The 448,601-nt window shown below is 68.2% G+C and carries 404 protein-coding genes, 3 tRNA genes, 2 other RNA genes, 3 pseudogenes and 1 riboswitch (1 of these 413 cut by a window edge); of the genes and pseudogenes, 212 read left to right on the plus strand and 200 right to left on the minus strand.

The window, feature by feature from the left end; all coding sequences use genetic code 11:
* Positions 1-231, plus strand: partial view of a hypothetical protein gene (locus UAJ10_RS13185; RefSeq protein ID WP_322915761.1) — the 3' portion only. It extends 117 nt beyond the left edge of the window; 231 of the gene's 348 nt are visible here — the last part of the coding sequence; its start codon lies off the left edge, out of view; its stop codon occupies positions 229-231.
* Positions 232-309: 78 nt separating this feature from the next.
* Here UAJ10_RS13185 and UAJ10_RS13190 read toward each other — a convergent pair whose 3' ends face one another.
* Entirely contained in the window at positions 310-3,114 is a 2,805-nt protein-coding gene (locus tag UAJ10_RS13190; RefSeq protein ID WP_322915762.1) for a PAS domain S-box protein, read from the minus strand.
* A gap of 314 nt (positions 3,115-3,428) precedes the next feature.
* Between UAJ10_RS13190 and UAJ10_RS13195 the strand changes: the two genes are divergently transcribed.
* Together UAJ10_RS13195 and dinB are read left to right on the plus strand one after the other, a co-directional pair.
* The gene (locus UAJ10_RS13195; RefSeq protein ID WP_322915763.1) at positions 3,429-5,402 is read left to right on the plus strand and encodes a hypothetical protein; all 1,974 of its coding nucleotides are present in this window, start codon (positions 3,429-3,431) and stop codon (positions 5,400-5,402) included.
* Between the two features lie 91 nt (positions 5,403-5,493).
* Positions 5,494-6,567: a DNA polymerase IV gene (gene dinB / locus UAJ10_RS13200; protein ID WP_322915764.1), complete on the plus strand. Its 1,074-nt coding sequence runs from the start codon at positions 5,494-5,496 to the stop codon at positions 6,565-6,567.
* A gap of 30 nt (positions 6,568-6,597) precedes the next feature.
* Here the strand turns inward: dinB and UAJ10_RS13205 are convergent, their stop codons facing one another.
* Entirely contained in the window at positions 6,598-7,305 is a 708-nt protein-coding gene (locus UAJ10_RS13205; protein ID WP_322915765.1) for an alpha/beta hydrolase, read from the minus strand.
* A 256-nt stretch (positions 7,306-7,561) separates the two neighbouring features.
* On the opposite strand from UAJ10_RS13205, the gene UAJ10_RS13210 reads away from it, so the two are divergent.
* The 4 genes from UAJ10_RS13210 (at position 7,562) to UAJ10_RS13225 (ending at position 11,534) form a co-directional block, all read left to right on the plus strand.
* A complete protein-coding gene (locus tag UAJ10_RS13210; RefSeq protein WP_322915766.1) occupies positions 7,562-8,194 on the plus strand; it encodes a glutathione S-transferase family protein in 633 nt (210 codons plus the stop codon).
* A gap of 74 nt (positions 8,195-8,268) precedes the next feature.
* A complete protein-coding gene (locus UAJ10_RS13215) occupies positions 8,269-10,338 on the plus strand; it encodes a 2Fe-2S iron-sulfur cluster-binding protein (protein WP_322915767.1) in 2,070 nt (689 codons plus the stop codon).
* 34 nt (positions 10,339-10,372) lie between these two features.
* Entirely contained in the window at positions 10,373-10,615 is a 243-nt protein-coding gene (locus tag UAJ10_RS13220) for a hypothetical protein (RefSeq protein ID WP_322915768.1), read from the plus strand.
* Positions 10,616-10,643: 28 nt separating this feature from the next.
* A complete protein-coding gene (locus UAJ10_RS13225) occupies positions 10,644-11,534 on the plus strand; it encodes a LysR family transcriptional regulator (RefSeq protein ID WP_322915769.1) in 891 nt (296 codons plus the stop codon).
* Between the two features lie 5 nt (positions 11,535-11,539).
* Here UAJ10_RS13225 and UAJ10_RS13230 read toward each other — a convergent pair whose 3' ends face one another.
* Complete coding sequence (locus tag UAJ10_RS13230; RefSeq protein WP_322915770.1) at positions 11,540-12,301, minus strand: FadR/GntR family transcriptional regulator; 762 nt, start codon at positions 12,299-12,301, stop codon at positions 11,540-11,542.
* Positions 12,302-12,492: 191 nt separating this feature from the next.
* Here UAJ10_RS13230 and manD point away from each other — a divergent pair, with 191 nt between their 5' ends.
* The 4 genes from manD (at position 12,493) to UAJ10_RS13250 (ending at position 19,280) form a co-directional block, all read left to right on the plus strand.
* Positions 12,493-13,704, plus strand: coding sequence for a D-mannonate dehydratase ManD (gene manD / locus UAJ10_RS13235; RefSeq protein ID WP_322915771.1), 1,212 nt, complete (start codon positions 12,493-12,495; stop codon positions 13,702-13,704).
* Positions 13,705-14,151: 447 nt separating this feature from the next.
* Positions 14,152-16,833, plus strand: a complete 2,682-nt coding sequence (locus UAJ10_RS13240) for a glycoside hydrolase family 2 TIM barrel-domain containing protein (RefSeq protein WP_322915772.1) — start codon at positions 14,152-14,154, stop codon at positions 16,831-16,833.
* Positions 16,830-18,140, plus strand: coding sequence for an MFS transporter (locus tag UAJ10_RS13245; RefSeq protein WP_322915773.1), 1,311 nt, complete (start codon positions 16,830-16,832; stop codon positions 18,138-18,140). The genes UAJ10_RS13240 and UAJ10_RS13245 overlap by 4 nt, the downstream gene beginning before the upstream one ends.
* Positions 18,141-18,152: 12 nt before the next feature.
* Positions 18,153-19,280, plus strand: coding sequence for a LacI family DNA-binding transcriptional regulator (locus UAJ10_RS13250; RefSeq protein ID WP_322915774.1), 1,128 nt, complete (start codon positions 18,153-18,155; stop codon positions 19,278-19,280).
* Between the two features lie 67 nt (positions 19,281-19,347).
* Here UAJ10_RS13250 and UAJ10_RS13255 read toward each other — a convergent pair whose 3' ends face one another.
* Positions 19,348-20,772 (minus strand): class I SAM-dependent methyltransferase, encoded by a 1,425-nt coding sequence (locus UAJ10_RS13255; protein ID WP_322915775.1) that lies wholly within the window; start codon positions 20,770-20,772, stop codon positions 19,348-19,350.
* Positions 20,773-20,991: 219 nt separating this feature from the next.
* Here UAJ10_RS13255 and UAJ10_RS13260 point away from each other — a divergent pair, with 219 nt between their 5' ends.
* Positions 20,992-22,665 carry a methyl-accepting chemotaxis protein gene (locus tag UAJ10_RS13260; RefSeq protein ID WP_322915776.1) on the plus strand — a complete coding sequence of 558 codons (1,674 nt, stop codon included), beginning with the start codon at positions 20,992-20,994 and terminating at the stop codon, positions 22,663-22,665.
* A gap of 144 nt (positions 22,666-22,809) precedes the next feature.
* Positions 22,810-23,889 carry an alpha/beta fold hydrolase gene (locus tag UAJ10_RS13265; protein WP_322915777.1) on the plus strand — a complete coding sequence of 360 codons (1,080 nt, stop codon included), beginning with the start codon at positions 22,810-22,812 and terminating at the stop codon, positions 23,887-23,889.
* A gap of 90 nt (positions 23,890-23,979) precedes the next feature.
* On the opposite strand, the gene UAJ10_RS13270 is transcribed toward UAJ10_RS13265, so the two are convergent.
* From UAJ10_RS13270 to UAJ10_RS13280, 3 genes are all read right to left on the minus strand, one after another.
* Positions 23,980-29,070, minus strand: coding sequence for a beta strand repeat-containing protein (locus tag UAJ10_RS13270; RefSeq protein WP_322915778.1), 5,091 nt, complete (start codon positions 29,068-29,070; stop codon positions 23,980-23,982).
* Between the two features lie 864 nt (positions 29,071-29,934).
* Positions 29,935-30,903: a prolyl aminopeptidase gene (gene pip, locus UAJ10_RS13275; RefSeq protein WP_322915779.1), complete on the minus strand. Its 969-nt coding sequence runs from the start codon at positions 30,901-30,903 to the stop codon at positions 29,935-29,937.
* 12 nt (positions 30,904-30,915) lie between these two features.
* Complete coding sequence (locus UAJ10_RS13280) at positions 30,916-31,860, minus strand: outer membrane lipoprotein (RefSeq protein ID WP_322915780.1); 945 nt, start codon at positions 31,858-31,860, stop codon at positions 30,916-30,918.
* Positions 31,861-32,040: 180 nt separating this feature from the next.
* Between UAJ10_RS13280 and UAJ10_RS13285 the strand changes: the two genes are divergently transcribed.
* Positions 32,041-32,301, plus strand: coding sequence for a hypothetical protein (locus UAJ10_RS13285; protein ID WP_322915781.1), 261 nt, complete (start codon positions 32,041-32,043; stop codon positions 32,299-32,301).
* Entirely contained in the window at positions 32,250-33,413 is a 1,164-nt protein-coding gene (locus tag UAJ10_RS13290) for an NtaA/DmoA family FMN-dependent monooxygenase (protein WP_322915782.1), read from the plus strand. Before UAJ10_RS13285 ends, UAJ10_RS13290 begins: the two co-directional genes overlap by 52 nt.
* On the opposite strand, the gene UAJ10_RS13295 is transcribed toward UAJ10_RS13290, so the two are convergent.
* Positions 33,410-34,084, minus strand: coding sequence for a TetR/AcrR family transcriptional regulator (locus UAJ10_RS13295; protein WP_322915783.1), 675 nt, complete (start codon positions 34,082-34,084; stop codon positions 33,410-33,412). The genes UAJ10_RS13290 and UAJ10_RS13295 overlap by 4 nt on opposite strands.
* A gap of 81 nt (positions 34,085-34,165) precedes the next feature.
* Between UAJ10_RS13295 and UAJ10_RS13300 the strand changes: the two genes are divergently transcribed.
* The gene (locus UAJ10_RS13300; RefSeq protein ID WP_322915784.1) at positions 34,166-34,735 is read left to right on the plus strand and encodes a hydrolase; all 570 of its coding nucleotides are present in this window, start codon (positions 34,166-34,168) and stop codon (positions 34,733-34,735) included.
* 13 nt (positions 34,736-34,748) lie between these two features.
* On the opposite strand, the gene UAJ10_RS13305 is transcribed toward UAJ10_RS13300, so the two are convergent.
* Positions 34,749-34,907 carry a hypothetical protein gene (locus tag UAJ10_RS13305; RefSeq protein ID WP_322915785.1) on the minus strand — a complete coding sequence of 53 codons (159 nt, stop codon included), beginning with the start codon at positions 34,905-34,907 and terminating at the stop codon, positions 34,749-34,751.
* A 409-nt stretch (positions 34,908-35,316) separates the two neighbouring features.
* Positions 35,317-35,979 (minus strand): GntR family transcriptional regulator, encoded by a 663-nt coding sequence (locus tag UAJ10_RS13310; RefSeq protein ID WP_322915786.1) that lies wholly within the window; start codon positions 35,977-35,979, stop codon positions 35,317-35,319.
* Positions 35,980-36,317: 338 nt separating this feature from the next.
* On the opposite strand from UAJ10_RS13310, the gene UAJ10_RS13315 reads away from it, so the two are divergent.
* Positions 36,318-38,051 (plus strand): peptide MFS transporter, encoded by a 1,734-nt coding sequence (locus UAJ10_RS13315; protein ID WP_322915787.1) that lies wholly within the window; start codon positions 36,318-36,320, stop codon positions 38,049-38,051.
* A gap of 31 nt (positions 38,052-38,082) precedes the next feature.
* On the plus strand, positions 38,083-39,300 hold the full coding sequence (locus tag UAJ10_RS13320) for a M24 family metallopeptidase (protein ID WP_322915788.1): 1,218 nt from the start codon (positions 38,083-38,085) through the stop codon (positions 39,298-39,300).
* 239 nt (positions 39,301-39,539) lie between these two features.
* On the opposite strand, the gene UAJ10_RS13325 is transcribed toward UAJ10_RS13320, so the two are convergent.
* Both UAJ10_RS13325 and UAJ10_RS13330 read right to left on the minus strand, forming a co-directional pair.
* Positions 39,540-40,586 carry a 4-hydroxyproline epimerase gene (locus UAJ10_RS13325; RefSeq protein ID WP_322915789.1) on the minus strand — a complete coding sequence of 349 codons (1,047 nt, stop codon included), beginning with the start codon at positions 40,584-40,586 and terminating at the stop codon, positions 39,540-39,542.
* 200 nt (positions 40,587-40,786) lie between these two features.
* On the minus strand, positions 40,787-41,689 hold the full coding sequence (locus UAJ10_RS13330) for a dihydrodipicolinate synthase family protein (RefSeq protein ID WP_322915790.1): 903 nt from the start codon (positions 41,687-41,689) through the stop codon (positions 40,787-40,789).
* 98 nt (positions 41,690-41,787) lie between these two features.
* Between UAJ10_RS13330 and UAJ10_RS13335 the strand changes: the two genes are divergently transcribed.
* The 5 genes from UAJ10_RS13335 to UAJ10_RS13355 all read left to right on the plus strand — a co-directional run bounded on the left by UAJ10_RS13335 (position 41,788) and on the right by UAJ10_RS13355 (position 49,768).
* Complete coding sequence (locus UAJ10_RS13335; protein WP_322915791.1) at positions 41,788-43,080, plus strand: NAD(P)/FAD-dependent oxidoreductase; 1,293 nt, start codon at positions 41,788-41,790, stop codon at positions 43,078-43,080.
* Positions 43,081-43,301: 221 nt separating this feature from the next.
* Complete coding sequence (locus UAJ10_RS13340) at positions 43,302-45,749, plus strand: glycoside hydrolase family 127 protein (RefSeq protein ID WP_322915792.1); 2,448 nt, start codon at positions 43,302-43,304, stop codon at positions 45,747-45,749.
* Positions 45,749-47,575 carry a DUF885 domain-containing protein gene (locus UAJ10_RS13345; RefSeq protein WP_322915793.1) on the plus strand — a complete coding sequence of 609 codons (1,827 nt, stop codon included), beginning with the start codon at positions 45,749-45,751 and terminating at the stop codon, positions 47,573-47,575. Before UAJ10_RS13340 ends, UAJ10_RS13345 begins: the two co-directional genes overlap by 1 nt.
* Before the next feature lie 142 nt (positions 47,576-47,717).
* Entirely contained in the window at positions 47,718-49,118 is a 1,401-nt protein-coding gene (locus UAJ10_RS13350; RefSeq protein ID WP_322915794.1) for a DNA recombination protein RmuC, read from the plus strand.
* Positions 49,119-49,573: 455 nt separating this feature from the next.
* Positions 49,574-49,768, plus strand: coding sequence for a hypothetical protein (locus UAJ10_RS13355; RefSeq protein WP_322915795.1), 195 nt, complete (start codon positions 49,574-49,576; stop codon positions 49,766-49,768).
* Between the two features lie 54 nt (positions 49,769-49,822).
* Here the strand turns inward: UAJ10_RS13355 and UAJ10_RS13360 are convergent, their stop codons facing one another.
* The gene (locus UAJ10_RS13360) at positions 49,823-50,578 is read right to left on the minus strand and encodes a sulfite exporter TauE/SafE family protein (protein ID WP_322915796.1); all 756 of its coding nucleotides are present in this window, start codon (positions 50,576-50,578) and stop codon (positions 49,823-49,825) included.
* Between the two features lie 65 nt (positions 50,579-50,643).
* Positions 50,644-52,230 carry a DUF2339 domain-containing protein gene (locus tag UAJ10_RS13365; protein ID WP_322915797.1) on the minus strand — a complete coding sequence of 529 codons (1,587 nt, stop codon included), beginning with the start codon at positions 52,228-52,230 and terminating at the stop codon, positions 50,644-50,646.
* 505 nt (positions 52,231-52,735) lie between these two features.
* Between UAJ10_RS13365 and UAJ10_RS13370 the strand changes: the two genes are divergently transcribed.
* Positions 52,736-54,046, plus strand: a complete 1,311-nt coding sequence (locus UAJ10_RS13370; RefSeq protein WP_322915798.1) for a peptide MFS transporter — start codon at positions 52,736-52,738, stop codon at positions 54,044-54,046.
* 211 nt (positions 54,047-54,257) lie between these two features.
* On the opposite strand, the gene UAJ10_RS13375 is transcribed toward UAJ10_RS13370, so the two are convergent.
* The 3 genes from UAJ10_RS13375 to UAJ10_RS13385 form a co-directional block, all read right to left on the minus strand.
* A complete protein-coding gene (locus tag UAJ10_RS13375; RefSeq protein WP_322915799.1) occupies positions 54,258-54,956 on the minus strand; it encodes a response regulator transcription factor in 699 nt (232 codons plus the stop codon).
* 168 nt (positions 54,957-55,124) lie between these two features.
* On the minus strand, positions 55,125-56,039 hold the full coding sequence (locus tag UAJ10_RS13380) for a DUF1003 domain-containing protein (protein ID WP_322915800.1): 915 nt from the start codon (positions 56,037-56,039) through the stop codon (positions 55,125-55,127).
* A 259-nt stretch (positions 56,040-56,298) separates the two neighbouring features.
* A complete protein-coding gene (locus UAJ10_RS13385; protein WP_322915801.1) occupies positions 56,299-57,912 on the minus strand; it encodes an OprO/OprP family phosphate-selective porin in 1,614 nt (537 codons plus the stop codon).
* A gap of 713 nt (positions 57,913-58,625) precedes the next feature.
* Between UAJ10_RS13385 and pstS the strand changes: the two genes are divergently transcribed.
* The 6 genes from pstS to UAJ10_RS13415 all read left to right on the plus strand — a co-directional run bounded on the left by pstS (position 58,626) and on the right by UAJ10_RS13415 (position 65,457).
* Positions 58,626-59,678 carry a phosphate ABC transporter substrate-binding protein PstS gene (pstS, locus tag UAJ10_RS13390; RefSeq protein ID WP_322915802.1) on the plus strand — a complete coding sequence of 351 codons (1,053 nt, stop codon included), beginning with the start codon at positions 58,626-58,628 and terminating at the stop codon, positions 59,676-59,678.
* Between the two features lie 180 nt (positions 59,679-59,858).
* Complete coding sequence (gene pstC / locus UAJ10_RS13395; protein ID WP_322917321.1) at positions 59,859-60,830, plus strand: phosphate ABC transporter permease subunit PstC; 972 nt, start codon at positions 59,859-59,861, stop codon at positions 60,828-60,830.
* A 44-nt stretch (positions 60,831-60,874) separates the two neighbouring features.
* Positions 60,875-61,720 carry a phosphate ABC transporter permease PstA gene (pstA, locus tag UAJ10_RS13400; RefSeq protein ID WP_322915803.1) on the plus strand — a complete coding sequence of 282 codons (846 nt, stop codon included), beginning with the start codon at positions 60,875-60,877 and terminating at the stop codon, positions 61,718-61,720.
* A 5-nt stretch (positions 61,721-61,725) separates the two neighbouring features.
* Entirely contained in the window at positions 61,726-62,541 is an 816-nt protein-coding gene (gene pstB / locus UAJ10_RS13405; RefSeq protein ID WP_040843855.1) for a phosphate ABC transporter ATP-binding protein PstB, read from the plus strand.
* A 152-nt stretch (positions 62,542-62,693) separates the two neighbouring features.
* On the plus strand, positions 62,694-64,622 hold the full coding sequence (locus tag UAJ10_RS13410; protein WP_322915804.1) for a chloride channel protein: 1,929 nt from the start codon (positions 62,694-62,696) through the stop codon (positions 64,620-64,622).
* A gap of 169 nt (positions 64,623-64,791) precedes the next feature.
* On the plus strand, positions 64,792-65,457 hold the full coding sequence (locus UAJ10_RS13415) for a LysE/ArgO family amino acid transporter (protein WP_322915805.1): 666 nt from the start codon (positions 64,792-64,794) through the stop codon (positions 65,455-65,457).
* Between the two features lie 40 nt (positions 65,458-65,497).
* Here the strand turns inward: UAJ10_RS13415 and UAJ10_RS13420 are convergent, their stop codons facing one another.
* From UAJ10_RS13420 to UAJ10_RS13430, 3 genes are read right to left on the minus strand one after another with little or no spacing between them, the layout of a single operon-like run.
* Entirely contained in the window at positions 65,498-65,800 is a 303-nt protein-coding gene (locus tag UAJ10_RS13420) for an Imm27 family immunity protein (protein WP_322915806.1), read from the minus strand.
* Positions 65,800-70,437, minus strand: coding sequence for a translocation/assembly module TamB domain-containing protein (locus UAJ10_RS13425; RefSeq protein WP_322915807.1), 4,638 nt, complete (start codon positions 70,435-70,437; stop codon positions 65,800-65,802). The genes UAJ10_RS13420 and UAJ10_RS13425 overlap by 1 nt, the downstream gene beginning before the upstream one ends.
* Before the next feature lie 11 nt (positions 70,438-70,448).
* Positions 70,449-72,539 carry an autotransporter assembly complex protein TamA gene (locus UAJ10_RS13430; protein WP_322915808.1) on the minus strand — a complete coding sequence of 697 codons (2,091 nt, stop codon included), beginning with the start codon at positions 72,537-72,539 and terminating at the stop codon, positions 70,449-70,451.
* A 482-nt stretch (positions 72,540-73,021) separates the two neighbouring features.
* Here UAJ10_RS13430 and typA point away from each other — a divergent pair, with 482 nt between their 5' ends.
* Together typA and UAJ10_RS13440 are read left to right on the plus strand one after the other, a co-directional pair.
* Complete coding sequence (gene typA / locus UAJ10_RS13435) at positions 73,022-74,842, plus strand: translational GTPase TypA (RefSeq protein WP_322915809.1); 1,821 nt, start codon at positions 73,022-73,024, stop codon at positions 74,840-74,842.
* Positions 74,843-74,995: 153 nt separating this feature from the next.
* Entirely contained in the window at positions 74,996-75,364 is a 369-nt protein-coding gene (locus UAJ10_RS13440) for a cupin domain-containing protein (RefSeq protein ID WP_322915810.1), read from the plus strand.
* 12 nt (positions 75,365-75,376) lie between these two features.
* Here UAJ10_RS13440 and UAJ10_RS13445 read toward each other — a convergent pair whose 3' ends face one another.
* The 3 genes from UAJ10_RS13445 to UAJ10_RS13455 all read right to left on the minus strand — a co-directional run bounded on the left by UAJ10_RS13445 (position 75,377) and on the right by UAJ10_RS13455 (position 77,699).
* A complete protein-coding gene (locus UAJ10_RS13445; RefSeq protein ID WP_322915811.1) occupies positions 75,377-76,111 on the minus strand; it encodes a Rossmann-fold NAD(P)-binding domain-containing protein in 735 nt (244 codons plus the stop codon).
* 10 nt (positions 76,112-76,121) lie between these two features.
* Positions 76,122-77,036: an SDR family NAD(P)-dependent oxidoreductase gene (locus UAJ10_RS13450; RefSeq protein WP_322915812.1), complete on the minus strand. Its 915-nt coding sequence runs from the start codon at positions 77,034-77,036 to the stop codon at positions 76,122-76,124.
* 93 nt (positions 77,037-77,129) lie between these two features.
* Positions 77,130-77,699, minus strand: coding sequence for a TetR/AcrR family transcriptional regulator (locus UAJ10_RS13455; protein ID WP_322915813.1), 570 nt, complete (start codon positions 77,697-77,699; stop codon positions 77,130-77,132).
* 383 nt (positions 77,700-78,082) lie between these two features.
* On the opposite strand from UAJ10_RS13455, the gene UAJ10_RS13460 reads away from it, so the two are divergent.
* From UAJ10_RS13460 to UAJ10_RS13480, 5 genes are all read left to right on the plus strand, one after another.
* Positions 78,083-79,258 (plus strand): acetyl-CoA C-acetyltransferase, encoded by a 1,176-nt coding sequence (locus tag UAJ10_RS13460; RefSeq protein ID WP_322915814.1) that lies wholly within the window; start codon positions 78,083-78,085, stop codon positions 79,256-79,258.
* A gap of 199 nt (positions 79,259-79,457) precedes the next feature.
* A complete protein-coding gene (gene phbB / locus UAJ10_RS13465; protein WP_145611209.1) occupies positions 79,458-80,183 on the plus strand; it encodes an acetoacetyl-CoA reductase in 726 nt (241 codons plus the stop codon).
* A gap of 202 nt (positions 80,184-80,385) precedes the next feature.
* Positions 80,386-80,880 (plus strand): NUDIX hydrolase, encoded by a 495-nt coding sequence (locus UAJ10_RS13470; protein WP_322915815.1) that lies wholly within the window; start codon positions 80,386-80,388, stop codon positions 80,878-80,880.
* 2 nt (positions 80,881-80,882) lie between these two features.
* Complete coding sequence (gene yddG / locus UAJ10_RS13475; RefSeq protein WP_322915816.1) at positions 80,883-81,791, plus strand: aromatic amino acid exporter YddG; 909 nt, start codon at positions 80,883-80,885, stop codon at positions 81,789-81,791.
* Between the two features lie 121 nt (positions 81,792-81,912).
* Positions 81,913-82,002, plus strand: a tRNA-Ser gene (locus tag UAJ10_RS13480).
* 93 nt (positions 82,003-82,095) lie between these two features.
* Here the strand turns inward: UAJ10_RS13480 and UAJ10_RS13485 are convergent.
* Both UAJ10_RS13485 and UAJ10_RS13490 read right to left on the minus strand, forming a co-directional pair.
* Positions 82,096-82,728, minus strand: coding sequence for a class I SAM-dependent methyltransferase (locus UAJ10_RS13485; RefSeq protein ID WP_322915817.1), 633 nt, complete (start codon positions 82,726-82,728; stop codon positions 82,096-82,098).
* A 290-nt stretch (positions 82,729-83,018) separates the two neighbouring features.
* Complete coding sequence (locus UAJ10_RS13490; protein ID WP_322915818.1) at positions 83,019-84,038, minus strand: quinone oxidoreductase family protein; 1,020 nt, start codon at positions 84,036-84,038, stop codon at positions 83,019-83,021.
* 117 nt (positions 84,039-84,155) lie between these two features.
* Between UAJ10_RS13490 and UAJ10_RS13495 the strand changes: the two genes are divergently transcribed.
* Both UAJ10_RS13495 and UAJ10_RS13500 read left to right on the plus strand, forming a co-directional pair.
* The gene (locus UAJ10_RS13495; protein WP_322915819.1) at positions 84,156-85,028 is read left to right on the plus strand and encodes a LysR family transcriptional regulator; all 873 of its coding nucleotides are present in this window, start codon (positions 84,156-84,158) and stop codon (positions 85,026-85,028) included.
* Positions 85,029-85,282: 254 nt separating this feature from the next.
* Positions 85,283-85,789, plus strand: coding sequence for a DUF3280 domain-containing protein (locus UAJ10_RS13500; protein ID WP_322915820.1), 507 nt, complete (start codon positions 85,283-85,285; stop codon positions 85,787-85,789).
* A 3-nt stretch (positions 85,790-85,792) separates the two neighbouring features.
* On the opposite strand, the gene UAJ10_RS13505 is transcribed toward UAJ10_RS13500, so the two are convergent.
* The 3 genes from UAJ10_RS13505 to UAJ10_RS13515 form a co-directional block, all read right to left on the minus strand.
* Positions 85,793-86,590 (minus strand): M24 family metallopeptidase, encoded by a 798-nt coding sequence (locus tag UAJ10_RS13505; protein WP_322915821.1) that lies wholly within the window; start codon positions 86,588-86,590, stop codon positions 85,793-85,795.
* Positions 86,542-87,078 carry an aminopeptidase P family N-terminal domain-containing protein gene (locus tag UAJ10_RS13510; RefSeq protein WP_322915822.1) on the minus strand — a complete coding sequence of 179 codons (537 nt, stop codon included), beginning with the start codon at positions 87,076-87,078 and terminating at the stop codon, positions 86,542-86,544. The genes UAJ10_RS13505 and UAJ10_RS13510 overlap by 49 nt, the downstream gene beginning before the upstream one ends.
* A 161-nt stretch (positions 87,079-87,239) precedes the next feature.
* Entirely contained in the window at positions 87,240-87,911 is a 672-nt protein-coding gene (locus UAJ10_RS13515; protein ID WP_322915823.1) for a glutathione S-transferase family protein, read from the minus strand.
* Between the two features lie 53 nt (positions 87,912-87,964).
* Here UAJ10_RS13515 and UAJ10_RS13520 point away from each other — a divergent pair, with 53 nt between their 5' ends.
* From UAJ10_RS13520 to UAJ10_RS13540, 5 genes are all read left to right on the plus strand, one after another.
* Complete coding sequence (locus UAJ10_RS13520; protein ID WP_322915824.1) at positions 87,965-88,168, plus strand: hypothetical protein; 204 nt, start codon at positions 87,965-87,967, stop codon at positions 88,166-88,168.
* Positions 88,132-88,860 (plus strand): AraC family transcriptional regulator, encoded by a 729-nt coding sequence (locus UAJ10_RS13525; protein ID WP_322915825.1) that lies wholly within the window; start codon positions 88,132-88,134, stop codon positions 88,858-88,860. Before UAJ10_RS13520 ends, UAJ10_RS13525 begins: the two co-directional genes overlap by 37 nt.
* Positions 88,857-89,366 (plus strand): signal peptidase II, encoded by a 510-nt coding sequence (gene lspA, locus UAJ10_RS13530; RefSeq protein WP_322915826.1) that lies wholly within the window; start codon positions 88,857-88,859, stop codon positions 89,364-89,366. The genes UAJ10_RS13525 and lspA overlap by 4 nt, the downstream gene beginning before the upstream one ends.
* A gap of 96 nt (positions 89,367-89,462) precedes the next feature.
* Positions 89,463-90,719 carry a 3-(3-hydroxy-phenyl)propionate transporter MhpT gene (mhpT, locus tag UAJ10_RS13535; RefSeq protein ID WP_322915827.1) on the plus strand — a complete coding sequence of 419 codons (1,257 nt, stop codon included), beginning with the start codon at positions 89,463-89,465 and terminating at the stop codon, positions 90,717-90,719.
* A 108-nt stretch (positions 90,720-90,827) separates the two neighbouring features.
* Positions 90,828-91,460: a trimeric intracellular cation channel family protein gene (locus UAJ10_RS13540; RefSeq protein WP_322915828.1), complete on the plus strand. Its 633-nt coding sequence runs from the start codon at positions 90,828-90,830 to the stop codon at positions 91,458-91,460.
* Between the two features lie 3 nt (positions 91,461-91,463).
* On the opposite strand, the gene UAJ10_RS13545 is transcribed toward UAJ10_RS13540, so the two are convergent.
* On the minus strand, positions 91,464-91,952 hold the full coding sequence (locus UAJ10_RS13545) for a DUF6491 family protein (RefSeq protein ID WP_322915829.1): 489 nt from the start codon (positions 91,950-91,952) through the stop codon (positions 91,464-91,466).
* Between the two features lie 170 nt (positions 91,953-92,122).
* On the opposite strand from UAJ10_RS13545, the gene UAJ10_RS13550 reads away from it, so the two are divergent.
* From UAJ10_RS13550 to UAJ10_RS13580, 7 genes are all read left to right on the plus strand, one after another.
* A complete protein-coding gene (locus UAJ10_RS13550) occupies positions 92,123-92,938 on the plus strand; it encodes a class I SAM-dependent methyltransferase (RefSeq protein ID WP_322915830.1) in 816 nt (271 codons plus the stop codon).
* A gap of 188 nt (positions 92,939-93,126) precedes the next feature.
* On the plus strand, positions 93,127-93,444 hold the full coding sequence (gene rplU, locus UAJ10_RS13555; protein WP_322915831.1) for a 50S ribosomal protein L21: 318 nt from the start codon (positions 93,127-93,129) through the stop codon (positions 93,442-93,444).
* A gap of 37 nt (positions 93,445-93,481) precedes the next feature.
* Entirely contained in the window at positions 93,482-93,763 is a 282-nt protein-coding gene (gene rpmA, locus UAJ10_RS13560; protein ID WP_004272538.1) for a 50S ribosomal protein L27, read from the plus strand.
* Between the two features lie 263 nt (positions 93,764-94,026).
* Positions 94,027-95,109, plus strand: a complete 1,083-nt coding sequence (obgE, locus tag UAJ10_RS13565; protein WP_322915832.1) for a GTPase ObgE — start codon at positions 94,027-94,029, stop codon at positions 95,107-95,109.
* A 3-nt stretch (positions 95,110-95,112) separates the two neighbouring features.
* The gene (proB, locus tag UAJ10_RS13570; RefSeq protein WP_322915833.1) at positions 95,113-96,300 is read left to right on the plus strand and encodes a glutamate 5-kinase; all 1,188 of its coding nucleotides are present in this window, start codon (positions 95,113-95,115) and stop codon (positions 96,298-96,300) included.
* A gap of 46 nt (positions 96,301-96,346) precedes the next feature.
* The gene (locus UAJ10_RS13575; protein ID WP_322915834.1) at positions 96,347-96,535 is read left to right on the plus strand and encodes a CopG family transcriptional regulator; all 189 of its coding nucleotides are present in this window, start codon (positions 96,347-96,349) and stop codon (positions 96,533-96,535) included.
* Positions 96,472-96,807 carry a type II toxin-antitoxin system RelE/ParE family toxin gene (locus UAJ10_RS13580; RefSeq protein ID WP_322915835.1) on the plus strand — a complete coding sequence of 112 codons (336 nt, stop codon included), beginning with the start codon at positions 96,472-96,474 and terminating at the stop codon, positions 96,805-96,807. The genes UAJ10_RS13575 and UAJ10_RS13580 overlap by 64 nt, the downstream gene beginning before the upstream one ends.
* A gap of 29 nt (positions 96,808-96,836) precedes the next feature.
* On the opposite strand, the gene UAJ10_RS13585 is transcribed toward UAJ10_RS13580, so the two are convergent.
* Both UAJ10_RS13585 and UAJ10_RS13590 read right to left on the minus strand, forming a co-directional pair.
* A complete protein-coding gene (locus tag UAJ10_RS13585; RefSeq protein ID WP_322915836.1) occupies positions 96,837-97,556 on the minus strand; it encodes an HAD family hydrolase in 720 nt (239 codons plus the stop codon).
* 21 nt (positions 97,557-97,577) lie between these two features.
* On the minus strand, positions 97,578-98,777 hold the full coding sequence (locus UAJ10_RS13590) for an MFS transporter (RefSeq protein WP_322915837.1): 1,200 nt from the start codon (positions 98,775-98,777) through the stop codon (positions 97,578-97,580).
* A 115-nt stretch (positions 98,778-98,892) separates the two neighbouring features.
* On the opposite strand from UAJ10_RS13590, the gene UAJ10_RS13595 reads away from it, so the two are divergent.
* Positions 98,893-99,471 (plus strand): helix-turn-helix transcriptional regulator, encoded by a 579-nt coding sequence (locus UAJ10_RS13595; protein ID WP_322915838.1) that lies wholly within the window; start codon positions 98,893-98,895, stop codon positions 99,469-99,471.
* 86 nt (positions 99,472-99,557) lie between these two features.
* Here the strand turns inward: UAJ10_RS13595 and metW are convergent, their stop codons facing one another.
* Entirely contained in the window at positions 99,558-100,193 is a 636-nt protein-coding gene (gene metW / locus UAJ10_RS13600; protein ID WP_322915839.1) for a methionine biosynthesis protein MetW, read from the minus strand.
* Positions 100,194-100,197: 4 nt separating this feature from the next.
* Positions 100,198-101,403 (minus strand): homoserine O-acetyltransferase MetX, encoded by a 1,206-nt coding sequence (metX, locus tag UAJ10_RS13605; RefSeq protein WP_416235363.1) that lies wholly within the window; start codon positions 101,401-101,403, stop codon positions 100,198-100,200.
* A 132-nt stretch (positions 101,404-101,535) separates the two neighbouring features.
* Here metX and UAJ10_RS13610 point away from each other — a divergent pair, with 132 nt between their 5' ends.
* The 3 genes and pseudogenes from UAJ10_RS13610 to UAJ10_RS13620 all read left to right on the plus strand — a co-directional run bounded on the left by UAJ10_RS13610 (position 101,536) and on the right by UAJ10_RS13620 (position 104,677).
* A complete protein-coding gene (locus UAJ10_RS13610) occupies positions 101,536-102,399 on the plus strand; it encodes a chorismate mutase (protein ID WP_322915840.1) in 864 nt (287 codons plus the stop codon).
* A gap of 291 nt (positions 102,400-102,690) precedes the next feature.
* Positions 102,691-103,791 carry a histidinol-phosphate transaminase gene (gene hisC / locus UAJ10_RS13615; protein WP_322915841.1) on the plus strand — a complete coding sequence of 367 codons (1,101 nt, stop codon included), beginning with the start codon at positions 102,691-102,693 and terminating at the stop codon, positions 103,789-103,791.
* A pseudogene (locus UAJ10_RS13620) lies at positions 103,788-104,677 on the plus strand (prephenate/arogenate dehydrogenase family protein). The gene hisC and the pseudogene UAJ10_RS13620 overlap by 4 nt, the downstream one beginning before the upstream one ends.
* Before the next feature lie 156 nt (positions 104,678-104,833).
* On the opposite strand, the gene UAJ10_RS13625 reads toward UAJ10_RS13620, so the two are convergent.
* Complete coding sequence (locus UAJ10_RS13625; protein WP_322915842.1) at positions 104,834-105,943, minus strand: DUF2125 domain-containing protein; 1,110 nt, start codon at positions 105,941-105,943, stop codon at positions 104,834-104,836.
* A 213-nt stretch (positions 105,944-106,156) separates the two neighbouring features.
* Here UAJ10_RS13625 and UAJ10_RS13630 point away from each other — a divergent pair, with 213 nt between their 5' ends.
* A complete protein-coding gene (locus UAJ10_RS13630; RefSeq protein WP_416235364.1) occupies positions 106,157-106,747 on the plus strand; it encodes a gamma-glutamylcyclotransferase in 591 nt (196 codons plus the stop codon).
* Between the two features lie 21 nt (positions 106,748-106,768).
* Here the strand turns inward: UAJ10_RS13630 and rsmD are convergent, their stop codons facing one another.
* Positions 106,769-107,347 (minus strand): 16S rRNA (guanine(966)-N(2))-methyltransferase RsmD, encoded by a 579-nt coding sequence (gene rsmD / locus UAJ10_RS13635; protein WP_322915844.1) that lies wholly within the window; start codon positions 107,345-107,347, stop codon positions 106,769-106,771.
* A complete protein-coding gene (locus UAJ10_RS13640) occupies positions 107,347-108,735 on the minus strand; it encodes a pseudouridine synthase (RefSeq protein WP_322915845.1) in 1,389 nt (462 codons plus the stop codon). The genes rsmD and UAJ10_RS13640 overlap by 1 nt, the downstream gene beginning before the upstream one ends.
* A gap of 220 nt (positions 108,736-108,955) precedes the next feature.
* On the opposite strand from UAJ10_RS13640, the gene UAJ10_RS13645 reads away from it, so the two are divergent.
* Together UAJ10_RS13645 and UAJ10_RS13650 are read left to right on the plus strand one after the other, a co-directional pair.
* A complete protein-coding gene (locus tag UAJ10_RS13645) occupies positions 108,956-109,390 on the plus strand; it encodes a nucleoside deaminase (protein ID WP_322917323.1) in 435 nt (144 codons plus the stop codon).
* A gap of 42 nt (positions 109,391-109,432) precedes the next feature.
* Complete coding sequence (locus UAJ10_RS13650) at positions 109,433-110,110, plus strand: hypothetical protein (protein WP_322915846.1); 678 nt, start codon at positions 109,433-109,435, stop codon at positions 110,108-110,110.
* On the opposite strand, the gene UAJ10_RS13655 is transcribed toward UAJ10_RS13650, so the two are convergent.
* Positions 110,107-111,063, minus strand: coding sequence for a tetratricopeptide repeat protein (locus UAJ10_RS13655; RefSeq protein ID WP_322915847.1), 957 nt, complete (start codon positions 111,061-111,063; stop codon positions 110,107-110,109). The two genes, UAJ10_RS13650 and UAJ10_RS13655, sit on opposite strands and share 4 nt — an antisense overlap.
* Positions 111,064-111,113: 50 nt before the next feature.
* Positions 111,114-112,442: a phosphoribosylamine--glycine ligase gene (purD, locus tag UAJ10_RS13660; protein ID WP_322915848.1), complete on the minus strand. Its 1,329-nt coding sequence runs from the start codon at positions 112,440-112,442 to the stop codon at positions 111,114-111,116.
* 60 nt (positions 112,443-112,502) lie between these two features.
* On the opposite strand from purD, the gene xseA reads away from it, so the two are divergent.
* Both xseA and UAJ10_RS13670 read left to right on the plus strand, forming a co-directional pair.
* Positions 112,503-113,957 (plus strand): exodeoxyribonuclease VII large subunit, encoded by a 1,455-nt coding sequence (gene xseA, locus UAJ10_RS13665; protein ID WP_322915849.1) that lies wholly within the window; start codon positions 112,503-112,505, stop codon positions 113,955-113,957.
* Positions 113,840-114,151, plus strand: a complete 312-nt coding sequence (locus tag UAJ10_RS13670; protein ID WP_322915850.1) for an exodeoxyribonuclease VII large subunit — start codon at positions 113,840-113,842, stop codon at positions 114,149-114,151. The genes xseA and UAJ10_RS13670 overlap by 118 nt, the downstream gene beginning before the upstream one ends.
* A 12-nt stretch (positions 114,152-114,163) precedes the next feature.
* Here the strand turns inward: UAJ10_RS13670 and UAJ10_RS29890 are convergent, their stop codons facing one another.
* The 6 genes from UAJ10_RS29890 to UAJ10_RS13695 all read right to left on the minus strand — a co-directional run bounded on the left by UAJ10_RS29890 (position 114,164) and on the right by UAJ10_RS13695 (position 119,595).
* Positions 114,164-114,301: an LpxL/LpxP family acyltransferase gene (locus tag UAJ10_RS29890; protein ID WP_416235365.1), complete on the minus strand. Its 138-nt coding sequence runs from the start codon at positions 114,299-114,301 to the stop codon at positions 114,164-114,166.
* Positions 114,238-115,059: a lysophospholipid acyltransferase family protein gene (locus tag UAJ10_RS13675; protein WP_322915851.1), complete on the minus strand. Its 822-nt coding sequence runs from the start codon at positions 115,057-115,059 to the stop codon at positions 114,238-114,240. Before UAJ10_RS13675 ends, UAJ10_RS29890 begins: the two co-directional genes overlap by 64 nt.
* Before the next feature lie 241 nt (positions 115,060-115,300).
* On the minus strand, positions 115,301-116,281 hold the full coding sequence (gene lpxK, locus UAJ10_RS13680; RefSeq protein WP_322915852.1) for a tetraacyldisaccharide 4'-kinase: 981 nt from the start codon (positions 116,279-116,281) through the stop codon (positions 115,301-115,303).
* Complete coding sequence (locus UAJ10_RS13685) at positions 116,278-117,570, minus strand: 3-deoxy-D-manno-octulosonic acid transferase (protein ID WP_322915853.1); 1,293 nt, start codon at positions 117,568-117,570, stop codon at positions 116,278-116,280. Before UAJ10_RS13685 ends, lpxK begins: the two co-directional genes overlap by 4 nt.
* 130 nt (positions 117,571-117,700) lie before the next feature.
* On the minus strand, positions 117,701-118,777 hold the full coding sequence (locus UAJ10_RS13690) for a glycosyltransferase family 4 protein (protein WP_322915854.1): 1,077 nt from the start codon (positions 118,775-118,777) through the stop codon (positions 117,701-117,703).
* On the minus strand, positions 118,774-119,595 hold the full coding sequence (locus UAJ10_RS13695; RefSeq protein ID WP_145619967.1) for a UDP-2,3-diacylglucosamine diphosphatase: 822 nt from the start codon (positions 119,593-119,595) through the stop codon (positions 118,774-118,776). Before UAJ10_RS13695 ends, UAJ10_RS13690 begins: the two co-directional genes overlap by 4 nt.
* A 185-nt stretch (positions 119,596-119,780) precedes the next feature.
* Here UAJ10_RS13695 and UAJ10_RS13700 point away from each other — a divergent pair, with 185 nt between their 5' ends.
* The gene (locus tag UAJ10_RS13700) at positions 119,781-120,731 is read left to right on the plus strand and encodes a diacylglycerol/lipid kinase family protein (RefSeq protein ID WP_322915855.1); all 951 of its coding nucleotides are present in this window, start codon (positions 119,781-119,783) and stop codon (positions 120,729-120,731) included.
* A 251-nt stretch (positions 120,732-120,982) separates the two neighbouring features.
* On the opposite strand, the gene UAJ10_RS13705 is transcribed toward UAJ10_RS13700, so the two are convergent.
* Complete coding sequence (locus tag UAJ10_RS13705) at positions 120,983-121,318, minus strand: hypothetical protein (protein ID WP_322915856.1); 336 nt, start codon at positions 121,316-121,318, stop codon at positions 120,983-120,985.
* Between the two features lie 303 nt (positions 121,319-121,621).
* On the opposite strand from UAJ10_RS13705, the gene UAJ10_RS13710 reads away from it, so the two are divergent.
* The 6 genes from UAJ10_RS13710 to UAJ10_RS13735 all read left to right on the plus strand — a co-directional run bounded on the left by UAJ10_RS13710 (position 121,622) and on the right by UAJ10_RS13735 (position 127,993).
* Positions 121,622-122,182 (plus strand): F0F1 ATP synthase subunit delta, encoded by a 561-nt coding sequence (locus UAJ10_RS13710; RefSeq protein WP_322915857.1) that lies wholly within the window; start codon positions 121,622-121,624, stop codon positions 122,180-122,182.
* A complete protein-coding gene (gene atpA / locus UAJ10_RS13715) occupies positions 122,182-123,711 on the plus strand; it encodes a F0F1 ATP synthase subunit alpha (protein ID WP_322915858.1) in 1,530 nt (509 codons plus the stop codon). Before UAJ10_RS13710 ends, atpA begins: the two co-directional genes overlap by 1 nt.
* A 90-nt stretch (positions 123,712-123,801) precedes the next feature.
* A complete protein-coding gene (locus tag UAJ10_RS13720) occupies positions 123,802-124,692 on the plus strand; it encodes a F0F1 ATP synthase subunit gamma (RefSeq protein ID WP_322915859.1) in 891 nt (296 codons plus the stop codon).
* Between the two features lie 44 nt (positions 124,693-124,736).
* Complete coding sequence (atpD, locus tag UAJ10_RS13725) at positions 124,737-126,176, plus strand: F0F1 ATP synthase subunit beta (protein ID WP_322915860.1); 1,440 nt, start codon at positions 124,737-124,739, stop codon at positions 126,174-126,176.
* A gap of 120 nt (positions 126,177-126,296) precedes the next feature.
* Entirely contained in the window at positions 126,297-126,722 is a 426-nt protein-coding gene (locus tag UAJ10_RS13730; RefSeq protein ID WP_322915861.1) for a F0F1 ATP synthase subunit epsilon, read from the plus strand.
* A 410-nt stretch (positions 126,723-127,132) separates the two neighbouring features.
* On the plus strand, positions 127,133-127,993 hold the full coding sequence (locus UAJ10_RS13735; RefSeq protein ID WP_322915862.1) for a ferritin-like domain-containing protein: 861 nt from the start codon (positions 127,133-127,135) through the stop codon (positions 127,991-127,993).
* A 71-nt stretch (positions 127,994-128,064) separates the two neighbouring features.
* Here UAJ10_RS13735 and UAJ10_RS13740 read toward each other — a convergent pair whose 3' ends face one another.
* Positions 128,065-128,541 (minus strand): RNA pyrophosphohydrolase, encoded by a 477-nt coding sequence (locus UAJ10_RS13740; RefSeq protein WP_322915863.1) that lies wholly within the window; start codon positions 128,539-128,541, stop codon positions 128,065-128,067.
* 417 nt (positions 128,542-128,958) lie between these two features.
* Here UAJ10_RS13740 and UAJ10_RS13745 point away from each other — a divergent pair, with 417 nt between their 5' ends.
* Both UAJ10_RS13745 and UAJ10_RS13750 read left to right on the plus strand, forming a co-directional pair.
* Entirely contained in the window at positions 128,959-132,444 is a 3,486-nt protein-coding gene (locus UAJ10_RS13745) for an indolepyruvate ferredoxin oxidoreductase family protein (RefSeq protein ID WP_322915864.1), read from the plus strand.
* Positions 132,445-132,544: 100 nt separating this feature from the next.
* Positions 132,545-133,777, plus strand: coding sequence for a threonine ammonia-lyase (locus UAJ10_RS13750; RefSeq protein WP_322915865.1), 1,233 nt, complete (start codon positions 132,545-132,547; stop codon positions 133,775-133,777).
* Positions 133,778-133,810: 33 nt separating this feature from the next.
* Here the strand turns inward: UAJ10_RS13750 and folB are convergent, their stop codons facing one another.
* The 3 genes from folB to UAJ10_RS13765 form a co-directional block, all read right to left on the minus strand.
* Positions 133,811-134,251 carry a dihydroneopterin aldolase gene (gene folB, locus UAJ10_RS13755; protein ID WP_322915866.1) on the minus strand — a complete coding sequence of 147 codons (441 nt, stop codon included), beginning with the start codon at positions 134,249-134,251 and terminating at the stop codon, positions 133,811-133,813.
* 44 nt (positions 134,252-134,295) lie between these two features.
* Positions 134,296-135,333 (minus strand): site-specific DNA-methyltransferase, encoded by a 1,038-nt coding sequence (locus tag UAJ10_RS13760; RefSeq protein WP_246130165.1) that lies wholly within the window; start codon positions 135,331-135,333, stop codon positions 134,296-134,298.
* A 197-nt stretch (positions 135,334-135,530) separates the two neighbouring features.
* Positions 135,531-136,196: a ribonuclease HII gene (locus tag UAJ10_RS13765; RefSeq protein ID WP_416235393.1), complete on the minus strand. Its 666-nt coding sequence runs from the start codon at positions 136,194-136,196 to the stop codon at positions 135,531-135,533.
* A gap of 229 nt (positions 136,197-136,425) precedes the next feature.
* Between UAJ10_RS13765 and hemN the strand changes: the two genes are divergently transcribed.
* From hemN to UAJ10_RS13795, 6 genes are all read left to right on the plus strand, one after another.
* Positions 136,426-137,832, plus strand: coding sequence for an oxygen-independent coproporphyrinogen III oxidase (gene hemN, locus UAJ10_RS13770; RefSeq protein ID WP_322915867.1), 1,407 nt, complete (start codon positions 136,426-136,428; stop codon positions 137,830-137,832).
* Between the two features lie 624 nt (positions 137,833-138,456).
* Complete coding sequence (locus tag UAJ10_RS13775; RefSeq protein WP_322915868.1) at positions 138,457-139,119, plus strand: energy transducer TonB; 663 nt, start codon at positions 138,457-138,459, stop codon at positions 139,117-139,119.
* An 81-nt stretch (positions 139,120-139,200) separates the two neighbouring features.
* A complete protein-coding gene (locus tag UAJ10_RS13780) occupies positions 139,201-140,124 on the plus strand; it encodes a MotA/TolQ/ExbB proton channel family protein (protein WP_322915869.1) in 924 nt (307 codons plus the stop codon).
* Positions 140,125-140,126: 2 nt separating this feature from the next.
* Positions 140,127-140,576, plus strand: coding sequence for an ExbD/TolR family protein (locus UAJ10_RS13785; RefSeq protein ID WP_322915870.1), 450 nt, complete (start codon positions 140,127-140,129; stop codon positions 140,574-140,576).
* A gap of 24 nt (positions 140,577-140,600) precedes the next feature.
* Positions 140,601-141,023, plus strand: coding sequence for an ExbD/TolR family protein (locus UAJ10_RS13790; protein WP_322915871.1), 423 nt, complete (start codon positions 140,601-140,603; stop codon positions 141,021-141,023).
* Between the two features lie 206 nt (positions 141,024-141,229).
* The gene (locus UAJ10_RS13795; RefSeq protein WP_322915872.1) at positions 141,230-142,477 is read left to right on the plus strand and encodes a hypothetical protein; all 1,248 of its coding nucleotides are present in this window, start codon (positions 141,230-141,232) and stop codon (positions 142,475-142,477) included.
* 83 nt (positions 142,478-142,560) lie between these two features.
* On the opposite strand, the gene UAJ10_RS13800 is transcribed toward UAJ10_RS13795, so the two are convergent.
* The 8 genes from UAJ10_RS13800 to fdxA all read right to left on the minus strand — a co-directional run bounded on the left by UAJ10_RS13800 (position 142,561) and on the right by fdxA (position 149,991).
* Positions 142,561-143,664 carry a PA0069 family radical SAM protein gene (locus UAJ10_RS13800; protein WP_322915873.1) on the minus strand — a complete coding sequence of 368 codons (1,104 nt, stop codon included), beginning with the start codon at positions 143,662-143,664 and terminating at the stop codon, positions 142,561-142,563.
* Between the two features lie 142 nt (positions 143,665-143,806).
* Positions 143,807-145,075: an acyl-CoA desaturase gene (locus UAJ10_RS13805; RefSeq protein ID WP_322915874.1), complete on the minus strand. Its 1,269-nt coding sequence runs from the start codon at positions 145,073-145,075 to the stop codon at positions 143,807-143,809.
* Between the two features lie 187 nt (positions 145,076-145,262).
* Entirely contained in the window at positions 145,263-146,000 is a 738-nt protein-coding gene (gene ftsE, locus UAJ10_RS13810) for a cell division ATP-binding protein FtsE (protein WP_322915875.1), read from the minus strand.
* Positions 146,001-146,085: 85 nt separating this feature from the next.
* Positions 146,086-146,916, minus strand: a complete 831-nt coding sequence (locus UAJ10_RS13815) for a hypothetical protein (RefSeq protein WP_322915876.1) — start codon at positions 146,914-146,916, stop codon at positions 146,086-146,088.
* Positions 146,917-147,160: 244 nt separating this feature from the next.
* On the minus strand, positions 147,161-147,697 hold the full coding sequence (gene moaB, locus UAJ10_RS13820) for a molybdenum cofactor biosynthesis protein B (protein WP_322915877.1): 537 nt from the start codon (positions 147,695-147,697) through the stop codon (positions 147,161-147,163).
* Positions 147,698-147,769: 72 nt separating this feature from the next.
* On the minus strand, positions 147,770-148,585 hold the full coding sequence (locus UAJ10_RS13825) for a metallophosphoesterase family protein (RefSeq protein WP_322915878.1): 816 nt from the start codon (positions 148,583-148,585) through the stop codon (positions 147,770-147,772).
* A 177-nt stretch (positions 148,586-148,762) separates the two neighbouring features.
* The gene (locus tag UAJ10_RS13830; RefSeq protein ID WP_040845774.1) at positions 148,763-149,263 is read right to left on the minus strand and encodes a CarD family transcriptional regulator; all 501 of its coding nucleotides are present in this window, start codon (positions 149,261-149,263) and stop codon (positions 148,763-148,765) included.
* 389 nt (positions 149,264-149,652) lie between these two features.
* Positions 149,653-149,991, minus strand: coding sequence for a ferredoxin FdxA (gene fdxA / locus UAJ10_RS13835; protein WP_322915879.1), 339 nt, complete (start codon positions 149,989-149,991; stop codon positions 149,653-149,655).
* 374 nt (positions 149,992-150,365) lie between these two features.
* Here fdxA and UAJ10_RS13840 point away from each other — a divergent pair, with 374 nt between their 5' ends.
* Together UAJ10_RS13840 and UAJ10_RS13845 are read left to right on the plus strand one after the other, a co-directional pair.
* On the plus strand, positions 150,366-152,219 hold the full coding sequence (locus UAJ10_RS13840; RefSeq protein ID WP_322915880.1) for a PAS-domain containing protein: 1,854 nt from the start codon (positions 150,366-150,368) through the stop codon (positions 152,217-152,219).
* Positions 152,220-152,385: 166 nt separating this feature from the next.
* On the plus strand, positions 152,386-154,035 hold the full coding sequence (locus UAJ10_RS13845) for a peptide ABC transporter substrate-binding protein (protein WP_322915881.1): 1,650 nt from the start codon (positions 152,386-152,388) through the stop codon (positions 154,033-154,035).
* 5 nt (positions 154,036-154,040) lie between these two features.
* On the opposite strand, the gene UAJ10_RS13850 is transcribed toward UAJ10_RS13845, so the two are convergent.
* From UAJ10_RS13850 to ffh, 6 genes are all read right to left on the minus strand, one after another.
* Positions 154,041-154,475, minus strand: coding sequence for a hypothetical protein (locus tag UAJ10_RS13850; RefSeq protein ID WP_322915882.1), 435 nt, complete (start codon positions 154,473-154,475; stop codon positions 154,041-154,043).
* A gap of 219 nt (positions 154,476-154,694) precedes the next feature.
* Positions 154,695-155,081 (minus strand): 50S ribosomal protein L19, encoded by a 387-nt coding sequence (gene rplS, locus UAJ10_RS13855; RefSeq protein ID WP_040848023.1) that lies wholly within the window; start codon positions 155,079-155,081, stop codon positions 154,695-154,697.
* A 43-nt stretch (positions 155,082-155,124) separates the two neighbouring features.
* Positions 155,125-155,961 (minus strand): tRNA (guanosine(37)-N1)-methyltransferase TrmD, encoded by an 837-nt coding sequence (gene trmD, locus UAJ10_RS13860; protein ID WP_322915883.1) that lies wholly within the window; start codon positions 155,959-155,961, stop codon positions 155,125-155,127.
* A gap of 4 nt (positions 155,962-155,965) precedes the next feature.
* On the minus strand, positions 155,966-156,625 hold the full coding sequence (rimM, locus tag UAJ10_RS13865) for a ribosome maturation factor RimM (RefSeq protein ID WP_322915884.1): 660 nt from the start codon (positions 156,623-156,625) through the stop codon (positions 155,966-155,968).
* A gap of 135 nt (positions 156,626-156,760) precedes the next feature.
* A complete protein-coding gene (gene rpsP, locus UAJ10_RS13870) occupies positions 156,761-157,114 on the minus strand; it encodes a 30S ribosomal protein S16 (protein ID WP_322915885.1) in 354 nt (117 codons plus the stop codon).
* A gap of 71 nt (positions 157,115-157,185) precedes the next feature.
* Positions 157,186-158,541: a signal recognition particle protein gene (gene ffh, locus UAJ10_RS13875; protein ID WP_322915886.1), complete on the minus strand. Its 1,356-nt coding sequence runs from the start codon at positions 158,539-158,541 to the stop codon at positions 157,186-157,188.
* A 553-nt stretch (positions 158,542-159,094) separates the two neighbouring features.
* Between ffh and UAJ10_RS13880 the strand changes: the two genes are divergently transcribed.
* From UAJ10_RS13880 to UAJ10_RS13935, 12 genes are all read left to right on the plus strand, one after another.
* A complete protein-coding gene (locus UAJ10_RS13880; protein WP_322915887.1) occupies positions 159,095-160,402 on the plus strand; it encodes a pentapeptide repeat-containing protein in 1,308 nt (435 codons plus the stop codon).
* Positions 160,403-160,528: 126 nt separating this feature from the next.
* On the plus strand, positions 160,529-162,214 hold the full coding sequence (locus UAJ10_RS13885) for a hypothetical protein (protein WP_322915888.1): 1,686 nt from the start codon (positions 160,529-160,531) through the stop codon (positions 162,212-162,214).
* A gap of 25 nt (positions 162,215-162,239) precedes the next feature.
* Positions 162,240-163,211 (plus strand): glycosyltransferase family 2 protein, encoded by a 972-nt coding sequence (locus tag UAJ10_RS13890; RefSeq protein ID WP_322915889.1) that lies wholly within the window; start codon positions 162,240-162,242, stop codon positions 163,209-163,211.
* 6 nt (positions 163,212-163,217) lie between these two features.
* Complete coding sequence (locus tag UAJ10_RS13895) at positions 163,218-163,697, plus strand: GtrA family protein (protein WP_322915890.1); 480 nt, start codon at positions 163,218-163,220, stop codon at positions 163,695-163,697.
* A gap of 232 nt (positions 163,698-163,929) precedes the next feature.
* Entirely contained in the window at positions 163,930-164,775 is an 846-nt protein-coding gene (gene dapF / locus UAJ10_RS13900; RefSeq protein WP_322915891.1) for a diaminopimelate epimerase, read from the plus strand.
* Positions 164,772-166,085: a tRNA (N(6)-L-threonylcarbamoyladenosine(37)-C(2))-methylthiotransferase MtaB gene (gene mtaB / locus UAJ10_RS13905; protein ID WP_322915892.1), complete on the plus strand. Its 1,314-nt coding sequence runs from the start codon at positions 164,772-164,774 to the stop codon at positions 166,083-166,085. The genes dapF and mtaB overlap by 4 nt, the downstream gene beginning before the upstream one ends.
* Positions 166,082-167,227, plus strand: a complete 1,146-nt coding sequence (gene ftsY, locus UAJ10_RS13910; protein ID WP_416235394.1) for a signal recognition particle-docking protein FtsY — start codon at positions 166,082-166,084, stop codon at positions 167,225-167,227. The genes mtaB and ftsY overlap by 4 nt, the downstream gene beginning before the upstream one ends.
* 53 nt (positions 167,228-167,280) lie before the next feature.
* On the plus strand, positions 167,281-168,249 hold the full coding sequence (locus UAJ10_RS13915; RefSeq protein ID WP_322915894.1) for a catalase family peroxidase: 969 nt from the start codon (positions 167,281-167,283) through the stop codon (positions 168,247-168,249).
* 200 nt (positions 168,250-168,449) lie between these two features.
* Complete coding sequence (locus tag UAJ10_RS13920) at positions 168,450-169,958, plus strand: AMP nucleosidase (RefSeq protein WP_322915895.1); 1,509 nt, start codon at positions 168,450-168,452, stop codon at positions 169,956-169,958.
* The gene (locus UAJ10_RS13925) at positions 169,958-170,530 is read left to right on the plus strand and encodes a septation protein A (RefSeq protein WP_322915896.1); all 573 of its coding nucleotides are present in this window, start codon (positions 169,958-169,960) and stop codon (positions 170,528-170,530) included. Before UAJ10_RS13920 ends, UAJ10_RS13925 begins: the two co-directional genes overlap by 1 nt.
* 29 nt (positions 170,531-170,559) lie before the next feature.
* The gene (locus UAJ10_RS13930) at positions 170,560-171,573 is read left to right on the plus strand and encodes a hypothetical protein (RefSeq protein WP_322915897.1); all 1,014 of its coding nucleotides are present in this window, start codon (positions 170,560-170,562) and stop codon (positions 171,571-171,573) included.
* A gap of 162 nt (positions 171,574-171,735) precedes the next feature.
* Positions 171,736-172,062 (plus strand): hypothetical protein, encoded by a 327-nt coding sequence (locus UAJ10_RS13935; RefSeq protein WP_322915898.1) that lies wholly within the window; start codon positions 171,736-171,738, stop codon positions 172,060-172,062.
* Here the strand turns inward: UAJ10_RS13935 and UAJ10_RS13940 are convergent.
* From UAJ10_RS13940 to sdhC, 6 genes are all read right to left on the minus strand, one after another.
* Positions 172,046-174,700, minus strand: coding sequence for a hypothetical protein (locus UAJ10_RS13940; protein ID WP_322915899.1), 2,655 nt, complete (start codon positions 174,698-174,700; stop codon positions 172,046-172,048). The genes UAJ10_RS13935 and UAJ10_RS13940 overlap by 17 nt on opposite strands.
* 8 nt (positions 174,701-174,708) lie before the next feature.
* Positions 174,709-177,390, minus strand: a complete 2,682-nt coding sequence (locus UAJ10_RS13945; protein ID WP_322915900.1) for a hypothetical protein — start codon at positions 177,388-177,390, stop codon at positions 174,709-174,711.
* Between the two features lie 123 nt (positions 177,391-177,513).
* The gene (locus UAJ10_RS13950; RefSeq protein WP_322915901.1) at positions 177,514-178,296 is read right to left on the minus strand and encodes a succinate dehydrogenase iron-sulfur subunit; all 783 of its coding nucleotides are present in this window, start codon (positions 178,294-178,296) and stop codon (positions 177,514-177,516) included.
* 26 nt (positions 178,297-178,322) lie between these two features.
* Positions 178,323-180,110 carry a succinate dehydrogenase flavoprotein subunit gene (gene sdhA, locus UAJ10_RS13955; protein ID WP_322915902.1) on the minus strand — a complete coding sequence of 596 codons (1,788 nt, stop codon included), beginning with the start codon at positions 180,108-180,110 and terminating at the stop codon, positions 178,323-178,325.
* Positions 180,111-180,122: 12 nt separating this feature from the next.
* Positions 180,123-180,521, minus strand: coding sequence for a succinate dehydrogenase, hydrophobic membrane anchor protein (gene sdhD / locus UAJ10_RS13960; RefSeq protein WP_322915903.1), 399 nt, complete (start codon positions 180,519-180,521; stop codon positions 180,123-180,125).
* A gap of 16 nt (positions 180,522-180,537) precedes the next feature.
* On the minus strand, positions 180,538-180,936 hold the full coding sequence (gene sdhC / locus UAJ10_RS13965) for a succinate dehydrogenase, cytochrome b556 subunit (protein ID WP_198924759.1): 399 nt from the start codon (positions 180,934-180,936) through the stop codon (positions 180,538-180,540).
* Between the two features lie 366 nt (positions 180,937-181,302).
* On the opposite strand from sdhC, the gene UAJ10_RS13970 reads away from it, so the two are divergent.
* Positions 181,303-182,058, plus strand: coding sequence for a GNAT family N-acetyltransferase (locus UAJ10_RS13970; RefSeq protein WP_322915904.1), 756 nt, complete (start codon positions 181,303-181,305; stop codon positions 182,056-182,058).
* Between the two features lie 147 nt (positions 182,059-182,205).
* On the plus strand, positions 182,206-183,135 hold the full coding sequence (locus tag UAJ10_RS13975) for a hypothetical protein (RefSeq protein WP_322915905.1): 930 nt from the start codon (positions 182,206-182,208) through the stop codon (positions 183,133-183,135).
* Between the two features lie 10 nt (positions 183,136-183,145).
* Here UAJ10_RS13975 and UAJ10_RS13980 read toward each other — a convergent pair whose 3' ends face one another.
* Positions 183,146-184,045, minus strand: coding sequence for an HpcH/HpaI aldolase/citrate lyase family protein (locus UAJ10_RS13980; protein ID WP_322915906.1), 900 nt, complete (start codon positions 184,043-184,045; stop codon positions 183,146-183,148).
* Between the two features lie 313 nt (positions 184,046-184,358).
* Here UAJ10_RS13980 and UAJ10_RS13985 point away from each other — a divergent pair, with 313 nt between their 5' ends.
* The gene (locus UAJ10_RS13985; RefSeq protein ID WP_322915907.1) at positions 184,359-184,856 is read left to right on the plus strand and encodes a hypothetical protein; all 498 of its coding nucleotides are present in this window, start codon (positions 184,359-184,361) and stop codon (positions 184,854-184,856) included.
* A gap of 14 nt (positions 184,857-184,870) precedes the next feature.
* Positions 184,871-185,368 carry a thioredoxin family protein gene (locus UAJ10_RS13990; RefSeq protein WP_322915908.1) on the plus strand — a complete coding sequence of 166 codons (498 nt, stop codon included), beginning with the start codon at positions 184,871-184,873 and terminating at the stop codon, positions 185,366-185,368.
* A gap of 79 nt (positions 185,369-185,447) precedes the next feature.
* Here the strand turns inward: UAJ10_RS13990 and UAJ10_RS13995 are convergent, their stop codons facing one another.
* Positions 185,448-186,464, minus strand: coding sequence for an aspartate-semialdehyde dehydrogenase (locus tag UAJ10_RS13995; protein ID WP_322915909.1), 1,017 nt, complete (start codon positions 186,462-186,464; stop codon positions 185,448-185,450).
* Positions 186,465-186,654: 190 nt separating this feature from the next.
* On the opposite strand from UAJ10_RS13995, the gene UAJ10_RS14000 reads away from it, so the two are divergent.
* The 3 genes from UAJ10_RS14000 to UAJ10_RS14010 all read left to right on the plus strand — a co-directional run bounded on the left by UAJ10_RS14000 (position 186,655) and on the right by UAJ10_RS14010 (position 188,718).
* On the plus strand, positions 186,655-186,996 hold the full coding sequence (locus UAJ10_RS14000) for an Mpo1-like protein (protein WP_322915910.1): 342 nt from the start codon (positions 186,655-186,657) through the stop codon (positions 186,994-186,996).
* 44 nt (positions 186,997-187,040) lie between these two features.
* Entirely contained in the window at positions 187,041-187,301 is a 261-nt protein-coding gene (locus UAJ10_RS14005; protein ID WP_322915911.1) for a hypothetical protein, read from the plus strand.
* Between the two features lie 124 nt (positions 187,302-187,425).
* Positions 187,426-188,718, plus strand: a complete 1,293-nt coding sequence (locus tag UAJ10_RS14010) for a pentapeptide repeat-containing protein (RefSeq protein ID WP_322915912.1) — start codon at positions 187,426-187,428, stop codon at positions 188,716-188,718.
* A 103-nt stretch (positions 188,719-188,821) separates the two neighbouring features.
* Here UAJ10_RS14010 and leuB read toward each other — a convergent pair whose 3' ends face one another.
* Both leuB and leuD read right to left on the minus strand, forming a co-directional pair.
* Positions 188,822-189,931: a 3-isopropylmalate dehydrogenase gene (gene leuB, locus UAJ10_RS14015; RefSeq protein ID WP_322915913.1), complete on the minus strand. Its 1,110-nt coding sequence runs from the start codon at positions 189,929-189,931 to the stop codon at positions 188,822-188,824.
* A gap of 211 nt (positions 189,932-190,142) precedes the next feature.
* Complete coding sequence (leuD, locus tag UAJ10_RS14020; protein ID WP_040849669.1) at positions 190,143-190,757, minus strand: 3-isopropylmalate dehydratase small subunit; 615 nt, start codon at positions 190,755-190,757, stop codon at positions 190,143-190,145.
* Between the two features lie 297 nt (positions 190,758-191,054).
* Between leuD and zapE the strand changes: the two genes are divergently transcribed.
* The 8 genes from zapE (at position 191,055) to lpdA (ending at position 203,649) form a co-directional block, all read left to right on the plus strand.
* Positions 191,055-192,179, plus strand: coding sequence for a cell division protein ZapE (gene zapE / locus UAJ10_RS14025; protein ID WP_322915914.1), 1,125 nt, complete (start codon positions 191,055-191,057; stop codon positions 192,177-192,179).
* Between the two features lie 97 nt (positions 192,180-192,276).
* Positions 192,277-193,530, plus strand: a complete 1,254-nt coding sequence (locus UAJ10_RS14030; protein WP_322915915.1) for a DUF2336 domain-containing protein — start codon at positions 192,277-192,279, stop codon at positions 193,528-193,530.
* Positions 193,531-194,043: 513 nt separating this feature from the next.
* Positions 194,044-195,003, plus strand: coding sequence for a malate dehydrogenase (gene mdh, locus UAJ10_RS14035; protein ID WP_322915916.1), 960 nt, complete (start codon positions 194,044-194,046; stop codon positions 195,001-195,003).
* Positions 195,004-195,229: 226 nt separating this feature from the next.
* Complete coding sequence (gene sucC, locus UAJ10_RS14040; RefSeq protein WP_322915917.1) at positions 195,230-196,426, plus strand: ADP-forming succinate--CoA ligase subunit beta; 1,197 nt, start codon at positions 195,230-195,232, stop codon at positions 196,424-196,426.
* Between the two features lie 2 nt (positions 196,427-196,428).
* Entirely contained in the window at positions 196,429-197,304 is an 876-nt protein-coding gene (gene sucD / locus UAJ10_RS14045; RefSeq protein WP_322915918.1) for a succinate--CoA ligase subunit alpha, read from the plus strand.
* A 466-nt stretch (positions 197,305-197,770) separates the two neighbouring features.
* Positions 197,771-200,710, plus strand: a complete 2,940-nt coding sequence (locus tag UAJ10_RS14050) for a 2-oxoglutarate dehydrogenase E1 component (RefSeq protein WP_322915919.1) — start codon at positions 197,771-197,773, stop codon at positions 200,708-200,710.
* Positions 200,711-200,796: 86 nt separating this feature from the next.
* Positions 200,797-202,023 carry a 2-oxoglutarate dehydrogenase complex dihydrolipoyllysine-residue succinyltransferase gene (gene odhB / locus UAJ10_RS14055; RefSeq protein ID WP_322915920.1) on the plus strand — a complete coding sequence of 409 codons (1,227 nt, stop codon included), beginning with the start codon at positions 200,797-200,799 and terminating at the stop codon, positions 202,021-202,023.
* A gap of 216 nt (positions 202,024-202,239) precedes the next feature.
* Entirely contained in the window at positions 202,240-203,649 is a 1,410-nt protein-coding gene (lpdA, locus tag UAJ10_RS14060) for a dihydrolipoyl dehydrogenase (RefSeq protein ID WP_322915921.1), read from the plus strand.
* 72 nt (positions 203,650-203,721) lie between these two features.
* Here lpdA and UAJ10_RS14065 read toward each other — a convergent pair whose 3' ends face one another.
* The 4 genes from UAJ10_RS14065 to fsa all read right to left on the minus strand — a co-directional run bounded on the left by UAJ10_RS14065 (position 203,722) and on the right by fsa (position 207,118).
* Positions 203,722-204,612 carry a DUF2167 domain-containing protein gene (locus tag UAJ10_RS14065; RefSeq protein ID WP_322915922.1) on the minus strand — a complete coding sequence of 297 codons (891 nt, stop codon included), beginning with the start codon at positions 204,610-204,612 and terminating at the stop codon, positions 203,722-203,724.
* Positions 204,613-204,639: 27 nt separating this feature from the next.
* Positions 204,640-205,599 (minus strand): tyrosine recombinase XerC, encoded by a 960-nt coding sequence (locus UAJ10_RS14070; protein WP_322915923.1) that lies wholly within the window; start codon positions 205,597-205,599, stop codon positions 204,640-204,642.
* Positions 205,600-205,603: 4 nt separating this feature from the next.
* Positions 205,604-206,311 carry a DUF484 family protein gene (locus tag UAJ10_RS14075; RefSeq protein ID WP_322915924.1) on the minus strand — a complete coding sequence of 236 codons (708 nt, stop codon included), beginning with the start codon at positions 206,309-206,311 and terminating at the stop codon, positions 205,604-205,606.
* Positions 206,312-206,437: 126 nt separating this feature from the next.
* Positions 206,438-207,118 carry a fructose-6-phosphate aldolase gene (fsa, locus tag UAJ10_RS14080; protein WP_322915925.1) on the minus strand — a complete coding sequence of 227 codons (681 nt, stop codon included), beginning with the start codon at positions 207,116-207,118 and terminating at the stop codon, positions 206,438-206,440.
* Between the two features lie 229 nt (positions 207,119-207,347).
* Here fsa and UAJ10_RS14085 point away from each other — a divergent pair, with 229 nt between their 5' ends.
* The gene (locus UAJ10_RS14085) at positions 207,348-209,564 is read left to right on the plus strand and encodes a primosomal protein N' (RefSeq protein ID WP_322915926.1); all 2,217 of its coding nucleotides are present in this window, start codon (positions 207,348-207,350) and stop codon (positions 209,562-209,564) included.
* On the opposite strand, the gene UAJ10_RS14090 is transcribed toward UAJ10_RS14085, so the two are convergent.
* A complete protein-coding gene (locus UAJ10_RS14090) occupies positions 209,557-211,539 on the minus strand; it encodes a S41 family peptidase (protein ID WP_322915927.1) in 1,983 nt (660 codons plus the stop codon). The genes UAJ10_RS14085 and UAJ10_RS14090 overlap by 8 nt on opposite strands.
* A 46-nt stretch (positions 211,540-211,585) precedes the next feature.
* On the minus strand, positions 211,586-212,740 hold the full coding sequence (locus UAJ10_RS14095) for a helix-turn-helix domain-containing protein (protein ID WP_322915928.1): 1,155 nt from the start codon (positions 212,738-212,740) through the stop codon (positions 211,586-211,588).
* 194 nt (positions 212,741-212,934) lie between these two features.
* Between UAJ10_RS14095 and UAJ10_RS14100 the strand changes: the two genes are divergently transcribed.
* Positions 212,935-213,675: an RT0821/Lpp0805 family surface protein gene (locus UAJ10_RS14100; RefSeq protein ID WP_322915929.1), complete on the plus strand. Its 741-nt coding sequence runs from the start codon at positions 212,935-212,937 to the stop codon at positions 213,673-213,675.
* A 94-nt stretch (positions 213,676-213,769) separates the two neighbouring features.
* Here UAJ10_RS14100 and UAJ10_RS14105 read toward each other — a convergent pair whose 3' ends face one another.
* A complete protein-coding gene (locus tag UAJ10_RS14105; protein WP_322915930.1) occupies positions 213,770-214,777 on the minus strand; it encodes an alpha/beta hydrolase in 1,008 nt (335 codons plus the stop codon).
* 79 nt (positions 214,778-214,856) lie between these two features.
* Complete coding sequence (locus UAJ10_RS14110) at positions 214,857-216,209, minus strand: TldD/PmbA family protein (RefSeq protein ID WP_322915931.1); 1,353 nt, start codon at positions 216,207-216,209, stop codon at positions 214,857-214,859.
* Between the two features lie 529 nt (positions 216,210-216,738).
* On the opposite strand from UAJ10_RS14110, the gene UAJ10_RS14115 reads away from it, so the two are divergent.
* From UAJ10_RS14115 to UAJ10_RS14135, 5 genes are read left to right on the plus strand one after another with little or no spacing between them, the layout of a single operon-like run.
* The gene (locus UAJ10_RS14115) at positions 216,739-217,446 is read left to right on the plus strand and encodes an amino acid ABC transporter permease (protein WP_322915932.1); all 708 of its coding nucleotides are present in this window, start codon (positions 216,739-216,741) and stop codon (positions 217,444-217,446) included.
* Complete coding sequence (locus UAJ10_RS14120; RefSeq protein ID WP_322915933.1) at positions 217,446-218,117, plus strand: amino acid ABC transporter permease; 672 nt, start codon at positions 217,446-217,448, stop codon at positions 218,115-218,117. Before UAJ10_RS14115 ends, UAJ10_RS14120 begins: the two co-directional genes overlap by 1 nt.
* 18 nt (positions 218,118-218,135) lie before the next feature.
* On the plus strand, positions 218,136-218,909 hold the full coding sequence (locus UAJ10_RS14125; protein ID WP_322915934.1) for an amino acid ABC transporter ATP-binding protein: 774 nt from the start codon (positions 218,136-218,138) through the stop codon (positions 218,907-218,909).
* Positions 218,906-219,823 carry an isoaspartyl peptidase/L-asparaginase gene (locus UAJ10_RS14130; protein WP_322915935.1) on the plus strand — a complete coding sequence of 306 codons (918 nt, stop codon included), beginning with the start codon at positions 218,906-218,908 and terminating at the stop codon, positions 219,821-219,823. The genes UAJ10_RS14125 and UAJ10_RS14130 overlap by 4 nt, the downstream gene beginning before the upstream one ends.
* A gap of 13 nt (positions 219,824-219,836) precedes the next feature.
* The gene (locus tag UAJ10_RS14135; RefSeq protein WP_322915936.1) at positions 219,837-220,616 is read left to right on the plus strand and encodes a transporter substrate-binding domain-containing protein; all 780 of its coding nucleotides are present in this window, start codon (positions 219,837-219,839) and stop codon (positions 220,614-220,616) included.
* On the opposite strand, the gene UAJ10_RS14140 is transcribed toward UAJ10_RS14135, so the two are convergent.
* Positions 220,613-221,623 (minus strand): LacI family DNA-binding transcriptional regulator, encoded by a 1,011-nt coding sequence (locus tag UAJ10_RS14140; RefSeq protein WP_322915937.1) that lies wholly within the window; start codon positions 221,621-221,623, stop codon positions 220,613-220,615. The two genes, UAJ10_RS14135 and UAJ10_RS14140, sit on opposite strands and share 4 nt — an antisense overlap.
* An 86-nt stretch (positions 221,624-221,709) precedes the next feature.
* Between UAJ10_RS14140 and UAJ10_RS14145 the strand changes: the two genes are divergently transcribed.
* Positions 221,710-222,624 carry an ROK family protein gene (locus tag UAJ10_RS14145; RefSeq protein WP_322915938.1) on the plus strand — a complete coding sequence of 305 codons (915 nt, stop codon included), beginning with the start codon at positions 221,710-221,712 and terminating at the stop codon, positions 222,622-222,624.
* Between the two features lie 71 nt (positions 222,625-222,695).
* Positions 222,696-223,418 carry a copper homeostasis protein CutC gene (locus UAJ10_RS14150; protein ID WP_322915939.1) on the plus strand — a complete coding sequence of 241 codons (723 nt, stop codon included), beginning with the start codon at positions 222,696-222,698 and terminating at the stop codon, positions 223,416-223,418.
* Here the strand turns inward: UAJ10_RS14150 and UAJ10_RS14155 are convergent.
* The 5 genes from UAJ10_RS14155 to ubiA form a co-directional block, all read right to left on the minus strand.
* Positions 223,406-223,696 carry a type II toxin-antitoxin system RelE/ParE family toxin gene (locus UAJ10_RS14155; RefSeq protein WP_322915940.1) on the minus strand — a complete coding sequence of 97 codons (291 nt, stop codon included), beginning with the start codon at positions 223,694-223,696 and terminating at the stop codon, positions 223,406-223,408. The genes UAJ10_RS14150 and UAJ10_RS14155 overlap by 13 nt on opposite strands.
* Positions 223,697-223,725: 29 nt before the next feature.
* Positions 223,726-223,965, minus strand: a complete 240-nt coding sequence (locus UAJ10_RS14160) for a hypothetical protein (protein ID WP_322915941.1) — start codon at positions 223,963-223,965, stop codon at positions 223,726-223,728.
* A 44-nt stretch (positions 223,966-224,009) separates the two neighbouring features.
* Positions 224,010-225,539 (minus strand): UbiD family decarboxylase, encoded by a 1,530-nt coding sequence (locus tag UAJ10_RS14165; RefSeq protein WP_322915942.1) that lies wholly within the window; start codon positions 225,537-225,539, stop codon positions 224,010-224,012.
* 58 nt (positions 225,540-225,597) lie between these two features.
* A complete protein-coding gene (locus tag UAJ10_RS14170) occupies positions 225,598-226,050 on the minus strand; it encodes a class I SAM-dependent methyltransferase (RefSeq protein WP_416235366.1) in 453 nt (150 codons plus the stop codon).
* A 198-nt stretch (positions 226,051-226,248) separates the two neighbouring features.
* Positions 226,249-227,190 (minus strand): 4-hydroxybenzoate octaprenyltransferase, encoded by a 942-nt coding sequence (gene ubiA, locus UAJ10_RS14175; protein WP_322915943.1) that lies wholly within the window; start codon positions 227,188-227,190, stop codon positions 226,249-226,251.
* Between the two features lie 196 nt (positions 227,191-227,386).
* On the opposite strand from ubiA, the gene UAJ10_RS14180 reads away from it, so the two are divergent.
* Entirely contained in the window at positions 227,387-228,178 is a 792-nt protein-coding gene (locus tag UAJ10_RS14180) for a 16S rRNA (uracil(1498)-N(3))-methyltransferase (RefSeq protein WP_322915944.1), read from the plus strand.
* A 66-nt stretch (positions 228,179-228,244) separates the two neighbouring features.
* Positions 228,245-229,612 carry a glutamate--cysteine ligase gene (locus UAJ10_RS14185; RefSeq protein WP_322915945.1) on the plus strand — a complete coding sequence of 456 codons (1,368 nt, stop codon included), beginning with the start codon at positions 228,245-228,247 and terminating at the stop codon, positions 229,610-229,612.
* Positions 229,613-229,752: 140 nt separating this feature from the next.
* Here the strand turns inward: UAJ10_RS14185 and UAJ10_RS14190 are convergent, their stop codons facing one another.
* The 3 genes from UAJ10_RS14190 to tldD all read right to left on the minus strand — a co-directional run bounded on the left by UAJ10_RS14190 (position 229,753) and on the right by tldD (position 232,324).
* Positions 229,753-230,097, minus strand: a complete 345-nt coding sequence (locus UAJ10_RS14190; RefSeq protein ID WP_322915946.1) for a hypothetical protein — start codon at positions 230,095-230,097, stop codon at positions 229,753-229,755.
* A gap of 171 nt (positions 230,098-230,268) precedes the next feature.
* Positions 230,269-230,853 carry a DUF5655 domain-containing protein gene (locus UAJ10_RS14195; protein ID WP_322915947.1) on the minus strand — a complete coding sequence of 195 codons (585 nt, stop codon included), beginning with the start codon at positions 230,851-230,853 and terminating at the stop codon, positions 230,269-230,271.
* Positions 230,854-230,890: 37 nt separating this feature from the next.
* Entirely contained in the window at positions 230,891-232,324 is a 1,434-nt protein-coding gene (gene tldD, locus UAJ10_RS14200; protein ID WP_322915948.1) for a metalloprotease TldD, read from the minus strand.
* A 584-nt stretch (positions 232,325-232,908) separates the two neighbouring features.
* On the opposite strand from tldD, the gene coxB reads away from it, so the two are divergent.
* The 8 genes from coxB to UAJ10_RS14240 all read left to right on the plus strand — a co-directional run bounded on the left by coxB (position 232,909) and on the right by UAJ10_RS14240 (position 239,778).
* The gene (gene coxB / locus UAJ10_RS14205) at positions 232,909-233,799 is read left to right on the plus strand and encodes a cytochrome c oxidase subunit II (RefSeq protein WP_322915949.1); all 891 of its coding nucleotides are present in this window, start codon (positions 232,909-232,911) and stop codon (positions 233,797-233,799) included.
* Between the two features lie 56 nt (positions 233,800-233,855).
* Entirely contained in the window at positions 233,856-235,469 is a 1,614-nt protein-coding gene (gene ctaD, locus UAJ10_RS14210; protein WP_145611338.1) for a cytochrome c oxidase subunit I, read from the plus strand.
* A gap of 134 nt (positions 235,470-235,603) precedes the next feature.
* Positions 235,604-236,515, plus strand: a complete 912-nt coding sequence (gene cyoE, locus UAJ10_RS14215; protein WP_322915950.1) for a heme o synthase — start codon at positions 235,604-235,606, stop codon at positions 236,513-236,515.
* Positions 236,516-236,559: 44 nt separating this feature from the next.
* A complete protein-coding gene (locus UAJ10_RS14220) occupies positions 236,560-236,754 on the plus strand; it encodes a hypothetical protein (protein WP_322915951.1) in 195 nt (64 codons plus the stop codon).
* Positions 236,755-236,892: 138 nt separating this feature from the next.
* Positions 236,893-237,498, plus strand: coding sequence for a cytochrome c oxidase assembly protein (locus tag UAJ10_RS14225; RefSeq protein ID WP_322915952.1), 606 nt, complete (start codon positions 236,893-236,895; stop codon positions 237,496-237,498).
* A gap of 185 nt (positions 237,499-237,683) precedes the next feature.
* A complete protein-coding gene (locus tag UAJ10_RS14230) occupies positions 237,684-238,553 on the plus strand; it encodes a cytochrome c oxidase subunit 3 (RefSeq protein WP_040845183.1) in 870 nt (289 codons plus the stop codon).
* Positions 238,554-238,591: 38 nt separating this feature from the next.
* A complete protein-coding gene (locus UAJ10_RS14235; RefSeq protein WP_322915953.1) occupies positions 238,592-239,026 on the plus strand; it encodes a DUF983 domain-containing protein in 435 nt (144 codons plus the stop codon).
* On the plus strand, positions 239,023-239,778 hold the full coding sequence (locus UAJ10_RS14240) for an SURF1 family protein (RefSeq protein ID WP_322915954.1): 756 nt from the start codon (positions 239,023-239,025) through the stop codon (positions 239,776-239,778). The genes UAJ10_RS14235 and UAJ10_RS14240 overlap by 4 nt, the downstream gene beginning before the upstream one ends.
* A gap of 92 nt (positions 239,779-239,870) precedes the next feature.
* Here the strand turns inward: UAJ10_RS14240 and UAJ10_RS14245 are convergent, their stop codons facing one another.
* Both UAJ10_RS14245 and UAJ10_RS14250 read right to left on the minus strand, forming a co-directional pair.
* A complete protein-coding gene (locus tag UAJ10_RS14245) occupies positions 239,871-240,449 on the minus strand; it encodes a hypothetical protein (protein WP_322915955.1) in 579 nt (192 codons plus the stop codon).
* Positions 240,446-241,018, minus strand: coding sequence for a hypothetical protein (locus UAJ10_RS14250; RefSeq protein WP_322915956.1), 573 nt, complete (start codon positions 241,016-241,018; stop codon positions 240,446-240,448). The genes UAJ10_RS14245 and UAJ10_RS14250 overlap by 4 nt, the downstream gene beginning before the upstream one ends.
* Before the next feature lie 323 nt (positions 241,019-241,341).
* Between UAJ10_RS14250 and thrC the strand changes: the two genes are divergently transcribed.
* From thrC to UAJ10_RS14265, 3 genes are read left to right on the plus strand one after another with little or no spacing between them, the layout of a single operon-like run.
* Positions 241,342-242,763, plus strand: a complete 1,422-nt coding sequence (gene thrC, locus UAJ10_RS14255) for a threonine synthase (RefSeq protein ID WP_322915957.1) — start codon at positions 241,342-241,344, stop codon at positions 242,761-242,763.
* Positions 242,760-244,046, plus strand: coding sequence for a M16 family metallopeptidase (locus UAJ10_RS14260; RefSeq protein WP_322915958.1), 1,287 nt, complete (start codon positions 242,760-242,762; stop codon positions 244,044-244,046). The genes thrC and UAJ10_RS14260 overlap by 4 nt, the downstream gene beginning before the upstream one ends.
* Positions 244,047-244,098: 52 nt before the next feature.
* Entirely contained in the window at positions 244,099-244,689 is a 591-nt protein-coding gene (locus UAJ10_RS14265) for a GNAT family N-acetyltransferase (RefSeq protein ID WP_322915959.1), read from the plus strand.
* On the opposite strand, the gene UAJ10_RS14270 is transcribed toward UAJ10_RS14265, so the two are convergent.
* The 5 genes from UAJ10_RS14270 to UAJ10_RS14290 all read right to left on the minus strand — a co-directional run bounded on the left by UAJ10_RS14270 (position 244,686) and on the right by UAJ10_RS14290 (position 254,136).
* The gene (locus UAJ10_RS14270) at positions 244,686-245,186 is read right to left on the minus strand and encodes a DUF2199 domain-containing protein (RefSeq protein WP_322915960.1); all 501 of its coding nucleotides are present in this window, start codon (positions 245,184-245,186) and stop codon (positions 244,686-244,688) included. The two genes, UAJ10_RS14265 and UAJ10_RS14270, sit on opposite strands and share 4 nt — an antisense overlap.
* A 92-nt stretch (positions 245,187-245,278) precedes the next feature.
* Positions 245,279-251,431: an autotransporter domain-containing protein gene (locus UAJ10_RS14275; protein ID WP_322915961.1), complete on the minus strand. Its 6,153-nt coding sequence runs from the start codon at positions 251,429-251,431 to the stop codon at positions 245,279-245,281.
* 425 nt (positions 251,432-251,856) lie between these two features.
* Positions 251,857-252,294 carry an NUDIX hydrolase gene (locus UAJ10_RS14280; RefSeq protein WP_322915962.1) on the minus strand — a complete coding sequence of 146 codons (438 nt, stop codon included), beginning with the start codon at positions 252,292-252,294 and terminating at the stop codon, positions 251,857-251,859.
* Between the two features lie 328 nt (positions 252,295-252,622).
* A complete protein-coding gene (locus UAJ10_RS14285) occupies positions 252,623-253,495 on the minus strand; it encodes a DUF3108 domain-containing protein (RefSeq protein ID WP_322915963.1) in 873 nt (290 codons plus the stop codon).
* 68 nt (positions 253,496-253,563) lie between these two features.
* Positions 253,564-254,136 (minus strand): YqgE/AlgH family protein, encoded by a 573-nt coding sequence (locus UAJ10_RS14290; protein ID WP_322915964.1) that lies wholly within the window; start codon positions 254,134-254,136, stop codon positions 253,564-253,566.
* A gap of 325 nt (positions 254,137-254,461) precedes the next feature.
* On the opposite strand from UAJ10_RS14290, the gene UAJ10_RS14295 reads away from it, so the two are divergent.
* Positions 254,462-254,944, plus strand: coding sequence for a peroxiredoxin (locus tag UAJ10_RS14295; protein WP_322915965.1), 483 nt, complete (start codon positions 254,462-254,464; stop codon positions 254,942-254,944).
* 181 nt (positions 254,945-255,125) lie between these two features.
* Here UAJ10_RS14295 and rnhA read toward each other — a convergent pair whose 3' ends face one another.
* Both rnhA and UAJ10_RS14305 read right to left on the minus strand, forming a co-directional pair.
* Entirely contained in the window at positions 255,126-255,602 is a 477-nt protein-coding gene (rnhA, locus tag UAJ10_RS14300) for a ribonuclease HI (RefSeq protein WP_322915966.1), read from the minus strand.
* Positions 255,599-256,591: a homoserine kinase gene (locus UAJ10_RS14305; protein ID WP_322915967.1), complete on the minus strand. Its 993-nt coding sequence runs from the start codon at positions 256,589-256,591 to the stop codon at positions 255,599-255,601. The genes rnhA and UAJ10_RS14305 overlap by 4 nt, the downstream gene beginning before the upstream one ends.
* 308 nt (positions 256,592-256,899) lie before the next feature.
* On the opposite strand from UAJ10_RS14305, the gene UAJ10_RS14310 reads away from it, so the two are divergent.
* The 3 genes from UAJ10_RS14310 (at position 256,900) to UAJ10_RS14320 (ending at position 258,185) form a co-directional block, all read left to right on the plus strand.
* On the plus strand, positions 256,900-257,043 hold the full coding sequence (locus UAJ10_RS14310) for a hypothetical protein (RefSeq protein WP_322915968.1): 144 nt from the start codon (positions 256,900-256,902) through the stop codon (positions 257,041-257,043).
* A gap of 96 nt (positions 257,044-257,139) precedes the next feature.
* Complete coding sequence (locus tag UAJ10_RS14315; protein WP_145611356.1) at positions 257,140-257,817, plus strand: PspA/IM30 family protein; 678 nt, start codon at positions 257,140-257,142, stop codon at positions 257,815-257,817.
* 95 nt (positions 257,818-257,912) lie between these two features.
* Positions 257,913-258,185 (plus strand): PspC domain-containing protein, encoded by a 273-nt coding sequence (locus UAJ10_RS14320; RefSeq protein WP_322915969.1) that lies wholly within the window; start codon positions 257,913-257,915, stop codon positions 258,183-258,185.
* A gap of 242 nt (positions 258,186-258,427) precedes the next feature.
* On the opposite strand, the gene UAJ10_RS14325 is transcribed toward UAJ10_RS14320, so the two are convergent.
* Together UAJ10_RS14325 and ispH are read right to left on the minus strand one after the other, a co-directional pair.
* Complete coding sequence (locus tag UAJ10_RS14325; RefSeq protein ID WP_322915970.1) at positions 258,428-259,015, minus strand: methylated-DNA--[protein]-cysteine S-methyltransferase; 588 nt, start codon at positions 259,013-259,015, stop codon at positions 258,428-258,430.
* Between the two features lie 43 nt (positions 259,016-259,058).
* Positions 259,059-260,006, minus strand: a complete 948-nt coding sequence (gene ispH, locus UAJ10_RS14330) for a 4-hydroxy-3-methylbut-2-enyl diphosphate reductase (RefSeq protein ID WP_322915971.1) — start codon at positions 260,004-260,006, stop codon at positions 259,059-259,061.
* A gap of 312 nt (positions 260,007-260,318) precedes the next feature.
* On the opposite strand from ispH, the gene UAJ10_RS14335 reads away from it, so the two are divergent.
* The 7 genes from UAJ10_RS14335 (at position 260,319) to UAJ10_RS14365 (ending at position 267,686) form a co-directional block, all read left to right on the plus strand.
* Positions 260,319-260,816, plus strand: coding sequence for a hypothetical protein (locus tag UAJ10_RS14335; protein WP_322915972.1), 498 nt, complete (start codon positions 260,319-260,321; stop codon positions 260,814-260,816).
* Positions 260,817-260,960: 144 nt separating this feature from the next.
* A riboswitch (glycine riboswitch) is annotated at positions 260,961-261,067 on the plus strand.
* Between the two features lie 228 nt (positions 261,068-261,295).
* Complete coding sequence (gene gcvT / locus UAJ10_RS14340) at positions 261,296-262,411, plus strand: glycine cleavage system aminomethyltransferase GcvT (RefSeq protein WP_322915973.1); 1,116 nt, start codon at positions 261,296-261,298, stop codon at positions 262,409-262,411.
* Positions 262,412-262,484: 73 nt separating this feature from the next.
* Positions 262,485-262,859 (plus strand): glycine cleavage system protein GcvH, encoded by a 375-nt coding sequence (gene gcvH, locus UAJ10_RS14345; protein WP_322915974.1) that lies wholly within the window; start codon positions 262,485-262,487, stop codon positions 262,857-262,859.
* Entirely contained in the window at positions 262,859-264,202 is a 1,344-nt protein-coding gene (gcvPA, locus tag UAJ10_RS14350) for an aminomethyl-transferring glycine dehydrogenase subunit GcvPA (RefSeq protein WP_322915975.1), read from the plus strand. The genes gcvH and gcvPA overlap by 1 nt, the downstream gene beginning before the upstream one ends.
* Positions 264,202-265,755: an aminomethyl-transferring glycine dehydrogenase subunit GcvPB gene (gene gcvPB, locus UAJ10_RS14355; protein ID WP_322915976.1), complete on the plus strand. Its 1,554-nt coding sequence runs from the start codon at positions 264,202-264,204 to the stop codon at positions 265,753-265,755. Before gcvPA ends, gcvPB begins: the two co-directional genes overlap by 1 nt.
* 235 nt (positions 265,756-265,990) lie before the next feature.
* Positions 265,991-266,377 carry a hypothetical protein gene (locus tag UAJ10_RS14360; RefSeq protein WP_322915977.1) on the plus strand — a complete coding sequence of 129 codons (387 nt, stop codon included), beginning with the start codon at positions 265,991-265,993 and terminating at the stop codon, positions 266,375-266,377.
* 139 nt (positions 266,378-266,516) lie between these two features.
* Positions 266,517-267,686: an aminotransferase gene (locus UAJ10_RS14365; RefSeq protein ID WP_322915978.1), complete on the plus strand. Its 1,170-nt coding sequence runs from the start codon at positions 266,517-266,519 to the stop codon at positions 267,684-267,686.
* Between the two features lie 41 nt (positions 267,687-267,727).
* On the opposite strand, the gene UAJ10_RS14370 is transcribed toward UAJ10_RS14365, so the two are convergent.
* The 3 genes from UAJ10_RS14370 to trxB form a co-directional block, all read right to left on the minus strand.
* Entirely contained in the window at positions 267,728-268,246 is a 519-nt protein-coding gene (locus UAJ10_RS14370; protein ID WP_322915979.1) for a PAS domain-containing protein, read from the minus strand.
* A gap of 414 nt (positions 268,247-268,660) precedes the next feature.
* On the minus strand, positions 268,661-269,575 hold the full coding sequence (locus UAJ10_RS14375; protein ID WP_088871934.1) for a LysR family transcriptional regulator: 915 nt from the start codon (positions 269,573-269,575) through the stop codon (positions 268,661-268,663).
* A 300-nt stretch (positions 269,576-269,875) separates the two neighbouring features.
* The gene (gene trxB, locus UAJ10_RS14380; protein ID WP_322915980.1) at positions 269,876-270,844 is read right to left on the minus strand and encodes a thioredoxin-disulfide reductase; all 969 of its coding nucleotides are present in this window, start codon (positions 270,842-270,844) and stop codon (positions 269,876-269,878) included.
* Between the two features lie 259 nt (positions 270,845-271,103).
* On the opposite strand from trxB, the gene UAJ10_RS14385 reads away from it, so the two are divergent.
* Complete coding sequence (locus UAJ10_RS14385) at positions 271,104-273,266, plus strand: thioredoxin family protein (RefSeq protein ID WP_322915981.1); 2,163 nt, start codon at positions 271,104-271,106, stop codon at positions 273,264-273,266.
* Between the two features lie 74 nt (positions 273,267-273,340).
* On the opposite strand, the gene UAJ10_RS14390 is transcribed toward UAJ10_RS14385, so the two are convergent.
* The 5 genes from UAJ10_RS14390 to UAJ10_RS14410 all read right to left on the minus strand — a co-directional run bounded on the left by UAJ10_RS14390 (position 273,341) and on the right by UAJ10_RS14410 (position 278,116).
* Positions 273,341-273,880, minus strand: a complete 540-nt coding sequence (locus tag UAJ10_RS14390; protein ID WP_322915982.1) for a GNAT family N-acetyltransferase — start codon at positions 273,878-273,880, stop codon at positions 273,341-273,343.
* Complete coding sequence (locus UAJ10_RS14395) at positions 273,877-274,152, minus strand: type II toxin-antitoxin system TacA family antitoxin (protein WP_145749942.1); 276 nt, start codon at positions 274,150-274,152, stop codon at positions 273,877-273,879. The genes UAJ10_RS14390 and UAJ10_RS14395 overlap by 4 nt, the downstream gene beginning before the upstream one ends.
* A 119-nt stretch (positions 274,153-274,271) precedes the next feature.
* On the minus strand, positions 274,272-276,215 hold the full coding sequence (locus UAJ10_RS14400; protein WP_322915983.1) for a hypothetical protein: 1,944 nt from the start codon (positions 276,213-276,215) through the stop codon (positions 274,272-274,274).
* A 94-nt stretch (positions 276,216-276,309) separates the two neighbouring features.
* Positions 276,310-276,993: a 2OG-Fe(II) oxygenase family protein gene (locus UAJ10_RS14405; protein WP_322915984.1), complete on the minus strand. Its 684-nt coding sequence runs from the start codon at positions 276,991-276,993 to the stop codon at positions 276,310-276,312.
* 211 nt (positions 276,994-277,204) lie between these two features.
* The gene (locus UAJ10_RS14410; protein WP_322915985.1) at positions 277,205-278,116 is read right to left on the minus strand and encodes a mitochondrial fission ELM1 family protein; all 912 of its coding nucleotides are present in this window, start codon (positions 278,114-278,116) and stop codon (positions 277,205-277,207) included.
* Positions 278,117-278,347: 231 nt separating this feature from the next.
* Here UAJ10_RS14410 and UAJ10_RS14415 point away from each other — a divergent pair, with 231 nt between their 5' ends.
* Positions 278,348-278,863 (plus strand): Lrp/AsnC family transcriptional regulator, encoded by a 516-nt coding sequence (locus UAJ10_RS14415; RefSeq protein ID WP_145749938.1) that lies wholly within the window; start codon positions 278,348-278,350, stop codon positions 278,861-278,863.
* A 134-nt stretch (positions 278,864-278,997) separates the two neighbouring features.
* On the opposite strand, the gene greA is transcribed toward UAJ10_RS14415, so the two are convergent.
* The 5 genes from greA to carA all read right to left on the minus strand — a co-directional run bounded on the left by greA (position 278,998) and on the right by carA (position 285,562).
* Positions 278,998-279,471 carry a transcription elongation factor GreA gene (gene greA, locus UAJ10_RS14420; RefSeq protein ID WP_322915986.1) on the minus strand — a complete coding sequence of 158 codons (474 nt, stop codon included), beginning with the start codon at positions 279,469-279,471 and terminating at the stop codon, positions 278,998-279,000.
* Between the two features lie 158 nt (positions 279,472-279,629).
* Positions 279,630-282,923 carry a carbamoyl-phosphate synthase large subunit gene (gene carB / locus UAJ10_RS14425; protein WP_322915987.1) on the minus strand — a complete coding sequence of 1,098 codons (3,294 nt, stop codon included), beginning with the start codon at positions 282,921-282,923 and terminating at the stop codon, positions 279,630-279,632.
* Between the two features lie 246 nt (positions 282,924-283,169).
* Positions 283,170-283,793, minus strand: coding sequence for a hypothetical protein (locus UAJ10_RS14430; RefSeq protein WP_322915988.1), 624 nt, complete (start codon positions 283,791-283,793; stop codon positions 283,170-283,172).
* Positions 283,794-283,911: 118 nt separating this feature from the next.
* A complete protein-coding gene (locus UAJ10_RS14435; protein WP_040849171.1) occupies positions 283,912-284,244 on the minus strand; it encodes a hypothetical protein in 333 nt (110 codons plus the stop codon).
* A gap of 151 nt (positions 284,245-284,395) precedes the next feature.
* Positions 284,396-285,562: a glutamine-hydrolyzing carbamoyl-phosphate synthase small subunit gene (carA, locus tag UAJ10_RS14440; RefSeq protein ID WP_322915989.1), complete on the minus strand. Its 1,167-nt coding sequence runs from the start codon at positions 285,560-285,562 to the stop codon at positions 284,396-284,398.
* A gap of 396 nt (positions 285,563-285,958) precedes the next feature.
* On the opposite strand from carA, the gene UAJ10_RS14445 reads away from it, so the two are divergent.
* From UAJ10_RS14445 to rpoD, 3 genes are all read left to right on the plus strand, one after another.
* Positions 285,959-286,417 (plus strand): GatB/YqeY domain-containing protein, encoded by a 459-nt coding sequence (locus UAJ10_RS14445; RefSeq protein ID WP_322915990.1) that lies wholly within the window; start codon positions 285,959-285,961, stop codon positions 286,415-286,417.
* Between the two features lie 75 nt (positions 286,418-286,492).
* Positions 286,493-288,346, plus strand: coding sequence for a DNA primase (dnaG, locus tag UAJ10_RS14450; protein ID WP_322915991.1), 1,854 nt, complete (start codon positions 286,493-286,495; stop codon positions 288,344-288,346).
* Between the two features lie 443 nt (positions 288,347-288,789).
* The gene (gene rpoD, locus UAJ10_RS14455) at positions 288,790-290,781 is read left to right on the plus strand and encodes an RNA polymerase sigma factor RpoD (protein WP_322915992.1); all 1,992 of its coding nucleotides are present in this window, start codon (positions 288,790-288,792) and stop codon (positions 290,779-290,781) included.
* 68 nt (positions 290,782-290,849) lie between these two features.
* Here rpoD and UAJ10_RS14460 read toward each other — a convergent pair whose 3' ends face one another.
* The 4 genes from UAJ10_RS14460 to ssrA form a co-directional block, all read right to left on the minus strand.
* The gene (locus tag UAJ10_RS14460) at positions 290,850-291,149 is read right to left on the minus strand and encodes a type II toxin-antitoxin system RelE/ParE family toxin (RefSeq protein WP_322915993.1); all 300 of its coding nucleotides are present in this window, start codon (positions 291,147-291,149) and stop codon (positions 290,850-290,852) included.
* Positions 291,150-291,392: 243 nt separating this feature from the next.
* Positions 291,393-291,788: a TfoX/Sxy family protein gene (locus UAJ10_RS14465; RefSeq protein ID WP_322915994.1), complete on the minus strand. Its 396-nt coding sequence runs from the start codon at positions 291,786-291,788 to the stop codon at positions 291,393-291,395.
* A gap of 44 nt (positions 291,789-291,832) precedes the next feature.
* A complete protein-coding gene (locus UAJ10_RS14470) occupies positions 291,833-292,318 on the minus strand; it encodes an SspB family protein (RefSeq protein ID WP_322915995.1) in 486 nt (161 codons plus the stop codon).
* Between the two features lie 149 nt (positions 292,319-292,467).
* Positions 292,468-292,791, minus strand: a transfer-messenger RNA (tmRNA) gene (ssrA, locus tag UAJ10_RS14475).
* Between the two features lie 70 nt (positions 292,792-292,861).
* On the opposite strand from ssrA, the gene UAJ10_RS14480 reads away from it, so the two are divergent.
* The 13 genes from UAJ10_RS14480 (at position 292,862) to UAJ10_RS29895 (ending at position 302,417) form a co-directional block, all read left to right on the plus strand.
* The gene (locus UAJ10_RS14480) at positions 292,862-293,659 is read left to right on the plus strand and encodes a carotenoid biosynthesis protein (RefSeq protein WP_322915996.1); all 798 of its coding nucleotides are present in this window, start codon (positions 292,862-292,864) and stop codon (positions 293,657-293,659) included.
* An 89-nt stretch (positions 293,660-293,748) separates the two neighbouring features.
* Positions 293,749-294,639: a thymidylate synthase gene (gene thyA / locus UAJ10_RS14485; protein WP_322915997.1), complete on the plus strand. Its 891-nt coding sequence runs from the start codon at positions 293,749-293,751 to the stop codon at positions 294,637-294,639.
* 172 nt (positions 294,640-294,811) lie between these two features.
* Positions 294,812-295,156 carry a hypothetical protein gene (locus UAJ10_RS14490; protein WP_322915998.1) on the plus strand — a complete coding sequence of 115 codons (345 nt, stop codon included), beginning with the start codon at positions 294,812-294,814 and terminating at the stop codon, positions 295,154-295,156.
* A gap of 97 nt (positions 295,157-295,253) precedes the next feature.
* Positions 295,254-296,756 (plus strand): serine hydrolase, encoded by a 1,503-nt coding sequence (locus UAJ10_RS14495; protein ID WP_322915999.1) that lies wholly within the window; start codon positions 295,254-295,256, stop codon positions 296,754-296,756.
* A gap of 81 nt (positions 296,757-296,837) precedes the next feature.
* Positions 296,838-297,134: a nucleotidyltransferase family protein gene (locus tag UAJ10_RS14500; RefSeq protein WP_322916000.1), complete on the plus strand. Its 297-nt coding sequence runs from the start codon at positions 296,838-296,840 to the stop codon at positions 297,132-297,134.
* Complete coding sequence (locus UAJ10_RS14505; protein WP_322916001.1) at positions 297,134-297,511, plus strand: HepT-like ribonuclease domain-containing protein; 378 nt, start codon at positions 297,134-297,136, stop codon at positions 297,509-297,511. Before UAJ10_RS14500 ends, UAJ10_RS14505 begins: the two co-directional genes overlap by 1 nt.
* Positions 297,512-297,589: 78 nt before the next feature.
* Entirely contained in the window at positions 297,590-298,123 is a 534-nt protein-coding gene (locus tag UAJ10_RS14510; protein WP_322916002.1) for a dihydrofolate reductase, read from the plus strand.
* On the plus strand, positions 298,120-298,767 hold the full coding sequence (locus UAJ10_RS14515; RefSeq protein ID WP_322916003.1) for an elongation factor P hydroxylase: 648 nt from the start codon (positions 298,120-298,122) through the stop codon (positions 298,765-298,767). Before UAJ10_RS14510 ends, UAJ10_RS14515 begins: the two co-directional genes overlap by 4 nt.
* Before the next feature lie 146 nt (positions 298,768-298,913).
* Complete coding sequence (locus tag UAJ10_RS14520; protein ID WP_322916004.1) at positions 298,914-300,347, plus strand: pyridoxal-phosphate dependent enzyme; 1,434 nt, start codon at positions 298,914-298,916, stop codon at positions 300,345-300,347.
* Positions 300,348-300,395: 48 nt separating this feature from the next.
* Positions 300,396-301,589 carry a cystathionine gamma-synthase gene (locus tag UAJ10_RS14525; RefSeq protein WP_322916005.1) on the plus strand — a complete coding sequence of 398 codons (1,194 nt, stop codon included), beginning with the start codon at positions 300,396-300,398 and terminating at the stop codon, positions 301,587-301,589.
* 125 nt (positions 301,590-301,714) lie between these two features.
* Positions 301,715-301,918, plus strand: coding sequence for a hypothetical protein (locus UAJ10_RS14530; protein WP_322916006.1), 204 nt, complete (start codon positions 301,715-301,717; stop codon positions 301,916-301,918).
* Positions 301,919-301,992: 74 nt separating this feature from the next.
* Complete coding sequence (locus UAJ10_RS14535; protein ID WP_322916007.1) at positions 301,993-302,220, plus strand: hypothetical protein; 228 nt, start codon at positions 301,993-301,995, stop codon at positions 302,218-302,220.
* A complete protein-coding gene (locus UAJ10_RS29895) occupies positions 302,217-302,417 on the plus strand; it encodes a type II toxin-antitoxin system RelE/ParE family toxin (RefSeq protein WP_416235367.1) in 201 nt (66 codons plus the stop codon). Before UAJ10_RS14535 ends, UAJ10_RS29895 begins: the two co-directional genes overlap by 4 nt.
* An 83-nt stretch (positions 302,418-302,500) precedes the next feature.
* Here UAJ10_RS29895 and UAJ10_RS14540 read toward each other — a convergent pair whose 3' ends face one another.
* On the minus strand, positions 302,501-303,181 hold the full coding sequence (locus UAJ10_RS14540) for an MT-A70 family methyltransferase (protein ID WP_322916008.1): 681 nt from the start codon (positions 303,179-303,181) through the stop codon (positions 302,501-302,503).
* 435 nt (positions 303,182-303,616) lie between these two features.
* The gene (locus UAJ10_RS14545) at positions 303,617-304,561 is read right to left on the minus strand and encodes a uracil-DNA glycosylase (protein ID WP_322916009.1); all 945 of its coding nucleotides are present in this window, start codon (positions 304,559-304,561) and stop codon (positions 303,617-303,619) included.
* 155 nt (positions 304,562-304,716) lie between these two features.
* On the opposite strand from UAJ10_RS14545, the gene UAJ10_RS14550 reads away from it, so the two are divergent.
* The 3 genes from UAJ10_RS14550 to UAJ10_RS14560 all read left to right on the plus strand — a co-directional run bounded on the left by UAJ10_RS14550 (position 304,717) and on the right by UAJ10_RS14560 (position 309,169).
* Positions 304,717-306,378, plus strand: coding sequence for an electron transfer flavoprotein-ubiquinone oxidoreductase (locus UAJ10_RS14550; protein ID WP_322916010.1), 1,662 nt, complete (start codon positions 304,717-304,719; stop codon positions 306,376-306,378).
* A 157-nt stretch (positions 306,379-306,535) separates the two neighbouring features.
* A complete protein-coding gene (locus UAJ10_RS14555) occupies positions 306,536-308,233 on the plus strand; it encodes a tetratricopeptide repeat protein (protein WP_322916011.1) in 1,698 nt (565 codons plus the stop codon).
* A gap of 36 nt (positions 308,234-308,269) precedes the next feature.
* Complete coding sequence (locus tag UAJ10_RS14560) at positions 308,270-309,169, plus strand: 4-(cytidine 5'-diphospho)-2-C-methyl-D-erythritol kinase (protein WP_322916012.1); 900 nt, start codon at positions 308,270-308,272, stop codon at positions 309,167-309,169.
* A gap of 3 nt (positions 309,170-309,172) precedes the next feature.
* On the opposite strand, the gene UAJ10_RS14565 is transcribed toward UAJ10_RS14560, so the two are convergent.
* A complete protein-coding gene (locus UAJ10_RS14565; RefSeq protein WP_322916013.1) occupies positions 309,173-310,108 on the minus strand; it encodes an SEL1-like repeat protein in 936 nt (311 codons plus the stop codon).
* Positions 310,109-310,258: 150 nt separating this feature from the next.
* Here UAJ10_RS14565 and UAJ10_RS14570 point away from each other — a divergent pair.
* The 3 genes from UAJ10_RS14570 (at position 310,259) to UAJ10_RS14580 (ending at position 313,317) form a co-directional block, all read left to right on the plus strand.
* Positions 310,259-310,333, plus strand: a tRNA-Gln gene (locus UAJ10_RS14570).
* A gap of 527 nt (positions 310,334-310,860) precedes the next feature.
* Complete coding sequence (locus tag UAJ10_RS14575) at positions 310,861-312,081, plus strand: hypothetical protein (protein ID WP_322916014.1); 1,221 nt, start codon at positions 310,861-310,863, stop codon at positions 312,079-312,081.
* A 207-nt stretch (positions 312,082-312,288) separates the two neighbouring features.
* The gene (locus UAJ10_RS14580) at positions 312,289-313,317 is read left to right on the plus strand and encodes a hypothetical protein (RefSeq protein WP_322916015.1); all 1,029 of its coding nucleotides are present in this window, start codon (positions 312,289-312,291) and stop codon (positions 313,315-313,317) included.
* A gap of 36 nt (positions 313,318-313,353) precedes the next feature.
* Here UAJ10_RS14580 and UAJ10_RS14585 read toward each other — a convergent pair whose 3' ends face one another.
* The 5 genes from UAJ10_RS14585 to UAJ10_RS14605 are packed head-to-tail and all read right to left on the minus strand — an operon-like array spanning position 313,354 to position 320,206.
* Positions 313,354-315,474 carry a hypothetical protein gene (locus UAJ10_RS14585; protein ID WP_322916016.1) on the minus strand — a complete coding sequence of 707 codons (2,121 nt, stop codon included), beginning with the start codon at positions 315,472-315,474 and terminating at the stop codon, positions 313,354-313,356.
* A complete protein-coding gene (locus UAJ10_RS14590) occupies positions 315,471-318,227 on the minus strand; it encodes a DUF4159 domain-containing protein (RefSeq protein ID WP_322916017.1) in 2,757 nt (918 codons plus the stop codon). The genes UAJ10_RS14585 and UAJ10_RS14590 overlap by 4 nt, the downstream gene beginning before the upstream one ends.
* Positions 318,227-318,784: a DUF58 domain-containing protein gene (locus tag UAJ10_RS14595; protein ID WP_322916018.1), complete on the minus strand. Its 558-nt coding sequence runs from the start codon at positions 318,782-318,784 to the stop codon at positions 318,227-318,229. The genes UAJ10_RS14590 and UAJ10_RS14595 overlap by 1 nt, the downstream gene beginning before the upstream one ends.
* Positions 318,784-319,209, minus strand: a complete 426-nt coding sequence (locus UAJ10_RS14600; RefSeq protein ID WP_322916019.1) for a DUF58 domain-containing protein — start codon at positions 319,207-319,209, stop codon at positions 318,784-318,786. The genes UAJ10_RS14595 and UAJ10_RS14600 overlap by 1 nt, the downstream gene beginning before the upstream one ends.
* Positions 319,210-319,243: 34 nt before the next feature.
* Positions 319,244-320,206, minus strand: a complete 963-nt coding sequence (locus UAJ10_RS14605; RefSeq protein ID WP_416235395.1) for an AAA family ATPase — start codon at positions 320,204-320,206, stop codon at positions 319,244-319,246.
* 231 nt (positions 320,207-320,437) lie between these two features.
* On the opposite strand from UAJ10_RS14605, the gene UAJ10_RS14610 reads away from it, so the two are divergent.
* The 3 genes from UAJ10_RS14610 to UAJ10_RS14620 all read left to right on the plus strand — a co-directional run bounded on the left by UAJ10_RS14610 (position 320,438) and on the right by UAJ10_RS14620 (position 322,978).
* Positions 320,438-321,088 carry a DUF1285 domain-containing protein gene (locus UAJ10_RS14610; protein WP_322916020.1) on the plus strand — a complete coding sequence of 217 codons (651 nt, stop codon included), beginning with the start codon at positions 320,438-320,440 and terminating at the stop codon, positions 321,086-321,088.
* Positions 321,085-321,741, plus strand: coding sequence for a CoA pyrophosphatase (locus tag UAJ10_RS14615; RefSeq protein ID WP_322916021.1), 657 nt, complete (start codon positions 321,085-321,087; stop codon positions 321,739-321,741). The genes UAJ10_RS14610 and UAJ10_RS14615 overlap by 4 nt, the downstream gene beginning before the upstream one ends.
* Before the next feature lie 91 nt (positions 321,742-321,832).
* On the plus strand, positions 321,833-322,978 hold the full coding sequence (locus UAJ10_RS14620; protein WP_322916022.1) for a CCA tRNA nucleotidyltransferase: 1,146 nt from the start codon (positions 321,833-321,835) through the stop codon (positions 322,976-322,978).
* A gap of 167 nt (positions 322,979-323,145) precedes the next feature.
* On the opposite strand, the gene UAJ10_RS14625 is transcribed toward UAJ10_RS14620, so the two are convergent.
* The 3 genes from UAJ10_RS14625 to UAJ10_RS14635 all read right to left on the minus strand — a co-directional run bounded on the left by UAJ10_RS14625 (position 323,146) and on the right by UAJ10_RS14635 (position 326,406).
* Complete coding sequence (locus UAJ10_RS14625; RefSeq protein WP_322916023.1) at positions 323,146-323,589, minus strand: c-type cytochrome; 444 nt, start codon at positions 323,587-323,589, stop codon at positions 323,146-323,148.
* Positions 323,590-323,612: 23 nt separating this feature from the next.
* Entirely contained in the window at positions 323,613-325,199 is a 1,587-nt protein-coding gene (locus tag UAJ10_RS14630; RefSeq protein WP_322916024.1) for an NAD(P)/FAD-dependent oxidoreductase, read from the minus strand.
* 220 nt (positions 325,200-325,419) lie between these two features.
* A complete protein-coding gene (locus UAJ10_RS14635; RefSeq protein WP_322916025.1) occupies positions 325,420-326,406 on the minus strand; it encodes a hypothetical protein in 987 nt (328 codons plus the stop codon).
* A 258-nt stretch (positions 326,407-326,664) separates the two neighbouring features.
* Here UAJ10_RS14635 and UAJ10_RS14640 point away from each other — a divergent pair, with 258 nt between their 5' ends.
* Positions 326,665-327,198, plus strand: coding sequence for an EF-hand domain-containing protein (locus UAJ10_RS14640; protein ID WP_322916026.1), 534 nt, complete (start codon positions 326,665-326,667; stop codon positions 327,196-327,198).
* Positions 327,199-327,844: 646 nt separating this feature from the next.
* Here UAJ10_RS14640 and hemF read toward each other — a convergent pair.
* Both hemF and UAJ10_RS14650 read right to left on the minus strand, forming a co-directional pair.
* On the minus strand, positions 327,845-328,801 hold the full coding sequence (gene hemF, locus UAJ10_RS14645; protein WP_322916027.1) for an oxygen-dependent coproporphyrinogen oxidase: 957 nt from the start codon (positions 328,799-328,801) through the stop codon (positions 327,845-327,847).
* 21 nt (positions 328,802-328,822) lie between these two features.
* Positions 328,823-329,332 carry a tRNA (cytidine(34)-2'-O)-methyltransferase gene (locus tag UAJ10_RS14650; protein WP_322916028.1) on the minus strand — a complete coding sequence of 170 codons (510 nt, stop codon included), beginning with the start codon at positions 329,330-329,332 and terminating at the stop codon, positions 328,823-328,825.
* A 290-nt stretch (positions 329,333-329,622) separates the two neighbouring features.
* On the opposite strand from UAJ10_RS14650, the gene petA reads away from it, so the two are divergent.
* The 3 genes from petA to UAJ10_RS14665 are packed head-to-tail and all read left to right on the plus strand — an operon-like array spanning position 329,623 to position 332,332.
* Entirely contained in the window at positions 329,623-330,195 is a 573-nt protein-coding gene (gene petA, locus UAJ10_RS14655; protein ID WP_040843154.1) for a ubiquinol-cytochrome c reductase iron-sulfur subunit, read from the plus strand.
* A gap of 23 nt (positions 330,196-330,218) precedes the next feature.
* The gene (locus UAJ10_RS14660) at positions 330,219-331,550 is read left to right on the plus strand and encodes a cytochrome b (protein ID WP_145611435.1); all 1,332 of its coding nucleotides are present in this window, start codon (positions 330,219-330,221) and stop codon (positions 331,548-331,550) included.
* A complete protein-coding gene (locus UAJ10_RS14665) occupies positions 331,550-332,332 on the plus strand; it encodes a cytochrome c1 (RefSeq protein ID WP_211102631.1) in 783 nt (260 codons plus the stop codon). Before UAJ10_RS14660 ends, UAJ10_RS14665 begins: the two co-directional genes overlap by 1 nt.
* A gap of 77 nt (positions 332,333-332,409) precedes the next feature.
* Here UAJ10_RS14665 and UAJ10_RS14670 read toward each other — a convergent pair whose 3' ends face one another.
* Together UAJ10_RS14670 and UAJ10_RS14675 are read right to left on the minus strand one after the other, a co-directional pair.
* Positions 332,410-333,477, minus strand: a complete 1,068-nt coding sequence (locus UAJ10_RS14670) for a M48 family metallopeptidase (protein WP_322916029.1) — start codon at positions 333,475-333,477, stop codon at positions 332,410-332,412.
* The gene (locus tag UAJ10_RS14675) at positions 333,474-334,559 is read right to left on the minus strand and encodes a YjgN family protein (RefSeq protein WP_322916030.1); all 1,086 of its coding nucleotides are present in this window, start codon (positions 334,557-334,559) and stop codon (positions 333,474-333,476) included. The genes UAJ10_RS14670 and UAJ10_RS14675 overlap by 4 nt, the downstream gene beginning before the upstream one ends.
* A gap of 130 nt (positions 334,560-334,689) precedes the next feature.
* Between UAJ10_RS14675 and UAJ10_RS14680 the strand changes: the two genes are divergently transcribed.
* The 3 genes from UAJ10_RS14680 to UAJ10_RS14690 all read left to right on the plus strand — a co-directional run bounded on the left by UAJ10_RS14680 (position 334,690) and on the right by UAJ10_RS14690 (position 337,088).
* Positions 334,690-335,241 (plus strand): DUF924 family protein, encoded by a 552-nt coding sequence (locus UAJ10_RS14680; RefSeq protein ID WP_322916031.1) that lies wholly within the window; start codon positions 334,690-334,692, stop codon positions 335,239-335,241.
* A 157-nt stretch (positions 335,242-335,398) separates the two neighbouring features.
* A complete protein-coding gene (locus tag UAJ10_RS14685) occupies positions 335,399-336,106 on the plus strand; it encodes a tetratricopeptide repeat protein (protein WP_322916032.1) in 708 nt (235 codons plus the stop codon).
* A 136-nt stretch (positions 336,107-336,242) separates the two neighbouring features.
* A complete protein-coding gene (locus UAJ10_RS14690) occupies positions 336,243-337,088 on the plus strand; it encodes a tetratricopeptide repeat protein (RefSeq protein WP_322916033.1) in 846 nt (281 codons plus the stop codon).
* Between the two features lie 21 nt (positions 337,089-337,109).
* Here UAJ10_RS14690 and UAJ10_RS14695 read toward each other — a convergent pair whose 3' ends face one another.
* Positions 337,110-337,505 carry a VOC family protein gene (locus UAJ10_RS14695; RefSeq protein WP_322916034.1) on the minus strand — a complete coding sequence of 132 codons (396 nt, stop codon included), beginning with the start codon at positions 337,503-337,505 and terminating at the stop codon, positions 337,110-337,112.
* A gap of 94 nt (positions 337,506-337,599) precedes the next feature.
* Between UAJ10_RS14695 and UAJ10_RS14700 the strand changes: the two genes are divergently transcribed.
* The gene (locus tag UAJ10_RS14700) at positions 337,600-338,361 is read left to right on the plus strand and encodes an AraC family transcriptional regulator (protein ID WP_322916035.1); all 762 of its coding nucleotides are present in this window, start codon (positions 337,600-337,602) and stop codon (positions 338,359-338,361) included.
* Between the two features lie 7 nt (positions 338,362-338,368).
* Here the strand turns inward: UAJ10_RS14700 and UAJ10_RS14705 are convergent, their stop codons facing one another.
* The gene (locus tag UAJ10_RS14705) at positions 338,369-339,244 is read right to left on the minus strand and encodes a LysR family transcriptional regulator (protein WP_322916036.1); all 876 of its coding nucleotides are present in this window, start codon (positions 339,242-339,244) and stop codon (positions 338,369-338,371) included.
* Positions 339,245-339,380: 136 nt separating this feature from the next.
* On the opposite strand from UAJ10_RS14705, the gene UAJ10_RS14710 reads away from it, so the two are divergent.
* Positions 339,381-340,406: an aldo/keto reductase gene (locus UAJ10_RS14710; protein WP_322916037.1), complete on the plus strand. Its 1,026-nt coding sequence runs from the start codon at positions 339,381-339,383 to the stop codon at positions 340,404-340,406.
* An 85-nt stretch (positions 340,407-340,491) separates the two neighbouring features.
* On the opposite strand, the gene ychF is transcribed toward UAJ10_RS14710, so the two are convergent.
* The 5 genes from ychF to gloB all read right to left on the minus strand — a co-directional run bounded on the left by ychF (position 340,492) and on the right by gloB (position 343,598).
* A complete protein-coding gene (gene ychF / locus UAJ10_RS14715; RefSeq protein WP_088871893.1) occupies positions 340,492-341,589 on the minus strand; it encodes a redox-regulated ATPase YchF in 1,098 nt (365 codons plus the stop codon).
* Between the two features lie 73 nt (positions 341,590-341,662).
* A complete protein-coding gene (locus UAJ10_RS14720; RefSeq protein WP_322916038.1) occupies positions 341,663-342,145 on the minus strand; it encodes a cupin domain-containing protein in 483 nt (160 codons plus the stop codon).
* A gap of 3 nt (positions 342,146-342,148) precedes the next feature.
* Positions 342,149-342,358, minus strand: coding sequence for a glutathione S-transferase family protein (locus UAJ10_RS14725; RefSeq protein ID WP_322916039.1), 210 nt, complete (start codon positions 342,356-342,358; stop codon positions 342,149-342,151).
* On the minus strand, positions 342,355-342,753 hold the full coding sequence (locus UAJ10_RS14730) for a glutathione S-transferase N-terminal domain-containing protein (protein ID WP_322916040.1): 399 nt from the start codon (positions 342,751-342,753) through the stop codon (positions 342,355-342,357). Before UAJ10_RS14730 ends, UAJ10_RS14725 begins: the two co-directional genes overlap by 4 nt.
* A gap of 44 nt (positions 342,754-342,797) precedes the next feature.
* Entirely contained in the window at positions 342,798-343,598 is an 801-nt protein-coding gene (gloB, locus tag UAJ10_RS14735) for a hydroxyacylglutathione hydrolase (protein WP_322916041.1), read from the minus strand.
* A 131-nt stretch (positions 343,599-343,729) separates the two neighbouring features.
* Between gloB and UAJ10_RS14740 the strand changes: the two genes are divergently transcribed.
* The 6 genes from UAJ10_RS14740 to UAJ10_RS14765 all read left to right on the plus strand — a co-directional run bounded on the left by UAJ10_RS14740 (position 343,730) and on the right by UAJ10_RS14765 (position 348,954).
* On the plus strand, positions 343,730-344,365 hold the full coding sequence (locus UAJ10_RS14740) for a hypothetical protein (RefSeq protein ID WP_322916042.1): 636 nt from the start codon (positions 343,730-343,732) through the stop codon (positions 344,363-344,365).
* A 3-nt stretch (positions 344,366-344,368) separates the two neighbouring features.
* The gene (locus UAJ10_RS14745) at positions 344,369-344,905 is read left to right on the plus strand and encodes a hypothetical protein (protein WP_322916043.1); all 537 of its coding nucleotides are present in this window, start codon (positions 344,369-344,371) and stop codon (positions 344,903-344,905) included.
* A gap of 233 nt (positions 344,906-345,138) precedes the next feature.
* The gene (locus UAJ10_RS14750) at positions 345,139-345,645 is read left to right on the plus strand and encodes a hypothetical protein (RefSeq protein ID WP_322916044.1); all 507 of its coding nucleotides are present in this window, start codon (positions 345,139-345,141) and stop codon (positions 345,643-345,645) included.
* 205 nt (positions 345,646-345,850) lie between these two features.
* Positions 345,851-346,225, plus strand: a complete 375-nt coding sequence (locus UAJ10_RS14755) for a c-type cytochrome (protein ID WP_322916046.1) — start codon at positions 345,851-345,853, stop codon at positions 346,223-346,225.
* A 207-nt stretch (positions 346,226-346,432) separates the two neighbouring features.
* Positions 346,433-348,292, plus strand: a complete 1,860-nt coding sequence (locus UAJ10_RS14760) for an autotransporter domain-containing protein (RefSeq protein WP_322916047.1) — start codon at positions 346,433-346,435, stop codon at positions 348,290-348,292.
* A 140-nt stretch (positions 348,293-348,432) separates the two neighbouring features.
* A complete protein-coding gene (locus UAJ10_RS14765) occupies positions 348,433-348,954 on the plus strand; it encodes a hypothetical protein (protein WP_322916048.1) in 522 nt (173 codons plus the stop codon).
* Between the two features lie 151 nt (positions 348,955-349,105).
* Here the strand turns inward: UAJ10_RS14765 and UAJ10_RS14770 are convergent, their stop codons facing one another.
* The 10 genes from UAJ10_RS14770 to UAJ10_RS14815 form a co-directional block, all read right to left on the minus strand.
* The gene (locus UAJ10_RS14770) at positions 349,106-351,484 is read right to left on the minus strand and encodes an efflux RND transporter permease subunit (protein ID WP_322916049.1); all 2,379 of its coding nucleotides are present in this window, start codon (positions 351,482-351,484) and stop codon (positions 349,106-349,108) included.
* A 57-nt stretch (positions 351,485-351,541) separates the two neighbouring features.
* Positions 351,542-352,594, minus strand: a complete 1,053-nt coding sequence (locus tag UAJ10_RS14775) for a WD40/YVTN/BNR-like repeat-containing protein (protein ID WP_322916050.1) — start codon at positions 352,592-352,594, stop codon at positions 351,542-351,544.
* A 113-nt stretch (positions 352,595-352,707) separates the two neighbouring features.
* Positions 352,708-354,903: a DUF1302 domain-containing protein gene (locus UAJ10_RS14780; protein WP_322916051.1), complete on the minus strand. Its 2,196-nt coding sequence runs from the start codon at positions 354,901-354,903 to the stop codon at positions 352,708-352,710.
* Between the two features lie 292 nt (positions 354,904-355,195).
* On the minus strand, positions 355,196-358,189 hold the full coding sequence (locus UAJ10_RS14785) for an EAL domain-containing protein (protein ID WP_322916052.1): 2,994 nt from the start codon (positions 358,187-358,189) through the stop codon (positions 355,196-355,198).
* A gap of 120 nt (positions 358,190-358,309) precedes the next feature.
* Positions 358,310-358,711, minus strand: coding sequence for a hypothetical protein (locus UAJ10_RS14790; RefSeq protein ID WP_145611471.1), 402 nt, complete (start codon positions 358,709-358,711; stop codon positions 358,310-358,312).
* A 69-nt stretch (positions 358,712-358,780) separates the two neighbouring features.
* Positions 358,781-359,200, minus strand: coding sequence for a VOC family protein (locus tag UAJ10_RS14795; protein WP_322916053.1), 420 nt, complete (start codon positions 359,198-359,200; stop codon positions 358,781-358,783).
* 149 nt (positions 359,201-359,349) lie between these two features.
* Complete coding sequence (locus tag UAJ10_RS14800) at positions 359,350-360,162, minus strand: GIN domain-containing protein (RefSeq protein ID WP_322916054.1); 813 nt, start codon at positions 360,160-360,162, stop codon at positions 359,350-359,352.
* Positions 360,163-360,366: 204 nt separating this feature from the next.
* Positions 360,367-362,622: an NAD-dependent DNA ligase LigA gene (gene ligA / locus UAJ10_RS14805; protein WP_322916055.1), complete on the minus strand. Its 2,256-nt coding sequence runs from the start codon at positions 362,620-362,622 to the stop codon at positions 360,367-360,369.
* A gap of 44 nt (positions 362,623-362,666) precedes the next feature.
* On the minus strand, positions 362,667-364,352 hold the full coding sequence (recN, locus tag UAJ10_RS14810; protein WP_322916056.1) for a DNA repair protein RecN: 1,686 nt from the start codon (positions 364,350-364,352) through the stop codon (positions 362,667-362,669).
* 128 nt (positions 364,353-364,480) lie between these two features.
* Positions 364,481-365,530, minus strand: coding sequence for an outer membrane protein assembly factor BamD (locus tag UAJ10_RS14815; protein WP_322916057.1), 1,050 nt, complete (start codon positions 365,528-365,530; stop codon positions 364,481-364,483).
* Between the two features lie 289 nt (positions 365,531-365,819).
* On the opposite strand from UAJ10_RS14815, the gene UAJ10_RS14820 reads away from it, so the two are divergent.
* The 7 genes from UAJ10_RS14820 to UAJ10_RS14850 all read left to right on the plus strand — a co-directional run bounded on the left by UAJ10_RS14820 (position 365,820) and on the right by UAJ10_RS14850 (position 368,973).
* Positions 365,820-366,743, plus strand: coding sequence for a hypothetical protein (locus tag UAJ10_RS14820; protein ID WP_322916058.1), 924 nt, complete (start codon positions 365,820-365,822; stop codon positions 366,741-366,743).
* Positions 366,744-366,997: 254 nt separating this feature from the next.
* Positions 366,998-367,135, plus strand: a complete 138-nt coding sequence (locus UAJ10_RS14825; protein ID WP_322916059.1) for a hypothetical protein — start codon at positions 366,998-367,000, stop codon at positions 367,133-367,135.
* Positions 367,136-367,168: 33 nt separating this feature from the next.
* Positions 367,169-367,327: a hypothetical protein gene (locus UAJ10_RS14830; RefSeq protein ID WP_322916060.1), complete on the plus strand. Its 159-nt coding sequence runs from the start codon at positions 367,169-367,171 to the stop codon at positions 367,325-367,327.
* 370 nt (positions 367,328-367,697) lie between these two features.
* Positions 367,698-367,835 (plus strand): hypothetical protein, encoded by a 138-nt coding sequence (locus UAJ10_RS14835; protein WP_186455583.1) that lies wholly within the window; start codon positions 367,698-367,700, stop codon positions 367,833-367,835.
* 70 nt (positions 367,836-367,905) lie between these two features.
* Complete coding sequence (locus tag UAJ10_RS14840; RefSeq protein WP_322916061.1) at positions 367,906-368,037, plus strand: hypothetical protein; 132 nt, start codon at positions 367,906-367,908, stop codon at positions 368,035-368,037.
* Positions 368,038-368,633: 596 nt separating this feature from the next.
* Positions 368,634-368,771 carry a hypothetical protein gene (locus UAJ10_RS14845; protein ID WP_186455583.1) on the plus strand — a complete coding sequence of 46 codons (138 nt, stop codon included), beginning with the start codon at positions 368,634-368,636 and terminating at the stop codon, positions 368,769-368,771.
* Between the two features lie 70 nt (positions 368,772-368,841).
* Positions 368,842-368,973: a hypothetical protein gene (locus tag UAJ10_RS14850; protein WP_322916061.1), complete on the plus strand. Its 132-nt coding sequence runs from the start codon at positions 368,842-368,844 to the stop codon at positions 368,971-368,973.
* Between the two features lie 173 nt (positions 368,974-369,146).
* Here the strand turns inward: UAJ10_RS14850 and lpxC are convergent, their stop codons facing one another.
* From lpxC to UAJ10_RS14935, 17 genes are all read right to left on the minus strand, one after another.
* A complete protein-coding gene (gene lpxC, locus UAJ10_RS14855; protein WP_322916062.1) occupies positions 369,147-370,103 on the minus strand; it encodes a UDP-3-O-acyl-N-acetylglucosamine deacetylase in 957 nt (318 codons plus the stop codon).
* Positions 370,104-370,600: 497 nt separating this feature from the next.
* Positions 370,601-372,367 carry a cell division protein FtsZ gene (gene ftsZ / locus UAJ10_RS14860; RefSeq protein ID WP_322916063.1) on the minus strand — a complete coding sequence of 589 codons (1,767 nt, stop codon included), beginning with the start codon at positions 372,365-372,367 and terminating at the stop codon, positions 370,601-370,603.
* Positions 372,368-372,497: 130 nt separating this feature from the next.
* Positions 372,498-373,775: a cell division protein FtsA gene (gene ftsA, locus UAJ10_RS14865; protein WP_145749875.1), complete on the minus strand. Its 1,278-nt coding sequence runs from the start codon at positions 373,773-373,775 to the stop codon at positions 372,498-372,500.
* Between the two features lie 14 nt (positions 373,776-373,789).
* A complete protein-coding gene (locus tag UAJ10_RS14870) occupies positions 373,790-374,740 on the minus strand; it encodes a cell division protein FtsQ/DivIB (protein WP_322916064.1) in 951 nt (316 codons plus the stop codon).
* On the minus strand, positions 374,728-375,660 hold the full coding sequence (locus UAJ10_RS14875) for a D-alanine--D-alanine ligase (RefSeq protein ID WP_322916065.1): 933 nt from the start codon (positions 375,658-375,660) through the stop codon (positions 374,728-374,730). Before UAJ10_RS14875 ends, UAJ10_RS14870 begins: the two co-directional genes overlap by 13 nt.
* Before the next feature lie 248 nt (positions 375,661-375,908).
* Positions 375,909-376,883 (minus strand): UDP-N-acetylmuramate dehydrogenase, encoded by a 975-nt coding sequence (murB, locus tag UAJ10_RS14880; RefSeq protein ID WP_416235368.1) that lies wholly within the window; start codon positions 376,881-376,883, stop codon positions 375,909-375,911.
* 1 nt (position 376,884) lies between these two features.
* Positions 376,885-378,330, minus strand: coding sequence for a UDP-N-acetylmuramate--L-alanine ligase (gene murC, locus UAJ10_RS14885; protein ID WP_322916066.1), 1,446 nt, complete (start codon positions 378,328-378,330; stop codon positions 376,885-376,887).
* A gap of 105 nt (positions 378,331-378,435) precedes the next feature.
* Positions 378,436-379,527, minus strand: a complete 1,092-nt coding sequence (gene murG, locus UAJ10_RS14890; protein WP_322917327.1) for an undecaprenyldiphospho-muramoylpentapeptide beta-N-acetylglucosaminyltransferase — start codon at positions 379,525-379,527, stop codon at positions 378,436-378,438.
* 11 nt (positions 379,528-379,538) lie between these two features.
* On the minus strand, positions 379,539-380,663 hold the full coding sequence (locus UAJ10_RS14895) for an FtsW/RodA/SpoVE family cell cycle protein (RefSeq protein ID WP_145611499.1): 1,125 nt from the start codon (positions 380,661-380,663) through the stop codon (positions 379,539-379,541).
* A complete protein-coding gene (murD, locus tag UAJ10_RS14900; RefSeq protein ID WP_322916067.1) occupies positions 380,660-382,072 on the minus strand; it encodes a UDP-N-acetylmuramoyl-L-alanine--D-glutamate ligase in 1,413 nt (470 codons plus the stop codon). The genes UAJ10_RS14895 and murD overlap by 4 nt, the downstream gene beginning before the upstream one ends.
* A 9-nt stretch (positions 382,073-382,081) precedes the next feature.
* Positions 382,082-383,164 (minus strand): phospho-N-acetylmuramoyl-pentapeptide-transferase, encoded by a 1,083-nt coding sequence (gene mraY, locus UAJ10_RS14905; protein WP_411861186.1) that lies wholly within the window; start codon positions 383,162-383,164, stop codon positions 382,082-382,084.
* A 13-nt stretch (positions 383,165-383,177) separates the two neighbouring features.
* Positions 383,178-384,647 carry a UDP-N-acetylmuramoylalanyl-D-glutamyl-2,6-diaminopimelate--D-alanyl-D-alanine ligase gene (locus tag UAJ10_RS14910; RefSeq protein WP_322916068.1) on the minus strand — a complete coding sequence of 490 codons (1,470 nt, stop codon included), beginning with the start codon at positions 384,645-384,647 and terminating at the stop codon, positions 383,178-383,180.
* Positions 384,644-386,149, minus strand: coding sequence for a UDP-N-acetylmuramoyl-L-alanyl-D-glutamate--2,6-diaminopimelate ligase (locus UAJ10_RS14915; protein ID WP_416235396.1), 1,506 nt, complete (start codon positions 386,147-386,149; stop codon positions 384,644-384,646). Before UAJ10_RS14915 ends, UAJ10_RS14910 begins: the two co-directional genes overlap by 4 nt.
* A 123-nt stretch (positions 386,150-386,272) precedes the next feature.
* Positions 386,273-388,024, minus strand: coding sequence for a peptidoglycan D,D-transpeptidase FtsI family protein (locus UAJ10_RS14920; RefSeq protein ID WP_322916070.1), 1,752 nt, complete (start codon positions 388,022-388,024; stop codon positions 386,273-386,275).
* Positions 388,021-388,719 (minus strand): cell division protein FtsL, encoded by a 699-nt coding sequence (gene ftsL / locus UAJ10_RS14925; protein WP_322916071.1) that lies wholly within the window; start codon positions 388,717-388,719, stop codon positions 388,021-388,023. Before ftsL ends, UAJ10_RS14920 begins: the two co-directional genes overlap by 4 nt.
* Positions 388,716-389,699 (minus strand): 16S rRNA (cytosine(1402)-N(4))-methyltransferase RsmH, encoded by a 984-nt coding sequence (gene rsmH, locus UAJ10_RS14930; protein ID WP_322916072.1) that lies wholly within the window; start codon positions 389,697-389,699, stop codon positions 388,716-388,718. Before rsmH ends, ftsL begins: the two co-directional genes overlap by 4 nt.
* A complete protein-coding gene (locus UAJ10_RS14935) occupies positions 389,696-390,190 on the minus strand; it encodes a division/cell wall cluster transcriptional repressor MraZ (RefSeq protein ID WP_322916073.1) in 495 nt (164 codons plus the stop codon). The genes rsmH and UAJ10_RS14935 overlap by 4 nt, the downstream gene beginning before the upstream one ends.
* Before the next feature lie 957 nt (positions 390,191-391,147).
* Here UAJ10_RS14935 and UAJ10_RS14940 point away from each other — a divergent pair.
* Genes UAJ10_RS14940 through UAJ10_RS14950 form a run of 3 tightly spaced genes read left to right on the plus strand, consistent with a single transcriptional unit; the run spans position 391,148 to position 394,303 of the window.
* On the plus strand, positions 391,148-391,897 hold the full coding sequence (locus UAJ10_RS14940; protein WP_322916074.1) for a PAS domain-containing protein: 750 nt from the start codon (positions 391,148-391,150) through the stop codon (positions 391,895-391,897).
* Positions 391,840-393,354, plus strand: coding sequence for an ATP-binding protein (locus UAJ10_RS14945; RefSeq protein WP_322916075.1), 1,515 nt, complete (start codon positions 391,840-391,842; stop codon positions 393,352-393,354). Before UAJ10_RS14940 ends, UAJ10_RS14945 begins: the two co-directional genes overlap by 58 nt.
* The gene (locus UAJ10_RS14950; protein WP_322916076.1) at positions 393,347-394,303 is read left to right on the plus strand and encodes a response regulator; all 957 of its coding nucleotides are present in this window, start codon (positions 393,347-393,349) and stop codon (positions 394,301-394,303) included. Before UAJ10_RS14945 ends, UAJ10_RS14950 begins: the two co-directional genes overlap by 8 nt.
* Here the strand turns inward: UAJ10_RS14950 and UAJ10_RS14955 are convergent.
* The 13 genes from UAJ10_RS14955 to UAJ10_RS15015 all read right to left on the minus strand — a co-directional run bounded on the left by UAJ10_RS14955 (position 394,293) and on the right by UAJ10_RS15015 (position 406,301).
* The gene (locus tag UAJ10_RS14955) at positions 394,293-394,607 is read right to left on the minus strand and encodes a glycosyltransferase family protein (protein ID WP_322916077.1); all 315 of its coding nucleotides are present in this window, start codon (positions 394,605-394,607) and stop codon (positions 394,293-394,295) included. The two genes, UAJ10_RS14950 and UAJ10_RS14955, sit on opposite strands and share 11 nt — an antisense overlap.
* Positions 394,604-395,092 carry a glycosyltransferase gene (locus UAJ10_RS14960; RefSeq protein ID WP_322916078.1) on the minus strand — a complete coding sequence of 163 codons (489 nt, stop codon included), beginning with the start codon at positions 395,090-395,092 and terminating at the stop codon, positions 394,604-394,606. The genes UAJ10_RS14955 and UAJ10_RS14960 overlap by 4 nt, the downstream gene beginning before the upstream one ends.
* A gap of 4 nt (positions 395,093-395,096) precedes the next feature.
* Positions 395,097-395,513 carry a GtrA family protein gene (locus UAJ10_RS14965; RefSeq protein ID WP_322916079.1) on the minus strand — a complete coding sequence of 139 codons (417 nt, stop codon included), beginning with the start codon at positions 395,511-395,513 and terminating at the stop codon, positions 395,097-395,099.
* Between the two features lie 92 nt (positions 395,514-395,605).
* Positions 395,606-396,445 (minus strand): sugar phosphate isomerase/epimerase family protein, encoded by an 840-nt coding sequence (locus UAJ10_RS14970; protein ID WP_322916080.1) that lies wholly within the window; start codon positions 396,443-396,445, stop codon positions 395,606-395,608.
* Positions 396,442-397,389: an NAD-dependent epimerase/dehydratase family protein gene (locus tag UAJ10_RS14975; protein ID WP_322916081.1), complete on the minus strand. Its 948-nt coding sequence runs from the start codon at positions 397,387-397,389 to the stop codon at positions 396,442-396,444. Before UAJ10_RS14975 ends, UAJ10_RS14970 begins: the two co-directional genes overlap by 4 nt.
* Before the next feature lie 170 nt (positions 397,390-397,559).
* A complete protein-coding gene (locus tag UAJ10_RS14980) occupies positions 397,560-398,537 on the minus strand; it encodes a glycosyltransferase family protein (protein WP_322916082.1) in 978 nt (325 codons plus the stop codon).
* A gap of 11 nt (positions 398,538-398,548) precedes the next feature.
* Positions 398,549-399,664, minus strand: coding sequence for an NAD(P)/FAD-dependent oxidoreductase (locus UAJ10_RS14985; RefSeq protein ID WP_322916083.1), 1,116 nt, complete (start codon positions 399,662-399,664; stop codon positions 398,549-398,551).
* Between the two features lie 53 nt (positions 399,665-399,717).
* Complete coding sequence (locus UAJ10_RS14990; RefSeq protein ID WP_322916084.1) at positions 399,718-401,226, minus strand: hypothetical protein; 1,509 nt, start codon at positions 401,224-401,226, stop codon at positions 399,718-399,720.
* Between the two features lie 244 nt (positions 401,227-401,470).
* Positions 401,471-401,900: RNase P RNA component class A (gene rnpB, locus UAJ10_RS14995), an RNA gene on the minus strand.
* Positions 401,901-401,954: 54 nt separating this feature from the next.
* Positions 401,955-402,650, minus strand: a complete 696-nt coding sequence (locus UAJ10_RS15000) for an N-acetylmuramoyl-L-alanine amidase (protein ID WP_322916085.1) — start codon at positions 402,648-402,650, stop codon at positions 401,955-401,957.
* Positions 402,651-402,656: 6 nt separating this feature from the next.
* Positions 402,657-403,529 carry a DMT family transporter gene (locus UAJ10_RS15005; protein ID WP_322916086.1) on the minus strand — a complete coding sequence of 291 codons (873 nt, stop codon included), beginning with the start codon at positions 403,527-403,529 and terminating at the stop codon, positions 402,657-402,659.
* Positions 403,526-405,343 carry an ATP-binding cassette domain-containing protein gene (locus tag UAJ10_RS15010; RefSeq protein ID WP_322916087.1) on the minus strand — a complete coding sequence of 606 codons (1,818 nt, stop codon included), beginning with the start codon at positions 405,341-405,343 and terminating at the stop codon, positions 403,526-403,528. Before UAJ10_RS15010 ends, UAJ10_RS15005 begins: the two co-directional genes overlap by 4 nt.
* Positions 405,344-405,386: 43 nt before the next feature.
* Positions 405,387-406,301, minus strand: a complete 915-nt coding sequence (locus UAJ10_RS15015; RefSeq protein WP_322916088.1) for a TerB family tellurite resistance protein — start codon at positions 406,299-406,301, stop codon at positions 405,387-405,389.
* Between the two features lie 247 nt (positions 406,302-406,548).
* Between UAJ10_RS15015 and UAJ10_RS15025 the strand changes: the two genes are divergently transcribed.
* The 5 genes and pseudogenes from UAJ10_RS15025 to UAJ10_RS15045 all read left to right on the plus strand — a co-directional run bounded on the left by UAJ10_RS15025 (position 406,549) and on the right by UAJ10_RS15045 (position 409,930).
* Complete coding sequence (locus tag UAJ10_RS15025) at positions 406,549-407,589, plus strand: AIM24 family protein (protein WP_416235369.1); 1,041 nt, start codon at positions 406,549-406,551, stop codon at positions 407,587-407,589.
* 62 nt (positions 407,590-407,651) lie between these two features.
* Positions 407,652-409,057, plus strand: a pseudogene (gene fumC, locus UAJ10_RS15030) (class II fumarate hydratase).
* A 65-nt stretch (positions 409,058-409,122) separates the two neighbouring features.
* Complete coding sequence (locus UAJ10_RS15035; protein ID WP_322916089.1) at positions 409,123-409,410, plus strand: plasmid mobilization protein; 288 nt, start codon at positions 409,123-409,125, stop codon at positions 409,408-409,410.
* Complete coding sequence (locus tag UAJ10_RS15040) at positions 409,407-409,616, plus strand: hypothetical protein (protein WP_322916090.1); 210 nt, start codon at positions 409,407-409,409, stop codon at positions 409,614-409,616. Before UAJ10_RS15035 ends, UAJ10_RS15040 begins: the two co-directional genes overlap by 4 nt.
* 83 nt (positions 409,617-409,699) lie before the next feature.
* Positions 409,700-409,930: a hypothetical protein gene (locus UAJ10_RS15045; RefSeq protein ID WP_322916091.1), complete on the plus strand. Its 231-nt coding sequence runs from the start codon at positions 409,700-409,702 to the stop codon at positions 409,928-409,930.
* Positions 409,931-410,158: 228 nt separating this feature from the next.
* On the opposite strand, the gene bioD is transcribed toward UAJ10_RS15045, so the two are convergent.
* Positions 410,159-410,857: a dethiobiotin synthase gene (bioD, locus tag UAJ10_RS15050; protein WP_322916092.1), complete on the minus strand. Its 699-nt coding sequence runs from the start codon at positions 410,855-410,857 to the stop codon at positions 410,159-410,161.
* Positions 410,854-412,035: an aminotransferase class I/II-fold pyridoxal phosphate-dependent enzyme gene (locus tag UAJ10_RS15055; RefSeq protein WP_322916093.1), complete on the minus strand. Its 1,182-nt coding sequence runs from the start codon at positions 412,033-412,035 to the stop codon at positions 410,854-410,856. The genes bioD and UAJ10_RS15055 overlap by 4 nt, the downstream gene beginning before the upstream one ends.
* Before the next feature lie 552 nt (positions 412,036-412,587).
* Here UAJ10_RS15055 and bioB point away from each other — a divergent pair.
* Genes bioB through UAJ10_RS15070 form a run of 3 tightly spaced genes read left to right on the plus strand, consistent with a single transcriptional unit; the run spans position 412,588 to position 415,138 of the window.
* Complete coding sequence (gene bioB / locus UAJ10_RS15060) at positions 412,588-413,625, plus strand: biotin synthase BioB (protein ID WP_416235370.1); 1,038 nt, start codon at positions 412,588-412,590, stop codon at positions 413,623-413,625.
* A 2-nt stretch (positions 413,626-413,627) separates the two neighbouring features.
* Positions 413,628-414,926, plus strand: a complete 1,299-nt coding sequence (locus tag UAJ10_RS15065; RefSeq protein ID WP_322916094.1) for an adenosylmethionine--8-amino-7-oxononanoate transaminase — start codon at positions 413,628-413,630, stop codon at positions 414,924-414,926.
* A complete protein-coding gene (locus UAJ10_RS15070) occupies positions 414,923-415,138 on the plus strand; it encodes a ribbon-helix-helix domain-containing protein (protein WP_322916095.1) in 216 nt (71 codons plus the stop codon). The genes UAJ10_RS15065 and UAJ10_RS15070 overlap by 4 nt, the downstream gene beginning before the upstream one ends.
* Here UAJ10_RS15070 and UAJ10_RS15075 read toward each other — a convergent pair whose 3' ends face one another.
* Positions 415,139-415,954, minus strand: a complete 816-nt coding sequence (locus tag UAJ10_RS15075) for a helix-turn-helix transcriptional regulator (RefSeq protein WP_322916096.1) — start codon at positions 415,952-415,954, stop codon at positions 415,139-415,141.
* A gap of 139 nt (positions 415,955-416,093) precedes the next feature.
* Between UAJ10_RS15075 and UAJ10_RS15080 the strand changes: the two genes are divergently transcribed.
* Complete coding sequence (locus UAJ10_RS15080; RefSeq protein WP_322916097.1) at positions 416,094-416,888, plus strand: class I SAM-dependent methyltransferase; 795 nt, start codon at positions 416,094-416,096, stop codon at positions 416,886-416,888.
* Positions 416,889-416,895: 7 nt separating this feature from the next.
* Here the strand turns inward: UAJ10_RS15080 and UAJ10_RS15085 are convergent, their stop codons facing one another.
* The gene (locus UAJ10_RS15085; RefSeq protein WP_322916098.1) at positions 416,896-417,081 is read right to left on the minus strand and encodes a DUF1192 domain-containing protein; all 186 of its coding nucleotides are present in this window, start codon (positions 417,079-417,081) and stop codon (positions 416,896-416,898) included.
* A gap of 141 nt (positions 417,082-417,222) precedes the next feature.
* Between UAJ10_RS15085 and UAJ10_RS15090 the strand changes: the two are divergent.
* Together UAJ10_RS15090 and UAJ10_RS15095 are read left to right on the plus strand one after the other, a co-directional pair.
* Positions 417,223-418,199, plus strand: a pseudogene (locus UAJ10_RS15090) (NAD(P)H-quinone oxidoreductase).
* A 216-nt stretch (positions 418,200-418,415) separates the two neighbouring features.
* Complete coding sequence (locus UAJ10_RS15095) at positions 418,416-419,051, plus strand: DUF1013 domain-containing protein (protein ID WP_322916099.1); 636 nt, start codon at positions 418,416-418,418, stop codon at positions 419,049-419,051.
* A 217-nt stretch (positions 419,052-419,268) separates the two neighbouring features.
* On the opposite strand, the gene UAJ10_RS15100 is transcribed toward UAJ10_RS15095, so the two are convergent.
* On the minus strand, positions 419,269-420,357 hold the full coding sequence (locus UAJ10_RS15100) for an alkene reductase (RefSeq protein WP_322916100.1): 1,089 nt from the start codon (positions 420,355-420,357) through the stop codon (positions 419,269-419,271).
* 244 nt (positions 420,358-420,601) lie between these two features.
* Between UAJ10_RS15100 and UAJ10_RS15105 the strand changes: the two genes are divergently transcribed.
* Positions 420,602-421,201: a UbiX family flavin prenyltransferase gene (locus tag UAJ10_RS15105; protein ID WP_322916101.1), complete on the plus strand. Its 600-nt coding sequence runs from the start codon at positions 420,602-420,604 to the stop codon at positions 421,199-421,201.
* Positions 421,202-421,261: 60 nt separating this feature from the next.
* Here the strand turns inward: UAJ10_RS15105 and UAJ10_RS15110 are convergent, their stop codons facing one another.
* From UAJ10_RS15110 to UAJ10_RS15120, 3 genes are all read right to left on the minus strand, one after another.
* Entirely contained in the window at positions 421,262-422,347 is a 1,086-nt protein-coding gene (locus UAJ10_RS15110) for a glucokinase (RefSeq protein WP_322917331.1), read from the minus strand.
* 250 nt (positions 422,348-422,597) lie between these two features.
* A complete protein-coding gene (locus UAJ10_RS15115; protein WP_322916102.1) occupies positions 422,598-423,650 on the minus strand; it encodes a hypothetical protein in 1,053 nt (350 codons plus the stop codon).
* Positions 423,602-423,907: a DUF6471 domain-containing protein gene (locus tag UAJ10_RS15120; protein ID WP_322916103.1), complete on the minus strand. Its 306-nt coding sequence runs from the start codon at positions 423,905-423,907 to the stop codon at positions 423,602-423,604. Before UAJ10_RS15120 ends, UAJ10_RS15115 begins: the two co-directional genes overlap by 49 nt.
* 35 nt (positions 423,908-423,942) lie before the next feature.
* Between UAJ10_RS15120 and UAJ10_RS15125 the strand changes: the two genes are divergently transcribed.
* Positions 423,943-424,920: an IS1595 family transposase gene (locus tag UAJ10_RS15125; RefSeq protein WP_322916104.1), complete on the plus strand. Its 978-nt coding sequence runs from the start codon at positions 423,943-423,945 to the stop codon at positions 424,918-424,920.
* Between the two features lie 6 nt (positions 424,921-424,926).
* Here the strand turns inward: UAJ10_RS15125 and UAJ10_RS15130 are convergent, their stop codons facing one another.
* A complete protein-coding gene (locus UAJ10_RS15130; protein ID WP_322916105.1) occupies positions 424,927-425,088 on the minus strand; it encodes a hypothetical protein in 162 nt (53 codons plus the stop codon).
* A 391-nt stretch (positions 425,089-425,479) separates the two neighbouring features.
* Complete coding sequence (locus UAJ10_RS15135) at positions 425,480-425,908, minus strand: hypothetical protein (RefSeq protein ID WP_322916106.1); 429 nt, start codon at positions 425,906-425,908, stop codon at positions 425,480-425,482.
* A 770-nt stretch (positions 425,909-426,678) separates the two neighbouring features.
* On the opposite strand from UAJ10_RS15135, the gene UAJ10_RS15140 reads away from it, so the two are divergent.
* A tRNA-Val gene (locus UAJ10_RS15140) sits at positions 426,679-426,753 on the plus strand.
* Between the two features lie 172 nt (positions 426,754-426,925).
* Here UAJ10_RS15140 and UAJ10_RS15145 read toward each other — a convergent pair.
* A complete protein-coding gene (locus UAJ10_RS15145; protein ID WP_322916107.1) occupies positions 426,926-427,675 on the minus strand; it encodes an enoyl-CoA hydratase-related protein in 750 nt (249 codons plus the stop codon).
* 366 nt (positions 427,676-428,041) lie between these two features.
* On the opposite strand from UAJ10_RS15145, the gene UAJ10_RS15150 reads away from it, so the two are divergent.
* Positions 428,042-429,007: an RNA polymerase factor sigma-32 gene (locus UAJ10_RS15150; protein WP_322916108.1), complete on the plus strand. Its 966-nt coding sequence runs from the start codon at positions 428,042-428,044 to the stop codon at positions 429,005-429,007.
* 10 nt (positions 429,008-429,017) lie between these two features.
* On the opposite strand, the gene ggt is transcribed toward UAJ10_RS15150, so the two are convergent.
* The 3 genes from ggt to UAJ10_RS15165 form a co-directional block, all read right to left on the minus strand.
* Positions 429,018-430,850: a gamma-glutamyltransferase gene (gene ggt, locus UAJ10_RS15155; RefSeq protein ID WP_322916109.1), complete on the minus strand. Its 1,833-nt coding sequence runs from the start codon at positions 430,848-430,850 to the stop codon at positions 429,018-429,020.
* Positions 430,851-431,157: 307 nt separating this feature from the next.
* Positions 431,158-431,739, minus strand: coding sequence for a cold-shock protein (locus tag UAJ10_RS15160; protein WP_145617292.1), 582 nt, complete (start codon positions 431,737-431,739; stop codon positions 431,158-431,160).
* A 293-nt stretch (positions 431,740-432,032) separates the two neighbouring features.
* Positions 432,033-433,472 carry a sigma-54-dependent transcriptional regulator gene (locus tag UAJ10_RS15165; protein ID WP_322916110.1) on the minus strand — a complete coding sequence of 480 codons (1,440 nt, stop codon included), beginning with the start codon at positions 433,470-433,472 and terminating at the stop codon, positions 432,033-432,035.
* Positions 433,473-433,713: 241 nt separating this feature from the next.
* On the opposite strand from UAJ10_RS15165, the gene UAJ10_RS15170 reads away from it, so the two are divergent.
* Together UAJ10_RS15170 and ykgO are read left to right on the plus strand one after the other, a co-directional pair.
* Complete coding sequence (locus UAJ10_RS15170; protein WP_322916111.1) at positions 433,714-434,715, plus strand: SAM-dependent methyltransferase; 1,002 nt, start codon at positions 433,714-433,716, stop codon at positions 434,713-434,715.
* A gap of 97 nt (positions 434,716-434,812) precedes the next feature.
* Positions 434,813-434,938: a type B 50S ribosomal protein L36 gene (ykgO, locus tag UAJ10_RS15175; RefSeq protein WP_012973122.1), complete on the plus strand. Its 126-nt coding sequence runs from the start codon at positions 434,813-434,815 to the stop codon at positions 434,936-434,938.
* A 238-nt stretch (positions 434,939-435,176) separates the two neighbouring features.
* On the opposite strand, the gene UAJ10_RS15180 is transcribed toward ykgO, so the two are convergent.
* From UAJ10_RS15180 to UAJ10_RS15195, 4 genes are all read right to left on the minus strand, one after another.
* A complete protein-coding gene (locus UAJ10_RS15180; RefSeq protein ID WP_322916112.1) occupies positions 435,177-437,255 on the minus strand; it encodes a M13 family metallopeptidase in 2,079 nt (692 codons plus the stop codon).
* Between the two features lie 100 nt (positions 437,256-437,355).
* Positions 437,356-439,437: a M13 family metallopeptidase gene (locus UAJ10_RS15185; protein ID WP_322916113.1), complete on the minus strand. Its 2,082-nt coding sequence runs from the start codon at positions 439,435-439,437 to the stop codon at positions 437,356-437,358.
* 174 nt (positions 439,438-439,611) lie between these two features.
* Positions 439,612-440,082, minus strand: coding sequence for a TIGR02444 family protein (locus tag UAJ10_RS15190; RefSeq protein WP_322916114.1), 471 nt, complete (start codon positions 440,080-440,082; stop codon positions 439,612-439,614).
* A complete protein-coding gene (locus tag UAJ10_RS15195) occupies positions 440,075-441,169 on the minus strand; it encodes an ATP-dependent 6-phosphofructokinase (RefSeq protein ID WP_322916115.1) in 1,095 nt (364 codons plus the stop codon). Before UAJ10_RS15195 ends, UAJ10_RS15190 begins: the two co-directional genes overlap by 8 nt.
* Before the next feature lie 166 nt (positions 441,170-441,335).
* Here UAJ10_RS15195 and UAJ10_RS15200 point away from each other — a divergent pair, with 166 nt between their 5' ends.
* From UAJ10_RS15200 to UAJ10_RS15210, 3 genes are all read left to right on the plus strand, one after another.
* A complete protein-coding gene (locus UAJ10_RS15200) occupies positions 441,336-441,536 on the plus strand; it encodes a YdcH family protein (RefSeq protein ID WP_040848320.1) in 201 nt (66 codons plus the stop codon).
* A gap of 175 nt (positions 441,537-441,711) precedes the next feature.
* Positions 441,712-442,176, plus strand: coding sequence for a 5-(carboxyamino)imidazole ribonucleotide mutase (purE, locus tag UAJ10_RS15205; protein ID WP_040848330.1), 465 nt, complete (start codon positions 441,712-441,714; stop codon positions 442,174-442,176).
* Positions 442,142-443,251: a 5-(carboxyamino)imidazole ribonucleotide synthase gene (locus UAJ10_RS15210; RefSeq protein ID WP_322917333.1), complete on the plus strand. Its 1,110-nt coding sequence runs from the start codon at positions 442,142-442,144 to the stop codon at positions 443,249-443,251. Before purE ends, UAJ10_RS15210 begins: the two co-directional genes overlap by 35 nt.
* A 33-nt stretch (positions 443,252-443,284) precedes the next feature.
* On the opposite strand, the gene UAJ10_RS15215 is transcribed toward UAJ10_RS15210, so the two are convergent.
* Complete coding sequence (locus UAJ10_RS15215) at positions 443,285-443,830, minus strand: TetR/AcrR family transcriptional regulator (RefSeq protein ID WP_322916116.1); 546 nt, start codon at positions 443,828-443,830, stop codon at positions 443,285-443,287.
* 134 nt (positions 443,831-443,964) lie between these two features.
* On the opposite strand from UAJ10_RS15215, the gene UAJ10_RS15220 reads away from it, so the two are divergent.
* Positions 443,965-444,342 carry a VOC family protein gene (locus tag UAJ10_RS15220; protein ID WP_322916117.1) on the plus strand — a complete coding sequence of 126 codons (378 nt, stop codon included), beginning with the start codon at positions 443,965-443,967 and terminating at the stop codon, positions 444,340-444,342.
* A 74-nt stretch (positions 444,343-444,416) separates the two neighbouring features.
* Here the strand turns inward: UAJ10_RS15220 and UAJ10_RS15225 are convergent, their stop codons facing one another.
* Entirely contained in the window at positions 444,417-444,608 is a 192-nt protein-coding gene (locus tag UAJ10_RS15225; protein WP_322916118.1) for a DUF4169 family protein, read from the minus strand.
* 308 nt (positions 444,609-444,916) lie between these two features.
* On the opposite strand from UAJ10_RS15225, the gene UAJ10_RS15230 reads away from it, so the two are divergent.
* Positions 444,917-446,050 (plus strand): patatin-like phospholipase family protein, encoded by a 1,134-nt coding sequence (locus UAJ10_RS15230; protein ID WP_322916119.1) that lies wholly within the window; start codon positions 444,917-444,919, stop codon positions 446,048-446,050.
* A gap of 349 nt (positions 446,051-446,399) precedes the next feature.
* Entirely contained in the window at positions 446,400-448,310 is a 1,911-nt protein-coding gene (locus tag UAJ10_RS15235; RefSeq protein ID WP_322916120.1) for a propionyl-CoA synthetase, read from the plus strand.
* Positions 448,311-448,601 lie beyond the last annotated feature (291 nt).

The raw sequence follows: 448,601 nt of genomic DNA on the forward strand, positions 1-448,601 counted from the left end.
AAGTTCGACGCCGTCGACGTCAACCTCTACTACCATCCCACCAAGGCCGGATATCAGGTAGTGGTGACCGCCGGCACCCAGGACCCGGCCAGCACCGTGCGCTTCGTGTCCACCCTGGCCCCGGATCAGGAGACGGTGGTGTCCGTGCCGCGCGGTGCCGGTCAGCAAGCCCTGGAGCTGCGTCTGCGCCGGGTCGGCGACCAGCTGGAGTTGGTGCGTCCGGTCTCGTGATCCCGGCCCATATCGGTTCATTCGCGCCCGTCAAAAGCCCGTGGCTCCGGCCACGGGTTTTTTGTCGTGGGCAAGGGCCTATGCCCCCAGCATCTCACGGATCTTCGCGCCCAAGGCCTCTAGCGTGAAGGGCTTGGCCAGGATGTCCATGCCGGGCTGCAGGAAACCGGCGCGGACCGTGGCGTTCTCGGCATAGCCGGTGATGAACAGGACCTTGAGCCGGGGGCGAAACTGGCGGGCGATTTCCGCCAGCTGGCGGCCGTTCATGTTGGGCAGGCCCACGTCGGTCACCAGCAGGTCGATGGCGCGCCGGGATTCCAGGTGGGGAATGGCGCTGCGCGCGTCCACCGCCTCGATATGGCGGTATCCCAAGTCCTCCAGCACATCGATGACCAGCATGCGCACCGTGCTGTCGTCCTCCACCACCAGCACCGTCTCCCCCAGCCCGGGCGGGGCGGCGGGTTCGGGCGGCGGCGCCTTCGCCTCTTCCGGCAGCGCCCGGCGCAGGGTCAGGATGACGGTGGTGCCCTGGCCGACCTCGCTGTCGATATGGACATAGCCGCCGGATTGGCGGGCGTAACCGTAGATCATCGACAGGCCCAGGCCCGTGCCCTGGCCGATGGGCTTGGTGGTGAAGAAGGGGTCGAAGGCCTTTTCCCGCACCGAGGGCGCCATGCCTGTGCCCGTGTCCGATACCTGGACCACGACGTAATCGCCGGCGGCGCGCTTCTCCGCCCCGTCGCCGCTCTCGCCCAGGGTTTGGTTGGCGGTGGTGATGGTCAGTTGACCGCCGCCCGGCATGGCGTCACGGGCGTTCAACGCCAGATTCAGCAGCGCGCTTTCGAACTGGTTGATGTCGGTCAGGGCCGGCCACAGGCCGGGGGCGAGCTTCGTCACCAACGTGATGTCCGCCCCCAAGGTGCGGCGCAACACGTCGGCGAAATTGGCGACCAGGGCGTTCACGTCCTGGGGCCGGGTATCCAGCGACTGCCGCCGGGCGAAGGCCAGCAGGCGATGGGTCAGGGCCGCGGCCCGCTGCACCGCCGTCGACGCCGCATCCAGATAGCGGTCCAGCCCCTCAGGGCGCCCCGCGTCCACCCGGCGGCGGATCAGCTCCACGGCGCCCGAGATGCCCATGAGCATGTTGTTGAAGTCGTGGGCGATGCCGCCGGTCAGCTGGCCCAGCGCCTCCATCTTTTGCGCCTGGCGCAGCTGTTCCTCGGCCGCGTGCCGGGCGGTCACGTCCATGGCCTCCGGCACGATGGCGATGATCTTTCCCGCCCCGTCGAGCACCGGCCGCAAGGAGAAGTCGAAGATGTGCCGGCCGGCGGGCAGGTTGATGATGACCTCGCGCCGCACGGTGCGCCCCGCCCGCACCAGGGGCAGGGCGGCGCGCACCAGGTCGGGCATGCCCGGCGTGGCGGTGAACCACGGCGTTTCCCAGAAGGGCATGCCCACCACATCCTCCCGCCGCGCGTGGATGCCGGCCAGCGAGGTGGGGTTGGCGTCCAGCACGATGCCCTCGGGCGACAGCAGGCCCTGGTGCTGGTAGCTGGTGTTGAAGACGGAGCGCAGCCGCGCCTCCGACCGTTCCAGGGCCTGGGCCTGTTCCCGTTCCCGCGTCACGTCGCGGCCGGCGGCATAGATCAGCCCACCCTCCGGTGCCGCCACCCAGCCGATCCAGCGATAGCTGCCGTCGCGATGGCGGCAGCGGGCCTCGACACTGTTCAGCGCCTCCTTCGAGGCTTGGGCCAGGGCCCGGGCCTTCAGTTCCCGGTCGTCCGGGTGGGTCAGGTCCAGATAGTGCTTGCCGACCAGCTCCCCAGGCTCCCAGCCCAGGATGGTGCGCCAGGCGGGGTTGGCGGCGCGAAAGAGGCCCCCGGGGCTGATGACCAGCAGCAGGTCCTGGGCATTGTTCCAGGCGCTGTCCCGCTCCCGCGTGCGCTCCGCCACCTGGCGTTCCAGGGTTTCGTTCATGTGGGCCAGGGCCTCGGCGGCGGCCTTCTGGTCCTCGATATCGGTGGTGGTGCCCAGCCAGCGCAGGATCGTCCCACCCTCGTCCCGGATGGGGACGGCGCGGGCCAGATGCCAGCGATAGACGCCGTCGGCCCGGCGCAGGCGGAACTCCGCCGTGTAGGTCCCGCCCGCCTTCACCGCGGCGGCCCAGCCCCCGGCCGTCCGGGCCAGATCGTCCGGGTGGGTCACCCAGGTCCATGCCTGCCCGTCCAGGGCGCCGGTCGGGGCGCCGGTATAGGCGTAGGCGTGCGGGTTGAACCAGTCGAGGTTCCCCTCCGGCGTGGCGGTCCATACCAGCGCGGGCATGGCTTCCGCCAGGGTGCGGAACTGGGCCTCGCTGTCGCGCAAGCGCTGCAGGGCCATCACCCGCTCCGTCGTCTCATCGACGATGCAGACCACGCCTTCCACCTCCCCCGCCTCGTTGCGCGCCGGGGAGTAGGAGATGTCGAAATAGACGGTCTCGATGTAGCCCTTGCGCTCGATGCGGAAGGGGCGGTCCTTGGCCACCACCGTTTCGCCGCCCCGGGCCCGCTGCAGCAGCGGCTCCAGATCGTCCCACAGCTCCGTCCAGTACTCGCGGGCGGGACGTCCCAGGGCGTGGGGATGCTTGTTGCCGATGGTGGGGGCATAGGCGGCGTTGTAGAGGGCCACGAACTCCGGTCCCCAGAACATCACGATCTGGGCCTGGGCCGGCAGGATCAGGCTGACCGCCCCCTTCAGGGTGGGGGACCAGCCCGCCACCGGGCCCAGCGGCGAGGTGGACCAGTCCATGGCCCGCATCTGCGCGCTGATGGCGCAGTCGCCGTCCGGGAACGGTATGCCGCTCCGGCCATCCACCTCATCCCGCACCGCCGCTCCCTTCCTCACCGCTCAACCCCGCTTGAGAATCCGGCCGGAAACCTTGCCCCTTAAAACCGTGCCCAGGCAGGGAAATAGGCTGAACAGCGTTGCCTCACAGGGCGGCTCCGTCAATCGCGCCGCTGGTGGCGCCCGTGCCGGTCTTTCGTGCTAGGGCGCGGGCGGCGGGCCTAGCCCTTTGGCCTGGGAGGCCCCTGCCGGCTTGAGTGAAGGGGGAATAAATGTGACAAATGAGCGTTACCGCTAACATAGCCATTCCGGATGCGGGAAATCGTTTTCATCCGGAAGATTGATCATAAAAATGGACGATAGGGAGTGAATCCATGAAACGCGCGTTCCGGGCCGCCGCCTGCGCCGCCCTGCTCAGCCTGCCGTTGACCGCCCTGCTGGCGCCGCCCCTGGCAGCGGCGAAGGCAGCCCCGTCACCGTACGAGAACTTCCGGTTGGCGATCTATATCGCCGTCACCAGCACCCGCCAGCTGGCCGACAAGGCCACCTTCGACCGCGAGTTCGAGCGGGCGATGCGCCAGACCCATTTCAACAAGGTCTACCTCGAGGTCTACCGCAACCACGTCTTCGCCACCGACGAGGAGGTGACCCGCGTCAAGAAGTGGTTCGAGGAAAAGGGCGTGCAGGTGTCCGGCGGCATCACCCTGGCCGCGGGCGGCGAGGGCGGGCAGTTCGGCACCTTCGACTATGAAAAGCCGGCCGACCGCGAGGAATGCGCCAAGGCGGCGGCGCTGGCCGCCAAGCATTTCGACGACGTGATCCTGGACGACTTCTTCTTCTATGCCAGCAAGAGCGATGCCGACATCGCCGCCAAGGGCAGCCGCAGCTGGACCCAGTACCGGCTGGACACGATGCGCCAGGTGGCGCGCGACCTGGTGCTGAAGCCGGCGAAGGCGGCCAACCCCAAGGTCCGCATGATCGTCAAGTACCCCAACTGGTACGAGCACTTCCAGGGCGCGGGCTATGACCTGGAGCAGGAAGCCCAAGACTTCGACGCCATCTACACCGGCACCGAGACGCGTGACCCGGTGATCACCGACCAGTTGCTGCAGCAGTACGAGAGCTATGAGATCTACCGCTACTACAGCAACATCCGCCCGACGGACGCGACAGGCGGCGTCGGCAACGGCGGCGGCTGGGTCGACACCTATTCCACCCTGTACGTCGACCGTTATGCCGAGCAGCTGTGGGACACGCTGTTCGCCAAGGCGCCGGAAATCACCCTGTTCAATTGGCGTCCCATGTCGGAAGCCGAGGCGGTGACGCCGGGAGACCGCCAAGCTTGGGCCGACCTGCCCACCAGCTTCCGCTGGCAGGAAATGGTGTCGGGCTACAAGCCCGGTTCCCAGGCTAAAGACACCGGCCCCGGCTGGGGTCGCGTCGCCGGCTACGCGCTGGAGACGGTGGACAAGGACCTGGGCAAGCTGGGCAAGCCCATCGGCATCGCCAGCTACAAGCCCTACCAGTCCTCCGGCGAGGATTTCCTGCACAATTACCTGGGCACCATCGGCATCCCCATCGAACTCAGCCCCAAGTTCCCGACCAACGCCGACGTGGCCCTGCTGACCCAGGCCGCGGCGCAGGACCCCAAGATCGTGGATGAGATCAAGGGCAACCTGGCGGCGGGCAAGACGGTGGTCATCACCTCCGGCCTGCTGACCGCCCTGAAGGGCAAGGGCATCGAGGACATCGCGGAGGTGTGGGACACGGGCCGCAAGGTGGCCATCCATGACTTCATCAACGGCTACGGCGCTGGCAACGGCGACAGCCTGAACGACCCGGCGCATGACAACCCCGCCGTGCTGTTCCCCGAGGTGCACTACTACACCAACGACAGCTGGCCCATCATCCGCGGCGTGGCCAACGCCAAGGGCTTCCCCATCCTGCTGATGAACCGGTATTCCAAGGGCATCCTCTATGTCCTGACGATGCCGGAGAACCCGGGCGACCTCTACAACCTGCCCCAGGGCCTGGTGACGGAGATCAAGAAGTACCTGCAGCAGGACTTCCCCGTGCGCCTGGACAGCCCGGATCATGTCAGCCTGTTCGCCTATGACAACGGCACGTTCGTGGTGGAGTCCTTCCGCGATCAGCCGGTGTCGGTGACCCTGTCGCTGCTGGGCCAGGGCGTGCATCTGCGCAACCTGTCCGCCAACGCCGATATCACCGCCACGCCGGCGGCGGCACCCAAGGATGGCAAGTTTCGCCGCGACAACGTGGCCGCCCGGACCGACTTCGGCGTGACGGTGCAGCCGCATTCCTACCAGGTGTTCAAGATCGAGAAGTGAGGACGGCCTGCTGATGGCAACTGGGGAACAGATTAGCAGCTGTGATCTGTTCCCTTTCCGTTCATAGGTGATCTGCTAGGATGCCGGGGCCATGACCAGTCCCGGCATCCGCAAGATCATCCACGTCGACATGGACGCGTTCTATGCGTCGGTGGAACAGCGCGACAACCCGCATCTGCGCGGGCGGCCGGTAGCCGTGGGCTATGGTGCCAAGCGCGGCGTGGTGGCGGCGGCCAGCTATGAGGCGCGGGAGTATGGCGTGCGCAGCGCCATGCCCTCCACCACCGCCTTGCGCAAATGCCCGCCGCTGATCTTCGTGCCGCCCCGGTTCGAGGTCTACCGCGCCATCTCCCGCCAGATTCGGGAGATCTTCGCCGACTACACCGACCTGATCGAACCCCTGTCGCTGGACGAGGCTTATCTGGACGTGACGGAAAACCGCCGGGGCCTGCCCACGGCGACTGCCACCGCCACGGAAATCCGCGCCCGCATCAAGGCGGAGACGGGGCTGAACGCCTCGGCCGGCATTTCCTACAACAAGTTCCTGGCCAAGCTGGCGTCCGATCATCGCAAGCCCAACGGCCAGTTCGTCGTGCCGCCCGGCCATGGCGAGGCCTTCGTGGAGAACCTGCCGGTGGCCAAGTTCCACGGCGTGGGCCCGGTGACGGCGGAGAAGATGAACAGCCTGGGCATCCACACCGGCGCCGACCTGCGCCGCCAGACCGTCAGCTTCCTGCAGACCCATTTCGGCAAGTCCGGTCCCTGGTACCACGCCATCGCCCATGGCGAGGACCACCGGCCCGTCGTCTCCGACCGGCCGCGCAAATCCTCCGGCTCCGAAACCACCTTCCTGGAGGATTTGACGGAGCCGGCGGCGGTGGAACAGGGCGTGCTGTCCATGGCGGATGAGGTCTGGGCCTGGTGTGAGAAGGCGCAGGCCTTCGGCCGCACGGTGACGGTCAAGATCAAGTACGGCGACTTCCGCCAGGCCACCCGCAGCCGCACCCTGGCGGCGCCCGTGGTGTCGCAGGACGCCTTGCGCGGCGTCAGCGTGGAACTGGTGCGCACCGTCTATCCCCTGCCCACGGGCGTGCGGTTGCTGGGGGTGACCGTCTCCAGTTTCGAGGCGTCGGGCCCGCCGGCGCAGTTGGAGTTCGGGTTTTGACCCCTGGTCCCGCCGCGCCGGCCGCCGGGGTCATCCGACCACGCTTCCGGCCGCCGCCACGATGACCTGGGCCACGGCCTCCGGCATCGACAGCAGCGACAGGTGGCTGGCCTTCAGCTCCGTGGTCCGGGCCTTCATCAGGACGGCCAGTTTGCGCTGCAATTCGACGCTGACGATCCGGTCCTCGCCGGAGACGATGTACCAGTTGGGGCGGCTGGACCAGGCGGCCTCGGTGATCGTGTCGGTGAAGGTGCGGGCCGCCAGGGGCGGCTGCAGCACCGCCAGCAGCCTGGCCTCTTCCTCCGGCAGATCCTGGCCCACATCCCGCACCCAGCCCTCGGCGCTCAGGGTCAGGAAGCCGGCGCCGTCGTCGATGATCTTGGACAGCGCCGGCGGCGGGGCGTGCGCCCCGACCAGGTCGCCGGTGCTCTGGCCCGCGCCCGGCGCGAAGGCCGCCACATAGACCAGCGCCTTCACCTTCAGATCGTTCCCGGCCTCGGTGATGACCGTGCCGCCCCAGCTGTGCCCCACCAGCACGACCGGCCCGGGGATGGCGTTCAGCGCCCGCCGGGTCGCCGCCACGTCGTCGGCGAGGGAGGTGGTGGGGTTCTGGACGGCTACGACCGGCAGGCCCTGCTTCAACAACAGGGGAATGACGCGGCGCCAGCTGGAGCCATCGGCCCAGGCGCCATGGACAAGCACGACGGTCGGGCGGGAGGAGGGCGGGGAGGTTTCCATGGGCTACGGCTCCTGATCTAGATGACCCGTTTGGATGCGGTCGTCCCATCTTCGGGGCGAGGGCTGGTGCCGTATTGGAGAATGCGCGAGGCTTTGAAGGTTTGGCGGCCTATTTCGCCCCGGCAAGCCGGACCCATCATTACGCCACGGGTAATAATGAAGTGCCGAGACCGATCATTCTCAGCATGGGCCGATTGGGCGACCCTGCGTTCGCGGATCGGGAATGACCCCGGTCCTGAACATCGGGAACCGGATCATGAAGCTCTATTACCATCCGCTGTCGGGCCACTCCCACCGGGCGCGCCTGTTCCTCTCGCTGCTGGCCGTGCCGCACGACCTGGTGGAGGTCGATCTGAAGGCGGGGGCCCATAAGGCGCCGGAGTTCCTGGCCCTGAACCCCTTCGGCCAGGTGCCGGTGCTGGACGACGGCGGCGTTGTCGTGTCGGACTCCAACGCCATCCTGGTCTATCTGGCCCGCAAGTTCGACCGCGCCGACTGGCTGCCGCAGGACGCGCAGGGCACCGCCGCCGTGCAGCGCTGGCTGTCGGTGGCGGCGGGTGAGGTGGCGTACGGTCCGGCGGCGGCCCGCCTGGTGACCGTCTTCGGGTCCAAGCACAACCCGCAAGAGGTCATCGCCCGGGCGCACGGCCTGCTGAAAAACCTCGAGGCCCATCTGGTGGGCCGCGACTGGCTGGTGGGCGGGGCGCCGACCATCGCCGACGTGGCGCTCTACAGCTACGTGGCCCGCGCCCCGGAAGGGAACGTCGACCTGTCGGGCTATCCCGGCGTCATCGCCTTTCTGCGCCGCATCGAGGCGCTGCCGGGCTTCGTGCCCTTCGTCGAGACGCCGGTGGGCTTGTCCGCCGCCCAGGGCGCGACCGTCGCGTGATCCTATGGCACGGGCGCGCGCCCTCGGCGTGGGCCGGGGGTGCGCCCGCCCGGCCCAGACCGAAGGAGATGGAAATGAGCGACGCCACATTGACCAAGCTGGCGGTCTGGCATGCCGGCGAGAAAGCCATCCAGGAGAAGGTCGGCGTGGCCGAACGGATGGCGAGCGTGGGGCAGCGGGTGATCCGCGACCACATGCCCGACCAGCACCGCGACTTCTACGCCCAGATCCCCTTCATCGTGGCGGGCAGCGTCGACCCCGCGGGCGACGCCTGGGCCACACTGCTGGCGGGGCGGCCGGGCTTTATCACTTCGCCCACGCCCCAATCGCTGGCGATCGACGCGCGGCCCGACCCCACGGACCCGGCGGCCGGCGGGATCAGGGAGGGTGAGGCCATCGGCCTGCTGGGCATCGAGCTGCACACCCGCCGGCGCAACCGGGTCAACGGCACCCTGCGGTCCGGCGCCGGTCCCTTCCTTTTCCAGGTCGACCAGAGCTTCGGCAACTGCCCGCAGTATATCCAGCTGCGCGACTACCGCTTGGCGCGGGACCCCGCCGAGGTGTTCACCGGCCCGGTGCTGGAAAGCGCCGAGCTGGATGCCGAGGCACGGCGCATGATCGCGGCGGCGGACACCTTCTTCGTGGCGTCGTACGCCGACCGGGACGACCGCCGCCAGGTGGACGTGTCGCATCGCGGCGGCAAGGCGGGCTTCGTCCGCGTGGCCGGGGACGGCACGCTGACCATCCCCGACTTCGCCGGCAACCTGTTCTTCGCCACGCTGGGCAACATCCTGGTGAATGGCAAGGCGGGGCTGGTGTTCATCGATTTCGAGACCGGCGACATGCTGCAGATGACGGGCGACGCCCAGGTCGTCCTGGACAGCCCCGAGGTCGCCGCCTTCCAGGGGGCGGAGCGGCTGTGGACCTTCCGCGCCCGGCGGGTGGTGCGGCGCCCGGGCGCCTTCGCCGTGCGCTGGGATTTCCAGGAGGACGGCTGGTCCCCCAACTCCCTGATGACGGGCGACTGGGCGCAAGCCGCCGATCGGCTGCGCGCGGCGGACCTGGCCACGCGCTGGCGGCCGTTCAAGGTGACACGCATCGTGGATGAAAGCGCCGCCATCCGTTCCTTCCACCTGATGCCGGACGATGGCGCCGGCCTGATCCCGCATGAGGCGGGTCAGCACCTGCCCATCCGCGTGGCCCTGTCCGGCACGGACAAGCCGGTCATCCGCACCTACACCCTGTCGGTGGCGCCGTCCGACGCCGTCTACCGCATCAGCGTGAAGCGCGACGGCCTGGTCTCCAGCCATCTGCATGACCATGTCCGCGTGGGCGACATCATCGAGGCGCGGGCGCCGGCCGGGGGCTTCACCATAGATGCCCGGCAGAAGCGGCCAGCCGTGCTGTTGGGCGCCGGGGTGGGCATCACGCCCCTGCTGGCCATGCTGCGCCATGTGGTTTACGAAGGCCTGCGGACCCGTGGCGTCCGGCCCACCACCCTGTTCCATGCCGCCCGGACCAAGGCGGACCGGCCCTTCGAGGCCGAAGTGGCGGAGCTGGTGGCGGCGGCCAAGGGCGCGGTGCGGGTCGTGCGGGTGCTGAGCGATGCCGCCGGCGCGGTGGAGGGGGCCGATTACGAGGCCGCCGGGCGCATCGACATGGCGCAGCTGGGCCGTTTCCTGGCATTCAACGATTACGACTTCTACCTGTGCGGCCCTGGGCCTTTCATGCAGGCCATCTACGACGGCTTGCGCGGCCTGAACGTCGCCGATGAGCGCATCCATGCTGAGGCCTTCGGCCCCTCGTCCCTGGTGCGGACGGCCGACAAGGCCACCGCCGCGGTGCCGCCGCGTCAGCCGCCCGCCGCCGGCCCCGTGCCGGTGGTCTTCACCACCGCGCTGAAGGAGGCCCGCTGGACGCCCGGGTCCGGCACCCTGCTGGAACTGGCGGAGGCCCGGGGCCTGAGCCCCGAGTTCAGCTGCCGCTCGGGCACCTGCGGCAGTTGCCGGACCAAGGTACTGGCTGGCGCCGTCACCTATCTGAAGGAACCGACCGCCCCGGTGGCCGAGGGCGAGGCGCTGATCTGCTGCGCCGTCCCGGCCGAACAGCCCGAGGGCGCTGGGCCGCTGCAACTGGCCCTCTGATCCCCAACCGGAAAACCGAACCGGAGACGACGAAATGTTTTGCCTGCTGCTGCCGGAGGCCATGGACATGGCCGCCGAAGCCACCCGGCTGATCCCCTGGCTGTTACGCCGGCGGCTGGCCCGCCTCCGCTTCCTGCTGCGCGGCCCCGCCGTGGCCAGCGGCGACCTACGGGGCACCCTGGCCAAGGGCGAACTGCCTGGCACCGCTGACTATTTCCGCGACATGATCATCCAAGATCCATGTACTTATGCGGAGTTTCTGGCCCGCCTGACGTGACGGCCGGGCACGCGGGGGAGAGGGTTCCATGGATCGCTGGCAGGCCATGCGCATCTTCGTGAAGGTGGCCGAGACGGAAAGCTTCGCCGAAGCGGCGCGCCACCTGCACCTGAGCGCGCCGGCGGTCACCCGCGCCGTCGCGGCGCTGGAGGAAACCATCGGTGCCCGCCTGTTCGTGCGCACCACACGCTCGGTCAAGCTGACCGAGGCCGGCGGGCGCTACTTCGACGATTGCCGGCGCATCCTGGCCGACATCACGGAGGCGGAGGCCGCCGCCGCCGGGTCCTACGCCACGCCCTCGGGAACGCTGACCGTCACGGCGTCGCTCCTGTTCGGGCAGATGTACGTGCTGCCCATCGTGACGGACTATCTGGACGCCTATCCCACCATGACGGCGCGCACCCTCTTCGTCGACCGCCCGGTGAACATCGTGGAGGAGGGGGTGGACGTGGCCGTCCGCATCGGCCGCCTGCCGGATTCGGGGTTCACCGCCATCAAGGTGGGTACGGTCCGCCGGGTGGTCTGCGGCGCCCCGGCTTACTTCGAGAAGCACGGCGTGCCCACCAGCCCGGCGGCGTTGAAAGACCACCGCATCGCCGTTTCCACCAGCGCCTGGGCCTCCCCCGAATGGCGCTTCGCCGGCGACCAGCGGGTGGTCATCCATCCCACCCTGCACTGCAACACCAACGAGGCGGCGATCGCCGCCGCCCAGGCCGGTTGGGGGCTGACGCGGGTGCTGCACTACCAGGCCGGCCCGGCCCTGCTGGAGGGGCGCCTGCGGGTGGTGCTCGGCGAGTATGAGGAGCCGCCGCTGCCCATCCACCTGCTGTACGCCGAGGGGCGGCAGGCGCCGGCCAAGATCAGGGCCTTCGTCGACAGGGCGGTGGCCAGTTTGCGGGGCAATCGTCTTTTGAACTGATCCGCTCAAACGCCCGCGCGCCGGCGCAACTCGTTGCGCTTGGCCGCCACCTCGGCGCGGGCGCGCTGCACGGCTTCCATCTCGGTCGCCTCCAGCAGGCCCTCGATGACGCGGCCCAGATGGTCGCGCATGGCGGCGCGGGCGGCCTGGGGGTCGCGGGCGGCCAGGCTCTGCACGATGCGCTGGTGTTCCTCCACCCGGGGATGGTCGCCCACGGTGCGGGCGCGCTCCAGCATGGCCATGCACAGCGGCGACTTGTAGCGCATGTCCCACAGCTGCTCGACCACGCCGACCAGGGCGGTGTTGCGGCTGGCGCGCGCGATGGTCAGGTGGAAGCGGCGGTCGGCCTGTTCCCCCACGGCGTTGCGCGCGTTCTCCTCCCCGATCTCGCGCAGCAGGGCGTCCAGCTCCGCCAGCTCCTCATCGGTGATCGTGGTGGCGGCCAGGGCGGCCACCTCGCCCTCCACCAGCCGGCGCGCCTCGGTCAGCTCAAAGGCGCCGATGTCCAGTTCCGCCGCCGCCTCGCTGGGGGGCAGCTGCTCCGTCACATAGATGCCGGAGCCATGGCGCGCCTCCACCAGCCCCAGGATTTCCAGGGTGATCATGGCCTCGCGCACCGTGGGGCGGCTGACGTCGAACGTTTCCGCCAGATCCCGTTCGGAGGGCAGGCGCTGTCCGGCGGCGTGGACGCCCCGGCGGATGTCGGCGGCGATGGCGTCGGCCACCTGGCGGTACAGGCGCTGGCCGTTGGCGGGTAGGGGCGGCATGCGAGTGCTCTGACCAGATGGACGGCGGATGGGGTCAGCATAAAGCAGCGGCGCCCCCGTCCGCCAGTCCAATTCGCCTTATTGACAGGCCACATGGGGCTGTGGAAGACATAAATGGTAAGGCCAATTTACGGACATCCCCCGGGGCCATGTCGCTGGGGTCGTCCGCTCCAGGGGTGAAGGTTCGACCGATGTTGAAGATCAAGGGCGCCCGGGCGGTGGTCACCTGCCCCGGCCGCAATTTCGTGACGTTGCGCATCGAGACGGCGGACGGCCTGTACGGCCTGGGCGATGCCACCTTGAATGGCCGCGAGCTGGCGGTGGTCAGCTATCTGGCCGACCACGTCATCCCCTGCCTGATCGGCCGGGACGCCCACCAGATCGAGGATATCTGGCAATATCTGTACAGGGGCGCCTACTGGCGCCGCGGCCCCGTCACCATGTCGGCCATCGCCGCCGTGGACATGGCCTTGTGGGACATCAAGGCCAAGGCGGCCAACATGCCCCTGTACCAGCTGCTGGGCGGCGCCTGCCGCACCGGCGTCATGGTCTACGGCCATGCCAACGGCCAGACCATCGAGGAGACGATAGACGAGGCGCGCAAGTACCAGGCCCTGGGCTACAAGGCCATCCGCCTGCAATCCGGCGTGCCGGGCCTGCCTTCCACCTACGGCGTTTCCGGCGACAAGATGTTCTATGAGCCGGCGGACGGCGCCCTGCCGACGGAGAACGTCTGGTCCACGGCCAAGTACATGCGCACGGTGCCCAAGCTGTTCGAGGCGGCCCGCCTGGCCCTGGGCGACGACGTGCACCTTCTGCACGACGTGCACCACCGCCTGACCCCCATCGAGGCCGGGCACCTGGGCAAGAGCCTGGAGCCCTACCGCCCCTTCTGGCTGGAGGACGCGACGCCGGCGGAGAATCAGGAGGCCTTCCGCCTGATCCGCCAGCACACCACCACGCCCCTGGCGGTGGGGGAGGTGTTCAACACCATCTGGGACTGCAAAGACCTGATCCAGAACCAGCTGATCGACTACATCCGCGCCACGGTGGTGCACGCCGGCGGCATCACCCACCTGCGCCGCATTGCCAACCTGGCGGACCTTTACCAGGTCCGCACCGGCTGCCATGGCGCCACCGACCTGTCGCCCGTGACCATGGCGGCTGCCCTGCACTTCGACCTGTCCATCCCCAACTTCGGTGTCCAGGAATACATGCGCCACACGGCGGAGACGGACGCCGTCTTCCCCCACGCCTACAGCTTCAAGGACGGCTACCTGCACCCCGGCGACGCGCCCGGCCTGGGTGTGGACCTGGATGAGGGGCTGGCCGCCAAGTACCCCTACAGCCGCGCCTTCCTGCCGGTGAACCGCCTTGAGGACGGCACCATGTACAACTGGTAAGGACGGTTGATCCTATGTCGCTCAAAAGGCACGGCCACGTCGGTGGTGTCCCTTTCCGAAGGCGTTGATGGGTTGAATTTGGTATGACCAATATCGCCTCGCCAGTTAGGAATGTTGGGCGAAACCGGCTGACCCAGGAAGGGAACCTCATGAGGCGTGGGATGGCCTTGTGAAAGGTCGGCCTGACCCCAGGACCTGGGCCGGGTGCGGCACGCCTGCCGCGTCGCCACCTGTCCGTCTCGTTCGGAGCGGGACGAGAGGTGCAACGGCCTCACGCTCTTCGCCGGCAACCTGCTTGACCGGTGCCCTTACATTTGTCACGTGGCGCACCCCATGATTTGGCGGCGGAAATAGCCGGATGTCGGTAGCTTGGGGGCCGTTCGGGCCGGGTGCGGGTGGCAGCCCCGCCGGCCCTTTCCAAGAAAGATGCTAAAAGGAAGGACCCCCATGCCGTTTCGCGCCCTTCGCCTGAAGCGCAAGCCCCTTGGATCCACGCTGGCGGTGGCCGCCGTCGCCCTGGCGGTGGGCGGGGCGCACGCCGCCGAGCGGCGCGACCTGCCGCTCAGCGCCGGCTGGCAATTCCACCAGGGCGACGTGACGCCCGGAAAGGGTGGGGGGCCCGACGCCATGGGCTTCAACGACAAGGGCTGGACCACCGTTTCCCTGCCCCACACCTGGAACCACATGGGCGGCACGGCGGAGCGGGGGCCGGACTACGACGCCACGCGCGGCGCCGGCTGGTACCGCCTGCGCTTCACCCCGCCGGCCGACTACGCCGGGCGGAAGGTGTGGCTGCAGTTCGACGGCGCCAGCATCAATACCGAGGTCTGGCTGAACGGCGTGAAGCTGGGTGTGCACAAGGGGGCCTTCGGCCGCTTCCGCTTCGATGCCACCGCCGCCCTGAAGCAGGGCAAGGCCAACGTGCTGGCGGTGCGCACCGACAATTCCAGCCCGGCGGTGGCCGGATCGCCCACGGCGGAGGTCATCCCCATGTCGGGCGACTTCTTCCTGTTCGGCGGCCTCTACCGCCAGGTCTCGCTGATCGCCACCGACCCCGTGCACATCGACATGCTGGATTGGGGCGGCCCCGGCGTCTACGCCCACACCGCCGCCCTGGACGGCGCCGCGTCCATCGAGGTCAACAGCCGGATCAAGAACGACGGCGCCAAGGCCCAGCCGGTGGTGGTGAAGACCACCATCATCGACGCCACCGGCGCCACCGTGGCCAGCGACAGCCATCCCCTGACCGTCGCGCCCGGCGCGTTGGAGGAGCCGGCGCAGACCTTGAGCGTGCCGAACCCGCACCTGTGGGACGGCAAGGCCGACCCCTACCTCTACCGCGTGGTGACGCGCGTCGAGACGGCGGACGGCCAGCTGCTGGACCAGGTGACCCAGCCGCTGGGCATCCGCACCTTCCGCTTCGATCCCGACCAGGGCTTCTTTCTGAACGGCAAGCATGTCGCCCTGCACGGCGTGTCCCGCCATCAGGACCGGCCGGGCAAGGGCTGGGCCATCAGCCCCGCCGACCAGGCCCAGGACATGGACATCATGCTGGACCTGGGCATCAACACCCTGCGCCTGGCCCATTACCAGCACGACCAGGCCATCTACGACCTGGCGGACCGGGACGGCGTGGTCGTCTGGGCGGAAATCCCCCTGGTGAACCGCACCGCGCCGGAAACACCCGACGGCGACAAGGGCATCACCACCCCCGCCTTCGCCGCCAGCGCCGACAGCCAGCTGCATGAGCTGATCAAGCAGAACTACAACCACCCGAGCGTCGTCACCTGGTCCATCGGCAACGAGGTGAACCTGATGGCCGCCAGCGGCCACGGCGTCAGCAACGCCCGGCCGCTGCTGACCCAGCTGAACAAGGCGGCGTATGAGCTGGACCACACCCGCCCCACCACCATGGCCGACTGCTGCGAGCCCTGGCCCGACGCACCCAAGCCTGGCGTGGACGTGGTGGCGGAGATCACCGACCTGCTGGGCTACAACCGCTACCAGGGCTGGTACTACGACAAGCCGGAGGACTTGGGGCCGGTGCTGGACCGGCTGCACACGCTGCACCCGCGCCTGCCGCTGTCGGTCAGCGAATACGGCGGCGGTGGCGGCCTGACCCAGCATACCGATGAGGTGCAGACCGGCGTCGTCTACCCCAAGGGCCATTTCCATCCGGAGGAGCTGGAAAGTCGCCTGCATGAGATCTGGTGGGCGCAGCTGAAGAAGCGGCCTTACCTGTGGGGCACCTTCGTCTGGAACATGTTCGACTTCGCCAGCGACAGCCGGCGGGAGGGCGACATGGTCGACACCAACGACAAGGGCCTGGTGTCCTATGACCGCACGGTGAAGAAGGACGTCTTCTTCTTCTACAAGGCGGATTGGAGCGACCAGCCGGTGCTGCACCTGAACGGCCGCCGCTATGTCGATCGCGCCTATCCCGTGACCGATGTCCAGGCCTACAGCAACGCCGCCAGCGTGCGGCTGAGCCTGAACGGCCGCGACCTGGGCACGGTGTCCTGCCCCGACCACATCTGCCGCTGGCCGGCGGTGCGCCTGGATGCCGGCGACAACGTCCTGACCGCCACGGCCGAGATCAAGGGCCAACCGGTGAGCGACAGCGTCACCTGGCGCTTCGGCGGCAAGGCGGACGAGATCCGCATCCGCGCCGGCGCCTCGGCCGGCCTGACCAGCGCCGCCGGCGCCCGCTACGGCTCCGACGCCTTCGTCACCGGGGGTGAGCCGCATGACCGCAACCCCGGCCCCGAGACGGGCAAGCCGGACAAGGTCATCGCCGCGACTACCGGCACGCCCGACCCCAAGCTGTACGAGACCTACCGCGAGGGCGCCTTCAGCTACCGCGTGCCGGTGCCGGCCGGCCGCTACCAGGTCACCCTGCGCTTCGCCGAGCCGGCGCTGGCGGCCGGCGCCCGCGTCTTCGACGTGGCCGCCAACGGCCAGGTGGTGGTCAAGCACCTGGACGTGGCGGCGGAGGCGGGCGGCGCCCTGAAGGCGCTGGAGCGCGCGGTGACCGTCGAGGTGACGGGCAAGGACGGCCTGCTGCTGGACTTCCGCCCCGTCACCGGCCAGGCGGTGGTGTCGGCCATCGACGTGGTGGCGGCGCGGTGAGCGTGGCCGTGACGGACGCGGCGGCGGCCCCGGGGGTGATTCCGGCGGTGGTCCCCCGGCCCCGGGGCCGCTATCGCTGGCTGGTCTGCTTCCTGCTGTTCTCCGCCGTGGCGCTCAGCTATGTCGACCGGCAGGTGCTGGGCGTGCTGAAGCCCCTGTTGCAGGACCGCTATGGCTGGACGGAGGTCGGCTACGGCACCATCGTCTTCTGGTTCCAGGCGGCTTATGCCAGCGGCTACCTGGTGTTCGGCCGGCTGGTGGACCGCATCGGCGCCCGCGCCGGCTACGCCCTGGCGGTGGGCATCTGGACCATCGCCCATATGGCGCATGCCGCCGCCGGCTCCGTCGCCAGCTTCGCCATCGCCCGCATCCCTCTGGCGCTGGGCGAGTCCGGCGCCTTTCCGGCCAGCCTGGCGGCGGTGGCGGAATGGTTCCCGCAGCGGGAACGGGCGCTGGCCATCGGCTTCACCAACGCCGGGGCCAATGTCGGCGCCATCCTGACGCCGCTCATCGTGCCGGCGGTGACCTTGGCCTGGGGCTGGCGCGCCGCCTTCCTGGTCACGGGCCTGTTCACCGTGGTGTGGCTGGCGGCCTGGCTGGCCCTCTACCGCCGCCCGCGCGAGGTGGCGCGCCTGAGTCCCGCTGAACTGGCCTATATCGAGGCTGATCCCGTGCCGCCGCCGGTGCGCCTGTCGTGGCGGCGGGTGCTGGGCGCGCGCGAGACCTGGGCCTATATCCTGGGTCGTTTCGTGATCGATCCCATTTGGTGGACCTTCCTGTTCTGGCTACCCGACTTCTTCGCCAAGCGCTATGGCCTGGACCTCAAGGGCTTCGGACCGCCCCTGGTGCTGGTCTATGTCCTGGCCGACGTGGGCAGCGTGCTGGGCGGCTGGGGCTCATCCCGCCTGCTGGCGCGGGGCGCCGGACTGAACCGGGCGCGCAAGACCGCCTTCCTCGTCTGCGCGCTGGTGGTGGCGCCGGTGGCGCTGGCCATGGACACCGGCAGCCTGTGGGGCGCGGCCCTGCTGATCGGCTTGGCCTGCGCCGGGCACCAGGGCTTTTCCGTCAATCTTTACGCCCTGCCGTCCGACCTCTTCCCCCGCTGGGCCGCCGGCTCGGTCATCGGCCTGGGCGGGGCGGCGGGCGGCATCGGCAGCATGGCCATGGCCCAGGCCGCCGGCTGGATCCTGCAGACCACCGGCAGCTACCGCCCCATCTTCCTGATGGCGGCCAGCGCCTATTTCGTGGCCCTGGGCCTGATCCATTGGATGACGCCGCGCTACGCGCCGGCGCACATAACGCGGTGAGGATGGTGCGCTGTGGCTGAGACCGGAATCGAGAAACCAAAGGTGCGGCGGCGCAAGGCGCTGGCCGGCGACGGTCGGCTGGCGGCCCCGCCGGACGCTCTGGCCATCCCCGCCTGGACCCTGGCCCGCGCCCCCACCATCAACGACGTGGCGCGCCTGGCCAAGGTGTCGAAGAAGACGGTGTCGCGGGTCATCAACCAGTCCCCGTACGTCCACGACGCCACCCGCGCGGTGGTGGACGCGGTGGTGGCCCGCATCGGCTATGTGCCCAGCCCCCAGGCGCGGGGCCTGGCCATCAACCGGTCGTTCCTGCTGGGCCTGATCTACGACAACCCCAACGCCCAATACATCGTGAACGTCCAGGGCGGCATCCTGGAGGCCTGCCATCGCGAGGGCTTCGAGCTGGTGGTCCATCCCTGCCGCCAGGTGGCGCCCGGTTTCCTGGCGGAGGTGAAGACCTTCGTGCAGCGCCAGAACCTGGACGGCGTCATCCTGGTCCCGCCCCTGTCGGAGGATGCGGCCCTGGTCGCCCTGCTGCGGGCCATCGGTTGCCCTTACATGCGCCTGATGTCGGTGCCGTTGGACGAGCCCACGTCCATGGTGCTGCACACCGATCGCACCGGCGCGGCCGAGGTGGGCGCCCACTTGGCGCAGCTGGGCCACACCAGGGTGGCGCTGATCACCGGGCCGCAGCGCTACCGCTCCACCCACGAGCGGCGCGAGGGCTTCCTCGGCGCCCTGGCCGAGCATGGCGTGACCGTGCCGGACCACTGGATCGTGGAGGGTCTCTACACCTTCGAGACGGGGGAGAAGCGCGGCATGGAGCTGCTGTCCCAGGCCGACCGCCCCACCGCCATCTTCGCCAGCAATGACGAGATGGCGGCCGGTGTCTACAAGGCCGCCTACCGGCTGGGCATCGGCATCCCGCGCGACCTGACCGTGGTGGGCTTCGACGACACGCCGCTGGCCTCGCGCATGTGCCCGGCGCTATCCACCGTGCGCCTGCCCATCCACGATATGGGCCGCCTGGCGGCCGACCGGCTGATCGGCCGCATCAACGATGGCGACGCGGGCAAGGCCCAGCCCATCACGGTGACGCCCCGCCTGGTGGTCCGGGAGTCGTCGGGCGTGCTTGTTTGAGGCGCCCTCAAATGGCGGGCGCCGCCATCCGGCGGCTTACCTTGTCCCCGCTTTCCAGTCCGCTGTCCTAGAATTCCGCGCCCGGCAGGTCCACCGGCAGGTTGGTGGTGTCGGTCAAGGTGACGCGCAAGGCGCCGGACCGGGACGGGGCGGCCAGGGCCACCTCGGGCTGGCCCTCGGCGCGGGCGGCGGCCAGGGCCACCTGGTTGAAGCGGCGCACGCTGTCGCTGTCGGCGTCCACACCGGCACCATCCACAATCGGGCGGATGTATTCCGCGCCCACCAGCACCTGCAGCGCCTGGATCTGGTCGGCCGCCGCCCAGTCGTTCAGCGGCGGCACGCCCACCAGATCGTCGAAGGTGGTGGCGCCGGCCGCCAGCCGGTCCAGCAGCGGGTTGAAGATGCCCTCGTGCAGGGCGACGTCGCCGAAGGACCGCGGCACCACCATGGGGCAGTCGGCCCGCCGGCGGGCCAGGCTGTAGCGGGTGGCGCGGTGGGCGGCGATCAGGTCGTTGATGTTCAGGGGCGCCAGGTCGCAGGCATAGATGTCGCGGCGGAACTGACGGTTCAGGGCCATGTCGCGCACGCCCTCGCGCAGCAGCGCATTGGGCATGGCGGCCATCAGGGCGCGCGGCTTCTCCGGCACGGCCAGCAGGGGGACGTTGTCGGCGGCGGTGCCCGACCCGATGAAGCCGGCGCCGTGGTTGGCCATGAAGGTCGCGATCTCCTTGTGATAGAAGACGCGCCAGTACTCGTTCAGGTACTCGTGCACGATATAGCTGGCGTCCAGCGTCTCGATGGCCTGCAGCTGCTGTTCGATGGCCGGGTTCGATTCGAAGTACAGGGCGCCCGTGTCCGCCATCTGCCGCAGGAAGGCGCGGACCTTGCCCACCCGTTCCTCCACCGTGCCGGTGGTGACGGCGTAGGCGTCGACCATCAGGGCGCGGATGGGCATCTTGCCGGCCCAGCCCGGCTGGCAGTTATAGCTGGCGTAGACGATGCCGCCGGGCTTCAGCCGGCGGCGGATGACGGCCCCGATCTCCCGCCGCACCGTCTCGCTGACCCAGCTCATGATGCCGTGCATGACGATGAAGTCGCAGTCGGCGATAGGCCCGTCTTCTTCCGTCGCCAAGTCTTGGAAGCTGGCGGCGCTGAAGCTGGCATTGGTGATGCCGGCGGCGCGGCGCAGGGCTTCGGCGCTGGTGATGTGCACGGGGTTGAAGTCCACGCCCATGAACTGGCCCTGGGGGAACAGGCTGGCGAACAGCGTCGGGCTGTAGCCATGGCCGCAGCCCAGGTCCAGGTAGCGGAAGGGCCGGTCCAGGCGCGGCGCCTGGTAGCCGCACTGCAGGGCGGCGTAGGCGATCGAGGCCGGGTTCAGTTCCTGGTAATAGCGGCGCAGGTAGGCGATGCCCGTCACATAGCGGTGAACGTCGTCCTGCACGATGCCTTCTGGCGTGCCGCCGCCGGGGATGGCCTTGTTGCCGCTCATCGACCCTGGTCCTTCGCACTTATGTTTGTCCTTGGCGCAGACCTTGGCCCCAGGCGGCCCCGCTGTCGAGAGTAAAAGGGATGGGGTGATTCAGAATGCGGTTGAAACATGGCCGATGGGCGGATTCGACGCATCACATCAAAGGGTAACAGAGCGCTTATAAGCTGCGACCTTCAAGGTTGAATTACTGCGCGCTCGATAGCATTTACGGTGAATTTTATGAATCTCGCCCTCCGCCCCAAGTTATTGGCCGCGTTCGGTGGCCTGTTACTGCTGACCATCGCCATCAGCCTGCTGTCCCTATGGCGGATCGGCACGATCAACAGCGCCGCCACGGAAATCCGCGATGTCTGGCTGCCCTCGGTGGACGCGGTGGGCGACATGAAGGCCTTCACCGCCCGCCAACGCATCTCGGCGGGCCGCGTCGTGGCGGCGGGGGACGACAAGGCGCGGGACGAGGCCATCAAGCTATATGGCAAGCAGACGGCCGACCTGAACGCGGCCGTGGCGCGGTTCGAGGGCGTGGGCCATACGGGTGAGATGGCGGCGCTGTACGCCAGGTACCAGGCCCTGCGCGGCCCGTATGAGGCCAGCATGGCCGCCGCGTTCGAAACCGCCAAGCAGAACCACGAGCAGGCGGAAAAGGCCATGAACGGCGACATCGTGGCCACCTTCCGCAAGGTGCAGGAATCGCTGGAGGCGCTCAGCGCGTATGACCGCGCCGGCGCCGCCAAGGCCAACGACGTGGTGCAGTCCGCCTACACCCATGCATTGTGGAGCATCTCCATCTTCGCCCTTGTGGCGATGCTGGTGTCGGTGGGCGCCGTGCTGTGGCTGGACCGGGATGTGGTGCAGCACCTGGCCCGTCTGGCCGCCGTGATGCGCCGCCTGGCGCAGAAGGACTATGGCTTCACCCTGGACGCCACCGGCCGGCGGGACGAGGTGGGCGACATGGCGCGCGCCGTCGACGTGTTCCGCACCAGCATGCGCCAGGTGGATGAACTGGCCGCCACCCAGGCGGCGGAGGCTGCGGCCAAGACCGAGCGCGCCAACCGGGTGGACGCCCTGGTCCAGACCTTCGACATCGACGTCGCCCACACCTTGCAGTCGGTCACCCAGGCCTCCAGCGGCCTGCATGAAACGGCGGAGAGCCTGACCCGCATCGCCGACACCGGCGCCCGCGACGCGGTGGCGGTGGCCGGCGCCTCGGAACAGGCGGCCGCCAACGTGCAGACCGTGGCCGTGGCGGCCGAGGAGTTGGGTGCCAGCATCGGGGAGATCGGCCGCCAAGTTTCCGTGTCCGCCACCATCGCCGCCAAGGCGGTGGCGGAGGCGACGCGCACCAACGTCGCCGTGACCAGCCTGACGGAAGCCGCCCAGCAGATTGGCGCCGTCGTGGCGCTGATCAGCGACATCGCCGGGCAGACCAACCTGCTGGCGCTGAACGCCACCATCGAGGCGGCGCGCGCGGGTGAGGCGGGCAAGGGTTTCGCCGTCGTGGCCAGCGAGGTGAAAGCCCTGGCCAACCAGACGGAACGGGCCACCAACGACATTCGCCAGCAGATCGAATCCATGCAGTCCGCGACGGGGGAGGCGGCCAGCGCCATCGCCGCCATCGGCCAGACCATCGGCGAGATCGACCACATCACCACCACCATCGCCGCGGCGGTGGAGGAACAGGGGGCGGCCACGCAGGAGATCGCCCGCAACGTGGCCGAGGCCGCGCGCGGCACCAGTGAGGTCAGCGCCGGCATGAACGGCGTGCGCCAGGTGGCGGGCGAGACCGGCGCCGTGGCGGGGGAGGTGCTGATGGCCGCCGACGACCTGTCGTCCCAGGCTGACGGCCTGCGCACCCGCGTCTCGACCTTCCTGGCGGCCCTGCGCGCGGCCTAAGGGCACGGCCTGAAGGGGCCGTGACCCGTCGGGAAAACATCCTTGCGACGGGGCCGGTTCGGGTGGACCGTCCCTGGTGCGGACAAATAAACGGTCCCGCCGCCGCCATCGGGTGGCGCGGGGCCGAAGGCGGAAGGAATATCGATGAAAGCCTGGCTTTCCACCCTGGCCCTGACCACGGCGCTGGCCCTAGCCGGCGAGACCCGCGCCGCCGACAGCGCGCCGGCCAGCTATCCCAACCAGATGGAAGGCGATGTCGTGGTCCATGACTTCCCCCTGACCAATGGGGCGCATCTGGCCGACGCGAAGTTCCATTACACCACCCTGGGCACGCCCCAGCGTGACGCCTCGGGCGCCATCACCAACGGGGTGCTGCTGCTGCACGGCACCACCGGCAGCGGCCGCAATTTCCTGAACCCCAGCCTGGGCGGGGAGTTGTTCGGGCCGGGCCAGCCGCTGGACGCCGCCAAGTATTTCATCATCCTGGCCGACGGCATCGGCCACGGCGGCTCCTCCAAGCCGTCGGACGGGTTGAAGGGCCGCTTCCCCCACTACGGCTATGTCGACGCGGTGGAGGGGCAATACCGCATCGTGACCGAAGGCCTGGGCATCAAGCACCTGAAGCTGGTCGCCGGCACGTCCATGGGCGGCATGCAGACCTGGATCTGGGGGGAACGGCATCCGGACATGATGGACGCGCTGATGCCCATCGCCTCGCAGCCCGTGGCCATTTCCGGCCGCAACATGCTGTGGCGCCAGTTGATCATCGAGGCCATCCGCAACGATCCGGAGTGGAAGGGCGGCGACTACACGGCCCAGCCCACCGCCTACACCCGCGCCCTGCCCATCTTCCAGATCATGGTCAACAACGCTTCGGTTTTGCAGCAGCAGGCTCCCAGCCGCGCGGCGGCCACCACCCTCTATGACCGGTGGGTGGCGGATTACGCCAAGACCGTGGACGCCAACGATTACCTCTACTGGTTCGAATCGTCGTACGACTACGACCCCGGGCCGGACCTGGAGAAGATCAAGGCCAAGCTGGTGGCCGTGAACTTCGCCGACGACCTGCTGAACCCGGCCGAGCTGGGCGTGATGGAGGCGGCCATGAAGCGCATCCCCAGCGGCCGCTACGTCCTGATCCCCGCCTCCGACCAGACGCGCGGCCACCAGACCCTGACCCAGGCCAAGGTGTGGAAGGGCGCGCTGGAGGAAGTGCTGAAGTAAGCGCCGCCGCCCGGGTGCGCGGCATGAAAAAAAGCCGGCCGCGGGAAGCCCCCGGCCGGCTTTGCTTTTACGCGCCGGGATCGATCCGCCTCAGGTGATGCGGGTGGGGGTATAGCCCAGGTCGCTGCTGGTGAAGCTGGTGGCGGTGGTATTCTGCAGGGTCATCAAGGTTGACCAATTATCGCCGCCGCCGTTGGTATCGATTTGCAACAGGGTGTCGCTGCCCGACTGCTTCAGTTGCAGATAGCCGCCGTCGAACGGGTTGGTGGTGTTCACCCACCCAGACAGCACCTGTCCCAACATGGCTGAAAGGGCTAGGTGGTCGGTTCCGACCTGAAAGTCGGTGACGTTGATCGTGGTGCTCGGATTATAGACGTTGAGAGCCGTTGCTGCAGAAATCGTGTCCGCCCCATCGCCCAGTGTGACCGTGTAGGTGCCGCTCGCCATGTCGACGGTCACGGAATCGTCGCCAGCGCCGCCATCCAGGGTGGCAACCCCGCCGCTGGCGGAAAGAACGTCGGCTCCATCTCCGCCATCGAGCGTGGCCTGGGCCGCGCCTTTTACCGTGAGGGCGTCATTACCGGCGCCGCCGGTCATTGTGACCGTGTCCAATCCTGAGGAACGGCCGCTGCCATCGAAGGTCAGTGAGTCATTGCCAAGGCCGCCATCCATCAAGACGGTACTGGTCAGCATGGATCCGTATCGGGTGACGGATAACGTGTCATCGCCGTCCTGGCCGAACATCTGATCGTTGCCGCCAGCGCTGTCTGCCAGATAGTCATTACCCGCACCGCCATAGAGGGAATCCGCGAAAATCGACCCTTGGATGGTGTCGTCTCCCGCGGTGCCAGTGGTGGAGCCGTCGGGCGCATATCCCAGGTCCCGGGTGGTAAAAGCGCTCGCGGTCGTGTTCTGGAATGTGACGAGCGTCGCCCAGGTGCTTCCGCTACCGTTGGCATTGATTTGCAGCAGGGTGTCGCTGCCGGATTGTGTTAGACGAAGGAAGCCTGCGAAGGGGTTCAAACGCTGGTCCCAGCCGCTCAACGCGTTATTCAAATAGGAACTCAGCGCCAGCGTGTCCGTGCCCACCTGGAAATCGGTGACGGTGACGGTCGCATTGGTGGCCGTGAAGGGATACTGCGTAAGTGTCAGGGTGTCCGCCCCATCGCCCAAGGTGACGGTGTACATACCCGAACCCATGTCGACGGTTATAACATCGTCTCCCGCCCCACCGTCGAGGGTCGTCACGCCGCCGACCGCGGATAGGGTGTCGGCCCCGTCGCCGCCGCTGAGTACGGCTTGGCTCACGCGGTCGACGGAAAGATTGTCGTCGCCCGCGCCCCCCGTCAGCGTGACCTGCCCACCGGTGGCGGAGAGGACGTCGGCCCCATCGCCACCATCGAGCGTGGCCTGGGCCGCGCCGACAGCCGTGACCGTATCGTTCCCGGTTCCCCCCACCAGGGTCACGGTATCGAGGTTACGGTTCGCATCCCAATAAGCGCCATAGAAAAGGCTGTCATTTCCGTCACCACCATCCAGCAGATCGGTCGCCGCCGGCGATCCTTCTGGGGGGCGCACCAAAAGGCTATCGTTCCCATCCTGGCCGAAAAGCTGGTTGCTGCCGCCGTTATTGTCCTCCAGATCGTCGTCACCCGCGCCGCCATAAAGAAAGTCGTTGCTGGCGCCGCCCCGTAGGGTGTCATTCCCTGCGGTACCCGTCGTGGAGCCATCGGGGGCGTAGCCCAGGTCTCGCGCGGTAAAGGCGCTGGCGGTGGTGTTCTGGAAGGTGATGAGGGTGGACCAGCCGGCATTGCCACCATTCGGGTTGACCTCCAGCAGGGTATCGCTACCCGATTGCGTCAATCGCAGGAAGCCGCCGAAAGGGTTTGTGTCCTGGTTCCAGCCAGCCAGAGCCGTCAAATATTGGAAGTTGTTCAGCGTGACCTGATCCGTACCCGGCTGGAAGTCGGTGACGGTGAGAGGTTTTCCGCCAAGCTGCCCCGTTGACTGCGTGAGGTTCAGGGTGTCGGCACCGGCGCCCAATGTGACGGTGGCGGTGCCGTCCAGTTCGACGGTCACGACATCGTCACCGTCGCCGGCGTCGATGGTCGCGTTGGCAGCTCCCAGAATGGAAATGACGTCATTGCCTGTTCCGCCTTTGGCGGTGGCGGTGTCATTGAGGCGGCGGCCTCCGTCAAACGACAGGGTGTCGTCGCCGGCACCACCGTCCAGGAGTATGGTATCGGCGGTCGGGTCCGAGAACCTATTCACCGTCAGCGTGTCATTACCATCCAGGCCGAACAGCCTGCTGCCGCCCACCGTCGTGTCGGTCAGCGTATCGTTGCCGGCGGTGCCGATGGTGGAACCGTCCGGGGTGTATCCCAGGTCATGCGCGGTGAAGGTGCCAGCGGTGGTGTTCTGGAAGGTGATGAAGGTGGACCAGCTGTCGCCGCCGCCGTTGGCGTCCAGTTGCAACAGCGTATCACTGCCCGATTGCATCAGGCGCAGGAAACCGTTCCCGAAGGGATTCAGGTTCTGGTTCCAATTGGTTAAAACATGGCCGAGGAAGGTGCCCAACTGCACCTGATCCGTACCTACCTGGAAATCGGTGACGGTTATGGTGCCGGCGATTGGCGTTATCGGGGTTGTCCAGTTGGGGACCAGGGTATCGGTGCCCGCGCCCAGCGTCACCGTGCTTGTCTGCTGGCCGGCCGCGTCAACGGTTACGACATCGTTGCCGTCGCCCGCATTGATTGTGGCGGTCGAGGCGCCGGTCGCCGTGATGGTGTCATTGCCGGCGCCGCCGACAAGTGTGACGGTATCCTTGTAGAGGCCAGTGAAAATCAGGCTGTCGTCCCCGGCCCCCCCGTCCAGGAGCACTGTGCTGGCCGCCATAAGGCCGATTCGATTGACGGTGAGGATATCGTTGCCATCTTGGCCGAACAGTCGGTCGTTGCCCCCTCGGCTGTCAGCCAGAAAATCGGCGCCGGTGTCTCCACCGCTGTTATCGGCGTTGTTGCCGTACAGCACATCATCACCGGTGCCGCCAATCAACGTGTCGTCGCCGTTTCCACCCTCCAGCACATTGTTTCCATCACCGCCGGTAATACTGTCGTTGCCGTCTAGCCCACGGATTTTATAGATGCTGGGCGTACCCGAAATCGTGTCGGCGGCAGTGGTGCCGTAGATCCAGCCGTTTGGATCGTAACCCAGATCCCGTGCCGTGAAAGCGCTGGCGGTGGTGTTCTGGAAGGTGATGAGGGTGGACCAATTGGTCCCGCCGCCGGTGGGGTCAATTTGCAGTTGGGTGTCCGCACCCGACTGTACCAATCGCAGAATGCCGTTGGCGAAGGGATTGGTTAATGTGTTCCAGTTGCTTGCAATCGTAAGATACGGCGTAAGATTCAGTTGGTCGATGCCAGGCTGGAAGTCGGTCACCGTAATGGACTCGCCTGCGGATCTGACGGCCGGTTCGGCAAGGGTCACTGTGTCGGCACCGGCGCCCAATGTGACAGTGGCGGTGCCGCCCAGGTTGATGGTTACGACATCGTCGCCATCGCCGGCGTCGATGGTCGCGTTGGCAGCCCCCAGAATGGAAATGACGTCATTGCCGGTTCCGCCTTCGGCGGTGACGGTGTCAGTGAGGCGGTCGCCTCCGTCAAATGATAGGGTGTCGTCGCCGGCACCACCGTCCAGGAGTACCGTGTTGGACGCTGCAGTTCCTAAGCGGGAAATGGTCAGCGTGTCGTTGCCATCCTGACCAAACAACTGGTCGTTACCGCCGGCCCTATCGGTTAGGGCGTCGTTGCCGGCCAATCCAACCAACACATCATCGCCGCTTGTGCCCGTTAGCGTGTCGTTCCCTGGTGTCCCCATCGCCATGGTTTTGGCTGATAGGGTGTAGCTGCCAGTGGCGCCGCCAGTGGCGTTGGTTGTTATATAGTAGCTGCCCGTTTGACTGGCGGTGAAGGCGGCGACAGCCGTGCCTGACGTCGCCGAATCTGAGGTGATTTGCCGGCCAGTGGCATCATATACCGTAACGACACCGGCACCGGTGCCGGCGGCGAACTTAAGTAGAACTGCAATCTGCTGGCCGGCGGTGAGAGTCAACTGGTACCAGTCATGGTCGCCCGCGGTGTCGATGGCGCCTGCGGTCTGCTGCCCCAGGGCGAGCCCGTGATTTGTTTGCTCATGGCCGAACGTCGCGCCGCCATTGTCGCTGCCATGGGCATAGCCATACTGGATCCACTGCGTGGTGGCCCCTTGGATGCCCAGACCCGCCAGATCGGGATGGGTCAGCAGATAGGCGACGGCATCGAAGGTTACGGTCCGGCCCTCGGCATGTCCGGCGACGATGTAGTGCCGGGCGCCGGCGTCGGCATTGGCGCCGAAGGCGGCGATGAGGTCGCCGTAGGAGGCGATGTAGGCGAGGCCATCGAAGGTTACGGTTCGGCCCTCGGCATGCCCGGCGACGATGTAGTGCCGGGCGCCGGCGTCGGCATTGGCGCCGAAGGCGGCGATGAGGTCGCCGTAGGAGGCGATGTAGGCGAGGCCGTCGAAGGTTACGGTTCGGCCCTCGGCATGTCCGGCGACGATGTAGTGCCGGGCGCCGGCATCGGCATTGGCGCCGAAGGCGGCGATGAGGTCGCCGTATGAGGCGATGTAGGCGAGGCCGTCGAAGGTTACGGTTCGGCCCTCGGCATGTCCGGCGACGATGTAGTGTCGGGCGCCGGCGTCGGCGTCGGCGCCGAAGGCGGCGATGAGGTCGCCGTAGGAGGCGATATAGGCGAGGCCGTCGAAGGTTACGGCGCGGCCCTCGGCATGTCCGGCGACGATGTAGTGCCGGGCGCCGGCGTCGGCGTCGGCGCCGAAGGCGGCGATGAGGTCGCCGTAGGAGGCGATATAGGCGAGGCCGTCGAAGGTTACGGCGCGGCCTTCGGCATGCCCGGCAAGGATGTAGTGTCGGGCGCCGGCCTCAGCGTCGGTGCCGAAGGCGGCGATGAGATCACCATAAGATGCGATATACGCCAGAGCGTCAAAGTTGACGGTCCGACCTTCAAGCCAGCCGCTGCCATTATAATGAGCACGCCCCGCATTGGGGTCGGCCCCGAGCGCCGCAATGAGGTCCGAATATGAAGCAATGTAATTCAAAGCTTCAAGGTCGCTCCACGCCGAGGCCATAAATCACCTTCGTTAATACGTTAACCTATGGATTATTTTGCTAGTTTAAGACGTGTTTGCGGAAAAGCATAACTCTTTTGTCTATTTTAAGCATCAAAAGGTTAGTGACACTGCTCGCCCGGCGTTCTGGAACTGGGATTGTAAGTATAAACTGCAACACTATGTCGCTTAATTGGGGATTGTTTTAGAAAAAAGCCGAGCACATGATGCGGTATTGATAAAATTTCGAAAATATAACTGCATATAGCTGCGTAGAATAAATATATAAAAATAGCCAATTATTAATGATAATATACTAATTTAATTATTTATCGCCACGGCATTTATCAATAATTCAAATATCGTCACTTTGTGTGGCCGATATGCGATATGAGCTCTGCAATTACAGGGATTTTTGTTGGAGTTCCTCGTTGATTTTGGATGGAATTTAAATTATTTCCGACGGAATGGCCCGGTATATTTGCCGCACTCCGCCTCTAGATCTTCCTGGGTATATCGTATGGTCCCTGGCTTGCGGCCAATTAACTTCAGCAGTGACGAAGCGCGTTAATATATCAGTTGCATCCGCGCATGTTGGCGAAGGAATCGGTCCGGTCGGGGCGTGGCGCGGAAACTATTTGGTGACGTATCGATATATTCCTCAATCGCCTTCAGCCGCTGGATGTGTCGCATGCATTAGACGTGCGGAGTATATTGCCGAAGCAAAAACTCCGCCACGCACGTAAATATTCAACAATACTTTTTAACGTATAGGCGCGGAAGCACTCCCCGATCCTGAGCGGCGACCAATTCACGGGGAAGTAAAAGTAGGATCTTCCCGCGTGCGCCTGTACGGAATCAGCAGGAGGCGACCGGGGCCGGCGCCTATTCCTTTCCGGCGTAGCGGTCGGTGGCGCGGATCAGTTGGTCCAGGATACCGGGCTCGGCGTGGGCGTGGCCGGCGCCCTCGATCAGGTGGAAGTCCGCCTCCGGCCAGGCCTTGTGCAGGGCATAGGCGTAGCGGGCGGGGCAGGGCATGTCGTAGCGGCCGTGGACGATGGTCGCCGGGATGTGGCGGATGCGGCCCACGTCGCGCACCAGCTGCCCTTCGTCCAGCCAGGCGCCGTGCACGAAATAGTGGTTCTCGATACGGGCGAAGGCCAGGGCGAAGTGCCCGTCCTTGAAGGGGGCGGAATATTCGGGATTGGGCAGCAGGGTGACCGTCTCCCCCTCCCAGATGGTCCACGCCTTGGCCGCCTCCAGCTTGGCCGCCTCGTCATCGCCCGTGAGGCGGCGGTGATAGGCCGCCATCATGTCATGGCGCTCCGCTTCCGGGATGGGGGCCTGGAAGCGTTCCCACTTGTCGGGGAACAGCTCAGACGCGCCGAACTGGTAGTACCAGAGCAGCTCCCCCTTGGTCAGGGTGTAGATGCCGCGCAGCACCAGCTCGCTCACCCGGTCGGGATGCGCCTCGGCATAGGCCAGCGCCAGGGTGGAGCCCCAGGAGCCGCCGAACACCTGCCACTTGTCCACGCCCACCATGACGCGCAGGCGCTCGATGTCCGCCACCAGGTGCCAGGTGGTGTTGGCCTCCAGGCTGGCGTGCGGGGTGGATTTGCCGCAGCCGCGCTGGTCGAACAGCAGGATGTCGTAAAGGGCCGGGTCGAACAGGCGGCGCTGGCCGGGGCTGGTGCCGCCGCCGGGGCCGCCGTGCAGGAAGACCACGGGCTTGGCCCCCCGCGTGCCGCACCGCTCGTAATAAATCACGTGCCCGTCGCCGACATCCAACGTGCCGGTCTCATAGGGCTCGATGGCGGGGTAGAGCGTGCGCAGCGCGGTCACCGGGGTGGGCATGGGGCCGTGTCCTTATTTGGGCGCGTCGCCGTCGGTGGCGGTGGCCGCCGGGGCCGATTCGGCCTCCGCCGGGACCCAGCCGGTTTTGGGGGCGGTGTCCGGCTGTGAGGCGGCGGGCTGGGGAGCCGCCTGGGGGGCCGGTGCCGGGGCGGGGTCGGCCTTGGGCGTCTCCGCCGGGATGTCCGCCTTGGGTTGGGCAACCGGGGGCTGGGCCGGCGCCGCCTCCTGCGGCGCGGCGGGCGCCACGCCGGACTGGCCTTGCGGTTGGGGCTGCGCCGCCGGGGCCACCGGTTCGGGCTGCGGCGCCGTGGCGGCGGGGGCGGGCTCGGCCGGGATCACTGGGGCCGGGGACGCCGGTGCCGCTTCCGGCGTGGTGGCCACGGGCGCGGGCGTCACGGGAGTTGGCGTCACGGGGGTGGGGGCCGCGTGCTTGGCCGGCTTCTCCGGCTTCGCCTCGGCCTTGGGCTCCGGCTTCGGTTCGGGATCGATGTTGACGGTGTAGTCGGGAACGATGCGCGCTTGGTTGCCGGTGATGACCAGCACCTTCTGCCCCAGCGGGATGGGCGTGGGCTCGCGCTGGGTCACCGACAGCAAGTCGCCGTTGGGCTTGCGCACGATGTATTCCCAGCCGGTGGTGTCGCCGGTCATGTGTTCCGCGCTGGTGCCGACGATGGTGCCGACCACGGTGCCGCCCACGGCGCCCAGGGCGCCGTTGGGGCCGATCTGCGAGCCCAGGATGCCGCCGGCCGCCCCGCCGGCCACGGCGCCCACCGCGCCGCTGGCGCTGATCGACACCTGGCGGAAGCCGATGATGACGCCCGGCTCGGCCTTGTTGGCCTGCTGCACGGCGGTGGCGTTGTAGGTGTTGGGCGAATAGTCGGCGGCGCACCCCGCCAGCAGGGCGGGGGCGACAAAGGCGACAGCGGCCGTCAGGCCGAACCGGATGGATCGCGACACGGGGGAGCCGTTCCCTGAAACGACCGGGGCGCGTAATACCCCGGATAGGCTGTATGAACAGCCCCGTGTCATAGGAGATCCGCCACTGGGTGTCACTTGGCAATTTCATGGCGGCAATGTGGTCAACTTGCCATCATGGCGCCCGCTCCCGCCCCCGGGCCCAAGCCGGACGTCCCCGCCATGAAGCAGATCCGCCTCAACGCCTTCGACATGAACTGCGTCGGCCATATCCACCAGGGCCTGTGGCGCCACCCGCGCGACCGTTCGACGCAATACACCGACCTGGTCTATTGGATGGATCTGGCGCGCACGCTGGAGCGGGGCCTGTTCGACGGGCTGTTCCTGGCCGACGTGTTGGGCGTCTACGACGTCTACCAGGGGGGGCCGACATGGCGGTGCGCGAGGCGGTGCAGGTGCCGGTGGGCGATCCCCTGCTGCTGATCCCGGCCATGGCGGCGGCCACCACCCACCTGGGCTTCGGTGTCACCGCCAACCTGAGTTACGAGCCGCCCTACACCTTCGCCCGGCGCATGAGCACGCTGGACCATCTGACCGGCGGGCGGGTCGGCTGGAACATCGTCACGGGATACCTCGACAGCGCCGCCCGCGCCCTGGGCCTGGACGGGCAGGCGGCGCATGACGACCGCTATGCCGTGGCCGAGGAATACATGGACCTGGTCTACCGCCTGTGGGAAGGCAGCTGGGCCGACGACGCCGTGCGCCGGGATCGCGAGGGCGGTGTCTATGCCGACCCGGCCCGTGTCCGCGCCGTGCGCCACCACGGCCCCCATTTCCGGATGGAAGGGACGCACCTGTGCGAGCCGTCACCCCAGCGCACGCCCGTGCTGTACCAGGCGGGGTCGTCCGAGCGGGGGCGTAAATTCGCCGCCGCGCACGCCGAATGCGTCTTCGTCAACGGCGGACCCAAGCCCCACGTCGCCCGCCTGGTGGCTGACCTGCGCGACCTGGCCCGCAGCCTGGGCCGTGACCCCGCCGACCTGAAGGTGTTCGTCGGCGCCACCGTCGTGGTGGATGAGACCGACGCCCTGGCCCAAGCCAAGCGCGCGGACTATGAGCGCCATGCCAGTGTCGAGGGCGCCTTGGCCCATGCCTCCGCCTCCCTGGGCATCGACTTCGCCGCCAAGGGGTGGGATGAGCCCATCCACGCCGGGCAGAGCCAGGCCGTCACCTCCAACATCGAGAACCAGGCCGCCCGCCGGCCGGACAAGGTGCTGACCCGGCGCGGCCTGGTGGAGGGGCTGAGCCTGGGCGGCCGGCAGGTTCCCATCGTCGGCGGACCGGCCACGGTGGCGGATGAGCTGATGGCCTGGGTGCGCGAGGCGGACGTCGACGGCTTCATCCTGGCGCGCACGGTGACGCCGGAATGCTTCGGCGACTTCGTCGATCTGGTGGTGCCGGAGTTGCAGCGGCGCGGCGCCTACAAGACGGCGTACACGCCCGGCACCCTGCGCGAAAAGCTGTCCGGCCCCGGGTCACGGGGCCCCCGCCTGCCCGACGCCCACCCTGCCGCCAGCCGGCGCTGGCCGGCTTAGCCCAGCGCGTCCTCCAGGAACAGGCTGGCGGCGTGCTCCAGCCCGGCCAGGGCCTCCCGGCCCTGGGCCAGGTCGGGCTCATCGCCCAGGGCGGCGGCGCCCTTCATCATCTGCAGCAGGGTGACGGCCATGGCGGCCGCCCGCTCCGCCGGCAGGGCGGGGGACTTGGCGCGCAGGATGGCGGCGATGCCCCGGCGCAGGCCGGCGCGCAGGGCGCCCTGCTGCGCCACCATGTCGGGCCGGGCGTCGATCAGGGCGAAGGCGGCGGCGCGTTCCACCTTCAGGCTGGGCAGCACGGCCAGCAGATCGGCCGCCAGTTCGGCCGGGGACAGGGTGGCGGCGCGCGCCTCCACCGTCGCCAGCAAGGCCACCAGCGCGTCGGCGTATCCTGCCAGCAGGGCGTCGGCCAGCACGGCCTTGGTGGGGAAGAATTGGTAGAGCGAGCCGATGGGCGCCCCCGCCTTGGCCGCGATCTCCGTCATCGTGGCGGCGTCATAGCCCTTTTCCGCGAACACGGTGCTGGCGGCGGCCAGCAGGGCGGCCACGCGGGCGCGGCCCCGTTCGCGGGTGGGCATCTTGGGGCCGGTGGGGGGCGCGCCTTCCGGGGATGCGGCATTGGGCGCGGCAATATTGGGCACGGCGGTGTCGGCTGTTGACTTTTGTGAGGACATTCTCATAAATCTTTTCATGAGGGTGCCCTCATATTCCCATTCCCGGCGCCTGCCGTCCATCCCCCGAATCCCGAGGTTGTCATGAGCATCAATCTGGACCCGAAGACCACCGCCCTCGTGCTGATCGACCTGCAGCACGGCATTCTGAACCTGCCGCTGGCCCCTTATACTGGGGCTGAGGTGCTGGCCCGGTCCAAGGCGCTGGCCGACCGTTTCCGCGCGGCCGAGGCGCCGGTGGTGCTGGTGCGCGTGGCGTTCGCACCTGATTTCAGCGATGCGCCGCGCCAGGCCACGGACCAGGCCATGATCGTGCCGCCGGGCGGCTTCCCGGCCAACTGGGCGACGCTGGATGAGGATTTGGTGAAGCCGGTCGACATCATCATCACCAAGCGCCAGTGGGGCGCCTTCTACGGCACGGATCTGGATCTGCAGCTGCGCCGCCGGGGCATCACCACCATCGTGCTGGCGGGCATCGCCACCAACATCGGCGTGGAATCCACGGCGCGTGGCGCCTGGGAACATGGCTATGCCCTGGTGTTCCCGACCGATGCCATGAGCACCTTCAATGCCGAGATGCAGGACTTCGCGCTGAACACCATCTTCCCGCGCCTTGGCCGCCGGACCACCAGCGACGCCATCACGCTGGGCTGAATCCACGGGCGCGTCAGGCGGCGAAGAGGAAGGTGAAGAGCAGGGGGCAGGTCTCATGGACCAGGGTCCGGATCTCCCCCTCCGTCACGCGGTCACGCTCCATCATCAGGCGCACGATGGGTTCGGCCAGCAATTCGTCCAGCGTCGCTTCCTCGATCTCCAGCATTGGCATGGTGGGGCCCTTCCGCCTCGGTGGAAACTGTATGGCACAGTAATGATATTAAGAATGATTCGCAAATAGCCTTTTCGTGACCGCCCCTCCGGCATACGCGGGAGGGGCGGGATCACCCTGGCACGAAGGGGCTTTGCGCCGCCGCAGGCCAGCGGTTGCGCGGGCTGTTTTTACGAATCCGCCGGAATCTTCACCAGTCCGCCAAAGGGCGCCGCCCCCTGCGCCTAAGCCTTAGGCCACGCCGGGCGGCGGATACGCCCGGCCTATGAGGCACGGCGACCGCCAAGTCCAGCCCGAGGCTCCTGAGCAAACGAATAGGCTGTGACCGCAGCCGCCGGAGCGAGCACCGCAGGGCGCAGCGAGGAAGCCAAGTCCCCGGATGGGGACGCCGGCGCTTGAGGAAAACGACCTACGCCGCCTCTTGGCCTTCCAGGAACACCACCAGTTCCTCCAGCGCATGGGTCAGATGGCCACGCAACACCTCCACGGCCTCATCGCCCTTGCCGTCGCGGCACAGGGCCACCAGCTGCTCATGCTCGGCCATGGAGCGGTCGTGGATGGCGGGGGTCATGGACAGGTGCAGCCGGACATAACGGTCCAGGCTGTCGTGGATGCGCTTCACCATGTCCAGCATCACCGGCCGCTGGGCCGGCTCATACAGCGACTCATGCAGCTGCCAGTTCAAGGCGCCCCAGCGGCCGGCCTCGGCGCTATGCAGTTCCTTGATCACGCCTTCCGCCTTCTTGATCTGCTTGGGCGTCAGCTGCGGGATGGCGCGGCGCAGCAGGTCGATTTCCAGCAGCAGCCGCACCTCGAAATATTCCCGCACCTGGGCGGGCGACAGCTGGGCCACGACCGAGCCCTTGTAGGGGATGGTGGCCACCAGGCCTTCCGCCTCCAGCTGCTGCAGCGCCTCGCGCACCGGGATGCGGCTGACCCCCAGCTTCTGTGCGATCTCATCCTGCCGCAGCTGCGCACCCAGCGCGTATTCCCCGGACAGGATCATCTGCCGCAAGGCGTCAACCACCTGGGCCGACAGGGATTTCCGTTCGATCTTGGCGCGTGCGATCATTTGGTGGCTTCTTGACGGGGGGCGGATTGGAAAAAGGCGGCCCTGTGATTTGCCTCTGAACATCCTGATATCGGATGTAAAAGCAATTGATTTTCTAAAATACGCTAGACGGTTCGGGGGTGCCGCGCCATGGGCAGTTGGTGCATGGCCCGGTCTAGTTCCCGTTCAGCCTCAAGCGATAGCATTCCCCGCCGTCCGTCCGGATGCCAGTATGGGTGCCGGCGGCGCTATGCTTGACAGTTTGGATATCGTATCCGATACGCTATCGCCCCACCAGGACGGCCCGGCGGCATGATACCCTGGTACATCCACTGGACGATAACGGGGACGGGCGGGGCATGGCGGTGATGGTGGGCGCGGATGGCGCGGAGAACGGCCCGGCGGAGGGCAGGGAAGACCATGGCGGCCATCCCCCCGGCCTCTACCTGCTGTTCGCGGTCGAGTTCTGGGAGCGGTTCTCCTACTACGGCCTGCAGTCCATCCTGATTTTCTTCCTGCTGTGGCACCTGTCCATGGACAAGGTGTCGGCCTACGCCGAGCTGGGGGCTTTCGGTGTGCTGGTCTACATGTGCCCGGTGGTCGGCGGCTTCATGGCCGACCGCTGGGTGGGGGCCCGCCACGCGGTGCGGGCCGGCGCCGTCCTGCTGATGCTGGGCCACGGCCTCATGGCCTGGCAGCCGGCGCAGACGGTGGAACGGCTGGTGACGCCGGACGCCACCTACGACCTGAAGCGTCCCATCCTTTATCCCGCGGAAGGGGAGGAGGGCGCCCGCCAGGTGGTGGTGAACGGCACCGCCCAGGTGATCACCAGCCTGGGCAGCGTGCAGGGCGATGACCCGGACGCCCGCGTCCTGACCTATGTCGGTCCCGACGGCGCCGCCCTCACCCTGCGGGGACGCCTGGAAAAGACGCCGGACGCCGGCGGGCTGAAGCTGTTCTACCTGTCGCTGGCCCTCATCGCCGCCGGCGTGGGCATGCTGAAGCCCAACATCTCCGCCCTGGTCGGCCGCCTCTATGGCCAGCGCCACGCGGCGCGCGACCGTGGCTTCCTGATCTTCTACCTGGGCATCAACGCCGGCGGCCTGATGGGCAGCATCGTGTGCGGCTGGCTGGGCGCCGCGCTGGGCTGGGAATGGGGCTTCGGCGCCGCCGGCATCGGCATGGCCGTGGCGCTGGCCACCTTCTCCCTGGGGCGCCGCCTGCTGCCCCCGGAACTGCCGGTGGCCGAGGGGGGGCCGAGTGCCGCCAGCGGCGGGCCGGGCGGCGTGCTGGCCCTGGCCGGCGGCCTGGCGGTGGCGCTGGGCGCCTGGCTGATCGTCGACCACCCGACGGTGGTGGGCCATGTGCTGGACATCGCCGCCGTGGCCGGCCTGGCCGCCGTCTTCTGGTTCGCCCGCCGGTGCGACGCGCGCCAGCGTCGCCACTTGGCGCTGCTGCTGCTGCTCATGCTGGTATCGGTGCTGTACTGGACCCTGTTCTACCAGGGCCCGGCCTCGCTGAACGTCTTCGCCGCCGAATGGACGGACCGCCATATCGGCCCCGTGCTGGTGCCGGCCCCCGTGCTGCAGTTCCCGGACAAGGCCTTCGTCATCCTGTTGGCCTTGCCGCTGGCGGCCCTGTGGCGCTGGCTGGACGGCCGCCACCGCGACCCCGGCCCGGTGACCAAGTTCGGCCTGGGCGTGCTGTTCGTCGGCCTGGGCTTCCTGGCCCTGGCCTTCGGCATCGAGGTGACGCCGGCGGGACTGCGCGTGGGCGTGGCCTGGCTGCTGTCGCTCTATCTGCTGCAAGAGGTGGGGGAGCTGTGCCTGTCCCCCATCGGCCTGTCCTCCATCACCCGCCTGTCGCCGCCGGCCATCACCAGCCTGCTGGTGGGGCTGTGGTTCCTGTCCACGGCCTATGGCCAGCGCCTGAGCGCCCTGGTGGCCCAGGCCACGGTGGTGGACGGCAGCCTGCCGGCGGCGGTGCAGCTGGCCTCCTACCAGGCGGTGTACCTCAAGGCCGGCCTGTGGTCCTGCGCCGCGGCCGTCTTGCTGCTGTTGCTGGTGGTGCCGCTGCGCCGCCTGAATGATTGATGTGTGATCCCAGAGAAGCGGGTTTGAGACCATGACCAAGGGTGTAGGGGGGCTGTCGGCCCCGGCGGTGCTGTCGACCTTGAAGTCCCGGCGGGCGGCGGTGCAGCCCATCACGGCGGAGGAATACCGCGCCCGGATCGAGGCGGTGCGGGCCCACATGGCGGCGCGCAAGGTGGATGCCCTGCTGCTGCCGGCGTCCAGCAACCTCCTCTACTTCACCGGCCTGGATTGGCACCCCAGCGAGCGGCTGACGGCGGCCGTGATCCTGAAGGACGGCGACCCCATCTATGTCTGCCCGACGTTCGAGGAACCCAAGCTGCGCGGCCATATCATCGTGGGTGACGAGGTTCGCACCTGGCAGGAGGATGAAAGCGCCTACGCCCTGGTGGCCGACCTGGTGCGCGGCCAGTCCGGCGGCGGCGCCACGGTGGCGGTGGACGCCCTGGGCTATGCCGGCGTGTTCTTCGACCTGGCCGCAAGCCTGCCCCAGGCCACCCTGGTGGACGCCCGCTCCCTGACGGAGGCCTGCCGCCGGGTGAAGTCGGCGCATGAGATCGCGCTGCTGTCCCATGCCAAGGCCATCACGCTGGAGGTCCATCGCCTGGCCGCCGGCATCCTGCGCCCCGGCATCACCCCGGCCGAGGTGGTGTCCTTCATCGGCCAGGCCCACCGCGCGCTGGGGGCCGACGGTGGCAACACCTTCTGCGCCGTGCAGTTCGGCGAGGCCACGGCCTATCCCCACGGCGCCCCCGGCGAGTGGTTCCTGAAGGAGGGCGACCCCGTCCTGATCGACACCGGCTGCGCCATCGAGGGATATAAGTCCGACATCACCCGCTGCTACACCTTCGGCCACGCCACCCCCGAATACCGCCGGGTGTGGGAGGATGAGCGCGACGCCCAGATGGCGGCCTTCAACGCCGCCCGGATCGGCGTCCCGTGCGAGGTGGTGGACCAGGCCGCCCGCAGCTTCCTGGAGTCCCGCGGCTACGGCCCCGGCTACCAGGTGCCCGGCTGCCCGCACCGCACCGGCCATGGCGTGGGTCTGGACCTGCACGAGCCCGCCTACATCGTCGGCGGCAACAAGCAGCCGCTGGAGGCCGGCCTGTGCTTCAGCGTGGAGCCCATGCTGTGCCTCTACGGCAAGTTCGGCGTCCGCTTCGAGGACCACGTCTACATGACCGAGGACGGCCCCCGCTGGTTCACCACCCCGCCGACGGACGTGGACAATCCCTTCGGGTTGCATGGCTGACGGCCGCCTCAGGCGCCGGCGGGGCATCCGCCCCTTGGCTTGTCCTCAGTTCAGGGCTTAAGCCCAAAACTTCCGGCGGCTGCGGTCGCAGCCTACGGCATGAGCTTGGGCTCATGCCGCTGGGGCGCCTGAGACAAGGCGGTGCCTGGGCGCATAAAAGAAGGGCCGATCCGCGAGGACCGGCCCTTTCAAGGATGTGCCTTGGGAGGAAAAACCAGGGTCTAAGTCAGGCTCGGGACTTAGACCTGGAAGCCACGCCAGAACGGATCCTGGGTGGGGTCGACGTAAATGGTGTTGAGGCCGGTCTGCACCGCCCAGCCCTTGATGGACGGGCGGATGCTGGCGTAGTCGCCGAGCGTGCCGGCGCTTTCCACGCGGCCTTCGAACAGGCTGCCGATGATGCTCTCATGCACGAAGCTCTGGCCGACGCTGAGCTTGCCCTGGGCGGCCAGGTGGGCCATGCGGGCGGAGGTGCCGGTGCCGCAGGGGGACCGGTCGATGGCGCGGTCGCCGTAGAACACGGCGTTGCGGCCATGGGCCTCGGGGTGCTTGGGCCGGTCCACCCACATCACGTGGCTCAGGCCCCGGATGGTGCTGTCCAGCGGATGGACCGGGGTGATCTTCTCCCGCACCAGCTGCCGCACCAGGCCGCTGTAGTGGATGATCTTCTGGCTGCCCAGGTGGTCGATGCCCTTGTAGGCGCCTTGCGGCTCGATGATGCCGTAGAAATTGCCGCCGTAGCTGATGTCCAGCGTGAGGGGGCCCAGCTCCGGCACCTCGATGGTGACGCCGCGGGTGTGGAGGAAGCTGTCGATGTTGAACAGCCGCACCCAGGCCACCTTGCCGGCGGCCATCTCATACTCGACGCCGATCTGGCCGGCGGGCACGTCCAGCACCAGCTTGCCCGGCGTGCGCGGGCGGATCAGGCCGTGCTCCAGCGCGAAGGTCACCATGCCGATGGTGCCGTGGCCGCACATGGGCAGGCAGCCCGAGGTCTCGATGAACAGGATGGCGGCGTCGGCCTCCGGGCTGCAGGGCGGGTAGACGAAGCCGCCCGACATCATGTCGTGGCCGCGCGGCTCGAAACACAGCGCCGTGCGGATCCAGTCGAAGCGCGACAGGAAGTCCTGGCGCTTCTCGCTCATGGTGGCGCCCACCAGGGGCGGGTGGCCGCCCATGACCAGCCGCACCGGGTTGCCGCAGGTATGCCCGTCGATGCAGGCAAAGGTTTGGCGCCCGGTGGGCAGCACGGGATCGCCGGTCGGGGCACTGGGGGCGGTGGTCATGGGATCAGGCCTTGAGGCAGACGGTGGAACTAAGGACTACGCGTACTAGGACTTAGGGACCTAAGGGGACTCGCGAGGTTGGAACTGGTTCCCCAGTTCCAACCTCGCTAGCCCGCGACGGCGGGCGCCGGAGCGAGTACCGAAGGGCGCAGCGAGGATAGCCAAGGGGCGGATGCCCCGCCGGTGCCTGAGGCAACTACTTAAAGACTCGGACGGGTCGCGGCGGCCTTCTCGACCATGGCGATCACGTCGGCGCGGGTCTTGCCTTCCAGGATGTAGCGCGGCGGACGCACCCGCTCGGAGCCACGGCCCATGACCTGCTCGGCCAACTTGATGCTCTGCACCAGGTCGTGGCGGGCATCCAGGTGCAGCAGCGGCAGGAACCAGCGGTAGATGGCGCGGGCCTTGGCCAGGTCGCCGGCGACGACGGCGTCATAGAGGGCCACCGACTCCTTGGGGAAGGCGTTGGTCAGGCCGGAGATCCAGCCCTTAGCACCCAGCAGCAGACCTTCCAGGGCGACGTCGTCCAGGCCCGCCATCAGCATCATCTTCGACTTGTCGATGGCATTGGCCAGGTCGGTGAAGCGGCGGGTGTCCGGGGCCGATTCCTTCAGCGCCACGATGGTCGGGATCTCCGCCAGGCGCTGCAGCAGCGGCACGCTGATGTCCACGCGGTAGGCCGGCGGGTTGTTGTACAGCATGATGGGCAAGGCCGAGGCGCCGGCGACGGTGGCGAAGTGGCGGAACAGCTCTTCCTCGGTCGGCACGTAGACCATGGCCGGCAGCAGCATCAGGCCGTCGGCGCCGATCTTCTCCGCATCCTTGGCGTAGGCGGCGGCACGCGGCGTGGTCAGTTCCGACACGCCGGTGATCACGGGCACGCGGCCGGCGGTCACTTCCTTGGCGGCGGCCAGGACCTGGCGCTTCTCTTCCGGTTCCAGGGAGTTGTTTTCGCCCACGGTGCCCATGATGATCAGGCCGTGCACGCCGTCGCGGATCAGGCCGTCGATCACCCGCTGGGTTTCCGTCAGGTTGATGCTGAGGTCTTCGTTGAACTGCGTGGTCACCGCGGGGAACACACCGCGCCAGTTGGGCAGGGACATCTCTTAAAACCTTTCACGTTTCCGCCATACGCGCTTGTCGGGAAGCGCCGTGATGGATAGTATAATGGGATATTGTATCCAATCAAGGGACTCTGCACATGCCTGTCGCCGATGCCAGCAACCCACCCATGCCGTTCCGGCCAGGATCCGGCACCATCGCGGTGGTGGGCGCCGGCGTGGTGGGCACCGCCACGGCCCTGGCCCTGGTGCGCGACGGCCATGACGTCATCCTGATCGACCGGGATGAGCCGGGTCTTGGTTGTTCCTATGGTAATGCGGGTCACATCGCCACGGAACAGTTGTCGCCCCTGGCCTCCTTCGCCACCTTGCGGCGCGTGCCGGGCCTGTTGCTGGACTCGACGGGGCCGCTGGGCATCCGAAAGGGGGCCCTGCCCATCCTGGCGCGCGGTTGGGCCAGGGATTTCCTGGCGGCCTGCCTGCCCCGGGCCCACGCCCGCGGCACGGCGGTGCTGTCCGGCCTTATCGAGACGGTGGTGCAGGACTGGCGCACCCTGCTGGTGGGCACCGGCGCGGAAGGGCGCCTGCAGACACGGGGCCACCATAGCGTATGGGAAAGTGCCGCGCCCGGCGCCGCCATCGCCGCGTCCGTCGCCGCCGCCCAGCGCTTGGGCGTGCCCGCCACGAACTGGGGGCCCAACCCGGGCGATTGGCCCGACCTGCCCGATGCCCTGCGGCAGCGTGTCACGGGCGGCATGACCTACACAGGCACCGGCCACGTCAACGATCCCTTTGGCCTGACCCAGGATCTGGCCGCCGCCTTCGTCGCGCGCGGCGGGCGCATCGAAAAGGCCGACATCCAGGGGCTGGAAAGGGGCGGCGCCGGCTGGCGCCTGCGGCATGCCGGCGGGGTCATCGGCGCCGACGCGGTGCTGGTCGCCTTGGGTGTCGACTCCGGATCGCTGCTGGAGCCCTTGGGCTATCGCGTGCCCATGATCGCGGAGCGCGGCTATCACGTGGTGGTGCCGGGCGGGGCCGACGCGCCCATCCTGGACCGCCCGGTGGTGTTCGAGAACCGCACCGTCATCGTGACGCCCATGGCCATGGGCCTGCGCGCCACCAGCTTCACCGATTTCAGCGGGCCGCATGACGCGCCCGACCCCCGCCGCCCGGCCCTGCTGCGGCACCACCTGCGCGAGGTCGGCCTGATGGCGCCGGGGGCGGAGAGCTCGGAGTGGACCGGCTGCCGCCCCAGCCTGCCCGACTACCTGCCCATGCTGGACGCCAGCCGCCGCCATCCCGGCCTCTATGCCGCCTGCGGACACCAGCATCTGGGCCTGACCCTGGCGGCCGTCAGCGCGCGGCGCATGGCCGACATCATCGCCGGCCGGGCGCTGCCCGATCCGGCCATGGCGCTGGACCGCTTTTCCTGAAGGCCCTCCCCGTAACGGGGTCTACTTCCGTCCTATGACCGGAGGCGTAGTTCTCTATGATGCAGTATCGTATACAGTATCCCAAAATAACTTGGCGGTTGGGTCCCTTTGCTCCGCTGGCGTCCTCGCCAGCGATCCGGCGCGTTTGCGCGCTGACCCAAGACATAAAAATCAAGAACACGGGGGCTTAAGGTATGGCGCGCGATTTGGGAGACAGCCCCATGGCAACCTTCGGCGCCCCGTGCGGGCAAACGGTGTCCCGGCGCACCATCCTGCGCGGTGCCGCCTCGGCCGCGGCCCTGATGGCCGTGCCGGCGGTGGCCGCCCCCTTGGTGCCGGCGCTCAACACCGGCACCGCCGAACCCTTCCCCCTGTCGGCCGTGCGGCTGAAGCCATCGCCCTTCAAGGCGGCGGTGGACGCCAACCTGGCCTATCTGCACAGCCTGGAGACCGACCGCCTGCTGCACAACTTCCGCAGCGGCGCCGGCCTCCAGCCCAAGGGCGAAGCCTACGGCGGCTGGGAGGGCGACACCATCGCCGGCCACACCCTGGGCCATTATCTGAGCGCGCTATCCCTCATGCACGCCCAGACCGGCGATGCCGAGTGCAAACGGCGGGTGGACTACATCGTGGCCGAGCTGGCGGACTGCCAAAAGGCCCAGGGCGACGGCTATGTCGCCGGCTTCACCCGCAAGCGCGGTGACATCGTCGAGGACGGCAAGGTCGTGTTCGATGAGCTGCGGCGCGGCGAAATCCGCTCCGCCGGCTTCGACCTCAACGGCTGCTGGGTTCCGCTCTACAATTGGCACAAGCTCTACACCGGCCTGTTCGACGCCCAGACCCTGTGCGGCAACACCCAGGCGCTGGACGTGGGCGTCAAGCTGGGTGGTTATATCGACGAGGTGTTCAGCCACCTGAACGACGATCAGGTCCAGAAGGTGCTGGACTGCGAGCACGGCGGCATCAACGAGAGCTTCGCCGAGCTGTATGCCCGCACCGGCGACCGCCGCTGGCTGAAGCTGGCGGAGCGCCTCTACCATGCCAAGGTGCTGGTGCCCCTGTCGGAAGGCCGGGACGAGCTGGCCAACATCCACGCCAACACCCAGATCCCCAAGCTGATCGGCCTGGCCCGCCTGGCGGAGCTGACGGGGTCGGAGCGGCACGCCAAGGCCTCGGCCTTCTTCTGGCAGACGGTCACGACCAACCATTCCTACGTCATCGGCGGCAACGCGGACCGGGAGTATTTCCAGGAACCGCGCAGCATCTCCCGCCACATCACCGAACAGACCTGCGAGGGCTGCAACAGCTACAACATGCTGAAGCTGACCCGCCTGCTGTACGCCCGCCAGGCCGACGCGCGCTACTTCGACTTCTATGAGCGCGCGCACCTGAACCACGTGCTGGCGCAGCAGAACCCGGCCACCGGCATGTTCACCTACATGACGCCGCTGATGTCCGGCTCCGCGCGCGAATTCTCCACGCCGACGGAGGATTTCTGGTGCTGTGTGGGCACCGGCATGGAAAGCCACGCCAAGCATGGCGAAAGCGTCTATTGGCGCCGTGGCGCCGAGGATCTGGCCGTCAACCTCTACATCCCCTCCACCCTCACTTGGCCTGAGCGAGGGGCGGTGATCGACCTCGACACCCGCTATCCGGAAGCTGACACGGTGCTGCTGACGCTGAAGGCGCTGAGGCGGCCGGCCACCTTCGCGGTCAGCTTCCGCATCCCGGCCTGGTGCGCCGGCGCCACCCTGGCGGTGAATGGCACGCCGCAGGACCTGCGATTGCAGAACGGCTACGCCGTCGTGCGGCGGGAATGGAAGGCGGGCGACGCCGTCGCCCTGCGCCTGCCCATGGCCCTGCGCCTGGAATCGACCAACGACGATGCCGACACCGTGGCCTTCCTGCATGGCCCCCTGGTGCTGGCCGCCGACCTGGGGCCCGCCCCCAAGAGCGAGGCGCCCACCGGCTCGCCCCAGCCCACGCCCGTCTCCGACGCCTTCCAGGGGCCGGCGCCGGCGTTGGTCTCAGCCTCCGTCCTGGATGGTTTCCAGCGGGCCGCACCCGACGCCCTGGTGTGGCGCACCACCGGCATCGGCCGGCCGGGCGACATGGAGTTCAAGCCCTTCTACCAGCAGTACACCCGGCGCACGGCTGTCTACTTCAAGCGCTACACCGAGGCGCAGTGGAAGACGGCCGAGGCGGCCTTGGCGCAGGAGGCCGCCCGCCAGCGCGACATCCAGGCGCGTTCCGTCGACGTCATGCACCTGGGGGAGATGCAGCCGGAACGCGACCATGGGCTGGAGGCCAAGATCTCCTACCCCGTGACCTACCGGGGCCGGAACGGCCGCGACGCCCGCACCGGCGGTTTCTTCGAGTTCAAGGCCAAGGTCCGCGCCGGCGTCATGGTGCTGCAGGCCACATACTGGGGCGATGAGCGCAAGCGGCAATTCCACATCCTGGTCGACGGTACCCGCATCGCCACGCAAAAGCTGGACGCGGAGCGGCCGGGTGAGTTCTTTGACGTGGAATACCCCATCCCCGCCAACCTGACGGCGGGCAAGTCCACCGTCGTCGTCCGTTTCGAGCCGGAGACCGGCTATTCCGCGGGGCCCGTCTTCGGGTGCCGCGTCGTCGCAGCATCAGCCTCTCAGGGAGCGCCTATCTGATGAATCGCCTGCCTTTAAGACGTTTGGCCGCCCGCCTGATGGTCGGCACCGCCCTGTTCGCCGGTGTCCTGACCCTGGGCCAGATCACCGCCACCGCGCCTGTCATCGGCGCCGCCCACGCGGCGGCGACCGCTGCGGCCGGCAAGGCCGACGCCCAGTTCAAGGCGATCTACACCAAGGAATGGAAATGGCGTCAGGAGGAGTTCAAGGGCGAGGATGACGAGGACAGCACGGATTCCGCCGCCGGCCACCTGCCCAAGGTGGACGCCGCCACCCAGGAAAAGCGCCAGAAGGTCTGGGAAGGCGTCCTGAAGGAACTGGCGGCCGTCCCCCAGGCCGACCTGTCGCCCGAGGCGCAGGTGGATTTCAGCATCTACCGCGATCAGGTGACGGTGTTGCTGAACAGCCAGAAGTTCAAGGATTACGAGAAGCCGCTGAACGCCGACAGCTCGTTCTGGTCCAACATGGCCGGCGGGGCGCGTAAGCCCTTCCACACCGTGGCGGAGTACAAGGCCTTCATCGGCCAGCTGAACGACATGCCGCGCTATTTCGGTGAGCAGATCGTGAACATGCGCGCCGGCCTGAAGCGCGGCTTCACCCCGCCCAAGGTGACGCTGACCGGCCGCGACAGCGGCATCGTCAACGTGGTCGAGGCCAAGACGCCGGAAGACAACGTCTACTACACGCCCTTCAAGAAGATGCCGGACACCATCCCGGCCGCGACCCAGGCGGAACTGCGCGCCGCCGCCGTGGCCGCCATCACCAAGTCGGTCGTGCCGGCCCACCAGGCCCTGCTGAAGTTCATGCGCGAGGAATACATTCCCGGCGCCCGCACCGAACTGGCGGCGGAATCCCTGCCCGACGGCAAGGCCTACTACCAGTCCAAGATCAAGGAGTTCGCCACCGTTGACCTGACGGCGGACCAGATCCACAAGATCGGCCTGGAAGAGGTGGCGAAGATCCACGCCCAGATGCTGGACGTGATGAAGCAAGCCAACTTCCAGGGTGATTTCCCCGCCTTCCTGAAGTTCCTGCGCACCGATCCCCAGTTCTACGCCAAGACGCCGGAAGAGCTGCTGATGCGGGCGGCCTGGATCGCGAAGAAGTTCGACGGCAAGGCGGACCAGTACTTCGGCTACCTGCCGCGCTCGCGCTTCGCCATCATCCCGGTGCCGGCGGACATCGCGCCCTTCTACACCTCCGGTCGCGGCGGCCCGGGCGTGTACCTGGTCAACACCTACGACCTGCCCTCGCGCGGCCTGTACGCCCTGCCGGCCCTGACGCTGCATGAGTCGGCCCCGGGGCACGCCTTCCAGATGCCCATCGCGGCGGAACAGAAGGACCAGCCGGAGTTCCGGCAGAAGGTCTACATCTCCGCCTTCGGCGAAGGCTGGGCCCTCTACTGCGAGAAGCTGGGCGATGAGATGGGCATGTACGAGACGCCCTATGAACGCTTCGGCATGCTGAGCTACCAGATGTGGCGCGCCGCCCGCCTGGTGGTCGATACCGGCATCCATGCCAAGGGCTGGACGCGCGAGCAGGCGCAGCAGTACCTGCACGACAACACCGCGCTGGCCGACCATGAGATCGAGACCGAGGTCGACCGCTATATCGCTTGGCCTGGTCAGGCCTTGTCCTATTACCTGGGCGAGATGGCCATCCTGAAGGCCCGCGCCAAGGCGGAGAAGGCGCTGGGCCAGAAGTTCGACCTGCGCAACTTCCACGACACGGTGCTGAAGCTGGGTGGCGTGCCGCTGCCGGTGCTGGAGGCCCGCATCGACCGCTTCATCGCCGAGGGTGGCAAGAGCCCCTATCCGGCACCGTGATCGATCACTGACCCTGCATTGGGTACCATGGGGGCGGGCAGCGATGTCCGCCTTTCTTTTTGTCCCCGTTTTGTTCCTTTCCTGCTATAAGATGTGGTTCCATCCCGCAAGACCCACCGTTTCTTGAGCAGGACGCGTCCCCATGTCCCTCGATCTCGCCTCATTGGCCCTTGGTTTCGTCGCGGCGCTGGTCGTGGCCCTGGTCGCCGCCCGCGTGGCGGGGGCGGGCGCTCGCGCGGCGCAAGGGGAGCGGCTGGCGATGCTGGAGGCCGACCTGGCCGACCTGCGCGCGGCCAAGGCCGAAGCCGACCGCCGCCTGGCGGTGGAGGGCGAACGGGCCTCGCGCGTGCCTCTGCTGGAACGCGACCTGGCGGCGGTGCGGGAGGAGGGGGCCCGCCTCAGCCAGGCGCTGGCGGCGTCCAAGGAGGCGCTGGCGCGCGAGCTGCGGCAGGCGGAAGAGAAGATGGCCCTGCTGACCCAGGCTCGCGAGACCATGGCCAAGGAGTTCAAGGTCCTGGCCGACGAGGTCATGACCCGCCACGGCGAAACCTTCGCCAAGCAGAACCGCGCCCAACTGGACGGCCTGCTGGCCCCCTTGCGCGACCGCATGGTGGAGTTCCAGCAGGGCCTGCAACTGGCCCATACGGAAAGCGCCAAGGATCGCGCGGCGCTGGCGCAGCAGATCCGCCAGCTGACCGACACCAGCGCCCGCATGACCAGCGAGACGCACAACCTGACCCAGGCGCTGAAGGGCAAGGCCCAGACCCAGGGCGCCTGGGGTGAGATGATCCTGTCCACCATCCTGGAACGCTCCGGCCTGCGCGAGGGCGAGGAGTATGTGACCCAGGAAAGCCGCACGGACGCCGATGGCGGCCGCCTGCGCCCCGACGTGGTGGTCAACCTGCCGGGCGGGCAGCGGGTGGTGATCGACGCCAAGGTCTCGCTGACCGCGTTCGAGGCGCACGTGAACGCGGAGGATGAGGTGGCGCGCATGGCGGCGCTGGCCCGCCACGTCGTTTCCCTGCGCACCCACATCAAGACCCTGGGCTCCAAGGACTATACCGGCGCCGTGGGCAGCGGCCTGGATTACGTGCTGATGTTCGTGCCCATCGAGGGCGCGCTGGCGGTGGCGGTGCAGGAGGATCCGGCGCTTACGGCCTACGCCGCCGACATGAACGTGGCCATCGCCACCCCCACCACCCTGATGGTGGCGCTGCGCACCGTGGCCAACGTCTGGCAGGTGGAACGCCGTAACCGCAACGCCGAGGCCATCGCCGACCGCGCCGGCAAGCTGTACGACAAGTTCGTCGGCTTCCTGGAGGACATGCGCAGCCTGGGCACCCAGCTGGACCGCGTGCAGAAGAGCTACAGTGGCGCCATGACCAAGCTCAGCACCGGCACCGGCAACCTGGTGCGCCAGGTGGAGCAGCTGAAGGACATGGGCGCCAAAACCTCCAAGGCCATCCCCGTTGACCTGCGCGAAGATGGGCTGGAGGACAAGGCGGCGGCCTTGGAAGCCGCCGGCGCCCTCTCCCTGACCTGACAAAACCTGTCTCGCCGCCGTGGCATGACGCCGTTCGCAGTACGCTGTGCAAGGCTTGACAGCGTTGTCTCAATCGATGATCATCAGGCTAATCGACCAGGGGTTGTGGCGACGCGCCCGGCCCGGCGAAAAAGCACCAGGGATTGGAATCGCGCCTATGGCATCGGGACGACACCGCACGCTTTCATCCGGCCGCTGACAGGGCGGCGGGCGCGTCCGTGATCGCGGCGGACGCCATGGTGAGGGGTGGTCCCGGGCCCCAGGGAAGGGGGGGTGGTTCTCCCAGAGCCCCCCGGCAGACGGCCGCGTTGGCCTTGGGGATTCAGTCTGGGCACCCCCAAGGCGGCGCGGCCGTCTTTTTTCGACGGCGCGCGGTTTTTAAAGCGCAGGGTTGCGGCGCTCCGCCCGTATCAGCACTGCCGGAACGTCCTCCGGCGTCGCCGGGGATCCCGCCCATGACCAGCCTTATCGCCAGCCTGACGCGTCGTCTGAACGACCGGGGCCGGGGCATTGACCTGGCGGTGCTGGTGGTCGTTTCCGCCTTCCTGACCCTGGTGGTGCTGAGCGCCGCGCCTGAGGCGACGGTCGACGAGGCCACCGCCGCGCCTGTCGCCCCGGCACAGCTGGCGGTTGGCCAGCCCGGGCGCTGATCCCTCCGCGGGATCGGCCGGCTTTACCAAGCCGGGGCCGCTTGCCCGCCGGTCTTAAAGATACGTCTTCCCGAAGAAATACAGTGTCATCGCCACGCCGGTGACGATGACGAAGCGGCGGACCTGTTCGCCGGGCAGCTGGCGGGCCACGGCGGCACCCAGATAACCGCCGGCGATGGCGGAGACCATCATGACCAGGGCCGGGGCCCAGACCACGCGTCCGCTGAGGGCGAAGGTCACCGTCGCGATGGCGTTCAGGCTGCCGCTCAGCAGGGTCTTCCACGCATTCATGGCGTGCATGTCGCGCAGGCCGAACAGGGTCATGGCCGCCATGGACAGGATGCCCACGCCGCCGCCGTAATAGCCGCCATAGATGGCGATGACGAACTGGCAGCACAGCAGGGCGGTGGGCGTCAGACGCACGCTGTCCTGCAACAGGCCGGCCAGGCGGCGGCCGAAGGCGAAGACCAGGGTGGCCATCAGCAGCAGCCAGGGCACCAGCGCCACGAACACGCTTTCGGGCGTCCACAGCAGCAGCAGCGCGCCGGCCACGCTGCCCACCAGGCTGACGGCCACCATGGGCACCATGCCCACGCCCTGGATGGGCTGGAACTCCCGCCGGTAGGCGTAGACGCTGGCGAACGATCCGGGAAACAGGGCGACGGTGTTGGTGGCGTTGGCCGTCACCGGCGGCAGGCCGGCGAACACCAGGGCCGGGAAGCCCAGGAAACTGCCGCCGCCGGCGACGGCGTTCAGGGCGCCGGCCACGAAGGCGGCCGCGATCAGCAAGGCCCAAGTCCAGGGATCCATCGGATGTCCGGTGCGGTTGGTGGCGGGCGCCCCCGCGACCGCCGCCCCGTTCCCGGGCGGTCTCGTCAGGGGGTAGGGGCCGGCATCGCGTCGTGCAGCACGCGGTAGAGCTGGAACCCCTTGCCCTCATGAACCAGGTCGGCCAGGCCCGTCAACTCCCGATGTCCGTGTTCAGTGTTCAGGACGATGACGTAGTCGTAGTCCCGCTGCCAGTCCTGCCAGAAATAGGTGCCGGGGGGCAGGGGATTGGTCACGGCCTTCACCATCTCGCCCGTGCTGGGCGGGTCGCCGTCCTCGCGGTCCACACGCTCGGTGTAGGCGGGCTTCACGGTCAGGATCTGCTTGCCGGCTACGCTGAAGGCGGTGCTGACCAGGCTTTGGCGGTCGATGATGGCCAGGCAGGGCGCATGGCTGAAGGCGGCGTTGAAGTTGACGTCGCCCGTGGGCACCGTCGCCTCCGCCACCAGGATGGTGGACCCGGGCTCCACCGCCGCCATGGACGCGCGCATGTCCTTGTAGACCTGGCTCAGGGGCAGCCAGTCGCCGATCATGACCACGCTGCGGGCCACGATGATGGCCAGGATGGCGGCCAGGGCGGTCATGCGGCCCAGGCGGCTGCGGAATTCGAACCGCACGAAGCCCAGGCCCAGGAACAGCAGCGCCACCGGCAGCCGCTCGTCCGCATAGGCCGAGCCGAACAGGATGGTGGGCATGGCGACGTAGGTCACGGCGCCGGTGGCCAGCAGCATCCAGCCGGCGGTGTGCAGGTGCATGCGCCGGGTGGCCAGCAGGGCGGCGACCACGGCCAGGCCCGCCAGGCCCAGCGGCACCTCCCAATTCTCATGGAAGGTGGTGACCAGGAAGCGCAGGCCCTCGCCCTTGCCCACCCAGCTCCACACCACCTGGTCGGCCAGGCCCATGGTGGGGCTGGCCGCCAACAGGGGCAGGATCGCCAGGAAGGGCAGGCCCATCAGGCCCAGGTGGCGCAGCGCCTGACGCCAGGGCCGGCGCAGCAGGCCCGGCGCCTCCAGGCAGAAGATGGCCATGCCATAGAGGCCGACAGCGAACAGATGGCAGACGAACAGCACCAGCACCGTGGCGGTGGACGCCGCCAGGCGCTGCAGGTGCGACCGGCGGCGCAGCGACAGGCGGATGGCCGTGCCCCACAGCGCCAGGCCGATGCCGAACAGGAAGTTGGTGAAGCCCAGCAGGAAGATGCCGTTGTACATGAAGGCCATGGCGAGCAGCGCGTTGGCGCCGCCGGGGCCATGCTCCGCCCGGTGCAGGGCGCGGTGCAGGGCCCAGGTGCCGGTGACGATGCTGACGATGATGGCGGCGATGAACAGCTTGCCGGCGGCGAACACGCCCACGACCTTGACCATGGGCGGTGTCACCAGGTCCATGGCCAGGTTGGGGATGACCTGCCAGTCGATGGCGTAGAAGCGTTGCAGCAGCGGTTCCTGCCCCAGGTGCGCGATGATATCCATGCGCGCCAGATGGTTGGCGTAGTCCGTCAGCGGTGGCACCAGCACGAAAAACAGCGGGGCCAGGACCACCGCCAAGGCGAGCAGGCCCAGCACCGTCGCCACGGGCAGGTCCAAGCTACGGTGGCGGGCATCGCTGCGCGCGTCGGCATCCAGGGCAACCATCATCCCTGCCAATTAACAGGGCGCTCTCGCAGCGCACAAGACAATCAAAAGGCACACGGCCAGCGAAAGGGGAATATGGGATCCCCCGTTTATGCTGGCGCTACACTTTGCCTCAGTCCGCGCTGTCCTGGAACGGCGGCGGTGTCGCCTGCCATTGTTGGATGGCAAGGGCGGCGCGGGTTTGCCGGGATGGCGCCGGCTTGGGCGACACCCGCTTAAAATTTTTGATGCGCTGTCGTTTTGTGATTCCCGGCTTGTGTCACGGGCACGATTCCCCTAACGAAGCAGGCTAACGACGGCGCCGGCCCCGGTGGGGTGCGGCGACCATGATGGACAACAGGTGGGCATATCCGCCGTGACGGCCCCAGGGGAACCCGACGGGGTGGGGCCGGCGGCAAGAGGGCAGCGCGGGCGTGAAGGGGCGGGCCGCATCCCGGTTGGGGATGCCCGGGCGCGCCCGTTCCGCAGGGGCCGCGGGATAGGCACCAATTTTTCCAAGGATTTGGGCATGCAGGCACAGGTCACGGCACGCGTTCGGCATCCGGTGGGTTTCTGGTTCGTCTTCTGGGGTGAGTTGGCCGAGCGCGCCTGCTACTACGGCATGCGGACGTTGCTGGCGCTCTACATCACCTCGCAGCTGGGCTTCTCGGACAGCGACGCGGCCACCGTCATCCAGATTTTCATGGCGTCCTGCTACGCCCTGCCGCTCATCGGCGGCGTCATCGCCGACCGTTGGCTGGGCCGTTATCCCACCATCATCTTTTTCTCATTCCCCTACATCTTCGGGCAGGTGGTCCTGGGCTTCGCCAGCAGCCCATGGATGCTGTACGCCAGCCTGGCGATGCTGGCCATGGGTGCTGGCGCCATCAAACCCAACGTCAGCCCCATGATGGCCCGCATGTACCAGGAACAGGGCAAGGAAGCCCTGATGGACAAGGCCTTCAGCTACTTCTACGTGGCCATCAACATCGGCGGCTTCGTCACCTCCTACGCGCTGCCCTGGGTCCGCGACAAGGCGGGCTACCAGGTGGCGCTGATGCTGCCGGCGGCCCTGATGGCGGTGGCCCTCGTGGTGTTCGCCGCCGGCAAGCGCTTCTACCCGCAGGAAAACGCCGCCGACCGAGCCGCGGCCCGGGCCAAGGCCGGCCAGCCCGCCGCCGGCATGACGCCGGAGGAACGCACGCGCCTGGTGCGCATGCTGCTGGGCTTCCCCATGATCTTGGTGTTCTGGATGGCCTATGACCAGACGGCCACCACCTGGGTGTTCTTCGCCCGCGACTACATCGACCTGAACCTGTGGCCCTTCGGCTTCGACCTGACGCCGGACCAGCTTCAGGCGGTCAACCCGCTGATGATCATCCTGCTGACCCCCATCTTCAACGCCTTCTGGGGCTGGGTGGACCGCCGCCGGGGCACGCTGACCCCGGCGCGCATCAAGGTGTTCGTGGGCTTTGGCATCACCGGCCTGTCCATCGCCATCATGGCGCTGGCCGGGTTGCTGGCCACCAAGGACCATCCGGTCAGCATCTGGTTCATGCTGGTATCCAACATCGTGCTGGGCTTCGGCGAGCTGTGCATCAGCATGATCGGTCTGCAGTGGGCCTATATGGAGGCGCCGGCCCGGCTGAAATCGTCCATCACGGCCGTGTTCTATTTCACGGTCTTCGCCGGCGACATGGTGGGCGGTCTGTATGTCCAGCTTTATGACCGCCTGTCGCCCTTCGCCTATTTCGGCGGCCAGGTGGCGCTGCTGATCTTGGCGGGCGCCGTCTTCTACGGCATCGCCCTGCGGCGCCAGCGGGTGCTGGCCGTGGCGTAAGCCGGGCCGCGGCGTCCGAAGCCGCGGCATCCGAAAAGAAAAGGCCGCCGTCCCCTGCCTGGGACAGCGGCCTTTTTCTTGGTCCCGCCGGTTGCGGCCCGCTTGAAATCACGCGGGCTTCAGGGGGGCTGGCGGCGCGCCCCGGAGGCTGGATCTGCCCCGGGGGTGTGGTCCCCGGTTCCTCGTTCAGGCAGGGTCACATTGCCCCGTGTCAGGCCGCGCCCGCCGTGGGGGTCGCCTCGGTCAGGCCGTTGTTCAGCGCCCAGATGGCGGCCTGGGTGCGGTTGTTGCAGTTGATCTTGCGCAGCAGGCTCTTCAGGTGGACCTTCACCGTCGCTTCGGTGATGTGCAGGCCGTTGGCGATCACCTTGTTGCTCTCACCCTTGACCAGGGCGCGCAGGATCTGCGTTTCCCGCATCGACAGGCCCTTGTGCGGGCCGCCGGCGCCGACGTTGCCGGCATGGTTCTGCTGGGTCAGCAGCAGGGCCAAGTCTGACGGGAACACCTTCTCCCCCAGCATGACCAGGTGCAACGACTGGATCAACGCGTTGGAAGACCGGTCCTTGGTCAGGTAGCCGTCGATGCCGGCCTCCAGCGCCATGCGCAGGCGCGGCGCGTCGAAGCCGTTGGTCAGGTAGACCAGGCGGGCCTCGGGGAATAGGCTGTGCAGCTGGTTGGCCGCCGCCCGGAATTCCCCCGCGTCCGTCACGTCGAACAGGACCAGGGCGATGCCACGGCCGGATGGCTTGGCACCGGATATATCATTTGGTGTGGGGGCGGACAGCTCCGCCCGGGCCGCCTCGACATCGCGCGCTTCGGAAACCACGCGAAAATCCTGCGGCAGCAGTTGTCTTAAGCCCTGACGGAACAGGGTACTCGGGTCAATCACCAGAACATCATGGGTGGCCATGATCCAAACCTCCGACGCAGATGCAACTAGATCGGAGTGTTTAATATTGGCTCTTTCGGACCATTAGACAACCCTCACTTGTGTCCGGTCGCTTTAGTCCTTTCGCGTACCCAACCCGCGTTAGCTAGCCAGGAATAGCCGGGAAGACGCTCGAAAGGGATAGATGGGTCAGCGGCGGTAGCGCTTTTCCTGCATAATCTCCAGTTGCAGCTGCTGGATCTCGGTGAGCCGCTTCCACTGCCGCTGGATGAGATAATCAATTTTTTCGTGCAGGTGCCGGATCTCCAATTCCGCCTTGAGGTTGACGCGGTAGTCGTTCTCCGACCGCAGGCGGTCCTTGGCCTCCTGCCGCTTCTGGCTCATCATGATGATGGGCGCCTGGATGGCCGCCAGGCAGGACAGGATCAGGTTAAGCAGGATGAAGGGGTAGGGATCGAAAGACTTATCCCCTTGGAAGCTGCTGACGATCATCCAGACGATGAGGAAGGCGCCAAAGGTGAGGATGAAGGTCCAGCTGCCGCCGAAGCTGGCCAGATGGTCCGACATGCGCTCGCCCAGGGTACGCTCCTCGGCGTAGCCTTCCTCGATGTTCTCGGCCAGGGTCTCGTGGGTGGCGATGCTTTCGGCCACCTGGCGATCCAGTTCCGTCAGTTCGCCCTTTTCCTGCTGCAGCAGCTCCTCGACATACAGGGAGCGATAGCGGGCCACCACGCCGCGGCTGACCAGGGCGTCGGGCGGCAGGCCCGGATGGTCACGGCGGATGCGCACGGCCAGGCTGGGACGCAGGGTGTCCAGGCTGATCAGGTCGCGCTTGGGGCGCAGCTTGCCCGTGACGCCGCAGGCCACGCGCTTGCCGCTGGCGGGCGCCGTGCCGTCCAACGGCGGGCCGCCGTCCAACCCGGGCTCTTCCTCCGTGCCATCGAGGCCGTCGTCGTCGCCGCCCTCATCGCCCAGGTCGATGTCGGCCAACTCCTCCGCCTCGGCCGCCAGCACGGCGGCGATGGGGTCGTCCTGATCCGTGTCGCGCGCCGGCCGCGCCGCGGTCTCGTCCTGCGGGTTCATGCCACCACGCCCCTCATCCATCGCACTTCGTCCTCTCGATCCGGCTTTCGATCCGGTGTCACGTCTCAGGCCGTTTTGGCCCAGCATCCGCCGGGGCGCAACCTAAACGCTGACATTCGTTTCTATAACCGAACTATGACAATTTTCCGCGATCACCATAGGGGAAGATGTGTTCCGACCGACCGACCCCTGTGCGCAAGTGTCGCGGGCAAAGAAAAACCCCGCCGGCGAACCGGCGGGGTTTCCTTGGAACAGATGTCTTCCCCGAAGGGAGGCCACCTTAGAAGGTGAACTGGACGCGGCCGCCCAGGGACTGCCAGTTGTCGCCCACCTGGGTGTTGTTGGTGGCGGAAGAGTACTTCTTCAGGTCGATGAACTGGTAGTCCAGCATGAAGCGGACGTTGCTGGTCATGTACCAATTCAGGCCCAGGGTCCACACTTCCTGCTGGCCGCCGCGCACGCGGTTGGCGGTGTTGGTGGCCCAGGTGTCGGAGTTCAGGTTCAGGAAGCTGTAGCGTGCCACGGCTTCCCAGGTGCCCCACTGGCCGGCACCGGGGTTCAGGGGCTTGTCCACCGTCGGGGAGCTGAAGGCGCCCTGGTTGGCGACGTAGTTGCGCTTCTGGCCGGTCAGGACCCAGCCCGCTTCGGCGTAGTAGCCGAAGAAGCTCGGGTCGTTGGTGGCCGTGGACAGGTCCTTACGGCGCTTCACGTCGATCTGGTAGCCTTCGCCCTGGGCCCAGAAGCTGTCGTAGCGGGCGGCCAGTTCGCCGCCGTAGATCGCGACGCTGTCGGCGTTGATGTTGCCGGTGTTCAGGATGGCGCCCAGGCCGCCGTAGCGGTTTTCCGGACGTTCCGACAGGGCCAGCACGTGCGAACCGGCGGCGTTCACGCCGTTGGTCTGCGGCGGGGCGTACATGTAGCCGACGTCGCCACCGATGTGGACGATGGTGTGCTCATCGTTGATCGGACGGAACGCGGCGCGGGCGAACGCGGCCTTCTGGTCGTCGGCGACGCCGGTCACGGCGCTGGAGGTGACCGAGGCGGTCGCGCCACTGGTGCTGGTCAGCACGGTGGTGCTGCCGAACGGGCTGGTGTTGACGTTGGCGCCCGTCAGGTACACGTCGGCGAAGTAGTTGTCGCCGAAGGTGCGCACGCCGGCCGACAGGCGGCCTTCGCTGGCGATCAGGCCGGTGACGACGTTGGTGATGCCGGGACGTTCCAGCAGGCCGATGTCGTTCGAGCTGATGCTGTCTTCAAAGGTGATGGCCGGCTGCATGGCGCCGACGTCGATCAGCCAGCCCTTGTAGCCGGTGTAGGTCAGCTGCGCGGTCTGCAGGCGGCCGGACTGGTTGAAGCGGCCGGGGAAGTCGGCCGTCACGTTGTAGGTGAAGTCGTTGAAGGCCTTGCCGGCGAAGCCGATGTAGGCGCGACGGAAGTTGAAACCGTCGGTGATGTCCTTGTTGGCCCGGTTGTCGGGGTTCTTGGCATCCTGGAAGTTATAGCCGTAATCCAGGTGGATGCGGCCGACGGGCTGGAAGCTGAACGCCTTGTCCGCGGACGTGAAGGTGGGCACGCCGTTGGGGAAGGTGATGCTGGGCAGGTTCGCCGTGGCGGCGGTGGCCGAGGTGGCGGCCTTCTCGGCGGCGGCCTTGGACTCAGCGGCCGCCTTGTTGGCGGCGTCGGTCTGGGCCGAAATCGCCTGCAACTGCGCCTGCAGCGCCTGGATCTGCTTGTTCAGGGCGTCGATCTGCGCCTGGGTGGCCAGCGGGGTGGCGGCGGCGGCGGCAGTGGCGGAGGCGGCGTTCGACTTCTTGGTCTCAGCAGCGGAGGCGCCGGCGGCGGCGAAAGCCACGCCCAGCACCGTGCTAGCGAGCAACACGGTCTTCAGGTTCATTCCTAGATTCTCCCATCATCCGGTCTACGGCATGCCGCCCAATCCCGGGGTTTCGGGGCCGACGTCACGCGTTTGGAGCGTTTGGGCTGCGGCCCTAACGAAGCGCTCGGTAGCAATATAGCATGACAGCGAGACTGCTAAAGGTTGACAGATTTATGAAAGGGTCTGGCTGTGGCGCCGATGCAACAGTTTCGAGTCGGGCGTTTTAGGGGGCTTAAAGTAAGGCGGGGCAACAAATTGGGGACTACGGCAGTAGAGTTCGGACAGGGGCGGCGCCCGGTGAAAAAGAGGGCGGGCCGATCGACTGCATCTATAGTGTTGTGAATAGGGCGCACCCTGGGGCCTGCTTATGGCGACCGTCGGCGTGCCGCCATGGCGGAGAAAAAACGGCGGCGGGCCGCGCATCCGCCGACTCTTGAAAAGAAATTGAGAATCAGCGTTGACTCAGGGGAACCGCCGGGTTGTGGCTTGTGTTGCCGCGGCGCGCCAGCGCCGCCGGCCGGTACGGGGCGTGAACGAGGGGGCGGGCTGCGACAAAACGCCCACGGTTTCACAAAACTGTAACAGAGTCGTCACCAAAGGTTCAGGACCCGGAATCTAGGGTCCGCCCGTCGAGACGGGATCAGGAAGCGGTCGCGGGGGCATACCCCTGGGCGGACCGGCCGGGGCCCCGAGACGGTCGACTAAGACGTTCCAACCCGTGGGGGAATCCCGTGAACTTTCAACCGAAGAACCTGCTGAAGGGCATGGTTGCCGCCGCGGCCGCGGTGGTGATGGTGGGCGCCGCCCAGGCTGCCGACATCAGCGGCGCCGGCGCCACCTTCCCGTACCCCATCTACGCCAAGTGGGCCGAGGCCTATAAGGCCAAGACCGGCGTGGGCCTGAACTACCAGTCCATCGGTTCCGGCGGCGGCATCAAGCAGATCAAGGCGAAGACGGTCACGTTCGGCGCCTCCGACATGCCCCTGAAGGCTGAAGAGCTGAAGGAAGCCGGCCTGCAGCAGTTCCCGATGATCATGGGCGGCGTCGTCCCGGTCGTGAACGTGAAGGGCATCGCCCCCGGCCAGATCCAGCTGGACGGCCCGACCATCGCCAAGATCTACCTGGGCCAGATCGCCTCTTGGAACGACCCGGCCATCAAGGCGCAGAACCCCGGCCTGAACCTGCCGAACACCTCCATCGTCCCGGTGTACCGTTCCGACGGGTCGGGCACGAACTTCCTGTGGACCACCTACCTGTCCAAGGAAGACAAGGAATTCGCCGAGCGCGTCGGCGCCAACACCTCGGTGCAGTGGGCCGCCGGCCTGGGCGCCAAGGGCAATGAAGGCGTCGCCAACATGGTGAAGCTGACCGACGGCGCCATCGGCTACGTCGAGTACGCCTACGCCAAGCAGAACAGCCTGACCTTCACCAAGCTGAAGAACCACGACGGCAAGGTCGTCAGCCCGGAGATCAAGGCCTTCCAGGCCGCCGCCGCCGGCGCCGACTGGGCCAACGCCCCGGGCTTCTACCTGGTGCTGGTCGACCAGCCGGGTGCCGACAGCTGGCCGATCACCGGCGCCAGCTTCATCCTGGTCTACAGCCAGCCGCAGGACGGTGCCGCCGTCGCCGAGGCCCTGAAGTTCTTCGACTGGGCCTACAACAACGGCCAGGCCGCCGCCGAGCAGCTGGACTACGTCCCGATGCCGGCCGCCGTGGTCGCCCAGGTCCAGAAGTCCTGGGCCACGGTCAAGACCGCCGACGGCAAGCCCGTCTGGTCGAAGTAAGAGTCCTCGGGTAAAAGGAAGCGCCCGCGGGGCTTCGGCCCCGGGGACGAAGGTTGGGAGAGGGGTCGCCTACGGCTCCTCTCCCTCTTTGTCGGCTTCCTTGATGAACATCCGGGTTTTTTAGGTCATCGCGTTTCAGGTTATCGCAGGGCCTACGGCCGGAGGGGTGCTTTGGTGGACATGGCGGTAAAGGCATCGGACATCAGCGCGGAAAGTCCGCGGGCGCGCACGCAGCGCCGCAACGACCTTCTGTTTCGCGGCGCCACCCTATTCTTCGCCCTCCTGGTGCTGACGCTCCTGGGTGGTGTCATCATCTCGCTCATTCATGGCGCGTTGCCGGCCCTGAAGGCCTTCGGCTTCGGCTTCGTCACGACCGAGATCTGGAATCCGGTGACGGAGAAGTTCGGCGCCCTGGCGCCCATCTACGGCACGCTGGTCACCTCGGCCATCGCCATGCTGGTGGGCGTGCCCGTCAGCTTCGGCATCGCCATCTTCCTGACCGAGCTGTGCCCCGCCTGGGCCAAGCGGCCCATCGGCATCGCGGTGGAACTGCTGGCCGGCATCCCCAGCATCATCTACGGCATCTGGGGCCTGTTCGTGTTCGCGCCCTTCCTGCAGCGGACCGTGCAGCCCTTCCTGATCAACACGCTGGGCACCATCCCGGGCATCGGCGCCTGGTTCAAGGGTCCGCCCTACGGCATCGGCGTGCTGACGGCCGGCCTGATCCTGGCCATCATGATCCTGCCCTTCATCACCTCCATCACCCGCGACGTGTTCGAGACCATGCCCGCCATGTTGCGCGAGAGCGCCTACGGCCTGGGCGCCACGACGTGGGAGGTGGTGCGCGACATCACCATCCCATACACCCGTGTGGGCCTGGTGGGCGGCGTCATGCTGGGCCTGGGCCGCGCGCTGGGTGAGACCATGGCCGTGACCTTCGTCATCGGCAACTCGCACCACATCGCGTCCTCGCTGCTGGCGCCGGGCACCACCATCTCGGCCGCCATCGCCAACGAGTTCACCGAGGCGGTGGGCGACACCTACACCTCCTCCCTGATCGCGCTGGGCCTGGTGCTCTTCGTGATCACCTTCATCGTGCTGTCGCTGGCCAAGCTGATGCTGGTGCGCATGAACCGCAAGGCGGGGACCTGATCCATGGCCATCACCGACACCTCCCCCCCGGCACCAACTTCGCGATGGGCCGCTACAGGCGCCGCAAGGTTGGCAACACCATCACCATGGGCCTGGCCGTGGGCGCCGCCGTCTTCGGCCTGCTGTGGCTGGTCTGGATCCTGGCGGTCCTGCTGATCAACGGCCTCAGCGCCATCAGCGTCGGCATGTTCACCCAGATGACGCCGCCGCCCGGCAGCGCCGGCGGCCTGCTGAACGCCATCTTCGGCAGCATCGTCATGACGGTGCTGGGCATGGTGATCGGCACGCCCATCGGCATCATGGCCGGCACCTACATGGCCGAATACGGCAAGGGCACGAAGCTGGCCGAGGTGACGCGCTTCATCAACGACATCCTGCTGTCGGCGCCCTCCATCATCGTCGGCCTGTTCATCTACACCATCGTCGTGGTCCCCATGGGCCACTTCTCCGCCTGGGCGGGCTCCATCTCGCTGGCCGTGCTGGTCATCCCCGTGGTGGTGCGCACGACCGAGGACATGCTGAACCTGGTCCCCGGCTCCCTGCGCGAGGCCGCCGCCGCCCTGGGCGCGCCGCGCTGGAAGGTCATCGTGCAGGTGACCTACCGCGCCGCCCGCAGCGGCATCATGACCGGCATCCTGCTGGCCGTGGCCCGCATCAGCGGCGAGACGGCGCCCCTGCTGTTCACCGCGCTGAACAACCAGTTCTGGAGCGTCAACATGAACGCTCCCATGGCGAACCTGCCGGTCACCATCTTCCAGTTCGCGCTCAGCCCCTATGAGGACTGGCAGCGGCTGGCTTGGGGCGGTTCGCTCATCATCACGGTCGCCATCCTCGCGCTCAACATCGGCGCCCGCATGCTCGCTTCCATCGGCACCAAGAAAGGCCAGTGATCCCCATGACCGCGCTTTCCATGACGGCGGAACAGTCCCAGGCGGCCCTCGCCACCGATGGCGACATGCGCGAGAAGATCAGTGTCCGCAACCTGAACTTCTACTACGGCGGCTTCCACGCCCTGCGTAACATCAACCTGCCGCTGTTCGACAAGCGGGTGACGGCCTTCATCGGCCCGTCCGGCTGCGGCAAGTCCACGCTGCTGCGCATCCTGAACCGCATCTACGACCTCTACCCCAACCAGCGGGCCGAGGGCGAGGTGCTGCTGGACGGCGAGAACCTGCTGTCGCCCAAGCAGGACCTGAACCTGCTGCGCGCCCGCGTCGGCATGGTGTTCCAGAAGCCGACGCCCTTCCCCATGTCGATTTACGACAACGTCGCCTACGGCATTCGGCTGTATGAGAAGCTGAGCCGCGCCGACATGGACGTGCGCGTGGAAGAGGCCCTGCGCAAGACCGCGCTGTGGACCGAGGTCAAGGACAAGCTGCGCCAGAGCGGCCTGTCGCTGTCCGGCGGCCAGCAGCAGCGCCTGTGCATCGCCCGCGCCGTGGCCGTGCGCCCGGCCGTGCTGCTGCTGGACGAGCCGACCTCGGCGCTGGACCCCATCTCCACCTCCAAGATCGAGGAGTTGGTGGATGAGCTGAAGCCCGACTACTGCATCGCCATCGTCACGCACAACATGCAGCAGGCGGCCCGCGTCTCCGACTTCACTGCCTTCATGTACCTGGGCGAGCTGGTGGAATACGGCGCCACCGACACCATCTTCACCGCGCCCAAGGAAGAGAAGACCGAGCAGTACATCACGGGCCGCTTCGGCTGATCCGGCGGCGGGCCATGATGCGGGATTGAGGGGCGGCGTCCTGGGGGATGGCCGCCCTTTTCCATAGAAGCGCCGCTTTTATCGTCCATATCGGGCCGGTCCCCTGCTATCACCCTTGTCCTGACCGGACGCGGCCCCATTTCCCCGATACCATGGATACCTTCCCGCCTTCCCCGCAGACACCGGCCGCGCCCTCCGGCCCGGAGTCCGCACCGGAGGCGGGGGCGGATGGGACGGCCGCGGGCGCCCTGGGCTCCACCCACGGACCGCAACAAGGTGGCCCGCGCCGGCGCGCCGGCCGCCGCCTGCCGGTGGTCTGGCGGGCCCTGACCCACGCCCTGACGCCCAAGGGCCTGCGCTCCTCCGAACTGTCGCTGGCCTTGCTCAGCGTGCCGGTGGGCATCGGCGTGGGCCTGGCGGTGGCGGGGCTGCACGCCCTGGTCCTGGCGCTGCACAGCCTGGCCTTCAAGGTGCCGTTCGGCGATCACATCAGCAGCGCGCTGTTCATCCCGTCCAGCCTGGCGCTGGCGGCACCCGTGGTGGGCGGCGCCCTGCTGGCGGGCCTGGGCCTGCTGTTCCGCCGCGCCCGCGACACCGTCGACCCCATCGAGGCCAACGCCCTGTATGGCGGTCGCATGTCCCTGCGCGACAGCCTGCGCCTGACCCTGTCCATCGTCGTGTCGCATGGTGCCGGCGGCTCGGTGGGGATGGAGGCGGCCTTCACCCAGACCGGCGCCGGCCTGGCGTCCAACTTCGGCCGGCGGCTGAACCTGCGGCGCAACGATCTGCGCACCCTGGTGGGCTGCGGGGCGGCGGCGGCCATCTCCGCCGCCTTCACCGCCCCCCTGGCCGGCGCCTTCTACGCGTTCGAACTGGTCATCGGCACCTACACCCTGGCCACGCTGGCGCCCGTCTGCGTGGCCGCCGTGGTCGCCAACCAGGTGGCGCAGATGGCGCTGAACCGCCCGGCCCTGTTCATCCTGGCCGAACCGCCGGTCATCCGGGGCGGCGATTTCGCGACCTTCCTGCTGGTCGGCCTGGCCGCCGGGGCCCTGGCCATCCTGACCATGCAGGCTGTTACGTATGCGGAACGACTATTCCGCCAGCTGCCCATTCCCCGCGCGCTGCACCCGATTCTGGGCGGCCTGTTGCTGGGTCCCATGGCCCTGGTGCTGCCGGGCGTGCTGGGCGGCGGGCAGGGCGCCCTGCAATACGGCTTCGACCATGGCTACGGCCTGGGCCTGGCCTTCGTGATGCTGGTGGCCAAGGTGGTGGCGTCCGCCCTGTGCCTGGGCGCGGGCTTCCGTGGTGGCCTGTTCAGCGCGTCGCTGCTGCTGGGCAGCCTGTTCGGCAGCATGGTGTCGGACATCGGCACAATGCTGCCCTGGGACCTGGTGGCCCAGCGCTCCGCCGTCATGCTGGTGGGCATGGGGTCCTTCGCCGCCGCCGTGGTGGGCGCGCCCGTGACCATGGTGCTGCTGGTGCTGGAGCTGACGGGCGACCTGCGCGCCTCGGCCGGCGTGCTCATGGGCGTCATCGCCTCCACCCTGCTGGTGCGCGAGACCTTCGGCTACTCCTTCGCCACCTGGCGCTTCCACCAGCGCGGCGTGCAGATCCGGGGCGGTCACGACATCGGCTGGGTCAAGGACATGACCGTGGGCCGGCTGATGCGCGGCGACCCCAAGACGGTGCCGGCCGACATCACCCTGGGCGCCCTGCGCGGCCACTACCCGCCCGGCAGCGCCAAGACGGTGTTCGCCCTGGACCCCAACGGCGCCTTCGCCGGCCGGGTGGACATGAACGCCGTGCACGATCCCCAGCACGAGCTGCCGGCCGACCAGCGGGCGGCGGAACTGGCGCGCGACCGCGAGCATTTCCTGCTGCCCGACCAGTCGGTGCGCATGGCCTTGCAGCGCTTCGCCGACTGGGATGCCGACAGCCTGCCGGTGGTGGAGGGGGTCAGCAGCCGCCGCGTCGTCGGTTACCTGACCGAGGCCTACGCCCTGCGCCGCTATTCGCAGGAGCTGGAGCGGCGGCGTGGTGACGAACTGGGCGTGCGTGACCTGTTCGGCGGGGTTTGACACCCTATTTTTCCTGAACCCCGTCGCGGTAGACGGGGGATAGGTCGCCTTAGGCGTTGCGCCCGGTGCGCCGATGTTGCATCACGGGGGCGGCCCCATGTTCAGTGCGGCGTCCGCGCCCGGAACCCTCCGGGGTGCCGCCTGCCTTACTTCTCAGGGATAGTCCGCATTGTTCGATGATTTCGGCGTGTTGATCCGGGGTATCGTCCTGGGATTGGCCATCGCGGCGCCGGTCGGCCCCATCGGGCTGCTGTGCATTCGGCGGACGGTGGAGCGGGGCATCATCGCGGGTCTCGCCACCGGCTTCGGCTCCGCCCTGGCCGACGGCTTCTTCGGCGGCGTGGCGGCCTTCGGCGTCAACGCCATCCTGGAAGCCCTGTTGGGCCATGTGAAGGAACTGCGCCTGATTGGCGGCATCTTCCTGCTGGGGGCCGCCATCCATTCCTTGCTGAAGGAACCGCACGAGCGCAAGAACGCGCCGCCCGACGCCGGCAACCTGATCGGCTCGGTCGGCACCGGCCTGTTCCTGACGGTGACCAACCCCATCACCATCATGGGCATCATCACGGTGGTTGTGGGCTTCGGCGGCGCCCTGGACCATGCCAAGGCCGGCACCATGACCCTGGGCGTGTTCCTGGGCTCGCTGACCTGGTGGTCCATCCTGTGCGGCGGCACCTTCCTCATCCGCCACCACTTCACCCCGCGCCTGGTCCTGTGGGTCAACCGGGGCACCGGCGTGGTGCTGGGGGTGGTGGGCCTGATGGCCCTGCTCAGCTTCTTCTCCCTGGTGCCAGAGAACCTGCAGGATCTGGTCGGGGCATTTATTAGTAAGTAGGGCCCGAACGGAATGTGGCCGCTTGGCTGGCGGTATGGGTTTATAGCGAAGCCCGGTATTTTCGCTGAGCATCCTGACCGGTGATCACCTTCAACTGTGGTGGGCCACCCCCCGCGCGTTCGCTTTGCGGATGGGTCAGCTCCCAAAGCCGTCCATCCCCCGGATCACGATAGAGGACGTCCCAGCCGCTGGGATCCCTGTCCATCTCAACAAGGACGGTGCCGGTGAGATCCATGATCCGCTTGCAGACGTCGTCCGGGGTGACCCTGTCGTTCTTCAGAACCCACTGGCCCGCAAGAACTGTTTCGGACGGTGCGAGAGATATCCAGGGTGTGACCTCCATCAATAATCCCACTGGTACTTCAGGCCCACGGTGTCGTCCGTGCTGCCGACGGCGCCGTTCAGGCGCAGGCGGGAGGTCAAGGCGTATTCCAGGGTGACGTTGGTGCCCGTACCCCCCACCGACTGGCTGACGCCGACATAGGTGCGGCTGTTGATGTAGCGGCCGGCGGTGACCGTGCCGAAGGCGCTGGAGCCCACGGCGGCGCTGGAGAATTCCAGCCGGTCGATGCCCAGGTTGCGCTTCACGTTGTCCAGGATGCCCGGGCCGCTGCCCAGCACGCCCGACAGCTGGGCCACGCCCTGCGCCAGCTGCAAGGCCTCCAGCGCGCTGATCTGGCTGATGGGCCGGTCGAACAGCAGGCGGGACAGCACCTCGTCCTGCGGGCGGGGCGGGTCCGAGGTCAGGGCCACGGTGGGCTTGGACAGGCGGCCGGTGATGTTCAGGATGGCCGTGAAGTCCGCCTTGGTGGAGGAGGCGGAAATGTCCAGCAAGGGGTCGCTGTCGCCGGTGAAGGTGATGTCGCTCTTGGTCAGGGTGAAGGTCTGGCCCTGGGCGCTGAAATCGCCCTTCACCAGATAGACCCGGCCGGTCAGCTGCGGGTCGGCGCTGGTGCCGCGCGCCTGCATGTCGGCGGCGAACTCCGCCGTCAGGCCCCGGCCCTGGACGTAGATGCGGTTGCGCGCCTTGATGTCCACCTTCAAATGCACCAGCAGCCCGCCGCCGGCGGCCGACATCTGCCCCTGGGGCTGGCGCGGCCGGCCGTTGACGTAGCGCACCGGCAGGTCGGCCACGTCGGCCGGCGGCTTGTCGGGCAGGCCCACCCAGGTCTCGCGCAGCCGCACGGTGCCGGCCAGGTCCGGCTTGTTCATCAGGCCCTTCAGCGTCAGGTCGCTGTCCACCCAGGCGGTGATGGGGTCGGTGCGCAGCAGGCGGGCGTTGGTGGTGGTGACGTGCAGGTCCAGCAGGGGCGCTTTCTCCTGCGCGTTGGGATCGCCCAGGTTGACGCGGCCGCTCAAGTCCACGGCACCGCCGTCGGCCGTGTCGCCGTGGAACCTCTCCACCGCCAGGCCGCGCGCGTCGCCCACCAGATGGGCGTTCAGGCCGAAGATCTGGGTGCCGGTGCCGCCGTTCTCATACTTGGCGTCGATCAGGTCGACCGAACCGGTGACCTTGGGATCCGCCACCGTGCCGGCCACCGCCAGGTCCACCGAGACCTTGCCGCCCATACGCTGGGCCGAGGCCGCCAGGAAGTCGTTGTAGCGCGACAGCTCCGTCCGGCCGTTGATCTTGGCGCTGACCGGCCCCTCCATCACCGGCGACATCGTTTCCGGGTTCAGGGCCAGGGGCGTGTCGGCCTCGGCGTTCAGGTCCACGGCGCCGTCGGCGGTATGGGCCGCCAGGGTGCTGCGCAGCCGCCCGCCGCGCCAGGCGGCCGTCAGCGTGGCGTCGGCGTTCAGGCGCCGGTCGGCGCTGTTCTTGACCTCCAGGGTCTTTTTCTTGGCCGGGGTGGTGTCGGCGCCGGTGGCGTTGGCCGGGTTGTTGGCGACGGTCGCGCTGACGGCCGGCTTGCCGCCGGGGCCACCCTCGGGTGCCGCCCCCGGCGCCTCGGTGGCGCCGCTGTCCAGGGTCACGGCCAGCTGCTGCATGGACAGGCCGCGGATGCTGACGGTGGCGTCGGCCGTGGGGTTGGCGGCGGTGCCGCTGGCAGTGACCTTGGCGTCCAGGGTGCCGGCCAGGGTCAGCGCCGGGTCGGCCAGGGCGGCCAGCGCCAGCGGCAGGGCCGTCGCCTCCACTTGCGCCGTCACCTCCTTGCCGTTCAGCGCCAGGTCGGCACGGATGCGGCCGGTGCCCAGCGCCACGTCCAGGCCCTGCACCGCCACGCTGCCCTTGGCCACGGTGATGGTGGCCGGGGCGGCCAGCTTCAGGGTGGTTTGGTCCAGGCGGCCGTCCAGCTGGTCCAGCCGCACCACCGTGGACGCCCCCCTCGCTTCCTTTGCCGACTTGGGTGACTTCGGCTCCGGCGCCTGGGTCAGGTGACCGGCGCTTTCCACCTGGAAGGCGCGGTGGCGGCCCACGCTTCCCACGCCGGTGGTGCCGTCCAGGGCCAGGGTGATGTCGCCCTCGCCCAGGGTGCCGCGCCAGGCGGCGGTCACCTTGTTGACCAGCACCTGGCCGGCCTCGATGCCGTCGGCCGCCAGGGTGACATTGGGGCGGGGGCTGCCCAGCACGTCGTCGACATGGCCGGTCAGCGTGGCCTGGTGGATGCGCTGATCTTCCACCACCAGTTCGTCCAGCACCACCTTCAGGTCCACGCCTTGGGTGGCGCCCCTGGCGGGTGCCGGCGCGGGCGGGGGCGCGGGCTGCCCCTTCTTGGGCTTGGCCGGGCGGGTGGCGCGCGCGGGCGCCGGGGCGGCCGCGGTGGCGCCCAGCACGATGTCGGCCTTGGCGCGGCCGGCCAGGCGCGTGCCGGCCAGGGCGCCCAGGCTGGACAGGTCGGGGAAGGTGGCGGCCAGCTTGCCGGTGGCCAGCCGCCGGTCCAGGTCGGCGTCCAGCCCGCCCTCCAGCTTGTTGGGGCCCAAGGCCGCCGCCAGGTCGCGCACGGTCAGGCGGGGGCCCGTCTTGACCACATGGGCGGCCACGCTGGCCGGATTGCCCACCACCTGGCCGCTGCCCTTCAGGTCGGCCGTCAGGGTGTTGTCCTTCAGCGTGACGTTGCCCGCCAGATCGACGGCGCCGGTGCGCACGGTCAGCGGGGTGACCGCCACGTCCTTGCCGTCCAGGGTGGCGCGCACCTTGCCGTTGATCTCCGCCCGGCCGGCCAGCAGCGCGTCCTCCGTCGGCTGGCCGGTGCGCAGGTCCGTCGCCTGGACGGACAGCGTGCCCTCGGCCACCCCGTCGGCCACCGTGCCCTCCACCGCCACCGCCACATGGCCGGTGATGATGTCCTCCGGCGCCGGCTTCGCGCCGGGCGGCGGCTCCTTGCCGTCGCCGCCCCCCACGTTGGCCAGGGCCATCAGCGTGGCCAGCTCGCCATCGGCCAGCTTCAGGCTGCCCTTGGCCTGGCGGCCCCAGGCCTGGGCGCTGCCGCTGCCGGTCAGGTGGCCGATGCCGCCCGTGAGGTCCAGCTTGTCCACCTGGATGTTGCCGCTGGCGCGGTCCAGCGCGCCGGCCAGGGCCAGGTCGGCATGGTCGGCCAGGGCCGGGGGCAGGCCGGGCGCGTTCAGGCCCTGCAGCTTGGACGTCAGGTCCAGCAGCAGGCGGGTGCCGTCCTCCTGCAGCCGGGTGGTGGCGGTCAGGTGGCGCACATGGGCGTCGTTGTAGCCCAGTTCCTCCACCGTCAGGTCGGCGGTCACCACGCGCTGCTTCTTGGCGCCGGCCTTGCCCGCCGCCGGGTCGGTGGTGTGCAGCACGGCGTCCAGCCTGCCCAGCGCCAGGCCGGGCACGGCGGGGGACAAGGCCTCCGGCGCCGCCGGCACCAGTTGCAGGGTCAGGTCGCCGGCCTTGTCCTTCAGGCTGCCCTTGGCCGTGACACGACCGAAGGCGGCGCTCAAATCCAGGCTTTCCAGGGTGATGGTGCCGTCATCGGCCAGGGTGGCGGCCGTCTGCAGGGTGGCGGCATCGCCGGCCATCCACGCCAAATTGTCGGCCAGCAGGCGGCCGGGGGCGGCCTTCAGGTCCAGGGTGACGCGCTTCGCCTTGCCCTTGGGCCGGGCCAGGCCGACGTCAGCCACCAGGGCCACGGCGCGCGGGGTGATGGTGCCGCCGTCGGCGGCCTTGGCCGGCTGCGGCGTCTCCTTCAGGTCCAGGTGGGCCTGGAACCGGTCCAACGGGCCGCTGCCCGTCAGGTCCAGGGTCAGCGGTCCCAGTTCGGGATGGCCGGCCAGGCGGGCGACCAGGCCGCCAGCCTCCTCCTGCCCCCGCAGCTCCACGGTCAGGCTGCCGGGGCTGGTCAGGCCGGGCGCGGTGAAGCGGGCGGTCAGCTCGCCATGGGCGGCCCCGCCGTCCAGCTGGGTCAGGGTCAGGCGGCTGTCGCCGTCCAGGGTGGGGCCCAGCCGCACCGTGCCGCTGGTGGACAGCGCCGCCCCCTGGCCGCCCGCCAGGCTGGCCGCCAATTCGATGCGCGGCAGATCCAGGCGGGCCACGGTGATGCTGAAGGGCAGGGTCAGGGGATTGGCGTCGTCCTTGACCGTGCCGTCCGGCGGCGGCTCCAGCGCGGGGGCCGGCTGGGCCACCCAGATGCGCCGCGCGCTGAGCGCGTCCACAGCCAGTTCACGGTGGGCCAAGGGCAGCAGCCGCCAGTCCAGCGCCGCGTCCTCCACCAGCAGCCAGGGCTTGCCCGTGACCAGATCCACCAGGGTGGCGCGCGCCACCCGGGGATGGAAGGGCAGGCCCGACAGGCCCTCCACCTTCAGGCCGGGCACATTGGTCTCCGCCTGGCGGGTGGCGAAGGCGCGGCCGGAGCCTGTGTCCATCCACCACAGCCCGATGCCCGCCGCGGCGGCCAGGCCGGCGACGATACCCAGGATGGCGAAGGCCGCGACGTGGCCGGCCGACAGCAGGCGGCGTCCCCAGGAGCGATGCGGCGGGCGAGTCGGCGGTGCGGGGGCGGGACCGGGCGGTGGGGGGGTGTCGGACATGCCGGGTTCCGTCAGAAGGACTGGCCGATGCTGACGTACAGCTGCCACATGCTGTCGCCGCTGCGGCGATCCAGCGGCACGCCCACGTCCAGGCGCAGGGGACCGAAAGAGGTGAAGTAGCGCACGCCCAGGCCGGCGCCCCAGCGCATGCCCTGGCTCAGGTCCGGATAGGCGGACTCGAAGACGTTGCCGCCGTCGATGAAGGGCACCAGGCCGATGGTGTCGGTCACGCGGATGCGCAGCTCGGCGCTGGTCTCGATCAGCGAGCGGCCGCCGGTGGGGTCGTTGTTGACGTCCAGCGGACCGACCTTCTGATAGGCGTAGCCGCGCACCGAGCCGCCGCCGCCGGCGAAGAAGCGCTTGTCGGCCGGCACCAGGGCCAGCGAGCCGCCGAAGACGGCGCCCAGGTTCACCCGCGCCGCGAAGACATAGGCCTTGTCGTTGTCCAGCGCCCAATAGCCGCTGCCGCCGGCCTTGCCGATGACGAAGGTGCCGCTGTCGCCGAAGGGGCTGAAATAGGGGGTGAGGCCGGTGTTCCAGCGATAGCCCTGCGTGGGGTTCAGCAGGTTGTCGGTGTTATCGAAGTTCAGCGTCACCGGCACGCCCACCAGTGTGTTGTCGGTGGTGGTCAGCACGCCGTTGCCCGTCAGGTCCTGCCGGATGGAGGATTGCTCCAAGGTCACGCCGGCGCTGCCCGTCAGGTGCGGCATCAGCGGGTGGGTGACGATGGCGCCCAGGGTGATGGCGTCGCGCGAATAGGCCTCGGGATGTTCGGAAACGGCCAGCGCCGACAGGTTCAGCGTGGTGTCCGTCTCCAGGAAGTCCGGCTTTTTCAGCGTGCTGCCCAGGCTGTAGTCCAGCCCGTCGGAATCGCGGAACTTCTTGCGGCCGAGGCCGCCCAGCGACCCGGTCACGGTCAGCGCCTCCGCCCCGCCCAGGAAGTTGCGGTCGCCCCAGGTGGCGGTGGCGGCCGCCCCGTCGGTGGTGCCGTAGGTCAGGCCGGTGTTGATGAAGTGGCGGTCCCGCTCTTCCATCTGGCCCAGCATGGGCACCTCGCGGGACCCGTCCGGCTGCACCGTGCCCGGCACGTCGTCCAGGACCACCCGCACCTGGGAGAAGACGCCCAGGTCCGTCAGCTTGTTGCGGGCGGTATCGACCTTGGCCGGGTCGTAGACGTCGCCCGGCTTCCACGGCAGGCGGCCATAGGCGACGTCGGGATCCAGGCGGCCCAGCCCGGTGAAGGTGGTGGGGCCGAAGCGCACCAGGGGGCCCGGGTCCAGGGTGAACGCCACGGCCATGGTGTGGGCCTGCACGTCCACCGCCAGGTCACGCTGCCCCACCTTGGCGCGGGCGTAGCCGCGCGTCGCCATCAGGGGCGTCACGGCCGCCTCCGCGTCGCGGATGGCCGGCCCCCGGGCGGGGTCGCCCGGCTTCAGGTGCAGCTTGCCCAGGTCCAGCGGGCCGCCGGGGGGTGGGGACCCGTCGGTCTGCGTCAGGGTGATCTTGGAGATGGTGTAGCGCTGGCGCGGCGTCACCTCGATGACCACGGCCACCGGTTTGGCGTCGGCGTCCACCTTCACCATGACGCTGCCGTCGAAATAGCCTTCGGAGCGCAGGGCGGCGGCCAGCTTGTCGTAATCGTTGTCGATGCGCTTCTCCAGGCCCAGCAGCGACGACGGCGGGTCGTTCTGCAGGGTGATGAGGGAGGAGGCGCTGCGCAGCACGTCCATCAGGCCGTCATCGGCCTCAACGCCCGGGGCCGGGTGGAAATCCACGGTGTAGGTCGCCGGCGGCGGTTCCGCGTCCGGCTGGCCGGCGGGGGCGGCGTCGGGCGCCTGCTCCGCCTTGCGGGCCAGCACGGCGCCGGGCGTGTCCGCATCGTCGGACGACTCCCCAGGTTCATGGGCGGAAGGCGTGTCGGCGGCGGCGCCTTGGGGGCCGCCATCCTTTTTGGGCGCGTCCTCGCCGGCCGCGTCGTCCGGCTTGGACGGTGGCGTGGTGGGGGACGGCGCCGGCTGGGCTGTGGGCGCACCTTGGGCGAAGCCCTGCGCGGACCAGCACACCAAGGGCAGGGCCAGGGTCAGGGAGGGGAGCAGCGCCAAGGCGATCGGGCGGACCGGCGCTCGGTGCTGAAGGCGGGGGGCGGCGAAGGGCGACGCGGGCTCCAACGGCTGCGGGTGGTCGGGCGGGCTTTGGGGCCAGGCGGATGACGGGCCGGGGCGGGATGCCCGGACGGGGTTTTGCCTCCTTGTTTTTCGACCCATGCGCCGGCGGGCAGCGTTAAGTCTTTGTGACGGCTCAGGCGCCGGCCGGTACCCCGACTGAGGAAAAAAGGCCGACGGACATGACCTTAACCAACAAGATCGTGGCAAATTTATAGTCTGCCTTGCGGTACCCGTAACCCCCTCTTGCGTCCAACCCCCTTCGGCGGGCCTTTCTCCCGACCCTGCCAATAGCTATATTCCGCTCCGTGAAACCCGGTCCCGGCGCGCCGCGCCAGGGGGCGGGCTTTTGTTTTTGGGCCATCGCCAGGCGCACGTCGCGTTTTTGGACCGGGCCCCAAGCTTCGCGGGATTAGCGTCCAATGGATATGCGTAACATCGCCATCATCGCGCACGTCGACCATGGCAAGACCACCTTGGTTGACGTGCTGCTGCGCCAGTCGGGCGCTTTCCGCGACAACCAGCAGGTCGCCGAGCGCGCCATGGACAGCAACGACCTGGAGCGTGAGCGCGGCATCACGATCCTGGCGAAGTGCACCAGCGTCCTGTGGGAAGGCACCCGCATCAACATCGTCGACACCCCCGGCCACGCCGACTTCGGTGGCGAGGTTGAGCGTATCCTTAGCATGGTCGACGGCGTCATCCTGCTGTGCGACGCCGCCGAGGGCCCGCTGCCCCAGACCAAGTTCGTGCTGGGCAAGTCGCTGAAGCTGGGCCTCAAGCCCATCGTCGTCATCAACAAGGTCGACCGTTCCGACGCCCGCCCCGATGAAGTGCACAGCGAGGTGTTCGACCTGTTCGCGGCGCTGGACGCCACCGACGAACAGCTGGACTTTCCCACCCTGTTCGCCTCGGGCCGCAATGGCTGGGCGGCGGAGAGCCTGGACGCCCCGCGTGAGGACATGCGCCCGCTGTTCGAGCTGGTGCGCCGCCACGTGCCGGCGCCCAAGGTGGACGTCGACGCCCCCTTCACCATGCTGGCCACCACCCTGGAAGCCAACCCCTACCTGGGGCGACTGCTGACCGGCCGCATCCAGACCGGCACCGCCCGTGCCAACATGGCCATCAAGGCGCTGAGCGCCGACGGCAAGCTGATCGAGCAGGGCCGCATCTCCAAGCTGCTGGCCTTCCGTGGGCTGGAGCGCGTGGGCGTGGAAGAGGCGCAGGCGGGTGACATCGTCGCCATCGCCGGCCTGACCAAGACCACCGTGGCCGACACCATCTGCGAACCGTCGGTGACCGAGCCGCTGGCCGCCCAGCCCATCGACCCGCCGACCCTGGCCATGACCTTCAGCGTCAACGACAGCCCGCTGGCCGGCCGCGAAGGCGACAAGGTCACCAGCCGCATGATCCGCGACCGTCTGATGCGCGAGGCGGAGGGCAACGTCGCCCTGCGTGTCCGTGAGACCGAGAACGCCGACGCGTTCGAGGTGGCCGGCCGTGGCGAACTGCAGCTGGGCATCCTGATCGAGAACATGCGCCGCGAAGGCTATGAGCTGTCGATCTCCCGTCCCCGCGTGCTGCTGAAGACGGACGAGAACGGCCAGCGCATGGAGCCGATCGAGGAAGTCGTGGTCGACGTGGACGAGGAATTCTCCGGCGCCGTCGTTCAGAAGATTTCCGAGCGCAAGGGCGACATGCTGGAGATGCGTCCGTCCGGCGGCGGCAAGGTGCGCCTGGTGTTCCACGTGCCCTCGCGCGGCCTGATCGGCTACCAGAGCGAATTCCTGACGGACACCCGCGGCACCGGCCTGATGAACCGCCTGTACCACGGCTACGCCCCGTACAAGGGTCCCATCCAGGGCCGCCGCAACGGCGTGCTGATCTCCAACGGCGAGGGTGAGGCCGTGGCCTACGCCCTGTGGAACCTGGAAGACCGCGGGCCCATGATGATCGAGCCGGGCGCCAAGGTGTACCAGGGCATGATCATCGGCGAGCACAGCCGCGGCAACGACCTGGAAGTGAACGTCCTGAAGGGCAAGCAGCTGACCAACATCCGCGCCGCCGGCAAGGACGAGGCCGTGCGCCTGACCACCCCCATGGACATGTCCCTGGAAAAGGCCCTGGCCTACATCGAGGATGAGGAGCTGGTGGAAGTGACGCCGAAGTCCATCCGCCTGCGCAAGCGCCTGCTGGACCCGACCGACCGCAAGCGTGCCCAGAAGCAGGCCGAGGCCGGCTGACCGCCCGCTTTATCGGTATGAATGATGAAGCCCCGTCCACCATCCGGTGGGCGGGGCTTTCATTTAGGCGTTCCGGTCCGCTCCGCACGAACGTCCAATACCGGCCCGCCATCGGGCCGGCATGGTGCGGGCCTTGTCAATCCGGAGACCGCCATGCCGCCCACCCCCATCCGCTTCACCGACAAGTTCGCCCTGTTCACCGAACAGTGGCAGCCCAAGGTGATGGCGGAAATGAACGACTATCAGTTCAAGCTGTCGCGCCTTGAGGGCGACTTCCTCTGGCACGCCCACGCCGACACGGATGAGACCTTCATCGTGCTGGAGGGAACGCTGCGCCTGGACTTCCGCGACGGCGCCATCACGCTGGGCCCCGGCGAGATGGCGGTGGTGCCCAAGGGCGTGGAGCACAAGCCCTCCGCCGAGGCGGAGGTGAAGCTGCTGCTGATCGAACCGCGCGGCGTGGTCAACACCGGTGACGCGGCGGCCGGGGAGCGCACCGCGCGGAACGACGTGTGGATTTAGGGCGGGGCGGGTTCAACCGGAAATGCGCCCGGCTCCAAATTCTTGTCCAGCGGGGGGCTTCCCGCTCCAAAGCGATTCGCTTTGGTTGACCAGCGCCCGGATGTCCGCCGTCTCCAGCACCGCCTTGGGGGCGCCCCTCTCGGCGGCGGCCAACATGGCCTGGCCGATCTCCACCGTGGTCAGCACCTGCTTGGGGAACAGACGGCGCGCCAGCGGCAGAAGCGGGGCGGCCAGGGTGTAGACCAGGCGGTAGGCCCGCGTCTTGGACCGGGCGCCATGCAGGGGTGGGATCAGGCCGGGGCGGAACAGGTACACCGCCTTGAAGGGCAGGCGCTGTAAATCGTTTTCCGTCCGGCCCTTGACCCTGGCCCACATGGTGCGGCCCCGCTCCGTCCCGTCGGTGCCGGAACCGGAGACGTAGAGGAAGGTCATGTCCGGGTTCAGGCGGGCCAGCGTCCGCGCCACGTCCAGCGTCAGGCCATGGGTGACGCGGGTATAGGCGTCCTCGCTCATGCCCGCGGAGGAGACGCCCAGGCAGAAGAAGCAGGCGTCGTAGCCGGCCAGCAGCCCGTCCAGCGTCTCCCACCGGTCCATGGCCGGGTGGGTCAGTTCCGACAGTTTGGGATGGGTCAGGCCGGTGGTGGTGCGGCCCACGGCCAGCACCTGGGTGACCCGGGGGTCCTGCAGGCATTCCCGCATGACCCCCTGGCCCACCATGCCGGTCGCCCCGAACAGGATGACCTTCATGGCTCCATCCTCACGATTGACGGGCGGCGGGCGGGGTGAGAACCGCCTGGGGCGCTGTCTCCGGCAAGGCGGGGACGGGACCGTCATAGGCCACGTCGGTGGAGCGGCTGACCGCCTCCCACGCCGCCAGCTGGGCCGCGCGTTCGCCATCGGCCAGGCCGAAGTAATGCAGGGCGTCGCTGCCCAGCAGCAGGTGCGGGGGCAGGGTGGGGTGGTCGGCCAGGCGCAGGATCAGTTGGGCGATCTTGGCCGGGTCGCCGGCCTCATTGCCGATATAGGGCTTGAACATCTCGACCAACGCGCCGACCGAGGCCTGGTAGTCGGGCAGGATGGCCGGTGTGTCGCGCAGCGACCGCGTACCCCAGCCGGTGCGCATGCCGCCGGGCTCCAGCGCGCAGATCTGGATGCCCAGCGGGTTGACCTCGCCCGCAAGCACCTCCGTCAGGCCACCCACGGCCCATTTGGCCGCCTGGTAGGCGCTGAGCCCCGGCCGACCCAGCCGCCCGCCGACGGAGGACACCTGCAGGATGTGGCCGGACCGCTGGTCCCGCATCACCGGCAGGGCGGCATGGGTGACGTTCACCACCCCCATCAGGTTGGTGTCGATCTGGGCGCGGAAGACATCCAGGTCCATCTGTTCGAAGGGGGCGACGTCGGCATAGCCGGCGTTGTTCACCACCACGTCCAGGCGGCCGAAGGCTTCCACCGCCAAGGCCACGGCGGCGCGGGCGGCCGCCGCGTCGGTCACGTCCAGCGCCAGGGTGCGTACCCGGTCGCCGTACCGGGCGTTCAGGTCGGCCAGCCGTTCCGGCTGGCGGGCGGTGGCCACCAGGTGATGGCCGGCGGCCAGCACGGCCTCGGCGATGCTGCGGCCCAGCCCGGCGGCGCTGCCGGTGACGAGCCAGACTTTGGAAGCGTTGGTCATGATCGATACTCCGTTAAAGGTAAAAAATTGAGCGACTAATCACTCATTTATGGGGCAAAAGATAAGGCAAGGGCGGGGGTGAGGCACCCCGGTTCAGCGGCTGATGGCGTTCCAGAGGGCGTCGAAACCGGCGGCGCGGTAACGCTCCGCGCTGTCGGGCTGCCTCAGGATGAAATCCATGGTGGTTTCCGCCAGCGAGGTCAGGATGGCGGCCACGAAATCGGGTGGCTGGTCCCGCATCAGGCCCTGACCCACGCCCTCTTGAACCACGCTGTCGATGCGGGCGAAGCCCTCGCTGCCCAATGCCCGCGTCTCGGGCGTCAGGCGGTCGGACACGATCAGCTGCGCCATGGCCCGGCGCCGCGCCGGGTCGCGCACGCCCCAGTCGACATAGCGGTCCCAGATGTGGCGCACGCGGTCGCGCAGCGGGCCGTCGGCGGGATAGGCAGTCATCAAGGCCTGGCGCAGGTCCGCCTTCAGCGCCAGGTACAACTGGTTCAGCAGCAGATCCTTGGTGGCGAAATAGGTGAACAGCGTGCCCTCCGCCACGCCGGCCAGGCTGGCGATGCGGGCGGTGGGGGCGCCCAGGCCCTGGTCGGCGATGACCCGCACCGCCGCCGCCAGGATGGCGTCGCGCTTCTCTTCGCTTTTGGGCCGGGCCATGGGAACCACCAGGAAAAAGAGTGAGTGAACACTCAATATAATGGCTTCGATGCGAATGCCAAGTGCGCGATGTCACAGGGGCACCGCACGCGGTGTTTGATCCGAATCAGGGCGCCATACGCCGGCGCAAGTTAAGTTTCGACGCAAGGGTGCGGTCGCGCGCAAGGGTGTTTCGCGCTTTGGTGGTGCGGCGGCTGGCGAGCATGCTTGCGCCCGGATTGGTAAATGGCCAAGACTAGGGGGCGGGGGATGGCCTAATGCCGCCCCCACCGGAATTTCCACCGCCTTTCCCGCCGGCCCCGTTAACCTTGACAGGGGCGCCGGTGGGGCGGGCCGCCCTATGATAGACGGGGCATGAAATCGTTCGGGAAGAGAGGAACATCATGGTCGAAGTGGTCATCGCCGGCGCCGCGCGCACGCCCATCGGCAGCTTCAACGGCGCCCTCAGCAGCCTGTCGGCTGTCGCTCTCGGCACCGTGGCCGTCACCGAGGCCCTGCGCCGCGCCCATGTCGACGCCGCCGAGGTGTCCGAGGTCGTGCTGGGCCATGTGCTGAAGGCCGCCACCGGACAGAACAGCGCCCGCCAGGTGTCCGTGGCCGCCGGCGTGCCGGTGGAACGCACCGCCTATACCCTGGACCAGGTCTGCGGGTCCGGCCTGCGCGCCGTGGCCCAGGGCTTCCAGGCCATCCGCCTGGGCGAGGCCGAGGTGGTGGTGGCCGGCGGCATGGAAAGCATGAGCCAGGCCCCGCACGCCATCCACCTGCGCAACGGCACCAAGATGGGTGACGCCAGCATGGTGGACACCATGATCAAGGACGGCCTGTGGGACGCCTTCAACAACTACCACATGGGCACGACGGCCGAGAACGTGGCCAAGAAGTGGGAAATCTCCCGCGAGGCCCAGGACGCCTTCGCCGCCGGCAGCCAGCAGAAGGCCGAGGCCGCGCAGAAGGCCGGCCGCTTCAAGGATGAGATCGTTCCCGTCACCGTGCCCGGCCGCAAGGGCGACGTGGTGGTCGAGGCCGACGAATACCCCAAGGCCGGCACCACGGCCGAGACGCTGGCCAAGCTGCGCCCGGCCTTCGCCAAGGACGGCACCGTCACCGCCGGCAACGCCTCGGGCATCAACGACGGCGCCGCGGCGCTGGTGCTGATGACGGCCGAGAACGCCGCCAAGCGCGGGGTGAAGCCGCTGGCCCGCATCGTCTCCTGGGCCACCGCCGGCGTCGACCCGTCCATCATGGGCACGGGCCCCATCCCGGCCAGCAAGCTGGCGCTGCAGCGCGCCGGCTGGTCCGTGGCCGACCTGGACCTGGTGGAGGCCAACGAGGCCTTCGCCGCGCAGGCCTGCGCCGTGAACAAGGACATGGGCTGGCCCGACGACAAGGTGAACGTCAACGGCGGGGCCATCGCCCTGGGCCACCCCATCGGCGCCTCGGGTGCCCGTGTGCTGGTGACCCTGCTGCATGAGATGCAGAAGCGCGACGCCAAGAAGGGCCTGGTCACGCTGTGCATCGGCGGCGGCATGGGCATCGCCATGTGCGTGGCCCGCGACTGATCATTCCCTGGTGGCGCGGCCGGGATTGATCTTTCCGGCTGCGAAACTAGGTAGGTGCCCGCTGGGTGCCGGCGCGACGGTGGGAACACCCCGTGCCGGCCCTCTCGGGATCGGGGGCCGGGATGCCGGGCGAGTGCCGACCTCTATTCAAGCGTGATGCTCCATGGTCTTTCTGACTCGGGAAAAAGGGGAGGTTTAGATGACAGCGCGTGTTGCATTGGTGACGGGTGGTACCCGCGGCATCGGTGAAGCCATCTCGGTGGCGCTGAGGGACGCCGGCTACAAGGTCGCGGCCAACTACGGCGGCAACGAGCAGAAGGCGCGCGAGTTCACGGAGCGGACGGGCATTCCCGCCTATCGCTTCGACGTGGCCAGCTTCGAGGACGTGCGCCACGGCATGACCAAGATCGAGCATGACCTGGGCCCGATCGAGATCATCGTCAACAACGCCGGCATCACCCGCGACGGCGTGTTGCACCGCATGGATTTCGAGCAGTGGAACGAGGTCATCCAGACCAACCTCGCCTCCTGCTTCAACACCTGCCGCGTGGCCATCGACGGCATGCGGGCGCGCGGCTTCGGCCGCATCGTCAACATCGGCTCGATCAACGGCCAGGCCGGCCAGTATGGCCAGGTGAACTATGCCGCCGCCAAGTCCGGCATCCATGGCTTCACCAAGGCCATGGCGCAGGAAGGAGCGGGCAAGGGTGTGACGGTCAACGCCATCGCCCCGGGCTACATCGACACCGACATGGTCCGCGCCGTGCCGCCCAACGTGCTGGAGAAGATCGTCGCCAAGATCCCCGTCGGCCGCCTGGGCAAGGCGGAGGAGATCGCCCGCGGCGTGCTGTTCCTGGTGGCGGACGACGCCGGCTTCATCACCGGCTCGACGCTGTCCATCAACGGTGGCCAGCATATGTATTGATGCCCTCAAGCGCCGGGCGCGGCCATACGGCCACTTGGCTATCCTCGTTTTCCAGTCCGCTCCGCTCCCCGGAAAACTCCGGCGGTCGCGTCCTAGGGGTTGGGTGGCACTGGTGTGGCTACAGGGGTTAGCCTGAGGCGTGTGCTTTGAGGTATGACAGGGGCGGGTCCGGTGACGGGTCCGCCCTTTGTCATGGTGCCGCATGTCCGACCACCCGTCCGCCTCACCGCATCTTTACCCCGACCAACCCCGTGTGGGTGTCGGCGTGCTGGTGTGGAAGGGGGACCAGCTGCTGCTGATCCGGCGGGCCAAGGCGCCCTTGGCCGGCGAGTGGTGCCTGCCGGGCGGCAGCCAGGAATTGGGCGAGACGTTGTTCCAGACGGCGGCGCGCGAGGTGCGGGAGGAAACCGCCATCGCCTGCCGGCCCTACACCGTGCTGACGGCGGTGGACGGCATCACCCGCGACCCACGTCCCCAGGGGGCGGGGCCGGAGGTGGCCCCCCGCGTGCGCTTCCACTTCACCATCGTGGAAATCATGGCGGAGTACGCAGGCGGTGAGCCTCAGGCGGGCGATGACGCGGCGGCGGCGCTGTGGGCCGATCGGGCGGCCTGTGAGCGGCTGGTGACCTGGTCCTCGATCAAGGCGGTGGTGGACTTGGGCTGGGCGGCGCGGGCGGCCGCGGGGACGGGGGAATAAGCATGGCCGGCACGATGGGAAACGACGTCGCGGCGGGGGGCGGGATGACCGCGCGGCGGGCCACCCTGGTCGGTGCCGGCGCCATCCTGCTGTGGTCCACCCTGGCGCTGCTGACCACGCTGACCGGCCCCATCCCACCGTTCGAGACCGAGGCGGTGGCCTTCGCCGTGGCGGGCCTGCTCGGCATCGTGTGGATGGCGGCGCGTGGCCGGTCCCCCTGGGCGGCGGCGCGCCAGCCCCCCGTCGCCTGGCTGCTGGGGGTGGGGGGGCTGTTCGGCTATCACTTCCTTTATTTCCTGGCGCTGAAGTCGGCGCCGGCGGCGGAGGCCAACCTCATCAATTACCTGTGGCCCCTGCTGATCGTGCTGTTCGCCGGGCTGTTGCCGGGGGAGCGCCTGGGCCGCCGCCAGGTGCTGGGGGCCCTGGTCGGGCTGGCGGGCACCGGCCTGCTGGTCACTGGCGGCCGGGGCGTCGCCATCGACCCCGCCTACCTGCCGGGCTTCCTGGCCGCGGCCGGGGCCGCCGTTACCTGGGGCGCCTATTCCACCCTGTCGCGCCTGCTGGGCGCCGTGCCCACCGACGCCGTGGCCTTCTTCTGCCTGGCCACGGCGGCGCTGTCGGCCCTCTGCCATTGGGGGTTGGAGGCGACGGTGGCGCCCGACGCCCGGCAGTGGGCCTTGCTGGCACTGATGGGCCTGGGCCCCGTGGGGGCGGCCTTCTTCCTCTGGGACATCGGCATGAAGAAGGGCGACATCCACACCCTGGGCGCGCTCAGCTACGCGACACCGCTGCTGTCCACCCTGCTGTTGATCCTGGCGGGCCGCGCCCAGCCCAGCGGCGTGGTCGCCGCCGCCTGCCTGCTCATCATCGCCGGCGCCGCCATCGCCAGCTGGAAGCCCCGCCAGCGCTGACATTTTTCGCTCACATAGCGCTTGCGCAAGCGATCCGCTTCCGCTAGGGTCCGCGCCGCTTCGCCAGCCGGCCCCTTTCCCGTTCGACAGCAAAACGGGGGCCGGACACGGGAATGGATACGGAGAGGTGCCGGAGCGGTCGAACGGGGCGGTCTCGAAAACCGTTGTACCAGCGATGGTACCGTGGGTTCGAATCCCACCCTCTCCGCCATTCATCCAAGCATTTCAGCGACTTGGATAAGTCCCCCTGCCCGGGCGGGGGACGTGGCCGTTTCGGCGTCGCCGGGAAGTCCGCTGGGCCGCCTTATTTCCGGCACTCGACGCAGAGGCTTTCCATGATGCGCACCGGCTGCTGCGGTTCGATCTCGAAGATGTTCTCCACGTATTCGCTGCTGGCGTAGAGCGTCCTCCTGACGTGGGTGAAGCCAACGTGCTCCAGCACCCATTTGAGGGTATCGAAGTCATAGCCGCACCGGTGATCGTGATTGTGCAGCATGCCCATGAAGATCGCGGCGTTGGTCACGTATAGGGCGGGATCGAGCGCTTCCTTCACGTATTCCTCAAGGAAGAAGCGATCGTTGTTGACGTAAGCCTTGGCCCATTTTTCCAGGTCGGGAACCAGGATGCGCATCTTTCCGCCGTCGGCCAGCTTCGCATGGCATTCCTTCAGGAAAGTGATGCCATCGGTGTAACTGATGTGCTCCAGGAAATGGCTGTGGTAAATCAGGTCAAGTGAACCATCAAGGGCAGGTATCACTTCCCTCAGATCATGGTTCATCATGAATGTACCGTCGGTGTTGTTGAGATTCTGGTACACGCCGCCATTCTGTAAGTTTGGCCAATATCCGATATTAAGGAAACCACGGTACAGCATGGTGCCGCAGCCAAGATTATATTTCTTGAACGTATTTGACAGCGTCATCCACTGCGGATCCATTATATAAATTCCCTTTGTTTGGCTTGTGGCGTTGGAAAACCAGAAGAAGAAATGAGTTTATCGGGTGGCCAAATGGGGGCGCGCCAGTCCCGCTATTTTTTGAAATCTATAGAGAGGCTCATGGTTTAGCAACCGGCCGGTGGATGATGGGCCGCGGCGCCTGGGGCCGTTTGGGGGCAAGGACGTTGGCATGGGCCTGTCCCCCTGAAACGGCGATGGCCCGCCCCCTGGGGGTACGGGCCATCCGGGCAGTGAGTGGGCGGTCGATCGGGCGATCGACCGCCCGGGCGTCACGGCAGCAGCAGCAAGGCCCCCGTCGTGCCGCCGGCCTCCAGCGCCGCGTGGGCCCGTCCCGCCTCGGCCAGCGGATAGCTGCCGCCGATGTCGGCGGTCAGGCCCCGCGCCAGCTGGGCCAGCACCTCGGCGGCGGCCGCGTGGTAGACGCCGATGTCGGCCAGGCGGGCCAGGATGCTGGGGCGGGTGAAGGTCACGCCCCGGTCGCGGGCCGAACCCTGCGCCGCCTCCACCGGAACCGGGCCGCCAGCCTGGCCGATGCTGGCCACCGTGCCCCCCGCCCGCGTGGCGGCGATGAACCTCAGCAGGGTGTCGCCCCCCACGCCGTCGATGGCGTAATCCACGCCCCGGCCACCGGTCAGCGAGGCGACCTCCGCCGCCACATCGGCGTCGCGGCCGATGATGACGTCGTCGGCGCCGTGATGGCGGGCCAGGACCGCCTTTTCCGCCGTGCTGACGGTGCCGATGACCCGGGCGCCCAGCCGCCGGGCCCAGCGCGTGACCATGATGCCCAGGCCGCCGGCGGCGGCGGAGACCAGCAGCACGGTGTCGGCGCCCACGGCATGGGTCGCGGTCAGCAGCATCTGCGTCGTCAGCCCACGCAGCAGCGACGCGGCGGCGTCCCGGCTGGACACGGTGTCGGGCAGGGGCAGGGCGCGGTCGGCCGGCAGCAGGCGGGTACTGGCATAGCCGCCGGCGGTCCCGGCATAGGCCACGCGCTGGCCCACCGCCAGGCCGGTGACGCCAGCGCCCAGCGCCTCGATGACGCCCACGCCCTCCACCCCGGGCACGCCGCCCGGCAGGGGGTACAGGCCCCGGCGATGGTATGTGTCGACGAAGTTGACGCCGATGGCCTGGTGGCGCAGGCGCACTTCGCCCGCCCCCGGCGCCTGCGGGCCGCGCGGCGTGACGCGCAACTGGTCGATGCCCCCCGGGGCGGCCACGGTGATCACGATATCGGTGGGATCGGTGCCAGGGGGATGTGTGTCCTGGGATCGCGTATCGGCGCGGCTCATGTCTGACCTCCTTCAAAGCCGGTGTGACGATGACCGCGATTGTCGTGCCGGGTACTTGGTGAGAAAATTCCCAAAATTTTGCCAATATATGTGCGGAAATTAACGGAAGGCGGCGCCATGGACTGGGCCATGGATTGGGAGGATCTGCGCCATTTCGCGGCGCTGGCCACGGGCGGCACCCTGTCGGCGGCGGCCCGCGCGCTGGGGGTGGAGCATGCCACCGTGGCCCGGCGGGTGGCGGCCTTGGAACAGGCGCTGGGCCTCAAGCTGGTGGACCGGCGCGGCCGCCGCCTGGCCCTGACGGCGGAGGGGGAGCGTATCGCCGCCGTGGCGGACCGCATGGCCCGGGACGCCCGGACGGTGCGCCGCCTGGCCGACGGCGCCCGGTCCGACATCGCCGGCACCGTCACCATCAGCGCCCCGCCGGCCCTGGCCGTGCTGTTGCTGGCGCCCGTGCTGGCCACCCTGCGCCGGCGCCATCCCGCCCTGACGCTGACCCTGCTGGGGGAGGTGCGCAGCGCCTCACTGGAACGGCGGGAGGCCGACATCGCCGTGCGCATGAGCCGGCCGACGGAGGGTGACCTCACGGCGCGGAAGCTGGCGCCCTTGCCCTTCCACCTCTATGCCACGCCCGCCTATTTGGCGGCCACCGCGCCCGGCAACTGGGCCTTCATCGGCAGCGCCGCCCCCCTGGACCGGTCCCCGCAGCAGCAGGTGCTGGAAGGGTTGGCGGCCGGCCGGCCCACGGTCTTCCAGGGCAATACCGTGGAGATTCAGCAGGCCGCCGCCGCCAGCGGCATGGGCGTGGCGCTGCTGCCCGACTTCATGGCGGCGGACGACCCGCGCCTGGCCGCCGTGCCCGGCCCGCCCGTGCTGTCGCGCGACATGTGGCTGGTGGTGCACAGCGACATGAAGGCATCCGCCCCCATCCGGGCGACGCTGCGCTGCATTGAGGAGGGGATGGCGGCAAGGGCGGCCCGGCCAGCGTGAGACGATGTGGTGATCGTCGTAGCCAGAGCCAGCGGAGCCGTACCTCTTCTCCAACGCGTCGATCTCGTCCATGGCGAGGTCGGTCCTCTTGAAGGCGCCATGGGAGGAGAAGGAAATCTCCTCCCTGGTGACCCTCCGCGGTGAGCACGCCCGCGTCGACGGACCTGCCGGAGATTCGACGCCTCCACCCAAAGTCCATCCTGCCTTCCGCCCGCGCTCGCGCCATGCTGCGGCCCAAACCTGGGGAGGCGCTCATGGGCACGGTCGTGGGATGGATGGCTTTGGCGGTGATGCTGCTGGCGGGCCCAGCCTGGGCTGATCCCGTGCCCAAGGGGGCGCCGCCCACCGCCGTTTTCGACGTGCAGTTCGTCAACAGCTCCCCCGCCGACACCACGGCGGAAGAGACGGCGCGGGTGGCGCGGCTGGGGGTGGCGTTGCGGGCGGCGCTGGCGCGCTCGGGACGCTACGCCCTGGTGGACATGGCGCCCTGGGCGGGCACGCTGGCGGCGAAACCGGCGCCGCGCGACTGCCCGCCCTGCGCCCTGGAGATCGCCACCCGGGCGGGGGCCACGGTGGCCGTCATCGCCTGGGTGCAGAAGGTCAGCAACCTGATCCTGAACCTGAACATCAGCATCCGCGACGCCGCCACCGGCCAGATACTGAAGGGCGGCAGCGTCGACATCCGCGGCAACACGGACGAGTCCTGGGACCGGGGGCTGAGGTTCCTGCTGGAGGAACATGTGCTGGATGGGGTGGAGTAAGGCTCAGATGGGCTGGTCGATGGAGGTCGCCAGGGGGGTGAACAGCGTCGGCCCCGTTTCCGTCATGTGCCAGCAATCCTCCAGCCGGATGCCGAACTCACCGGGGATGTAGAGACCAGGCTCGTCCGAGAAGCACATGCCGGGCTCCAGCGGCGTGGTGTCGCTCAGCACCAGGTAGGGGGATTCGTGGCCGTCCAGGCCGATGCCGTGGCCGGTGCGGTGCGACAGGCCGGGCAGGCGATAGCCGGGGCCCCAGCCTTCCCCCTCGTAATAGCGGCGCACGGCCTTGTCGATGTCACCCACCGGAATGCCCAGCTTGGCGGTTTCCAGCGCGATCTCCTGCCCGCGCTTCACCGTGTCCCACACCTTGCGCTGCCGGGCGCTGGGCATGCCGAAGACCCAGGTGCGGGAAATGTCGGACTGATAGCCGTGCACGGCGCAGCCCACGTCCAGCAGCACGGTGGAACCGTCCTTGACCACCTCCGGCTGGATCGAGCCGTGGGGATAGGCGCTGGCTTCGTTCAGCAACACCAGGGAGAATTCGGGCCGGCCGCCCAGGGCCGCCGTGGCGGTGTCCACCAGGGCGGCGATGTCGGCGGCGCGCATGCCCGGCCGCACATGGGCGTGGGCGTACCGCAGGGCCGCCAGCGTCACCTCGTTGGCCACCTGCATCAGGGCCAGCTCCGCCGGCGACTTATGCATGCGGCAGGCCCGCACCAGGTCGTCGCCGGACACCAGGTCATAGTCCTTGGTCACCTGGCGGATGCCGTCGATGATGAAGAAGCGGGTGGTGGGCTCCACCGCCACCGTGCCCTTGGCCGCACCCCCGGGGGTGCGGAGATGTCCTTCAGCGCCTGGGCCAGGCGTTGGAAGGGGCTTTCATGCTCATCCCAGGCGCGGACATCTCCGGCCACCTGCAGGGTCTCGCGCACCGACGGCTCCTCGAACGCCGGGGTCACGACGATGACCTGGCCCTTGGCGGGGATCAGCGCGGCGGTGGTGCGTTCGGAGTGGTGCCAGCGGATGCCGGTGAAATAGTCCAGGCTGCTGCCCGATTCCACCAGGAAGGCGGCGATGCCCCGGCGGGCCATCAGGTCCTGCAGCTTGGCGATGCGGGCCTGCCGCTCCTCCATCGTGATGGGCTTGGCGCCGGAGGTCAGGGACTTGAGGGCGGCGAGGTCGTCGCCGCCGGTGGGCGTTGTAGTGGCGGGGGCGGCGCGGGCCGGCAGGGCGCCGGTGGCCAGAGGAAGCGTGGACGCGGCGGCAAGGAAAAGGCGGCGGCTGACCATGGTGAAGCTGTCCCGGATGTTTTTGGCTGGCCCTTCCCGATGTCGATCAAAGGGGCCGGCGATCTGGCACCCGTCCTACCACAGCGCCGCCGTCCTTTCCCCGTCTTTCCCGGGGGATGGCCCGGTTGGGGTGGAAAATTGGATATCTTATGCGTGAAGGCTTACGACCCGGCGCGCTGGCTCATGTACTGGCGCAAACCTTCCTCCATCTCGTCCCATACCCGGGCCAGCGCCGGGCTTTCGCGCAGGGACCGGGCATAACCGGCGACGGCGGCGTGGCGGTCCAGCAGCTGGGTGCGGCCGGAGAAGCGCATCAGGCCCTCCAGCGTATAGCGCACCGGCACCAGCCAGGCGTCGGCGGTGCTGACCCGGCCACCGAAGGCGAAGGGGCCACGCGCGGCATCCTCGGCCAGCAAACCGTTCAGCAGGCCGATGCCACTGTCCAGCTTCGCCAGTTGCGCCTGGATGGCGTCCTCATCCGGCGCCTGGCTGTCGAACAGGCCGAACAGGGGGAAGGTCTCGCGCATCACGTAATGGTCGGCCACGGCCGTCAGCAGGCGCACGCGGGCATGGTCCACCGGGTCGGCGGGGCGCAGGGGGACGGCGGGGAAGGCGTCCTCCAGATACTCCACGATCACGGCCGATTCCGGGATGGAGCGGCCGTCGTCCAGCACCAGCACGGGCACCCGCACCATGGGGTTCAGCGCCCGGAAGGCGGGGGAGGTGCGCCAGTCCTCCGGCGGGGTTAGGATGTCGACGGCCAGGTCCTTGGCATAGATGGCGGCGCGGACGCGCGCGGCGAAGGGCGACAGGGCCAGGGAATAGAGTTTCATGGCGGCTCTCCACGGGAACAGGGTTAGGGGGGACGATAGGCTTGGGGGATTTCGTGGGCTTGGAAAAACGCGACCGGGCCATCAAAAGCCCGATGGGGGAAAAGCCCATGCGCCTGGTGACGGCGGCACCCAAGGGCGTGCTGGCGCCGGGTGCGGCGGCGCAGCGCTTCCGCCTGGGCCGCTATCTGCCGGCCCTGGAATCCGGGGGGATCTGGCGGCGGTGGTGGAGCATTACTGGGTGGTGGCCTGGGACCTGACGGGTCAGCCGCCCTATGTCCAGCGCACGCTGCCCTACCCCGCCGTGAACCTGGTGTTCGAGCGGGGGCGCACCGCCATCTACGGCCCCATGCACGGCATCTTCGCCTACGAGCTGCGGGACGCCGGCCGCGTGCTGGGCATCCGCTTCCGCCCCGCCGGCTTCCGCGCCCTGCTGGGCGCGCCGCTGACCACCCTGGTCGACCGCATCCTGCCGCTGGAGGCGGTGTTCGGTTCCGGGGCCGAGGGGGCGGAGGCGGCGGTGCTGGCGGCGGAGGATGACGCCGGCATGGTGGCGGCGGCCGAGCCCCTGCTGCGCCGGGGCCTGAAGGACGCGCCCGGCATGGTGGTCGAGATCAACCAACTGGTGGCGCTGGTGGAGGCCGATCGCGACATCCTACGGGTGGATGACCTGGTCGCCCGCTCCGGCTTCAGCGTGCGTGCGCTGCAGCGGCTGTTCGCCGACCTGGTGGGCATGACGCCCAAATGGGTCATCCGCCGCGCCCGCCTGCATGAGGCGGCGCACCGCCTGGGCCAGGGCGAGGCGGTGGATTTGACCACGCTGGCCCAGGATCTGGGCTATTTCGACCATGCCCACTTCACCCAGGATTTCAAGCAGGTCATCGGCCAGTCACCCTCCGCCTATCGCGAGGCCTGCGCCGGAAAGAACGACAGCGGGGATAAGCGGGAATGAGTGTGCCGGGAACGAACGTTCATGAGCGGCTGCGCTGGATGGCGCCGGCGGCGCTCGCCTGGTTCGTGGCCGACCAGGCGACCAAGGCCTGGCTGAAACAGGCGCTGACCCCGGGGGTGGAGCTGACGGCGCTGAACGGCGCCATCCTGGTGACGCCGGTCAACAACCCGGGCGCCTTCCTGAGCATCGGCGCCGGGTTGGACGACCATGCGCGGGGCCTGGTCTTCACCGTCGGCGTGGCCTTGGTCCTGTTGGCCCTGCTGGTGTGGAGCCTGCGGGCGAAATCCCTCAGCCGGCTGGAACTGCTGGGCGCCGGCAGCTTCCTGGGCGGCGGCCTGGGCAACCTGCTGGACCGGCTGGTCCAGGGCGGCACGGTGTTCGACTTCCTGAACCTCGGCATCGGATCCGTGCGCACCGGCATCTTCAACGTGGCCGACGTCGGCCTGATGGTGGGCGTGGCGCTATTCGTGGTCGGTGGCCTGCTGGGCGGTCAACGTCGAACATAGCCGAGCAAATTTAGTTATTGTCAGCAACTTTTCTGGACATCCACCGTTCCCGCGCGCACCTTGTTCCCGACCGATAAGAATAAACGGGAGAGGAACGTGCTGAACCATGACGCGGTGACCGCCCCCATCGCGGCGCCACAGGCCCCGGTGGGCGGCCTCATCAACCGCACCACGCTGCTGTGCCTGCTGGTCGCCGTCCTGGAGGGGGTGGATCTGCAGGCCGCCGGCGTGGCGGCGCCCAAGCTGGCCCCCGCCCTGCACCTGGCGCCCCAGGAACTGGGCGCCTTCTTCAGCGCTGGCACCATCGGCCTGTTCCTGGGCGCGCTGGTGGGCGGCCGGCTGGCCGACCGCTTCGGGCGCAAGGCGGTGCTGGTGGTCTCGGTCGCGCTGTTCGGCGTCTTCACGGCCGCGACCGCCCTGTCGCCGGACTTCACCACCCTGTTCCTCATGCGCCTGGCCACCGGCCTGGGCCTGGGCGGTACCCTGCCCAACCTGGTGGCGTTGGCGGCGGAAAACAGCCCGTCGGGGCGCAGCGGCGGGGCGGTTTCCCTGATGTACGGCGGCATGCCCCTGGGCGGCGCCATCGTCAGCCTGATCGCCGTCTTCGCCGGCATGGGCGGCGGCTTTGACAGCTGGCGCACCATCTTTTACGTCGCCGGGGGCGCGCCCTTGCTGGTCCTGCCCCTGCTGATCTGGGCCTTGCCCAATTCGCGGGCCTTCCGCGCGGCCGCGGCGGCGGACGGCGGCGTCCGGCCCGGCATTCTCACCATCCTGTTCGGCGGCGGCCGCGCGGTGGAGACGGTGCTGCTGTGGCTGGCCTTCTTCGCCACCCTGATGGTGCTGTACCTGCTGCTCAGCTGGCTACCCCTGCTTATGACCGAACGGGGGTTCAGCAAGCCGCAGGCGGCGCTGATCCAGGTGATGCTGAACATCTCGGGCGCCATCGCCTGCGTCGCCACCGGGTCCCTGCTCGATGGCCCCCGGCGCTTCGTCTACGCCGTCACGGTCTTCGTCGGCCTGGCCGTTTTCCTGGTGCTGCTGGCCGTGATGCCGGCCAACCTGACGGTGGCCTTGGCTGTGGGCCTGGGCGCCGGCGCCATGGTCCTGACCACCCAGGCCACGCTCTATGCCGCCGCCCCCGCCTGCTACCCCACCGCCATCCGGGGCACCGGCGTGGGCGGGGCGGTGGCCGCCGGGCGCCTGGGCTCCGTCGTCGGGCCGCTGCTGGGCGGCGGCTTGGTGCAGGCGGGGCTGTCGGCGCCGGATTTGCTGCTCAGCCTCGTGCCCCTGGTCGCGGTGGGCGGGCTGCTGGCGGTCCTGCTGATCCGGCGGCAGCTCCGCCGCCCGGCCTGACCGGCTGCCGCCCTCCTGGCGCCGCCCCCTTGGCGCCGATCCTCTCGCCAGCCGCCGCGCGACGGTGTAACGCTGCGATCCGGCATCGGATGCGGGGTTGGGACGGGGATGGGGAAGAAGACGGATATGGTGCTGGCCGTGGCCGACATGGCCGGCACCGTGCTGTTCGCGGTCGAGGGCGCCATGGCCGCGCTGCGCGGCGGGCTGGACCTGTTCGGCGTGATGGTCCTGTCCTTCGCCACGGCGCTGGGCGGCGGCGTGCTGCGCGACCTGCTGATCGGGGCGGCGCCGCCGACGGCCCTGCGCGACTGGCGCTATCCCGCCATGGCCTTCGCCGCCGGGGCGGCCACCTTCGCCGGCCACGCCATGGTGGGGCAGGTGCCGGTGGGATTGATGACCACCCTGGATGCGGCCGGCCTGTCCCTGTTCGCTGTGGCGGGCACCGAGAAGGCGCTGAACCGCGACATCCCGCCCTTCAGCGCCGTGCTGATGGGCACCATCACCGGCGTGGGGGGCGGCACCCTGCGCGACATGATGTTGGCCCAGGTGCCGGCCATCCTGCGGGTGGACGTCTACGCCACGGCGGCGCTGCTGGGCGCCGCCGTCATGACCGCCGCCATCCGGCTGGGCGTTGCCCCGCGCTACGCCGCGCTGGCCGGCGGCGGGGCGTGCTTCGCCCTGCGCATGGTCAGCGTCTGGCGCCACTGGGCCCTGCCCACGGCGGCGGGGCTACAGGGCTGACCCTCAGTCGCGGCCCTGGTCGTCGGGCGCCGGCGTGGCCGTTCCGGTCGCGCTGTCGGTCTTCGGCTTGGCCTTCAGGGCGTCGGCGGCGGCCTTGTCGATGGGGATCATGCTGTCGATCAGGCAGACCGGGGGCACCGGCATGCCCACCAGCGTCAGCGGGTCGGTGCGGCACAGTTCGTCATTATGGGACACGTAGGCGAAGCCATAGGGGCCCAGGCCGATGCAGCGGTTGGCCAGGTTGATGCGGGTGAACTGGGTGCGGTCCTGCATCTCCACCAGGATGGTGCGATCATCGATGACCTGGGTGCGGCGGATGTTGCGCACGGGGATGCACATGGGGCCCCGGTCGCGCGACTCGGCACCGGCGGCCGGGATACTGGCGGTTTGGGTGCCGCCGCCATTCGTACTGGCGGTCTGGTCGGCGGCGCAGGCGGTCAGCAGGCCGGCCGCCAGGGCGGCGGCGATCAGGGTGGGGACGGGGCGGAACATGGCGGGGCCTCCCAAGGCGTTCACCTGAAAGGTAAGCGCCGATTCGCGCGGCCACAAGCGGCGGCCGCGTCGCAGGCGGGTACGGCAGGCGGGCAGGGCGGCTTGGCGATAGGCATTAGGGCCGCCGGCCTAATAGGCGAACGCGCCCCAGCCGTGCTAGCATCCCGCTGATGTATAACGATGTCGTCGATCTGCGCGAGTTTTACGAAAGCAGCCTGGGCCAGGTGGTCCGGCGGCTGGTGCGCCGTCGCCTGCGCGAGCTGTGGCCCGACGTCGGCGGCCAGCGCGTGCTGGGCATCGGCTACGCCACGCCCTTCCTGCGTCCCTTCCTGACGGAGGCGGAGCGGGTGATGGCCGTCATGCCCGCCGCCCAGGGCGTGGTCTTCTGGCCGCCCGAGGGGCCGGGCCTGGTGGCGCTGGGCGAGGAATCGGAACTGCCGTTCTCCAACATGTCGGTCGACCGCGTGCTGCTGGTCCATGGGTTGGAGTTCACCGAGCACCTGAAGCCCATGATGCAGGAGATTTGGCGCGTGCTGGCCGGCGGCGGCCGCCTGATCGCCGTCGTGCCCAACCGGCGGGGCATCTGGGCCCGCACCGACCGCACCCCTTTCGGCCACGGCTCCCCCTTCTCGACAGGCCAGTTGCGCCGCGTGCTGCGCGCCAACCTGTTCGTGCCTGAGCGGGAGACGTCGGCCCTGTTCATGCCGCCGGTGAAGTCCCGGTTCTTCATGGCTTCCGCCGGGGCGGTGGAAAACCTGGGCGCCCGCTGGTTCAAGGCCTTCGCCGGCGTCCAGATCGTGGAAGCCAGCAAGCAGATCTATGCCACCACCGCCACCCGCGTGGTGGAGCCGCGGCGCCGCTTGGCCCCCTCCGTGGCCCAGCCGGCCTTCTCCGGCCTGGCGGCGGAACGGCGCCTGCTGCCCCGCCTGGTGGCGTCGTCCGGGGCCCCCGGGGCCGGTGTCCTGGACCCCGACACGAAGCCCTGAGAATCCCGCAACGGTGCCGGGCGTCGGGATTCCGCGCGGACTCGTATTGGGGGTGCTTGACAGGGCCGAGGTCGCCTGTATAGTGCGCGCTCTCTTAGAAACGGGTCCTGTGCTAGGTCCCGTCGTTCCGTTTTGCGTGGGCGCTGGCCACTCTCGGCTGGGCCCGGCCAGATCAGTGGTGGGCTAGAATGTTCGCAGTCATCCGCACCGGCGGTAAGCAGTACAAGGTCGCGGCCGGCGACGTCATTAAGGTTGAGAAGCTGGCGGGTGACGCCGGCGCCTCCCTGAAGCTGGACGAGGTCCTGCTGGTCAGCGATGCCGGCAGCACCACCGTCGGCACCCCGCTGGTGGCTGGCGCCGCCGTGACGGCCACCGTGGTCGCCCAGGCCCACGCGCCGCACATCATCATCTTCAAGAAGAAGCGCCGGCAGAACTACCGCCGCAAGAACGGCCATCGTCAGGACCTGACGATCCTGCGCATCACCGACATCCAGGCCGGCGCCTAATCGGCAGCCGACCTCCTCGATTTAAGGAGTTTTCGAGATGGCACATAAAAAGGCAGGCGGTAGCTCCCGCAACGGTCGTGACAGCGCCGGTCGTCGTCTGGGCGTGAAGGCCTTCGGCGGTGAAGCCGTCGTTTCCGGCAACATCATCGTCCGCCAGCGCGGCACGAAGTTCCACCCCGGCGCCAACGTGGGCCTGGGCAAGGACCACACCATTTTCGCGACCGCCGACGGCGCCGTGAAGTTCCACACCGGCCGTCAGGGCCGCACCTACGTGTCCGTCGAGCTGGCTCAGGAGCCGGTGGCTGTCGCCGCCGAGTAACCTGCCGCTTCGGCACCAGGTGAGTTGGAGTCTGATCGGGGGGACGGGTGACCGTTCCCCCGATTTGCATTTGCCGCTGCCGCGCGTCGCCCACGCGCTTTCGCTCCTCCCAGCTTTTTTCATAGGACGCGACCGCGTCCGCCGGAGCGAGCACCGAAGGGCGGAGCGAGGATAAGCCAAGGCCACGGATGTGGCCGCCCGGCGTCTGAGGGGGCCTTTGATCCACCCAGGATCAAAGGCCATTAATATAAGGCCCGCCCATCATGAAGTTCCTGGACCAGTGCAAAATCTACCTGAAGAGCGGTGACGGCGGCCCCGGCTGCGTCGGCTTCCGCCGGGAGAAGTTCATTGAGTTCGGCGGACCGGACGGCGGCAACGGCGGGCGCGGCGGCGACATCGTGATCGAGGCCGTGGACGGCCTGAATACGCTGATCGACTATCGCTACAAGCAGCACTTCAAGGCGCAGCGCGGCGGCCACGGCATGGGCCGCGACCGCTCGGGTGCCGCCGGCGAGCCCATGGTGCTGAAGGTGCCCGTGGGCACCCAGGTCCTGGACGAGGACCAGGAGACGGTGCTGGCCGACATGATGGAGGTGGGCCAGCGCATCGTTCTGCTGAAGGGCGGCGACGGCGGCTTCGGCAATGCCCATTTCAAGACCTCCACCAACCGCGCGCCCACCAAGGCCGGCCCCGGCTGGCCGGGGGAGGAGCGCTGGGTGTGGCTGCGCCTGAAGCTGATCGCCGACGTGGGCCTGGTGGGTCTGCCCAACGCCGGCAAGTCCACCTTCCTGGCGGCCGTGTCGCGCGCCCGGCCCAAGATCGCCGACTATCCCTTCACCACCCTGGTGCCCAACCTGGGCGTCGTGCGCGCGGGTGAGGAGGAGTTCGTGGTGGCCGACATCCCCGGCCTGATCGAGGGCGCGCACGAGGGCCACGGCCTGGGCGACCGCTTCTTAGGCCATGTGGAGCGCACCCGCGTGCTGCTGCACCTGGTGGACGGCACGCAGGAGGATGTGCAGAAGGCCTACCGCACCATCCGCCGCGAGCTGCGCGCCTATGGCGGCGGCCTGGCGGAGAAGCCGGAGATCGTGGCCCTGAACAAGGTCGACGCCCTGTCCGAGGAAGAGCTGGCGGAAAAGAAGCTGAAGCTGCGCCGCTCCGCCAAGAAGCCGGTCATGGTGCTGTCCGGCGCCACCGGCGAGCACGTGCCCGACGTGCTGTATGCGCTTCTGGAGCAGATCAAGGCTGCGCGCCTGATGGATGGCGAGGAAGCGCGCAGCAAGGCATACAAGGCGCGGTACAATCCCCTGGACGACATCTCCCAGGCCGACAAAGGGACACGTTAGAAAATGAACGACGCCGCCGACCGCACGGAAGTTTCTTCAACCGATGCGGCGGCGGTGTTTAGTGTCCCGCCGGTGTTGGGCGCCAAGCGCCTGATCGTCAAGATCGGCTCCGCCCTGCTGGTGGATGGCGAGACGCACCGCATCCGCCGCGACTGGCTGGACAGCGTGTGCGACGACGTGGCCGCATTGCGCCGCCGGGGCGTGGACGTGGTTATCGTCTCCTCCGGCGCGGTGGCCGTGGGGCGGGAGCACCTGGGCCTGGTGGGCCGCCCGCTGAAGCTTGAGGAAAAGCAGGCAGCCGCCGCCACCGGCCAGATCCGCCTGGCCCACGCCTATCAGGAAACCCTGGCCCGCCACGACATCACCGTGGCCCAGGTGCTGCTGACCCTGGACGATACCGAGGACCGCCGCCGCCACCTGAACGGCCGCGCCACCATTGAGACGCTGCTGAAGCTGGGCGCCGTTCCCGTGATCAACGAGAACGACACCGTGGCCACCGCCGAGATCCGCTTCGGCGACAACGACCGCTTGGCCGCCCGCGTGGCGCAGATGATCAGCGCCGACACCCTGATCCTCATGTCCGACATCGACGGCCTCTACACCGCCGACCCGCGCAAGGACCCGGCGGCCAGGCACCTGCCGGTGGTGACCGAGGTGACGCCGGAGATCGAGGCCATGGCGGGTGAGCCGCCCGCCGGCTACAGCAGCGGCGGCATGGTGACCAAGATTGCCGCCGCCCGCATCGCCGTCGCCGCCGGCTGCCGCATGGCCATCGTTTCCGGCAAGCGCCAGCATCCGCTGGCGGCGCTGGAGAAGACGGTGGAGCAGGGCGGGGCGCTGTGCACCTGGTTCCTGCCGTCGGCTGGACCCGGCACGGCGCGCAAGCGCTGGATCGCCGGCTCCCTGAAGCCGGCCGGCACGCTGGTGGTGGACGAGGGTGCGGCCCAGGCCCTGGCGCGCGGCGGCAGCCTGCTGCCCGCCGGCGTGCGCGGGGTGGAGGGGGAGTTCGAGCGCGGCGACCTGGTGGCCGTGCGCACCCAGGCCGGCCGCGTCATCGCCCGCGGTCTGGTCGCCTACTCGGCCGAAGACGCCCGCCGCATCCAGGGCCGCCGCAGCGCCGAGATCGAAGCCAGCCTGGGCTGGCGCGGCCGGGACGAGATGATCCACCGGGACGACCTGGCGCTGGGGTAAGGCCGGGGATCTCGACTTTCGGATGCCGGGATGCCATCTTCTAAGCATGAGTAAGCCCGCGCCCATTCCTGAGTTGGACGAAGAGCAGGCGGCCGAATTGGCTGCGCTGACCGCTGCCGTCGCCGAGGCGGATGCGGACCTCCGGGCGGTCCCGCACGAGGAAATGCGGGCATGGCTGTTGGAGTTGGCCGCCGGCAACTTCGACGCGCCGCCGCCGGTTGCTCGCCTCCTGTAAAAGTCATCTGGCGCAATGCGGCGCTGGGGGATGTCGGTCGTATCGCCCAGCACATCGCGGAAGAAAATCCAGTCGCTGCCCGGCAGGTCGCTCGGGAGTTGGTGCTTGCAGGTGACAGCCTGGGAGTCTTTCCCCGCCGGGGACGTCCCGGACGTGTTCCCGGCACGCGTGAACTTGTGACGGTGCGGCCTTACATCATTGTCTATCGCATTGAGGAGGCTGGCCGCGTGGCCATCCTGCGTGTATGGCACGCCGCGCAGGATTGGCCCTGAATTCCCTCCTTCTTCCCCGAGTCGATTCCTTACCTGGACCCTAACGCGCTCGGCAATTCACGTAAGGATGCAAGCTCGATATAGGGGTGGGGAATCGGGCCGGACACCATCTCGTGTGCCCAGGTGGTGTGGTAGGGCACGTGGAAACCTAGGCCGCCCAGGGCCGCCACCGGCAGGACGTCGGACTTCAGGGAGTTGCCGGCCATGGCGAAGTCGGCGGGGGCCACGCCGTGGCGGTCCAGCAGGCGGCGGTAGGTGGCGTCATCCTTTTCCGACACGATCTCGATGCGGTGGAACAGGTCGGCCAGGCCGGAGCGGGCGATTTTGCTTTCCTGGTCGAACAGGTCGCCCTTGGTGATCAGCCACACCTCGTGGTCCCGCTCCCGCAAGGTTTCGATCACCTCCAGGGCGCCGTCGATCAGGTCCACCGGGTGGGCCAGCATGGCGCGGCCGCGCCGCACCAGCGTCTCGATGGCGATGCCGGGGATGCGCCCCTCGGTCAGCTCCAGCGCCGTCTCGATCATCGACAGGGTGAAGCCCTTGATGCCGTAGCCGTAGGTCACCAGGTTGCGCCGCTCCACCAGCAGCAGGCGCTCATCGATGGTGGCCTGGTCCAGGTCGCTGTGGCGCAGCAGCAGATCGCGGAACTCGGCGTACGAGGTCGAGAACATGGCCTCGTTGTGCCAGAGCGTGTCGTCGCCATCGAGGGCGATGACGCGGGGGGGCACCCGGGGCGTAGGGACAGGCATGGTGCGCAACTCCAAAGAAACTCAGGCGGCCTGATCGGGGGCCGCGACGGAAGGGGACGATACCCCCGCCGCCCGCATCAAGGCCAGGCAGAGCAGGGATGCGGCCAGGCCGCAGGCGGCGGCGCTGGTCCAGCCCCAGTGGCCGGCGAAGGCAGCGAACAGCGGCGGCCCGATGAGGGAGCCGCTGGCGCCGAACTGGGTCAGCAGGCCGTTGGCGGCGGGCAGGCCCCGGTCCGACCCCGCCACGGCGGGCAGCAGGGCGAAGGCCAGGCCGGGATAGATGCCGGACAGGGCGTTGAGGGCGATGACCACGCCGGCGGCGGTGGCGAGGTCGGGCGCCGGCCCGAACACCAGGAACAACAGCAGGGCCGGCAGCATGATGCTGAGCGCCATCAGGGCGAAGGACGGCCCCCGCGCCAGGTCCTGCCCATGGTTGTGGTGATTCCACCACCCCGCCACCGCGCTGCCGGCCACGGTGGCGAAGGAGGCGACGCCGGTGATCAGGCCGGCGGTGTCGGCGCTGGCGCCGGCCTTGTCCACCAGGAAGGTGGGCAGCATGCCCAGCAAGCCGACCTCGAACGTGGTGTAGCAGCCGAAGCCCAGGGCCAGGGCCCAGGCCCGCCGGGTGGGGCCGGTCCCGCCTGCGCCTGTTCCGCGCACCCGGGCGCCCACTCCTGCCGTCATGGGCAGGGACAGGACCAGGGCGCCGGCCGCCACCACGCCGCCGCCGAACAGGGCGCCGCGCCACGACCATAGCTCCGCCGCCCAGCCGGACAGGATGGCGCCCAGGGCCAGGCCCACGGGCACGAAGCTGCTCCACAGGGCCAGCGCCACGCCGCGCTGGCGCGGGGTCGCCGTTTCCAGGATCAGCATGGGGGCGGCGATGACGGTGATGAGATAGCCGGCGCTCTCCACCACCCGCCACGCGATCAGCGCCGCCGGGCCGGGCGCCAGGCTTTCGCCCAAGCCGCCCAGCGCCAGGAAGGCGGTGCCGGCCAGCAGCGCGGGGCGCCGACCCGCCCGCTGGATCAGGCCGCCGGCGATGCGGCCGAAACCGGCGCCGCCGATCTCCAGCAGCGAGATCACCAGGGCCGCCACGGTGAGACTGAGGCCCAGGTCGCGGGAGATGAGGGGGATCAGGGCCGACATCTTGCCCAGCTGGGCGGCGGCGATGACGCCGACACAATAGAACCAGCCGATCTTGACCCAGGTGCCGCTCATGATGCCCTCAACCGCGTGACGCCCGCCAGCGGGCGGGGGATGCCATTTTTGGCATGGCCGGCGGCGAAAGGCCGTGAATAAGATATGCGTGGACAAAGGGCGCAGGACATCACCCATGGGCCGCAGTATCGCCGCTGTCATCGGCCCCGTGTCGCACCTGGGGCCCTCGCTCCGGATGTGGCGCACCCTGCGCCGCATGAAGCAGAGCCATGTGGGGGAAGTGCTGGGCGTTTCCCAGGCTACGGTGTCGCGCTGGGAATCGGGGGCGCTGGCGCCCGACGCCGATGAACAGACCGCCATCCGGCTGCTGATGCGCGCCGGCCTGGACAGCGCCGCCGACCGGGAGCTGGCGCGCCTGGTCAACCAGTCAAGCGGGGCGGTCCACCTGGTTTGCGACCTGACGCACACCTTGCTGGCCCTGTCGCCGGCCCGGGAACGGGACTTCGGCCGGACGCGGGCCGACCTGCTGGGCACTTCGCTTTGGCCCTATGCCACCGAGGACATCGTGGCGGCGGAGGCCACCCTGCCGGATCTGGGCTGGTTCGAGGCCGGGCCGCCGGCCCTGGAACTGACGACCCGCGCCAACCGCTCGGCCGAGGTGCCCATCCACGCCAGCCGTTTCCGCTGGGTGCGCTTCCAATTGTCGGACGGCACCTTCGCCCGGCTGGTCGACACCATCGCGTACGATAATTAGCCGTGGCCAAGATACCAGCGGCATGAGCCTGCCCATGCCGTGGGCCGCGACTGCGGCCGCCGGCGCTTGAGGCTACAGAAGAGACTTCAGTCTCTTCGCAACAAAAAGATGCCTTGCTCCCCCGACCAGTTGGCGCGCCAGGTGGTGGCGTCGCTGGTCAGTTGGCGGCCGGCGTGGTCCAGGATGGCGCTGCGTTCCACCGTCACCCCGCCCAGGTCGGCGCACAGCGCGGTGAAGTCGGCGATGGTGCAGAAGTGGATGTTGGGCGTTTCCCACCACTGGAAACCCAGCCGGTCGGTCACCGGCATGCGCCCCGTCAGCAGCAGGGCCAGACGCACCCGCCAATAGCCGAAATTAGGGAAGGAGACGATGACGCGGCGGCCGATGCGCAGCATCTGCAGCAGCACGCCGCGCGGGTCGCGCGTGGCCTGCAGCGTCTGCGACAGGATGACGTAGTCGAAGGCGTCGCTGGGATAGTCCTTCAGGTCGGTGTCGGCGTCGCCCTGGATGACGGACAGGCCGCGCGACACGCATTCGCGCACGCCATCCATGCCCAGTTCCATGCCGCGCCCGTCGACACCCTTCTCCCGGGTCAGCAGGTCCAAGAGGGCGCCATCGCCACAGCCCACGTCCAGCACGCGGGCGCCCGCGCTGACCATGTCGGCGATGCGGCGCAGATCGCCGCGGATGTCGGTGCGGGGGGGAATGACCGTGGCGTCCATGGGATCAGACCCGCCGTTTCAGGCCGCGATGATCGGCGCAGCCGTTGATGAAGCCGCGCATGACCTGGTGGAATTCCGGCTCATCCAGCAGGAAGGCGTCGTGGCCCTTGTCCGTCTCGATCTCCACGAAGCTGACGTTGGCGGCCACGGCGTTCAGCGCGTGCACCACCGCCCGCGACTCGGATGTGGGGAACAGCCAGTCGCTGGAGAAGCTGGCCAGGCAGAAGCGCACGGGCGTGCCCTTGCCGCCCACGCGGAAGGCCTGGGCCAGTTGGCCGCCGTGCTCCGCCGCCAGGTCGAAATAGTCCATGGCGCGGGTGATGTAGAGGTAGCTGTTGGCGTCGAAGCGGTCGACGAAGCTGGCGCCCTGGTGGCGCAGGTAGCTTTCCACCTGGAAATCGGCGTCGAAGCCGAAGGTGATGGCCTGGCGGCTTTGCAGGTTGCGGCCGAACTTGCGGTGCAGCGCCGCCTCGGACAGGTAGGTGATATGGGCGGCCATGCGGGCCACGGCCAGGCCGCGCGCCGGGTTGGTGCCGGCCCGCTGATAGGCGCCGTCGCGCCATTCCGGATCGGCCATGATGGCCTGGCGCCCCACCTCGTGAAAGGCGATGTTCTGAGCCGAATGGCGGGCGGCGGTGGCGATGGGCACGGCGGCGAACACCCGCTCCGGATAGGCCACGGCCCATTGCAGCACCTGCATGCCGCCCATGGAGCCGCCGATGACGCAGAACAACTGGTCGATGCCCAGCGCGTCGATCAGCAACGCCTGCGCCCGCACCATGTCGCCGATGGTGATGACGGGGAAATCGATGGCGTAGGGCTGGCCCGTGGCCGGGTTCGCGTCGTGCGGGCCGGTGGACCCCATGCAGCCGCCGATGACGTTGCTGCAGATGACGAAGAACCGGTCCGTGTCCACCGGCTTGCCCGGGCCCACCAGCATCTCCCACCAGCCGGGCTTGCCGGTGATGGGGTGGCGGTCGGCCACGTACTGGTCGCCCGTCAGGGCATGGCACACCAGGATGGCGTTGGACTTGTCGGCGTTCAGGGTGCCGTAGGTCTGGTAGGCCACGGTGAAGGGCCCCAGCTGCCCGCCGCCGTCCAGGGGCATGGGCCGGTCGGCACCCAGCACCATGCGCTGCCCGGGCAGGACCCCAAGGGCGGGCGCGGACGGGGCGCCGGAACTATCCGTGTAGGCAGGCGGGGTGATCATCGTGGGGCGAGCCTTGGAATGCAGCCTGCATGACTAGGAAGGCGGGGTACCCCAAGTCAACGTTTTCTTTGATTTTGTGGGGGGCAGGCTCTAAGACTCACTCGTTTCAGGTCCTATAATCCGAACCCGTCCATGCCCCCTGCCAGCCCCTCCGTCGACGCCCTGCGCCGTGAAATCGATGAGATCGATGCGGCCATCCATGACCTCATCATGCGGCGCGCCCGGGTGGTGGAGCGTATCGCCCAGTCCAAGGCGGGCGCCAAGGTCTTCATCCGGCCGGGGCGTGAGGCGGGCATCCTGCGGCGCCTGGTGGCCCGCCACCAGGGCAGCGTGCCCGTGGCCGCCATCGTCCGCATCTGGCGCGAAATGATCGCCGCCATGACCCTGATCCAGGGGCCCTTCGCCGTGGCCGTCTACGCGCCCGACGACGACCGCCGCCTGTGGGACATCGCCCGCGACCATTACGGCACCGTCACCCCCCTGGCGCCGGCGAACACCGCCCAGGCCGTGCTGCGCGCCCTGGCCGAGGGCAGCGCCACCGTGGGCGTGGTGCCCGTGCCGGAGGAAGAGGAGACGGACCCCTGGTGGCGTTTCCTCATCAGCGACGACACCAAGACGCCCAAGATCATCGGCCGCCTGCCCTTCTGCAGCCGCCCCGGCCAGAAGGAGGGCGGCGACGCCCTGATCCTGGGGGCCGTGCCGCTGGAGGCCACGGGCCAGGACCACACCCTGCTGGGCGTGGAACTGGCGCAGGACATGAGCCGCGGCCGCCTGAAGGACATGATGGAGGCCGCCAGCCTGCCCGTCGGCTGGTTCCGCATCTTCCATCTGCCGGGCGGCGGCGGGTCCGTCCACCTGATCGAGGTGGAGGATTTCGTGGACGGCGACGACGCGCGCCTGGACGCGCTGGCGGAAAAGCTGGGCGACGCCCTGGTGCGTGTGCTGCCCGTGGGCGCCTATGCCCTGCCCATCACGCTGGACGTCAAGAAGCCCTGATATGTGTGGCATTTGATCGTGACCGCTCAAATGCCCCCTCAGTCGTCGGGCGCCCGCGGTCGCGGGCTACAGCGGCACGAGTTGAAACCTCTTGCCGCTGGTGGAGGACGGACCGCCGAGTCGCCCTTGGAAATCCGCCGAGTCGCGCCCCCGGGACGCAGGGCATGCGCCCCCGATTCGCATAAGGCTTTGATAAGACTCACAGCTATCCTTACCTCCGTGCGGGTTTGATCCGATCCGCCGCCCGCGAGAAGAAGACCGCCACCGCCTGCCAGAAGGTTTCCCTGCATCATGTCCGCTCCCGTTCCCAACCCCGGCATTCTCGATATCCATGCCTATGTCGGGGGCGAGGCGCATGCGCCGGGGGCGTCGCGGCTGATCCGCCTGGCGTCCAACGAGGGGGCGCTGGGCCCCAGCCCCAAGGCGGTCGCGGCCTATACCGCGATGGCGGGCCAAATCCACCGCTATCCCGATGGCGGCTCCAAGGCGCTGCGTGCCGGCCTGGGCCGTCGCTTCGGCCTGGATGCCGAACGCATCGTCTGCGGCAACGGCTCCGACGACGTGCTGCAGCTGCTGACCCGCGCCTACGCCGGCGCCGGTGACGAGGTGCTGCACACCGTCCATGGCTTCGCCATTTATCCCATCAGCGCGCGCTTCGCCGGCGCCACGCCGGTGGCGGCACCCGAGACCAACCTGAAGACCGACGTGGATGCCCTGCTGGCCCGCGTCACGCCCCGCACCCGGGTGGTCTTCATCGCCAACCCCAACAATCCCACCGGCAGCTATCTCAACAAGGACGAGCTGCGGCGCTTGCACGCGGGGCTGCCGGAGAACGTGCTGCTGGTCATCGACGCGGCCTATGCCGAGTACGTCGACGCGCCGGACTACACCGACGGGTCCGACCTGGTCGACGAATTCAGCAACGTCGTCATGACCCGCACCTTCTCCAAGATTTTCGCGCTGGGCGGCCTGCGCCTGGGCTGGGCCTATTGCCCGGCCCCCGTGGCCGACGTGCTGAACCGGGTGCGCGGCCCCTTCAACGTGGCGTCCAGCGCCCAGGCTGCCGGCCTGGCGGCGCTGGAGGACGTGGAGTTCCTGGAGAAGAGCCGCCGGCACAACGCCCAGTGGCGCGAATGGTTCGTCGGCCAGGTCCGTGAGCTGGGCCTGGTGGTCCATCCCTCCGTCGCCAATTTCGTCCTGATCTCCTTCGCGGAGCAGAAGGGCGACCGCGCCAATGCCGAGGGCGCCCGGCTGCTGCTCAAGTCGCGCGGCATCCTGGTGCGCCAGGTCGGCTCCTACGGGCTGCCGTACTGCCTGCGCGTCACCATCGGGCTGGAGGATGAGATGCGGGAGGTCGTGGCCGGCCTTGCGGATTGGGTGGCCGGCAAATGACCGATACGCCCCTGTATAAGCGCGTCTGCGTCATCGGCCTGGGCCTCATCGGCTCTTCCCTGCTGCGCTGTCTGATGGCCGACCGTTCCCTGGCGGGCGAGGTGGTGGCCTGCGACCGGTCAGACGCCGTCTGCGCCCGCGTGGCGGAGCTGGGCATCGCCGACCGCGTGGAAAGCGACGCCACCCTGGCCGTGGCCGGCGCCGACCTTGTCGTCCTGTGCACGCCCGTGGGCGCCTATGCTGACGTGGCGGCCCTGATCGGCCCGCATCTGGCGCCGGGCAGCACGCTCAGCGACGTGGGCTCCGTCAAGCAGGCGGTGGTGCGCGACGTTTCCCCCATGTGCCGGACGGTGTGCACTTCGTGCCCGGCCATCCCCTGGCCGGGACCGAGCATTCCGGCCCCGATGCCGGCTTCAAGGAGCTGTTCCGCGGCCGCTGGCTGATCCTGACGCCGCCCCCGGGGACGGATGCGGCGGCGGTCGACCGGCTGGGCCGGCTGTGGGCCGCCTGCGGTTCGCAGATCGAGGTCATGGATGCCAGCCACCATGACCAGGTGCTGGCCATCACCAGCCACCTGCCGCACCTGATCGCCTACACCATCGTCGGCACGGCCACGGATTTGGAGGAGACGACGAAGTCGGAGGTCATCCGCTTCTCCGCCTCCGGCTTCCGCGACTTCACCCGCATCGCGGCGTCGGACCCCGTCATGTGGCGCGACATCTTCCTGAACAACCGCGAGGCGGTGCTGGAGATGATCCAGCGCTTCACCGAGGATTTGACGGCCCTGCAGCGCGCCATCCGCTGGGGGGAGGGGGACAAGCTGTTCGACCTGTTCACCCGCACCCGCGCCATCCGCCGGTCCATCATCGACGCCAAGCAGGCTTAGTCTTTGTGCTCCCTCAAGCGCCGGGCGGCCGCATCCGCGGCCTTGGCTATCCTCGCCTTTCAGTCCGCTGACGCTCCCCGAAAGGCTCCGGCGGCTGCGGTCGCAGCCTAGTCGCTTCGCTCCCTTGGGGCGGAGCGGCTGGCTTGGCGTTTGGCTTCAATGCCAGGAGATGTCGGGGTAGTGGGCCACGGTCAGCGGGCCCACCTGCAGCTTATGGTCTTGCATCGTGATGGGCAGCTTCAGGGTGGGGGGGCCGCCGTTGGCCTTGGGCTTGGCCAGCAGGGCCACGCCCAGGTGCGCCCAGGTGGCGGCGTTGCCGCGCAGGCTGCCGCCGTCGTGCAGCGCGTCCACCAGGTTGTCCAGGCCCGACAGCTCCGCCGTGCCCGATCCCTGGGGCTGCAGGTTGGCGTCCAGTGCCAGGGTGGCGTTGGCCCCCATGTGCAGGTCGCCCCAGTCCAGTTTCAGGCTGTCCACCTCCACCGTGCCACCTTCCTTGGACCAGGGGGTCACCGCGTCCGCCGTGGGCGCGGCGGGGATCGGCCCTTGCACCCGCGCCGCCAGGATCAGGCGCTGCACCGTCGTGCCCAGGCTGCGCACCGGCGGCACGGTCATGTTGGTGATGTCCACGTGTAGGGCCAGGCCTGTGCCCGTGTGGTCGGTGGGCGGCGTCACCGGCCGCTCGACCGTGACCGACACATCCTCGATGGGGTAGCTGCCGGCCGGAACCAGGCTTGCCGGCGGTGCTGCGGCCGCCGTTCCGTCTGTCGGGGGGGCTTCCGCCGGGGCGCCCTCCGGCGCCGGCAGGGGCGCGGCGACCAGGGTGGCGTGGTTCAGGTTCACCTGGACCGAACGCGGGGTGCCGGTGGCCAGGTCCAGGGTGACACGGCCGCCGGCGATGGTGGCGGTGGCGTCCAGGGCCGGCCGGGCCCCTTCGCGCGGCAGGCTGGCGTGGCCGCCCTTGGCCAGGGTCAGGACCACCTGGTCCAGGCGCCAGATGGGTGCCGAGGCCTTGACCGTCTCGGCCAACCAGCTCAGCCCGTCCGGCTTCGCGACCTTCACGTCGGTGGCGGTGATGGAAATGCCCAGGGGGAAGCCGCCCAGCGTGGGCGGTTGATAGGTGATGGTGGCGCCCGCCGCGCGCGCCAGTTCGGTGTTGTGCTCCAGCAGGCCCAGCAGGCGGGTCGCCATGCGGTGCCACCACACGGCATAGCCGGTCACCAGGACCAGCACCAGGAACAGGACAAGGGTCAGGGGGCGGACACGCATGGAAAATCCCAAAAGGCGGCGGCCAGGCATGGGCGCCGGGGCGATGAGGCCACGCCCGGATGGGCTTGGCAAGCGCGGCGCCGTCGCGCCGGTCTTCAGTCTTAGATCGGCATCCGCCGCCTGGAATGCCAGCGCCAATAGGCTTACCAACGGTTGACGGCGGCGGGGAAGCCGTACAGGGTCGGGGCATCATGGTCGTTTCCCCAGCCTGGCATGCCGCCCTTGTCCCCATCCGCCTCTGAAATCGCCGCCCCCTATCGCGCCATCGGCGTCGTCGCCGACGTCGATGTCTGGGTCTTCGGTTACGGCTCCCTCATGTGGAACCCGGGTTTCCCCTTCGTGGAGCGGCGGCTGGCCACGGTGCGGGGCTGGCACCGGGGGTTCAGCGTCTATTCCTTCCGCCATCGCGGCACCCGCGCCTGTCCGGGCGCCGTGCTGGGACTGGACCGGGGCGGGGCTTGCCGGGGGGTCGCCTACCGCGTGGCGGAGGCCGAGGCGGCGGGCGTCCTGGATTACCTCTGGGCGCGGGAGATGCAGAACGCGGTCTATGAGCCGCGCCTGCTGACCGCCACGCTGGACGACGGGGCGAAGGTGCCCACCGTGGCCTTCACCGTGCTGCGCGGGCATGAGCAATATTGCGGACGCCTGCCGCCGGGGGAGCTGGCCGGCCTGATCCGCCAGGGCGTGGGGGAAAGCGGACGCAACGTCGACTATCTGGTCAACACCGTCCGGCACCTGCATGAGCTGGGCATCCGCGACCGCAACCTGGAAGGCCTGGTGGAGCGGGTGACGGGGCCGGTGTGATCGACCCAGGCCCCCGGACCATCATCCCCGCTTGAGGAACAGGACGCGCGTGTCGCCATAGCGGCGCTCGTCCAAGGTCTCAAAGCCTACCGGCGCCTCGAAGGCGTCGTCGCCGCCGATCTCCACCACGCAGAGGGCTTCCGGCGCCAGCCAGCCGCCGACCACCAGGCTTTCCAGCGCGCGGGGCGCCAGGCCCTGGCCGTAGGGCGGGTCCAGGAAAGTGAGGCCGGCGGCATGCCGCGAGGCCTGCGCGTTCAAGGGGGGCGCCTTGGTGGCGTCGCCCTGGATGAACTGGCAGCGGCCGGTTTCCTTCAGCGTGGCGGCGTTGGCGCGCGCCAGGTCCAGCGAGGCGCGGCTGACGTCCAGAAACAGGGCCGCCTCCGCCCCGCGCGACAGCGCCTCCAGCCCCAGGGCGCCGGTGCCGCAGAACGCGTCCAGCACCACCCGCCCTTCCACCGTGGGGCCCTCGTCAGCGAAGAAGTCGCCATGCTCCAGGATGTTGAACAGGGCCTGGCGCGTGCGGTCGCTGGTGGGCCGCACGTCCCGGCCGCCGGGGGCCGCCAGGGTCCGCCCGCGATGCCGCCCGCCGACGATGCGCATCAGGTCTTCTTGCCCTTGGGCGCCGGCTTGCCCTTAGGCGCGGGGCGAGCGGGCTTCGGACCGGCCGATTTGGGGGCCTTGGCGGGCACCGCCTTGCCGGCGCGCGGGGCCGCCTTGGCCTCACTGCGCTTGGTGTCGTCCCGTTTGGCATCCTGGCGTTTGGTGGGCGCGCGCTTGGGCGGCGCGCGGCTGTCGACACGCTCCCCCAGGCTGGGCGCGGTGCGGGCCACCGGCGTCTTGCGCGGGCGTCGGGCGGGGTGCCTGTCCTCGTCATCGTCGGGCGTGCCGTCCAGCGCCCGGTCCAGGGCGTGGGCCAGCGCGCGCGCCTTGTCGGCGGCGCTGTCGCCGGTCGATGGCGGACGCCTGGTGCGCGTCACCGCGTCGGCCTGGGCCGACGGGCGCTCCACGGTCCGGGCGTTGGGCCGGGCCGTTGCTCGATCCGGGGCGCGGGTGGGGCGCGGCACTTCGGCCATGTCCTCGCGCCGGGTACGGGCCGGCGCGGTCTTCGCGGGGCTCGTCTTCGCCGTTGGGGCGGGCTTGGCCTTGGGCGCCTTGTCGAAGCGCAGGGCCGGCACCTCGGCCGCGGACCTGGTGGCGCGCGCCTCCTTGCGGTCCTGGGCGCTTTCCTTGGGGAAGAACTGGGGCAGCTGGTCGCGCAGCACGCGGCGCGGCACTTCCTCCACCTCGCCCTTTTCCAGCTTGCCCAGCTGGAACGGGCCGTAGGCGACGCGGATCAGGCGGTTCACCGTCAGGCCCAGGTGCTCCAGCACCTTGCGGATCTCGCGGTTCTTGCCCTCGCGCAGGGTCATCGTCAGCCAGGCGTTGCTGCCTTGCTCCCGGTCCAGCACGGCCTCGATGGGGCCGTATTCGGTGCCGTCGACGAAGATGCCTTCCGCCAGCTTGGCCAACTTGGCCGTATCCGGCGTCCCGTGCACGCGCACGCGGTAGCGGCGGGGCCAGGCGGTGGACGGCAGCTCCAGGTGCCGGGCCAGCTCACCGTCGTTGGTCAGCAGCAGCAGGCCCTCGGTATTCAAATCCAGCCGGCCGACGGAGATGACGCGGGGCATGCCGTCGGGCAGGCGGTCGAACACCGTGGCGCGGGCCAGCTCATCACGTGCCGTGGTTACCAGGCCGGCGGGCTTGTGATAGCGCCAGACGCGCGTCGGTTCCTGCTCGGGCAGAACCTGGCCGTCGACGACGATGCGGTCGCCAGGCCGCACGTTCACGCCGGGCGAGGTCAGCACCTGACCGTTCACGGCCACGCGGCCGTCGGCGATCCAGCGTTCGGCATCGCGGCGGGAGCACAGGCCGGCGCGCGCCAGCCGCTTGGCGATGCGCTCACCGGATTTCTCGGCGCCAGACTTTTCGGGGGATTTGGTCTCGGACATGCGCCGGACTGTATGCGCGCCCAGCCGCCTTGCCAAGCGCCAGACGGCGGCGGCCCAAGCCGGTGGGGCCCCCGCATGTGACATGGCTGGCGGTTCCCCGCATCGATCTCTTCGCCCGATGACAGATGCGCCGCCCGGCCGCTTGACGCCGCGCGCGGCCCTGCTCCACGCTGGGGGCATGCTGTCGTCCACCCACGAGATCGAGCCGGACCTTTCCCCCATGGAGCGCGCCTTCGCCGAGGCCGCGTCCGCCGCCGCGCGGGGGGAGGTGCCGGTGGGCGCCGTCATCGTCGACCCCGCCACCGGCGCCGTCCTGGCCGCCGCCTCCAACCGGACGGAGGAGTTGGCCGATCCCACGGCGCATGCCGAGGTGCTGGCCATCCGCGCCGCCTGCGCCACGGTGGGCCAGCCGCGCCTGCCCGGCTTGGATCTCTATGTGACGCTGGAGCCCTGCGCCCTGTGCGCCGCCGCCATCAGCTTCGCCCGGCTGCGGCGGGTCTACTTCGGGGCCTATGACCCCAAGGGCGGGGCGGTGGAGCATGGTCCCCGCTTCTTCGGCCAGCCCACCTGCCACCACGCGCCCGACACCTACGGCGGGCTGCAGGAACGGCGGGCCGGGGCGCTGTTGCAGGACTTCTTCAAGGAACGCCGCTGATCGCCGCCGCCGACCACGCCACAGCAAGGGGATGGGAACCGCATGCCGCTCTACCGGGACGACTACGGCGCCTTCTATTGGTCCTTGCGCGGTGATGTGACGGGCGAGGTGGTGCGCGACACCCCGTTCCATAAGGACGCCGGCATGCGGGTGCTGCGGGTGCGGCCAGGGCAGCAGGGGCGCATCCTGTGGACGGTGCGGGGCACCTTCGCCCTGCTGGGGCTGGAGGTGCTGGCCATGCTGGTGCTGGCGGTGGGGCTGGTGACCGTGCCCGCCGGCTGGCCGATGGCGTTGGCGCTGAACGCCTTCCTGCCCATCACCGTCCTGGCGGGGCTGGCGGTGTCGGTGCTGGTGCCGCTGTCCTGCGAATGGACGACGGTGCGCCATCCCTTGCGCATCGTCCACGGCCAGGCGAACAGCCTGCTGCTGGCGCCCTTGCTGCCCGTTCTGGCGCCGGCCCTGTATTTCCTGGCGATGGCCCTCACCCTGTGGCGTCAGAAAGGCGTGTCCAAGGGCCTGCGCGCCATCGTGGCCGGGGCGGACCTATGGGAATGGGCGGTGATGGCGATGGCGACGCTGGGCCTGGCGGTGCTGGCCGGCTGGGTCGTCCATCAATGCTGGATCGCGTGGAAGGAGTCCCGCCGCCGCCCCCCGCCGCGCATCCTCGGCCTGAGGGTGGCGGCGTCGCGCGAGCAGCGGCGGGACCGGACCGGGTCTTAGGCCTCGGGGGCCTCGGGCTTCTTTTCCACGGCGGGCTCGGCGGCGGCTTCGATCGCCGGGGCTTCCTCGGCCCTGGTTTCGGCGGCAGTATTTTCGGCGGCGGCCTTCTCAGCGCGGTAATTGTCGAAGGCGATCTTCACCGACCGGGCGGCCTCGCTGTCGGGGTAGGCGGCGGCCCACTGGTCGGCGCGGTCGGCGGCGGCGTCACCGTTGCCCATCTGCGCCATGACCGTCAGGGCGCGGGCGTAGAACTGCTGCGGCACCGGATGCGCGGGCGTGGTCTGGATCAGCACCCAGATGATCTGGGCGGCCTCTTCGGCGCGGCCCATGGCGATCAGGGTGTCGGCCAGGGCCAGCCGGGCGTCACCCTGGGACGGGTCCAGGGTGGCGCAGGCGTGGAACTCGGCGGCGGCCGCGTCCAGGCGGCCGGTGTTGCGCAGGATCAGGCCCAGGTTGAAGCGGGTCTCGGCCCGGTTTGGGTCCAGTTCCAGCGTGCGGCGCCAGGCGTCCTCGGCCCCGGCCAGATCGTTCTTCTGGCCCGAGGCCACACCCAGGGCGTGCCAGGCCTCGGTGAACTGCGGGTTCAGCTCCACCGCGCGGCGGAAGCTTTCCAGCGCCTCATCCACCTTGCCCTGGGCCAGCAGGGCCATGCCCAGGTTCTGGTGCGGCGGCGGGTGGTTGGGGTTCAGCGACCGCGCCTTCTTCAGCGCCGTCACCGCCTCCTCCAGCTTGCCCAGGCCCTGCAGCACCGCGCCCAGGTTGGACCAGGCGACGCGGATTTCCGGGACGGCGGCGTAGATGCGGATGATGGCGCGATAGGCGTTCTCCGCCTCCTTCAGCCGGCCCTGGCGGTGCAGGTCGGCGGCCACGCGCATGTCGTTGACGAAGGGCGCGCCGGCATTGGCGTCCTTGGAGATTTCCGCGATGCGGCGGCGGCGGTCCTGGCGATTCATGATCTCGTGTCCCTGAAAAAACGGCTGGGGCCCATCCTGGGGCGCCCGCCTTATCCCTGCTTTTGTTCCCGTTCGGCCTTTTCACGTTCAACCGCGCGCCAGCCGATGTCCCGGCGGCAGAACCCCTCTGGCCAGCGGATGCGGTCCACCGCCTGATAGGCCAGAGCCTGCGCCTGCGCCACCGTCCCCCCGATGGCCGTCACGCCCAGCACCCGGCCGCCATTGGCCAGCACACGGTCGCCCCCCTCGGGTGTTTTGGCCGCTTTCGTACCGGCATGGAAGACGGTGACCCCGTCGACCTTGCCCGCATCCTCCAGCCCCCCGATGACGGTGTCCTTCACATAATCACCCGGATAGCCCTGGGCCGCCATCACCACGCACAGGGCGGGGTCGTCGTGCCAACGAACGTCCACATGGTCCAGCTGCCCGTCGCAGGTGGCCAGCAGCAGCGGCACGATGTCGGACTTCAGGCGGCGCATCAGCACCTGGCATTCCGGGTCGCCGAAGCGCGCGTTGAATTCGATCAGGCGGGGCTTGGGTCCTTCCCGGCTCGCAACGATCATCAGTCCGGCGAACAGCACGCCGGTGAAGGGTTTGCCCTCCGCCGCCATGCCTCGCACCGTGGGTTCCACGATCTCGCGCATCACCCGGTCCTGCAGCTCGGGCGTCAGGACGGGGGCGGGGGAATAGGCGCCCATGCCGCCGGTGTTGGGGCCCTGATCGTTATCGAACACCCGCTTATGGTCCTGCGCGCCCACCAGCGGCAGGGCGTGGGTGCCGTCGCAGAGCGCGAAGAAGCTGGCCTCCTCACCGTCCATGAACTCCTCGACCACCACCTCGGCGCCGGCGCTGCCGAAGCGGCCGTGCAGCATGGCGTCGTCGATGGCGGCGTGCGCCTCCGCCAGGGTCATGGCGATGACCACGCCCTTGCCGGCGGCCAGGCCGTCAGCCTTGACCACGATGGGCGCGCCCTGTTCGGTGGCATAGGCCTTGGCGGCGGCGGCATCGGTGAAGCGGCGGTAGGCGGCCGTGGGCACGCCGTACTTGGCGCAGATGTCCTTCATGAAGCCCTTGGAGCCTTCCAGGGCGGCGGCGGCCTGGCTGGGGCCGAAGGCCTTGATGCCGGCGGCCGTCAGGCGGTCCACCAGGCCCAGCACCAGCGGCTGCTCCGGACCCACCACCACCAGGTCCACGGCGTTGGCCGTGGCGAAGGCGACCAGGCCGTCCACGTCGTCGGCCTTGATGTCCACGCAACTCGCCACGTCGCGGATGCCGGCGTTGCCGGGCGCGCACCATAGCGTGCCGCAAAGGGGCGAGGCCGAGATGGCCCAGCACAGCGCATGCTCCCGCCCGCCGGATCCGACCACCAGGATCTTCATCGCCTCTACCCCCGATCACGATTCCATCTGTTGAGCGGGTGCTTGTATCATGCCCGCGCCATGACTCAAGACTTCCCCGACTCACCCCCGCCTTCCTCCGCCGATCTCGGCTATGCCGGCGCCACGCCCGTGGCTGGCGGCAACCTGCCGGAACTCAGCGTTTCCGACCTGTCGCGCGCCCTGAAGCGCACGGTGGAGGAGACGTTCGGCTATGTCCGCGTGCGGGGCGAGGTCAGCCAGCCCAAGCGCGTCTCCTCCGGCCACCTGTACCTGCGCCTGAAGGACGACCAGGCGGTGATCGAGGCCGTGTGCTGGAAGGGCACGGTCATGCGCCTCGCCGTGAAGCCGGAAGACGGGATGGAGGTGGTGTGCACCGGCCGCCTGACGACCTACCCCGGCCGCTCGCAATACCAGTTGATCATCGAGACCATGGAGCTGGCGGGCGAGGGCGCGCTGCTCAAGATGCTGGAGGAGCGCAAACGCCGGCTGGCGGCGGAGGGCCTGTTCGATGCCCAGCGCAAGCGGCCGCTGCCCTTCCTGCCCCGCGTCATCGGCGTGGTGACCTCCCCCACCGGCGCCGTCATCCGCGACATCCTGCACCGTCTGGCCGACCGCTTTCCCCGCCACGTGCTGTTGTGGCCGGTGGCGGTGCAGGGCGAGCAGGCGGCGGCCCAGGTGGCCCGCGCCATCCAGGGCTTCAACGCCATCGTCCCCGGTGGCCCGGTGCCCCGGCCGGACCTGCTGATCGTGGCGCGCGGCGGCGGCAGCCTGGAAGACCTGATGCCCTTCAACGAGGAGATCGTGGTGCGGGCGGCGGCGGCCAGCCAGATCCCGCTGATCTCCGCCGTGGGGCATGAGACCGACACGACGCTGATCGACTTCGCCTCCGACCGTCGGGCGCCCACCCCCACCGCCGCCGCCGAAATGGCGGTGCCGGTGCGGGCCGAGCTGATGGCCCAGGTCATGGAATGCGGCCGCCGGCTGGAGGGGACCGCCAACCGCCTGCTGGCCGAGCGCCGCAACCGGGTGGAGGGGCTGGCGCGCGGCTTGGGCGACCCCCGCGCCCTGCTGGAGGGCTGCGCCCAGCGCCTGGACGACCGGGGCGAACGGCTGGCCCTGTCCATGACCGGCCTGATCCGCCGCCATCGGACGGAGGTGGCCAAGCTGGGCGCCGGCCTGCGCCACCCGGCCCAGGTGCTGGGCCTGGCCTACGCCCGCCTGGACATCGCCGGCCGTGGCCTGTCCGGCGGCGTGACCCGCCTGCTGGCCGACCGCACCACCCGCGCCCAGAACCTGGCCCAGCGCCTGACGCCCCAGCCGCTGGTGCGCCGGGCGGAGGAAGGGGGGCGCGCCTCGCCGACCTCGGCCGCCGCCTGGACGCCAGCTTCGGCCGCGCCGTGGCCGATGGCGCCCGCCGCCTGGAAGGCCAGGCCAAGCTGCTGGAGACGCTGTCCTACCGGGGGGTGCTGGCCCGTGGCTTCGCCCTGGTCACCACCGCTGAGGGCCACCCCGTGACCAAGGCGGCGGACGCCCCCGCCGGCGGCCGCGTGCGGGTGGAGTTCATCGATGGCGCCGTGGGCGCCACCCTGGACGGGGAAGGGGCGCCGGCCCCAGCGTCTGTTCCGACGCCCGCCCCAGCGCGGGAGCCTGCGCCCGCACCCAAGCCGCGTGCGGCGGCGCGCCCAGGCGGGCAGGGCAGCTTGTTCTGAGCAGGGGGAGCCCTATTTAGGCCATCGCCGGTGGGTCCACAGCCACTGGCCGGGATTTTCCAGCACCCAGCGCTCCAGCAACTGGTTCACCACCACGGTGATGGCGCGGATGTCGGCCGGCCGGTCCCCGGTGGGGGCGGGCAGATCCATGGGGGAAACGCCTCGATGCGGAAGCGGGCGCCCTTGGGCTTGCGCGTCACCCGCACCGGCACGACGACGGCGCCATGGCGCACCACCACGTCGCCGGCGATGGTGCCGGTCATGGCGTCATGGCCCAGGAAGGGCACGGCGATGCCCTCGTTCAGCTTCTGGTCGGCCAGGATGCCCAGGATGCCGCCCGCCCGCATGGCCGCCAGGATGCCCTTGGCCGAGGCGCGGCCCTTGGGTACCAGTGTGGTGCCCAGCTCGCCCCGCGCCTCGGCCAGCAACTTGTCGACCGAGGGGTTGTTGGGCGCGCGGTAGATGGCCGTCATGGTGGTGCCGCACTTGAACACGGTCATGGCCACCAGTTCCCAATTGCCGAAATGCCCGGTCAGGATGACGCCGGGCTTGCCGTCGGTCACCAGGCCCCGCACATGCTCCGCCCCGATTAGCTCGACCCGCTGCTCCCACTCGCGCGAGATGGTCTTCAGGTGGGGATATTCGGCCAGGGTGCGGCACAGGTTGTCCCAGGAGTCGCGGGCCACGCGTCGGCGCCCCGCCGCGTCCAGCTGGGGCATGGCCCGTTCCAGGTTGCGCAGCACCTTGGCGTTGCCGCCGATGCGCGGTCCCAGGGTGCGCCCGACCCAGCCGCCGAAGTCCGACGCCACGTCGGCCGGCAGCAGGCCCAGCAGCCTGAACAGGGCGCGGATGCCCGCCGCCTCGATGGCGTAGCGCAGGGAGGAAGGCTGGGTACCGTGCTCGGCCATGGAAACTCCCGTGCCGGTCCCCATGGCGATGGGCCGGCCGTCCTGGAAAGGTTGGGGATGGCACCCCATCCGAACCCAGAAAGACGACCTCCAAGGCGGACAACAGCGGGGGCCGCCGGGTCCCAACGCCGACGGCGGCTACAGCTATCGGGTGCTTTTCGCCGTGGGTCAAGCGCGGCGGGTCGGTCGCTCCGGTCCGGCTGGCGCCCGGGCCCCCACCCCGTCCTGGGAAGCCGGGTCTCTAGGACACCGTCCCCAGAACACGGTCCAGCGCGGCGGGGTCGTCGAAGGCCAGCACCACGGGCAGGGCCTTTATGGCCGTTTGGTACGCGGCGGGTAGTCGCACCCAGTCCTTCTCCGTCGTCAGCGGCACCGCGCCCAGGGCGCTGGCGCGGTCCACCAGGCGGGCGATTTCGGCCTCGGCATAGGGGTGATGGTCGGGGAAGGGCAGCGCCTCCGTCATCGTCAGGCCCAGCTCACGGCAGGTGTCGAAGAACTTGCCCGGCCGGCCGATGCCGGCGAAGGCCAGGACCGGCCGCCCGGCCAGCCCGGCGGCCACGGCCGCGTCCGGCACCAGCCGCGCGGTCAGGATGGGCAGTGTGGGGGCGAGCCCGGCCACCTGGACCGCGGCGCCCGTGCGGTCCGCGCCCACGATCACCACCGCCCGCGCCCGGGCCAGCCCATCGGCCAGCGGCTCGCGCAAGGGGCCGGCCGGGATGACGTGGCCGTTGCCGAAGCCGGCGCCGCCGTCCACCACCAGCAGCGACAGGTCCTTGGCCAGGGCCGGGTTCTGGAAGCCGTCGTCCATCACCAAGGCCTGGGCACCACCGTCACGGGCGGCGCGGGCGCCGGCCAGGCGGTCGGCCGATATCCAGGCCGGGGCGGTGCGCGACAGCAGCAGCGGCTCATCCCCCACGTCAGCGGCGCAATGCTCGGCCGGGTCGACCCGCAGGGGACCGGTGAGGCGGCCGCCATAGCCGCGCGACAGATAATGGGCCTGGACGCCCCGGGCGCGCAGGGCGCGCATGACCGCCTGCGCCACCGGCGTCTTGCCGGCGCCGCCCGCCACCAGGTTGCCGACGCAGATGACGGGGATGCCGGCGCCCTGGGGCGCGGCCTTGGCCTGCCGCCGGCGGGCTCCCAGGGCGTAGAGGCACGCCAGGGGGCTCAGCAGCGCCGCCAGCGGCCCGGCGGGTTGGTACCAGAAGCCGGGGGCCTTCACCGGCCATCCCCGGCGGTGTGCAGGCCGGCCTCGGCCAGCAGGGGGGCCAGGGCGGCCATCACCCGGTCCACGGCGTCGCGGTTGTCGTCGGCCACCGCCTTGGCGGCGCCGGCCTGGGCGTCCCGCGCGGCCGGGTCGGTCAGCAGGGTGTGCACCGCCTCGGCCAGGCCCGCCCCGTCCGGCACCCGCCGGGCGCCGCCGGCCGCCTCCAGGGTCGCGGCGATCTCCGCGAAATTATGCATGTGCGGGCCGTAGACGATGGCGGCCCCCAGCTGTGCCGGCTCGATGGGGTTGTGCCCGCCCACCGGCACGAAGGATCCGCCGACGGCGGCCACCGGCGCCAAGCGGAAGAACAGGCCCAACTCGCCCAGCGTGTCGGCCACGTGCAGGGCGTCGGCCGCCGCCGGCAGGGCGCCGCCGGCGCGGCGGCTGACGGTCAGGCCTTGGGCCTGGAAGGCGGCGGCGATCTCCGGCCCCCGTGCGGGGTGACGGGGCACCACCAGGGTCAGCAGGCCGGGGATGCGGGGGGCCAGGCGCTGGTGCGCCTGGGCGGCCAAGTCGTCCTCGCCCGGGTGGGTGCTGGCGAAGACCCAGGCGGGGCGGCCGGCCACGGCGGTCCGCAGGGCGGCCAGGGCCGCCGGATCCGCCGGCAGGGGGCTGGTGGAGTATTTCAGGTTGCCGACGCAGCGCACGTCGGCCAGGCCCAGGTCGCGCAGGCGTCCCGCCTCCGTCGCCGTCTGGGCCAGCGCCAGGCGGAAGGTGGACAGCAGGCGATGGGCGGTGCGGGGCGCGCGGCGCCAGTTGCGGTGGCTGCCGGCGGACAGGCGGGCGTTCACCAGGGCGGTGGGCACCTTGGCCTTGCGCAGGGCGCGCAGCAGGTTGGGCCAGAACTCCGATTCGATCCACAGGGCGGCGTCGGGCCGCCAATGGTCGATGAAGCGCGCCACCGCCGCCGGCAGGTCCACGGGCACAAACTGGTGGATGGCCCCGGCCGGCAGGCGCTGCGCCATCAGGGTGGCGGAGGTGACGGTGCCGGTGGTGACCAGCACGGTGGGCCGGGGCGTCAGCGCCAGCAGCCGGTCGATCAGGGGCAGCACGGCTATGGATTCGCCCACGCTGGCGGCATGCAGCCAGATCAGCCGTCCCGGGGGACGGGGCAGACCGGCGTGGCCCAGGCGCTCGGGCAGGCGGTGGGGATCTTCCTTGCCGGCGGCCAGCCGCCGGTCCAGCAGGCGGCGGACGGCGGGGCCGGCCAGGGCGGTCAGCCCGCGATAAAGCGCTTCCAGCATACCGGTCGTGTCAGGGAAACGGATAGGGCGGCGGGACGGGCCCGCCGCGGTCGCCGCCACCCTAGCACCGGCCCCGCGCCCGCTTCAACGAATGCAGGTCAATTGTGCCAGCGGGGGGTCACGTGGGGGTTCAACTGGCCTTCTTGGCCTCGTCCGCCCCGGGGGCCAAGCCCACGTCCAGGACGGGGACCGGGTCCAGCGCCGGATGGCCGCGGAAGGGACGCAGGTTGTTCAGGAACTGCGCCGCCGACGCGGACCAGGAAAAGGTCAGGGCGTGGCGGCGGCACTTGTCGCCCGGGATCTCCAGGGCGGCCAGGGCGGCCTTGCGCAAATCCTCGTCCAGCACGGCCACGTCCGACCCCGCCAGCACGTCCAGCGGCCCCGGCACCGGGTACGCCGCCACCGGCACGCCGGAGGCCAGCGCCTCCAGCAGCACCAGGCCGAAGGTGTCGGTGCGCGAGGGGAAGACGAAGACGTCGCCGGCGGCGTAGTGCCTGGCCAGCTCTTCCCCATGCTTGGGCCCGACGAACCGGGCGGCCGGATACTTGGCCTTCAGCTCGTCCAGCTGCGGGCCGCCGCCCACCACCACCTTGGTGCCGGGCAGGTCGAGCGACAGGAAGGCCTCGATGTTCTTCTCCACCGCCACCCGGCCCACATACATGAAGATGGGGCGGGGGAAGGGCAGGAAGTCCTTCTCGCGCGGGCGGAACAGGTCGGTGTCGACGCCGCGCGACCAGCGTTTGATGTTGCGGAAACCCCGGTCCACCAGGTCGTTCTCGATGGAGGGCGTCGCCACCATGACGGCGGAGGCCGGCGCGTGGAAGCGGCGCACCAGGGCATAGCTGAGGCGCAGCGGGATGGGGAAGCGGTCGCGGACGTATTCCGGGAAGCGCGTGTGGTAGGCGGTGGTGAAGGGGATGCGCCGGCGCAGGCAATAGCGCCGGGCGGCCAGGCCCAGGGGGCCCTCGGTGGCGATGTGGATGGCGTCGGGCTGGATCTCGTCGATCATGCGACGCAGGCGGGCGCCGGGTTTCAGCGCCAGGCGGATTTCCGGGTATGTGGGCATGGGCACGGTGCGGAAGCGGTCGGGGGCGATGACCTCGACCTCATGGCCCAGCTGGCGCAATTCGTCCCGCGTCGTGGTCAGGGTGCGGACCACGCCGTTCACCTGGGGGTGCCACGCATCCGTGACGATCAGGATTTTCACGCTGCAGCCTTCTGCGTCGTCCCGCCCGGCTGCCCAGGCTGCCGCGCCGCCGCGCGCTTGCGCACTTCGTCCGCCCAATGAATGATCTCCAACGTGCCGTCGGCGTGTTCGACCAATGCGGTGCACGATTCCACCCAGTCCCCGTCGTTGCAGTAGAGGACGCCACCCATGTCACGCATCTCGGCGTGGTGGATGTGGCCACAAATGATGCCGTCGACCTGGCGGCGCTTGGCCTCGTCCGCCAGCGCCTGCTCGTAATTGCCGATGAACTCCACCGCCTTCTTGGTGCGGTTCTTCAGGTAGGCGGAGAGCGACCAGTACTGGAAGCCGAAGCGGCGGCGGGCGGCGTTCAGCCAGGTGTTCAGGGTCAGCAGCACCGTGTAGGCGCTGTCCCCGACATAGGCCAGCCACTTGGCGTACTTCACCACCGCGTCGAACAGGTCGCCGTGCAGCACCAGGAAGCGGCGGCCGTCGGCGGTGGTGTGGACCGCGTCCTCCAGGATGGTGACGCCGCCGAACTGCAGGCCGATGAAGTCGCGGAAGACTTCGTCATGATTGCCCGGGATCAGGAAAACCTTGGTGCCCTTGCGCACCCGGCGCAGCACCTTCTGCACCACGTCGTTGTGGGCCTGCGGCCAGTACCAGCCCTTCTTCAGGCGCCACCCGTCGACGATGTCGCCCACCAGGTACAGGTATTCCGACTCGGTGTGCTTCAGGAAATCCAGCAGCATGTCGGCCTGGCAGCCGCGGGTCCCCAGATGCAGATCGGAGAGCCATATGCTGCGGTATCGCCGCGGGGCCTCGTGTTCCGTCTCCATGTCCGTCTCCATGCTACGCCCCCGAGATGACCCACGCAGACAATCAATAGTAATGTTGACAGGGCTATACCGCAGCATGTAGGGCAAGACAAATGGTGATGAAGGCGAGTTCAAGGACTTCACCATATATTCACGGGGCATTCATAAATATGTCTTCCGTCCTTCACTTGGCTGTCACGGAACCTATGTCCGCGCCCGCGCGCCGACTATTGATCATTCACAATCCTGTGGCGGGCCGCCGCCGGCGGGGCCTGATGGGGCGGGTGGTCGATGCCTTGCGCCAAGGCGGGGCCGATGTGGCGGTGGTGGAAACCACCGGCCCGCGCGATGCGGAACGCCTGGCGGGCTTGGCCGCCTCCGGCGCGCTGACGGACGGGCGCCTCCCAGATGCCGTCGTGGCCTCGGGCGGCGACGGCACCATCAACGAGGTGGTGAATGGCCTCCTGGCGGCGCCGACCCTGTCGCCCCCGGCCCTGGGACTGATCCCCCTGGGCACGGCCAATGTGCTGGCGGCGGAACTGGACCTGCCCTCCGGCGTGGCCGAGCTGGCGCGCACCCTGGCGGGCGCGGTGCCACGCACCATCCACGCCGGGCGCGCCAACGGCCGCCTGTTCACCATGATGGCCGGCGTGGGCCTGGACGCCCATGTGGTGGAGGGGGTGGACCCCGGGGTGAAGCGCCGTATCGGCAAGGGCGCCTACGTGCTGGAAAGCCTGGCGCAGATCGCGCGCTGGCCCAGCCCGCGCTATCGCGTGATCACGACGGACGCGGCCGGCCAGGTCCGCGAGCACGAGGCCGCGTCCTGCATCGTGGCCAAGGGCCATTTCTATGGCGGCCGCTTCGTCTGCGCGCCCGACGCCCGGCTGGACGAAGGCGGCTTCCACGTCTGCCTGTTCGAGGTGGGCGGACGGCTGGCGGCGCTGGGCTATGGCGCGGCGCTGGTGACGGGCCGGCTGGCCCGCTGGACGGAAGCGAAGGGGGGCTCGGGGTACCGCGTGGTGCCGGCGGTGCGGGTGCGGATCGAGGGACCGGCGGGCGATCCGGTGCAGGGGGATGGCGACACCATCGCCCGGCTGCCGGTGGATATGGAAACGGCGGCGCCTTTCCGTGTGCTGGCGCCGCCGCTCCGCCCCTAATCACAACTGAGATTAAGTGTCCCGTCCGCCCTCAAAGGGGGCGCTGGTCTGCCCCCTGTCGTCACATCAGGCAACGTTACTGACTCTGGTGTTCAGGCAACTCTGGTTCCAGGCAACGCCAGGCCACTCGACCCGGTACGCGACTCCAAGACTCCATAAACCTCAGGCCATCTAAAAACGGGTTCTCACCAGGCAACTCAGGCTTCGATGGGGCCCGGGGCCCCCTCGTTCTTTAGTATAGCGGCGGACGCTCAGCGGCCCGCCTGCGCGCCGGCCTCGGCCGTGGCGCGCGGCACGCGGCCCCGCCATACGGACAGGCATTCCTCGGCGCTCTCGCCGGTACCGATGCAGTACCAGCCGCGGCGATCGTTGAAGTACAGGCGATAGGTGCCGCGGCGGTCACGCTCGAACCGGAAGACCGGGCGGTCCAGGTTGGGGAAGCGCACGATCAGCTGATCATGGTCGGGCGCGGTGTGCCGGGTGACCGTTTCCCACAGGCCCCGCTCCAGCTTGGGCTGGGCGACGCTGTTCCACTCGGTCAGATCGAAGGGGGTGAAGCGGGCAGAGGAGAAGGGGACGACAGTCATGACTCACCAGCACTCTGCCACCCTGGATCGGAGGGGCCCGGAAGGTTCCGGACTTTTTTCGTCAGTGCGCCGGGTGGCTTTGGCGCGATGAGGGGACTATGCGGCCCCAACTGTTAATGGCGCCTTAAAGCCACCCGCTCACCCGTGGGATAGTATGCTTTGGATGGAGTGATGGAGTTGCGCCCTGCGGCGCCCTGTGTTATGTGCACGACGCCCGACGCCGGGGTGGTTTTCACCCGGTTCGGACCCACATTGCTAAGGCCCTGAAATCCTTCAGGTCTGCGGATTAACCGAGGTTTCCAGGTGGCATCCCAAGGGACAGTCGTATCCGGACTGGCGGCCCGCTACGCGGCGGCGCTGTTCGACCTTGCCGACGAGCAGAAGGCGCTGGACCAAACCGCGCAGGACCTGACGTCGCTCAAGCAGATTCTCGCCGAAAGCGCGGATCTGCGTCGCGTTGTGCGCAGCCCCGTCCTGTCGCGTGCCGAGCAGGCCCGCGCCATGGACGCGGTGCTGTCACAGGCGGGCACGTCCGAGCTTGTGCGCAAGTTTATTGGTCTGGTCGCCCAGAACCGCCGGCTTTTCGCCCTCGATGGCATGATCGCCGCCTTCCTTGCCGAGCTGGCCCAGCGCCGCGGCGAGGAGACGGCCACCGTCATCTCGGCCCGTCCGTTGACCGAGGAGCAGCTGTCGGCCGTGACCGACGCGCTCAAGAAGTCCCTGGGCTCCAAAGTCTCCGTCGCCGCCAGCGTCGACCCGACGCTGCTGGGCGGCATGATCGTTAAGGTCGGATCGCGCATGATCGACAGTTCCGTGCGCACCAAACTGACCAAGCTGAAAATCGCCATGAAAGGGGTGGGCTGATGGAAATCCGCGCCGCAGAGATTTCCGCGATCCTGAAACAGCAGATCGCGAATTTCGGCACCGAGGCCGATGTTGCTGAAGTGGGCCAGGTGCTCTCGGTCGGCGACGGTGTTGCCCGCATCCATGGCCTGGACAAGGTCCAGGCCGGTGAGATGGTCGAGTTCCCGGGCGGGATTCAGGGCCTGGCCCTGAACCTGGAAGCCGACAACGTCGGCGCCGTGATCTTCGGCGACGACCGCGCCATCAAGGAAGGCGACACGGTGAAGCGCACGGGCGCCATCGTCGAGGTTCCGGTGGGCCGCGGCCTGCTGGGCCGCGTCGTGGACGGCCTCGGCAATCCCATCGACGGCAAGGGTCCGCTGGTCGACGTCGAGCGCAAGCGCGTCGAGGTGAAGGCCCCCGGCATCATCCCGCGCAAGTCGGTGCACGAGCCCATGCAGACCGGCCTGAAGGCCGTGGACGCCCTGGTGCCCGTCGGCCGTGGCCAGCGTGAGCTGATCATCGGCGACCGTCAGACCGGCAAGACCGCCGTCGCCATCGATGCCTTCATCAACCAGAAGGGCATCAACGCCGGCGGCGACGAATCCAAGAAGCTCTACTGCATCTACGTGGCCGTCGGCCAGAAGCGCTCCACGGTCGCCCAGATCGTGAAGACGCTGGAGGAAGCCGGCGCGATGGAATACTCCATCGTCGTCGCCGCCACCGCGTCCGAGCCGGCGCCGCTGCAGTACCTGGCGCCCTACACCGGCTGCGCCATGGGCGAGTTCTTCCGCGACAACGGCATGCACGCCCTGATCGTGTACGACGACCTGTCCAAGCAGGCCGTCGCCTACCGTCAGATGTCCCTGCTGCTGCGCCGTCCGCCGGGCCGCGAAGCCTACCCCGGCGACGTGTTCTACCTGCACAGCCGCCTGCTGGAACGCGCCTGCAAGATGGCCGACGGCTACGGCGCCGGCTCGCTGACGGCCCTGCCCATCATCGAGACCCAGGCGGGTGACGTGTCGGCCTACATTCCGACCAACGTCATCTCCATCACCGACGGCCAGATCTTCCTGGAAACCGGCCTGTTCTACCGTGGCATCCGCCCGGCCATCAACGTCGGCCTGTCGGTGAGCCGCGTCGGCTCCGCCGCCCAGATCAAGGCGATGAAGCAGGTCGCCGGCACCATTAAGCTGGAACTGGCCCAGTACCGCGAAATGGCCGCCTTCGCCCAGTTCGCCTCGGACCTGGACGCCGCCACCCAGCGCCTGCTGAACCGTGGCGCCCGCCTGACCGAGCTGCTGAAGCAGCCGCAGTACAGCCCGCTGCCGGTGGAAGAGCAGGTGGTCTCCATCTTCGCCGGCGTGAAGGGCTTCCTGGACAAGGTGAAGGTCGAGGACGTGAACCGCTTCGAGGCGCGCTTCCTGGACGAGATCCGCAGCAAGGGCCAGGACATCCTGACCGCGATCCGCACCGACAAGCAGATCAGCAAGGACACCGAGGAAAAGCTGAAGGCCTTCCTGGAGAACTTCTCCAAGGTCTTCGCCTGATCTCCGTAGCGGCGGGCGGCTCCCACGGGGGGCCGCCCTCCAGTCCAGTTCTCCCCACAAGGGACCTTGTCAAGGAAGTGAAGGCACGGCATGCCCAGCCTTAAGGACCTCAAGATCCGGATCGACAGCGTCAAGTCGACGCAGAAGATCACCTCGGCCCTGAAGATGGTGGCGGCCAGCAAGCTGCGCCGCGCCCAGGAACAGGCCGAGGCCGGGCGTCCCTATGCCGAGCGCATGGGCCGCATGCTCTCCTCCCTCGCCGCCAACGTGCCGGCGGGTGCGCAGGGCCCGAAGCTGATGGCCGGCACCGGTTCCGACAAGACGCATCTGCTGATCGTCCTGACCGGCGACCGCGGCCTGTGCGGCGGCTTCAACGCCACCATCGTCCGCGAGGCCAAGCGCCAGGTTGCCCGCCTGACGGGCGAAGGCAAGACCGTGAAGCTGCTGACCGTGGGCCGGAAGGGCCGCGACCTGCTGCGTCGCGAGTTCGGCACGATGATCGTCCACAGCTACGAGAACCTGGGCGGCAAGCGCCTGGGCTTCGCCGACGCGGCCCAGGTCGCGGACAAGGTGCTGGAGCTGTTCGACGCCGGTGAGTTCGACGTCGCCTCCATCATCTTCAACAAGTTCAAGTCGGCGATGACGCAGATCGTCACCGTTCAGCAGATCGTCCCGTTCGCCGTGGCGGCCACGACGGAAGAGGCCCCGGCCTCCGCCGAGCCGAAGGCCATCTACGAGTTCGAGCCGTCGGAGGAGGACATCCTCAACGATCTGCTGCCGCGCAACCTTTCCATCCAGGTGTACACCGCCTTGTTGGAAAGCTCGGCCTCGTTCTTCGGCGCGCAGATGACCGCCATGGACAACGCCACGCGCAACGCCGGCGATACGATCAAGAAGCTGACGCTTAACTACAACCGCACGCGCCAGGCCTTCATCACCAAGGAGCTGATCGAGATCATCTCCGGTGCTGAAGCGGTCTGACGGCGCCACGACAACATTCGCAAGGGTCCGAGGGAGCTTACCCCATGGCTACGACTAACCAGGCGACCAACGCCGTCGGCCGTATCACGCAGGTGCTGGGCGCCGTGGTGGACGTGCAGTTCGATGCCGAACTGCCCGCCATTCTGAACGCCCTGCACACGCAGAACGAGGGCAAGACCCTTGTGTTCGAAGTCGCCCAGCATCTGGGTGAGAACACCGTGCGCTGCATCGCCATGGACAGCACGGACGGCCTGGTCCGCGGCGGCGCCGTGACCGACACCGGCGCGCCCATCCAGATGCCGGTGGGCCCCAATACCCTGGGCCGCATCCTGAACGTCATCGGCGAGCCGATCGACGAGCGTGGCGACGTCGCGTCCGAGAAGACCTACCCCATCCATCGGTCCGCGCCCGAGTTTGCCGAGCAGGCGACCGACGCGCAGATCCTGGTCACGGGCATTAAGGTCATCGATCTGCTGGCCCCGTACCTGAAGGGTGGCAAGATCGGCCTGTTCGGCGGCGCCGGCGTGGGCAAGACCGTCACCATCATGGAGCTGATCAACAACGTCGCCAAGGCGCACGGTGGTGTGTCGGTCTTCGCCGGCGTGGGTGAGCGTACCCGCGAGGGTAACGACCTGTACCACGAGATGATCGAATCGGGCGTCATCAAGCTCGACGGCCCGGGCTCCAAGGTCGCCCTGGTGTACGGCCAGATGAACGAGCCGCCGGGGGCCCGCGCCCGCGTCGCCCTGTCCGGCCTGACCATCGCGGAATACTTCCGCGACGAGGAAGGCCAGGACGTGCTGCTGTTCATCGACAACATCTTCCGCTTCACCCAGGCGGGTGCCGAGGTGTCGGCGCTGCTGGGCCGCATCCCGTCGGCGGTGGGTTACCAGCCCACGCTGGCCACCGACATGGGCGCCCTGCAGGAACGCATCACCTCCACCAAGAAGGGCTCGATCACCTCGGTGCAGGCCGTGTACGTGCCCGCCGACGACCTGACCGACCCGGCCCCCGCCACCTCGTTCGCCCACCTGGACGCCACGACGGTGCTGAGCCGCGCCATCGCCGAGCAGGCCATCTTCCCGGCCGTGGACCCGCTGGACAGCACCTCCCGCGCGCTGGACCCGCGCGTCGTGGGTGAGGAGCACTATCAGACGGCCCGCTCGGTGCAGAAGGTGCTGCAGACCTACAAGTCGCTGCAGGACATCATCGCCATCCTGGGCATGGACGAACTGTCGGAAGAGGACAAGCTGACGGTCGCCCGCGCCCGTAAGATCCAGCGCTTCCTGTCCCAGCCCTTCCATGTGGCCGAAGTGTTCACCGGCACCCCCGGCGTGCTGGTCAGCCTGGAAGACACCATCCGCGCGTTCAAGGGCATCGTGGCCGGCCAGTACGACCACCTGCCGGAAGCGGCCTTCTACATGGTCGGCACCATCGAGGAAGCCGTCGAGAAGGCCCGCAAGATGGCCGCCGAGGCCGCTTGATCGCCTGACGTGTACCAGGACGGAAGGGGCGTGCCCCTTCCGTCCGTTTTCTTACCCGTGCGGTCGGTCGCAAGGCCGTGAATCGCACGACTGAACAAGTCGCTGAACGGAAGCCCCATCATGGCCGATAAGGTTGAATTCGAGCTGGTGTCGCCGGAAAAGCTGCTGGTTTCCCAGCCGGTCGACATGGTGGTCGTCCCGGGCACTGAAGGCTACCTGGGCGCCCTGCCGGGCCACGCGCCCCTGATCACCACGCTGAAGCCGGGCGTCATCGACATCTACCTCGATGGCATCACCACCATCAGCAACCGCATCTTCGTCGCCGGCGGCTTCGCCGAGGTGACCGAGACGCGCTGCACCGTGCTGGCGGAAGAGGCGATCGAGGTCGCGGCCCTGGACCGTGCGGCCGTGGAGCAGCAGGTGAAGGATCTGGCGGAGGACGTGGCCGACGCCGCCACCGACGTCGAGAAGCGCGCCGCCGAGGCGAAGCTGCTGGTCGCCCAGGCCAAGCTGGAAGCCCTCGGCACCGGCCCGGCCGCCCACTAAGGGTTGGTCTCGGGTAGTTGAGAGCGAATCGCAAGGGTCCGAAGGGGGCTAGGACATCGTGCCTAGCCCCCTTCGCCCTTAGGCAGACCGCCTAGGACGTAAGCCCAGCCCCTTGATTTAGCACAATAGTTCCACCCTTGACGGGTGGGCATTTTGCCGATCGGCGGCATCGTGCTAGCTTGGCGCCTTGCCGAGCTTGGCGGGTGTTACGAATTTGTGGCATACCGGCCGGTGGGGCGTCGCGAAAAGCCCGCCGGCTTTCTTGTTTCCGGGCGGACCTTTTCGAATTGAGTGGGGTTCGATCGTCGCAGTGGGGGCACGGCGGCGGCATCGGGCCCGTATAATGGTCATCGGATGCCGGCACCCGGAAGCGAAGGCGCCGGCCCTGGGGCACGAAGAACGGAACGCGCATGGCAGACGTCAACGGCACGGAATCTCAGACTACGGACTCCCGCAACGGTCATTGGACGGTTGCCGGCCTGCCCTGGGACAAGCTGGACCGGTCCAAGGTCAACCCCGATATCCTGAAGCTCATCAAGGCCGCCGCCTTGGTGGAGTACAACGGTGACAGCTACGCCGACTACCTGTGCAATGTCTTCGCCGACAACGCGGAGTTTTGCCGGACGGCCCGCCAGTGGGCGGTTGAGGAAGTGCAGCATGGCGAGGCCCTGGGCGCCTGGGCCGAGCGCGTGGACCCCAGCTGGAACTTCCAGGCGGCGGTGAAACGCTTCCGCGAAGGCTACAAGATCGACATCGACGTCAGCCAGTCGGTGCGCGGCTCCCGCGCCGGTGAACTGGTGGCGCGCTGCATCGTCGAAACCGGCACCAGCAGCTATTACACCGCCCTGGCCGAGGCCACGGATGAGCCGGTGCTGAAGCAGATCTGCCGCCACATCGCGGCCGATGAATTCCGGCACTACAAGCTGTTCTACGATTACCTGGGCGATTATCTGACCCAGGAGCGCCTGGGCAAGTTCGGCCGCCTGCGCATCTCCCTCTCGCGCATCAACGAGACGGAGGATGATGAGCTGTCCTTCGCCTATCACGCCGCCAACAATGACGAGGGCGCGCCCTATCACCGCGAGACGGCCTTCGCCAACTACGTGCGCCGGGCCTACAGCTATTACCGTCCCCACCACTTGGACCGCATGGTCGCCATGGTGTTCAAGGCCAGCGGCCTGAAGCCCCAAGGCTGGCTGCACGACGTGGCCTCGCGCTACGCCTACAAGCGCATGATGAAGAAGGCTGGCGTGCCGCCCCTGGCCGCCTGAAGACGTTTCCTCGCGTTGGAAAAGAAGACGCCGCCCAGGGCAACCCGGGCGGCGTTTCTGCTTTTACAGCCTCAAACCAGGTGTCGGAAGGCGGCCACCACTTGCGTGTAGATGTCGCGCTTGAAGGGGACGATCAGGTCGACCGTCCGTTCCAGCGGCACCCATTGCCAGGCGTCGAACTCGGGGTGCTCGGTGTCCAGGTTGATGTCGCCGTCCTGGCCGGTGAAACGGCAGGCCAGCCACTTCTGCTTCTGGCCACGGTACTTGCCCTTCCATGCCACGCCCACCAGTTCGGGCGGCAGGTCGTAGCGCAGCCACTCGGCCGTTTCCTCCAGGATCGTGGCGTGGTCGGTGCCGATTTCCTCCATCAGTTCGCGCAGGCCGGCTTCCGCCGCCGTCTCGCCCTTGTCGATGCCGCCCTGGGGCATCTGCCAGGCGCCAGGGGTGTCACGCCGCTGGCCGACGAACACCAGGCCTTGGGCGTTCAGCAGACAGATGCCGACACAGGGGCGGTAGGGCAGGGTGCTGGGATCGACCGGCTTCGTCATGGGGCGGGCTCTTCGGAAGGGAAACTGGCGGCAGACTAACGGGTGAGGGCGAGCCAAGCCAGTATGGCGCCCGAGTCGCGGTGCGGAAAAACGGCGGTCGGACGCGAAGAGGGGCGACCTGCGATAGCGTGCCGATGGCGCGCGTAAGGATAGAACCCAAATGGCGGCCGGCGGGAACGAGTTGGCGCGATTGCTGCGGTGCTTCCGACAGGAAATATGTCAGCATATATGACCTATTTTCGGCCGAGCGCATCCCTGCTTAGATGCCACGGTAAGCCGAGGGAACATCGGCGCCGGACCTTGCGGACCCCCAGGCCGCGAGACACCGTTCCTTGGGAAGGCCGCGACCCGACCGCATCGGGCGATGGCCTGCAAGGCAAGGCAGGGGACCAGTTTCACCCGAGTGGGAGATGCGTTATGACGCTGGCCGCCGTTACCCTCGATGACAAGTACGTCCTGCGGGACGGCCGGGTCTATATGACCGGAACCCAGGCGTTGGTGCGCCTGCCCATGCTGATGCGCGACCGCGACCGCGCGGCGGGCCTGAACACCTCCGGCTTCATCTCGGGCTATCGCGGCTCCCCCCTGGGCGCTTACGACCAGGCGCTATGGCAGGCGCGCAAGCACCTGGCCCGCCACAACATCCATTTCCAGCCGGGCGTGAACGAGGAACTGGGCGCCACCGCCGTCTGGGGCAGCCAGCAGGTCAACCTGTTCAAGGGCGCCAAGGTCGATGGCGTGTTCGGCATCTGGTACGGCAAGGGCCCCGGCGTCGACCGCTCGCTGGACGCGCTGAAGCACGCCAACTTCGCCGGCACCAGCCGCCACGGCGGCGTGTTGGCCATCGCTGGCGACGACCACGCCTCCAAATCCTCCACCCTGCCGCACCAGTCGGACCACGCCTTCATCCACGCCTTCATGCCGGTGATGAGCCCGGCCGGCGTGCAGGAGTTCCTGGACTACGGCCTGATCGGCTGGGAGATGTCGCGCTATTCCGGCTGCTGGGTCGGCTTCACCGCCCTGGCCGACACCATCGACACCTCCGCCATCGTGCGGGTGCCCGACATCACCAGCGGCGTGGTGCTGCCGGCCGATTTCGAGATGCCACCGGGCCGCCTGAACATCCGCCTGCACGACACGCCGCTGATCCAGGAAGACCGCATGATCCAGTGGAAGCTGGACGCGGCGCGCGCCTTCGCGCGGGCCAACCGCCTGGACAAGGTCATCCTGGGGGCCGCCAAGCCCCGCCTGGGCATCGTCACCGTTGGCAAATCCTATCTGGACGTGCGCCAGGCCCTGGATGAGCTGGGCATCAATGCCGAGATGGCGGCGGATTTAGGCATCGCCATCTTCAAGGTGGCCATGACCTGGCCGCTGGAACCCCATGGCATCCGCGAATTCGCCGAGAGCGCTGAAGAGCTGCTGGTGGTGGAGGAGAAGCGCGCCCTGATCGAGGCGCAGCTGAAGGAACAGCTGTACAACTGGGATCGTCGCCCCCGCATCCTGGGCAAGACGGATGAGGACGGCCGCCCCCTACTGTCGGAAAAGGCGGAGCTGTCGCCCACCACCATCGCCCTGGCGCTCGCCGGCCGCATGGCCAAGCTGGGCATCATGGTCGACAGGGTGGCGGAGCGGGTGAGCGCCTTGGAGGCGCAGCTGCGCCCCTCCGCCTCGGCCAGCACCGTGGTCCGGGCTCCCTTCTACTGCTCTGGCTGCCCGCACAACACCTCAACCCACCTGCCCGAGGGCAGCCGCGGCCTGGCCGGCATCGGCTGCCACTACATGGTGACGTGGATGGGCCGCAACACCGACGTCTTCAGCCAGATGGGCGGCGAGGGCGTGCACTGGATCGGCCAGTCGCCCTTCGCGGGGGAGGAGCATGTCTTCGCCAATTTGGGCGACGGCACCTACTTCCACTCCGGCATCCTGGCGGTGCGCGCCTCGGTCGCGGCCAAGGTCAACATCACCTACAAGATCCTCTACAACGACGCCGTCGCCATGACCGGCGGCCAGAAGGTGGACGGCAGCCTGTCCGTGCACCAGATCGCCCGTCAGCTGGAGGCCGAGGGGGTGGAGCGCATCGTCGTGGTCAGCGACGATCCGGAAAAGTATGGCTTGGGCCAGGGCTTGCCAGCCTTCACCACCATCGAGCACCGCGACGACCTGGACCGGGTGCAGCGCGAGATGCGCGAGATCAAGGGCGTCAGCGTCCTGATCTATGAACAGACCTGCGCCGCCGAGAAGCGCCGCCGCCGCAAGCGCGGCACCTTCCCCGACCCGGCCCGCCGGGTGGTGGTGAACGAGCTGGTGTGCGAGGGCTGCGGCGACTGCTCGGCCAAGTCCTCCTGCCTGTCCGTCGTGCCGGTGGAGACAGAGTTCGGCCGCAAGCGCCAGATCGACCAGTCCAGCTGCAACAAGGACTTTTCCTGCCTCAAGGGCTTCTGCCCCAGCTTCGTGACGGTGGAGGGCGGCTCTCTGCGCAAGCCCAAGCCCGCCGGTGGCAAGACCGATGCCTTCGAGGCTCTGCCGGAGCCGGCGCGCCGGCCCCTGGACCGTCCCTGGAACATCCTGGTGACGGGCGTGGGCGGCACCGGTGTGGTCACCATCGGCGCCATCGTCGCCATGGCCGCCCACCTGGAAAGCAGGGGCTGCACCGTCCTGGACATGGCCGGTCTGGCGCAGAAGGGCGGGGCGGTCACCAGCCACCTGCGCATCGCCGAGCGGCCGGAGGACATCCATGCCACCCGCATCGCCGCCGGCGGCGCCGACGTGGTGTTGGGCTGCGACATCGTGGTGGCGGCCAATGCCGACGCCCTGACCAAGATGGCCAAGGGCCGCACCCACGCCATCCTGAACACCCACGAGGCCATCACCGCCGCCTTCGTCACCAACCCCGATTTCCAGATGAACGGCGGGTCCATGGTGGCGACCGTGGCCAAGGCCTGCGGCGCCGATGCCGTCAACGCCGTGGACGCCACCCGCATCGCCACCGGCCTGCTGGGCGACAGCATCGCCACCAACCTGTTCATGCTGGGCTATGCCTACCAGAAGGGCCTGGTGCCGGTCAGCGCCGAGGCGCTTGAGAAGGCCATCGAGATGAATGGTGCCGCGGTGAAGATGAACACCGACGCCTTCCGCTGGGGCCGCCGCGCCGCCCTGGACCAGGCGGCGGTTGAGAAGATCGCCACGCCCAAGGGTCCGGCGGCCGACCAGCCCCACCGCCGCCTGTCGCAGACGCTGGACGAGGTCATCGCGCGCCGCGCCGCCTTCCTGACCGATTATCAGGACGCGGCGTACGCCGACGCCTATCGCCAGCTGGTGGCCCAGGTGTGGTCGGCGGAGACGGCCAAGGTGCCGGGCGCCGACCAGCTGACCGAGGCCGTGGCCCGCACGCTGTTCAAGCTGATGGCCTACAAGGACGAATACGAGGTGGCGCGCCTCTACACCCAGACCGGCTTCCTGGATCAGGTGCGCCAGCAGTTCCAGGGCGACTACAAGCTGGTCTTCCACCTGGCCCCGCCCACCGCGTCCCATGCCGACCCGGCCACGGGTGAGATGCGCAAGCGCGCCTTCGGCCCCTGGATGCTGACGGCCTTCCGCCTGCTGGCCCGCCTGAAGGGGCTGCGCGGCACCGCCCTGGATGTCTTCGGCCGCACGGCCGAGCGCCGCATGGAACGCCAGCTGATCGTGGACTTCCGCGCCACGGTGGCGGAACTGCTGGCCGGCCTGTCGGAGGACAACCACGGCTTGGCGGTGGAGATCGCCGAGCTGCCGCAGAAGATCCGCGGCTACGGCCACGTCAAGGAGAAGGCCTACGCCGAGGTGAAGGCCAAGGAAGAGGCGCTGCTGCGCGATTGGCGCACCGGCACGCCCGGTCAGTCCACGTCCCTGGCGGCCGAGTAAGGATCAAGCGAAGCGGCCCGCGACAAATCCCCTGTCGCGGGCCGTTGCTTGAGGTCTATGGTTGGCGCCCTCAAGGACGCCTTTCTCAAGGACAGATCTCATGGATAACAGCGCGGGCGTGGACAAGGTCACCCTGGAGGATGTGCGGGCGGCGGCCCTGGCGCTGGGCGGCCAGGTGATCGACACCCCCTGCATTCCCTCGCGCACCCTGTCGCGCATCGCCGGCTGCGAAATCTGGGTGAAGTTCGAGAACCTGCAGTTCACCGCCAGCTTCAAGGAACGCGGCGCGCTGAACCGCCTCTTGTCCCTGACGGAGGAGGAGCGCCGGCGCGGCGTCATCGCCATGTCGGCCGGCAACCACGCCCAGGGTGTCGCCTACCACGCCGGCCGCCTGGGCATCCCCGCCACCATCGTGATGCCCGAGGGCACCCCCTTCATCAAGGTGGAGCATACGGAGAACTTCGGCGCCAAGGTGGTGCTGAAGGGCGCTGTGCTGGCGGAAGCGGCGGCGGAGGCCGAACGCCTGCAGCAGGAACACGGCTATGTCTTCGTCCACCCTTATGACGATCCGCTGGTCATCGCCGGCCAGGGCACGGTGGCGCTGGAGATGCTGAACGCCGCCCCCGACCTGGACGTGCTGCTGGTGCCGGTGGGCGGCGGCGGCCTGATATCCGGCATGGCCATCGCCGCCAAGGCGCGCAAGCCCGATATCGAGGTCATCGGCGTCGAGGTCACGGCCTACCCGCCCATGTACCAGGCCCTGCACAACCTGCCGGTCAGCGTGGGCGGCGACACCATCGCCGAGGGCATCGCCGTCAAGAACGTGGGCGCCACCACGCTGGAGATCGTCCGGAAAAAGGTCGACGACATCATCCTGGTGGAGGATTGGGAGGTGGAGCGGGCCGTGGCCCTGTTCCTGAACATCGAGAAGACGGTATCGGAAGGGGCGGGCGCCGCGGGCCTGGCCGCCGCCCTGAAGCATCCGGAGCGCTTCGCCGGCCGCAAGGTGGGCCTGGTGCTGTCCGGCGGCAACATCGACAGCCGCGTGCTGGCCAGCGTCATCCTGCGCCAGCTGGTGCGCGAGGGCCGCATCGTCACCCTGCGCGTGGTCATTCCCGACCGGCCGGGCGCCCTGGGCCGCATCACCACCCTGATCGGCGAGGCCGGCGGCAACATCATCGAGGCGGTGCACCAGCGCCTGTTCAGCACCGCCAACGTCAAGGCCACCGACATCGACATCACGGTCGAATGCCGCTCCGCCAACCACGCCGGCCGGGTGGTCGAGGCGCTGCGCAGCAACGGCTTCCAGGTCAAGGCCTTGGCGGGGGAGTGAACGCCACCCGTTTCTTGTCGCGGCCGCTGAATCTCACCCCCGCTGGCGGGTGATCTCGATCCCGGCGGAGGCGGCGTCGGGGAAGACGTCCAGCTTTTCCACCCGCACCGTGACGCTGTGCACCCGGCCATCGGCCAGCAGGCGCTGGGCCACCGTTTCGGCGAAGGTCTCCACCAGGTTCAGGTGCCCCTGGGCCGCCAGCTCGCGGACGATGGTGACGCCGTCCTCGTACGACACCACGTCGGCGATGTCGTCACGGCGTGCGCCCAACCGGTCCAGCACCATCATGTCCATGTTCACCCGCAGGCGCTGGGCCTGACGTTTCTCATGGTTATAGATGCCGACGGTGGCCATCACCACCAGGTCGCGCACGAAGATGCGGGCCAGGGCGGGGGGATTGGCCGCCGAGGGGAGAACCTGGGCGGGCGCGGCCTTGGCGGCCGTGCCCGTCACTTGGGCGAAGAGCTTGTTCATGGGCCGCTCCTCTACCACCGCCGGCCGGGGCGGGGAAGGGCCGCTCAGTGCATCTCGGCGATGACGCGCTGGCGCAGCATGTCGATGGGGGCCAACTGGCCGCCCTCGACATAGTGCCAGAAGGTCCAGCCGTTGCAGGCCGGCAGGCCCTGCATGGCCGCACCCACCTTGTGGATTGAGCCATTGTGCTCACCCAGGTGGTTGGCGCCCACCAGGGTGCCGTCGGCCTTGATGCGGGCGCTGTGGCGGCGGCGGGTGTCATAGAGGGTGGTGCCGGGCTGCAGCAGGCCGCGCTCCACCAGCCAGCCGAAGGGCACGCGCGGCTGGGCGCGCTTGGACGGCGGCTCCAGCAATTCGGCCTCGGCCGCGGGCTCCACCGCCGCGATGCGCGACAGGGCGACCTCGGCGTAGGTCTTCTCCCGCTCGATGCCGATCCAGTTGCGGCGCAGGCGCTTGGCCACGGCCCCCGTGGTGCCGGTGCCGAAGAACGGGTCCAGCACCGTGTCGCCCACGCGGGTGGAGCTGGACAGCACGCGGTACAGCAGGGCCTCCGGCTTCTGGGTGGGGTGGGCTTTGTTGCCGTCGGCGTCGCGCAGGCGCTCCGACCCCGTGCACAGGGGGAACAGCCAGTCGCTGCGCATCTGCAGCTCTTCGTTCAGGTTCTTCATCGCCTCATAGGCGAAGAAGTACTTCGCGTCCTGCGACTTGGCCGCCCAGATCATGGTCTCGTGGGCGTTGGTGAAGCGCTTGCCCCTGAAGTTGGGCATGGGGTTGGTCTTGCGCCAGATGATGTCGTTCAGGATCCAGTAGCCCAGGTCCTGCAGGATGGCGCCCACGCGGAAGATGTTGTGGTAGCTGCCGATGACCCACAGCGTGCCGTCGTCCTTCAGGGCGTGGCGGGCGGCGGCCAGCCAGTCGCGGGTGAAGCGGTCGTAGGTGGCGAAGTCGGCGAAGCGGTCCCATTCCTCGTCCACGCCGTCGACGCGGGTGTGGTTGGGGCGCATCAGGTCGCCCGACAGCTGCAGGTTATAGGGCGGGTCGGCGAACACCATGTCGACCGATCCGGCCGGCAGACCCTGCATCAGGGAAACGCAGTCGCCCACAAGTATCCGGTTGGCGGGCGCCGCCTCCCGCACCTTGGACTTGGTCTTGGAGTCAGTACGGGTTTCCGTGGTCTTCAACATGGGGAATATTCGCCGAATCGGGGGTTGATTTTTGCCGACAATGAGTTGGCCCCGAGTCGCCGTCAATGTAATTTTTTAGGCAAGAGTCAGTAGAGTCAAAGGTTTAGAGCCAATTGTTCTGAGATTGGAGCAAATGTACGGCGGTGAGCGGGCGTGACCCCCAACATCTTGATTGCGTCACGATGTTCGGCCGTGCCGTAACCGGCGTTGCGTTCCCACCCGTAACCGGGGTGCGACAGGGCCAGATCCGCCATCAGACGGTCGCGGGTGACCTTGGCGATGATCGACGCGGCGGCGATGGACAGGCTCAGCGCGTCGCCGCTGACCAAGGTGGTGATGCGGGGACAGGGCAGGGCCACCGGGCGCTGGTTGCCGTCCACAAGGGCGGTCAGGGGGGCGGGGCCGCCATCGGCCGCCAAGGCCTCCACCGCCCGCCGCATGGCCAGGAAGGTCGCCTGCAGGATGTTGACGGTGTCGATCTCCTCCACCGTGCTGATGCCCACGCCCACGCGGGCGTTGGCCCGGATGGCGTCGAACAGCGCGTCGCGGGCGGCGGCCGTCAGCTTCTTGCTGTCGTTGATGCCGGCGCACCAGGATGGCGCCTCCCTGCTGCCGGGGGGGCAGACGGGCAGGATGACGGCGGCGGCGACCACCGGGCCGGCCAGGGGCCCGCGCCCGGCCTCGTCCACGCCGCAGACCAGGCTGTCATGGGCGTGGCCGGCGTCCAGCTCCGGCCGCAGGGTGGGCGGTCCCAACTGTATGATAATTTCGGAGGCGGGCTTGCGGGGGCGGGGCATCGTTCACAGCTTATGCTCGGGCGTGGCCGTCATGATGGCCGACCGCCCCCCTCGCGGGCAAGCTTTGGACCTCCGGGAATGAGGGGGCCGGGAATGAGGAGAGGTTGAGGCAGATCATTTTGCCACCGACGCATCGGGCGCAGCATGCGTCCGTCCTCAAGCCGTCCCCCACATCGTCCGCCAGGTCCGCCCCATGCGCCCCGATCTCGTCGCCAAGTACCGCAACCAGCGCGTCCCCCGGTACACCAGCTATCCGCCGTCGCCGCAGTTCAGCGCCGCGGTCACGGCCGACGACTACCGCCGCTGGCTGGGGCAGTTGACGGCGGCCGACACCCTGTCCCTCTACCTGCATGTCCCTTTCTGCCGCAGCATGTGCTGGTACTGCGGCTGCCACACCACCGTGGTCAACCATGAGGCGCCCATCCGCCGCTATCAGGCCGCCCTGGAGGCGGAGATCGACGCCGTGGCGGCGGCGCTGGTCCCCGACTCTACGCTGTCCAGGGGGGGCGGGACGCCGCCCGTCACCCACATCCATTTCGGGGGCGGCACGCCCACCCTGCTGCCCCCCGACGCCTTCCTGTCGCTCATGGACCGGCTGACCCAGCGCTTCGGCCGGCCGGCGGCCACGGCGGAGATCGCGGTGGAGATCGACCCCCGCACCCTGATCCCGGCCATGGCGGCGGCGTTGGGGCAGGCGGGCGTCACCCGGGCCAGCCTGGGCGTGCAAAGCTTTGACGACCGGGTGCAGCGGGCCATCAACCGGGTGCAGCCCTACGCCGCCACGGCGGAGGCGGTCGCCCGCCTGCGCCAGGCCGGCATCGGCGGTATCAACCTGGACCTGATCTATGGCCTGCCCCACCAGACGGTGGACAGCTGCGTCCAATCCGTGGCCCAGGCCCTGGAGCTGGCGCCCGACCGGCTCAGCGTCTTCGGCTATGCCCACATGCCGTCGCTGAAGGCCCATCAGGGCCGCATCGAGACGTCCGCCCTGCCGGGCGCCATCCAGCGGACCGAGCAGGCCGCCGCCATGGCGGCGGCGCTGGAGGCGGCGGGCTATGTCGCCATCGGCCTGGACCACTACGCCCGCAAGGACGACGTGATGGCCACGGCCTACGCCGCCGGCCGGCTGAAACGCAATTTCCAGGGCTATACCGTCGACACGGCCACGGCGCTGCTGGGCTTCGGCGCCTCCGCCATCGGCCGCACGCGCGGGGGATATATCCAGAACAAGGTGGAGGTGCCCGCCTACCTTAAGGCGTGGGAAGCCCATGCGGAGGGGCGCGGCGCGGCCTGGGCGGTGGCCAAGGGGCTGGCGCTCAGCGATGACGATAGGCTGCGCGCGGACATCATCGAACAGTTGATGTGCCGCTTTTCGGTGGACTTAAGCGATACCTGCCGCCGCCACGGAGGTTCTTTGGAAGAGATCCTGACCCCTGCGACCCGCCACGCCTTGGCCGCGCTTGCCGACGATGATATGATTATCTGTGATAAAACTAGGGTCGAGGTAAGGGAGGAGGCTCGACCCCTGGTCCGCAGCGTCGCGGTTCTGTTCGATGCCTACTTCGATCCGGAATCGGGACGGCACAGCTATGCCGTGTAGATTTTTTTCAGAATTTTTCAAGATGGGGCGGATCGCCGCGTCCGCGAAACCCATGGTGTTATCGGCCTGCTTTCACAATGTGCCTTAGAAGACTGAAAAGAAACAGTCCCACAGGTTAACGGAGGAGAGTCCCCAAGCCCCTGCTGCAATGCAGCAAAATGGCGATCGTGCCCCGCGAAAGTTGCATGAAATTACGAAGGCCGAGTGGTTTAAGACAGGCAGTGACCGAGAGAGTCATTTCCTGCATACCTGCCGCTTGCGTGCGTCCTAGAAATCGGGCATACGAAAACCCAACAAGGCTCGACTGTGAAGGTCGACGACGATCGCAAGCGGTGTTCAGGTCCCTGAAAAGTGGGCCGTGGTGCTTGGGGCTGGTGTTCGTCAGGTTATGAAATAACCGGATGTGCGCCACGGGTGCCGGATACTGCTTCGCAAATGAATTGGAGGCAGATGTGGGAAGGTCGGTGTTGGTCGACCCCAGGATTGCGTTTCGATGTCCAGGCGGACCCCAGGTCCCGGGCATCACGGATTCCCCCCGTCCTGCCTCCGCTGAATCACTTCCGCTCGGATGCGCCGCGGCGTTTTCCGATGCGGTGTCTTCCTTCGTGATGTGACCGCAGGAAAATGCCTTACACCGCAAAACAATCGTCAAGCAGCCGGTTGATCGGGCTGGTCGCCACAGTCCTGATCCAGGCCGGCATCGTCTACGCTCTCGTCACCGGCCTTGCGAACAAGGTCGTCGAGGTGGTCAAGGGTCCTGTGGAGACCAGGATCATCGAAGAGATCAAGGACGAGACGCCGCCGCCTCCGCCGCCTCCGCCCCCGCCGCCGCAGACCGTTCGGCCGCCGGATTTCGTGCCGCCGGTCGAGGTCAATATCGATACGCCGCCGCCGCCGAACCCGGCCCCGGTGTCGACGACTAAGCCGCCGGTGGTCGTGCCGCCGTCCGCCCCGGTCGCGCCCGCCGCCCCGCCGGCGCCGGCGTCCGTGCCGGTCAAGGTGGACCAGACGTCATTCCAAAAGAGCCCGCCGGAATATCCTTCCGCGTCCTCGCGCCTCGGTGAAGAAGGCCGTGTCGTGTTCGTCGTATACTGTGATGCCAACGGCCGTGTGACGGACGCCAAAGTTCTGGAGTCGAGCGGCCATGATCGCCTCGATGAGGCAGTGGTCAGGCAGGCCCAGCGCGGCGTTTGGAAGTGCTCAGCTGAGCAGCAGGAAGGCAAGGCCGTCGGGACCTGGTCGTCGACCAAGGCTGCCTACCGCTTCCAGCTCAAGGACGCGCGTTAACAGTTCAAGAAAACCGGGGCCTCTTAGACGCTGATGCGCAAGGGTTCCTCATCCCCTCAACCCAAATGTGTTGGAATTGTCATGAGCATTAGGGAGCGTTTCAAGCTGACCGCCGGTTCCATGGTGCGCTTTGCCATGGTCGCCCTGGTCGTCGGTACCTTCACCTCGGTCGCGGTCGCCCAGACCACGACCCCGTCCACCGACAGCTCGGCCCCGGCCGCCGCCGCTCCGGCCGCTGACCCGGCCGCTCCGGCCGCCGCGCCCGCCGCTGACGCCGCCGCCAGCGACGTCGCCGCCCCGCCGGCCGCCACCGCGACCGTCGAGAACCCCTACGGCCTGAACGCCCTGTGGAACGGCGGTGACTTCGTGTCCCGCGGCGTGCTGATGATCATGGTCATCATGATGACCGGCACCTGGTACATCATCGTCACCAAGCTGATCGAGCAGACCCTGCTGCTGCGCTCCGCCGCCCAGGCCGACAAGTCCTTCTGGACCGCCCCGTCCCTGGCCGATGGCGCCGCCAAGCTGAGCAAGAACAGCGTGTTCCGCATGCTGGTCGAAGACGGTCTGCGCGCCACCGAGCACCACGAGGGCACGCTGGTCGACCAGATCGACCTGCACACCTGGGTGACCATGCAGCTGCAGCGCTCGGTCGACAGCATCAGCAACCGCATGAAGGGCGGCCTGGCCTTCCTCGCCACCGTCGGTTCGACCGGTCCGTTCGTCGGTCTGTTCGGTACGGTGTGGGGCATCTATCACGCCCTGACCAACATCGGCATCGCTGGTCAGGCCTCGATCGACAAGGTCGCCGGCCCCGTCGGTGAAGCCCTGATCATGACCGCCATCGGTCTGGCCGTCGCCGTGCCCGCCGTGCTGGGTTACAACTGGCTGCTGAGCCGCAACAAGACCGCCATGGACCGCGTCCGCAACTTCTCCGCCGACCTGCATGCCCTGCTGGTCAGCGGTGGCCGTCTCGGCGCCGGCAAGTCCGCTCGGAGCGCGTAAACATGGGGATGAACGTCGGTTCTGCCGGCGATGGTGATGATGATGGCGAGGTCGTATCGGCGATCAATACGACCCCCCTCGTCGACATCATGCTGGTGCTGCTGATCATCTTCCTGATTACGGTCCCCGTCGTCACCCACACGGTGAACGTGGACCTGCCGAAGGAACGTAATCAGCCTACCAAGACCAAGCCGGAAAACATCGTTATCGCGGTCAACCGCGACGGCGACATCTTCTGGAACGAGTCCAAGGTGCCGGACTACAGCGCGTTGCTTGAGAAGCTCAAGGTGCGCGCCGTGGACAAGCCCCAGCCGGAAGTCCACATCCGCGGCGACAAGAATGCGCGCTACGAGTATGTGGGCCGGGTGGTGGTGGCGGCCCAGCGGGCCGGTATCGTGAAGATCGGTTTCATCACCGAGCCGCCGGCAGGCGCGATCCCGGTCGCGCACTGACGGTCCTCCGAAGGAGTTTAAGCCATGGGTATGAACGTTGGCGGAGGCGGTGAAGACGAAGCCATGATGGACATCAACACCACGCCGCTCATCGACGTGATGTTGGTTCTGATCATCATGCTGATCATCACCATTCCGATCCAAACCCATGCGGTGAAGTTGGACATGCCGTCGGCGACCCCGCCGGTGACCAATACGACGCCGCCTGAGATCGTCAACATCATGGTGGATTTCGACAACACGATTCAGTGGAACGGAACCACCGTTGATCGCCATGAACTTGAGTTGCGTCTGAAGGACGCGGCGACCAAAAACCCGCAGCCCGAGGTTCATCTTTGGCCGAACAAGCTGGCCAAATATAACACCGTGGCGATGGTCATGGCCTCGGCCCAGCGCTTGGGCGTGACCAAGCTGGGTCTGGTGGGTGCGGAACAGTTCATGGACTAAGTCCGTGTATGCGGCGGCCTCGTTACCCGAGCTGGTCTTGGGATGCGGGGCCGCCGTAACCGTTTTTGGGGGCTCGTGATCTTTTGGGGGCACGGGCCCGTTTCGGGATGACTGTCCCGATTTCTCCCCAATTACCGATTAGATTTCCCGATATGAGGGGCCGCTCGTCGGTCCAGCCCTTCAACAAAGCAGGTAGAGTCCTCGGAATGATCGCCACGCACTTCCTTCGTGCCGCACTGCTCGCCTCGGCGCTCACCATGGGCGGCGCCGTTGTCATCAGCGCCACCACGCCGGCCCACGCTGCCGAAGCCAAGAAGTTCAGCCCGGAAGTCGGCAAGCCGCTGCAGGAAGCCCAGGCCGCGCTGAAGGCGGGCAAGTTCAAGGAAGCCTTGGACAAGATCGACGAGGCCGAGAAGGCCAGCAAGACGAAGTCTGCTTTCGAGACCTGCACCTTCGAGACGCTGCGTGCCTCGGCCTACAGCGGCCAGAAGGATATGGGCAATTTCGCCAAGTCGCTGGAATCGACCCTGTCGACCTGCCAGCTGGCGGATGCCGACAAGCTGAATCGTGACAGGCTGATCGGCGAGGCTTATTTCGCCGCGAAGAACTACGCCAAGTTCTCCGCCGCGTCCGACCGCTATTACAAGGACGGCGGCACCGACAACCACCTGAAGGAACTGGGCATCCAGATTTACCTGGACCAGAAGGACTACGCCAACGCCTCCAAGGCCGCGCGCGCCATGATCCAGGCCCAGGGTGGCAAGCCCTCCAAGACGTTGCTGCAGACCATTGCCAACGCCGAATACAACATGGATCACAAGGCTGCTTTCCTCGACGCGATGGAGCGCCTGCTGGTGAACTACCCGGACCAGGAAAGCTGGGAGAGCGTGATCCGTGGCGTGCAGAAGCTGCCCGGCTTCAACTCCAACCGCCTGCAGATCGACGTGCTGCGCCTGCAGATCGGTGCCGGCCTGGTGAAGGATCCGGGCCCCTATCTGGAATTCGCCCAGCTGGCCATGAGCGACGGCCTGGGCACCGAGGCCAAGGCCGTCATGGACAAGGGCTTCAAGGCCGGCATTCTGGGCAAGGCCCAGGGCGACCGCGAGAAGCGCTTGGCCGACATGGCCGGCAAGCAGGTCGATGACGATCAGCGCAAGCTGCCGGATGACGAGAAGGAAGCCGGCGCGCAGCCTGACGGCAAGCAGCTGGTGCGCGTCGGCACGCAGTACCTGGCCTTGGGCAACGCCGCCAAGGCCATCGAAGTCATTCAGGCCGGCATCAAGAAGGACCAGCTGAAGTATCCGGAAGAGGCCAAGCTGCGCCTGGTCCAGGCCTACCTGGCCGCCGGTCAGAAGCCCAAGGCGCTGGACGCCATGAAGAGCATCAAGGGCACTGACGGCACCGCCGACATCGCCCGCCTGTACCTGATCCAGGCCGGCGTCAGCCCGTTCTGATCCTCCTGAGCCCGGCGCCCGCGCCGGGCCCTGGACATGCGAAGGCCGGTCCCTGGCGGGGACCGGCCTTTGTCATTTGCGCTTCAGAACAGCGGCAGCTGATCGCCCGCCTGGGGTGGCGGCTGGAACAGGTCGCAGCGCATGCTCCAGCGCCGCTGGTCCAGACCCAGGCGCTTGACCGCCAGCCTGTAGCGGGCGTTTAGCAACTGGGCGTAGGCACCCGTGCCGCGCATGCGGGTGCCGAATTCGGCATGGTTGCGGCCGCCGTCGCGGCACTGGCGGATCAGGCTCAGCACATGGTCGGCCCGGTCGGGCACGTGCAGGCGCAGCCACTCCTCCATCAGGTCGCCCAGTTCCCGGGGCAGGCGCAGCAGGATGTAATGGCCCTGGGTGGCCCCAGCCTCCTTGGCGGCGGCCAGGATGCCCTCCAGCTCCGCGTCGTTCAGCGCCGGGATCATGGGGGAGGCCAGGACGCTGACGGGTACGCCCGCCTGTGACAGCTGGCGCACCGCGTCCAGGCGCCGCTGCGGCGTGCCGGCGCGGGGTTCCAGCTTGCGCGCCAGGTCGCGGTCCAGGGTGGTGATGGAGACCGAGACGCGCGCCAGGCCGTCGGCCGCCATGGGGGCCAGGATGTCCAGGTCACGCAGCACCAGGGGCGACTTGGTGATGATGCCCACCGGGTGGCGGAAGTCACGCAGCACCTCCAGCACGCCGCGGGTGATGCGCTCCGTCCGTTCGATGGGCTGATAGGCGTCGGTGTTGGCGCCCAGGGCGAGGGGCCGGGGCGTGTAGCCCTTGGCCCTCAGCTCCTTGGCCAGCAGCGCCGGGGCGTCGCGCTTGGCGTACAGGATGGTTTCGAAATCCAGGCCCGGGGAATGGCCCAGATAGGCGTGGCTGGGCCGGGCGAAACAATAGACGCAGCCATGCTCGCACCCCCGGTAGGGGTTGATGGAGCGGTCGAAATTCACGTCCGGGCTGTCGTTGTAGCTGATGACGCTGCGCGAGGTGTCCAGCCGCACCTGCGTGGCGGGGGCGGCCTCCAGATCGGCCTCTTCATCCCAGCCGTCGGTCCCCGCCCGAGCCCAGCCGTCGTCGGTGCGCACGCGGGCGTGGGCCTCGAACCGGCCCACGCGGTTGGAGATGGTGCCCCGGCCCTTCAGGGGGCGGTCATCCAGGATGTCGACCATGGTTCCCTCCGTTACCCGGGGGGCAGCCTACGCCCGGCAAAATAAGAACACAACATGAACATTTGGGGCGGCAGGACGTCGCTTGGGCAACAAAAAGGCCGCCCCTGAAGCCCCAGGGCGGCCTTGTCGTGAAGCGGTTGGGTCAGGCGGCGCTGGTGGCCAGGCGGGCGCAGACGGCCTCGATCAGCAGCTGGCGGGCCCGGTCGACGATATCGTCCATGGAGGTGGTGCGCACGAACATGGCGGCGGCCCGCTCCTTCAGCTCTTCCCGCGTGGGCAGGGTGGGCATGCTCGGCATGTGCAGCTCGGGCAGGCTGGGCATGGCGGGCATATGAAGCTCGGGCATGTGCAGCGAGGCCAGCATGGCCTCCGCCTGGGCGCGGGCGTTCTGCAGCTTGTGCTGCAACTCGGCCTTCACGTCGGCCAGCGAGGGGCTGTCGGCCAGGGTGGCCTGAAGGCGGGCGGCGATCTGCTCCACATGGAAGGTGGCGGCCAGCTGACCGGCGGCCTTCTCGATGATGGCCTTGCCCAGGCGCTGCTCGCCCCGCACCACGGCGGCCGGCGGGCGGTGCAGGTCCCAGGTGACGCCCACCCAGGAAAGCGCCTTGAGGATGTAGTAGGTGGTGTCCACCTCCCACCAACGGAAACCCTGGCAGGCGGCGCTCTGATAGGCGTGGTGGTTGTTGTGCCAACCCTCGCCCATGGTCAGCAGGGCGAACCACCAGTTGTTGCGGCTGTCGTCGCCGGTCAGGTAGCGGCGGCGGCCGTACACATGGGCCAGGGAGTTGATGCAGAAGGTGCCGTGGTAGGTGGCGATGGTGCTCCAGAAGAAGCCCACCACCAGGCCCGACCACCCGGCCGCGAACCACACGGCGACGGCCAGGATGAAGGCCGGCAGGTAGTGGAACCGGTCCAGGAAGCGCAGCTCGGGGAACTTGGCCAGGTCCGGCACGGCGGCCAGGTCCGTCTTGTCGTGGCGAGCGGTGAAGATCCAGCCCATGTGCGCATACCAAAAGCCGCGCTGCGCCGGGGAATGCACGTCCGCCGGGGTGTCGGAGTAGCGGTGGTGATGGCGGTGCTTCGCCGCCCACCACAGGATGCCGCGCTGGGCCGAGGTCTGGGCGATGAAGGCCAGGATGAACTGGAACCAGCGGCTGGTCTTATAGGCCCGGTGCGAGAAATACCGATGGTAGCCGCCGGTGATGCCGAACATGCGCAGGCCGTAGAGGCCGACGGCCAGGGCCACGTCCTGCCAGTAAACCCCGGTCCAGATGGCGCCCAGGCAGGCCAGGTGCACCAGGATGAAGGGCACGGCGCCGGTGGCTTGAATGTCGTCCAGGTAATGGTCGGCCGGGCTTTCGACCCGGGAGGCGTCGCCGGGGGCGGCAGTGTCGCGGGCGGGGCTGGTCACAGGCGTGTGCACTCCATCAGAAGCCGGCGGCGGGCCGGGCGGGGGTGATGTCTATATCGTCTGGATAGCAGAAATCGGCCTTAAAGCCGACTCCGCGTTTGGGGCGCTGGTCCTCTGGCGTCAGGATAAGGGGGCAACCCTGAAGGGGAGCTTAACGCCGGCGGTGGGGTGGCCGATTTGTGCTGGGTCAAAAGTCCGGCGCAAGGTCGTCCGGCGCCAAGGCCTGGGCGGGGCCCACGGCGCTGCTGGCGGCCCCCTCCATCCACCAACCGGAATCGGCCAGCTTGCCCTCATACAGCTCCATCACCGGCTTTTGCAGGCGGTCGACCAGCACCATGTCGTGCGTCGCCACCAGGCAGGTGGTGCCCAGTTTGTTCAGCTCGATGAACAGCCGCATGATGCGCAGGCTCATCTCACGGTCGATGTTGCCCGTGGGCTCGTCGGCGATGATCAGCTTGGGCCGGGTGACGACGGCGCGGGCGATGGCCACCAGCTGCTTCTGTCCGCCCGACAGGCGCAAGGGCCGCTCGTCCAGCTTGGCCTTCAGCCCCACCCACGACAGCAGCTCCGTCACGCTTTCCTGCACGTGGGCCTCGTCCTGGCCGGCCAGGCGCAGGGGAAGGGCCACGTTGTCGAACACCGTCAGATGGTTCATCAGGCGGAAGTCCTGGAACACCACGCCGATCTGGCGGCGGATGGCGGGTAGGGCCTTGCGCGGGGTCTTGGACAGGGGATGGCCCAGCAGGGTGATCAGGCCGCGCGACGGCCGCTCCGCCAGGTACAGCAGCTTCAACAGGCTGGACTTGCCGGCGCCGGTGGGGCCGGTCAGAAAATGGAAGGACCCGGGCGCGAGTTCGAAGCTGATGTCACGCAGCACCTCGGGCCCGGTGCCATAGCGCAGGCCGACGTTCTCGAAGCGGACCAATGGCGAGGTATCCTTGAAATGGAAAGGGCCCGGCCTGCCCGCTTACGGGGCGGGGCCGGGCCCGATCCAGGAAGGGGAGGGGCGCTTACTCGGCCGAGGCCGCCTCGGCGTCCGCGCGCTCGGTGGCCGGGAACAAGCCGGCCTTCTCGAACGAGGTCAGCGTCTCCTGCGCCCAGGCACGCAGGTCGGTCAGGCCGCTGTGGCCGGTCCACACGTCGATGCCGTAGCGCTTCTCCAGGTCGGCGTCGGTCATCTTCAGCGCGTCGCGGACGGAGATGAACTCCTTCTCCAGCAGCTTCCAGATGTCGCTTTCGCAGCGCTTGATGGTGATGAGGCCGACGCCCTGGCTCTGGAAGCTCTTCAGGCGACGGAAGGACTGGTCGTTCTCATACGGGGCGAAGCCGCCGGCGACCTCGTTCAGCACCACGAAGCGACGGCCGAAGGGCAGCCACTCGTTCTTGTCGAACGAGTACTGGATCAGGGCGCGGGCGTCCTCGATGGCCTGTGCCTCGGCCTTGGTGGTGACGATCAGGTCGATGGGGTTGCTGTTGCGGCGGCGCAGCAGGGCGCCGGCGTTGCGCGCCTCGGCCCAGGCGAACAGGTCGGCGGCCACGTTGGCGCCCACGTCCACCACATAGCCGCCCTCCAGCAGGGTGCGGCCGAACTCGTCCCAATACTTGATGGCCAGGTTGGGGTCGGTCGAGGTCTTGATGTTGGTCAGCTGCTCGCCGATGCCCAGCTCCTTCACGCCCGCGAACAGGCGGCCGAACTTGGACCGCTGGTTCAGCGTGTCGCTGTCGGCGGCGGCCAGCTTCACGGGCGCGCCCTTCTGCTCGTGCTGCAGGACCAGCATCTGGGCCACCAGCGTCTTGCCCTGGCCGCCGGTCTTGGCCATCGAGATATAGGTTCGCGTCATGGGGTCGTTCTCCTGGTCCCGCATTCTTGGTGCCGGCATCCCTGGCCGCCCACGTTCCCGTCGCCCGTAGGCGATATCCCCTGGGAAAGGAATCCCCGGAACGCGTCTGGCCACGGGCTGGACGGCATGGAAAAGGCGCGTCCGGCCGGGCCTTGAATCGATACAGGTTTTCACCCGTCGCTTCAACTGCGGGGGGCCGCCCTTAACCGAAATCGCACGGCGACGCCGCCCCAGGCCTCCGCCTTTAGGGAAGGTGCTCCCGCAGGCGGGGCATGATCTCCACCAGGTTGCAAGGCCGGAAGCGGTTGTCCAGCTGGTACTGCAGGATCAGGTCCCAGCCGTCGCGGCAGGCGCTGGGGCTGCCCGGCAGGGCGAACAGGTAGGTGCCGCCGGCGACCCCGCCGGTGGCCCGGCTTTGCAGGGACGAGGTGCCGATCTTGGCGTAGGACAGGGTGCGGAACATCTCGCCGAAACCGTCGATTCGCTTCTCATAGACGCTCTCGAACGCCTCCGGCGTCACGTCGCGGCCGGTCAGGCCGGTGCCGCCGGTGGAAATGACCACGTCCACCGCCGGGTCCGATATCCAGGCCCGCAGCTGGTCCGCGATGGCCGCCTGGTCGTCCTTCACGATGGCGCGGGCGACTAGCACATGGCCGGCGCCGGTCAGCCGCTCCACCAGGGTGTCGCCGGATTTGTCGGTCGCCGGGTCGCGGGTGTCGGACACCGTCATCACGGCGATCTGCACCGGCAGGAAGGGGCGGGTTTCATCGATGCGGGACAAGGGGGGCAGCCTCCTGTTCAGGTCATCCCCTTAAGTGAGGGGGCGGGCGGCCGCCGTCAACCTGCGGGACGGTCAGACCTCGACCACTTCAAGCAGGTCGCCATCAGGGCCGAAGCAGCCGCAGGCCAGGGTGCCGCTGAAGCCGCAGCCACCGTCCAGGGTCACGGTGGCGGGCGTGGCCGCCAGCCCGCCGTGGCTGGGGTCGTACCCGCGTACCACCCGGCCGAAGCCGGCGTAGGGCCCCTCGATGCGGGACCAGGTGCCGCCGCCCCACCAGAAGCTGTCGCCCTGGGCCGCCAGGGGGCGCGAGGTGTCGATGCCGGCGTTGACGAACAGCAGTTCGGGCAGCCGTTCCTGCCGCCGCTCGGTATAGGCGGCGCGGCGCAAGGCCGCGAACAGGGTGTCGTGGCCGGGGGCGGCGCGCTGGGCGGTGCGCAGCTGGCCGGTCCAGCGGGCCAGCGAGACGGCGCCGTCGCGGGCGGCGGCCACCCCCTGGTAGGCGCTGCCGCCATAGGCCGCCAGCGTGGCGTCCACGCCCTGGGTCATCATCCACTGCAGCACTTCGGTGGGATTGGGGGCGAACTGCAGCTGCAGCAGCTTCTGCCACATCTCCTCCTGCCCGCCGCGCAGGTAGACCAGGTCGCTGACGATGACGCCGCGCACAGACAGGACGGCGCGGCGGAAGGACAACAGCTCATCCATCGTGTCCCGCACGCGGGGGCCGCGGCCGATCAGGTTGCCCAGATAGATCAGCCGATCGCCCGGCTGGAAACGCGCGCCGATGTCGTCGTGCAGGGCGGCCAGCCGGTCGACGTCGCCATGGATCGCCCCCACGGCCCAGATGCGCCGTGGACGGCCCAGCACGACAAAGCGCTCTTGTTCGTTCATGCGTTGGGTCAGACCGGCAGAGGAAGTTGCCGACCAGTGTATGCGCCGCCGTCCCATGAAAAAAGGGGCGATCGAGCCCGATCACCCCTTTTTCCACTAAGTATAGTGATGCCAGCGAACCGTACCCCCAATGGGCGGATACCGGTGGATCTCGCGGCGGATGGCTTAGGCCGCCCCTCAGGCCGCCTTCGCCAGCACGGCTTCCAGCCGCTCGGTCGCCTTGCGCTCATCGATCTTCTCGACGGCGGCCAGCTCACGGGCCAGGCGCTCCAGCGCGGCGTGGTAAATCTGCCGCTCGCTGTAGGACTGGTCGGACTGGTCGGTGCCGCGGTGCAGGTCGCGCACCACCTCGGCGATGGACACGGGGTCGCCGGAGTTGATCTTGGCCTCATACTCCTGGGCGCGGCGGCTCCACATGATGCGCTTGATCTTGGACGGGCCCTGCAGGGTCTCCATCGCGTCCTTGATCCGATCCTTGCTGGACAGGCGGCGCAGGCCGGCGTTCTTGGCCTTCATCACCGGCACCTTCAGCGTCATCCGCTCCTTCTCGAAGGTGATGGCGTACAGCACCACCTCCATATCGGCGATGGCGTGCTTTTCGATGGCCACGATGCGTCCCACCCCGTGGGCCGGGTAAACGACGTAATCACCAGTGACGAAATCGAGCTTATCGGTCATTTGGATCGGCTCTCACAATTCGGCTTTTAAAGTCCCGCCTCACGGAAGACGGGCCTGGACGCCGGGAACGGCATGCAAAGGTCGCTGTCGGCCCGGCAGGGGGCCGCGACAAGGGACGAACAGCACGAAGGCGCTGGGGGAATGTGGCACGCACTTAAGCGTTCGCGAACGGCGTGCCGATCCTCGCGTCCAGGACTATACCCGATATGACGGTGCGATGACAGGTCGACAAGACCGTGTTCGGCTTAAGTTCCCGGCATAGGCCAGGATGTCGGACATGCGAATCGCGCATGTCTTGGGCAGGGGCCGCCGAAGATTTAGGCAGGCCCGCCGGAAGAGTAAAGAAAAAGCGCCGCGCGTCCCGGGGACGGCGGCGCCTTATGCCAATCTCAGTTGCCGCTGCCCGGCTTGTCGCTGAAATAGGTCTTGAACTTGTCCGGCACGCCCTTGAAGGCGTCGGCGTCGGCGGGCGCCGCCTTCTTCCGGTTCAGGTTCGGCCAGGCGACGGCGTACTGGCGGTTCATCTCCAGCCACTCCTCGGCGCGACCGTCGGTGTCCGGCAGGATGGCCTCGGCCGGGCATTCCGGCTCGCAGACGCCGCAGTCGATGCATTCGTCGGGGTGGATGACCAGCATGTTGTCACCCTCGTAGAAGCAGTCCACGGGGCAGACTTCCACGCAGTCGGTGTACTTGCACTTGATGCACTGCTCGGTCACGACATACGGCATTGCTCGCACTCTCCTTGAAAACCCGATTCCCCAGGCGCCCGGGTCGGGGCAGCCTCCAGCGGGGCGGCACGGGGGCACGTATAGCCTGATATCGCCTAGGGGTATAGCACCCGTGAACGTCGGCGAAACCTACGCCATCCGGATAGCGGCCGGACGACAGCGCGAGAGGTAGAACATGCGTGGGACGGGCGCAACAAGGTTCAGCGTGCGTCGCCCTGGCCCCCGCGTCGCGTCTGGTGCAGGCTACCTCCTGCAAGCCGTGCCGCGCTTTTGGGTCTATGCACGTAAAAAGAGTAAGTCTGATTGCAATTGCCCGATCGCAACGGATAGTCTGACCCCGTACCCGGGAAACAGCGGGAGGCATCAGGGACGGCATGACAGCGCACGGCGACACTGACCCGTCCGAGGCCTCGCGGCCCCAAGGCCTGGCGGCACCTGAACCGTCGCCGGCCATGGCGGCCCAGCTTTACGCCGTGCTGCAGCGCTTTTCCCAGGCCATCGTCGTCTTCGGGCCCGACGACCGGGTGGTGTTCGCCAACGACCGCTATCATGAAATGTTTCCCCGCTCGCCGGCGCCGGGCGTCATCCTGGGGTGGCGGTTCGAGGATTTGCTGCGCCATTCCATCGCCGCCGGCCAGGTGCCCCAGGCGGAAGCGGATCCGGAGGCCTACATCGCCCGTCGCCTGTCCCAGCGCGGCATCGCCCGCGAGGGGCTGATCGGCGACCGCTGGTACCGCGCGGTGGAGGAACGCATCCCCGGCGGCGGCATCGTGCTGAGCTACAGCGACATCACCGACCGCCGCGCGGTGGAGGAGGAGCTGCGACGCAAGTCCGCCATCCTCAGCGCCGCCATGGAGGCGGTGCCGGGCGGCTTCATGGTGATGGATGAGCGCTTCAATTTCGTGGTGTGGAGTCGCAACTGGCCGGCCATCGGCGGCGCCACGGATGAGATCATCCGTACCTATCCCAATATGCCCGATCTCGCCCGCTGGCAGTCCCGCCGGGGTGATTACGACGCCATCCGGCTGGACCCCGCGCAGCTCGACGCCCAGGCGGTCGCCGCCGTGCCTTGGCTGGGCCGGCTGCTGGCCCTGCAGGCCGCCCGCCCGCCGCAGCTGACCCCCAGCGACGAGGAGCGGGAGCTGCTGGTGCAGTGGCAGCTGCTGCGCTATCGGGCCGAGGGCCGGCCGGATGGGGAGCGGGCGGAAGGCAGCGGCACCATCCATATCGGCGGCGAGGATGGACGCATCGTCGAGTTCCGCCGCAACCGCATGCCGGGACTGGGCTGGGTGTCGATCTACAACGACGTCACCGAACGCTACCGCCATGAGGAGGAAACGGCGCGGGCCCATGCCGAGACCGCGCGGGCGTTGCAGGAATTGCGCGACACCCAGGAGAGCCTGGTGCAGGCGGAAAAGCTGGCCTCGCTGGGCGAACTGGTGGCCGGGGTGGCGCACGAGCTGAACACGCCGGTGGGCATCAGCTATACCGCCGCCACCTTCCTGGCCGACCGCCTGCGGGAATTCCGCGATGATCTGGCCAATGGCCCGCCGCGCCGGACGGCGCTGATGGATTTCCTGGATCTGGTGGAGGAGACGGCCAACCTGATGACCGTCAACGCGGGGCGCGCCTCGCGCCTGGTGCAGAGCTTCAAGAACATCGCCGTCGACCAGACCAGCGACGAACGCCGGGTTCTGTCGCTGAAGCCCTACCTGGAGGAAATCGCCATCAGCCTGGGCCCGCAGTGGAAGCGGCCAGGCCATGTGCTGACCATAGACTGCCCGGCCGGTCTGGTGCTGGACACCTATCCCGGGGCGCTCAGCCAGATACTGACCAACCTGATCGTCAACGCCACGCTGCATGCCTACGGCCCTGGGCAGGCGGGGCGCCTGAGCATCACCGTCTCCCCCCTGCCGTCGCCGGCGCCCGCCGCCGGCCGGGCGCCGGTGGAGCATGTGGAGATCCTGTTCGCCGACGACGGCAAGGGCATCCCGGCCGACGCCCTGCCCCGCATCTTCGACCCCTTCTTCACCACCCGGCGCGGGGCCGGCAGCACGGGCCTGGGCCTCAACATCGTGTTCAACCTGGTGACCCGCACCCTGGGCGGCCGCATCGAGGTGGACAGCGCGCCCGGCCGGGGCACGCGCTTTTTCCTGCGCCTGCCCAAGGTGGCGCCCCAGCCGCCCGCCGTGGCCCAAGCCCCCGCGACGGCACCCGCCGGCCGCTGATGGCAGCTGGCGCTTGCCCCGGCGGGGGCACGCAACTACCGTGAAGGGACCCGGTTCCGAACCCGGACTGGGGCGGGGGCTTTGGGGGGCGGTGCATATGGGGGTATTGTCGCGTTGCCGGGCCGGACGTTACCGGGCCGGACGCTGCCGCGTCTGGGCGTCCCGCTTGGCGCTGCTGGCCGGCCTCGCCGCCCTGACCGATCCCTTGTGCCCCGCCGTGGCCCATGCGGCCCCGTCCGGTACGGTCCCGTCCGGCGCGGGGGCGGCCAAGACGCTGGTACGCTCCATCGGCGGCGCGACGGTGACGTTGGACCCTCAGCGCGCCGATCTTTCCTCCGAAAGCCTGGTGATCGACGATCTGCTTGAGGGGTTGCTGGCCCCCGACGGGCGGGGCGGCGCCCGGCCGGCCCTGGCGGAAAGCTGGACCGTCTCCCCCGACGGGCGCATCTACACCTTCAAGCTGCGGGCGGACGCCAAATGGTCGGACGGCACGCCCATCACGGCGGATGATTTCGTCTTCTCCTGGCGCCGCCTGGCGGACCCGCGCACGGCGGCGCCCTACGCCTATTACATGTGGATCGTGGTGAATGGCGAGGCCATCGCCAAAGGGACGATCAAGGATGTCAACCGCCTGGGCGTGACCGCGTTGGACGCCACCACCTTTCAGGTGGAACTGGTGCGGCCCACGGCCTATTTCCTGGCCATGCTGCAGCACCAGGCCCTGTTCGCCGTGCAGAAGGCCAGCGTGCAGGCCTATGGCGACGCCTTCACGGAGCCCGGCCACTACGTTTCCAGCGGCGCCTACGTGCTGGCGGAAAACGTGCCGCGCGACCACCTGACCCTGGTGCGCAACCCAGCCTATTACGACCAGGCCAAGGTTCCCATCGCCGTGGTGCGGGACCTGCCCCTGGAGGATCGCACGGCGGAGATGCGGCTGTTCCGCGACGGCCAGGTGCAGACCACCTACGAACTGCCCATAGACCAGGTGGCTTGGGCGCGGTCGGCGCTGAAGGAGGCGTTCGTCAGCGGCGACACCTACGACACCTATTTCCTCAGCTTCAACCTGCGCAATGAGCCGTGGAAGACCTCACCGGCCCTGCGCGAGGCCCTGACCCTGGCGGTCGACCGTGAGGCGCTCGCCACCCGCGTGCTGGGCGGGGAGCAAGCGGCCTACAGCTATGTGCCGCGCCTGGCGTCCGGCCCTGGCGTCACCGGCTATGAGCCGGGCTGGCCCGCCTGGCGCGACCAATCTCAGGCCGAGCGCGAGCGGCGGGCCCGGGGCCTGCTGGCCGAGGCTGGTTACGGTCCCAAAAGCGCACATGGTGGCAAGACGCTGCCGCCCATTTCCCTCCTGTTCCCCAGGGGCGCCAACTGGCAGGCCGTGGCCGAGGCGGTGGCCCGGCAATGGCATGACGTGCTGGGGGTGGAGGTGCGCCTGGACGCCCAGGACTTCCGTGTCGTGGCCGCCCAGTCGAACGCGAAGACCTTCAAGGACGTGGTCTTCGCCTCCTGGATCGGCGATTACCCCGACGCCAACAGCTTCCTGGCGCTGATGCGGGCCGATGCCGGGCAAGAGAACTATGCCAGCTACCGCAACCCGCTGTTCGACGCGCTGATGGAGGAGGCGAACGGTGAGCCCGATCCCGGCCGCCGCGCCGGCCTGCTGCGCCGGGCGGAACGGCTGATGATGGACGACACGCCCGTCATCCCCTTGTTCCATAAGACCATGCGGCGCCTGGTGTCGCCCCGCGTCATCGGCTGGGTCCCCAATCCGCTGGATCTGTCACCCACCCGCTTCCTGGATCTCACGCCGTGAGGCGTTCACGAACCCGTGTCGACCTTGGGAAGGCGGGCGCCGGGCGCCGTGGGCGGGTGGTCGGGCTCCGGCGGCATGTCCCAGCCGTGGGCCAGCGTGCTGTCGGATAGCGGAAGGAAGCTCTGCCCCAAATCCACGGGCAGCTGGAAACCGGGCTTGCCCGGATCGGGGCAGGAGGCGGACTTGGCCCGCAAGGCCCAGCCCCCGGGCAGGGGGCGGTCCCACACGAACACCGCGCAGGGGCCCGTGAGGGGAGGGCGCGGCGTATAGGTTTCGTCGATCTGGAAGCCGGGATAGTTGCCCCGCGCGCTCCCGGCTTGGCCCGCGAAGGTTTGCGCCGTCAGGGGGGGTGGTGCTGGCGGGATCAGCCCCGGTTCCGGCGTCGCGCAGGCCGACAGTCCCAGCAACGCCCCACCCACGCACCACCATCGCTTTGCCATGGCGCCCCCTTCCGCATCCTATGCGCGTCCCATCCGTGCCGAGAGATGCCCGCCGACGGCGGCGGCCGTGGGGCGGAAGCGTGGCGTTTTGAGGGCGGCTGTTTGAGGCGCGGATACCAAAACACCCGCCGGACGCTGTCCGGCGGGTGTCTGGTACTGTCGAACTTGAAACCAACGGCGGCGCCTGGCGGCTGCCGCCTGGGCTCACAACAGGGCGCCTCAGGCGTCCTTGTTGTTCATGCCGCGGCCGGTGGTGCGCTCGGAGATGCGGGCCGACTTGCCGCGACGATCGCGCAGGTAGTACAGCTTGGCGCGACGCACGTCACCCTTGCGGATGACTTCGATGCTGTCCAGGCGCGGGCTGTACAGCGGGAACACACGCTCCACGCCTTCGCCGTAGCTGATCTTGCGGACGGTGAAGCTGGAGCTCACGCCGGCGTTGCGGCGGGCGATGACGACGCCCTCGTAGGCCTGCACGCGCTCACGCGAGCCTTCGACGACCTTCACGTTCACCTTCACGGTGTCGCCCGGGGAGAATTCCGGGACCGCACGGGTGGCGGTCAGCTTTTCAATCTGCTCTTGCTCGAGCTTCTGGATGATGTTCATGGCACTCAACTCCACATGATGACAATGGCCAGCCTCACGGCGGTCAATCCAGGTTTGGCACAGGCGCCGTTTCCACGGTGGAATCCACCAGGGAAACGCCATCCTCTAGGGTCGAACCGCCCTTCGGCTTGCGCCGGCGGCGGCTCTTGGCGTCGACCTTGGGCCGGCTCTCCTCGTAGCGCTGCCACAGGTCCGGTCGCCGGTCCCTGGTGATGCGCTCCGCCTCGGCCAACCGCCAGGCTTTCACCTTCTCATGGTGCCCGGAGAGTAGAACCTCGGGCACCGCGCGGTCCTGCCAGACGGCTGGCCGCGTGTAGTGGGGATACTCCAGCAATCCCCGCTCGAAACTCTCTTCGCCCGCCGTTTCGACGTTGCCCATGACGCCCGGCAACAGCCGGACGCAGGCGTCGATCAGGCACAGCGCCGCGGGCTCACCCCCGGAAAGCACGAAATCCCCGAGGCTCACTTCCTCGAGGCCCTGCGCTTCCAGGACCCGCTCATCCACCCCCTCGTACCGCCCGCACAACACTGTGAGGCTGGGCGCCGATACGAGTTCCCGTACCAGCGCCTGGTCCAGCACACGTCCACGCGGCGAGAGGTAGATCGCCCGGCCCCGTTCCCTCTGGTCCTGGCTCAGTCGCGACCGGCTGGCGGTCAGCGCTGCATCCAGAACGTCGGGCCGCATGACCATGCCTGGTCCGCCGCCGAACGGGGTGTCGTCCACGGAGCGGTGTTTATCGCTCGCGAACGACCGGATGTCCACTGATTCCAGCGACCAGGTGCCATTTTCAAGCGCTCTCCCCGCAAGGCTCATGCCCAGCGGTCCCGGAAACATCTCCGGGAACAGGGTCAGCACCGTCACATGCCAGCTGGCCGTCATGGACTCAGGCCTCTTCGTCACCATGGCCCGTGTGGGCCTCGGGCGCGTCTTCTTCCGTGGCGATGGCCTCTTCGTCCCCAGCGGCTGCCGCCTCGTCGGCGGCGGGGCCGCCTTCCATCTCGGCCAGTTCCTCCGGCGTGGGCTTGACCTTCTCGAACAGGCCGGCCGGCGGTTCCACCGTGACGATCCCGGCCTTCACATCCACCACCGGAACGGCGGCGCGGGTGAAGGGCAGCGTGACCATCTTGCCGGAGGCCGCGTGCGCGATCTCCAGCATGTCGCCGCCACCGAAGTCATAGATGGCCTTGATCTCGCCGAAGGGCTCGCCGTCGGCGGTGGTCGCCACCAGGCCGATCAGGTCGGCATGGTAGAACTCATCCTCGTCGTCGGTGGCCGGCAGCTGGTCGCGGTTGATGTACAGCCGCGTGCCTTTCAGGGCGTCGGCGGCGTCACGGTCGCGCACGCCCTGCAATTCCGCCAGGAAGTGATCCTTGCCCATGCCGGTCATGGTCAGGGCGAAGGCGCGGGCGCCCGATTCGTCGGTCAGCTGGCCATAGGCGAACAGCGACTCCGGCACGGCCGTGTAGCTCTTCACCTTGACGCGGCCGCGCACCCCGTGGCTGCCCACGAACTGCCCGACGCAGATGCGCGTGGCGGTTTCCATAACGATACTCTCTGGAAGACTGTAAGCGGCGGAAAAGCTGAACGGGGGCGGTCACCCGCCCCCGTCGCAACCCGTCAACCCGGATGCCGGCCGGCCCGCCCTTGTTTCCTTGGGGGGCGGCCGGCGTCAGGTCAATCAGCCCTCGGTGCTGGCGGCGGCAGCGGCGGCCAGCTTGGCGCGCTCCTGGGCCTTCGCCTTCGGGGCGGACTTCTTCGGGGTCTCGCGGACCTTCGGCAGCTCGATGATGTTGGCGCGGCCCAGGAACAGGGCGACGCGGTCGGTCGGCTGGGCGCCCACGGACAGCCAGTGGCGGGCGCGCTCTTCCTTCAGGGTGATGCGCTCGGCGTGCTCACGCGGCAGCATCGGGTTGTAGGTGCCGATCTTCTCGATGAAGTTGCCGTCGCGGGGCGAACGGCTGTCGGACACGACGATGCTGTAGAACGGACGCTTCTTGGCGCCACCGCGGGCCAGACGAATCTTGAGGGACATTTCTTACTTCCTGACTCTGATGTTGAACTGAAGATGATGGTGAAACGCGGATACTAAACTTGGCTGGGGGATCAGCGACCCTTGGGCATCAGGGCCGACAGGCCCTGGCGCATCAGGCCCTTTTTCCCCAGTTTCTTGAACTTGCGCATCATGTCGGCCATGTCCTGGTACTGCTTCAGCAGCCGATTCACGTCGGCCACCGTGGTCCCGGACCCCAGCGCGATGCGGCGCCGGCGCGACGCGTTCAATATCTTGATGTCGCGGCGCTCTTTCTGGGTCATGGAGGTGATGATCGCCTCCTGACGTTTCAGCATGCGCTCGTCGATGTTGGCCTTGGACAGCTGGTCCTTGATCTTGCCCACGCCGGGCAGCATGGACAGCATGCCGCCCATTCCGCCCATCTTCCGGATCTGGCGCAGCTGGGACAGCATGTCGTCCAGGTCGAAGTTGCCCTTCTCCATCTTCGCGGCAAGCTTCTCGGCTTCCTCGCGGTCGATGGTCTCGGCGGCCTTCTCCACCAGGCTGAGCACGTCGCCCATGCCCAGGATGCGGCCGGCGATGCGGTCGGGGTGGAAGGCCTCCAGCGCGTCGATCTTCTCGCCGGTGCCCAGCAGCTTGATGGGACGGCCGGTGATCTGGCGCATCGACAGCGCGGCGCCGCCCCGGGCGTCGCCGTCGATGCGGGTCATGACGATGCCGGTGACGCCGACCTTGTCATTGAAGTTGGTGGCGACGGTGACTGCGTCCTGGCCGGTCATGGCGTCCACCACCAGCAGGCTTTCCACCGGCCTGGTCACGTCGCGGATGCGCACGACCTCGTCCATCAACTCCTCGTCGATGGCAAGGCGGCCGGCGGTGTCCAGCATGACGACGTCATAGCCTTCCAGCCGGCCGACGCGCATGGCGCGCTGGGCGATGGTCACCGGGTCTTCGCCGGGGACGATGGGCAGGGTGGCCACGTCCACCTGCTCACCCAACACCCGCAGCTGTTCCTGGGCGGCCGGGCGTCGCGTGTCCAGCGACGCCATCAGCACCTTCTTCTTCTCGCGGGTCTTCAGCAGGCGGGCGATCTTGGCGGTGCTGGTGGTCTTGCCCGAGCCCTGCAGGCCCAGCATCAGCACCGGCACCGGCGCCTCGGCGTTGAGGTTGATGCCCTCGTTCTGCTCGCCCAGCATCTCGACCAGATGGTCGTGGACGATCTTGATGACCATCTGACCGGGGGTGATGGAGCGAAGCACCTCCTGCCCGACGGCCTTTTCCTTCACGCCGTTGATGAAGGACTTGACCACGGGCAGGGCCACGTCGGCCTCGAGCAGGGCCACGCGTACTTCGCGCAGCGCGGCACCAACGTCCTCTTCGGTGAGGGCGCCGCGCCGACGCAGCCGGTCGAAGATATCGCCGAGCCGTCCTGTCAAGCCGTCAAACATAACCCGTCCTGGCCATTGCCGTTCCGATCTTCATCCGCCCCCCTAGTCCAAGCGCCCGTTCAGACCCATTTGCCCAAACGAAAAGCGCCAGTGCACGAAACTCGTGGACTGGCGTCGCGCCTTGGCGCGGGATGCGGTCCCAGTCCCGGATCCAACGGATCCAGGGCTGAGGTGGGGCTATCTAGACCTGTGGAGGGCGTCTGTCAATGCTTCTGGAGTCAAGGACGCCCCGCGGCAAGGCGGCGATGGTAACGGCGGTGTCGCGCCTGGATCAGGGACGGCGGCGGCATGTCCTTAACCAGAACGGGCGATTGTCAACGGCCTATACACCTGTAATAGACGGGGTGACAGGGCCGCTATTTCGCCTAGAGGCTCATTTTGGGTGCGCGCCCCCTCTTCCAGCACGCCTTTAAGATAAGGTATGAACGGGTTATCGGGGTAGTCTTTGGTAGTGCGCCATTCCGTGGCGGATTCGAATTGCGGGGGGACCGGCCCCGCGGAGGCTTGTATGTCAATGTCGTCCGGCAGAAATGCCGAACCCGAACGGTCCAGGATGAGCCAGACGGAGTTGCTGGCGATTGTTGGCAAGCATCGGGCGTTTCTGACGAAGCAGCCTGGGGGCGTGCGTGCCAGCTTCAAGCTGCGTGACCTGTCGCATATGGATCTGTCCGGCCTGAACCTGGCCGAGGCCGATTTCTCGGGCGCCAAGCTGTTCGGCGCCCGCATGGTGGATTGCGTCCTGACGGGGGCGTCACTGTACGCCGCCGACCTGCGCCTGGCCAATCTGGAACGGTCCGACCTGCGCCGGGCCGACCTGCGCGGCGCCTGCATGCGCGGCGCCGTGCTGAACCAAGCCTCCATGGCCGAGGCCGACCTGCGCGAAGGCACCATCATGCACGTCCGCAAGGACGGCAGCATCACCGCCCATGAATTCGACGCCGTGCCCGTGCAGACGGAACTGTCGTGCGCCACCGTGGTGGGCGCCGACCTCAGCCGGGCCAAGCTGTCCAACACCTTCCTGGTGCAGTCGGACCTGACCGACTGCATCATGCGCGGCGCCAAGATGGCGCGCGCCAACCTGACCAACACCAACCTGACCGGCTGCGACCTGAAGGGCGCCGACCTGACGGGCGCCAACCTGACGGGCGCCAAGCTGCACGGCGCCGACCTGACGGGGGCGGAGTTGGGCTTGGCCCGATTCGCCGGCGCCCTGATGATGGGCACCATCCTGGACGACAACGCGCGCCGCGCCGAAGAGGTGCTGGAGGGCATTCACGCCCCCACGCCCGAGGATGCCGGCCTGGACCTGTCCGCCATGCTGGTCCTGCATTCCGAATGGGTGGAGACGGGCGGGCGCGAGGGCGCCCGGGCCGACCTGTCCAGCCTGGATCTCAGCGGCGTGGATTTGGCGGGCGCCAACCTGTCGGCCGCCCTGCTGCACTGCGCCTGCCTGCGCAAGGCCAACCTGGTGGGCACCTCGCTGCCCATGGCTGACCTGTCGCTGGCCGACCTGCGTGACGCCAATCTCAGCCGCGCCGACCTGCGCGGCGCGTCGCTGGAGCGCGCCACCCTGAACGGGGCGCAACTGGTGCGGGCCGACATGGGCCCCGTGCTGATTCAAAGCTCCACCGGGCGCCTGTGGAGCGCCAACCTGCACCGCGCCCGCCTGGATGGCGCCAACCTGACCGGCGCCATGCTGAAGCGGGCGGTGCTGTCCCAATCTTCGCTGGTGGGGGCGGTGCTGAAGGATGCGGAACTGTCGGACGCCAAGATGGCGGGGGCCGACCTACGCGATGTCGACCTGGCCAACACCGACCTGGATGGGGCGGACATGGCGGACGTGGTCGGCATGGTGCATTGAGCGGATGGCCCCATGCCGGGTGGCTCCCACGCCGGTACCCCATGGTTCCGACCTAGTTTCGCCCTAGTTCCCTGACAATTCTGTAGCCTAATCCGCCGCCCGCCAATTCCTGCCTGCCGGACGCCCATGCCGCTGCCCACACAAGACCGTTCCGCCCGCCGCCTGGCGCTCAGCCTGCTGCTGGCGGGCCCCCTGCTGTTCGGCCTGTGGGCCGTGCTGTTGGGCCAGGACGGCAATTGGGATTTGCGCAACTACCACTGGTACAACGCCTACGCCTTCCTGACCGGGCGCTGGGGCATGGACGTGGCGCCGGCCCAGGTCGCCAGCTTCTACAACCCCACCCTGGACCTGCCCTTCTTCCTGGCGGCCCAGGTGTTGCCCGCCCGGGTGGTGGAATTCCTGCTGGGCAGCGTCCAGGGCGCCAACCTGGTGCTGTTGTACGGCCTCGCCTGGACGGTGCAACGCCCGGCGACGCCCGAACGCCGCCGCGCCCTGGTGGCGCTGGGTGTGGCGGTTTGCGGCATGGTGGGCGGCGGCCAGGTGGGACTATTGGGTACCACCTTCTATGACAACGTCATCAGCCTGTTCGTCCTGGGCGGCATCCTGGTCGCCATCGGTGGAAATGGCGCGGCCTGGGATGGCCCCAACGGCCCGGCCTTCCGGCGCGTGGCGCTGGCGGGATTGCTGGTGGGCAGTGGCGTGGGCCTGAAACAGCCCACCATCGTCTTCGCCGTGGGCACTTGCGCCGCTTTCCTGGCGGCCGGCGGCACGCCCTGGCGCCGCCTGTTCCTGGCCTTCTTCTTCGGGCTGGGCGTGCTGGCGGGCATGGCGATCTTCTCCGGTCACTGGATGTGGTTCCTGTGGAGCCATTTCCAGAATCCACTGTTCCCCTACTTCAACAACGTCTTCCATTCCCCCTGGGGCACGCCCGACCCCTACCGGGATGACAAGTTCATCCCCAAGGGGCCCATTGCCGCCGCGCTGTTCCCCTTCGCCTGGGCCCTGGATCCCAAGTTGGTGGGCGAGATCGTCTTCCGTGACTACCGTGTGCTGGCGGCCTATGTCGTGCTGTTGCTGACCGGCCTGATGGCGCTGGGCCGCTGGCTGCGCGGGCAGTTCGCAGCCGAGGGCCCTATGGTGGACACCTCCGGCCCGGCCCGCGCCCGGCGGTACCTGCTGCTGGCCGGCGCTCTCAGCTATCTGGTGTGGCTGAAGCTGTTCGCCATTTATCGCTATCTGATCCCGCTGGAGATGCTGGCGCCCGTGCTGATCCTGGCGGCTGTGGCCCTGTGGCCGGCGCCGGCCCGGACGCGGGGCCTGGTCACCGCCGTCCTGCTGCTGGTGCTGGCCGCCACCGGCCAATCGGGCACCTGGGCCCGAGTGCCCTGGGGCGACCGGCCCTTCAGCGCCAAGGTGTCCGAGGTGCAGGCGCCCGTCCTTCCCCGGCCGGACCATACCGTCATCCTGATGACCGGCTACGCCCCCACCAGCTTCCTCATCGCCGGCTTCCCGGCACAGATCCCCTTCCTGCGGCTGCAGAGCTATTTCATCCACCCCGACCAGGGCGACATCCTGCTGAACCGCCAGATGCGCCAGCGCATCGACCAGGGCATCGCCAACGGCGACGACTTCTACCTGCTGCTGGCGCATTGGGAAACGTGGACGATGGATCAGATTTTGCCGCGCTACGGCCTCAAGGGCGCCGGGGAGCCCTGCCAGCCTGTCACCTCGACGCTGGATGAGCCGATGATGCTGTGCCGCATCATACCGCTGCAACCTGCGGCGGACCGTGATATGAACCCCGTGAACTAACGCCTATTTTCAAGGATTCCGCGCGATGGTCGACACCACCGCTTCCCTGTCCGGCCGCAAACCCACCGTGGCCGTGCTGGTGCCCTGCTATAACGAGGAAGCCGCCATCGCCAAGGTGGTCGCCGATTTCAAGGCGGCCTTGCCGGACGCGACCGTCTACGTCTACGACAACAATTCCAAGGACCGCACCGTGGAGGTGGCGCGCGCCGCCGGCGCCGTGGTGCGGACCGAGCCGCTGCAGGGCAAGGGCAATGTGGTGCGCCGCATGTTCGCTGACATCGAGGCGGACGTGTACGTCATGGTCGACGGCGACGACACCTATCACGCCGCCAGCGCCCCGGCCCTGATCGACCGGCTGGTGACCGAGCAGCTGGACATGGTGAACGGTGCCCGCGTGACGGAGATCGAGGCCGCCTACCGCCCCGGCCACCGTTTCGGCAACAGGTTGCTGACCGGCCTGGTGACCTTCATCTTCGGCAAGCGCACCAACGACATGCTGTCGGGTTACCGCGTCTTCTCCCGCCGCTTCGTGAAGTCCTTCCCGGCGCTGGCCGGCGGCTTCGAGACGGAGACGGAGCTGACGGTGCACGCGCTGGAACTGCGCATGCCCATCGCGGAGGTGGAGACCCCCTACAAGGATCGGCCGCCCGGATCGGTCAGCAAGCTGTCGACCTACAAGGATGGCATGCGCATCCTGTGGATGATCACCAAGCTGGTGAAGGAAGAGCGGCCCATGCTGTTCTTCGGCGTCGCCGCCATCCTGCTGGCGCTGCTGTCGATCATTCTCGGCATTCCCATCTTCATCACCTTCGTGGAGACGGGCCTTGTGCCGCGCCTGCCTACGGCGGTGCTGGCCACTAGTCTCATGACCCTGGCCTTCCTGTCGCTGACCTGCGGCCTGATCCTGGACACGGTCACGCGCGGCCGGCGCGAAATGAAGCGCTTGCGCTATCTGGAAATCCCGGCGCCGGATTTCGCCCCGCTGGGCCGGGGCTGAGCGGCGGTGACCGATCTGCCTGAGGGGCCATCCCCTGGCGGCAAGCCGAAACAGGTGAAGGCGGAGGTCGTGTCCTTCGCCCTCATCGGCGTGGCCGGCCTGTTTGTGGACATGGGGGCGCTGTGGGTGGCCCTGAACCCCTTAGGCTTGGACAAGCACAGCGCCGGCTTCTTCTCCTACTTCGTGGCCGCCACCTTCACATGGTGGATGAACCGGCAGTTCACCTTCACCGGCGCCAGCCGGCGGGGGGCGATCCGTCAGTGGGCCAAGTTTCTGGCGGCCAATGCCGTGGGCGGCGTGGTTAACCTGGCGACCTACAACCTGATCGTCTGGCTGGATGCGCCGGCCTTCGCCGTGGCGATGATGCCCTGGCTGCCCGCACTGTGGCCCTACGGTGCCAAGGGTGCCGGCTCCCTGGCCGGCATGGGCTTCAACTTCGTCCTGTCCAAGATGCTGGTGTTCGGCCAAAAGGCGCCCCGCGCCTGAAACCTACGAGACGCCCAAGCGGCATGAGCTTGCTCATGCCGTAGGACGCGACCACGTCCGCCGCAGGTTTCCGGGGAGCGTACGGACTGGAAACCGAGGATAGCCAAGGGGCGCATGCCCCGCCGGCGCCTGAGGCGCACGAAACAAGCCAGAGGCACACCAAACCAACAAGCCGGCCCTGCCGGGCACGCCCATGGACAGGGGGCGGATCGTCGCCATATAACCGGGCATCATGGCGCGCCGGTTTCTCAAGATGCACGGGCTGGGCAACGACTTCGTCGTTCTGGACGCCCGCCACACCCCCCTGTCCTTGACGGGCGCGCAGGCGCGCGTCCTGGCCGACCGCCGCTTCGGCGTCGGCTGCGACCAGATCATCATTTTGGAACCGCCGCAATCGGCCGGTGCCGACGTCTTCATGCGCATCCTGAACCCGGACGGCAGCGAGTCCGGCGCCTGCGGCAACGCCACGCGCTGTGTCGCCTCGCTGGTGGCGGCTGAGGGAGCCGGACGCGACCGTCTGACGGTGGAGACCATCAGCGGCCTGCTGCCCGCCGTCCGCCATGCCGATGGCATGGTGACGGTGGACATGGGGCCCGCCCGCCTGGATTGGCGGCAGATTCCGTTGGCCGAGCCGGCCGACACGCTGTCGCTGGACGTGGCCGCCGGGCCGCTGTCCAACCCTTGCGCCGTCAACATGGGCAACCCCCACGCCGTCTTCTTCGTGGATGATGCGGAGGCGGTGGATTTGGCCACGTGGGGCCCCCAGCTGGAACACCACACCGCCTTTCCCGAGCGCGCCAATATCGAGGTGGCGACCGTGGTTGCGCCCGGCCGGGTGCGCATGCGGGTGTGGGAACGCGGCGCCGGCATCACGCTGGCTTGCGGGTCCGGCGCCTGCGCCACCCTGGTGGCGGCGGCCCGCCGCGGTCTGACCGGCCGCCGGGCCGAGATCGTCATGGACGGCGGCGCGCTGACCATCGAGTGGCGCGAGGACGGGCACGTGCTGATGACCGGGCCGGTGGCCACGGCCTTCAGCGGGACGCTCGATGACACCCTGCTGGCGGGCGCCGCGCCATGAGTGCCGAGCATGAGCACGAGCATCGCCAGGAAGGCTCCGGCCCGGAGATCTCCGGCGAGGCCGGCGGGCCGCAGGTCGTCACCTTTGGCTGCCGCCTTAACGCCTACGAGTCCGAGGTGATGCGCGACCACGCGCGCGCCGCCGGCCTGGGCCCCGTGCTGATCTTCAACACCTGCGCCGTGACCTCGGAAGCCGAGCGCCAGGCCCGCCAGGCCATCCGCAAGGCCCGGCGCGAGAACCCGGACACCCGTATCGTCGTCACCGGCTGCGCCGCCCAGGTCAACCCCGGCACCTTCGCCGCCATGCCCGAGGTCGACCAGATCCTGGGCAACGATTTGAAGCTGAAGGCCGACAGCTGGACCAGCTTCGGCGCCGGCCAGGCGGAGCGGGTGATCGTCAACGACATCATGTCGGTGCGCGAGACAGCCAGTCACCTGATCCAGGGCATGGAGGGCCGCGCCCGGGCCTTCATCCAGGTGCAGAACGGCTGCGACCACCGCTGCACTTTCTGCATCATTCCCTACGGCCGGGGCAATTCCCGCTCCGTTCCCATCGGTGAGATCGTGACCCAGGTGCGCACCCTGGTGGAACAGGGCTACCGCGAGGTGGTGCTGACCGGGGTGGACGTCACCAGCTATGGCCCCGACCTGCCGGGAGCCCCCACCCTGGGCCAGATGATCCGCCGGCTGCTGGCCCTGGTGCCGGAACTGCCGCGCCTGCGCCTGTCCTCGCTGGACCCGGTGGAGATCGACGACGACCTCTGGCGCCTGATCGCCGAGGAACCGCGCCTGATGCCCCACCTGCACGTCAGCCTGCAGGCCGGCGACGACATGGTGCTGAAGCGCATGAAGCGCCGTCACAGCCGCGCCGACGCCGTGGCCTTCTGCCAGCGCGCGCGGGACCTGCGCCCCGACATGGTGTTCGGTGCCGACCTCATCGCCGGTTTCCCCACGGAAACGGACGAGATGTTCCAGAACACCCTGGACGCCGTGGCCGATTGCGGCCTGACCTGGCTGCACGTCTTCCCCTACAGCCCGCGCCCCGGCACCCCGGCCGCCCGCATGCCCCAGGTGGACAAGGCGGTGCGCAAGGAACGGGCCGCCCTGCTGCGCGCGGCGGGCGAGGCGGCGGTGCGCCGGCACTTGGCCAGCCAGCAGGGGCGCACCGTCAGGGTGCTGGTGGAAAAGGGCCGCGTGGGCCGCACGGAACAATTCGCCGAGGTGCGGCTGGATCGCGATTTCGCGCCGGGCACGCTCGTGGACGCCCGCATCGCCGGGCTGGATGGCGACATGCTGATGGGTTGCTGCTGATGTTCGATTGGATCAAGCGTAAGAAGCCCGCCGCCGAAATCCCGGCGGCCGTCCCGCCCACGCCTGAAACTCCAGTCGTCGTAGAGCCTGTTTCGCAGCCGGAACAACCGCCAGCCCTGCCTGAGGTGGCGACGGAGCCGGTGGTGGATACGCCCGCGCCTAAATCCGCCCTGGTCCTGGACGCCGCCCCGGTGGCGCCGATGGAGGAGGCGCCGCAGGGCAGCTGGCTGTCGCGCCTGCGCCGGGGCCTGTCCAAGTCCACCACCCGGCTGACCGACGGCATCGGCGGCATCTTCACCAAGCGCAAGTTGGATGACGAGACGCTGGAGGAGCTGGAGGAGCTGCTGATCCAGGCGGATCTGGGCCCCGCCATGGCGGCCCGCGTCACCGCCGACTTGGCCAAGAGCCGCTTCGGCAAGGAGGTCTCGCCTGACGAGGTGAAGCGCTTCCTGGCCGATGAGATCGGCAAGGTGCTGGCCCCCGTCGCCCGGCCCCTGGTGCTGGACGGCAACCACAAGCCCCACGTGGTGCTGGTGGTGGGCGTGAACGGCACGGGCAAGACCACCACCATCGGCAAGTACGCGCGGGAATTGCGCGCCGCCGGCAAGACCGTGTGGCTGGCCGCCGGCGACACCTTCCGCGCCGCCGCCGTCAGCCAGCTGCAGATCTGGGGTGAGCGCACCGGCGCCCCCGTGGTGGCGAAGGAGACGGGGGCGGACGCCGCCGGCCTGGCCTATGAGGCGCTGGAGAAGGCTCGGGCCGCTGGCGCCGACGTACTGCTGATCGACACCGCCGGCCGCCTGCAGAACAAGCAAGGCCTGATGGATGAGCTGCGCAAGATCGTGCGCGTCATCAAGAAGGTGGACCCCACCGCCCCCCACACCACCCTGCTGACCCTGGACGCCACCACCGGCCAGAACGCCCATTCGCAGGTCGAGGTGTTCAAGGAGATGGTGTCGGTCAACGGCCTGATCCTGACCAAGCTGGACGGCTCCGCCCGCGGCGGCGTACTGGTGTCGCTGGCGCAGAAGTTCGGCCTGCCGGTCCACGCCATCGGCGTGGGTGAGGGCATCGACGACCTGCGCCCCTTCGACGCCCAATCCTTCGCCGCCTCCCTGGTTGGCCTGGACGAGGGGCGCTGAAACCCAGTTTTAGGCCGCAACGACGGCCGGACATGGTTGAGGGGAGGGGTAGGATGCGGCGTTTGACGCGGCGTGTGGCGCTGGCCGGCTTGATGGCCGCCGTTTCCCCGCTAGTCTCGGCCCAGCCCGTCGATCCCCGCGCCACCCTGGACGCCCTGGACCAAGCCTTTGGCGGCCACCAGTCCGGCACCCGTGCCGTGCACGCCAAGGGTCTGGTGGTGGAGGGGACCTTCATCCCGTCGCCCGCCGCCGCCGGCGTTAGCCGCGCGCCGCATTTCCTGGCGCCGTCGACGCCCGTGGCCGTCCGCTTCTCCAACTTCGCCGGCATTCCCACCCAGGCGGACGGCGACGCCATGGCCAGCCCGCGTGGCATGGCGCTGAAGTTCCACCTGGCCGACGGCACCGACACGGACATCGTCGCCCATTCGGTGAATGGCTTCCCGGTGGCGACGGCGCCGGATTTCCTGGCCATGGTCCAGGCGGCGGCCGCGCACGACCTTTCCGCCTTCCTGGCGACCCACCCGGCGGCCCGCGCCTTCGAGGCGCTGCCCAAGCCCGTCCCGGCCAGCTACGCCACCCTGGCCTATTTCGCCGTCAACGCCTTCCGCTTCACCACCGTGCAAGGCCAGGCCACCGTTGGCCGCTACCGCCTGGTGCCCGAGGCGGGGCTGGCGGTGCTGGCGCCGGGCGAGGCGGCCCGCCGGCCGACCGACTATCTGGCGGTGGAGCTGGCGCGGCGCTTGGCCCAGGGTCCGGCGCGCTTTCGCTTGCTGCTGCAGGTGGCGGAGGCTGGCGATGTGGTTGGCGACGCCACCGTCGCCTGGCCAGAGACGAGACCTCTCATCGACCTGGGCACCCTGACCTTGACCGGCATCGCCGCCGACCAGGACTTCCAGCAGCGCACCCTGCTGTTCCTGCCCGGCCGCCTGCCAGCCGGCATCGAGCCCGCCGACCCCATGGTGGACGCCCGCACGCCGATCTACGGTGCCTCCTTCCGCCGGCGCATGGGCGAAGCGGGCTGAGGGGAATGGTCGCGCAACCGTCATCAGGGTGCGCTTGACAGATGCCTGGCACTTGCCCAACTATGAACGATGAAGCCGCACGCGGGGAAAGCCCGGTGCGGCTTTTCTATTTTTTAAAAGACTTTGCTGACGAAGGGGTCCGCCAACGGCAATCCGGTCGCGGGCGGGAAGGACCCCAGAATAAAAGAGGAGTTTTCCGATTGAACGCACCGGTTTCCCTGCAGGCTGACAAGGTCGTCACCTTCACCGACGCGGATGCCGCCTTCACCCACGTGTTGGCGCTGTACAATGACGCGGTCGGGCATTTGCGGGCCCGCTTCCAGGATTACGCCAGGGGCGAGAGTTTCACCGGCCGGGTGCGGCGCTTCTATCCGTTCGTGCAGGTGACGGTGGACCACGAGCCCCGGGTGGACAGCCGCCTGGCCTATGGCTTCGTTTCCGGTCCCGGCACCTACCGCACCACGCTGACGCGGCCCGACCTCTACGCCTATTACTACCGCCACCAGTTCCAGCAGTTGCTGCGCAACCACACAACCAGCATCGAGGTGGGGGTGAGCGACATGCCCATTCCCATCCAGTTCGCCTTCCCCGAAGGCATGCATGTGGAAGGCGACCTGCCGCCGGAACACCTGCGCAAACTGCGCGAGGTCTTCGACCTGCCCGATCTTGCAGTCATGGACGACAGCATCGTCAACGGCACCTACGAATGCCCGCCGGGCTCGCCCGAGCCGTTGGCCCTGTTCACCGGCCCGCGCGTGGATTACAGCCTGCACCGGCTGAAGCACTATTCCGCCACGGCGCCGGACCATTTCCAGAACTACGTGCTGTTCACCAACTATCAGTTCTACATCGACGAGTTCGTGCGCCGGGGGCTGGAGACCATGCAGCCGTCGGACGATCCGGAGGTGCAGGCCTACCGCTCGCAGTATGTGGCCTTCGTCGAGCCCGGCGACCACGTGACCTTCAACCAGGCGCTGGAACCCGGCCGCGACCCCGAGGGGGAGCGGGTGAAGCGCCTGCCCCAGATGCCCGCCTATCACCTGAAGCGGGCGGATGGGAACGGCATCACCATCGTCAACATCGGTGTCGGCCCCAGCAACGCCAAGACCATCACCGACCACATCGCCGTGCTGCGGCCCCACGTCTGGCTGATGCTGGGCCATTGCGCCGGCCTGCGGGAGACGCAGCGCCTGGGCGACTATGTCCTGGCCCACGGCTATGTCCGCGAGGACAAGGTGCTGGACGCCGACCTGCCCACCTGGATCCCCGTCCCACCCCTGGCCGAGGTGCAGGTGGCCCTGGAAAAGGCGGTGGGCCATGTCACCGGGCTGGAGGGATGGGAGCTGAAGAGCCTCATGCGCACCGGCACGGTGGCCACCATCGACAACCGCAACTGGGAACTGCGCGACTACCGCGAGCCGGTGCAGCGCTTCAGCCAAAGCCGCGCCATCGCGCTGGATATGGAATCGGCCACCATCGCCGCCAACGGCTTTCGCTTCCGCGTGCCCTACGGCACCTTGCTGTGCGTGTCGGACAAGCCGCTGCATGGTGAGCTGAAGCTGCCCGGCATGGCCAACCACTTCTACCGCGCCCGGGTGGACCAGCACCTGGCCATCGGCATGCTGGCCATGGAACTGATGCGGGAGAACGGCCTGGAACGCCTGCACAGCCGCAAGCTGCGCAGCTTCGTCGAGGCGGCGTTCCAGTAATGTCCCAGCTGATCCGTCTGCTCCTGGAATGGGGCCCGTTGGTCGTCTTCTTCGTGGCCAACGCCAAGGGTGGGATCATGGTCGCCACCGCCACCTTCATGGTGGCGGCGGTTGTGGCCCTGCCCATCTACCGCAAGCTGGATGGTAAGTGGCCGCTGATGCCCCTGGTCACCTGCGGCTTCGTGCTGGTGTTCGGCGGCCTGACCCTGTGGCTGAACGATGAGACCTTCATTAAGGTGAAGGCCACCATCATCTACCTGCTGTTTGCCCTGGCCCTGGCCGTGGGTATCGCCCTGCGCCGCAACCTGCTGGCCCAGGTGCTGGTGGGTGTGGATCTGGACCCCGACGGCTGGCGCCGCCTGACCGTGCGCTGGATGGCTTTCTTCCTGGTGCTGGCCGGCGCCAACGAGGTGGCGTGGCGCTTCCTGACCACCGACCAGTGGGTGGCCTACAAGTCCTTCGTCGTCATCCCGCTGTTCGTGCTGTTCAGCATGGCGCAGGTGCCCCTGATCCTGAAGCATCAGGTGCCGGAAGCCGGGGGCGGGGCGGACGGCCAGGGCGGCGGGGCGTAAGGATGCGCGGGCGGCGAAGCGGACTGACGATGGCGCTGATGCTGGGCCTGGCGGCCTGCGCCAGCAACAACGCCCAGGAACACGGCACCGCCCTGCACCATCTGGGCGGTCCCGCCGATGGGGTGGTGCTACCGCCGCTGCCCCCTCAGGTCGGTGCCGACAAGGCCGACCCCCAAGCCACGCCGGATATGGCGGCGAACGGTGCGCCCGTCCCTGGTGCCCCAGCCGCTGGAACGCCGCGCAAGCGGCCGGTCGCCGCGCAAGCGGCGTCCACCCAATCCACCCCGGCCACGGCCGCCGGGCCGTTCGCGCCGCCCCCGGACAGCGGCATCCAGGAGGTGGTGGTGACCCCCTTGGACGTCAGCGGCTATTGGAAGATCACCGCCCGCTCCACGTTCGGCCTGGGCGATTCGGCCTTCTACAAGCGCTATGAGAACGACACCCACATCTGCCGGTTCGAGCAGACCCGCGGCCGCCTGTTGGCCTATTGCCCCCTGCTGGACTCGGTGGGGAAGGGGGAGCTGGAGGAGCGCCACCTCAGCCTGTCATGGAGCCTGGCGGGCGGCATCGCCTTCCATGTCGATGCCGAGGTCGAGGGGACGCCCGGTAGCGGGATGGGGGGTCAGCAATTGTCCTTCACCGGCCAGGCCAACGGCCGGCTGGCGGGTTTCCTGCCGGTGACGGCGCAGGTGCCGGCGCGCGGCGTGCACTTCGAACCGCCGGCGGACGCAGCCCCGCCCAGCCTGGCGCCCCTGCGGCAGGCCTTGGCCGACTGGGACAGCGGCCAGCTGACGCCCGGCCTCTACACCCCCAACCTGCTGCCCCGATTGACCAAGCTGCTGGCCCGCCCCAACCGCGCCGCAGGGCGGGGCGCCTTGCAGGGTTTGCGCTACATCGGCAGCATCGAGCGCGCGCTGAACAAGAAGGACGCGCCCGACGCCCGCATCAGCCACGACGTCTATGAAGCGCGCTACGCCAGCGGCACCTGGCTGTGCGTGGTCCACCTGGAGGGTGACGGCAAGATCAGCGACTTCGCGTGCTGATCCTTGTTCATTGGCTGGCCCGTTACTGCGGGACTTGCCGCGTTACCGCCCGGTAAATTCGGGTAACCCCCTGGTTTCGCCGCCTTGTCCTTCCCCACCGGCCTTGTAGAGAGGGCGGGCGCGCCGTCGCGCGCCATCGCCATATAAGGGGAGAATGGGGCCATGCGTAACCGGGTGATCATGGGCGCCGCCATCGGCTGCCTGTCCTTGAGCGGCTGCGTCATCAACGCCGACGACAGCGGCCATCACTATGACATGCCGCGCACGGCCACCACCGTCTGCCGGCGCGAGGTCGACCATGTGTACGACGACTATTACAAGATCGTCTTCGACCTGCCGGTCCTGGCCACCGAGGCGGACGGCCGCCAGACCGTGGTCCAGCCCTTCACCCTGATGCCCCGCCGCGACATCACCGCCGCCGCTGGCCGCCATGTCATGCGCTGCGTCGTCAAGGACACGGCCCTGATCTCGGTTAGCGAGGATCGTTGAGGTTTCGCCGCCGGCCTTGGCCCATGCCCAGCACGGTCAAGGCCAGGCCGGCGGCGAAGGCGCCGTAGCCCCAGCCCATGTGCGGCGGGGTGTAGTGAAAAACAACCTCCGACCGGCCGGCAGGCAACTCGACCCTCTGGAACAGGGGGCCGTCGGCCTCCACGACCTGTTCCCGGCCGTTCACGGTGGCCCCCCAGCCCGGCATGAACAACTCCAGCCGGGTCAGTGTGGCCGGGGCGGCGCAATCGGCCGCCAGCCGTTCCCGGCTGACCGGCGCCAGATGGCAGCCGTCGGCGCTGAAGTATGGCCGAGGGTTGGACAGCGCGTCGATCTGCATCACGTCATCGCGGAAAACAGGGCCGTCGCCTTCATCGGCTGGCTCGGCCCCAACCAGGGCGAGGGCGACATGGGGCTCCACATCGGGGATCGGCGCGCCGTTCAGGGTGAAGGTCCGCCCCGTGTCCGTCCCCGCCGTCCACATGGATAGGCCGAAACGCTTGCGTCCGCCCGCCCGGCTGACCGCCAGCGTCAGGGGGGCGTCGCCCGCCAGCGGAACGGCTTCGGTCAGCGGAACCAGGATATAGCTGCCACCGACGACATCCGATAGCTCGTGCCCGCCGTCGGCGCAGGTCGCGCCGGCGCACAGGCGCAGCGTCAGGCGGCCGTCGGCGGCGCCATTCTTCAGGGAACTCACATGCAGGCCCACGGCGGCCACATGGCCGCGCCTGGCGTCGAAGGGCACCCGGTGGGCATCCGCCGGCAGGGTCAGGATCGCCATATCCCCGTCGGCCAGGGCAAGCGGGCGCTGGGTCTGGTCGACCATCCCGGGGGGAGCCCAGTCGAAGGGGCCTTTACCTGGCACGGAAACGACGTAGCGGACGCCCATGTCACGGTAGGCGTCCGGGTCGCGCCGCAGGTTGTCCACCGCGCTGGGCCCCGTGGCGACGCGGCGGTCCCGGCCGTCGAAGGCGATGGGATAGGTGTTGTCGTCCAGCCGCTGAACGACATGATCCACCCAGGCGGCCGGCAGCGGCAGGTTGTTGTGGTTGATGCCGCCAATGCCGTAATAGGCGCCGTAGTTGGGCTGGATGGGACCCAGCGTGTAATAGCGCTGCAGGCCCAGATGGCGTCGCAGGAAGCCGACGCCGTCTTCCCGAAGGACGCCGGCGCTTGGGTAGAACACGGTGGGTATCAGCAGCAGCAGCACTGCCTCGGCGACCGCCAGGCCCCCAAGCCAGCGGGCCCGGTTTGGTGTGCCCGGAGTGGGCCGGCGCAGGATGGCGGCCATGCCCCCCAGGACCATCGCGGCCACCGCCAGCGAGCCCCAAAGCCAGGGCGCGCGGTAAGGTTTCAGCGCCAGCAGCGGGGCTGCGAGACCCGAGGCCAGCGCGATGAAAGCCAGTGCCGTCAGGAAGCCCAGCCATTGACGCCGCGTTGGCTTCGCCGCCTCCGTCAGATCCTGGCAGGCCAACCCCGCGAGGACGGCCAGGGCGAAAGCCACCGAGGGGGCGAAATAACGGAAGAACATGGCCCAGCCGACGCCCGGGATGGCGGTCACCAGGGTGTTGACCACGGGCAGGCCGTACATGGCGCCCGTGACGATGGCGACCCAGCCCACCAAGGCCAGGCGCAGGGGACGCAGGTGGCTTCCAATCGCGCCGATCATGCCCAAGGCCAGCAGGCCCACACCGGTGTAACCACCCACGCCCCCCCAGAAGCCGAAGCTTTCGGCCGTGCCGGGGTCGCTCAGCCGGCCCAGGGCATAGGGCAGGACCAGCGTGATCAGGCGGGCGGCGGACAGATGCACGTGGCGGAAGCCGCCGTCGCTGTGATCGCCCAGGTTGGCGTGCGGCAAATAGCCCAGGAAGGCGACCAGGATGGGCCCCGCCACCAGCACGCCGCCGACCGCGCCCAGCGCCGCCCGGGCGAGATAGTCCGCCCCCTGCCGGCCGGATAGGCCCGCCAGCCGCGCCAGCGTCCAGACGCCAACCAGCAGGCCGTTGAAATAGGCGACCTCGGGGAACCCGGCATAGAGCGACAACGCCAGGCCCAGGGCGATCCAGGCCCAGCCGCCCCGCCCGCCCGCCTGGACGCGGGTCCGCACGGCTTCCACGCCCAGCAGGGTCAGCGGTAGAAAGCAAATGGGATTGACGACGGCATTGCCCAGCCAGGCGTATGTGCCGTTGAACTCGAACAACAGGGCCGCCACGGCGGACGCCGTCGGCGCCAGGCCCAGCCGCCGCAGCAGCATCCAGGTGAAGAGGCCGGCCAGGACCTGCAAACTGATGTGCATGTAGAGCTGCCCATTGGGCAGGGCCAGCAGCACCGTGAGCGGGAACAGGGCGGCGGACTGCATGTCGCCGGCCAGCGGCATGCCGATGCCGGAATAGGGATTCCACCAGGGAATATGGCCGGACAGCCAGTCCAGGGCCGCGCGGTGGCCCAGTGCCTGGCTGGTGTAGGCGATGTTGGGGTCAAGCGTGGACAGGCTGCGCCGCAGCACGCGGGCGGCGATGCCGCTTTCCAGGAAGCGGGCATCGGCCAGCCGCCAGCCCAGGATCAGGTGCAGCTTGGCCAGGATGGGGGCGATAAGGACAAGGAACAGCGGTCTGCGGCTGTTGGCGGCATCTGTTGTCATCGGTGTCGTCAGGGCGTCGCGGCGGAACGCCGGTTACGGGCGAAGGGCAGGGCGCTGGCCGCCGCCAAACCGAGCCCGACAAGGAAGGCGGCATAGCCCCAGCCCATGTGGGGTGGCCGATAGTGGAAGCGCACGTCCGACCGGCCGGCGGGCAGGTCGACCTTCTGGAACAGCGGCCCGTCCTGGCCGACCGTCGCCGTTGCCCCGTTCAAGGTCGCGGTCCAGCCTGGCATGAACAACTCCAGCCGCGTCAGTGCGGCCGGGGCGGGACAGTCGGCCGTCACCGCCTCCCGGCTGTCGGGCGTCAACTGGCACCCGTCCGCCGTGAAATACGGACGGGCGCCGGGCAGCTCGACGATGTCCATGACCTCGTCGCCGGCCACGGGGGGTGCGAAACGCAAGGTCACTTGCGGGTCCCGTGCCGGTGCCGGCGTGGTCCACAGCCCCACGGGGAAGTCGCCCCCGACCTTGCGGACGGTGATGGCCGCTGGCCCCGACCAAGGCACCGGCGTGTCCAGGGGTACGGACAGGTACTGGTTGTCGGCCGCCGTGGCTAGGTCCCGGCGTCCTTCCGCGCAGCGGTCGGCGGCGCAGAAGCGCACGACCAGCGTGCCCCTGCTCTGCCCCACATACGTGGCCACCAGGACGCCGACCGATCGCACCTCGCGATCCGCCATGGACGGGTCGGGCGGCAGGACCAGGCTGGCGCTGCCGCCGTCTTCCAAGCGCAGGACCTCGGTCATGCTGACGGCCGCGCCCGGCGGTTTCCAATCGAAAGGGCTTTGGCCGGTGGGCGCCACCAGGTATTTCACGCCCAAGGCCCGATAGGCGTCCAGATTGGCGCGCAGGTTCTCCGTGGCGGTCGGCCCCTCCGCCACCTTGCGATCATGGCCGTCGAAGGCCGATTCGATGGTGTTGTTGTCCAGATGGTTGAAAACGTGATCCACCCAGGCCGCGGGCAGCGGTAGGTCGTTGTGATTGATGCCCGCGATACCGTAATAGGCGCTGTAATTGGGCTGGATGGGCCCCAGGGTGTAGAAGCGCTGCAGGCCCAGGTTTCTCTGCAGGAACTCCACGCCGGCCGTCTGCAGCCGGCCGCTTTCGGGATAATGGCGCAGGGGCAACACGAACAGCACCACCGCTTCGGCGACGGCCGCGGCGCCCAGTATCCAAGCCCGCGTGCGGTTGCTGAAGGTGCTGCCCCCCAGTTCGCGGATGCCCGCCAGCGCCACCACGGCGTAGAGCAATGACCGGGCCAGGATGGGCACGAAGGGAGCATCCACGTACAGTCGCCGGGACAACCAAAGCGGCGCCACCAAGCACGCCACGCCCGCAGCCAAGCCGCCCCAATAGGCCAGCTTGGACCGCCGTTCCGCCGGGTGCTCCGCCAAGTCGTGGCAGGCCAGGCCGGCCAGCACGGCCAGCGCGAACGAGATCGACGGGTTGAAGTACCGGAAGAACATGGCGTCGCCGACCGCCGGGATGGCGGTGACCACGGCCACCATCGCGTGCTGGCCATAGACCGCGCCCGTCACCACCACGCACCAACCGGCCAGGGTCAGCCGCAACCCGCGCAGCCAGGGGCGCCAGACCGCCATCGCGGCCGCCACCACCAGGACCAGGCCGGTATAGCCGCCAACTGCGCCCCAGAAGATGAAGGCCTGCGCGTCCAGCGTATGGCCCAGTTCGCCCAGGGCGTAGGGAAGGAACAAGGTCAACATGCGCTGGATGTCGAGATGCGACTGGCGGAAGCTGCCGGTGGCATGATTGCCAAGGTAACCGTGGCCCAGGTAGTCGACGAAGGCGATGAGGATGGGGGCGGCCAGCAGCAGGCCGGCCACCGTTCCGGCGGCGACGCGCGCCATATAGGCCATGGAGCGGTCCCGCAGGCCCGCCAGCCGTGCCAGGGTCCAGAGGGCGATCAGCAGACCGTTGAAATAGGCGACTTCGGGAAAGCCGGCGTAAAGCGACAGCGCCAGACCGCCGGCGATCCACCCCCATCCGCCCGCCCATTGGCCCGGCCGGCCCGCCAGCGCGCGGGCCCGTGCCTCTTCCACCCCCAACAACACCATGGGAAGGAAGGGGATGGGGTTGATGACGGCGTTGGCCAGCCAGGCGAAGGTGCCGTTGAATTCGAACAGCAGGCTGGCCACCGTGGCCCCCAGCATCGCAACCCCCAGGCGGCGCATCAGCAGCCAGGTGAACACCCCCGCCGTGATCTGCAGGCTGATGTGCATGTACAACTGCCCATTGGGCAGGGCCAGCAACAGGGTGGGCGGGAACAGGGCGGCCGACTGCATGTCGCCGGCCAGCGGCATGCCGATGCCGGAATAGGGGTTCCACCAAGGAATATGGCCGGACAGCCAGTCCAGGGCCGCCCTATGCCCCAGCGCATGGCTGGTGTAGGCGATGTTGGGATCCAGGGTGGACAACCCGTCGCGCACGACGCCGCTGGCCAGCCAGCCTTCGATGAAACGCGGATCCGCCAGGCGCCAGCCCAGGATCAGGCCAAGCTTGGCCAGGATGGGGGCGAGGATGAGCAGGGTGATGGCTCGGAAGCCGGTGGAACGCCACAGGGGGATCTGGATTTCCGCGCCAGCGGGCTGTGGCGGCAGGCTTTGCATCACGCTATTCGGCAAGGCGTCCATCTCGGCGGTGGAGAGGCGGGTTGACCCTTCCTCTTCGGCCATGGCGGACACTTTTGCAACCGGCCTGTGCCGATGACACCGCCCCCAAAGAAAAACGCCGCGACGGGCGAACCGTCGCGGCGTTGCAATCACTGGCGTCCCTGGGAACTGACGCCGGAACCGGCGTCAGGCGGCGCGGGCCACCATCAGCTTCTTGATCTCGGCGATGGCCTTCGCCGGGTTCAGGCCCTTGGGGCAGGTCTGGGTGCAGTTCATGATGGTGTGGCAGCGGTACAGCCGGAAGGGATCTTCCAGGTTGTCCAGGCGCTCACCCGTCATCTCGTCGCGGCTGTCGGCGATCCAGCGATAGGCCTGCAGCAGGATGGCCGGGCCCAGGTACTTGTCGCCGTTCCACCAATAGCTGGGGCAGCTGGTGGAGCAGCAGAAGCACAGGATGCACTCATAGAGGCCGTCCAGCTTCTCACGCTCCTCCGGGCTCTGCAGCCGCTCACGCGACGGCGCCGGGCTCTGGCTTTGCAGCCAGGGTTTGATGGAGGTGTACTGGGCGTAGATGGTGTTCAGGTCCGGCACCAGATCCTTGACCACCGGCATGTGCGGCAGCGGGTAGATCTTGACGTCGCCCTTCACGTCCTCGATGGCCTTCAGGCAGGCCAGCGTGTTGCGCCCGTCGATGTTCATGGCGCAAGAGCCGCAGATGCCCTCGCGGCACGACCGGCGGAAGGTCAGCGTGCTGTCGATGTCGTTCTTAATGTGGATCAGGGCGTCCAGCACCATGGGGCCGCACTTGTCGAGATCGATCTCGTAGCGGTCCTCGGTGGGGTTGCTGCCCTTGTCCGGGTCATAGCGATAGATGCGGAAGGTCTTGGCCCGCTTGGTGGCGGACGTCTTCACCGACGTGGTCTTGCCGGTGTGAACCTTGGAATTGGCGGGAAGGGAGAACTCGGCCATGGCATCGGGTCCGTTCGGCTAAGGCGTCAGTAGACGCGCTTCTTGGGCGGGATGACGTCAATGTCACCGGTCAGGGTGTACATGTGGACGGGACGGTCACCGAGGGTGACGGCGCCCTTCTCATCCACCCAGGACGTGGTGTGCTTCATCCACTCGTGGTCGTCGCGCTCGGGGAAGTCCTCGCGGGCATGCGCGCCGCGGCTTTCCTTGCGGTTGGCCGCCGAATTGATGGTGACCACGGCCTGGCGCATCAGGTTGTCCAGCTCCAGGGCTTCCACCAGGTCGGAGTTCCAGATCAGAGAGCGGTCGCTGACGGCGATGTCGTCCCGCTTGGACCACACGCCCTTCATCAGCTCCACGCCTTCCTCCAGCACCTCGCCGGTGCGGAAGACGGCGCAGTTGTTCTGCATGATCTTCTGCATTTCCAGGCGCAGGTGGGCGACGCGGGTGCCGCCCTTGGCGTTGCGCACCTTGTCCAGGTGGGCCAGCGCCTTGTCGGTCACGTCCTGGGACAGGGTCTTGTGCGCGGCACCCTTCTTCACCGTCTCGGCGGCACGGTTGGCGGCGGCGCGGCCGAACACCACCAGGTCCAGCAGCGAGTTGGAACCCAGGCGGTTGGCCCCGTGCACTGAAACGCAGGCCGCCTCGCCGATGGCCATCAGGCCCGGGACCACCTGGTCCGGGTTCTCGGCCGTCGGGTTGATGACCTCGCCGTGATAGTTGGTCGGGATGCCGCCCATGTTGTAGTGCACGGTCGGCAGCACGGGGATGGGCTCGCGCGTCACATCCACGTTGGCGAAGACCTTGGCGGTCTCGGCGATGCCGGGCAAGCGCTCGTGGATGATGGCCGGGTCCAGGTGCTCCAGGTGCAGGTGGATGTGGTCCTTGTGCTCACCCACGCCGCGGCCCTCGCGGATTTCCACGGTCATGGAGCGGCTGACCACGTCGCGGCTGGCCAGGTCCTTGGCCGACGGGGCGTAGCGCTCCATGAAGCGCTCGCCCTGGCTGTTGGTCAGGTAGCCGCCTTCACCGCGCACACCCTCGGTGATCAGACAGCCGGAGCCGTAGATGCCCGTGGGGTGGAACTGCACGAACTCCATGTCCTGCAGGGGCAGGCCGGCGCGCAGCACCATGCCGCCGCCGTCGCCGGTGGAGGTGTGGGCGGAGGTGCAGCTGAAGTAGGCGCGGCCGTAACCGCCGGTGGCCAGCACCGTCTGGTGGCCGCGGAAGCGGTGGATGGTGCCGTCGTCCAGGTTCCAGGCCAGGACGCCCTTGCACTCGCCGTCTTCCATCAGCAGGTCCAGCGCGAAGTATTCCACGAAGAACTCGGCCTCGTGCTTCAGGCTCTGCTGATACAGGGTGTGCAGGATGGCGTGGCCGGTGCGGTCGGCGGCGGCACAGGTGCGCCGGGCCTGGCCCTCGCCGTAGCGGGTGGTCATGCCGCCGAAGGCGCGCTGGTAAATCTTGCCTTCCGGGGTGCGCGAGAAGGGCACGCCGTAGTGTTCCAGCTCGATGATGGCCGGGACGGCCTCACGCACCATGTACTCGATGGCGTCCTGGTCGCCCAGCCAGTCCGACCCCTTCACGGTGTCGTACATGTGGTAGCGCCAGTCGTCCTCGCCCATGTTGCCAAGGGCGGCGGAGATGCCGCCCTGCGCCGCCACGGTGTGGCTGCGGGTGGGGAACACCTTGGTGATGCAGGCCGTCTTCAGGCCCTTTTCGGCCATGCCGAAGGTCGCGCGCAAGCCGGCGCCGCCGGCGCCCACGACGACGACGTCGTACTGATGGTCGATAATGGGGTAGGCGTTAGCCATGACAGTCCTTCCTCACGCCCCGAAGGCGATCTTGAGCACGGCGAAGACGCTCGCGGCGGCCAGCAGGATGGCGGCGCCGTTGGTCAGCCCGATGGCGATCAGGCGCGCCAGCTTGCCGTGGATGTAGTCCTCAAACACTTCGCGCATGCCGGCGGCGGCATGGTGGAAGGTGGCGATCAGGGTGATCAGCAGCAAGACCGCGTTCACCGGCTGGTGCAGCCAGGCGATGGCGTCCGCGTGCTCCGCCTTGGCCAGGCGGACGATGGAGATCAGGAACCAGACGGTCAGCGGGACCAGCAGGACCGCGACCATGCGGTAGGCCAGCCAATGGGCGCCGCCGCTCTTGGCGGAGCCGAGGCCGCGCACACGGCCGAGGCGCGTGCGGAAACCGTTGTCGGACGTAGAAGCCATGGAATGCGCGCTCCCGTCAGAGGGCGAAAGCGGCGATCCAGACGATCGCCGTCAGAACGAAGGAACCGCCGAACACCAGGGCGGAGCTGCGCTGCGCGCTGGCATTGGTGATGCCGGTGCCGGTATCCCAGATCAGGTGCTGGATGCCCTTCAGCAGGTGGTAGCCGAAGGCCCAGGTCCAGCCCAGCAGGCACAGCAGGCCGATGGGGCTGCCCAGCACGTGCTGCGCCGTGTCGAAATCGTCGGGGCCGCTGGCGGCCGCCACCAGCCACCAGGTCAACACCAGGGTGCCAACGGTCAGGGCGATGCCGGTGAAGCGGTGCGTGATCGACGACACGGCGGGCAGGGGTAGGCGATAGACCTGGAGGTGGGGCGACAGCGGCCGTGCCTTTTTGGCCACGCTGGTCTCGCTCATGATTCGCGCGTCCTCGTCCTTTTGGATTATCAGGTGCCGGTGCCGCACCGGCCATGTGGCGCCCGCGACATGCGGGTCGGGACGCCGGCCGAATTGTTGCACCGCCGGGGGCGGATAGGATGTGAAGTCAATTACGCCCCCGCCTCCTGTCCGTCAACGCCCTGTCTGGGGCCGACTTTTGCGAATACAAGGGGTGGGGCGCATGGGTGCGTGAGTCTTTCGACATGGCTGGCGACACGGCTGGTGGCAGGCCCTGGGAAACTTCGTCGCCCGGCGGCTTTCGCCGTCGGCCGGGCCGATTGCCGCGCATCGGGGCGGCCGGTACAGTGCTGGCGTCAACCCCGTTGCCTCGCGAAAGTTTCCGTCTTGTCCGCCAACGACTTGTGCCGCTTGTTGGAAGAGTTGTGCCTGACGGCATGGCCCGCCCTGAAGACCATCCACGATGACGGTTGGCTGCTGCGGTTCTCCCAGGGGCATTCCGGCCGCTCCAACTCGGTCACCTGCCTGTCGGCGGGTGTGCTGCCGGTGGTGGAAAAGGTGGACCGGGCGGAGGCTGCCTATATCCGGGAAGGCCTGCCCCCGCGTTTCCGTATCACCCCCCTGGCGTCCGGGGCGCTGACGGCGGAACTGGATCGGCGCGGCTATCTGCGGCAGGAGGAGAACCTGGTGCAGGCGGCGGATATCGCCCCCGCTGGCCTGGTCGTGGCGGATGACGGCCTCCGCTGGCGGGTGGACGCGGCACCGCCCCCCGATGTGCTGGCGGCCTATGCTCAGGCCCTGCCGCTGGCGCCATGGGAGGGGGAGCCCATGCGCCGCCTGTTGGACGCCATCGCTGTGCCCACCCTGTATGTCAGCGCCTGGGATGGGGGCCGCTATGCCGGCAGCGCGCTTGGGGTCGTGGATCGCGGCTGGCTCGGCGTCTACAAGGTGCTGGTGGCCCCGGAACAGCGTGGTCGGGGCCTGTCCCGCCGCCTGCTGGCGCGCCTGTTGGCGGCCGGGGCGCACGCGGGCGCCACCCGCGCCTACCTGCAGGTGGGCGGCGCCAACCACCCGGCGCTGGCGACCTACGCCCGGGTAGGGTTCGCAACAGTTTATCGCTATCAATACCGGCAGGCGCCATAGTTGCATAGTTGATGTCACTATAACCTGGAAGTGGATTGCCGGCATGGCAACCTACCGGGTCGGGGCATGGGGACGTTAAAGGGCGCCGTTATTGGCTTGGTTTTCTTCCTTCAAGGACCCGCGCTGGCGCGGGCGGAAGAACCGACCATGGAGTCGATCACCCAGAGGGTTCATGCCCAGCTTTACGTGGACGATCCGGCGGGGCGCGGTGGGATGGTGGAATTCCACGATGGCTATCAGTTCGTGCAATGCCGGCATTTACCGCAACAGACCATCGTCGTCTGCGAGGCGGGCGGTACCCGGGGCCAGCCTTGGCTACGGCACGCCCTGACCCAAGAGCGACTGGCGGCCCTGAAAGGCATGGGCTTCACCGCCGACCGGCAGACGGGAAACTTCATCCGGCGATGGGATCCGGCGCCTGAGCCTAAGATGCTGATGGCCTTCATGGTGCATGCCCTGGATGTGGGATACAGCCCCAGCGGCCAGGAGACGGAGCTGCAATACGGTTGGTTTCCGGCCCAGGCGTGTCCGCCGCGCGTCGCCGCCGGCAACGCCTATGGTGGGGCCGTGATCTTCGACGGCACCAAGCCGAGGGCCGCGCAAGGATGCCGCCTGGAGCCGGTGGAGGAGAGGGATGACAAGCCCCTTGCCCGTCCGCCGGCCCCGCCGGCAGACGCTTCCGACGCCATGTCCCGGCAGCAACAGGCCATTTCGGCGGCCGTGACCTGGGTGGCTGGCGGCACGGGGCCGGAGCATCGCATCGCCATTCTCTCCTGGGGTGACTTCTACATCCAGTGCATGAAGGCGGAGGACCCCTCGATGCAGTGCGAGGTCGTGTCCGCCGATGTCATGCCCCGCCTGAAACGTGTGCTGAACGCCGCCGCCGGCAGGCGGCTGCGGAAGCTGGGCTTCCTGGAACCCGGCTACTCCATGAACTACATCGGGTGGTTCAGGTTGAACGACGGCAAGCCTGAGAACTGGGCCTGGTCGACAATGCGGGCGGCGCTGACGGCTTTCGGTGGCTACGCCATCCAGCCGGTGACCGTGGAGCGTCGCTCCTTGAAAGGGGAAACCTGAGCCACCCGACTTAGGGGGAGGTCCGGTCGGCGCCACCGACTGCCGACGTTCCGATCACCTCCGCCAGCGCCACCAGGCGGTGCGCCTCGGCCACATGCAGGGCTTCCACCAGGCGGCCGTCCACCAGCACGACAGCCTTGCCCTGGGCCATGGCCTCGGCATGGGCGGCGATGATCCGGCAGGCGCGGTCCAGCGAGGCCGCGTCGGGGGCGAAGGCGGCGTTGGCGGCGGTTAACTGCTTGGGATGGATCAGGGTCTTGCCGTCAAAGCCCAGTTCCACCCCCTGGCGGCAACTGGCGTCCAGGCCGGCGTCATCATCCAGGTCCAGGTGCACGCCGTCCAGTATGGCCAGGCCGTGGGCGCGGGCTGCCAGCAGGCACAGGCCCAGGGCCGTGATCATGGGCAGGCGCATCGGCGTATGCTGGGCGTGCAATTCCTTGGCCAAATCCGAGGTGCCCAGCACCATGCCGGCCAGGCGGGGGGAGGCGGAGGCGATTTCCCTGGCGTTCAGCATGCCCAAGGCGGTTTCCATCATGACCCACAGGGGAAGGTCGTTGGTCGCCCCCTGCGCCGCCAGCAAACGGTCCGCCTGACGCACCGCCTCCGCCGACTCCACCTTGGGGATCAGCACGCCCTGGGCCCCCGACCGGGCCACCGCCGCCAGGTCGGCATGGCCCCACGGCGTGTCCAGGCCGTTGACGCGAATCAGCACCTCGCGCCGGCCGAAGCCGCCGGCGGCCACGGCGGCCAGCACCTGATCGCGCGCCAGATCCTTGGCGTCCGGCGCCACCGCGTCCTCCAGATCCAGGATCAGGACGTCGGCGTCCAGGCCCTTGGCCTTTTCCAGCGCGCGGGCGTTGGACCCCGGCATGTACAGGGCGGAACGGCGGGGGCGGGCGGTGACGGGCATGGGCGGCTCGTACAAGATGGGCAAGATGGGCGGACGGATTTGCGGCACCATAGCGCCGTCCTGTGACGGGGGCGACGGCCGCCCGCGTCCCATCCGTGGTAACAGGATCAGCATCCCCATGTCCCGCGTCATGCGGCTTGCCCACAGCCTGTCGCGGGTCTACCCCTAAGACAGGCCGTCATCCTGTCCCCGGATGCCCCTTATCCGGGGGCCCGGTCCTGGGGCAGGTCCATTGCTACCGAGGAGCCCTTCCCCGATGCCGTCGCGTACCCGCCGCCCATTCCTTTCCCCCGCAACGCGCCATGGCACGCGAGTGGGTGGCACCCAACTGTGTGGCGCCTTCCTGGGGGCGCTGTTGTGCCTGGGCGCCGGCGGCGCCTGGGCCCAGGTGGCGCCACCGCCGCAAGAGGGCGCGCCCGGTGCCGGTGAGCCGGTCACCGCCAACCAGCCGCTGCTGCGCGATCCCCGCCTGGTGGGCAACGCCAAGGCGCCGCCGCGCGACGTGGAGTGCGTGGTGGGGGCCGGCAGCCCCTGCGCCGGCCGCATGGATTTCAACGACGGCCGCAGCTTCGGCTTCAAGATCAGCGGCCCGGGCGAGGCCCTGTTCCGCAACATCGGCAACCGCCGCTGCACCCTGGAATACATCCTGACCGACAGCACGGTGGCCACGGCCGGCCGCACCATGGACCTGGCCGCCGGCGCCGCCACCACGCTGAAGGTGCGCGACGCCCAGGGCATGCATGTCCGCCTGTCGGCGCGCGGCATGGCCTCCCCCATTTGCGAACTGGAAGTGACGGCCAAGCAGTCATGAGAGGAGTGGCCCCGATGCGTCCCCTGCTGATCGCCCTGTCCCTGGCGGTGGCGCCGCTGATGGTGCCAATGCCCACCCGTGCCGGAGACGCTGCACCCATCGCGGCGGAGGCGTTCGACCCCGCCCGGGACGCCGCCCATGATGTGGCCGTGGCGGCATCCCAGGCCAAGGCGCAGGGCAAGCGCGTGCTGGTGGACGTGGGCGGGGAGTGGTGCGTGTGGTGCCATCGTTTCGACGCCCTGTTCACCGATGACGCGCGGCTGCGCACGCTGCGTGACCAGGGCTTCGTCACCGTGAAGGTGAACTGGAGCAAGGAGAACAAGAACGAGGCGCTGCTGGGCCAGTGGCCCAAGATGGCGGGCTATCCCCACCTGTTCGTCCTGGATGGCGAGGGCAAGGTGCTGCACTCCCAGGACACCGGGCTGCTGGAACAGGGCAAGGGCTACGACACCGGCAAAGTGGCGGCCTTCCTGACGGAATGGGGCGCCAAGGCGCCGGGCTCCCGCATCTGAGCCTCTGTTCACGCCATGAAAAAAGGGCGCCGGCCTCATCGAGGCGGCGCCCTTTTCCTGGGTTTGGCCAGCCGGCCGACTACTTCTTCAGGTGATCCTTCACCAGCCGTTCGGCGATCTGCACGGCGTTCAGCGCCGCACCCTTGCGCAGGTTGTCGGAGACGACCCACAGGTTCAGGCCGTTTTCCACGGTGAAATCCTCGCGCAGGCGGCTGACGAACACCAGGTCGTCGCCGGCGGCCTCGACGGGGGTGACATAGCCCTCGTCGGCCTGGTGGTCGATCAGAGACACGCCCTTGGCCCGGCGCAGGGCGGCGCGGGCCTCATCGGCGCTGATGGGGTTCTCGAACTCCACGTTGATCGCCTCGGAATGGGCGATGAACACGGGCACGCGCACGCAGGTGGCGGTCACCTTGATGGACGGATCCAGGATCTTCTTGGTCTCCACCGTCATCTTCCACTCTTCCTTGGTGGTGCCGTCTTCCATAAAGACGTCGATGTGGGGGATGACGTTGAAGGCGATCTGCTTGGTGAACTGCTTCTTCTCGACCGGGTCGTTCACATAGATGGCGCGGGTCTGGGTGAACAGCTCGTCCATCGCCTCCTTGCCGGCGCCCGACACGGACTGGTAGGTCGACACCACCACGCGGCGGATGCGGGCCAGGTCGTGCAGGGGCTTCAACGCCACCACCATCTGGATGGTGGAGCAGTTGGGGTTGGCGATGATGCCCTTCTTCTTGTAGCCGGCGATGGCCTCGGGGTTCACCTCCGGCACCACCAGGGGCACATCCGGATCCATGCGGAAATGACTGGTGTTGTCGATCACCACGGCGCCGGCGGCGGCGGCCTTGGGCGCGAACTGGGCGGACACCTTGGCGCCGGCCGAGGACAGTACGATGTCGGTGCCGGTGAAGTCGAACTTGGCCAGGTCCTGCACCCGCAGGTCATCGTCGCCGAAGCTGATCTCCGACCCGATGGAGCGCTCGGACGCCAGGGCCACGACCTCGCTCACGGGGAATTCCCGTTCCGCCAGGATCTGCAGCATCTCGCGCCCGACATTGCCCGTGGCGCCCACGACGGCGACTTTATAGCCCATGGCCATGCTCCTCATATCTCTGGCGGGGACCAGGGGGCGGGCCGCTTGCGGGGGCGGGGGCCCCTCTGGTCTAATTCGGCGGAGACTTAAGGCCGGCCGGCGGGCTTTGCAAGCGCGCAGGCGTCAGTGCCGCCCCGCGAACAGGCCGGCCGCGTTGAGACTGGGCGCGTTGAGACTGGGAGGAAAGACCATGACGGCACACGAACCGCGCATCGCCACCTATGACGCGTTCTGGCCCTTCTACTTGGGCGAACACGCGCTGCCGGCCACGCGGGCCTGGCACTTCGTGGGCACCGGCCTGGTGCTGCTGGCGCTGGCCGGCGGGTTGGTCACGGGGGATTGGCGTTACTTCGCCGCCGCCCCGGTATGTGGCTACCTCTTCGCCTGGATCAGCCACTTCTTCGTGGAGCACAACCGGCCAGCCACCTTCACCTATCCGCTGTGGTCGCTGGTCAGCGACTTCCGCATGTTCTTCCTGTTCGTGGCCGGCCGGCTGGGGGCCGAGTTGCGCCGCCACGGGATCAGCCGCTGACGGACCGTCGCCCTCTTAAGCCTGCCACCAAAGGATAAGCCGCCTTGGCTCAGATCGTCGACACCATCGCCCATGCCATCAAGCGCGCGGACAAAACCTTCTTTAACGAAAATTATACCAAGCAGGCTCAAGCTGTAGTCGACGGCCTGCGCAAGGCGGGTTTTGAGATCGTTCCGGTCAAACCCCCGGAAGTACTGGTGGAGTACGCGATTGAAAACATCCCCTTCGGCCGCCTGCGCCCGTCAGAGTTGATCCGTGCCTTGTACGGCACAATGGTTGAGAATTGCCGCAAGTTTGTATCTTAGGATCGATGGTTTATTTCCCGGAATACGGGGTGAATCCGCTTCTAAAACGCGCGGCCCCGGTGCAACAATGTAGTCAGCGCGCCTGATTTCAGGGCGATGGTGGTAAGTCGGGTGGCTAGGCTGCATGCATCCTGAACGACAGTACCAGGACGGGTTTGAATTTCGGCGGGTGACCCCGGCCGAGGTCATCGAGGCGGCCCGCAGGCATGAACGGCTGATCGAGGGCCGCATCGGTGGCGCCCGTTTCGCCTTCATCCTGCACGACCTGCGGGGTGCCGTCCTGTCCACCCTGAACCTGACCGACGCCGACCTGACGGGCAGCCGCCTGGACCAGGCCCAGCTGGTGGGTACGCGGCTGCGCAACGCGTCCCTTTTCGCCTGCGACTTCCGCCTGGCCTGCCTGCGTCAGGCGGACCTGTCGAAATCCGACCTGCGCGGCGTCAGCATGCGCGGCGCCGACCTGACCAAGGCCCGCATGCGCGAGGCGGACGTGCGCGAGGCGGTGCTGGCCGTCTATCGCGGCGGCAAGCCCCTGCCGGAAACCTTCGACGGCCGCATCCCCGATCTGACCTCGGCCATCGCCATCGGCGCCGATATGGGCGAAAGCCGGATGAACGGCGCCTGGACCCTGAACGCCGACTTCACCGACGCCAACCTGGCGGGGGCGGATCTGCGGGGCGCCGACCTGCGCGGCGCCGTATTCAAGGGGGCCAACATGCAGGGCGCCAACCTGTCGGAAACCAGGCTGCACGGCACCTCCTTCGCCGGGGCGCTCTTGACCGACACCCTCTTCACCGACGCCATCCTCGAAGACGCCAACTTCCGTGGCGCCATCATGGAATCCAGCCTCGTCGGCCGGCTGCGCGGCAAGGGCGCCGTCCTGCCGGGTGAGGGCGGGGAAAGCGCCCGGCCCGTGATGGAGGTGGTGGAGGATCATGCCGTCTGGGTGGCCGCGGCCGGCCGCTCCGGCGCCCGCGCCGATCTGTCGGGCCGTGACCTGAGCGGCCTTGTCCTGTCGGGTCGCAATTTGACCGCGGCGAAGATGGCCTATGCCGTGGCCCGCCGTCTGGTGCTGACGGGGTCGTCCCTGGTCATGGCCGACCTGGAGTGTGTGGACTTGCAGGACGCGGTGCTGGTGGGCGTGGACGCCCGGGGCGCCAATTTCGAGCGCGCCCACCTGAACGGCGCCGACCTGCAGAACGCCAACCTGGGCCTGCTGGAAAGTGCGGAACAGCCGGACCGCAAATGGCCCGCCCGCCTGACCCGCGCCCGCCTGCGCGGCGCCAACCTGCGGGGGGCGAACCTGCGCGGCGCCGTGCTGCGGGAGGCGGACCTGACCGGCGCCGACCTGCGCGACGCCCAGTTGGACGGCATCGTCCTGGACGGCGCCAACACCGCCCAGGTGCGGTCCAAATAGACCCCAGAGTTACAGGCGCCGTCGCGTTCGGGGATCGAGAGAAAGAAAAAGGCCTGGAACCGACATGGCTCCATGCCTTTTTCATTGCTATGAGACGCCGGCCTCAGCCCACCAGCTTGTCCAGCTCGCGCAGGATGCTGTCGCCCATCACGGAGGTGGAGCAGCGGGCCATGCCCGGGGACATGATGTCGGCGGTGCGCATGCCGCCCTTCAGGACGTTCTGCACCGCCCGGTCCAGCAGGTCGGCCTCCTCGCCCCGGTCGAAGGAGTAGCGCAGCGCCATGCCGAAGCTCAGCAGCGAGGCGATGGGGTTGGCGATGTCGCGGCCGGCGATGTCGGGGGCGGAGCCGTGCACCGGCTCATACAGGGCCTTGCGGCGGCCGTTGGCATCGGCGGCGCCCAACGAGGCCGAGGGCAGCATGCCGATGGAGCCGGTCAGCATGGCGGCCTCGTCCGACAGGATGTCGCCGAACAGGTTGTCGGTGACGATGACGTCGAACTGCTTGGGGTTGCGCACCAGCTGCATGGCGGCGGCGTCGGCCAGCATGTGGCTCAGTTCCACGTCCTTGTATTCCGCCGCGTGCAGGGCGGTGACGTCCTGATTCCACAGCAGGCCGGATTCCATGACGTTGCGCTTCTCGCAGGAGCAGACCTTGTTGCCGCGCTTGCGCGCCAACTCGAAGGCGACGCGGGCCACGCGCTGGATTTCCGGGGTGGTGTAGACCTGGGTGTTCACGCCCCGGCGGATGCCGTTGCCCAGATCCTCGATGCCGCGCGGCTCACCGAAATAGACGCCGCCCGTCAGCTCGCGGACGATCATGATGTCCAGGCCGCGCACCACCTCGGGCTTCAGGGTCGAGGCGTCGACCAGGGCGTCGAACACCACGGCCGGGCGCAGGTTGGCGAACAGCTCCATCTCCTTGCGCAGGCGCAGCAGACCGGCCTCCGGCCGCTTGTCGAAGCTGACGCCATCCCACTTCGGGCCGCCCACGGCGCCCAGCAGCACGGCGTCGGCGGCCAGCGCCTGGGCCATGGTCTCATCGGACAGGGGCACGCCGTAGGCGTCGATGGCGCAGCCGCCGACCAGGCCTTCCGACACGGTGAACTCCAGGTCGCGGCGGCGGCCCATCCAGTCGATGACGCGGCGGACCTGGCGCATGACTTCCGGCCCGATACCGTCGCCCGGCAGCATGAGAAGAGAGTAAGCGGCCATGGATGAACCCTTTTTGTCGGATGGTGCGGCGTCGCCGCGGCTGCCGGCTTCCCTGTTCGGGGTGGGCCGGCGGCCGGCCGGGCGTGTGGCCTCTAGATATTGGTTAGCGAAAATACGGGTGGGCCGGCATCCTGCCAACCCCCTGTTTCGGCCGCGAACCGCGCCAGGGAGCGGCGCCCCCGGCCGTCACAGCATGGTCACGGGTGGGCGCTCAACGCGCCCAGCGCCACGGCTGCCCCGTCTGCTGCTGCGCCTCGAACGCGTCGATGGCGCTCACCTGCTGCAGGGTCAGGCCGATGTCGTCCAGGCCGTTCAACAGGCAATGGCGGCGGAACGGTTCCACATCGAAGCCCACGCTCTCGCCGTCCGGGGTGGTGATGGTCTGCTTCTCCAGGTCCACGGTGAAGGTGGCGTTGGCGCCCTTGGCCGCCTCGTCCATCAGCCGGTCCACCACGTCCTGGGGCAGGGCGATGGGCAGGATGCCGTTCTTGAAGCAGTTGTTGAAGAAGATGTCGGCGAAGCTGGGGGCGATGACGCAGCGGATGCCGTAGTCCAGCAGGGCCCACGGCGCGTGCTCGCGCGACGAGCCGCAGCCGAAGTTGTCGCCCGCCACCAGGATGCTGGCCTTGCGGTAGGCCGGCTGGTTCAGGATGAAGTCCGCCCGGTCGCTGCCGTCCTCGTTGAAGCGGAGGGAGGAGAAAAGCCCGCTGCCCAGACCGGTGCGCTTGATGGTCTTCAGGTACCGTGCCGGGATGATCATGTCCGTGTCGATGTTCTGGATCGGCAGGGGGGCGGCGACGCCGGTCAGGATGGTGAACTTGTCCATGGGCTCTCGTCCGGTGACTACAATACGGGTGACACTGTCCCTTTTTGCCACAAGGCGGACGGGGCCAACAACCACCGGCGATGATGCGTCAACGCGCGACAGCCCCCACCGAAACGCAAGGGAAGTACGGCAATAGGTCGTTTTGCGAACTTATATTGCGTCTTCGGGCCGGGGGATCGGGGCGGGCGGCCACCCGGGCGGGGTGGCGCAAGGGTGCGTTGATCCCCCGCCCGGTTGCCGGAAACGGGCCGTTTCGATATGAGGAACCGCCCTTTCCCAGCATCCCGGTGGTCCCCCATGTCCGAAGGCCCCTTGTCCGTCTACCGCGCCCGGCGCGGCACCGGCACGCTGAAGGACGACCCCGCCCAGGAATTGGCGGCGGAGAAGCTGCAGAGCCTGTACCAGGCGTTGCGGGATTACCGCCCGGCGCAGGGCCAGTCGGGCTGGCGCGCCCGTTTCGGCCTGACGCGGCGGCCGGACCCCGCGCCCCAGGGGCTGTACATCTACGGCGACGTGGGCCGAGGCAAGTCCATGCTGATGGATCTGTTCTTCGAGACGGCGCCGGTGCTGCGCCGCCGGCGCGTCCACTTCCACGCCTTCATGCAGGAGGTGCACCAGTCCTTGCACAGCCTGCGGCAGCGCCCCGACCTGCGCAAAAACGGGGCCGATGAGTCGCTGCCGGAACTGGCGCGCACCATCGCCGACCAGGCCTGGTTGCTGTGCTTCGACGAATTCCATGTCACCGACATCGCCGACGCCATGATCCTGGGCCGGCTGTTCACCCACCTGTTCGACCTGGGGGTGGTGGTGGTGGCGACCAGCAATTGGGCGCCCGACGACCTGTACAAGGACGGCCTGCAGCGCGACCTGTTCCTGCCCTTCATCGCCCTGCTGAAGGAAAAGCTGGACGTGCTGCACCTGGAGGGCGCGCGCGACTATCGCCTAGCCCGCATCCGTGGCCGGCAGGTCTATTTCGACCCCTTGGGCCCGGCCGCCACCGCCGCCCTGGAAAAGACCTTTGGCGAGCTGACGGACGCCCAGCCCACCGCCACCCACCTGATGGTGCAGGGGCGCACGCTGCCGGTGCCGCGCCAGGTCAAGGGTGTCGCCTGGTTCACCTTCGATGAGCTGTGCCGCCAGCCCCTGGGCGCTGGCGATTACCTGGCCATCGCCACGCACTATCACACGGTGCTGCTGGACGGCGTGCCCATGCTGGACCCGTCCTTGCGCAACGAGGCCAAGCGCCTGATGACCTTCATCGACGCTCTCTATGAGCACAAGGTGCACCTGATCATGGCGGCCGAGGCCGCCCCCGGGCAGCTCTACCCCGAGGGCCAGCACGCCTTCGAATTCCAGCGCACCGTCAGCCGCCTCATGGAAATGCAGTCGGAGGATTATCTGGCGGCGGGGCATCTCACTTAAGGCTTGTCCTATGGAGGGTCGCCCTCTGGAACTGACGGTTCGCCCGCCAACATGGTAGGGTGGTGCCTTGAGCCCGTGATCCAGCCGGAGGCAGCTTGTGTCGCCGTCCAAGCCGTCCATCGACTATGAGACCGCCAAGACGGTGGCCGCCGGGGGCGACGTGGCGGCGCGGATCGATCTGGCGAACAGCCCCGACACCCGGCCCGAACTGCTCTATTACCTGGCCGACGACGATGACGAGCGGGTGCGCGGCGCCGTCGTGACCAACGCCATGACGCCGGTGCGCGCCTTCGGCCGCTTGGCCCGCGACCCCAGCGACCGGGTGCGGGCCCTGCTGGCGGACAAGCTGACCCGCCTGCTGCCCGACCTGTCCCGGCCCGAGGTGGGCGCGGTGCGCGACGTGGCCTTCGCCGCCCTGGAACTGCTGGCCGCCGACCAGGTCATCCGCGTGCGCACGGCGCTGTCCAGTGCGCTGGCCGACGTGGAATGCGCCCCGCCCAAGCTTGCGGTGACCTTGGCCCGCGATGTGGCCCGCGACGTGGCGGGCCCGGTGCTGCGTTGGTGCATGGCCCTGTCGGATGAGGAGCTGCTGGACATCCTGTCCCGCCGGCCCGAGCCCTGGGTGGTGGAGGCGGTGGCCGGCCGGCGCACCGTGTCCCGGCCGGTGGGCGACGCCGTGGTGGCGATGGGCGACCACGGGTCCTGGGCCACCCTGGCCGGCAACCCCGGCGCCGACCTGTCGCCCAAGGCCCGCCGCCTGCTGGCGGAGCGGGGCCACATGCCCATTGGTGGCGTGCCTTCCGAAGAGGTACCTGATCCAAATGCGCCGCCGCCCCCGCCGGCCGGCCCGGCGGAGGTGTCGCAGCGCCTGGCCAGCGCGGTGGAGGACGCCCTGCGCGACGGCCTGGCGGGGCAGGGGTTGGACAAGGCGGGGGTGGAGGCGGTGGTGGCCGCCGCCTCCCGCCGCCTGGACTGGGCGGCCGGCTACGGCAAGCCGGAGGGTGCCGCGGACAAGGCGGCGCGCCTGGCGGCGTCCGGCGGCCTGAGCGAGGACGTGGTGTGCGACGCCCTCAGCTGGGGCGACCGCGACTTCGCCCAGGCGGCGGTGGCGCTGATGGCGCGGGTGCCGGTGGACGCCGTGCGCCGCATCCTGGCGACGCAAAGCCCCAAGGCGGTGACGGCGCTGGCCTGGCGGGCTGGCTTCTCCATGCGCGGCGCCCGCACCCTGCAGGCCCGGGGGGCGGGAATCGCCCCGCGCAGGCTGCTGAACGCCCGGCTGGGGACGGACTACCCCATGACCGACATCGAGATGCACTGGCACCTGGAGCTGTTCGATATTCCAGCGAAATGAGGGCCGCCGAATTGAGGCTTCGCGCCAATGCCAGCGGCACGAGAGTTTGACTCGGGCCGCTGTAGGACGCGACCGCGTCCGCCGGAAATTTCCGGGGAGCCGAAGGCGGACTGGAAATTGAGGAAGCCACGCCGCCGGATGGCGGCGCCCGGCACCTAAGGGCGGCGCGGACACCGCGCGCAGCAAGGTGCGCTTGGGGTTGGCGATCGTGCGCCCGCCCGTTGGTTCTGAACCATATCTTTTGCAGGGAGCCTGCCATGGGCGACGCGCGCGCCTGATCGTGTACGGGGCGCCTTGCCCGGCGGGCGGATTCAGGCTAATCAGCCCGCCGCGGGCTCCCTCGTTCCTCGGGCCCCGAAGGCCGGGCGCCCTGGCGCCTGGGACCCCGCATGGCGAATTTCCGGGACCTCCGCCCGATGCCGCAGAGCCTTTGGGTGGCTTGGGTCCGTTGTTTTCATTAGCGCCTTATCATTCACCCCAAAGTTCGCAACCCAAAGTTCGAGGAACCCAACCATGGCACGCAAGAAGATCGCGCTGGTCGGCGCCGGCCAGATCGGCGGCACCCTGGCCCTGTTGGCCGGCCTGAAGGAGCTTGGCGACATCGTCCTGTTCGACATCCCTGATTTCGAGGGTGTCGCCAAGGGCAAGGCGCTGGACATCGCCGAGGCCGCCCCCGTGGAAGGGTTCGACAGCAACCTGTCGGGCGCCTCCGACTATGCCGGCATCGCCGGCGCCGACGTGGTGATCGTCACCGCCGGCGTGCCGCGCAAGCCGGGCATGAGCCGTGACGACCTGGTCGGCATCAACGCCAAGGTGATCAAGTCCGTCGGCGCGGGCATCAAGGAACACGCCCCGAACGCCTTCGTCATCGTCATCACCAACCCGCTGGACGCCATGGTCGGCCTGATGCAGCAGGTCACCGGCTTCGACCCGGCCAAGGTGGTCGGTATGGCCGGCGTGCTGGACAGCGCCCGCTTCCGCCACTTCCTGGCGGACGAGTTCAAGGTCTCGGTCGAGGACGTCACCGCCTTCGTGCTGGGCGGCCACGGCGACACCATGGTCCCGTCCGTCCGCTACTCCACCGTCGCCGGCATTCCGCTGCCGGACCTGGTGAAGATGGGCTGGACCACGCAGGAGAAGCTGGACCAGATCGTGCAGCGCACCCGTGACGGCGGTGCGGAGATCGTCGGCCTGCTGAAGACCGGCTCCGCCTTCTACGCCCCGGCCGCCTCCGCCATCGCCATGGCCGAGAGCTTCCTGAAGGACAAGAAGCGCGTGCTGCCCTGCGCCGCCAAGCTGACCGGCCAGTACGGCGTGGACGGCCTGTACATCGGCGTGCCGGTGATCATCGGCGCCGGCGGCGTCGAGAAGATCATCGAGATCGAGCTGAACGCCGAGGAAAAGGCCAACTTCGAGAAGTCCGTTGCCGCCGTGCAGCAGCTGGTCGAAGTCACCGCCAAGGTCGCCGGCTGATCGTTCGGGTTCCGGTATGACGTTGTGGATGGCCCCGCCCGCCTCTCGCCGGCGGGGCCATTTGCCAAACAGATACCGGAATAGCGTCCGAAGCCACCCTTCCGTCACTTTACGCGGTTGATCGCCCCGGCATTGCTCTCTACAGTGCCCGCGGCGCGGGGTTGGCCCCGCGATCGGCCGCAAACTTTGCGAGGCCGTTTCCCAACCGGAAGCGGGCGATCCCCGAATGAATATTCATGAATACCAGGCCAAGGGCCTGCTGAAGAAATACGGTGTCGCGGTACCCCGCGGCGGCGTCGCCTACACCCCCGAAGAGGCCAAGACCGTGGCCGCGGACCTGGGCGGCCCCGTGTGGGTCGTGAAGTCCCAGATCCACGCCGGCGGCCGTGGCGCCGGGCGGTTCAAGGAGAACCCCGAGGGCAAGGGCGGCGTCCGCGTCGTGAAGTCGATCGACGACGTCGTGTCCAACGCCAAGGAAATGCTGGGCCACACGCTGGTGACCAAGCAGACCGGTCCGGAAGGCAAGGAGGTCAAGCGCCTCTATGTCGAGGAAGGCTGCGACATCAAGCGCGAGCTGTACCTGTCCCTGCTGCTGGACCGCGCCACCTCCCGCGTCACCGTGATCGCCTCGACCGAGGGCGGCATGGAAATCGAGGAGGTGGCCCACAGCCACCCCGAGAAGATCGTCAAGATCGCCATCGACCCGGTCGGCGGCCTGCAGGGCTACCACGCCCGCCAGATCGCCTTCGGCCTGAAGCTGGAAGGCAAGCAGGTCGGCGCCGCGGTGAAGTTCCTGTCCGCCATGTACAAGGCGTTCGTGGAGCTGGACGCCTCGCAGGTCGAGATCAACCCGCTGGTCGTGACCGGCGCCGGTGAGATCATCGCCCTCGACGCCAAGATGAACTTCGACGACAACGCCCTCTACCGTCACAAGGACATCGAAGAGCTCCGTGACGAGAGCGAGGAAGAGGCGTCGGAGACCGAGGCCACGAAGCACGGCCTGAACTATGTGAAGCTGGATGGCAACATCGGCTGCATGGTCAACGGTGCCGGCCTGGCCATGGCCACCATGGACATCATCAAGTTGTACGGCGGCGAGCCGGCCAACTTCCTGGACGTGGGCGGCGGCGCCACCCGTGAGCGCGTGACCACCGCGTTCAAGCTCATCCTGTCCGATCCGAATGTCGAAGGCATTCTGGTCAACATCTTCGGCGGCATCATGCGCTGCGACGTCATCGCCGAGGGCGTGGTGGCGGCGGCCCGTGAGGTCAGCCTGCACGTTCCGCTGGTCGTCCGCCTGGAAGGCACCAACGTCGAGCTGGGCAAGAAGATCCTGGCCGAGTCCGGCCTGCCGATCCTGTCCGCCGACAACCTGGCCGACGCCGCTGAAAAGATCGTCAAGGCCGTGAAGGAGGCCGCGTAATCATGGCCGTGTTGGTTGACAAGAACACCAAGGTTATCTGCCAGGGCTTCACCGGCGCGCAGGGCACCTTCCACTCCGAACAGGCCATCGCCTACGGCACCAAGATGGTCGGCGGCGTGACCCCCGGCAAGGGCGGCACCACCCACCTCGACCTGCCGGTGTTCGACACCGTGGCCGAGGCCGTGCACACCACCGGCGCCAACGCCTCGGTGATCTACGTGCCGCCGCCCTTCGCCGCGGACGCCATCCTCGAGGCCATCGACGCCGAGATCCCGCTGGTGGTCTGCATCACCGAGGGCATCCCGGTGCTGGACATGGTGACGGTGAAGCGCGCCCTGGCCGGATCCAGGACCCGCCTGATCGGCCCGAACTGCCCCGGCGTCATCACCCCGGACGAATGCAAGATCGGCATCATGCCCGGCCACATCCACAAGCGTGGCAAGATCGGCATCGTCAGCCGCTCCGGCACCCTGACCTATGAGGCCGTGGCGCAGACCACCGCGGCCGGCTTGGGCCAGACCACCTGCATCGGCATCGGCGGCGACCCGGTCAACGGCACCAACTTCGTGGACAGCCTGCAGCTGTTCCTCGACGATCCGGAGACCGAGGGCATCATCATGATCGGTGAGATCGGCGGTTCGGCGGAAGTCGATGGCGCCGAGTTCATCCGCGACAGCAAGACGAAGAAGCCGGTCGTCGGCTTCATCGCCGGCCGCACGGCCCCCCCGGGCCGCCGCATGGGCCACGCGGGCGCCGTGATCTCCGGCGGCAACGACACGGCCGACTTCAAGGTCGAGGCCCTGCGCGCCGCCGGCATCCATGTCGCCGACAGCCCCGCCAGCCTGGGTTCCACCATGCTGAAGGCGCTGAAGGGCTGACCTCGGCCTTTCGGTTGAAATGAGGGCGGGCCCGGGTCACCGGGCCCGCCCGGAGGAGAACGGCGGCACCCGCCCCAGCACATGTCTGGTACCCGGGGCCGCCGTTTTTCCATGGCTGGCATGAGGCATCGCCTCCCCTGCGTCGCTTGACCCGGTGGGACGCTGGTGCCACCTCATTGTTAGCGTGCACATTTGAATTTTGATGGGCACGCGCCGACGCCGTGATGATCACCCCGTCCAGCGTTGCGCAACAAAAAGGTCGGGTTCCCTTTAAGCTCGATGGTTTTGTTGCGGAAACTGGGCGTTTCTTATGCGTGGTAGGCGTTTTCGTGGCAACGGCCCCACCGCCGTCGCATATTGAAGGCGCAGGTATCATGGCGTAAAAGAACGCGAATTTCGGTCCCATCGGGACGCCTGCCACGTAGACGCGGGCGCCCTATCCCTCCCAGATCAAGCGCAGAGCGCCATGGTAACCGATCAAAGCTCCCTGTTTTTCGCCGGCAACGCGACCTTCGTCGCCGAGCTTTACGCCCGCTACCTGCAGGATCCGGCCTCCGTCGATCCTTCGTGGAGCAGCTTCTTCGCCGGGCTGGATGACGATGCCCGCGTCGTGCTGGGCGAAATCAAGGGGGCGAGCTGGGCGCCCAACAAGGCCGCCGTCATCGGCGTGCCCGATCCCGATGCCAAGCCGGCCGCTCCCGCCAAGGGGGCGAAGGGCGCCAATGGCGCCGCCGCCCCGGCCGCGAACGGCGCCGTGGTGGGTGGCATCACGCCCGAGCAGCTACGCCAGGCGCAGCTGGACAGCATCCGCGCCCTGATGCTCATCCGCGCCTACCGCGTCCGCGGCCACCTGATGGCCAAGCTGGACCCGCTGGGCCTGGAGAAGCGCAGCGAGCATCCGGAGCTGGACCCCAAGACCTACGGCTTCACCGACGCCGACCTGGACCGCCCGATCTTCATCAACAACGTGCTGGGGATGGAGACCGCCACCCTGCGCCAGATCGTGGACGCGGTGCAGCGCACCTATTGCGGCCATATCGGCGTGGAGTTCATGCACATCCAGGATCCGGAGCAGAAGGCCTGGATCCAGGAGCGCATCGAGGGCATCCGCAACCAGACCGACTTCACGGTCCAGGGCAAGAAGGCCATCCTGCAGCGCCTGACGGCCGCCGAAGGCTTCGAGCGCTTCCTGCAGCTGAAGTACACCGGCACCAAGCGCTTCGGCCTGGAGGGCGGTGAGGTCTGGGTCCCGGCCATCGAGCAGATCCTGAAGCGCGGCGGTCAGCTGGGCCTGAAGGAACTGGTCATCGGCATGGCGCACCGCGGCCGCCTGAACGTCCTGGCCAACGTGATGAGCAAGCCGTACAAGGCCATCTTCTCGGAATTCCAGGGCAACGCCGCCAATCCCGAGGACGTGCAGGGCTCGGGCGACGTGAAGTACCACCTGGGCACCTCGGCCGACCGCGAGTTCGACGGCAACACCATCCATCTGTCGCTGACGGCCAACCCGTCGCACCTGGAAGTGGTGAACCCGGTCGTGTGCGGCAAGGTCCGCGCCAAGCAGGTCCAGCGTTCCACCATGCCGCCGTCCGATGAGGCGCGCGCCGAGGTCATGGGCCTGCTGCTGCACGGCGACGCCGCCTTCGCCGGCCAGGGCCTGGTGCCCGAGACGCTGCTGCTGTCCGAGCTGAAGGGCTACCGCACCGGCGGCATCATCCACATCATCACCAACAACCAGATCGGCTTCACCACCGCGCCGCAGTACGCCCGTTCCGGCCCGTACCCGACGGAAGTGGCCAAGGCCATCCAGGCGCCGATCTTCCACGTCAACGGCGACGATCCCGAGGCCGTGATCCACGTGACGCGCATCGCCGTGGAGTTCCGTCAGAAGTTCCTGAAGGACGTGGTGCTGGACATCGTCTGCTATCGCCGCCAGGGCCACAACGAAGGCGACGAGCCGGCGTTCACCCAGCCGCTGATGTACAAGGCCATCCGCAACCACCCCACCACCCGCGAGCTGTACGCCAAGCAGCTGATCGCCGAGGGGGTGATCACGGCCGAGGAAGCCGACGGCTTCGTCAAGGACTTCCATAAGGCCATGGAAGTGGAGTTCGAGGCCTCGACCACCTACAAGCCGAACAAGGCCGACTGGCTGGAAGGCAAGTGGCAGGGTCTGAGCGCCGCCAAGAACGACGACCGCAAGGGCAAGACCGCGGCCTCCATGGACCTGCTGCAGGAAGTGGGCAAGGCCATCTCCGCCGTGCCGGAAGGCGTGGACGTGAACGCCAAGGTGGTGCGCCAGCTCAAGGCCAAGCAGGAGATGTTTGCCACCGGCAAGGACCTGGACTGGGCCACGGCCGAGGCGCTGGCCTTCGGCACCCTGCTGGTCGAAGGCGTGCCCGTGCGCCTGTCCGGCCAGGACGTGGGCCGCGGCACCTTCTCGCACCGCCATTGCGTGCTGGTCGACCAGACCACCGAGGCCAAGTACGTGCCGCTGGATCACATCCGAGCCCCGGACCACCCAGAGGGCCAAGCCCGGTTCGAGGTGCACGACAGCCCGCTGTCCGAAGCGGCCGTGCTGGGCTTTGAATATGGCTTCACCCTGGCCGAGCCGCACGCCCTGGTCCTGTGGGAAGCCCAGTTCGGTGACTTCGCCAACGGCGCCCAGTCCATCATCGACCAGTTCATCAGCTCGGGCGAAAGCAAGTGGCTGCGCATGTCCGGCCTGACCATGCTGCTGCCGCACGGCTATGAGGGCCAGGGTCCGGAGCACAGCTCCGCCCGCCTGGAGCGCTTCCTGCAGCTGTCCGGCGAGGACAACTGGCAGATCGTGAACTGCACCACCCCGGCCAACTACTTCCACGTGCTGCGCCGTCAGGTGAACCGCGAGTTCCGTAAGCCGCTGGTGGTCTTCAGCCCGAAGTCGCTGCTGCGCCACAAGCTGTGCGTCAGCGATCTGTCCATGTTCACCGGCAACGAGTCGTTCCACCGCGTCCTGTACGAAACCGGCGTGGACCTGGTCGAACCGGAGAAGATCCGCCGCGTCGTCCTCTGCTCGGGCAAGGTCTACTACGACCTGTTCCAGGAGCGTGAGAACCGGGGTGTCAAGGACGTGGCCTTCCTGCGCCTGGAGCAGCTGTACCCCTTCCCGGGCGACGCCCTGAAGGTGGAGCTGGCCAAGTACCCCAACGCGGACGTGGTGTGGTGCCAGGAAGAGCCGGCCAACATGGGCGCCTGGAGCTTCGTCGACCGCCGCATCGAGGGCGTGCTGAAGGACCTGAACCACAAGGCGGGCCGTCCGTCCTACGCTGGCCGCGCCGAGGCCGCCTCGCCGGCCGCCGGCCAGCTGAAGCGCCACAACCAGGAGCTGGCCAAGTTCCTGGACGAGGCGCTGACCATCGCTTGATCCAATGACGTTCCGGGGCCCGTTGCGGCCCCGGAATGATTTTATTCTGAAACCCTTTGTTAGAAACGAACCAAGGTCCCAAAAACATGGCGACGGAAATCCTGGTGCCCACCCTCGGCGAGTCCGTGTCGGAAGCGACGGTCGCGCGGTGGCTGAAGAAGGTTGGCGACAGCGTCAAGGCGGATGAAACGCTGGTGGAGCTGGAGACCGACAAGGTCACCTTGGAAGTCAACGCCCCGGCCGCCGGCACGCTGGGCGAAATCCGCGCCGCCGAAGGCGCCAACGTGGGCGTGAGCGCCGTCCTGGGCGTGATCACCGAGGGTGGCGCCGCGGCCGCCCCCGCCGCCGCTCCGGCCCCGGTCAAGACCGCCGCGCCGGCGCCGGCGCCCGCCGCCGCCCCGGCCTCCAACGGTGCCGCCGGCGTGATGCCCGCCGCCGCCAAGATCGCCGCTGACGCCGGTGTCAACCCGGCCGCCATCGCCGGCACCGGCAAGGACGGCCGCGTCACCAAGGGTGACGTGATCGACCACCTGGCCGCGCCGAAGGCCGCGCCGGCCCCCGTCGCCGCGCCGGCCCCGATCGCCAAGGCCCCGGCCGGTCCGCGCGCCCGCGCCGATCGTGAGGAGCGGGTGCGCATGACCCGCCTGCGGCAGACCATCGCCGCCCGCCTGAAGGACGCCCAGAACACCGCGGCCATGCTGACCACCTACAATGAGGTGGACATGACCAACGTGATGAAGCTGCGCAACGAGCTGAAGGATCAGTTCGAGAAGAAGCATGGCGTGAAGCTCGGCTTCATGTCCTTCTTCGTGAAGGCCTGCCTGGTCGCGCTGAAGGAGATCCCGGCCGTCAACGCCGAGATCGAGGGCACCGACCTGATCTACAAGAACTACTACGACATCGGCGTCGCCGTCGGCACGCCGTCGGGCTTGGTGGTTCCGGTGGTGCGCGACGCCGACCAGATGGGCTTCGCCAAGATCGAGCAGTCGATCAACGAACTGGGCAAGAAGGCCCGCGACGGCAAGCTGTCCATGGAGGACATGACCGGCGGCACCTTCACCATCTCCAACGGTGGCGTGTACGGCTCGCTGATGAGCTCGCCCATCCTGAACGCCCCGCAGTCGGGCATCCTGGGCATGCACAAGATCCAGGAGCGTCCGATGGTCGTCGGCGGCCAGATCGTTATCCGCCCGATGATGTACCTGGCCCTGTCCTACGATCACCGCATCATCGACGGCCGCGAGGCCGTGACCTTCCTGGTGCGCGTCAAGGAATGCATCGAGAACCCGGAACGCATCCTGCTGGATGTCTGATCCGACGGACGGGGGGCCTCTCGGCCCCCCGTTTGCTGACTGCCTGATCGCTTAATCCAACATTCGGCGCCTGCTCCCTAACGCCCACCGTATCCGGAGCGATAGCGACTAGGCCGCGACCGCGGCCGCCGCAGATTTCCGGGGAGCATAGCGGACTGGAAATCGAGGAAGCCAAGCGGCCATCCGGCCGCGCCCGGCGCCTGAGGGAACCCGAACATGACCACTACCCAATTCGATCTCGTCGTCATCGGCAGCGGCCCCGGCGGCTATGTCGCGGCCATCCGCGCCGCCCAGCTGGGCATGAAGGTCGCCTGCGTCGAGATGCGCAAGACCCTGGGCGGCACCTGCCTGAACGTGGGCTGCATCCCCTCCAAGGCCCTGCTGGTGGCCAGCGAGAAGTTCGAGGAAGCGTCCCACTCCCTGGGCAACTTCGGCGTGAAGGTCTCGGGCGTCGAGCTCGACCTGCCGACGATGATGAAGCACAAGGACGACGTGGTTAAGTCCAACGTCACCGGCGTGGAATTCCTGTTCAAGAAGAACAAGATCACCCGCTTCACCGGCAAGGGCAGCATCGCCGCCCCGGGTCAGGTGACGGTGACCAAGGAGGACGGCTCCACCGAGACCGTCACCGCCAAGAACATCCTGATCGCCACCGGCTCCGACGTCATGCCCCTGCCGGGCGTGACCATTGACGAGAAGCGCATCGTCTCCTCCACCGGCGCGCTGGATCTGGCCGAGGTGCCCAAGCGCCTGGTGGTCATCGGCGGTGGCGTCATCGGGCTGGAGCTGGGCTCCGTCTGGCAGCGCCTGGGCTCGCAGGTCACGGTGGTGGAGTTCCTGGACCGCATCCTGCCCGGCATGGATGGTGAGGTCTCCAAGCAGTCCCAGCGCATCCTGGGCAAGCAGGGCCTGACCTTCAAGCTGTCGACCAAGGTCACCTCGGCCGTGGCCGCCGACACTGGCGTCACCCTGACGGTCGAGCCCGCCGCCGGCGGCACGGCCGAGACGCTTGAGGCCGACGTGGTCCTGGTGGCCATCGGCCGCCGCCCCTACACCGAGGGCCTGGGCCTGGACAAGGTCGGCGTTGAGTTGGATGAGCGCAAGCGCGTCAAGACCGACCACCACTTCCGCACCAACGTGCCCGGCATCTGGGCCATCGGCGACGTGATCGCCGGCGCCATGCTGGCCCACAAGGCCGAGGAAGAGGGCGTGGTCTGCGCCGAGGTGATGGCGGGCCAGTCCGGCCACATCAACTACGACGCCATCCCGGGCGTGGTCTACACCTGGCCGGAAATCGCCGCCGTCGGCAAGACGGAGGAGCAGCTGAAGGCCGAGGGCGTGACCTACAAGGTCGGCAAGTTCCCCTTCACCGCCAACGGCCGCGCCCGCTCCATGCAGGCGACCGAAGGCTTCGTGAAGCTGCTGGCCGACGCCCATTCCGACAAGTTGCTGGGTGCCCACATCATCGGCGCGTCGGCCGGTGAGATGATCGAGGAACTGGCGCTGGCCCTGGAATTCGGCGCCTCGTCCGAGGACATCGCCCGCACCAGCCACGCCCACCCCACGCTGACCGAGGCCATCAAGGAAGCGGCCCTGAGCGTGCTGGGCCGCACCATCCATATGTAAGCCTTCGCATCCGGGAATGCGGAAACGGCGCCGGGGTGACTCGGCGCCGTTTTGCATTCAGGACCTCTTTGTTCAGGACCAGGGCCCCTTGGGGCCATCGAATGGCGGCGGGGGCCGCGGAGCGGGCGGCGCCTGGTCCTGCTTGGGTGCCGGCGGCGGCTTCGGCCCCCAATAGCGGCGCAGGCGCGGCGCCCCCAACATCACGATCAGCACGGCCATCAGGTAGATGAAGTTCTGGCTGCGGATGCCATTCCACAGATGGTCCAGCAGGCCGCCCTTCACCAGGGCGTCGCCCGCGACCAGGCCGCTGAGGCCCAGGGTGACGGACTGGTCGGCCACCGGCACGTAGTCGCGATAGCCGTTGCCGGGGGTGAAACGCAGCATGGACAGCAGGGCCGGCATCTGGCCCTCGATGGCGGGCAGGTCGTTCATGCGGGCGGCGATGTCCAGGCCCAGAACGCCGCGCCGGCCCAGCAGGCGGGCGTGGTAATCGAGCCCATCCACGCCGCCGCCATCGGCTTGGCGCCGCGTGGCCCAGATCAGGGTGTGGCTGGCGCCGTCGTAGACGGGGGGCTGGGCCCAGCCCGTCAGGCGCGATCCGCCACTGTCGGCGGATTTCAACGCCGACAGCAGGGCGTCGGCGTCCAGCCGGCCGGCATCCAGGTCGCTGACGTGGCCGCTGCCGTCATAGCTCAGGGCCACCAGCCAGGCGGGATCGGGGGCCGATCCCACAGGCACCAGCAGGCCCAGCCCGGCGCCGCCGGCCAAAGGGCGCCCCTGCCAGTGCCGGCTGAGGAAGGCCTGGGTGTCGGCGCCGGCCACGTACTGGAAGGCCGGGGTGGGGGTCAGGGTGACGGTCTTGTCCGCCAGCGAGATCGGGGTCTCATCCGTGGCCTGGGCCGGCGGGGTCAGGCTCAGAAGTGCCGCGCACAGCAGCGGGGCCAGCAATCTTATCAGCCGCATGGGGCCAGTCCCCTCCGAATAGGATGATCAGGAGCGGGCGCGCCGCGCCCGGGGGTGCGCCGTCTCATAGACCGACAGCAGCTGCTCGGCATCCACGTCGGTGTAGCGCTGGGTGGTGGACAGGCTGGCATGGCCCAGCAAATCCTGGATGGCGCGCAGGTCGGCGCCGCCGCCCAGCAGATGGGTGGCGAAGCTGTGGCGCAGGGCATGCGGCGTCGCGGTGTCGGGCAGGCCCATCAGCTGCCGCAGGGTCTGCATGGCCAGCCGCGCCACCCTGTCGTTCAGCCGGTCGCCGCGCACGCCCACGAACAGGGGGCCGTCGGCCGCCAGCGGGTGGGGACAGGCCTCGATATAGGCGGCCAGCGCCTGGCGCACGGCCGGCAGCACGGGCACGTCGCGCTGCTTCGACCCCTTGCCGGTCACCCGCAGGGTGTCGCTGGCCAGCGGCGCCTCGGCCCGGGTCAGGCGCAGGGCCTCGTCCATGCGCAGGCCGCAGCCGTACAGCAGGGTGAACAGGGCGCGGTCGCGCAGGCCGACCCAAGGCGCCTGGGGGATATCACCCGCCTCGTCCAGCAGGACGCCGGCGTCCTCCACCGTCAGCGGCCGGGGGATGGGGCGCTTTACCTTGGGGGCGTTCAGCAGGCCGATGGCAGGGTTGTGCAGCCGGCCCGACCGGTCCAGCCAGCGGAACAGATTGCGCACGCCGGAGACGGCGCGCGCCCGGCTGGCGGCGATGGCGCCGTCGCCCGCGCGGGCGGCCAGCCAGGCGCGGAAGTCGCCCAGCTTCGCCCCGCCCAGGTCGTTCAGGCTGGGCGGCCGGCCCAGATGCTCCGTCAGGAAGGACAGGAAGGCGGCGACATCGCCCTGATAGGCGCGCAGCGTGTGGGGCGACGCCGTCTTCTCCGACGTCAGCCAGCGCCGCCACTCCTCCAGCGCCGCCGCCACGTCCGGCGCGCAGGAATATCCCAGGGCAGGGGGCTTGGTCATGGCGTTACCCTAGCCAACCCCGGATACACCGCTCCACCACGCGGGCCAGGAAGCTCAGCAGTTCGGTCCCCTGGCCGGGATGGAACAAATCGGCGTCGCGCGAGGCGAAGGCCAGCAGGCCCGCCGGCGCGTCGGGGGCGATCTGCAGGCGCACCAGCGCCTCCGACCGGACGATGGGGGCGGCGGGGCCGTAGATGTCGGCCAGGCCCTGGATGTTGCCACGCAGGATGATGTCGCGCTTGCCCATCCATTGGCTGATGGCGCCGGTCTCGACCAGCTGCAGGCCGCTGCGCTCGGCATGCAGGACCAGGCGGCTGTCCTCCGGCTGTTCCATCACCAGGCAGGCCAGGTCCAGGTCCAGCAGGACGGCCAGGTCGGTGGTGATGGTCTGGATCAGGTGCTCGAAACTCTGCGCGTCCATCAGGTACAGGGCCGCGGCATGTACCCGGTTCTGGTTGTTGATGTTGGCGCGGGCGGTGGCGATCAGCTCTTCCTGCTGGGCCGTCAGGTCGGCCACCTCGCGCCGCAGCTTCAGCAGCATGAAGTGCTGCAGGTCGGCGACCCCGTTGCCCCGGTTCTCGGGCGGTGGGATCAGGTGGTGGACCACGTCGGGGTGTTGCTGCAGGAAATCGGGTGTCTCGCGCAGGTATGTCGCCACATCCTCCGCGGTCAGGGCGTCGCCCAAGGCGCTGTGCGGTGTCTTGCCGCCCATATGCTGCTCTTCCCTTCAGGCCGGCGTCCGGCGTTCCCGGCATCCGGCGTCCCATGGGTTCAAACGCAAACCGGCCCGCCCATCGCTGGGCGGACCGGTCAGGCATCCGCTGGAACGCGACAGGGATCAGCGGGTCGGCAGCGGCTGATCCAGGATAGTCTGCCCGGTCTTGGCCCAGTCCGCAACGAACTGCGCCAGGCCCTTGTCGGTCAGCACATGGTTGAACAGCTGACGGATGACGGAGGCCGGCATGGTGGCCACGTGGGCGCCCATCTTGGCCGACTGGGTGACGTGGATGGGGTTGCGGATGGACGCGACCAGGACCTCGGTGGTGAAGTCCGGGTAGTTGTCATAGATGGTGACGATCTCTTCGATCAGGCTCAGGCCGTCCTGGCCCATGTCGTCCAGGCGGCCGACGAAGGGGGAGACGAAGGTGGCGCCGGCCTTGGCGGCCAGGATGGCCTGCGCGGCGGAGAAGCACAGGGTCACGTTGACCATGGTGCCTTCCTGCGACAGGTGGTGGCAGACCTTCAGGCCGGCCGGGGTTAGGGGCACCTTCACCGCCACGTTGGGGGCGATCTTGGACAGGTGCTTGCCTTCCTTCAGCATGGTCTCGAAATCGGTCGAGGCGACTTCGGCGCTGACGGGGCCCTTCACCACGTCGCAGATCTCGGCGATCAGGTCGATGAAGCTGCTGTGACCGGACTTGGCGACCAGCGACGGGTTGGTGGTGACGCCGTCCAGCAGGCCGGTGGAGGCCAGCTCGCGAATGTCGTTGATGTCGGCGGTATCGACGAAGAACTTCATGGGGGAATGCCCTCAAGATCTGGATCAAGGACCGGGGCCCGCCCCCGGGTTGGCCGGCACTCTAACGGAGGGGGCGCCCGGGTGCACGGGCAGAAATGGCGGGACGGGGGATGGGGGGCATGCGCGCTTGGTGGCGGCCGTCACCCTATGGGCCCATATAGGGAACAGTGGCGCCCAGGGGGTGCCGGGTGGTAACAGCAGGGCCATGGATTTGTTGACGGCAAGCGGGATGGAAACGACGGCCCCACCGGTGCGGCGGGTGCGCGTCCTGCTGCCCTTGCCCCTGGCCAGCCCCTACGACTACCGCGTCCCCGACGGGATGGAGCTGGAGGCGGGGGCCTATGTCGAGGTGCCGCTGGGCCCGCGCCATGTCTTCGGCGTGGTCTGGGCCGTGGGCGGTCCAAGGGACAATTGGGAGGCGGGCGTGGCGGCCAACCGCCTGAAGCCGGTCATCCGCCGTTTCGACCTGCCGCCCATGCCCGAGGTGTCGCGGCGCTTCGTCGACTGGGTGGCTGCCTACACCCTGTCGGCGCCCGGATCGGTCTTGCGCATGGCGGTCAGCGTCTCCGCCGCGCTGGAGGACCCCAAGCAGCTGCTGGCCTATCTGCCGTCGGGCGAGGGGCCCCCACCCGGCTTCAAGATGACGGACGCACGCCGCCGTGTGCTGGCGCTGATGGAGGAGGACGGGCCGCCCCGCACCCCGGCCGACCTGGCGCGCGACGCCGCCTGCGGCATCGGCGTCATCCGGGGCCTGGCCGAATCGGGCCTGCTGACACCCGTGGCCCTGCGCGCCCAGCCGCGCCCGCCTGTTCCCGATGCGGACATGCCGGGCCCGGCGCTGTCGCCCGACCAGGCGGCGGCGGCCGATGCCCTGCGCGCGGCGATCGACGCCCACGCCTATTCCGCCACCCTGGTCGACGGCGTCACCGGGTCCGGCAAGACGGAGGTCTACTTCGAGGCCATCGCCGCCTGCCTGAAACAGGGGCGCCAGGCCCTGGTGCTGCTGCCGGAGATCGCCCTGTCCAGCCAGTGGTTGGACCGCTTCGCCCGGCGATTCGGCGTGCGGCCGGTGGAATGGCATTCGGATCTCGCCGGTGCCCACCGTCGCGCCGCCTGGCGGGCGATCGCCAACGGTGAGGCGACGGTGGTGGTGGGCGCCCGCTCCGCCCTGTTCCTGCCCTATCCCGACCTGGGCCTGATCGTGGTGGATGAGGAGCATGAGGCCGCCTTCAAGCAGGAGGACGGCGTCATCTACCATGCCCGGGACATGGCGGTGGCGCGCGCCTTCCTCGGCGGCATCCCGGTGGCGCTGGTTTCCGCGACGCCGTCCTTGGAGACGCTGACCAACGCGGAGACGGGGCGCTATGGCCGCATCGACCTGCCGGCCCGCCACGGCGGCGCCAGCCTGCCCGACGTCACCTTGATCGACCTGCGCCGGCCGGACAGCCGGCCGCCGGCCCGGCACTGGCTGTCCCCCATCCTGACGGAGGCGATGGCCGAGACGCTGGCGGCGGGGGAACAGGGCATGCTGTTCCTGAACCGCCGGGGCTATGCGCCGCTGACCCTGTGCCGCAGCTGCGGCTTCCGCCTGCAATGCCCCAACTGCACCGCCTGGCTGGTGGAGCATCGCCTCAGCCGCCGGCTGCAATGCCACCATTGCGGCTACACCGACCGCCTGCCGGAAACCTGCCCGTCGTGCGAGGCGGAGCATTCCTTCGTCGCCTGTGGCCCGGGCGTGGAGCGGGTGGCGGAAGAGGTGGCGCAGCTGTTCCCCGACGCGCGCGTGGCGCTGATGACCAGCGACACGTTGATCGGCCCGCACGCCATCCAGACGGTGATCGAGGAGGTGCGGGCCCACAAGGTCGACATCCTGATCGGCACCCAGGTGATGGCCAAGGGCCACCATTTTCCCATGCTGACCCTGGTGGGGGTGGTGGATGGCGACCTGGGGCTGGGTGGCGGCGACCTGCGCGCGGCGGAGCGCACCTTCCAGATGCTGCACCAGGTGGCGGGCCGCGCGGGCCGCGAGAGCCGCCCGGGCCGCGTTTTCCTGCAGACCCATATGCCGGAGCATCCGGTGATGCAGGCGCTGGCCGCCCATGACCGCGACGCCTTCCTGGCGGCGGAGGCGGACCAGCGCCGGGCCATGGACCTGCCACCCTACGGCCGGCTGGCGGCTCTGATCATCTCCGGCGAGGATGAGCGCCAGGTGGACAAGCTGGCCCGCGACCTGGCCCGCGCGGCACCGCAGGGCGATGATCTCCAGGTGCTGGGGCCCGCCCCGGCACCCCTGGCCCTGCTGCGCGGCCGCCACCGCCGGCGCCTGCTGCTGAAGACGGCGCGCGGCGTGGCGGTGCAGCCGCTGCTGCAGTCCTGGCTGGGGTCCGTGCCCATCCCCGCGGCCGTGCGGGTGCAGGTGGACGTCGACCCCTACAGCTTCATGTAGGGGGAACCCGGCTCAGCCAATAGGCGTGCCGCATCAGCAGGGGCCGGCCGGGCGGGGCGCTGAGTGTGCTGAAGCTCAGCGTGTCCCCCCGCCGGGCCAGGATCAGGCGCAGTGTCACCGTCTCCCCGTTCTCCTCGCCCTCGCCGTCGGCCACCAGGGTGATGTCATCGGGTCCGGGACCCCGGCGGAATTCGACCACCCTGTGGCATCGGCCGCCTTCCTCGCTGGTCAGGCACCAGGCCCGTCGCGCGGTGTCCAGCGACCAGGTTTCCCGGGTGTGCACGGTTTTCCCCGGTCCGTCGTCGAAGGTGAAGGCCAGTGTGGTCACGGGGCCCGCCGTGGCCGACATCTGCGTGGGCAGGATGACGCGGCGGTCCGTCCCGTAGTCGCGATAGTCCAAGGTGCCGCTCCAGCCGCCCGCCAGCGCCGCCCCCAGCGCGCCGGCGTCCGCCATCGCGTCGCGGCCGGCCGGCACCTCAAGGGCGACGGCCATCGCCCGGTCGGTGCCGCTGGCCAGGTCCAGCACCGTCGGTGTCACCACCACGTCCGCCGCCACGCCCAGCCCCGGCCCGCCGGCCGGCCTGTCCAGGTCGGTGCGGTTCCAGGCGTTAGGGATGCGCACCTTCAGGTGGCTGTTGGGCAGGGTCAGCAGGAAGATGTGGCCGGCGGTGGGGCCCTCGGCGCTGCCGCCGCTGTCCTCGCCCACGATCACGGCGTCGCTCTTGTCCTTCAGCTGCGCCAGAAGGCGCGTGGCGCCGGAGGCGTTGCGGGGGCCGGCCAACACCACCAGCTGCCCGGTGTACCGGATCGGCGACGGCGCCTGCCGCCGGAACCCGTCGTCACCCGGGTCGCCTGGAACCGGCTTGCGCTCCCACCAGCCGTCGGCGGCTTTGCGGAACGCCGCCAGGGGCGGCTCGAACACGGCCTTGGGATCGCCCCAGCTTTCCATGTGGTCGGGCAGCGTACCGTACCGGATGGATTTCAGCAGCGGCGGGTGGGACCAGGTATAGGGACGGGCCAGCAGCAGGCCGCCCAGCGCCAGCACGGCGTCGTCCGACCCGCCGCCGTTGTTGCGCAGGTCCAGGACCAGCCGGGGCACCGCCCGCGCCGTCAGGGGCTTGAAGAAGGCGGACAGCAGGGCCGGCGCGTCCACCGGGTTGCGGTAGTTCACGAAGGTGTCGACGCGCAGATAGGCGTATCGTGGCTTCAAGCGCCAGGTCAGGCCGGTGTGGAATTCCGTCCGGAAGGGGGCCGCCGGGCCGGCCAGGGCGCGCCAGGCGGGGAAGGTCAGGGGGGCCAGGTCGGACCGCGACAGCCGCGTGTCGCCCGGCCGCTTCCAGTCGACTTGCCAGCGCTCGGGGAAGCCGTAGTAGGCCGGCCAGTATTCATTCACGTCGTCGCCCATCAGGTCGCTGTCGTCCGCCAGCTTGGCGGCGATGCTGGGGGTCGTGGCGCCGTCATAGGCGACCGCCGCCGCCAGCGTGTCGAGAATCCGCGGTACCGGCATGCCGTTCAGGGCGGCCACCTCGGCGCCGGCCGGCGGCGCCCCGGTCTGGCCGTCGTTGGACACCACGATCATCCGCCCCTCCACCACCGTGAACCGGAAGGGCAGGTGGGTGGCGTGCGCCGTGCGCCACGCCTCGATGGCGGGCGACGCCTCGGGCTTGGTGTGGTCGCAGTGGATGGTGGCCAGCATTTCCGCCACCGCCCGCCACAGTGTTAGGTCGGTCGCCGGGGCGCTCGCGACCTGCTCCAGCCGGGCGAAGGCGGCGTCGATCCCGGCGGGCCCGCTGTAGCGGTACAGGCCGGGGTGGATGGTTTCCAGGGCCTGGCGCAGCAGCGCCACGTCGGCCTGCGCCTGTGCCGGCGTGAGGGGTGGCGGATCATAATGAGGCGGCCCATCGGCATGGGCGGTGGACAGCCCGGCCAACGTGCCGGCCAGCAGCAGGGGGATGAGAAGACGGGAGGGGCGCATCGTTCACCTCTGGGGGCGCCGGGACCTGTCCGGCGCGGGCCCCCAGCTAGCCGCCATCGCCGCCCACCGTCGCCTCATTCCCGGTAAATCCGCCGTTTTCCGTCTTTTGAGCCGCGCGCCAGGCGCTGGGGCTGTGGCCGGTATGGTCGCGGAACACCCGGTTGAAGCTGGCCTTGGAGGCGAAGCCGCAGTCCAGCGCCACCGACAGCAGGTCGCCCGGTTCCGCCTGGCGCAGCCGGGCCTGCACCGCCTCCACCCGCAGGCCGTTGACCAGGGCGCTGAAGGTGCGGCCCAGGCCCTGGTTGAGGGCGCGGGACAGGTAGGTCTCATTGGTGCCCAGGCGCTGGGCGACCTCGGCCAGGGTGAGGCCCGGTTCGCGCCACCACCCTTCGCGGCGGATGGTGGCCTGCCAGCGGTTGGCGGTGGCGGTCCAGTCGCGGTCGCGGGGCCGCGCCACCGCCGGTTCGGCAACCAAGGGGACCATGGGCGGATAGGCGCGTCCGGCGTGGCGCCACCCCTCCAGCCCCAGGGCCAGGACGATGGCCGCGAACGCCAGGTACTGGGGGAAACGGTCGTAGTAGCTGAGCGGCGCCAGCAGGGTGTCGATGGCGTCGAAGGCGACCGTCACCATCAGCCACAGGCCCAGCGCCACCAACAGCGTCCGCTGCCAGGGTGGCTGTCGTTCCCGGGGATTGCTGACGGCCCCCGCCAGCCAGCGGCTGTAGCGCGCATGGAACCGGGCCGCCGCCAGGAAATAGAGCGTCAGCGACAGGACCCCCGCCCAGGTCTGCACCGGGTCGATCCAGCGGGCGTGCACCGCGTCGTTCCACCGCATCTTCTCATCCAGCGGCAGGGCGAAGGCCCAAAGGGTGTAGAGCAGGTTCAAGGCCGCCGGCGCGAAATGCCAGAACCATCCGCGCGGCAGGCGCGGCGTCGCCAGGCGACGGACGTAGAGGTACAGCAGCGGCCCGATGGCCAGCGCGAAATTGAAAGGGGCGAACGACAGCCAGGGATAGGCGTCGTAGAAGCCGGCGAAGCCCAGGACATAGGGCATCAGCCGCAGCACGGCCACGCCCAGCAGGGCTGCCAGCAGGCGGTTCGCCACACGGTTGCCGGGGGCGCTCAGCAACAGCAGGGCCACCAGCGCGCCGAACCCGGCGGCCATGCCCAACATCGTGCTCCACGGACCGAAGCGGATCATGGCTCCTCCGCCGGTCAGTCTAAAACAGTCCGCCTGGCCACCGGAAGGGCAGCCTTTTCCGCCTACACCAGAAGGACAGATGACGCGACCCATCGGCTGCCGCATGGTCGCCACGATCGGCGTCATAATGTCGCTGGTACGACCCCTATCGGTGACCTGCCGTCACCCAAGCATCGGAAGAAACGAAGGCCATCATGAAGCGCTCTTCCCGTCTTATCGCCGCCGCCGCGACCGCCGTCGTGGCCCTGGGCGCCACCCTGCCGGCCTGGGCCGACCCGCCGCCCTGGGCCGAGGCGTCCGGCTATCGCTACCGGGACCGGGATTGGCACGACGACCACCGTGGGGACGACCGGCGTGGGGACGACCGCCGGGACGACGATCGCCGGGGGGATGATCACTGGCGGGACGACCATCGCGGGGACGATCATTGGCGCGACGACCACCGGGGCCCGCCGCCCCGCTATGTCGACCACCGCTCCCCGCATTATCGGGAGTTCTATGCCGCCGACGTGGGCATCGACGAAGGCCGTTGCGACCGTGGCACCGTCGGCCTGAACGTGGGCACGGTGGTGGGCGCCTTGCTGGGCGGCTTGGCCGGCTCGCAGTTCGGCCACGGCGGCGGCAAGGCCGCGATGACCGGCGCCGGCGTGCTGCTGGGCGCCCTGGCCGGCAACGCAGCCTTCAACAGCATGGACCAGAGTGACGAGGGCTGCTTCGCCCAGGCCATGGAAAAGGCGCCGGACGGCCAGCAGATCGTCTGGAACAATCCCGACAATGGCGCGCGCTATCAGATGACCCCGGTCAAGACCTGGCAGGAGTCGCCCGATAACTACTGCCGCGAATACCAGAGCGTGGCCACCGTGGGCGGGCGCAAGCAGACCGTCACCGGCACCGCCTGCCGCCAGCCGGACGGGCAGTGGAAGATCGTGAATTGAGGCTGGCGTAAGCTGGCTCAGGACCAATCAGCGGCATGAGGTCCATCCTCATGCCGCTGTGGGCCGCGCCCGGCGCCTGAGGGCGAACGAAAACTCACGCGAACCCATGCCGGCCCAACCACCGCCGATACAGGTCGGGCCAGGGTTCGGCGGGGCGCCCCGGCGTGTCGCGGATGGCGAAGCCGTGGCCGCCGGATTCGAAGATGTGCATCTCGGTCGCCACGTTCTGGCGGCGCAGGGCCTGGAACATGGCCAGGCTGTTGCCCACCGGCACGGCGTCGTCATCGGCGGCGTGGAACAGGAAGGTGGGGCAGGCGCCGGCGCGCACAATCTGATCCGGCGAATAGGCCCTCACCTGCTCGGCCGACGGGCTATTGCCCAGCAGGTGCTGGCGCGACCCCGGATGCGTCAGCGACTCGTCCATCGAGATGACGGGATAGGCCAGGCAGGCCAGCTGGGGGCCGGCCGGCAGCTTGTCGGCCTCGTCCACGGGCGTGTACACGGCGGCGTCATGGCGGGTGAGCAGGCTGGCGGCCAGGTGGCCGCCGGCGGAAAAGCCGATGATGCCGATGCGGCCGCCATCCACCGCCCAGGCCTTGGCCTTGGCGCGCAGCAGGCGCATGGCGCGCTGCGCATCCTGCAGCGGCACGTCCGCACCGTTCTTCCAACCTTCCGCCGGCAGGCGATAGGTCAGGACGGCGGCGTGCAGGCCGGTGGAGTTCAGCCAGCGGGCGATCTCATAGCCTTCCTTGTCGAACCAGACGCTGGAATAGCCGCCGCCGGGGATGACCAGGATGGTGGCGCGCGGTCCTGGGCTGGCGCTGCGGAAGAAGGCCAGGGTGGGTGTGCCCACGCCATCCGCCGAGCGGTCGGGCGGGCCGCCCGCGGACCCATGGTCGATGACCACGTCCTTCACGGTCACGCCCTCGCCCCCCGGCGGCGTGCCGGGCCACAGCGGCAGCAGCACGTCCGGATCGCGATGCTGGCGCGAGAGGCGCACCAAGTCGGTGGCGGGCGTGCCATCCGCTTTCGCGGATCGCGCCAGCACCGCACCGGCCATGGCGGCCAGGGCCAGGCCGCGGCGGTTCAGGGTGAAGGTCATGGGGGCTGCCTCCCTCAAGGCTGTTCCGTTTCTGTTACCGGTAACTTAGCCGAGAGCGCCGCAAGATTGCCAGCCCACGTCAGGTGCCGGCCACCGTCATGCCTTCCACCCGCAGGGTGGGGCTGTCCACGCCGTGGCGGAATTCCAGGTCGTTGGCCGGCCGCAGGGTCAGATACATGTCCTTCAGGTTGCCGGCGATGGTGATCTCGGCCACCGGGTAGGCGATCTTGCCATCCTCGATCCAGAAGCCCGAGGCGCCCCGGCTGTAGTCGCCGGTGATGCCGTTGACGCCGCTGCCCATCAGCGAGGTGACGTAGAAGCCCTGGCGGATGTCGGCCAGCAGCTGCTCCGGCGTTTCCTCGCCCGGCGCTAGGTAGACGTTGGTGGCGCTGGGGCCGGGCGGGCCGCCGGTGCCGCGCGATGCGTGGCCGGTGGAGGCCAGGCCCAGCTGGCGGGCGGAGCGGCAGTCCAGCAGCCAGGTGGTCAGCACGCCGCCGTCGATCAGGTTGCGGCGGGTGTTGGCCTGCCCCTCGGCGTCGAAGGGCTTGGAGCGCAGGCCCCGGCGGATGTGCGGGTCCTCGACGATGGTGATGCCGGGCGCGAACACCGCCTGGCCCATCTTGTCCTTCAGGAAGCTGGTGCCCCGCGCGATGGCGGCGCCGGAGATGGCGCCCAGCAGGGGACTGACCAGGCCGCCGGCCACGCGCGGGTCGAACACCACCGGCACGGCCTGGGTCGCCACCTTGCGCGGATTCAGGCGGGCCACCACCCGCTCACCGGCGCGGCGGCCGATGGTGACAGGCGATTCCAGATCGCCGGCATAGATGGCGGAATGATAGTCGTAGTCCCGCTCCATGCCCGTGCCGCTGCCGGCCAGGACGGAGACGGACAGGCTGCGGCGGCTGACGCTGTAGCCGCCGGAAAAGCCGTTGCTGGCGGCGAGCGTGACGGTGGAGCGCGACCAGCCGGCGTCCGCCCCCTCGGAATTGCTGACCCCGGGTACGGCCAGCGCCGTCTCCTCCAGCTCCGCGATCTGGGCCAGCAAATCCTCGGCCACCGGTTCGGACGGGTCGCACAGGTCCAGGTCCGGCCAATCGCGGGCCAGGCTGTCGGGATCGGCCAGGCCGCAGAACTCATCCTCCGGCACCAGGCGGGCCATGGCCACCGCCCGCTCCGCCAGTTCCTTCAGCAGCGCCGGGCTGCGGTCGGTGGAGGAGACGATGGCCTGCCGCTTGCCCACGAAAACGCGCAAGCCCAGGTCGCCCGATTCGGCGCGCTGCACCTCCTCCGGCTTGCCCAGGCGCTGGCTCATGGACATGGCGGCGCTATCCACCAGCAGGGCGTCGGCGGCGTCGGCGCCGGCCTTGCGCGCCAGGGTCAGCAGGTCGTCCAGGATGCCGGCGGCGGTGGCGTCGGGGGGCAGGGGGGGCATGGGTGCGCAGGCTCCAGGCTCAGGTCACGGTCCCCCAGGGCGAACCAAAGGGGCAAGGCCACATGTGGGTATTCGCCGCCAGCTTGCCAGGTCGCGGGGGCCCGGGGGAAGCCTGACCTTGGGTGAGGGCGTTGGCGCGATGGGGAAAAGGCCGTCCACGGCCGGAAATGTTTCTGAAAGGTAACTGAAAGCACAATTGCAACGATTTGTTTCTTAGCCTATCAACAAGTGACATCCGTTTGTTACCGACCAGGGCTAGGTTTCCCTGGCCAATGCGCGAAGGCTGCCCCGCCTGACGCATTCGGTCGGTCGAATGGACCACTACGGGGATCTGCCGCCCCGGTTCGTTCGGTCAACCTTTCGGGTTTCTTCCCGGAAGTAGTCCATCAACCTTGCAGGGCCGCGGGCGCCAACCTTGCGGCCCTGTTTCTTTTCTGGCGTCGGCGATGGGGATTCCCCATGGTAATGGATGCGGCGCGGGTGATACGCTCCCGCAACTGAAACCGATTTCACCATCCAGGGACCGCCCTTGCCCTTCGACATCACGGTGCTGACGCCCCATCTGGACACCTTGCTGGCGGGCGCCCTGCTGACGGCGGAGGTCTGCGCGCTGGGAATCGCCGCCGCCTTCGCGCTGGCCATGGCGCTGGGCCTGCTGGCCGTGGGGGGCGGTTGGGCGGGGCGGCTGGCGCGCCTCTATGTCGATGTGTTCCGCAACGTGCCCTTCGTGGTGCAGGTCTTCTTCCTGTTCTACGGCCTGCCGGAGGTGGGCGTTTACATCGACGCCTTCTGGACGGGCGTGCTGGCGCTGGGCCTGGTGGGCGGCGCCTATGGCAGCGACGTGGTGCGCAGCGGCATCCTGGCGATCGAGCCCGGGGTGGTGGAGGCCGCGAAGGTCAGCGGCCTGTCACGCTCGGCCATCATCCGCCGTATCATCCTGCCCATCGCCCTGCGCACCGCCCTGCGGCCCCTGGGCTCCGTCTTCGTGAACCTGGTGCTCAGCTCCTCCATCCTCTCCATGATCACGTTGGATGAGGTGACGGGCACGGCGCGGGGCGTGGCGTCGGAAACCTATCGCCCGTTCGAGGTCTACGCCTTCCTGCTGGCCGCCTACGCCGGCCTGACCTACGCCCTGTCCCTGGGCATCGATGCCCTGCACCGGCGCCTGAACCGGCACATGACCGCCAATGGCGCCCCCAAGAGGGCGGCCAACCGGGCGGCGGGGGGATGGGCCTGATGCGGCACGCGGGCTTCACCTGGCATGACGGCGCCTTGCTGGCCCAAGGCCTGGGCGTCAGCCTGGGCCTGTTCGTCGGCACCTTCCTCATTGGGCTGGTCCTGGGTTCCGCCGCCGCCGTGGTGCGCCACTTCCGCGTACCGGCGCTGGGCGCCCTGCTGCACACCGCCCTGGAACTGCTGCGCAATTCCCCCGTGCTGGTGCAGTTGTTCCTGGTCTTCTTCGGCGTGCCGGCCTTGATCCACCAGCCACTGACGCCTGTCTTCGCCGCCGGCCTGACCCTGTCGGCCAACACGGCGGCCTTCGTCTATTTCATCGCCGTGGCCGGTCTGGACGCCGTGGGGCGTGAGCAGGTGGAGGCCGCGCGCGCCTTCGGTCTCAGCCGCGCCCAGCTGGTGCGCCACATCCTGGGGCCCCAGGCGGCGGCCTTCGCCGTGGCGCCGCTGGTGGGCCTGGCGGTCAACCAGCTGCAGGTGACCTCGCTGGTCTCCGTCATCGGCGTGATCGACCTGACCAAGGCCGGCGACATCCTGAACCTGCGCACCCTGCGGCCCTTCGCCGTGTGGGCCATCGTGGGCGCGCTGTATTTCGCGGCGGCCAAGACGCTGACGCTGCTGGGCAATCGGTGGGAGCGGCGGCTGCGGGCCCATGCGCCGCCGCTGGGCCTTTAGGGTGGGGGAGAGGGCGGGATGATAGCGGTGGAGGGCGTGGTCAAGCGCTTCGGCGCCCACACGGTGCTGGACGGCGTCAGCCTGACGGTGGCGCCGGGCGAGGTGGTCACCATCCTGGGGTCCAGCGGGTCGGGCAAAAGCACGCTGATCCGCTGCGTCAACGGGTTGGAGACGCTGGACGGCGGCCGCATCAGCGTGGATGGGCTGGACGTGGCCGACCCGCGCCAGCTGGCGCAGGCGCGCCGCCTGTCGGCTACGGTCTTCCAGCTGTTCAACCTCTACCCCCACATGACGGTGCTGCGGAACCTGACCCTGGCGCCGGAACTGGTGCTGAAGCGCCCGAAGGCGGAGGTGGAAGGGCAGGCCCGCGCCCTGTTGGCCAGCGTGGGGCTGGCGGGCAAGGCCAATTCCTATCCCGGTCAGCTGTCGGGCGGGCAGCGCCAGCGCGTGGGCATTTGCCGGGCGCTGGCCATGAACCCGCGCTACCTGCTGCTGGATGAAGTGACCAGCGCCCTGGATCCGGAGATGACGGCCGAGGTGCTGGCCATCCTGGGCCGGCTCGCCACGCAAGGAACCACCATGCTGTTCGTGACGCACGAGGTGGAGTTCGCCCGCCGCATCTCCACCCGCATCGTCTTCCTGGACCAGGGGCGCCTGATCGTCGACCTGCCCACGGACCAGTTCTTCGCCGTGGACGGGGGCTTGGCCCATCCGCGCATCCATCAATTCCTGTCCAAGATGGCGCCGTCAAGCACGGCGCCCGCCGCCCCCGTTGCCGAGATGCCCGCATGATGTTGATCGCAAATTCCGAGGCTTGGCCCGGATTCCAAACCACCGTCGACCGCCTGAGGGCTGGGGAGCGGGGCCCCGACCCGCTGGTGGCTGGCATCGCGCGGGTGGAGCGTGAGGCGACGGTGCGCAGTGTCGGCTACGGCGGGTGGCCCAACATGCTGGGGGAAATGGAATTCGACGCCGGCGTCATGGACGGCGGCACCCGCCAGGTGGGGGCCGTGGGGGCGTTGCGCGACGTCATCCCGGCCAGCGCCGTGGCCTTGCAGGTCATGCGCCGCCTGCCCCACACCCTGCTGACCGGCGACGGGGCCCGCCGCTTCGCCCTGGAGTGCGGGTTCGACGTGGAACCGACGCTGCTGGAGGAGTCGCGCCGGGTGTGGTGGGAGCGGTTGGAGAAGGAGCTGCCGCCCGGCGACATCGCCGCCTTCCCCAACATCCCGCTGGCGCCGCTCAGCCGCGCCATCACCGATCCCGAGCGGGTGCGCGACACCACCGTCTTCCTGGGCCGGGATGCGGGCGGCGACCTGCACGCGGCCACCAGCACCTCGGGCTGGGCGTGGAAGTACCCCGGCCGTCTGGGCGATTCGCCCATCGCCGGCGCCGGCTTCTACGCCGACAGCCGCTTCGGCGCCGCCGCCTGCACCCACACAGGGGAGATGACGGTGCGCTGCGGCACCGCCCGCGCCATCGTCCTGGCCCTGCAATTGGGCAAATCCCTGCGCGAGGCGGTGGACCTGGCGGCGGCGGACCTGGCCGAGTTGCGCGAGGGCTTCCTGGCCGGCGTGGTCATCCACGCGCTGGACGCCCACGGCAACCATGAGGTGGTCAGTTTCCGCTGCGGCCCCGCCATCCGTTACTTGTACTGGGATCCGTCGCTGCCGGCGCCGGAAGAACGCGTCGCCCGCGTCGTTTGAGGAGGCCGCCGCCATGCCGCGCAGGCTGTTGCCCATGCTCGCCGCCCTTCTGCTCGTGACGCCCGCCTGGGCCGGCAAGCTGGAGGATATCCGCCAGCGCGGCGTGCTGCGCGTGGGGGTGTCGCTGGGCGGCGAGCCGGTGGGCTTCCGTGACGACCGCAACGCGCCCGCCGGCTATGACGTCGATGTGGCCAAGCGCCTGGCGGACAAGCTGGGGGTGCGGGTGGAATACACCGACGTCTCCGGCGACGCCCGGGTCAGCATGCTGGTGTCGGGCCAGATCGACGTGGCGGTGGCCAATCTGACGGCCACGGCGGAACGCGCCAAGACCATCGCCTTCACCATCCCCTACAACCGCGCGGGCCTGCGCGTCATCGTCCAGAAAAGCGCCGGCATCGAGCAGCTGTCGGATTTGGCGGGCAAGAGGGTGGTGGTGGGCCGCAGCACCACGGGGGAGACCTTCCTGCGCCAGGCGGTGCCGGGGGCGAAGCTGGTCCACACCGACACCTTCGCGCCCGACGGCGTGCTGCTGCTGGTGCAGCGGCGGGTGGACGCCGGCATCGAGGACTCGTCCATGATGGACTATCTGGCCAGCGTCTATCCCACCCTGAAGATATTGCCCGACCTCTATTCCAACGCGCCCATCGCCATCGGCCTGGCCCAGGGTGATCCGGAATTCCTGCGCTGGCTGAACGGCTTCGTCGCCGACTACATCAAGTCCGGGGCATATGAGGCCAACTACCGCAAATGGTGGGGCCGGGACGCGGCCGTCCCGGCGCTGTCGGCCGATTAGCCCGTCAGCCGGGGATGGAAGCGCGTGGGCAGGGTCAGGGGCCAGGGGCCGGTGGCGGCACCGGTCAGCACGGCGATGACCGCCGCCACATAGGCCTGCTTGTCATAGCCGATGGAGGAAATGGGATAGGCGTCGAAATCCGTCAGCGACAGGTTGTCGAAGCCGTACAGACGCGTGGTGGTGGCGCGGCCCTGGGGGAAGTCCGCCCGCAGGCGGTCCAGCACGCCCATGGCCATGGCGTCGGAGGTGCAGAAGATGGCGTCCGGCCGGGGTGTGAGCGCCAGTTCCTCCCCCGCCTTGTGGCCGCTGGCGTAGGAATAGTCGCCCTGCAGGCTGGCCGTCAGCCGGATGCCCTGGGCCGCCAGGGCCGCCTGGTACAAACGGATGCGCGCCTGCTCCAGCACGGACGTGAGGCGGCCCGTGACCAGGGCGGCGCTCTTCACGCCCTGGCGCGCCGCGTGGGTCACGGCCTCGGTGACGCCCACCCGCTCATCCGGGATGACGGCCGGGGACTCGTGGTCGTGCCGGCCGTTCAGCATCAGCACCTGGTCGCTGCGGAACAGGGTGCGGGCGGTGGCGGCGTCGGCGAAATCGGAAAAGACGATGGCGGCGTCGACGTGATAGGCGACACCGGTGCGCAGGAAGGACTCCACCCGGTCGCTGGAGCCCACCCGGATGAAAATCACCTGCTTGCCTATGTTCTGCACGGCGGCCAGCAGGGGATCGAACAGATCCAGGTCGCTCAGGTCATGGATATGGTTGACGACGACAGCCACCAAGTTGACGCTTTTGGTGGTCAGGCTGCGGGCCAGCAGGTTGGGGCGGAAGCCCAGCTCCTGCGCCGCCTGCAGCACGCGCGCCTTTTTCTCCGCCGAAACGGGCCGCTGTTCGTCGGACAGCGCCCGGGACGCCACCGCTCGCGACACGCCGGCCCGTTCGGCCACGTCGCTGATGGTGGGGTTGGCCGGAAGGGGCGCGCACGGCTTGTCGGTTCCGGTCCCATCCATCCCAGCACTCCCCATATCTTTCCCAACGCCGGTAACGCGGCCGATATCTTTAAAACCGGGCGCTTTAACGAAAGAAGATTTCAATCTTGATATACTGTTTCGATATCGGCGGGTCATACATTTCCCTGGGGACAGCCAGTACAGATGTCGCGGTGACAGGGGCGCTGACCCGTGTCGGGCGGGTGCCGACGCCGGCGCGTGACCGCGCCGCCTTCGTCCAGGCGCTGGCCGGTCTCATCCATCAGGCGCCAGGCCCGCTGGACGCGCCGGTGGCCTTGGCGCTGGCCGGGGACATCGATCCGGCGACGGGGCTGGCCAGCTGCGCCAACATCCCCTGCCTGACGGGCACGCCCCTGGTGGCCGACCTGACGGCGGCGCTGGGCCGGCCCGTGGTGGTGGGCAACGACGCCGCCTGCTTCGTCCTGGCGGAGGCGACGGTGGGGGCGGCGCGCGGCCAGGACACCGTCTTCGGCATCATCCTGGGCACCGGCGTGGGCGGCGGCCTGGTGGTGGACGGCCGCCTGGTGCCGGGCGCCGGGGAGTGGGGCCACGGGCCGGTGGTGAAGCAGGTGGCGGGCGACCCCAGCGTCACCCTGCCTCGCCTGCCCTGCGGCTGCGGCCAGGCGGGCTGCGTCGACACCATCGGCGGCGCCAGGGGGCTGGAGCGCCTGCACCAGGCCCTGCACGGCGTGCGGCTGGACAGCCAGGCGCTGACGGCGGCGTGGCACGCCGGCGACCGCGACGCCACGCGCACGATGGACATCTATGTCGACCTGGTGGCCGATCCCCTGGCGGTGGTGGTGAACGCCGTGGGCGCCGGCCTGGTGCCTGTGGGTGGCGGCCTGTCATCCGATGCCGCCCTCGTTTCGGCGTTGGACCAGGCGGTGCGGGCCCGTATCCTGCGCCGCACCGGGGGTCCGCTGCTGGTGCCGACGGCGCTGGGCGGGGCGGCCGGCATGCTGGGCGCGGCCATCCTGGGCGCCCGGGGGGCCGCCCGATGATGGGAACGGAACAAGGCTTGAGGGGGACTGCGGGCATGACCCGGGCGGAAACGAATTGCGTAAGGCTTGAGGTGTGCGTTGACAGCCCGGCGGGGGTGGCCGCCGCCATCAAGGGGGGCGCCGACCGACTGGAGCTGTGCGCCGCCCTGGTGGTGGGCGGCCTCACGCCGTCGCGCGGGCTGATGGCGCTGGCGGCGGCCAGCGGGCGACCCGCCTACGCCATGATCCGCCCCCGGCCGGGCGACTTCGTCTATGGCCCCGCCGACCTGGACGTCATGGGCGACGATATCGACACCGTGCGGGCCCTGGGCCTGCCCGGCGTCGTGCTGGGCGCCAGCCTGCCCAGCGGTGAACTGGACGCGGCCGCCCTGTCCATCCTGGTGGACCGCGCCGGCGGCCTGGGCCTGACCCTGCATCGCGCCATCGACCTGACCCCCGACCCCATCGAGGCGCTGGACATCGCCATCGAGCTGGGCTTCGAGCGGGTGTTGACCTCCGGCTGCGCCCGCACGGCGGTGGAGGGGGCGGAGACCATCGCCGAGCTGGTGGAGCATGCCCAGGGCCGCATCAGCATCATGGCCGGCAGCGGTGTCACCCCCGACAACGCCGTCGACCTTATCCGCCAGACCGGCGTGACCGAGGTCCACGCCTCCTGCGGCATGGCCCCGGCGGTGGTGGACCAGCACCTGCTGCACTTCGGCTTCGTCCAGCCCGGCGCGCGGGAGACGGATGCGGCGACGGTCATGTGGTTGGCGGCGGCGATCCGGGATATCGAGGCGGATCAATGGCCGTGATGTTCCTCCTGCATCACCCGCTCATGGTTGCGGGCGCCATGAAGGATATGCAGGATTTCAATGGCGTTGGCGCCGGGGATGGTCCGGTAATAGATCACGTAGTTTTTGTAAGGAAAGCGGCGGGTGCCCGGTAGCAGGTGGTGGCACGCTGTGCCCGCCGCTGGAAAAAGCGCGCGTCTCCGGCAAACGCTTTCGAGTTCCTCAACGAAGGCGAGGGCGCGGTCCACATCGTCCTGCGCAATGAAAAGAGCAATGTCTTGCAGGTCTTGTTCGGCCAAGGGATGAAAGAACGCCCTTGGCATGAACCTTAGCGAGCCTGTGCCGTCTTCATGGCGGAAAGGCGGGCCTTCAAATCGGCGAACACCTGTTCTGCCGGAATGGGGGCCTGACCATCGGTCGCCCTGGCCTGAAGTATCGCCCGGACATGGGCCTCCGCTTCTTCTTCCGTCGCGTCAATAACCCTCACTTCGACGCGGCGGTTGCCGGCGAAGGGCGCGAGGTCGTGCGACAGCCTGTCGACGGTCGTGCGGATGACGGTTTCAGCCATGCCCCCAGCATATGCGACACGCCGCCGCCGCGCCAGCGGAAGCCTCACTTCCGCCAGATCGGCTTGCCGCTTCCCGGCAGGCCGTAGCTGGCCCACTTGCGGCTGACCTCCTCCACCATGCCCTGGTCCATGGCGATCTTCTCGCCCCATTCGCGGTGGGTTTCGGGGGGCAGCTTGTTGGTGGCGTCCAGGCCGACCTTGCCGCCCAATCCGGACTCGGGGCTGGCGAAGTCCAGGTAGTCGATGGGCGTGCCCTCGATGACGGTGATGTCGCGCGCCGGGTCCATGCGGGTGGACACCGCCCACATCACGTCCTTCCAGTCGCGCGCGTTGATGTCGTCGTCCACGACGATCACCCACTTGGTGTACATGAACTGCCGCAGGAAGGACCACACGCCCATCATCACCCGCTTGGCATGGCCCGGGTAGGCCTTGCGCATCGAGACGACGGCGATGCGGTAGGAACAGCCCTCCGGCGGCAGCCAGAAATCGATGATCTCCGGGAACTGCTGGCGCAGCAGGGGGATGAAGACCTCGTTCAGGGATTCGCCCAGCACCGAGGGCTCGTCCGGCGGCCGGCCGGTGAAGGTGGAGAGGTAGATGGGGTCGCGGCGCATGGTGATGGCCGTGACCTGGAAGACGGGGAACTTTTCCACCGAGTTGTAATAGCCGGTGTGGTCGCCGTAGGGGCCCTCGTCCGCGTACTCGTCCAGCGAGACGTAGCCCTCCAGGACGATCTCGGCCTGGGCCGGCACCTTCAGCGGCACGGTCTTGCAGTCGACCAGGTCCACCTTCTTGCCGCGCAGCATGCCGGCGAACTGGTATTCCGACAGCGTCTCCGGCACGGGGGTAACGGCGGCCAGGATGGTGCCGGGGTCGGCGCCCAGCACCACGGCGGCGGGCAGGGGCTCGCGCTTGCCGGCGGCCTTCCAGCGGTGATGGTGCTGCGCCCCGCCGCGGTGCTTCAGCCAGCGCATGATGGTGCGGTCCCGCCCCAGCACCTGCATGCGGTAGATGCCCAGGTTGAAGCGGTCCTCCGCCATGCCGTTCCGGTCGTTGGCGGTGGGGCCTTGCGTCACCACCAGGGGCCAGGTGATCAGGGGCGCCGGCTCCCCCGGCCAGCAGCTCTGAATGGGCAGGGATCCCAAGTCGATCTGGTCGCCGGTCAGCACCACTTCCTGGCAAGGCGCCGTGCTTACCGTGCGCGGGCGCATGGCCATGACGGTCTTCACCAGGGGCAGCATCTCCCACGCGTCGCGCAGGCCGCGCGGCGGCTCCGGCTGCTTCAGGAAGGCCAGCGTCTCCCCCACGTCGCGCAGCTGGTGCGGTTCCCGGTCCATGCCCCAGGCCACCCGTTCCACCGTGCCGAACAGATTGACCAGCACTGGCATCTCGGACGGCGTGCCGTCCGCCTTGATGACGTTCTCGAAGAGGACGGCGGGACCGCCCTCGGCCAGCAGGCGGGTCTGGATCTCGGTCATCTCCAGCACGGTGGAGACCGGGGCCTTGACCCGCACCAGGCGGCCCGACTGTTCCAGCCGGTCGATGAACTCACGCAAGGAGGCGTAGGGCATGGGGAAACGTCCAGGGTAGGGAATCAGGCGGTAAAGGAGCGGATGCGGCCCCGTCCGGTCAAGCCTCCACCCGCCAGACGACGCTGTCGCGGTGGGTGCGGTCCTCCAGCTCCAGCGTCGTCGGCACGCGATAGGTTGCCAGGGGAACCAGCCCGTCCTTCGGCAGGTATGTACGGCCGGGATCCCCCATCAGGATCACCAGCCCGTCGCCGGCCAGGGCGCGCAGCCAGGCCATGACCCGCTCCGCCATCGGCTTCTCGTAGCAGACATCGCCCACCAGCACGACGTCGATGTCCGTCAGGGGCTGGCCCACCACGTCACGCTCCACCGCCGTCACGGCCACGCCGTTCAGCCGGGCGTTCAGCGCGATGGCGGCGATGGCGTAGGCGTCGATCTCCACCGCCTGGACGGAGGCGGCGCCCGCCTTGGCGGCGGCGATGGCGATCAGCCCGCTTCCGGCGGCGAAGTCCAGCACGCGGGCGCCGCGCACCAACTCCGGATGGTCCAGCACATGGCGGGCGACGGCCTGGCCGCCGGCCCAAGGGAAGGCCCAGAAGGGGGGCGGCAGAATCCCTGGCCGCCAGCGTCGCCTCCGTCGCCTGCCACAGGGGCATGATCTCGCTGGCGGTGAGCAGCGTCAATTCCGGCACCAGGGCCGGCGCCTCGGGGGTGGTGTTGGCGCGGATGAAGGCGGCGCGATCCATCTCGCTCAAGACGCGGCCGCCATGCCCAGGATGATGCTGGCCAGGAGCACCCAGCCGGCGATGCGGGCGGCGCGGAAGGCGGCGAGGCTGTCGGCGGGGTCCTGCGGCCGCCACTGCCAGGCCTGGCGCAACAGCATGCCGCCGGTCAGGGCCACGCCCAGGTGGGCCAGCGGGTGGATGCCGGCGGTCATCAGGGCCAGCGCCCACAGCGCCGTGGCGCCGGCGTAGAAGCCCAGGATCCAGCGCTTGGAGGCCGCACCCAGGCGCAGGGCGGTGGATTTCACGCCCACCTTCACGTCGTCCTCGCGATCCTGGTGGGCGTAGATGGTGTCGTAGCCCAGGGTCCACAGGATGCCGCCGGCGTAGAGCAGCACGGGCGGCCAGGCGAGGTCGCCCCGCACCGCCACCCAGCCCAGCAGGGCGCCCCAGTTGAAGGTCAGGCCCAGGAAGGCCTGGGGCCACCAGGTGATGCGCTTCATCAGGGGATATGTGGCCACCAGCACCAGCGAGGCGGCGCCCATGACGATGGTGGCCCGGTTCATCTGCACCAGCACGCCCAGGCCCACCAGGCACTGGGCGATCAGGAAGGCGATGGCCTGGGGCACGCTGACGGCGCCGCTGGGGATGGGGCGCACGCGGGTGCGCTCCACCAGGGCATCGAACTTGCGGTCGATGATGTCGTTGATGGTGCAGCCGGCGCCACGCATGACGACGGAGCCCACGGCGAACAGCAGCATCAGCCACAGCTTGGGCAGGTGGCCGGGTTCCGCCGCGAGGGCGATGGACCACAGCCCCGGCAGCAGCAGCAGCCAGGTGCCGATGGGCCGGTCCAGCCGCGCCAGCCGGGCGTAGGGGCGGGCGTGGGGCGGCAAATGCCGGTCGATCCAGTCGCCCTGGCGGATGTCGGTATGGCCGGCGCCTATGGTTTCGCTGGTCTCGCTGGGCATGCGGGGAGGCCTTGTTCGGAGGTTCGCAGGGACCTTAGCGGGAACCTGCCCGTCAAGAAAGGGCGGCCGCTCACCCTTCAGGCGGACGGGCTGACCCTTGAAAAATGCTTGAGTGTTCAATGGTAGAATGGACAAAGGAATGATTGTTCCGCATCTAGACCCTCCCGTTCCGCCTCCTTTCTCCGCGACCGATCCCATGGCCGACCGCCCCCGCACCCGCTTGCATGTCGACACGCCCTTGGCCGCCGGCCAGTCGGCGCAGCTGTCGGGCGACCAGGCGCATTATTTGCGCGGTGTGCTGCGCCAGGCGCCCGGTGACCGGCTGCTGGCCTTCAACGAGGCGGGGGGCGAATGGCTGGGGGAGATATCGGCGCTGACCAAGTCGGGCGGCACCATCACCCTGCTGGAACAGACCAGGGCGCCGGTGGCGGTGCCTGACGTCTGGCTGCTGTTCGCGCCGTTGAAGGCGGGGCGCACCGAGTACGTGGTGGAAAAGGCGACGGAGCTGGGCGTGGCCCGCCTGTGCCCCGTGCTGACCCGCCGGGGCGACGTGCCGCGGGTGAACCTGGACCGCCTGCGCGCCAACGCGGTGGAGGCGGCGGAACAGTGCGAGCGGCTGTCCGTGCCCGTGATCGACCCCCTGGCCGATTTGTCGGCCGTGCTGGCCGGCTGGACCACCCATCCCCTGACGCGGGACCGCACCCTGTTCGTGGCGGCGGAGACGGGCGCGGCCCAGCCCCTGGCCACGGCTGTGACGGCGGCTACTGCGTCGGGGCGCCCGGCGGCGTTCCTTGTGGGACCGGAGGGGGGCCTCCATCCCGGCGAGCTTGACCAGCTAGCCAAAACACCCTTTGTTGTCCCGGTAGGACTGGGTCCACGCATTCTGCGGGCGGACACGGCCGCCTTCGCTGTGCTTGCCCTGTGGCAGGCGCTGGCGGGCGACTGGACCGCCGCCCCAGGGCAGGACGCGCGCCCGCCGTTCCGTTGAATGCCAGCCTGTTCCTGGCCCCCGCCCGCGCCTTATACCCAAGCCGAGTGAAGAAGGACCGACCTGATGTCTGCGCCGCCGAAGAGCCCGGGGACCCCCATCACCGACCGCCGCGAGCTGGTCGAATACCTGGAACAGGGCAACAAGCCGGCGGATGCCTGGCGCATCGGCACGGAACACGAGAAGTTCGCCTTCCGCCTGGGCGACAACCGCCCGCTGCCCTATGAGGGCGAGCAGGGCATCGGCCGCATCCTGTCCGAGATGGCGACCCGCTACGACTGGACCCCGGTGACGGAGGGCGAAAACATCATCGCCCTGACCAAGGGCCAGGCCAGCATCACGCTGGAGCCGGGGGGGCAGTTCGAACTGTCGGGCGCGCCGCTCAGCACCATCCACCAGACCTGTGGCGAGGTTTCCGAGCACTTGGCCCAGGTGCGCGCCATTGGCGCCGACCTCGGCATCGGCATGATCGGCCTGGGCTTCAATCCCAAGTGGAAGCGGGAAGACATCCCGTGGATGCCCAAGGGCCGCTACCGCATCATGCGCGACTACATGCCCAAGAAGGGCACCATGGGCCTGGACATGATGACCCGCACCTCCACCGTGCAGGTCAACCTGGACTTCAGTTCCGAAGCCGACATGGTGAAGAAGTTCCGGGTCAGCCTGGCGCTGCAACCCATCGCCACGGCCTTGTTCGCCAACAGCCCCTTCAAGGAAGGCAAGCCCAACGGCTTCCAGAGCCTGCGCAGCCATGTGTGGACCGACACCGACCCCGACCGCTGTGGCGACCTGCCCTTCGTGTTCGAGGATGGCTTCGGCTTTGAGCGCTACGCCGACCATGCGCTGGGCGTGCCCATGTACTTCGTCTATCGCGACGGCCAGTACATCGACGCGTCGGGGCAGGATTTCCGCGCCTTCCTGAGGGGGGAACTGCCGGCCCTGCCGGGTGAGCGGCCGCTGATCACCGACTGGGTGGACCACCTCACCACCCTGTTCCCCGAGGTACGGCTGAAGCGCTTCCTGGAGATGCGCGGCGCCGACGGCGGCCCGTGGGCCCGCCTCTGCGCCCTGCCGGCCCTGTGGGTGGGCCTGCTGTACGACACCGCGGCGCTGGACGCCGCCTGGGACATGATCAAGGACTGGACGGAGGAGGAGCGGGCGCAGCTGCGCAACAACGTGCCGCGCCTGGGCCTCGACACGCCCTTCCGCAAGGGCACCGTCCTGGACCTGGCGCGCCAGACGGTGGCCATCTCGCGCAGCGGCCTGGACAACCGGGCACGCCTGGCCGGCATGGGCGACAACGAAAGCCACTTCCTGGACGCGCTGCAGGCCATCGTGGACAGCGGCGTTTCGCCGGCCACGGAACTGCTGAACAAGTTCAACGGGGAATGGGGCGGCGATATCGATCGCGTCTACGCCGAATACGCGTACTGAGTCCGGCTATTCAGCAGACCGTTGTACCTCACGTGTTCTTATTTGCCCCAGCTTGTGGCCGGGGATTCCCCCCTATTATCGACGCCATCGGGCTTCCCCCCGGAGACCGGTGGCGTCCTTTCCATCGGTGACCCGAGGTCTTACGACCCAGGGACCTTGGTGCCCGACGGACGGTTCAGCAGATCCTTGGGGTCGGCGTGGCCGACGTCATTGCAATTGCCGGCCAGGCGACTGCCCGTGTTCACGCACCGCTGCTGGGCTGCGGCCTTGGGCGCGGCGGCATTGGCCGTCTGGGTGGTATCCGATTGGGTCTGGCAACCGGCCGTAAGCAGGGCAAGACCAAAAGTTGCTGCTAATAACTGATAGTGACGCATAAAAACTCCGTTTGATGTCAACGACGCAACAAATGGATTTATGCGCACTGCGGCGATGTGGGCAACCGGTCTTTTAACCGGGGGCGTTGCGAAATTGATACCGGTTTCCATCCAGCCCCGCGTCTGACGCATCCACGCAGCAGGAACGGCTAAAACACGCAAAGATCGGCTAACGCGCCGGCATTCCGGACAGGTTTCACTTGGTGCCCCCATTCGTCCGTGCCGTCCCGGGTGCCGAGGCGCGGGACATGGGCGGAGGCCTGTCGCGAAGGGGACGAAAATTCAGTCGCGGGTCGCGACACGGGCATGGGCACGCGCCAGCCAGGCTGCGACCTCCTCGGTGATGTCATCCACCGAGGCCAAAGGGATGCGGTAGGTGATGCGGTCGCTGGCGTCGGCCGTCTTGACCGGTATCAGGGGAATGGCGCTTGGGGGCAGGGGGCCCTGGCCCAGGGCCAGGCCCAGGTCGAGTCGGCCCTTGCCCACCAGCTTGGCCTCCGCGAACTTCAACCTGGCGCTGAAGGAGACCATGGTGGACAGGACCATGCTGGTGACCTCCGCGCCCAGGCCCAAGGCCAGGACGGTCAGCCGGTCGCCAATGGGGCGCAAGGCCTCCCGCCCTCTATACAATTTGTCCAGCCGCTGATCCGGCGTCAGGTCGTGGATACCGCCCAGGGCGTGGGCCGCCAGCACCTGGGCGGTGGCGCCACCCAGGCCGTGGGTCTGCTTCAGCCAGCGGGCGCAGGCCCTGGGCTCGGCCGGCCCCTCCGCCTTGATCAGGGCGGCCCACGCGTCCGCGTCCCGGCCGGTCTTGGCCGGCAGGTTGCGCAGGATGGCGGCCATCATCTCATCCGGGCTCTTGCCCATGGCCGCCCTCCCTCTCGTCCGGTTCAGGTCGCCCCGGTCAGGCCGCGGTGCCGCCGACGGTCAGGCCGTCGATGCGCAGCGTCGGCTGGCCGACGCCCACCGGCACGCTCTGCCCCTGCTTGCCGCAGACGCCGATGCCCTCGTCCAGGCAACTGTCGTCGCCGATCATGGTGACCTTGGTCAAGGCATCCGGACCGTTGCCGATCAGGGTGGCGCCCTTCACCGACGGGCCGATCTTGCCGTCCTCGATCAAATAGGCTTCGGAGGCGGAGAAGACGAACTTGCCGGACACGATGTCCACCTGACCGCCGCCGAAGTTCACGGCGTACAGCCCGCGCTTCACCGAGGCCAGGATCTCCTCCTTGGTGCGATCGCCGGAGCGCATCATGGTGTTGGTCATGCGCGGCATGGGCACGCTGCTGAAGCCCTGGCGGCGGCCGTTGCCCGTGGGCTTCACGCCCATCAGCCGGGCGTTCATGCGGTCCTGCATGTAGCCGACCAGGACGCCGTCCTCGATCAGGGTGTTGCACTGGCTGGGTGTGCCCTCGTCATCCACCGTGATGGAACCGCGGCGGCCCTCCAGCGTGCCGTCGTCCACCACGGTGACGCCGGGGGCGGCCACCCGCTGCCCGATGAGGGACGAGAAGGCGGAGGTGGCCTTGCGGTTGAAGTCGCCCTCCAGCCCGTGGCCGATGGCCTCGTGCAGCAGCACGCCGCACCAGCCCGGCCCCAGCACCACGGGCATCTCGCCCGCTGGCGCCGGAATGGCGGCCAGGTTTACCAGGGCTTGGCGCAAGGCCTCGTCGACATGGTGGCGCCAGGTTTCCGGCTGCATGTAGCGCTCGTAGGCCAGGCGGCCGCCGGCGCCGAAGCTGCCGGCCTCCATGCGGTCGCCTTCGCCGACCACGACGGAGACGTTCAGGCGCACCAGCGGGCGGATGTCGGCCACGCGGTGGCCGTCGGCGCGGATGATCTGCACCGCCTGCCACTCGCCGGTCAGGCTGGCGCTGACCTGGCGCACGCGCGGGTCGCGGCCCCGGGCATAGGCGTCGATGTCGGCCAGCAGCTTCACCTTGGCCTCGAACGGCACGATGGCCAGGGGGTTGTCGGCGGCGTAGAGGGCCCGGTTGGTGCCCATCGGCGGCTCGGCATAGGTGCCGCCATGGCCGGCCTGCACCGTGCGCACGGTGGCGGCCGCGCGCTTCAGCGCCTCCTCCGTCAGGGTGGAGGCGTGGGCGAAGCCCGTCGTCTCCCCGGCCACGGAGCGCAGGCCGAAGCCCTGGGTGGTGTCGAAGGACGCGCTCTTCAGTTTGCCGTCATCCCAGAACACGCCTTCGGACTGGGCGTATTCCAGGAACAGCTCGCCATCGTCGCCGCCCTTCAGCGCGTCGGCGACGATCGATTCGGTGCGCGCGCGGTCCAGTCCGGCCCGGGTGAAAAACAGATCGTCGGTCTGGGCGAGCAGGCTCATGGTCGCGAAACTCCAAGGAACGGGCCGAAAAGCCAGGGCGGCGGCGGGATCGGCCACCCCGGCGGGGCGTGTCCCCCATAACATGGCGTGTCGATGCCGCCATCGCCAGGGGAAAGGCCGCCCTTCGACGGCAAGGGGGATGGGATCGGGAATCTTCAAGCACGCCAAGGCTGTAGCGCCGGGCCGCTTTTGCGCCACCCTGGCGGGTCCGGCGGGCGGGCCAGTGCGCCCAACGGTATGTGCTGGGACGCGTTGTCCGCTTTACGTCAAGGATTGGGAACGTTATGGTCTGCCACGATGCAGGTGTCCCTCAACCATCGGGGGCGCTTGCGATGCTGGGTCTAAACTCCCGGACAGGTGCCCCGATAGCCGACGCCGTCGCCGCTTCGTCCCGCCGCAACGGGAGGTGGGGGAGGGGGGCAGGTCGATCAAGGACGGGCCCCCATAATAAACGGGAGGATGGGACGGCATCCCGCGTTCGGTGCGGCGCCTGAACAGGGGGCGTGCGGGGCCGGCGTGGGTCACCAGGACAATCTTCGGGTGGGACGTGTCGCGCGTCCCCGGCAACGAGAGAGTGGTAAGGGATGTCCGTACGCAAGAACGCCGCCGCCTTCGCGGCCCTTTTGACGGCCCTGGCGGGGCGCGCTTCGGTGGCGCTGGCCGACCCGGTGGTGAGCATGCCCGAGGCGGGCAAGCTGGGCATGCAGCATGCCTACTCGCCCGTGGCGGTGCAGCTGGAGAATTTCCACAACCTGCTGCTCTACATCATCATCGGCATCGTCGCCTTCGTGTCGCTGCTGCTGCTGACGGTCATGGTGCGCTTCAACAAGCGCGCGAACCCCGTCCCGTCCAAGACCAGCCACCACACCCTGCTGGAGGTGGCGTGGACCGTGGTGCCGGTGCTGATCCTGGTGATCGTGGCCGTGCCGTCCTTCCGCGTCCTGTACTACGGCGACCGCACGCCCAATCCCGAGATGACGGTGAAGATCACCGGCCACCAGTGGTATTGGTCCTACGAATACCCGGACAACAACGACATCTCCTTCGACAGCAACATCGTCTCCGACGGCGACCTGAAGCCGGGCCAGCCCCGCCTGCTGACGGTGGACAACGAGATGGTGGTGCCCGTGGGCACGCCCGTCCGCCTGCTGCTGACCGGCGCCGACGTCATCCACTCCTGGTACGTGCCCTCGCTGGGCGTGCAGCTGCACGCCGTGCCCGGCCGCATCAACGAGACCTGGCTGCAGGCCAGCACCGAAGGCACCTTCTACGGCCAGTGCACCCTGATCTGCGGCACCAACCACGGCTTCATGCCCATCGTCGTCCATGCCGTCAGCAAGGAGGACTACAAGGCCTGGGCCGAGAAGACCAAGACCGCCGGCATCGACGCGGGCCGCGAATTCCTCGCGTCTCTCGAAGCAGCGAAAGGGGCCACCAAGACCGCCCTGGCGACGGACAATGGCGCCGCGCGCTGAACCGGCCCCGTCTGACATTTAACCCCGCCTGAGATTAAACGAGGGGAACTGGAATTATGGCGCACGCAGCCCACGATACGGCTCACGACGCGCATCACGACCATAAGCCCGGGTTCGTGAAGCGGTGGTTGTTCTCGACCAACCACAAGGACATCGGCACGCTCTACCTCATCTTCTCCGTGATCGCCGGCCTCATCGGCGGCGCCATCTCGGTGATCATGCGCATGGAACTGCAGGAGCCGGGCATCCAGATCCTGAACCACCTGTCGGCCGACATCGGCCAGCAGTGGAACGTGCTGATCACCGCCCACGGCCTGATCATGGTGTTCTTCGTGGTCATGCCCGCCGTCATCGGCGGCTTCGGCAACTGGTTCGTGCCGCTGATGATCGGCGCGCCGGACATGGCGTTTCCGCGCCTGAACAACATCAGCTTCTGGCTGCTGGTCCCGGCCTTCTTGCTGCTGGTCTCGTCCTCGCTGATCGGGCCCGGCGCCGGCACCGGCTGGACCATCTACCCGCCGCTGTCCTCCACCGTGGGCCACAGCGGCCCCTCGGTCGACATGGGCATCTTCGCCCTGCACCTGGCGGGCGCTTCCTCCATCCTGGGTGCCGCCAACTTCATCACCACCATCTTCAACATGCGGGCGCCGGGCATGACCCTGCACAAGATGCCGCTGTTCGTGTGGTCGATGCTGGTGACCGCCTTCCTGCTGCTGCTGGCCGTGCCCGTGCTGGGCGGCGCCATCACCATGCTGCTGGCCGATCGCAACTTCGGCACCCACTTCTTCGACCCGGCCGGCGGCGGCGACCCGCTGCTGTTCCAGCACCTGTTCTGGTTCTTCGGCCATCCCGAAGTGTACATCATGATCCTGCCGGCCTTCGGCATCATCAGCCAGATCGTCTCCACCTTCTCGCGCAAGCCGGTGTTCGGCTACCTGGGCATGGCCTACGCCATGGTCGCCATCGGCGTGGTCGGCTTCATCGTCTGGGCGCACCACATGTTCACCGTGGGCCTGGACGTCGACACCCGCGCCTACTTCACCGCGGCGACCATGATCATCGCCGTGCCCACGGGCGTTAAGATCTTCTCGTGGATCGCGACCATGTGGGGCGGTTCCATCGAGTTCAAGCCGCCCATGGTCTGGGCCATCGGCTTCATCTTCCTGTTCACCGTGGGCGGCGTCACCGGCGTGGTGCTGGCCAACGGCGGCCTGGACGTGATGCTGCACGACACCTACTACGTCATCGCGCACTTCCATTACGTGCTGAGCCTGGGCGCCGTGTTCGCCATCTTCGCCGGCTACTACTACTGGATCGGCAAGATGTCGGGCCGGGAGCATCCGGAATGGGCGGCCCACCTGCACTTCTGGACCACCTTCATCGGCGTTAACCTGATTTTCTTCCCCCAGCACTTCCTGGGCCTGCAGGGCATGCCGCGCCGCATCCCGGACTATCCGGACGCGTTCCACATGTGGAACCAGATCTCCTCCATCGGGGCCTACATTTCCTTCGGCTCCACCTTGTTCTTCGTCGTGATGGCCCTTTATACCCTGATGTTCGGCCGGCGCGTCGGCGCCGACTACTGGAACACCGGTGAGACGACGCTGGAGTGGACGCTGTCCAGCCCGCCGCCGTTCCACCAGTTCGAGGTTCTGCCCCGCATCAAGTAAGGTGCTGAGGGTGGCACCGGGTGCATAGGCGACGACCGCGCGGGAGGGGTGGCTTCCCGCGCGGTTTTGCCTGATTAAAGACGTCATCGGTTCCCCGCATGGAGCCGACGACGTCGGATGAGATGCGAAGACAGATGACCGATACCGCCTTCGAAGGCCAGACCGCTCCCGCCCAGGCCGCCAGCCTGCCGGGCGGCGTGGCCGATTACATCGCCCTGCTGAAGCCCCGGGTCATGTCGCTCGTGGTTTTCAGCGGCTTGGCCGGCCTGGTGGTGGCGCCCGGCACTTTGCACCCGGTCCTGGCGGTGGTGGCCCTGTTGTGCATCGCCGTGGGCGCCGGCGCCGCCGGCGCCATCAACATGTGGTACGACCGCGACATCGACGCCGTCATGGAGCGGACCCGCGGCCGGCCCATCCCCCAGGGCAAGGTCAACCCGGATGAGGCGCTGGCCTTCGGCGTCGTGCTGTCCGTCGCCTCGGTCCTGCTGATGGGCCTGGCGGTCAACTGGGTGGCCGCCGCCATCCTGGGCGTGGCCAACGCCTTCTACGTCTTCGTCTACACCATGTGGCTGAAGCGCCGCACGCCGCAGAACATCGTCATCGGCGGGGCGGCCGGCGCCTTTCCGCCCATGATCGGCTGGGCGGCGGTGACCGGCGACGTCAGCATCGGCCCGGTGCTGCTGTTCTGCCTCATCTTCTTCTGGACGCCGCCGCACTTCTGGGCGCTGGCCCTGTTCCGCAGCGGCGATTACAGCCGCGCCGGCGTGCCCATGCTGCCCGTGGTGGCGGGCGAGGCCGCCACCAAGCGCCAGATGCTGGTCTACACCCTGCTGCTGCTGCCCATCGCCATCGCCCCCCACTGGTTCGGTGTGGGCGGCATGGCTTACCTGGTGGGCGCCACGGTGCTCAGCCTGCTGTTCATCCTCTGCGCCGTGCGGGTCATGCTGGACAAGACCCACCGCGCCGCCAAGCAGATGTTCGCCTATTCCATCCTCTACCTTTTCCTGCTGCTCGCCATCCTGATCGGTGAGAAGCTGGTGGCCTGAGGCTCTCGCTTGAGAGGGCCCCTCCGCATAGGAACCCTGACCGCATGGCCAACACCGTCAATCCCACCGGCACCCCCGCTGGCACCTCCTCCGCGACTGAGCCCGTCCTCGACGCGGCGGAGCGGGCGCGCCGCCAGCGTGGCAAGAACTTGGCGCTATTCTTCTCGCTGCTGGGTTTCGTGGCATTGATCTATGTCGTGGCCATCGTGCGCATGGGGCTGCACGCGCAAGGCCAGTAATCCTTCTTCCTCATAAATCAGGCGGGGGCGAACCCGCCATCGGCGCGCGAGGACGGCCGTCCACCGGAAGGGCGTCGTCAACGCCAGGGAGGCGACAGGTTGGCTGACACCCCAGGTCCCGATTCCCCCCAGAGTTTGATGGCCCAGACCCCGCCCGCGCGGCCCGACCTGGCCCGGCGCAACCGGCGCATGCTGGTGGGCGCGCTGACCATCGTGGCCGGCATGGTGGGACTCAGCTTCGCCGCCGTGCCGCTTTACCAGGTGTTCTGCAAGGCCACCGGCTTCGGCGGCACCACGCAGGTGGCGGAAAAGGGCGCCGACCGGGTGATCGACCGCACCGTCACCGTTCGTTTCGATGCCGAAGTGAACCGCGAATTGCCTTGGCGATTCCGCCCGCTCCAGAATTCGGTGCAGGTCAAGTTGGGGGAGGTGCGGGAAATCCGCTACCACGCCAAGAACCTGTCGGACAAGGCGCTGGTGGGCACCGCCACCTTCAACGTCACGCCCGACAAGGCCGGGATTTATTTCAACAAGATCCAGTGCTTCTGCTTCACCCGCCAGCGGCTGGAGCCGGGGCAGGAACTGGACATGCCCGTGACCTTCTTCGTCGACCCCTCGCTGGCCGACGACCCACACATGAAGGATGTGGCCACCATCACCCTGTCCTACACCTTCTTCCTGGCGGCCGACCAGACGGCGGCGGCCGTGCAGGATCAGCCCGCCAAAGCGCGCCCGGGCGGCTAAAGCGTACCCGGGCAATGGCTTCGAAGCCGCACAACCTCTGGACGGGCGGGGCAGGAACGTTTACCAAGGGAGTGTCCAGTCCCCCCGCGCGGGGGATCAGGGAGGGCACGAATAAGGACCGGGGCGGCAATGTCCGCCGTTATCTGACGACCACCGCGTTGTTTTGATCCGAGGGAAACAAGAACATGGCTGATGTCCAGGCTAACTCCGCTCCCGGAAATTCTGAGGGCATAAAGCAGCCCTACCACCTGGTGGACCCCAGCCCGTGGCCCTTGGTCGCTTCCGTCGCGGCGGGCCTCCTGACCAGCGGCGCCGTGCTGGGCATGCATGGCCATGGCTGGATCCTGGCCATCGTCGGCTTCCTGGGCGTGCTCGGCGTCATGTTCGCCTGGTGGCGCGACGTCATCGGCGAATCGGTGGTGCGCAAGCTGCACTCCCCGGTGGTGAAGATCGGCCTGCGCTACGGCATGACGCTGTTCATCGCGTCCGAGGTGATGTTCTTCGTCGCCTTCTTCTGGGCCTTCTTCGACACCAGCATCTACTTCAACGAGGCGCAGCAGATCGGCCGCGTGGCCGCCAACGGTGGCGTATGGCCGCCCAAGGGGATCGAGCCGGTCAACCCCTTCGACATGCCCATCCTGATGACCGTCATCCTGCTGCTGTCGGGCACCACGGTCACCTGGGCGCACCATGCGCTGGTCGAGGGCCGCAACAAGGAAGCGGCCAGGGCCCTGGGTTTCACCATCCTGCTGGGCCTGCTGTTCACCTGCTTCCAGGCTTACGAGTACATGCACGCCGAATTCGGCTTCGCCCAGAACGCCTACACCTCGGCCTTCTTCATGGCGACCGGTTTCCACGGCTTCCATGTCATCGTCGGAACGATCTTCCTGATCGTCTGTTTCTTCCGCACCCGCGCCGGCCATTTCACGCCCAAGAGCCACTTCGGCTTCGAGGCCGCGGCTTGGTACTGGCACTTCGTGGACGTGGTCTGGCTGTTCCTGTTCGTCAGCATCTACTGGTGGGGTTCCACGCCGCGCGGCGTGATCCCGCACTGACGCCGGGACCGTCCTTCCGTTCCTGACGGAAATGAACCTTGGAATCTGATGCCTCCACCGTCGCCCCGATCCTGGCGGGCTTGCGCTGCAAGTGCCCCCGCTGCGGTCGGGGCGATTTGTTCGTGGGTTTCCTCACCGTGGCGGAGCGCTGCCCCGTCTGCGGCCTGGACCTGGCCCGGGGCGACAGCGGCGATGGCCCGGCCGTCTTCCTGATCTTCATCCTGGGCTTCGTCATCGTGCCCGTCGCGCTGTTGGTGTCCATGCGGGTGGACTGGCCCCTATGGCTGACGGCCCTGGTCTGGGGCGTGGTCATCCTGGGCGGCACGCTGGGCCTGCTGCGCCCGGCCAAGGGCGTGGTGTTCGCCCTGCAGTACCGCTACCGCCGGGCCGAGTTCGGCGAGGATGACGCGATCCCTGGGAACAACGCCCCTGAAGCGGGCGGCCCCGACAGCGATAGGAATTCCGGCGCATGACTTCTTCTTCCACCGTTTCCGCCCCGGGCCCCGTGTCGAAGGGGCGCCGGCGTTTCCGGCCCACCTTCTGGGGCGGCTTGGTGGCTGGCGGCGCCATCCTGTTCATGGCGGGCCTGGGCACCTGGCAGGTGCAGCGCCTGTTCTGGAAGCAGGGCATCCTGGACCACATCCAGCAGCAGATGGCGGCCGCCCCGGCCGAGCTGCCGGCCAAGATCGATGATCCCAAGGTCTGGGATTACCGCCGCGTGCGGGTCACCGGCCATTTCCTGAACGATCACGAGCTGTACCTGGGTGCCCGCTCGCTGAAGGGCGCCCCCGGCTACGACGTCGTCACGCCCTTAGTGCGGACGGACGGCGGCGGCGTGGTGCTGGTCGACCGCGGCTGGGTTCCCACCCAGGGCAAGGATCCGTCGCGCCGCCCCGAAGGCCAACTGGAGGGCGAGGTGACCGTGGAGGGCGTGGCCCGCGTGCCCCCGCCGCGCGGCTGGATGCAGCCGGACAACCTGGTGAATGACAATTTCTGGCTGTGGTACGACCTGCCCGCCATGGCGGCCAAGGCGGGGACCGAGGTGCCGGAGCCGGTGGTGGTGGAGGCCGGCGCCACACCCAACCCCGGCGGCTTCCCCGTGGGCGGCCAGACCCGCGTCACCATCCCCAATGACCACCTGCAGTACGCCATCACCTGGTACTGCCTGGCCGTGGCCCTGGCCGTCATCGCCTACCTGCGCTTCAGCCGGGTGGAGACGGATTAAATCGGCGCGGCTGCGGTACCCGTCAGGTCCGGGAAAACCGGAAGGGGGGTGATCCTTCCCCGACCGTGCGCCGCCGGCGCCTTAGGAACAAATCAACTGGCCGCCAGCCGGGCCGCTTTCTCCGCCCGGGTCTCCAGCCCGCCGGTGCTGCCGGTCGCCGGTGCCGCGGCGTGGCTGGGGCGCAGCATCAGCTGGGTGACCCGGAAGCCGCTGCCATGGGGGAAGCGGCGTTCCAGGCGGGCCCGCGCGCCCTCATCGTCGCCGGCCCATAGCAGGAAGCGGCGGCGCTGCCACGGCACGGCGGCCGGCAGGGCGCTGTCGGCGACGGTGCCGCCCACCTCCACCGTGGCGATCCAGGCCGCGTCGGCGGGGTTGCGGCGTTCCTCCAGCACGAAGATGCGGTTTTCCGGGCGGGAGATGCGCTTGATGTCCTGCTCCAGCCGCGCGCATTCGTCCTGCAAGGTCTCCATGGTCAGCTGGATGTGGCGGCGTTGCTGCTTCAGGCTATAGGTGGCGCGCGCCAGGCGGCGGATGCGCTGGCTTTGTTCCCGCCGACGGTTGAGGGCCTGGCGGCGGCGGGCCTTGGCCTCGCTGACGCGTGTCCAGGCGCGTTCCCCGGTCAGGCCCGCGGTGACCACCACGGCCAGCAGGGTCAGCATCAAGGCGATCATGCCGTGCTCTCCTTCTGCGCGACCGCGTCGGCCTTGCCGCTATTGGCCAGCTGGATGCTCAGCAGCACATAGCCCAGGGGGGCGGGAAAATAGCGCTGCAGGTCGCGGCGGGCGTCGGCCAGGTTCTCCGACCACACTTCGATCATCTGCGGGCCGGCCCATTCCGGGTCCAGCGCCACGGCGGTCCTGGTGTCGCCCTGGGCCTGCTGCACCAGGCGGTTGACCATCCATGCGACGAAGCGGTTCAGGCCGGCATCCTCACGCCCCACCACGCGCACGGGGGCCTGGGCGCTGCGGCGCGCATCCTCCAGGTCCTTGTCCAGGGCATAGCGGCGGCGCCGCACTTCGCCCAAGGCGCCCTGCAGGGTCGTCAACTCGGCGCGCAGCTCCGCCTCGCGCCCTTCCAGCCGATTCTCGATCTGGGCACCCAGGGGCAGGCGGCTGAGGGCATGACGGAAGTCCGGCTGGCGTTCCACCGCCGCCTCGCCCAACTTGCCCAGAACCAGGATGATCAGGCCCGCCACCACCGCCAGGGTGCCGGCCAGCATGATCGCGTGAATCAGCCCCATGGTGCCGCGGAACGCCCCATCTCGAAGACCCCACGGCGCTCCGGAGCGATGCTTCGTCCGGTCCGACCTGTCGGGGAATGTTGCTATTGAACGGCGGCGCCAAGCCCCGGCCGTCGTTCTATTGCAGCGCAACCGAAGCCGGTTTCCAAGTGTCATTTCCGGGAAAATCGAATGTCCTGCAACGCCCCGCCGGGGCCTTGACAGTCCGCTGGTCTTCCCATGCGAATCACCCATGTTTCCATGGGGGGCTGGCGGGCTTGCGGGACCTTGGCGCCACTGGCTACTGTAGGGGTTCGCGTTGAGCCAAGGGATGGATGCCTAGGGTGGATTATATCAGCACGCGGGGCCGGGCGCCGGCCTTGGGCTTTGAGGATGCGCTACTGGCGGGCTTGGCCCGTGACGGCGGCCTGTATGTGCCGGCTGCCTGGCCGGCCTTCGACGCCGGCGCCTTGCGCGCCCTGCGCGGCCTCAGCTATGGCGAGCTGGCCACCCGCGTGATGGCCCCCTTCATGGGCGGCGCCATATCCCAGGATGAGCTGCGCGCCCTGGTGCACGACGCCTATGGCAGCTTCGCCCACGCCGCCGTCACCCCCTTGACCCAGCTGGGGCAGGAGGACTGGGTGCTGGAGCTGTTCCATGGCCCCACCCTGGCCTTCAAGGATGTGGCGTTGCAGCTGCTGGGCCGCCTGTTCGACCATGTGCTGGCCAAGCGCGGCCGCCGCATCACCGTGGTGGGCGCCACCTCCGGCGACACCGGTTCCGCCGCCATTGAGGCCTGCCGGGATCGTGAGCTGGTGGACATCGTCATCCTGCACCCCAAGGGCCGCACCTCCGAGGTGCAGCGCCGGCAGATGACCACGGTGCTGTCGCCCAACGTGCACAACGTGGCGCTGGAGGGCACCTTCGACGACTGCCAGGCCATCGTGAAGGCCCTGTTCAATGACCAGTCCTATCGGGATGAGCTGAACATCTCCGCCGTCAATTCCATCAACTGGGCCCGCATCCTGGCCCAGGTGGTGTACTACGTCGCGGCGGGCGTGGCGCTCGGCGCGCCGGACCGGCCGGTGGCCTTCTCCGTCCCCACCGGCAACTTCGGCAACGTCTATGCCGCCTATGGCGCCCGGGCCATCGGCCTGCCCATCCAGCGCCTGGTGGTGGGCACCAACAGCAACGACATCCTGACCCGCTTCTTCCAGTCCGGCACCATGGCCACCAACGGCGTGGTCCCCACCATCAGCCCCAGCATGGACATCCAGGTGTCCAGCAACTTCGAGCGCCTGCTGTTCGACCTGCTGGGCCGTGACGGCGCCGCCGTGACGGGCGTGATGGACGGCTTCGCCGCCAGCGGCCGCTTCACGGTGGATGAGCGCCAGTTGGCCGAGGCGCGGGGCCTGTTCGACGGCTTCCGCGCCGATGAGCATGAGACGGCGGAAACCATGCGCAGGGTGTTCGAGACCACGGGCTATCTGCTGGACCCGCACACGGCCGTGGGCGTGCACGCGGCCGCCCAGGCGCGGGCCGCCGGCACCGTGCCGGCCAACGTGCCGCTGGTGTCGCTGGCCTGCGCCCATCCGGCCAAGTTTCCGGACGCGGTCAAGGCCGCCACCGGCGTGCACCCGCCGCTGCCCCGCCATCTGGCCGACCTTTATGAGCGGGAGGAACGGGTGTCCGTGCTGCCGAACGACGTCGAGGCGGTCAAAGCCTTCGTGCGATCCAAATCCCGCGTCACGGGGGGCACCCGATGAGCGACGGCGCCATGGACACGAATTGGGGAATCCAGGTCACCACGCTGGACAACGGCCTGCGCGTCGTCACCGACAGCATGGCCGGGGTGGAGACGGTGTCGCTGGGCGTCTGGGTCGGCGTCGGCACCCGGGACGAGGCGCCCGAGGTCAACGGCGTCGCCCATCTGGTGGAACACATGCTGTTCAAGGGCACGCCCAAGCGCGACGCCTATCAGATCAGCCAGCAGATCGAGGATGTGGGCGGCCACCTGAACGCCTACACCACGCGGGAGCACACGGCCTACTACGGCAAGGTGCTGAAGGAGGACGCGGGCCTGGCCCTGGACATCGTGGCGGACATGGTGCAGCACGCCAGCCTGGACGCCGATGAGCTGGCCAAGGAGCGCACGGTCGTCCTGCAGGAGATCGGCCAGGCCGAGGACACGCCCGACGACATCATCTTCGACCATTTCCAGGCCACGGCCTTCCCCGGCCAGGCGCTGGGCCGCCCGGTGCTGGGCCTGCCGGAGATCGTGGAAAGGCTCAGCCGCGACGACCTGACCGCCTACGTCCAGGGGCACTATTCCGGCCCCGCCATGGTGGTGGCGGCGTCCGGCCGCATCGAGCACGCCCGCATGGTGGACATGGCGGCCGAGATGTTCGGCGCCCTGCCGGAGCATCGGGACTGGACGCAGGAAAAGGCCAGTTATCAGGGCGGCGATTTCCGTGACGAGCGCGACCTGGAACAAACCCATGTCGTGCTGGGCTTCGAGGCGGTGGGCGTCCACCACGAAGACAACTACGCGACCCAGGTGCTGTCCACCCTTCTGGGCGGCGGCATGTCGTCCCGCCTGTTCCAGGAGGTGCGGGAGAAGCGGGGGCTGGTCTACAGCATCTACAGCTTCGCCAGCCACTTCGCGGAGACGGGCCTGTTCGGCATCTATGCCGGCACGGGGCCGGAGCAGGTGGCGGAACTGGTGCCCGTGGTCTGTGGCGAGGTCGCCAACCTGGTGGGCAGCATTCGCGAGGATGAAGTGGCGCGCGCCCGCGCCCAGCTGAAGTCCAGCCTGGTCATGGCCTTGGAAAGCAGCATGGCGCGGTGCGAGCAGGTGGGGCAGCAGATGCTGATCCACGGCCGCCCCGTCCCGGTGGCGGAGATGCTGGCCCGCGTGAACGCGGTGGACGTGGATGCCGTGGAACGGTGCGCCCGCCGTCTGTTGGACAGCGTGCCGGTGGTGACGGCCCTGGGGCCGCTGGCCGGTTTGGAATTGTACGACCGCATCCTGGCCCGGCTGGGCCACTGAAGCCGGTAACGGTGGGGACGGCGGCGATGGGGGTAGGGAGGGGCTGAAGGCGGTGATACGGCTGTTGCATGCCGATATCCTGAGCACACCGGCCGTCCGCCTGGACGGGCCGCAGGTCTACCTGCGTCCGGCCCAGGTCAAGGATTGGCGGGAATGGGCCGATTTGCGGGAACGCAGCCGGGACTTCCTGGCCCCGTGGGAACCCACTTGGCCGGCCGATGCCCTGTTGCGCTCCTCCTTCCTGCGCCGGGTGCGCCGGCATACGGCGGAATGGCGCAATGACGAGGCCTACAGCTTCCTGATCTTCGAACGCTCCAGCGACCGCCTGGTGGGCGGCATCGGCCTGTCCAACGTGCGCCGGGGCGTGGCCCAGATGGCCACCATGGGGTATTGGGTGGGCAAGCCCTACGCCCGCCGCGGCTATACCAGCGAGGCGGCGAAGGCCAGCCTGGGCTTCGCTTTCGGCCAACTGGGCCTGCACCGGGTGGAGGCCGCCTGCCTGCCCACCAACCAGCCCAGCCAGGGCCTGCTGGAAAAGGTGGGCTTCGTGCGCGAGGGCTATGCCCGGGGCTATCTGCGCATCGACGGCCGCTGGGCCGACCATGTGCTGTACGGTATCCTGCGCGACGACTGGCGCGGTTAGACCACTCCGAGCGACTTCAGGATCTCATGATGGCGGTCGGCACCCATGCCGGTCCGTTGTTCCCGCGCCAGCGGCGACATGTCGTCGTTGGCCAGCTTCAGCATGGGCCGCTCGCTGGCGGTGCCGAACTGGATCAGCACCGGTTGTCCCAGCGGCGCGGCGTAGAGGTCGATGACGTTGGCCAGCGTGCCGGGCAGCGGCGGTTCCCCGCTACCGTCCGCCTCATACAAGTCCAGATAGCGCAGGAAGATCGACCGTCCGACCTCCGCCCACACGCCCCAGCCGAAGAAGTCCGCCTGGTGGGTGAAGGGGATGGGCAGGACGCAACGGATGAAGAAGCGCCCGTCATAGGCGCAGACGTCCTCGGTGAAATCGGCGGCGCCCTCACGGTCGCCCTCGGGAATGGCCCAGACCGCATCGGGCAGCTTCCAGGCCCACTGGGTGGGCAGGCCCTCATGGGTCTGGCCGCAAACACTGCAGACGAACGCCTCGCTCATGTCCGTTTCCCTCGCCGTTGTGCCTCCAAGATATGGCAACGGCCCGGCAGTTTCCCACCGGGCCGTTGTCCTGTGCGAGGCCTAACCCCGTCTCACCAGCTGAGACGGAAGCCGGCGGTGAAGACGTGGTCGGTCTCGTGCCGGCGCAGCGTGCCGTCGTAGTTGGCGTAGAGGTTCAGGTTGTTGCCTTCCTGCAGGGTCAGCCCGCCGCCGATGCCCAGCGCGTTGGCGCCGGTGCCGGGACCGGTGACGGCGAAGGTGGTGCCGGCAAGCGCGGCCTGGCTGGTCAGGGCCCGGTCGCGGAAGTCGTGCAGCCAGGCCGCGCGGATGGCCGGCGTGATCACGGTGCCGCCGTCCGTCTTCCAGCTGGCCGAGGCGCGGCCGCCCACGTTGCTCTGCAGCGCCGTGGCGTCCAGGTCCTGCAGCACCAGGTCCAGCGCCCCGGCGCCCGTCTCGGTGAAGCCGTCGCGGCCCACCTTCAGCCACTGGATGCCGGCCTGCGGCTCCAGCGTCAGGTTGGACACCCGCACCCGGTACCCGGCCGTGACACCCGCCGACAGCTCGTCCCCGGTCGTGTGGCCGAAGGCGGTGCGGCTGAGGCCGCCGAAGCCCATGGTCCGCGCCGTGTCGTACTGGTCGTAGGTGTAGCCGGCGTTGCCGGTCACGAACAGGCCGTCGCCGAGATCCACGTTGCCATAGGCCGACAGGCCGTAGCTGCTGGTCTCGTTGGACCCGCCCGAGGTGCTTTGCAGCAGCACGCCGGCCAGGCCCACGGTCACCCCCGGGGCCACCGTGCGGTCGCCGCCGAACAGGCCGCCGCCGGTGTTGCTGTGGCCGCCGGCGGCGTTGCCGTCGCTGTCCACCCGAGTGAACGCCCCCAGGCCCTGGGCCCAGAAGTGCCAGCCCTCCTCCGGCGCCGAGCCGGCCGCCGCCCCGCGCCCGTCCTCCACCGGCAGGGCGTCGCCGCCGCTGGCCATGCTGGTGTAGAGGGTGCGACCCACCAGCTGGGCCTGCATCGTGCCCTGCATGCCGCCCGCCACGCCGTCGCGCACCGCCGCCAGGCGCTGGCCCAGCACCTGGGTCGCCGCCAGGCCTCGGTTCAGGCTGTAGGCCACAATGTTGGCCTGGCTGCTGCCGCCGATCTGGGCCAGGGCGTCCAGCGACGCGCCCACCGTGGGCAGGCCGTAGAGGGCCTTCAGCACGGTGCCGAGGTCGGCGTTACCAGCCCCGGTCAGCCCCGCCACCACGCGGCCCATGGTCTGCTGGTTGGCGCTGGCCCCCAGGCTGGCCAAGCTGCCGTAGGTGGGGGTCACGTACAGGTCGATGGCGTTGCTGCCGTACAGCGCCGTGAACCGCGTGCCGGCCAATAGGCCCGACGCCGGCTGGGTGATGCCGGCGAAGGTGCCGGTCACGCCGCCCGCCGCCTGCACGATGGTGAAGTCCGTGCCCAGCCCGGGGGTGTAGGTGTTGCTGGCGCTGCCGGTCATGCCGCGCAGGTTTGGCTGCAGCACGGCGCCGGAGCCGATGACGTAGCTGCCGCCCGTGACCAGGACGCGCGAGTAGTTGCCGACCCCCTTGCCGGTGCCCGTGCCATCGATATCGATGGACAGCACCGACTGCGCGCCTTGCGTCAGGCCGTTGGTGAAGGTCAGGGTACCGGGCGAGTTGCCGGGGCGCAGCACACCGGCCACGGTGGCCGCCCCGGTGATGACGCCCGACCCGCGCAAGGTGCCGCCGCTGCCCACGGTGACGGGGCCGGAGGCGGTGCCGTTCAGGGCCACCAGGCCGCCGTTGACGGCCAGGGGTGCCTGCACGGTGCCGCCCAGGTTCAGGCTGCCGCCCTGGACCTGTACCGCCGTGGTGCCGGCGATGGTGGAACCGACACCTTGCGTCAGCGTGCCGCCGCTGATGGTGCCCAAGGTGGCGCTGCCGCCGGCCAGGGCGATGGTGCCGCCGCTGATGCTACCCACCGTCGGCGTGCCGCCGGTGATGGCCAGGGCGCCGCCCGTCATCTGGTCCAGGGTCCCGGCGCCGCCAGCGATGGTGGCACTGCCACCGGCCGTCAGGCGACTGTTGCCCACGCTGACGATCAGGTCGGTCTGGCCGCCGACCACCGTGCTGGTGACGGTGGTGGAACTGTAGCCGGGCGCCAGCGCGGTCACGCTGGCGTAGCTGGAGGCGGCGTCACCGGCCGCCACGATGGTGTAGGTCGCGCCGCTGGTCAGGCCGTAGGCGTATTGCGAGGTCAGCACCACGGTGGCGCCGCTGATGCTGGCGGTGCCGCTAACCTGCAGGCCGCCCACGGTGCCGCCGGCCGCCATGGCCGTCAGCGTCCCGCCCGCCTGGGCATAGGTACCGGTGATGGTGGTGGGGGCCGTCAGCACCAGGCTGCCGCCATTCTCCACCAGGGTGTGGCCGGCGATGCTGACACTGTCGTTCAGCACCAGGTTGCCGGCCAGCGTCACATTGCCGGCGGCGCTGGACAAGGTGCCACGGGCGCCATTGACGCCCGTCAGGGTGCCGAACACCGTGCCGCTGCCGCCGGTGATGGACAGGTCGGACGCGGCGGTGTGGATGACGTCGCCGGCGATGACGCCGGTGTTGGTGACCGGGCCCAGCGTGCCGCTGTCACGGATGGCCGCCACGGCGCCGGTGATGGTGCCGCTGTTGGTCAGGGTGCCGATGGTGCCGGCGTTGATGAGGCCCGTCTGGCCGCCCTGGATCAGCCCGCTGTTGGCTAGGGTGCCGATGACCGCCGTCGCCGCGCCGTTGTCGATGCCAGCCCCGGCCGCGCCCAGAATGGTGCCACGGTTCAGCAGCGTGCCGATGGTGCCGCCGACGGGACCGGTGGTGCTGACCACCGAACTGACCACCGTCTGTGGGCCGCCATAAAACGTGGATGTCACGGTGGACAGGGTGCTCGTCCCCGTCATGCCATTGACGATGCCGCTTTGGCCACCGGTGACCAGCCCAACATTGGTCAGCGTGCCGATGGTGCCGCCTCGGCTGCTCACCGTGCTGATGGTGGTGTAGCCCCAGTAGAAGCTGTTAGGCAGATAGTTATAAATGATGGTGGAGGACGTTACCGAGCCGATGTTGTGGACGCCGTCTCCTGTTCCGCCGGTGATAGTGCCGCTGTTGGCCAGCGTGTCGATCCGGCCCGCCACCTGAACGCCATTCACGCCACCACCAAGGACGCCGTTATTGATGAGCGTTCCAATGCTTCCGGAATGAGTAGCCGCAGTGCTGGAATAGGTGGACGTCTGGCCCAGACTGACCGCGGCGATGCCACCGTGGATAACGCCCTCGTTATCCACGGCGCCAACGGTGCCCAAGACCTGCAGGCCGGCGCCCGGCGCTGTGATGGTGCCAGCCGCCAGATTGAGCAGGGTGCCCAGGGTGCCGCCGAGCACGGCGACGGCGGAGGCGAGGGTGGAGGTGCCCTGGTCGGCGATCAGCCCAGCGTTCCGCAGGGTATCAACCGGCCCGTTAAGCATGACGGCCGCTTGAGAGCCGGTGCCGATAAGCGAGCCGGCCGCCAGATTGTCAACCAGGCCGACGGTGCCCACCGCCACGCTGTTGTTCAGCGTCGTGCCGAACGCATAAAGGGCCATCGCCCCCGAAACCAGGCCGCTATTGGAAAGGGTACCGACATTGACACCGCTAAAAATGACGGCCGTCCCGGAAATCGAGGAGGCTAGCGTAGAACCGGTGGCGCTCAGGGTTCCGAGGTTGGTGATTTGGCCAATGGAGGGCGCGATGGTCGGGTAGGCGCTGAAATTGCTGGCGACGACCGCCCCTTGCGTGCCCGTGATCAAACCACGATTGACCAGGGTGGACAGCGTTCCCGACGAGACAAAGACGCCTCCGTAGCCCCCGGCAATGGTGCCCGTGGCCCCGTTGATCAGAGTATCAAGGGCCGGTGTGATGGAGCCGGGACCGTAATAGTAAGACCCAATCTCGACGCCGCCGTTGGTCGATCCTTGGATCAAGCCATCGTTGCTAAGCATGCCGATGTGGCTGGCGCCTGTCAGTTGGACCCCCGTGGCGCCCGTGATCGTTCCGGAGGCGCTGTTGGTCAGGGCGGTGATCTGCGCAGCGACGTAGTTGATCCCATAGGTGCCGTGAACGGCGTCGTACGTGTAAAATGAGCTCCCGCTGATCGAGATGCCGCTGCTGCTGCTGCCTAGCGTGGCGGCGATCAGGCCATTATTGATCAGCGTTCCAATGGTGCCCTGATACTGGATGCCGCCGTAGTAACCCTGGATGGTGCCGCCGGCCGCATTGGACAGGGTGCCGATGCTGGCCGCCGAATACTCATAACTCGACGTCGCAGTGTTGTAAGACGACCTGAGGCCGCCGGTGATGGCGGCGTCGTTCCGGATCGTGATAAGGCCGCTGTTGCTCAGTGTCCCGACATCCGTACCGTTCAGGCTCAGACCGACCCAACCGGTGAGGGTGCCACCCGCCTCGTTCGTGATGACACTGGCCGTGGAGTTGCCGGCAAGGTACAGGCCATAGGAGTTGTAGGAGTAGGTGCCGATGGAGCCGATCAAGCCCGCATTGTCGAACGTTCCCACTGTGCCGCCGATGTAGACACCACCGGTGATGCTGGCGTTGGCCTTGTTGATCAGCGTGCCGATGGTGGAGTCCACGCTGGAATACGTGCTGCTATACGTCGTCCCGTTGGAGCTGAAAGTGGAGGTGCTGGCCCCGCTGAGATTCACGCTGCCCTGGATCATGCCGGCGTTGGTGAGCGTGCCGATGGAGGCGCCGGTCGCCATCAGACCGGCACCGCTACCGCCAGTGATCGTGGCGCCGGCCGCGTTGGTCAACTGGCCGATGGTGGAGGTCACCGCGCCGGAGACATAGCTGTAGCCCGTCCCGTTGCTGGAATAGGTGGAGGGGCTCGCGGCGCCCAGGTTGACGCCGCCGCTGATCAGGCCGGCGTTGTTGAACGTGCCGATGGAGGACGCTTTGGCGGCCAGGCCCCCCGAGATGGTGCCGCCGGCCTGGTTGTTGATGGTGCCGATACTGCTGGGCAGCACGGTCGTGTTGGACCCGTAGTTGATGTACGCGCCGAGATTGACGCCCCCGCCAATGCCGCCCGCGTTGGTGAACGTTCCGATCGTCGCGCCTTGCGCGTACAGGCCGCCGGCGATGGTGGCACCGGCCTGGTTGTTGATCGTACCGATAGTGCTGGGGGTTATGGCCAGGACGGAGCCGATGTAAACGCTGCTCGCGCCCAGATTGACGACGCCGCCGTAAACATAGGTGTTGGGGGCTGGTGTGATCGTGCCGCCGTTAATCAAGCTGCCGATACTGCCTCCGGTCAGACTGACCCCTGCCAGACTTCCACCCACCTCATTGTGAAGGCCGCCGATTGTGGCCTGCGTCCCCGTGATGGAGCCGGTGATCAGGCCCGCATTGTCGATAATGCCGATCGTGCTCCCACCCCCACGGACCGAGATGTCCCCGGCGATGGTGCCGCCGGCATTGTTCATGATGGCGCCGATTCCCCCAGGGGCCACGACCGACTGTGTCGTGTAAATCGATCCATTGAAAGAGGACGAATAAAGTGTGGCGCTGCCAACGATGATCGGGGCGCTGCCAAAGCCGGCTTGTGCGATGATCTGGCCCGAATTGACCAGGGTACCTATCGTGCTGCCCGTGAAGTTGATCCCGCCGTCGATTACGCCGCTGGCGCTGTTGGTCAGCGTGCCGACGGTGACGGTCTGTAAGCCCGAGTCAGCCAAGAGCTGGGCCGCGCCGGTGATGGCCGATCCCCAGCCATATAAGGAAGAGCTCTTGATGGTGCCATTGTTCGCAATGGTGCCGATGGTGGCGCCACTGATCTGGATGCCCGAAGCTTCCCCGCTTCCCAGAATGCTGGCGCCCGCGCCGTTGCTCAGCAGTCCAATCGTGGCGGGTTGGTAGGAGCCAGCGATGGTGGCGCCATGGATGGTTATGCCAACGCCGTAAAACCCTGGAAAATGCCCAGTCAGCTTGATGACGCCGGTGTTGGCGATCATCCCCACTGAGCCGGAGGCGTTGACCGCCGCGATGAACGTGCTGGTGCTGATGGTGCCGCTGTTCGTCAAATTGCCGGAAGTGATGGTCACGGCCGCAGACGTGCCGGTGACGTTGATGTCCGCACGCGCCGGATGGTGCCACGATGTGGCGAGCGCCAGGACGGAGGCGCCGAGCAGCAGGGCCTTGGAACGGGTCGGGGTGGCGGTGCGCATGGTGCGAAATGCTCCTAAAACATGGATTTCGGTGTCAAGGACAGGCCCAGCGGCGGAAGGCGCGCCGCTGCGGATATCAATCGCGGAGAAATACGGGGGGGGCGTTAGCCCGGTGAAATCGGGCTTGGCGGCGTCCGAAAGGCGCCTGCAACCGGTCTAGGAGGCGCGGGGGACCTCAGGCGAATGCGACCCGGATCATGCATATCGGTTCACAGCCCATCTCTTATACATTTTGGCCGACATAATATAACAAACGGATAATTTGTTAATTCATTTTTGCAAATGGGGATGCGTACGCTGGCGAACGGTCGCCCGGCTATGGTGCGTTTGCGGATGGTAATACCACTGTAGTGCATTGAGGGCGGGACATGGAGATCCGCCAAGGCACCGGAAGACCGGCGCCCGGGACTCGGGTGGGCCGGACCTCAGCCGTCCTCGTCCACCGCCATGCTGGCCAGCGACAGCAGAATGCCGACCAATCCGCCCTCGGCCACCATCAGGGCGGCCTGGGATGGGCTGACCCAGCGGCGTTCGCGCTGGCCTTTTTCCGGCCAGTCCTCCAGCTCACGCTCCACCTCGAACAGGTAGGCGTCCACGGCGCAGGGCAGGCGCTTGCCCGTGGGCATGACCTTGTAATAGTGGAAGGTGCCGAGCGGCTTCTTGTGAATGGTGCCGATCAGGCCCGCCTCTTCGAACGCCTCGTTGGCGGCCACGCCCCGCGCGTTCAGCTTCTTCTCCGGCCAGCCCTTGGGCACCACCCAGCGCCGCGTCTCCCGCGAGGTGATCAGCATCACCTGCAGCTGCCCATCCTGCACCCGGACGGGAATGGCGGCGTACTGGCGTTCGGTGGCCTCGCAGCCCATGGCTGGCTGATCCGGAACGAGAAGGGGGGCGGCGTGGGACAGGGGGGCGGAACCTTGTCGCGAAGGGGGATGTCCAAAGGGGGGAAGGCAACCGCGGAGGCGGGGCCGATCTCCTACAATCATACACCCGCGTCCTTGTTTCATATAATCCCTGAACGGTTGCCAAGCCGTAAACGTTTTCAGTCGTCTAAGACCAAAATTCGCCCGGGCGCGCCCCAGCGGCCGATGGGGCGCCCGTGCGGCCTATCCTGACCAGATGGTCAGGGGCAAAAAGGGGGGCCTCTCACGGTAAGGGAAAGGGGAGAGGGGCGACTCAGGCGGACCTGACTCAGGGCGAGGGCGGTAGGACATCGACCTGGGCCAGATGGCCGATGACATGGGTGAAGAACAGCTCCCCCGCTTCCAGCCGCACCGGCACCACCGGCCCGCCGGGCACCGGCCGGCCGACCCACAGGTCGAAGCCGCGCGGCTTGCCGTCCGGCGCCGCGGTCCAGAAGTTCTGGCTGCCCCGCGCCGCCGGCTGGAAGCCCGCCACCGGCAGGATGGCGACGTGGCAGCCGATGGTGTCGCCGTCGAACACCGTGTAGTCCGACCTTTCGATATGGCGGTGGGGCCGGCTTTCCATCAGCACGTCATAGCGGCGGCGGCCGTCATAGACGGGCAGGCGGCTGGCGCAGTCGCCGCCCTCGGCATGGCGGCTGATGGCGACGGCGGCGCTCAGCAGGTCGACCGTGCCGGGGCGCTGGTCCGCCGGTACGGCGTTGGCGTCGTCGGGCGAGGGCGGTGGTGTCTGGGTGAAGGTCACGGCCGTGTCGCGCGTGCCATAGGGGGCCGCGTAGCTCAGCGTCGCGTCCCAGCTTTTGTCCCGCAGGGTGCGCAGGCTATGGAAGTGGCGCGGGGCGACGCCGTTGACGCCGCCGAAGCGTCCATCCGCCTCGGCGGTGTAGGACCACTTGATCAAACGGGCCAGCATGTCGCCGGCTTCCGCCGCAACGGTCACGCGGTAGTCCTCGCCCCTGATCTCCGTCTCCAGGGTCATGCGGCCCATCTTCAGCCCGCCGACGTACACGTCATAGCCCAGGCGCAGGTGCTGCGGGGTTTCAGCCGCCCGGCCGGGGAGGGGGACGGAGAGCGGAATGGCCAGTACGGACAGCGCCAGGGTGGCGGCGCGAACGGAACGGGGAGGGGCGATGAACGTCATGCCCGCCATCCTGGGCGGTGAAGATGGCGGCGGCAAGGCATGCGGGGAGAGGCGTGCGGGGAAGGCCGTCAGGCGTGCCCCACCTCGGCCGACAGCATGGGCAGGCTGACGCCCAGCTTGGCGATGGCCCGTTCCCACTTGGTGTCCATGTCGTCGTCGAACAGCAGGGTGGCGTCGGCCGGCACGTGCAGCCAGCCGTTGGCCTGCATCTCCTGGTCCAACTGCCCGGCCGCCCAGCCGGCGTAACCCAAGGCCAGCAGGCACTTGCGGGGGCCGCGCCCTTCCGTGATGGCGCGCAGGATGTCGACCGTGGCGGTCAGCGCCACCTCATCCTCCACCCGCAGCGTCCCTTCGCGCTGGTAGTCGGTGCTGTGCAGCACGAAGCCCCGGCCCGGTTCAACGGGCCCGCCGAAATGCACGCGCAGGCGGTCGTCCGGGTCACCACCATCGATGCCCAGCTGCTCCAGCAGGCCGCCGGCGTCGATGCCGTCGAATAGGCGGTTGATCACCAGGCCCATGGCGCCGTCGTCGGTATGGGCGCAGACGTAAATGACGGTGCGGGCAAAACGTTCATCCGGCATGGAGGGCATGGCGACCAGCAGTTGCCCGGTCAGGAAACGTCGGATGGTGGTGTCCTTCATGGGCGGCGCCTTCCCTTGTCACCCGGTTCTTCGCCAGACGCGACCACCGGGGGCCGGCCCCTGTGGCCGGCGCTGTCATACTGCCTGTCCATGCGTTCAGCGTAGCATGGCCATATCGTTCCGTCGCCCCCGTGGGGGAGGGAACCGTGCCTATTCAGGTCATATTGCGCGCCGGCGCCGGCTGACAAGGGGTGGATGCCCGTTTCCCTTGCCCATGTGGCCCCGTGGGACATAGAACCACAGGGCCTGAACCATTCCAGCGCCTCCGGCATTTTACGCTCCAGGCCAGACGTCCCAGGCCAAACATCAACGGGAGTTCCAGTCCATGACCATCCAGGTTGGCGATACCTTCCCCAGCGTCTCGGTCAAGCACCTGACTGAAGCCGGCATGCAGGAAACCACCACCGACGCCCTGTTGAAGGGCAAGAAGGTCGTCCTCTTCGCCGTGCCCGGCGCCTTCACCCCCACCTGCTCCGCCAAGCACCTGCCGGGCTTCATCCAGAACGCCGGGGCGCTGAAGGCCAAGGGCGTCGACGCCATCATCTGCATGGCGGTCAACGACCCCTTCGTGATGCAGGCCTGGGCCAAGGCCAACGACGTGGGCGACACCGTGTTCATGCTGCCCGACGGCAACGGCACGCTGACCCGTGAACTGGGCCTCACCATGGACGGCACCGCCTACAACCTGGGCCACCGCAGCCAGCGTTTCGCCCTGGTCATCGACGACGGCGTCGTCACCCGCGTGGACGTGGAAAAGCCGGGCGCCTTCGAGGTGTCCAGCGCCGAGGCGGTGCTGAAGAACCTGTAAAACCAGCACGATAACGCCGAAAGGCCCGCGCCGGTTCCCTGACTGGCGCGGGCCTTTTCGCGGCACACCCTCAGTTTACCGCATACCGCCACGCCGGAGCATTCCGGGGGGCGTCAGCGAACTGAAATATGACGATTGACCGAGGCCACGGAATGCGGGCCCGGCGTCCGAGGGACCTGAACTATCTGCCGCGCGCTTCCGCCAGGCCCTCGCGCGCCAGCTGGTCGGCGCGTTCGTTCTCGGGGTGGCCGGCATGGCCGCGCACCCAATGGAACACCACCTCGTGCCGGTCGGCCTGGGCGGACAGGCGCTGCCACAGGTCGACGTTCTTCACCGGTTTCTTGTCGGCGGTGAGCCAGCCTTTGGCCCGCCAGCCGTGGATCCACTTGGTGATGCCGTCGCGCAGGTACTGGCTGTCGGTGTGCAGGTCCACCTTCACCGGGCGCTTCAGCGTCTCCAGCGCCTGGATGGCGGCCATCAGTTCCATGCGGTTGTTGGTGGTGTCGGGCTCCCCGCCCTTCAGCTCCCGCTCCGTGCCGTTCCAGCGCAGGATGGCGCCCCAGCCGCCGGGGCCGGGGTTGCCGCTGCAGGCGCCGTCGGTGAAAATCTCCACGCGCGGGCTGGTCGGTTTCGCGGCGGCAGTGGGTGTATCGGTCACGTCAAATCCTCCGGCGCCAGGCCGTAATCCGCCAGGCTGCGGGCCTGCTGGTGGAAGCGCAGCTTGTGCAGGTACTCCAGCGGGTCCTTGCGTTTCACCAGGGCGCCGGCGGGCGTGTTCACCCAATCATACAACCGCGTCAGCAGGAAGCGCAGGGCGCTGCCCCGGGCCAGCAGGGGCAGGGCCGCCACCTCGGGCGCCGTCAGCGGGCGCACCTTGGCGTAATTCGCCAGCAGCAGGCGCGACTTGGTGACGTTGAAGGCGCCGTCGGGCTCGAAACACCAGGCGTTCAGGCAGATGGCCAGGTCGTAGGCCAGCATGTCGCCGCAGGCGAAATAGAAATCGATCAGGCCGGACAGGGCGCCGTCGCGGAAGAAGACGTTATCCGGGAACAGGTCGGCATGGATGATACCTTGGGGCAGGCCGGGGCGCCCGTCCCGCCCGGGCCACAGGGCCGACAGGGCGGCCAGCTCTTCCGCCAGGGCCGCCTTCAGGCCGGGCTTCACGCCGTCAGCGCCGTCCGCCGTCGCCGCCACCAGGGCGCGCCAGCCGTCCAGCGACAGGCTGTTGGAGCGGGGGACGGGATAGTCGGCGCCGGCCAGGTGCAGTTGGGCTAGGGCCGTGCCCAGAGCGGCGCAATGCTCCGGCAGGATGCGCCGGGGCCACATGCCGGTGAGGAAGGTGACGATCACCGCCGGCCGGCCGGCCAGCACGCGCAGCGCCTCGCCGTCACGGCCAGGCACCGGCTGCGGGCAGGTGATGCCGCGCGCCGCCAGGTGGCGCATCAGTCCCAGGAAAAAGGGCAGGTCGGCCGGATTCACCCGCTTTTCATAAAGCGTGAGGATGTAGGGCCCGTCCGTCGTCACCAGCAGGTAGTTGGAGTTCTCCACCCCCTCGGCGATGCCCTTGCACGAGATCACCTCGCCGATCGCGTAATCGGCGATGAACGCGCGCAGTTCCTCATCGGTGACTTCGGTATAGACGGCCATGCCTTGCGAGGTAGCGGGATTTCCGGCCGGGGTCAATGGTCGCCGGCGGGTGTTGGGCGCCTGGGCCCGCAGTTTCGGGAAAGAGGATGGCCAGCCGATGGCGCGAATGGCGAATTCGGCGATTTAGTGGCGCAAACCGTCACGGCATTGTCCTCCGTGGCAGGGTGTTAAAAATTTTATTTAGCAAAAACAAGGCATTATTGCCTGATGCGGAAACTGGCACGGCGGTTGCTTTTAAGGGGACATGGCCGACACCGCCACCGGCGACCGGCCCCCGAGACAACCGAGCTTCGCTCACGGAGATTGAAATGACCGACCTGACCATGACCAGCACCCGGACCTTTACCGCCCATGCCGGCCACACCCCCCGGGGCCTGGCCGCCGCCATCCGGCACCTGCCGCTGCTGGCCGTGACCGCCCTGCTGTCGGTCGCCATCCTCAGCGTGTTTTAAGGCCCTGTCCTAAGTACCGCCCTCCGGGTGCCGCCCTTGGGGGCCGCCCCTAGGGGCCCCTTCGTCCGCCACCGCCTCATCTCAAGGACGCCTGCCATGGGACTGTTTTCCCGCCTCGGCGACATCATCGATGCCAACCTGAACGCCATGCTGGACCGGGCTGAAGACCCGGAGCGTCTGATCGGCCTGGTCATCCAGGAGATGGAGGACACGCTGGTGGAGGTGCGGGCGGAAGCCGTGCGCTCCATGGCCCGCCGCAAGGAGCTGGAGGCCCGCTACCGCGATGTCGAGTTCGAACTGCTGGAATGGGACCGCAAGGCCGAACTTGCGGTGACCAAGGGCCGCGAGGATCTGGCCCGGGGCGCCCTGGTGGCCAAGGCCCGGCTGGCCGACGCCGCCGACCCCATCCGGCGCGAGATCCAAGCCATCAGCGACAGCCTGGCCAAGGGCGCCGACGACGTGGCGCGGCTGGAGGCCAAGCTGGCCGACGCCCGGGCCCGCCAGGGCAGCCTGATGGCCCGGCATCGCAGCGCCACCGCCCGCCTGCGCCTGCGCAGCCAGATCCACGACAACCGCCTGGAAGAGGCGCTGTCCCACTACGGCACCCTGCAACGCGACATCGACCTGCTGGAAAGCGAGGCCGAGGTCATGGAGATGGGCCGCCAGCCGCGCGGCCTGGCCGCCGAGATCGACGCCCTGGGCGACGACAAGGTGACCGCCGAGCTTGAGGCGCTGAAGGCCCGCGTGGCCAGCCGCGCCAATCCGCAAGGCTGAGTTTGAGACGACCACACGAACCGCGGCGCCCGCCGGCGCTTGGCCACACCAAACACCGGCGCACCGCGCGCCTTATGAACACGGGAGAGGGGATTATGAGGAGCTTTCAGCGTATTTCCGCCACCATGCGCCGTCATCGCCTGGCCAAGGACCCCAGCCGCGCCGTCCTGTTCGGCGTCTGCGCCGGCCTGGCGCGCTACACCGGCCTGCCGGCCACCTTCGTCCGCGTCCTGACGGTGCTGAGCCTGTTCTGTTTCTTCGGCGCCACCCTGGTGGTCTACGGCGTCCTGGCGCTGGTGCTGGACAGCGAATACGCCGACCGCGAGGACATCTACGTCAGCCGCAGCTTCTACCGCGCCCACTGGTAAGCCCATCGGCCCAGTGACGCTATCGGACGGTTCGCGGGGGACCGTCCCGACCGGCCCCCGCCGCTTCGGAAACCCGGGCCCAACAGGCCAGGGATACCCGGAACGCGGCGGGGGCCGGTTCCATTTCGGGCGTAAGTCCTGGCCGGCGACCGCCGGTCCCGGAGCTTTCCGGGGAGCGGAGCGGACTGGAAAGCGAGGAAGGCAAGGGCGCGGATGCGCCCGCCCGCCGTTTGAGGGTGGAATCAATTTCTGGGCTTGATGGCCAAGGGCAGCTGGTCGAACAGGCCGGGCGGTTCGTTCTCTGTCCTGGCCTGCTCGATGGCCAGGATGCGGAACTTGGTGTCGATGCCGCCCCGGGCGGAAAAGCCGCCCGTGCCGCCGCGCGCCGCCAGCACGCGGTGGCAGGGGATCAGGATGGGAATGGGGTTGTTGCCCAGCGCCTGGCCCACCGCCCGCGCCGCCTCTTTCGATGCGCCGATACGGCCGGCGACCGTGCCGTAGGTCAGCGTCTCCCCGCGTGGAATGGCGCGGGTGACGGCGTAGACCCTGACGGCGAAGGCATCGAGACCGGACAGGTCCAGCGGGATGTCGGCGATGTCCACCGCCGCCCCCGCCATCAGGGCGCGGATGCGGGCCCGGGCTTCGGTGATCACGGGCGGCAGGTCATGCTCCGCCGCCGCCAGGGCGCCGGGGAAACGCCGCGCCAGCCTGGCCTCGGCGCGCCCCGCATCGTCTTCCGGCAGTTGCGCGCCCACAATCCCGTCAGGTCCCCACACCAGCGCGCAAGCGCCGATGGCGGTGTCGAACAGGATATGGGCGCGTGTCGCCATGGGAAGCCAGGGCCATGGGAAGCCGGGGTTGAGGGGCCCCGGGTTACTCCGCCGCCAAGCCGCGCGGCAGCTTGAAGGTGATGTTCTCCACCGCCGTCACGACTTCCTCGATTTGGACGTCGTAACGCTCGCGGCAGGCCTCGATGACCTCCTGCACCAGGATGTCGGGGGCCGAGGCCCCGGCGGTGATGCCCAGGGTCTTCACATTGTCCATCAGGGACCAGTCGATCTGGGTGGCGCGCTGCACCAGCATGGAATTGGTGCAGCCGTGCTTGGCCGCCACTTCGACCAGGCGCATGGAGTTGGAGCTGTTGGGCGCGCCCAGCACCAGGATGGCGTCAGCCTTCTCGGCGATGGCCTTCACCGCCGTCTGGCGGTTGGTGGTGGCGTAGCAGATGTCTTCCTTGCGCGGGCCGGCGATGGCGGGGAAGCGGGCCTTCAGCGCGGCCACGATCTGCACCGTGTCGTCCACCGACAGGGTGGTCTGGGTGACGAAGGCCAGGTTCAGCGGGTCGTCCACCTGGACGGTGCGCACGTCCTCTTCCGACTCCACCAGCAGCACGGCGCCGGCCGGCAGCTGGCCCATGGTGCCCACCACCTCCGGATGGCCGGCGTGACCGATCAGGATGATCTGGCGGCCATCGGCGAAGTGGCGCTCCGCCTCCCGGTGCACCTTGGACACCAGCGGGCAGGTGGCGTCGAGGTACAGCATGTGGCGGTTCTCGGCCTCCGCCGGGACGGACTTGGGCACGCCATGGGCGGAGAACACGACGGGGCGGCCGTCCGGCACCTCGTCCAGTTCCTCCACGAAGATGGCGCCCTTGGCCTCCAGGCCCTGCACGACGAAACGGTTGTGCACGATCTCGTGCCGCACATAGACCGGCGCGCCATACCGCTGCAACGCCACCTCCACGATCTGGATGGCGCGGTCCACACCGGCGCAGAAACCACGCGGGGAGGCCAGGAGGATGTTGAGCGTCGGCTTGGTCATGGTGATTGGGTCTACTCGGTTCCGGTAAGCCCCGGGTACGGGGCCGATCATGGCGGCGGATCATAAAACGGCGCGTCCGTGGATCGCCAGCGCCGTTACGTTAAATCTCGTCGCCCTTCAATATAGGGACGGCGCAGTCGATGTCTTGTGCCGGTATGGCTGCTTCTCTATTGTCGCGGGGCCCCGACGCCGGCCGGCGTCCAACTCCAGACGAGCCCCGCTTCAATGAACATCCACACGGACACTAATATAGGTTCGCCCACCAGGAAAGGCACCCGCAGCCGCCTGGCCCTGCTTTTGGGGATGCCTCTCATGCTGTCGCTGGCGGCATGCGCCAACAAGAATGTCGGTTACCGCCCCGGCTGCCCGACCGTGGCCATCGTGCGCGACGCCTCGTCGGTGGGCGTGCCCGGCGCCAACGGCCAGCTGAGCTACACCGCGGTGATGCCCAACATCGAGGGCCGCTGCGAGTATAGCGAGAAGGGCGTCACCATGACCGAGAATCTGCGCGTGGGCGCCAGCACCGGTCCGGCCTACACCGGCGGCCCGCTGCCGCTGACCTATTTCGTCGCCGTCACCGATGCCGACCGCAAGATCCTGACCAAGCAGACCTACAACGTCACGCTGGACGTCAGCGCCGGCAGCGGCGGTTCGGTGGAGCGGCTGACCCAGTTCATCCCGCTGAACCCGGAAGTCGACGGCCGTTATTACGAGGTGCTGGTGGGCTTCCAGCTGTCTCCGGAGCAGCTGGAGGCCAACATCCGCTTCAATTCCAAGCCGCCGGCCCCGCCGGTTCCGGCCGGGAAGTAAGCGCACGAAGTTTGGTGTCAAGGTTCGACCGGCCGGGCAGGGGCGCCAGGGTCGGGGAACCACCAGGGTAAAGGCGGGTCGCGGGGCAGCGGCCCGCCTTTACTTTTTGGGCCCCATTGGATTAGGGTGCGCACGCGAAGCTGATGACATCTCGCGGGAGAGACCGGCCCCCAGTGGGCGACCCGCTTGGACCGGCGCCGAAGGAGCAACCGCCCCCGGAAACTCTCAGGCAAAAGGACCGCGAGGAAGAAGCGCATCTGGAAAGCGGCCCGGCCTCATAGCAACGCCTGAACCACCCCCTGGGGTGGCCTTCCGGCGTTCGAGGCCATGAAGCCCACCGACGGAGTAAGCGGGGACCTGCCTGGCGACAGGATTGGGGCACCCCCCGTGAATCTCTCAGGGTCCGGGACAGAGGGGGGCGAGCCCGCACGGAATCCGTCCGCGCGGGAGGAACTCGTCCGCCGGGAGTCCCAGCGCTTATGTCCAGTGAAACCGATTCGCCCCTGCTCGTTACCCCCCTGAACGCCCTGCACCGCGAGCTGGGCGCCAAGATGGTGCCCTTCGCCGGCTATGACATGCCGGTGCAGTACCCCCTGGGCGTGCTGAAGGAACATCTGCACACCCGGGAGCAGGCGGGCCTGTTCGACGTGTCGCACATGGGCCAGGTCATCCTGCGCGGCGACGGCGTGGTCGACGCCCTGGAAAAGCTGGTGCCTGGCGAGCTGAAGGCCCTGAAGGAAGGGCGCATCCGCTACAGCTTCTTCACCAACGACCAGGGCGGCATCCTTGACGACCTGATGATCGCCAACCGGGGCGACCACCTGTTCCTGGTGGTGAACGCCGCCTGCAAGGTGCCGGACATCGCGCACCTGGCGGCGGGAATGCCAGGCGTCGAGGTTGAATACCTGGGCGACGACCGGGGCCTGCTGGCCCTGCAGGGCCCCGTGGCGGCCACCGTGCTGGCGCGCTTCCTGCCCGAGGTCGCCACCATGCCCTTCATGTCCATGGTGAGCGCCAGCCTGAAGGGCATCCCCGTGACCATCGCCCGCTCCGGCTACACCGGTGAGGACGGGTATGAGATCGGCATCGACGCCGACCGCACCGAGGACGTCGCCCGCCTGCTGCTGGCGGAGCCCGAGGTGGCGGCCATTGGCCTGGGGGCCCGCGACAGCCTGCGCCTGGAAGCCGGCCTCTGCCTCTACGGCCACGACATCGACACCACCACCACGCCCGTGGAGGCCGGCCTGACCTGGGCCATCTCCAAGCGCCGGCGGGAGGAGGGGGGCTATCCCGGCGACGCCATCGTCCGCCGCCAGCTGGCCGAGGGGGCCGCGCGCTACCGCGTCGGCATCCAGCCGGAAGGCCGGGCCCCCGCGCGTGAACACACCGAAATCCAGGACGCCGGCGGCCAGACGGTGGGCGAGGTCACCTCCGGCGGCTTCGGCCCCAGCGCCAACGCCCCCGTCGCCATGGGCTACGTCACCGCCGCCAGCGCCGCCGTCGGTACGCCCCTGTCGCTGATCGTGCGCGGCAAGGCCCTGCCGGCCAAGGTCGCCAGCCTGCCGTTCGTGCCGCAGCGCTACTACCGCGGCTGATCCCCATCGCGCGGCCCGGCCGGTGCCGGGCCCGCCTTTGCTTATGAACGCCTTTCCCCCGAGGAGCAGAACCATGACCATCCGTTTCACCGAAGACCATGAGTGGATCAGCGTCGACGGCGACGTCGCCACCGTCGGCATCACCACCTTCGCCCAGGGCCAGCTGGGCGACGTGGTGTTCGTGGAGGTGCCCGAGGCCGGCCGCGCCCTGACCAAGGGCAAGGACGCCGCCGTGGTGGAATCGGTGAAGGCCGCCAGCGAGGTGTTCGCGCCGGTGGACGGCACGGTGGTCGAGGGCAACCAGGCCGTGGTCGATGAGCCGGCCCTGGTCAACAGCGACCCGCAGGGCGCCGGCTGGTTCTTCAAGATGACGCTGGCCAACCCGGCCCAGCTGGACGGCCTGATGGACCAGGCCGCCTACGACGCCTTCGTGGAAGGTCAGCACTGATGCGGTATCTGCCCCTGACCGAGGCTGACCGGCGGGAGATGCTGGCGGCCATCGGCGCCCCGTCGGTGGACGCGCTGTTCGGCGACGTTCCTGCCGCGGCCAACCTGAACCAGCCCATCGCCGGCCTGGCCCCGCACCAGGGCGAGCTGCAGGTGGAACGCGCCCTGTCGCGCCTGGCCGCCCGCAACGTGCCGGCGGGCAGCTGCCCCAGCTTCCTGGGCGCCGGCGCCTACCGCCACCATGTGCCGGCCTCGGTGGACCAGCTGCTGACGCGCGGTGAGTTCCTCACCAGCTACACGCCCTATCAGCCCGAGGTGACGCAGGGCACCCTGCAGTACCTGTTCGAGTTCCAGACCCAGGTGGCGCTGATCACCGGCATGGATGTGGCCAACGCCTCCATGTACGACGGCGCCACGGCCTGCGCCGAGGCGGTGCTGATGGCCAACCGCGTCACGCGCCGCAACCGCGCCGTGCTGTCCGGCGGCCTGCATCCGCACTACCGCGACGTCACCGCCACCACCACCGGCGTGCTGGGCGTGGACCTGGTGACCCTGCCGGCCGATCCCAAGGGGATCGAGGACCTGGCGGCGGCCATCGACGACAAGACGTCCTGCGTCGTCGTGCAGAACCCCACCCTGTTCGGCCATGTCGCCGACCTGACCCCCTTGGCCGAAGCCTGCCACGCCAAGGGCGCCCTGCTGGTGGTAGTGGTGACCGAGGTGGTGAGCTTGGGGCTCATGCCGTCGCCCGGCTCCATGGGGGCCGACATCGTGGTGGCCGAGGGCCAGAGCATCGGCAACGGCCTGAACTTCGGCGGGCCTTACCTGGGCCTATTCGCCACCCGCGACAAGTTCGTGCGCCAGATGCCCGGTCGCCTGTGCGGCGAGACGGTGGACGCGGACGGCAAGCGCGGCTTCGTGCTGACCCTGTCCACGCGTGAGCAGCACATCCGCCGCGAGAAGGCCACGTCCAACATCTGCACCAACTCCGGCCTGTGCGCGCTGGCCTTCACCATGCACCTGTCGATGCTGGGCGAGCTGGGCTTCACCGGTCTGGCGCGGCTGAACCACGCCAAGGCGGCGCAGTTGGCCGACAAGCTGGCCGCGGCCGGCGTGACCGTGCTGAACCAGGGCTTCTTCAACGAGTTCACCGTCCAGGTGACGGGCGACGCCGCCGCGCTGGTGGACAGGCTGGCGGCGGAACCGCTGCTGGCCGGCGTGCCTGTTTCCCGCCTGCACCCCGGCCAGGCGGACCTCGCCGACCTGCTGCTGGCGGCGGTGACGGAGACGACCACCGAAGACGACATGGACGCCCTCGTTCAGGCCCTGGGAGGCAAGCAGTGATGAACACCCAAGGACGCAAGACCACGCCCGACGTCGAGTCGGCGGCGGCCACCGACGTGGGCACCTACACCGGCAACCGTGCCCTGGTGCATGAAGAGCCGTTGATCTTCGAGCTGGACAACCCCGGCGTCACCGGCGTGGATCTGGAGGCGGCGCCCGCCGTCGCCAGCCGCCTGGGCGGCCTGAAGGCCCGTGAGGGCATCGGCCTGCCCGGCCTGTCGGAGCCGACGGTGGTGCGCCACTACACGCGGCTCAGCCAGAAGAACTTCGGCATCGACAGCACGATGTATCCGCTGGGCTCGTGCACCATGAAGCACAACCCGCGCCTGAACGAGAAGCTGGCCCGCCTGCCGGGCTTCGGCGACATCCACCCGATGCAGCCGCAGTCCACCGTCCAGGGCGCCCTGGAGTTGATCGATCAGCTGGCCCATTGGCTGAAGACCCTGACCGGCATGCCGGCCGTGGCCATGTCCCCGGCCGCCGGCGCCCATGGCGAGCTGTGCGGCCTGATGGCCATCCGCGCCGCGCTGCGGGCCCGGGGCGAGACCAGCCGCACCCGCGTGCTGGTGCCGGAGTCGGCGCACGGCACCAACCCGGCCACCGCCGCCTTCTGCGGCTTCACCGTGGACGCCATCCCGGCCGAGGCCAACGGCCGCGTCAGTGTCGAGGCGGTGAAGGCCAAGCTGGGCCCCGACGTCGCCTGCATCATGCTGACCAACCCCAACACCTGCGGCCTGTTCGAGCCCCAGGTGAAGGAGATCGCGGACGCGGTGCACGCCGCCGGTGGCTATTTCTACTGCGACGGCGCCAACTACAACGCCATCGTCGGCCGGGTGCGCCCGGCGGACCTGGGCGTGGACGCCATGCACATCAACCTGCACAAGACCTTCTCCACCCCGCACGGTGGTGGCGGCCCGGGTTCCGGCCCGGTGGTCCTGTCGGACGCATTGGCGCCCTACGCCCCGCTGCCCTACGTGGTGCATGGGGCCGACGGCTTCCGCCTGGTGGAGCATGAGGGCGAAGTGGAGCAGGGCGCCCAGCCCTTCGGCCGCCTGAAGGCCTTCCATGGCCAGATGGGCATGTTCGTCCGTGCCCTGGCTTACATCATGAGCCACGGCGCCGATGGCCTGCGCCAGGCCTCCAGCGATGCCGTGCTGAACGCCAATTACGTGAAGGCGCGGCTGCAGGACCTGATGAGCGTGCCGTTCGACGGCTACTGCATGCATGAGGCGCTGTTCGACGACCGCTTCCTGAAGGACACGGGCATCACCACCCTCGACTTCGCCAAGGCGATGATCGACGAAGGCTTCCATCCCATGACCATGTATTTCCCCCTGGTCGTGCACGGCGCCTTCCTGATTGAGCCGACGGAGACCGAGTCCAAGGCGACGCTGGACCAGTTCATCGGCGCCATGCGGCACCTGGCGGGCAAGGCCAAGGCGGGCGACGCCGCCCACTTCCTGGCGGCCCCCCGCTACACCCCCCGCCGTCGCCTGGATGAAACTGCCGCGGCGCGCAAGCCAGTCCTGCGCTGGACGCCGCCAGCGGCGTGACGACGGTTGGGGCCGGTTACCCCGGCCCCAGGATATGGCTGGGAAATGGGCGGAATCCTTGGATTCCGCCCTTTTTCTTTCGCCACTCGATTGGCTTACCCAATGGGGTTGCAGCGCACACAAATCGGCATTGCCCCAGGGGGGCCTAGCTTCCATCTCAATTTCGGCCAAATCTCCCGGCATCACTCACCACGCGGCCGATCGGATGCCGCGACTTTCCGCCGGGACCACCCCCATGTTGACCGTTGCCAGCTTGCCCAGGGTTGAGATCGCCCGCCTGCGCCGCCCGGCGCTGCAGGCGTCCGGCTGGCTGGTCATGGGCCTGGGCGTGCTGTCTCTGCCCATACCCGGCCCCGTCTCGACGCCGCTGCTGGCGGTGGGCGGCCTGATGGTGCTGCGCAGCTCGGTCTCGGCCCGCCGCCATTATGTGCGCGCCCGCGACCACGCCCCCCGGCTGGTGCGCCCGCTGTTCGGCCGTTTCGACGCCTGGCGCCACCGCCACCGCGCCGCCCAGGGCGCCCCGGTGCGCGTGCCCGCCAAGGTGCTGGCCGCCGCCAACGACGTCGCCGCCAACGACAGCGCCCGTGCCCTGGCGTTGCAGGCTCCCGCTGGCAACGCCTGAACCATCTCCTGCATTTTCCCAGCCGGGCCGGAGCGTGACCATCGCTTCGGCCCTTGCTTTTCAGCGCCTTGACCATTGCCTGTTTGCCCAGGACCATAGGCGCGGCCGCGCAAGGCTGAAAAGGTTGGGGAGATACTGGGTGCGATCGGGCAACGCCATCCTGTCGGGATACGGGACGACCATCTTCGAGGCCATGTCGCGGCTGGCGGGCGCGCACAACGCCATCAACCTGGGCCAGGGCTTCCCCGACGACCGGGGGGCGGAGGATGTGCTGCAGGTTGCCGCCCGCGCGCTGCTGGAGGGCAACAACCAGTACCCGCCCATGATGGGCCTGCCGGCCCTGCGCCAGGCCGTGGCGACCCATGCGGCCCGTTTTTATGGGCTGGATGTGGATTGGGAGCGGGAGGTGATGGTGACCTCCGGCGCGACGGAGGCGCTGGCCGCCTGCCTGTTCGGCTTGATCGAGCCGGGCGACGAGGTGGTGCTGTTCCAGCCGCTCTACGACAGCTACGTCCCCATCATCCGTCGGGCGGGCGGCATCCCCCGTTTCGTGCGCCTGCGGCCGCCGGGCTGGACCGTGGACCCGGACGAACTGGCCGCCGCCTTCAGCCCGCGCACCAAGCTGGTGGTGCTGAACAACCCCCTGAACCCGGCGGCCAAGGTCTGGTCGGCCGAGGAGTTGCAACTGCTGGCGGACCAGATCATCGCCCACGACTGCCTGGCGGTGTGCGACGAGGTCTATGAGCATCTGGTGTTCGACGGCCGCCGCCACGTGCCGCTGATGGCGCTGCCCGGCATGCGCGGGCGCACGTTGCGCATCGGTTCCGCCGGCAAGACCTTCTCCCTGACGGGCTGGAAGGTGGGCTACGTCACGGCGGCCCCGGACCTGTTGCAGCCGGTGGCCAAGGCGCACCAGTACCTGACCTTCAGCACCCCACCCAACCTTCAGGCGGCCGTGGCCTATGGCCTGGCCAAGGACGACGCCTATTTCGGCCTGTTGGCGGCGGCGTTGGAGGCCAAGCGCGACCGGCTGTCGGCGGGCCTGGTCTCCGCCGGCCTGCCGGTTCTGCCCTCGGAAGGAACGTATTTCGTGGTGGCCGACATCACCGGCGCGCGCGGCCTGCGCCCGGGCGAGGACGACGCGGACTTCTGCCGGCGCCTGACGACGGATGCCGGCGTGGCCGCCATCCCGGTCAGCGCCTTCTACGAGGAAGGGGCGCCCACGCACCTCATCCGCTTCTGCTTCAGCAAGCAGGACGCCATCCTGGACAGCGCGGTGATGCGCCTGAAGGAATTCTTCGGACGGTAAAACGGAATATTGAGGTAGCGCTACCAGCTGCGGCGCAAAAATCAGCCGATGACCTGCAGGCCCCGGCGCTTGCGGTCGAAGGCGCAGCCGACCAGCAGGCGGGCCACCTTGCCGTCCATGCCGCTGTGGGGCGATCCGCCCAGGGGCAGCACCACCAGCTCGGCGGCGGGAATGGTCATGGAGGGGATGGCCGGCAGGCTGCGGGTCTGGGGAAGGCCGTTGTCGGCGGATCGGCGCAGCATCTGGGCGAAGGGCACGGTGTTGGGGGAGGGGGGCAGGTCTTCCAGTTGCAGGCCGGTGGACTCACGGCGCAGCCACAGAACGTAGTCGGTGCCGACCCAGTGCAGGGTGAAGGCCATCTGGTTGGGCGCCACGTCCACCAGCATGATGCCGCCGGGCGAAACCGGCAGATCCACCACCTCGACCTCGGAAGCGCTGGGAAAGGCGCGGTCGCCGCGCAGGATGTCCCAATAGTCGTGCAGAAGGCGCAGAGTTGAATTCTGTATTTGTAAAGGGAAGCGGGCGACCGATGTCGCGCCCCAGGTGGCAGGTCCAGTCACTCTCGTCTCCCATCCTTACGTTCTACATGAGCGTCGCAAGTCGATGGGGCTATAACATTTGAGCCCGGACGGGACGCAAAACGGCAAAGGCCCGTCCTCATCCCGGCATGGAATGCGCGACGGCTGGAATGGATCAGGCAGATAAAAACCAGAGGGCCCAGGCCTGCGCATCGCAGTTGTCCTGGGAGTAACCCCGACGGGGTACTTCGCAACCACCAAGTAAAAAAACTGCCGGTAAGTCGAAGACTTACCGGCGAGTTGAACAGGGAGGCTTCACGTCTGGGAGACGTTGGGCCCGAAGGCCCACTCCAGGACGGGCATCCTGGAGGAAACATCGGATGCTGCGTCGCAACATCCGATGGCCAATATTTAATCTTTTGATGCCCCGTTTAAAGGGGTGATTAGCCGTCTCAGCTATGCGGTAGGCGCATGCGTCGCGGGGAATGTTTCGGCGACCTTCTTCACCAGGAAGTCGCGGAACACCGCGATGCGCTTGGAATGGCGCAATTCCTCGGCATAGACGAAGTAGGCGTCGATGCGCGGGCCCGTCACGTCCGGCAGGATGCGGACCAGGTCGGGGTTGCTTTCGGAAATGATGTAGTCGGGGATGGCCGCGATGCCCAGGCCGCTCTCCACCGCCTTGTACAGGGCGTACAGGCTGTTGACGCGGAAGATGGTGTCGCGCTCGCCGCCGGGCGGGTCGCCCAGGGCCAGCAGCCAGTTGATGTTGGGCACCGGCGCCTTGGCGTCGGACGGATAGGCGATGAGGTCGTGCTTCTGCAGATCCTCCACCGTTTCCGGCGTGCCGCGCTTCTCCAGATAGGTGCGGTGACCGTAGAGGTGGGTGCGCACCGTCATCAGGTGGCGCTGGATCAGGTCGGGCTGGCGCGGCGGCACCATGCGGATGGCGATGTCCGCCTCACGCATGGAGAGATCCAGCTCGTTATCGTCCAGCAGCAGGGTCAGCTGCACGTCGGGGTAGATCGACAGGAATTCCCGGATGCGCGGGGTCAGCCACGTGGAACCGAAGGCGACGGTGGTCGTCACCTTGAGCGGGCCCTTCGGGTGCTCCTTGCTTTCCGAGAGCATCGCCTCTGTCATGGACAGCTTGGCGAACACCTCGCGGGCGGTGCGGTACAGCAGCTCGCCCTGTTCGGTGAGGATCAGGCCGCGGGCGTGGCGATGAAACAGCGGCACGTGGAGGCTTTCCTCCAGCGCGCTGATCTGCCGGCTGACGGCCGATTGGCTGAGGTTCAGGGTCTCGCCAGCATGCGTGAAGCTGCCGGCCTCCGCCACCGCGTGGAAAACGCGAAGCTTGTCCCAGTCCATTCCCGGTCCTTATGCGTCAAAGACGTTGCGATCCCGGAGAGCGGGACCGTCGGAAATGACGGCCTCAAGCGGGCCGCCATGCAAAGAATATATACCCAGCTTGTCCAAGACGCTACCGATTGTGGGTGTCCACACGGTTAGGCCATAGACTGATAAGGCATTTTAGCACCGCATCGTGCCGTTTTGGCAACGCCCGGCTGGCGAATTCGCGAATGGATACCGCGAATTAGTACAAAGAAGGGCACCACCGTACCAGGACGGCGGTGCCCGCTTCGATGACTCGGGGATCTTGCGGGGGGCTCAGTGGCCGCCCAGGAAGCGCTCGGCCTCCAGTGCCGCCATGCAGCCCATCCCGGCGGCGGTGACGGCCTGGCGGAAGATCTTGTCCTTCACGTCGCCGGCGGCGAACACGCCCGGCACGTTGGTGCGGGTGCTGTCCGGGGCGGTGATGACGTAGCCCTCGTCATCCATCTCGACATGGCCCTTGAAGATGGCCGTGGCGGGGTCGTGGCCGATGGCGACGAACACGCCGTCCAGCGGCAGCTCACGCCCCCCGCCGGTCAGCGTGTTGCTGAGCGCCAGGCCGGTGACTTGCTTGGGGTTGTTGAGGTCGAAGCCGCCGTCGGCCGCCCCGCCCTTGCCCAGCACCCGGTCCACCTTGTGGTTCCACAGCACCTCGATCTTCGGGTTGGCGAAGACGCGGTCGTGCAGGATCTTCTCACCCCGGAAGGCGTCGCGGCGGTGGATCAGGGTGACCTTGGACGCGTGGTGCGTCAGGTACAGCGCCTCCTCCAGCGCGGTGTTGCCGCCGCCGATGACCGCCACTTCCTTGCCACGGAAGAAGAAGCCGTCGCAGGTGGCGCAGGCCGAGACGCCGGCGCCCTGGAATTCCTGCTCACCGGCCACACCCAGCCAGCGCGCCTGGGCGCCGGTGGCGATGATGACGGTGTCGGCCACGAATTCGTCGCCGCTGTCGGCCTTGCAGACGAAGGGGCGCTGGCTGAAGTCGACGGAGGTGATGACGTCGTAGACCAGGGTGGTGCCCACATGCTCGGCCTGCTGGCGCATCTGCTCCATCAGGTCGGGGCCCTGCACCGCCTGGGCGAAGCCCGGGTAGTTCTCCACCTCCGTGGTGATCATCAGCTGGCCGCCCGGCTGCATGCCCTGGACCAGGATGGGCTGGAGGTTGGCGCGGGCGGCGTAGATGCCGGCGGTGTAGCCGGCGGGGCCGCCACCGATGATCAGGACCTTGGTGCGATGGGTCGTCATGGGAACTGTTCCTGGCAGGGGAGGGGACCCCCTCGATTGGGGGCTGGGCCCTCGCCGCCCTCTAGATATGGTGGGGCAGGCGTGATGTTTCACTCAGACGCGGGACGATACCGGCAAGCGGCCCCGGGCTCAACGTCAGACGTCACAGAAAGGGGCCTGCGGTCCTGCCAAGGTGCGGGGGCTGGCGGGCTTGGGGTGCGGCCATTCCCCCATGGCGGCGGCCGCCCTCATGCACTACATGAGGGGGATGGGTTTGCGGATGAACTACGGAACGGCGGCGGCGGTTATGGGCGGTTTCAGGAAATGGGCGGTGGGTCTGGTGGCGCTCGCCGGCTTGGCGGCCTCTCCCGCATGGTCCGCCCCGGTGCAGACCGAGCACACCGTCAGCCAGCTGGTGGCCGAGGGCCCCGCCGTTCCCGGCCGGCCGCTGTGGGTGGCGCTGGACCAGAAGCTGCAGGACGGCTGGCACACCTATTGGATCAATCCCGGCGACTCGGGCCTGCCGACGGAGGTCAACTGGACCCTGCCGGCGGGCTGGAGGGCCGGCCCGCTGAACTTCCCGGCCCCCCATCGTTTCACCACCGGCCCGCTGGTCAACTACGGTTATGAAAAGGCCACCCACGTCCTGGCCCGCCTGGATGTGCCGGCCGACGCCAAGCCGGGTGGTACCGTCACCCTGACCGCCGCCGCCAACTGGCTGATCTGCGCCGACGTCTGCGTGCCCGAGGATGCCACCCTGACCCTGGACGTGCCGGTCGCCGCCAGCGCCACCCCTGACCCGGCCGCGGCACCCCTGTTCGCGGAGGCGCGTGCGGCTCTGCCGGTGCCCAGCCCTTACGCCGCCAGCGTCAGCAGCACCAAGACCGCCGTCACCCTGCGCCTGGCCGCACCCGGCCTGACCGCGGACCAGGTCAAGGACGCCTATTTCTTCGCCGAGAACCCCGACCTGGTGGAGGCCGGCGCGCCGCAGCAGCTGGCGGTCACCAAGGACGGCCTGACCCTGACCCTGAAGCCCACCGGTCGCGCCACGCCCGGCCCGGTGAACGGCATCCTGGAGGTGACGGAACTGGTGAACGGCCAGCCCACCACCCAGGCGCTGGCCATCGCCATCCCCGCCGATGGCGTGGGGGCCGCGCCAGCCGGCGGGGGGGCTGCGGCGGACACCGGCAACGCGCCCGTCCTGCCCCTGTGGCAGGCGGTGCTGTTCGCCTGCCTGGGGGGCATGGTCCTGAACCTGATGCCCTGTGTCTTCCCCGTGCTGTCTATGAAGGCCATGGCCCTGGTGCGCCATCAGGGCGCCCATGCCCGCCTGCACGGCCTGGTCTACACCGCCGGCGTGCTGGCCTGCTTCGCCGCCATCGCCATCGTGCTGATGGCCCTGCGCGCCGGCGGGCAGGAGATCGGCTGGGGCTTCCAGTTGCAGTCGCCCCTGGTGGTGGCCGTCCTGGCTTACGTCATGCTGCTGCTGGGCCTCAGCATGTCCGGCGTCTTCACCGTGGGCGACCAGTTCATGGGCGCCGGCCAGGGGCTGACCCAGGGCGATGGTTACGCCGCCTCCTTCTTCACCGGCGTGCTGGCCTCCGTCGTCGCCACGCCGTGCACCGCGCCCTTCATGGGGGCGGCCGTGGGCTACGCCCTGGTCCAGCCCTGGTATGTGGCGCTGGCCGTCTTCCTGGCCCTGGGCTTCGGCATGGCCTTGCCCTTCCTGGCGCTGGCCTGCAGCCCCTGGCTGCTGCGCCACTTGCCCAAGCCGGGGGCCTGGATGGAGCGCCTGAAGCAGGTGCTGGCCTTCCCCTTGTACGGTTCCGCCGCCTGGCTGGTCTGGGTGTTCGCGGTGCAGGTGGGGGCGCCCGGCATGACCGGCATCCTGGTCGGCCTGGTGCTGGTGGGCTTCGCCGCCTGGCTCTATGGCGTCACGCATTATGCCGAGGGTTGGGGCCGGCGCGGGGGCGCCCTGGCGGCCCTGGCGGCCCTGGTGCTGGCGGTAGCGGCCGTGGTGCCGCAGGCCGGTGGTGCCGCCGCCCCGGCGGCGGCCGGCAAGGCTGTGGCCATGACCGACGGGTTCGAGGCCTTTTCCCCCGCCACCTTGGACAAGCTGCGCGCCGACAACCGCCCGGTGCTGGTGGACTTCACCGCCGCCTGGTGCATCACCTGCCTGGTGAACGAGCGCGTGGCCCTGTCCAGCGACACGGTGCACCAAGCGCTGAAGAGCCACAACGTGGCCCTGTTGAAGGGCGACTGGACCAACCGGGACGCCGGGATCACCCGCGTGCTGCAGGCCCATGGCCGCAGCGGCGTGCCCCTGTACCTGTTCTACCGTCCCGGCCAGGCCGAGCCGGACGTCTGGCCGCAGATCCTGACCGAGGCCCAGGTGCTGGAGGCGGTGGGCAGCCTGCCCAGGCAGAGCGCGAGCGCGCAGTAAAAGAGGAAAACACCAGCGCCCAGTAAGGGGCGTAGGCTTGCCGGTCCCGAGAACCAGGCGGCCCCGCGCCTCTCCTACAAAGGGGGCAGTCCGGCGGCGACGCGGGCTTTATTATATTCCGCGTAGGACATGACGAGGGAAAGCGGCCGGTCGTCGAGCGGCAGGGCGCCATAACGGGCATACCACGCGGCTGCCGCTGCGTCCTTGGCGTCAATCAGCAGGGCGGTGCCGCCCACCTGGGCCGAAACACGCATGCAGCGTTCCATCGCACATGCCAGCAGGTGGCCGCCCAGGCTGCGGCCCTGATGGGTCTTGGCCACGGCCAAGCGCGCCAGCCGGAAGCCGCCCAGCGCATGACGGCCCCCGCCGCCCGGCCTTGCGGCAAGGGGGACCTGATGCAAATCCACTTGGCCCGGGCTGATGGTGTAGAAGCCGAGAATGGTCTTTCCGTCGGCCGCCTCAATCGCGCAATAGGTCTTCGCCGCTCCGCTCTCATGCGATTGGCGAGCATATTGGGCGATGAAGAGATTGAGGTCCGCCTGTCCGCAGTCAAAGCCCTTGCGGTCGTGCTTCTTGTCGATGGCCTCTTCGCGCCACGCAGGAAGCGCGATCACGTGGCCTGCCGGTCCTTTAGGATGGCCACCATATGCGGGTTGGGCTCACGCGGATTGTCCAGAAGGTCCAGTATCTTCCGGGTATCACGCTCCGACAGCGCGATCCGTTCCGCGCGTTCGATCACCAAGTCCGCCGCGCGCAGCGAATTGCGGAGCAGGAAATCCTTGAGGGTGGTGTGCTCCAGCGTGGCCGCCCGGACGAGGCGCGCCTTCTCCAGCGGTGGAATATCCATCGAGAACCGACCGTTGTCGTCAACGCTTGCTCGGGGCATGGCCGTCCTTCCTCACCATGATCACCGTTTGTATCACAAGGGGAAGGTAACCGGCAATCCAATGCGCTTTGAAAGCGCATTGGATTTGGCCAGGGGGCATGCCACTCGGTCGCCGGCCCTTAAAACCCGAACATGTGGTCCAGCGCGAAGGCGCCCTGGGCGCCGTCGCGGATCAGGCCGTGATAGCCGAACAGGCGGCAGGTGGTGTCGCGGATCAGGACGTAGGCGTCGCGGCCAGCCTGTTTGATCTCACCGCTGGTGAAGGTCTGGCCCACGCGGAAGTGGAAGCTGCCGGAGCAGGCGATGGTGACCGTGCGGCGGGCGATCTCCTCCCCGTCCTTGGTCATCAGGATCAGGGCGGTGTTGGAGCGGGCGTTCCAGGGGGTGCTGGCCGGGTAGATCAGGTGGCACAGCGTGTCCACGTCGGCCGCCATGCCGGTGCGCAGGAATAGACGGGTGGACAGGCCCGGCGCCCGGCCGGAATAGGACTGCGGCTCGTTTTTGTACGTCAGCACCGTGTTGAAGATATGGGCGCCGAAGCTGGTTTCGGCGGCATGGCCGCTGACGCCGTCCTCATAGCGGAACAGGGCGTGCAGCCAGCCGTCGGCGTCGTTCTCACCGGCGGCGAAGTCGTAGATCAGCTCCAGGTGACCATAGCCAGAGGGCAGGCTCTTGCCGTCCAGGATGTCGGCCGCCTCGAACACCGTCTCATGGTTCCGGGGCAGACGGCCCAGGTCGCGGCGCGCCATTTCCGTCCCGTCGGCGTCATAGACGATGGCGGTCAGCGGCAGGTGGTTTTGCGTGGTGCCCATGGGCGTGGGCAGGGCGATGGTGCGGAAGCGGCCGGCGGGGAAGATGGGGGCGGGCAGGATGAAGCCCTTGCCCATCAGGTTGGTCAGGGTGGCCAGCTTGGGGTCCGGCTTCAGGTCCACGCGCTCCACGTTCGGGTGGGCGATGCGGTGGCGCGTCCCGCCGGCGGCATCGGTGCGGATGACCTCATAGCGCGGACGGACGAAGTGCTTGCCGGCGCGGATTTCCACCTGCTGCGGCCAGCGGGCGTCGGGCAGCAGGCTGGCCAGGTCCAGGGCGTAGGTGGCGTAGGGGGGCACCTCCCGGTCCAGGGCCACGGCCGTGTCGTGGCCCATCAGGTTCAGCGCCACGGCGCCGGCGGGAATGGGGCAGGGGTGGCTGTTCTGCACCCACAGGATCACGCGCTCATCCGCGCGCGGGGCGGGCAGGCCGGCGTAGAAGTCCGACGGCCAGGCGTTGGCGTCATGGGTGCAGGACAGGGTGTCGGCGGCGTCGCCATAGGTGTCCAGCGCGTACTTCACCACGTCGTGCCCGGCGGCGCCCACCACATGGATGAACAGCTGCCCGGTGAACTCCGGCAGGTCGAATTCCTTGCGCACGGCCGCGCTGTCGATGACCACGGTGCCGTCGGCGCCCGGCAGTTCCTGCGTCCAGCGCGCCAGCACCTGGCCATCCTCCCCGAACAGGCAGAGCCACAGGTAGGGCTCGGCGGCGCCGTAGCTGGACCAGTAGTTGGCCGTGACCACCCGGGTGTGATGGCCGGCGCCATCGCGGAAGAAGGCGTAGTTGGTGGCGAAGTTCAGGGGCGCCAGATAGGTGCGGCGGTCAGTCAGCAGGTCGGCCGGCAGCTTCAGCGGGTCCAGGGAATAGACCTTGGCGCCGGCGGGGATCAGGTGCCGGATATGGGCCACCAGGCGGTCGGCGTCGAAGGCCGCCACGAACACGGCGTCCACGGCGGTATCGGCCAGGGCGGTCACCGGCTGGGCTGGCCGGCCCAGCAGCGGCTGGCCGATCTTGTCCACGTTCTGGGCGTAGACCGCCGCCACGTCGACCGATCCCCCGGGGCCGGTGAGGTGATGGATCTCGTCGAACGGCTCCAGCATGTTCAGCGGGTCGTAGATCGCGACCCGCCCCGCCGCCCGCAGATCGGCCAACAGCGCCTTGGCCGGCTCCGCCGCCAGCGGGTGGCCAATGGCCTTGAAATAGCTGCTGCCGCCAGTGACGTTGCTGAAGGTTTCGATCTTGAGGGGCATGACGGGTCCAAATGACGGGGAGACCGCCGGCCTTGGACCGGCCGGCGGTGACGCATCAGGGCGTTATACGGGCAGACGCGCCGTTTTCACAGATTCAGCGGAAGGGGTTCAGGCGCTTCATCTTGGCCGACAGGGCGTGGCGGAACTGTTCCCGCTTCACCACGCCGTCATCCTGCACCCAGTTCAACTGGATGACGCGGCGCGGGCCGACGAAGCTGGTGTGGCCGTGCCAGGCGGTGGGGCCGTTCAGGAAGGCCAGCAGCGTGCCCTCGGCCGGCGGGATCTCGGTGACCGCGTTGTCCAGGCTCTCCGGCCCGCGCAGCAGGCGCAGGCGCCCGTCCGACGTTTCCCACGAGGGGTTCATGTAGAGCAGGACGGTGATGATCTTGCTCTTGCTGTCCACGTGGATCTGGCCGTCCTGGGCCTTGGCCCGCCCGCGCACCGTCACCATGGTGGGGTGGTCGGTCAGGTCGACGCCGAACTTCTCCTCGAACGCCGCCGTCATGGCCGGGCCCTGGATTTCCTTCAGCAGGGCGGCGAAGGCCGGGCCGTAGCTCAGCTCGCGCGCGGGGAAACTGCCGGCCTGCTCGATCTCGGGGAAATCGCGGTGGATGGCCTCGCGCGCTTCCGCCCGCACGAAACCGGGGATGATCAGATGGGCGAAGGGGTCGTGGGACAGGGGCGTGGCGCGGAAGGCGTCCAGGTCGATGGCGCGGCCCGGATCCGTCGCCAGCGGGGCGCCAGACGCGGGGGAGGAGGGGACGGTGGTGCCGATCATGGTCCTGCTTCTTCTAAGGCTGGCGCTTGATGGGACGCCGGGGCTGAATCGTACTTTAGAACCATTCTTGCTGAGACTGGTTCGCAAATACTTCACCCCAGATGGGGCGGCGGCGCATCGGGGTCAATGCTGGGTCCGTGCGATTGGCCCACCCCAGCAACGGACGGGCCCACCATAGCACAGGCCGCGCCCCCGCGCGCTGTCGGGGGCGTCAGCGCCGGGCGGCCATGCGCCGCAGCACCTCGGCCGCCACGCGCGGGGTGTCGTCCAGGGGCGTGGGCGTCCAATTCTCCACCACGCCGGTGAAGGGGCGGGTGACGCCGCGCTCCACCATCAGCTGGTGGAAGCGGTCGAACTTGGCCGACTTGCCCTCCAGGGCGATGACATAGACGGGTTTGCCGGTGCTGGCCGCCTCCGACACCATGGACACGCTGTCGCCGGTGCACAGGACGGCGTCGGCCAGGCCCAGGTAGCCGAAATAGGGGTTGGCGCCGGCACCGTCCCAGACCACGGCCGGTAATCCCTGCAGGTGCTGGCGCAGCACGGCCTCGTTCTCCGGCCCCGTGCGGCGCGAGGGCGTGACCATGAGGCCGATGCCCTGGCGCGCCAGCGTGGCCAGCCGGTTGGCCAACTGCGCGGTCACCGCCGGCGTCAGGTGGTAGACGCCGTTGGACCCGCCCACCAGCACGGCCACGCGCGGGCGGGGCAGGTGGTCCAGCTCGGGCGCGAATTTTGCTGCCTCATCCGCCAGGCGCGCCGCCGTCACCCGGTGCAAGGCGCCCAGGCTCTCCATCACGTTGGGACCGGCCTTACGGTCATGGGCCGGCATGATCACCAGATCCAACCAGCCGAAAGGCACGCTGGGGTTCTGGATATGGACACAGAACGTGCGCCCGCCGCTGCGCCGGCGGATGGCCAGGGCCGCGCCCACCGCCTGCCGGCCGGAGGTGATCAGCAGGTCTGGCCAGGGCGGCGCCAGGGTATCGGAGTCGGGGGTAAGGCCGTGGTCGAGGCTCAGCGGCAGGTAAGGGCTGAGCTGGCGCCAAGGTGTCTTAAGGTGGATGCGTTTGACCACCGGGGTGGCGCCCACGGCCTCCGCCAGGCCCAGGCACTGGTTTTCCATGCCGGCCTTGCCATCGGATAAAACCCAGCAGGTGGGCGGGCTTGCGGGCTGTGGAGTGGGGACGGCAGCGGGGGCCGCCGGGGGGCTCTGGGCGTTCATGGCGCCAGTGTAGCGCGCCACACCAAAGGATGGGACCGTTTCGCGCGCAACAATCTTTCTTGCCTGGGGGCGACGGGCAATCTATGTAATATCCTTTCAACCCCACCCCTCCCGGGAGCACAAGACAATACCATGCGGCGGGTCAAACTCGACCGAATTGATCGGCGTATCCTGCGCGACTTGCAGGCGGACGGCCGAATGACCAACGTGGAACTCGCCCGGCGGGCCGGCATCTCTGCGCCCCCCTGCCTGCGGCGCGTCCGCGCGCTGGAAGAGGCGGGCTTCATCCGGGGCTACCATGCGGACATCAACCCCGAGGCCTTGGGCTTCGGCGTCACCGTGTTCGCGCAGGTGGGCCTGTCTTCCCAGGCGGAAGCGGACCTGAAGAAGTTCGAAGGCATGGTCAACAGCTGGCCCGAGGTTCGGGAATGCAGCATGCTGGCCGGCGAAACCGACTTCCTGCTGAAGATCGTGGCCGCGGACTGGGACAGCTATCAGCGCTTCCTGACGACCAAGCTGACCGCAGCCCCCAACGTCAGCCACGTGAAGTCGGCCCTGGCCATCCGCCAGTCCAAGTACACCCCCGGCGTTCCCATCGACGTCGACGTGGGCCCCGAGGTGCTGGAGGACGACGAGGACGGGGAATAGGCGCTTTCGCGGCGGCTGCGGTCGCGGCCTACAGCGGCACGCGTGCCGCTGTGGCACGTGAAGACGTAAAAGAAAGGCCCCCGCCGGACCATCCAGCGGGGGCCTTTCTTTTGATGCCCTGGGTCGCCGCCGCCTCAGCGGAAGGCGATCTCCACGATCTCGTAGCTCTTGGAGCCGCCGGGCGTGGTCACCTCGACATTGTCGCCGACATGCTTGCCGATCAGCGCGCGCGCCAGCGGGCTGGTGATTGACAGGAAGCCGTTCTTGATGTCGCTTTCGTCCGCGCCGACGATCTGGTAGGTCGACTCCTCGTCCGTGTCCTCATCCGCCAGGCGGATGGTGGCGCCGAACTTCACGGCGTTGCCGGTCAGCTTGCTGACGTCGATCACCTCGGCACGGCTGATCTTGTCCTCCAGCTCCATGACGCGGCCTTCGATGAAGCTCTGGCGCTCACGGGCGGCGTGGTATTCGGCGTTTTCCGACAGGTCGCCGTGCTCGCGCGCCTCGGCGATGGCCTTGATCACGGCTGGCCGCTCAATGACCTTCAAATGCTTCAGTTCTTCCTGGAGGCGGGTATAGCCCGCAGCCGTCATCGGGATTTTTTCCATAGCCTTCGATATTCCGTTACTCAGAACCCAGGGGTCTTGGCCTGGGGCGAGCCCCGAGGGGCCGCATCGCGACAACGAGAAACCCTCCCGAGGGTGATCTTGATCCCGGGATGGCGGCCGGTCGGCCGTCATCCCCTGGTCGATCGATCACCCGCAGGTTAGTAAGTCCCGCTCAGATAGGACTGAAGCGGCGCAACCTCAAGGCTGCCGGTGCGCAGCGCCGAGATGGCGTCCACGGCGGCGCGGGCCCCCGCGACCGTCGTGTAATAAGGAATGTTATTGACGAGTGCGGTGCGGCGCAAGCTGAAGCTGTCGGAGACGGCTTGAGCGCCCTCGGTGGTGTTGAACACCAGCTGCACCTCACCATCGATCATGGCGTCGACGATGTGCGGCTGGCCTTCCAGCACCTTGTTGATCTGGCTGACCGGGATGCCGGCCGCCGACAGCACCTTGGCGGTACCGCAGGTGGCGACGATCTTGAAGCCCATGTCGACCAGGCGGCGCGCCACCGGAACCAGGGCGGGCTTGTCTCGTTCCCGAACCGAAATGAACACTGTGCCGGTGGTCGGCAGGGTCACGCCGGCGCCCAGCTGGGCCTTGGCGAAGGCCATGGCGAAGTTCGGGTCCAGGCCCATGACCTCACCGGTGGACCGCATCTCCGGCCCCAGCAGGATGTCGACGCCGGGGAAGCGGTTGAAGGGGAACACCGCCTCCTTCACCGCCGTGTGCGGCGGGAAGGCGCCGCCCAGCTTGAAGTCGGTCAGTTTTTCGCCGGCCATGACGCGGGCGGCGATCTTGGCGATGGCCGTGCCGGTGGCCTTGGCGACGAAGGGCACGGTGCGCGAGGCGCGCGGGTTCACTTCCAGGATGTAGATGTCCTGGCCGGCCGGGCCGTTGCCGTCCGGATTCGCCTTGATGGCGAACTGGATGTTCATCAGGCCGACGACGTTTAGGCCGTGGGCCAAAGCCTCGGCCTGGCGCGACAGCTCGTCCACCACCGGCTTGGGCAGGGTGTAGGGGGGCAGGGCGCAGGCGCTGTCGCCGGAGTGGATGCCGGCTTCCTCGATGTGTTCCATCACGCCCGCGACATAGACCTGGGTGCCGTCGCAGACGGCGTCCACGTCCACCTCGATGGCGTCCTGCAGGTAGCTGTCGATCAGCACCGGGTTCTTGCCCGACACCTTCACGGCGTTGCCCATGTAGCGCTTCAGGCCGGCCTGGTCGTGGACGATCTCCATGGCCCGGCCGCCCAGCACATAGGACGGGCGGATGACGACGGGGAAGCCGATCTGGTCGGCCACCTTCTCCGCCTCTTCCAGCGAGCGGGCCAGGCCGTTGGCCGGCTGGCGCAGGTTCAGCTTGTGCAGCAGCTGCTGGAAGCGCTCGCGGTCCTCGGCCAGGTCGATGGCGTCCGGGCTGGTGCCCAGGATGGGGATGCCGGCCTCTTCCAGGTCGCGGGCCAGCTTCAGCGGCGTCTGGCCGCCCAGCTGCACGATGACGCCCAGCACCTCGCCGTTGGCCTGCTCCGTCCGCACCAGCTCGATCACGTCCTCGGCCGTCAGCGGCTCGAAATACAGGCGGTCGGCGGTGTCGTAGTCGGTGGAGACGGTCTCGGGGTTGCAGTTGACCATGATGGTCTCGTAGCCGGCCTCGCGCAGGGCGTAGACGGCATGGACGCAGCAATAGTCGAACTCGATACCCTGGCCGATGCGGTTGGGGCCGCCGCCCAGGATGACGACCTTCTTCTTGTCCGTCGGCTCGGACTCGCACTCGCCGGCCACGCTGCCGTCACCCTCGTACGTGGAATACATGTAGGGCGTCTTGCTGGCGAATTCGGCGGCGCAGGTGTCGATGCGCTTGAACACCGGGCGGATGTTGAAGCCGCGGCGGGCCGCCGCCACGGCGGCCTCGGTGGCGCCGGTCAGGGTGGCCAGGCGGGCGTCGGAGAAGCCCTGGGCCTTCAGCTTGGCGAAATCCCGCTGGGTCAGGGCGGCAAGGCCCCCCTTCTGGACAGCGGCCTTCACCCCGGCCTCGGCCTGGATGACCTCTTCGATCTGGCGCAGGAACCACGGGTCGACACGGCAGGCGGCGTGGATCTCCTCCACCGTCAGGCCGTGGCGGAAGGCCTGGGCGATGACCAGGATGCGGTCGTGCGTGGGCTTGGACAGGGCGGCCCGGATCTTCAGCGGATCGACCACGCCCGTGCCGCCGGTCAGGTCCACCTCGTCGAAGCCGGTCAGGCCGGTTTCCATGGAGCGCAGGGCCTTCTGCACCAATTCGGCGAAGCTGCGGCCGATGGACATGGCCTCGCCCACCGACTTCATCGAGGTCGTCAGCAGGGCGTCGGCGCCGGGGAACTTCTCGAACGCGAAGCGCGGCATCTTGGTGACGACGTAGTCGATCGTCGGTTCGAAGCTGGCGGGCGTGCTGCCGGTGATGTCGTTGTCCAGTTCGTCCAGGGTGTAGCCCACCGCCAGCTTGGCGGCGATCTTGGCGATGGGGAAGCCGGTGGCCTTGGACGCCAGGGCGGACGAGCGGCTGACGCGCGGGTTCATCTCGATGACGACGACGCGGCCGTTCTCCGGGTTCACGGCGAACTGGACGTTGGACCCGCCGGTGTCCACCCCGATCTCGCGCAGCACGGCGATCGAGGCGTTGCGCATCAGCTGATATTCCTTGTCGGTCAGCGTCAGCGCGGGCGCCACGGTGACGCTGTCACCGGTATGGATGCCCATGGGGTCGATGTTCTCGATGGAGCAGATGATGATGCAGTTGTCGCGGCAGTCGCGCACAACCTCCATCTCATACTCCTTCCAGCCCAGGACCGATTCCTCGACCAGCACCTCGCCCACCGGGCTGGCGCGCAGGCCGCCGCGGACGATCTCGATGTACTCCGCCTTGTTGTAGGCGATGCCGCCGCCGGTCCCGGCCAGGGTGAAGCTGGGGCGGATGATGGCGGGCAGGCCGACGTAGGCCAGGGCGTCGGCGGCCTCGGCCTCCGACTTCACCATGCGGGACTTCGGGCTTTCCAAGCCGATCTTGTCCATGGCGTCGCGGAACAGCAGGCGGTCTTCCGCCTTCTCGATCACGTCGGCCTTGGCGCCGATCAGCTTGACCCCCAGCCGATCCAGCGTGCCGTCATGGAACAGCTTCAGCGCCGTGTTCAGCGCCGTCTGGCCGCCCATGGTGGGCAGCAGGGCGTCGGGCCGCTCCTTCTCCAGGATCTTGGCGACGACGGCCGGGGTGATGGGCTCGACGTAGGTGGCGTCGGCCAGGCCCGGGTCGGTCATGATGGTGGCGGGGTTGGAGTTGACCAGGATGACCCGGTACCCCTCTTCCTTCAGCGCCTTGCACGCCTGCACACCGGAATAATCGAATTCGCAAGCCTGGCCGATGATGATCGGGCCGGCGCCGATGATGCAGATGGACTTGATGTCTGTGCGTTTAGGCATGAGGGTCAGCCGCCATTTTTTGAATTCTACCGTCCGGTCAGTCCGGCCCAACCCGAAGGGGGCTCCAGACTCCGGCCACACAAAACAATCCCCCGCCCTGGAATGGTGGCGCGGGGGATTGTTCGGCTGAGCCGCTTATATATAGGTCTGTTGCACCACGGTGAAGCGCTGCATATGGGGTGGGGGGGTGCGCCTACCGCAACCCGCAGGGTCAAACCAGGGCTTGATCCCAGGGAAACCAGGGGCTTAGGGGGCCTTGGGCGCGGAGGCCGAGACCGGGGTGACGCCGTTGGCGGCGGGATTCGGCGCGGCCGGGTCCTTGCCGTAGCCACCGCCGGGTCCGTAGTACCAGGGCAGCAGCACGTCCTGCCGCGCGGTGTAGACGGTGCAGCGGGCCGTGTCCTGCTTGTCGAAGAAATAGACCGTGCCGACCTCGCGCTTGCGGTCGGGGTCCACCAGGTTGATGGCCCAGGTGCCGTAGGCCACGCCCAGCGGGCTCTCCTTGGGGCCGAAGGCGCGATACAGCATGTCGACGCGCTGGATGAAGCGCCCGCGCCGGCAGGCGTCCGACAGGTCGCGCGACACCGTCATCATGCGCGACGCCGGACCGGCGAAGGCATAGACGATGCGCGCCTGGGTGTGGCGCGGCGGCAGGGGCAGGGCCACCGCCGGCGGCGGGCTGGGGTCGTGGGGACCGGCGCCCAGATGCCCCGGCTGAGGCTCCGCCAGCTTCAGCCCGTCATGCGGCGGGGTGGGGCGCACCATCCACTGCGTGGGCGTGGCCGGCGCGGCGGTCTGCGCATGGGCCGGCGCCGCGGCCAGGAGGGCCGTCGCCAGGAACGCCGGAAGCAGGACAGAAGAGATGCGCATCACTTGAGAATACCACCGATCAACCCCGGCTGGGGAGTCGGCACAGCAAGTGATGAAAAAGCTATTAACGGGAATTATTTAAAATTTTACTGACATTCGCTCTTTCGGGTGCGTCCAATCAGCGGGAACGCAGGTAGCGCGTCAGGAAGCCCGCGACCTTCAGGCGCCGCGCCTCGTCCAGGTTGACGAAGTTGATCTTGGCGTCCTTGCCAATAATAGCGGCCACTTGGCCATCGCAGATGAAGGCGACGTTCTCTTTGCTGTCCTTGAAGGCGACCTTCATCTTGAAGCTCGTGCCCTGGCCCAGGCCGGCGGCCCCCGTGGCGGTAAAGCTGTTGGCCGCCATGTTGTTGATGGGATAGGTCTTTGAATTGATGACCACGCTGGCAGCCAGCGCGGGCACCTTCACCTTTTCCACCACATCTTTTTTCAGGAAATCGAACACGCCCATTATTGGCCTCATGCCGCCCGCGAATGATTTTTATAGCAGCGGCGCGAGATTTTTTCGAGAGGTGTCGGATACCCAAAAGGTGAGGGCCGGTGAAGCGCTCTCCACCGGCCCTCCAGGCACGTTCATCAATACTTCGGCCAATATTGCCGCGTCAGCGGGCGGCGATGTTCTCGATGAACCGGTCGAACAGATAATGGCTGTCCTCCGGACCGGGGCTCGCCTCCGGGTGATACTGGACGGAGAACACCGGCTTGTCCTTCAGGCGGATGCCCTCATTGGTGCCGTCGAACAGCGACACGTGCGTCACCTCCACCGTGTCCGGCAGGCTTTCCGGCAGGACGACGAAGCCGTGGTTCTGGCTGGTGATCTCCACCCGGCCGGTGGCCAGGTCCTTCACCGGGTGGTTGGCGCCGCGGTGGCCCTTTTCCATCTTGGTGGTCTGGCCGCCCAGGGCCAGGGCCAGCAGCTGGTGGCCCAGGCAGATGCCGAAGAGGGGCAGGCCGCTGGCCACGATCTGCTGGATCATGGGCACGGCATAGGTGCCGGTGGCGGCCGGGTCGCCGGGGCCGTTGGACAGGAAGACGCCGTCGGGCTTGTGCGCCAGGATGTCCTCGGCCGTGGCGGTGGCGGGCACCACCGTCACGCGGCAGCCGGCGTTGGCCAGGCAGCGCAGGATGTTGCGCTTGGCGCCGAAGTCGACGGCCACCACGTGGTGCTTGGGATCGGTCTGGCGGCCGTAGCCGCCGGCGATGGTCCAGGCGCTCTCATCCCAGGTGAAGGTCTGGCCGCAGGTCACGTCCTTGGCCAGGTCCATGCCCTCCAGCCCGGGCCAGGCCTTGGCCTGCGCCAGCAGGGCGTCCAGGTCGAATTTGCCGTCGGGGGAATGGGCGATGACGCCATTGGGCGCACCGCCGTCGCGGATGCGGCGGGTCAGGGCGCGGGTGTCCAGGCCGCCCAGGCCCACCAGGCCGTGGCTTTTCAGCCAGGCGTCCAGGTTGCGCGTGGCGCGCCAGTTCGACGGCTCGGTGATGTCGACGCGCAGGATCAGGCCCCGGGCCGCCGGGGTCACCGTCTCGATGTCCTCGTCGTTGGTACCGACGTTGCCGATGTGCGGGAAGGTGAAGGTGATGATCTGGCCGGCGTAGGACGGATCGGTCAGGATTTCCTGGTAGCCGGTCATGGAGGTGTTGAAGCAGACCTCGCCTACCGACTGGCCGGCGGCGCCGATGCCCTTGCCCCAGTGGATGCTGCCGTCCGCCAGAACCAGCACGCCGGTGGCGCCCTCAGGCTGCGGGGGGGGGGGGGCGGCTGCGGTCATCGCTTCGTTCCATTCGCTGCGGGGCACTCCCCGGACGGCGTTCGCGGCTGCCGGCCTTGAAGGTGCCCTCTCATCTCATCCGGTTCGACCTTGTGGGCGCGCGCTTGAGCACGGGGCGGGAGCCGCCCCCTGGAGCCTGGGCATGCCGCGAGGGCCGCCCCAATGTCGTCGGAAATTCTTCTGTCACATAGAGAACACGGGCGGCCGGGTCAAGCGATGGCCCCCATGCTTGGGGCGCGGGGGCGCCTCTGTCATCTGGGCGCTGGCGCTCAAGGGGTTGGCCGGGTAAGGTTCGTCCTTCCCCATTGATTGGCTACCATCCCGCGTGCGCCCCCAAAACCTGGGGCCGGCGGATGGCGTGCCGGTTGCCATGAAGCCTCTTGAGGAAGCCGACCCATGCTGCGCGAGCGTTTCACCCAGACCATGAAGGACGCCATGAAGGCGAAGGACACGCAGACGCTGTCCGCCGTCCGGATGATCATGGCGGAACTGAAGAAGCGGGACATCGACGCGCGCCCCAAGGGCCAGATGGACGGTATCCCCGAGGCCGAGATCGGCAGCATGCTGCAGACCATGGTGAAGCAGCGCCGCGAATCCGTGGCCCTGTACCGCCAGGGCGGCCGTGAAGAGCTGGCCGCGCAGGAAGAGGCGGAAATCGCCGTCATCATGTCCTTCCTCCCCAAGCAGCTGACCGAGGATGAGACCAAGGCCGCCATCACCCAGGCCGTGGCCGACACCGGGGCCGCCAGCGTCAAGGACATGGGCAAGGTCATGGCCGTGCTGAAGGACAAGTACACCGGCCAGATGGACTTCTCCACCGTCGGCCCGCTGGTCAAGGCCGCGCTGAACGGCTGAGGTCCCACCCTTCCGGGGCCGGGCCTACCGCCTGGCCCCCTCCTGACAGACCATTTTCGGACCCCGCCACCGCCCATGGCCCTGCCGCCCCAATTCCTGGAAGAGCTGCGGAACCGGCTGACCCTGTCGGACGTGGTGATGCGGCGCGTGCGCCTGCAGCGGGCGGGGCGGGAATTCCGCGCGCCCTGCCCCTTCCATAACGAAAAGACGCCCAGCTTCTACGTCAACGACCAGAAGGGCTTCTTCCACTGCTTCGGCTGCGGCGCGCACGGCGACGTCATCGGCTTCATCATGCGCAACGACAACCTGTCGTTCATGGAGGCGGTGGAGGCGCTGGCGCCCGAGGCCGGACTGACCGTGCCCAAGGCCAGCCCGCAGGAGCGGGAACGGTTCGAGCGCGAGAAGTCGCTCTACGACCTGGTGGAGCGCGCCACCCGCTGGTTCGAGGCGCAGCTGCGCGCGCCCGTGGGCCGCCACGGCCTGGCCTACCTGCGTGGCCGCGGCCTGGATGACGAGGCCATGGCCCGCTTCCGCCTGGGCTACGCGCCCAGCGACGGCGCGGGCCTGCGCGGGGAGCTGGTGACCGCCGGCTACACCGAGGCCGACATGGTGGAGGCCGGGCTGTTCAAGCGGCCGGATGACGGCCGGGCACCCTTTCCCTTCTTCCGCAACCGGGTGCTGTTCCCCGTCACCGACCGGCGCGGCCGGGTGGTGGCCTTCGGCGGCCGCATCCTGGAGGGGGAGGGGCCGAAATACATCAATTCCGCCGAGAACCCCCTGTTCCACAAGGGCGACATCCTCTACGGCATGAGCCGGGCGCGACAGGCGGCGGCGGACGGCAAGCCGGTGATCGTCACCGAAGGCTACATGGACGTCATCGCCAGCGTCATGGCGGGGTTCGAGGGCGCGGTGGCGCCGCTGGGCACGGCGCTGACGGAGACGCAGATCCAAGCCTTGTGGAAGCTGGCGCCGGAAGGCCAACGCACCCCCATCCTGTGCTTCGACGGCGACAATGCCGGCCGGCGCGCCGCCTTCCGCGCGGTCGAGCGCGTGCTGCCCCTGCTGATCGCCGACCATTCGGTCCGTGTCGCCTTCATGCCGGACAAGGAAGACCCCGACAGCCTGATCCGCGCCGGCGGTCCCGCCGCCTTGCAGGCCGTGCTGGACCGTGCCCGGCCCTTGACGGACGTGCTGTGGGATATGGAGGCGGCGGAGCGCGACCTGACCCAGCCCGATGCCCAGGCCGGCATGCAGGCTGCCCTGGACGCGCAGCTGGAACGCATCCCCGACCTGCGGGTGCGCAAGGCCTATGAGCGCGCCTTCCGCGACCGGCTGTACCAGTTGAGCCGGCCGCCGCGCCCCGCCTTCCAGGGCGGCTTCAAGCGGGGGCAGCGTCCCGGCGACATTCCCTTTCCGGTGGCGCGCCAGTGGGACAAGCGCTTCCGCGCCGGAGTCGAGGTCGGCTCGGTGCGCGGGCGCGAGCGCCTGTTGCTGGCCGTGGTGCTGAACCATCCGGCGCTGTTCGAGACCGTGGGCGAGACCTTGGCCATGATCAGCTTCGCCACCGAGGGGCTGGAACGGCTGCGCCAGGCGCTGGTCGAACGCCTGTTCCACGATTCGGGACTTGACGCCGAGGGTTTACGACGCCACTTGTCAGCTTGCGGCTTCGCCGAGGAACTGGATGAGACGCTGGGGGCGGACCTGCCCTCTTACGCCCGTCCGGAGGCGACGCCCGAATCCGCTCGCGCGGGCTGGCAGGAACTATGGCTGAATTTCCAGGACTTGGTCTTCCGGGCCGAGCTGCGCGAGGCGGAGAGACGCCTGGCCGAGGATTTCAACGAGGAAACCCTGGCCCGGGTGAATGCCCTTAAACGGGAAGAGTTGATACGCCGGGGCCATGCCCTGGATCCGGAGGGTGAGGGCGTCTGACGCCACCACCCCAAGGAACCTCCGCACCGGACGGGGGCGGACGGTTCGTTCCGGTGGCATGATCCACCGGCGGGCCGGCCGGATGAGGTTGGAAGTGATGCTGCGCTGGGGAGCGACGATTACGCGAAAAGGCGATGCGGGTCCGGCCAGGACAGGCGTTTAGGGATGATGAGGGGTGGCGTGACCGGGGTTTTCATCCGGTGCGGCGCCTTTTTTCGTCCCGCCCCCTGTTTTTGGTGGGAACCGGCGCTTTCTTTGGGTATCGGGTGTCCGCGCGGCATCGGAAGCACCAGTTTAGTCCGGCACCCGGTGTCGACGGGCTCAGGCCCCGAATTGCGTGTCTGTGAGTGAAGGGTATGGGCCGGCGCCCATGAAGGCCGGCCGTCAGGGTTGAACCGGCGTTCAGTTGGTTTGCATTTCAGTTAGTCGGGGACATTGAGCGAATGGCCACGAAAGCAGCGCAGAGTGCGGACGTTTCCGAGGCGCGTGAGGAACAGGTGGACGGCCCGCTGATGGATGGCATGGGCCTGGCCGTCAAGAAGATGATCCAGCGCGGCAAGGAGCGGGGGTTCGTCACCTATGACGAACTGAACGCAGCCCTGCCCCCCGACCAATCCTCGTCCGAGCAGATCGAGGACACGATGGCCATGCTCAATGAGATGGGCATCAACGTCATCGAATCGGAAGAGCAGGATACCGAGGCCGGCGGCGAAGGCGGCGGTGACGGCGAAGGCCGCGTCTCCGGCAACCTGGACGACGACGACATCGGCCGCACCGACGACCCGGTGCGCATGTACCTGCGCGAGATGGGTTCGGTGGAGCTGCTGTCGCGCGAGGGCGAAATCGCCATCGCCAAGCGCATCGAGGCCGGCCGCGAGATGATGATCGGCGCGATCTGCGAATCGCCGCTGACCATCCGCGCCATCATCCAGTGGCATGAGGCCCTGAACGAAGGGAAGATGCTGCTGCGCGACATCATCGACCTGGACGCGACCTATGGCGTCGATCCGGAGTCGGGTGAGCTGACGGAGGCCGTGCTCGGCGCCGAGGAGGCCCCGCGCGAGGAGGGGGCGGCCGAGGGCGGCGAGGGTGCCGGCGAAGGCGAGGGCGGTGAGCGTCCCGAGGGGGCCGAGGGCGGTGAGCCCGGCGAAGGCGGCGAGGAGGAGGGCGGCATTTCCCTGGCCGCCATGGAAGCCGAGCTGAAGCCCATGGTGCTGGAGACCTTCCAGACCATCGAGGACACCTACGACAAGCTGCACAAGATGCAGGAGCTGCGGCTGGCCGCCATCCAGCGCGGCGAGGATCTGGGCAAGGCCCAGGACAAGAAGTACGACAAGCTGAAGGCCGAGCTGACCGAGCTGGTCAACTCCGTGCGGCTGAACAACAGCCGCATCGAGGCCCTGGTCGAGCAGCTGTACGGCATGAACCGCCGCCTGATGGGCTTCGAGGGCAAGCTGCTGCGCCTGGCGACCGACTGCAAGGTCAAGCGCGAGGACTTCCTGCACCACTATTACGGCAGCGAGTTGGACCCCAACTGGCTGGACCGGGTGAAGGGCAACTCCAAGGCCTGGGCCAAGTTCGCGGAGCGCAGCGCCAGCGAGATCGTGAAGGTCCGCGAGGGCATCAACGAGATCGCGGAAGGCGTGCGCCTGCCCATCAGCGAGTTCCGCCGCATCGTCTCCACGGTGCAGAAGGGCGAGAAGGAAGCCAGCCGCGCCAAGAAGGAAATGGTGGAGGCCAACCTGCGCCTCGTCATCTCCATCGCCAAGAAGTACACCAACCGCGGCCTGCAGTTCTTGGACCTCATCCAGGAAGGCAACATCGGCCTGATGAAGGCCGTTGATAAGTTCGAATACCGCCGCGGCTACAAGTTCTCGACCTACGCCACCTGGTGGATTCGCCAGGCCATCACCCGGTCCATCGCCGACCAGGCCCGCACCATCCGCATTCCCGTGCACATGATCGAGACGATCAACAAACTGGTGCGCACCTCGCGCCAGATGCTGCACGAGATCGGCCGCGAGCCCACGCCGGAGGAATTGGCCGAGCGGCTGATGATGCCGCTGGAGAAGGTCCGCAAGGTCCTGAAGATCGCCAAGGAGCCGATCAGCCTCGAGACGCCGATCGGCGACGAGGAGGACAGCCACTTGGGCGACTTCATCGAGGACAAGAACGCCGTCCTGCCGCTGGACGCCGCCATCCAGGCGAACCTGCGCGAGACGACCACCCGCGTCCTGGCCTCGCTGACCCCGCGTGAGGAGCGTGTGCTGCGCATGCGCTTCGGCATCGGCATGAACACCGACCACACCCTGGAAGAGGTGGGCCAGCAGTTCAGCGTGACCCGCGAGCGTATCCGCCAGATCGAGGCGAAGGCGCTGCGCAAGCTGAAGCACCCGTCCCGCTCGCGCAAGCTGCGCAGCTTCCTGGACACCTGATCCCCATCGGGGTTGGGCGCGTAAACGAAAAGGGCGGTCCCGCTGGGGCCGCCCTTTTTGTTTGGCTGTTACAGCCGGCGCGGAATATTGGCGGTGTCATGGATTACCGCCTGGATGACCGCCGGTTCAGTGATAGTGTAGGCGACCCAATATGAGCCTGCATGCAGCCATAGTCGGCCGGCTTTGGCCAGAGTGGGGTAGGGGCGTGGCGCTGGCAGTCCGGCGAAAGGACTTGTCTCGATACGCAAGGCGGCCATTTCCAGGGCGACCAGCAGATTACGGGTGGCGGCAAGCCGGCCCAACCGCTCATAGTGCGCAATCAGCGCGTCAACCTGTGCTTCTGCTCGAGGGCTGAGGCGGATGGTCACAGTCAGGCTTTACGGGGTTGAGCCTGTTGTTTGCCCTGCCGCGCTTCCATCCGGCTAATGCTTGCCTTGATACGGCCCAGCACTGGCGCCAACGGCACAGTCTCGCCGCGAGCGGTTTCAGCCTCACTAGCCGCAAGAACCGCATCGACATCGGGCAGTGTGTGTTTGGTCGGACTCGTCATACAGGCACAGTGCCACGGCGCTTTCGGCCTGTCGAGATGCCGTGCTGTAGATGGCCGCCGCCTACTCCAGCAGCATGTCCGCCAGGGTCTTCTTCGCCGGCGCCTTCGCCTTCTTCGGCGCCTTGGCCGGCGCGCGCAGGGCGGCGTCGACCGCCAGGCGAGCCCAGCGCAGCAGCTCCTCGGGCTCGTCCATGGCGCCCTCGGGCGGGGTGTAGTAGCCCAGCGAGCGGTGGGGCTTATCGGCCCAGGGGGCGAAGCGGATGCAGCCGGCGGCCTCGAAGGCCGGCTGGCTGACGGCGTCGGCCTTCAGGTACAGGGTGTCGTCACGGGTGACGAGGCCGAAATTGCGGCCGTGCAGGGTCAGGCCCCGGCCGCCGAACAGGCGCGGCGCCTCGACCGGCCCTAAGGGGGCAAGCAAATCCAGGAGGTAGTCCAGGAAATCGGGGGAGACGGGCATTGATCGCTGCTCCCCCGCGCGGGGCGGCTTACTTGTTGCGGCCCTTACTTCTTACGAAACGCGTCCAGCGCCACGACGGTGCCACCCTGCTTGGGTGTGTCGTCGTCCTCACCCTCGGGCGCCGTCTCTTCCTCGGCGGTGGTCTCATCCTCGCCTTCTTCCGCCTCTTCCTCGTCGGGGGGCTGGAACTGCAGGGCGAAGTTGACCGAGGGGTCGGCGAAGGTGGTGATGGCCGCCATGGGCACCACCAGACGCTCGTGGCTGCCATTAAAGCTCAGCGTCACTTCCACCCGCTCGTCATTCACGTCCAGGCCATAGAACTGGTACTGCAGGACGATGGTGATCTCATCCGGGTACTTGGCGCGCAGGAATTCCGGCATGCGCACGCCCGGATACTGGGTGCGGAAGCTGATGAAGAAATGGTGCTCCCCGGGCAGGCCATGCTCCTGCACTTCCTTCAGCGCGTCGCGCACGACGCGGCGCAGGGCGGCCTCGACCATACGGTCGTAGCGAAGGAGATCGGTGGACATGGCAGGCAAAACGCTCCGGTAGCGGGGTACAACGTCACCAATAGACCCGCCCGGCGCGCGATTTGCAAGCTTGGGCGCGCGAAACCGCCAGCGGGTGGGCCGAAGATCGGCCCAAGGGCGGATCGATCATCCGCCGCTCAGGGCCGTTCAGTGGGGGGCTTCTGTTGCCGGGTGCCCCCCGAACCCCGTTCTTAGCTTTCCGCTAATACCCCGTTGAGGGTATTAGGCGGCCATGCGAAGAGCAGGCGCCGAATTATCGTTGGCACCTATGAAACGGCCCGATGACGGCGGAACCATGCCGAGCGAAAACCATGCCTTTACCACGCACGTCGATCCTGATTCGCCCCCATGATGGTGGAGGCGCCGGGTACCGCCCCCGGGTCCGCAACGCTTATTCCGCAAGGCGTTTATCGCCATAGTCGGGCAAGCCCGACATCCCTAATATAGGGATGCGGGATCGAAAGTGAAAGCCCTTCGGGGAATGGCAGGGCCGCGACCTTTCCGGGGGGAGGGGGGCGCCGCCGATCATTGGGGGAAATCAATATGCGGGGCATCGCGCGGGCGGCGTCGGAGACGGCCATCTGGGGGCTGTTCGTCATCCTGGCCTATCTCATCCTCGCCTTCGCCACCCATCGGTGGCTACCGCTGCCCAACGTGGGCAACGTCGGCTTCACCCTGGTGTTCGTCATGTTTTCGCTGCTGCATGCCGGGCTGATGCTGGGTGGGCGGCGCCTGGCCCTGTTCTTCGGCCTGTCGGTCGTCATCTCCTACGCGCTGGAGGAGACGGGCGTGCGCACCGGCCTGGTCTACGGCCGCTATCATTACGGCGACCTGCTGGGCGCCAAGCTGGGGCATGTGCCGGTGCTGATCCCGCTGGCTTGGTTCATGATGATCTACCCGGCCTGGGTGGTGGCCCTGGCCCTGCTGCGCGGCCTGGATTTGCGCCGCCCCGCCGGCATCGCGGCGCTGGCCCTCACCGCCGCCCTGGTCATGACCGGCTGGGACATGGTGATGGACCCGTCCATGGCGGCGGCCGGCAATTGGGTGTGGGAGGACGGCGGCCCCTATTTCGGCGTGCCACTGCGGAACTACGCCGGCTGGGTGCTGACCACCTTCCTGGTTTACCTGGCCTATCACGCCGCTGCCGGGGACCGGGGCGACGTCTACCGTTTCGATGGCGTCTTCGCGGCCCTGCCGGCGGTGGTTTACACCCTGTTCTCGCTGGAATACCTGGTGCCCGGCCGATTCCCGGCGTTGGCCGCCGTGGCGGTGTTCGCCATGGTCATGCCGGGCATGCTGGCCCTGGTGCGGTTGGCCCAGCCCGCGCGTATCGCTTCTTGAGATATGGGGTTCCGCCTGCCCGGGCGCTACATTATGTAGTGATACCGTTTCCGCGTCGGGCCGCCCGGCGATCGTTTGTTGAGGGCCCCATGGCGCATCCGGAATACCAGTACCTGTCGCTGCTGCGCCGCCTGATCGACCAGGGGGCCGCCCGGGTGGACCGCACGGGCGTGGGCACCAAGGCGCTGTTCGGCGAGCAGATGCGCTTCGACCTCTCCGCCGGCTTCCCGCTGCTGACCACCAAGAAGATTTTCCACCGCCAGGCCATCCACGAGATGCTGTGGTTCCTGTCAGGTGACACCAGCATCCGCCCGCTGCTGGCCAACAAGGTGCGCATCTGGACCGACTGGCCGCTGGCCAACTACCGCCGGAAGACCGGCGAGGACATCAGCCAGGAGGATTTCGAGGCCCGCGTGCTGGCCGATGAGGCCTTCGCCGCCCAGTGGGGCGACCTGGGCCCCGTCTACGGCAAGCAGTGGCGCCGCTGGCAGGGGCCGGACGGCAAGGTCATCGACCAGATCCAGGACCTGGTGGACGGCATCCGCACCAACCCCACCAGCCGGCGCCTGCTGTTCACCGGCTGGAACGTGGCCGACCTGCCGGCCATGGCGCTGCCGCCCTGCCACATGACCTATCAGTTCTTCGTGGCGGGCGGGAAGCTGTCGGGCCTGATCTTCCAGCGCAGCGCCGACACCCTGCTGGGCCTCCCCTGGAACCTGTGCGAGGGCGCGCTGCTGATCCATATGCTGGCCCATCAGTGCGACCTGGGCGTGGGCGACCTGGTGTGGCAAGGCGGCGACGTGCACCTCTACCTCAACCACATCCCCCAGGCGGAAGAGCAGCTGAGGCGTGAGCCGCGGCCCTTCCCCCAGCTGGTGATCAAGCGCAAGCCGGACAGCCTGTTCGATTACCGCTTCGAGGATTTCGAGATCACCGGCTACGACCCCCATGCCCACATCAAGGCCGACGTGGCGGTCTGACGGTCGCCACCGGGTCGGCAACTTTTGCCTGAAGAACTAGGCAATAATTTCCAACCTGGTTGCTGTCACCACCGTCGAGCGCCTTCTGTCCCGCGGAACCCCACGCGTGCCGTCTGGCATGGCGGATGCTTCTCCCGCCGTCTGAGTTCGTGCGTTCGGAGGGGGAACAAACGTGACGACGATATCGGGCGGCGCCGGGAACCAGGCGCTGGACTTCGCCAACATGTCCCGCAGCCAGATGATGGGGGCCGCCAACAGCCTTTATCGATCCGGCCAGATCACCCTGGACCAGATGGGCAAGCTGGAGATGATGGGCCCGCTGGGCAAGGTGGGTCCCGGCGGCCAGTTCCAGGCCTTCACGGCGCAGGAGCGCGCCAGCCTGGACAGCCAGCCGGTCAACTACATCGATCAGACCCGGAAGGTCATCGCCGGCATCGAACAGCGGGGCGACGCGGCCAATCCCCAATCCGGCTATCAGGACTGGAAGCAGTTGCTGCTGACCATGCAGGAGGTCTGAGCCTCCCGGGGCTTGGGGCCACCGGAGTGGCCCTCAGCGTCCCGCCGCCCGCCTGCTACCATGCCGCCCTTGGAGGTGTTGCTGTGGGGGAGGGATCATGCGCGGGATGAGGGGACTGGCGGCGCTGCTGATGCTTACGGCGGCGCCGATGGCGGCGGATGCGGCCACGGGCAAGGCGGTGGTGGCGGCCAACCGGGCGCCGCCGGCCGCCGGCGCGGTGGATACGGTGGCGGCCCAGGTGGACGTCTTCCTGCGGGACCAGATGCGGGCGCTGGGCATCCCCGGTCTGCAGGTGGCCGTCATCCAGCATGGCCGCCTGGTGCTGTCGCGCGGCTATGGCGTGGCCAACCTGCAGACGCCGGTGCCGGTGACGAATGAAACCATCTTCGCCGTCAATTCCATCACCAAGGCCTTCACCGGCGTGGCCGCGATGCGGCAGGTCCAGGCCGGGCGGCTGGACCTGGACGCGCCCGTGGGCCAGTACCTGGACGATCTGCCCGCCGCCTGGCGTCCCATCACCATCCGCCAGCTGCTGACCCACATGTCCGGCCTGCCCGACATCAACCGCGCGCCGGGCGACCGGGATGAGCGGGTAGGGGGTGAGGCCATCTGGGCCTGGGTGCAGGCCCAGCCCATGAAGTTCACCCCCGGTGAGCGCTTCGACTACTGCCAGACCAACTACACCCTGGTGCAGCGGGTGGTGGACAGGCTGACCGGCCAGCCCCCCGACACGTCCATCATCGACTGGGAGATCGCGGCGGCGGGCATGACCCACACCGCCTATGGCGACAGCAGCATGGTCACGCCCGGCAAGGCCGCCGGCTACCGCAACAGCTATGCCCCCAACCCCGCCGGCGCCCCGGATGGCGCCCAGCTGGCCACACCCCACCCGGTCTATGAGCTGTTTCGCCCCATGCACCGCGCCTCCTCCGGCCTGGACAGCACGGCGGAGGATATGGCGCGCTGGATGATCGCCCTGTCCCAAGGCCAGCTGCTGGATGCCGACAGCCTGCGCCTGCTGTGGACGCCCGCCGCCTTCAACGACGGCCGCCTGGGCCAGTGGGGCCTCGGGTGGGAGGTGCTGGACCATGGCGGCCACCGCGCCGTGGGCATGACCGGCGGCGGGCGCTCCGCCTTCTTCCTCTACCCCGAGGATGACGTGGGCGTGGTCATCCTGACCAACCTGTCCGGCGCCTTCCCCGAGGACATGATCGACCAGGTGGCCGCCCTCTATGGCGCCAAGCTGGCCGGCCTGGCCGCCCTGCGCGTGGACATCCAGCGCCACGGCTTCGACCAGGTGCCGGCGCTCTACGCCGCGATGAAGGCCCGTGAGCCGGGCGTAACGCTGCCGGAGGCGGAGCTGAACGACTGGGGCTACCGCCTGCTCAGCAACGGCCAGCCCCGCAACGCCCTGGCCATCCTGAAGCTGACCGCCGACCTCTACCCCGACAGCGGCAACGCCCAGGACAGCCTGGCCGAGGCGCTGGCGGCCACCGGCGACAAGCCGGCCGCCATCCTGGCCTATCAACGTGCGCTGGAACTGGACCCGAAGAACAAGAACGCCGAACGGCGGCTGGGGACGCTGAAGACGGGTGGGTGAGGGCAAGCGGCGTTGCGGCGTGGACAGGGACGGCGGGCGGACTTACTTTTAAGGGGCCCGTTCCCCCTACTCTCCAATCCCATGAACCGCGCCCGCGCCATCCAATTGCTGAAGCAGCACGAGCCGGAATTTCGCCGCGCCGGCATCGGCGCGCTATTCCTGTTCGGCTCCGTCGCCCGGGATGAGGCGACGGACACGTCCGATGTGGATGTCTTCTTCGACCTGGACCGACCCCAGGGCTTCACCCTGTTCAGCCTGGCGGCGGTGCAAGAGCGCCTACAGGACATCTTGGGCGCCAAGGTGGACGTCATGACCCGGGAGGGAATTCATCCCCGGCGGCGGGGGCGGATCGAGGCGGATGCCGTGCGGGTGTTTTGATGGCTGACGCGACATCCGTCGATACGCTTCTGGATATCCTGGAACTTATCAACCGGATCGAGCGGCAAGTTGCGGTACTGGATCGACAGGCGTTTCTGGACGACATGGATGTCCAGGACGCCACGGCGTACCGCATCCTGGCCATAGGCGAAGCCTCCAAGGATTTGGGCGAGGATCTGAAGGCCCGGCATCCACAAGTGCCCTGGCGGCAAGTCGTCGGTATGCGCAACCTGTTGGCCCATGAATACTTCATGCGGGAAAGCGCGATTCTTTGGGAAACGGTGAAGGCCGGGTTGCCGGCACTTGCCGAGGTTTGCCGTGCCGAGTTGGCCAAGGCAGGTTGGCGACCCGCTGACCAACGCACCCCCGCCCCTTGATCTTCCGCATTCTCACCATCCCCCGTTTGCCGTAAAACCGCAGGCCTTGAGCGTTCATCAGCCAGGCCCCGCGCACCCATGACCGATCCCGCGTCCATTCCCTTGGCCCTCATCGCCGCCGTGTCGACCAACAACGTCATCGGCGTGGAGAATCGCCTGCCGTGGCGGTTGAAGGGGGATCTGAAGTATTTCAAGGAGATGACCCTGGGCAAGCCGGTGGTCATGGGCCGGCGGACGTGGGAGAGCATCGGGGCCAAGCCGCTGCCGGGCCGCACCAACATCATCGTGACGCACAAGCAGGATTACCGCGCCCACGGCGGCGTGGTGTGCCACAGCCTGGAGGCAGCCCTGTCACAGGCCCGCCTGATCGCGGCGGCCGACGGCGCGCCTGAGGTCATGGTCATCGGCGGGGAGCTGCTGTTCGCCACCGCGCTGAAGACCGCGCACCGCCTATACCTGACCGAGGTGCACGCCAGTCCGGAGGGTGACGCCTTCTTCCCCACCTTCGACCGCGCGGAGTGGCGCGAGGTGTCGCGGCGCGACGTGCCGGCGCTGGAGGTGGAGGTTGATCCGGCCCCGGCGCACAGCTTCGTGGTGCTGGAGCGGGCATGATCCTCACCCCCATTCCCCTGGAGGAGCTGCCGGCCATCCTGGCCGACCTGCGCGGCCGCCTGACCGGCGCCGACCCGCTGGTGGCGGCGGTGTTCGAGCGCATCGCCGACACGCTGGATCTGGTGCCGCTGGGCGTGGACACGCCCCGGCATCGGGCGGACGGCATCGCGTTGGCCCACCGCTTTGGTATCGAGACCATCGATGAGCTGCCCATGGCGGCCTACAGCTGGGACGGTCGCGCCATCCGCACCCAGAGCGAGTCCTATGTGCTGATCCATGAGATCGGCCATTGGCTGGTGGCGCCGCCGGAGCGCCGGAGCCTGGTCGATTTCGGGCTGGGCGCCGGGCCGGAGACGGGCCGCGTCGAGGAGGCCAACGCCGCCATCTGCGTTGACCGGGACACCCAGATCGAGGAAGAGGCCCTGTCCTCCCTCATCGGCATCCTGTGGGAGGTGGAGTTGGGCCAGCCGGCCATCATGGCCTTCCTGGAGCAGAACTGGCTGGAGGGCTGGGACCGCGCCGCCTGCATCGACAACCTGGCCGACAATCTGGCCAATTTGCATCGACGCGGATTGATTGATGCGAATTACCGTCCCATTCCGCCAGAACATTTCGAAGTAAAGCAGCGCGTCGCAAGCTTGTAATATTGTGCGTTGCGGCAAAGGCAATAAGACTTTCCGCCGGGCGACGGGTGGAAGGACAGGGCACGGGGGTCTATACTGACGGGGGATTGTAAGTGCCCCGCCCATCGGTCACTGTTTTGCTTAACGAACAGACCGAGAGGGTTCCCATGTCGATCGCGCACGCGTCGTCCGCCCCCATTCAGTCCACCGATAACAGCCCTTCGGGCGGTGAGGGCCACGACGGTCCCGCCATCCTGTCCCTGATCGGCAACACGCCGCTGGTCCGCGTCACCAAGATCGACACCGGCCCGTGCGAGCTGTACCTGAAGCTGGAGAACCAGAACCCCGGCGGCTCCATCAAAGACCGCATCGGCCTCGCCATGGTGGAGGGGGCGGAGAAGGCCGGCCGCCTGAAGCCGGGCGGCACGGTGGTGGAGGCGACGGCCGGCAACACCGGCCTGGGCCTGGCCCTGGTCTGCGCCGCCAAGGGCTATCGCCTGGTGCTGGTCATCCCCGACAAGATGGCGGCGGAGAAGATCAACCACCTGCGGGCCTTGGGCGCCGACATCCATGTCACGCGCAGCGACGTGGGCAAGGGCCATCCCGACTATTACCAGGACATCGCGGAGCGGCTGGCGGGCGAGATCCCCGGCGCCGTCTACATGAACCAGTTCGCCAACCCCGACAACCCGGCGGCGCATGAGCGCTGGACGGGGCCGGAGCTGCTGCGCCAGATGGACGGGCGGCTGGACGCGGTGGTGGTGGGCGTGGGCTCCGGCGGCACGTTGACCGGCCTGGGCCGCTATTTCCGCGCCGCCAGCCCGCGCACCCGCCTGGTGCTGGCCGACCCCCAGGGCTCCATCCTGCGCGACCTGGTGAAGACCGGCCGCCATGACGAGCCCGGCAGCTGGGTGGTGGAGGGCATCGGCGAGGATTTCGTGCCGCCCAACTGCGACCTGCAGTTCGTGGACGACGCCTACACCATCCCGGACGCCGAAAGCCTGAACGCCGCGCGCGAACTGCTGCGCCGGGAGGGTATCCTGGGCGGCTCCTCCAGCGGCACGCTGCTCGCCGCCGCCCTGCGCTATTGCCGGGCGCAGACGACGCCCAAGCGCGTGGTCACCCTGGTGTGCGACACGGGTAACAAGTATCTGTCCAAGATGTTCAACGACGGCTGGATGGCCGACCAGGGCTTCCTGCCCAGCACCCGCACCGGCGATCTGCGCGACCTGATCACCCGCCGGGTGGACAAGGGCCAGGTGGTCACCGTCTCGCCCGACGACACCCTGCTGACGGCGTACAAGCGCATGCGCATCTCCGACGTCTCGCAGCTGCCGGTGATGCAGGGCGGCCGGGTGGTGGGCCTGCTGGACGAGTCCGACCTGCTGCTGCATGTCGAGCCCGACCCCGCGCGCTTCCGCGAGGCGGTGCGCGAGGCCATGACGTCGCGCCTGGAAACCGTGCCGGTCACGGCGCCCATCAGCGCGCTGGACGCCATCTTCAGCCGCAACATGGTGGCCCTGGTCACGGAGGGCGACGCCTTCCTAGGATTGCTGACCCGCGTCGACCTGCTGAACCATCTGCGCCGCCAGCTGGGCTGACGCCCGCCCTCCTGTCGCGCGCCCCCGCTTTCATCTCAAGGAATCCCTATGGCCGACCGCAGCCACCATCGCCCCCTGTCGAACCAACGGGCCTTCGCCACCCGCACCGTGCACGCGGGGCAGGAGCCGGACCCCAGCACCGGCGCCATCACCGTGCCCATCTACGCCACCTCGACCTACGTGCAGGAGAGCCCCGGCGTCCATAAGGGGTATGAGTACAGCCGCAGCCAGAACCCCACCCGCATGGCCTATGAGCGCTGCGTGGCGGACCTGGAGGGCGGGGTGCGGGGCTACGCCTTCGCCTCCGGCCTGGCGGCCGAGGCCACCATCCTGGAACTGCTGGACGCCGGCAGCCACATCATCGCCATGGACGACCTGTACGGCGGCAGCTACCGCCTGCTGGAACGGGTGCGCAAGCGGTCCATGGGCCTGACCTCCCGTTTCGTCGACATGACCGACCCGGCCAAGCTGGAGGCGGCGTTGACGCCCCAGACGCGTCTGCTGTGGGTGGAAACGCCGACCAACCCGCTGCTGAAGCTGGTGGACCTGGAGGCGGTGGCCGCCTTCGCCCGGCGGCACGGGCTGATTTCCGTGTGCGACAACACCTTCGCCACGCCCTACGCCCAGCGGCCGCTGGAGCTGGGCTTCGACATCGTCGTGCATTCGGCCACCAAGTACCTGAACGGCCATTGCGACATGGTGGGCGGCGTGGCCGTGGTGCGGGAGGAGGGGGAACTGGCCGATCGCCTGGGCTTCCTGCAGAACGCCGTGGGCGCCGTGGCCGGCCCCTTCGACAGTTTCCTGGCCCTGCGCGGCCTGAAGACCCTGTCCCTGCGCATGGAACGGCACAGCGCCAACGCCGCCGCCATCGCCGACTGGCTGGAACGCCACCCGGCGGTGGCGGCGGTGCGCTATCCCGGCCTGGCCAGCCATCCGCAGCATGAGCTGGCCAAACGCCAGATGCGCGGCGCCGGTGGCATGGTCTCCGTCAGCCTCAAGGGCGGGCTGGACGCCGCCAAACGCCTGCTGGAACGGACGGAGCTGTTCTCCCTGGCGGAAAGCCTGGGCGGGGTGGAGAGCCTGATCGAGCATCCGGCCATCATGACCCACGCCTCCATCCCGGCGGACCTGCGGGCCGCCGCCGGCATCGACGACGGCCTGGTGCGCCTGTCGGTGGGCATTGAGGACGTGGATGACCTGATCGCCGACCTGGATGCCGCCCTCAGCGCTACCCTGGTATAGAAGGTTGCGTCGCGCCCGGGAATTAATCGCAAGCTAACCTTTTGCGACCTAGCCCCGGGCGCGGAAACAATGCATGCCATTCCGAAGTTGTATGTGGCAGTGCGGCAGGTTCACGGGTGTCTGGGATGAGGCGTCTGTTCGGGGTGGATGGCAAGCAGGGTGCGGCCCAGCAGCGGTCGGCTGTGGATGAACAGGCCCTGCGCCAACTGTCAGGCATCGACTATCTGCCCCTGGGCCTGACCGCCGACCAGATGGCGGCGCTGGAGGAGTCCTTCCTGGAGGCCCAGACCAGCCGCAAGCCCCGCTTCTGGGGCCGGCGGGGACGGTAACCTGGGGCCGTGTCTCGACAGGGCATGGCTCCGATGCCATCTTCAGTGAGCCTGAATCACCTGGAGTATCGGCGATGACCCGTCTACTTGAACAAGCCGTTGACGCGGTTCGCGTTTTGCCGGATGCGGTTCAGGACGAACTCGCCCACGTTCTTCTCCAACTCGCTGGCTTGGATCAGACGGCGGTGGAGTTGACGGATGAGGAAATGGCGGGGCTGGAAGAGTCTCTAGCTCAGGCGGAGCGTGGGGAGTTCGCCAGCGATGAGGAAATTCAGGCCATTTGGGCCAAGCACGGCCTATGAAGGTCCGTTACACCCGGGCGGCCAGCGTCGAACTTGCGGCCATACTGGATTATATTGATGAGCGCTCGCCATCGGGGGCTCGGAACGTCAAGCGCAGGCTTCAGGACATTGTCGCGATATTGGCGGCCCATCCTTACGTCGGGCGTCTCACGAAGCGCCCAGGCATTCGGCGCGCGGTCGCCACGCCATACCCGTAGCTGATTCTCTATCAGGTCATGGGGGACGGGATCGTCATCCACGGTATCCGCCACACGGCCCGGCGTCCGGGCGAAGACTGAGCCTACTCCGCCGCCGCCACGCGGCGCTGGGTGGCGGAGTTGTGGGCGTAGGTGTCCCAGGTGGGCTCATAGCTGTCGTCGGCCTGGTTGCCCCACACGGTCCATTTGGGCCGGGCGCCGCGGGCGAACATTTCCAGATAGGGGCCGGGGCTGCACGCCTCGATCAGGTCATACTGCTCATCGGGCTTGCGCGAATGCTCGCGCTTGCGCGTGCCCAGGTAGTTCACCTGGGTGCGGCCGGGGTCGAGCGTGCGGGCGTTCTTGCCGCGCACGCCGAACAGGATCAGCTCGGTGACGTTGCGGAAGTAGAAGCCCACGCCGCGTCCGTCCGACCCGCCGTCCTTGCGCAGCTTATGCCACACCAGGTTGGTCTTGTACTGGAAGCCCCAGGCCTGCATGACCTGCAGCCCTTCCGGCAGCAGGGCGTTGGGGACCCACAGGTACAGGTGCGCCGTATCGGCCAGCACCTTGGAGACCGGCAGGGCGCAAATCTCCTCCACCGACATGGTGCCATAGCGCGACAGGCGGTGATGCTCCGGCGCCATCTTGCCGGTGCGGTTCACGAAGCGCCAGGGCGGGTCGGCCAGCACGGTGGCGAAGCGCTTCTTGCCGGCCACGGCCAACAGGTCGCGCGCCGGGTCCAGGTCAGGCGTGGCGGGGGAGGAATCAAGCGGGGACGTCATGGGGCCATGCTGCCTATCGCGGTGCGGCCCGTCAATCATCGGCCTAAGAACATATGTAGAACATGGGCCACCCTGAAACGCAAGGCCGCCCCGCTGCTAAACGTCAATGACACCCCCAACCCAAGCATTTGAATCGTCTTGTCCCTTCCAAGCCTGATGTTTCCCGGCCTGGGTTGGCTCCAAAGTGAAAATTATACGCCCAGGATGAACGGAGCCTTCCTCAGCTATTTTGAAGCTCAGGACAGTCCCGCCAAAATAAGATGGAGAGGATTTCTTCTCATGCAGGAATAGAGTTCCACCGACTAGCCGTTGTGCTTCTTCGGGCTGAACAGGCCAATACCCACTCTCGTATACATTTCCTGAAATATGGCTCACGTATAAGCGATCCCTGCACAGGACATGGAGGCGGGCCATCGATCTCTCCTCGCTTAGGGCTTATATTCTTGGCGGCAGGGCCAGCAGCTTCTGGCGCAGCGACAACAGGTCCCGCCAGGTCTCGCGCTTGGCGCCTGGGTTGCGCAGCAGATAGGCGGGGTGCAGTAGGGCCAGGGCGGGTAGGGGGCGGGTCAGGCCGGGGCTGCCGTAATCGAACCAGCGGCCGCGCAGGCGGGTGATGCCCTCCGTCTTGGCCAGCAGGGTCTTGGCCGAAATGCCGCCCAGGAAGACCAGGATGTCCGGATCCGCGATCTCCACATGCCGCTGGATGAAGGGCAGGCAGGCGGCGATCTCGCTGTCCGTGGGGTTGCGGTTGCCGGGCGGGCGCCAGGGCAGGATGTTGCTGATGTAGACGGCCTTGTCCGCGTCCTCGGCATGGCGGTCCAGGCCGATGGCGGCCAGCATCTTGTCCAGCAGCGCGCCGGCCGGCCCGACGAAGGGCTTGCCCTGCCTGTCCTCCTGCTCCCCCGGCGCTTCACCCACCAGCATGATGCGGGCCTTGGGGTTGCCGTCGGCGAAGACGGTGGAGCTGGCGGTTTGCTTCAGGGGGCAGCCGTCGAAGGCCAGCAGGGCCTTGCGCAACTCCTCCAGCGTGGTGGCGGCCGTGGCGGCGCCGCGGGCGCTGGCCCGGGCCTCGCTCATGCCCAAGGGGCCGTCGGCCCCTGCCATGCCCAGGGGGCCGTTGGCCCCCGCCATGCCCAGCGGGCCGTCGGCTCCCGCCGTGGACGGGACGGCCGGCTGTGCGCCGAAACTTTTTTCCGGGGGTGTGGCGGAACGGCCAGAGGCGGCGTCGGCCGGCCGGCGGGCCGGGGCGGCGTCGCGCGCAGTAGGCGTCCTGCGGCTGGCCACCTGGGTCCAGTCCGTCGGCTGGTCGTTGATCGCTTCGTCGGCACCGATCTCGACCAGCCAGGCCAGATCCGTGACGGCTTTTGCCGTGTCAATCATGATTTGACCCTACCATCGCCGTTGTGTTTCTTCATCAACCGCATGGGGCGAGCGCGCGCGAAAATGACGCGCTCCCTTTAGGGTTCGTCCGCGAGGGCCCGCACACCAGCCACGGAACTCCGCACCGGTAACCAGGGAAGAAGAAGGCGAAAGACATGGAACGGGAGTCGATGGAGTATGACGTCGTCATCGTTGGCGCCGGCCCCTCGGGCTTGTCGGCCGCGATACGGCTGAAGCAGCTGGCCGCCGCCGCGGACAAGGAAATCAGCGTCTGCGTCATCGAAAAGGGATCGGAGGTCGGGGCCCACATCCTGTCGGGCGCCGTCATCGACCCCATTGCCCTGAATGAGCTGATCCCCGACTGGAAAGAGAGGAGCGCGCCGCTCAACACGCCGGTCACCGACGACCGCTTCTACATCCTGACCGAGGTCGGCTCCATGCGCATTCCCAATGCGCTGCTGCCGCCGCTGATGGACAACCACGGCAACTATATCGTCAGCCTGGGCAACGTCTGCCGCTGGTTGGGCGGCCAAGCCGAAGAGCTGGGCGTGGAGATTTACCCCGGCTTCGCCGCGGCCGAGGTGCTGTACCACGACGACGGCTCGGTCAAGGGCATCGCCACCGGCGACATGGGCATCGGCAAGGATGGGGAGCCGACGGACCGCTACACCCCCGGCATGGAGCTGCACGGCAAGTACACGCTGTTCGCCGAGGGCGTGCGCGGCAACCTGTCGAAGGAGCTGATGGCCCGCTTCAACCTGCGCGACGGCGTCGACCCGCAGAAGTACGGCATCGGCATCAAGGAGCTGTGGCAGATCGACCCCGCCAAGCACCGCCAAGGCCTGGTGCTGCACAGCCAGGGCTGGCCGTTGGACAGCAAGACCGGCGGCGGCTCCTTCATGTACCACCTGGAGGACAACCAGGTGGCCATCGGCTTCGTCGTCCACCTGAACTACAGCAACCCCTACCTGTCGCCGTTCGAGGAATTCCAGCGCTTCAAGCAGCATCCGCTGATCCGCCCCTATCTGGAGGGCGGCAAGCGCCTGTCCTATGGCGCCCGCGCCATCAACGAGGGCGGGCTGCAGTCCGTGCCGAAGCTGGCCTTCCCCGGCGGCGCCCTCATCGGCTGCGCCGCCGGCTTCGTGAACCTGCCCCGCATCAAGGGCAGCCACAACGCCATGAAGACGGGCATGCTGGCGGCCGAGGCGGCGTTCGAGCGGCTGGCGGCGGGCGGCGAGGGCCATGACACGCTGGCGGATCTTGAAACCAAGTGGCGCCAGAGCTGGGTCTTCCAGGACCTGTACAAGGTGCGCAACGTGAAGCCCAGCCTGAAGCACGGCATGTGGCTGGGCACGGCGCTGGGCGGCCTGCACATGTGGCTGAACGACCTGAAGCTGGGTTTCCTGGTGGGCTGGACCCAGCACCACGGCAAGCCGGACCATGAAAGCCTGGTGCCGGCGGCCAACGCCAAGAAGATCGTCTATCCCAAGCCGGATGGCGTGATCAGTTTCGACCGGCTGTCCTCGGTGTTCATCTCCAACACCAACCATGAGGAGGACCAGCCGTCGCACCTGAAGCTGAAGGACCCGACCGTCCCCATCGCCTTCAACCTGCCCACTTATGACGAGCCGGCGCAGCGCTACTGCCCCGCCGGGGTGTACGAGGTGACGCGCGACGACAATGGGCAGAACCCGCGCTTCGTCATCAACGCGCAGAACTGCGTGCACTGCAAGACCTGCGACATCAAGGACCCGACCCAGAACATCAACTGGACGGTGCCGGAGGGCGGCGGGGGCCCCAACTATCCCAACATGTGAGCCCGTCTCAGGAAAAGGCGCCCCCACCCGGGCGCCTTTTTCTTTATGACCGGGGCGGTTGTTCCCGCCGCGTTTCCCGATTAGCTTGGGGGCCTGGACCTTAAGAATAGACGGCGGCGATCTCGTGCGGTTTTTGCGGCGGACATCAACGGTAGTCATGGCGGGCCTGCTGACGGCGGCCCTGACCGTGGCTTGGGGCGGTTCCGCCTGGGCGGCCAAGGCGCCGGAGCAGGCGGGCGGTCCCGATCCGCTGGCGGCCTTCGTCGCCGGCAAGGTGGCGCAAGGGGCCGGCGACTGGGCGGCCGCGGCCGACTTCCTGGCCCTCAGCCTCAAGTCCGACCCCGATGACTTGACCCTGTTGCGCCGCGCCGTGCTGATCAATGTCGGCCTGGGGCGGACCAAGGTGGCGCTGCCGCTGGCCAAGCGCCTGGTGGCGGCCAAGGACGGCAATCCGGTGGCCCTGACACTGCTGGCGGCCGACGCGGTGGCGGCGGGGGATGAGCCGGGCGCGCTGCGCGCCATCGACGCCCTGCCCCAGGACGGTTTGGGCACATTCATGCGGCCGCTGGTGACCGCCTGGGTCAAGGCGCGCAAGGGCGACTGGGCGGCCGCCAAGGCGGCGCTGGAACCGCTGGAAGGGCAGCAGTCCTTCCGCGCCATGGCGGCCCTGCACGCCGCCCTGATCGAGGATCTGGCGGGCCACGAGGATGCCGCGCGCAGTTGGTACGCCCAGGCGTCCGATGGCGGCCAGGTGCTTCGCGTCGCCATGCTGCGCGCCAATTTCGAGATGCGCATGGGCCATGCCGACCTGGCGCAGGCGGCGGTGGCGGCCATTCTGCAGGCGGACCCCAAGGGGCCCATGGGCGATGCCGCCCGCGCCCTGCTGTCCCGCCCCCACCCGGGCCGCATGGTGGCCAACGCCACCGAGGGCCTGGCGGAGGCGCTGTTCGACGTGGCCGCCGCCATCAACCAGGAGAAGGTGGCGGAGGTGGCGCTGCTCTACACCCGCCTGGCGTTGCACCTGGATCCGTCGCTGGCCCCCGCCCGCATGCTGGCGGGCGAGACGCTGACGGAAATGAACCGCGACCAGGAGGCCGCGGCCGAATACGCCGCCGTGGTCGCCGACCTGGGCATGAAGACGGGGGAAAAGGCGGACGTGGGCCTGCTGTGGGCGGCGCGGCTGCGCCAGGCCGACGCGCTGGCCCGCCTGGACAAGAACCAGGAGGCCGCCGGCATCCTGAGGGCCATGGCGTCCGAGCGGCCGGACCGCAGCGACGCCCTGGTCCGCCTGGGCGATCTGCTGCGCGCCGACCATAAGCTGCCCGAGGCCCTGACCGCCTACAACCAGGCCATCGAGCGCCTGGGCGGCCGCCCGAATGGCGGCGACTGGTTCCTTTACTACGCCCGCGCCACGGTGCAGGACCAGATGGGGCACTGGCCGGAGGCCGAGTCCGACCTGTTGCGCGCCCTGCAGCTGCAGCCCAACCAGCCGGGTGTCCTGAATTACCTGGGTTATGCCTGGTCGGAAAAGGGTGTGAAGCTGGACCAGGCCCGCCAGCTGCTGGAGCAAGCGGTGAAGCTGCGCCCCAACGACGGCGCCATCATCGACAGCCTGGGCTGGGCCAGGTACCGCGCCGGCGACATCCCCGGCGCGGTTGAGCTGCTGGAACGGGCGGCGGAGCTGAAGTCCCGCGACCCGGCCATCAACGACCACCTGGGCGACGCTTACTGGGCCACCGGCCGCCGGTTGGAGGCGCACTACCAATGGCAGCGCGCCGCGCGCGAGAACCCGGAGGACAGCTTGAAGGCGGCCCTGGATGAAAAGCTGAAGCGCGACCCCGCCGCACCCCGATAATTCCGATATCCAAGATTTGTTGAAGGACCTATCCCCGTGACCACGGTAAGCGCCGCCGCCGCCGCCAAGCTGAACCTGTACCTGCATGTGCTGGGCAAGCGGCCCGACGGCTATCATGAGCTGGATAGCCTGGTGGTGTTCGCCACCGCCCACGACCTGATCACCGTGACCGAGGCGCCGGGCTTCAGCCTGGCCATCGACGGCCCCTTCGGCAGCACCCTGGTGGCCGAGGGCACGGGCCGCAACCTGGTGTCGCGCGCGGCCCACGCCCTGGCCGACGTGCTGGGCCGCGACCCGCACGTCGCCATCCGCCTGACCAAGAACCTGCCGGTGGCCTCCGGCATCGGCGGCGGCTCGGCCGACGCCGCCGCCACGCTGAAGGCTCTGGCCGAGCTGTGGGGCGTGGCGCAGGACGATCCCCGCCTGGTGGAACTGGCCCCCACGCTGGGCGCCGATGTGCCCGTGTGCCTGTTCGGCCGAACCGCCTATTTCGGCGGGGCGGGGGAGCAGGTGGTGGCGGGCCCCACTCTGCCGCCGGCCGCCCTGCTGCTGGTGAACCCCGGTGTGCATATGCCGACCAAGGATGTCTTCGCCGCCCGGACCGGGGCGTGGTCCGCCGCCGGCCGGCTGGAGCGCGATCCCGTGGACGTGACCGACTTCGCCCACCTGCTGCGGGCGCGGGGTAATGACTTGGGTGCCGCGGCGGAAAGCCTGTCGCCCGCCATCACCGAGGTGCTGGCCGCCCTGGACGCCACGCCGGGCTGTCTGCTGGCCCGCATGTCGGGCAGCGGCGCCACCTGCATCGGCCTCTATGCCGATGTGGAGGCCGCGGCCGCCGCCGCCGCCCTGATCAACCGCGTGCGGCCCACCTGGTGGGTCAAGGCCACCGCCCTGCTGCCGGAGGTGCCGGCGGCCGAGGTGGTCGCGGACGCCTGAAGGTCAGCGCCGGCTCAATTTCGCCAGCAACTCGCGGCTCGGCCAGCCGTCCGGCGGCGGGGCCGTCTCGTCCCAAACCGCCGGATGCGCCACCTCATAGGCCAGGATGGCGTTGGCGGTGCGGGCGCCCAGGCGGCCGTCCGCCGGCCCGTGCAGGTATCCCAGGTCGCGCAGGCGCCACTGGATCAGGCGCAGACCGTCCGCGCCGACGGTGGCCGGCGGCGTGCGCGGCTGGCCGGGGACGGGCTTGGGCGGCGGCTTGACGGTCGCGGGGTCCTGCGACTGCGCCGCCAGGCCGATGCCCACCACCTGTGGGGACGGCCCGCCGTGCTGGAGACGGGCCAGGGCCTGGGCGGCCGCGATGTCGCCCTTGGCCGCCGCCTCGCCGTACAGGCGCACCGCGCCGTCCCGGTCGTGATCGCGTTCGGCCAGCGCCCCCAGCCGCTCCAGCGCCAGCACCAGCCCACCCTCGGCGGCGCGGTGGTACCAGCGGACGGCCTGCGGCGTGTCGGCTGGGACATCCACGCCCTCGTCATACAGCAGGGCCAGATTGAACTGCGATTGGGCATCGCCCAGGTCGGCGGCGCAGCGGTACCAGGGCAGGGCGGCGGTGACGTTCTCCGGCCAGCCCATGCCACCGGCCTCCAGCGTGCCCAAGGCGGCGCAGGCCCGCCGGCGGATGTCCTTGTCCGGGGCGGCGGTGGCCAGGCGGTACCAGGCGCTGGCCCGGGCCACGTCGGTGGGGCGGTCAAACGGGACGTCGCCATAGGCGTCGGCGAGATCCAGTTGCGCCTGGGCGTCGCCGGCGCGCGCCCGGGCGTCCAGCGCCAGCAGGCCGGCGTCGGCGCCGGTGGGCGGGGGTTCCGGGTCCGGGGCCGCCAAGGCGGTGCCGGCCAGCAGCAGGATGGCCAGGGCGGGGATATACGGCGGGAGGGACATGGGATGGCCGGGTGAAGGAGGGTGCCGCCATAGTGCCACGCCGGGGGATGGGCGCCAGCGCTTCGCGGGAAAGGTCTGGGCGATTTGGGGCGTTGCGTCCGCCGGGCTTTCTGATTATGGTGCCGCCCTCCCTGACGGGAGGCCCGGTGATGGGGCGTCGCCAAGCGGTAAGGCAGCGGATTTTGATTCCGCCATGCGGAGGTTCGATCCCTCCCGCCCCAGCCATCTCCCCCGGCCATTCTGTCGATTCATAGGATAGGCGCGCCACTTTGGCGTGTATTACTGCCGACGCGGCCAGCGCGATTGGCGTGGGGCTCGCCTATACTGCGCGATTCGAGGACGGCGCGGTGCTGGTGGGACGCGATGTCAGGATTTGTCAAATTTTAGGTATCGTCTCCGCCTCTTCCAAAGTATTATTGCCGCAAGGATAGGTTTGCCTGTCGGGGGCGCCATCCTGAGGGATAGCGGGATATTGAATTGGCCAAAGTATCGGCCATGATATCCTGTAAGGGAAGGTTGTGCGCGGATGGCCCGGGGGACGCGGCGGCGATGCAGCCCCAGCCCATGAGCGCCGGCGATGAACATGTGTCGGGTTGCTTCGGGCTCAAGGGCGTGGGCCCGGTCCACTGTGGAAAAGTTGCGCGTCCTAGTTGTTGCCCGGGGCCTTGGAAGCATCCGGTTGCGGAGATGAGATGAATCGTCCGAATGCGCCGAAACGGGATTGGGTCCGGGTAAAGCCCGGCGAGCGTCCGGTGGCGTTGCCTGAAAAGCCGGAATACGACGATCAGAAGCTGTTGACCCTGCTGCAATCCGCCAAGCGGGAACTGCAGGGCCTGCGTCTCATCCACCTGCATCTGTCCCTGCTGAAGGACAAGAGCAACCTCGACCTCATGTCCATCAAGCGGGCCATGCAGGAGACGGCGGACAATTCGTCGTACCTGCAGGTCTTCAACCTGTCCAACGACGACGTCATCGTCCTTTACAAGGGCATCAAGTTCTCGCTGATCAGCGACGTCTGCTCCAAGATCGAAAAGCTGCTGCTGTCGCGCACGACGATGACGAAGCAGAATCCCTACCGGGAAGACAGCCTCTATTCGATCATGGAGCTGTCGCTCAACTTCGTCAGTGTCATCCGCTTCATCGAAGGCCTGCAGAAGGGCGAGGGCGGCGACGCGCCGGTGGAGCAGACCAAGCCCCCCATCACGCTGGAGGAACTGGGCAAGATCGAACGCGCCGTGCAGATGTTCGACCTGTCGCCCTTCATGCTGAACCAGCCGGTGGTGAACATCCAGAACCCCACCGAGAACGAGTACGAGTATTTCGAGCTCTACATCGCCATCAAGGCGCTGGAGGAGCGGCTGTCGCCCGACTTCGACATCACCGCCAACCGCTGGCTGTTCAGCTACTTCACCTCTCAGCTGGACCTGTCGGTCCTGCGCGCGCTGAACTACGGCGTTGACTTCCTGCGCGGCAAGCGGCTGGGCCTGAACCTGAACCTGGCCACCATCCTGTCGGCCAGCTTCGTGAAGTTCGATGAGCGGTTGACGACGGATCTGCGGGGCAACGTCATCCTGGAAATCAACAAGACCGACCTGATCGAGAACGTCTCGATGTACAAGGAGGTCGTCGATTTCGCCGCCACCCGTGGCTACAAGATCTGCATCGACGGGCTGAACGACTTCTGGGTCACCCATATGGACCTGGAATACATGGCCTGCGATTACGCCAAGATCATCTGGTCCCCTGACATGGAAAGCATGACGGAGGAGGAGATCGAGGCGCTGCAGGAAAAGGTGCGGCAGCAGGAAAACTGCCGTTACATCCTGGCCCGCTGCGGCACCGTCTCCGGCCTCATCTGGGCGGAGAAGATGGGCATCAGCCTGGTGCAGGGCCGCGTCATCGACAACATCCTGCGCAAGAGTGTCCTGGTGCGGGACGCGCTGAAGACGGCGCAGGTGATGAACGACGACTGATAGGCGACTCCCGGCCGGCTTATGCCGCCGCCGGCTTAACGGTCTGGTAAGCGACCCTCATTAAAATGAGGTTATCGCCGGGCCGGCGAATCTGTGTCACCTTCTGCCAAGGGACCATCCGGCCGCGGCCGGGGAACACGCGGACGTTCCCCCCATATGGGCGGGCTATCGGGATGGCGTGTGGGGCGGAACTGGCCGGAGACGATATTGGGACGTGACTATCCGGTGCAGGCGGCCGTGGCCGAGGAAGGCGCTGGCGACGGTGCCGCCGGCGCCTCGCATGCCGCTTCCGGTGAGGCCGAGGCCAGCCGCAGCACGCATTTCATGTTCGAGAACAAGGTGTTCGCCGTTCCCGGCGCCTTCTTCTCCTTCACCCGCGACACCAATGAGGCCGTCTACAACGTCCAGCTGGGCGATGTGTGGGGCAAGATACCCTTCCGCACCCTGCGCGAGGCCTTCGGTATCGACGACAACAGCGCCGACGCCATTCTGCTGGGCGTGGTCGATCGCGGCCTGAAATATGTGAAGACCATCCGCCCCGGTGACAGCATTCCGCGCGAGCTGCTGGACGGCAGCGCGTCGTGGCGGGTGGAAGACAGCCACCTGCAGATCGCGCGCGGCCGCATCACCGTGCAGCTGGTGTCCTGGATCACCGGCAAGGAAACACTGATCACCGACCGCGGCCAGCTGGAACAGGTGGTGGAGGACCCGCAAACCAAGCAACGCGCCCAGCAGGCCTTCAGCGAACTGGCCCGCCGTTTCGGCGTGCCCGACGACCGCAAGCAGGAGATCGTGGACAAGGTCGAGTCGATCGCCCGCGAGCTGTCCTATATCGAGGCGCTGCGCGACCGCTACGGCCAGGTGCAGCAGATCATCGCCGGCCTGGCGCAGGCCGGCCGCATCTACAAGACCGACCGCCAGCTGCAGGCCGACCTGACCCGCATGATGGCCCTGGTCAAGCAGCCCATCCTGGATTTCGAGGACATCTTCGGCCAGCTGGACGCCCAGACCGGCGAGATCATGGCGGTGCTGAAATCCTACGACAGCCAGGTGGCCTTCATCCGCCGCATGCGCGATGAGCTGCACACCCGCCTCATGCTGTGGGACGACCTCATCTACGCCTGGGACGGCGAGCCGATGGAGCGCGGCCCCGAACTGGAGGCGCGCCTGAAGAAGACTTACCAGTTCCTGGCCCAGCACTTCCTGGTGACCAAGGTCTGGCAACGGGGCGCGTGAAGCGGCGTGAAGCGCCGCATGCACCCATAATCCACCTCAACGCCCCTCGCGTCGCCAGCCCAGGACCAGCAGGGCGGCCAGGACCAGCAGGGCCAGCCATGCCGGCACCAGGGGCACGCGGGCGACGCCGGTGACGGTGTAGTCGCCGTTGGCGCGCAGGCCCAGCCAGGCGCCGCCGGCGGCGTTCTGCCCGGGGCCTACCCGGCGAAGGTCGGGCAGGCCGTCGGCGCCGGATCCATCCACCAGCCAGAACACGCCGCCGCCGGTGGCCTTGGCCAGCGGGGCCAGGCGGTCGGAGGTGGTGCGCATGTCGGCCAGTTCCGGCGGGTTCAGGGCGCCGACCACGGCCAGGGCGGTGCGGTCGCCGTCCTTCACCCGCCACAGGCCGGGCTCGGTCGCCGCCAGGCTGCCGCGCGCGACACCGTCGGGGCTGTCGGCCAGGGGCAGGCTGGTGACGGTGTCGCTGGGGGACCGCACCTCCACCGGGTCGGCGTCCGGCTTCAGGGAGCGGCGTTCCACCACCAGGTGGTCGCCGTCCACGTGCGCCTTGAGGTCGTCCTCCTCCAGCGCGGGTTCCTTCATCAGCCAGTGAGCCAGGCGGCGCAGCAGTTCCGCCGCCGGCCCGCCACCCTCGAAGCCGCGCGACCACAGCCACATATGGTCCGACGCGATCTGGGCCACGCGGCCCTTGCCCACGCGGTCCAGCACCACCAGCGGCTGGTTGTTGGCGCCGTTCATCACCACCGTGCCCTGGCGCGGCACGATGTCGATCTGGCGGAACCAGCGCCCCCAGGGGGCCTTCTGCTGGTTCCCCTGGGCCGGCGCCGCCTCGCCATAACCGTCCAGGCCGGCCGTGACGGGATGGCGGCGGCCGGCCTCGGTCAGGGTGGGGGTGTAGGGTTGCTCGGTCACCGTGCCCGTGGGTTCGCCCGGCAGGATGTCGCCCAGCGGCGTGCGGTACAGCGACAGCGGCGTGGCGTAGGCGGGGCCGCTGGCTTCCAGGAAGGCGCCGCCGTTGCGCACATATTCCGCGATGTTGGCCAGATAACCCATGGGCAGGACGTTGCGCTGGCGATAGCGATCGAAGATGACGAGGTCGAAATCGTTCAGCTTCACCTCGAACAGTTCGCGGATGGGGAACTGGATCAGCGACAGCTCGCGGATGGGCGTGCTGTCGGATTTCTCCTGCGAGCGCAGGATGGTGAAGTGCACCAGGTCCACCGCCGGGTCGGCCTTCAAGAGGTCACGCCAGGTGCGCTCGCCCGCGTGGGGCTCGCCCGATACCAGCAGCACGCGCAGCCGATCGCGCACGCCGTTGACGATGAAGGCGGTGCGGTTGTTGGCCATGGACAGCTCGGCCGGGCCGGCGTTGACCGACAGTTCCAGCAGGTTGGGCCCGCCATGGCCCACGGTGATGGTCAGGGGCACGTCCTCCCCCACCGGCACGGGCACCTGCCGGTCCGGCTGGCCGTCCTGGCGGATGGTCAGCAGGGCGCCGTCCGCGCCCTTTCCCGCCGGCAGATCCTCCACCCGCACGGTGGCCGTCACCGTCTTGCCGACGATGCCATAGCTGGGGCCGCGCACCAGCACCAGCCGGCGGTCGCCCTCGCCATGCTCTCCCGTCAGCAGAGTGTGCACGGGGCCCAGGTCGGCCAGGCCCTCCGGCTTCTCCGGCACGTCATGCACTTGGCCGTCGGTCAGCAGGATGGCGCCGGCCAGGCGGCGGCGGGGCACGTCGGCCACGGCCTGGGTCAGGGCGTCGATGGCCCGCGTCTCCTCCCCCTTGCCGCCGGCGGTGGAGGTGCCGGTCTCCACCACCCGCAGGTCCAGGTCGGGCGCCTGGGACAGCTTGGCCTTGAGGGCGGCCAGGGCGGCGTCGGTGCGTTCCTTGCGGTGGCCCACGCCCTGGCTGGCGGAGGTGTCGACCACCACCACGGCCACGTCCTTCAGCGGGTGGCGGTCCTCCCGCACCAGGGCGGGGTCCAGCAGCAGCAGGGCCAGCGCCACCAGGGTGACCGCGCGCCAAGTCAGGCCGCGCGCCCGGCGCCAGGCCATGAGGGCCAGGCCGATGAGCGACAAGGCGCCCAGGACGATCAGAAGCCAAAGGGGCAGCAGCGGTTCGAAACTGAGGCTGAGGCCGGAAAACAGGTTCATCATTGGCCTAGCCGCTCCAGGATGGCCGGCACGTGCACCTGGTCGGCCTTATAGTTGCCGGTCAGGGCGTACATCACCAGGTTGATGCCGAAGCGGTAGGCCATCTCGCGCTGGCGTTCCCCGCCCGGCACCACGGCGTTCAGCGGACGGCCCTGGCCGTCGACGGCCCAGGCGCCGGCCCAGTCGTTACCGCCGACCAGCACGGGCGAGACGCCATCGTTCACACGCCCCTCCGACGCTTCCGCCCATACCTGCCCCCCCGCCTGGCGGCCGGGAAAGTCCTGCATCAGGAAGAAGGTGCGGCCCAGCACGTGCTCCGGCCCCACCGGGGCCAGGGGCGGGATGTCCAGGCCGTGGGTCAGGTCGCGCAGGCGGGCCTGGACGCCCGCGTCCGGGGCGCCCTGGTCGCGGGTGTCGAACAGGATCATGCCGCCGGCGTGCAGGTATTGGTTCAGCTTGGCCACCGCGGCGTCGGACGGGGCGGCCTGGCCCGGCGTCACCACCCAGTACAGCAGGGGGAACAGGGCCAAATCGTCCTTCTCCACGTTCACGCTCATGGCGCCCGCCACCTCCACCGCCGTGCGGCGGTTCAGCTGCTGGCCCAGGCCCAGCAGGCCGGCCTTGGTGGTGGCGTCGGCGGCGCGGTCGCCCGTCTCGACATAGGCCAGCCAGTTGGCGGTGGTGGCCTTCACGATCTCATCGTCCGGCGTGGCGGCGTGCCCGCGCGGGCCGGCCAACACGGTCGCCAGCGCCAGCGCGGCCGCCGCCGCCCCTCGGCGCCAACGTCCATTGGGCCGTAACGAAGTTGGCAATAGGCCGCGCACCAGCAGCGACAGGAACAGGTCGGCCACCCACAGCGCCGCCGCCAGCCCCAGGAACCAGGGGCGCAGGTCCGTTTCCCGCGTGCCGCCGAAGCCTTGGTAGGCGACGCCGGCCAGCGGCTCCATGGGCACCAGCGGCGCCACGGACCCGGCCAGGTTCAGGGCGCGGCGCCGGTCGCCCACGCCGTAATAGCCCGGCGGGTGCAGCGGCCCCACCGGGGTGGCGCTGGCCCCATCCTTGCCCTCGGGCTCCAGCGGCTGGGCCACGGCGGAGGGGGCGACCAGCCGGCCCTGGCCGTCCAGCAGCGACAGGGGCGGCAGGGCGCCGCCGGCATTGCCGCCGATGCCGCCGGGCAAGCCGTCGCTGAGGCCCACCAGGCGGCGCAGCATGTCGACATAGAGGCCCGACAGCGCCAGGTTGGACCAAGCGGGGTCGGCGCTGGTGTGCACCAGCGCCAGCCAGCCCTTGCCCCGCCGTTCGCCCGTCACCAGGGGCGTGCCGTCCTCCAGCCGCGCCCAGACCTTGTCGCCCATGTCCGGTCCCGGTTCCGCCAGCACTTGGCGACTCACGGTCACGTCGGGCGGGACCGCCAGGCCGGCGAAGGGGCTCTTGTCGTCGAAGGGCGCCAGGTGTGCCGGCGTGGTCCAGGACAGGGCGCCACCCAGGGAGCGGTCGCCGCCGCGCAGGCGCACGGGCAGCAGGGTCTCCGCGCCGATGGGCTCCGACTCATGGGCCAGGCGAGTGCCGCCGAAGCGCAGCAGCACGCCGCCCTGGTCGATCCAGCGGGCCAGGCGGGCGGTGTCGCTGTCGGTCAGGGCGCCGCTGTCGGGCAGCACCAGGATGGAGACGCCGCCGTCCAGCAACGCGGAAATGGTGCCGCGCCGCACCTCGGCATAGGGGGCCAGGGCCCGGTCCAGGTAGTAGAGGCTGGACAGCAGGGGCTGGTTGTCGCCGCCGGGGCCGGCGGTGGCCAGGCCCACGGGGCGGCGGCGCCAGCGATCGTCCAGCAGCAGGCTGGCGCCCACGCCTGTGCGGTCCTCCAGGTGCAGGCGGACGGCGGCGTTGCGCAGCTCCCCCGGCAGGGTCAGGGGCAGGGTCAGCTGGCGCTGGCCGGGGGCGAAGATGCCCTCCGCCCGGCCCAGGGCGCGGCCATCCTCGCCCAGCGCCTCCACGGCGATGGGTTGGGCCTCGGCCCCCTCGGCCCGCTCCACCGGCACCATCAGGGCGCTAGCGTCGTTATTCGGCGCGCGCACCAGCAAGGGGCCATGGTCGGCGCCGGCCGTCATCACCGTGACGCGGCCCAGGGCGCGCAGGCGGCCGGCCAGCGTGGCCACGCTGCGGTCGTTCAGGCCGTCGGCCAGCCAATAGCTGTCGGCGGCGATACCCACCAGGGGGCCGGTCTTCTGGGCGGTATCCAGGGCCGCCAGGGCCGCGGCGCGGTCGGCGGGCCAGGGCTGCGGCGCCAGGGCCTGCACCAGGCGGCGGGCGGCCGTGGCGCTCATGGGCCCCTGCACCTGCGGCGCCTCGCCGCCGGCGCCGGCGGCGGTGGCCAGCAGCAGGACAGGGCGGTCCTGGCGTTCCGCCTGGGTCACCAGCCGGTCCAGCGCCTGCTGCCGCTCCGGCCAGTCGCGGCCCGCCGCCCAGCCGGTGTCCACCACCAGCAACAGGGGGGCGGTGCCGGTGGCGGACGTGGCGTCGGGGTGCAACAGCGGCCGGGCCAGGCCGATGATCAGCAGGGCGCACAGCGCCAGGCGCAGCACCAGCAGCCACCAGGGCGTGCGCGCCGGCGTCTCCTCCTTCGCGGACAGGCCCAGCAGCAGGCGCAAGGCCGGGAAGGTGACGCGCTTGGGCGCCGGCGGCGTCAGGCGCAACAGCCACCACAGCCCCGGCAGCAGGACCAGGGCCCACAGCACCAGCGGGCTGGCGAAGGCCATCAGACGCCCCCCTCGTTTGTCCAACCGGTGGACGCGTGGGTGACGCCGGAATGGGCGGCCGCGGTCCTGACGCTTTCCTGCGACAGGGCGCCCCACAGGCCCAGCAGCGCGGTCTGCGGCGGCTTGTCGGTGTGGTGCAGGGAGAAGGACCAGCCGCTGGCCCGGGCGATCTGGGCCAGGCCGGCGCGGTGGGCGGCCAGCCGCTCCTGATAGGCGCCGCGCAGGCCGTCCACCCGGGGCACCAGCAGGCGCCGCTCACCCTCCGCAGCTCCCTCGACGGCGCGGAACTCAACCCGTCCCTCGTAGGGCAGCGTCTCCTCGGCCGGGTCCAGGATCTGCAGCAGATGGCCCCGCAAGCCGTGCCCGGCATGGAAGGCGACGGCGGCCTGGATATCCTCCAGCGGCGCCAGCAGGTCGCCCATCAACACCAGCCGCGCGTGGCGGGCCAGGGGCTGGGCCGGGGGCACCGGCGGCGGCGGCGCGGAAGGGGCCCGCGTCAGCGCCAGGGCCAAGGGCTCCAGCGCCGGGCGGCCGGGCAGGGGGCGGGGGCCGCCCATCAGGCCCACGCGCTCCCCCCACGCACCAGCAGGCAGGCCAGGGCCAGGGCCAGCAGGTCGGCGCGCTCCCGCTTCAGCGGCAGCTCCCGGTCCGACCGCCAGTCCATGGACGGGCCGGCGTCGCGCCACAGCCAGACGGTCTGCGCCGCCTCCCACTCGTTTTCCCGCACATAGACGTGGTCGCCCTTGGCCGACTGGCGCCAGTCGATCTGGTCGGTGTCGTCGCCCTGCTGATAGCGGCGGAATTGCCAGAAGGCCTCGCCCGTGCCCACGCGGCGGCGACCGTGCAGGCCGGGCGTCACGGCGGCGGCCACCCGCTCCGCCGCCACCAGCAGGGGCGGCAGGCGCTGGGCCAGGGCGTCGGCGCTATCGCGCAGACGGCCAGCTGCTTGCCCAGGGGCCGCCGGCGCGGGATTCGCCTGCACGGGATTCCGGGGGGCCTTTGGGGGGCGGCGGACATCAGGCCAGCGGCGCGCACAAGCGATCGATGACGGCGTCCAGCGTGACGCCCTCGGCCCGCGCGCTGAAGTTCAGCGCCATGCGGTGGCGCAGCACCGGCTTGGCCAGGGCCACCACGTCGTCGAGGGACGGGGTGTAGCGTCCGTCCATCAGGGCCCGGGCGCGACTGGCCAGCATCAGGGCCTGGGCGGCGCGGGGGCCGGGGCCCCAGGCCACGTGGCGGCGCACCTCCGCCACTTCGCTGGTCTCGGGCCGGCCGCTGCGCACCAGATCCAGGATGCCGTCGACCACGCTGTCGCCCACCGGCACCCGGCGCACCAGGTCCTGCGCCGCCTGCAGTTCCGCCGCCGTCAGCACTGGGCGCACGGCGGCCGCGGTGGCGCCGGTGGTGGCGATCATCATCAGCCGCTCGGCGTCACGTTCGGGATAGGTCACGTCCACCTGCAGCAGGAATTGGTCCAGCTGCGCCTCCGGCAGGGGGTAGGTGCCCTCCTGCTCCAGCGGGTTCTGGGTTGCCAGCACATGGAAGGGGCGGGGCAGGGGGTGGTATTGCCCGGCCACCGAAACCCGGCCTTCCTGCATGGCCTGCAGCAGGGCCGACTGGGTGCGCGGGCTGGCCCGGTTGATCTCATCCGCCATCAGCAGCTGGGCGAAGACGGGGCCGGGGATGAAGCGGAAGGCGCGGCGGCCATGCTCCCCTTCCTCCAGCACTTCGGAGCCCAGGATGTCGGCGGGCATCAGGTCGGGCGTGCACTGCACCCGGCGTTCGTCCAGGCCCAGCACGATGCCCAGCGTTTCCACCAGCCGGGTCTTGGCCAGCCCCGGCACGCCCACCAGCAGCAGGTGGCCGCCCGCCAGCAGGGTGACGAGGCTGAGGTCGATCACCTCTTCCTGACCGAAGATGGCCTGGCCGATCATGGCGCGCACGCTGGCCAGCTTCAGGCCCGTGTTCTCGATGTCCAAAGCCAGGCTCGCATCCGGGTAAACCTGGTCACGGGGCAGGTCGGTGATGCTCAACGCGGGGTCTCCCAAGAGTGCAATTGTTCACCAGCGATGCCAGAACGCCGGCTCCGGGCCTTTATGCCAGCCCCCTTTATGCTAGCTTTGTGGCCGAAATCGGAAAAATTTCCGGTCCCCCCGCATCGGCCGATAGGCTGATGGGACGGACCTTTTGGCTTGATGGTTGATTGCGTCATGACGGAAAGCAAGCCCGATGCCGGTCCTGGAACCGGTCAGGACGCCGCGGACAAACCCGCCACCGCCCCGGAAGGTCCCGCCGATCTGGCCGGCCTGCGGGCGGCGCGGGGCACCGGCGACGGTGCGCCCGACACCCGGCCGGATGAAGGTTACGACATCCGCATCGCCCGCGACGGCACCTGGTTCTACCACGGCAGCCCCATCGGCCGGCTGCCCCTGGTCAAGCTGTTCTCCACCGTCCTGCGGCGGGACGACGCGGGGGACTACTGGCTGATCACCCCGGCGGAGCGGGGCCGCATCCGTGTCGATGACGCGCCCTTCGTGGCGGTGGAGATGCGGCGCGAGGGCGAGGGGCGGGGCCAGGCCCTGTCCTTCCGCACCAACCTGGACCACTGGGTCACGGCCGGGGCGGAGCATCCGATTCGGGTGGCGATCGACCCGGCGACGGGGGAGCCCAGCCCCTACATTCACGTGCGCGGCGATATCGGCCGTGGGTTGGAGGCGCGCTTGAACCGCCCGGTGTTCTATGAGCTGGCCGACATGGCCCTGGCCGCAGAGGGGGCCGCAGAGGGGGCCGAAGAGGGAACCGGCGGCGGCCCGGCCGGGGTGTGGAGCCAGGGCGTCTTCTTCCGGCTGGAGGCGGCATGACGGCGGCGGCGGCGATCCGTCGCGCCTTCGCCCAGGGGTCTCAAGGCGGCCGACACGAAGGTGCCTTCGCGTTCGAAGGCCCGGGCGTCGGCGCCCGGGGCGACCGCGACGGCAACGAAGTGGATGTAGGCGGCGTGTTCGATCCGCCGCCGACGGTGCGCGACGCCGCCGTGCTGGTGCCCCTGGTCGACCGGCCGGAGGGCATGACCGTGCTGCTGACCCAGCGCAGCGCCCACCTGGCGGCCCATGGCGGCCAGATCAGCTTCCCCGGTGGTCGGGTGGAACCGGAGGACACCGACGCCGTGGCCACCGCGCTGCGCGAGACGGAGGAGGAGGTGGGCCTGGCGCCCACCCAGGTGGAGGTGGTGGGCCGGCTGGATACCTACTACACCCGCACCGGCTTCCGCGTCGTGCCGGTGGTGGGCCTGGTCAACCCGCCCTTTTTCCTGCAGCCCGACCCGTTCGAGGTGCAGGAGGTGTTCGAGGTGCCGCTGAGCTTCATCCTGGACCCCGGCAGCCGCCAGCGGCAGTCCCGCGAGTTCAAGGGCGCCCTCCGGCACTTCTGGGTTTTCCCCTATAACGACCGCTACATCTGGGGGGCCACGGCCGGGATGCTGGTGAACCTGTGCGATGTCCTGGGATTGCCCGGCTGACGCCGTCGGTATGTCGTATGTCCTGGGCGCGGTCGTTGCCCCTGCCGCCCGGCCTTGATAAAATTGCGATAAAATACAACCTTAAGGCGTCATGACCTCCGTCCGCTCCCTGGTGCCCACGGGCCCGCTGGCTTCCGTGGCCAGCCGCCGTGTCCTGCAGTCCCTGATGCGCACCGGGCAGGAGGCGCGATTCGTCGGTGGCTGCGTGCGGGATTGCCTGTTGGAAATCCAGGCGGCCGACATCGACATCGCTACCCCCCTGCCGCCGGAGGAGGTGATGCGCCGGCTGAAGGCCGACGGCATCCGCGTCGTGCCCACCGGCCTTAAGCACGGCACCGTCACCGCCATCGTCGGCAACGAGACGTTCGAGATCACCACCCTGCGCCAGGATGTGGAAACCTTCGGCCGCAGCGCGCGGGTGGCCTTCACCGACGACTGGCTGGCCGACGCCGCCCGCCGCGACTTCACCTTCAACGCCATGTCGCTGACCGTGGATGGGGAATTGTACGACCCCTTCGGCGGCGTGCCCGACCTGACGGCGGGGCGCGTCCGCTTCATTGGCGACGCCGAAACCCGAATCCGTGAGGACGTGCTGCGCCTGCTGCGCTTCTTCCGCTTCTACGCCCGCCTGGGCAAGGGCCCGCCGGACACGGCGGCGCTGGACGCCTGCACCCGCCTGGCCCCCCTGGTCGCCGGCCTGTCGGGCGAGCGCGTGCGGGAGGAGCTGCTGAAGCTGCTGGCCACGGATCGCGCCGCCGACGTCTGGCGCATCATGGTCGACCAGGGGATCATGGAGCATGTCCTGCCCCAGGCCGTGGCGGTGGACCGCCTGGCGGCGCTGGACCGGCTGGAGTGGATGGTGGGGGAGACGGAGCCGCTGGCCCGCCTTGCCGCGCTGCTGCCGGCCGGCCCCCTGGCCCACAGCGCGGCGGAGGCGGTGGCCGACCGGCTGCGCTTCTCCAACTTCCAGCGGGACCGGCTGGCGGCCATCGCCGCCCCGGTGGTGGACGTGCACCCCGACCTGCCGTTCAAGTCTCGGCGCATCGCCCTGCACCGCCTGGGGCCGGAGATCTACCGCGCCGTGCTGCTGCTGTCGGCCGCCGCCATGGGCACGCCGGCCTTCGAGCTGTTCGAGCCATTGGCCGAGGCGTCGGCCTGGCAGGAAATCCCCTTCCCCTGCGCGGCCAGGACATCCTGGACAGAGGCCAGGCCCCGGGGCCGGAGGTCGGCCGCCTGATGGGCGAGCTGGAGCGCTGGTGGATCGCCCATGACTTCCAGCCCGACCGCGACGCCTGCCTGGCAGAGCTGGAGCGACGCCTGGCGTCGGCCGCCGCTGGGAAACAATAGGCCCGGAATGGCAGGGATGGGGACGGGATCGAATGGTCCGATCCCGTCCCCGTAGCCTCACCGGGCGGCTTTCACATCCGCCGCCGTGACCGTGTCGGTGTAATGGTTGCCGAAGTGGGTGCGGACGTAGTTCACCACCGCCGCCACCTGGTCGTCGTCCAGGAACTCGCCGATGGGGGGCATGGCTTTCTGCCCGTGCACCACCATGGCGACGGGATAGCCCGCCGCCTCCAGGTTGGCGTTACTGGCCAGGGCGGGGTAGGTGCCGGCGCCGGTGGCGCCCTTGGCGTCCGGCATGTGGCAGCCCTGGCAAATGGCCTGGTACAGGGCGGCGCCGTCCGTCTGGCCGAAATGGCGCGGGCTGGCGAATGCGGCGGAACTGGCGTCCGACGCATGGGCGTGGGCCGGGTGGGGCAGGGTGGTTCCGGCGACGGCGTAGCACAGGGTCAGCAGCGCCGTCAGGCCGGCCGCCTTCACCGCGAAGGTCTTGCGAAAGTTCATGGCGTGTCTCTTCATCGGGGGCGTCAGGCCGTCACGACCCGCTGGTGCAGGCGGCTGATGGCGTCGAGGGAGGACAGGATCGCCCCCTCCTGCCAGCCGGTAATGTAGCTGGCGTGCTCGCCCGCCAGGGCGATGCGCCCGTCCACCTGGCACAGATCCTGGTAATGCGCGGCTCGCGTCTCCTCGGTCCAGGACGCGTGGCAGCCCAGGGTCCAGGGCACGCGGTGCCAGCCCACGGCCACGCCGGTGTCGAACTCCTTGGTGTATTGCGGGTGGATCTGGGCGCCGTAGGCCAGGGCGCGCTTGATGCGCTCCTCCGGCGGCATGGCGGTGTACTCCATGGCGTAGGCGCCGAAGACGTAGGTGCCCAGCAGGACGCCCTTGCCCGGGCTGCCGTAGCCGCTGTTGGGGTAGCCGATCATGGCGATGGGCAGGTCGGTGAAGCTGATGCCGCCGTAGATCGCCTCGTCCTGCTCCCAGAAGCGGCGCTTGAACTGCAGGCCCACCTTGGCCGCCGCCTCATAGGGCACGGCGCTGATGGCGTTGGCCATCTTGGGGCCCACGTTCAGCTTGATCTGGCTCAGCACCGACAGGGGGATGGTGCACAGGCACCAATCGGCCTTGGCCGTCTGCGGCGCCCCGCCCTTCAGCGTGTCGGTGTAGGTGACGGTGACGCCGCGATCGTCCTGATGGATCTCCGTCACCTTGGTGTTGAAGCGGATCAGATCCTTCACCTCCCGCGCCAGGGCGGTGGGGAATTGGTCCATGCCGCCCACCGGCTGGAAGATGGTGGACTGGAACTCATCCCGCAGGCCCATGCCCAGGAAGCGCCACAGGCCACCCTGCATCACGTCGCCGAGGTTGGCGGGGGTGGAGGGCACCGGCGCGCCGTTCACGCCGCCGCCGGGCGCCTTCTCATAACCGCGCACGTTGCTGGACTCCAGGCTGGCGGCATAGGCGTAGTTCTTGTCCAGCCCGCCCCAGGCGCGCAGCGATTCCAGCAGCTTTTCCTGGTCTTCCTTGGTGACCGTGCCGTCCAGGGCGTTCTGGTGGGTCAGCTTGGCCAGCAGCTCCGCCACGTGGCCGTGATAGTCGGCCTGGATCTCGCGGAAGCGCTGCGGCTTGCCGCCATAGGCCTTGGCGGAATGGAGATAGGCGTTGTAGTTGACCTGGTTGAACGGCTCCAGCGCGACGCCGTAGCGGTGGCAGTAATCCAGCACGGCGCGGTGGTGGTAGGGGATGCGCCAGGGGCCGGGGTTGATGTACAGCCCCTTGTCGAAGCCCACCGTCTGCTTGAAGCCGCCCAGCTCGGTATAGGTGTCGCCGCCGCGCAGGGACCAGCTGCGGCCGCCCGCCTTCTCCCGATACTCCAGCACCTGGACCTTGTAGCCCGCCTTGCGCAGCTCGATCGCCGCCACCAGGCCGGCCACACCAGCGCCCAGGATCAGGATGGACGCGCCCTTCGCGTCGCCGTCCAGCTTGATGGGGCCCTTGTAGGTGGTCTCCGCCGCCAGGCCCAGGCTGGTGGCCGCCTGATACATCACGGCGCTGCCCGCCACCGTGCCGATCAGGCTCAGCAGGTCGCGCCTTTTCATGTCCCTGAAACCCATGCCCGTTCCGCCTCCATTATTTTTGAAGTGCGGCGAGCCTCCCCGTCTTATCGGCCCGGCGGCCTTGGTGGCGCCGGTTCGCAGCTGATTGAGTTTATTGGAATAAATGCCTGTTTTTGATGCCCCGCCGGTCCGGTGAAACCGTGATCAACCGACGGCTGATCAGCGTTGCATGGGCCGGCGGGGCTGTCAATCCGATGGGCGTCCCTTCGCTGGGGGGTCAGTCCGCCAGCGTGGCCACGTAGCTTTGCACGCCGCCGCTGGCGGGGTGGTAGATACCGACCAGGTGGTTGCGCAGAATGGAGTTGGCGGTGGAGATGCTGGCGCTGGCCGGGTTGGCGGCCGGCAGCCAGCGCGCCGGGCCGAAGCCGCCATCGGCCAGGCGATCGACATGGACGAAGGCGCCGCCGGCGTCGGTGGTGGCCGCCAGGGCATAACCGCCGGGCACGCCGCTGATGCCCTCGAAATGGGTGACGATGCCGGGCTTGCCCTCATAGCTCAGCGAGGTGACGCGGCTGAGCGTGCCGGTGGCGGGGTCGTAGTCCGCCAGCAGGCCGGTGTTCAGGCCGTGCCCCTGCTTGTAGCCGCCTGCCAGCGTGTAGGGGGCCGGGTCCTTCGGGCCGTTCTGCCAGATGCCGTACAGGGTGGCCAGGGCGCCGATGTCCAACACCTGGAAGGTGCCGCTCTTCACGTTGTAGATGAAACCGTTGCCGGAACCGGGCTGGCCCGCCAGGTCGTAGTTGCCCACCACCAGGTCGCCCATGGTGCTGTGCGCCAGGGTGTTGGCCACGGTGCCGCCGGCCACGTCGGCGGGCACGTCGATCTGGGTCCAGGTGCCCGACCCGTCCAGCGGCCCCTGGTAGATCATGCCGTGGTCGCCCTTACCGCTTTCCTCATACTGGTAGCTGCCCACCGCCCGCACGTTGCCGTGGCCCAGGCCGGGGTCGAACAGGGCGGTGTTGGGGCCGTAGAAGGTTGAGGTGACGATGGTCTGCCCGGGAAAGGTGGGCAAGAACGGGAAGATGCCGTTGCTGTCCGTGGGATACAGCGGCCCGCGATATAGCATCGCCTGCGGCTTGCCGCCGCCGGTCGGCTGATAATTGCCGGACAGCACCACCGGCTGGCCTTCGCCGCCATCCTGGCGGACGCCGGTCACGAAGGAGTTGGGCGGCAGGATGTCGTTGTAGGTGATGGTTGGGCTTGACATGGATATCTCCCTCAGAGGTTGTTACGCTGTGGGATATATACACGAGCCTTCCTCAATTAGATTTTCTCTTAAGAATAGCAATTGGCGCTTGTTGAGGGGCCGCGCCGCCACCCGGCGCAAGGACATTTTTAGGCTTGCAAATGAGAATGACTATCATTATTGGTAATGCCAGACGCCGATGGACGCGGCGTGGGGGCCAACGTGGGACGACGCCCCGGCACCCATCACCGATGCCCGCTTTCCCAAGGATTTTCCGTCATGGCCCCCAACCGCCGCGCTTTCGCCCGCAGCCCCGCCCGCTTCGCCGCGACCACGTTGATCGGCGCCGCCCTGCTGGCCGCCGGTGCCGCCCCCATCGGCGTGGCTCGGGCCGCGTCCCACGACATCGCCACCTTCATCAGGGAGCATGACCGGAACGGCGACGGCGTGGTCACCGCCCAGGAATACCAGGCGGCGCGCGACCAGCAGTTCACGGCGCTGGACACCAATGGCGACGGCTGGGTGAGCGAGGCGGAATACACCGCCGCGTTCGAGGCGCGGCTGGCCCAGGAAAACGTGCCGGCGGAGCGCAAGGCCCAGCAGCTGAAGCAGACCCACATCCGCTTCGTCGCCATCGACCTGGACGGCGACCAGAAGATGTCGCGGGAAGAGTTCATGGCCTCCGGCTGGCGCATGTTCGGCTTCCACGACAAGAACGGCGACCAGAAGGTGAACCAGGCCGACGTGGCCCTGGCCGCCGCCTTCAAGCCCCTGCTGGACAAAGATCGTGCGGACGCCGGCAAGGCGCCCTGAGGTGCGTTGAATTCCTATCGGTGCCTGGGGCCTGGGCGATGCGGAGCCCTCGCCCCCGTTCAGACGGGGCACCGTACAGCCGGTCGGCGGCGCGCTAGTCGTGTGGCGCGATGGGCGGAATGGCGGCCTCCTTTCCCCTTCCGTCGACCGGCTCTTTTTATCGGACCCTGGGATCATCTCCCAGGGTCCCATTGCTTGACACTTGCAAGCCTCGAAGCCGTATGAGCCTGAAAACGCATCGGGAGAGGCCCATGACGAAAAGCGGGAGGCCTAATATCGCGAGAATCACGGGCAGAGGCGTCCTGCCGACCAGGGGCCAATTCGGTCGGCCGACAATTAGCCAGGTGAGGGTGCCAAACGGCCAGACGACGAAAACCACCGCGACCATATCCGCCAGCGTCTTCACGACCGCTCCGGTGTAAAAAGTCAGCGGCAGACCGAATAGAGACAGCAGGATTCCACCAAGGACGGCCACGAGGGGGAGTGGCAGCGTGCCGGCCATAGGCCAATTGGGAGCGACGGCCATGAGCCAAGACAAGGCCAAAAGCGGCGACAGCATAAAGATCGCCGATAGCCAATTTATTGCCGTCTTCATGATTGGCCGCCTATGTCTATAAGCTTCACTTATCGGCGCCGTGGTGCGGCATCAAGGCCATTTCACCTCGGGCGGCAGGCTCATCAGGATGGCTTCGATGTTGCCGCCGGTCTTGAGGCCGAACAGGGTGCCCCGGTCGTGCAGCAGGTTGAACTCCACGTACCGGCCCCGGCGCACCAGCTGGTGGTGGCGCTGCGCTTCCGTCCAGGGCAGGCCCATGCGGCGGCGCACGATCAGCGGGTAGACGTCCAGGAAGGCCTGGCCCACGGCCTTGGTGAAGGCGAAGTCGGCCTCCCAGTCGCCGGTGTCGTGCCGGTCGTAGAAGATGCCGCCGATGCCGCGGGGCTCGTTGCGGTGGGGCAGGAAGAAGTAGCGGTCGCACCACTCCTTGAAGCGGACGTAGTAGTCGGCGCCGTGCGCGTCGCAGGCGGCCTTCAGCGCCGCGTGGAAGGTGGCGGCGTCCTCCGCCGTCTCGGCGCTGTCCAGGAACATGGGCGTCAGGTCGGCGCCACCGCCGAACCAGGCCTGCTCCGTCACCAGATGGCGGGTGTTCATGTGCACGGCGGGCACCAGGGGGCTGCGCATGTGCGCCACCAGGCTGATGCCGCTGGCCCAGAATCGGCCCGTGGCCGCGGCGCCGGGGATCTGGGCCCGGAACTCCTCGCTGAAGGTGCCGTGCACGGTGGAGATGTTGACACCCACCTTCTCGAACACCCGGCCGCGCATCAGCGACATGACGCCGCCGCCGCCCTTGCTCCCGCCATCGCTGTCCGGGCCCGTTTCCGCAAACCTGTCCCAGCTTTTGCGCTCGAACCGGCCGGCCGCGCCCTCGCCATAGGCGGGCAGGGCGGCCGCCTCGTCCTCGATGGCCTCGAACGCGGCGCAGATGCGGTCCCGCAGGTCCTGGAACCAGGCGGCGGCCCGCGCCTTGCGCTCTTCGGCGAGGGGGGCGTCGCCCGCGAGCGCTTGCGGGGGCAACAGGCCGGCGGACAAGGGGATGTCGGTCATCAGTCAGGGTTCCAGAACAGGTCAGCGGGGCCAGGCGTCCAACTGGCGGACGGCCTCGCCCACCACCATGGCGGCGGCCATGGCGACGTTGAGCGAACGCAGGCCCGGGCGCAAGGGTATGGCGAGGCGGGCGTCGGCGGCGGCGTGCACCTCCTCCGGCACGCCGGCTGATTCCCGGCCCAGCAGCAGGATGTCGTCCGGCTGGAAGACGAAATCGGTGTAGCACAAGGCTGCGCGGGTGGTCAGCAGCAGCAGCCGGGGCACGGACCAACCCTGTCCCGGGGAGGGCTGCCCTGCGTCGCCCTGGGATTGACCGTTCGCCCGCCGACGCGTCTCGAACGCGGTCCAGGAGGTATGGCGCACCAGATCCACACCCTCCAGGTAGTCCATGCCCGACCGGCGCAGGCGTTTATCGTCCAGAACGAATCCACACGGCTCGATGATGTCGATGCCCACATTCAGGCAGGCGCCCAGGCGCATCAAGGTTCCGGCGTTCTGGGGGATGTCGGGTTGGTAAAGGGCGATCCGCACGGGAAAGTAGTCCGATAAGTTATTGGAAAGACTAGCTCTTAAGCCGCCAAACCTTTCGCTTGTGCAGCTAAGAATAGCGTTGAGGGCACATTCATACGCTTCCCAAGGCCTTGGGGGGCATGTATATGGATTTACCGCGACCGGACAAGACACCGGCCGTCAACCTTATTCGCTGTGGGCCTGCGCAAGGCTGGTCCGCTTGGGTAAGGATATAAGAACATTGGGAAACCCTTGTGAGGCGGGCGCCGGGGCGTTTTCAGGTGCCCCCTGACTTCGAGGAGAAGCTTGGTATGGCGGACACGACCCAGACGGCCGGGCATGGGCCGGGGAGCGGCTCTCACAGCGGCGGGGATCCCTCGCGCCGCGATTTCATCTATTTGGCTGCCGCCGCGACCGGTGTCGTGGGCGCCGCCGTCACCGTTTGGCCCTTCATCGACAGCCTGAACCCCGCGGCCGACACCTTGGCGCTGGCCAGCACCGACGTGGACCTGGCGCCGGTGCAGGTGGGTCAGTCCATCACCGTCACCTGGCGCGGCAAGCCGGTGTTCATCCGCCACCGGACGCCCGAGGAAATCAAGTCCGCCACGGACGTGAACGTCTCCGAACTGCGCGACCCGCAGAAGGACGCAGACCGCGCGAAGAAGCCGGAATGGCTGGTGGTCGTCGGCATCTGCACCCACCTGGGCTGCATCCCGCTGGGTCAGAAGAATTCCGATCCCCGCGGCGAGTACGGCGGCTGGTTCTGCCCCTGCCATGGTTCGGTCTACGACACGTCCGGCCGCATCCGCAAGGGTCCCGCGCCGCGTAACCTGGAAGTGCCCAGCTACGCGTTCAAGACCGACACTTCGATCCGTATCGGCTAAGCCGGACCCCCAGGGAGCGAGAAATGGCTCACGGCCCTTCGTCCTCTTTCAAGAATCCGGTGGTCAACTGGCTCGACCAGCGTCTGCCGATCTTCACGATGATCCAGAAGGAATACGGGGTGTTTCCCACCCCGCGCAACTTCAACTACTTCTGGAACTTTGGCGCCATCGCCATGATCATGCTGGTGACGATGATCGTCTCCGGCATCGTGCTGGCGATGCACTACACGCCCAACACCAACCTGGCCTTCAACTCCGTCGAGCGCATCATGCGCGACGTGAACTTCGGCTGGTTGATCCGCTACATCCACATGAACGGCGCGTCGTTCTTCTTCATCGCCGTTTATATCCACATCTTCCGCGGCCTCTATTACGGTTCCTACAAGAAGCCGCGTGAGCTGCTGTGGATGATCGGCGTGGTGATCTTCCTGCTGATGATGGCCACGGCCTTCATGGGCTACGTGCTGCCGTGGGGCCAGATGAGCTTCTGGGGCGCCACCGTCATCACCAACCTGTTCTCGGCCCTGCCGCTGGTGGGCCAGGACATCGTGACCCTGCTGTGGGGCGGCTTCTCCGTCGACAACCCGACGCTGAACCGCTTCTTCGCCCTGCACTACCTGCTGCCCTTCGTCATCGCCGCCGTTGTGTTCCTGCACGTCGCGGCCCTGCACGTCACCGGTTCCAACAACCCCCTGGGTGTCGAGCCCAAGGGCCCGCAGGACACGCTGCCCTTCCACCCCTACTACACGGTGAAGGACAGCTTCGGCACGGTGGTGTACCTGGCCATCTTCGCCGCCTTCGTCTTCTACGCCCCCAACTTCTTCGGCGAGCCGGACAACTACATCCAGGCGAACCCGATGGTGACCCCGCCGCACATCGTGCCGGAGTGGTACTTCCTGCCCTACTACGCGATCCTGCGCTCCATCACCTTCGACATCTCCATCCCCTTCACCGGGCTGAAGCTGATCGAGGCCAAGCTGGGCGGCGTCATCGCCATGTTCGGGTCCATCGCCATCCTGTTCATCCTGCCCTGGCTGGACACCTCGCCGGTGCGCAGCGCCCGCTTCCGTCCCATCTTCAAGAAGGGCATCCTGGCCTTCCTGGTCGCCTTCTTCCTGCTGATGTACGTGGGCGCCCAGACGGCCGACGCCGCTTGGCACCTGGGCGGGCTGGAAATCCCGCTGGTCTATGTCGGCCAGTTCGCCACCCTCGTTTACTTCGGCTTCTTCCTGTCGCTGCCGTTCGTCGGCCTGATCGAGAAGCCCCTGCCGCTGCCGGCCAGCATCGCCAAGCCCGTCCTGGGCGGTGGGGCCTCGGCCGCCGGTGCTACCGCCAAGCCGATGGAGAAAGCCTGATGCGTCGTCTTCGGTCCCTGATCCTTGCCGGTCTCGTCGCCGTCGCTGCGGCCGCTCCCGCGGTCGCCAGCGAAGAGATGGAGTACCCGAAGAACGAATGGAGCCACGGTGCCGTCACCCGCGGTTTCAGCAACATCTTCGGCACCTTCGACCGCAAGGCGCTGCAGCGTGGCTTCCAGGTCTACAAGGAAGTCTGCTCCGCCTGCCATTCCATGAACCTGCTGTCGTACCGCAACCTCAGCGCGCTGGGGTACAACGAGGCGGAGATCACCGCCATCGCCGCCGGCTACGACATGACGGACGGGCCCAATGACGAGGGCGAGATGTTCACCCGCAAGGGCGTGCCGGCCGACCACTTCAAGGCCCCGTTCCCCAACGAGAAGGCCGCCGCCGCCGCCAACGGCGGCAAGGCCCCGCCGGATCTGTCGCTGATCGTGAAGGCGCGCAAGGGGGGTGAGGATTACATCGTCGCCCTGATGACGGGCTTCGAGCCGGCCCCGGCCGGCTTCACCGTCCCCTCGGGCGGCAACTACAACAAGGCCTTCCCCGGCCATGTAATCGCCATGCCGCCGCCCCTGTCGGACGGTGGCGTGACCTTCGCCGACGGCACCAAGGCCACGGTGGAACAGCAGGCCAAGGATGTGGCGACCTTCCTGGCCTGGGCCGCCGAGCCCAATCTGGAAGCCCGCCACCAGATGGGCCTGAAGGTCATGATCTTCCTGATCGTGCTGGCCGGCATCCTCTACGCCGCCAAGCGCGCCGTGTGGGCGGACCAGCACTAAGCCGGTCCCCTGATGGGAAAGTGAAAAGGGCGCTCCGGGATGACCGGGGCGCCCTTTCTTATTTGGCGGGTGATCGATCAGATTTTGGTGGGGCAGGCGGCGTCGAAGGGGCGCAGCCGTTCCTCCGTCATGGGGTGGGTGGCCAGCCAGCTGGGGATGTGGCCGGCGATGGTAGCCGCCTGCTTCACCTCCGGGCTGTCCACGATCTTGCGCAGGGCGCGGGCGAAGGCGCAGGGGCTGCGCGGGGGCTCGTGTGGGCCCGGGCTCCGCGACAGCCAGGCCAGGGCGTCGGCGTCCGCTTCCGCCTCGAACTCCCGGGTGAAGCGCAGGTTCAGCAGCAGCACGGGCGCGCCCACCAGGAAATGGCCGGCGGTGCTGGCGTCGCCCACGGCCACGGCGGCCAGCACGGACAGGCCGCTGGCGCGCAGGGCCAGGCGCAGGCCGTGGCGGTGGCGCACATGGCCCACCTCATGCGCCAGCACGGCCGCCACCTCCTCATCATCCAGGATCTTCAGCAACTGGTCGGTGACGACGATGTCGCCGCCGGGCAGGGCGAAGGCGTTGGGGCCGATCAGGGGACTGTTCAGGAAATGCAGGCGGAAGGCGTCGCCATCCTGGGCCCCGACCATGTCGGCCAGGATGCCGGCCAGCCGCTTCTGGCGGGTGGGGTCGACGGTCGTCCGCTCCTTCTCATTCCGGAAGATCAGGTCCAGCCCGGCGTCGGTCAGCTTGCGCTCCACCCAGGGCGGGGTGTGGGCTGCCGCCAGGTCGGCGGCCCAGGGCACGCCCCAATACCAGGTTGCGGCCCCCAGGCCCAGCAGCACGGGCACGGCGGCCAGCGCCAAGCGCCACGACCCCTCCAGCCGGGACAGCAGGTTGGGCGTGTGGCCCAGCGCTGTCGCCAGGGGGCCGCCGCCGATGACCTCCAGCGTGTCGCCGTTGGCGAACTCGAACCGCCAATAGTCGCCGCCGATGGGCGGGACGATGGTCAGGGTGTGCCGGGGCACCGCGCGCGCCCCGTCCCCCTCCATGCCGGACAGGACCAGCCCCTGGGGGCCGGCCTGCACCGTGACCGTCTCCGCCCGTGACAGGCCGGCGCGGTAGAGCCGGCCCGTCCAGGTGGCGTGTGGAGCGCCGGCCGTCAAAAGCCGATCCCGACATCGATGTCGAAGAAGGCCGCCGCCTGGTCGCCAAACGCGCCGGTCTCGCTCTGCGCGCCGGCGACGAAGCTATCCAGCCCCGTCGGGGCGTGCACCGTCAGGTGTTCCAGCACATAGCGGGCGGTGCGGCAACGGACCCAGGGATAGGCGAAGCCCAGGGTGAAGACCAGCAGCAGGCCGTTGCTGACGTACAGCCACAGGACCGGGCCCAGCTGCCAGCTGGCGGACAGGGTGACGTCTGCCAGGGATAGGCGCTGCACCACCGTCTTGGCCAGCCACAGGGTGACCAGCAGGGCCACCAGGAAAAGCGCGGCGTAGACTACGGGAATAAGCAGGAAGGTGGCGTAATGCGCCGAGGATAGGTCCCCGGTGGTCTTGGCAGCCTGTGCGATGGAGAAGATGATCGCCGCGATGCCACCGCCGAACAGGAGTATAGCGGCCACCAGTATCAGGGATAGCAGATAGAAGCGGCCTACGGCTGGCGCCATGCGCAGCGGCATGGCGCCATAACGGCTGTTGTCCGCGATCCAGCGGTATTGCTGGTGCAGGACGTAGGGATAAAGCAGGCCCAAGGTCAGGCCGCCCAGGATGGGCAGTCCCAGGAAGTTGATGTAGGCCCCGGCCATGACGCCTGGCTCGTGCGAGAAGCTGAAGCGCACGCCCCGGTAGGACGTGACGCGCAGGCGGAAGCGCAGCGCCTTGACGATGATCCAAGGGCCCGCCACCAGCAGGACGGGGACGTACACCAGCGCGTAGGGCGACTGGATCTTGGCCAGGATGGCGTAGGGCACGAACAGGACCAGGACGATGATGCGCCCGATCAGGATGGACAGCGGACGGGCGTGATAGCCGAATCGGGCGCCCGCCAGCTCCGTCGCCTCATGGAAATAGCGCTGGCTGCGCACCTTGGCCCAGGGCGAATAGATGCCCAGGGTGACGATGGTCAGCAGCAGGTTCACGATCCAGATCGGGAAATACTCGCGGCCCGTGCCATGGAAACGGAAGGCGTGCGAACCACCCTGCGCCGGGTTGTCCGCGGCGTTGGACACATCGACAAAGTCAGGCATTGTTCCCCCATGCGATAGCGCGGCCTGCTCCCCGGTCGGCCGCATCATTAGTGTAGCTGAAATTTTGGGGAACGACACACGCGATGGGTGCGATGTTGCGGATTTGGCAATCCTCTCAAGGGTCGGTGGCATGGGCGTGGTGATGGCCGCGGAGGTCCTGGGCTTTTGGTTCGGGGAACTGACACCGGACGATTGGTTCGACGGCGGGGCGGACATCGACGCGCGCATCCGCGACCGACTGAGCGAGAGCTATCACGCGGCGGCGGAAGGGGCGCTGGACGCCTGGGCCGACACCTCCGACGGGGCGCTGGCCCTGCTGATCCTGCTGGACCAGGTGCCCCGCAACCTGTTCCGGGGCGACGCCCTGGCCTTCGCCACCGACGCGCGGGCGCAGGCGCTGGCCAGCCGCGCCGTGGCCCGGGCGCAGGATCTGGAACAGCCGGTGCAGCGCCGCCTTTTCTTCTACCTGCCGTTCGAGCATGCGGAGGAGATCGTGCTGCAGGATTGCTGCGTCGCCCTGGTGGCGGAGCGCATCGGCGCCGGCCGTCACCTGGAGTATGCCGAGCGTCACCGCGAGGTCATCCGCCGCTTCGGCCGCTTCCCCCACCGCAACGCCATCCTGGGCCGCGCCTGCACGGCGGCGGAGCGGGAGTACCTGGACCAGCCGGGGGCGGGGTTCTGACGCCCCGGGCCCAAGGCGAGGGGCGCCGGAATGTGGACGTTCTCGGACGTCATTACAACCCACAGTGCGCATGCTACACTCCACGCCCTCGGATTGGAGGTGTGGGATGGGTGGGCGGTGGTCTTTTCGGGCGATGATCGTGGGGACGGTCCTGCTCTTGGCGCCATGCACATCGTGGGCCGCTTCCGACACCCCCACCGCCCGCCAGGTGAAAGCGGCGGTCGATGCCGGCGATCTGCCCAAGGCGGAAGGCTTGCTGCGCGACGTCATCCGGCATCGCGGCGACAGCGCCCGGGCTCATTACCAACTGGGCCAGGTGTTGGGCCTGGAGGGGCGTCATCTGGAGGCGGTCGAGGAACTGACGCTGTCGCGGAAGATCGACCCCGCCCTGCATTTCGCCAAGCCCGCGGCTTTCCAGAAGCGCTTGGACCATGAATTGGCGCTGGTCCCGCCCCCTCCGGCGCCGGTTCCGCCACCAGCGTCCGTCGCCACGGAGGTGGCCGCCGTCTCGCCTCCACCGCCGGCGGTCTATACCACGCAAAGTCAAATCGACCCGGATCTGATCCAGATATTCGTCGTCGTGGTCCTGCTCATCCTGACGAGCATCCTGTTCGTCGTGGTCGTGATGAAGGAAGGGGTGCGTGGCGGCCGCCGTGTCAGCCGCGTCGTTATCGTCGGCCAGACGTCCTTCACAGCCACCGCCGGTTCCGATGCCGCGCCGGCACTGGGCTTCGACCCCGGTTCTGGCGGCTCAGGCGGGGGTGGTTCAGGTGGGAGTGACTGGGGCGGCAGCAATGATGGCGGAGCCGCGTCCACGTCATTCGACAGTGGCCGGTCAAGCAGCGGCGATAGCTCCACCTGGTAGGAACGGGATCAAGCGGGGGATAACGGAAGTGAAACTATCGCGCGCCGGTTGGTTGGATTACCATTCGACTGTTCTTCATGCCGGTTGATACTGGATAGGGGTGAGCGGGGAAATGTTGATACGGCTATGTGGCGCGATGGCGGTCTTCGCCATGGTGACGGTGTCGGCGGCCCTGGCGGCCCCCTCGCCGGAGCAGGTGAAAAAGGCGGTGGATGCCGGTGACCTGCCCGCCGCGGAGAACATGCTGCGCGAGGTGGTGCGCGAGCATGGCGACAGCGCCCGCGCCCATTACGACCTTGGGGAGGTGCTGGGCCTGGAAGGCCGGCACCAGGACGCGGTGGGCGAGCTGGAGCTGGCGCGCAAGATCGATCCCAGCCTGCACTTCGCCCGCAGCCCCGAAACCTTCCAGCAGCACCTGGCGCGCGAGGAGTCCTTCCTGAAGCCGGCCGCCCAGCCGGTTCCGGCCCAGCCCGTGCCGCCATCCCACACCGCCGTGCAGGCCGGACCGCCACCGCGCGCGGAGGCGGACAACGGCATGACCGTCATCCTGATAGTGGGTGGCCTGCTGCTGGCCGCCCTGGCCATCTACCTGGTCTTTCGGCGCGCCAATCCGGCTTACGGCGGCGGCTATCGTCCCGCCCCCGCCGGCCCGGTGCCGCCGCCCTATCCACCGGCCTACGGCCAGCCCGGCTATGCCCCGGTGGTGGTGCAGGAACCGGGCCTGGGCACCGGCTTCCTCACCGGCGTGCTGGCCGGCGAACTGATGGCCGGTGGCGGCCATCGCGACACCGTGGTGCACGAGACGGTGATCAACAACGTCACCGAGAACCGGGTGTACGAGACCGACCGCCGGCCGGACGCGGATTACGATTCCGGCAGCAGTTCGTCGTCCAACGACGGCTGGGGCGGGTCGTCCGACGGCGGATCGTCCTCCAGCAGCTTCGACAGCGGCAGCTCCGGCGGCGACAACAGCAGCTGGTAGGCGCCGTCCGGCGCTGCATACCTAGAAGAAGGCCGCCGCATAGGCCGGGTCGTACTGCATGGCGCCGACCCGGTTGCCTTCCGTGTCGTGCAGGTAGATCAGGCGGCCCACCCCGTCGATGGTGTAGGGCTGCATGACGATGGTGCCGCCGTGGGCGGTGACCTTGGCCATGATGGCGTCCAAGTCGTCCACGCCCACCGTGCATTCGAAGCCCTTCATGCCCGTGCCGGACACGGGCTCGTGCCGCTGCTGCAGCGCGCCGCCCACGTGTCTCTCGCCCTCGGCGCCGGTCTGGATCAGGTAGAAGCCCGGCGGCCCCCAGGGGGTGATGCGCCAGTCGAACACCGCCTCATAGAACGTCTTGGCGCGCTCCACATCCTCGGCATGGATGGCGAAGAAGCGCAGGTGGTTGGCCATGGGGACCTCCGTGGTGGGAATGACCGGATGATGCCGTATCGGCGCCGTGGCCGTCTTGCGCTAGGATGACGATCTTTGTCGCAAAGGCGCCAAGATGGCCGACCCCTTCCTCATCCGCAGTCTGGCGCTCACCTTCAGTGACGGCCACCGGCTGCACAGTCACAAGCATGACTGGGGGCAACTGCTGTACGCCGCGCGCGGCGTCATGCGGGTGGTGGCGGATGGGGTCGCCTGGCTGGTGCCGCCCGCCCAGGCGGTGTGGCTGCCGCCCGGCGCGCCGCATATGGTGGAGATGCGGGGCGGGGTCGCCATGCGCACGCTCTACATCGCCCCGGCGCTGGCCGCGGCGGCGGGTGCCATGCCCGCCGGCTGCCAGGTGCTGGGCGTGGCGCCGCTGCTGCGCGAGTTGATCCTGCATGTGGTGGCGGTGGGCATGCTGCGCGCCGACCGGGTGGACCAGGCGCGGCTGGCCGGCGTGGTGATGGACCGGCTGGCGGCGGCGGAGCGGCTGCCCCTGTCGCTCATCTGGCCGCGCGACCGCCGCGCCCTGGCCGTGGCCGAGCGCCTGCGCCAGGATCCGGCGGACGAGGCGGACCTGGAGGCGCTGGGCGCCGCCGTGGGCGCCAGCGCCCGCACCCTGCAACGCCTGTTCAAGGAGGAGACGGGCCTGCGCTTCGGGGAGTGGCGCCAGCAGTTGCGCCTGCTGCACGCGGCCAGCCTGCTGGGCACCGGCCTGTCGGTGACGCAGGCGGGGTTGGAGGCCGGCTATGGCAGCACCAGCGCCTTCGTCAGCGCCTTCCGCCGCCGCCTGGGTGTGACACCGGCGCGCTATCGGGCGCCCATCTCCGCCTCATAATTCCCCTTCATGAAGTCGATGAAGGCGCGCAGGGGCGCCGGCACGTGGCGGCGGCTGGGGTAATAGAGGTAAGGGCCGGGGAAGGGGGCAGCCAGTCCTGCAGCGCCGGCACCAGCCGCCCGGCGGCCAGCGAGGGCGCCAGGAACCCTTCGAAGGTGCAGAACCACCCCAGGCCCGCCTCGGCCGCGCTGATGGCGATCTGCACACTGTTCCCCACCAGCCGGCCATCGGGCAGGACGCGCACCACCTCATCCCCGTGTTCGAATTCCCAGGGCTGCACCGCGCTGTCGGCGAAGCGGTGGCGCAGGCAAGGGCGGCCGATCAGGTCGCGCGGGTGGTCGGGCATGCCCTCGCGCGCGATCAGCGCGGGCGATGCCGCCAGCACGTAGCGCTGCGGCGGGCAGATGGGCACGGCCACCACGTCCTGGGCCAGGGCCTCGCCATAGCGGATACCGGCGTCGAAGCCCTGGGCGAAGACGTCGACGAAGGCGTTGTTCTCGATAATCTCCAGCGTGATGCCGGGATAGGCCGCCAGGAAGCGCGGCACCAGGGGCGCCAGGATCAGCCAGGAAACGACGATGGGCACGTTCAGGCGCAACACGCCGGTGGGGGTATCGCGGAAGCTGTTCACCTCATCCAGCGATTCCGCCACCTCGCTGAACACCGGCGCCAGCCGGGCCACCAGACGCTCTCCGGCCGCCGTCGGCGTCACGCTGCGGGTGGTGCGGTTCAGCAGGCGCACACCCAGATCCTCCTCCAGCCGCTTCAGCGCCAGGCTGAGGGTGGAGGGCGCCACGCCCCGCTCCTTGGCGGCGCGGCGGAAACTGCGGTGGCGCGCCACGGCCAGGAACAGGTCCAGGTCGGCGAGGTTGGGAGCAGCCATGAGACCCTATTGTTCGAATTATCGAACAGCGCATTGATGATTGCCCAGATTATCACGCGGTGCCTTTGGCGGCATAGTCCAGCTCAACAACGGCCCGACGCCGTTTCCAAGCTTCCCGCCACTTGAGGAAAAAACGATGCTGCAGCGTATCTTAGGCGCCAAAGGTCCCGCCACCTCCGCCCTGGGCCTGGGCTGTATGGGCATGTCCGACCTGTACGGTCCCAGCGACCGGGCCGAGAGCATCGCCACCCTGCACGCGGCGGTGGATGCCGGCGTCGTCCTGTTGGATACCGGCGACTTCTACGGCATGGGCCACAACGAGATGCTGATCGGCGACGCCCTGGCCGACGCCGGCTTCACCCGGTCCCATAAGCGCGACGATGTGCAGATCAGCGTGAAGTTCGGCGCCCAGCGCGACCCGGCCGGCAACTGGATTGGTTTCGACGGCCGCCCCTCGGCGGTGAAGAACGCGCTGTCCTACACCCTGCGGCGCCTGCGGGTGGACCATATCGACATCTACCGCCCCGCCCGCCTGGACCCCAACGTTCCCATCGAGGACACGGTGGGCGCCATCGCCGACATGGTGAAGGCCGGCTACGTCCGCCACATCGGCCTGTCCGAGGTGGGGTCGGACACCCTGCGCCGCGCCGTGGCCGTGCACCCCATCGTCGATTTGCAGATCGAATACTCGCTGATCTCGCGGGGGCTGGAGCGGGACATCCTGCCCACCTGCCGGGACCTGGGCATCGGCATCACCGCCTATGGCGTGCTGTCGCGCGGGCTGATCAGCGGCCATTGGAGCAAGGACTGGGGGAGCAAAGACAAGGGCAAAGGCGTCGACTTCCGCGCCCACAGCCCCCGCTTTCAGGGGGAGAACCTGGACCATAACCTGGCCCTGGTGGAGGAACTGCGCCGTGTGGCGGCGGAGAAGGGCGTCACCGTCGCCCAGATCGCCATCGCCTGGGTGCTGTCGCAGGGCCAGGACATCGTCCCCCTGGTCGGCGCCCGCCGCCGTGACCGGCTGGCGGAATCCCTGGGCGCCCTGGACGTGACGCTGACGCCCGACGACCTGGCCGCCATCGAGCGGGCGGTGCCCATGGACAGCGCCGCCGGCGACCGCTACAACGCGCACGCCATGGCTTCGCTGGACAGCGAGCGCTGAAAACAGAAAGGGCGGCCGGGTTTTCCTGGCCGCCCTTTTTCATTTCGTTCGCGCAACCATGGCCCTTAGCCGCGGGCCTCGGCGATCAAACATTAAACCGGAAATGGAAGATGTCGCCGTCCTGGACGACGTATTCCTTGCCTTCGATGCGCAACTTGCCCGCATCCTTGGCCCCGGCTTCGCCGCCCAGCGCGACGTAGCTGTCGAAGTCCACCGTCTCGGCCTTGATGAAGCCGCGTTCAAAGTCGGTGTGGATGACGCCGGCGGCCTCCGGGGCCTTGGCGCCGCGGCGCACGGTCCAGGCGCGGGCTTCCTTCGGCCCGACGGTGAAGAAGGTCAGCAGGTTCAAGAGGCCGTAGCCGGCGCGGATCAGGCGGTTCAGGCCCGGCTCCTCCAGCCCCAGGGAGGACAGGTACTCGGTCTTGTCCTCATCGCTCAGCTGGGCCAGTTCCGATTCGATGGCGGCGGAGATGACGACCGACACCGCGCCCTGGGCCTTGGCCATCTCGGCCACCTGGGCCGACAGGCTGTTGCCGGTGGCGGCCGAGGCCTCCTCCACATTGCAGACGTACAGCACCGGCTTGGCGGTCAACAGCTGCAGCTGGCGCCAATAGGGGCGGTCCTCATCCGACACCTGGACCACGCGGGCCGGCTTGCCGTCGCGCAGCACCACCAGCGCCTGCTCGATCAGGTCGGCGAAAATCTTGGATTCCTTGTCGCCGCCCTTGGCCTTCTTCTGCAGCGCGGGCAGGCGCTTCTCCAGGCTGTCCATGTCGGCCAGCATCAGCTCGGTCTCCACCGTCTCCGCGTCGCGGGTGGGGTGGATCGAGCCTTCGACGTGGGTGATGTCGCCGTCTTCGAAGCAGCGCAGTACGTGGACGATGGCGTCCACCTCGCGGATGTTGGCCAGGAACTGGTTGCCCAGGCCTTCACCCTTGGACGCGCCGCGCACCAGGCCGGCGATGTCCACGAATTCCAGCTGGGTGGGAACGGTCTTCTGCGACTTGGCGATGGCCGCCAGCTTGTCCAGGCGCGGGTCGGGCACGCCGACACGGCCCACATTGGGCTCGATGGTGCAGAAGGGGTAGTTGGCCGCTTCCGCCGCCGCCGTGCTGGTCAGCGCGTTGAACAGGGTCGACTTGCCGACGTTGGGCAGGCCGACGATGCCGCAATTGAATCCCATGGGAATACTCTAGGTGTAAGGGGCCACTTTGGCCGCGTTTATCGGGCAAAGGCGGCCGGATTGCAAACCGCCGTTATGCAGGTCCGCCATCGGCGGGATGGCCGTTCCCGGGCGCCCAGCCGGCCGGCGCCATTTCGAACGCCTGGAATTCGAAGGCCGGGGCCACGGTGCAGCCCACCAGGGTCCAGTCGCCCAGGCTTTCCGCCGCCTGCCACTGGCCGGCCGGCACCACGCCCTGGGGCCGCTGGCCGGCGAGCAGATCAGCGCCTAGGATCAGGTCGGCCGTGCCCAGGCCGTCGGCGGAGAGCGATAGGCGCAAGGGCGCGCCGGCATGCCAATGCCACACCTCGTCCGCGTCGCGCACCCGGTGCCAGTGCGACCGCTCCCCCGCCTTCAGCAGGAAATAGATGGCGGTGGACGCGCCCCTTTTTGTTTCTCCGGAGCCGCCCCCCGTGGGTACGTGGCGATAGGTTTCCACGTAGTGCCCGCCCTCCGGATGCGGTCGCAGGCCCAGCAGGCGGATGATCCCCTCGGCGTCCAAGGCAGTGGCGGCCATTCCTTACCCCCGGGGCGGCACGGTCAGGCGGAAGCTCTCGCGGTCGCTGGCCTGGGCGAACCAGGCGGCCAGCTTGGGGGCCCGCTGCCGCCAGTGATCGCATTCCCACCGCAGGTCCAGGTAGGCCAGCGCGATCATGACCGAAAGGGTGCCGATGGTCAGGCCCTGCAGCTGGTCGGCCTCCGCCTCCAGCAGCTCGACCGCGCGGGTCATGGTCTGGCGCTGGCGCTCCGTCCAGTTGGCGGAGCGCAGGTTCTCCGGCCGCAGGCCCTCCAGCCGGCGCAGGATGGCGGCGTCGCAGATGCCATCGGCGATGGCCTGCTGGCGTAGGGCCCGCCAGCGCTCCGGCCCGGCCGGGGGAACAGGGGCTGGCCCTGGGTGCCCTGGCTGTCCAGGTACTCGGCGATGACCGGGCTGTCGAACAGGGCCATGCCGTCGTCGGTCACCAGGGTGGGGATCTTGCCCAGGGGGTTCAGGGTCGGCACCACCGTTTCCGGCGACCAGACATCGGTGGGCGACAGCTCGATCCGGGAAACCAGGCCCCGCTCATGGGCGACCATCAGCGCCTTGCGCACGAAGGGGGAGGTCTGGCTGTAGAATAGCTTCATGGGACGGTCAGGCTTTCGAGAAAGAGGCGGGGGCCAAGGGTTATTTATCCCCTGAAATTGTCTTTCCGACGGCGGATTTCAGCGAAGACGGCCACCGGATCCCGGCCGTCCAGGCCCACGGCGGCGGCCATCGCCGGCAGGTCGGCCCGCAGGAAGGGGTTGGTGGCCCGCTCCACGGCGAGGGTGGTGGGTAGGGTGGGGCGGTCCTGGGCGCGCAAGGCCGTGACTTCCGTCATGCGGGCCGCCAGGTCGGCGTTGTTCGGCTCCAGCGTCAGGGCGAAGCGGCCGTTGCCGGCGGTGTATTCGTGGCCGCAATAGACGGCGGTTTCCCCCGGCAGGGCCCGCAGCCGGGTCAGGGAGTGCCACATCTGCTGCGGCGTGCCCTCGAACAGGCGGCCGCAGCCCATGGAGAACAGGGTGTCGCCGGAGAACAGCACGGCGTCCTCGCCACCATGGAAGGCGATGTGGCCGCGCGTGTGCCCGGGCACGTCGATGCCGGTGAGGGGGCAGGCGCCCACGGTGAAGTTTTCCCCATCCGCGATGGCGCGGTCGATGCCGGGAATGCGGTCGCGATCGGCGGCGGGGCCGACGATGGCGGCGCCGAAGCGGGCCTTCAGTTCCAGGTTACCGCCGACATGGTCGCCATGGTGGTGGGTGTTGATGATCAGGTCCAGGGTCCAGCCCCGCTGCTCCAGCGCGGCCACCACAGGGGCGGCCTCCGCCGGGTCCACGACGGCGACCTTCGCCGTGGCGGCGCAACGCAGCAGGTGGATGTAATTGTCGCTGAGCGCCGGGACCAGGGTCACGTCAAGGCGCCGGGGGGCGGTGGTGGCGGGTGGGATCATGGCGGGAAACCTATCGCAGCGGCGGGGGTAATGCTAATGGTTGGATCCACCGTCGCTTGACAGCGCCCGGTCTCCGGGATTGCCTTGCGGGTGGGGGGCGTTCACCAACCATATCCGACTAAAAGCGGCTTATGAGCGATCTGCTGACGGCGGTGGCGATCTTTATGATGGTGGCGGGGCTGTCTTACCTCGCCGCCCTGGCCATTTCGCATCTGGTGGAACGTCATCTGCACATGAGCGAAGGCGTGGACCGGGTGGATGAGCGCTTCCAGGAGGCCAACATCCTGTTCCGCAAGTTCGAGGACCGGGGCGGCAAGATCATGCCGCGCGTGGCCCGCCTGGACAATGCGCTGAAATCCGCCCGGCGGCAGAACTACATGTCCACCCGCCGCGTGGCCGACCTGGAGGCCAGGCGCGACCAGCTGATCCGCGTGCTGGGGGAGGAGGACGCCTTCACCCGACCCGGCCGGCCCGCCCGCCATTTCGTGGCGGCCGTGATCAACCGCCATGTGCAGCGCGCGGTGATGGAGCAGAAAGAGGTGATGGGCCTGTCGCGCAGCTGGGCGCGCACCCAGAACGTCCACGCCTGGGCGCCCAATGTCGGTGACGCCAAGACCCTGGTGGAAAGCTATTACCCCCACTCCATGGGCTTCCACATCATCGAGATTCGCGAGCCGTCGCAGGACGGCGCGGGGGACCAAGGCGCGGGCATGGACGATGGCGACATCCACCTGGCGGAGGCCGACACCTCCGCCCCGCGGGGCTGAGCCATGGCCATCAGCTTTTCCCTGCTGTTCGGCATCGCCGCCGGCCTCACCGCCGCCGGGCAGGTCGCCAGCTCCACCGCCCGTCGCATCCGCCGCATGCGCCGCGACACGCGCGCCCGCCGCCGCCAGGTGGACGAGCTGTTCCAGGCGGTGCGGGACAAGGCCAAGCTGACCCTGGATCTGAAGCGTGAGGAGCGCAAGATGACGGCGGAACTGGAGGAGCTGCGCAGCAGCGTCACCGAGCACGACCGCCTGGCCGAGGCGCGCCGCGCGGACGAGGCGCTGCTGTACGTTTATGACGAGCGGCGCATGCCCAACGACAGCGGCTTCACCGTCACCATCGCCCATTCCAATTTCCAGACGCTGTCGCGCGGCGCGCCAGAGCCGGTGGTGTCGTCTTGGCGCATGGGCCGGCGGTACCTGGTGTGGGCCTCCAGCACCAAATTGGCCGTGTCGAAGACCCTGCAGCGCTTTCCCCCCGAACGGGGCTATGTGGTCAAGGGCGGCGACCCCTACCCCTCCGATCCCGAGGAGCTGTGATCGGATATGGCCGTTCCCATGGGCGGCCTGGGCGCTTGTTCAAGAGGCCGCCGCCGCATGGTGACGCAGGACATTTGGCGGCAATCGCCCCGTCATAGTCCCAGCGTTGCCCGGCTTCCGCCGCAATCCCGGTGTTGAATAGCACCATCGCCGGACGCCTTCCCCCTATGGCAACTGCCAATCGGGGTAGGGGTGCCGGACGGGTGTTCCTCCTTCGGGATCAGCGTGTCGCCATGTTGCTCAAGACTGTCTTTCTGCCCCTGACGGCCGCGGGCTTCGGCGCCGCCGCCGGCCTGTGGGACCTGACCTCCGCCAGTCTGGACGGCACCCTGGTGATGCTGGCCATCGCCGGTTTCCTGCTGTCGGTGGCCGCCCCTCGCCAGTGGGGCGTCTGGGTTCTGGTCATCGGCGTGGGCGTGCTGTTGGCCCATGTGGTCACGCCCGCCCGCCCCGGGATGCTGTTCGATCTTACCGTGGTTTCCGGCCTGGTGGCCGCCGCCGTGTCGCTGCTGCCGGCGGCGGTGGGCGCCGTCGCGGCCCTGGCGGTGCTGTGGGTCCTGCGGCCCAACCGCCCGGTAAGGGTCTATGCGGCGCCCCTGGCCCAGCCCATCAAGCCCACCCTGGCGCAGCGGGGCGCCCAGGCGGCCCAGCGCGCCGCCGACCATATGGGTCGCCTCAATGGTGGGCGCTTCAACGGCGGCGGCCTGCGCGGCCAGCCCACCCTGGATGTGGGCGACTGAAGCCTGAGGTGGAGGACGGTGCGCCGCCGTCCCCCCCCCCCCCGGCTGTGCTATCCCCCTAATTTGTCCCGCCTTTTTGCGGGTCGGGACAGTCCGTCCGATTGACAGCGTCATCGGCCGCCCCCTACCGTCGCGCCACTTTCGCCCAGGCCCCGCATGGCCTTGGGAAATACCGACACACGGGAAGAACAACAGGGGTCGTTCCATGAAGATTGCCGCCGCCGTCGCCGTCCTGGCCATCGCCGTCTCGGGTACCGCCGCTGCCCAGAGCGCCGGCGACCCGGTAAAGGGCGAAAAGATTTTCGTCCGCTGCAAGGCGTGCCACAGCGCCGAGAAGGATGGCGCCGACAAGCTGGGCCCCAACCTGTGGGGCGTGGTCGGCCGCGCCTCGGCCTCGGAAGAAGGCTTCAACTACTCCCCCGCCATGAAGGGCGCCGGCTTGAAGTGGGACGCCGCCACGCTGGACGTCTACCTGACCAAGCCGGCGGCCCTGGTGCCCGGGACCCGCATGGCCTTCCCGGGTATCCCCGCCGCCCAGGACCGGGCCGACGTCATCGCCTACCTGTCCGGCTTGAAGTAAGCGCTTCCGGTTCCGGCTCCGTCCCGGGGGGTGGGGCCGGATCGTTGCGATTCCCCAACTGCTGCCGCCACGACACAACCGGTGATATTCGCGGCCTTGTGACTTTTGGGCCCTTGACGCCGGGGGATGCTTTCATGGGACTCTGCCCTCGCGTCAAGAACGAGCGGGCCGCCTGAACGGCCCGCCGTGAAGGGATAGAGGGAGCCCATGACCAGCCGGATGTTACGCACGACCACTGCCATGGCGGTGGCGCTGATGGCGTCTTTCGTCGGTTTCACCGCGCACGCGCAGCAATATTCCGCCGGTATCGTCTTCGGTGACAGCCTCAGCGACCCGGGCAATCTGGTGCCCCTGGGCCTGGCGCCGCCGGCGCCCTATTACAATGGCCGCTTCTCCAACGGCCCGTTGTGGGATGAGAAGGTGGGCGCGCTGATCGGTGGCGTGCCGTTCAAGAGCTACGCCTATGGCGGCGCCCGCTCCACGGCGGAACGTCCCATCGACTTCCTGAACCAGATCAACGCCTTCCTGGCGGCCAAGCCCACCATCACCGGCAACCAGCTGTATTCCCTGTGGATCGGCGCCAACGACTACTTCCAGTACGCCACCAGCGGTTCCTCCGTGCCCGCGGCGACCGAGGCGGCGACGGTGGTGGGCAACATCGGCACGGGCGCCAACAAGCTGATCGCCGCCGGCGCCCGCAATTTCCTGATCTTCAACTTGCCCAACCTGGGCAACACCCCGTCCATCTCGGCCGAGGGGGCGGATGCCTCGTTGCAGGCCAATCAGCTGACGGCCATCCACAACGCCGACGTGCTGAACCTGACCAAGAGCCTCAACGGCACAGCCGGCGCCCGGGTCATCCTGGTGGACGTGAACACCATCTTCAGCATGATCCAGGCCAACCCGTCGGCCTACGGCATCACCGACGCCACCCATTCCTGCCTGCTGGGCGGCAAGGCCACGGGCTATTGCACCGCCGCCAACATCAACACCATGCTGTTTTGGGACGACGTGCATCCCACCACCACCGGCCACACCCTGGTGGCGGAATATGTGGCGGGCACCCTGACCACCGTGCTGCAGGCGCCGCAGGCGGCCGTGGCCGCGACGCAGCTGAACTTCATCGCCGATGACGGCATGACCGGCGCCGTCCGCGCCCGCCTGAACGGCATCCGCTCCGGCACTGGGGTCGCCGGCGTGGGCGGCGGCATGGGGACGGGCACCTCGACCGGCCGCGACGGCCGTGTCGGCGTCTTCCTCTATGGCAACTACGGCACCGGCGACCGCGATGCCCTTGAAGGCCAGATGGCCTATAATTACGACAGCTACACCGGCGCCCTGGGCGTGGACTATCGGGTGTCTGACTATGTCACCACCGGCATCGCGCTGGGCTATGGCGACAACCGCATGCGCTTCCAAAACAATTTCGGAAAGGATGAGCTGCACGCCTACAATCTGATGGCCTACGCCACGGCCACCATGGGCGCCTTCTACGCCGACGGCATGATCACCTACGGCTATGACGAGTTCACCCAGATGCAGCGCCAGACCGGCTTTGCGCCGCAGCCCTGGGGCAACGCGACGCCCAACGGCAGCACCTATGGCGCCAGCCTGTCGGGCGGCTACAACGTGACGCTGGGCAATGTGGCCCTGGGCCCCACGGCGGGCCTGCGCTACACGCGCGCCAGCATCCACAGCTACACGGAAAAGGACGCGGGCGCCCTGGCGCTGAGCGTGCCGGACTTCGACGCCGAAAGCTTCCGCGCCCAGGCGGGCGGCCAGTTGGCCATCCCCTTCGTCATGGGCGACGTGGTGGTGGCGCCGCAAATCCAGGCCGGCGTGCAGCATGAGTTCCTGAATGACGACCGCGCCTTCCAGGGCACCCTGCCGGGCGGCCAAGTGGCCGATACCTTCGCCAGCGCCGGCAAGCGCACCTCCTACTACGGGGGCGGCGGTCTTGCCATCCAGGGCAACGGCTTCAACGTCGCCGTCTCCTACCAGGGGACGTTCGACAATGGCGACCGCACCGACCACGCCGTCATGGGCCACATCCGCGTCGGCTTCTGATCCGAACGGCACGGCACTCGCTCCAGCGGGCGCGGTCGCGTCCTAAACAACAGCGCAAGGTTGACTGAGGCGCGGGATATTCCCGCGCCCTTTTTGTTGCTACCCTGGCGGCCAAGAGCCATGACGCGAGGGAGGATAGGATGGTGTCCCGTTTGCGTTTCCCCTTGGGCCTGGCCGCCTGCGTCCTGGCGGCGCCTTTGCTGGTGGCGGCCGGCCCGCCGCCCGGCAACCCCGCCGCTGTCAGCCCCGCTGCCGTTAACCCTGCTCAGGCCATCCTGGACACCGACCGCGCTTTCGCCGCCAGGGCGCAAGAGGTGGGGGTGGGCGCCGCCTTCCAGGCTTTTGCCGCCGAGGAGGTGACCCTGCTGAACCGGCCTCAAGCCAAGGTGGACCGGGCCGCGCTGGCCACCCTGTTCCCGCCGGGGCTGGAGCTGGAATGGGCGCCGGAGGATGCCTCGGTCTCGGCCGACGGCACCTTGGGCTATAGCTGGGGCAAGGCACGCTCCCGCCTGAAAAAGCCCGATGGCACGGTGGTGGAGCGCCCGCCCGTCCGCTACGTCACCATCTGGCGCCGCGCGACCGAGAACGCCCCCTGGCGCTTCATCTTCGACGGCGGCACCGTCGATCCGGAATGGGAGGCGGCCCAGCCCAAGGCGCGGTAGCTCGTTCCGAAATGAAAAGCCCCGCCGGACGAACCGGACGGGGGCCTTTCATTTTTGGAGGCCTGCCACGGCAGGCCCCGGACTGAGCACCATGGGGCGGAACGAGGATAGCCAAGGGTCGGACGCGCCGCCGGCGCTTGAGGCAACCGAACTAGTGCGCCGCGAAGGTCCGCTTCTGCGCCCGTTTGACCTCGCCCTCGAACAGGCGGGGGAACAAGCGGTAGAGCGTGGCGGCGATGGCGGGCAGCAGAATGATGGCGCCGGCCATGTTGGCGATGAAGACGAAGGTCAGCAGCTCGCCCATGTTGGCCTGGAACTTCAGGGCGGAGAAGGACCAGGTGGCGACACCCACCGCCAGGGTCAATGCGGTGAACAGGATGGAGCTGCCGGTTTCCTGCAGGGTCTTGTAGTAGGCCTCGGCGAAGCCCAGGCCGTGCTTCAGGTAAGACTGCAGGCGGTTGAAGATATAGAGGCCATAGTCCACGCCGATGCCCACGCCCAGGGCCGTCACCGGCAGGGTGCTGGTCTTCAGGCCGATCTTCAGCTCGGCCATCAGCGCGTCGCACAGCACCGAGACCACGACCAGCGGCAGCACGGTGGCGACGGTGCCGACGACGGAGCGGAAGGTGAGGGCGCAGAACACCAGCACGGTGCCGTAGACCCACAGCAGCATGGGCGTCTCGGCCGCGGTCACCGCCTGGTTGGTGGCGGCCATGACGCCGACGTTGCCGGTGGCCAGGCGGAAGTGGATCGGGCCTTTGTCCTTGGCGTCCGTACCATGGGCCTTGTTGTAGGTCTCCACCGCCTTGACGACGCGGTCGATGGTCTCCGCCCTGTGATCCTTGGTGAAGATCATGATGGGCATGACGGAGCAGTCGGCGTTCAGCAGGCCGGTCGAGGTCTCGACGGGGGAGACGGCGCGCACCAGCACCTGGCTGTTGCGGGGCAGGACCCGCCAGTTCAGGTTGCCCTCGTTCCAGCCCATGTTGACGGTCTTCATGACCTGGGGCAGCGACAGCGTGGACTGCACGCCGTCCACGTTGCGGATCTGCCAGGCGAAGTCGTCCACCTGGGAGGCGACGGTGTAGTCGATGCAGCCGTTGGCCGGCGCCTCCGCGATGACCTGGATGATGTCCACGCCGATGGCGAAGTGGGCGGCGATGAAATCGGCATCCTTGTTGTAGCGGCTGTCCGGCCACAGCTCGGGCACGCCGGCCTCGGCGTCGCCGATGACGCGGCGGCCGGATTCATGGTGCGCCCAGGCGAAGACGGCCAGGCCGATCATCAGGGCCGGGATGGCGCCCTTGGGCCGGGCGAAAACGGTGAAGACCTTCCACACGGCGTCGAAGCGGTCCACCTGGCCGGAGACGCGGCGGCGATAGCTGTCGCCCAGCGGCAGGAAGGACAGGGCCACCGGCAGGATCATCAGGTGGGTGACGACGATGATGACCATGCCGACCGAGGCCGACAGCGCCAGTTCCTGGATCATCTGGATCTTGACGATGCGGACGGTCAGGAAGGCGATGGCGTCGGCCACCAGGGCGCTGGCGCCGGGCACCAGCAGGCGCTGGAAACTGATGCGGGCGGCGGAGAAGGCGTCGGCGCCCTTGCCGATCTCCTGCGTGATGGTGCCCACGTTCTGCACGCCGTGGCTGATGGCGATGGCGAACACCAGGAAGGGCACCAGGATGGACATGGGGTCCATGGCCAAGCCCATCAGCACCAGCAGGCCCAGCTGCCAGATGACGGTGACGACCGACAGGGCCAGCAGCACGGCGGTCATGCGGAAGGACCGGCCGTAGACATAGACCAGGACGGCGGTGATGACGAAGGCGAGGCCGAAGAAGCCGATGACCCCCACCGTGCCGTCGGCCACATCGCCCATGGCCTTGGCGAAGCCGATGATGTGGATGTCTACGGCGTCATCGGCGTACTTGCCCCGGATGGCCTCCAGCTTCTTGGCCACGTCCATGTAGTTCAGCTTGGCGCCGGTGCTGGGGTCGCGGTCCAGCAGCTGGATGCTGACCAGGGCGGCGGTGAAGTCCTCCGCCACCAGGCGGCCCACCTGGCCGGACTTCAGCACGTTGCCGCGCACCACGTTCAGCCAGTCCGGCGTGGCCTTGAACTCCGCCGGGATGACGTTGCCGCCGCTGAACCCGTCCTCGACGATCTCGATGAAGCGGACGTTGGGGGTGAACAGGGAGGTGACGCTGGCCCGGTCCACGCCGGGGATGAAGAACACCTCGTCCGTCACCTGTTTCAGCTTGGTGAAGAACTCCGGCGTGTAGATGTCGCCTTTCTTGACGCTCAGCGCCACCATGACCCGGTTGGCCCCGCCGAATTCCTTCTGATACTGCAGGAAGGTCTTCATGTAGGGGTGCTCTTGCGGCAGCTGCTTCTCATAGGCTGTATCGACGGCCAGGTGGCTGGCCTGCCAGGCGAAGAAGGCCGTGGCCAGCGCGAACAGCACCAGCACCACCTGCCGGTGGCGGAAGATCAGGGCGTCGAGGAAGCGGGGCAGGGACGTCATCGGGCACTCGGGGGAAACGGGGAACCGGGAAAGGGCGGTCAGGGGCGGCGCCGGCGGTCAGGGCAGCGCGCCCACCAGCTTGGGGCCCTCATCGCCCAACAGGATCAGGCCGCCGTCGGCGCCACGGACCGCATCGGCCAGGGCCAGGCGGTCGGGGCGGTAGGTCAGCTTGAAGCTGGCGCCGCCGTCGCTGCTGCTCAGCACCGTGCCCAGCGCGCCCACCAGGACGACATGGCCGTCGGGGGTGGCCACGCCGCCCATCAGGCCGGCCTTGGTGCCGGTGTCTATGGCCTGCCAGTTCTGGCCGCCGTCGGTGGAGCGGAAGGCATGGCCCTGCAGGCCGAAGACCACCACGGTCTTGTCGTCCACCGCCACGCCGCTGAACAGCGAGCCCTCATAGGGCAGGGCGCGCTTGGTCCAGGTGCGGCCCTTGTCGGCGCTGGTGTAGACGCCGCCGGCCTCGCCCACCACCATGCGGGTGTCGCCGCCGGTGGCGAAGATGGCGTTCAGGTGCAGGTCGTCATCGGTGATGCGGCGCTTGGTCCAGGTCTTGCCGCCGTCGGCCGTCTCCAGGAACAGACCGTAGGCGCCCACGGCGATGCCGTGGTCGGCGTCGTCAAACAGCACATCCATCAGCGGCTGTTCCCAATCCGGCGCGAAGTTCTGCAAGGTCCAGCTTTCGCCGCCATCGGCGGTATGCAGGATGGTGGCGTCATGGCCCACCGCCCAGCCCTGCTTGGCGTCGATGAAGCGCACGCCGGTCAGGGTGGCGTTGGCCGGGGCGGGTACTTGGCGCCAGCTGTGGCCATTGTCGTCGGACACCAGGATGTGCCCGCGCTCCCCCACCACCACGAGGCGGGTGCCGGCCAATGTGCCGGCCAGGATCAGGGAGTGGGGGGCCAGGGGGGCGATCAGCGCCGGTATGGGCGTAGCGGGTCCCTTGCCCTCCTTGGCCAGGGGCGGGGCGGCCGCGACGGACGACGACGCAGGGCTGTCGCCCGCCGCCATCTCCCTCGCCCAGAGGTTGTCCCCGGGGGCAAGGCTGGAGGCCAGGGCCAGGGACAGGGCACCGGCGGTGAGCCGGGCGGCGAGGGGGCGGCATTTCATCATTCAAGTCGCGGGCCACCTCTCGGCGGCCGGCGCCCATAAAACCGGGAAAGGGAAGCTGACCCTGTCACGGGCCGCCGGGGAGAATCCAGCGATCCCGTGACGGGGTGGCAGGGTTAGAAGGAGTACTTCAGGCTGAAGCTGATGAAGTCACGGTCGTTGATGAGGTTGAAGTCACCACCGCCGAAGAAGTTGGTGTAGTTCACGTCGGCCGACCACTTGTCCAGGAAGGTGGCGGTCAGGCCCACCGACACGGCCTTGCGGCCATCGATGAAGGTGCCCACGGGCAGCGGCGTGGTGCCGTGCACGTCATGTTCCCACACGATGCGGGGCATCAGGTTGATGCCCCCGATGGCGTTCAGGTAGTCGAAGCGGGCGACGACGCGATAGCCCCACGAGAACTCGGTGCCGAAGCCGCTGGTGGCCACGCTTTCCATGCCGCCCAGGCCCAGGAAGTTGGCGTTGCCGCCCACGTTGGTGCCCGTGCCGCTGAAGTGCACGCCGTCCGGCATGTTGTGCACGATGTCGGCGCCGACTTCGCCCAACAGGATCACCTGGCTGGCGCCCATCATGGGCGGCAGATCCTTGGTGAAGGTCATCTGCACCTGGCTGATGTCGTAGCGGCCATAGCCCTGGATGGTGGTGCCGAACAGGCGCGACGCGCTCTGCTCGATCTGCGCCGTGGTGGTGCCCTGGATTCCGCCCAGGCGCTGGATCAGCGCGTTGGTGTTGAAGATGTGGGCGGCGGCGGTGGCGGCTTGCTGCGCGCCGGCGGTGGCGCCGGCCGTGGCACCGGCCTTGGCGCCGGCGGCGGCACCCTGGGCTTGGCCGGCGGCCTGCGCCGCGGCCAGCGAAGCGGGACCGCCCGCACCGGCGATGGCGGCCTGGACGGCGGCCTGGACCGGGGCCGGCAGCGCGGTGAAGTTGGTGCCGACCAGCGCCGGGGCGGCGACCGACAGCACCTGGTTCACGGCCGTCTGATAGGCGGCTGTGGCGGCGGCCAGGCCCTGCGCGGCGCCGGCGGCGGCACCCTGCTGGGCGCCCAGGGCGGCACCCTGTTGGCCGCCGGTCTGAATGAAGCCGAAGACCGACGGCGCGGCCAGCATGGCCTGCAGCACGTCCACGGCGTCGTACTGCAGGGGCTGGCCCTGGCGGTACGAGTATTCACCCTGGATGGCGACGCCTTCAACACTGGTGCTGAAGCTGACGCCATACATCTTGATGTCGTTGACGTAGTCGGCGAAGTAGCCGCTGTGGTTGCTGAACGTCTCCGGATTGGACGCGAAGTCGCCAAAGCTGCCCACCTTGACCGACAGGTCCGGCACCCGGTTGTTGTACTTCAGGAAGAAGATGCCGAAGTCGGTGTCGTCCAGTTCCGGCACGGAATAATGGACGCCGAAGCCGAACTGGCCGTCGTCGCGGCCGTTGTGATCGTTCAGGCGCGGCACGTTGGTGCCGAAGGGCGCGATGGGCGTGACTTGGCCCAGGATGGGGTTCTTGACGGTGCCGTTGGCCTCGATGGCGCCCTGGAAGGGGCTGTCCTTGGCCAGCGGGTTGCCGAAGGGCAGGGACAGGTAGCGGGCGCCCGGCGACAGCGCGTCGTCGCTGCTGAAGTAGGTGCCGGCCGGATCCAGCAGCGTCTTCTCCCACTTGAACTGGTAGAAGGCTTCCACGCTGAGGTTGTTGGTCAGGCCCAGGTTGGCGCTGATCATCGGCACCGGCAGGAAGACTTCCTTCAGTTCCGTGCCCGGCTGGTGCAGGGCGGAGACGTCCACCGGGTTGATGGCGTTGATGCCGTTGGGGATGAAGGTGCTTTCACCCCAGCTCAGCACCTGGTTGCCGACGCGCATGCTGAGCGACGTGCCGCCGCCCAGGTCGAAGTTGCCGTAGGCGTAGGCGTCCAGCAGCCGGGCGTAGGCCGCCGACTGGTCGCGGGCGGTGGAGCTCAGCGTGAAGGCGCCGGTGCGGGCGGCCGAGGTGCTGTTGGCGTCGTTGTTGATGGGGTCGTAGAAGAAGGTCGCGCGGCCGAAGAAGCCGATGTTGTCGTAGTCCAGCTTCAGTTCGTTGGTCATGCGGCCGGTCGCCGACACCAGGCCGGTGCCATAGTTCAGGTCGCCGTTGTCCTGGTTGATGGAGGAGGCGTTGCCGCCGTTGGCCTTGCCCACCAGGTTCTTGTCACGCTCCTGAACGCGGACCAGGCCGCCGAAGGTCAAGGTGGTGTTGAAGCTGCCTTGAAGATCGCCGCTGTTGAAGTCCAGGGCGCGCGCCGGCGATGAAGCAAACAGCGATGTGCCCAGCGCCGCGACGCTCACACCCGCGAGAACACGAGATTTCAGGCACGACTTCCCAAAGACGTTCGCCACCATGCGTCTTTCCTCCCTGTACGTTTTTTTTAAGACACGACCGTCCTTGGCATTCTTGCCTGGGACTCGCGTCCAGCCTCTGTCGCCAAGCCTCGGTTTTCCGGGCGTTGCCGTCAAGCATTGATGAACAGGATCAAGGGATTCCGCGCCCGATAGGGCAAATCTGCAACGCCATTCAACTCGGGTTCGGGGGCGTCCCGAGGGGGTGTTTGCCGTGTTGCCAGTAGGCGTCAAGCCGGGTTCAGGAGGCCACCGCGTGCATCTTTGTCGGCTTCAAAAAAGTTTTGCAGAAGTCGTCCGCCGGCCGGGGTTTTGAGAAGAAGAAGCCCTGAAGCTGGTCGCACTGATGCCGGCGCAGGAAGTCCAGCTGCTCTTCGGTCTCGATTCCCTCCGCCACCACGGTCAGGCCCAGTTGCCGGCCCATGGCGATGATGGTGGCGGCGATGGCGGCCGTGTCGGTGTTGGAGGTCGCCTCCGACACGAAGGAACGATCGATCTTCAGCGTGGTGATGGGCAGGCGCCGTAGGTAGGACAGCGAGGAATAGCCCGTGCCGAAGTCGTCGATGGCGATGGAGATGCCCTGGGAGCGCAGTTCCGCCAGCGTGTCGGCGATGTAGGCCAGGTTCGACATCATCGCCGTCTCGGTGATCTCCAGCTCCAGGAATTCCGGCCCCACGCCGTATTCCTGCAGCAGCTGGCGCACCCGCTCGGCGAACTGGCCGGAGGAGACCTGGCGGACGGAGACGTTGACTGCCACGGGCAGGGGCTGCAGTCCCTGTTCCTGCCAGGCGCGGATCTGGGCCAGGGCGGTGCGCATGACCCATTCGCCGATGGGGACGATCAGGCCGTTCTCCTCCGCCATGGGGATGAAGCGGGCGGGGGAGACGGGGCCCATTTCGGGATGGTGCCAGCGGATCAGCGCCTCGGTCCCCACCGGCTGCAGCGTCTCCAGATCGATCTTGGGCTGGTAGTGCAGGGTGAACTGGTTGAGGTCCAGGGCCTCGCGCAGCGCGTGCTCCATGGACAGCCGCGCCACCGCCTCCTCGTTCATACGGGGGGTGAAGAACTGGTAGCTGTTGCCGCCCGCGGCCTTGGCGTTGTCCATGGCGGTGGCGGCGTCGCGCAGCAGGGCGTCGGTGTCCGACGCGTCGCCGGGGAACAGGCTGATGCCGATGGAGGTGGTGATGAACAGCTGCTGGCCGTCGATGGCGAAGGGGCGGGTCAGGCCCACCAGGATGGCCTCGGCGATGCGGGCGGCCACCTGCGGCTCCGGCAGATCCTCGGCGATCACCATGAACTCGTCGGCGCCCATGCGGCCCACGGTGTCGGCGGCGCGCACGCAGGACACCAGGCGCTGGCCCAGGGCGCGCAGCAGCTTGTCCCCCACCTGGCTGCCCAGGCTGTCGTTCACCAGCTTGAACCGGTCCAGATCCATGACCAGCACGGCGACCGAGGTGCCCTTGCGGGCGCCATGGGCGATGGCGTGCTGCAGGCGGTCCTGCAGCAGGGTACGGTTGGCCAGGCCGGTCAGCGGGTCGTGGGTGCTGACGTACAGCAGCTGCTCCTCGAAGCGCTTGCGGTCGGTCACGTCGGTCATGGTGCCGGTGAAGCGCAGGGGGCGACCCCGTTCATCCCGGATGGCCAGGCCGCGCGCCTCGATCCACAGCCACCCGCCGTCGTTCTTGCGCAGGCGGAAGACGCTCAGATAGTCGCCGCTCTCGCCGGACAGGTAACGCTCGATGGTGCCCATGGTGGCGGGCGCGTCGTCGGGGTGCAGCAGGGCCTCCAGCGGCTTGTCATGCCAGGGGCTGGCGCCGCCGGGATAGCCCAGCATCTCCAGGAACTCGGGGCTCCACCACGTCAGGCCGGTGGCGAAGTCGGCGTCGAACACGCCGGACCGGGTGGCGCTGACGGCTTGCTTCAGCCGCTCCTCGCTTTCGCGCACGGCGCGTTCCGACCGCTTGCGCTGGGTGATGTCCTGGATGACGCAGATGGCGGTGCGGCGGGTGCCCAGACGCATCTGGCTGACGCCGAAGGCCATGGCGAAGACGGTGCCGTCGCGCCGGCGGCCCTGCACCTCCGACCGCTGCTCCCCGCCGTGGCTGCCGCCCTGGCGGCGCAGGCTGGTCATCAGCTCCGTCGACACGCGCGGCCAGTCCTCGTCGGCGATGAAGCTGACGAAGGGCTGCCCTCCCGCCTGGCCGGGCTCATACCCGAACAGCTGGTGGGCGGCGCGGTTCATGGTGGCGACGCGCAGGTCCTCATCCAGGGTGATGATGCCATCGGCCACGTTGTCCATGATGCCGGACAGGTGGGTCTCGCGCTCCCGCAGCCGGGCCTCCACCCGCTCGCGCTCCACCAGGGCGCGGTCGAATTCCAGCAGCAGCTCGTTGGTGGTGCTGGCCAGCAGGCCCAGCTCGTCATCCGCATGCTGCGGCGGCACGGTCAGCAGCAGATCGGCCGGGCGGCGGGCGTCCACGGCGGCGATGCCGCGCGTCAGCCGCAGGAAGGGCTTGGACAGCGAGATGTAGAAGACCACGACCAGGATCAGGGCCAGCGCCACCGTCCACACCAGGCCCACGCCCAGCACGATGGCCGAGCGGCGGAAGAAATCCAGCGCGATCAGGTAGCGGTCGACGCTGACCTTCAGCACGCCCACGTTCTGGTGGTGGCGCTCGATGACCAGCTGGATGGAGAAGGTCTTTTCCTGGGGCAGCAGGATTTCCGCCAGCCACTTCAGGCCCCCCTCCATTTCCGGCCGGTCCTTGGCGGCCAGCTGGTTGCCGAAATCCTCATAGATCACGGCATGGTACAGGGGGCGGTACTCGAACAGGCCGGTCAACACCCGTTCCGCCAATGCCTGGTCGAAGGCGTAGGCCGCCTCCGCCGCCGGCTGGCGCGCCGTGCTCAGCACCTGCCGCACCAGCTGGTCGGTCTGCTGTTCGACGTTGAACAGGTCGTAGGTGATCTGGGCGGTGTTCAGGATGAGGCCCAGCGCCAGGGTCAGCAGGGCGGTGTTGCGCGCCTGCTTGTAGGACAGGCGCTTGCGCAGCGGCAGCCGCACCTTCTTGCGCGCCGCCGCCTTGCCGTCCTCCGGCCCCATGCCCGGCGCCTGGGCGCCGCCCGCCTGGCCGTTCCCGTCGCGGGGCGTCCCGCCGGTGACGGACGATGCGTTCCCGAACTGCGCCAGGGTACGGGACGACGACGGTGCCTCGGAGGACGGTGGGGGCGTCATGCCAACCTTTAGGTCGCGGGGCGTTCAAAACAGCGGGCGGTACAACCGCCTCATCATGACCTTAAGACGTATGGGGTCCCAGAGTCTCGCACTTCCGTACGGGCCGCGCTGTGGGATAGGTCAACGCTCCTCGACGATGTTGCGGAAAATCTTCAGCCATTCGTCGGCGGTGGCGCGCTTGCGGAAACTGACGACCAGGGGCTGCGGGAAGCGGCGCGTCTTCAGCGTCATTTCGAAATGCTGGTCCTTGGCCTGGTAGCGCCAGGCCGTCAGGTCCTTGGCGGCCAGCAGCACGGGCGGGCGCTTGTCCAGGCCCTTGCCGATCACGGCCACGCGGCCGCGCGCCTCGTCGGCGGCGATGCCGGTGCCCTCATGGGCGTGGCGTTCGGTGATGGTGAAGCCTTCCAGCGCGTCGAAGCGGCGGAAGATTTCGGCTTCGGACGGGCCGCGCGTGGCCAGCCAGGCGACCAGCGCCAGGGCCAAACCCACCCCCATCACAGCCAGGACGATCAGCAGCAGCATGGGGTAGGGATAGAATGAACGGGCCGGCCCCGCAACCGCGCGCTGCGGGGCCGGCCCGGGGAGGGCGATTTACCAGGCGCCGGTGTTGGGCATGGAGGCCCACGGCTCCCGCGGGGGCAGGGCGTCGCCAGCCTGCAGCAGCTCGATGGAGATCTGGTCGGGGGAGCGGACAAAGGCCATGTGGCCGTCACGCGGCGGGCGGTTGATGGTGACGCCGGCGTCCTTCAGGCGCTGGCAGGTGGCGTAGATGTCGTCCACGGCGAAGGCCAGGTGGCCGAAGTTGCGGCCGCCGGTATAGACCTCCGGATCCCAGTTCCAGGTCAGCTCCACCTCCGACTCCGGCGAGCCCGGGGCCGCCAGGTAGACCAGGGTGAAACGGCCCTTTTCATAATCGCGGCGGCGCACCAACTGCAGGCCCAGCTTGTTGACGTAGAAGTCCAGCGAGGCGTCCAGGTCGGTAACGCGGACCATGGTGTGCAGGTATTTCATCGACGCAGTCCCAGGTGATGTCGTGTGGGACCTGGACCTTAGGCCCTTGCCGCAAAAGACGAAAGCCCGCCAGTTTCCCGGCGGGCTTTCTGAAGGGACGGCACCGCCCCGCGCGGCATCGCCCTTCGGTCGACGTGATTGATGAAGTCTCAATGCCCGGCGTTGCGGATACGCACCTGGCCGGAGCCGTGCTGGCTGATGGACTGGTTGGTGGCGACGCCGTCCATGGTGAAGTCGCCCGAGCCGGCGATGTCCACCGACAGCGGGTCGGCCTTGCCCGCATGGATGGTGACATTGCCGCTGCCGTGGATTTCGGCCGAGACCGCGCCGTTGACCGAGGCCATGTCGACATTGCCGGAGCCACTGATCTCCAGCGACACCTCGCTATTGGTCTTGCCGGTGCGCACCTTGCCGGAACCCTTGATTTCCACCGACACGGCCTTGGCGACGTCGCCCACCGTGATGTTGCCGCTGCCGGTCACGTCCAGGGCGGCGGACTGCACGCGGCCGACGGTGACGGAACCGGAATGCAGGTCCTCGATCGTCAGGTCGGCGTTCAGGTCGCCCGCGGTCAGGTCGCCGACGAAATCGTCGATCGCCAGGCTGGTGCCGGCGGGCAGGGTGACGCTGACCTTCATGAAGTCGCGGTCGCTGTAATGCTCGTGGTGGCGGTGCTCCTGCTCCACCTTGGCCTTGTCGCCCTCGCTGTGGAAGGACAGGCGGTTCACCTGGTCGTCGTCGCCGGTGGCGGTGACGGTGATCTCCTTGGCGGAGGACGACACCGTGATCTCGACATTGGCCACCAGGCCCTCCAGCTCCAGCGTGCGGCCGTGCAGGGTCTGCGGGCCGATGGTGCCGGCGTAGGCCGGGCTGGCGGTGAAGGCGATCAGCGCCGCGGTCAGGGGGGCGGCGGCCAACGGCGCCAGGGACAGGGTGGCCAGGCGATGGGGCATGCGGAACATAAGCGGGGTCTCCCTGACGATGAGGCTGGAACCTGGGCCGGTTCCGGATAGGCCCGGCCCATTCCTTCGGGCCGGTTTCCCGGCATCATCGCAAGGGGTGTGCCAGTTCGGAAGTCCGCAGGAATCCTGGGGAGGGATTGGAATTAGCCAAGGTAAATGGCGATTTAATCGCCACTCCCGCCAGTTGAGTGGAGAATTTCGCCATTATTCCGGGGCGGCGGTCTTGCCGCTGATCAGGTCCACCCACTCCTGTTCCGTCAGGATGGTTAGGCCCAGCTCGCGCGCCTTGGTGGCCTTGGAGCCGGCGTCGGCGCCGACGACGACATAGTCGGTCTTGGCGCTGACGGAGCCGGCGACCTTGGCGCCCAGGCTCTCAGCCTTGGCCTTGGCCTCACTGCGGCCCATGGTTTCCAGCGTGCCGGTGAAGACCACGGTCTTGCCCACGACCGGTGACCCGGTGGTCGTGGGCCGCTGGTAGGTTTCCACGGTGATCTGGGCCAGCAGGCGGTCCAGCAGGGCGCGGTTATGCTCTTCCCGGAAGAAGGCCATCATGTCGTCGGCCACGCCCACGCCGATCTGTTCGATGGCGCACAGCTCGGCATAGGACTCCCCCACCAGCTCAGGCTTGCGCTCGGCCGGCTGGGCGGCCCGCTCTTCCGCCGCCTTGATCATGGCGTCGCGCCAGTGATCGACCGTCAGGTAGTGGCGGGCCAGCAGCTTGGCCGTGGCCTCGCCCACCTGGCGGATGCCCAGGGCGTAGATCAGACGGTCCAGGCCGATGGTGCGGCGGGCCTCGATGGCGGCGAAAAGCTTCTCCACCGACTTCTTGCCGAAGCCGGTCATGGTGACGATGCGGTCCAGCCGTTCGCCCTCCCGCTTCTCCAGGGTGAAGATGTCGGCCGGCTCGCGAATGCGGCCCTGGCTGTGGAACAGGCGCATGCGCTCGATGCCCAGGCCCTCGATGTCGAAGGCCAGGCGGCTGGTGAAATGGATCAGGCGTTCCACCGCCTGGGCCGGGCAGATCAGGCCGCCGGTGCAGCGTCGCACCACGCCGTCGGGCTCGGCCGCTGTTTCCTCGGCGGGCGCCTCCGCGCCTTCCACGGCGGCACCGTCGTCCGGGCCGCCGCTTTCCACCGCCACCACTTCCGCCGCCGCGTCCGCCTTCTCGGCGGTGGAGCGTACGGCCAGGCTGCCGCAGGCGGGGCAGTGGGTGGGGAATTCGAAGGGATGGCTGTCGGCGGGGCGCAGGCTGGGGACCACGGCCACGATCTGGGGGATGACGTCGCCGGCGCGCTGGACGATGACGGTGTCGCCCACCCGCACGTCCTTGCGGCGGATCTCATCCTCGTTGTGCAGGGTGGCGCGAGAGACGACCACGCCGCCCACGGTGATGGGCTCAAGCTCCGCCACCGGGGTCAGGGCGCCGGTGCGTCCCACCTGGATGCTGATGGCCTTCAGCAGGGTCTGCGCCTTCTCCGCCGGGTATTTGTGGGCGGTGGCCCAGCGCGGCGTGCGGGTGCGGAAGCCCAGGCGTTCCTGTAAATCCAGCCGGTCCACCTTGTAGACCACGCCGTCGATGTCGAAGGGCAGGGTGGCGCGCTGGCCGCCGATCCAGCGGTAATAGTCCAGCAACTCGTCGGCCGTGCGGCACAGGCGCGACGGCTCGCTGATGGTGAAGCCCAGGTCGGCCAGGCGCCGGCGGCTTTCCGACTGGGTGGCGCCCAGCGGCTCCGACAATTCACCCCAGGTGTAGGCGAAGAAGCGCAGGGGCCGGCCCGCCGTGATGCTGGCGTCCAGCTGGCGCAAGGACCCGGCGGCGGCGTTGCGCGGGTTGGCGAAGACCTTCTCGCCCTTTTCCGCCTGGGCCTTGTTCAGAGCCAGGAAGTCCTCGCGCCGCATATAGACCTCGCCGCGCACCTCCAGCACCGCCGGCGCCGTGCCGCGCAGGGTATTGGGGATGTCGTCGATGGTGCGGACGTTGGCGGTGACGTCCTCGCCCTCCGCCCCATCGCCACGCGTGGCGGCCTGTACCAGCTGGCCGTCCTCATAGCGGATGGACAAGGACAGTCCGTCGATCTTGGGTTCGGCCACGAAATCCAGCGGGGCGGCCTCGTCCAGGACCAGGAAGCGGCGGATGCTGGCCACGAAGTCGGTGACGTCCCCGTCCTCGAAGGCGTTGCCCAGCGACAGCATGGGCACCTTGTGCCTCACCTTGCCGAAGCCGGCGGCGGGCGCGGCCCCCACCGTGGCGGTGGGGCTGTCGGCGCCGGCCAGCTCGGGGAAGCGCTGCTCGATGGCCGCCAGCCGCCGTTCCAGCGCGTCGTAGTCGGCGTCGGAAATCGCCGGCGCGTCCTTCTGATAATAGAGGGCGCGGTGATGGCCGATCTCCGCCACCAGCTGGGCGTGTTCCGCCCGGGCGTCCTCTACGGTCAGGGCGTCGATGGCTTGCTTGGCGGCCATGGCAGGTACTCGGGATGGAAGGCGGAAGGGGGACGGCGCCGGGCTCAGCCGGCGGCCATCAGTTCGGACGCGGCGGCGCGGGCGGCGGCGGTGATCTCGGCGCCCGACAGCATGCGGGCGATCTCCTCCCGCCGCTCCTCGGGCGACAGGATGACCACGTCGGTGGTGGTCTTGCCGCCGGCGACGCGCTTGCGCACGTTCAGGTGCTGCTGGCCGCGCGCCGCCACCTGCGGGCTGTGCGTCACCACCAGCACCTGCAGGCCGGCGCCCAAGCGGGCCAGGCGCTCGCCCACGGCGTTCGCCACCGCGCCGCCGATGCCGGTGTCGACCTCATCGAATACCAGGGTGGGCACGGTGCCGACCTGGGCCAGGATCACCTTCAGCGCCAGCATGAAGCGGGCGAGTTCGCCGCCGGACGCGATCTTGGCCAGCGGGCCCGGCGGGGCGCCGGGGTTGGTGGCGACGGTGAAGGCCACGCGGTCGCTGCCGCCGGGGCCCCAGTCGGCCTCGCCCACCGGGTCCACGGCGGTGACGAAGCGGGCCTTTTCCAGCTTCAGGGGGGCCAGCTCGGCCATCACGGCCCGGTCCAGCTTGCCGGCCACCCGGCGCCGCTCCTCCGTCAGGGACGAGGCGGCGGCGGCGTAGGCCTGCTTCGCCTCGGCGGCTTCCTTGGCCAGGCGGGTCAGCAGGTCGCCCTGGTCCTCGATCAGCGACAGGCGGCGGGCGAAGTCGGCGCGCAAGGTGGCCAGGCCGCTCACGGCGATGCCGTGCTTGCGGGCGCAGGCGCGCAGGGCGAACAGCCGCTCCTCCAGCTTTTCCAGGGTGGCGCCGTCATGGTCCATGTCGCCAGCCATGACCTGCAGGGCGCGCGCCGCCTCTCCGATCTCGGCGGCGGCCTGGTCCAGGACGGCGATCAGCGGGTCCAACTGGCCGGCGGCCTTGTCGGCCACGCGGGTCAGATGGCGCAGGGCGTTGGCGATGGCGCGCTCGGCCCCGCGCTCGCCAGCGATTTCGCCGGCCGCACCCGTGAGCGCCTCCACCAGCTTTTCCCGGTGCATCATGACGGCGCGCTTTTCCGCCAGGGCCTCTTCCTCGTTGTCCTTGGGATCCAGCGCGTCCAGCTCCGACAGCGCGTGGCGGACGTATTCCTCTTCCTCGCGGGCGCGGGAGGCCTCGCGATCCGCATCCAGGCGGGCCGTCTCGGCCGCCTGCCAGGCGCGGTAGAGGCCGGACAGCTGCGCACGCTTGGCGCTCAGGCCGGCGTAGTCGTCCAGCAGATCGCGATGGGTCAGGGGGTTCAGCAGGCCGTGGGTGTCGAACTGCCCATGCACCTCCACCAGCGTCTCGCCCACGCGGCGCAGCAGGGCCACGCCCACCGGCTGGTCGTTGATGAAGGCGCGGGAGCGGCCGTCGGCGGTGACCGTGCGGCGCAGGACCAGGGTGGTGTCGGCATCCAGGTCCTGCTCGCGCAGCAGGGCCAGGGCGGGGTGGTCCAATCCGCCATTGGGCCCCCTCGCGGCCAGATCGAATTCGGCCACCACCGTCGCCTGGTCGGCGCCGTGGCGCACCAGGCCGCTGTCGCCCCGGCCGCCCAGGGCCAGGCCCAGCGCGTCCAGCAGGATGGACTTGCCGGCGCCGGTCTCACCGGTCAGCACGCACAAGCCTTGGCCGAACGACAGGTTCAGCCGTTCGATCAGGACCACGTCACGGATCGAGAGGGACGCCAGCATGGCAACTCACCCGGTTTTGCGAGCCTTGGGGACGATACTTATCAGACGGCGCTCTTTAGACGACAAGGGCCCCGGACTGGTCTGTCGCCGATCCGGAGCCCGCTGTCGGGATATGATTTTTCTAGGACTTAATCGCCGAAAAGCCAACCCAAGAAGCCACGGTCCTTGCTTTCCTGGCGGGGCTTCTCGCCCTTGTCGTCGGTCTTCTGGTCCGTCGCCTTCTGGTCGGGCGCTTTCAGGTCGGTCGGCTTGGCGTCGGGCTTGTCCACGGCCGGTGCCGTCTGGCCCTCGGGTGCCGCGACCGGCGCGCCGGCGCGGGGGCCGGCCGCCGGGGTTGCCGCCGGCGTGTCGGCGGGCTTGGCCGTCAGGTTGACCGGGATGACGCGCGGCTTGGGCAGGTCCTTCACCAGATCGTAGGTGTTCTGGTACCAGTCGCTGCCCGGGTAGTTGTAGCCCAGGACGGCGGCGGCCTTGCGCGCCTCATCCAGCATGCCCAGCGACAGGTAGACCTCCACCAGGCGGTGCAGGGCCTCCGGCACATGGCTGGTGCTCTGGTACTGGTCCACCACCTGGCGGAAGCGCTTCATGGCCGCCAGGTTCAGGCCCACGCTCTGGTAATAGCGGCCGATGTCCATCTCCTTACCCGCCAGGTGGTCGCGGGTCAGGTCGATCTTCAGCTTGGCGTCGCGGGCGTAGGGGCTGGTGGGGAAGCGGCGGATGACCTCTTCCAAGGCCTTCAGCGACTGCACGGTCGGCGTCTGGTCGCGCCGCACGTCGGAGATCTGCTCATAATAGCAGAGGCCCTTCAGGTAATAGGCGTAGGCGACGTTGGGGTTGCCGGGGTGCAGGCTGATGAAGCGGTCCAGCGACCCGACGGCCTCATCGTATTTGTTGGCCTGGTAATAGGCGTAGGCGGCCATCAGCTCGGCGCGCATGGCCCAGGTCGAATAGGGGTGCTGCTGCTCCACGGCGCCGAACAGCAGGGCCGCCTTCTGGTATTCGCCGCGATCGATGGCGTTGCCGGCTTCGGAGTAGATCTGCTCCACCGGGCGTTCGATGTAGGGCGCCTCCTTCTCATCGCTGGAGCAAGCCGCGACCGCGAGCAGCGCCAGGGGGGCGGCGAGCGGGACCAGACGGCGGAGGCGACGGGGCGACAAGGCAATGCGAAGGAAGGACAAGGGCATCTTCTCGGAGCGGAATAGGCGGCGGGATGCGCGACGGCGTGTTATAGCACGGGTCAGCCGCCCGTCGCCAAGCGGCACATTGTCGGCTTGGCAGCGAAATTTTTCCCGGGGCGCCCCCGTTGGCGGCCCCGGCACCCGGCGCGCCCATCCTACACGGGTGGATAGGATGGGGGCTGGCGGATCGTTTTTACATCGACACCCGGCCGCGTTCGGGGGTGGATGTAGGGTGGGTCAACCGCTAGATTCCTTGATTGTCGCCTTTCCAGGACAGTTCCTCACCACCATGCCCGACAAGACGGCCAAGCCCAGCATTACGGAATTCAACTTCGCGCACCCGGCGTTGTGCCTGCCCAATTCCTTCTTCACGCTCAGCCATGGCGAGCCGGTGCTGCAGATCGACCTGGGCGACGCCCGGGGCGCCATTCCCCTGCGGCAGGTGGCGCAGATGTTCTCCCTCTCCCCCGAAAGCGGCGACGGCCAGCTGCTGGGCATGATCGCGCAAAGCCTGCGCTTCGTGCGCATCATCCATAACGGCGACCGCATCCCGTCGGAAATCGTGGATGGCACGGCCTCCTGGACCATCGAGTCCCGCCACCGCGACATGGCCTTCATCAAAATCGGCGGGTCGCTGCTGAAGGCCATCGCCGGCGCCCGCGCCGACGCGACCGCCGCCCTGGATGAGAGCGAGGAGGCCAAGCGCCGCATGCGCGAGCAGGCGGCCGAGATCGCCGCCCTGGTGGGGGTGGCGACGGAGCGCAAGCAGGAGGTGGTGGATAGGGTGGAGGTCCTGGCCAACGAGTTGGCCTTCCTGGAGGCGCTGCGCGAGTATTTCAAGCCGGTGTTCGACATCGGTCGCAAGCTGCGCGAGATGCAGAAGCTGGCGCGTGGCGATCGCGAGCTGGACCACCAGCTGCGTCGCATCCAGTCGCTGCTGAAGGTGCCGGTGGAAAAATACCGCGCCTGGTTCGATGAGGTCGAGGCCGGCACGGGCGAGGCCGTGGCCGCGCTGAAGCAGTTCGAGGGCACGGTCGCCATGCTGCGCCGGCACCGCGACAACCTGCACTTTGAAACCCTGGCCTGGGAGGACCTTCCCCAGCGCTGGAAGACGCTGGATCCGGCCAAGGATGAGGCGATGCTGGAGATCGGTCGCCTCTATCGCTTCCTGGCGTCGCGCTATCTCGACACCAAGGTGTGGTTCGGCGGCTGACAGCGGCTGTCGGAAGGCCACTGTCCGGCGATGAACGGTCCGCTCTGTCCGCAGACGGACAGTGGGCGATTCCGGACGCTGAAATGGTAGTCATATTCGCCAATTGTGGCGAATGCGGCCATTTAGTGGCGCGACCTGGTCAACGACCCATAAACCTTTAACCAAGAACGACTGAATTCCGCGGCTTTCGGTGGTTGGCACACCCCTTGCTGATAAGGGAGGCATCAACCCACCACCCTCCGATGGAGATCAAGATGTCGTCCTTCAATGCCGCGCCCCGCACCGCTTCCTTCCGTTTCTTCAAGTATCTGCCCAGCACCGAGGCGATCGAGACCGTCGCCATGCTGGCCGTGGCGCTGGTGATCAGCGTCAGCGTGAACACGATGCTTTGAACCAACTATATCAGCCGAAGGGATACGAAGATCATGACCACCCGGACCGTCAACGCCGCGCACAGCACTGATACGGCAGGCCTGGCCGACCGCCTGGCCGCGATCCTGCCCCGCGCCGCCGCCGTGGTCGAAACCACCGGTATGCTGGCCGTCGCCGCCGTCATCGCGCTGTGCATCAACGCCATGCTGTAAAGCCTACAGGAATACGCGCGCCGCCCCCGTGCGTCATAAAGGGGGGCGGCGCTGGCCGGATCGCCGGCACAACCGAAAAGGCCTTCTTCCCTGTGTTGGGAAGAGGGCCTTTCGCTTTTGGGCCTGGCGCTTTCAGGGCGTGCGCCAACGGTCAGGGGAAAGTGTCCGCAAACGGACAGTGTCCGCCGCCGTGCAAATGGAGATAGCCTATTCTCAGACTAAATCGCCACTGCGGCCAATTTTTGGTGGCGCCATTGCGCGAGTGTGTTGTGTGGGGGCGCAAAGTCCAGGATTTCCGCCATTTTGGCCAGTTGGCACGACCTTTGCTCTTATAGGGACATCACCGACCAACGCACCGATGGAGATAGAGATGACCGCCTTCGCCGCTTCCAGCCGCACCGCTTCCTTCCGCTTTTTCAAGGTGTTGCCCGACATCGCCGTCGTCGAGGGCGTGGCCATGATGGCCGTGGCCCTGCTGATCGCCGCCAGCATCAACGCCATGCTGTAAGCCGACCCGGAACCTTCCATCACCGACCATCGCCCGACCAGCGATCATCTATAACAAGGGGACAAAGATCATGACCACCGTCACCGCCACCGAGACCGCCGTCACCACCGGCCTCTATGCCCGCCTGTCCGCCTTCGTCGAGGCCGCCGGCATGCTGTCCGTCGCCGCCGTCATGGCCCTGTGCATCAACGCCATGCTGTGACGCCACGCTGATCAAGACGCGCGCCCCGCCGTGGTTGGGGCGCGCTGGCCGGGGTTCCGGCGCAATCGAAAAGGCCTTCTTCCCGGATGGGGAAGAGGGCCTTTCGCTTTTGGCCTCATGGCGCGGCGCAACGACCCTCTTCTAAAACCAAACACCCAGCGTCTCGCCGCGTCGCATAAGGGCGCAAGCGGCTTGTATGCCACGGCGGGCGGCACGTCGACGGTGTAGTCTCGCCCATCGGCCCCCCCCTTCAAAGCTGCGGCCCAGGGTGCCGATAGGCTGCCAATGCCGCGGGAAGTCCTGAGGCGTCGTTTCCTGGGCCAGGAGGATTCCATAGGTGGAGTGGCCGCCGCGCCCGGCCGAACCGTACGCGGGCGAACAGGGGCGGTGTCCGTAAACGGACAGTGTCCGCCGCCGTCCAAATGGAAATAGCCCTTTCTCAAACTAAATCGCCATTGCGGCCAATTTTTGGTGGCGCCGTAACGCGAGGGTGTTGGATGCGGGCGCAAAGTCCAGGATTTCCGCCATTTTGGCCAGTTGGCACGCCCCTTGCTCTTATAGGGACATCACCGACCAACGCACCGATGGAGATAGAAATGACCGCCTTCGCCGCTTCCAGCCGCACCGCTTCCTTCCGCTTTTTCAAGGTGTTGCCCGACATCGCCGTCGTCGAGGGCGTGGCCATGATGGCCGTGGCCCTGCTGATCGCCGCCAGCATCAACGCCATGCTGTAAGCCGACCCGGAAGCTTCCATCACCGACCATCGCCCGACCAGCGATCATCCATAACAAGGGGAAAAAGATCATGACCACCGTCACCGCCACCGAGACCGCCGTCACCACCGGCCTCTATGCCCGCCTGTCCGCCTTCGTCGAGGCCGCCGGCATGCTGTCCGTCGCCGCCGTCATGGCCCTGTGCATCAATGCCATGCTGTGAGCCGGCGAACATCAGCCAGACCTGGCGGCCGGGCGCACCGGCCGGAAACGGAAAAGGCCTTCTTCCCGGATGGGGAAGAAGGCCTTTTCGTTTGAGGCTCAGTGATTGGTGTTATGTTTGATTTTGGTGCTTGTTGGCCGGACGGACGGCGGCGTGGTTCGTCTAATAGGGTGTCAGGCGGTGGCGGCCAGCAACGGCTGTTCCCAGGCCGGGACGAAGGCCGCATCGATCTCCTCGACGATCTCGTAGGCGGAGGCGTCGGCGAACAGCGCGCGCAGCAGCTTGTTGTTCAGGGCGTGGCCGGAACGGATGCCGGAGTAGTGGCCGACGATGGCGTAACCCGCCATGTACAGGTCGCCCACGGCGTCCAGGATCTTGTGGCGCACGAACTCGTCGTCGAAACGCAGGCCGCCCTCGTTCAGGACGCGGTCGCCGTCGATGACGATGGCGTTGTCCATGGAACCGCCCCGGGCCAGGCCGGCGCGGCGCAGCATGTCCACTTCTTGCAGGAAGCCGAAGGTGCGGGCCTCGGCCACCTCATCCTTGAAGCTGTCGGCTTCCAGGCGGACGAAACCCTCCTGGCGGCGCACGGCGGCGCTGGCGAAGTCGATCTCGAACGCGAAGCTGGAGCCCAAGGCCGGGGTCAGGGTGGCCACCTTCTCGCCCTCCACCACCGACACGGGGCGCAGCACGCGGATGACGCGGCGGGCGGCGTCCTGCTGGGTGATGCCGGCGCACTCAATCAGGAAGACGAAGGGGGCGGCGCTGCCGTCCATGATGGGAACCTCGGCCCCGTCCAGGTCGATGAACAGGTTGTCGATGCCACAGCCGCGCAGGGCGGACATGACATGCTCAACCGTGCCCACCGTGGCGCCCGTGGCATTGGCGACCACCGTGCACAGGCGGGTGTCGACCACCGCGTCCCAACGGGCTGGCACGGCCACCTGGGCTTCAGTGGCACCACCGCGCAACAGATCCACGCGGCGGAAGACGATACCTGTGTTCACCGGCGCCGGGCGCATCGTCATGGCAACAGGCAGGCCGGAATGCAGGCCGACACCGGTGCAATTGATGGGGGCCTTCAGCGTCTGCTGGCGGGCGGCGGTGATGGGTTCACGATCGGCGTACACGGTTCCAACTTCCTTATTCGGCCGTGATACGGTCGGGCCGGGGCCTTTCCTGCATCACGTGCGCCCCAGGGTTATATCCACCGGGGACTTTGCGTTCGGACGGGGGGAGGCGGGCGGGGCGGTCCAACCGTGACCACCTCAATCGCGATGCGCGGGTCCTGCCATCCACGTCCGGCGACCGGTCCGGCTAGCGGTCGAATGATCGACCCTGCCGCCTTGCCGCCTTCGGCTGTGACGCTGGCTCCGGTGTTTAATCGCGTGTTGCGGTGCATCCAAAGCCGAACGTCACGCTGCCTAAGTAACAACGGAGGCGCCAGGCTTCAAATCACTCTTTGTTACCGAATGTTACGTGAAGCCATGCGTATCTACCTGAGCACAAATGCAAATTCGCCTTTTTTCCGCCGCAAATGAAAAGGGCCGCCTTCCCGTGGGAAGCGGCCCTTCACATGATGCAATGCAGTGACGTCAGTCACACGCGTGCCGGCAATTCGGCACCGTCAGTTCGCCTGGCGGCGCAGGAACGCCGGAATATCCAGCGAGCTGTCCTCACCCGGCGCGCGGCCCAGGCCGGGCTCCTGATGCACGGCCGGCTGCTGGCGGGGGGCCGCCTGCGGGGCCGGGGCGTGCTGCTGCGCCGGCTGCGGATGCTGGACCTGCGGCGCGTGCTGCTGGGGGGCGTAATGCGCGGCGGGGGCGGGCTGGCGCGGCGCCGGCTGCGGGTGCTGGACCTGCGGGGCCGGGGCCGCCTCATCACCGCCGAAACCGAACATGCGCTGGAAGATGCCCTTCTTGCGCGGCTCCGCCTGCGGCGGGGTGTAGCGGTCGGGGTTGGGGGCGCCCAGGCGCGGGCCCGCCTCCGCCGGACGCGGCGGGATGAAGCCGGCGCCGCTGCGCTCGCCGCGTAGGGCACCGGGGGCGGGGGCGCGCATCGGCACCTCTGTCCGCGGGGCCGGCTGCTCGGCCACGGGCTCCGGCGCCATCTCGGCGGCCGGGGCCGCCACCGGGGCGGGGGCCGGCTCGACCGCCGGGGTGAAGGGCGCCGGGGCGGGCACGGCCATCTGCGGCGCGGGCTGGGCCGACGCCATAGGGGCCGCAAGCGGGGCCGGGACAGCCGGGGCGGCGGCCGTCGGCGCCACCGGCGCCGGGGTCAGGGCGGCGTGGTAGCTGGCGCCGGCCGGGCGCACAGGCGTGCTGACCGAGGGCGTGGCCACCGGGGTGGGCGCACGGCGCACCGCGTTGGTGCTGACCACCGACAGCTGCGGGGCGGCCGGCTGCTGGCGCGGCTGCTGGCCGGCCAGGGTCTCGATGCCCGTCGCCACCACGGAGACGCGCATCTTGCCGTCCAGCTGGGCGTCGAAGGTGGAGCCGAAGATGATGTTGGCGTCGGGGTCGACCTCGTCGCGGATGCGGTTGGCCGCCTCGTCCACCTCGAACAGGGTCATGTCGTAGCCGCCGGTGATGTTGATCAGGACGCCGCGGGCGCCCTTCATCGACACGTCGTCCAGCAGCGGGTTGCTGATGGCGGCCTCGGCGGCCTCCACGGCCCGGCGCTCGCCGGTGGCCTCGCCCGTGCCCATCATGGCCTTGCCCATCTCCGTCATCACGGTGCGGATGTCGGCGAAGTCCAGGTTGATCAGGCCGGGCATGACCATCAGGTCGGTCACGCCGCGCACGCCGGAGTGCAGCACGTCGTCGGCCATCTTGAAGGCGTCGGCGAACGTGGTCTTCTCATTCGCCACCCGGAACAGGTTCTGGTTGGGGATGATGATCAGGGTGTCGACGTAGCCGGCCAGCTCATTGATGCCGGACTCGGCGATGCGCATGCGGTGCGCGCCTTCGAAGTGGAAGGGCTTGGTCACCACGCCCACGGTCAGGATGCCCTGTTCCCGCGCGGCGCGCGCGATCACCGGGGCGGCACCCGTACCCGTGCCACCGCCCATGCCGGCGGTGATGAAGCACATGTTGGTGCCTTCGAGGTAGGAGAGGATCTCCTCCAGCTGTTCCTCGGCGGCGGCGCGGCCCACATCGGGGCGCGAGCCGGCGCCCAGGCCGCGGGTGATGGTGCTGCCCAGCTGCAGGCGCTTGGTGGCCTCGCTGCCGGTCAACGCCTGCGCGTCGGTGTTGGCGACCACGAACTCCACCCCTTCCAGGTTGGAGCGGATCATGTTGTTGACGGCGTTGCCGCCGGCGCCGCCGACACCGAACACGGTGATGCGCGGGCGGGTCAGCACTTCCACCGGCGGAATGGTGACTTTGATGGTCATGGCGTTGTCCCCTCTGCGGAGCGTCCGGAATACGGTGCGGTTAGGTCTTGGGTCGGTTTCGTCGGTCTTCGGCCGGGACATCGCGGTCGCGATGGCGGCGGCCTGTATCTCTTGGGGGCGGTTGCCGGGGTCATAGATTGTCCCTCAACCAGTTGCCCATGCGGCCCAGCCAGCCGCTGCCGCTGGGCTCCATCAGGGGGGCCAGGGCCGGGGCCTCGGCATGTTGCTGCACGGCGTAGGCCAGCAGGCCCGCCGCGGCGGAGAAGGCGGGGCCGCCCACGGATTCCGCCAAGCCGCCGATACGCAAGGGGCGGCCTAGGCGCACCTGCTTGTCCAGCACCTGCTGGGCCAGTTCGCGCATGCCCGGCAGCTGGCTGGCGCCGCCGGTCAGCACCACGCGGCGGCCGGCCAGCTTGGCGAAGCCCGAGGCGTCCAGGCGGCCGCGCACGAACTCGAACACCTCTTCCAGCCGGGGCTGGATGATGCCAACCAGCAGGGACTTCGGCACGTGGTGGGCCTGAGCCCGGTCCTCCTCCCCGATCTGCGGCACGTCGATGATCTCGCGCTCATCCGACGGGGCGGGCAGGGCGCTGCCATACAGTGTCTTCAACCGTTCGGCATGGGCCAGTGGCGTGGTCAGGCCGCGGGCGATGTCGCTGGTGACATGGCTGCCGCCGATGGGCACGCTGTCCGTCCACACCATCTTGCCGTCGAAGAAGACGGAGATGCTGGTGGTGCCGCCGCCCATGTCGATCAGGGTCACGCCCAGGTCCATCTCATCCTCCACCAGGCAGGACAGGCCCGCGGCGAAGGGTGACATGACGAAGCCTTCCACGCCCAGGTGGCAGCGGCCGACGCAGGAATTCAGGTTGCGTACCGGGCCGGCGGCGGCCGTCACCACGTGCAGGCGCACGCCCAGCCGCTCCCCCACCATGCCGCGCGGGTCGCGGATGCCGCTGGACCCGTCCACCGTATAGCCCACGGGGATGGAATGGATCAGCTCCGCATCCGCCGAGACGTTCAGGTTGCGGGCGTGGGCCAGGGCGCGACGCAGATCGTGGTCGGTGATCTCGGAGCCGGAGATGCCCGTCTCCACCGTCAGGGTCTGGCTTTCCGGCTGGCCGCCGGACAAGCCCACCAGCACCTCGCGGATCTGTTCGCCGGCCATGGTCTCGGCCGCGTGCACGGCCGTGCCGATGGCGGTCTCGGCCGCCTCCATGTCCACGATGGCGCCGGCGCGCACGCCGCGCGACACCTGGTGGCCAATGCCGACCACGCGGATGGAGCCGGGCTCCTCCACCCGGGCGATGAAGCACACGACCTTGCTGCTGCCCACGTCCAGCGCCGCGATGGTGCCGCCGCGCGCCACGCGCTTGGGCTTGGACCGGCCGGTTACGGTGAATGCCATGGTCTGGTCCGCCCTCAGTTCTTCTTCGCCGCGGCCTGGCGCTTCTTGTCCGCGGCCTTCGCCGCCGCCTTGGCCGCGATGGCGGCAGGCGAGGATTGGACAACAAGCCGGTCCGGCACGCGCAGGTCGATGGCGACCACGTCGCGCTCCAAAATCTTGTCCGACGCCTCAAGCGCGGCCAGCTGGTGCACGGCCGCCTCGAAATTCACTTCCGGTAGCCGCACTTCCAGGCCGCCCTTCAGGTGCAGGTCCCAGCGGCGGGCGCCCACCAGTACGGCGGCGTCGACGCGCGACTGGATGGTGGGTTCGGACGCCAAGGCCGCCAGCAGGGCGCGGCCCTGCTTGGGCGCGCCCTCGCCCACCAGGATGGGCAGGTTGGGGAAGTGGTCCAGGTTATGGTCGGTCAGCACCGTGCCCTCGGCATCCACCAGGGCCAGCTTCTGCTCATGCTGCCAGATGGCCATGGGCTGGCGTTCCGTCAGCACGACGAACAGGGTGTCGGGCAGGCGCCGCTCGATGCGGGCGCTGGCGATCCAGGGGATCTGCTCCAGCTGCTTGCGTGCGGCGTGCGGGTCGAAGCCCAGGATGGGCGAGCCCCGCTCAATCCCCAGGGCCGCCAGTACCTGGGCGCCGTCGGTTTCCTTGCGCCCCTTGACCAGCACTTCCTGCACCTGCAGGCCGCCGCGCGCGGTCACGTCCAGGAAGGCGGCGTCCACCGCGTTGCCCGCCGCCGCCAGTTTGCCGCTGGTCCACCCCCAAAGCACAAGGCCGCCGACCAGGGCCAGCGGCACGAGGGTGGTGGCCCGGCGGCCCAGGAACTGCTGCCAGCGCGGGACGGCGCGGCGGCGGTTGGCGGCCTGGGCGGCCTTCTGCGTCGTCCGCCGCGTCTCATACGCGATGCGGCTGCGCGGGGTGTCGCCTTCGGGGAACAGCCCGGGGCTGGAGGGGTGGGTTACCCGTGGCATGCCGCGTGCTCCACAATCCAGCCGCACAGGTCGGCATAGCTGAGGCCAACGTAGGCCGCCTGTTCCGGCAGCAACGACAGGGGCGTGAAGCCCGGCTGGGTGTTGGTTTCCAGGAAGCACAGCCCGGTCACGCCGGGCTTGCCGTCGTCCCAGCGGAAGTCGCTGCGGCTGACGCCGCTGCAGCCCAGGGTCTGGTGGGCCAGCAGGGCCAGGCGCTTGGCCTCCTCCGCCACCTCGGCCGGGATCTGGGCCGGACAGACGTGGACGGCGTGGCCCTCGGTGTACTTGGCCGTGTAGTCGAAGAACTCGGTGCTGGCCACGATCTCGGTCACGGTCAGGGCGCGCTCGCCCACCACGCCCACGGTCAGCTCGCGGCCGGGGATGAACTTTTCCACCATGACCGTGTCGCCATAGACCCAATGCTCCGCCTCGATGGCGGGGCCGTTATGGCCCGCGCGCACGATGCGCACACCGACGCTGGAGCCTTCATCCACCGGCTTGATGACGTAAGGCGGTTCCATGACGTGGCCGGCCAGCACCGCGTCGCGGGTGGCGATAACGTCCTGGGCGATGGGCATGCCCACGGTGCCCAGCACGCGCTTGGTCATGGCCTTGTCCATGGCCACGGCGGAGGCCATGACGCCGGAATGGGTGTAGGGCACGCCCAGGTACTCCAGGACACCCTGGATCGTGCCGTCCTCGCCGCCCCTGCCGTGCAGGGCGTTGAAAATGACGTCGGGCTTGGGCGTCAGGGCCGCCAGCAGGCCGGCCAGGTCGCGCTGCACATCCACGGCGCGCACGACATATCCCTTGGATTCCAAGGCGGTGACGATGGACGCCCCGCTGACAAGCGACACCTCGCGCTCGGCAGACCACCCGCCCATCAGGACGGTGACATGCTTAGGCTGGTGACCACTCATCAAACAGCTCCCTATCGGCTGAGGCGGTTCAGCCAGGCGACACAATCCCTAGAGGATAGCCCACCTTTGCAGAACCGCTGGGAAACGCAACATTTTGTGAGTTTCTTGGCGCCTCTTTTTGAAAACCGCTAGCTATAGCGTTGAAATGTCCAGGCCGGTGCAACCGGGGTATAACTACCCGTAGTCCTTCCCTATGTCCTCCGGACGGGTCGAAAAACGACTCGGCCGCCAGCGCTCGCCGCACCCGCTCAGGACTGATTCGCGGGCGCTCCAACCGTCTCCAATGGCACCCCGATGCGGCGAATTTCCCAGCGCAGGGTGATGCCCGTCGTCTCCAGGACGCGGCGTCGCACTTCCTCACCCAGGGCCTCGATATCGGCCGCGGTGGCGTCGCCCAGGTTCAGCATGAAATTGGCGTGCTTTTCCGACATCTGGGCGCCGCCGACCACCAGGCCGCGGCAACCGGCCTTGTCCACCAGCGCCCAGGCCTTCTCACCGGCTGGGTTGGCGAAGGTGGAGCCACCGGTGCGGGCACGCACCGGTTGGCTGGCGGCGCGAGCGGCCGCGATCTCTTCCATGCGGGCCTGGATGGCGGCCTTGTCGCCGGGCGTCCCGCGCAGGGTGGCGGCGGTGAAGATCACGTCCTCGGGCACGCCGCAGTGGCGGTAGGTCAGGTGCAGGTCGTCGCGGCCGTAGACATGGCGGCGGCCCTGGCGGTCGACGCCCACGGCGTCTTCGATCACGTCCACCGTCTCCCCACCATAGGCGCCGCCGTTCATGCGGATGGCGCCGCCGATGGTGCCGGGAATGCCGGACAGGAATTCCAGGCCGGACAGGCCGGCCGCCTGCGCCGTCTGCGCGACTGTCAGGTCCAAGGCGCCAGCGCCGGCGCCGACCCGCTCGCCCTCGACGGAAACCTGGGCGAAGCTGCCGCCCAGGCGGACGACCACGCCGCGCACGCCGCCGTCGCGAACCAGCAGGTTGCTGGCGACACCGATGACGGTGACCGGCACGTCGGCCGGGCAACCGGCCAGGAACTGGGCCAGGTCGTCCTCGTCCGCCGGGCGGAACAGCACGTCGGCCGGGCCGCCCACGCGGAACCAGGTCAGGGGGCCGAGTGGGGCGTCGGGCGTCAGGCGGCCGCGCACGGACGGCAGGCGGCGCAGCAGGGCGGTGCCCCGGCTGTCCCCACCCTCATCCATCATGCGCGGTTCCGCCATCATGTCAGCCCTGGCTCCCCCCGTGATGCGACCCGGGGATGGCCGTGCCGAACAGGCGGTCCAGTTCCGCCGGCAGGCCGTTGGCCCAGTTGGTGATGTTGCCGGCGCCCAGGCAGACCACCAGGTCGCCTGGCCGCGCCATGTCGCGGATCATGGACGGCAGCGCCTCGGGCGAGGGCAGGGGCAGGGCGTGGCGGTGGCCGTGGGTGCGCAGGCCATCGACCAACGCCTCCTTGGTGACGCCGGTGATGGGCGTCTCACCGGCGGCATAGACATCGGCGACGATGACGGCGTCGGCGTCGTTGAAGCAGGTGCAGAATTCCTCGAACAGGCTCTGCAGGCGGGTGTAGCGGTGGGGCTGGACCACGGCGATGGTGCGGCCGGTGCCGGCGGTGCGGGCGGCACTCAGCACGGCCGCGATCTCCACCGGGTGGTGGCCGTAGTCGTCGATGACGACGATGCCGTTGCTCTCGCCCGTCTTGGTGAAGCGGCGCTTCACGCCCGAGAACTTGGCCAGGCTCTGGCGGATGCTGTCGTCGTTGATGCCCATGTTCAGGGCGACGGCGATGGCGGCCAAGGAGTTCTGCACGTTGTGCAGGCCGTACATGGGCAGGTGCAGGCCGGTGATGGTCCGCTCCTCCCCCGCCACGCGGTCGGAGACGACGACATCGTAGAAGGCGCCCTGCACCGTGGTTTGCAGGTTGGCGGCGCGCAGGTCGGCCTGGGGGTTGAAGCCGTAGGTGACGATGCGGCGGTCCACCCGGCTGATCAGGGCCTGCACCTCGGGATGGTCGATGCACAGGGCCGCGAAGCCGTAGAACGGGATGTTCTGCACGAACTGGTCGAAGGCCTCGCGCGCCTTGTCGAAGGTGCCGTAGAAGTCCAGGTGCTCGGGATCGATGTTGGTGACCACGGCGATGGTGGACGGCAGCTTGGTGAAGGTGCCGTCGCTCTCATCCGCCTCGACCACCATCCAGTCGCCGGAGCCCAGCTTGGCGTTGGTCCCCAGGGCGTTGATGATACCGCCGTTGATGATGGTGGGGTCGAAGCCGGCGCCGTCCAGCAGGGCCGACACCAGCGAGGTGGTGGTGGTCTTGCCGTGCGTGCCGGCGATGGCCACCGACCACTTCAGGCGCATCAGTTCCGCCAGCATCTCGGCGCGCCGCACCACGGGGATCAGCGCCGCGCGGGCGGCCATGACCTCGGGGTTGTCGCGCTTCACGGCGGAGGAGATGCAGACGACGGCGGCGTCGCCCAAATTCTCCGCCCGCTGGCCGATGGACACGGGAATGCCCAGGTCGCGCAGGCGTTTGACGTTGTAATTGTCGGCCAGGTCGCTGCCCTGGACGGAATAGCCCAGGTTGTGCAGCACCTCGGCGATGCCGGACATGCCGATGCCGCCGATGCCCACGAAATGAATGGTGCCGATGGACAGGGGCATCGCCCTCATTGGCCGTCTCCGCTGCGATAGGGGGATTGCGCGCGGGTCCAGCCCGCGGCGGCGGGACCATAGGCGAAGGGCGACACCGGGGGAAGCCTGTCTTATGAGGGGTGCTCATGCGGCGGCCCTCCCGCCACGGGCGACGTCCAGCACCGCGTCGGCCAGGCGCGCGGCCGCGTCCGGAATGGCGAAGGAGCGGGAACCGGCGGCCGCCAGGATCAGCGGCGCCGGGTCGTCCAGGAAGGCCGCCAGGCGCTCGGCCAGGGCCTCGGCGGTGAATTGGGCGTGCGGCACCAGCCAGGCGCCGCCGGCCTCGACCAAGGCCTTGGCGTTGGCGGTCTGGTGGTCGTCCATGGCCTGCGGATAGGGCACCAGGATGGCGGGTCGGCCGGCAACGGCCAATTCCGCCACCGTTCCGGCACCGGAACGACATATGGCCAGGTGGCAGGCGTCCAGCCGGCCGGCCATATCGCGGAAGAAGGGGGCCAGTTCCACGTCGACGCCCAGGCCGGCGTACCCCTCCCGCGCCTGCTCCATGGTCTCCGGCCGGGCCTGCTGCTTGATGCTCAGGCGCAGGCGGTGCTCTGGCGACAGGCGGGCGACGGCGGCGGGCAGGATGGTGCTGAAGACGGAGGCGCCCTGGCTGCCCCCCGTCACCAGGACGGACAGGGTGCCGGTGGGGGCGATGTAGGGCCGGTTGGCCAGGTCCAGGATGGCGGGGCGCACGGGGTTGCCGGTGCGCACGCTGGCCACGTGGCGGGGCAGGCCGCTGACCTGGGGGAAGGAGGTGGCGATCAGCCGCGCGCCGCCGGCCAGCATCTTGTTGGCCCGGCCCATCACGGCGTTCTGCTCATGCACCACCACGGGGATGCCCAGGCGCTGCGCCGCGAACACCGTGGGGACGGAGGGGTAGCCGCCGAAGCCCACCACCACGGCGGGCTTCAGATCCTTCAGGATGCGGCGGGCCTGCATCGTGCCGGCCAACAGGGACAGGGCCGTGCGCGCCTTGGACACCAGTCCCCGGCCGGGCGTGCCGGCGCTGACCCGGTGCACCGGGATGTCGGACAGGCCCTCGCCGAAGGCGTGGCCGCGGGTGTCGGTCACCAGCACGACGGGCAGGCCCCGGGCCCGCAGGGTGCGGGCCAGCGCCTCCGCCGGGAACAGGTGGCCGCCGGTGCCGCCGGCCGCCAGGACGATAGTGCCCATGGGGGAAGCGGTCACGGTAGGTCCCCCTGGCCGAAGCGCTTGCGGGTCAGGGCCAGCAGCATGCCGACGCCGATGCCCAGCGCGATCAGGGACGAACCGCCATAGCTGATGAAGGGCAGGGTCATGCCCTTGGTCGGCATCATGTGCAGGCTGGAGGCCATGTTGATGCAGGCCTGCAGGCCGAACTGCATGGCCAGGCCGGCCGAGCCCAGCATGACGAACAGGCTCTGCTCGCCGTACGCCCGGGCGAAGCTGCGCATCACGACCACGCCGAACAGCAGCACGATGAACAGGCACCACAGCATGCCCAGCTCCTCCCCCGCCACGGCGAAGATGAAGTCGGCATGGGCGTCGGGAATGGTCATCTTGACGGTGCCCTGGCCGGGGCCGGTGCCCCACAGGCCGCCGTGCTGGAAGGCGTCCAGCGCGCGCTGGACCTGGTAGTTGTCGCCGGCGGCGGGATCCAGGAAGCGGTTCACGCGGCTTTGCACGTGCGGGAACAGGAAATAGGCGCCGACCAGGCCGGACAGGCCGCAGACCACCAGCACCGCCACCAGCAGGATGGGCAGGCCGGCGATGAAGAACTGGCCGAACCATACGGCGCTGACCACGAAGGTCATGCCCAGGTCGGGCTGCATCAGCAGCAAGGCGACGATCATCAGGTAGAAGACAATGCAGACGCCGAAGTAGACCACGTTGTTGGTGTGCCGGGCCTGGGCGAACAGCCAGGCGGCGACCACGGCGAAGGCCGGCTTGATGAATTCCGAGGGCTGGACGGACAGGCCGGGCAGGTGGATCCAGCGCGTGGCGCCCTTGATCTGCACGCCCGACACCAGGGTCAGGGCCACACCCACCAGCGACAGCAGGAACATGATCATGGCCATGCGCCGCACACCCTTGGGCGACAGCAGCGACACGCCCACCATGACGATCAGGGTGGGGATCAGCATCATCACGTGATGCTGGATGAAGTGGAAGTTATCCAGGCCGATACGCTCCGCCACCGGCGGGCTGGCGGCCTGGATCAGCACCACGCCGATGGTGGCGATGAGGAAGACGGTGGCCAGGGTCCAGCGGTCGACGGTCCACCACCAGCGGCCGATGACGGATTGGTCGGTACGCGACAGCGTGATCATGACGCCCCGTCCTTTCCGGTTTCCAACTGGCGCACGATGCGGACGAAGGCGTCGCCCCGCACTTCGAAATTGGGATACTGGTCGAAGCTGGCGCAGGCGGGCGACAGCAGCACCGTGCCGCCGCCGGCTTCTTTCGCCATCGCGTAGGCGGCCGGTACCGCCTGGTCCAGGGTGCCGTAGCGGCCGTAGCTGACCTTGCCCTCCAGCCAGGGGGCGAATTCCTCCGTCGCCTCGCCGATCAGGAAGGCGTGGCGCACCCGGCCCATGAAGGGTTCCAGGCCGCTGAGCCCACCCTCCTTGGCCTTGCCGCCCACGATCCAGTACATGTCCTCGTAGCAGCCCAGGGCCTTGGACGCCGCGTCGGCGTTGGTGGCCTTGCTGTCGTTGACGAAGCGGATGCCGTCGATGGTGGCGATGGCCTGCTGGCGGTGGGCCAGGCCGGGGAAGGCGCGCATGGCCTCGGCGATCACTTCGGGCGCCACGCCCACGGCGAGGGTGGCGGCGTAGGCGGCGCAGGCGTTCTGCCAGTTGTGGCGGCCGGGCAAGGCCGCGCACCGGCGCAGGTCGACCACGGCCAGGGCCTGGCCCTCGGTATCGTCCACCAGCACGCCATCGGCGGCGTGGACACCGCCCGGCACCGGGCGTTCCGAGGAGATGCGGATGACCCTGCGCCCGCCCTCTGCTTCCAGGCTGTCGGCCATGGCGGCGGTGTTGGGCTCGTCCACGCCCAGGATGGCGACGGGCGGGGCCTTCGACGGGTCGCGGGCGCCCGGCTGGAAGATCAGGCGCTTGGCGGCGATGTAGCCGTCCATGCCGCCGTGGCGGTCCAGGTGGTCGGGCGTGATGTTCAGCAGTACGGCGGCATCGAAGCCCAGGGAGGGCGTCAGCTCCAGCTGGTAGCTGGACATTTCAAGGACGTACACGTCGCCCTCGCCCAGCGCCGGGAAGGTCAGGACGGGGATGCCCAGGTTGCCGCCCACGGCCAGGGTGCGGCCAGCATGGGCCAGGATGTGCCCGGTCAGGGCGGTGGTGGTGGATTTTCCGTTGGTGCCGGTGATGCCGATGTAGGCGGCGTCCGGTTGGGCCAGACGCAGCAGTTCCACATCGCCGATGATGGGCACACCCGCATCCTTGGCCCGGGCCGCCACCGGGTGCGGCGCCGGGAAGGTGTGGGGAATGCCGGGCGACAACACCAGGGCGGCGACCCCGGCCAGATCGGCCTCATGCAGGTTGGTCAGTGGGATGCCGGCGGCCTCCGCCGCCTTCTGGCCTCCGGCGCCGTCGTCCCAGGCCAGGACCTCAGCCCCGCTGGCGGCCAGCACGCGCGCCGCCGCCAGGCCGGACCGCGCCAAGCCCATCACCGCCACGCGGCGGCCTTTGAGGGAGGGAAGGAGGATGGGCTGGGACATGGGCGGGGCTTAACGCAGCTTCAGGGTGGACAGGCCGGCCAGGGCCAGGATGACGGCGATGATCCAGAAACGGATGACGACGGTGGGCTCGGACCAGCCCTTCTTTTCGAAGTGGTGGTGCAGCGGCGCCATGCGGAACACCCGCTTGCCCGTCATCTTGAAGCTGGCGACCTGCACGATGACCGATACGGTTTCCAGCACGAACAGGCCGCCGATGATGGCCAGCACCAGCTCATGCTTGGTGATGACGGCGACGGTGCCCAAGGCACCACCCATGGCCAGCGAGCCGGTGTCGCCCATGAACACCATGGCCGGCGGCGCGTTGAACCACAGGAAGCCCAGGCCGGCGCCCACCAGGGCGCCGCAGAACACCGCCAGCTCACCCGTGCCGGGCACGTGGTGGATCTGCAGGTAGTTGGCGAAGACGGCGTTGCCCGAGAGGTAGGCGATCAGGCCGAAGCTGGCGGCGGCGATCATGATGGGCACGATGGCCAGGCCGTCCAGGCCGTCCGTCAGGTTCACCGAATGGCTGGATCCCACGATGACGAACACGGCCCAGGGCCCGAACAGGAAGCCCAGGGGGATCAGCACGTCCTTCAGGAAGGGCACGGCCAGGCTGGTGTCCAGCGGGCTCTGCGCCACATGCAGGTACCAGGCGGTGGCGACACCGGAGACAGCGATCATCGCCACCATCTTGCCCCGGCCCGACAGGCCCTTGGTGTTGCGCTTGGTCAGCTTCAGGAAATCGTCGCCGAAGCCGACCAGGCCGAAGCCCACCGTCACCAGCAGCACGATCCAGGTGTAGGCGTTGGTCACGTCCACCCACAGCACGGTGGAGATCAGGACCGAGATCATGATCATCAGGCCGCCCATGGTGGGCGTGCCCTTCTTCTTCAGGTGCGTCTCCGGCCCGTCGGTGCGGATGGGCTGCCCCGATCCCTGCATGGACTTCAGCCAGCGGATGACGCCCGGGCCGATGACGAAGCTGATGATCAGTGCCGTCAGCATGGCCCCGCCCGTCCGGAACGTGATGTACCGGAACAGGTTGAATAGCTGGAAGTCGTCGGCCAGCGGGAACAGCAGATTGAACAACATGGGACGGGTCTTAGCTCCCGGAGACGGCGGCGGAGGAGGAAGAGGGGGTAGGATGGTCCAGGGCCTTCAGGGCGTCGACCACCAGCGCCATCCGGCTGCCGGCGGATCCCTTGACCATGACGATGTCGTTGGCGCGCACGGCCGCGCCCACCAGGGGCGCCAGCTCGGCGCTGGTGTCGGCGTGGGCGCCCCGGCGCTCAGACGGTAGGCGGTCGAACAGATGGCGCATGTGGGGGCCGCAGGTGAAGACCAGGTGCACGTCGGCGGCCACCAGCGCGTCGGCCAGGCCGGCGTGCAGCCTGGGGGAGTCCGCGCCTAGTTCCAGCATGTCGCCCAGCACCGCCACGCGGCGGCCGCCCGGGCCCGGCTGTGTATGGCCCAGCACGTCGGCGGAGGCCGCCACCGACACGGGGCTGGCGTTGTAGCTTTCGTCGATCAGGGTCAGGCTGCCGCCACCATGGGGATGGGTGGGCAGAGGCACGGTTTGGCGCACGCCCCGGCCCTTGACGGGCGCCAGGGTGGCCAGGGCCTGGGCGGCGGTGGCGATGTCGCCGCCCGCGGCCGACACGGCCAGCAGCACGGCCAGGCTGTTCAGCGCCTGGTGGCGGCCGGGCACGGCCAGGGTGTAGCGGATGACCTGGTCCTGGATCTCGGCCGTCACGTCGCTGCCGGTCTGGCCCAGATCCAGGTCGATCAGGCGGGCGTCCGCCCCGGCGGTGGCGCCGAAGCTCAACACGTGGCCGATGCCTTGGGTGCGGGCGGCGGCAAGCAGGCGGGCGTATTGCGGATTGTCCCGGTTCAGGATGGCCGTGCCCTGGCGGGACATGCCCTCGAAAATCTCGGCCTTGGCGTCGGCGATGCCCTCGATGGAGGCGAAGAACTCCAGGTGCACCGCCTCCACCGTGGTGATGATGGCGATGTCCGGCCGCGCCATGCGCGACAGGGGACCGATCTCACCCGCGTGGTTCATGCCCATCTCGAACACGCCATAGCGCGCATCGGCCGGCAGGCTGGCCAGCGACAGGGGCAGGCCCAGGTGGTTGTTCAGGTTGCCTTCGGTGGCGAAGGTGGGGCCCAGGGCGCCCAGCGCCGCGCGCAGGAATTCCTTGGTGCTGGTCTTGCCGACGGACCCGGTGACGGCGATGACCTTGGCGGCGGTGTTCAGCCGCGCCACCCGCGCCAAATCCTCCAGGGCCGCCTGGGTGTCCTCGACCACCAGCAGGGGCGCGTCGGCGGCGATGCCGTCCGGCACGTGGCCCACCAGGCAGGCGGCGGCCCCGCGCTGCAAGGCCATCTCGACAAAGGCGTGGCCGTCGAAATTGGGGCCCTTCAGCACCACGAACAGGTCACCGGGGTTCAGGGTGCGGGTGTTGATGGAAATGCCGGTGGCGGCCCAATCGGCCCCCTGCACGCGGCCGTTCGCGGCGGCGGCGGCATCGGCCGCCGTCCACAGCACGTTCCTGGTCGGGGTCGCGGTCATGCCGTCCCTCCCGACATCCCATTGGCCGACATCCCGCTGGCCGGCATCCCACTGGCCAAGCCCAGCACGCCGCGGGCGACGGCGGCGTCGTCGAAGGGACGCACCTCCTTACCCACGATCTGGCCCTGCTCATGCCCCTTGCCGGCGATGACCAGCACGTCGCCGGCCTTCAGGTCCCCGATGGCCAGCGCGATGGCGGCGGCGCGGTCGTCCACCTCGGTGGCGCCGGGGCAGCCGGCCAGCACTTCCGCCCGGATGGCGCCGGGGATCTCGGTGCGCGGGTTGTCGTCGGTGACGATGACGCGGTCGGCCAGGCGGGCGGCGATGGCGCCCATCATAGGACGCTTGCCCCGGTCGCGGTCGCCGCCACAGCCGAAGACGACGGAAAGGCGGCCCTCGGCATGGGGCCGCAGGCTGTTCAGCACCGTCTCCAGCCCGTCGGGCGTGTGGGCGTAGTCGACATAGATGGCGGCGCCGTTGTCCAGCGTCGCCACCAGTTCCAGCCGGCCGCGCACGCCATCCAGCTGTGACAGCAGCCCGGCGGCGGCCTGTGGTTCCGCCCCGCTGCCGATGACCATGCCCAGCGCGCACAGGGCGTTCCACACCTGGAAGCGGCCGACCAGCGGCAGGACGATGTCGTGGCGGGCGCCCATGACCTCCAGGGTCAGGGCCTGGCCTTGGGGCAGGGGACGCAGGGCCTTCACCGCCAGGTCGCGCCCCTGCTCGCCAAAGCCGATCAGGGTCTGCTTGCGGGCGCGCACCAGGTCGGCCAGGGCCTGGAATTCGGGGATGTCGGCATTCACCACGGCCGTGGCCCCGCGCGGCATCACCCGGTCGAACAGCATGGCCTTGGCCTTGAAGTAGGCCTCCATGGTGCCGTGGTAATCCAAATGGTCGCGGGTCAGGTTGGTGAAGCCGCCCACGGTGACCAGCACGCCGTCCAGGCGGAACTGGTCCAGGCCGTGGCTGCTGGCCTCCATCGCCAGGTGGGTGACGCCGCCCTCGGCCAGGCGCGACAGCGTGCTGTGCAGCGCCACCGGGTCGGGCGTGGTCAGGCTGTCCTCACGCGGGAAGCCGGGGGCGATCAGGCCCAGGGTGCCCATGGCGCCGGCCTGGTACCCCTGCAGGGACCACATTTGGCGGGTGAACTGCGCGGTGGAGGTCTTGCCATTGGTGCCGGTGACGGCGGCGATGGTGGCGGGCTGGCGCTTGTAGAAGGCGGCCGCCAGCAGGGCGAAGCGCCGCCGGGGATTGGCGTCCTCGATCAGGCTGACGGGATGAGGCAGGTTTTCAGGCAGCGTGGTTCCCTTGGGCGCCAGCACGGCCACGGCGCCGGCGGCCACCGCCTGGGGAATGAAGTCCCGCCCGTCGCGGGCGCTGCCCGGCATGGCGGCAAAGAGCATGCCCGGCTTGACCGCGCGGCTGTCCGCGGTCAGGCCGGTGATCTCGGGGTCCCGTTCCAGGGCCAGCGCCGATACGGCGATTTCGGTGCGCGATGCCATCAGATCGGTCAGACGCAAGGGTCCCTCTCACACGTGATGCCGGGGCGGGTTGATAGCGCGCGGCCCGGCATCGGTCGACCCCCACCTTACGGTGCCCTGTCGTGTGGGTTTCAGGGGGGGTGGTTAGTTGATGGTCATGGCCTGCAAAACCTCGGGGTCGTTGCGGACCACCGGCTTCACCCCCAGCAGGGGTGCCGCCTGCCAGACGATGCGCTGCACCGCGGGGGCGGCGACCCAGCCGGCGGTGGCGAAGCCGAAGCTCTTCTTGTTGCCATGCGGCTCATCCACCATGACGAACACCACATAGCGCGGATCGTTCATGGGGAAGGCGCCGGCGAAGGAGGTGCGCAGCGACTTGTGGGCGTAGCCCTTGCCGCTGACCTTCTCGGCGGTGCCGGTCTTGCCGCCCACCAGATAGTCCAGCGTGTCCGCCGCCTTCAGATCACCGGTGCCGAAGGCCGTCTTGCCCGTGCCCTCGGTCACCACCAGGCGCATGAGCTTGCGCAGGATGGCCGAGGTCTGGGGCGAGATCACACGGGTCTCGGGGATCTCGGCGTTGGGGTCGCGCTTCAGCAGGGTGGCCGGACGCATGATGCCGCCGTCGACCACGGCGGCCACGGCCGAGGACATCTGGATGGGGCTGACGGAGATGCCGTGGCCGAAGGCGACGGTCAGCAGGGTGGTGGGGCGCCAGGGGTTGGGCACCAGCGGGCCGCCGACCTCGGGGATCTCCAGCGACGGGGCCTTCAGCATGCCGAAGCGGCCCATGTACTCCCGCTGCACGTCGATGCCGAACTTCTCCGCCATCTTGGCGGAGCCGATATTGGACGACTTGCGAAAGATATCGACCACGTCCATCCAGTAATTGACCGGCTCGTCGTCATGGATGGTGAAGCGGCCGATCTTCAGGGGGTGGCTGGTGTCGAAAGTCTCGTGCAGCTTCACCGTGCCGGTTTCCAAGGCGATGGCGGTGTTCAGGATCTTGAACACCGAGCCCATCTCATAGACGCCCAGGGTGGCGCGGTTGAACTTCGACTCCTCGTGCATTTCCCCGGGGTTCTGGGGGTCGAAGTCGGGCAGGCTGACCATCGACAGGATTTCGCCCGTCTTGATGTCCATGATCAGGCCGGCGCCGCCGATGGCGTTGAAGTCCTGGATGGCCTGGGTGATTTCCTTGCGCACGATGTGCTGCAGGCGGACGTCGACGGACAGGCGCAGCGGCTCCGACTGTTCGCGCAGGCGCTTGTCGAACGACTGCTCGATACCCATCAGGCCGTTGTTGTCGATGCCGGTCAGGCCGATCAGGTGGGCGGTCAGGCTGCCCTGCGGATAGATGCGGTGCTCCTCCTGCTGGAAGAACACGCCGGGGATGCCCAGCTTGTTGACCTCGAATTCCTGGCGGGGTGTCAGGTTGCGCTTGATCCAGACGAAGCGCTTGTCGCCCTTCAGGTCCTTCAGCACCTGGCGATAGTCCAGGTCCGGCAGGGTGGCCACCAGCTTGCGGGCGGCTTCCTCCGCGTCGATCACCAGCTTGGGATCGGCATAGGCGGACGCGGTGGCCAGCGAGGTCGCCAGCAGCACGCCGTTGCGGTCGGTGATCTCCGCCCGGGTGACGGGCAGGGGGCGGGCGGTGGTGTTCTCCGCCACCGGCGGTTCCGCCTCGCGGCTGAACACCATGGTGTCGGCCAGGCGCACGCCGATGGCGCCCAGCACCAAGGCGAACAGGGCGGCCGTCACCACAAGGCGCGACCGGCCCTGCTCCAAGGCGTGGCTGGTGGGGTTGTTCAGGCGGACCCTGCCTTCCGACCTGGGGGCCTGGATGCGCTCCATGCCCGCGATGTCGAAACCGGTCAGGGAAAAGGGCGCGTCACTCATCGGGCGGCCCCCAGCTTGGCGCTCAGGGTCTGCTCCGCCATCAGGATGGGCTTGGTCTTGGACTTGGCGGCGCTGGCGGAGGCGAGGGTGACCTTGCCGCCGGTCTTGTCGGCGGCGTCCAGGCTGGCCATTAGGGCGCCGATGCTGTCCACGCGCTCAGGCTGCTTAGCCGCCTTCACGGTGGGGGCCGGCTTGCCGGCGGTGGCCTTCACCGGGGTGGGCGCCTGCACGTCCGGCGCCTTCAGCGCCACGACCTGGGCCTTGGGCGCGGGCGCCGGGGCGGCCTGGGCCACGGCGACCTGTACGGCGGGGGCGGCCGGCGCCACGCTGGCGACGTAGGTGGACTCCGGCGCCGGGGCGGCCCCCGGGGCGGGCTTCGCCTGGTCCGCCGGCGCGCCGGGAACCGGCGCGGGCGCCTCCGGCTTCACCGGCACGGCGGCCAGGGCCACCATCTGCTCCGCCTTGGTGGGGCGCAGGGTGGAATGCTCGGTCGCCAGCCGCTCCAGCCGGGTGGGATCGTTCAGGTAGGCCCATTCGGCGCGCAGCACCTGGATGGACTGCTGCTCCTGCGCGATCTGCCGGTTGAGGGAGGCCAGGTGCTCCTGCTCCTCCTGCACGCGATAGCTGGTGTGGTAGAGGATGCCGCTGGCGACGGTGGCGAGGCACAGCCAGACGAGCGTGGACTTGCCTATCATGCTGCTTCTCCCATGGGCCAAGCGGGGGCGTTGGTGCGTTCGGCGGCGCGCAACCGAGCGGATCGGGCGCGCGGATTGTGGCGAAGTTCGGGTTCGCTGGGGGTAACCCCGCTGCGCCCCAGAAGGCGGAAGGTGGGGGCGGGGCCGCTGTGGGCGGCCGGCATGTGGCGCGACGGCGCGCCCTCCGACCCGCTGCGCTGGCGCAGGAAGTCCTTCACCCGCCGGTCTTCCAGGGAATGGAAGGAGACGACGGCCAGATGGCCGCCGGGCGCCAGCACCCGCTCGGCGCCGGCCAGGCCGCGGTCCAGCTCCCCCAGCTCGTCATTCACGTGCAGGCGCAGGGCCTGGAAGCTGCGGGTGGCGGGGTCGATGCCGTCCTTCTTGGACCGGGGAACGACGCCGCGGATGATGTCCGCCAGCTGCGCCGTCGTCTCGATTCGCGATGCGGCGCGGGCGGCCACGATGGCGCGGGCCACGCGACGGGACAGGCGCTCCTCGCCCAGACGCCACAGGATGTTGGCGATGTCGGCCTCGGCGTAGTCGTTGACCACGTCGGCGGCGGTGGGACCGCTCAGGCTCATGCGCATGTCCAGCGGGCCGTCGAAGCGGAAGGAGAAGCCGCGCGCCGGGTCGTCGATCTGGGGGGAGGAGACGCCGATGTCCAGCGCCACGCCGTCCACCGGGCCGATGCCGTGGGCGGCCAGCAGCTCGGCCATGTCGCCGAACCGGCCCTCGATGATGCGCAGGCGGCCGGGGAAACGGGCCAGCAGGGGTTCCGCCCGCTTGATGGCGGCCGGGTCGCGGTCGATGCCGATGACCTGGCAATCCGCCGCCTCCAGGATGGCGCGGGTATAGCCGCCGGCGCCGAAGGTGCCGTCGACATAGACGCCGCCGTCACGCACGGCCAGGGCCGCCAGCACCTCGGCCAGCAGGACGGAGATATGGACCTGCGGCCCGCTGGTGGTCGCGGTCTCGCTCACTGCGTACCCCCGCCATTGGATCCGGCCGCCAGGACCGAGTTGGTGCGGGCCAGGATGGTGGACAGCGAGATGTTCTGGGCGCGGCTGCGGTCGCGGCTGGCGGCTTCATGGGCCGACAGGGCGTCGGGGTCCCAGATCTGGAAGGTGTGGCGGCGGCCGACGAAGGCGGCACCTTCGGTGATGCCGGCGAAGGCCAGGAAGTTTTCCGGCAGCACGATGCGGCCCTCGGGATCCAGGGCCAGGCGGACGGACCCGCCGAACACCGTGGTCTCGATCAGGTCGCGCATGTCGTCGGGCATGTTGGGGTTGTCCAGCGCCTCGGACAGGCGATCCATATAGTCGACGCTGCAGGCATCGATGGCGTTGGCCTGCAGGGACCGGAAGACGATCAGCTCCGTCTGTCCACCAAGGACGCCGCGGAAGGAAGACGGGACTGAAACCCGACCCTTCTTGTCGACCTTGTTCACATATGTGGACAGGAACAAGCCCATCGATCCCCGCGTCTCCAGCGCCTCCGCGCCCCACCCGATCCGGCACCAGCCCCAGCTTCAGAATGCGTCGCTCGTCCGGGTAAGACCGGATAGGCATGCGCGCCCTGTTTTTGGGTCCATATGGGGTAGCATGGGAACTTATGGGCGTCAATGGGATGACTCGGCTCAATGCTTGTCCACAGGGAGTTTTTCCACAGTTGTGGAAAACGTTCTTCTTGCGGACGCATCTAAATCGAACGGGTAGGTTCTGGCGCCATATATTCGTGGGTTTCCGCCGAATCTAATAGCCTTCGGATAGGAGATACCTATCCTGTGGATAAGGGGGGTCGTCAGGCGGCCGTTAGTGAAACGGCGCCCAAATCTTTTGGATAAGCCACCTTGGTTATTCGGGTGTTGGTTTTAGGCCCAAGTACTCGTCGGTTCAGGGCCCAGCACCAAATATGGTAAGGGAAAGGTCATAGGCCGCCATATCTAGGCGCCGAGGAAGCTTTCACCGCCCTTTCCCATGAATTCCCATGCGGCGCCCAAAACCGACCAAAAATCCCATGCCGTCCCATCCCGGCATGGAGTCACTGGATTTGTGACGGGATTTCCCATGCCGTCCCACCTGCCCGGCCGGCTTGGTCAGCCTGCCGGATGCCGGCGTGTTTCAACCGCGGTCACGGCCGCTTTCATGTCCTGGGTGACTGATGCCGCGCTCCCCGGCGATGTGTTCCGCGCCCCACCCGCAGGCGTCTTGGGTGATGCGGCGGGGTGGGGAAGGGCGGGTTGGCCCACCCTCTGCGAAGGGATGGCGTGCTTTGAACCCTATAATTTTGGCGGGTAAAGCAAACCTATTCCATTGAACCAGTAACAGTGGAGGGTTCGGCGAGCGATGGAAATATAAAATTAAGCAAACAGGTGCGACCAATTAGCCCGCGACGGCCTTTGAAGGCGCCAGTGATGGGCGGCTCATCCATGGACAAGGTGAAAATCGAAACCGATGGGTCGGACGGGCACGTGCCGCCAACGCGGAAGGCCCGCGTCTTTCCCTGGCTGGTGGCGGGCGTGGCTTTACTGGTGGCCTTCGTGACCGGACATGAGCATGCCCATATCCCGGTGCTGTCGGCCCGGACGTATATGGCATTGGCCGCATTTTTCCTGTCGGCTGTTCTCTGTGCCGCCATTTGGCGGATGATCCTGCGGCGCCAGGAAAAGATGGAGGCGGGCTGGCGGCGGAAGTTGAAGGAGATGGCGGACGCGCAGCGGGACGGCGCCACATTGGCTGCCATCGTGACCTCCTCCGACGACGCCATCGTCAGCAAGACGCTGGACGGCTTGATCACCAGCTGGAATCCCGGCGCGGAGCGGATGTTCGGTTACACGGCCGCGGAGGTGGTCGGCCGGCCGGTCACGGCCCTGTTCCCGCCGGAGCTCCTGTCGGAAGAAGCGGGTATTCTGGACCGTATCCGCAGGGGTGAGATTGTCGGTCACCTCGATACCGTGCGGTGCCACAAGGATGGACGGCGGGTCGATGTCTCGGTCACGGTCTCGCCCGTCCGCGATGCCCACGGCGTGATCGTCGGCGCGTCCAAGATCGCCCGCGACATCGGGGAGCGGAAGCGGGCCGCCGGGGAGCTTGAGCGCCATCGCCTTGACCTTGAAGCCAGGTGGCCGAACGAACCCGCGAAATCGCCACCGCCAACCGCATGCTGGAAGGGGCGCTGAAGGAGGCGCGGGCGGCCAATGAGGCCAAGACCCGTTTTCTGGCCAATATGAGCCATGAAATCCGCACTCCCATGAACGCCGTGCTCGGCTTCATCGGCCTCGTGCTGGAGCGGGAGACGAGAGTGGAGACGCACCGCCAGCTCCTGATGGCGCACAAGGCCGCCAAGTCGCTGCTGGCGCTGATCAATGACATCCTGGACCTGTCCCGGCTGCAGAGCGGCGGCTTGGCGCTGGAGCCGGTGATATTCGACCTGCGGGGTGAGTTGCGGGCCTGTGTCGACCTGGTGCGGGAAAAGGCCCGCGAAAAGGACATCAGCCTGCAATTCGACTATGCGGACGATTTGCCCCTGTCCCACTTGGGCGATTCCGTCCGTGTCCGCCAGATCGTGACCAACTTGATGGCGAACGCCATCAAGTTCACACAGGCCGGCCGGGTCCTGCTGAAGGCCGGGCCAGCGGCCCAGGGCATGGTCGAAATCTCGGTGGCCGACACCGGCATCGGCCTGACGTCCCAGCAGGCGGCTCACGTCTTTGATCGCTTTCATCAGATGGATGATGCCGCGACCCGCCGCTTCAGTGGTTTGGGGCTGGGGGTATCCATCTGCAAGGAACTGGTGGATTTGATGGGCGGCACAGTCGGTGTCGAAAGCGAGCCCGGCCTCGGTAGCACATTCCGCGCGTGCCTCCCCTTGCCGGCGGCATCGTCACGGATGGCGGCGCTTTCCAAGCCATCGTCCCCTTGTCCGGACGCGGCGTCGCGGCCCGCCGCAAGTCCATACAGGCGGTTCAAGGTCTTGTTGGCCGATGACGTGTCGGAGAACCTGGAACTGGCCGAAATCCATTTGTTAGCGCAGGGCCATGACGTGACACGGGCCCATGACGGCCGGGAGGCGGTGGAGAAGGCCCGTCAGCTGGCGTTCGACATCATCCTCATGGATGTCCAGATGCCACGGCTGAGCGGAAAGGCCGCCGTGCGCCTGATCCGGGAGTTCGAACGGGAGACTGGCCGGCACGTGCCCGTCATCGCGCTCAGCGCCAACGACTGCTCCGCCGAGCGCAGGGAATGCCTTGAGGCCGGCATGACGGCCTACATGACCAAGCCGCTCGATTTCGACGCGCTGGGCGCCTTGGCCCAGCAACTCGTGCCCCACGACGGTGGCGAACCGATGCCGGAAGGGGGCCCCCGCATCGGGGCGCTCGCCCGGGCGACCCCTCAGATCGCCCGGGAAATGACGGCGTTGTGCCAGGTGCTGGAAAGCGACGACCCCGATTTGATCGAGCCGGTGCTGGATCGGTTGGGTATGGCGGGGCTGGAACTGAAGGCCCTGGTGCCGCTGCGCCGCTTGGTGGCCGATTTCGAATTCGCGCAGGCACGGGCCCTGGCCACCGGCATGACCGGCGCGATGGCGGGCGCCGTCGCCGAAGGCGGCCATCAAGGGGAGGGCGCCCGTGGATAAGCTCTGGAAAGTCCTGGTGGTGGATGATGAGGCGGTGAACCTCCATGTGCTGCGGGACATCCTTTCGGCCAACTACGCCCTGGTGTATGCCAAGAGCGGGCAACAGGCGCTGGACGCCGCGCGCAGGCACCGGCCGGATCTGATCTTGCTGGACATCATGATGCCGGACATGGACGGATATGAGGTTTGCCGCCGCCTGAAGGCCGAGCCTGAGCTGCGCCACATTCCCATCATCTTCGTGTCCGCCATGGGCACGGTGGAGGACGAGGCCAAAGGGTTTGAGGCCGGCGCTACCGACTACCTCACCAAGCCGATTTCAGCCGCCTTGGTGCGTGCGCGCGTGCGAACCCACATCGCCCTTGTCGATCAGGCGTCCATCCTGGACCGACTGTGCGTGGCGGGCGAATACAAGGACCAGGAAACCGGGGGGCATGTGCGGCGGATCGGCCTTCTTGCCGAGGCGCTGGCCCGCGCCTTGGGCTGGAGCGAAGACGCGTGCCGCGCCATCCGGCTGGCGGCGCCCATGCATGACATCGGCAAGATCGCCATTCCCGACCGTATCCTGCTCAAGAACGGCAAGCTGGATGCGGAAGAGATGGCCATCATGCGCACCCATCCGGAACGGGGCGCGGCGATCATTGGATCGAACGGGTCGTCGCTGCTGCGGCTGGCGGCCAGCATCGCGATGACGCATCACGAGAAATGGGACGGAAGCGGCTATCCGCGGGGCCTGACCGGCACCGCCATTCCCCTGGAAGGGCGGATCGTCGCCCTGGTGGATGTTTACGACGCCCTGCTGTCCCCCCGGCCTTATAAACCGGCATGGTCCCTGGAGGCGGTCGCCGCCTATCTCGAGGACCAGGCAGGTTGCCATTTCGACCCCGTGCTGGTTCCGCTGTTTCTGGAGATGGTGGCGGCCACCGGTCCACAGGTGCCGATTATGGATTGAAGCGTCCGGAAGCGGCGTGGAACAGTTCCTTAAAGATGGAAAGCTTGCCTTTGAAGCCGTTGATCTTCGTCGGCGTCGGCTCACCCACGGGATAGCTGCGGCGCACCGGAATTTCACAGACGCGATATCCTAGCTGCCCGGCACGCGCCGTCAGATAGAAAAGCAGCTCGTACCGCGAAAAAACGTCGCGGAACGGAGCCACCCGCGGGTCTGACAGGTAGCGCTTTGAATAGGCACGGAAGCCGTTCGTCGTGTCAGTGAACCAGTGGCGCCCGGCAATGCTGAGCAGCGGCGCGTGGATCAAGCGATTGCCGATCGTCCGTTCCAGCGGGGTGTTCTCGGCTTTCCCCCCGGGCGGTAGCGTGACCCCTGAACGTAGTCATATCCTTCGTCCAGCTTGGCGCACATTTGTCGGATGGCCTCGACGCCGTCCTTGCCGTTTCCGTCTATGGTGACGATGCCTTCGTAACCGTCGTTGAGGCACCACGAGTAGGCCATGCGCAATTGGGCGCTCAATTTGCCAGGTCCGGTTTTCACCAGCACCGCGCGGACGGGCAGTGTGGAGATGAAGTCGGGGGTGAGGGATCCATCCGTCGAGCCGCCATCGGCCACGATGACGTCGACAGGCGGTGATTCCGCTGCGATCGCGCGCAACTGCCGCTGGATTTTTGTTCCTTCGTTGATAACCGGAATCACCAGCGCATACCGATGGCCACGGGGTTTATAAAGATTCGCCTCATAGGAAGGAACTTGCCAGTCATGTACTTGCTGGCTGGACCCAACCCCCATTGCTTTACTCCCCCGAATTGGAATTGATCCCGGCTCGGCGATATACGACCAGGCGGCTAAGCAGGTAATTTATCACGAACGATGCCCCCGCCGCCGCGACCAGCACGGCAAGATTCATGACGTGGCTGGTTGCCAGCGGGGATATCGCGGCCACCAAGCCGAGACGAACGCCCAGGCCGACCAGGGCCGTCATCAGGTAAAGCGACGCCCTTTCGGTCGATAGACCGCGTCCGGTTCGCCCAGGGGAGAATGTCCACAGCTCATGTAAAATATAATTGAAAATTGCGCCGGTGATGAAACCCGAGACGGTGCCTGCGGCAAGGGGAAGATTCGCCACATTGACGATGATGGACGCGACGGTGAGATCGACAATCAAGCCAGCGCCGGTCACCGACGCGAAGCGTATCAATTCCGGGGACATAAGGGGCGTTATCCAGGCCATCAGCCGGCCAGGGGCATTATTTCCCGCTGATACAACCCGCGTACCATCTAAAGCCGGCCTTTGAGGACGCCTCAACGTAGCCCCTCCCGATCTGCGGCCGCCGTTAGCAAGCCAACGGAGACCTCAAGCGTTTCCAGCGCATTAGGTGCCGCCTTCATTTCAATCGAAACCGCGCGATCATAACCAATGCCTTTCAACGCCGCGAACACGGCGCGCGCGTCTTTTTCATTCGTGGGGGCGGGCGCGAGATTCGCGGAGGAGATGTGGACGTGCGAAATGTGCTCCGCCGCGTCTTGCGCAAATGCCGCGACTAGATGAAAAGCATCATTCATATAAAGCGCGCCGACGTCGAAATTAAAACTCACCGCCGCGTGACCAATGTGACGGACAACCTTCAGAGTTTCCTCGAAGGTCGTCATGAAATTTGTGCCGTACGCGACGGCGTTGGGCTCCAGCGCGATATGGACGCCGTGTGTTGCGGCCAGGTCGCCGAGAGGGCGGAAAACGTCCCCCACGATCGTGAGCGCGTCTTCCTGCGGAAGACCGGGCGGAATGACACGCTGTTTTGGTGAGCCGAAGACCACGTTGGCAATGCCCAGCCGACCCGCCAGCTCAATGGCCCGGACCAATCCTTGCTCTAGACGTTGCCTTCCGGCCGGCGCCCCGAACAGGTCGGCCCCTTCGACGCCGAACAGAAGCGACTGCATGGAAACCAGTTGCAGCCCGAAGCGGTCGAGTTCCGCCAAGCGCGCCGTGACCGCGTCCCGTGCCGGTGTGAACACGTCGGCTTCTTCCGCGAACAAGAGGCCGGGCGCGATCTCAAGCCCGGCGATGCCATGGTCGCGTAAAATGGCGTAGGCCTCCAGGCGCTGGAGATACGACCATGCAATGTTGGAAACGGCGAGTTTCATGGCGTGCCAAGAGTGGGGAAGAAGGAGGTAATATCGCTCAGGACTGATGCGCGGTCCTGGATGTAGCCCCCGCTGCCGCCCCACATGTCGGCATGACGGGTCTTCATGTCTTCATGGTAGATGGCGGCATCCGTCGCGCTGAAGGACTGGCCTGTCACAGCCTGATAAATTTCGGCAGCACTTAGTGGTTCCGGCGCGAGGTGGGCGAGCGGCAATTGATTTCGGATGACGACACCGATGTCCGACCATAGTCGCGCCAAACCATAATATTGGTAGCTGCTATCAGGATTGGTGAAGTTCAGGGCGGTGAAGCCGGCAGCTCTCAGTGCGCCTATCAATAGTTCCTGATCCCCCCCGGCAACCTTCTCCCGCGCATAGCGATACATTCCCAGACCGGGATCGAATTCATAAGCGGCTCTAAGTACGCCGACGGCCGCGTTTGGTAGTCGCCCGAGCAAGTCCTCGAACCGCGCTGGGTTCAGGAAAGAGGGCGCGGGGTTCGCGATGTCGAAGAGGAAGTTCTTCTTCAATCCAGGACCGAAGAGAGCGGGCAGGCGCAAGATATGGCAGCGCTGGAATAGGGCCGCGCAGGCCTCCTCCAGGACACGGCGGTTGCGGCCGTAAGCCTTGCTGGTTTCAAAGTGATTGGTGCTTTCGTCCAGGCCAACGGGATTGGCCAGAACTGCGATCGTCGAGATAAGGACGAAATGCTCCGCCCGCGCGCTTTCGATGTGGGAGAGCAACCGCCGAATATTCTGAAGGTCGCCCTCGGGATCCTTATTGGCGGCCCACATCGTGGCTGGCGCTGCGGAGCAGACCAGCACGTCAAAACGTTTGCCATCCAGTTCGGCGATGTTCTTCGAGTTGAACAAACCCGTGAAGGTATGGGCGGCTACAAGATTGGTTCCAACGAAACCCGTATGTCCTATGAGCCCGTCCGGCATGGTCCCTCCAATATAAGTCAGCCAGCGCTCGCCACCGCCAGGCGAGATCGTCGATGTGGCAGGCGCTATATATCAGATTTTCATATAAATATATAACAGCTATGGAGAGAAATGGTCTCGCTGGTTCTATCTGTATCGGGATGAAATCCAAAATACAGGTATGTACATTGTTATGGTAACATGGATTCGGTTTGGACGTTAACCCGTTTGTCATTCACCATTGTTTTGCTGTTCTTTTCCGAGACCACGGCATATTCCGCGATTCCTCTTCTTTCATCAAGAAGGCGGCCCAGATATTCGCTGATGAAGGCAAGAATAAGGAACAGAAGCATGAACTGGATGGACATGAACAGGACGGTGGTTGTCCAACCTTCCACGACCCTCTCCTTTACCACGCGGATGACCACGCTGTAGCAGGCGAAGATCAGCGCGATGAAGCTGCCGAGCAACCCCACCCCTGACATCCACCGCAGAGGGCGTGAGGAGTTGAACACTAGCAGGTGGAGGAACTGCTGGCCCGCCTGCGATAAGGATTTGCCTCTCGGGTCGGTAGGCGTCTGTTCATAGCTGATGGATTGTGACGGATAACCCGTCTTTTGCAGGCGAAGATTAAGCTGATGATGAGAGCGGCCGGTGTTTATGACCGCGTTGATCGCCCGCCGGCTCACGCACCTGAAGTCCGTTGCGTTCGCCGGCAACTGATAATCGATGGACGCCAGCAAAGGCGACGCGATGCGCCGGGTTAGGCGATACAATAGGGACTGAGGCGTTGCGGAAACACCGACGACGATATCACTGCCCCTCTGGCAGGCGGCCACGGCTTTGGAGATCAATTCCAGGGGGTCTGCCGCGACGTCGAACAGCAAGACGAAGTCGCCGATCGCGTTTTCCATGATGGCAGACCGGGCCACATCGGACGGCACGGCGAAAGCCAGTTGGATGAGGCGGACGCAGGGAATCTTCGACAGGATTTCCGCGGCCTGTGCATCGGACACCTGCTGGCGCACCGGGCCCTGTACGATCACCAGTATCTCGTAATCCGTATAGAGGGCGTCCAGCGTGTGCTGGATGGCCCCCACCTTATCTTCCAGCGAGGTGATTGGGTGATCGATGACGATGCCGGCGGAAACAAAGAGTTCGCTCTTCACGGCCTGTCTCCTCAAAGTCCAATGCCGTTGGCTTCAATCGCTGCGACAACGTCGTAGACATTGTCGATTTTCCCCCCAAGGACGCTGTGCAGGCCGGGTAGCCCATGGTTCGCACGGAATAGGATGGGGCGGGAGTCATCGGTTTCGCTTCGTGGCAAGACAGTCTTCACTTCCCACAGTGATTGGCTGTAACGGCATTCATTCAGGAGGGGAATATAGCGGGCGGCATCCTTGCGCATGGCTTCCCATGCGCTGGCACGAGGTTGGGCATCAAAAAGGCGGTTCTGGGCACCATCAGCGCCGCCCCGTTCGTCCATCCATTCGTAATGGGGCGTATAGCGCACATGGCTGAATGTGTGTAGCCCTAACGATGGAAATGGCATTACGGAAAAGAATGGTCCGCACATGACGGTTATCCCCGACTGCCGGATTTCATCGGGTACCTCGACAACGCACATTTCCGTCATTTCATGTTTCAAAGGAATGGGGGCGGCACCTGAGTTACTGAGAAGGAAATTGATGTTTGAGTAGGTGCAATTGAAAACGTGAGCGGTGGTTAATTCTTCGACGGAGGAGTCGGATTTACGAATCGTGACAGCCAATAGGTTCGATTCTTGACGCACGTTTTCCACCACGGCGCCGAGACGCATCTCGACGGAGGCGATGCTCAGCCGCCGAAGCATCGTGTCGCGTAACGCCGAGGCGTCGAAGGCGTATTCCACGGTGGAGAAGCAGGCTTCGATGAAATGGGGATTTGTGAGCCGGCGCAACCAGTTCGGCGCCGCTTCACAAGGTGCGCCAATACGCTCGCAGAATTTCTGAAACTGGTAGGCGGATATCTTTCCCAGCGGTGAGCCGATTAGGTAGAACTTCTGAAAATCTGAAACAACGCAGTCATTATATTCTTCTATAAAGCGTGGAAATGAGATTCTAGACCTCAATGCAGTCAGGACGCTACGCGGATAATGATAACCGTTATGAACCCGCGCTTGATTATGATAAGAAGCACGACGCATGCATTCAGTTTCCCGCTCAACTAGCAGGACGCGGCGGTTTTTTCTGGCAAAATATTCTGAGATATACATGCCAAAGAAACCACCACCCACTACGATCACGTCATAGTCCATGCACTTTCTCGCAATTATTTATCGCAAATATATTGAACATTAAACCCAGAGTATTAGTCGATTTGTCTTGGGCTATTTGCCTGATCCCCCCGTTTGGGGTGGCCTTTGAAGGGATTCGGGACCGGTATTCTGGCGGCGCCATACAAGAACACTGAGATCGTCGCTGCCACCAGGAAATAGACATATCTAAAGTCGCATGCGATTCCGATCACCAAATAGCTTCCGACGAATGCGAGCGCCGACAACAGCATGCATATCATTACCGCGCTGCCTTCGATAGGGCGCCACAGCAGGTAAGCTATAAGAAGCACGGCAACCACGACATAGAATGTCGGGTTCATGAGGGGGCCGCCAAAGTAATGCGTGCTATAATTGTAAAGAGCCTGATCCGATGGGCGGACCCCTTCTTTTAGCCCCAGGCTGTGGACCAAGTCTTCAGGGCCATAAATTCCGATATGAACCGGCAAGCAACGGCCAGGTTCGGGGGGAGCCATAAGCCAAGCAAAGACGGCCATCCGATGGGCCAGGTACGCACGTGTGTGGCTCAATATCAATTGTTGCCACAGCTGGGTGATCTCGGCTGGGCTGAGATGGGAAAAGCCTGCCGCTGCTATTTCAGAGCTATGGGGATTCAGCGGATTGTCAAGCCGCTCCGCCGTGTAACTCTGGCGAACCGCGTCCTGGAATTTAGCGGTATCGACCCCTCTTTCGGCGAGTATGGACAGATCAATGTCTGTTTCCCGCGCGATGATGCCGGAGATGTCATATTTGGCGAGGACCAAGAGCCCAAGCCCGACCACACTTTGCTGCTTAACGGCCGTGACACGGATCAATCCGTTCGAGAGTGAGCAGGCCCCCAAGGAAAAGAAAACGGCACAAAGGACGGCGCCCACGGTTCGCAATGCCTTAATGGCTAGTTTCGCGGACGCGACCCGAACGTATTCCTTCCAACCGATGGCAAGCGCCACGAATAGGATGACGACGAAGCCGTTCTGACGAACGAGGGCGGCCAAAGCCGCGAGCAGGCATGCGATCCCATAGGCAATGTAGCGTCGGCCTTTGGGAGGCGCGCCAAATGTTTCCAGGGTGGCGAACGCGAGCACGGCCAAGTTGGCGAATAGGACGTCTTTCCAAACGATGCCTTGATAAACCAAAACAGGAGGTGTCAAACAGGCCGCTATTGTCAGCGCCATCGTCGGCAAAGGGCGCGCCGTGCGGTTGATCAGAAGTGCAAGCGCGCCGAAGAACAGCGCTGAACTGAGAGCAAGGTAAAGCGCCGTCCCCGGGATCACCCGATCCGCGAGCCCCATCACCGCGGACATTAGCGGCGGATGCATGCTGAGATAGGTCGCAGTCCGTCCTTCGTTCAACTGGACAACGGAATCGTAGGACAACTGACCGGGGGCGTTAACGGCTAGAATCACCCCCCACAAGAGGGCCGTCACGCCCAGCACCACACCTGAAACCGGATGCAGGGGCGACTGTCGGTGACTGGTGGCGCTGTCGAGGCCCACCCTGTCCATGAGTCCATTCACCAATACATGTGATTTCAGGAAATTCACCGAACAATATCTCCGTTAAGAAATATAAATCTTGAGGTTATGCCTTGGGAATTATCATGAATTGGGTTCTGAACCAAATTCCCCAGGAAGATTTTAAATTGAGCGATTGTCGGAATTCGATAACATTCCCACGCCTACCGTGCAAGCGCGCGGGCCCAAGGAATGGAGCGCATGGTAGCGAGGGAGGGGCCGGCTTCGGCCAAATCCTGAAGTACCAAACACCAGAAGAAGTCGTGAAAAAGAATCTGCCAGATGGCCTGTAAGCCGGGTTCTGTCCTCCGGCCCGTCCCCCGGTGAAGGGGCGGCGGCCGTGGGATGGCCATTCATCTGGGACGCCTGTCGCCAGGCGCCTCGCGCGACCTACCCGGGCGGCGGCTCGGAAGATGCTTTGGCCGGTTGCCCGGCCGTGCCGCCCCTATTCGATCTTGCTCCCGGTGGGGTTTACCGTGCCGCCCCTGTTGCCAGGGGCGCGGTGCGCTCTTACCGCACCCTTTCACCCTTGCCGGCCCCCCGGTCCCCCGAAAGGGCGGGCGGCAGGCGGTTTGCTTTCTGTGGCACTTTCCCTAGGGTCGCCCCCGCCAGGCGTTACCTGGCACCGTTCTTCCGTGGAGCCCGGACTTTCCTCCCCCCGACGGCTTTCGCCATTGTCGGAAGGCGGCCATCCGGCCATCTGGCAGGCGGCGACCCTAGGCGCATCGTCGGGGGGATGCAAGCGCCGATGGCGGGGGTCAGCGCGCTGACTGCGCCAGCAGGCTATGCAATCGCCGCACGGTTTCCGCACCGGCCGGTTGGCCCAGGGCCTCCGCATGCCAGTGGCGCTGGAAGGCTGTCAGCGTCTCGGTGAAGGTCGCGATGGCTGGATCATAGCCCAGGCGCGTGAGCAGGGCGGCCACCTGCGCCTCGCCACCGTTCCATGCCGTGCCACGGAAATCCGCCTCCGGCCAAAGGCCGACGCCGGCACGGGCCAACGCCGGCCAGTCGAACAGTTCGCCCGGATCCTGCTTGCGGGCGGGCGCCATGTCGGAATGGGCGATGACATTGCCGGCCGGGATGGGATGGCGGTCCAAGATGCCCCGGCACAGGTCGGTGACGGCCCGCATCTGGGCTGGCGGAAAGGGGCGATAGCCAAACTCGTGGCCAGGGTTCACGATTTCCACCCCGATGGAACGGCTGTTGACGTCCTGCGCGTCCCCCCAGGCGCCCCGGCCGGCGTGCCAGGCGCGGCGGCCCTCGTCCACCAGGCGCCAGACCGTGCCGTCCTCCTCCACCACATAATGGGCGCTGACCTCCGCCGCCGGGTCGCACAAGCGGTCCAGCGCCGCCTCGGCCGACAGCATGCCGGTATAGTGCAGCACCAGGATGTCGATGGCGGCTCCTTCCGGCCGGGGGCCGTGGTTGGGGGAAGGGCGGTCACGCAGGTCCATGAATTCTCAGCTCGCCGTTCGGGCCGTCACCAGGCGGGGGCGGCGCAACAGCACCACGCCCACGCCGGCGATGGTCACCAGCGTGCCCGCCGCCAAGTGCCAGGACAAGGGCTCACCCAGCAGGATGACGCCGCCGGCCACGCCGAACACCGGAACCAGCAGCATGAAGGGCATGGTCTGGTTCACGGCATAGCGCTGCATCAGCGGGAACCAAAGCACGTAGGCCAGGATGGTGGAGACCAGGCCCATGAACAGGATGGAGGCCCAGGCCGCTGGCGGCGCCGCCTGGATGGCCGGCCACTGCCCTTCCTCCAGCACCGCGGACATCAGCACCAGTTGCGGCACGGCGAACAGCGCCATGTAGCCGTTCAGCGTATAGGGGTCCATGGCGGGCATCCATTTCAGCTGGATGCTGGAAAAGGCGAAGGCGGCTGCGGCCAGCACCACCAGGCCCAGGTGGGCCGGATCGTCCGTGCCGCCGGGGTGGTAGGCGATGATGCCGACGCCGGCGATGGCCGCGGCCATGCCCGCCGCCCGGCGCCAGCCCAGCCTGTCCTTGAAGAACACCGCCGCCATCAGCGACGCGAAGGGCACCTGCAACTGGATGGCGACCGAGGCCGCGGCGGCGCTGCACCCCATCAGGCCGCTGAACACCAAGGGGAAGTGCAGGCCCCCCAACACAACGGAATAGGCCAGCACCGGCCGCACATGGGCCAAGGGCAAGCGCCGCCAGGGCACCAGCACCAGCGCCACCAGCGCGAAGCGGATGGCCATGGCGGTGATGGGATGGAACTGGCGCAGCGCGAACTTGGAAACGGAAAAATTAATTCCCCAGATGGCCACGACGACCAGGGCGCGCAGGACGTCCAGCGGCCTCACGCGCCGCTCTCCATCTCCTCCTTCAGGGCCTCCAGTTCCAGCCAGCGTTCTTCGGCGGTGGCCAGGTCCTGGTGGGCCTTGTCCAGGTCGGCGGAGGCCTTCTGGAAGGCCGCCGGGTCGCGGGCGTAGAGGGTGGCGTCGGCCAGCTTGGCCTCCAGCTTCTTCACCTGGTCGCCCAGCTTGTCCATCAGGGCCGGCAGCTGATCCAGCTCCCGCTGTTCCTTGTAGCCCAGCTTGCGCTTGGCCTTTGGGGTTTCCACCGCCTTGGAGGTGTCCGCCGCCTTGGGCGCGGCACCGGCGGCGGGCGTGCGGGCTGGGCGCTGGGTCAGGTAGTCGCTGTAGCCGCCGGCGTATTCCGCCACCACGCCGTCGCCCTCGACGGCGATGGTGGAGGTGACCAGCCGGTCCAGGAAGTCACGGTCGTGGCTAACCAGCAGCAGGGTGCCGGGATAATCGCTCAAGACCTCTTCCAGCAGGTCCAGCGTGTCCATGTCCAGGTCGTTGGTCGGTTCGTCCAGCACCATCAGGTTGCTGGGCTGGGCGAACAGCTTGGCCAGCAGCAGGCGGTTGCGCTCCCCACCCGACAGTGCCCGGGTCGGCTGTTCCAGCATGCCGCCGTCGAACAGGAAGTCACGCATGTAGGAGGCGACGTGGCGCGGCGTGCCGCCCACCACCACGCTGTCGCCGCCGAAGGGCAGCAGCACCTGGCGGATGGTCTGGTTGGGGTCCAGCTGCGCCCGGCGCTGGTCGAACACCACGGTCTCCAGGTTGGTGCCGAGACGGATGGTGCCGCTGTCGGGCGCCAGTTCGCCCATCAGCATCTTCAGGATGGTGGTCTTGCCCGCGCCGTTGGGGCCGATCAGGCCCACCCGGTCGCCGCGCAGGATGCGGGTGGAGAAGTCGCGGGCGATGATTCGGGTGTTGCCTTCGGCATCCTGGAAGCTCTTGGCGACGTTGGTCGCCTCGATCACCAGCCGGCCGGAGGTCTCCCCCTCCGACACCGCCAGCTTCACCTGGCCCTGGCGGTTGCGGTCCGCCCGCTCCTTGCGCAGGCCCTGCAATGCCCGGACGCGGCCCATGTTACGGGTGCGCCGGGCGCTGATGCCCTCGCGCAGCCACTTCATCTCCACCGCGATCTTGCGGTCCAGCTTGGCGTAGGCCAGGTCCTCGGCCGCGAAGACCTCGTCCCGCCAGGCTTCGAACTCGGCGAAGGGGCGCTCCGTCTCGCGCATGGTGCCCCGGTCCAGCCACATCGTCTTGCGCGCCAGGGTGTTCAGGAAGGCGCGATCGTGGCTGATCAGCAGCAGCCCGCCGCGGAAGGTCTGCAGCGCCTTTTCCAGGTATTCGATGGTGGGCAGATCCAGGTGGTTGGTCGGCTCGTCCATCAGCAGGACGTCGGGGTCGCTGACCAGGGCCTGGGCGATGGCGGCGCGGCGCGCCTCGCCGCCCGACAGGGTGGCGGCCGCGCGGTCGCCGGGCAGGTTCAGCTCATCCAGCACCGCCTGGACGCGATAGGGCGTGTCCTCCACCAGGCCGGCGCTGACGAAGTCCGCCACCGTGGCGTGGCCGCTGAAGTCCGGTTCCTGGTGCAGGTAGCCGATGCGGGCACCCGGTTGGATGTAGCGCTCGCCCTTGTCCAGGTCGACCAATCCGGCCAAGGCCTTCAGCAGGGTAGACTTGCCGCTGCCGTTGCGGCCGACCAGGGCGATCTTGTCCCCCCGACCGATGGCGACGTCCACGCCCTCGAACAGGATGGTGGCGCCCAGGGTGATGTGGGCGTTCTTCAGGGCGACGATGGGCGGGGTGGGGGCCATGGAAGCGATAAGCTCTAGGGTACGGGTTGCTGGGGGATGCGGGTTACTGGTGCGGGCCGGCGGGCGCACCGGCCCGCTGGCTCTGGATCTTGTCATAGGCGGCGTTCAGCGCGGCCGTCTTCTGCGTGGCGACGTCCACGAACTCCGCCGGCAGGCCCTGGGCCATGACGGTATCGGGATGGTTGTCGCGCAAGGCCTGGCGCCAGGCCAGCTTGATTTCCGCATCGCTGGCGGTACGGGGCACGCCCAGCACGGCATAGGGATCGTCCAACGGGTCGTCATACCCGCCGGCGGCGCCACCGTGGATGCGGCGGATGCCCTCGAATGTCGCCTCGGAAACGCCGAAGATGCGGGCGACTTCGGCCAGGAAGGTCAGCTCCGCGGGGTGCAGGCGGCCATCGGCGGTGGCGATGTGGAACAGGCAGCCCAGCAAATCCTCCAGCACCGTCGGCCGGTCCCGGAACATGCCGGCCAGCTGGCGGGCGTAAGGCTCGAACCCGGCGCTGTCGCGCTTGGCCAGGTCGAAGATGCGGCCGACGTTGCGCGCCTCCTCCGCCGGAATTTGGAACACGCGCTTGAAGGCGTCGATTTCCGCCCTGTCCACCACGCCGTCGGCCTTGGCCATCTTGGCGCCCAGCACGATGACGCCGATGGTGAAGGCCATGCTGCGTGTTTGATCCGGGCGCGCCTGGTCCGGTTGGCCGTCCGGCCCCGGGGATGTTCCAGGGGGTGTTGAGGGCTGCGACGCCCAGGCATCGGCGGCATGGCCGGCGGCCACGCCCAGCAACGCGCCCAAGGGACCGCCCACGGCGAAGCCCGCGACACCCCCCACCACCTTGCCCCAGATGCTCATCGCTTTCAGCCTCGGCCACAGTCGGCCCCAGCGGAAGCGGGGGGCCGGGCCGCACCATAGCTGCCCCATCCATTCCCGCCAATGCCCCGAACCGACCGTCATCATGATGCGCATCCTTCAGCCAGGAAGGCCGGCACGGGACCGGCCCTATTCGAAAGACGCCCGGGCTGGTGGAATATTCCCCCAGGCACTGTCACAGGCGCGAACCTGCGGCAAAGGGGGCCAGATGGCCCGGCGGGAATGGGGCCAGCGCTGGTGAGGGCGGCGCCATCTTGCTAAAAGGGGGCGATACCAAGGGCTGGTCCGCGGGGGACACGAACGGCCCGGTTGAACAGAGAAGGGGTGCGGTGCCATGACGGAATGGTTCTTCCACAACGGCCAGCAGCAGGCGGGCCCCCTGGATGATGCGGCGGCGCGCAACTTCGCCCGCGCCAATCCGGGCGCCCATTGCTGGCGGGAGGGCTTCACCGACTGGCTGCCCGTGGGCCAGGTGGCGGAGCTGTATGGCGGCACCGCCTCGTCCCCGCCGCCTCCGCCCCCGCCGGGCGGTGGCGGCATCTGGGGCGCCTTCGCCGGGGGCGGCAACCCCTTCACCCCGCCGCCGCCGGGCCCGGCCAGCGCCCTGGACTACACCATCCACGGTCATGAGATGCAGTACGTGGCGGTGAGCCTGGCGCCCGGTGAGAGCGCCATCGCCGAGGCCGGCGCCCTGCTGTACAAGGACGCCAGCGTGGACATGAACACCATCTTCGGTGACGGCTCCACCCGTGACGGCGGCAGCGTGCTGGACCAGCTGTGGGGGGCGGGCAAGCGCGTGCTTTCCGGCTCCACCCTGTTCACCACCGTCTTCACCCAGCGCGGCGGCGGCCCGGGCACGGTGGCCTTTTCCGCGCCCTATCCCGGCACCATCTCCGCCCTGAAGCTGGCCGACTACGGCGGGCGCCTGATCTGCCACAAGGACAGCTTCCTGGCGGCGGCGCGCGGCGTCGCCATCGGCATCTATTTCCAGCGCCGCATCCTGACCGGGCTGTTCGGCGGCGACGGTTTCATCATGCAGAAGCTGGAAGGCGACGGCATCGTCTTCATCCACATGGGCGGCACCCTGGTGGAGCGCACGCTGGCCCCCGGCGAGGTCATCCACGTGGACACCGGCTGCCTGGCCGCCATGACCGCCGACATCGATTTCGACGTGGAGCAGGTGGGCGGCATCAAGTCCATGCTGTTCGGTGGCGAGGGTCTGTTCTTCGCCCGGCTGCGCGGCCCCGGCAAGGTGTGGCTGCAAAGCCTGCCCTTCTCCCGCCTGGCCGGCCGCATGCTGGCCTCCTCCCTCGTGGGAACCCGGGAAGAGGGGGGTGTGTTTGGCGCCATAGGCAACATCCTCGACAAGCGCTGACATGGCAGGGCCCGAGGGGATTTGGGTAAACTCCACCCCTGACCAGCCTGGAGAGCATTGACATGGTCCTTGAAGCCAAACAGGGCACCCGCACCGAAACCGACAGCTTCGGCCCGCTGGAGGTGCCGTCCGACCGCTACTGGGGTGCCCAGACCCAGCGGTCCCTGGGCAACTTCAAGATCGGGGGGAGCGCATGCCGCCGGCCCTGGTCCATGCCCTGGGCATCCAGAAGCAGGCGGCGGCCCAGGCCAACGTGAAGCTGGGGGAGCTGGACGAGGCGCTGGGCCGCGCCATCATCCAGGCGGCGGCGGAGGTGGCGGCCGGCAAGCTGGACGACCACTTCCCCCTGGTGGTCTGGCAGACCGGATCCGGTACCCAGACCAACATGAACGCCAACGAGGTCATCTCCAACCGCGCCATCGAATTGCTGGGCGGGGAGATGGGGTCGAAGAAGCCGGTGCACCCCAACGACCATGTGAACCGGGGCCAGTCGTCCAACGACAGCTTCCCCACCGCCATGCACATCGCGGCGGCGGTGGAACTGCACCGCACCCTGGTGCCGGCGCTGGAGCATCTGCGCGACGCCCTGGCCGCCAAGGCCGACGCGTTCAAGGACATCGTCAAGATCGGCCGCACCCACCTGCAGGACGCGACACCCCTGACCCTGGGGCAGGAATTCTCCGGCTACGCCCAGCAGCTGGCCTATGGGGTGGCGCGGGTGAAGGCGGCGTTGCCGGCGCTGCTGCGCCTGGCCCAGGGCGGCACGGCGGTGGGCACGGGCCTGAACGCCAAGAAGGGCTTTGACGCCGCCTTCGCCGCCGAGGTGGCGGACCTGACCGGCCTGCCCTTCGTCACCGCCCCCAACAAGTTCGAGGCGCTGGCGACGCACGACAGCCTGGTGGAGGTGTCGGGTGTGCTGAACACCCTGGCGGCCTCGCTCATGAAGGTGGCCAACGACATCCGTCTGCTGGGCTCCGGCCCCCGCTGCGGCATCGGGGAGCTGAGCCTGCCGGAGAACGAGCCCGGCAGTTCCATCATGCCCGGCAAGGTCAACCCGACGCAGTCCGAGGCCATGACCATGGTGTGCGCCCAGGTGATGGGCAACCACACCACCGTCACCATCGCCGGCGCCACCGGCCATTTCGAGCTGAACGTCTTCAAGCCCGTCATCATCTACAACGTGGCCCAGTCCATCCGCCTGCTGGCGGACGCCGCCGTCAGCTTCACCGACAATTGCGTGGTGGGCATCACGGCGAACGAGGACCGCATCGCCAAGTCGCTGCACGAAAGCCTCATGCTGGTGACGGCCCTGAACCCGCACATCGGCTATGACAAGGCCGCCAAGATCGCCAAGAAGGCCCACGCCGAAGGCACCACTCTGAAGGCCGCCGGCCTGGCCCTGGGCTTCCTGACCGAGGCGGAGTTCGACGCCTGGGTGAGGCCGGAGGACATGATCCATCCCAGTTGAGCGCGCTTGTAAAGAAAAGATGATCACCTCATTATCATGTGCAGGTCATGATAATGAGGTGATCCATGCTGGCGGTGCAGGAATTGGCGACGGAAAGAGTCACCACATTGATGACGCCGTCCGAGAAGGCCAACCTGGAGGCCAAAGCCAGAAAGGTGGGCGTCTCGGTGGGGGAGTTCGTGCGGCGATCAGTTGACGCGTTCGATCCCGAGGAAGCGACATTGCTCAACCAGTTGGCGGCGCTGGTGGCGGAACTGGATCGCAGCAACCTGGATGCGGCCGCGGCCCTGGACAAGGCGTTGGCGGACATTGAATTGACCCGCCAACAATTGCGGGCCGGGACCGGCGCATGAGCACGCTCAAGGATATTTTGAACGGTCTCAAGACGACCATCGAGTTGAACAGCAAGGTTGTCTCGGTAAGCGCCGCGGTTTCCGAGTTGACCAAGGATATGCGGGACCTCGACCGTCGCCTGGTGCGTGTGGAAACGATCATTGAGATCGCCCGCCCGGACGGGGCGGTGCTGCGCATCGCGAAGCCGACCGCAGCGACGGAGTAACAAAATTCCCCTTGCCTGAATTCCCGTTCTGTGCCTTGATCGTTCCTAGTTTGTTCTTCGCATTGTCAGCGATGGAGGACGATATGGCCGGCGCGTTTCAATGGGGGCATCTGGACCAGGGAAGCATCGTGGCCGACATGGCCACCGCCGTGGCGGTCTACGCCAACCCCCGGGATGAAATCGTCATCCGCCGCCAAGGCGGGTTCGACGCCGAGGATGACGTGGTGATCGTGCCGCTGAAGGTGGCCGAAGCCCTGCTGCGCCGCATGGAAAACCTGATCCGTGAGATCCGGGCGGAGACGGCGCTGAGCTGAGGTTCATCCTTGCTCAGCTTCCACCCGACGCCCGGCGATCAATTCATCGGCCAAGCTGCGACCAGGGGTTCCGTATTGCTTGGTCAGCTGCTGCACACGCATTACCGCTGCTGCAACCGCTTCATGGTCGAGGCGCGTCGAGCGTGGAGTGGTGGCTTTATTATCGTCGGTTGACATGCTGCCGATAGTGCCATCAATGCCGTGTGAAGTCCTGCAAGCACCTTGGACTTACAGCCCCAGCGTCGCCAGCAGCGCGTCGAACGCCGCGTCCGCCTCTTCCACCCGATCCACCCTCGGCACCGCCGTCAGGGGGATGCCGGGGGCGAAGCGGGTCAGGGTGGCCAGGGTTTCGGCCATGGGCACGGTGGCGCCTGGGGTGGCGCTGACGGCGATGGCGGCCACATTCAGGCCCCGGCGGGCCAGCACGTCCAGGGCGGTCAGGGTGTGGCTGAGGGTGCCGAGATAGCTGCCGGTGACCAGCAGCAGGGGCAGGTCCAGCGCCACCATCCAGTCCAGCACCGTGCGGCTGTCGTCCAGCGGCACCATGGCGCCGCCCACGCCCTCGATGAACAGGGGGTCGGCAGCGAAGGCGGCCTTTTCCCGGCACCATTCGATCATGCCGTCCACGTCCAGGGGGTGGCCCTCGCGCGCCGCCGCCATGTCGGGCGACAGGGGGGCGCGGTAGCGGTGCGGGCTGATGCGCGCCACCTCGGCCGGCGTCACCGGGCGGCCCATGGCAGTCAACAGTTGGGCGGGGTCGCTGGCCGCCAGGCTGGCGGCATCCTCCACATCGATGCCGCTGACCACGGGCTTAAGGGCGGTGGCGGCGATGCCCTTGGCGCGCAGGCGGCGCACCAGGCCGGCTGTCACGAAGGTCTTGCCGATGTCGGTGCCGGTGGCGGTGACGAAAAAGGCGGGGACGGTCATTCGGGGCTCTCGACACTTTTAAGCGGCAGCACGTGGGTGCGGATCAGGCCGGCCAGGCGCTCGATCTCCGCATCCGGCGTGCGGGCGGTGAAGGTGACGCGCAGGCGGGCGGTGCCGGCCGGCACGGTGGGCGGACGAATGGCGGTGACCAGCAGGCCCTCCTCCTCCAGCAGGCGCTGGGCCCGCAAGGTGACCTCGGCGCCGCCCAGCACGATGGGCACGATGGGGCTTTCGGCGGCGGGCAGGTTCAACAGGGCGGTGAACCGCCGGGCCTTGGCCAGGGGCAGGGCGCACAGGTCGGGGTCACCCCGGATGATGTCCAGCGATGCGATGGCGCCGGCCACCGTGGCGGGCGGCAGGCCGGTGGAATAGATCAGGGTGCGCGCCCGCGTCTTCACCAGGTCGATGACCGCCTGGGAACCGCAGAGATAGCCGCCATAGCCGCCCACCGCCTTGCTCAAGGTGCCCATCTGCAACGGCACCTGCGCCTTGTCGCCGAAGGCGAAGCTGGACCCCCGGCCCTGGGCCAGCACGCCGATGCCGTGGGCGTCGTCGGTCATCAGCCAGGTGTCATGCCGCTCGCACAGGCTGGCCAGGTCGGGCAGGGGGGCGAGATCCCCGTCCATGGAAAAGACGCCGTCCGTCACCAGCAGGGCGCGGCCATGGCGGGGCCGGTAGGTGGCCAGCACCTGGGCGGCATGGTCCACGTCGTTATGGCGGAAGATGCGCAGCGTGGCGCCGGACAGCTTGGCGCCGGCCCAGATGCAGGCGTGCGCCAGTTCATCCACCACCACCAGATCCTTGGCGCCGACGAAGGTGGGGATGATGCCCGCGTTGGCCAGATAGCCGGAACCGAAGACGCAGGCCGCCTCCGTGCCCTTCAGGGCCGCCAGCTTCTGCTCCAGCACGGTGTAGAGCGGGTGGTTGCCGGTGACCAGGCGCGAGGCGGCGGCCCCCACGCCATACCGCTCCACCGCCGCCACGGCCGCCGCCTTCACCCGGGGGTCGTGAGCCAGGTTCAGGTAATCGTTGCAGGAAAAGGACAACAGGCGCCGGTCGCCGCGCGTGATCCAAAGGCCGCCGTCGCCGTCGCGATCGCTGTCCACCAATCGGCGGCGCAGCGAGGCGGCGTCCATCTCGGCCAGCTTGGCCTCGGCGAATTCGGTCAGGGACTGCATGGGCGCGCCATTGATTGAGAAGGTCGGGCGGAGCTTAGCCGCAAGAGTCCGCGATACGCGTGCGAAAGTGCGGCGCCTGGGTTGCGGGTGTCAAACGTCGCCCCCATCTCCGCCTATGGATGACGTGAGCAGGGGAAAGGTCATGCCATTTTTTCGCCGGCGGGAAGCCAAAACACGCGCCTGGGGTAAGCGGGCAGTCATCGACATCGCGCTGGGGCTGCTGTTCGGCTTGTTTTGATCCATGGACATGTGAGGGCGCTGTGGCTGAGGAAGAGTCTCGGTTGGCTGAACGCCTGAACGATTGGTTCTGGCTGTTCGAGATTGTCGGCCAAGTGGTGATCTCAATTCTTGAAGCGGTGTTCCCCTAGAGTCGCGCAATCATCTGTCGCGCCAAGCAGGTTGGCTCTCACCAAGTTTCCGCGAGATCCCTTGGCGGCAGGCGCCGCCCCGGTTTTTCTTGACCGGTCCCCGCCGCTGCCGTTAGGTGCGCGCTGGCCTTGAGCTTCGGCCAGGCCCCGGTATCGCCCCGGTATTCCCCAAGGAAACGCACCCGTGACCGCCATCGACATCAGCCGCCCCGCCGCCTTCACCCCGGTCCTGGAGAGCGACGACGTGCGCACCGACTGGACGCGCGCCGAGATCCAGGCGCTGTTCGACCTGCCCTTCACCGAGCTGGTGTTCCGGGCCGCCGCCGTGCATCGCCGCCGCTTCGATCCCACCCAGGTCCAGATCTCCACCCTGCTGTCGATCAAGACCGGCGGCTGCCCGGAGGACTGCGGCTATTGCTCCCAGAGCGCGCACCATGAGACGGGCCTGAAGGCGTCCAAGCTCATGGAGGTGCAGAAGGTGCTGGCCGAGGCCAAGGCCGCAAAGGACGCCGGCGCCACCCGCTTCTGCATGGGGGCCGCCTGGCGGTCGCCCAAGGACCAGGACCTGGAATCGGTCTGCGCCATGGTGGAAGGCGTGAAGGCGCTGGGTATGGAATCCTGCGTCACGCTCGGCATGCTGAACGCCGGCCAGGCCCTGCGGCTGAAGGAGGCGGGGCTGGACTACTACAACCACAACATCGACACCTCGCCCGAGTACTACGGCAACGTCATCACCACCCGCACCTACCAGGATCGGCTGGACACCCTGGCCAATGTGCGTGAGGCCGGCATCAATGTCTGCTGCGGCGGCATCGTCGGTATGGGCGAGGATTTGACCGATCGCGTGGGCATGATCCACACGCTGGCCACCCTGCCGCAGCATCCCGAAAGCGTGCCGATCAACATGCTGATGAAGGTGGACGGCACGCCCCTGGGCGGCAAGGACGCGTTGGATGCGATCGACTTCGTGCGCACCATCGCCGTGGCCCGCATCACCATGCCGGCCTCCATGGTTCGCCTGTCGGCCGGCCGCGAGGGCATGAGCGACGAGACCCAGGCCCTGTGCTTCCTGGCCGGCGCCAATTCCATCTTCTACGGGCCCAAGCTGCTGACCACCGCCAACCCGGTGGCCGACCATGACAAGCGGCTGCTGGCCCGCCTGGGCATGACCACCATGGACGTGGTGGAAGAGGGCTGCAGCGACGACAGCTGCGGTGCGTAATCATGGGTAGTGCTGGATCGTTCCTGAACCGGAACGACTGGTTTCAGCAGGGCGGCCGGCACATCTGGCTGCCCTACACCCAGATGAAGACGGCCCTGCCGCCCCTGCCCGTGGTGGCGACGGAGGGGGTCCGCCTGACCTTGGCCGATGGCCGGCAACTGGTGGATGGGGTGGCCAGCTGGTGGACGGCCTGCCACGGCTACAACCACCCCCACATCCGTGACAAGGTGGCCGAACAGATGGCGCGGATGCCGCACGTCATGTTCGGCGGCCTGGCGCATGAGCCGGCCTATACCCTGGCGTCCCGCCTGGCGACGATGCTGCCCGGCGACTTGACCCGCGTGTTCTTCTGCGACAGCGGCTCCGTCTCCGTCGAGATCGCCATGAAGATGGCGACGCAATACTGGCTGAACCGGGGCGTGCCCGGCCGCACCAAGCTGGCGGCCTTTCGCGGCGGCTATCATGGCGACACTATCGCCACCATGGCCGTGTGCGACCCGGAGGAGGGCATGCACAGCCTGTTCTCAGGTTTGCTGCCCGAACACCTCATCCTGGACCTGCCGGTGGATGAGCAGTCCACGGCGCGGTTTGAGCGCGACTTGGCCCAGCATGCCAACACCTTGTCCGCCATCCTGGTGGAACCGCTGGTGCAGGGGGCGGGCGGCATGCTGTTCCATGACGCCCAGGTGCTGCGCACCCTGCGCGCCGCCGCCGACCGCCACGGCCTGCTGCTGATCTTCGATGAGATCTTCACGGGCTTCGGCCGCACCGGCGCGATGTTCGCGTGCCAAGCCGCCGGGGTGGTGCCGGACATCGTCACCCTGTCCAAGGCCCTGACCGGCGGCACCATGGCCCTGGCGGCCACGGTGGCGAGCGACCGGGTGTTCCAGGCCTTCTGGTCGGACAACGCCCAGGCGGCGCTGATGCATGGCCCCACCTACATGGCCAACCCCCTGGCCTGCGCCGCCGCCAACGCCTCCCTCGACCTGTTCGAGGGCGAGCCCAGGCTGGCCCAGGTGGCCGCGATCTCCCAGGGCTTGGCGACGGGGCTGGAGCCTTGCCGTGACCTGCTCGGCGTGAAGGACGTGCGCACCCTGGGCGCCATCGGCGTGGTGGAACTGGAGCGCATCGCCGACATGAACGGCCTGAAGCGGCGCCTGATCGACCGGGGCGTCTGGGTGCGGCCCTTCGGCCGCATCGTCTACCTCACCCCGTCCTATACCATGGCCGCCGACGACCTGGCCTTCCTGACCCGCGCCGTGGTCGACGCCGTGACCGAGCATCAGCGAGCCACCGCATGACCCTGCGCAAGCGTTCCGTCCTGATCGCCGGCCACCCCACCAGCGTGACGCTGGAGGAGCCGTTCTGGGAAACGCTGAAGGACATGGCCGTGGCCCGGGGCCTGTCGATCAACGCCTTGGTGGAGGAGATCGACGGCAACCGCGACGGCAACCTGTCCAGCGCGTTGCGCGTCGCGGCGCTCTTGTGGGTGAAGGGGCGAGTCCCGGCCTGATCAGCCTGCCGGCACCCCAGGTAGGGGAACCAGCGTCACCAGCTTCACATCCGTCTGCCCCGCCAGGGTGAAGGTCAGCTGCTCATAGCGCAGGGGGCCGTCGGCCGGGTGGTGGAAGGCGCGCTCGCCACCCGCGCGGGCGATGACGGTGTGGGCGTGCCACAGGTCGGCGAACAGGGGGCTGCGCTGGCTGAGGTCCGCCACCAGGGCCCGCATGCCGGGGTCATTCAGGTGGTGGCTGTAATCCACCCGGAACTCCGCCACCACCCGCCGGGCCCGCTCCGCCCAGTCGGGGATCAAGGCCTGGGCGGCGGGGTTCAGGAACAGATAGCGCAGCTGGTTGCGGTCGCCGCCTGGGTCGGGTGGGTCCAGCCAGCCGGTGAACAGGCGCGCGGCCGCCGTGTTCCAGACCAGGGCGTTCCAGGTCCGGTCCAGCAGATAGGCGGGGTGGGCGATGCCCCGCACCAGGGCGTCCAGCGCCGCCGGCACCGGCGCGTCGTCCCCGGCGGCGGCCCCGTCCGGATCGCGCTTGCCGGCCAGGTCAAACAGATAGGCCCGTTCCGCCGCCGATAGGCGCAGCGCCTGGGCCAGGCGGGCCAGGGCGGCGGGGGAGATGGAGACGTCGCGGCCCTGCTCGATCCAAGTGTACCAGGTGACGCTGACGCCGCTCAGCTGCGCCAGCTCCTCCCGCCGCAGGCCCGGCGTGCGGCGACGGGGCCCGGGCGCCAGGCCCAGGGCCGCCGGCGCCAGCCGTTCCCGCTGCGCCCGCACGAACTCCCCCAGCTCGCGCCGCTTCGAGGTGTCCAGGATGTCCATGGGCGCGGGGCCTCTGAGATTGGGTGGTGGCGATTGATACCAGTATAAACCTGGATCTGGTACCAGTTTAAGGACGTGCCATCCTGCCGCTCCACCCCGCCTGACCGGGGCAGTCTTGACCCAAGAAATGGAGTAGGGAATGACCACCCAGCATGCGCCTCACCTGGTTGGGGGCCGGGACCAGGAATCGCTGGTGGCCGGCCAATTCGGGCCGCAGGCCGCCGCTTATGTCGCCAGCGCCGTCCACGCCCAGGGCGAGGATTTGCGCCAGCTGGCCGGCCTGGTGACGGGCAAGGGCTACAAGAGCGTTCTGGACTTGGGCTGTGGCGGCGGGCACGTCGCCTTCACCGTGGCTCCCCATGTGGGCCGGGTGACGGCCTGCGACCTGTCGCCCGACATGCTGGACGCCGTGGTGGCGGAGGCCGGGCGGCGGGGCCTGGACAATATCGAGACGCGGGTGGGCCGGGCCGACGCGGTGCCGGCCGACGACGCGGCCTTCTGCGCCGTGGTCAGCCGCTACAGCGCCCACCACTGGCCGGACCTAGCGGCGGCCCTGAGGGAGGCGCGGCGGGTGGTGAAGCCGACCGGCGTCGCCGTCTTCATGGACGTGGTGACGCCGGGTCACCCGTTGCTGGACACCTTCCTGCAATCCATCGAGCTGCTGCGCGACCCCTCGCACGTGCGCAATTACGCGGTGGCGGAATGGCGGGCGGCGCTAGCGGGCGCGCGGTTTGAGGTGGGCCGGGTGACACAGCGGCGCCTGCGCCTGGAGTTCGCCAGCTGGATCGGGCGCATGAGTCCCCCGGACAGCCATGTGGCGGCCATCCGCTCCCTGCAGGACCGCATGGCGGACATGGTGCGCGGCCATTTCGCCATCGAGGCCGACGGCACCTTCACCTTGGATACGGCGACCTTCGAGGCTGTACCGGTTTAGGGCCCGTCTAGCTTTTGAAAAACGCGGCGGCGGCGTTCAGCGAGGCCTGCTTGGCCTTCATGGCGTCGTCCACCCGCGCGATCTCCGCCTCCAGGCTGTTGCGGTATTCGCGCAGCTCCCCCACCGACAGGCGGGAGATGTCCAGGAAGCTGCTGGGGCGGCTCGGCGGCGGGGCGATGTCGTCGGTGTCCATGGGGCGGTTCCCTTGTCCTGGGGAGAGGTGACCCTCCGGCGTGTCGGTTGTCACTGTGCCGCCGGGGGGCTACATGGTGCAAGACCCCAAGCGGCGGGGGGACCATCCCCCGCCGGACGTAGTCGCGGAGATCCTGCAACCATGCGTGCCATCGCCATCACCGAGCCCGGCGGGCCCGAGGTCTTGAAGCCCATCGAGCGGCCGACGCCGCAGCCGGGCCCCGGTCAGATCCTGATCCGTGTGGCCGCCGCCGGCGTCAACCGGCCGGACTGCCTGCAGCGCGCCGGCAGCTACCCGCCGCCGCCCGGCGCGTCCGACCTGCCGGGGCTGGAGGTGGCGGGCACCGTCGCGGCGCTGGGCCAGGGGGTGACGGGTTGGGCCGTGGGCGACGCCGTCTGCGCCCTGGTTAACGGTGGCGGCTATGCCGACCATGCCGTGGCGCCGGCCGGCCAGTGCCTGCCCGTGCCCACCGGCTTCAGCATGGTGGAGGCGGCGGCTTTGCCGGAGACCTTCTTCACCGTCTGGACCAACGTCTTCGATCGCGGCCGGCTGGCGGCGGGGAAAGCTTCCTGGTCCACGGTGGTACCAGCGGCATCGGCACCACGGCCATCCAGCTGGCCAAGGCCTTCGGTGCCCGCGTCTTCGCCACCGCCGGCGGCCCGGACAAGGCCAAGGCCTGTGAGGACATCGGTGCCGAGCGCGGCATCGACTACAAGGCCGAGGATTTCGTCGCCGTGGTCAAGGAGGCCACGGGCGGCCGGGGTGTGGACGTCATCCTGGACATGGTGGGCGGCGATTATGTGCCGCGCAACATCGACGCCCTGGCCGACCAGGGCCGCCACGTCACCATCGCCTTCCTGCGCGGGGCCAAGGTGACGCTGAACATGGCACCGGTGATGACCAAGCGCCTGGTCTTGACCGGGTCCACCCTGCGGCCGCGCACGGCGGAGGAAAAGGGCGCCATCGCCCAGTCATTGCGGGAAAAAGTGTGGCCGCTGCTGGCCCACGGCCAGGTCCGCCCGATCATTTACAAGACCTTCGCCCTGGAAGAGGCGGCGGCGGCGCACGCGCTGATGGAAAGCAGTCAGCATGTCGGCAAAATCGTTTTAACGGTTTAAGGCCGGGAAAAGGCCGCGACAAGTGGGGCCAAGCCCATAAAAAGGCGTGGCCTCGCCCGTCGGGTGCCTCTATATAGCTCATGTACGCGTCACAGTTTTCCGTCCGGCTGCGTGGGGCCTTCAGCCCGCGCGACGGGCGGATATTGCTTTTCGCGACCTTGTTCACGGGTTTTGATGCGTGTTGGCGGGACGTTCCGCCACGGGTTAGGAGGAAGCATGGCACTGCCCTTGATGCCGAAGGCGACCGCGGTCTGGTTGGTTGAGAACACCGCGCTGTCCTTTGAGCAGATCGCCGAGTTCTGCGGCATGCACTCGCTGGAAGTGCAGGCCATCGCCGATGGCGAGGTGGCGATCGGCATGGTCGGGCGCGATCCGGTGGGCAACGGCGAGTTGACCAAGGATGAGATCGAGCGCTGCGAGAAGAACCCGGACCTGAAGCTGCAGATTCGCATCCACGACCTGCCGCAGCCGATCGCGCGCGCCAAGGGCCCGCGCTACACCCCGGTGACCAAGCGCGGCGACAAGCCCGATGGCATCGCCTGGCTGCTGAAGAACCACCCGGAACTGTCGGACGCCGCCATTTCCCGCCTGATCGGCACCACCAAGCCGACCATCGCCGCGGTGCGCGACAAGACCCACTGGAACACCAGCAACATCAAGCCGCGCAGCCCCGTGCTGCTGGGCCTGTGCAGCCAGCGTGAGCTGGAGGCGGCGCTGTCCCGCGCGCGCCGTGGCCTGCCGGAACCGGAGCTGGAGACGACCACCCTGCTGGAAACGGCCGAGGACCGCGCCCTGGCCGCTGAACAGGCGGCCCTTGAGGACGAGGACCGCGAGGAGGAGATCGAGGACTGATCCTCTGATCCCATCCCGGACACAGCAAAAGGGCGGCCCCGCGAGAGGCCGCCCTTTTCTTTTCCCAAACGTCCAGCCTCCCCACCGGCATGAGGTGTCATGCCGGTGGTAGCCCGCGACTGCAGGCGCCGGACCTTTGCGGGGAGCGGCAGCGGACTGCAAAGGGAGGATAAGCCAAAGGCGCGGATGCGCCTGCCGGCGTTTGAGGCAAGCGGCGTCAAGCCGCGCTGGGCCAGTCGGTGTAGCCCTTGGCGCCGCCGCCGTAGAAGGCCTCCTGCGGGGCCTGGGCCAACGGCGCGCCGGTCTTCAGCCGGTGCACCAGGTCGGGGTTGGCGATGAAGGGGCGGCCGAAGGCCACCATGTCCGCGCGGCCCTCGGCGATGGTGCGGGCCGCCAGGTCGCGGTCATAGCCGTTGTTGGCGATGTAGCCGCCACCGAACTTCCGGCGCAGGGCCTGGAAGTCGAAGTTCTGGGCGCCGTTGGGGCCGCGCGTCTGGCCTTCCACGCAGTGCAGGTAGGCCAGGTTCAGTTCACCCAGCCGCTCGGCCAGGAAGCCGTAGGTGCCGTTGGGATCGCTGTCCAGCGGTGTGTTGCCCGCCGCCTGGGTGATGGGCGACAGGCGCACGCCCACGCGGTCCGATCCCCAGATCTCGGCCACCGCCTGGGCCACCTCCACCGTCAGGCGGGTGCGATTCTCCACGCTGCCGCCGTAGCGGTCGGTGCGATGGTTGGTGCTGTCGCGGATGAACTGCTCCAGCAGGTAGTTGTTGGCGGAGTGCACCTCCACCCCGTCGAAGCCGGCGGCCTTGGCGTTGCGGGCGGCGTTGCAGTAGTCGTCGATGATGCCGGCGATCTCCGCCGTCTCCAGGGCCCGGGGCGGGGAGGGCTGGGCGAAGCCGTTCTCGACATAGGTCTCACCGCCCGCCTGCAGGGCGCTGGGCGCCACCGGCGCGGCCCCGCCCTCCTGCAGGCTGGTGTGGGAGATGCGCCCCACGTGCCACAGCTGCAGCACGATGTGGCCGCCGGCATTATGCACGGCGTCCGTCACCGCCTTCCACGCCGTCACATGCTCCGGCGTGTAGATGCCGGGCGTAAAGGCGTAACCGCGCCCCTGGCGCGAGATGTTGGTGGCCTCGGTGATGATCAGGCCGGCGGTGGCGCGCTGGCGGTAATAGTCCACGGCCAGCGGCGTGTGCACGCCATCCATGCCGGCACGGGCACGGGTCAGGGGCGCCATGGCGATGCGGTTGGCGACGGGGATGGCGCCGATATGGGTGGGCGCGAAAAGATCGGGAGTGGTGGTCATGGTCGAACCCGTTCCTTCTGGGGATGGCTTGAGAGGCCATGGTTAACGGCACGCCCATGAACATAGGTCCATGACGGTGCCGCTTTTAGACCGTCGTCGCGACAAGACCCTTCGCGATGGGGAAATAATGGCGGGTTCGTTCTGGCCGCCGCCGTTTCATCCAAAACCAGTTCCGGCAAAAGCAATTCCGCCAAAAACAATTCCGGTGGACGGCGGCGGCGGCGCGGCGCTACATCCCAGCATCATGACCAACGCCCCCTCCCGCCTCATCGTCGGCATCAGCGGCGCCTCCGGCGTGCGATACGGCGTGCGCCTGCTGGAAACCCTGCGCCCCCTGCCCATCGAAACCCACCTGGTGATGAGCCGGTCGGCGGAGATGACGCTGGCGTATGAGACGGACATGAAACCCGCCGAGGTGCGGGCCCTGGCGGACGTCAACCACGCCATCGCCGACGTGGGCGCCGCCATCTCCAGCGGCAGCTTCCGCACCCTGGGCATGGTCATCGCGCCCTGTTCCATCCGCACCATGAGCGAGATCGCCACCGGCGTGACCTCCAGCCTGCTGACGCGGGCGGCGGACGTGGTGCTGAAGGAGCGGCGGCGCCTGGTGCTGATGGTGCGTGAGACGCCGTTGCACCTGGGCCACCTGCGCACGCTCACGGCGCTGGCCGAGATGGGGGCCATCATCGCCCCGCCGGTGCCGGCCATGTACATCCGGCCGGACAGCGTGGACGAGCTGGTGGATCATACCGTCGGCCGCGTCCTGGACCTGTTCGACATCGACAGCGGCCGCCTGCGCCGCTGGGGCGAGGCGCCGCCCGAGGACGCGGAGACGGGGGGCTGATGCCGCCCTTTGTATCTGAAGGAAATCGAGCGCCCCGGGCAATCCGTGCGCTCGATTTTCTTAGCCGTCCAACTTGGCGGTCAGGCCCAGGAAGGCCGGCAGCGGGTGGGTCACCACGTAGGTGGGGATGGGGCCCAGGTAGTCGCGCATGCGGCCCTTTTCCACGAAGCGCTTGCGGAAGCGGCTGTGGGTGAAGAAGGACAGGATGCGGGGCGCGATGCCGCCGGCGATGTAGACGCCGCCGCGCGCGCCGATGGACAGGGCCAGATTGCCGGCCACGGTGCCCAGCATGCCGCAGAAGGTTTCCAGCGCCTCGATGCAGGCGGGATCGCCGGCGTGGGTCGTGGCGGCCGCTGTGATCTGGGCGGCGGTCAGGCGCGCCGGCTCCTTGCCGTCGGCCAGGCACACGGCCTCATACAGGTTCACCAGGCCGGGGCCGGACAGCACGCGCTCCGCCGACACATGGTCGAACTGCTTGCGCAGCACGCCCAGGATGGCCGACTCCCGGTCGTTCACGGGGGCCATGGTGACGTGGCCGCCTTCGGTCGCCAGCGCGGTCCAGCCGGGCTGGCCGTTGCTGCGCTTGCGCGGGATCAGGGATGAGACGCCCAGGCCGCTGCCCGGGCCCAGGACGGCGATGGGCGCGTCCGCCACGGGCGCGCCATCCCCCACCTGCGCCCGGTCGTCGGCGCCCAGGGCGGGAATGGACAGGGCCACGGCGGTGAAGTCGTTGACCACCTCCAGCCGGTCCAGCGACAGCGAGCGGCGCACGCCGTCGATCGAGAACTCCCACGGCAGGTTGGTCATGCGGATGCGGTCGCCGGTCACGGGGCCCGCCAGGGCGATGGCGGCCTGCTTGGGCCGGGCGCCCGGCGCCTCCAACGCCAGATAGGCCTCCGCCGCCGCCTCCAGCGAGGGGTAGTCGGCACAGGGCAGGATGCGCACGCCCGAGATGCTGGCGGCGTGGGCGTCGTGCGGCGCCGTTTCCGAGGACTCGGAGAGGGCAAACCGGGCGTTGGTGCCGCCGATGTCCGCCAAGAGCGAGAGGCCCTGCATGGGTGACGCCTTCCTTTTCCGTTTCCTTCCCGTTCCAACGACCCGGCCGACCTTATGCCCGGCCGCCGGGGTGCGTACCCCATTATACAGATAGGGGACGCGCCTTGGGGGAAACCCCGCCCGCGCGCGTTTTCCGCACCCGACTTAGAGCGTGGCGGAGACAGCGCTGTCAATATCATTGGTGTAAGAAAATTGCGGCCTTATGGCGCAAACGCCACCACGGCGGGAGGGCGGTGATATGAAGCGCTCGCTCCGCCAGACGGCCGCAGCCATCTCAGTCCTGCTCGGGCTTTTCCTCTTCGTCGGACCGGCAGAGAGAACTTCGGCGCTGCCTGTAGATCTAGGATATCTCGGTCAGCATACCGATCAGCTTCAAATGAAGTCCTGCCTTAGCATTGGCCAGCATATCATGTGGGGAGAAAGCAGCTGGAACAGCTTCGTCATCGTAAATACCAAATGTAAATATGCTATATCTAGTCAGTCTATCGCCTGGAAGAATATAGTACACGCTACAAACAATGCAGATGGAACTTTCTGCAATTTCTTCGCCAGATTCAAGCGAACCTCTCTCAATCTCCATGGACCTTATAATGTCGTCAGATGTCACTGTTATTTTTCTATCGAACGAAATTGTCCCATTGGGGAATATGACATCAAAATGCATTATACCCAAAAGAAGAACCATATTTTGTTTTTTCGCGATCTCAATTCCGTGGCTTGCCGCAGCAATACCACCATAACCATTGACGTAATGGATGACTCTTGGCGCCACCGTGTTTCCGCAATTGGCTATGGATATCACGACATCGATTTCGACGCATTCGGAGCTAATATTTATATTTTTTGCATGGGCGGAAACATTTACCCATGCCCTGTCGCTCTCAATAATAGATCGCCGCACAAGCTCCGTATTTTCCTTGGCCGAACTCTCGGCTATTTTATTCGCTATTCTCGCCTCATCGACCCCTTCAGATGCTTTGTCAGCAGCCCTTCTAGTTTGATTCAAAGTAAGTATGAGAGCGACAAAGGCGAGGCCATTCACGACCAAACCGCCTATACTTATCCAGAACGTGGCAGGAATATAATCGGCCTGCTCAAGAGTTCCCTCCGCAGATCGCCATTGCTGACACAATTGTGCCTTGGCATCATCTTCTGGGTCGCTACATATAGCTCTATATTTTTCCTGATGACCAGTTTCCTTGGCTACAGAAACTGGATCTGGAATAGAAACATATTCAGGGTGTTTTATCTGATTTGCTTCGCCATATCCTTGGTTGGCTATACTATCCTGCTCAATTGGTAAACGGGCTGCGGTGGGAAAACCTACCGACGACCATAGCGTCGTCAGCGCTCCGACAGCCGCAGCGTATGACAGTCGATAGCTGATAGACATTGCAGTAAGAACGCCGCCGTGAATCCCCCACGGCTGATCTTATTCGCAATGTTGCGTTCCGTCTCCGGGATTCCCATTGCGGTAAGCTTCTCTGCCAGTTCCCGATACCCGACGTTGCGCCGCTTCAGCTCGGCCTTCAGCAGGGCCTTGGCCCTCTCAGACCATTCGATTCCGGTCATGTCAACTCCATATTCGGTGTGAACATCACCATATTCGATGTAATCGCCGTTGACAAGGCGTAGCCTCAACATCATCATATTCGATGTAACAACATCGCATCTGGTGATATTCCGTGTCCCAACACTTCCTCCTTTCTGCCGCCGCGCGGACGATCAGCCTGAAGGCTGTTCTGTCCCTGACGGACGCGGATGCGTGGAAGCTGTTCCAGCGTCTGCGCTGGCCGGACACCGATGGTGCGCCGGTGTGCCCCTGCTGCGGCAATGGTCGGTGCTATGACGTGATGCGAGGCGCGACTCCGCGTTTCCGGTGTGCTGCCTGCCGGAAGGATTTCAGCCCCACCAGCGGCACGCTGTTCGCCTACCACAAGCTCTCGATCCGGGATTACCTGGCGGCGATCGTGCTGTTCGTGAACGCCGTGAAGGGCATCAGCGCCCTTCAGCTCGGCCGGGACATGGACATCTCCTACAAGGCTGCCTGGGTGCTCTGCCACAAGCTGCGCGAGGCGATGGCATCCGAGATGAAGGGTGCCAATGTCGGGGGAGCCGGCGAGACTGTCGAGGTGGACGGCTGCTATGTGGGCGGCCATGTCCGGCCGGCGAACTACAAGGCCAACCGCAAGGACCGGCGCTTGGCCAAGAACCAGACCGGCAAGCGCAAGGTTGTGGTGGCGATCCGGGAACGCGGTGGCCGCACGGTCACCGCCGTCTTCCCGACGGAGGAAGCGTCGGCCGATTTCATCAAGGCCCGTGTCGAGAAGGGCACCACGGTGCATACCGACGAAGCCCATTCCTGGGAACCGCTGCGCACCAAGTTCCGGATCCGCCAGATCAACCACAGCTTCGCCTACAGCCACGACGAGGCCTGCACGAACCAGGCGGAGAGCTTCTTCAGCCGGTTGCGGCGCGCCGAGTGGGGCCAGTACCACCAGATCAGCGACCTCTACCTGGGGCGCTATGCGGCGGAAATGGGCTGGCGGGAAGACCACCGCCGCCAGCCCAATGGGGCTCTGTTCTCGCGGCTCGCGGGCCAGGCCGGCCGGTCGCCAATGTCGATCGACTTCACCGGTCGGTGGCAGAAGCGCGCGGCCTGAGGCTCCCTACTTCACGACGATGTAATAGCCGCCTCTCGCGAACTCGCGGACCTCATAGGTCCATTGAAGGTCGCAGCGGACCTCGAAGCATCGATCCAGGATGCACCGCCGTACCAAGTCCACATGACGGCACTGGAAATTGTTGACCCTGACGAAGTCGACGAACACCTGAGCGCTCCCAGCATCCAGGGGGGGGCGACCTGTTCGCTGGTCAGCCCGATTTTCTGCTGGGCATCTCCCGCCCAGGCGGCACCAACCGTTGCGCTGCCGGCGACAGCGCACGCAATGAAGAAACGCTTCATGACCTATCCCCGTGCTTGCCCGTCCCCAGCCAGCTGGCGCCGGGCGGTTGGTCGCATGCACACAGGGAGACATGCCCCACGTATTCCCCAACGCCGGGAGCGACCCGCCGTTGTGTGAGGGTGTTGTATTCCGTGGGCCGCCCGACATAGCGGGAACCCCGTGTGAACGCGCACTGCGTGCCGTCATCAAGCGACCAAGCCCGGTGACGGTGCCGGCACTATGACATGGGTGCCGGAATCATTTCCATGAGCAATGCTCATTGTTGTGCGAGTCGCCAGGTGCACTCCAATCCATCGCCGAGCCGTTCGACGATGCCCTTGGAGCGCAGTCGCCTTAGCGCGATGCGCACATCATTGTTGGCGTTGAGATAGGCGCCGTGGTCGCCTTCGTCCTGGTTCTCGGCCCGCATCACCAGTTGGACAAGCGCGCTGCTGGACATGGGCCCGTCAGCCTCGCGAAGGAGATCGATTAGCACATGGGTGAACGGATCGCGGTGGCCGCCCGGACGCCGCTCTATGGGCTTGATGGCATTCGGCGACTTGTCATAGCCCACCATCAAGAGAACCCGGTCGATAGCATCAAGATCGTTCAGCAGCGCCTGGAGCTGACGCCGAAGTTTCGCGATCTCGCCGCCCAGCTCGGCTCGCTTGGTCACCAGGCCGGATATCAGGTGCGTGTCGGTCATGCCCCAGATTGTAGGGGAGGCCGCCGGTCATGGCGCGGGCGCCGTGGTGGCGTTTGCGCCATAAGGCCGGAAAATTGGGGCAGAGATGCCTCCCGCGATGTAACGCAATTACATGATGTTCTCTTGAATCAATGTGTTGCGTCGCACAACGGTCGGGGTAAGCCGATTCTCACCACCCTCAGGCAATGGACTGAATAATCAAGATTCTTCGCCCGCAGTGCATTTTCCGCTTGATCAACCGGGCCTCGATCGGCATATTGTGCAGTGCGACATGGCCGCGATTGTGGTTCTGTCGTAACGCACTTCTTGGGCGTTTCCTCCCTAAACTCAAGGCCGCGCCGATAGGCGCGGCCTTCTTTATTTCCGGGCGCCGCGCCCTTTCCACCATGGTCCCTGGGATGGGAATCGCGAGTGTCCCATCCTGCATCCCAGGTGACGCGGACTGATTTCCCGCGCCGGCCCCGATGGGGACCGTAAGCGGCACCCCGCCGCTGGGGAAGGCGAACCCCACCCCGCCATCGTAGCCCCGCATTCCCAACGGCCGGCATCCGACCGCTGGCCCTCCTGATTGACGTCGTCCCCGCAGCGCATCGCCAGGGGCGACGGCCGGCGCCGGCAAGGCGGTCGGCGGCCATCAGCGGCATGGGGAAGAAAATTTTCGATTTGATGAAACAGAAGGGTTGCCAGCCGGTTCGGGCGATGCTACACAGCCGCCCACGCCGATGACCCCGGCAACGGGGCCCCGCAAAAATCGGCGGATTTCGAAGGATGGGCGCGTAGCTCAGCGGGAGAGCACTACCTTGACATGGTAGGGGTCACAGGTTCAATCCCTGTCGCGCCCACCATCCTTCCCCAGCCAGATCAGTATGTTAAAGCCGCGACGGGCAACCGGGCGCGGCTTTTGTGTTTCCGGCCCGAAGATGCCCTACGTCGCCCAACCGGGCAGGACCCGCCCGCACCCCCGACGCTCAGGGATACGGGCGGAACCGTCTCCGCCCTCCGTCAGGCTCCCCCGGGTTAGCGGCCCTTGGACAGGAAGGCCTGGAAGGCGGCCTTGGCCTCGGGGCTGGTCAGCGCCTGGGCGAACAGGGTGGCCTCACGCGCCATGGCCTCCAGCACTTGGGGCGTGTCGTGGCGCATCAGGGCCTTGGTGTTGGCCATGGCCGTGCGCGGCTTGGCCGCCAGCGCCGCCGCCTTGGCCGCCGCATGCTCGTACAGCGTTTCAGACGGAATAACGGCGTTGATCAGGCCCGCCGCCTCCGCCGCGTCGGCCGTCAGCGCTTCACCCGCCATCAGCATGGCGGCGGCGCGGGGGTGGCCCAGCAGGCGGGCGGCCAGCACGCTGGATCCCGCTTCCGGCACCAGGCCCAGGCTGACGAAGGGCATGGCGAAGTGCGCGGTGGGGGCGGCGTAGACCAGGTCGCAGTGCATCAGCAGGGTGGTGCCCACGCCAACCGCGTGGCCTTCCACCGCCGCCACCACGGGCTTGGGGAACGTGGCCAGCGCCCGCAGGAAGCGCATCACCGGCGTGTCGGCCGATAGCGGCGGTCCGGCCAGGAAGTCCGCCAGGTCGTTGCCGGCGGTGAAGCTGCCGCCCGATCCCTGGATCAGCACCGCGCCCACGGCGTCATCCGTGGCGGCGCCGGTCAGCGCCTCGGCCAGGGCCGAATACATGGCGCCGGTCAGGGCGTTGCGCTTTTCCGGCCGGTTCAGCACCAGGGTGCGGACCCCGTTCCCATCCTCCACCAGGACCGCGGCGTGACTCATCTTCTCATCTCCCAAGGTGTCCCCGGCGGCGGCGCTGTGGCGTCCGGCCCCGCGGTTAGTGATTGCTTATCCCCGGATGCTGCCGCAGCCGGGCACGGCGGGCAAGGCTTGCATGATGACATTCACTCGGATGATCCGCCCCATGGGCACCAAGCGCGCCGGAACTATCCGTTTCTGCCAGCGGTTGGAAAGGGCGTTGGGTACGCCGCGTGCTTGTTCAAGGCCGTTAACCCAATCTTTAGATGTCCCGGCAAAAGATGACAGCGTGGTGAACGGGGCGCGTCGGATTTGCTGCTCCCACCACCTCACTCTGGGACAAGTCCGGCGCCGACATGCGGCCAGGACGGTACTGAAAGGGGACGGGCGATGGGTTCATTCTCTTCTGAGTCGGTCGACCTGCTGCGGGCCTACACGGCCCAGGCTAACCGCTACCCCATGCTGTCGCCCGAGCGTGAGCTTGAGCTTGCCAACCGCTGGGCCGGCAGCCAGGACCAGCGCGCCGCCGATGAATTGGTGCACAGCCATATGCGCCTGGCCATCAAGATCGCCTCCCGCTATGCCCGGTCCGGCCTGCCGGTGGGCGACCTGGTGTCCGAAGCCAACATCGGCCTGGTGAAGGCGGTGCAGCGGTTCGACCCGTCGCGGGGCTTCCGCCTGGCCACCTACGCGCTGTGGTGGATCCGGGCGGAGGTGCAGTCCTATGTCCTGCACAATTGGTCCATGCTGAAAGGGGGCAACACCGCCGCCCTGAAGCGCCTGTTCTTCAACCTGCGCCAGGCCCAGCGCCGGCTGGGCGTCCACGACCGCATGATGACGGACGAGGAGGCGGAGCGCATCGCGGTGGAGATGGACGCCACGGTGGAGGAGGTGCGCGAGATGGAGCATCGCTTCGCGACACCGGTCGCCTCCCTGAACGTCTCCATGGGCGAGGATAATGACCAGGAGGCCATGGACCTGCTGGCGGACGACACCGAATCGGTGGAAAGCCGCCTGGCCGAGGGCAGCGAGCTGCGTCAGCGCAAGGGCCTGATGCTGGACGCCCTGAAGGCGCTGGGCGACCGCGAGCGGCACATCTTCATTTCCCGCAACCTGGCGGACGAGCCGGTGACGCTGGAGCGGCTGGCCCAGCACTATGGCGTCAGCAAGGAACGCATCCGCCAGATCGAGACGGGCGCCTACAGCAAGGTGGCGCGCAGCGTGCGCCGCGCGGCCGAGGGCGGCGCCATCACCGCCCCCATCCTGCCCATGGCGGCCAAGCGCGCGAAGTCCGGTGTGGGCCGGGTGCCCACCGCCAACGACATCATGGCCCAGGCCGCGCGCTCGGCGGCTTGAGGCCGGTTCCTCAATCCCCCGCCGCCAGTCCCTCGCGGCGGGGATCGACGCCGCCTTCCAGGCCGGTGGCGGTGCGCTTGATGACGTGCAGGCCGCTGGGCATGGACTTCAACTCCACCGTTTGGCCCAGCGCCTCCAGCCCGGCCTTCAGGGACGGCGCCCAGGGGCCGCTTTCCAGGGCGGTGGTGCCGTTGCGGTTGACGATGCGCGGCAGGTTCACCGCCTCCTGCGCGTCCAGGCCCCAGTCCAGCGCCGCCACGATGGTTTCCGCGACATAACCGATGATGGCTGGCCCGCCGGGTGAACCCACCAGCAGCATGGGCTTGCCCGTCTGGTCGAAAACGATGGTGGGCGCCATGGAAGAGCGCGGACGCTTGCCCGCCGCCACGGCGTTGGCCACGGGCAGGCCCGTGCCCGGGCTGGTGGGGATGAAGGAAAAGTCGGTCAGCTGGTTGTTCAGCACATACCCGTCCACCGCCATGCCCGAGCCGAAGGCGAACTCCACCGAGGTGGTGAAGGATACGGCCATGCCGCTGTCATCCATCAAGGACATGTGGGAGGTCGACGGGATGTCCGCCTGCCAGCCGGGGCCGTACAGCGCCCCTTGCTTCTGCGGCGGCACGCCGGCGGGCACGGGGCCCTTGGCCGCGTGCGCCGGGTCGATCAGCCTGGCGCGTTCCGCCAGGTAGCCCTTGTCCAGCAGGCCGCTGGGCACGGTGACGAAGGCGGGATCGCCGACATAGAGGTCGCGGTCGGCGTAGGCCAGGCGGCTGGCCTCCACCATCAGGTGCCAGGCGGTGGGGGAGTCCTTGCCCAGGCCCTTCATGTCGAAATGTTCCAGCAGGCCCAGCATCTCCACAATGGCGATGCCGCCGGAACTGCTGGGCCCCATGCTGCACACCTTCCACTGGCGATAGGGCGTGCACAGGGGATCGCGCTCCTCAACCTTGTAGGCCGCCAGATCCTGGGCGGTGACCAGGGCCGGAGCCCCCCCGGGCGTGTTGGCCGGAAGGGCGCTGTCGGCCAGATGCTTGGCCAGGTCCTGGCCCAGGACACCGTGGTAGTAGGCATCGGGCCCCTGTGCCGCCAGCACCTCCAGCGTGTGGGCCATGGCGGGGTTGCGGAAGGTCTCCCCGGCCTGCAGTGGCGTCAGGCTGCCGTCGGGCCCGGTATGGAAGAACAGGGCCAGCATGTCCGGCCGATCCTTCAGCTGCGGTGTCAGACCCTTCAGCAGCAGGGCCAGACGGGGGCTGACGATGAAGCCGTCGCGGGCCAGCTGGATGGCGGGCTGGAACAGCGTGGCCCAGGGCAGCTTGCCATAGCGCTTGTGCGCTTCGGCCAGCAAGGCGGGGATGCCCGGCGTGCCCACGGCGCGCCCGCCGTCAAAGGCGCGCATCAGCGGCATGGGCCGGCCGTCGGGGCCGACGAAGCGGTCGGCGGTCGACCCCGCCGGCGCCGTCTCACGTCCATCCAGCGACACCAGCCTCTTGGCTTTCGGGTCCCAGATCAGCATGTAGCCGCCGCCGCCCAGGCCGGAGGATTGCGGCTCCACCAGGCCCAGCACCAGTTGCACGGCGATGGCCGCGTCCACGGCGCTGCCGCCCTGGCGCAGCATGGCGTGCCCGGCCTCCGCCGCCAGCGGGTTGGCGGCCACGACCATGTCGGACTTGGTCCGCACCACCGGACGCGCCGTGAAGGGGGAGGCCAGTTCCGGGTCGCCACCCTGCGCAAGGGCAGGGCCTACGGCCGCCAGCGATGCTAGGGCCAGCGCGCCGGCCAGCAGGGCGGTCGTGAACGGGCGGCGGGTGGGGACGGGGGCGGGCTGCCGGGGCGTTTTATGCATGCCGCAACAATGGCATGGCGTCGGCTGCCAGGAAACAGGGGAGAGCCGGTCGGGGTGGGGGGCGTCATGCCGCCGCGCCCTGCTACCGCTACCATTCAGGCAAAACAAAACGCGCCGTCCGGCTGGGACGGCGCGTTCCGTGTCTCCGGCCCGCGAATTAAGCTCCCCAACGCCGACGCCCGACAAATCTCCAAGGAGATGCTGCCGGATGCCAGCGGGTCGAGGATGAACCCATCTGTCAGGAAACAGGAAATCCGGCGCCGGGGCTTCCCGGCGCCGTCAATCCCGTTCTACCAGATCGGATGGATCAGAGGACTTCCACGCGATTGGCCTGCGGACCCTTCTGACCCATGCTGGTCGTCAGGCGCACCCGCTGCTCCGGCGTCAGGGCGCGGACGCCCGAACGCTCCAGCGCGGTGATGTGGACGAACACGTCCTTCCCGCCGCCATCGGGGGTCACGAAACCGAAGCCCTTGTCGGCGCTGTAGAACTTCACAGTGCCTTCAACGGTCTCGGTCGGGCCGCTGGCTTCCCAGCCGCCGGCGCGGCGCGGGGCGCCACCACCGAAGCTGTCGCGGCGACCGCCGCCCATGCCACCGCCCATGCCGCCGCCGCCGCCGCCCGGGGTGGCGGTGGACTCATCCACGCTGTGGATGGCGGCAACCTGCGGGCCCTTCTGGCCCTGGGACAGGTCGCAATTGATGGTGGTGCCGTCCGCCAGGCTGTCATGGCCGAAGGCCTGCACGACGGAAGCGTGCAAGAAGGCGTCCGGCGACCCGTCGGACAGGGTCACGAAACCAAAACCTTTCGTGGGGTTGTACCACTTGACGGTGGCGTTGACGCCCCGGCGGGTGATCTGCGGGCTCTGCGGAGAACGGCGCTCATACATGTGATTTGAACTCGAATGTAGTCGATAAAGTGCTTGGCCGGGGGCACCGGTCGCAAGGAAAGGCCCTAACACGCGCCCCTCCCAAGCCGGATCTGGCTGCGCAGGATTCTCTCCTGTGTGGGAGCTTATACCGAAAAAAATGAGACTGCACCAGCCATGCGATGCCGGATGCCCAAGTCATTTCGGAGGTAGCTGGGCCCCGCTGGGCGCAATTGCGCCGTCAACCTGAATAGGCCGCAATAACGGGTAGCAATGCCGGCGCCTGGCCCCCAGATGTAGGGGTCTTACTTTGATCAGCCGGTAATCTTAATTTTCCACTGCTGAAGCTTGCGATAAATGGTCGACGGACTGATTTCCAGCAGCGCCGCGGCCCGGGGCACGTCGTCGCCCGTCAGCGCAAGCGCACGTTGAATCGCCTGCTTTTCCAACTGCCACAGGGGCACGATCTCGGTCGAGGAGGCCAGCGGATCGGCGGCGGGCGGCGTCCGCTCCGGCGATGGCGCGGCGGTGGACTCAGGCGGGTTGCGGCGCGCGGCGGCGGTATCCGCCGTGGCGCTGCGCAGCGGTTCCGGCAGCATGGCGCGGGTGACGGCGGCCCCGTCGTTCAGAACGACCACGTTACGCAGGATGTTCTGCAACTGGCGGACGTTGCCGGGGAAGTCGTACGCCATCAGCGCCGATTCGGCATCCCCGTCCAGGCGCTGGAAGGCCTTGCCTTCCTCCTTCGCCATGTCCGCCAGGAAGTGCCGCGCGATCAGGCAGACGTCGCCCTCCCGCTCGCGCAAGGGGGGCAGGTGGATGGGCACCACGTGCAGGCGATAGTACAAATCTTCACGGAAGCGGCCTGCCGCCACCTCGGCCAGCGGGTCGCGGTTGGTGGCGGAGATGAAGCGGACGTCCACCTTCTCCATCTGCGTGGCGCCCACCGGCTGGAAGGTGCCGGTCTGGACGAAGCGCAGGATCTTGGCCTGCAGCTCCATCGGCATCTCACACACCTCGTCCAGGAACAGGGTGCCGCCATCGGCCTGGCGCGCGGCGCCCGCGCGGTCGCCGACCGCGCCGGTGAAGGCGCCCTTCACATGGCCGAAGATCTCGCTTTCCAGCAGATCCTTGGGGATGGCGGCGCAGTTGATGGCGATGAAGGGACGGTCGCGGCGGGGGCTGCAGCGGTGGATGGCGTCGGCCGCCAGTTCCTTGCCCGTGCCGCTCTCGCCCGTCAGGAAAACGCTGGCCCGGCTGGGCGCCACGCTTTCGATCAGGCGGTAGACCGTCTGCATGGGGGTGGAGGCGCCGACGAAGGAATGGAAGCTGCCCCGGTCCAGTTCCCGCCGGTAATGGGCGACGATGCGGGTCAGGCGCCGCCGCTCCAGCGCGTTGCGCACGGTGACGATCAGGCGGGCGGCGGTGAAGGGCTTCACCAGGAAATCGAAGGCGCCGTCGCGCATGGCCTCCACCGCCACACTGATGGAGCCGTGGGCCGTCACCACGATGACCGGCAGGTCGGGGTGGCTCTCCCGCGCGGCGCGCAGCACCTCCAGCCCATCGATGTCCGGCAGCTTCAGATCCAGCACCAGGGCGCCCAGCGGCCGCAGGCGCAGGCTTTCCAGCGCCCGGGTCCCCGTCTCCTGGTGCTCCACCTCGTACCCCTCGCTGTGCAGGTATTCGGTGTAGACCCGGGCCAGGGGGGCGGTGTCCTCGACTAACAGCACCCGGTTGAGATCCGACTCGGTCATGGGCCTATTCTGGTGTAGCGGGTGGAACGCCCGGGCGGAGGACAGAGGGGCAACGCAAGTGCCTGGAACCGTAGCGTATTCGCGGCGCCGGCCGCATGTCCCCCGGCACAAGGGGGGCCAATTCCCGCCCTATCCAGGCGCCATCAGACCACGCGCGCGTTTCAGCATTGCCATTTCAACCGTCACGCAATGACTGTACAATATGTTTCCGCATTAATGTTCCACGGGGCTGGTTCCACGCATGTCTGCCCAGCAGGGCTCCAAGGGTGCGGCGCTGCCACCGGCGACCTTGCCGCAAGCGACCCTGAAGGATCGCTTCGTCGCCTGGTGGGAAGGCTACGACCTGGCTGCGGTGCTCAGCCGCCGTCCGCGTGCCGATGAGGAAGAGGGGGAGGGCGGCACCCACGGCGGTTCCGCCAAGCAGTCGCCCCAGTCCTCCACGGAGCGGCGCACCCTGAACCGCTCCGGCAAGCCCCTGTGGACGGCCACGCGCGTGCAGGTGGCGGAAAAGATTTGGGGCGACGGCTACGCCACCCCCGGCGGCAACGAACACATCCCCACCCTGGTGAAGCCCCTGGGCCTGAACCCGGCCATGAGCGTGCTGGACCTGGCCGCTGGTCTGGGCGGGTCCACCCGCAGCATGGCCTCGCAGTTCGGCGCCTGGGTGACGGGGCTGGAATCCAACCCCGTGCTGGCGGAAGCCGGCATGTTCCGCTCGCACAAGGCCGGCATGGCCCGTCAGGCGCCCATCCAGCCCTACGACCCGGAAACCTTCTCCTGGCCCAAGCGCGTGGACGCCGTGTTCGCCAAGGAGGGCTTCTACACCGTCCGCAACAAGGACGGCCTGCTGGACGCGGTGGAGGCGGCGCTGAAGCCGCGCGGCCATTTCCTGTTCACGGACTATGTCCTGGACAAGGCCAAGGCCAGCGGCCCCGTCTTCAAGGGCTGGCTGGACCATGAACCGGTGGAGCCTCATCCCTGGACGGTGGACCAGTACGCCCAGGGCCTGCAGCAGCGCAACCTGGACATCCGCATCACCGAGGACATCTCTGACCTGCACCGCAGCCTGATCCTGACCGCCATCCAGGGGCTGGTGGCCCACCTGGAACAGCATAGCATGGATCATGAGACCAAGATCGCGGTGGTGGAGGAGGTGGAGCTGTGGGCCCGCCGCGTGGCGGTGCTGGACGCCGGCATCCGCCTCTACCGTTTCTACGTGTTGAAGCCGGCGGATATCAGCTGATCGATTTTACGATATGACTCAGGTTGACAGCGGGGCCGGCCCTTACTATTTTCCCGGCCTCGAACCGTGATCCAATCCAAGTGCCCGAGTCCAAATCATGAAGATCGTGAACTCCCTCAAGTCGATGAAGACCCGCCACAAGGCTTGCCGCGTCATCCGCCGCAAGGGTCGCGTGTACGTCATCAACAAGCAGAACCCGCGCTTCAAGGCCCGCCAGGGCTAATAAAGCGTTTCTGCCCCATGGCCGGTTCGCCGGCCATCGGAACCAAAAACCGCGCCTGGATGAAGGCGCGGTTTTTGTTTTGGGTTTTGGGGCTTCTTTTGGCGCGGTCGCGGCCTGAGCGCAATTCGTTCTGCGGTTACCCCCACCCGTGAAAAAGCCCCGCCGGCGCGTGCTGGCGGGGCTCTTCCTTTGAGACTCGGCCCGTGGCTTCCGGGGAAGCCACGGCGGTTCCGGCCGCTTACCAGACCTTGCAGGCCTTGGCGCCACGGTTCATGGGCGCATCGGCCTTGCAATTGAAGGCCTTGGCGAACTCCGGATTATTGGAGACGACGCCGTTCACCCGGTACTCGGCCAGGGAATGGACGTCGGTGATCGCCTGGTCGCGCTTGGCGTCGTCGCGCTGGTTGCTGCACCACACCTGGGCATAGCCCAGGAAGAACTTCTGCTCGGTGGTGAAACGGCCGTCCTTCTTGGCGGCCTTGCCCTTCAGGGTGGCCATCAGGGCCTTCAGGGCGATGGCGTGGCCGCCGTTGTCGGCCAGGTTCTCGCCCAGCGTGGCCTTGCCGTTCAGGTGCACGTCGTCGATGGCGACGAAGCCGTCATACTCGTCCACCACGCATTGGGCGCGGGCCTCGAACTTCTTGGCGTCCTCGGCCGTCCACCAGTCCTTCAGGTTGCCGTCCTTGTCGTACTGGCGGCCCTGGTCGTCGAAGCCGTGGGTCATCTCATGGCCGATGACGGCACCAATGGCGCCATAGTTGATGGCGTCGTCGGCACCCGCGAAATAGAAGGGCGGCTGCAGGATGCCGGCCGGGAAGTTGATGTCGTTCTCGGTCGGGTCGTAATAGGCGTTCACGGTCGGCGGGCTCATCAGCCATTCCGACCGGTCGTGCGGCTTGCCGATCTTGGCCAGCTGGCGCTTGGTCTCGAACGCGGTGGCGCGTTCCACGTTGCCCACCAGGTCGTCCTTCTTGGCCACGACCGAGGAGTAGTCGCGCCATTTGTCGGGGTAACCAATCTTGTCGACGATGGCGTCCAGCTTCTCATGCGCGCGCTTCTTGGTCTCGGCGCTCATCCAGTCCAGCTGGTCGATGTCGACGGAATAGGCCGCCTTCAGGTTCTTCACCATCGTCAGCATCTTGGCCTTCTGGCCCGCGCCGAAAGCGGTCTTCACATAATACTTGCCCAGATCCTCGCCCAGCGCGTTGTCCGTCTCCATGACGCAGCGCTTCCAGCGGGGCAGGTTCTGCTCCACGCCGCGCAGCTTCTTGGAATAGAAGCTGAAACGCTCATCCACGAAGGCCTTGGACAGGCGGCCGGAGAAGGCGTGGGCGACATGCCAGGACAGGTAGGTCTTCACGTCATCGGCCGAGGCGCCGGCCAGCACGGTCTGCAGCGCCTTGAAGAAGTCGGGCTCCGTCACGTTCAGGGTCTGGAACACGGGCGTGCCGCTGGCCTTGAAATAGTCGGCCCAGGCGAAGCCGGGCGCCAGGGTGGACAGGGTGGCCACCGGCTCCTTGTGATTCACCTTCTGCGGGTCGTTGCGGTCGGCCAGGCTCAGCGAGGCCTTGGCCAGGTCCGTCTCGATGCGCATCACCACCTGGGCCTTGGCATCGGCCGCAGCCTTGGCGTCGCCCAGCAGCTGGAAGGTGCGCGACACATGCTCGACGTAGGCCTGGCGGATGCCGTCGAACTTGGCGCCTTCCCGGACATAATAGTCGCGGTTGGGCAGGCCCAGGCCGCCCTGGTCGATCACGGCGATGTCCTGCCGGGCGTCCTGGAAGTCCGCCTGCGAACCGAAGCTGAAGAACACGTCCACGCCGACGTCGTGCAGGGCGGCCACCAGCGCCGGCAGTTGCTCCTTGCCCGGCAGCGCCTTGATCTGGTCCAGCAGCGGCTGGATGGGCTCGGCGCCCTTGGCGTCGGCTCCGGTCTCGTCCATGCAGGCGGCGTAGAAGTCGCCCACGCGCTGGTTGTCGGCGTTGGGATGGGCGACGATGTCTTCCAGCGCGCTCTTCAGGATCTGCTGGTTGCGCTCATGCAGGGCGTTGAAGCTGCCCCAGCGCGACTGGTCGCTGGGGATGGGGTTGGCCTTGATCCACGGACCGCAGGCGTACTGATAGAAGTTCTGGCAGGGGTCGACCGAGTCGTCGACCTGGGGCAGGGCCGCGTCCGTGGCGGACGCCTTGGCGGCGGGCTTCGCCGATTCGGCCGCCTGGGCGGCCGCCGGGGCCGCCACCAGGGGCAGCGCCACCAGGGCGGTGGCCAGGGCGATGGGCGCCGCCCGATTCAAAATCCCCGCGATAGGCTTGCTCATGTGGGTTGCTCCACCTTCGTCATGTTTTGGCTCTTCAAAATGAGAGGGGGGTGCCGGTGGTCCGCACCAGCACCCCCATCGGCGCCCTGTCAGACGCCCGTCACCAGACGCGGCAGGCTTTCTCGCCGGCCACCATCTTGTCGGTGGGCTTGCAGTTAAACGCCTCCGCGAACTCCTTCATGTTCGAGAGGGTGCCGTTGACCCGGTATTCCCCCAGGGAGTGCGGGTCGGTCTGGGCTTGCAGGCGCCGGTACTCCGGCCGCGCCTCGCCGCACCAGACCTGGGCGAAGCCGTAGAAGAAGCGCTGGGCCGCCGTCAGGCCGCCGATCTTCTCATCCTTCTTCGTCCCCAGCCGTTCCATCAGGGCGCGGTAGGCGACACGGATGCCACCGTTGTCGGCGGTGTTCTCACCCAGCTTCAGCTTGCCGTTCTCCTTCACGTCGCCGTCGGCGACATAGCCGCCGTACTGGTCGACCAGGCATTGGGCGCGGGTCTTGAACTGGGCCGCGTCGTCGGCCGTCCACCAGTCCTTCAGGTTGCCGTCGCCGTCGAACTTGCGGCCCTGGTCGTCGAAGCCATGGCTGATCTCATGGCCGATGACCACGCCGATGGCGCCGTAGTTCACGGCATCGTCGGCCGCGCTGTCGAAGAAGGGCGGCTGCAGGATGCCGGCGGGGAAGTTGATGTCGTTGTGGGTGGAGGAATAGTAGGCGTTGACGGTGGGCGGGGTCATGCCCCACTCGCCCTTGTCCACCGGCTTGCCGATCTTGGCCATGTCGTAATGGAACTCGAAGGACTCGGCCCGCAGCGCGTTGCCCAGGGCGTCGCCGCGGCTGACCGTCAGGGCGCTGTAGTCGCGCCACTTGTCGGGGTAGCCGATCTTGGCCGTGAAGGCGTCCAGCTTGGCATGGGCCTTGGCCTGGGTTTCCTTGCTCATCCACGTCAGGGTGGGGAAGGTCTCATCCAGCGACTTGCGGATGTCGGCCACCATCTGCAGCATGCGGGCCTTCTTCTCCGGCCCGAAGGCGCGGGCGACGAAGTACTTGCCGAGATCCTCGCCCAGGGCGGTGTCGGTGGCGCTGACGCAACGCTTCCACCGGGGCTTCATCTCCTTGGCGCCGCGCATGGTGCGCTCATAGAAGTTGAAGTTCTCCTGCACGAAGGCGTCGGGCAGCCAATTGGCGTAGGCGCTGAGGGTGCGCCAGGTCAGATAGGTCTTGATGTCGGCCAGGCTCAGCTCACGGATCAGCTCGCCTTCCCGCTTCATATAGTCGGGGTTGCTGACGTTCAGCGTGGCCGGCGGCTTCACGCCCGCGCTGTGGATGTAGGCCTTCCACTCGATGGCGGAATCCAGCTTCTGCAGTTCGGCGACGGTCTTGAGGTGATAGCGGTTCTCCGGCTCGCGCATGGCGACCCGGTCCAGCGAGGCGTCGGCCAGGCGCGTTTCGATGCCCATGACCGTCTGGGCCTTGGCGGCCGCGTCCGGCAGGCCCGCCAGTTCCATCATCTTCTGGATGTGGGCGACATAGGCGGCGCGCTGCTGCTTGGACTTTTCGTCGTCGCGGAAATAATAGGGCTTGTCCGGCAGGCCCAGGCCGCCCTGGTAGACACCGGCGATGACCTGGGTCGCGTCCTTGTAGTCCTGCTGCTGGCCCACGCGGTGGAAGGCGTTGACGCCGGCGATGTGCAGGTCGACCAGCAGGCCGGTCAGGCCCTTCTTGCTCTTCAGGCCGTTGATGCGGCCCAGCAGCGGTTGCAGCGGCGCCAGGCCCCGCGCCTCGATGCCCTTCTCGTCCATGCAGGCGGCGTAGAAGTCGCCGACGCGCTGGCTCTCAGGGGTGGGGTGGGCCGCCAGCTTTTCCAGCTCGTCGTGCAGCAGGGCCAGATTGTCGTCGGCCAGCTTGTTGAAGGTGCCCCAGCGCGGCTGGTCGGCCGGGATGGGGTTGCGCTTGTTCCACACGCTGCACGCATGCAGGAAGAAGTTCTCGCAGGGATTGACGTCGTTATCGACCACCGGCAGGCCGGGGGCGGCCGGCATGCCGGCGCCCTGGGGGGACGGCTGGGCGGCGGGGGCCGGTGGTGCCGGCGCCTTGGTGTCGGTGGATTGGCAGCCGGCCAGGCCGGCGGCGGCGATCAGGGCGGCCAGTGCGGCCGATGTGGAAAGGCTGCGTACCCCGGACATGTGATCCATCGTCTGTTGTTGTCGTTGGGCCAACGCGGTCCCCTTGCCGGCCGGTGCCGCTGCCCACGGCAACCAGGCCAGGGACCCCGAAGGGGTCAAAATCATGGCCGCCCGAAAATTTGATGCCGGGCGAAATGATTTGATGGCGGCGACAGTACCATAGGCGCCGCGCGGTCAGGAAAGCGCCTTATGTAACCGCTCTGTAACCGGGGCCGCTTCCGGCGGCAGCAGACGCGCCAGATTGTCGCGCAAGGTTTGAGGGCGGGGTGGGGTGGGGGCGGGCCAGCCGTCGGCCAGCTGTTCCAGGGACGCCATGTACAGCCGCTCGGCCTCCAGTTCCGCCGCCTTGACCGCCTGGCGCAGGGCTTCGTTCGCGGGGGCGTCGGCGGCCAGCGCCTTCAAGGCGCGGCGGGCCTGGCGCAGCGGTTCGATGACGGGCGCGCGCCAGCGGGCGGCGGCCGTGGCGGCGGCGTCGAGGTCCCCCTCGGTCAAGGTGTGGCCCCGCGCCGCCGCCCAGGCGCCCCACAGCAGCAGGGGCACGTCGGCGCCGTGCCCGTCCTGCGCCGCCAGGCACGCCTCGGCGACGCCGGGCCTGGCATAGGCGTCCAGGGCGTAGGGCCAAAAAGGCGCCAGGGGCTCAGGCAACGGGCTCGCCCACATAGATGCCCAGGCCCCGGGCGGTGCGCACCAGGGTGCCGTCCACCTCCACCGCCGCATAGGCCTTGATGGCGTCGGCGATGGGCACGTCGATGACCTTGCGGTTGGACCAGGCCACCATGCGGTCGTATTTGCCATGGGCGATCAAATCGACGGCGTGCACGCCGAAGGCCGACGCGATCAGCCGGTCGCGGGGGTTGGGCGACCCGCCGCGCTGGACATGGCCCAGCACGGTGACGCGGGTTTCCGCCCCGGTCGCCTCGGCGATCAGGTGGCCGATATAGCTGCCGATGCCGCCATAGCGCTTCTGCCCGTCGGTGAATTCCTGCCTGGCCTTGCCGCCGCCGGGCAGGTTGGCCGCCTCGGACACCACCACCAGGGCGAAGTTGCGGCCCTGGGCGCGAATCTGGCGGATGCGGTTGGCCACGCCGTCCACCGTCCAGGGGATCTCCGGCAGCAGGATGACGTCGGCGCCGCCGGCGATGCCGGCCGCCAGCGCGATGTGGCCGGCGTCCCGGCCCATGACCTCCAGCACCATGACGCGGGCGTGGCTGGCGGCCGTGGGTTGCAGACGGTCCAGCGCCTCCGTCGCGACGGCCACGGCGGTGTCGTAGCCGACGGAGACCTCGGTCAGGCCCAAATCGTTGTCGATGGTCTTGGGAATGCCCACCAGGTTCAGGCCGCCCTCTTGCGCCAGGCGACGCAGGATGGCCAGGCTGCCGTCGCCGCCGATGCCGATCAGCGCGTCCAGGCCCAGTTCCTTGCAGCCGCTGATGATCTCCTGCGACCGGTCCTTCTTCGTCCCGTCGGGCATGGGATAGGCGAAGGGATCGCCCTTGTTGGTCGTGCCCAGCACGGTACCACCCTGGCGCAGGATGTTGCCGTCCACATGTGCCGGCAGCAGCACGCGGTGGCGCACCGGGCGGTCCAGCAGGCCGTGGGTGCCTTCCTCGATGCCCAGCACCTGCCAGCTGTAGGTGGTGACGGCGCGGTGGACCACGGCGCGGATGACGGCGTTCAGGCCGGCGCAGTCGCCGCCGCTGGTCAGGATGCCGATGCGCTTGCCGTTGCTCATGCCCGTTCCCATCCCCTTAACCGAAATGATCGCCGAGACTTGAGTTTGAGGAAAACCCGACCTGCCCGCAATCGCCGAGAGGCATGCCGAAAGGCAGCACCCCTGCCGCCGGATTTCTGGTATAGATCGCCCGGTGATCGAGATCAGCGAACGCTAAAAGGCACGGATGACTGAACAACACACCCTGAAGGAGAAGCTGGCGACGCTTCGGGTGGAGCATCGTGACCTCGACGACATCATCACCCGCCTGACGGGCCAGTTCCCGGTGGATCAGTTACAGATCCAGCGGCTGAAGAAGCGCAAGCTGCTGCTCAAGGACTTGATCGCCCGTCTGGAAAGCGAACTGCTGCCCGACATCATCGCTTGATGTCATTTTCCATCCTGGACAGGCCCTGCTGGGCCCCCGTCCGGGCGTGGCCGGCATGCGGTGCCGGCACTTGCAAGGCCGCTTGCCCTTCCTATAATCCGGCGCTTCCTTTAGTCCGGGGGGAGCAACACCGGTGAGCCAGAAGCCTGAAAGCGCGCCGCTGGTCGGCATCATCATGGGCAGCCAGTCCGATTGGGCGACCATGCGCCACGGCGCCGCCGTGCTTGAGGAATTGGGCGTCCCGTTCGAGACGCGCATCGTCTCCGCCCACCGCACCCCGCACCGTCTGGTCGATTACGCCACAACCGCCCGCGACCGCGGCCTGAAGGTCATCGTCGCCGGCGCCGGTGGCGCCGCGCACCTGCCGGGCATGGCGGCCGCCATGACCCCGCTGCCCGTGTTCGGCGTGCCGGTGGAAAGCCACGCGCTGAAGGGCATGGACAGCCTGCTGTCCATCGCGCAGATGCCGGGCGGCATTCCCGTGGGCACCCTGGCCATCGGCAAGGCCGGCGCCATCAACGCCGCCTTGCTGGCCGCCGCCGTCCTCGCGCTGAACGACAAGCGCCTGGCCGACGCCCTGGACGCCTGGCGCGCCGCCCAGACCGATCGCGTGGCCCTGGAACCCCGGGACGAGGAATGACCCTTTCCCCCCCACCGTCGTCCCGCCGGGGTCGATCATCGGCATGCTGGGCAATGGCCAACTGGGCCGCATGACGGCGCTGGCCGCCGCCAACCTGGGCTACCGCACCCATGCCTACGGGCCGGACAGGGACAGCCCCTGCGCCCAGGTGGCGTCGGTGGAAACCCTGGCGGCCTTCGATGACTGGGCGGCGCTGGAGGCTTTCGCCAAGGCCGTCGACGTGGTGACGCTGGAGTGGGAGAACATCCCCACGGCCACCATCGATTTCCTGGCCGCCCGCGTGCCGACCTTCCCGGGCGCCCACGTCCTGGCCGTGGCCCAGGACCGCTTGGAGGAGAAGACTTTCGCCAACACCCTTGGCATCGGCACCGCGCCCTTCCGCGCGGTGACCGGCGTCGACAGCCTGCGCGCCGCCGTGGCCGACCTGGGCACGCCCTCGATCCTCAAGTCCACCCGCATGGGCTATGACGGCAAGGGCCAGGTGCGCCTGGGGCCCGACAGCGACCTGGCCGCCGCCTGGGAGGCGCTGCGCACCGACAGCGCCGTGCTGGAGGGTTTCGTCACCTTCGCCTGCGAGGTCTCGGTCATCGTCGCGCGCCGCGCCGATGGCGTCATGGCCGCCTTCCCGGTGGTGGAGAATCGCCACGCCAAGGGCATCCTGGATGAGACGCTGGTGCCGGCGGCCGTGACCCCGGCGGTGGCGGCCGAGGCCACGCGCATCGCCCGGACGCTGACGGAGGCGCTGGGCGTCGTCGGCCTGCTGGCGGTGGAGATGTTCGTGACGCCGGACGGCCAGGTGCTGGTGAACGAGGTGGCGCCCCGGCCGCACAATTCCGGCCACTGGACCATGGATTTCTGCGCCACCAGCCAGTTCGAGCAACTGGTGCGGGCCGTCTGCGGCCTGCCCCTGGGGGCCACCGACATCATGGCGCCCTGCATGATGAAGAACCTGATCGGCGATGACGCCGACCAATGGCACGACCTGCTGGCCGAACCCGGCGCCCGCCTGCACCTCTACGGCAAGGCGGAGGCACGGCCCGGCCGCAAGATGGGGCATGTGAACCGGCCGCGGTGACACGGCCGGCCTTTCCTTTTGGTGGCGGCGCGACTATCGCGTCGCGGCGTCGATGATTGCGTCGATGAACCGGTCGTCCATCTCCTCCCTCGCGAACCAGCGGCGGAAGAATAAGGGCCCCACCAGCAGGGCGACGACATCGTCCATGGCGCGCTCCCGAGGAATTTCCCCTTTGGCCTTGGCGCGTTCTATGACGGCTTTGAACGGCGCCATGAAGGTTGCGTGCAATGCCGCCTGCATGGTCTGCAGTTCGGCATCGCGCTCCGCCGCGTCGATGATCGAAGGATAAACGGAACTCCAGTTCGCCGTCCGCAGCTGGTGGACAAGGTGGGAAAGCAAGGCCCGGGCGTCGCCGCGCAGGCTGCCGGTATCGGGCGCGACGGGCGTGGCTCCCAGCCGGGAACAGGCGTCGATCAGCAGGGCTGACCGCGAGGGCCAGTGGCGATAAATCGTCGTCTTCGAAACACCGGAAATGCGGGAAACCTCATCGACGCTCACCCCGGCGATGCCGCCCTGCGCCAGCTGCCGGTAGGTTTCGGCCAGCACCTTCGCCTTTGAGCGCTCGACCCGCTTGTCCATGGTCTGTGCTGGTTCCGACACGGGCCCGCCTTCCTCTCTTGACATGAAACAGTACGCTACCGTAGCGTATCGCATGTGCAATGACGTCCACTATCGAAGCCCCCACATCGCGCCGCAAGGCGAAAGGATGAGCCATGAAGTTCGCCTACACCCGCCTTGTCACCGAAGATGTGCCCAAGCTGGCGGCGTTCTACGAGAAACTGCTGGCGACACCGTCGGCCGGGAGTGACGATTATGTGGAATTGCGTCCTGGGGGCGCGATCCTCGCGCTGGTCAGCCGCAAAGCCTGCGGATTCATGCATGGCGGGGATTGGGTCGCCGCGTCCAACCAATCGGCAATCCTGGAATTTCAAGTGGATGACGTCGATCGGGAACGCGATCGGATCGGGGGCCTCGTGACCGATTGGCTGCAACAGCCGAAGGACATGCCTTGGGGCAACCGCTCCATGCTGTTCCGCGACCCCGACGGCAACACGATCAATTTCTTCCGGCCGCCCGTCGCTGACCGCTGAGCGCGCCGTCATCGTGCGGCGGCGTCCGGCTTGCCGGGTGCTGCCGGCGCATTGGCCGGGACGCGTCTCCCGCCCTAGTCTTCGCCATCGGCGGGGTCCAGCCTCTTGCCGTCCAGGTCCGCCGCCTGACTGTCCTGGCGCTTCTGCTCGGCCGTGCGCTCGGCCTTGGTGCGGCCGTGGACGACGCGATTCTCGGCCGCCTTGGCCGCCCGCTCTTCCTTGGCCTTCTGCTTACGGAACCGGTTCAGGTTGACTACGTCGCCCACGGCCGTCTTTCCCTCGTCATGATGCTCGGGAACGCCTGATCCTGAGGATGGCGGTCGGGCGTCACCCACCAAGGGTGGCCCGGATGCCGTTGCGTCCCAAGTCACTAACCTAACCTTAACCCAGGTTCAGCATTGTTCAAGACGGCTTTGTTCCGTTACCGGTATCGCGGTATGAGTCATTTGGCGAATTGGGCGGCATTTTATCGACAAGCCCAGGCAGTTGTTAACCATGTTGGCCCCGGCGGACCGGCGAATTCTGTGCTTCGCCTTTAATGCCGGGCCTCTTTTCTTCGAAGGGTTGGGGCGGAATGGACGGTTCTGCGGGCGAAGTGGCCAAGCGGCGGCGGGCGGCACCGGTTTCCCCGGCGCCGGCGGACGCCCCCGCCGATACGGCGCATCCTGTTGGCACGGCACCGGCGCGGCGCACCGTCAATCTGGCGCTGCAGGGTGGCGGTTCCCACGGTGCCTTCACCTGGGGCGTGCTGGACCGCCTGCTGGAGGACGGCAGGCTGGATGTCGAGGGCGTCAGCGGCACCAGCGCCGGCGCCGTTAACGGCGCGCTGTTGGCCTATGGCCTGTTGACCGGCGGGGCGGAGGGCGCGCGCGCCCTGTTGCACCGGCTATGGCGGCGCATGGCCAAAAGCTCCGCCACCGGCCCGCTGCAGCCCACTTGGCTGGATTGGATGACGGGCGGGGCCGGGCGCCGCAACCTGGACCATTCCCCCATCTATGCGGGGCTGGACATGATGGTGCGCATGATGTCGCCCTATCAGTTCAACCCGTTGGGCCTGAACCCCATGCGCGACGTGCTGGACGGCCTGATCGACTTCGATGTGCTGCGCCGGTCCGACACCGTGCGCCTGTTCGTCAGCGCCACCAACGTCAACCGCGGCCAGCTGCGGGTGTTCAAGGGGCAGGACCTGTCGATGGAGGCCCTGCTGGCCTCGGCCTGCGTGCCCATCCTGTTCCAGGCGGTGGAGATCGATGGCGAGCCGTACTGGGATGGCGGCTACATGGGCAACCCGACGCTTTATCCCTTGCTGCACGACTGCGCCGCGACCGACATTCTCGTGGTGCAGGTGACGCCGCTGCAGCGGCCGGCCGTGCCCACGGCACCCAGCGCCATCGTCGACCGCATGAGCGAGATCGGCTTCAACGCCACCCTGTTGCGCGAGCTCAAGTCGCTGGAGCTGGTGAACCGCCTGTGCGCGGACCACGGCATCGACCCGGCGGAGGCCGGCGTGCGTCCCGTTTACCTGCACCTGGTGGAGCCTGGTCCGGGCATGGCGGACCTGGGCGTCTCCAGCAAGCTGAACGCCGACTGGGGTTTCCTGACCGAGCTGCGCGACATGGGACGTGCGGCGGCCGGTGACTGGCTCAGCCGCTGCTATGACCAGGTCGGCCGCGAAAGCAGCTTCGCGGCCGGCCGGGCGATCATCTGACGCGCCCTCCGTCGGGGCACCACCTTGGACATCACGGTGGCGCCGCGCCCCTTCCTAAGGGGCGGCGGCGGACTCCGGGTTAGGCCGTCCGGCCGATTCGCCCGATCTTTCAGGTCCCTCGGCGCCCTGGCCTTATCCCACATGCACGCCCGCCCTATGCCACCCGCTGCCGCACCGCCCTGTCCTTTCGGGTGAGCGGGGCGGTTTCGTGTTGGCCGGCGTCCCCGAGCCGATAGGATGAAGGCAGGCCGTTGATCTGTCTCATGGTCGTCCCCCTGGACGTCCTGCGATGGTGACGGGACCAAGCAAGAACAGGGGGCTCCGTGGGCCCCAAAAGGGGGGTAAACGGATGAGCGGACGCTATGCGGAAGTGTACAACCGGTCCCTGGACGATCCCGAGGGTTTCTGGGGGGAGGCCGCGCGGGCCATCGACTGGATCCGCCCCTGGGACCATGTGCTGGATGACAGCCGCGCGCCCCTGTTCCGCTGGTTCGCCGGGGGGCAGCTGAACACCTGCTGGAACGCGCTGGACCGCCACGTGGCGGCGGGGCGGGGGGACCAGGTGGCGCTGATCCATGACCGGCCCATCACCAATACCGTGGCCACATACACCTATCGCGAGCTGCTGGACCTGACGGCGCGCTTCGCCGGCCTGTTGGCGGCCCAGGGGGTGGGGAAGGGCGACCGGGTCATCCTCTACATGCCCATGGTGGCCGAGGCGGTCGTCGCCATGCTGGCCTGCGCCCGGCTGGGCGCCATTCATTCCGTCGTCTTCGGTGGCTTCGCCGCGCGGGAGTTGGCCACCCGCCTGGACGACGCCAAGCCCAAGGTGGTGGTCTCCGCCTCCTGCGGGATCGAGGGCGCCCGGGTCATTCCCTACAAGCCCCTGCTGGACAGCGCCATCGACCTGGCGACGCACAAGCCGACCCGCTGCATCATCCTGCAACGGCCGCAGGAGCACGCGCCGCTGAAGCCGGGCCGCGACATCGACTGGACGGAGGTCGAAACGGCGACGCCGCACGATTGCGTACCGGTGGCCGCCACGGACCCGCTGTACATCCTCTACACTTCTGGCACCACGGGCCAGCCCAAGGGCGTGGTCCGCGACAACGGCGGCCATGCCGTGGCCCTGAAATGGACCATGGAGCATTTCTATGGGCTGAAGCCGGGGGAGGTGTTCTGGGCCGCCAGCGACGTGGGCTGGGTGGTCGGACACAGCTACATCGTCTATGCTCCCCTGCTGCACGGCGCCACCACCGTGCTGTATGAGGGCAAGCCCGTGGGGACGCCGGACGCCGGCGCTTACTGGCGGGTGATCAGCCAGCACAAGGTGGCCATGCTGTTCACCGCCCCCACCGCCTTTCGCGCCATCAAGCGCGAGGATCCGGAGGGCCTGCTGCTGAAGGGGTATGACCTCAGCCATTTCCGCCAGCTGTACCTGGCGGGGGAACGGTCGGACAGCGACACCCTGCGCTGGGCGGAGGCCCATCTGAAGGTGCCGGTCATCGACAATTGGTGGCAGACGGAAACCGGCTGGCCCGTCGCGGGCAACCCGGTGGGGCTGGGCCTGATGCCGGTCAAGCACGGCTCCGTCACCCGGCCGCTGCCGGGCTGGGATGTGCGGGTGCTGGACGGGCGAGGGCACGAGATGCCGGCGGGCACGCTGGGGGCGGTCACCATGCGCCTGCCGCTGCCGCCGGGTGCCCTGCCCACGCTGTGGAACGCGGAAGAGCGCTTCATCCGCAGCTACCTCTCCGAATATCCCGGTTTCTACCAGACCTCGGATGCCGGCTATGTCGATGAGGACGGCTATCTGTTCATCATGGCCCGCACCGACGACATCATCAATGTGGCGGGCCATCGCCTGTCCACCGGCGCCATGGAAGAGGTGTTGGCCGGTCATCCCGACGTGGCGGAGTGCGCAGTCATTGGCGTGCATGACGCGCTGAAGGGGCAGCTGCCGCTGGGCTTCCTGGTGCTGAAGGCCGGGGTGACCCGCAGTCACGAGACCATCGTGGCCGAGGTGGTGCAGCGGGTGCGGGAGGTCATCGGCCCTGTGGCCGCCTTCCGCCAGGCCCTGGTGGTGGACCGGCTGCCCAAAACCCGTTCAGGGAAAATCCTGCGGGCGACCATGCAAAAGATCGCGGACCAAGAGGCCTGGGCCATGCCCGCCACCATCGATGATCCGGTTATTCTGGAGGAAATCGGCGCCGCGCTGACATCTGCCGGCTACGGTCGAAAAGCGATGTGGAATCAATAAGATAAGTCCACCTATCCGCCGCAACGGGGTACTTCGCATGTGGCAAAATTGTGACGGTGCGTTGACTGATCTGCGGCCTTTATTGCCAAAGTGGTTGACTGGTCCGCGTGCCCTGCATACCGTCCGTTTCGAAGTTTGGTACGGGTTGAACGGGCGGGCAAAATCAGGCAGCCGGAAAACCGGCGCCGCTGGGAATGCGAAAGGGCCGCAGCGCAATAGCTGCGGCCCTTTCCATTTTTACGTTCCGAAAACGCGGTGGCTGGAAGGGTCAGGACGATTGCCCGTCCCGAC

The organism is Nitrospirillum guaranorum (genome assembly GCF_034653275.1).
GTDB lineage: Bacteria > Pseudomonadota > Alphaproteobacteria > Azospirillales > Azospirillaceae > Nitrospirillum.

Excerpts from the sequence above, each read along its gene's own strand:
- UAJ10_RS14595 (WP_322916018.1), bottom strand. The coding sequence starts at position 318,784 with ATGGGCGGCCCCCGCCCCCTGCCCGGCCGCCCGGCGCTGGAGCCCTTG.
- UAJ10_RS13485 (WP_322915817.1), bottom strand. The coding sequence starts at position 82,728 with ATGGATCCGCAGTGGATGACGCTGTCAAATACGTTCAAGAAATATAAT.
- UAJ10_RS13705 (WP_322915856.1), bottom strand. The coding sequence starts at position 121,318 with ATGACTGTCGTCCCCTTCTCCTCTGCCCGCTTCACCCCCTTCGATCTG.
- UAJ10_RS15040 (WP_322916090.1), top strand. The coding sequence starts at position 409,407 with ATGAGCACGCTCAAGGATATTTTGAACGGTCTCAAGACGACCATCGAG.
- UAJ10_RS14820 (WP_322916058.1), top strand. The coding sequence starts at position 365,820 with ATGCCCGACAAGACGGCCAAGCCCAGCATTACGGAATTCAACTTCGCG.
- atpA (WP_322915858.1), top strand. The coding sequence starts at position 122,182 with ATGGAAATCCGCGCCGCAGAGATTTCCGCGATCCTGAAACAGCAGATC.
- UAJ10_RS14585 (WP_322916016.1), bottom strand. The coding sequence starts at position 315,474 with ATGATGAACCTGTTTTCCGGCCTCAGCCTCAGTTTCGAACCGCTGCTG.
- UAJ10_RS13305 (WP_322915785.1), bottom strand. The coding sequence starts at position 34,907 with ATGCCAATGCTGGAGATCGAGGAAGCGACGCTGGACGAATTGCTGGCC.
- leuB (WP_322915913.1), bottom strand. The coding sequence starts at position 189,931 with ATGGCCGCTTACTCTCTTCTCATGCTGCCGGGCGACGGTATCGGGCCG.
- UAJ10_RS13850 (WP_322915882.1), bottom strand. The coding sequence starts at position 154,475 with ATGGCAAAGCGATGGTGGTGCGTGGGTGGGGCGTTGCTGGGACTGTCG.
- UAJ10_RS14790 (WP_145611471.1), bottom strand. The coding sequence starts at position 358,711 with ATGCTGCTGCTGATCGTCCTGGCTGTGATGGGGGTGGGTTTGGCCCTG.
- ctaD (WP_145611338.1), top strand. The coding sequence starts at position 233,856 with ATGGCGCACGCAGCCCACGATACGGCTCACGACGCGCATCACGACCAT.
- UAJ10_RS13935 (WP_322915898.1), top strand. The coding sequence starts at position 171,736 with ATGCGTAACCGGGTGATCATGGGCGCCGCCATCGGCTGCCTGTCCTTG.
- thyA (WP_322915997.1), top strand. The coding sequence starts at position 293,749 with ATGGCGCATCCGGAATACCAGTACCTGTCGCTGCTGCGCCGCCTGATC.
- UAJ10_RS14795 (WP_322916053.1), bottom strand. The coding sequence starts at position 359,200 with ATGAAATACCTGCACACCATGGTCCGCGTTACCGACCTGGACGCCTCG.
- UAJ10_RS14445 (WP_322915990.1), top strand. The coding sequence starts at position 285,959 with ATGCTGCGCGAGCGTTTCACCCAGACCATGAAGGACGCCATGAAGGCG.
- UAJ10_RS14325 (WP_322915970.1), bottom strand. The coding sequence starts at position 259,015 with ATGGCGACACGCGCCCATATCCTGTTCGACACCGCCATCGGCGCTTGC.
- UAJ10_RS13940 (WP_322915899.1), bottom strand. The coding sequence starts at position 174,700 with ATGACAACAGATGCCGCCAACAGCCGCAGACCGCTGTTCCTTGTCCTT.
- UAJ10_RS15165 (WP_322916110.1), bottom strand. The coding sequence starts at position 433,472 with ATGACCGAGTCGGATCTCAACCGGGTGCTGTTAGTCGAGGACACCGCC.
- UAJ10_RS13720 (WP_322915859.1), top strand. The coding sequence starts at position 123,802 with ATGCCCAGCCTTAAGGACCTCAAGATCCGGATCGACAGCGTCAAGTCG.
- UAJ10_RS13470 (WP_322915815.1), top strand. The coding sequence starts at position 80,386 with ATGTCCGACCACCCGTCCGCCTCACCGCATCTTTACCCCGACCAACCC.
- UAJ10_RS13930 (WP_322915897.1), top strand. The coding sequence starts at position 170,560 with ATGGCGCTGATGCTGGGCCTGGCGGCCTGCGCCAGCAACAACGCCCAG.
- UAJ10_RS14975 (WP_322916081.1), bottom strand. The coding sequence starts at position 397,389 with ATGCCGGACGGGCTCATAGGACATACGGGTTTCGTTGGAACCAATCTT.
- UAJ10_RS14875 (WP_322916065.1), bottom strand. The coding sequence starts at position 375,660 with ATGAGTGGTCACCAGCCTAAGCATGTCACCGTCCTGATGGGCGGGTGG.
- UAJ10_RS13255 (WP_322915775.1), bottom strand. The coding sequence starts at position 20,772 with ATGAGCGGCAACAAGGCCATCCCCGGCGGCGGCACGCCAGAAGGCATC.
- lpdA (WP_322915921.1), top strand. The coding sequence starts at position 202,240 with ATGACCACTACCCAATTCGATCTCGTCGTCATCGGCAGCGGCCCCGGC.
- UAJ10_RS13320 (WP_322915788.1), top strand. The coding sequence starts at position 38,083 with ATGACCAAGGGTGTAGGGGGGCTGTCGGCCCCGGCGGTGCTGTCGACC.
- UAJ10_RS14620 (WP_322916022.1), top strand. The coding sequence starts at position 321,833 with ATGACCTCCGTCCGCTCCCTGGTGCCCACGGGCCCGCTGGCTTCCGTG.
- ubiA (WP_322915943.1), bottom strand. The coding sequence starts at position 227,190 with ATGCCCAGCGAGACCAGCGAAACCATAGGCGCCGGCCATACCGACATC.
- UAJ10_RS13830 (WP_040845774.1), bottom strand. The coding sequence starts at position 149,263 with ATGACCGATAAGCTCGATTTCGTCACTGGTGATTACGTCGTTTACCCG.
- sucD (WP_322915918.1), top strand. The coding sequence starts at position 196,429 with ATGGCCGTGTTGGTTGACAAGAACACCAAGGTTATCTGCCAGGGCTTC.
- UAJ10_RS14315 (WP_145611356.1), top strand. The coding sequence starts at position 257,140 with ATGGGACTGTTTTCCCGCCTCGGCGACATCATCGATGCCAACCTGAAC.
- UAJ10_RS14700 (WP_322916035.1), top strand. The coding sequence starts at position 337,600 with ATGGCCGACCCCTTCCTCATCCGCAGTCTGGCGCTCACCTTCAGTGAC.
- UAJ10_RS14565 (WP_322916013.1), bottom strand. The coding sequence starts at position 310,108 with ATGTCCCTCCCGCCGTATATCCCCGCCCTGGCCATCCTGCTGCTGGCC.
- UAJ10_RS14100 (WP_322915929.1), top strand. The coding sequence starts at position 212,935 with ATGAAGCGCTCTTCCCGTCTTATCGCCGCCGCCGCGACCGCCGTCGTG.
- UAJ10_RS14675 (WP_322916030.1), bottom strand. The coding sequence starts at position 334,559 with ATGCCTGACTTTGTCGATGTGTCCAACGCCGCGGACAACCCGGCGCAG.
- recN (WP_322916056.1), bottom strand. The coding sequence starts at position 364,352 with ATGCTGGCGTCCCTCTCGATCCGTGACGTGGTCCTGATCGAACGGCTG.
- UAJ10_RS14310 (WP_322915968.1), top strand. The coding sequence starts at position 256,900 with ATGACCGACCTGACCATGACCAGCACCCGGACCTTTACCGCCCATGCC.
- UAJ10_RS13730 (WP_322915861.1), top strand. The coding sequence starts at position 126,297 with ATGGCCGATAAGGTTGAATTCGAGCTGGTGTCGCCGGAAAAGCTGCTG.
- UAJ10_RS15150 (WP_322916108.1), top strand. The coding sequence starts at position 428,042 with ATGGGTTCATTCTCTTCTGAGTCGGTCGACCTGCTGCGGGCCTACACG.
- UAJ10_RS13375 (WP_322915799.1), bottom strand. The coding sequence starts at position 54,956 with ATGGCCACCCATGATGTTCTGGTGATTGACCCGAGTACCCTGTTCCGT.
- UAJ10_RS13285 (WP_322915781.1), top strand. The coding sequence starts at position 32,041 with ATGAAGCAGATCCGCCTCAACGCCTTCGACATGAACTGCGTCGGCCAT.
- UAJ10_RS13540 (WP_322915828.1), top strand. The coding sequence starts at position 90,828 with ATGGGGAAGAAGACGGATATGGTGCTGGCCGTGGCCGACATGGCCGGC.
- UAJ10_RS14225 (WP_322915952.1), top strand. The coding sequence starts at position 236,893 with ATGGCCCAGACCCCGCCCGCGCGGCCCGACCTGGCCCGGCGCAACCGG.
- UAJ10_RS13445 (WP_322915811.1), bottom strand. The coding sequence starts at position 76,111 with ATGAAGGTCATCCTGTTCGGGGCGACCGGCATGGTGGGCCAGGGGGTC.
- UAJ10_RS13340 (WP_322915792.1), top strand. The coding sequence starts at position 43,302 with ATGGCAACCTTCGGCGCCCCGTGCGGGCAAACGGTGTCCCGGCGCACC.
- UAJ10_RS14500 (WP_322916000.1), top strand. The coding sequence starts at position 296,838 with ATGAACCGCGCCCGCGCCATCCAATTGCTGAAGCAGCACGAGCCGGAA.
- murB (WP_416235368.1), bottom strand. The coding sequence starts at position 376,883 with ATGATGGCGGAACCGCGCATGATGGATGAGGGTGGGGACAGCCGGGGC.
- coxB (WP_322915949.1), top strand. The coding sequence starts at position 232,909 with ATGTCCGTACGCAAGAACGCCGCCGCCTTCGCGGCCCTTTTGACGGCC.
- UAJ10_RS13790 (WP_322915871.1), top strand. The coding sequence starts at position 140,601 with ATGGGTATGAACGTTGGCGGAGGCGGTGAAGACGAAGCCATGATGGAC.
- UAJ10_RS15120 (WP_322916103.1), bottom strand. The coding sequence starts at position 423,907 with ATGATGATGTTGAGGCTACGCCTTGTCAACGGCGATTACATCGAATAT.
- UAJ10_RS13700 (WP_322915855.1), top strand. The coding sequence starts at position 119,781 with ATGTCCGCGCCCGCGCGCCGACTATTGATCATTCACAATCCTGTGGCG.
- UAJ10_RS14435 (WP_040849171.1), bottom strand. The coding sequence starts at position 284,244 with ATGGGCGTGTTCGATTTCCTGAAAAAAGATGTGGTGGAAAAGGTGAAG.
- UAJ10_RS14940 (WP_322916074.1), top strand. The coding sequence starts at position 391,148 with ATGGACAAGGTGAAAATCGAAACCGATGGGTCGGACGGGCACGTGCCG.
- gcvPB (WP_322915976.1), top strand. The coding sequence starts at position 264,202 with ATGAACACCCAAGGACGCAAGACCACGCCCGACGTCGAGTCGGCGGCG.
- UAJ10_RS14120 (WP_322915933.1), top strand. The coding sequence starts at position 217,446 with ATGCGGCACGCGGGCTTCACCTGGCATGACGGCGCCTTGCTGGCCCAA.
- UAJ10_RS13975 (WP_322915905.1), top strand. The coding sequence starts at position 182,206 with ATGGAGTCGATCACCCAGAGGGTTCATGCCCAGCTTTACGTGGACGAT.
- proB (WP_322915833.1), top strand. The coding sequence starts at position 95,113 with ATGAACGACGCCGCCGACCGCACGGAAGTTTCTTCAACCGATGCGGCG.
- UAJ10_RS14610 (WP_322916020.1), top strand. The coding sequence starts at position 320,438 with ATGACGGAAAGCAAGCCCGATGCCGGTCCTGGAACCGGTCAGGACGCC.
- yddG (WP_322915816.1), top strand. The coding sequence starts at position 80,883 with ATGGCCGGCACGATGGGAAACGACGTCGCGGCGGGGGGCGGGATGACC.
- dnaG (WP_322915991.1), top strand. The coding sequence starts at position 286,493 with ATGGCCCTGCCGCCCCAATTCCTGGAAGAGCTGCGGAACCGGCTGACC.
- UAJ10_RS14505 (WP_322916001.1), top strand. The coding sequence starts at position 297,134 with ATGGCTGACGCGACATCCGTCGATACGCTTCTGGATATCCTGGAACTT.
- UAJ10_RS13500 (WP_322915820.1), top strand. The coding sequence starts at position 85,283 with ATGGGCACGGTCGTGGGATGGATGGCTTTGGCGGTGATGCTGCTGGCG.
- UAJ10_RS13780 (WP_322915869.1), top strand. The coding sequence starts at position 139,201 with ATGAGCATTAGGGAGCGTTTCAAGCTGACCGCCGGTTCCATGGTGCGC.
- zapE (WP_322915914.1), top strand. The coding sequence starts at position 191,055 with ATGTCCGAAGGCCCCTTGTCCGTCTACCGCGCCCGGCGCGGCACCGGC.
- UAJ10_RS13385 (WP_322915801.1), bottom strand. The coding sequence starts at position 57,912 with ATGAACCTGAAGACCGTGTTGCTCGCTAGCACGGTGCTGGGCGTGGCT.
- murD (WP_322916067.1), bottom strand. The coding sequence starts at position 382,072 with ATGTCCCAGCCCATCCTCCTTCCCTCCCTCAAAGGCCGCCGCGTGGCG.
- UAJ10_RS13610 (WP_322915840.1), top strand. The coding sequence starts at position 101,536 with ATGCCCCCTGCCAGCCCCTCCGTCGACGCCCTGCGCCGTGAAATCGAT.
- UAJ10_RS13495 (WP_322915819.1), top strand. The coding sequence starts at position 84,156 with ATGGACTGGGCCATGGATTGGGAGGATCTGCGCCATTTCGCGGCGCTG.
- pstA (WP_322915803.1), top strand. The coding sequence starts at position 60,875 with ATGGGCCGCTACAGGCGCCGCAAGGTTGGCAACACCATCACCATGGGC.
- UAJ10_RS14075 (WP_322915924.1), bottom strand. The coding sequence starts at position 206,311 with ATGGGCGGCAAGACACCGCACAGCGCCTTGGGCGACGCCCTGACCGCG.
- UAJ10_RS14960 (WP_322916078.1), bottom strand. The coding sequence starts at position 395,092 with ATGGGGGTTGGGTCCAGCCAGCAAGTACATGACTGGCAAGTTCCTTCC.
- UAJ10_RS13575 (WP_322915834.1), top strand. The coding sequence starts at position 96,347 with ATGAGTAAGCCCGCGCCCATTCCTGAGTTGGACGAAGAGCAGGCGGCC.
- UAJ10_RS13890 (WP_322915889.1), top strand. The coding sequence starts at position 162,240 with ATGGTCGACACCACCGCTTCCCTGTCCGGCCGCAAACCCACCGTGGCC.
- UAJ10_RS14660 (WP_145611435.1), top strand. The coding sequence starts at position 330,219 with ATGGCTCACGGCCCTTCGTCCTCTTTCAAGAATCCGGTGGTCAACTGG.
- UAJ10_RS14415 (WP_145749938.1), top strand. The coding sequence starts at position 278,348 with ATGCGGCGGGTCAAACTCGACCGAATTGATCGGCGTATCCTGCGCGAC.
- UAJ10_RS14895 (WP_145611499.1), bottom strand. The coding sequence starts at position 380,663 with ATGATCACGCTGTCGCGTACCGACCAATCCGTCATCGGCCGCTGGTGG.
- UAJ10_RS13840 (WP_322915880.1), top strand. The coding sequence starts at position 150,366 with ATGACAGCGCACGGCGACACTGACCCGTCCGAGGCCTCGCGGCCCCAA.
- UAJ10_RS14835 (WP_186455583.1), top strand. The coding sequence starts at position 367,698 with ATGACCGCCTTCGCCGCTTCCAGCCGCACCGCTTCCTTCCGCTTTTTC.
- UAJ10_RS13795 (WP_322915872.1), top strand. The coding sequence starts at position 141,230 with ATGATCGCCACGCACTTCCTTCGTGCCGCACTGCTCGCCTCGGCGCTC.
- UAJ10_RS14515 (WP_322916003.1), top strand. The coding sequence starts at position 298,120 with ATGATCCTCACCCCCATTCCCCTGGAGGAGCTGCCGGCCATCCTGGCC.
- UAJ10_RS13880 (WP_322915887.1), top strand. The coding sequence starts at position 159,095 with ATGAGCCAGACGGAGTTGCTGGCGATTGTTGGCAAGCATCGGGCGTTT.
- rpmA (WP_004272538.1), top strand. The coding sequence starts at position 93,482 with ATGGCACATAAAAAGGCAGGCGGTAGCTCCCGCAACGGTCGTGACAGC.
- xseA (WP_322915849.1), top strand. The coding sequence starts at position 112,503 with ATGACTCAAGACTTCCCCGACTCACCCCCGCCTTCCTCCGCCGATCTC.
- UAJ10_RS14070 (WP_322915923.1), bottom strand. The coding sequence starts at position 205,599 with ATGACCAAGCCCCCTGCCCTGGGATATTCCTGCGCGCCGGACGTGGCG.
- UAJ10_RS14335 (WP_322915972.1), top strand. The coding sequence starts at position 260,319 with ATGCTGTCGCTGGCGGCATGCGCCAACAAGAATGTCGGTTACCGCCCC.
- UAJ10_RS14430 (WP_322915988.1), bottom strand. The coding sequence starts at position 283,793 with ATGCGCATCTCTTCTGTCCTGCTTCCGGCGTTCCTGGCGACGGCCCTC.
- UAJ10_RS13440 (WP_322915810.1), top strand. The coding sequence starts at position 74,996 with ATGCCGCCCACCCCCATCCGCTTCACCGACAAGTTCGCCCTGTTCACC.
- sdhA (WP_322915902.1), bottom strand. The coding sequence starts at position 180,110 with ATGGCTAACGCCTACCCCATTATCGACCATCAGTACGACGTCGTCGTC.
- UAJ10_RS13215 (WP_322915767.1), top strand. The coding sequence starts at position 8,269 with ATGAGCGACGCCACATTGACCAAGCTGGCGGTCTGGCATGCCGGCGAG.
- UAJ10_RS13980 (WP_322915906.1), bottom strand. The coding sequence starts at position 184,045 with ATGCCCGTCACCGCCCGCCCCCGCCGTTCCGCCCTGTACATGCCGGGG.
- UAJ10_RS13650 (WP_322915846.1), top strand. The coding sequence starts at position 109,433 with ATGCCGCTCTACCGGGACGACTACGGCGCCTTCTATTGGTCCTTGCGC.
- UAJ10_RS13825 (WP_322915878.1), bottom strand. The coding sequence starts at position 148,585 with ATGAACGAACAAGAGCGCTTTGTCGTGCTGGGCCGTCCACGGCGCATC.
- UAJ10_RS15195 (WP_322916115.1), bottom strand. The coding sequence starts at position 441,169 with ATGAGCAACGGCAAGCGCATCGGCATCCTGACCAGCGGCGGCGACTGC.
- mtaB (WP_322915892.1), top strand. The coding sequence starts at position 164,772 with ATGAGTGCCGAGCATGAGCACGAGCATCGCCAGGAAGGCTCCGGCCCG.
- UAJ10_RS14160 (WP_322915941.1), bottom strand. The coding sequence starts at position 223,965 with ATGGCTGAAACCGTCATCCGCACGACCGTCGACAGGCTGTCGCACGAC.
- UAJ10_RS14110 (WP_322915931.1), bottom strand. The coding sequence starts at position 216,209 with ATGCCCCCCCTGCCCCCCGACGCCACCGCCGCCGGCATCCTGGACGAC.
- UAJ10_RS14970 (WP_322916080.1), bottom strand. The coding sequence starts at position 396,445 with ATGAAACTCGCCGTTTCCAACATTGCATGGTCGTATCTCCAGCGCCTG.
- UAJ10_RS13735 (WP_322915862.1), top strand. The coding sequence starts at position 127,133 with ATGGCAGACGTCAACGGCACGGAATCTCAGACTACGGACTCCCGCAAC.
- UAJ10_RS14510 (WP_322916002.1), top strand. The coding sequence starts at position 297,590 with ATGACCGATCCCGCGTCCATTCCCTTGGCCCTCATCGCCGCCGTGTCG.
- hisC (WP_322915841.1), top strand. The coding sequence starts at position 102,691 with ATGTCCGCTCCCGTTCCCAACCCCGGCATTCTCGATATCCATGCCTAT.
- UAJ10_RS15105 (WP_322916101.1), top strand. The coding sequence starts at position 420,602 with ATGACCAACGCCCCCTCCCGCCTCATCGTCGGCATCAGCGGCGCCTCC.
- UAJ10_RS14615 (WP_322916021.1), top strand. The coding sequence starts at position 321,085 with ATGACGGCGGCGGCGGCGATCCGTCGCGCCTTCGCCCAGGGGTCTCAA.
- UAJ10_RS14495 (WP_322915999.1), top strand. The coding sequence starts at position 295,254 with ATGCGCGGGATGAGGGGACTGGCGGCGCTGCTGATGCTTACGGCGGCG.
- UAJ10_RS13380 (WP_322915800.1), bottom strand. The coding sequence starts at position 56,039 with ATGGATGAGGGGCGTGGTGGCATGAACCCGCAGGACGAGACCGCGGCG.
- UAJ10_RS15200 (WP_040848320.1), top strand. The coding sequence starts at position 441,336 with ATGACTGAACAACACACCCTGAAGGAGAAGCTGGCGACGCTTCGGGTG.
- UAJ10_RS14530 (WP_322916006.1), top strand. The coding sequence starts at position 301,715 with ATGAGGCGTCTGTTCGGGGTGGATGGCAAGCAGGGTGCGGCCCAGCAG.
- UAJ10_RS15055 (WP_322916093.1), bottom strand. The coding sequence starts at position 412,035 with ATGCAGTCCCTGACCGAATTCGCCGAGGCCAAGCTGGCCGAGATGGAC.
- UAJ10_RS14295 (WP_322915965.1), top strand. The coding sequence starts at position 254,462 with ATGACCATCCAGGTTGGCGATACCTTCCCCAGCGTCTCGGTCAAGCAC.
- UAJ10_RS14840 (WP_322916061.1), top strand. The coding sequence starts at position 367,906 with ATGACCACCGTCACCGCCACCGAGACCGCCGTCACCACCGGCCTCTAT.
- UAJ10_RS13995 (WP_322915909.1), bottom strand. The coding sequence starts at position 186,464 with ATGGGCTATAAAGTCGCCGTCGTGGGCGCCACGGGCAATGTCGGGCGC.
- UAJ10_RS13640 (WP_322915845.1), bottom strand. The coding sequence starts at position 108,735 with ATGTCCGAGACCAAATCCCCCGAAAAGTCTGGCGCCGAGAAATCCGGT.
- UAJ10_RS13410 (WP_322915804.1), top strand. The coding sequence starts at position 62,694 with ATGGATACCTTCCCGCCTTCCCCGCAGACACCGGCCGCGCCCTCCGGC.
- UAJ10_RS14065 (WP_322915922.1), bottom strand. The coding sequence starts at position 204,612 with ATGCGGCTGATAAGATTGCTGGCCCCGCTGCTGTGCGCGGCACTTCTG.
- pstB (WP_040843855.1), top strand. The coding sequence starts at position 61,726 with ATGACCGCGCTTTCCATGACGGCGGAACAGTCCCAGGCGGCCCTCGCC.
- UAJ10_RS13265 (WP_322915777.1), top strand. The coding sequence starts at position 22,810 with ATGAAAGCCTGGCTTTCCACCCTGGCCCTGACCACGGCGCTGGCCCTA.
- sucC (WP_322915917.1), top strand. The coding sequence starts at position 195,230 with ATGAATATTCATGAATACCAGGCCAAGGGCCTGCTGAAGAAATACGGT.
- UAJ10_RS13295 (WP_322915783.1), bottom strand. The coding sequence starts at position 34,084 with ATGTCCTCACAAAAGTCAACAGCCGACACCGCCGTGCCCAATATTGCC.
- UAJ10_RS13325 (WP_322915789.1), bottom strand. The coding sequence starts at position 40,586 with ATGACCACCGCCCCCAGTGCCCCGACCGGCGATCCCGTGCTGCCCACC.
- cyoE (WP_322915950.1), top strand. The coding sequence starts at position 235,604 with ATGACCGATACCGCCTTCGAAGGCCAGACCGCTCCCGCCCAGGCCGCC.
- UAJ10_RS14710 (WP_322916037.1), top strand. The coding sequence starts at position 339,381 with ATGCTGCAGCGTATCTTAGGCGCCAAAGGTCCCGCCACCTCCGCCCTG.
- pip (WP_322915779.1), bottom strand. The coding sequence starts at position 30,903 with ATGCCCACCCCGGTGACCGCGCTGCGCACGCTCTACCCCGCCATCGAG.
- UAJ10_RS14555 (WP_322916011.1), top strand. The coding sequence starts at position 306,536 with ATGGCGGGCCTGCTGACGGCGGCCCTGACCGTGGCTTGGGGCGGTTCC.
- UAJ10_RS14405 (WP_322915984.1), bottom strand. The coding sequence starts at position 276,993 with ATGATCGGCACCACCGTCCCCTCCTCCCCCGCGTCTGGCGCCCCGCTG.
- UAJ10_RS14125 (WP_322915934.1), top strand. The coding sequence starts at position 218,136 with ATGATAGCGGTGGAGGGCGTGGTCAAGCGCTTCGGCGCCCACACGGTG.
- UAJ10_RS15080 (WP_322916097.1), top strand. The coding sequence starts at position 416,094 with ATGACCACCCAGCATGCGCCTCACCTGGTTGGGGGCCGGGACCAGGAA.
- UAJ10_RS15185 (WP_322916113.1), bottom strand. The coding sequence starts at position 439,437 with ATGTCCGGGGTACGCAGCCTTTCCACATCGGCCGCACTGGCCGCCCTG.
- UAJ10_RS14360 (WP_322915977.1), top strand. The coding sequence starts at position 265,991 with ATGTTGACCGTTGCCAGCTTGCCCAGGGTTGAGATCGCCCGCCTGCGC.
- UAJ10_RS14520 (WP_322916004.1), top strand. The coding sequence starts at position 298,914 with ATGTCGATCGCGCACGCGTCGTCCGCCCCCATTCAGTCCACCGATAAC.
- UAJ10_RS14050 (WP_322915919.1), top strand. The coding sequence starts at position 197,771 with ATGGTAACCGATCAAAGCTCCCTGTTTTTCGCCGGCAACGCGACCTTC.
- UAJ10_RS13925 (WP_322915896.1), top strand. The coding sequence starts at position 169,958 with ATGTCCCAGCTGATCCGTCTGCTCCTGGAATGGGGCCCGTTGGTCGTC.
- UAJ10_RS14825 (WP_322916059.1), top strand. The coding sequence starts at position 366,998 with ATGTCGTCCTTCAATGCCGCGCCCCGCACCGCTTCCTTCCGTTTCTTC.
- UAJ10_RS14630 (WP_322916024.1), bottom strand. The coding sequence starts at position 325,199 with ATGGGTTTCAGGGACATGAAAAGGCGCGACCTGCTGAGCCTGATCGGC.
- UAJ10_RS14290 (WP_322915964.1), bottom strand. The coding sequence starts at position 254,136 with ATGAAGGACACCACCATCCGACGTTTCCTGACCGGGCAACTGCTGGTC.
- UAJ10_RS14625 (WP_322916023.1), bottom strand. The coding sequence starts at position 323,589 with ATGAACTTTCGCAAGACCTTCGCGGTGAAGGCGGCCGGCCTGACGGCG.
- rpoD (WP_322915992.1), top strand. The coding sequence starts at position 288,790 with ATGGCCACGAAAGCAGCGCAGAGTGCGGACGTTTCCGAGGCGCGTGAG.
- UAJ10_RS14190 (WP_322915946.1), bottom strand. The coding sequence starts at position 230,097 with ATGGAAACCGGTATCAATTTCGCAACGCCCCCGGTTAAAAGACCGGTT.
- metX (WP_416235363.1), bottom strand. The coding sequence starts at position 101,403 with ATGATCACCCCGCCTGCCTACACGGATAGTTCCGGCGCCCCGTCCGCG.
- purE (WP_040848330.1), top strand. The coding sequence starts at position 441,712 with ATGGGCAGCCAGTCCGATTGGGCGACCATGCGCCACGGCGCCGCCGTG.
- manD (WP_322915771.1), top strand. The coding sequence starts at position 12,493 with ATGTTGAAGATCAAGGGCGCCCGGGCGGTGGTCACCTGCCCCGGCCGC.
- UAJ10_RS14755 (WP_322916046.1), top strand. The coding sequence starts at position 345,851 with ATGAAGATTGCCGCCGCCGTCGCCGTCCTGGCCATCGCCGTCTCGGGT.
- UAJ10_RS29890 (WP_416235365.1), bottom strand. The coding sequence starts at position 114,301 with ATGGATCTGCCCGCCCCCACCGGGGACCGGCCGGCCGACATCCGCGCC.
- UAJ10_RS14085 (WP_322915926.1), top strand. The coding sequence starts at position 207,348 with ATGGAAACGACGGCCCCACCGGTGCGGCGGGTGCGCGTCCTGCTGCCC.
- UAJ10_RS14375 (WP_088871934.1), bottom strand. The coding sequence starts at position 269,575 with ATGGACTGGGACAAGCTTCGCGTTTTCCACGCGGTGGCGGAGGCCGGC.
- UAJ10_RS13645 (WP_322917323.1), top strand. The coding sequence starts at position 108,956 with ATGGAGCGCGCCTTCGCCGAGGCCGCGTCCGCCGCCGCGCGGGGGGAG.
- folB (WP_322915866.1), bottom strand. The coding sequence starts at position 134,251 with ATGAACAAGCTCTTCGCCCAAGTGACGGGCACGGCCGCCAAGGCCGCG.
- UAJ10_RS15045 (WP_322916091.1), top strand. The coding sequence starts at position 409,700 with ATGGCCGGCGCGTTTCAATGGGGGCATCTGGACCAGGGAAGCATCGTG.
- UAJ10_RS15100 (WP_322916100.1), bottom strand. The coding sequence starts at position 420,357 with ATGACCACCACTCCCGATCTTTTCGCGCCCACCCATATCGGCGCCATC.
- UAJ10_RS15135 (WP_322916106.1), bottom strand. The coding sequence starts at position 425,908 with ATGACCGACACGCACCTGATATCCGGCCTGGTGACCAAGCGAGCCGAG.
- UAJ10_RS13800 (WP_322915873.1), bottom strand. The coding sequence starts at position 143,664 with ATGGTCGACATCCTGGATGACCGCCCCCTGAAGGGCCGGGGCACCATC.
- greA (WP_322915986.1), bottom strand. The coding sequence starts at position 279,471 with ATGGAAAAAATCCCGATGACGGCTGCGGGCTATACCCGCCTCCAGGAA.
- UAJ10_RS13590 (WP_322915837.1), bottom strand. The coding sequence starts at position 98,777 with ATGAGCGGCACCTGGGTCAAGATCGGCTGGTTCTATTGTGTCGGCGTC.
- UAJ10_RS13685 (WP_322915853.1), bottom strand. The coding sequence starts at position 117,570 with ATGCTGGAAGCGCTTTATCGCGGGCTGACCGCCCTGGCCGGCCCCGCC.
- UAJ10_RS13550 (WP_322915830.1), top strand. The coding sequence starts at position 92,123 with ATGTATAACGATGTCGTCGATCTGCGCGAGTTTTACGAAAGCAGCCTG.
- UAJ10_RS14540 (WP_322916008.1), bottom strand. The coding sequence starts at position 303,181 with ATGACGTCCCCGCTTGATTCCTCCCCCGCCACGCCTGACCTGGACCCG.
- UAJ10_RS14480 (WP_322915996.1), top strand. The coding sequence starts at position 292,862 with ATGCGGGGCATCGCGCGGGCGGCGTCGGAGACGGCCATCTGGGGGCTG.
- UAJ10_RS13815 (WP_322915876.1), bottom strand. The coding sequence starts at position 146,916 with ATGACGCGAACCTATATCTCGATGGCCAAGACCGGCGGCCAGGGCAAG.
- UAJ10_RS13195 (WP_322915763.1), top strand. The coding sequence starts at position 3,429 with ATGAAACGCGCGTTCCGGGCCGCCGCCTGCGCCGCCCTGCTCAGCCTG.
- ispH (WP_322915971.1), bottom strand. The coding sequence starts at position 260,006 with ATGACCAAGCCGACGCTCAACATCCTCCTGGCCTCCCCGCGTGGTTTC.
- UAJ10_RS14305 (WP_322915967.1), bottom strand. The coding sequence starts at position 256,591 with ATGGCCGTCTATACCGAAGTCACCGATGAGGAACTGCGCGCGTTCATC.
- UAJ10_RS13270 (WP_322915778.1), bottom strand. The coding sequence starts at position 29,070 with ATGGCCTCGGCGTGGAGCGACCTTGAAGCTTTGAATTACATTGCTTCA.
- UAJ10_RS14785 (WP_322916052.1), bottom strand. The coding sequence starts at position 358,189 with ATGACGCCCCCACCGTCCTCCGAGGCACCGTCGTCGTCCCGTACCCTG.
- UAJ10_RS13675 (WP_322915851.1), bottom strand. The coding sequence starts at position 115,059 with ATGGCCGAGCACGGTACCCAGCCTTCCTCCCTGCGCTACGCCATCGAG.
- ykgO (WP_012973122.1), top strand. The coding sequence starts at position 434,813 with ATGAAGATCGTGAACTCCCTCAAGTCGATGAAGACCCGCCACAAGGCT.
- UAJ10_RS14090 (WP_322915927.1), bottom strand. The coding sequence starts at position 211,539 with ATGCGCCCCTCCCGTCTTCTCATCCCCCTGCTGCTGGCCGGCACGTTG.
- UAJ10_RS13950 (WP_322915901.1), bottom strand. The coding sequence starts at position 178,296 with ATGGCCGAGTTCTCCCTTCCCGCCAATTCCAAGGTTCACACCGGCAAG.
- rimM (WP_322915884.1), bottom strand. The coding sequence starts at position 156,625 with ATGGAAACCGCCACGCGCATCTGCGTCGGGCAGTTCGTGGGCAGCCAC.
- UAJ10_RS14130 (WP_322915935.1), top strand. The coding sequence starts at position 218,906 with ATGATGTTGATCGCAAATTCCGAGGCTTGGCCCGGATTCCAAACCACC.
- ftsL (WP_322916071.1), bottom strand. The coding sequence starts at position 388,719 with ATGATAGGCAAGTCCACGCTCGTCTGGCTGTGCCTCGCCACCGTCGCC.
- UAJ10_RS14590 (WP_322916017.1), bottom strand. The coding sequence starts at position 318,227 with ATGGCCTTCGCCAGCCCGCTGGTGCTGTGGGCCCTGGTCCTGCTGCCG.
- UAJ10_RS14260 (WP_322915958.1), top strand. The coding sequence starts at position 242,760 with ATGAGCGACGGCGCCATGGACACGAATTGGGGAATCCAGGTCACCACG.
- UAJ10_RS13630 (WP_416235364.1), top strand. The coding sequence starts at position 106,157 with ATGCCGCCCTTGTCCCCATCCGCCTCTGAAATCGCCGCCCCCTATCGC.
- UAJ10_RS14240 (WP_322915954.1), top strand. The coding sequence starts at position 239,023 with ATGACTTCTTCTTCCACCGTTTCCGCCCCGGGCCCCGTGTCGAAGGGG.
- UAJ10_RS14965 (WP_322916079.1), bottom strand. The coding sequence starts at position 395,513 with ATGTCCCCGGAATTGATACGCTTCGCGTCGGTGACCGGCGCTGGCTTG.
- leuD (WP_040849669.1), bottom strand. The coding sequence starts at position 190,757 with ATGGACAAGTTCACCATCCTGACCGGCGTCGCCGCCCCCCTGCCGATC.
- UAJ10_RS13580 (WP_322915835.1), top strand. The coding sequence starts at position 96,472 with ATGGCTGTTGGAGTTGGCCGCCGGCAACTTCGACGCGCCGCCGCCGGT.
- UAJ10_RS13425 (WP_322915807.1), bottom strand. The coding sequence starts at position 70,437 with ATGTCCGACACCCCCCCACCGCCCGGTCCCGCCCCCGCACCGCCGACT.
- UAJ10_RS14525 (WP_322916005.1), top strand. The coding sequence starts at position 300,396 with ATGGCCGACCGCAGCCACCATCGCCCCCTGTCGAACCAACGGGCCTTC.
- UAJ10_RS13515 (WP_322915823.1), bottom strand. The coding sequence starts at position 87,911 with ATGAAACTCTATTCCCTGGCCCTGTCGCCCTTCGCCGCGCGCGTCCGC.
- UAJ10_RS15075 (WP_322916096.1), bottom strand. The coding sequence starts at position 415,954 with ATGGACATCCTGGACACCTCGAAGCGGCGCGAGCTGGGGGAGTTCGTG.
- UAJ10_RS15170 (WP_322916111.1), top strand. The coding sequence starts at position 433,714 with ATGTCTGCCCAGCAGGGCTCCAAGGGTGCGGCGCTGCCACCGGCGACC.
- UAJ10_RS14850 (WP_322916061.1), top strand. The coding sequence starts at position 368,842 with ATGACCACCGTCACCGCCACCGAGACCGCCGTCACCACCGGCCTCTAT.
- UAJ10_RS14195 (WP_322915947.1), bottom strand. The coding sequence starts at position 230,853 with ATGGGCAAGAGCCCGGATGAGATGATGGCCGCCATCCTGCGCAACCTG.
- UAJ10_RS13740 (WP_322915863.1), bottom strand. The coding sequence starts at position 128,541 with ATGACGAAGCCGGTCGATCCCAGCACCCTGCCCTACCGCCCCTGTGTC.
- atpD (WP_322915860.1), top strand. The coding sequence starts at position 124,737 with ATGGCTACGACTAACCAGGCGACCAACGCCGTCGGCCGTATCACGCAG.
- UAJ10_RS13655 (WP_322915847.1), bottom strand. The coding sequence starts at position 111,063 with ATGAATCGCCAGGACCGCCGCCGCCGCATCGCGGAAATCTCCAAGGAC.
- UAJ10_RS14000 (WP_322915910.1), top strand. The coding sequence starts at position 186,655 with ATGACGGCACACGAACCGCGCATCGCCACCTATGACGCGTTCTGGCCC.
- UAJ10_RS14550 (WP_322916010.1), top strand. The coding sequence starts at position 304,717 with ATGGAACGGGAGTCGATGGAGTATGACGTCGTCATCGTTGGCGCCGGC.
- UAJ10_RS14250 (WP_322915956.1), bottom strand. The coding sequence starts at position 241,018 with ATGGGGCTGATTCACGCGATCATGCTGGCCGGCACCCTGGCGGTGGTG.
- gcvT (WP_322915973.1), top strand. The coding sequence starts at position 261,296 with ATGTCCAGTGAAACCGATTCGCCCCTGCTCGTTACCCCCCTGAACGCC.
- UAJ10_RS14770 (WP_322916049.1), bottom strand. The coding sequence starts at position 351,484 with ATGACGTCCCTGCCCCGCTTCCTCGACGCCCTGATCTTCCGCCACCGG.
- UAJ10_RS14465 (WP_322915994.1), bottom strand. The coding sequence starts at position 291,788 with ATGCCCGTCTCCCCCGATTTCCTGGACTACCTCCTGGATTTGCTTGCC.
- UAJ10_RS14185 (WP_322915945.1), top strand. The coding sequence starts at position 228,245 with ATGTCTGCGCCGCCGAAGAGCCCGGGGACCCCCATCACCGACCGCCGC.
- UAJ10_RS13420 (WP_322915806.1), bottom strand. The coding sequence starts at position 65,800 with ATGGAGGTCACACCCTGGATATCTCTCGCACCGTCCGAAACAGTTCTT.
- UAJ10_RS13205 (WP_322915765.1), bottom strand. The coding sequence starts at position 7,305 with ATGGAAACCTCCCCGCCCTCCTCCCGCCCGACCGTCGTGCTTGTCCAT.
- UAJ10_RS13695 (WP_145619967.1), bottom strand. The coding sequence starts at position 119,595 with ATGGAGACGGAACACGAGGCCCCGCGGCGATACCGCAGCATATGGCTC.
- UAJ10_RS14635 (WP_322916025.1), bottom strand. The coding sequence starts at position 326,406 with ATGTCAAGCCCAACCATCACCTACAACGACATCCTGCCGCCCAACTCC.
- lspA (WP_322915826.1), top strand. The coding sequence starts at position 88,857 with ATGAGTGTGCCGGGAACGAACGTTCATGAGCGGCTGCGCTGGATGGCG.
- UAJ10_RS13945 (WP_322915900.1), bottom strand. The coding sequence starts at position 177,390 with ATGGCCGAAGAGGAAGGGTCAACCCGCCTCTCCACCGCCGAGATGGAC.
- UAJ10_RS14180 (WP_322915944.1), top strand. The coding sequence starts at position 227,387 with ATGGCCGACCGCCCCCGCACCCGCTTGCATGTCGACACGCCCTTGGCC.
- UAJ10_RS15095 (WP_322916099.1), top strand. The coding sequence starts at position 418,416 with ATGGCACTGCCCTTGATGCCGAAGGCGACCGCGGTCTGGTTGGTTGAG.
- fsa (WP_322915925.1), bottom strand. The coding sequence starts at position 207,118 with ATGAAGTTCTTCGTCGATACCGCCGACATCAACGACATTCGCGAGCTG.
- UAJ10_RS14535 (WP_322916007.1), top strand. The coding sequence starts at position 301,993 with ATGACCCGTCTACTTGAACAAGCCGTTGACGCGGTTCGCGTTTTGCCG.
- UAJ10_RS13370 (WP_322915798.1), top strand. The coding sequence starts at position 52,736 with ATGCAGGCACAGGTCACGGCACGCGTTCGGCATCCGGTGGGTTTCTGG.
- UAJ10_RS14765 (WP_322916048.1), top strand. The coding sequence starts at position 348,433 with ATGGTGTCCCGTTTGCGTTTCCCCTTGGGCCTGGCCGCCTGCGTCCTG.
- UAJ10_RS14745 (WP_322916043.1), top strand. The coding sequence starts at position 344,369 with ATGGCCATCAGCTTTTCCCTGCTGTTCGGCATCGCCGCCGGCCTCACC.
- UAJ10_RS14665 (WP_211102631.1), top strand. The coding sequence starts at position 331,550 with ATGCGTCGTCTTCGGTCCCTGATCCTTGCCGGTCTCGTCGCCGTCGCT.
- UAJ10_RS15085 (WP_322916098.1), bottom strand. The coding sequence starts at position 417,081 with ATGGACACCGACGACATCGCCCCGCCGCCGAGCCGCCCCAGCAGCTTC.
- gcvH (WP_322915974.1), top strand. The coding sequence starts at position 262,485 with ATGACCATCCGTTTCACCGAAGACCATGAGTGGATCAGCGTCGACGGC.
- ggt (WP_322916109.1), bottom strand. The coding sequence starts at position 430,850 with ATGCATAAAACGCCCCGGCAGCCCGCCCCCGTCCCCACCCGCCGCCCG.
- UAJ10_RS15115 (WP_322916102.1), bottom strand. The coding sequence starts at position 423,650 with ATGTCTATCAGCTATCGACTGTCATACGCTGCGGCTGTCGGAGCGCTG.
- UAJ10_RS14830 (WP_322916060.1), top strand. The coding sequence starts at position 367,169 with ATGACCACCCGGACCGTCAACGCCGCGCACAGCACTGATACGGCAGGC.
- ligA (WP_322916055.1), bottom strand. The coding sequence starts at position 362,622 with ATGGCCGCCAAGCAAGCCATCGACGCCCTGACCGTAGAGGACGCCCGG.
- rplU (WP_322915831.1), top strand. The coding sequence starts at position 93,127 with ATGTTCGCAGTCATCCGCACCGGCGGTAAGCAGTACAAGGTCGCGGCC.
- UAJ10_RS14220 (WP_322915951.1), top strand. The coding sequence starts at position 236,560 with ATGGCCAACACCGTCAATCCCACCGGCACCCCCGCTGGCACCTCCTCC.
- ychF (WP_088871893.1), bottom strand. The coding sequence starts at position 341,589 with ATGGGATTCAATTGCGGCATCGTCGGCCTGCCCAACGTCGGCAAGTCG.
- UAJ10_RS14725 (WP_322916039.1), bottom strand. The coding sequence starts at position 342,358 with ATGACCCGCGCGGTCGAGCTGCTGGAGGCGGAGGCCGACCAGCTGCAG.
- UAJ10_RS14135 (WP_322915936.1), top strand. The coding sequence starts at position 219,837 with ATGCCGCGCAGGCTGTTGCCCATGCTCGCCGCCCTTCTGCTCGTGACG.
- UAJ10_RS13210 (WP_322915766.1), top strand. The coding sequence starts at position 7,562 with ATGAAGCTCTATTACCATCCGCTGTCGGGCCACTCCCACCGGGCGCGC.
- UAJ10_RS14705 (WP_322916036.1), bottom strand. The coding sequence starts at position 339,244 with ATGGCTGCTCCCAACCTCGCCGACCTGGACCTGTTCCTGGCCGTGGCG.
- hemF (WP_322916027.1), bottom strand. The coding sequence starts at position 328,801 with ATGACCGACATCCCCTTGTCCGCCGGCCTGTTGCCCCCGCAAGCGCTC.
- UAJ10_RS13225 (WP_322915769.1), top strand. The coding sequence starts at position 10,644 with ATGGATCGCTGGCAGGCCATGCGCATCTTCGTGAAGGTGGCCGAGACG.
- UAJ10_RS13230 (WP_322915770.1), bottom strand. The coding sequence starts at position 12,301 with ATGCCGCCCCTACCCGCCAACGGCCAGCGCCTGTACCGCCAGGTGGCC.
- ftsA (WP_145749875.1), bottom strand. The coding sequence starts at position 373,775 with ATGGCATTCACCGTAACCGGCCGGTCCAAGCCCAAGCGCGTGGCGCGC.
- petA (WP_040843154.1), top strand. The coding sequence starts at position 329,623 with ATGGCGGACACGACCCAGACGGCCGGGCATGGGCCGGGGAGCGGCTCT.
- carB (WP_322915987.1), bottom strand. The coding sequence starts at position 282,923 with ATGCCTAAACGCACAGACATCAAGTCCATCTGCATCATCGGCGCCGGC.
- UAJ10_RS13330 (WP_322915790.1), bottom strand. The coding sequence starts at position 41,689 with ATGTCCCTGCCCAACTGGCGCGGTGTGTTCCCCGCGGTGACCACGCAG.
- trmD (WP_322915883.1), bottom strand. The coding sequence starts at position 155,961 with ATGACGGCCAGCTGGCATGTGACGGTGCTGACCCTGTTCCCGGAGATG.
- UAJ10_RS15220 (WP_322916117.1), top strand. The coding sequence starts at position 443,965 with ATGAAGTTCGCCTACACCCGCCTTGTCACCGAAGATGTGCCCAAGCTG.
- UAJ10_RS13345 (WP_322915793.1), top strand. The coding sequence starts at position 45,749 with ATGAATCGCCTGCCTTTAAGACGTTTGGCCGCCCGCCTGATGGTCGGC.
- UAJ10_RS13625 (WP_322915842.1), bottom strand. The coding sequence starts at position 105,943 with ATGCGTGTCCGCCCCCTGACCCTTGTCCTGTTCCTGGTGCTGGTCCTG.
- UAJ10_RS13585 (WP_322915836.1), bottom strand. The coding sequence starts at position 97,556 with ATGCCTGTCCCTACGCCCCGGGTGCCCCCCCGCGTCATCGCCCTCGAT.
- metW (WP_322915839.1), bottom strand. The coding sequence starts at position 100,193 with ATGGACGCCACGGTCATTCCCCCCCGCACCGACATCCGCGGCGATCTG.
- UAJ10_RS15065 (WP_322916094.1), top strand. The coding sequence starts at position 413,628 with ATGGGTAGTGCTGGATCGTTCCTGAACCGGAACGACTGGTTTCAGCAG.
- hemN (WP_322915867.1), top strand. The coding sequence starts at position 136,426 with ATGCGCCCCGATCTCGTCGCCAAGTACCGCAACCAGCGCGTCCCCCGG.
- murC (WP_322916066.1), bottom strand. The coding sequence starts at position 378,330 with ATGAGGGCGATGCCCCTGTCCATCGGCACCATTCATTTCGTGGGCATC.
- gloB (WP_322916041.1), bottom strand. The coding sequence starts at position 343,598 with ATGATCCCACCCGCCACCACCGCCCCCCGGCGCCTTGACGTGACCCTG.
- UAJ10_RS15025 (WP_416235369.1), top strand. The coding sequence starts at position 406,549 with ATGACGGAATGGTTCTTCCACAACGGCCAGCAGCAGGCGGGCCCCCTG.
- carA (WP_322915989.1), bottom strand. The coding sequence starts at position 285,562 with ATGACCGCAGCCGCCCCCCCCCCCCCGCAGCCTGAGGGCGCCACCGGC.
- UAJ10_RS14915 (WP_416235396.1), bottom strand. The coding sequence starts at position 386,149 with ATGGCATCGCGCACCGAAATCGCCGTATCGGCGCTGGCCCTGGAACGG.
- UAJ10_RS14545 (WP_322916009.1), bottom strand. The coding sequence starts at position 304,561 with ATGATTGACACGGCAAAAGCCGTCACGGATCTGGCCTGGCTGGTCGAG.
- UAJ10_RS13300 (WP_322915784.1), top strand. The coding sequence starts at position 34,166 with ATGAGCATCAATCTGGACCCGAAGACCACCGCCCTCGTGCTGATCGAC.
- UAJ10_RS14985 (WP_322916083.1), bottom strand. The coding sequence starts at position 399,664 with ATGGACTATGACGTGATCGTAGTGGGTGGTGGTTTCTTTGGCATGTAT.
- UAJ10_RS13885 (WP_322915888.1), top strand. The coding sequence starts at position 160,529 with ATGCCGCTGCCCACACAAGACCGTTCCGCCCGCCGCCTGGCGCTCAGC.
- bioD (WP_322916092.1), bottom strand. The coding sequence starts at position 410,857 with ATGACCGTCCCCGCCTTTTTCGTCACCGCCACCGGCACCGACATCGGC.
- UAJ10_RS14910 (WP_322916068.1), bottom strand. The coding sequence starts at position 384,647 with ATGACCGCGACCCCGACCAGGAACGTGCTGTGGACGGCGGCCGATGCC.
- UAJ10_RS14410 (WP_322915985.1), bottom strand. The coding sequence starts at position 278,116 with ATGGAAAACCAGTGCCTGGGCCTGGCGGAGGCCGTGGGCGCCACCCCG.
- pstC (WP_322917321.1), top strand. The coding sequence starts at position 59,859 with ATGGCGGTAAAGGCATCGGACATCAGCGCGGAAAGTCCGCGGGCGCGC.
- UAJ10_RS15160 (WP_145617292.1), bottom strand. The coding sequence starts at position 431,739 with ATGTATGAGCGCCGTTCTCCGCAGAGCCCGCAGATCACCCGCCGGGGC.
- UAJ10_RS13510 (WP_322915822.1), bottom strand. The coding sequence starts at position 87,078 with ATGGTCAGCCGCCGCCTTTTCCTTGCCGCCGCGTCCACGCTTCCTCTG.
- sdhD (WP_322915903.1), bottom strand. The coding sequence starts at position 180,521 with ATGGCTTCTACGTCCGACAACGGTTTCCGCACGCGCCTCGGCCGTGTG.
- UAJ10_RS13355 (WP_322915795.1), top strand. The coding sequence starts at position 49,574 with ATGACCAGCCTTATCGCCAGCCTGACGCGTCGTCTGAACGACCGGGGC.
- UAJ10_RS13775 (WP_322915868.1), top strand. The coding sequence starts at position 138,457 with ATGCCTTACACCGCAAAACAATCGTCAAGCAGCCGGTTGATCGGGCTG.
- UAJ10_RS14640 (WP_322916026.1), top strand. The coding sequence starts at position 326,665 with ATGGCCCCCAACCGCCGCGCTTTCGCCCGCAGCCCCGCCCGCTTCGCC.
- UAJ10_RS14870 (WP_322916064.1), bottom strand. The coding sequence starts at position 374,740 with ATGCCACGGGTAACCCACCCCTCCAGCCCCGGGCTGTTCCCCGAAGGC.
- UAJ10_RS13760 (WP_246130165.1), bottom strand. The coding sequence starts at position 135,333 with ATGCAGGGTCTGCCGGCCGGATCGGTCGACATGGTGTTCGCCGACCCG.
- UAJ10_RS14105 (WP_322915930.1), bottom strand. The coding sequence starts at position 214,777 with ATGACCTTCACCCTGAACCGCCGCGGCCTGGCCCTGGCCGCCATGGCC.
- UAJ10_RS14695 (WP_322916034.1), bottom strand. The coding sequence starts at position 337,505 with ATGGCCAACCACCTGCGCTTCTTCGCCATCCATGCCGAGGATGTGGAG.
- ffh (WP_322915886.1), bottom strand. The coding sequence starts at position 158,541 with ATGTTTGACGGCTTGACAGGACGGCTCGGCGATATCTTCGACCGGCTG.
- UAJ10_RS14245 (WP_322915955.1), bottom strand. The coding sequence starts at position 240,449 with ATGATCGCCTTGATGCTGACCCTGCTGGCCGTGGTGGTCACCGCGGGC.
- UAJ10_RS14690 (WP_322916033.1), top strand. The coding sequence starts at position 336,243 with ATGGCGGTCTTCGCCATGGTGACGGTGTCGGCGGCCCTGGCGGCCCCC.
- UAJ10_RS14760 (WP_322916047.1), top strand. The coding sequence starts at position 346,433 with ATGACCAGCCGGATGTTACGCACGACCACTGCCATGGCGGTGGCGCTG.
- UAJ10_RS14750 (WP_322916044.1), top strand. The coding sequence starts at position 345,139 with ATGTTGCTCAAGACTGTCTTTCTGCCCCTGACGGCCGCGGGCTTCGGC.
- UAJ10_RS13545 (WP_322915829.1), bottom strand. The coding sequence starts at position 91,952 with ATGTTCCGCCCCGTCCCCACCCTGATCGCCGCCGCCCTGGCGGCCGGC.
- rsmD (WP_322915844.1), bottom strand. The coding sequence starts at position 107,347 with ATGCGCATCGTCGGCGGGCGGCATCGCGGGCGGACCCTGGCGGCCCCC.
- UAJ10_RS14385 (WP_322915981.1), top strand. The coding sequence starts at position 271,104 with ATGAACTACGGAACGGCGGCGGCGGTTATGGGCGGTTTCAGGAAATGG.
- rplS (WP_040848023.1), bottom strand. The coding sequence starts at position 155,081 with ATGAACATCATCCAGAAGCTCGAGCAAGAGCAGATTGAAAAGCTGACC.
- UAJ10_RS14720 (WP_322916038.1), bottom strand. The coding sequence starts at position 342,145 with ATGGCCGCCACTGCCTTGGACGCCGAGGGGATCATCCGCCTGCTGGGC.
- UAJ10_RS15070 (WP_322916095.1), top strand. The coding sequence starts at position 414,923 with ATGACCCTGCGCAAGCGTTCCGTCCTGATCGCCGGCCACCCCACCAGC.
- UAJ10_RS13220 (WP_322915768.1), top strand. The coding sequence starts at position 10,373 with ATGTTTTGCCTGCTGCTGCCGGAGGCCATGGACATGGCCGCCGAAGCC.
- typA (WP_322915809.1), top strand. The coding sequence starts at position 73,022 with ATGGATATGCGTAACATCGCCATCATCGCGCACGTCGACCATGGCAAG.
- UAJ10_RS14165 (WP_322915942.1), bottom strand. The coding sequence starts at position 225,539 with ATGCCCTACGCCTCCTTGCGTGAGTTCATCGACCGGCTGGAACAGTCG.
- UAJ10_RS14680 (WP_322916031.1), top strand. The coding sequence starts at position 334,690 with ATGGGCGTGGTGATGGCCGCGGAGGTCCTGGGCTTTTGGTTCGGGGAA.
- UAJ10_RS14280 (WP_322915962.1), bottom strand. The coding sequence starts at position 252,294 with ATGGGCTGCGAGGCCACCGAACGCCAGTACGCCGCCATTCCCGTCCGG.
- UAJ10_RS15235 (WP_322916120.1), top strand. The coding sequence starts at position 446,400 with ATGAGCGGACGCTATGCGGAAGTGTACAACCGGTCCCTGGACGATCCC.
- UAJ10_RS13785 (WP_322915870.1), top strand. The coding sequence starts at position 140,127 with ATGGGGATGAACGTCGGTTCTGCCGGCGATGGTGATGATGATGGCGAG.
- UAJ10_RS15230 (WP_322916119.1), top strand. The coding sequence starts at position 444,917 with ATGGACGGTTCTGCGGGCGAAGTGGCCAAGCGGCGGCGGGCGGCACCG.
- dapF (WP_322915891.1), top strand. The coding sequence starts at position 163,930 with ATGGCGCGCCGGTTTCTCAAGATGCACGGGCTGGGCAACGACTTCGTC.
- UAJ10_RS14275 (WP_322915961.1), bottom strand. The coding sequence starts at position 251,431 with ATGCGCACCGCCACCCCGACCCGTTCCAAGGCCCTGCTGCTCGGCGCC.
- UAJ10_RS14320 (WP_322915969.1), top strand. The coding sequence starts at position 257,913 with ATGAGGAGCTTTCAGCGTATTTCCGCCACCATGCGCCGTCATCGCCTG.
- UAJ10_RS15145 (WP_322916107.1), bottom strand. The coding sequence starts at position 427,675 with ATGAGTCACGCCGCGGTCCTGGTGGAGGATGGGAACGGGGTCCGCACC.
- UAJ10_RS29895 (WP_416235367.1), top strand. The coding sequence starts at position 302,217 with ATGAAGGTCCGTTACACCCGGGCGGCCAGCGTCGAACTTGCGGCCATA.
- UAJ10_RS13350 (WP_322915794.1), top strand. The coding sequence starts at position 47,718 with ATGTCCCTCGATCTCGCCTCATTGGCCCTTGGTTTCGTCGCGGCGCTG.
- UAJ10_RS13335 (WP_322915791.1), top strand. The coding sequence starts at position 41,788 with ATGCCTGTCGCCGATGCCAGCAACCCACCCATGCCGTTCCGGCCAGGA.
- UAJ10_RS14095 (WP_322915928.1), bottom strand. The coding sequence starts at position 212,740 with ATGATCCGCTTCGGTCCGTGGAGCACGATGTTGGGCATGGCCGCCGGG.
- gcvPA (WP_322915975.1), top strand. The coding sequence starts at position 262,859 with ATGCGGTATCTGCCCCTGACCGAGGCTGACCGGCGGGAGATGCTGGCG.
- UAJ10_RS13450 (WP_322915812.1), bottom strand. The coding sequence starts at position 77,036 with ATGACCAACGCTTCCAAAGTCTGGCTCGTCACCGGCAGCGCCGCCGGG.
- UAJ10_RS14730 (WP_322916040.1), bottom strand. The coding sequence starts at position 342,753 with ATGAAGCTATTCTACAGCCAGACCTCCCCCTTCGTGCGCAAGGCGCTG.
- rpsP (WP_322915885.1), bottom strand. The coding sequence starts at position 157,114 with ATGTCCCTCAAGATTCGTCTGGCCCGCGGTGGCGCCAAGAAGCGTCCG.
- UAJ10_RS14920 (WP_322916070.1), bottom strand. The coding sequence starts at position 388,024 with ATGAGTGACGCGCCCTTTTCCCTGACCGGTTTCGACATCGCGGGCATG.
- UAJ10_RS15015 (WP_322916088.1), bottom strand. The coding sequence starts at position 406,301 with ATGATGACGGTCGGTTCGGGGCATTGGCGGGAATGGATGGGGCAGCTA.
- UAJ10_RS14010 (WP_322915912.1), top strand. The coding sequence starts at position 187,426 with ATGCATCCTGAACGACAGTACCAGGACGGGTTTGAATTTCGGCGGGTG.
- UAJ10_RS13745 (WP_322915864.1), top strand. The coding sequence starts at position 128,959 with ATGACGCTGGCCGCCGTTACCCTCGATGACAAGTACGTCCTGCGGGAC.
- UAJ10_RS13915 (WP_322915894.1), top strand. The coding sequence starts at position 167,281 with ATGCGGCGTTTGACGCGGCGTGTGGCGCTGGCCGGCTTGATGGCCGCC.
- sdhC (WP_198924759.1), bottom strand. The coding sequence starts at position 180,936 with ATGAGCGAGACCAGCGTGGCCAAAAAGGCACGGCCGCTGTCGCCCCAC.
- UAJ10_RS13290 (WP_322915782.1), top strand. The coding sequence starts at position 32,250 with ATGGCGGTGCGCGAGGCGGTGCAGGTGCCGGTGGGCGATCCCCTGCTG.
- UAJ10_RS14845 (WP_186455583.1), top strand. The coding sequence starts at position 368,634 with ATGACCGCCTTCGCCGCTTCCAGCCGCACCGCTTCCTTCCGCTTTTTC.
- phbB (WP_145611209.1), top strand. The coding sequence starts at position 79,458 with ATGACAGCGCGTGTTGCATTGGTGACGGGTGGTACCCGCGGCATCGGT.
- UAJ10_RS13360 (WP_322915796.1), bottom strand. The coding sequence starts at position 50,578 with ATGGATCCCTGGACTTGGGCCTTGCTGATCGCGGCCGCCTTCGTGGCC.
- UAJ10_RS13595 (WP_322915838.1), top strand. The coding sequence starts at position 98,893 with ATGGGCCGCAGTATCGCCGCTGTCATCGGCCCCGTGTCGCACCTGGGG.
- UAJ10_RS14400 (WP_322915983.1), bottom strand. The coding sequence starts at position 276,215 with ATGCCCCTCAAGATCGAAACCTTCAGCAACGTCACTGGCGGCAGCAGC.
- UAJ10_RS13490 (WP_322915818.1), bottom strand. The coding sequence starts at position 84,038 with ATGAGCCGCGCCGATACGCGATCCCAGGACACACATCCCCCTGGCACC.
- UAJ10_RS14140 (WP_322915937.1), bottom strand. The coding sequence starts at position 221,623 with ATGGATGGGACCGGAACCGACAAGCCGTGCGCGCCCCTTCCGGCCAAC.
- ftsZ (WP_322916063.1), bottom strand. The coding sequence starts at position 372,367 with ATGACCATCAAAGTCACCATTCCGCCGGTGGAAGTGCTGACCCGCCCG.
- UAJ10_RS14470 (WP_322915995.1), bottom strand. The coding sequence starts at position 292,318 with ATGTCCACCGATCTCCTTCGCTACGACCGTATGGTCGAGGCCGCCCTG.
- trxB (WP_322915980.1), bottom strand. The coding sequence starts at position 270,844 with ATGACGACCCATCGCACCAAGGTCCTGATCATCGGTGGCGGCCCCGCC.
- UAJ10_RS13455 (WP_322915813.1), bottom strand. The coding sequence starts at position 77,699 with ATGGCCCGGCCCAAAAGCGAAGAGAAGCGCGACGCCATCCTGGCGGCG.
- UAJ10_RS14230 (WP_040845183.1), top strand. The coding sequence starts at position 237,684 with ATGGCTGATGTCCAGGCTAACTCCGCTCCCGGAAATTCTGAGGGCATA.
- UAJ10_RS13260 (WP_322915776.1), top strand. The coding sequence starts at position 20,992 with ATGAATCTCGCCCTCCGCCCCAAGTTATTGGCCGCGTTCGGTGGCCTG.
- UAJ10_RS15000 (WP_322916085.1), bottom strand. The coding sequence starts at position 402,650 with ATGGACCTGCGTGACCGCCCTTCCCCCAACCACGGCCCCCGGCCGGAA.
- purD (WP_322915848.1), bottom strand. The coding sequence starts at position 112,442 with ATGAAGATCCTGGTGGTCGGATCCGGCGGGCGGGAGCATGCGCTGTGC.
- UAJ10_RS13990 (WP_322915908.1), top strand. The coding sequence starts at position 184,871 with ATGCGTCCCCTGCTGATCGCCCTGTCCCTGGCGGTGGCGCCGCTGATG.
- obgE (WP_322915832.1), top strand. The coding sequence starts at position 94,027 with ATGAAGTTCCTGGACCAGTGCAAAATCTACCTGAAGAGCGGTGACGGC.
- dinB (WP_322915764.1), top strand. The coding sequence starts at position 5,494 with ATGACCAGTCCCGGCATCCGCAAGATCATCCACGTCGACATGGACGCG.
- UAJ10_RS14285 (WP_322915963.1), bottom strand. The coding sequence starts at position 253,495 with ATGACGTTCATCGCCCCTCCCCGTTCCGTTCGCGCCGCCACCCTGGCG.
- UAJ10_RS14775 (WP_322916050.1), bottom strand. The coding sequence starts at position 352,594 with ATGATGAAATGCCGCCCCCTCGCCGCCCGGCTCACCGCCGGTGCCCTG.
- tldD (WP_322915948.1), bottom strand. The coding sequence starts at position 232,324 with ATGAGCCTGCTCGCCCAGACCGACGATCTGTTTTTCACCCGGGCCGGA.
- UAJ10_RS13365 (WP_322915797.1), bottom strand. The coding sequence starts at position 52,230 with ATGATGGTTGCCCTGGATGCCGACGCGCGCAGCGATGCCCGCCACCGT.
- UAJ10_RS15035 (WP_322916089.1), top strand. The coding sequence starts at position 409,123 with ATGCTGGCGGTGCAGGAATTGGCGACGGAAAGAGTCACCACATTGATG.
- fdxA (WP_322915879.1), bottom strand. The coding sequence starts at position 149,991 with ATGCCGTATGTCGTGACCGAGCAGTGCATCAAGTGCAAGTACACCGAC.
- UAJ10_RS14270 (WP_322915960.1), bottom strand. The coding sequence starts at position 245,186 with ATGAGCGAGGCGTTCGTCTGCAGTGTTTGCGGCCAGACCCATGAGGGC.
- UAJ10_RS13315 (WP_322915787.1), top strand. The coding sequence starts at position 36,318 with ATGGCGGTGATGGTGGGCGCGGATGGCGCGGAGAACGGCCCGGCGGAG.
- UAJ10_RS14800 (WP_322916054.1), bottom strand. The coding sequence starts at position 360,162 with ATGTTCCGCATGCCCCATCGCCTGGCCACCCTGTCCCTGGCGCCGTTG.
- UAJ10_RS13310 (WP_322915786.1), bottom strand. The coding sequence starts at position 35,979 with ATGATCGCACGCGCCAAGATCGAACGGAAATCCCTGTCGGCCCAGGTG.
- UAJ10_RS15215 (WP_322916116.1), bottom strand. The coding sequence starts at position 443,830 with ATGGACAAGCGGGTCGAGCGCTCAAAGGCGAAGGTGCTGGCCGAAACC.
- UAJ10_RS13240 (WP_322915772.1), top strand. The coding sequence starts at position 14,152 with ATGCCGTTTCGCGCCCTTCGCCTGAAGCGCAAGCCCCTTGGATCCACG.
- UAJ10_RS14395 (WP_145749942.1), bottom strand. The coding sequence starts at position 274,152 with ATGCCCCGAGCAAGCGTTGACGACAACGGTCGGTTCTCGATGGATATT.
- murG (WP_322917327.1), bottom strand. The coding sequence starts at position 379,527 with ATGGGCACTATCGTCCTGGCGGCCGGCGGCACCGGCGGCCACCTGTTC.
- UAJ10_RS14935 (WP_322916073.1), bottom strand. The coding sequence starts at position 390,190 with ATGGGCTTGTTCCTGTCCACATATGTGAACAAGGTCGACAAGAAGGGT.
- UAJ10_RS13460 (WP_322915814.1), top strand. The coding sequence starts at position 78,083 with ATGGTCGAAGTGGTCATCGCCGGCGCCGCGCGCACGCCCATCGGCAGC.
- UAJ10_RS13750 (WP_322915865.1), top strand. The coding sequence starts at position 132,545 with ATGGATAACAGCGCGGGCGTGGACAAGGTCACCCTGGAGGATGTGCGG.
- UAJ10_RS15180 (WP_322916112.1), bottom strand. The coding sequence starts at position 437,255 with ATGAGCAAGCCTATCGCGGGGATTTTGAATCGGGCGGCGCCCATCGCC.
- mdh (WP_322915916.1), top strand. The coding sequence starts at position 194,044 with ATGGCACGCAAGAAGATCGCGCTGGTCGGCGCCGGCCAGATCGGCGGC.
- UAJ10_RS15010 (WP_322916087.1), bottom strand. The coding sequence starts at position 405,343 with ATGGCCCCCACCCCGCCCATCGTCGCCCTGAAGAACGCCCACATCACC.
- odhB (WP_322915920.1), top strand. The coding sequence starts at position 200,797 with ATGGCGACGGAAATCCTGGTGCCCACCCTCGGCGAGTCCGTGTCGGAA.
- UAJ10_RS14740 (WP_322916042.1), top strand. The coding sequence starts at position 343,730 with ATGAGCGATCTGCTGACGGCGGTGGCGATCTTTATGATGGTGGCGGGG.